General features: G+C 69.3%; 413 protein-coding genes, 13 tRNA genes, 1 other RNA gene and 2 riboswitches (2 of these 429 cut by a window edge). Of the genes, 155 read left to right on the top strand and 272 right to left on the bottom strand.

Annotated features, from left to right (window positions below):
• The 6 genes in view from GV015_RS12445 to GV015_RS12420 are tightly spaced (at most 11 nt apart) and all read left to right on the top strand, a layout consistent with a single transcriptional unit that may run on beyond the window.
• Window positions 1-546: the final stretch of an iron ABC transporter permease gene (locus GV015_RS12445; protein WP_159878643.1), read on the top strand. 552 nt of this gene lie to the left of the window's left edge; the window shows 546 of its 1,098 coding nt (coding positions 553-1,098); its start codon lies off the left edge, out of view; the stop codon is at window positions 544-546.
• Window positions 543-1,589, top strand: a complete 1,047-nt coding sequence (locus tag GV015_RS12440; protein WP_159878641.1) for an iron chelate uptake ABC transporter family permease subunit — start codon at window positions 543-545, stop codon at window positions 1,587-1,589. Before GV015_RS12445 ends, GV015_RS12440 begins: the two co-directional genes overlap by 4 nt.
• A gap of 11 nt (window positions 1,590-1,600) precedes the next feature.
• Window positions 1,601-2,389 (top strand): ABC transporter ATP-binding protein, encoded by a 789-nt coding sequence (locus tag GV015_RS12435; RefSeq protein ID WP_159878639.1) that lies wholly within the window; start codon window positions 1,601-1,603, stop codon window positions 2,387-2,389.
• Window positions 2,386-4,038 (top strand): ABC transporter ATP-binding protein, encoded by a 1,653-nt coding sequence (locus GV015_RS12430; RefSeq protein ID WP_159878637.1) that lies wholly within the window; start codon window positions 2,386-2,388, stop codon window positions 4,036-4,038. The genes GV015_RS12435 and GV015_RS12430 overlap by 4 nt, the downstream gene beginning before the upstream one ends.
• Entirely contained in the window at window positions 4,031-5,842 is a 1,812-nt protein-coding gene (locus GV015_RS12425) for an ABC transporter ATP-binding protein (protein WP_159878635.1), read from the top strand. The genes GV015_RS12430 and GV015_RS12425 overlap by 8 nt, the downstream gene beginning before the upstream one ends.
• The gene (locus tag GV015_RS12420) at window positions 5,839-6,729 is read left to right on the top strand and encodes a siderophore-interacting protein (RefSeq protein WP_159878633.1); all 891 of its coding nucleotides are present in this window, start codon (window positions 5,839-5,841) and stop codon (window positions 6,727-6,729) included. The genes GV015_RS12425 and GV015_RS12420 overlap by 4 nt, the downstream gene beginning before the upstream one ends.
• A 30-nt stretch (window positions 6,730-6,759) precedes the next feature.
• Here the strand turns inward: GV015_RS12420 and GV015_RS12415 are convergent, their stop codons facing one another.
• The 4 genes from GV015_RS12415 to GV015_RS12400 form a co-directional block, all read right to left on the bottom strand.
• Window positions 6,760-8,472 carry a glycoside hydrolase family 13 protein gene (locus tag GV015_RS12415; protein ID WP_159878631.1) on the bottom strand — a complete coding sequence of 571 codons (1,713 nt, stop codon included), beginning with the start codon at window positions 8,470-8,472 and terminating at the stop codon, window positions 6,760-6,762.
• 61 nt (window positions 8,473-8,533) lie between these two features.
• On the bottom strand, window positions 8,534-9,427 hold the full coding sequence (locus GV015_RS12410; protein WP_085510777.1) for a carbohydrate ABC transporter permease: 894 nt from the start codon (window positions 9,425-9,427) through the stop codon (window positions 8,534-8,536).
• Window positions 9,427-10,338: a carbohydrate ABC transporter permease gene (locus GV015_RS12405; protein WP_079002413.1), complete on the bottom strand. Its 912-nt coding sequence runs from the start codon at window positions 10,336-10,338 to the stop codon at window positions 9,427-9,429. The genes GV015_RS12410 and GV015_RS12405 overlap by 1 nt, the downstream gene beginning before the upstream one ends.
• Window positions 10,335-11,633 carry an ABC transporter substrate-binding protein gene (locus GV015_RS12400; protein WP_159878629.1) on the bottom strand — a complete coding sequence of 433 codons (1,299 nt, stop codon included), beginning with the start codon at window positions 11,631-11,633 and terminating at the stop codon, window positions 10,335-10,337. Before GV015_RS12400 ends, GV015_RS12405 begins: the two co-directional genes overlap by 4 nt.
• A 226-nt stretch (window positions 11,634-11,859) precedes the next feature.
• Here GV015_RS12400 and GV015_RS12395 point away from each other — a divergent pair, with 226 nt between their 5' ends.
• From GV015_RS12395 to GV015_RS12385, 3 genes are all read left to right on the top strand, one after another.
• Complete coding sequence (locus GV015_RS12395) at window positions 11,860-13,065, top strand: ROK family protein (protein WP_159878627.1); 1,206 nt, start codon at window positions 11,860-11,862, stop codon at window positions 13,063-13,065.
• A 26-nt stretch (window positions 13,066-13,091) separates the two neighbouring features.
• Window positions 13,092-13,988: a triacylglycerol lipase gene (locus GV015_RS12390; RefSeq protein WP_159878625.1), complete on the top strand. Its 897-nt coding sequence runs from the start codon at window positions 13,092-13,094 to the stop codon at window positions 13,986-13,988.
• 93 nt (window positions 13,989-14,081) lie between these two features.
• Window positions 14,082-14,564, top strand: coding sequence for a DUF4396 domain-containing protein (locus tag GV015_RS12385; RefSeq protein ID WP_159878623.1), 483 nt, complete (start codon window positions 14,082-14,084; stop codon window positions 14,562-14,564).
• 78 nt (window positions 14,565-14,642) lie between these two features.
• Here the strand turns inward: GV015_RS12385 and GV015_RS12380 are convergent, their stop codons facing one another.
• The 5 genes from GV015_RS12380 to GV015_RS12360 form a co-directional block, all read right to left on the bottom strand.
• Window positions 14,643-15,356 carry an HAD family hydrolase gene (locus tag GV015_RS12380; protein WP_159878621.1) on the bottom strand — a complete coding sequence of 238 codons (714 nt, stop codon included), beginning with the start codon at window positions 15,354-15,356 and terminating at the stop codon, window positions 14,643-14,645.
• Window positions 15,357-15,388: 32 nt separating this feature from the next.
• Window positions 15,389-16,621, bottom strand: coding sequence for an allantoate amidohydrolase (locus GV015_RS12375; protein ID WP_159878619.1), 1,233 nt, complete (start codon window positions 16,619-16,621; stop codon window positions 15,389-15,391).
• Window positions 16,618-17,772, bottom strand: a complete 1,155-nt coding sequence (locus GV015_RS12370; RefSeq protein ID WP_159878617.1) for an FAD-dependent oxidoreductase — start codon at window positions 17,770-17,772, stop codon at window positions 16,618-16,620. Before GV015_RS12370 ends, GV015_RS12375 begins: the two co-directional genes overlap by 4 nt.
• Complete coding sequence (locus tag GV015_RS12365; protein ID WP_159878615.1) at window positions 17,769-19,028, bottom strand: ammonium transporter; 1,260 nt, start codon at window positions 19,026-19,028, stop codon at window positions 17,769-17,771. Before GV015_RS12365 ends, GV015_RS12370 begins: the two co-directional genes overlap by 4 nt.
• A gap of 93 nt (window positions 19,029-19,121) precedes the next feature.
• Window positions 19,122-20,276 (bottom strand): tyramine oxidase subunit B, encoded by a 1,155-nt coding sequence (locus GV015_RS12360; RefSeq protein ID WP_236555438.1) that lies wholly within the window; start codon window positions 20,274-20,276, stop codon window positions 19,122-19,124.
• Window positions 20,277-20,425: 149 nt separating this feature from the next.
• On the opposite strand from GV015_RS12360, the gene GV015_RS12355 reads away from it, so the two are divergent.
• The 3 genes from GV015_RS12355 to GV015_RS12345 all read left to right on the top strand — a co-directional run bounded on the left by GV015_RS12355 (window position 20,426) and on the right by GV015_RS12345 (window position 23,236).
• On the top strand, window positions 20,426-21,331 hold the full coding sequence (locus tag GV015_RS12355) for a LysR family transcriptional regulator (protein ID WP_159878613.1): 906 nt from the start codon (window positions 20,426-20,428) through the stop codon (window positions 21,329-21,331).
• A gap of 104 nt (window positions 21,332-21,435) precedes the next feature.
• Window positions 21,436-22,197, top strand: coding sequence for an SDR family NAD(P)-dependent oxidoreductase (locus GV015_RS12350; RefSeq protein WP_159878611.1), 762 nt, complete (start codon window positions 21,436-21,438; stop codon window positions 22,195-22,197).
• A 94-nt stretch (window positions 22,198-22,291) separates the two neighbouring features.
• Window positions 22,292-23,236: a GNAT family N-acetyltransferase gene (locus GV015_RS12345; protein WP_159878609.1), complete on the top strand. Its 945-nt coding sequence runs from the start codon at window positions 22,292-22,294 to the stop codon at window positions 23,234-23,236.
• A 66-nt stretch (window positions 23,237-23,302) separates the two neighbouring features.
• On the opposite strand, the gene GV015_RS12340 is transcribed toward GV015_RS12345, so the two are convergent.
• Together GV015_RS12340 and GV015_RS12335 are read right to left on the bottom strand one after the other, a co-directional pair.
• Window positions 23,303-24,001, bottom strand: a complete 699-nt coding sequence (locus GV015_RS12340) for a hypothetical protein (protein ID WP_137241764.1) — start codon at window positions 23,999-24,001, stop codon at window positions 23,303-23,305.
• Window positions 24,002-24,114: 113 nt separating this feature from the next.
• Window positions 24,115-24,657 (bottom strand): TetR/AcrR family transcriptional regulator, encoded by a 543-nt coding sequence (locus tag GV015_RS12335; protein WP_159878607.1) that lies wholly within the window; start codon window positions 24,655-24,657, stop codon window positions 24,115-24,117.
• 137 nt (window positions 24,658-24,794) lie between these two features.
• Here GV015_RS12335 and GV015_RS12330 point away from each other — a divergent pair, with 137 nt between their 5' ends.
• The gene (locus GV015_RS12330) at window positions 24,795-25,679 is read left to right on the top strand and encodes an SDR family NAD(P)-dependent oxidoreductase (protein ID WP_236555437.1); all 885 of its coding nucleotides are present in this window, start codon (window positions 24,795-24,797) and stop codon (window positions 25,677-25,679) included.
• Window positions 25,680-25,759: 80 nt separating this feature from the next.
• On the opposite strand, the gene GV015_RS12325 is transcribed toward GV015_RS12330, so the two are convergent.
• Window positions 25,760-26,512 carry an alpha/beta fold hydrolase gene (locus GV015_RS12325; protein WP_236555576.1) on the bottom strand — a complete coding sequence of 251 codons (753 nt, stop codon included), beginning with the start codon at window positions 26,510-26,512 and terminating at the stop codon, window positions 25,760-25,762.
• A 129-nt stretch (window positions 26,513-26,641) separates the two neighbouring features.
• On the opposite strand from GV015_RS12325, the gene GV015_RS12320 reads away from it, so the two are divergent.
• A complete protein-coding gene (locus GV015_RS12320) occupies window positions 26,642-27,076 on the top strand; it encodes a hypothetical protein (RefSeq protein WP_159878600.1) in 435 nt (144 codons plus the stop codon).
• Window positions 27,077-27,116: 40 nt separating this feature from the next.
• Here GV015_RS12320 and GV015_RS12315 read toward each other — a convergent pair whose 3' ends face one another.
• The 5 genes from GV015_RS12315 to GV015_RS12295 all read right to left on the bottom strand — a co-directional run bounded on the left by GV015_RS12315 (window position 27,117) and on the right by GV015_RS12295 (window position 33,328).
• Window positions 27,117-28,664: a GMC family oxidoreductase gene (locus GV015_RS12315; RefSeq protein WP_236555436.1), complete on the bottom strand. Its 1,548-nt coding sequence runs from the start codon at window positions 28,662-28,664 to the stop codon at window positions 27,117-27,119.
• A complete protein-coding gene (locus GV015_RS12310; RefSeq protein ID WP_159878598.1) occupies window positions 28,661-30,061 on the bottom strand; it encodes an alpha/beta fold hydrolase in 1,401 nt (466 codons plus the stop codon). The genes GV015_RS12315 and GV015_RS12310 overlap by 4 nt, the downstream gene beginning before the upstream one ends.
• Window positions 30,058-30,957, bottom strand: coding sequence for an SDR family oxidoreductase (locus GV015_RS12305; RefSeq protein WP_159878596.1), 900 nt, complete (start codon window positions 30,955-30,957; stop codon window positions 30,058-30,060). Before GV015_RS12305 ends, GV015_RS12310 begins: the two co-directional genes overlap by 4 nt.
• Before the next feature lie 134 nt (window positions 30,958-31,091).
• The gene (locus GV015_RS12300; protein WP_236555435.1) at window positions 31,092-32,402 is read right to left on the bottom strand and encodes a glycosyltransferase family 2 protein; all 1,311 of its coding nucleotides are present in this window, start codon (window positions 32,400-32,402) and stop codon (window positions 31,092-31,094) included.
• On the bottom strand, window positions 32,399-33,328 hold the full coding sequence (locus tag GV015_RS12295) for a WcbI family polysaccharide biosynthesis putative acetyltransferase (protein ID WP_159878592.1): 930 nt from the start codon (window positions 33,326-33,328) through the stop codon (window positions 32,399-32,401). Before GV015_RS12295 ends, GV015_RS12300 begins: the two co-directional genes overlap by 4 nt.
• A gap of 185 nt (window positions 33,329-33,513) precedes the next feature.
• Here GV015_RS12295 and GV015_RS12290 point away from each other — a divergent pair, with 185 nt between their 5' ends.
• The 3 genes from GV015_RS12290 to GV015_RS12280 all read left to right on the top strand — a co-directional run bounded on the left by GV015_RS12290 (window position 33,514) and on the right by GV015_RS12280 (window position 37,893).
• Window positions 33,514-34,131: a hypothetical protein gene (locus tag GV015_RS12290; protein ID WP_159878590.1), complete on the top strand. Its 618-nt coding sequence runs from the start codon at window positions 33,514-33,516 to the stop codon at window positions 34,129-34,131.
• A gap of 244 nt (window positions 34,132-34,375) precedes the next feature.
• Window positions 34,376-36,451: a cytochrome c oxidase assembly protein gene (locus GV015_RS12285; RefSeq protein ID WP_236555434.1), complete on the top strand. Its 2,076-nt coding sequence runs from the start codon at window positions 34,376-34,378 to the stop codon at window positions 36,449-36,451.
• Window positions 36,448-37,893: a PepSY domain-containing protein gene (locus GV015_RS12280; protein WP_159878588.1), complete on the top strand. Its 1,446-nt coding sequence runs from the start codon at window positions 36,448-36,450 to the stop codon at window positions 37,891-37,893. Before GV015_RS12285 ends, GV015_RS12280 begins: the two co-directional genes overlap by 4 nt.
• A gap of 39 nt (window positions 37,894-37,932) precedes the next feature.
• On the opposite strand, the gene GV015_RS12275 is transcribed toward GV015_RS12280, so the two are convergent.
• Both GV015_RS12275 and GV015_RS12270 read right to left on the bottom strand, forming a co-directional pair.
• Window positions 37,933-38,259, bottom strand: coding sequence for a hypothetical protein (locus GV015_RS12275; protein WP_159878586.1), 327 nt, complete (start codon window positions 38,257-38,259; stop codon window positions 37,933-37,935).
• A gap of 92 nt (window positions 38,260-38,351) precedes the next feature.
• Window positions 38,352-39,170, bottom strand: a complete 819-nt coding sequence (locus GV015_RS12270) for an AraC family transcriptional regulator (protein ID WP_159878584.1) — start codon at window positions 39,168-39,170, stop codon at window positions 38,352-38,354.
• Between the two features lie 111 nt (window positions 39,171-39,281).
• On the opposite strand from GV015_RS12270, the gene GV015_RS12265 reads away from it, so the two are divergent.
• From GV015_RS12265 to GV015_RS12245, 5 genes are all read left to right on the top strand, one after another.
• Window positions 39,282-40,349, top strand: coding sequence for an ABC transporter substrate-binding protein (locus GV015_RS12265; protein ID WP_159878582.1), 1,068 nt, complete (start codon window positions 39,282-39,284; stop codon window positions 40,347-40,349).
• A 7-nt stretch (window positions 40,350-40,356) separates the two neighbouring features.
• Window positions 40,357-41,364 (top strand): iron chelate uptake ABC transporter family permease subunit, encoded by a 1,008-nt coding sequence (locus GV015_RS12260; RefSeq protein WP_201299387.1) that lies wholly within the window; start codon window positions 40,357-40,359, stop codon window positions 41,362-41,364.
• A complete protein-coding gene (locus GV015_RS12255; protein WP_159878581.1) occupies window positions 41,361-42,413 on the top strand; it encodes an iron chelate uptake ABC transporter family permease subunit in 1,053 nt (350 codons plus the stop codon). The genes GV015_RS12260 and GV015_RS12255 overlap by 4 nt, the downstream gene beginning before the upstream one ends.
• A 109-nt stretch (window positions 42,414-42,522) precedes the next feature.
• Complete coding sequence (locus GV015_RS12250) at window positions 42,523-42,747, top strand: hypothetical protein (protein WP_079705792.1); 225 nt, start codon at window positions 42,523-42,525, stop codon at window positions 42,745-42,747.
• 129 nt (window positions 42,748-42,876) lie between these two features.
• Window positions 42,877-44,778: an ABC transporter ATP-binding protein gene (locus tag GV015_RS12245; RefSeq protein ID WP_159878580.1), complete on the top strand. Its 1,902-nt coding sequence runs from the start codon at window positions 42,877-42,879 to the stop codon at window positions 44,776-44,778.
• A gap of 36 nt (window positions 44,779-44,814) precedes the next feature.
• Here GV015_RS12245 and GV015_RS12240 read toward each other — a convergent pair whose 3' ends face one another.
• Complete coding sequence (locus GV015_RS12240) at window positions 44,815-45,546, bottom strand: hypothetical protein (protein WP_159878579.1); 732 nt, start codon at window positions 45,544-45,546, stop codon at window positions 44,815-44,817.
• 178 nt (window positions 45,547-45,724) lie between these two features.
• Here GV015_RS12240 and GV015_RS12235 point away from each other — a divergent pair, with 178 nt between their 5' ends.
• The 5 genes from GV015_RS12235 to GV015_RS12215 all read left to right on the top strand — a co-directional run bounded on the left by GV015_RS12235 (window position 45,725) and on the right by GV015_RS12215 (window position 52,093).
• Window positions 45,725-47,464: a PHP domain-containing protein gene (locus GV015_RS12235; RefSeq protein WP_159878578.1), complete on the top strand. Its 1,740-nt coding sequence runs from the start codon at window positions 45,725-45,727 to the stop codon at window positions 47,462-47,464.
• Window positions 47,465-47,891: 427 nt separating this feature from the next.
• Window positions 47,892-48,698 carry an NAD(P)-dependent oxidoreductase gene (locus tag GV015_RS12230; protein WP_159878577.1) on the top strand — a complete coding sequence of 269 codons (807 nt, stop codon included), beginning with the start codon at window positions 47,892-47,894 and terminating at the stop codon, window positions 48,696-48,698.
• Window positions 48,699-48,927: 229 nt separating this feature from the next.
• Window positions 48,928-50,184, top strand: a complete 1,257-nt coding sequence (locus tag GV015_RS12225) for an efflux RND transporter periplasmic adaptor subunit (protein ID WP_159878576.1) — start codon at window positions 48,928-48,930, stop codon at window positions 50,182-50,184.
• Window positions 50,181-50,900 carry an ABC transporter ATP-binding protein gene (locus tag GV015_RS12220; RefSeq protein WP_236555433.1) on the top strand — a complete coding sequence of 240 codons (720 nt, stop codon included), beginning with the start codon at window positions 50,181-50,183 and terminating at the stop codon, window positions 50,898-50,900. Before GV015_RS12225 ends, GV015_RS12220 begins: the two co-directional genes overlap by 4 nt.
• The gene (locus GV015_RS12215; protein ID WP_159878575.1) at window positions 50,897-52,093 is read left to right on the top strand and encodes an ABC transporter permease; all 1,197 of its coding nucleotides are present in this window, start codon (window positions 50,897-50,899) and stop codon (window positions 52,091-52,093) included. The genes GV015_RS12220 and GV015_RS12215 overlap by 4 nt, the downstream gene beginning before the upstream one ends.
• Here GV015_RS12215 and GV015_RS12210 read toward each other — a convergent pair.
• Window positions 52,052-53,896, bottom strand: a complete 1,845-nt coding sequence (locus tag GV015_RS12210) for an ABC transporter ATP-binding protein (RefSeq protein WP_159878574.1) — start codon at window positions 53,894-53,896, stop codon at window positions 52,052-52,054. The two genes, GV015_RS12215 and GV015_RS12210, sit on opposite strands and share 42 nt — an antisense overlap.
• Before the next feature lie 103 nt (window positions 53,897-53,999).
• Here GV015_RS12210 and GV015_RS12205 point away from each other — a divergent pair, with 103 nt between their 5' ends.
• The gene (locus GV015_RS12205) at window positions 54,000-55,217 is read left to right on the top strand and encodes a heparan-alpha-glucosaminide N-acetyltransferase domain-containing protein (protein WP_159878572.1); all 1,218 of its coding nucleotides are present in this window, start codon (window positions 54,000-54,002) and stop codon (window positions 55,215-55,217) included.
• Here GV015_RS12205 and lysX read toward each other — a convergent pair.
• A complete protein-coding gene (lysX, locus tag GV015_RS12200; RefSeq protein WP_159878570.1) occupies window positions 55,138-58,536 on the bottom strand; it encodes a bifunctional lysylphosphatidylglycerol synthetase/lysine--tRNA ligase LysX in 3,399 nt (1,132 codons plus the stop codon). The two genes, GV015_RS12205 and lysX, sit on opposite strands and share 80 nt — an antisense overlap.
• 162 nt (window positions 58,537-58,698) lie before the next feature.
• Between lysX and GV015_RS12195 the strand changes: the two genes are divergently transcribed.
• Window positions 58,699-59,862: an esterase family protein gene (locus GV015_RS12195; protein ID WP_159878568.1), complete on the top strand. Its 1,164-nt coding sequence runs from the start codon at window positions 58,699-58,701 to the stop codon at window positions 59,860-59,862.
• A 15-nt stretch (window positions 59,863-59,877) separates the two neighbouring features.
• Here the strand turns inward: GV015_RS12195 and GV015_RS12190 are convergent, their stop codons facing one another.
• Both GV015_RS12190 and GV015_RS12185 read right to left on the bottom strand, forming a co-directional pair.
• Window positions 59,878-61,416 (bottom strand): cell wall metabolism sensor histidine kinase WalK, encoded by a 1,539-nt coding sequence (locus GV015_RS12190; RefSeq protein ID WP_159878566.1) that lies wholly within the window; start codon window positions 61,414-61,416, stop codon window positions 59,878-59,880.
• Entirely contained in the window at window positions 61,416-62,204 is a 789-nt protein-coding gene (locus tag GV015_RS12185) for a response regulator transcription factor (protein ID WP_159878564.1), read from the bottom strand. The genes GV015_RS12190 and GV015_RS12185 overlap by 1 nt, the downstream gene beginning before the upstream one ends.
• 85 nt (window positions 62,205-62,289) lie before the next feature.
• Here GV015_RS12185 and GV015_RS12180 point away from each other — a divergent pair, with 85 nt between their 5' ends.
• Window positions 62,290-63,114, top strand: a complete 825-nt coding sequence (locus GV015_RS12180) for a DUF998 domain-containing protein (protein WP_159878562.1) — start codon at window positions 62,290-62,292, stop codon at window positions 63,112-63,114.
• A 298-nt stretch (window positions 63,115-63,412) separates the two neighbouring features.
• Here the strand turns inward: GV015_RS12180 and GV015_RS12175 are convergent, their stop codons facing one another.
• Entirely contained in the window at window positions 63,413-63,988 is a 576-nt protein-coding gene (locus GV015_RS12175) for a cysteine hydrolase family protein (RefSeq protein WP_159878560.1), read from the bottom strand.
• 102 nt (window positions 63,989-64,090) lie between these two features.
• On the opposite strand from GV015_RS12175, the gene GV015_RS12170 reads away from it, so the two are divergent.
• On the top strand, window positions 64,091-64,405 hold the full coding sequence (locus GV015_RS12170) for a hypothetical protein (RefSeq protein WP_159878558.1): 315 nt from the start codon (window positions 64,091-64,093) through the stop codon (window positions 64,403-64,405).
• A 145-nt stretch (window positions 64,406-64,550) separates the two neighbouring features.
• Here GV015_RS12170 and GV015_RS12165 read toward each other — a convergent pair whose 3' ends face one another.
• From GV015_RS12165 to GV015_RS12150, 4 genes are all read right to left on the bottom strand, one after another.
• On the bottom strand, window positions 64,551-65,267 hold the full coding sequence (locus GV015_RS12165; protein WP_159878556.1) for a helix-turn-helix transcriptional regulator: 717 nt from the start codon (window positions 65,265-65,267) through the stop codon (window positions 64,551-64,553).
• A complete protein-coding gene (locus tag GV015_RS12160) occupies window positions 65,264-65,635 on the bottom strand; it encodes an amino acid-binding ACT domain-containing protein (RefSeq protein WP_159878554.1) in 372 nt (123 codons plus the stop codon). The genes GV015_RS12165 and GV015_RS12160 overlap by 4 nt, the downstream gene beginning before the upstream one ends.
• Complete coding sequence (locus GV015_RS12155) at window positions 65,635-66,081, bottom strand: OsmC family protein (protein ID WP_159878552.1); 447 nt, start codon at window positions 66,079-66,081, stop codon at window positions 65,635-65,637. The genes GV015_RS12160 and GV015_RS12155 overlap by 1 nt, the downstream gene beginning before the upstream one ends.
• A gap of 142 nt (window positions 66,082-66,223) precedes the next feature.
• A tRNA-Val gene (locus GV015_RS12150) sits at window positions 66,224-66,296 on the bottom strand.
• A gap of 154 nt (window positions 66,297-66,450) precedes the next feature.
• Between GV015_RS12150 and GV015_RS12145 the strand changes: the two genes are divergently transcribed.
• Window positions 66,451-67,260 carry a thymidylate synthase gene (locus GV015_RS12145; protein WP_159878550.1) on the top strand — a complete coding sequence of 270 codons (810 nt, stop codon included), beginning with the start codon at window positions 66,451-66,453 and terminating at the stop codon, window positions 67,258-67,260.
• The gene (locus GV015_RS12140) at window positions 67,257-67,781 is read left to right on the top strand and encodes a dihydrofolate reductase (protein WP_137241785.1); all 525 of its coding nucleotides are present in this window, start codon (window positions 67,257-67,259) and stop codon (window positions 67,779-67,781) included. The genes GV015_RS12145 and GV015_RS12140 overlap by 4 nt, the downstream gene beginning before the upstream one ends.
• A gap of 39 nt (window positions 67,782-67,820) precedes the next feature.
• Here GV015_RS12140 and GV015_RS12135 read toward each other — a convergent pair whose 3' ends face one another.
• Window positions 67,821-68,291, bottom strand: coding sequence for a peroxiredoxin (locus GV015_RS12135; protein ID WP_159878548.1), 471 nt, complete (start codon window positions 68,289-68,291; stop codon window positions 67,821-67,823).
• A 241-nt stretch (window positions 68,292-68,532) separates the two neighbouring features.
• Between GV015_RS12135 and aceE the strand changes: the two genes are divergently transcribed.
• From aceE to GV015_RS12105, 6 genes are all read left to right on the top strand, one after another.
• A complete protein-coding gene (gene aceE, locus GV015_RS12130; RefSeq protein ID WP_085510736.1) occupies window positions 68,533-71,259 on the top strand; it encodes a pyruvate dehydrogenase (acetyl-transferring), homodimeric type in 2,727 nt (908 codons plus the stop codon).
• 16 nt (window positions 71,260-71,275) lie between these two features.
• Window positions 71,276-72,520 (top strand): CdaR family transcriptional regulator, encoded by a 1,245-nt coding sequence (locus tag GV015_RS12125; RefSeq protein ID WP_201299386.1) that lies wholly within the window; start codon window positions 71,276-71,278, stop codon window positions 72,518-72,520.
• A gap of 112 nt (window positions 72,521-72,632) precedes the next feature.
• Complete coding sequence (locus GV015_RS12120; RefSeq protein ID WP_159878544.1) at window positions 72,633-73,556, top strand: ACP S-malonyltransferase; 924 nt, start codon at window positions 72,633-72,635, stop codon at window positions 73,554-73,556.
• 20 nt (window positions 73,557-73,576) lie between these two features.
• A complete protein-coding gene (locus tag GV015_RS12115) occupies window positions 73,577-74,581 on the top strand; it encodes a beta-ketoacyl-ACP synthase III (protein WP_079705772.1) in 1,005 nt (334 codons plus the stop codon).
• A 59-nt stretch (window positions 74,582-74,640) separates the two neighbouring features.
• Window positions 74,641-74,889, top strand: coding sequence for an acyl carrier protein (locus GV015_RS12110; RefSeq protein ID WP_056006457.1), 249 nt, complete (start codon window positions 74,641-74,643; stop codon window positions 74,887-74,889).
• 139 nt (window positions 74,890-75,028) lie between these two features.
• Complete coding sequence (locus GV015_RS12105) at window positions 75,029-76,267, top strand: beta-ketoacyl synthase (RefSeq protein ID WP_159878542.1); 1,239 nt, start codon at window positions 75,029-75,031, stop codon at window positions 76,265-76,267.
• Window positions 76,268-76,467: 200 nt separating this feature from the next.
• On the opposite strand, the gene GV015_RS12100 is transcribed toward GV015_RS12105, so the two are convergent.
• Window positions 76,468-76,971: a DUF3145 domain-containing protein gene (locus tag GV015_RS12100; protein WP_064293650.1), complete on the bottom strand. Its 504-nt coding sequence runs from the start codon at window positions 76,969-76,971 to the stop codon at window positions 76,468-76,470.
• A 150-nt stretch (window positions 76,972-77,121) separates the two neighbouring features.
• Between GV015_RS12100 and GV015_RS12095 the strand changes: the two genes are divergently transcribed.
• Window positions 77,122-78,090 (top strand): ROK family protein, encoded by a 969-nt coding sequence (locus GV015_RS12095; protein ID WP_371416565.1) that lies wholly within the window; start codon window positions 77,122-77,124, stop codon window positions 78,088-78,090.
• A gap of 119 nt (window positions 78,091-78,209) precedes the next feature.
• Here GV015_RS12095 and GV015_RS12090 read toward each other — a convergent pair.
• The 3 genes from GV015_RS12090 to GV015_RS12080 form a co-directional block, all read right to left on the bottom strand.
• Window positions 78,210-78,284, bottom strand: a tRNA-Ile gene (locus tag GV015_RS12090).
• A gap of 40 nt (window positions 78,285-78,324) precedes the next feature.
• Window positions 78,325-79,605, bottom strand: a complete 1,281-nt coding sequence (locus GV015_RS12085; RefSeq protein ID WP_371413643.1) for a glycosyltransferase — start codon at window positions 79,603-79,605, stop codon at window positions 78,325-78,327.
• 123 nt (window positions 79,606-79,728) lie between these two features.
• Window positions 79,729-80,709, bottom strand: a complete 981-nt coding sequence (locus tag GV015_RS12080) for a DMT family transporter (protein ID WP_236555432.1) — start codon at window positions 80,707-80,709, stop codon at window positions 79,729-79,731.
• Between the two features lie 70 nt (window positions 80,710-80,779).
• On the opposite strand from GV015_RS12080, the gene def reads away from it, so the two are divergent.
• Window positions 80,780-81,346 (top strand): peptide deformylase, encoded by a 567-nt coding sequence (gene def, locus GV015_RS12075; protein ID WP_079705767.1) that lies wholly within the window; start codon window positions 80,780-80,782, stop codon window positions 81,344-81,346.
• Window positions 81,347-81,505: 159 nt separating this feature from the next.
• Here def and GV015_RS12070 read toward each other — a convergent pair.
• The 5 genes from GV015_RS12070 to dusB form a co-directional block, all read right to left on the bottom strand.
• Window positions 81,506-81,578 (bottom strand) — tRNA-Asn (locus tag GV015_RS12070).
• A 94-nt stretch (window positions 81,579-81,672) separates the two neighbouring features.
• On the bottom strand, window positions 81,673-82,521 hold the full coding sequence (locus tag GV015_RS12065; RefSeq protein ID WP_159878540.1) for an ATP-binding cassette domain-containing protein: 849 nt from the start codon (window positions 82,519-82,521) through the stop codon (window positions 81,673-81,675).
• A gap of 102 nt (window positions 82,522-82,623) precedes the next feature.
• Window positions 82,624-84,498 carry a DNA primase gene (dnaG, locus tag GV015_RS12060; RefSeq protein WP_086473469.1) on the bottom strand — a complete coding sequence of 625 codons (1,875 nt, stop codon included), beginning with the start codon at window positions 84,496-84,498 and terminating at the stop codon, window positions 82,624-82,626.
• Between the two features lie 88 nt (window positions 84,499-84,586).
• Window positions 84,587-85,834, bottom strand: coding sequence for a deoxyguanosinetriphosphate triphosphohydrolase (locus GV015_RS12055; RefSeq protein ID WP_085511054.1), 1,248 nt, complete (start codon window positions 85,832-85,834; stop codon window positions 84,587-84,589).
• Window positions 85,835-85,859: 25 nt separating this feature from the next.
• On the bottom strand, window positions 85,860-87,020 hold the full coding sequence (gene dusB, locus GV015_RS12050; RefSeq protein ID WP_159878538.1) for a tRNA dihydrouridine synthase DusB: 1,161 nt from the start codon (window positions 87,018-87,020) through the stop codon (window positions 85,860-85,862).
• A gap of 51 nt (window positions 87,021-87,071) precedes the next feature.
• On the opposite strand from dusB, the gene GV015_RS12045 reads away from it, so the two are divergent.
• The gene (locus GV015_RS12045; protein WP_121291132.1) at window positions 87,072-87,590 is read left to right on the top strand and encodes an aminoacyl-tRNA deacylase; all 519 of its coding nucleotides are present in this window, start codon (window positions 87,072-87,074) and stop codon (window positions 87,588-87,590) included.
• 136 nt (window positions 87,591-87,726) lie between these two features.
• Here the strand turns inward: GV015_RS12045 and GV015_RS12040 are convergent, their stop codons facing one another.
• From GV015_RS12040 to recO, 3 genes are read right to left on the bottom strand one after another with little or no spacing between them, the layout of a single operon-like run.
• Window positions 87,727-88,407 carry a DsbA family protein gene (locus GV015_RS12040; protein ID WP_159878536.1) on the bottom strand — a complete coding sequence of 227 codons (681 nt, stop codon included), beginning with the start codon at window positions 88,405-88,407 and terminating at the stop codon, window positions 87,727-87,729.
• A gap of 28 nt (window positions 88,408-88,435) precedes the next feature.
• Window positions 88,436-89,257 (bottom strand): isoprenyl transferase, encoded by an 822-nt coding sequence (locus tag GV015_RS12035; protein ID WP_124769218.1) that lies wholly within the window; start codon window positions 89,255-89,257, stop codon window positions 88,436-88,438.
• Window positions 89,254-89,991: a DNA repair protein RecO gene (gene recO, locus GV015_RS12030; RefSeq protein ID WP_079705761.1), complete on the bottom strand. Its 738-nt coding sequence runs from the start codon at window positions 89,989-89,991 to the stop codon at window positions 89,254-89,256. Before recO ends, GV015_RS12035 begins: the two co-directional genes overlap by 4 nt.
• Before the next feature lie 83 nt (window positions 89,992-90,074).
• Between recO and GV015_RS12025 the strand changes: the two genes are divergently transcribed.
• Window positions 90,075-90,743, top strand: coding sequence for a trimeric intracellular cation channel family protein (locus tag GV015_RS12025; protein WP_079705760.1), 669 nt, complete (start codon window positions 90,075-90,077; stop codon window positions 90,741-90,743).
• A gap of 6 nt (window positions 90,744-90,749) precedes the next feature.
• Here the strand turns inward: GV015_RS12025 and GV015_RS12020 are convergent, their stop codons facing one another.
• The 15 genes from GV015_RS12020 to hrcA form a co-directional block, all read right to left on the bottom strand.
• A complete protein-coding gene (locus GV015_RS12020; RefSeq protein ID WP_159878534.1) occupies window positions 90,750-92,162 on the bottom strand; it encodes an ABC transporter permease in 1,413 nt (470 codons plus the stop codon).
• Entirely contained in the window at window positions 92,159-92,917 is a 759-nt protein-coding gene (locus GV015_RS12015) for an ABC transporter ATP-binding protein (protein ID WP_079705758.1), read from the bottom strand. The genes GV015_RS12020 and GV015_RS12015 overlap by 4 nt, the downstream gene beginning before the upstream one ends.
• A gap of 109 nt (window positions 92,918-93,026) precedes the next feature.
• Window positions 93,027-93,716, bottom strand: coding sequence for a response regulator transcription factor (locus tag GV015_RS12010; protein WP_079705757.1), 690 nt, complete (start codon window positions 93,714-93,716; stop codon window positions 93,027-93,029).
• Window positions 93,713-94,897, bottom strand: a complete 1,185-nt coding sequence (locus tag GV015_RS12005) for a sensor histidine kinase (protein WP_159878532.1) — start codon at window positions 94,895-94,897, stop codon at window positions 93,713-93,715. Before GV015_RS12005 ends, GV015_RS12010 begins: the two co-directional genes overlap by 4 nt.
• Before the next feature lie 128 nt (window positions 94,898-95,025).
• Window positions 95,026-96,786 (bottom strand): 2-isopropylmalate synthase, encoded by a 1,761-nt coding sequence (gene leuA / locus GV015_RS12000; protein WP_079705755.1) that lies wholly within the window; start codon window positions 96,784-96,786, stop codon window positions 95,026-95,028.
• Between the two features lie 146 nt (window positions 96,787-96,932).
• A complete protein-coding gene (locus GV015_RS11995; RefSeq protein WP_159878530.1) occupies window positions 96,933-99,458 on the bottom strand; it encodes a bifunctional lysylphosphatidylglycerol flippase/synthetase MprF in 2,526 nt (841 codons plus the stop codon).
• The gene (locus GV015_RS11990) at window positions 99,458-100,729 is read right to left on the bottom strand and encodes an esterase family protein (RefSeq protein ID WP_159878528.1); all 1,272 of its coding nucleotides are present in this window, start codon (window positions 100,727-100,729) and stop codon (window positions 99,458-99,460) included. The genes GV015_RS11995 and GV015_RS11990 overlap by 1 nt, the downstream gene beginning before the upstream one ends.
• 176 nt (window positions 100,730-100,905) lie before the next feature.
• The gene (gene era / locus GV015_RS11985) at window positions 100,906-101,814 is read right to left on the bottom strand and encodes a GTPase Era (protein WP_079705752.1); all 909 of its coding nucleotides are present in this window, start codon (window positions 101,812-101,814) and stop codon (window positions 100,906-100,908) included.
• On the bottom strand, window positions 101,811-103,115 hold the full coding sequence (locus tag GV015_RS11980; protein ID WP_159878526.1) for a hemolysin family protein: 1,305 nt from the start codon (window positions 103,113-103,115) through the stop codon (window positions 101,811-101,813). The genes era and GV015_RS11980 overlap by 4 nt, the downstream gene beginning before the upstream one ends.
• The gene (gene ybeY / locus GV015_RS11975; RefSeq protein WP_079705750.1) at window positions 103,115-103,582 is read right to left on the bottom strand and encodes an rRNA maturation RNase YbeY; all 468 of its coding nucleotides are present in this window, start codon (window positions 103,580-103,582) and stop codon (window positions 103,115-103,117) included. The genes GV015_RS11980 and ybeY overlap by 1 nt, the downstream gene beginning before the upstream one ends.
• A complete protein-coding gene (locus GV015_RS11970; RefSeq protein WP_228498304.1) occupies window positions 103,579-104,592 on the bottom strand; it encodes a PhoH family protein in 1,014 nt (337 codons plus the stop codon). The genes ybeY and GV015_RS11970 overlap by 4 nt, the downstream gene beginning before the upstream one ends.
• Before the next feature lie 76 nt (window positions 104,593-104,668).
• Window positions 104,669-105,022: an HIT domain-containing protein gene (locus GV015_RS11965; RefSeq protein ID WP_064293856.1), complete on the bottom strand. Its 354-nt coding sequence runs from the start codon at window positions 105,020-105,022 to the stop codon at window positions 104,669-104,671.
• A 50-nt stretch (window positions 105,023-105,072) separates the two neighbouring features.
• The gene (locus tag GV015_RS11960; RefSeq protein ID WP_124769211.1) at window positions 105,073-105,810 is read right to left on the bottom strand and encodes a 16S rRNA (uracil(1498)-N(3))-methyltransferase; all 738 of its coding nucleotides are present in this window, start codon (window positions 105,808-105,810) and stop codon (window positions 105,073-105,075) included.
• A gap of 1 nt (window position 105,811) precedes the next feature.
• Window positions 105,812-106,933 (bottom strand): molecular chaperone DnaJ, encoded by a 1,122-nt coding sequence (dnaJ, locus tag GV015_RS11955; protein ID WP_064293629.1) that lies wholly within the window; start codon window positions 106,931-106,933, stop codon window positions 105,812-105,814.
• A gap of 54 nt (window positions 106,934-106,987) precedes the next feature.
• A complete protein-coding gene (hrcA, locus tag GV015_RS11950; protein ID WP_064293628.1) occupies window positions 106,988-108,010 on the bottom strand; it encodes a heat-inducible transcriptional repressor HrcA in 1,023 nt (340 codons plus the stop codon).
• A 216-nt stretch (window positions 108,011-108,226) separates the two neighbouring features.
• On the opposite strand from hrcA, the gene GV015_RS11945 reads away from it, so the two are divergent.
• Window positions 108,227-108,706: a DUF4870 domain-containing protein gene (locus tag GV015_RS11945; RefSeq protein WP_236555431.1), complete on the top strand. Its 480-nt coding sequence runs from the start codon at window positions 108,227-108,229 to the stop codon at window positions 108,704-108,706.
• Window positions 108,707-108,775: 69 nt separating this feature from the next.
• Here GV015_RS11945 and hemW read toward each other — a convergent pair whose 3' ends face one another.
• From hemW to lepA, 3 genes are read right to left on the bottom strand one after another with little or no spacing between them, the layout of a single operon-like run.
• Window positions 108,776-110,002: a radical SAM family heme chaperone HemW gene (hemW, locus tag GV015_RS11940; RefSeq protein ID WP_159878522.1), complete on the bottom strand. Its 1,227-nt coding sequence runs from the start codon at window positions 110,000-110,002 to the stop codon at window positions 108,776-108,778.
• A 10-nt stretch (window positions 110,003-110,012) separates the two neighbouring features.
• On the bottom strand, window positions 110,013-110,657 hold the full coding sequence (locus GV015_RS11935; protein WP_159878520.1) for a DUF1990 family protein: 645 nt from the start codon (window positions 110,655-110,657) through the stop codon (window positions 110,013-110,015).
• Complete coding sequence (gene lepA, locus GV015_RS11930; RefSeq protein ID WP_079705746.1) at window positions 110,654-112,504, bottom strand: translation elongation factor 4; 1,851 nt, start codon at window positions 112,502-112,504, stop codon at window positions 110,654-110,656. Before lepA ends, GV015_RS11935 begins: the two co-directional genes overlap by 4 nt.
• 219 nt (window positions 112,505-112,723) lie before the next feature.
• Here lepA and rpsT point away from each other — a divergent pair, with 219 nt between their 5' ends.
• Window positions 112,724-112,984: a 30S ribosomal protein S20 gene (rpsT, locus tag GV015_RS11925; RefSeq protein ID WP_064295571.1), complete on the top strand. Its 261-nt coding sequence runs from the start codon at window positions 112,724-112,726 to the stop codon at window positions 112,982-112,984.
• Between the two features lie 215 nt (window positions 112,985-113,199).
• Here rpsT and holA read toward each other — a convergent pair whose 3' ends face one another.
• The 10 genes from holA to GV015_RS11875 all read right to left on the bottom strand — a co-directional run bounded on the left by holA (window position 113,200) and on the right by GV015_RS11875 (window position 128,027).
• Window positions 113,200-114,255 (bottom strand): DNA polymerase III subunit delta, encoded by a 1,056-nt coding sequence (holA, locus tag GV015_RS11920; RefSeq protein WP_201299385.1) that lies wholly within the window; start codon window positions 114,253-114,255, stop codon window positions 113,200-113,202.
• A 67-nt stretch (window positions 114,256-114,322) separates the two neighbouring features.
• Complete coding sequence (locus tag GV015_RS11915; RefSeq protein WP_159878518.1) at window positions 114,323-116,695, bottom strand: ComEC/Rec2 family competence protein; 2,373 nt, start codon at window positions 116,693-116,695, stop codon at window positions 114,323-114,325.
• A gap of 47 nt (window positions 116,696-116,742) precedes the next feature.
• The gene (locus GV015_RS11910) at window positions 116,743-117,444 is read right to left on the bottom strand and encodes a helix-hairpin-helix domain-containing protein (RefSeq protein WP_236555430.1); all 702 of its coding nucleotides are present in this window, start codon (window positions 117,442-117,444) and stop codon (window positions 116,743-116,745) included.
• Window positions 117,445-117,609: 165 nt separating this feature from the next.
• The gene (locus tag GV015_RS11905; protein WP_159878516.1) at window positions 117,610-118,029 is read right to left on the bottom strand and encodes a hypothetical protein; all 420 of its coding nucleotides are present in this window, start codon (window positions 118,027-118,029) and stop codon (window positions 117,610-117,612) included.
• A 153-nt stretch (window positions 118,030-118,182) separates the two neighbouring features.
• The gene (gene leuS, locus GV015_RS11900; RefSeq protein ID WP_201299384.1) at window positions 118,183-120,744 is read right to left on the bottom strand and encodes a leucine--tRNA ligase; all 2,562 of its coding nucleotides are present in this window, start codon (window positions 120,742-120,744) and stop codon (window positions 118,183-118,185) included.
• Between the two features lie 116 nt (window positions 120,745-120,860).
• Complete coding sequence (locus tag GV015_RS11895; RefSeq protein ID WP_159878512.1) at window positions 120,861-122,213, bottom strand: anthranilate synthase component I family protein; 1,353 nt, start codon at window positions 122,211-122,213, stop codon at window positions 120,861-120,863.
• Complete coding sequence (gene cydC / locus GV015_RS11890) at window positions 122,213-123,883, bottom strand: thiol reductant ABC exporter subunit CydC (RefSeq protein ID WP_159878510.1); 1,671 nt, start codon at window positions 123,881-123,883, stop codon at window positions 122,213-122,215. Before cydC ends, GV015_RS11895 begins: the two co-directional genes overlap by 1 nt.
• Window positions 123,876-125,582, bottom strand: coding sequence for a thiol reductant ABC exporter subunit CydD (gene cydD, locus GV015_RS11885; protein ID WP_159878508.1), 1,707 nt, complete (start codon window positions 125,580-125,582; stop codon window positions 123,876-123,878). The genes cydC and cydD overlap by 8 nt, the downstream gene beginning before the upstream one ends.
• A gap of 9 nt (window positions 125,583-125,591) precedes the next feature.
• Window positions 125,592-126,596: a cytochrome d ubiquinol oxidase subunit II gene (cydB, locus tag GV015_RS11880; protein ID WP_159878506.1), complete on the bottom strand. Its 1,005-nt coding sequence runs from the start codon at window positions 126,594-126,596 to the stop codon at window positions 125,592-125,594.
• Window positions 126,597-126,605: 9 nt separating this feature from the next.
• Window positions 126,606-128,027, bottom strand: coding sequence for a cytochrome ubiquinol oxidase subunit I (locus tag GV015_RS11875; RefSeq protein ID WP_079003899.1), 1,422 nt, complete (start codon window positions 128,025-128,027; stop codon window positions 126,606-126,608).
• A 201-nt stretch (window positions 128,028-128,228) separates the two neighbouring features.
• Between GV015_RS11875 and GV015_RS11870 the strand changes: the two genes are divergently transcribed.
• The 3 genes from GV015_RS11870 to GV015_RS11860 all read left to right on the top strand — a co-directional run bounded on the left by GV015_RS11870 (window position 128,229) and on the right by GV015_RS11860 (window position 131,057).
• Window positions 128,229-128,909: a DedA family protein gene (locus GV015_RS11870; protein WP_137241811.1), complete on the top strand. Its 681-nt coding sequence runs from the start codon at window positions 128,229-128,231 to the stop codon at window positions 128,907-128,909.
• A gap of 133 nt (window positions 128,910-129,042) precedes the next feature.
• Complete coding sequence (locus GV015_RS11865) at window positions 129,043-130,008, top strand: App1 family protein (RefSeq protein WP_079706285.1); 966 nt, start codon at window positions 129,043-129,045, stop codon at window positions 130,006-130,008.
• An 8-nt stretch (window positions 130,009-130,016) separates the two neighbouring features.
• Window positions 130,017-131,057 carry an aromatic acid exporter family protein gene (locus tag GV015_RS11860; protein ID WP_079705739.1) on the top strand — a complete coding sequence of 347 codons (1,041 nt, stop codon included), beginning with the start codon at window positions 130,017-130,019 and terminating at the stop codon, window positions 131,055-131,057.
• A gap of 61 nt (window positions 131,058-131,118) precedes the next feature.
• Here the strand turns inward: GV015_RS11860 and GV015_RS11855 are convergent, their stop codons facing one another.
• On the bottom strand, window positions 131,119-131,673 hold the full coding sequence (locus GV015_RS11855; protein WP_079705738.1) for a YceI family protein: 555 nt from the start codon (window positions 131,671-131,673) through the stop codon (window positions 131,119-131,121).
• Between the two features lie 105 nt (window positions 131,674-131,778).
• Complete coding sequence (locus GV015_RS11850) at window positions 131,779-132,951, bottom strand: glycoside hydrolase family 3 N-terminal domain-containing protein (protein ID WP_236555429.1); 1,173 nt, start codon at window positions 132,949-132,951, stop codon at window positions 131,779-131,781.
• Window positions 132,952-133,067: 116 nt separating this feature from the next.
• Here GV015_RS11850 and GV015_RS11845 point away from each other — a divergent pair, with 116 nt between their 5' ends.
• Window positions 133,068-134,237, top strand: coding sequence for a hypothetical protein (locus GV015_RS11845; RefSeq protein ID WP_159878504.1), 1,170 nt, complete (start codon window positions 133,068-133,070; stop codon window positions 134,235-134,237).
• A gap of 9 nt (window positions 134,238-134,246) precedes the next feature.
• Here GV015_RS11845 and GV015_RS11840 read toward each other — a convergent pair whose 3' ends face one another.
• A complete protein-coding gene (locus GV015_RS11840; RefSeq protein WP_124770165.1) occupies window positions 134,247-135,104 on the bottom strand; it encodes a UbiA family prenyltransferase in 858 nt (285 codons plus the stop codon).
• A gap of 55 nt (window positions 135,105-135,159) precedes the next feature.
• Between GV015_RS11840 and GV015_RS11835 the strand changes: the two genes are divergently transcribed.
• The 3 genes from GV015_RS11835 to GV015_RS11825 are packed head-to-tail and all read left to right on the top strand — an operon-like array spanning window position 135,160 to window position 138,157.
• Entirely contained in the window at window positions 135,160-136,287 is a 1,128-nt protein-coding gene (locus GV015_RS11835) for a type III polyketide synthase (RefSeq protein ID WP_159878502.1), read from the top strand.
• Window positions 136,287-137,003, top strand: coding sequence for a class I SAM-dependent methyltransferase (locus GV015_RS11830; protein WP_159878500.1), 717 nt, complete (start codon window positions 136,287-136,289; stop codon window positions 137,001-137,003). Before GV015_RS11835 ends, GV015_RS11830 begins: the two co-directional genes overlap by 1 nt.
• The gene (locus tag GV015_RS11825; protein ID WP_159878498.1) at window positions 137,000-138,157 is read left to right on the top strand and encodes an NAD(P)/FAD-dependent oxidoreductase; all 1,158 of its coding nucleotides are present in this window, start codon (window positions 137,000-137,002) and stop codon (window positions 138,155-138,157) included. Before GV015_RS11830 ends, GV015_RS11825 begins: the two co-directional genes overlap by 4 nt.
• A gap of 21 nt (window positions 138,158-138,178) precedes the next feature.
• Here the strand turns inward: GV015_RS11825 and GV015_RS11820 are convergent, their stop codons facing one another.
• Window positions 138,179-139,669 (bottom strand): DHA2 family efflux MFS transporter permease subunit, encoded by a 1,491-nt coding sequence (locus tag GV015_RS11820; protein ID WP_159878496.1) that lies wholly within the window; start codon window positions 139,667-139,669, stop codon window positions 138,179-138,181.
• Window positions 139,670-139,831: 162 nt separating this feature from the next.
• Here GV015_RS11820 and GV015_RS11815 point away from each other — a divergent pair, with 162 nt between their 5' ends.
• Complete coding sequence (locus GV015_RS11815) at window positions 139,832-140,659, top strand: aldo/keto reductase (RefSeq protein ID WP_137241817.1); 828 nt, start codon at window positions 139,832-139,834, stop codon at window positions 140,657-140,659.
• An 86-nt stretch (window positions 140,660-140,745) separates the two neighbouring features.
• Here GV015_RS11815 and GV015_RS11810 read toward each other — a convergent pair.
• The 10 genes from GV015_RS11810 to rplU form a co-directional block, all read right to left on the bottom strand.
• Window positions 140,746-140,818, bottom strand: a tRNA-Ala gene (locus GV015_RS11810).
• Between the two features lie 107 nt (window positions 140,819-140,925).
• Window positions 140,926-141,303, bottom strand: coding sequence for a ribosome silencing factor (rsfS, locus tag GV015_RS11805; protein WP_159878494.1), 378 nt, complete (start codon window positions 141,301-141,303; stop codon window positions 140,926-140,928).
• 55 nt (window positions 141,304-141,358) lie between these two features.
• Window positions 141,359-142,279 (bottom strand): hypothetical protein, encoded by a 921-nt coding sequence (locus GV015_RS11800; protein WP_159878492.1) that lies wholly within the window; start codon window positions 142,277-142,279, stop codon window positions 141,359-141,361.
• 398 nt (window positions 142,280-142,677) lie between these two features.
• A complete protein-coding gene (gene nadD / locus GV015_RS11795; RefSeq protein ID WP_079705729.1) occupies window positions 142,678-143,355 on the bottom strand; it encodes a nicotinate-nucleotide adenylyltransferase in 678 nt (225 codons plus the stop codon).
• The gene (locus GV015_RS11790; RefSeq protein ID WP_124769192.1) at window positions 143,306-143,515 is read right to left on the bottom strand and encodes a hypothetical protein; all 210 of its coding nucleotides are present in this window, start codon (window positions 143,513-143,515) and stop codon (window positions 143,306-143,308) included. The genes nadD and GV015_RS11790 overlap by 50 nt, the downstream gene beginning before the upstream one ends.
• 49 nt (window positions 143,516-143,564) lie before the next feature.
• Window positions 143,565-144,836, bottom strand: a complete 1,272-nt coding sequence (locus GV015_RS11785; RefSeq protein WP_159878490.1) for a glutamate-5-semialdehyde dehydrogenase — start codon at window positions 144,834-144,836, stop codon at window positions 143,565-143,567.
• Between the two features lie 42 nt (window positions 144,837-144,878).
• The gene (gene proB, locus GV015_RS11780; protein ID WP_159878488.1) at window positions 144,879-145,658 is read right to left on the bottom strand and encodes a glutamate 5-kinase; all 780 of its coding nucleotides are present in this window, start codon (window positions 145,656-145,658) and stop codon (window positions 144,879-144,881) included.
• Window positions 145,655-147,229 carry a GTPase ObgE gene (obgE, locus tag GV015_RS11775; RefSeq protein ID WP_079705726.1) on the bottom strand — a complete coding sequence of 525 codons (1,575 nt, stop codon included), beginning with the start codon at window positions 147,227-147,229 and terminating at the stop codon, window positions 145,655-145,657. The genes proB and obgE overlap by 4 nt, the downstream gene beginning before the upstream one ends.
• Before the next feature lie 91 nt (window positions 147,230-147,320).
• Window positions 147,321-147,578, bottom strand: coding sequence for a 50S ribosomal protein L27 (gene rpmA, locus GV015_RS11770; protein ID WP_056006626.1), 258 nt, complete (start codon window positions 147,576-147,578; stop codon window positions 147,321-147,323).
• A gap of 20 nt (window positions 147,579-147,598) precedes the next feature.
• Window positions 147,599-147,907 (bottom strand): 50S ribosomal protein L21, encoded by a 309-nt coding sequence (rplU, locus tag GV015_RS11765; RefSeq protein ID WP_079002324.1) that lies wholly within the window; start codon window positions 147,905-147,907, stop codon window positions 147,599-147,601.
• 335 nt (window positions 147,908-148,242) lie between these two features.
• Here rplU and GV015_RS11760 point away from each other — a divergent pair, with 335 nt between their 5' ends.
• Window positions 148,243-148,533 (top strand): DUF4031 domain-containing protein, encoded by a 291-nt coding sequence (locus GV015_RS11760; RefSeq protein ID WP_064295598.1) that lies wholly within the window; start codon window positions 148,243-148,245, stop codon window positions 148,531-148,533.
• Between the two features lie 10 nt (window positions 148,534-148,543).
• Here the strand turns inward: GV015_RS11760 and GV015_RS11755 are convergent, their stop codons facing one another.
• Window positions 148,544-150,958 (bottom strand): Rne/Rng family ribonuclease, encoded by a 2,415-nt coding sequence (locus GV015_RS11755; RefSeq protein ID WP_236555426.1) that lies wholly within the window; start codon window positions 150,956-150,958, stop codon window positions 148,544-148,546.
• Window positions 150,959-151,270: 312 nt separating this feature from the next.
• On the opposite strand from GV015_RS11755, the gene GV015_RS11750 reads away from it, so the two are divergent.
• On the top strand, window positions 151,271-151,870 hold the full coding sequence (locus GV015_RS11750; RefSeq protein WP_159878484.1) for a vitamin K epoxide reductase family protein: 600 nt from the start codon (window positions 151,271-151,273) through the stop codon (window positions 151,868-151,870).
• 88 nt (window positions 151,871-151,958) lie between these two features.
• Here GV015_RS11750 and ndk read toward each other — a convergent pair whose 3' ends face one another.
• The 5 genes from ndk to GV015_RS11725 form a co-directional block, all read right to left on the bottom strand.
• The gene (ndk, locus tag GV015_RS11745; protein ID WP_064295600.1) at window positions 151,959-152,375 is read right to left on the bottom strand and encodes a nucleoside-diphosphate kinase; all 417 of its coding nucleotides are present in this window, start codon (window positions 152,373-152,375) and stop codon (window positions 151,959-151,961) included.
• Window positions 152,376-152,377: 2 nt separating this feature from the next.
• Window positions 152,378-152,752 (bottom strand): DUF4233 domain-containing protein, encoded by a 375-nt coding sequence (locus GV015_RS11740; protein ID WP_064295611.1) that lies wholly within the window; start codon window positions 152,750-152,752, stop codon window positions 152,378-152,380.
• Window positions 152,749-154,128, bottom strand: coding sequence for a folylpolyglutamate synthase/dihydrofolate synthase family protein (locus GV015_RS11735; RefSeq protein ID WP_159878482.1), 1,380 nt, complete (start codon window positions 154,126-154,128; stop codon window positions 152,749-152,751). Before GV015_RS11735 ends, GV015_RS11740 begins: the two co-directional genes overlap by 4 nt.
• Window positions 154,118-157,486, bottom strand: coding sequence for an isoleucine--tRNA ligase (gene ileS / locus GV015_RS11730; RefSeq protein ID WP_159878480.1), 3,369 nt, complete (start codon window positions 157,484-157,486; stop codon window positions 154,118-154,120). Before ileS ends, GV015_RS11735 begins: the two co-directional genes overlap by 11 nt.
• A gap of 239 nt (window positions 157,487-157,725) precedes the next feature.
• Window positions 157,726-158,376: a TetR/AcrR family transcriptional regulator gene (locus GV015_RS11725; RefSeq protein ID WP_159878478.1), complete on the bottom strand. Its 651-nt coding sequence runs from the start codon at window positions 158,374-158,376 to the stop codon at window positions 157,726-157,728.
• A 208-nt stretch (window positions 158,377-158,584) separates the two neighbouring features.
• Here GV015_RS11725 and GV015_RS11720 point away from each other — a divergent pair, with 208 nt between their 5' ends.
• The 4 genes from GV015_RS11720 to GV015_RS11705 are packed head-to-tail and all read left to right on the top strand — an operon-like array spanning window position 158,585 to window position 163,753.
• Window positions 158,585-160,204, top strand: coding sequence for an ABC transporter substrate-binding protein (locus tag GV015_RS11720; RefSeq protein ID WP_236555424.1), 1,620 nt, complete (start codon window positions 158,585-158,587; stop codon window positions 160,202-160,204).
• Window positions 160,201-161,178, top strand: a complete 978-nt coding sequence (locus GV015_RS11715; protein ID WP_159878474.1) for an ABC transporter permease — start codon at window positions 160,201-160,203, stop codon at window positions 161,176-161,178. Before GV015_RS11720 ends, GV015_RS11715 begins: the two co-directional genes overlap by 4 nt.
• Window positions 161,175-162,053 (top strand): ABC transporter permease, encoded by an 879-nt coding sequence (locus GV015_RS11710; RefSeq protein ID WP_159878472.1) that lies wholly within the window; start codon window positions 161,175-161,177, stop codon window positions 162,051-162,053. Before GV015_RS11715 ends, GV015_RS11710 begins: the two co-directional genes overlap by 4 nt.
• On the top strand, window positions 162,050-163,753 hold the full coding sequence (locus tag GV015_RS11705) for an ABC transporter ATP-binding protein (protein ID WP_159878470.1): 1,704 nt from the start codon (window positions 162,050-162,052) through the stop codon (window positions 163,751-163,753). Before GV015_RS11710 ends, GV015_RS11705 begins: the two co-directional genes overlap by 4 nt.
• On the opposite strand, the gene GV015_RS11700 is transcribed toward GV015_RS11705, so the two are convergent.
• Window positions 163,733-165,937, bottom strand: a complete 2,205-nt coding sequence (locus GV015_RS11700) for an acyltransferase family protein (RefSeq protein ID WP_159878468.1) — start codon at window positions 165,935-165,937, stop codon at window positions 163,733-163,735. The genes GV015_RS11705 and GV015_RS11700 overlap by 21 nt on opposite strands.
• 132 nt (window positions 165,938-166,069) lie before the next feature.
• Here GV015_RS11700 and valS point away from each other — a divergent pair, with 132 nt between their 5' ends.
• The 4 genes from valS to GV015_RS11680 are packed head-to-tail and all read left to right on the top strand — an operon-like array spanning window position 166,070 to window position 171,434.
• Window positions 166,070-168,667 carry a valine--tRNA ligase gene (gene valS / locus GV015_RS11695; protein WP_159878466.1) on the top strand — a complete coding sequence of 866 codons (2,598 nt, stop codon included), beginning with the start codon at window positions 166,070-166,072 and terminating at the stop codon, window positions 168,665-168,667.
• Entirely contained in the window at window positions 168,664-169,110 is a 447-nt protein-coding gene (locus GV015_RS11690; protein ID WP_064295157.1) for a GNAT family N-acetyltransferase, read from the top strand. Before valS ends, GV015_RS11690 begins: the two co-directional genes overlap by 4 nt.
• Complete coding sequence (locus GV015_RS11685; protein ID WP_159878464.1) at window positions 169,110-169,367, top strand: hypothetical protein; 258 nt, start codon at window positions 169,110-169,112, stop codon at window positions 169,365-169,367. Before GV015_RS11690 ends, GV015_RS11685 begins: the two co-directional genes overlap by 1 nt.
• A 33-nt stretch (window positions 169,368-169,400) precedes the next feature.
• A complete protein-coding gene (locus tag GV015_RS11680; RefSeq protein ID WP_159878462.1) occupies window positions 169,401-171,434 on the top strand; it encodes a M3 family metallopeptidase in 2,034 nt (677 codons plus the stop codon).
• A gap of 72 nt (window positions 171,435-171,506) precedes the next feature.
• Here GV015_RS11680 and clpX read toward each other — a convergent pair whose 3' ends face one another.
• From clpX to GV015_RS11650, 6 genes are all read right to left on the bottom strand, one after another.
• Window positions 171,507-172,784 (bottom strand): ATP-dependent Clp protease ATP-binding subunit ClpX, encoded by a 1,278-nt coding sequence (gene clpX, locus GV015_RS11675; RefSeq protein WP_064295154.1) that lies wholly within the window; start codon window positions 172,782-172,784, stop codon window positions 171,507-171,509.
• A gap of 111 nt (window positions 172,785-172,895) precedes the next feature.
• Complete coding sequence (locus GV015_RS11670; protein WP_056006676.1) at window positions 172,896-173,564, bottom strand: ATP-dependent Clp protease proteolytic subunit; 669 nt, start codon at window positions 173,562-173,564, stop codon at window positions 172,896-172,898.
• A gap of 30 nt (window positions 173,565-173,594) precedes the next feature.
• Window positions 173,595-174,188 carry an ATP-dependent Clp protease proteolytic subunit gene (locus GV015_RS11665; RefSeq protein ID WP_056006680.1) on the bottom strand — a complete coding sequence of 198 codons (594 nt, stop codon included), beginning with the start codon at window positions 174,186-174,188 and terminating at the stop codon, window positions 173,595-173,597.
• A gap of 144 nt (window positions 174,189-174,332) precedes the next feature.
• Window positions 174,333-174,839, bottom strand: coding sequence for a tetratricopeptide repeat protein (locus GV015_RS11660; RefSeq protein WP_159878460.1), 507 nt, complete (start codon window positions 174,837-174,839; stop codon window positions 174,333-174,335).
• 84 nt (window positions 174,840-174,923) lie between these two features.
• Window positions 174,924-176,396 carry a trigger factor gene (gene tig, locus GV015_RS11655; protein WP_159878458.1) on the bottom strand — a complete coding sequence of 491 codons (1,473 nt, stop codon included), beginning with the start codon at window positions 176,394-176,396 and terminating at the stop codon, window positions 174,924-174,926.
• A 55-nt stretch (window positions 176,397-176,451) separates the two neighbouring features.
• Window positions 176,452-176,525: transfer RNA gene (locus tag GV015_RS11650), tRNA-Pro, on the bottom strand.
• A 193-nt stretch (window positions 176,526-176,718) separates the two neighbouring features.
• Between GV015_RS11650 and GV015_RS11645 the strand changes: the two genes are divergently transcribed.
• A tRNA-Gly gene (locus GV015_RS11645) sits at window positions 176,719-176,789 on the top strand.
• Between the two features lie 257 nt (window positions 176,790-177,046).
• Here GV015_RS11645 and GV015_RS11640 read toward each other — a convergent pair.
• Complete coding sequence (locus GV015_RS11640) at window positions 177,047-178,318, bottom strand: HNH endonuclease signature motif containing protein (protein WP_159878456.1); 1,272 nt, start codon at window positions 178,316-178,318, stop codon at window positions 177,047-177,049.
• Between the two features lie 210 nt (window positions 178,319-178,528).
• Here GV015_RS11640 and GV015_RS11635 point away from each other — a divergent pair, with 210 nt between their 5' ends.
• A complete protein-coding gene (locus tag GV015_RS11635) occupies window positions 178,529-178,720 on the top strand; it encodes a hypothetical protein (protein ID WP_079705708.1) in 192 nt (63 codons plus the stop codon).
• On the opposite strand, the gene GV015_RS11630 is transcribed toward GV015_RS11635, so the two are convergent.
• Entirely contained in the window at window positions 178,717-179,253 is a 537-nt protein-coding gene (locus tag GV015_RS11630) for a gamma carbonic anhydrase family protein (protein ID WP_159878454.1), read from the bottom strand. The two genes, GV015_RS11635 and GV015_RS11630, sit on opposite strands and share 4 nt — an antisense overlap.
• Before the next feature lie 215 nt (window positions 179,254-179,468).
• Here GV015_RS11630 and GV015_RS11625 point away from each other — a divergent pair, with 215 nt between their 5' ends.
• On the top strand, window positions 179,469-179,957 hold the full coding sequence (locus tag GV015_RS11625; RefSeq protein ID WP_064295149.1) for a Dps family protein: 489 nt from the start codon (window positions 179,469-179,471) through the stop codon (window positions 179,955-179,957).
• Between the two features lie 81 nt (window positions 179,958-180,038).
• Here the strand turns inward: GV015_RS11625 and GV015_RS11620 are convergent, their stop codons facing one another.
• The 6 genes from GV015_RS11620 to GV015_RS11595 all read right to left on the bottom strand — a co-directional run bounded on the left by GV015_RS11620 (window position 180,039) and on the right by GV015_RS11595 (window position 186,007).
• Window positions 180,039-180,716, bottom strand: coding sequence for a response regulator transcription factor (locus GV015_RS11620; protein ID WP_256377212.1), 678 nt, complete (start codon window positions 180,714-180,716; stop codon window positions 180,039-180,041).
• 4 nt (window positions 180,717-180,720) lie between these two features.
• Window positions 180,721-182,094: a sensor histidine kinase gene (locus tag GV015_RS11615; RefSeq protein WP_159878452.1), complete on the bottom strand. Its 1,374-nt coding sequence runs from the start codon at window positions 182,092-182,094 to the stop codon at window positions 180,721-180,723.
• A 110-nt stretch (window positions 182,095-182,204) separates the two neighbouring features.
• The gene (locus tag GV015_RS11610) at window positions 182,205-183,758 is read right to left on the bottom strand and encodes an amidohydrolase (RefSeq protein ID WP_159878450.1); all 1,554 of its coding nucleotides are present in this window, start codon (window positions 183,756-183,758) and stop codon (window positions 182,205-182,207) included.
• A gap of 37 nt (window positions 183,759-183,795) precedes the next feature.
• Window positions 183,796-184,797: an Fpg/Nei family DNA glycosylase gene (locus tag GV015_RS11605; protein WP_085510674.1), complete on the bottom strand. Its 1,002-nt coding sequence runs from the start codon at window positions 184,795-184,797 to the stop codon at window positions 183,796-183,798.
• 62 nt (window positions 184,798-184,859) lie between these two features.
• Window positions 184,860-185,348, bottom strand: coding sequence for a ribose-5-phosphate isomerase (locus GV015_RS11600; protein WP_159878448.1), 489 nt, complete (start codon window positions 185,346-185,348; stop codon window positions 184,860-184,862).
• Between the two features lie 35 nt (window positions 185,349-185,383).
• A complete protein-coding gene (locus GV015_RS11595; protein ID WP_159878446.1) occupies window positions 185,384-186,007 on the bottom strand; it encodes a DsbA family protein in 624 nt (207 codons plus the stop codon).
• Window positions 186,008-186,149: 142 nt separating this feature from the next.
• On the opposite strand from GV015_RS11595, the gene pepN reads away from it, so the two are divergent.
• From pepN to GV015_RS11565, 6 genes are all read left to right on the top strand, one after another.
• Window positions 186,150-188,693 (top strand): aminopeptidase N, encoded by a 2,544-nt coding sequence (gene pepN / locus GV015_RS11590; RefSeq protein ID WP_159878444.1) that lies wholly within the window; start codon window positions 186,150-186,152, stop codon window positions 188,691-188,693.
• 201 nt (window positions 188,694-188,894) lie between these two features.
• Window positions 188,895-190,127 carry a sensor histidine kinase gene (locus GV015_RS11585; RefSeq protein ID WP_159878442.1) on the top strand — a complete coding sequence of 411 codons (1,233 nt, stop codon included), beginning with the start codon at window positions 188,895-188,897 and terminating at the stop codon, window positions 190,125-190,127.
• Window positions 190,124-190,798, top strand: a complete 675-nt coding sequence (locus GV015_RS11580; RefSeq protein WP_159878440.1) for a response regulator transcription factor — start codon at window positions 190,124-190,126, stop codon at window positions 190,796-190,798. Before GV015_RS11585 ends, GV015_RS11580 begins: the two co-directional genes overlap by 4 nt.
• Before the next feature lie 81 nt (window positions 190,799-190,879).
• On the top strand, window positions 190,880-191,887 hold the full coding sequence (locus GV015_RS11575) for a mechanosensitive ion channel family protein (protein ID WP_079705699.1): 1,008 nt from the start codon (window positions 190,880-190,882) through the stop codon (window positions 191,885-191,887).
• Window positions 191,888-191,907: 20 nt separating this feature from the next.
• Window positions 191,908-192,312 carry a globin gene (locus GV015_RS11570; RefSeq protein WP_079705698.1) on the top strand — a complete coding sequence of 135 codons (405 nt, stop codon included), beginning with the start codon at window positions 191,908-191,910 and terminating at the stop codon, window positions 192,310-192,312.
• A 55-nt stretch (window positions 192,313-192,367) separates the two neighbouring features.
• Entirely contained in the window at window positions 192,368-194,050 is a 1,683-nt protein-coding gene (locus tag GV015_RS11565; protein WP_159878438.1) for an FAD-binding dehydrogenase, read from the top strand.
• Between the two features lie 3 nt (window positions 194,051-194,053).
• On the opposite strand, the gene GV015_RS11560 is transcribed toward GV015_RS11565, so the two are convergent.
• The gene (locus GV015_RS11560; RefSeq protein WP_079705696.1) at window positions 194,054-194,734 is read right to left on the bottom strand and encodes a hypothetical protein; all 681 of its coding nucleotides are present in this window, start codon (window positions 194,732-194,734) and stop codon (window positions 194,054-194,056) included.
• Between the two features lie 126 nt (window positions 194,735-194,860).
• On the opposite strand from GV015_RS11560, the gene GV015_RS11555 reads away from it, so the two are divergent.
• Window positions 194,861-195,733, top strand: coding sequence for an acyl-CoA thioesterase II (locus GV015_RS11555; RefSeq protein WP_234993952.1), 873 nt, complete (start codon window positions 194,861-194,863; stop codon window positions 195,731-195,733).
• 10 nt (window positions 195,734-195,743) lie between these two features.
• Here GV015_RS11555 and GV015_RS11550 read toward each other — a convergent pair whose 3' ends face one another.
• The 5 genes from GV015_RS11550 to GV015_RS11530 form a co-directional block, all read right to left on the bottom strand.
• Window positions 195,744-196,217, bottom strand: coding sequence for a thioesterase family protein (locus GV015_RS11550; protein ID WP_064295138.1), 474 nt, complete (start codon window positions 196,215-196,217; stop codon window positions 195,744-195,746).
• An 87-nt stretch (window positions 196,218-196,304) separates the two neighbouring features.
• Entirely contained in the window at window positions 196,305-197,987 is a 1,683-nt protein-coding gene (gene ettA / locus GV015_RS11545) for an energy-dependent translational throttle protein EttA (RefSeq protein WP_085510665.1), read from the bottom strand.
• 13 nt (window positions 197,988-198,000) lie between these two features.
• Window positions 198,001-199,446 (bottom strand): amino acid permease, encoded by a 1,446-nt coding sequence (locus GV015_RS11540; protein ID WP_159878436.1) that lies wholly within the window; start codon window positions 199,444-199,446, stop codon window positions 198,001-198,003.
• 105 nt (window positions 199,447-199,551) lie between these two features.
• Complete coding sequence (locus GV015_RS11535; protein ID WP_236555422.1) at window positions 199,552-200,076, bottom strand: DUF6993 domain-containing protein; 525 nt, start codon at window positions 200,074-200,076, stop codon at window positions 199,552-199,554.
• Window positions 200,077-200,098: 22 nt separating this feature from the next.
• Window positions 200,099-200,563, bottom strand: a complete 465-nt coding sequence (locus GV015_RS11530; protein ID WP_159878434.1) for a single-stranded DNA-binding protein — start codon at window positions 200,561-200,563, stop codon at window positions 200,099-200,101.
• Between the two features lie 282 nt (window positions 200,564-200,845).
• Between GV015_RS11530 and GV015_RS11525 the strand changes: the two genes are divergently transcribed.
• Both GV015_RS11525 and GV015_RS11520 read left to right on the top strand, forming a co-directional pair.
• Complete coding sequence (locus tag GV015_RS11525; protein ID WP_124769165.1) at window positions 200,846-201,046, top strand: hypothetical protein; 201 nt, start codon at window positions 200,846-200,848, stop codon at window positions 201,044-201,046.
• A gap of 133 nt (window positions 201,047-201,179) precedes the next feature.
• Window positions 201,180-201,842: a hypothetical protein gene (locus tag GV015_RS11520; RefSeq protein ID WP_159878432.1), complete on the top strand. Its 663-nt coding sequence runs from the start codon at window positions 201,180-201,182 to the stop codon at window positions 201,840-201,842.
• A 69-nt stretch (window positions 201,843-201,911) separates the two neighbouring features.
• Here GV015_RS11520 and nadE read toward each other — a convergent pair whose 3' ends face one another.
• The 4 genes from nadE to orn form a co-directional block, all read right to left on the bottom strand.
• Window positions 201,912-202,733, bottom strand: coding sequence for an ammonia-dependent NAD(+) synthetase (nadE, locus tag GV015_RS11515; RefSeq protein WP_159878431.1), 822 nt, complete (start codon window positions 202,731-202,733; stop codon window positions 201,912-201,914).
• A 91-nt stretch (window positions 202,734-202,824) separates the two neighbouring features.
• Complete coding sequence (locus GV015_RS11510) at window positions 202,825-203,175, bottom strand: metallopeptidase family protein (RefSeq protein ID WP_064295133.1); 351 nt, start codon at window positions 203,173-203,175, stop codon at window positions 202,825-202,827.
• A gap of 55 nt (window positions 203,176-203,230) precedes the next feature.
• A tRNA-His gene (locus GV015_RS11505) sits at window positions 203,231-203,306 on the bottom strand.
• A gap of 50 nt (window positions 203,307-203,356) precedes the next feature.
• Window positions 203,357-203,977 (bottom strand): oligoribonuclease, encoded by a 621-nt coding sequence (gene orn / locus GV015_RS11500; RefSeq protein WP_064295132.1) that lies wholly within the window; start codon window positions 203,975-203,977, stop codon window positions 203,357-203,359.
• A 52-nt stretch (window positions 203,978-204,029) separates the two neighbouring features.
• Here orn and GV015_RS11495 point away from each other — a divergent pair, with 52 nt between their 5' ends.
• Together GV015_RS11495 and GV015_RS11490 are read left to right on the top strand one after the other, a co-directional pair.
• Window positions 204,030-204,254, top strand: coding sequence for an SCO4848 family membrane protein (locus GV015_RS11495; RefSeq protein WP_064295131.1), 225 nt, complete (start codon window positions 204,030-204,032; stop codon window positions 204,252-204,254).
• A 30-nt stretch (window positions 204,255-204,284) separates the two neighbouring features.
• Window positions 204,285-204,357: transfer RNA gene (locus tag GV015_RS11490), tRNA-Arg, on the top strand.
• A gap of 120 nt (window positions 204,358-204,477) precedes the next feature.
• Here GV015_RS11490 and GV015_RS11485 read toward each other — a convergent pair.
• From GV015_RS11485 to dinB, 6 genes are all read right to left on the bottom strand, one after another.
• Entirely contained in the window at window positions 204,478-205,050 is a 573-nt protein-coding gene (locus GV015_RS11485) for a hypothetical protein (protein ID WP_159878430.1), read from the bottom strand.
• Window positions 205,047-205,847, bottom strand: a complete 801-nt coding sequence (locus GV015_RS11480) for an energy-coupling factor transporter transmembrane protein EcfT (RefSeq protein ID WP_159878429.1) — start codon at window positions 205,845-205,847, stop codon at window positions 205,047-205,049. Before GV015_RS11480 ends, GV015_RS11485 begins: the two co-directional genes overlap by 4 nt.
• Entirely contained in the window at window positions 205,844-207,325 is a 1,482-nt protein-coding gene (locus GV015_RS11475) for an ABC transporter ATP-binding protein (RefSeq protein ID WP_236555420.1), read from the bottom strand. The genes GV015_RS11480 and GV015_RS11475 overlap by 4 nt, the downstream gene beginning before the upstream one ends.
• Window positions 207,326-207,327: 2 nt before the next feature.
• Window positions 207,328-207,957 carry an ECF transporter S component gene (locus tag GV015_RS11470; protein ID WP_086473536.1) on the bottom strand — a complete coding sequence of 210 codons (630 nt, stop codon included), beginning with the start codon at window positions 207,955-207,957 and terminating at the stop codon, window positions 207,328-207,330.
• A 36-nt stretch (window positions 207,958-207,993) separates the two neighbouring features.
• A riboswitch (TPP riboswitch) is annotated at window positions 207,994-208,102 on the bottom strand.
• 50 nt (window positions 208,103-208,152) lie between these two features.
• On the bottom strand, window positions 208,153-208,482 hold the full coding sequence (locus GV015_RS11465; protein WP_079705686.1) for a hypothetical protein: 330 nt from the start codon (window positions 208,480-208,482) through the stop codon (window positions 208,153-208,155).
• Between the two features lie 9 nt (window positions 208,483-208,491).
• On the bottom strand, window positions 208,492-209,790 hold the full coding sequence (dinB, locus tag GV015_RS11460; RefSeq protein ID WP_079705685.1) for a DNA polymerase IV: 1,299 nt from the start codon (window positions 209,788-209,790) through the stop codon (window positions 208,492-208,494).
• 82 nt (window positions 209,791-209,872) lie between these two features.
• Here dinB and GV015_RS11455 point away from each other — a divergent pair, with 82 nt between their 5' ends.
• On the top strand, window positions 209,873-211,198 hold the full coding sequence (locus tag GV015_RS11455; protein ID WP_159878428.1) for an acyltransferase: 1,326 nt from the start codon (window positions 209,873-209,875) through the stop codon (window positions 211,196-211,198).
• Here GV015_RS11455 and GV015_RS11450 read toward each other — a convergent pair.
• The 4 genes from GV015_RS11450 to gatC form a co-directional block, all read right to left on the bottom strand.
• Window positions 211,169-211,765, bottom strand: a complete 597-nt coding sequence (locus GV015_RS11450; RefSeq protein WP_124769155.1) for a hypothetical protein — start codon at window positions 211,763-211,765, stop codon at window positions 211,169-211,171. The genes GV015_RS11455 and GV015_RS11450 overlap by 30 nt on opposite strands.
• Window positions 211,766-211,880: 115 nt before the next feature.
• Window positions 211,881-213,380, bottom strand: coding sequence for an Asp-tRNA(Asn)/Glu-tRNA(Gln) amidotransferase subunit GatB (gene gatB / locus GV015_RS11445; RefSeq protein WP_079705682.1), 1,500 nt, complete (start codon window positions 213,378-213,380; stop codon window positions 211,881-211,883).
• Window positions 213,381-213,383: 3 nt separating this feature from the next.
• Window positions 213,384-214,895, bottom strand: a complete 1,512-nt coding sequence (gene gatA / locus GV015_RS11440; protein ID WP_159878427.1) for an Asp-tRNA(Asn)/Glu-tRNA(Gln) amidotransferase subunit GatA — start codon at window positions 214,893-214,895, stop codon at window positions 213,384-213,386.
• Window positions 214,892-215,191 carry an Asp-tRNA(Asn)/Glu-tRNA(Gln) amidotransferase subunit GatC gene (gene gatC / locus GV015_RS11435; RefSeq protein WP_064295120.1) on the bottom strand — a complete coding sequence of 100 codons (300 nt, stop codon included), beginning with the start codon at window positions 215,189-215,191 and terminating at the stop codon, window positions 214,892-214,894. The genes gatA and gatC overlap by 4 nt, the downstream gene beginning before the upstream one ends.
• A gap of 90 nt (window positions 215,192-215,281) precedes the next feature.
• Here gatC and GV015_RS11430 point away from each other — a divergent pair, with 90 nt between their 5' ends.
• On the top strand, window positions 215,282-217,003 hold the full coding sequence (locus tag GV015_RS11430) for a long-chain-fatty-acid--CoA ligase (RefSeq protein ID WP_236555418.1): 1,722 nt from the start codon (window positions 215,282-215,284) through the stop codon (window positions 217,001-217,003).
• A 2-nt stretch (window positions 217,004-217,005) separates the two neighbouring features.
• On the opposite strand, the gene ligA is transcribed toward GV015_RS11430, so the two are convergent.
• The gene (gene ligA / locus GV015_RS11425) at window positions 217,006-219,333 is read right to left on the bottom strand and encodes an NAD-dependent DNA ligase LigA (protein ID WP_159878425.1); all 2,328 of its coding nucleotides are present in this window, start codon (window positions 219,331-219,333) and stop codon (window positions 217,006-217,008) included.
• Window positions 219,334-219,484: 151 nt separating this feature from the next.
• Here ligA and GV015_RS11420 point away from each other — a divergent pair, with 151 nt between their 5' ends.
• Window positions 219,485-220,963: a sugar porter family MFS transporter gene (locus GV015_RS11420; RefSeq protein WP_079705678.1), complete on the top strand. Its 1,479-nt coding sequence runs from the start codon at window positions 219,485-219,487 to the stop codon at window positions 220,961-220,963.
• Between the two features lie 61 nt (window positions 220,964-221,024).
• On the opposite strand, the gene mnmA is transcribed toward GV015_RS11420, so the two are convergent.
• Both mnmA and GV015_RS11410 read right to left on the bottom strand, forming a co-directional pair.
• Complete coding sequence (gene mnmA / locus GV015_RS11415; RefSeq protein ID WP_229938575.1) at window positions 221,025-222,143, bottom strand: tRNA 2-thiouridine(34) synthase MnmA; 1,119 nt, start codon at window positions 222,141-222,143, stop codon at window positions 221,025-221,027.
• 60 nt (window positions 222,144-222,203) lie between these two features.
• On the bottom strand, window positions 222,204-223,427 hold the full coding sequence (locus GV015_RS11410; protein WP_159878423.1) for a cysteine desulfurase family protein: 1,224 nt from the start codon (window positions 223,425-223,427) through the stop codon (window positions 222,204-222,206).
• Between the two features lie 68 nt (window positions 223,428-223,495).
• Here GV015_RS11410 and glgX point away from each other — a divergent pair, with 68 nt between their 5' ends.
• Window positions 223,496-225,538: a glycogen debranching protein GlgX gene (gene glgX, locus GV015_RS11405; protein WP_159878421.1), complete on the top strand. Its 2,043-nt coding sequence runs from the start codon at window positions 223,496-223,498 to the stop codon at window positions 225,536-225,538.
• 2 nt (window positions 225,539-225,540) lie between these two features.
• Window positions 225,541-226,032: a Cys-tRNA(Pro) deacylase gene (gene ybaK, locus GV015_RS11400; RefSeq protein WP_159878419.1), complete on the top strand. Its 492-nt coding sequence runs from the start codon at window positions 225,541-225,543 to the stop codon at window positions 226,030-226,032.
• 57 nt (window positions 226,033-226,089) lie between these two features.
• On the opposite strand, the gene glgP is transcribed toward ybaK, so the two are convergent.
• Entirely contained in the window at window positions 226,090-228,663 is a 2,574-nt protein-coding gene (gene glgP, locus GV015_RS11395; RefSeq protein ID WP_159878417.1) for an alpha-glucan family phosphorylase, read from the bottom strand.
• A 172-nt stretch (window positions 228,664-228,835) separates the two neighbouring features.
• On the opposite strand from glgP, the gene GV015_RS11390 reads away from it, so the two are divergent.
• Both GV015_RS11390 and glgB read left to right on the top strand, forming a co-directional pair.
• Window positions 228,836-230,890, top strand: coding sequence for an alpha-1,4-glucan--maltose-1-phosphate maltosyltransferase (locus tag GV015_RS11390; RefSeq protein ID WP_159878415.1), 2,055 nt, complete (start codon window positions 228,836-228,838; stop codon window positions 230,888-230,890).
• Window positions 230,891-230,955: 65 nt separating this feature from the next.
• Window positions 230,956-233,178: a 1,4-alpha-glucan branching protein GlgB gene (glgB, locus tag GV015_RS11385; RefSeq protein ID WP_159880251.1), complete on the top strand. Its 2,223-nt coding sequence runs from the start codon at window positions 230,956-230,958 to the stop codon at window positions 233,176-233,178.
• Between the two features lie 78 nt (window positions 233,179-233,256).
• Here the strand turns inward: glgB and GV015_RS11380 are convergent, their stop codons facing one another.
• The 11 genes from GV015_RS11380 to rpsB all read right to left on the bottom strand — a co-directional run bounded on the left by GV015_RS11380 (window position 233,257) and on the right by rpsB (window position 243,106).
• The gene (locus tag GV015_RS11380) at window positions 233,257-234,237 is read right to left on the bottom strand and encodes a tetratricopeptide repeat protein (protein WP_159878413.1); all 981 of its coding nucleotides are present in this window, start codon (window positions 234,235-234,237) and stop codon (window positions 233,257-233,259) included.
• Window positions 234,234-236,096 (bottom strand): hypothetical protein, encoded by a 1,863-nt coding sequence (locus GV015_RS11375; RefSeq protein WP_159878411.1) that lies wholly within the window; start codon window positions 236,094-236,096, stop codon window positions 234,234-234,236. Before GV015_RS11375 ends, GV015_RS11380 begins: the two co-directional genes overlap by 4 nt.
• A 118-nt stretch (window positions 236,097-236,214) precedes the next feature.
• On the bottom strand, window positions 236,215-236,958 hold the full coding sequence (locus tag GV015_RS11370) for an alpha/beta hydrolase (RefSeq protein ID WP_159878409.1): 744 nt from the start codon (window positions 236,956-236,958) through the stop codon (window positions 236,215-236,217).
• A gap of 52 nt (window positions 236,959-237,010) precedes the next feature.
• On the bottom strand, window positions 237,011-237,301 hold the full coding sequence (locus tag GV015_RS19185) for a hypothetical protein (RefSeq protein ID WP_071260877.1): 291 nt from the start codon (window positions 237,299-237,301) through the stop codon (window positions 237,011-237,013).
• 50 nt (window positions 237,302-237,351) lie between these two features.
• Window positions 237,352-238,020 carry a hypothetical protein gene (locus GV015_RS11360; RefSeq protein WP_079705666.1) on the bottom strand — a complete coding sequence of 223 codons (669 nt, stop codon included), beginning with the start codon at window positions 238,018-238,020 and terminating at the stop codon, window positions 237,352-237,354.
• A 75-nt stretch (window positions 238,021-238,095) separates the two neighbouring features.
• A complete protein-coding gene (locus GV015_RS11355) occupies window positions 238,096-238,653 on the bottom strand; it encodes a DivIVA domain-containing protein (protein ID WP_236555416.1) in 558 nt (185 codons plus the stop codon).
• Window positions 238,654-238,708: 55 nt separating this feature from the next.
• Window positions 238,709-239,755: a phosphatidate cytidylyltransferase gene (locus GV015_RS11350; RefSeq protein ID WP_236555414.1), complete on the bottom strand. Its 1,047-nt coding sequence runs from the start codon at window positions 239,753-239,755 to the stop codon at window positions 238,709-238,711.
• A gap of 71 nt (window positions 239,756-239,826) precedes the next feature.
• A complete protein-coding gene (frr, locus tag GV015_RS11345; RefSeq protein WP_064295107.1) occupies window positions 239,827-240,381 on the bottom strand; it encodes a ribosome recycling factor in 555 nt (184 codons plus the stop codon).
• A gap of 72 nt (window positions 240,382-240,453) precedes the next feature.
• Window positions 240,454-241,167, bottom strand: a complete 714-nt coding sequence (gene pyrH / locus GV015_RS11340; RefSeq protein ID WP_056006822.1) for a UMP kinase — start codon at window positions 241,165-241,167, stop codon at window positions 240,454-240,456.
• Between the two features lie 169 nt (window positions 241,168-241,336).
• The gene (gene tsf, locus GV015_RS11335; protein WP_064295106.1) at window positions 241,337-242,164 is read right to left on the bottom strand and encodes a translation elongation factor Ts; all 828 of its coding nucleotides are present in this window, start codon (window positions 242,162-242,164) and stop codon (window positions 241,337-241,339) included.
• An 18-nt stretch (window positions 242,165-242,182) separates the two neighbouring features.
• Entirely contained in the window at window positions 242,183-243,106 is a 924-nt protein-coding gene (gene rpsB, locus GV015_RS11330; protein ID WP_064295105.1) for a 30S ribosomal protein S2, read from the bottom strand.
• 313 nt (window positions 243,107-243,419) lie between these two features.
• Here rpsB and GV015_RS11325 point away from each other — a divergent pair, with 313 nt between their 5' ends.
• Window positions 243,420-243,944 carry a murein hydrolase activator EnvC gene (locus tag GV015_RS11325; RefSeq protein WP_159878407.1) on the top strand — a complete coding sequence of 175 codons (525 nt, stop codon included), beginning with the start codon at window positions 243,420-243,422 and terminating at the stop codon, window positions 243,942-243,944.
• On the opposite strand, the gene GV015_RS11320 is transcribed toward GV015_RS11325, so the two are convergent.
• The 11 genes from GV015_RS11320 to GV015_RS11270 form a co-directional block, all read right to left on the bottom strand.
• On the bottom strand, window positions 243,917-244,846 hold the full coding sequence (locus GV015_RS11320; RefSeq protein ID WP_159878405.1) for a tyrosine recombinase XerC: 930 nt from the start codon (window positions 244,844-244,846) through the stop codon (window positions 243,917-243,919). The two genes, GV015_RS11325 and GV015_RS11320, sit on opposite strands and share 28 nt — an antisense overlap.
• A 57-nt stretch (window positions 244,847-244,903) precedes the next feature.
• Window positions 244,904-246,244, bottom strand: a complete 1,341-nt coding sequence (gene dprA / locus GV015_RS11315) for a DNA-processing protein DprA (protein WP_236555412.1) — start codon at window positions 246,242-246,244, stop codon at window positions 244,904-244,906.
• The gene (locus tag GV015_RS11310) at window positions 246,241-247,770 is read right to left on the bottom strand and encodes a YifB family Mg chelatase-like AAA ATPase (RefSeq protein WP_159878403.1); all 1,530 of its coding nucleotides are present in this window, start codon (window positions 247,768-247,770) and stop codon (window positions 246,241-246,243) included. Before GV015_RS11310 ends, dprA begins: the two co-directional genes overlap by 4 nt.
• Window positions 247,770-248,126, bottom strand: a complete 357-nt coding sequence (locus GV015_RS11305) for a YraN family protein (RefSeq protein ID WP_159878401.1) — start codon at window positions 248,124-248,126, stop codon at window positions 247,770-247,772. Before GV015_RS11305 ends, GV015_RS11310 begins: the two co-directional genes overlap by 1 nt.
• A gap of 122 nt (window positions 248,127-248,248) precedes the next feature.
• Window positions 248,249-248,572, bottom strand: a complete 324-nt coding sequence (locus tag GV015_RS11300) for a DUF2469 domain-containing protein (RefSeq protein ID WP_071260887.1) — start codon at window positions 248,570-248,572, stop codon at window positions 248,249-248,251.
• 12 nt (window positions 248,573-248,584) lie between these two features.
• Complete coding sequence (locus GV015_RS11295; protein ID WP_159878399.1) at window positions 248,585-249,229, bottom strand: ribonuclease HII; 645 nt, start codon at window positions 249,227-249,229, stop codon at window positions 248,585-248,587.
• Window positions 249,229-249,978: a signal peptidase I gene (gene lepB / locus GV015_RS11290; RefSeq protein WP_159878397.1), complete on the bottom strand. Its 750-nt coding sequence runs from the start codon at window positions 249,976-249,978 to the stop codon at window positions 249,229-249,231. The genes GV015_RS11295 and lepB overlap by 1 nt, the downstream gene beginning before the upstream one ends.
• A 76-nt stretch (window positions 249,979-250,054) precedes the next feature.
• Window positions 250,055-250,402: a 50S ribosomal protein L19 gene (gene rplS / locus GV015_RS11285; protein WP_056006851.1), complete on the bottom strand. Its 348-nt coding sequence runs from the start codon at window positions 250,400-250,402 to the stop codon at window positions 250,055-250,057.
• A 186-nt stretch (window positions 250,403-250,588) separates the two neighbouring features.
• Window positions 250,589-251,119 (bottom strand): hypothetical protein, encoded by a 531-nt coding sequence (locus GV015_RS11280; RefSeq protein ID WP_159878395.1) that lies wholly within the window; start codon window positions 251,117-251,119, stop codon window positions 250,589-250,591.
• A gap of 77 nt (window positions 251,120-251,196) precedes the next feature.
• On the bottom strand, window positions 251,197-251,856 hold the full coding sequence (locus tag GV015_RS11275; RefSeq protein WP_159878393.1) for a response regulator transcription factor: 660 nt from the start codon (window positions 251,854-251,856) through the stop codon (window positions 251,197-251,199).
• The gene (locus tag GV015_RS11270) at window positions 251,853-253,106 is read right to left on the bottom strand and encodes an ATP-binding protein (protein ID WP_159878391.1); all 1,254 of its coding nucleotides are present in this window, start codon (window positions 253,104-253,106) and stop codon (window positions 251,853-251,855) included. The genes GV015_RS11275 and GV015_RS11270 overlap by 4 nt, the downstream gene beginning before the upstream one ends.
• Before the next feature lie 112 nt (window positions 253,107-253,218).
• Here GV015_RS11270 and GV015_RS11265 point away from each other — a divergent pair, with 112 nt between their 5' ends.
• Both GV015_RS11265 and GV015_RS11260 read left to right on the top strand, forming a co-directional pair.
• Entirely contained in the window at window positions 253,219-254,730 is a 1,512-nt protein-coding gene (locus tag GV015_RS11265) for a PspC domain-containing protein (RefSeq protein WP_159878389.1), read from the top strand.
• On the top strand, window positions 254,727-255,095 hold the full coding sequence (locus tag GV015_RS11260; RefSeq protein ID WP_159878387.1) for a hypothetical protein: 369 nt from the start codon (window positions 254,727-254,729) through the stop codon (window positions 255,093-255,095). Before GV015_RS11265 ends, GV015_RS11260 begins: the two co-directional genes overlap by 4 nt.
• 29 nt (window positions 255,096-255,124) lie before the next feature.
• Here the strand turns inward: GV015_RS11260 and trmD are convergent, their stop codons facing one another.
• From trmD to nirD, 3 genes are read right to left on the bottom strand one after another with little or no spacing between them, the layout of a single operon-like run.
• Complete coding sequence (gene trmD / locus GV015_RS11255) at window positions 255,125-255,832, bottom strand: tRNA (guanosine(37)-N1)-methyltransferase TrmD (protein ID WP_071260898.1); 708 nt, start codon at window positions 255,830-255,832, stop codon at window positions 255,125-255,127.
• A 46-nt stretch (window positions 255,833-255,878) separates the two neighbouring features.
• Window positions 255,879-256,637: a sirohydrochlorin chelatase gene (locus GV015_RS11250; RefSeq protein ID WP_159878385.1), complete on the bottom strand. Its 759-nt coding sequence runs from the start codon at window positions 256,635-256,637 to the stop codon at window positions 255,879-255,881.
• Window positions 256,634-257,008 (bottom strand): nitrite reductase small subunit NirD, encoded by a 375-nt coding sequence (gene nirD, locus GV015_RS11245; RefSeq protein WP_086473563.1) that lies wholly within the window; start codon window positions 257,006-257,008, stop codon window positions 256,634-256,636. The genes GV015_RS11250 and nirD overlap by 4 nt, the downstream gene beginning before the upstream one ends.
• Before the next feature lie 205 nt (window positions 257,009-257,213).
• Here nirD and nirB point away from each other — a divergent pair, with 205 nt between their 5' ends.
• The 6 genes from nirB to GV015_RS11215 all read left to right on the top strand — a co-directional run bounded on the left by nirB (window position 257,214) and on the right by GV015_RS11215 (window position 267,202).
• Window positions 257,214-259,817 carry a nitrite reductase large subunit NirB gene (gene nirB, locus GV015_RS11240; protein ID WP_371416560.1) on the top strand — a complete coding sequence of 868 codons (2,604 nt, stop codon included), beginning with the start codon at window positions 257,214-257,216 and terminating at the stop codon, window positions 259,815-259,817.
• Window positions 259,818-260,597: a uroporphyrinogen-III C-methyltransferase gene (gene cobA, locus GV015_RS11235; RefSeq protein WP_159878381.1), complete on the top strand. Its 780-nt coding sequence runs from the start codon at window positions 259,818-259,820 to the stop codon at window positions 260,595-260,597.
• On the top strand, window positions 260,594-261,757 hold the full coding sequence (locus GV015_RS11230; protein WP_079705653.1) for a uroporphyrinogen-III synthase: 1,164 nt from the start codon (window positions 260,594-260,596) through the stop codon (window positions 261,755-261,757). The genes cobA and GV015_RS11230 overlap by 4 nt, the downstream gene beginning before the upstream one ends.
• A 177-nt stretch (window positions 261,758-261,934) precedes the next feature.
• A complete protein-coding gene (locus GV015_RS11225; protein ID WP_124769098.1) occupies window positions 261,935-263,353 on the top strand; it encodes an MFS transporter in 1,419 nt (472 codons plus the stop codon).
• Window positions 263,354-263,390: 37 nt separating this feature from the next.
• Entirely contained in the window at window positions 263,391-265,544 is a 2,154-nt protein-coding gene (locus GV015_RS11220) for a molybdopterin oxidoreductase family protein (protein ID WP_159878379.1), read from the top strand.
• Window positions 265,541-267,202 (top strand): FAD-dependent oxidoreductase, encoded by a 1,662-nt coding sequence (locus GV015_RS11215; protein WP_159878377.1) that lies wholly within the window; start codon window positions 265,541-265,543, stop codon window positions 267,200-267,202. Before GV015_RS11220 ends, GV015_RS11215 begins: the two co-directional genes overlap by 4 nt.
• 93 nt (window positions 267,203-267,295) lie before the next feature.
• Here the strand turns inward: GV015_RS11215 and rimM are convergent, their stop codons facing one another.
• Genes rimM through rpsP form a run of 3 tightly spaced genes read right to left on the bottom strand, consistent with a single transcriptional unit; the run spans window position 267,296 to window position 268,623 of the window.
• Window positions 267,296-267,943, bottom strand: coding sequence for a ribosome maturation factor RimM (gene rimM / locus GV015_RS11210; protein ID WP_236555410.1), 648 nt, complete (start codon window positions 267,941-267,943; stop codon window positions 267,296-267,298).
• Entirely contained in the window at window positions 267,944-268,195 is a 252-nt protein-coding gene (locus tag GV015_RS11205; protein WP_064296312.1) for an RNA-binding protein, read from the bottom strand. It lies immediately after the preceding gene.
• Window positions 268,196-268,197: 2 nt separating this feature from the next.
• Window positions 268,198-268,623, bottom strand: coding sequence for a 30S ribosomal protein S16 (gene rpsP / locus GV015_RS11200; RefSeq protein ID WP_064296311.1), 426 nt, complete (start codon window positions 268,621-268,623; stop codon window positions 268,198-268,200).
• Window positions 268,624-268,874: 251 nt separating this feature from the next.
• On the opposite strand from rpsP, the gene GV015_RS11195 reads away from it, so the two are divergent.
• Window positions 268,875-270,017 carry a glutamate--cysteine ligase gene (locus GV015_RS11195; RefSeq protein WP_159878375.1) on the top strand — a complete coding sequence of 381 codons (1,143 nt, stop codon included), beginning with the start codon at window positions 268,875-268,877 and terminating at the stop codon, window positions 270,015-270,017.
• 10 nt (window positions 270,018-270,027) lie between these two features.
• Here the strand turns inward: GV015_RS11195 and GV015_RS11190 are convergent, their stop codons facing one another.
• Window positions 270,028-270,408, bottom strand: coding sequence for an META domain-containing protein (locus GV015_RS11190; protein ID WP_159878373.1), 381 nt, complete (start codon window positions 270,406-270,408; stop codon window positions 270,028-270,030).
• Between the two features lie 16 nt (window positions 270,409-270,424).
• Window positions 270,425-271,978: a signal recognition particle protein gene (gene ffh, locus GV015_RS11185; RefSeq protein WP_064296308.1), complete on the bottom strand. Its 1,554-nt coding sequence runs from the start codon at window positions 271,976-271,978 to the stop codon at window positions 270,425-270,427.
• A gap of 103 nt (window positions 271,979-272,081) precedes the next feature.
• Between ffh and lipB the strand changes: the two genes are divergently transcribed.
• Both lipB and lipA read left to right on the top strand, forming a co-directional pair.
• Complete coding sequence (lipB, locus tag GV015_RS11180) at window positions 272,082-272,756, top strand: lipoyl(octanoyl) transferase LipB (RefSeq protein ID WP_159878371.1); 675 nt, start codon at window positions 272,082-272,084, stop codon at window positions 272,754-272,756.
• Window positions 272,753-273,769, top strand: coding sequence for a lipoyl synthase (gene lipA / locus GV015_RS11175; protein WP_064296306.1), 1,017 nt, complete (start codon window positions 272,753-272,755; stop codon window positions 273,767-273,769). The genes lipB and lipA overlap by 4 nt, the downstream gene beginning before the upstream one ends.
• Window positions 273,770-273,793: 24 nt before the next feature.
• Here lipA and GV015_RS11170 read toward each other — a convergent pair whose 3' ends face one another.
• The 3 genes from GV015_RS11170 to GV015_RS11160 are packed head-to-tail and all read right to left on the bottom strand — an operon-like array spanning window position 273,794 to window position 278,898.
• Window positions 273,794-274,294, bottom strand: coding sequence for a DUF2004 domain-containing protein (locus GV015_RS11170; protein ID WP_079705645.1), 501 nt, complete (start codon window positions 274,292-274,294; stop codon window positions 273,794-273,796).
• Window positions 274,294-275,172: a signal recognition particle-docking protein FtsY gene (ftsY, locus tag GV015_RS11165; protein ID WP_064296361.1), complete on the bottom strand. Its 879-nt coding sequence runs from the start codon at window positions 275,170-275,172 to the stop codon at window positions 274,294-274,296. The genes GV015_RS11170 and ftsY overlap by 1 nt, the downstream gene beginning before the upstream one ends.
• Before the next feature lie 54 nt (window positions 275,173-275,226).
• Window positions 275,227-278,898 (bottom strand): chromosome segregation SMC family protein, encoded by a 3,672-nt coding sequence (locus tag GV015_RS11160; protein WP_159878369.1) that lies wholly within the window; start codon window positions 278,896-278,898, stop codon window positions 275,227-275,229.
• A 149-nt stretch (window positions 278,899-279,047) separates the two neighbouring features.
• Here GV015_RS11160 and GV015_RS11155 point away from each other — a divergent pair, with 149 nt between their 5' ends.
• Complete coding sequence (locus tag GV015_RS11155; protein ID WP_159878367.1) at window positions 279,048-280,130, top strand: GNAT family N-acetyltransferase; 1,083 nt, start codon at window positions 279,048-279,050, stop codon at window positions 280,128-280,130.
• Between the two features lie 3 nt (window positions 280,131-280,133).
• On the opposite strand, the gene mutM is transcribed toward GV015_RS11155, so the two are convergent.
• The 6 genes from mutM to GV015_RS11125 all read right to left on the bottom strand — a co-directional run bounded on the left by mutM (window position 280,134) and on the right by GV015_RS11125 (window position 285,284).
• Window positions 280,134-281,024, bottom strand: a complete 891-nt coding sequence (mutM, locus tag GV015_RS11150; RefSeq protein ID WP_079705643.1) for a bifunctional DNA-formamidopyrimidine glycosylase/DNA-(apurinic or apyrimidinic site) lyase — start codon at window positions 281,022-281,024, stop codon at window positions 280,134-280,136.
• Window positions 281,008-281,685 carry a ribonuclease III gene (rnc, locus tag GV015_RS11145; RefSeq protein WP_086473824.1) on the bottom strand — a complete coding sequence of 226 codons (678 nt, stop codon included), beginning with the start codon at window positions 281,683-281,685 and terminating at the stop codon, window positions 281,008-281,010. The genes mutM and rnc overlap by 17 nt, the downstream gene beginning before the upstream one ends.
• 91 nt (window positions 281,686-281,776) lie before the next feature.
• Window positions 281,777-281,986: a 50S ribosomal protein L32 gene (rpmF, locus tag GV015_RS11140; RefSeq protein ID WP_056006932.1), complete on the bottom strand. Its 210-nt coding sequence runs from the start codon at window positions 281,984-281,986 to the stop codon at window positions 281,777-281,779.
• 3 nt (window positions 281,987-281,989) lie between these two features.
• On the bottom strand, window positions 281,990-282,502 hold the full coding sequence (locus tag GV015_RS11135) for a DUF177 domain-containing protein (RefSeq protein ID WP_079706272.1): 513 nt from the start codon (window positions 282,500-282,502) through the stop codon (window positions 281,990-281,992).
• Window positions 282,503-282,613: 111 nt separating this feature from the next.
• Window positions 282,614-283,096, bottom strand: a complete 483-nt coding sequence (gene coaD, locus GV015_RS11130; protein ID WP_159878366.1) for a pantetheine-phosphate adenylyltransferase — start codon at window positions 283,094-283,096, stop codon at window positions 282,614-282,616.
• Window positions 283,097-283,115: 19 nt separating this feature from the next.
• Window positions 283,116-285,284: an ATP-dependent DNA helicase RecG gene (locus GV015_RS11125; protein ID WP_159878365.1), complete on the bottom strand. Its 2,169-nt coding sequence runs from the start codon at window positions 285,282-285,284 to the stop codon at window positions 283,116-283,118.
• A 71-nt stretch (window positions 285,285-285,355) separates the two neighbouring features.
• On the opposite strand from GV015_RS11125, the gene GV015_RS11120 reads away from it, so the two are divergent.
• Window positions 285,356-285,928: an RsmD family RNA methyltransferase gene (locus GV015_RS11120; protein ID WP_124769089.1), complete on the top strand. Its 573-nt coding sequence runs from the start codon at window positions 285,356-285,358 to the stop codon at window positions 285,926-285,928.
• A gap of 64 nt (window positions 285,929-285,992) precedes the next feature.
• Here the strand turns inward: GV015_RS11120 and thiL are convergent, their stop codons facing one another.
• On the bottom strand, window positions 285,993-287,009 hold the full coding sequence (thiL, locus tag GV015_RS11115; RefSeq protein ID WP_159878364.1) for a thiamine-phosphate kinase: 1,017 nt from the start codon (window positions 287,007-287,009) through the stop codon (window positions 285,993-285,995).
• A 25-nt stretch (window positions 287,010-287,034) separates the two neighbouring features.
• On the opposite strand from thiL, the gene GV015_RS11110 reads away from it, so the two are divergent.
• Entirely contained in the window at window positions 287,035-287,526 is a 492-nt protein-coding gene (locus tag GV015_RS11110; RefSeq protein WP_086473578.1) for a DUF3515 family protein, read from the top strand.
• Window positions 287,527-287,546: 20 nt separating this feature from the next.
• Here the strand turns inward: GV015_RS11110 and GV015_RS11105 are convergent, their stop codons facing one another.
• The 11 genes from GV015_RS11105 to GV015_RS11055 all read right to left on the bottom strand — a co-directional run bounded on the left by GV015_RS11105 (window position 287,547) and on the right by GV015_RS11055 (window position 298,423).
• On the bottom strand, window positions 287,547-288,638 hold the full coding sequence (locus tag GV015_RS11105; RefSeq protein WP_159878363.1) for a D-alanine--D-alanine ligase family protein: 1,092 nt from the start codon (window positions 288,636-288,638) through the stop codon (window positions 287,547-287,549).
• Complete coding sequence (locus GV015_RS11100; protein ID WP_064296296.1) at window positions 288,541-289,680, bottom strand: NAD(P)H-dependent glycerol-3-phosphate dehydrogenase; 1,140 nt, start codon at window positions 289,678-289,680, stop codon at window positions 288,541-288,543. The genes GV015_RS11105 and GV015_RS11100 overlap by 98 nt, the downstream gene beginning before the upstream one ends.
• Entirely contained in the window at window positions 289,670-290,410 is a 741-nt protein-coding gene (locus GV015_RS11095) for a 1-acyl-sn-glycerol-3-phosphate acyltransferase (RefSeq protein WP_159878362.1), read from the bottom strand. The genes GV015_RS11100 and GV015_RS11095 overlap by 11 nt, the downstream gene beginning before the upstream one ends.
• Before the next feature lie 6 nt (window positions 290,411-290,416).
• Entirely contained in the window at window positions 290,417-291,787 is a 1,371-nt protein-coding gene (gene murA / locus GV015_RS11090) for a UDP-N-acetylglucosamine 1-carboxyvinyltransferase (RefSeq protein ID WP_064296294.1), read from the bottom strand.
• A gap of 19 nt (window positions 291,788-291,806) precedes the next feature.
• Window positions 291,807-292,403: a 3-isopropylmalate dehydratase small subunit gene (leuD, locus tag GV015_RS11085; RefSeq protein ID WP_079705636.1), complete on the bottom strand. Its 597-nt coding sequence runs from the start codon at window positions 292,401-292,403 to the stop codon at window positions 291,807-291,809.
• Window positions 292,403-293,899 carry a 3-isopropylmalate dehydratase large subunit gene (leuC, locus tag GV015_RS11080; protein WP_079705635.1) on the bottom strand — a complete coding sequence of 499 codons (1,497 nt, stop codon included), beginning with the start codon at window positions 293,897-293,899 and terminating at the stop codon, window positions 292,403-292,405. The genes leuD and leuC overlap by 1 nt, the downstream gene beginning before the upstream one ends.
• Before the next feature lie 191 nt (window positions 293,900-294,090).
• Window positions 294,091-295,200 carry a DUF4333 domain-containing protein gene (locus tag GV015_RS11075; protein WP_159878361.1) on the bottom strand — a complete coding sequence of 370 codons (1,110 nt, stop codon included), beginning with the start codon at window positions 295,198-295,200 and terminating at the stop codon, window positions 294,091-294,093.
• Window positions 295,197-296,123, bottom strand: a complete 927-nt coding sequence (locus tag GV015_RS11070) for a hypothetical protein (protein WP_079705632.1) — start codon at window positions 296,121-296,123, stop codon at window positions 295,197-295,199. The genes GV015_RS11075 and GV015_RS11070 overlap by 4 nt, the downstream gene beginning before the upstream one ends.
• A complete protein-coding gene (locus GV015_RS11065) occupies window positions 296,120-297,175 on the bottom strand; it encodes a serine protease (RefSeq protein ID WP_159878360.1) in 1,056 nt (351 codons plus the stop codon). Before GV015_RS11065 ends, GV015_RS11070 begins: the two co-directional genes overlap by 4 nt.
• Window positions 297,176-297,339: 164 nt before the next feature.
• Window positions 297,340-297,412, bottom strand: a tRNA-Glu gene (locus tag GV015_RS11060).
• Window positions 297,413-297,520: 108 nt separating this feature from the next.
• Complete coding sequence (locus tag GV015_RS11055) at window positions 297,521-298,423, bottom strand: diacylglycerol kinase family protein (protein WP_159878359.1); 903 nt, start codon at window positions 298,421-298,423, stop codon at window positions 297,521-297,523.
• An 83-nt stretch (window positions 298,424-298,506) separates the two neighbouring features.
• On the opposite strand from GV015_RS11055, the gene GV015_RS11050 reads away from it, so the two are divergent.
• Window positions 298,507-299,145, top strand: a complete 639-nt coding sequence (locus tag GV015_RS11050; protein ID WP_159878357.1) for an MBL fold metallo-hydrolase — start codon at window positions 298,507-298,509, stop codon at window positions 299,143-299,145.
• Window positions 299,146-299,155: 10 nt separating this feature from the next.
• Here GV015_RS11050 and GV015_RS11045 read toward each other — a convergent pair whose 3' ends face one another.
• Window positions 299,156-300,250 (bottom strand): acyl-CoA desaturase, encoded by a 1,095-nt coding sequence (locus GV015_RS11045; RefSeq protein WP_085510601.1) that lies wholly within the window; start codon window positions 300,248-300,250, stop codon window positions 299,156-299,158.
• 374 nt (window positions 300,251-300,624) lie between these two features.
• On the opposite strand from GV015_RS11045, the gene GV015_RS11040 reads away from it, so the two are divergent.
• Window positions 300,625-300,828, top strand: coding sequence for a cold-shock protein (locus GV015_RS11040; RefSeq protein WP_056006986.1), 204 nt, complete (start codon window positions 300,625-300,627; stop codon window positions 300,826-300,828).
• 172 nt (window positions 300,829-301,000) lie between these two features.
• On the opposite strand, the gene GV015_RS11035 is transcribed toward GV015_RS11040, so the two are convergent.
• Window positions 301,001-301,702: an SOS response-associated peptidase gene (locus tag GV015_RS11035; RefSeq protein WP_159878355.1), complete on the bottom strand. Its 702-nt coding sequence runs from the start codon at window positions 301,700-301,702 to the stop codon at window positions 301,001-301,003.
• Between the two features lie 141 nt (window positions 301,703-301,843).
• On the opposite strand from GV015_RS11035, the gene GV015_RS11030 reads away from it, so the two are divergent.
• The 6 genes from GV015_RS11030 to GV015_RS11005 all read left to right on the top strand — a co-directional run bounded on the left by GV015_RS11030 (window position 301,844) and on the right by GV015_RS11005 (window position 310,393).
• A complete protein-coding gene (locus GV015_RS11030; RefSeq protein WP_193555816.1) occupies window positions 301,844-302,581 on the top strand; it encodes a hypothetical protein in 738 nt (245 codons plus the stop codon).
• Window positions 302,578-304,173, top strand: coding sequence for a DNA polymerase Y family protein (locus tag GV015_RS11025; protein ID WP_159878353.1), 1,596 nt, complete (start codon window positions 302,578-302,580; stop codon window positions 304,171-304,173). Before GV015_RS11030 ends, GV015_RS11025 begins: the two co-directional genes overlap by 4 nt.
• A 44-nt stretch (window positions 304,174-304,217) precedes the next feature.
• A complete protein-coding gene (locus tag GV015_RS11020) occupies window positions 304,218-307,640 on the top strand; it encodes an error-prone DNA polymerase (RefSeq protein WP_159878351.1) in 3,423 nt (1,140 codons plus the stop codon).
• 154 nt (window positions 307,641-307,794) lie between these two features.
• Complete coding sequence (locus GV015_RS11015) at window positions 307,795-308,271, top strand: DapH/DapD/GlmU-related protein (RefSeq protein WP_079002213.1); 477 nt, start codon at window positions 307,795-307,797, stop codon at window positions 308,269-308,271.
• A gap of 107 nt (window positions 308,272-308,378) precedes the next feature.
• Window positions 308,379-309,785, top strand: a complete 1,407-nt coding sequence (locus GV015_RS11010) for a polysaccharide biosynthesis tyrosine autokinase (protein ID WP_159878349.1) — start codon at window positions 308,379-308,381, stop codon at window positions 309,783-309,785.
• Window positions 309,782-310,393 carry a low molecular weight phosphatase family protein gene (locus GV015_RS11005; RefSeq protein WP_159878347.1) on the top strand — a complete coding sequence of 204 codons (612 nt, stop codon included), beginning with the start codon at window positions 309,782-309,784 and terminating at the stop codon, window positions 310,391-310,393. The genes GV015_RS11010 and GV015_RS11005 overlap by 4 nt, the downstream gene beginning before the upstream one ends.
• A 105-nt stretch (window positions 310,394-310,498) precedes the next feature.
• On the opposite strand, the gene GV015_RS11000 is transcribed toward GV015_RS11005, so the two are convergent.
• From GV015_RS11000 to GV015_RS10985, 4 genes are all read right to left on the bottom strand, one after another.
• Window positions 310,499-310,573: transfer RNA gene (locus GV015_RS11000), tRNA-Gln, on the bottom strand.
• 91 nt (window positions 310,574-310,664) lie between these two features.
• Window positions 310,665-311,585 carry an NAD(P)/FAD-dependent oxidoreductase gene (locus GV015_RS10995; protein ID WP_159878345.1) on the bottom strand — a complete coding sequence of 307 codons (921 nt, stop codon included), beginning with the start codon at window positions 311,583-311,585 and terminating at the stop codon, window positions 310,665-310,667.
• On the bottom strand, window positions 311,582-313,102 hold the full coding sequence (gene gltX, locus GV015_RS10990; protein ID WP_159878343.1) for a glutamate--tRNA ligase: 1,521 nt from the start codon (window positions 313,100-313,102) through the stop codon (window positions 311,582-311,584). Before gltX ends, GV015_RS10995 begins: the two co-directional genes overlap by 4 nt.
• Entirely contained in the window at window positions 313,095-314,057 is a 963-nt protein-coding gene (locus GV015_RS10985; protein WP_236555409.1) for a LysR family transcriptional regulator, read from the bottom strand. Before GV015_RS10985 ends, gltX begins: the two co-directional genes overlap by 8 nt.
• 81 nt (window positions 314,058-314,138) lie before the next feature.
• Between GV015_RS10985 and GV015_RS10980 the strand changes: the two genes are divergently transcribed.
• Window positions 314,139-315,212 carry an aminotransferase class V-fold PLP-dependent enzyme gene (locus GV015_RS10980; protein ID WP_159878339.1) on the top strand — a complete coding sequence of 358 codons (1,074 nt, stop codon included), beginning with the start codon at window positions 314,139-314,141 and terminating at the stop codon, window positions 315,210-315,212.
• 6 nt (window positions 315,213-315,218) lie between these two features.
• Here the strand turns inward: GV015_RS10980 and GV015_RS10975 are convergent, their stop codons facing one another.
• The 4 genes from GV015_RS10975 to GV015_RS10960 all read right to left on the bottom strand — a co-directional run bounded on the left by GV015_RS10975 (window position 315,219) and on the right by GV015_RS10960 (window position 319,897).
• Window positions 315,219-315,983, bottom strand: a complete 765-nt coding sequence (locus GV015_RS10975) for a fumarylacetoacetate hydrolase family protein (RefSeq protein ID WP_159878337.1) — start codon at window positions 315,981-315,983, stop codon at window positions 315,219-315,221.
• A gap of 78 nt (window positions 315,984-316,061) precedes the next feature.
• Window positions 316,062-317,177 (bottom strand): branched-chain amino acid aminotransferase, encoded by a 1,116-nt coding sequence (locus tag GV015_RS10970; RefSeq protein WP_193555817.1) that lies wholly within the window; start codon window positions 317,175-317,177, stop codon window positions 316,062-316,064.
• Window positions 317,178-317,217: 40 nt separating this feature from the next.
• Window positions 317,218-318,273, bottom strand: coding sequence for a 3-isopropylmalate dehydrogenase (locus GV015_RS10965; RefSeq protein ID WP_159878335.1), 1,056 nt, complete (start codon window positions 318,271-318,273; stop codon window positions 317,218-317,220).
• 100 nt (window positions 318,274-318,373) lie between these two features.
• A complete protein-coding gene (locus GV015_RS10960) occupies window positions 318,374-319,897 on the bottom strand; it encodes an MFS transporter (RefSeq protein WP_236555407.1) in 1,524 nt (507 codons plus the stop codon).
• Window positions 319,898-320,011: 114 nt separating this feature from the next.
• On the opposite strand from GV015_RS10960, the gene GV015_RS19245 reads away from it, so the two are divergent.
• Window positions 320,012-320,569, top strand: a complete 558-nt coding sequence (locus GV015_RS19245) for a TetR/AcrR family transcriptional regulator (RefSeq protein WP_079705616.1) — start codon at window positions 320,012-320,014, stop codon at window positions 320,567-320,569.
• A 107-nt stretch (window positions 320,570-320,676) separates the two neighbouring features.
• Here the strand turns inward: GV015_RS19245 and serA are convergent, their stop codons facing one another.
• From serA to GV015_RS19045, 3 genes are all read right to left on the bottom strand, one after another.
• Window positions 320,677-322,269 (bottom strand): phosphoglycerate dehydrogenase, encoded by a 1,593-nt coding sequence (gene serA, locus GV015_RS10950; protein WP_071260923.1) that lies wholly within the window; start codon window positions 322,267-322,269, stop codon window positions 320,677-320,679.
• Between the two features lie 115 nt (window positions 322,270-322,384).
• Window positions 322,385-322,756: a bacitracin resistance protein gene (locus tag GV015_RS10945; protein WP_139382441.1), complete on the bottom strand. Its 372-nt coding sequence runs from the start codon at window positions 322,754-322,756 to the stop codon at window positions 322,385-322,387.
• A 5-nt stretch (window positions 322,757-322,761) separates the two neighbouring features.
• Entirely contained in the window at window positions 322,762-323,310 is a 549-nt protein-coding gene (locus tag GV015_RS19045; protein WP_167374484.1) for a hypothetical protein, read from the bottom strand.
• 71 nt (window positions 323,311-323,381) lie between these two features.
• On the opposite strand from GV015_RS19045, the gene GV015_RS10935 reads away from it, so the two are divergent.
• Entirely contained in the window at window positions 323,382-323,768 is a 387-nt protein-coding gene (locus tag GV015_RS10935) for a DoxX family protein (RefSeq protein ID WP_236555406.1), read from the top strand.
• A gap of 45 nt (window positions 323,769-323,813) precedes the next feature.
• Here GV015_RS10935 and GV015_RS10930 read toward each other — a convergent pair whose 3' ends face one another.
• From GV015_RS10930 to GV015_RS10905, 6 genes are all read right to left on the bottom strand, one after another.
• The gene (locus GV015_RS10930; protein WP_159878332.1) at window positions 323,814-324,569 is read right to left on the bottom strand and encodes a copper homeostasis protein CutC; all 756 of its coding nucleotides are present in this window, start codon (window positions 324,567-324,569) and stop codon (window positions 323,814-323,816) included.
• Window positions 324,570-324,622: 53 nt separating this feature from the next.
• A complete protein-coding gene (locus GV015_RS10925) occupies window positions 324,623-325,534 on the bottom strand; it encodes a carbohydrate ABC transporter permease (protein WP_079705611.1) in 912 nt (303 codons plus the stop codon).
• Window positions 325,531-326,535 carry a carbohydrate ABC transporter permease gene (locus GV015_RS10920; RefSeq protein ID WP_079705610.1) on the bottom strand — a complete coding sequence of 335 codons (1,005 nt, stop codon included), beginning with the start codon at window positions 326,533-326,535 and terminating at the stop codon, window positions 325,531-325,533. The genes GV015_RS10925 and GV015_RS10920 overlap by 4 nt, the downstream gene beginning before the upstream one ends.
• Window positions 326,532-327,938: an N-acetylglucosamine/diacetylchitobiose ABC transporter substrate-binding protein gene (gene ngcE, locus GV015_RS10915; RefSeq protein WP_079705609.1), complete on the bottom strand. Its 1,407-nt coding sequence runs from the start codon at window positions 327,936-327,938 to the stop codon at window positions 326,532-326,534. The genes GV015_RS10920 and ngcE overlap by 4 nt, the downstream gene beginning before the upstream one ends.
• Before the next feature lie 95 nt (window positions 327,939-328,033).
• Window positions 328,034-328,813, bottom strand: coding sequence for a sugar isomerase domain-containing protein (locus GV015_RS10910; RefSeq protein ID WP_159878330.1), 780 nt, complete (start codon window positions 328,811-328,813; stop codon window positions 328,034-328,036).
• Window positions 328,814-328,823: 10 nt separating this feature from the next.
• Window positions 328,824-329,771: a MurR/RpiR family transcriptional regulator gene (locus GV015_RS10905; protein ID WP_159878328.1), complete on the bottom strand. Its 948-nt coding sequence runs from the start codon at window positions 329,769-329,771 to the stop codon at window positions 328,824-328,826.
• Between the two features lie 93 nt (window positions 329,772-329,864).
• Here GV015_RS10905 and GV015_RS10900 point away from each other — a divergent pair, with 93 nt between their 5' ends.
• The 3 genes from GV015_RS10900 to GV015_RS10890 all read left to right on the top strand — a co-directional run bounded on the left by GV015_RS10900 (window position 329,865) and on the right by GV015_RS10890 (window position 333,343).
• Complete coding sequence (locus GV015_RS10900) at window positions 329,865-330,890, top strand: N-acetylglucosamine kinase (RefSeq protein WP_159878326.1); 1,026 nt, start codon at window positions 329,865-329,867, stop codon at window positions 330,888-330,890.
• 7 nt (window positions 330,891-330,897) lie between these two features.
• On the top strand, window positions 330,898-331,896 hold the full coding sequence (locus tag GV015_RS10895; RefSeq protein WP_159878324.1) for a Gfo/Idh/MocA family protein: 999 nt from the start codon (window positions 330,898-330,900) through the stop codon (window positions 331,894-331,896).
• 124 nt (window positions 331,897-332,020) lie between these two features.
• Complete coding sequence (locus GV015_RS10890; protein WP_236555404.1) at window positions 332,021-333,343, top strand: alpha-L-fucosidase; 1,323 nt, start codon at window positions 332,021-332,023, stop codon at window positions 333,341-333,343.
• An 87-nt stretch (window positions 333,344-333,430) separates the two neighbouring features.
• Here GV015_RS10890 and ilvC read toward each other — a convergent pair whose 3' ends face one another.
• Genes ilvC through otsA form a run of 6 tightly spaced genes read right to left on the bottom strand, consistent with a single transcriptional unit; the run spans window position 333,431 to window position 340,965 of the window.
• A complete protein-coding gene (gene ilvC, locus GV015_RS10885) occupies window positions 333,431-334,459 on the bottom strand; it encodes a ketol-acid reductoisomerase (RefSeq protein WP_064296249.1) in 1,029 nt (342 codons plus the stop codon).
• Between the two features lie 48 nt (window positions 334,460-334,507).
• A complete protein-coding gene (gene ilvN / locus GV015_RS10880; RefSeq protein ID WP_064296248.1) occupies window positions 334,508-335,017 on the bottom strand; it encodes an acetolactate synthase small subunit in 510 nt (169 codons plus the stop codon).
• A gap of 2 nt (window positions 335,018-335,019) precedes the next feature.
• Window positions 335,020-336,825, bottom strand: a complete 1,806-nt coding sequence (locus GV015_RS10875; RefSeq protein WP_085510581.1) for an acetolactate synthase large subunit — start codon at window positions 336,823-336,825, stop codon at window positions 335,020-335,022.
• Window positions 336,826-336,867: 42 nt separating this feature from the next.
• Window positions 336,868-338,562: a dihydroxy-acid dehydratase gene (gene ilvD, locus GV015_RS10870; protein WP_064296246.1), complete on the bottom strand. Its 1,695-nt coding sequence runs from the start codon at window positions 338,560-338,562 to the stop codon at window positions 336,868-336,870.
• Window position 338,563: 1 nt separating this feature from the next.
• Window positions 338,564-339,385 (bottom strand): trehalose-phosphatase, encoded by an 822-nt coding sequence (gene otsB / locus GV015_RS10865; RefSeq protein WP_079705605.1) that lies wholly within the window; start codon window positions 339,383-339,385, stop codon window positions 338,564-338,566.
• A complete protein-coding gene (gene otsA, locus GV015_RS10860; RefSeq protein ID WP_079705604.1) occupies window positions 339,382-340,965 on the bottom strand; it encodes an alpha,alpha-trehalose-phosphate synthase (UDP-forming) in 1,584 nt (527 codons plus the stop codon). Before otsA ends, otsB begins: the two co-directional genes overlap by 4 nt.
• Before the next feature lie 42 nt (window positions 340,966-341,007).
• On the opposite strand from otsA, the gene GV015_RS10855 reads away from it, so the two are divergent.
• The 3 genes from GV015_RS10855 to GV015_RS10845 all read left to right on the top strand — a co-directional run bounded on the left by GV015_RS10855 (window position 341,008) and on the right by GV015_RS10845 (window position 342,728).
• Window positions 341,008-341,856 (top strand): sugar phosphate isomerase/epimerase, encoded by an 849-nt coding sequence (locus tag GV015_RS10855; RefSeq protein ID WP_159878322.1) that lies wholly within the window; start codon window positions 341,008-341,010, stop codon window positions 341,854-341,856.
• 4 nt (window positions 341,857-341,860) lie between these two features.
• A complete protein-coding gene (locus tag GV015_RS10850; protein WP_079705603.1) occupies window positions 341,861-342,049 on the top strand; it encodes a hypothetical protein in 189 nt (62 codons plus the stop codon).
• A 148-nt stretch (window positions 342,050-342,197) separates the two neighbouring features.
• On the top strand, window positions 342,198-342,728 hold the full coding sequence (locus tag GV015_RS10845; RefSeq protein ID WP_159878320.1) for a hypothetical protein: 531 nt from the start codon (window positions 342,198-342,200) through the stop codon (window positions 342,726-342,728).
• 383 nt (window positions 342,729-343,111) lie between these two features.
• Here the strand turns inward: GV015_RS10845 and GV015_RS10840 are convergent.
• Window positions 343,112-343,187, bottom strand: a tRNA-Lys gene (locus GV015_RS10840).
• Window positions 343,188-343,334: 147 nt separating this feature from the next.
• Here GV015_RS10840 and GV015_RS10835 point away from each other — a divergent pair.
• Window positions 343,335-344,138: an inositol monophosphatase family protein gene (locus GV015_RS10835; RefSeq protein WP_236555403.1), complete on the top strand. Its 804-nt coding sequence runs from the start codon at window positions 343,335-343,337 to the stop codon at window positions 344,136-344,138.
• Window positions 344,139-344,201: 63 nt separating this feature from the next.
• Entirely contained in the window at window positions 344,202-345,185 is a 984-nt protein-coding gene (locus GV015_RS10830) for a DNA topoisomerase IB (protein ID WP_159878318.1), read from the top strand.
• On the opposite strand, the gene GV015_RS10825 is transcribed toward GV015_RS10830, so the two are convergent.
• The 12 genes from GV015_RS10825 to prfB form a co-directional block, all read right to left on the bottom strand.
• On the bottom strand, window positions 345,182-345,550 hold the full coding sequence (locus GV015_RS10825; protein ID WP_137241917.1) for a hypothetical protein: 369 nt from the start codon (window positions 345,548-345,550) through the stop codon (window positions 345,182-345,184). The two genes, GV015_RS10830 and GV015_RS10825, sit on opposite strands and share 4 nt — an antisense overlap.
• Window positions 345,551-345,565: 15 nt before the next feature.
• Window positions 345,566-345,943, bottom strand: coding sequence for a monovalent cation/H(+) antiporter subunit G (mnhG, locus tag GV015_RS10820; protein ID WP_085510575.1), 378 nt, complete (start codon window positions 345,941-345,943; stop codon window positions 345,566-345,568).
• Window positions 345,940-346,203, bottom strand: coding sequence for a monovalent cation/H+ antiporter complex subunit F (locus GV015_RS10815; protein WP_064296237.1), 264 nt, complete (start codon window positions 346,201-346,203; stop codon window positions 345,940-345,942). The genes mnhG and GV015_RS10815 overlap by 4 nt, the downstream gene beginning before the upstream one ends.
• Window positions 346,203-346,772 (bottom strand): Na+/H+ antiporter subunit E, encoded by a 570-nt coding sequence (locus tag GV015_RS10810; RefSeq protein ID WP_085510573.1) that lies wholly within the window; start codon window positions 346,770-346,772, stop codon window positions 346,203-346,205. Before GV015_RS10810 ends, GV015_RS10815 begins: the two co-directional genes overlap by 1 nt.
• Window positions 346,772-348,340 carry a Na+/H+ antiporter subunit D gene (locus GV015_RS10805; RefSeq protein ID WP_079705597.1) on the bottom strand — a complete coding sequence of 523 codons (1,569 nt, stop codon included), beginning with the start codon at window positions 348,338-348,340 and terminating at the stop codon, window positions 346,772-346,774. The genes GV015_RS10810 and GV015_RS10805 overlap by 1 nt, the downstream gene beginning before the upstream one ends.
• The gene (locus GV015_RS10800; protein ID WP_079705596.1) at window positions 348,337-348,816 is read right to left on the bottom strand and encodes an NADH-quinone oxidoreductase subunit K; all 480 of its coding nucleotides are present in this window, start codon (window positions 348,814-348,816) and stop codon (window positions 348,337-348,339) included. The genes GV015_RS10805 and GV015_RS10800 overlap by 4 nt, the downstream gene beginning before the upstream one ends.
• Window positions 348,813-351,743 carry a Na+/H+ antiporter subunit A gene (locus GV015_RS10795; protein WP_159878316.1) on the bottom strand — a complete coding sequence of 977 codons (2,931 nt, stop codon included), beginning with the start codon at window positions 351,741-351,743 and terminating at the stop codon, window positions 348,813-348,815. The genes GV015_RS10800 and GV015_RS10795 overlap by 4 nt, the downstream gene beginning before the upstream one ends.
• Before the next feature lie 137 nt (window positions 351,744-351,880).
• Window positions 351,881-352,249, bottom strand: a transfer-messenger RNA (tmRNA) gene (gene ssrA, locus GV015_RS10790).
• 137 nt (window positions 352,250-352,386) lie between these two features.
• Window positions 352,387-352,863 (bottom strand): SsrA-binding protein SmpB, encoded by a 477-nt coding sequence (gene smpB / locus GV015_RS10785; protein WP_056007115.1) that lies wholly within the window; start codon window positions 352,861-352,863, stop codon window positions 352,387-352,389.
• A gap of 111 nt (window positions 352,864-352,974) precedes the next feature.
• Window positions 352,975-353,889 carry a permease-like cell division protein FtsX gene (gene ftsX / locus GV015_RS10780; RefSeq protein WP_064296231.1) on the bottom strand — a complete coding sequence of 305 codons (915 nt, stop codon included), beginning with the start codon at window positions 353,887-353,889 and terminating at the stop codon, window positions 352,975-352,977.
• Complete coding sequence (ftsE, locus tag GV015_RS10775) at window positions 353,886-355,196, bottom strand: cell division ATP-binding protein FtsE (protein WP_159878314.1); 1,311 nt, start codon at window positions 355,194-355,196, stop codon at window positions 353,886-353,888. Before ftsE ends, ftsX begins: the two co-directional genes overlap by 4 nt.
• Window positions 355,197-355,295: 99 nt before the next feature.
• On the bottom strand, window positions 355,296-356,405 hold the full coding sequence (gene prfB, locus GV015_RS10770; protein WP_079705593.1) for a peptide chain release factor 2: 1,110 nt from the start codon (window positions 356,403-356,405) through the stop codon (window positions 355,296-355,298).
• A gap of 46 nt (window positions 356,406-356,451) precedes the next feature.
• Here prfB and GV015_RS10765 point away from each other — a divergent pair, with 46 nt between their 5' ends.
• Window positions 356,452-357,720: an MFS transporter gene (locus GV015_RS10765; protein ID WP_159878312.1), complete on the top strand. Its 1,269-nt coding sequence runs from the start codon at window positions 356,452-356,454 to the stop codon at window positions 357,718-357,720.
• A gap of 22 nt (window positions 357,721-357,742) precedes the next feature.
• Here the strand turns inward: GV015_RS10765 and GV015_RS10760 are convergent, their stop codons facing one another.
• Genes GV015_RS10760 through GV015_RS10730 form a run of 7 tightly spaced genes read right to left on the bottom strand, consistent with a single transcriptional unit; the run spans window position 357,743 to window position 362,311 of the window.
• Window positions 357,743-358,147 (bottom strand): hypothetical protein, encoded by a 405-nt coding sequence (locus GV015_RS10760; RefSeq protein WP_159878310.1) that lies wholly within the window; start codon window positions 358,145-358,147, stop codon window positions 357,743-357,745.
• Window positions 358,148-358,200: 53 nt separating this feature from the next.
• Window positions 358,201-358,689 (bottom strand): TadE family protein, encoded by a 489-nt coding sequence (locus tag GV015_RS10755; protein WP_159878308.1) that lies wholly within the window; start codon window positions 358,687-358,689, stop codon window positions 358,201-358,203.
• Window positions 358,664-359,089: a TadE/TadG family type IV pilus assembly protein gene (locus GV015_RS10750; protein ID WP_236555402.1), complete on the bottom strand. Its 426-nt coding sequence runs from the start codon at window positions 359,087-359,089 to the stop codon at window positions 358,664-358,666. Before GV015_RS10750 ends, GV015_RS10755 begins: the two co-directional genes overlap by 26 nt.
• The gene (locus tag GV015_RS10745; protein WP_159878306.1) at window positions 359,073-359,267 is read right to left on the bottom strand and encodes a hypothetical protein; all 195 of its coding nucleotides are present in this window, start codon (window positions 359,265-359,267) and stop codon (window positions 359,073-359,075) included. The genes GV015_RS10750 and GV015_RS10745 overlap by 17 nt, the downstream gene beginning before the upstream one ends.
• A 13-nt stretch (window positions 359,268-359,280) precedes the next feature.
• Complete coding sequence (locus tag GV015_RS10740) at window positions 359,281-360,219, bottom strand: type II secretion system F family protein (protein ID WP_159878304.1); 939 nt, start codon at window positions 360,217-360,219, stop codon at window positions 359,281-359,283.
• Complete coding sequence (locus GV015_RS10735; RefSeq protein WP_159878302.1) at window positions 360,216-361,085, bottom strand: type II secretion system F family protein; 870 nt, start codon at window positions 361,083-361,085, stop codon at window positions 360,216-360,218. The genes GV015_RS10740 and GV015_RS10735 overlap by 4 nt, the downstream gene beginning before the upstream one ends.
• Window positions 361,082-362,311 (bottom strand): CpaF family protein, encoded by a 1,230-nt coding sequence (locus GV015_RS10730; RefSeq protein ID WP_159878300.1) that lies wholly within the window; start codon window positions 362,309-362,311, stop codon window positions 361,082-361,084. Before GV015_RS10730 ends, GV015_RS10735 begins: the two co-directional genes overlap by 4 nt.
• A gap of 96 nt (window positions 362,312-362,407) precedes the next feature.
• Here GV015_RS10730 and GV015_RS10725 point away from each other — a divergent pair, with 96 nt between their 5' ends.
• The gene (locus GV015_RS10725) at window positions 362,408-362,800 is read left to right on the top strand and encodes a ribonuclease inhibitor (protein ID WP_236555401.1); all 393 of its coding nucleotides are present in this window, start codon (window positions 362,408-362,410) and stop codon (window positions 362,798-362,800) included.
• A gap of 23 nt (window positions 362,801-362,823) precedes the next feature.
• On the opposite strand, the gene GV015_RS10720 is transcribed toward GV015_RS10725, so the two are convergent.
• Entirely contained in the window at window positions 362,824-363,096 is a 273-nt protein-coding gene (locus GV015_RS10720; protein ID WP_159878298.1) for a DUF2277 domain-containing protein, read from the bottom strand.
• A gap of 106 nt (window positions 363,097-363,202) precedes the next feature.
• On the opposite strand from GV015_RS10720, the gene GV015_RS10715 reads away from it, so the two are divergent.
• Window positions 363,203-363,946, top strand: coding sequence for an NAD(P)H-hydrate epimerase (locus GV015_RS10715; RefSeq protein WP_159878296.1), 744 nt, complete (start codon window positions 363,203-363,205; stop codon window positions 363,944-363,946).
• Between the two features lie 68 nt (window positions 363,947-364,014).
• Here the strand turns inward: GV015_RS10715 and GV015_RS10710 are convergent, their stop codons facing one another.
• Window positions 364,015-365,928 (bottom strand): anthranilate synthase family protein, encoded by a 1,914-nt coding sequence (locus GV015_RS10710; protein ID WP_159878294.1) that lies wholly within the window; start codon window positions 365,926-365,928, stop codon window positions 364,015-364,017.
• 243 nt (window positions 365,929-366,171) lie between these two features.
• Between GV015_RS10710 and GV015_RS10705 the strand changes: the two genes are divergently transcribed.
• Window positions 366,172-366,253, top strand: a tRNA-Leu gene (locus GV015_RS10705).
• A 52-nt stretch (window positions 366,254-366,305) separates the two neighbouring features.
• Window positions 366,306-367,052, top strand: coding sequence for a DedA family protein (locus tag GV015_RS10700; protein WP_085510558.1), 747 nt, complete (start codon window positions 366,306-366,308; stop codon window positions 367,050-367,052).
• Between the two features lie 55 nt (window positions 367,053-367,107).
• Here GV015_RS10700 and GV015_RS10695 read toward each other — a convergent pair whose 3' ends face one another.
• The 4 genes from GV015_RS10695 to murI all read right to left on the bottom strand — a co-directional run bounded on the left by GV015_RS10695 (window position 367,108) and on the right by murI (window position 370,304).
• Window positions 367,108-368,019 (bottom strand): cation diffusion facilitator family transporter, encoded by a 912-nt coding sequence (locus GV015_RS10695; protein WP_159878292.1) that lies wholly within the window; start codon window positions 368,017-368,019, stop codon window positions 367,108-367,110.
• A 77-nt stretch (window positions 368,020-368,096) separates the two neighbouring features.
• Entirely contained in the window at window positions 368,097-368,732 is a 636-nt protein-coding gene (gene rdgB / locus GV015_RS10690) for an RdgB/HAM1 family non-canonical purine NTP pyrophosphatase (protein ID WP_159878290.1), read from the bottom strand.
• Window positions 368,732-369,466, bottom strand: coding sequence for a ribonuclease PH (gene rph, locus GV015_RS10685; RefSeq protein ID WP_064296204.1), 735 nt, complete (start codon window positions 369,464-369,466; stop codon window positions 368,732-368,734). Before rph ends, rdgB begins: the two co-directional genes overlap by 1 nt.
• Entirely contained in the window at window positions 369,459-370,304 is an 846-nt protein-coding gene (murI, locus tag GV015_RS10680) for a glutamate racemase (protein WP_071260977.1), read from the bottom strand. The genes rph and murI overlap by 8 nt, the downstream gene beginning before the upstream one ends.
• Window positions 370,305-370,391: 87 nt before the next feature.
• Here murI and GV015_RS10675 point away from each other — a divergent pair, with 87 nt between their 5' ends.
• Entirely contained in the window at window positions 370,392-371,720 is a 1,329-nt protein-coding gene (locus GV015_RS10675; RefSeq protein WP_159878288.1) for a nicotinate phosphoribosyltransferase, read from the top strand.
• A 43-nt stretch (window positions 371,721-371,763) separates the two neighbouring features.
• On the opposite strand, the gene GV015_RS10670 is transcribed toward GV015_RS10675, so the two are convergent.
• From GV015_RS10670 to GV015_RS19305, 3 genes are all read right to left on the bottom strand, one after another.
• Window positions 371,764-372,039, bottom strand: a complete 276-nt coding sequence (locus tag GV015_RS10670; protein ID WP_064296346.1) for a DUF3039 domain-containing protein — start codon at window positions 372,037-372,039, stop codon at window positions 371,764-371,766.
• Window positions 372,040-372,134: 95 nt separating this feature from the next.
• Window positions 372,135-373,706 carry a hypothetical protein gene (locus GV015_RS10665; protein WP_159878286.1) on the bottom strand — a complete coding sequence of 524 codons (1,572 nt, stop codon included), beginning with the start codon at window positions 373,704-373,706 and terminating at the stop codon, window positions 372,135-372,137.
• The gene (locus tag GV015_RS19305) at window positions 373,682-375,463 is read right to left on the bottom strand and encodes an ABC transporter ATP-binding protein (protein ID WP_371416557.1); all 1,782 of its coding nucleotides are present in this window, start codon (window positions 375,461-375,463) and stop codon (window positions 373,682-373,684) included. The genes GV015_RS10665 and GV015_RS19305 overlap by 25 nt, the downstream gene beginning before the upstream one ends.
• Window positions 375,464-375,734: 271 nt before the next feature.
• On the opposite strand from GV015_RS19305, the gene GV015_RS10655 reads away from it, so the two are divergent.
• The 5 genes from GV015_RS10655 (at window position 375,735) to GV015_RS10635 (ending at window position 380,586) form a co-directional block, all read left to right on the top strand.
• Window positions 375,735-376,427, top strand: a complete 693-nt coding sequence (locus GV015_RS10655; RefSeq protein WP_064296200.1) for an NTP transferase domain-containing protein — start codon at window positions 375,735-375,737, stop codon at window positions 376,425-376,427.
• Between the two features lie 117 nt (window positions 376,428-376,544).
• Window positions 376,545-377,312 (top strand): ABC transporter permease, encoded by a 768-nt coding sequence (locus GV015_RS10650; protein ID WP_159878284.1) that lies wholly within the window; start codon window positions 376,545-376,547, stop codon window positions 377,310-377,312.
• Complete coding sequence (locus tag GV015_RS10645) at window positions 377,312-378,070, top strand: ABC transporter ATP-binding protein (protein ID WP_079705573.1); 759 nt, start codon at window positions 377,312-377,314, stop codon at window positions 378,068-378,070. Before GV015_RS10650 ends, GV015_RS10645 begins: the two co-directional genes overlap by 1 nt.
• A gap of 74 nt (window positions 378,071-378,144) precedes the next feature.
• Complete coding sequence (locus tag GV015_RS10640; protein WP_159878282.1) at window positions 378,145-379,026, top strand: hypothetical protein; 882 nt, start codon at window positions 378,145-378,147, stop codon at window positions 379,024-379,026.
• A gap of 84 nt (window positions 379,027-379,110) precedes the next feature.
• Entirely contained in the window at window positions 379,111-380,586 is a 1,476-nt protein-coding gene (locus GV015_RS10635) for a glycosyltransferase (RefSeq protein ID WP_159878280.1), read from the top strand.
• Here GV015_RS10635 and GV015_RS10630 read toward each other — a convergent pair.
• The 6 genes from GV015_RS10630 to GV015_RS10605 all read right to left on the bottom strand — a co-directional run bounded on the left by GV015_RS10630 (window position 380,507) and on the right by GV015_RS10605 (window position 387,695).
• Window positions 380,507-381,715: an acyltransferase gene (locus GV015_RS10630; protein WP_124769032.1), complete on the bottom strand. Its 1,209-nt coding sequence runs from the start codon at window positions 381,713-381,715 to the stop codon at window positions 380,507-380,509. The two genes, GV015_RS10635 and GV015_RS10630, sit on opposite strands and share 80 nt — an antisense overlap.
• 53 nt (window positions 381,716-381,768) lie before the next feature.
• Window positions 381,769-383,070, bottom strand: coding sequence for a CDP-glycerol glycerophosphotransferase family protein (locus tag GV015_RS10625; RefSeq protein WP_079705569.1), 1,302 nt, complete (start codon window positions 383,068-383,070; stop codon window positions 381,769-381,771).
• A 68-nt stretch (window positions 383,071-383,138) separates the two neighbouring features.
• Window positions 383,139-384,023: a glycosyltransferase family 2 protein gene (locus tag GV015_RS10620; protein ID WP_079705568.1), complete on the bottom strand. Its 885-nt coding sequence runs from the start codon at window positions 384,021-384,023 to the stop codon at window positions 383,139-383,141.
• Window positions 384,023-384,850, bottom strand: a complete 828-nt coding sequence (locus tag GV015_RS10615; RefSeq protein ID WP_079705567.1) for a CDP-alcohol phosphatidyltransferase family protein — start codon at window positions 384,848-384,850, stop codon at window positions 384,023-384,025. The genes GV015_RS10620 and GV015_RS10615 overlap by 1 nt, the downstream gene beginning before the upstream one ends.
• Window positions 384,851-385,918 (bottom strand): glycosyltransferase family 2 protein, encoded by a 1,068-nt coding sequence (locus GV015_RS10610; RefSeq protein ID WP_079705566.1) that lies wholly within the window; start codon window positions 385,916-385,918, stop codon window positions 384,851-384,853.
• 121 nt (window positions 385,919-386,039) lie between these two features.
• Entirely contained in the window at window positions 386,040-387,695 is a 1,656-nt protein-coding gene (locus GV015_RS10605; RefSeq protein WP_159878278.1) for a S1C family serine protease, read from the bottom strand.
• 158 nt (window positions 387,696-387,853) lie between these two features.
• On the opposite strand from GV015_RS10605, the gene GV015_RS10600 reads away from it, so the two are divergent.
• The gene (locus tag GV015_RS10600) at window positions 387,854-389,050 is read left to right on the top strand and encodes an aminotransferase class I/II-fold pyridoxal phosphate-dependent enzyme (RefSeq protein WP_159878276.1); all 1,197 of its coding nucleotides are present in this window, start codon (window positions 387,854-387,856) and stop codon (window positions 389,048-389,050) included.
• A gap of 62 nt (window positions 389,051-389,112) precedes the next feature.
• On the opposite strand, the gene GV015_RS10595 is transcribed toward GV015_RS10600, so the two are convergent.
• From GV015_RS10595 to GV015_RS10580, 4 genes are all read right to left on the bottom strand, one after another.
• Window positions 389,113-390,009 (bottom strand): glycine betaine ABC transporter substrate-binding protein, encoded by an 897-nt coding sequence (locus tag GV015_RS10595; protein WP_159878274.1) that lies wholly within the window; start codon window positions 390,007-390,009, stop codon window positions 389,113-389,115.
• A gap of 72 nt (window positions 390,010-390,081) precedes the next feature.
• A complete protein-coding gene (locus GV015_RS10590; protein ID WP_159878272.1) occupies window positions 390,082-391,089 on the bottom strand; it encodes a proline/glycine betaine ABC transporter permease in 1,008 nt (335 codons plus the stop codon).
• Window positions 391,086-392,447, bottom strand: coding sequence for a glycine betaine/L-proline ABC transporter ATP-binding protein (locus GV015_RS10585; RefSeq protein ID WP_079705561.1), 1,362 nt, complete (start codon window positions 392,445-392,447; stop codon window positions 391,086-391,088). Before GV015_RS10585 ends, GV015_RS10590 begins: the two co-directional genes overlap by 4 nt.
• A gap of 397 nt (window positions 392,448-392,844) precedes the next feature.
• Complete coding sequence (locus GV015_RS10580; protein WP_079705560.1) at window positions 392,845-393,327, bottom strand: Lrp/AsnC family transcriptional regulator; 483 nt, start codon at window positions 393,325-393,327, stop codon at window positions 392,845-392,847.
• A gap of 169 nt (window positions 393,328-393,496) precedes the next feature.
• Here GV015_RS10580 and ald point away from each other — a divergent pair, with 169 nt between their 5' ends.
• Complete coding sequence (gene ald, locus GV015_RS10575) at window positions 393,497-394,600, top strand: alanine dehydrogenase (protein ID WP_159878270.1); 1,104 nt, start codon at window positions 393,497-393,499, stop codon at window positions 394,598-394,600.
• A gap of 83 nt (window positions 394,601-394,683) precedes the next feature.
• Here ald and GV015_RS10570 read toward each other — a convergent pair.
• The 3 genes from GV015_RS10570 to GV015_RS10560 form a co-directional block, all read right to left on the bottom strand.
• Window positions 394,684-394,757 (bottom strand) — tRNA-Met (locus tag GV015_RS10570).
• A 144-nt stretch (window positions 394,758-394,901) separates the two neighbouring features.
• A complete protein-coding gene (locus GV015_RS10565; protein ID WP_124769026.1) occupies window positions 394,902-397,826 on the bottom strand; it encodes a UPF0182 family protein in 2,925 nt (974 codons plus the stop codon).
• A 71-nt stretch (window positions 397,827-397,897) separates the two neighbouring features.
• Window positions 397,898-399,028 (bottom strand): PDZ domain-containing protein, encoded by a 1,131-nt coding sequence (locus tag GV015_RS10560; protein WP_159878268.1) that lies wholly within the window; start codon window positions 399,026-399,028, stop codon window positions 397,898-397,900.
• Between the two features lie 165 nt (window positions 399,029-399,193).
• On the opposite strand from GV015_RS10560, the gene GV015_RS10555 reads away from it, so the two are divergent.
• Complete coding sequence (locus tag GV015_RS10555; RefSeq protein WP_082916189.1) at window positions 399,194-400,546, top strand: zinc-dependent metalloprotease; 1,353 nt, start codon at window positions 399,194-399,196, stop codon at window positions 400,544-400,546.
• Between the two features lie 87 nt (window positions 400,547-400,633).
• Window positions 400,634-401,503, top strand: a complete 870-nt coding sequence (locus tag GV015_RS10550; RefSeq protein ID WP_137241948.1) for a TOMM precursor leader peptide-binding protein — start codon at window positions 400,634-400,636, stop codon at window positions 401,501-401,503.
• Here GV015_RS10550 and GV015_RS10545 read toward each other — a convergent pair.
• Together GV015_RS10545 and nudC are read right to left on the bottom strand one after the other, a co-directional pair.
• Window positions 401,391-403,124 carry an ATP-dependent helicase gene (locus tag GV015_RS10545; RefSeq protein ID WP_159878266.1) on the bottom strand — a complete coding sequence of 578 codons (1,734 nt, stop codon included), beginning with the start codon at window positions 403,122-403,124 and terminating at the stop codon, window positions 401,391-401,393. The genes GV015_RS10550 and GV015_RS10545 overlap by 113 nt on opposite strands.
• A gap of 25 nt (window positions 403,125-403,149) precedes the next feature.
• Complete coding sequence (gene nudC, locus GV015_RS10540) at window positions 403,150-404,088, bottom strand: NAD(+) diphosphatase (RefSeq protein WP_159878264.1); 939 nt, start codon at window positions 404,086-404,088, stop codon at window positions 403,150-403,152.
• A 63-nt stretch (window positions 404,089-404,151) separates the two neighbouring features.
• Here nudC and GV015_RS10535 point away from each other — a divergent pair, with 63 nt between their 5' ends.
• Complete coding sequence (locus GV015_RS10535) at window positions 404,152-405,411, top strand: phosphotransferase (RefSeq protein ID WP_159878262.1); 1,260 nt, start codon at window positions 404,152-404,154, stop codon at window positions 405,409-405,411.
• Here the strand turns inward: GV015_RS10535 and GV015_RS10530 are convergent.
• Together GV015_RS10530 and GV015_RS10525 are read right to left on the bottom strand one after the other, a co-directional pair.
• Window positions 405,321-408,629: an ATP-dependent DNA helicase gene (locus tag GV015_RS10530; RefSeq protein ID WP_236555400.1), complete on the bottom strand. Its 3,309-nt coding sequence runs from the start codon at window positions 408,627-408,629 to the stop codon at window positions 405,321-405,323. The two genes, GV015_RS10535 and GV015_RS10530, sit on opposite strands and share 91 nt — an antisense overlap.
• Window positions 408,593-411,778, bottom strand: a complete 3,186-nt coding sequence (locus tag GV015_RS10525) for a UrvD/REP family ATP-dependent DNA helicase (RefSeq protein WP_159878260.1) — start codon at window positions 411,776-411,778, stop codon at window positions 408,593-408,595. The genes GV015_RS10530 and GV015_RS10525 overlap by 37 nt, the downstream gene beginning before the upstream one ends.
• A gap of 141 nt (window positions 411,779-411,919) precedes the next feature.
• Between GV015_RS10525 and GV015_RS10520 the strand changes: the two genes are divergently transcribed.
• Entirely contained in the window at window positions 411,920-412,144 is a 225-nt protein-coding gene (locus GV015_RS10520; protein WP_064296179.1) for a DUF3107 domain-containing protein, read from the top strand.
• Between the two features lie 2 nt (window positions 412,145-412,146).
• Window positions 412,147-412,446, top strand: coding sequence for a hypothetical protein (locus GV015_RS10515; RefSeq protein WP_159878258.1), 300 nt, complete (start codon window positions 412,147-412,149; stop codon window positions 412,444-412,446).
• 75 nt (window positions 412,447-412,521) lie between these two features.
• Here GV015_RS10515 and GV015_RS10510 read toward each other — a convergent pair whose 3' ends face one another.
• The gene (locus tag GV015_RS10510; protein ID WP_079705551.1) at window positions 412,522-413,241 is read right to left on the bottom strand and encodes a ferritin-like fold-containing protein; all 720 of its coding nucleotides are present in this window, start codon (window positions 413,239-413,241) and stop codon (window positions 412,522-412,524) included.
• 136 nt (window positions 413,242-413,377) lie between these two features.
• On the opposite strand from GV015_RS10510, the gene GV015_RS10505 reads away from it, so the two are divergent.
• On the top strand, window positions 413,378-414,910 hold the full coding sequence (locus GV015_RS10505; RefSeq protein ID WP_201299382.1) for a DEAD/DEAH box helicase: 1,533 nt from the start codon (window positions 413,378-413,380) through the stop codon (window positions 414,908-414,910).
• Between the two features lie 237 nt (window positions 414,911-415,147).
• Here the strand turns inward: GV015_RS10505 and GV015_RS10500 are convergent, their stop codons facing one another.
• Window positions 415,148-416,002, bottom strand: a complete 855-nt coding sequence (locus GV015_RS10500) for a PHP domain-containing protein (protein ID WP_085510529.1) — start codon at window positions 416,000-416,002, stop codon at window positions 415,148-415,150.
• Window positions 416,003-416,084: 82 nt separating this feature from the next.
• On the opposite strand from GV015_RS10500, the gene GV015_RS10495 reads away from it, so the two are divergent.
• Both GV015_RS10495 and GV015_RS10490 read left to right on the top strand, forming a co-directional pair.
• Window positions 416,085-417,122 (top strand): endonuclease/exonuclease/phosphatase family protein, encoded by a 1,038-nt coding sequence (locus tag GV015_RS10495; RefSeq protein ID WP_159878256.1) that lies wholly within the window; start codon window positions 416,085-416,087, stop codon window positions 417,120-417,122.
• Window positions 417,123-417,163: 41 nt separating this feature from the next.
• The gene (locus GV015_RS10490; RefSeq protein ID WP_159878254.1) at window positions 417,164-418,561 is read left to right on the top strand and encodes an aminopeptidase P family protein; all 1,398 of its coding nucleotides are present in this window, start codon (window positions 417,164-417,166) and stop codon (window positions 418,559-418,561) included.
• A 42-nt stretch (window positions 418,562-418,603) separates the two neighbouring features.
• Here GV015_RS10490 and GV015_RS10485 read toward each other — a convergent pair whose 3' ends face one another.
• Window positions 418,604-419,107: a general stress protein gene (locus GV015_RS10485; RefSeq protein WP_159878252.1), complete on the bottom strand. Its 504-nt coding sequence runs from the start codon at window positions 419,105-419,107 to the stop codon at window positions 418,604-418,606.
• 68 nt (window positions 419,108-419,175) lie between these two features.
• Here GV015_RS10485 and GV015_RS10480 point away from each other — a divergent pair, with 68 nt between their 5' ends.
• The 3 genes from GV015_RS10480 to GV015_RS10470 are packed head-to-tail and all read left to right on the top strand — an operon-like array spanning window position 419,176 to window position 422,177.
• Window positions 419,176-420,489: a magnesium transporter MgtE N-terminal domain-containing protein gene (locus tag GV015_RS10480; RefSeq protein WP_079705545.1), complete on the top strand. Its 1,314-nt coding sequence runs from the start codon at window positions 419,176-419,178 to the stop codon at window positions 420,487-420,489.
• Complete coding sequence (locus tag GV015_RS10475; RefSeq protein ID WP_071261025.1) at window positions 420,467-421,009, top strand: DUF1003 domain-containing protein; 543 nt, start codon at window positions 420,467-420,469, stop codon at window positions 421,007-421,009. Before GV015_RS10480 ends, GV015_RS10475 begins: the two co-directional genes overlap by 23 nt.
• On the top strand, window positions 421,002-422,177 hold the full coding sequence (locus tag GV015_RS10470) for an Mrp/NBP35 family ATP-binding protein (protein ID WP_236555399.1): 1,176 nt from the start codon (window positions 421,002-421,004) through the stop codon (window positions 422,175-422,177). Before GV015_RS10475 ends, GV015_RS10470 begins: the two co-directional genes overlap by 8 nt.
• Before the next feature lie 35 nt (window positions 422,178-422,212).
• On the opposite strand, the gene GV015_RS10465 is transcribed toward GV015_RS10470, so the two are convergent.
• On the bottom strand, window positions 422,213-422,659 hold the full coding sequence (locus tag GV015_RS10465; RefSeq protein WP_159878250.1) for a Sec-independent protein translocase TatB: 447 nt from the start codon (window positions 422,657-422,659) through the stop codon (window positions 422,213-422,215).
• A 71-nt stretch (window positions 422,660-422,730) separates the two neighbouring features.
• Between GV015_RS10465 and GV015_RS10460 the strand changes: the two genes are divergently transcribed.
• Window positions 422,731-423,363 carry an O-methyltransferase gene (locus tag GV015_RS10460; RefSeq protein ID WP_064296167.1) on the top strand — a complete coding sequence of 211 codons (633 nt, stop codon included), beginning with the start codon at window positions 422,731-422,733 and terminating at the stop codon, window positions 423,361-423,363.
• A gap of 92 nt (window positions 423,364-423,455) precedes the next feature.
• On the opposite strand, the gene GV015_RS10455 is transcribed toward GV015_RS10460, so the two are convergent.
• The 3 genes from GV015_RS10455 to dapE all read right to left on the bottom strand — a co-directional run bounded on the left by GV015_RS10455 (window position 423,456) and on the right by dapE (window position 426,043).
• Entirely contained in the window at window positions 423,456-423,629 is a 174-nt protein-coding gene (locus GV015_RS10455; RefSeq protein WP_079002123.1) for a DUF3117 domain-containing protein, read from the bottom strand.
• 103 nt (window positions 423,630-423,732) lie between these two features.
• Window positions 423,733-424,956, bottom strand: a complete 1,224-nt coding sequence (locus tag GV015_RS10450; protein WP_236555397.1) for a hypothetical protein — start codon at window positions 424,954-424,956, stop codon at window positions 423,733-423,735.
• Window positions 424,946-426,043 carry a succinyl-diaminopimelate desuccinylase gene (gene dapE / locus GV015_RS10445; protein ID WP_159878248.1) on the bottom strand — a complete coding sequence of 366 codons (1,098 nt, stop codon included), beginning with the start codon at window positions 426,041-426,043 and terminating at the stop codon, window positions 424,946-424,948. Before dapE ends, GV015_RS10450 begins: the two co-directional genes overlap by 11 nt.
• 51 nt (window positions 426,044-426,094) lie before the next feature.
• Between dapE and dapD the strand changes: the two genes are divergently transcribed.
• Window positions 426,095-427,072, top strand: a complete 978-nt coding sequence (gene dapD / locus GV015_RS10440) for a 2,3,4,5-tetrahydropyridine-2,6-dicarboxylate N-succinyltransferase (RefSeq protein WP_071261031.1) — start codon at window positions 426,095-426,097, stop codon at window positions 427,070-427,072.
• Window positions 427,073-427,155: 83 nt separating this feature from the next.
• On the opposite strand, the gene GV015_RS10435 is transcribed toward dapD, so the two are convergent.
• The 4 genes from GV015_RS10435 to GV015_RS10420 all read right to left on the bottom strand — a co-directional run bounded on the left by GV015_RS10435 (window position 427,156) and on the right by GV015_RS10420 (window position 430,617).
• Window positions 427,156-428,415: a citrate synthase gene (locus tag GV015_RS10435; protein WP_064296340.1), complete on the bottom strand. Its 1,260-nt coding sequence runs from the start codon at window positions 428,413-428,415 to the stop codon at window positions 427,156-427,158.
• Window positions 428,416-428,594: 179 nt separating this feature from the next.
• Complete coding sequence (gene dapC / locus GV015_RS10430) at window positions 428,595-429,716, bottom strand: succinyldiaminopimelate transaminase (RefSeq protein WP_159878246.1); 1,122 nt, start codon at window positions 429,714-429,716, stop codon at window positions 428,595-428,597.
• A gap of 4 nt (window positions 429,717-429,720) precedes the next feature.
• On the bottom strand, window positions 429,721-430,044 hold the full coding sequence (fdxA, locus tag GV015_RS10425; protein WP_079705538.1) for a ferredoxin: 324 nt from the start codon (window positions 430,042-430,044) through the stop codon (window positions 429,721-429,723).
• Window positions 430,045-430,083: 39 nt separating this feature from the next.
• Window positions 430,084-430,617 carry a hypothetical protein gene (locus GV015_RS10420; protein WP_159878244.1) on the bottom strand — a complete coding sequence of 178 codons (534 nt, stop codon included), beginning with the start codon at window positions 430,615-430,617 and terminating at the stop codon, window positions 430,084-430,086.
• Window positions 430,618-430,820: 203 nt separating this feature from the next.
• On the opposite strand from GV015_RS10420, the gene efeU reads away from it, so the two are divergent.
• From efeU to efeB, 3 genes are all read left to right on the top strand, one after another.
• Entirely contained in the window at window positions 430,821-431,669 is an 849-nt protein-coding gene (gene efeU / locus GV015_RS10415; protein WP_124769014.1) for an iron uptake transporter permease EfeU, read from the top strand.
• Window positions 431,670-431,723: 54 nt separating this feature from the next.
• Entirely contained in the window at window positions 431,724-432,935 is a 1,212-nt protein-coding gene (gene efeO / locus GV015_RS10410) for an iron uptake system protein EfeO (RefSeq protein WP_124769013.1), read from the top strand.
• A 113-nt stretch (window positions 432,936-433,048) separates the two neighbouring features.
• The gene (gene efeB, locus GV015_RS10405; RefSeq protein ID WP_159878242.1) at window positions 433,049-434,446 is read left to right on the top strand and encodes an iron uptake transporter deferrochelatase/peroxidase subunit; all 1,398 of its coding nucleotides are present in this window, start codon (window positions 433,049-433,051) and stop codon (window positions 434,444-434,446) included.
• A gap of 77 nt (window positions 434,447-434,523) precedes the next feature.
• Here the strand turns inward: efeB and GV015_RS10400 are convergent, their stop codons facing one another.
• The 3 genes from GV015_RS10400 to GV015_RS10390 all read right to left on the bottom strand — a co-directional run bounded on the left by GV015_RS10400 (window position 434,524) and on the right by GV015_RS10390 (window position 438,819).
• Complete coding sequence (locus GV015_RS10400) at window positions 434,524-434,955, bottom strand: hypothetical protein (protein ID WP_124769011.1); 432 nt, start codon at window positions 434,953-434,955, stop codon at window positions 434,524-434,526.
• Window positions 434,956-435,025: 70 nt separating this feature from the next.
• Window positions 435,026-436,933 (bottom strand): translational GTPase TypA, encoded by a 1,908-nt coding sequence (typA, locus tag GV015_RS10395; RefSeq protein ID WP_056007297.1) that lies wholly within the window; start codon window positions 436,931-436,933, stop codon window positions 435,026-435,028.
• Between the two features lie 161 nt (window positions 436,934-437,094).
• Window positions 437,095-438,819, bottom strand: coding sequence for an ABC transporter family substrate-binding protein (locus GV015_RS10390; RefSeq protein ID WP_159878240.1), 1,725 nt, complete (start codon window positions 438,817-438,819; stop codon window positions 437,095-437,097).
• A gap of 296 nt (window positions 438,820-439,115) precedes the next feature.
• Here GV015_RS10390 and GV015_RS10385 point away from each other — a divergent pair, with 296 nt between their 5' ends.
• The 4 genes from GV015_RS10385 to GV015_RS10370 are packed head-to-tail and all read left to right on the top strand — an operon-like array spanning window position 439,116 to window position 443,790.
• Window positions 439,116-440,099 carry an ABC transporter permease gene (locus GV015_RS10385; protein ID WP_079705532.1) on the top strand — a complete coding sequence of 328 codons (984 nt, stop codon included), beginning with the start codon at window positions 439,116-439,118 and terminating at the stop codon, window positions 440,097-440,099.
• Window positions 440,100-440,103: 4 nt separating this feature from the next.
• A complete protein-coding gene (locus GV015_RS10380; RefSeq protein WP_079705531.1) occupies window positions 440,104-441,027 on the top strand; it encodes an ABC transporter permease in 924 nt (307 codons plus the stop codon).
• Entirely contained in the window at window positions 441,020-443,125 is a 2,106-nt protein-coding gene (locus GV015_RS10375) for an ABC transporter ATP-binding protein (RefSeq protein WP_159878238.1), read from the top strand. Before GV015_RS10380 ends, GV015_RS10375 begins: the two co-directional genes overlap by 8 nt.
• A gap of 47 nt (window positions 443,126-443,172) precedes the next feature.
• The gene (locus GV015_RS10370) at window positions 443,173-443,790 is read left to right on the top strand and encodes a hypothetical protein (RefSeq protein WP_159878236.1); all 618 of its coding nucleotides are present in this window, start codon (window positions 443,173-443,175) and stop codon (window positions 443,788-443,790) included.
• A gap of 82 nt (window positions 443,791-443,872) precedes the next feature.
• Here GV015_RS10370 and GV015_RS10365 read toward each other — a convergent pair whose 3' ends face one another.
• The 4 genes from GV015_RS10365 to GV015_RS10350 form a co-directional block, all read right to left on the bottom strand.
• Window positions 443,873-445,597: an ABC transporter ATP-binding protein gene (locus tag GV015_RS10365; protein ID WP_159878234.1), complete on the bottom strand. Its 1,725-nt coding sequence runs from the start codon at window positions 445,595-445,597 to the stop codon at window positions 443,873-443,875.
• Between the two features lie 11 nt (window positions 445,598-445,608).
• Window positions 445,609-446,577 (bottom strand): ABC transporter permease, encoded by a 969-nt coding sequence (locus tag GV015_RS10360; RefSeq protein ID WP_064296417.1) that lies wholly within the window; start codon window positions 446,575-446,577, stop codon window positions 445,609-445,611.
• Complete coding sequence (locus GV015_RS10355) at window positions 446,567-447,496, bottom strand: ABC transporter permease (RefSeq protein ID WP_064296418.1); 930 nt, start codon at window positions 447,494-447,496, stop codon at window positions 446,567-446,569. The genes GV015_RS10360 and GV015_RS10355 overlap by 11 nt, the downstream gene beginning before the upstream one ends.
• Before the next feature lie 75 nt (window positions 447,497-447,571).
• Window positions 447,572-449,182 carry an ABC transporter substrate-binding protein gene (locus GV015_RS10350; protein ID WP_236555395.1) on the bottom strand — a complete coding sequence of 537 codons (1,611 nt, stop codon included), beginning with the start codon at window positions 449,180-449,182 and terminating at the stop codon, window positions 447,572-447,574.
• Window positions 449,183-449,518: 336 nt separating this feature from the next.
• Between GV015_RS10350 and GV015_RS10345 the strand changes: the two genes are divergently transcribed.
• The gene (locus GV015_RS10345; RefSeq protein ID WP_236555393.1) at window positions 449,519-450,331 is read left to right on the top strand and encodes a CPBP family intramembrane glutamic endopeptidase; all 813 of its coding nucleotides are present in this window, start codon (window positions 449,519-449,521) and stop codon (window positions 450,329-450,331) included.
• A gap of 75 nt (window positions 450,332-450,406) precedes the next feature.
• On the opposite strand, the gene gcvP is transcribed toward GV015_RS10345, so the two are convergent.
• The 3 genes from gcvP to gcvT are packed head-to-tail and all read right to left on the bottom strand — an operon-like array spanning window position 450,407 to window position 454,830.
• Entirely contained in the window at window positions 450,407-453,328 is a 2,922-nt protein-coding gene (gene gcvP / locus GV015_RS10340) for an aminomethyl-transferring glycine dehydrogenase (protein WP_159878230.1), read from the bottom strand.
• Window positions 453,328-453,702, bottom strand: coding sequence for a glycine cleavage system protein GcvH (gene gcvH / locus GV015_RS10335; RefSeq protein WP_124769004.1), 375 nt, complete (start codon window positions 453,700-453,702; stop codon window positions 453,328-453,330). The genes gcvP and gcvH overlap by 1 nt, the downstream gene beginning before the upstream one ends.
• A gap of 3 nt (window positions 453,703-453,705) precedes the next feature.
• On the bottom strand, window positions 453,706-454,830 hold the full coding sequence (gene gcvT, locus GV015_RS10330) for a glycine cleavage system aminomethyltransferase GcvT (protein ID WP_159878228.1): 1,125 nt from the start codon (window positions 454,828-454,830) through the stop codon (window positions 453,706-453,708).
• Window positions 454,831-454,991: 161 nt separating this feature from the next.
• Window positions 454,992-455,077: riboswitch (glycine riboswitch) on the bottom strand.
• Window positions 455,078-455,228: 151 nt separating this feature from the next.
• On the opposite strand from gcvT, the gene GV015_RS10325 reads away from it, so the two are divergent.
• The 3 genes in view from GV015_RS10325 to nadB are tightly spaced (at most 1 nt apart) and all read left to right on the top strand, a layout consistent with a single transcriptional unit that may run on beyond the window.
• Complete coding sequence (locus tag GV015_RS10325) at window positions 455,229-456,011, top strand: NrtR DNA-binding winged helix domain-containing protein (RefSeq protein WP_159878226.1); 783 nt, start codon at window positions 455,229-455,231, stop codon at window positions 456,009-456,011.
• Window positions 456,008-457,315: a quinolinate synthase NadA gene (gene nadA / locus GV015_RS10320; RefSeq protein ID WP_159878224.1), complete on the top strand. Its 1,308-nt coding sequence runs from the start codon at window positions 456,008-456,010 to the stop codon at window positions 457,313-457,315. Before GV015_RS10325 ends, nadA begins: the two co-directional genes overlap by 4 nt.
• 1 nt (window position 457,316) lies before the next feature.
• Window positions 457,317-457,551: the beginning of an L-aspartate oxidase gene (gene nadB / locus GV015_RS10315; RefSeq protein WP_159878222.1), read on the top strand. 1,391 nt of this gene lie beyond the right edge of the window; 235 of the gene's 1,626 nt are visible here — the first part of the coding sequence; it begins with the start codon at window positions 457,317-457,319; its stop codon lies beyond the right edge, outside the window.

Here is a 457,551-nt window from a genome sequence, read left to right as displayed (position 1 = left end):
GGGGTCGCCCTCGGTGCCGCCTGCACCGGTTTCACCACCGCGATCGTGCTGCGGGACGAAGGCACCCTCCAGGTCATGCGCTTCTGGAGCGTGGGATCCATCGGAGGCCGCACCCTCGACCAGCTCACGTGGGCTGCTCCGCTGATCGTCGCGGGCCTCGTGATCGGTCTGCTCTGCGCCCGGTCGCTGAATGCGCTGACCCTGGGAGACGAGCTCGCCCAGGCGCTCGGGGCGCGAGTGCGCAGCACCCGGGTGTGGGTCGTCGTCGCCGTCACCCTCCTGGCCGGTACGGGCGTCGCAGCCGCCGGTCCCATCGCCTTCGTGGGACTCATGATCCCCCATGTCGTCCGCTGGTTCACGGGCCCCGACCAGCGCTGGGTGCTGACGTACTCGATGGTGATCGGCCCCGCGTTCCTGCTGCTCGCAGACGTCCTCGGCCGGATCGTGTTGCCCTCCGGAGAGCTCCGGGTGGGGATCGTCACGGCGCTCCTCGGCGCTCCCATCCTGATCATGCTGGTGCGTCGGAAGCGGGTGAGCGGGCTGTGAGCGTCATCGACCACGGCCGACGCCAGATCCGCGTGGAGACCGCGCACATCGCGACGCTCGTACCCGTGCGGTCCGTCCTCGTGTGCCTCGGACTCGTCGTGGTGATCATCGGAGCAGGGCTGTTCGCGATGACGATCGGTGCGTACGAGATCGGCTTCGACGCGGTGATCCGGGCGATCGTCGACCCCGCGTCCGACCCGGACGTCCGCCAGGTCGTGACCGAGTGGCGACTGCCGAGGGTGCTGTTCGCGGTGCTCTGCGGAGCGGCGCTCGCGCTCGCCGGAGGCATCTTCCAGTCGCTCACCCGCAACCCGCTCGGCTCACCGGACATCATCGGGTTCGGTGTCGGCGCGCAGTTCGGTGTCACGCTGACGATGCTCGTCCTCGGGCTCAACACCTACCTGTTCAAAGCCGCCGGGGCACTCGTCGGCGGTCTGCTGACCGCCCTGCTCGTCGCCGTCCTCGCGAACCGCCACACCATGTCGTCCTTCCGGCTGATCATCGTCGGCATCGGCGTCTCGGCCGGGCTCGGTTCCCTCACCTCCTGGATCCTCATCTCCGTCAGCGTCGAGCAGGCGATGATGGCGGCCACCTGGGGCGCAGGCTCCCTCGCCTCGCTCGGCTTCGACCAGCTGCTCCCCGCCGCCACGGCCTTCGTCGTGTTCGCCCTGCTGGCACGGCCACTCCGACGATCGCTCCCCGTGCTCGAGATGGGCGACGACGCCGCCATGGCCCTCGGGGTGCGTCCTGGACGCACTCGCCTGATCGCCATGGTGGTCGGCGTGGCCCTCGTGGCACTCGTCACCGCCGCGGCCGGCCCGATCTCGTTCATCGCTTTGGCCGCCCCGCAGATCGCTCAACGGCTCACCCGCTCGAACACCCCGATGGGCCTCGCGCCGGTGATGCTCACCGGAGCCGCCCTGGTCGTCGTCTCCGACGCCGTCGCCCAGCTGCTCGCGGTCCCGGTCGGCGTGGTGACGCTCTCGGTCGGTGGCATCTATCTGACCTGCCTGCTGGCCGCCCAGTTCGTGCGCCGCACGTGAAAGGAACTCCCATGACCACGTCGCTCCTCGCCCGCGACCTCACCCTGGGCTACGGCGATGCTCCGATCGTCTCCGAGCTGTCGCTCGAGGTGCCGGACGACTCGTTCACGATCATCATCGGACCGAACGCCTGCGGCAAGTCGACCCTGCTCCGCGGACTCGCACGGCTCCTGCGCCCGACCGCCGGTGCCGTCCTCCTCGACGGGACGGACATCCGCGCGTCGAAGCCGAAGGACACCGCTCGCCGACTCGGGCTCCTCCCCCAATCCGCCATCGCCCCCGACGGGATCACCGTCGCCGACCTCGTCGGGCGTGGGCGGTTCCCGCACCAGAGCGCGATGCGGACGTGGAGCAGCGCCGACGAAGCGGCTGTCTCGGAGGCGATGGCCGCGACCGGGGTCACGGAGCTGTCCCGCCGGCTGTTCGACGAGCTCTCGGGCGGTCAACGGCAACGCGTCTGGGTCGCGATGGCACTCGCCCAGCAGACGAAGCACCTGCTGCTCGACGAGCCGACGACCTTCCTCGACATCGCGCACCAGATCGAGCTGATGGAGCTGTTCACGGATCTGCACCGCAGCGGCACGACCCTCGTCGCGGTCCTCCACGACCTCAACCACGCCGCCCGCTATGCGACCCATCTCGTCGCGATGCGCGACGGCGCGATCGTCGCCCAGGGCGATCCGCAGGAGATCATCACCGCCGACCTCGTGGAGGCCGTGTACGACCTGCCGTGCCAGGTCATCACCGACCCCGTCTCCGGTACCCCGCTGGTACTCCCGCTCGGACGGCGGAGCCGGTGAGCGGGACGACGACCAGCACGCCGCGGCGCCTCTTCGGCATCGCGCTGGGAGCGGACGGTCGCGGCGCCATGCTCGTCGCCGCGACCGGCCTCCTCATCGTGCACGCCCTCTCGGAGGCGGCGATCCCCGTGATCATCGGGGCGACCATCGACCGCGCGGTGGTGCCGTCCGATCCGGTCGCCCTCGGGGTCTGGATCGGGCTCCTGGTCGGGACCTTCCTCGTCCTGACGGTGAGCTATCAGTCGGCGTCGCGCCTCATGGTGTCGATCTACGGGCACGGCGAACAGGCGCTCCGGCACCTCACACTCTCCCGGATGCTTCGGCCGCAGCTCTCACGACAGAACCTTTCGGCGGGTGAGGCTCTGACGGTCGTCACGTCCGACACCTACCGGGTGGCCGGCGTCGCCTGGTCGGTCGCGCAGCAGTCGGCGACCATCGCGGCCATCATCGGAGCCGCGCTGGCGATGTCGGTGATCTCGCCGGTGGCGACGATCGTGGTGTTCGTGTCGACCATCGGGATGATGCTCGTCATGCGCGTCGTGTCACGCCCGTTGGAACGCCGCGGCTTCGCCGAGCAACGGGCGGCGACCGAGGCCGGAGCGGTGGCCGCCGACTTCATGAGCGGGTTCCGAGTGCTCGTGGGCATCGGTGGGCGTGCTGAAGCCGTCCGGCGATATGACGCCGCCAGTGACGTCTCACGACGCGCAGCGACGGCCGCCGGGCGGTCCCTCGCCCTCTTCGACGCCGTGAGCGGCACGCTGGCGGCATTCGTCATGGCCGCACTCGTCGGCCTGTCCGCCTGGTTCGCCGCGGAGGGGCGGATCAGCATCGGCGAGCTCGTGACGGTGCTCGGCCTCGCGCAGTTCATCAGCGGATACCTCGCACAGGCGGGATCATTCCCGTCCAACTGGATCCACAAGCTCGCCTCCGCCAAGCGCTTGGCCGCGGTCGTCGACGCCGACGACCTGCTCCAAGTGGGCGGTCGGCCGGACGGGCTGTCCGACTCCGGCCCTGCGACCGACGTCGTGCTGTCCTTCCGCCCCGAACACCAGGACCGACCGGTGGACGTCCGTGCTGGTGAACTGCTCGGCGTCCGGCCGCCCGACAGCGACACGGCGCGCGCCCTCTCCCGTCTGCTCGGCATGCGGACCCCCGCCGAGCGCGGCAGCGTCTCGCTCGCCGTCGACCGCAGACTCGTCGACCAGCTGGACCTCGACCCGGTGGCGTACCGCCGTCGTGTGGTCGCGCCACCGCACGGCCAGCGCATCATGAGCGGCACCCTGGCGGAGGCGGTCCGCGGTCATGACGTGACCGGCGACCCGGATGCGGTGTTCGTCGGCATGGCGGCGCTCGACGACGCGGTCGTGCAGCTCGGCGGCTGGTCGTCACCGGTCGGTGAGGCGGGCAGACGGCTCTCCGGCGGGCAGCGCCAGCGCGTCGGCATCGCCAGGGCGCTCCATGCCGGTGCGGACGTGCTCGTCCTCGACGAACCGACGTCGGCCGTCGACGTCCTCACGGAGACCCGCATCGCCCGAGCACTCGCGGCGCACGACGGCACCGTCGTCGTCATCACCACCTCGCCGGTCCTGTTGAACGCTTGCGACAGGGTCGTCGAGCTCACTCCCGGTTCGGAGACCCGCCATGACTGATCCCGCCACGGAGCCCACCACCGCCGAGATGCTCCCCGTCTCCGACGGCTCCCGCGTCCGAACCGTCGTCGGTGCCCTCCTCCGACGACACCGCGGACGGACCGCCGCCGTGGTGGTCCTCTTCCTCGCAGCCGCCGCACTGGGTGTCGTGATGCCCGCGTGTCTCGGGCGGATCGTGGACGCCGTCGCTTCCGATGCCGGGCTGAGCGTCGTCTCAGGCTGGGTGGCCGCAGCCGCCGTCGGCGCTGTCGGGGCCGTCGCGTTGACGCTGTGGGCGACTCGGGTGCTCACGGGGCTGGTGCAGGACCTCCTCGCCGAACTGCGCGAGGACGTGTTCGCCTCGGCCATGCGACTCCCGGTGAGCACCGTCGACGACGGTGAGCGTGCCGATCTCCTGTCCCGGGTCACCGGCGACGTCGACGCGGTCGCGGAGGCCGGCGGGAACGTCGCCCCGACACTGCTCTCCGCCGGGTTCGCGATCGGGGTGTCGGCCGTCGCCCTGGCAGCCGTCGACCCATGGCTCGCGCTCGCCGGTCTCGCCTCGGCGCCGTGCTACGTCCTCGGGACCCGAGCGTTCCTCCGGCGATCCCGAGTGGTGTTCCGCACGGTCCGGATCCGCGAAGCGTCGCGGAGTCAGGTCGTGCTGGACGCGGTCGACGGCGCGGAGACCCTCGCAGCGTTCGCCGGGACGCACCACGCGCTCGAACGTGTCCGGGAACGCGCGGCCGCCTCCATCGACGCGCAGATCGAGGGCGTGCGGGTCGCGAACCGCTTGTTCCGATGGATCAACTCGGGTGAGCTCGTCGGGCTGTCGGCGATCCTGGCGACCGGCTTCCTCCTCAACCTGCAGGGCACGATCACCGTCGGACTCGTGACCACCGCCGCGCTCCTGTTCCACCGGCTGTTCGATCCGGTCGGCCGGCTCATCTTCGGGCTCGACGACATCCAGCGGGCCACGGTCGGGCTGGCTCGGCTCGTCGGGGTCATCGACCTCGCAGCAGCGTCGTCCGCGATGCCGGAGTCGCCCTCGCCCGTCGGCGGTGCCGCAGGCGGCGTCGCCGCAGCGCCTGGGATCCGAGTGCGCGACCTGACGTTCCGGTATCCGACCACGGATCGTGGGATCGCGGAGGTCACCATCGACGTACCGCCCGGCACGACCACAGCGCTCGTCGGCACGTCCGGCTCGGGCAAGAGCACCCTGGCGAGGGTCGTCGCCGGACACCATCCCCCGACGTCGGGGCGGGTGCTCGTCGGCCATACCCCGTACTACCTGTCGCAGGAGCTCCACCACTTCCGTGGCTCGATCGCCGACAACCTCAGGCTCGGCGCGCCGGACGCCAGCCGGGACGAGATGGTCTCGGCGCTCCGTGCCGTCGGAGCCGAGTGGGCGGTCACCGCGTTGCAGGACGACCCGCCGGCGGACCCGACCGGCTCGAGGCCGTCGCCCGTGCCGCTGGACGAGGGACGCATCCAGCAACTCGCGGTCGCTCGGGCGCTCCTGGCGGACCCGGCGATCGTGATCCTCGATGAGGCGACGGCCGACGTCGGCTTGCACCATCGCGACGCCGTCGAAGCGGCGATCGCCGCCCTCCGGACGGACCGGACCGCGCTACTGATCGCGCACCGGTTGGAGCAGGCCGCCACGGCCGACCGGATCGCGGTCTTCGCGGACGGTCGGATCGTCCAACACGGCACGCACGCGGAACTCCTCGCCTCCCCCGGCCCCTACCGCGAGTCCTGGCTCGCGCACAGCCCGCATCCGACCCAGCACACCGAACCGACCCGAGAGGCCGAGACGCCATGAAGATCCACCGCGGCATCGTGACCGTAGCGACACCCCTGAGTCCGAACCTGATCCGCATCACCCTCGGCGGTCCGGGCGTCGAGGACTTCGTCAGCACCGGCACGGGTGATGAGTACGTCCGCGTGTTCTTCCCCCACGGCGCCGACCCGACGGACGTCTCGCTCCCGGTACCGGCAGGCGACTGGTGGGAGACGCCGGAGGGCTCACCGCAGGCACCGATGCGGACCTACACGATCAGCGCTGTGCGGCAGGACCCCGTCGAGATCGACATCGACTTCGTCGTGCACGAGGCCGGGGTCGCGGGGCCGTGGGCGGCTCGCGCCCAGCCCGGACACGTGCTCGGCCTGAACTCGCCCACCGGCCTGTACGCGCCGCCCGCCGACATCGCTTGGCAGGTCCTCGTCGCTGACCTCACCGGTCTTCCCGCAGTCACGCGCATCGTCGCACAGAGTCCGCCCGGACTGCGGACCCGCGTGGTGCTCGAGGTGCCGAGCGAGCAGGATCGGATCGCGGTCGAAACGAACGACGACGTGACGGTCACCTGGGTGGTGGGCGGCAACGGACACGGCCCGAGTGCGCTGGGCCGACTCGTCCGGAGTGTCGTGGACGAGCACCTCCCGCTCGATCAGGGCTACATCTGGGTGGCGGGTGAGACGGTGGCCCTCCGCGACGTGCGCAAGTATCTGCGCAAGGAGCTCGGGCTACCCGCCACCCGCTTCAAGGTCGTCGGGTACTGGACGCCGATCACCGCGTGGGACGAGAAGTTCGCCGCCCTCCCGGCGTCCGTCCAACAGGAGCTCGACGCGATCTGGACGACCGAGGAGGACGCTGAGCCGGAGGATGTGCAGATCCGGTTCGAGGAGCAGCTCGACCGCCTCGGCCTCTGACCGCGGTGGGGTGAGTGCCCACGCGCGCCATCACCCCAGGAGGCCGACCGGTGCGATCCACACGGTGGACTCCCCCGGAACCGCGCCGGCTTGGAGTGCACCCAGGACGACGGCATCGTGCTCCGCCTCGAGCGGGAACGGCGCGGTGCCGAAGTTCGTCACGACCTGCCAACCGTTCGGCCGGGTGAATCGAATGACGTCCGTCCGCCCCGTCTCGATCCACTCGAGGCGTTCCTCGGTCTGCAGCAGACGTCGCAGCCGGAGCGCCTCACGGTAGAGCGAGAGCGTCGAGGTCGGATCTGCAGCCTCGACGTCGACCGCGTACTCGGCGAACCAGGCCGGTTGCGGCAGGTGCGCGACCGCACCCCCGAAGCCGAAGGCCGGTCCGTCCGCCGACCACGGCAGCGGTACGCGGCAACCGTCGCGGCCCAGCCCGTCGTACTCGCCGCCGCGGAAGAACGCGGGATCCTGGCGCTGCTCCGCCGTGATCGCAGCGACCTCCTGCAGGCCGAGCTCCTCACCCTGGTAGAGGTAGGTGCTGCCGGGAAGTCCGAGGAGCAGGAGCGTCGCCGCTCTGGCGCGTCTGAGCCCCCGGTCGCGATCGATGTCGGCCTCGGGTCCACCCGCCGCGACCCACTCGGTGCCCTGCTTCACCGGTCGCCCGGCCAGGGGCGGGAGTCCGTACCGCGTGGCGTGACGGGTCACATCGTGGTTGGACAGCACCCACGTCGTCGACGACCCCGTCTCCGCCGCCTGTGCCAGGTTGTCGGTGATGACCGTGCGGAACTCGGCGGCATCGAAGTCCGCCTCGAGCAGGTCGAAGTTGAAGGCCTGGCCGAGTCCCTCCGCCGATGCGTACTTCGCCCGACGCTCGGGCGAACTCACCCACGCTTCGGCGACCGCGGTGCGCGGCGGGTCGTACTCCTCGAACACCCGCCGCCACTCCGCGTACACCTCGTGCACGTCGTCGCGGTCGAGCAGCGGGTGGGTGCCGTCCTGCGGCATCTGCTCCAGCTCAGCGCGACTCGGCAGCGGTTCGGTGAGGTCCTTCGTGAGCATGTGCGCGACGTCGATCCGGAAGCCGTCCACGCCCCGATCCGACCAGAACCGCAACGTCTTCAGGAAGTCGGCGCGGACCTCGGGGTGGTCCCAGTTGAGGTCCGGCTGTTCGGTGGCGAAGTTGTGGAAGTACCACTGGCCGTCCTCGACCCGCTCCCAGGCGGGGCCACCGAAGACCGACTCCCAGTCGGTGGGCGGTTCCTCCCCCGATGCGCCCTTCCCCTCGCGGAAGACGTACCGGTCGCGAGCCGCCGACCCGCGGCCGGCGGCGAGCGCCTCCTGGAACCACTCGTGCAGATCCGAGGTGTGGTTCGGCACGATGTCGACGATGACCCGGATACCGCGCTCGTGCAGTGCGGCGATCAGCTCGTCGAAGTCCTCCAGCGTGCCGAGCCGCGGGTCGACGTCGCGGTAGTTGGCGACGTCGTACCCGCCGTCGGCCAGCGCCGAGGGATAGAACGGACTGAGCCAGATCGCGTCGATCCCGAGGCCGGCGAGGTAGTCGACCCGGGAGCGGATGCCCGGCAGGTCGCCGAGACCGTCCCCGTCCGCGTCGGCGAAGCTCCGCGGGTAGATCTGGTACACGGCGGCCTGACGCCACCAGATGGCGGCGGCCGTCCGCCGGGCGTCGGCGGACTCGGTGTCGGTGTCGGTGTCGGTGTCGACGAGTAGTGCGTCGGTCATGACGGCGTGGTCCTCGGACTTTCTGGTGGTGGATGGATCCGGTGTCGGTCGGTCGGACGGGTCACCCCTTGACGGCACCCTGGGTGACGCCCGACATCACCCAACGCTGCGCGAACAGGTAGGCGATGATCGCGGGGGCCATCGCCATCAGGTACGAGGCGAAGGCGACGTTGTAGTTGCTGCTGAACTGGGTCTGGAAGAGGTTCTGCCGCACCGGGAGGGTCTGGAGTCCCGCGTCCGAGATGATCAGCGACGGCATCATGAAGTCGTTCCAGGCGTAGAGGAACGCGAAGATGCCGACCGTGGCGCTCATGGGAGCCAGGAGCGGGAAGATCAATCTCCAGAACGTCTGCCAGGTGCTCGCACCGTCGATGCGCGCACTCTCCTCGAGTTCGATCGGGATCGATCGCAGGAACGCCGTGAACAGCAGCACGCTGAAGCTCAGCTGGAACATCGTGGCGAGGATGATCACCCCGAACGGGTTGTCGAGTCCGACGCGACCGGTCAGCTGGATCTGCGGCAGGGCGACGACCGGGAACGGGATGAACATCGCGGCGAGCAGGTAGAAGAACGAGAAGCGGAACAGTCGGCGATCCCAGTTGCGCACGATGGCGTACGCGGCGAAGGAGGCCAGGATGATGGTCGCGACCACGGTCCCTGCGGTGACGAGCAGCGACATCGCGAAGCCGACCGGGAACTTCGTGAGCGTCCAGGCCTGGACGAAGCCGTCGATGCTGAACGGTGCCGGGAGCGAGAAGGCGTTGCCGTCGACCGACTGGGTGTCGGTCTTGAACGCCATCGAGATCGTCACGTAGAGCGGCAGCAAGACGGTCACGGCGCAGAGCAGCAGGATGATCGTCGTCGACCAGCTCACCCGCTCTCCCCTCGTCCGCTGCTTCGGGGTGGCGTTCGCCGTGGTGATGGACTGGGTGCTGAGCACGGTTGGCGTGGCCATCAGAGTGCGTTCCTTCCGCGCGTCGCCGAGAGTTGCACGAGGGCGATGATGATCGTGATGATGAAGAACAGGGTGGCCGTGGCCATCTGGTAGGCGTAGTCACCCGTCTGGAACCCGCGGATGATCGTCATCGAGATGCTCCGCGTGGAGGTGCCCGGGCCACCGTTGGTCAGGCCGACGATGATGTCGTAGGCGTTCAGGTAGTTCTTGAAGCCGAGGATCACGTTGATCACGACGTATCCCATCACCAGCGGCAGGGTGATCCGCAGCAGCTGCTGGCGCTTGTTCGCGCCGTCGAGCGACGCCGCCTCGTAGACATCACCGGGGACCGCGAGGAGACCCGCGATGTAGATGAGCAGCGTGCCGGGGATCGACTGCCAGGCCGTCACGATCACGATGCCGAGCCAGGCCAGGTCCGGGTTGGAGAGGATGCTCGTCTCGAGGAACGGGATCCCGAGCGCCGAGCCGGCGGCCGGCACCGAGTTCATGAAGAGGAACTGGAACACGTAGGCGATGATGATGCCCGAGATGACCATCGGGATGACGAAGATCCCGCGAAGTCCCATCTTGAAGCGGATCTTCGCGGTCAGGCCGACCGCGAGCAGGAACGCGATGACGTTCACCGCGATGACCGTCACGAGCGAGAACCCGAAGGTGAAGAGGAAGCTCGTGAGGATGGCCGGGTCACTGAACGCGGCGATGTAGTTCGTGAAGCCGATGAACTCCCAGTCGCCGATCCCGATGGAGTCGGTGAAGCTGAAGAAGATGCCGACGACGCCGGGGAGCGTGATTGCGAGTGTGAAGAGGATGACGGCTGGGAAGAGGAAGAAGTAGTAGATCGGCTCGACCCGTTTGGTGCTGCGTCGGACCTTCGGGTTGCCCCCGGTCACGATCGATGTGGTGGCGCTCATTCGGAACCCTCCTTGCTCGTGACGGGCGGCTGTCGGAACGCGAGTCGTGCCCAGTCCGCGTCCATGGTGCGGAGCATCGACGCCGCGTTGGTGCCGAGGACCAGCGACTGCGCGTAGTTCTCGGTCGGGATGGCGCGGGGGTTGAGCACGCCCGGCCCCTGGTAGAACGCGCCTGCGTCGTAGTACGGGATCATGCCCGCGACGCGCGGGTCGTCGGGAGCCTTGCCGCCGTCCGTCGGGACGAACCCGAGCTGCGACTCGTTGTACGCCTGGATGATCTCCGGCTGGAAGAGGTACTCGAGGAAGTCACGGGCACCCTCCGGGTTCTTCGCCTCCTCGGGGATGATGGTGACGAGGTCGAGGTTCACCCGGACCTTGAGGTCCTTCGGGTCTTCGGTCATCGGCAGCGGGAAGGTCCCGAGGTCGAGATCCGGTGCGGTGAGTGCGATCTGGCTGAACGCCCACGGGCCCTGCAGGTACATGGCGCCCTTGCCCTCGGCGAAGGCGACATTGCCGGCGTCGTAGGTGCGACTCGGCGCATCAGCCTGCGTGTACTCCTTGGCGAGCAGCTGCATCTTCTCGATGGGCTCCAGGAAGTCCTTCTCGAACGAGACCGGAGCATCCGGTCCCACCTCGGTGCCTTCCTCCGCGAGCCGGTCGTAGAAGTCCGGGATGTCGACGGCGCCACCGACCGAGTAGTCGAACCAGCCCTGGTTGGCGGTCCAGGCATCGGCGAACGTCGCGTAGAACGGCGCCACGCCGGCCGCCTTCAGCGTGTCGGAGACGGCGATGAGTTCACTCCACGTCGTCGGCACCTCGAGGCCGTACTCGGCGAAGATCGTCTTGTTGTAGATGACGGACGCGGCCATCACCGAGTAGGGCAATGCACTCGTGCGTCCCTCGCACACGCCGTACTGGTCCAGCAACGGCTGGAGGTCGTCGCGGATGGACGCCGCCGCCGTCGTATCGGACAGGTCGGAGAGCGCGCACCGTTCGACGAAGCGCGACACTTCGTGGTTGTAGTTCGAGAGCATGAGGTCCGGCGGGTTGCCGCGGACGAAGCTCGCCGCGAGCGGATCGGGCCCCGAGGTGTCCATGACGACCTCGTACTGCTGCTGCGAGGCGTTGTAGTCCGCGACGGCCTGGTTCATGAAGGTGAACGCCTCACGCTTGCTGAACGTGAAGTGGATGGTCTCGCGGCCATCACTCGAGCAACCGACGAGGACGCTGGCCAGGAGCGCCACACCCGCCACTCCGGCCGTGGCGCGTATCGCGCGTTTCAGTGGGTTCGACATCATTGTCCTTCCGCGGAACCCTCGATGGATCCGCTGACTAAATACAGAGAGTAAATCAACTGATGACGGAAACTCTGCCATCCGTTCGACGTCTGGTCAAGCACCGGTTCCATCACGACATCCGCGGGTCGGACACCGTGATCGTTCACGGTTCTGCGCACGGTGCAGTGCCTCCCCGGCTCGGCGTCCGCGCGCGGCCTGCGGATCGTGGATATCGTTGTCGGTCATGGAAGCGACGACGACGGAGCGGGCACCGGAGCCGCGCTCCTCCAGCATCACCGCCGTCCTCGATCACGCCTGGGCGACGTCAGCGTTCACCGCGGCCGACGTCATCACCGCCACCGGGCTGTCACGATCGACGGCGATCACGCTCTCCGATGAACTCATCGGACTGGGTTGGCTGACGGAGCTCGATGACGCCCGTCAGGCCGGTGCCGCCTATCGGAAAGGTCGCCCCGCCCGTCGTTACGAGCTGCGCATCGACGCCGGGATCGTCGTCGGTGTCGACGCCGGAGCCCACTCCATCACCGCCATCGCCGCAGACCTGCGCGGTCGGGAACTCGCGAGGTCGCACCACCCCGTCGATCCGGCGGCCACCGCTCAGGCACGGGTCGACGCCGTCGATGCGGCGATCGACGAGGCCCTGCGGCAGTGCGGCCCGAAGCCGCCGCTCTGCATCGTGCTCGGCGTCCCGGCCCCCATCGATGCACTCGGGCGGTCACCCGAGGGCAACGTCTTCTGGGACCGCATGAACCCTCGGCTCGGTGAGCGCATCCGCGACCACGGCTGCGCGGTCGTCACCGACAACGACGCCAACCTCGCCGCCGTCGCCGAGGGCGCGATCGGCGCCGGCGTCGGCGTCGACTCCTACATCACGGTCGTCACCGGTGAGCGGCTCGGCGCCGGATACGTCGTCGACGGTCGTCTCGTCCGCGGTCGCGGCCGGGCGGGCGAGCTGCACCTCCTCGACCTCGTCGACGGCGTCGGTTCGTCGCGAGGCATCGCCGCACTCCTGCGCGACTGGGGGCGCGAGTACCGCGAGAGCGGCGGGCTCCCGGAGAGCAGCCCGCTCAGCCGCATACCGGTCGCGCAGGTGGATGCGCAGTCGGTCCTCGCTGCGGCGGACCAGGGCGACACGGTCGCGCTCGACCTGGTGCGCCGGATGGGTGATCGCATCGCGCGGATGAGCGCCATCCTGGGTGGGTTGCTCGACGTGGAGCGCATCGTGTTCGCCGGTGGGATCTCCCCGTCGATGTCGCAGCTGCTCGAGGTCGCGTCGGAGCGCATCCCCGGCTACATGAGCGCTGAACCACCCCAGCTCGTCGCGTCGGAACTCGGCGCCGACATGGTGGCGCAAGGTGCTGTCGCGACCGCGATCGACGACGTGCGTCGCAACGCGCTACGGATCGACCTCGCCCGACCAGTACGCTGACGTCGTAGCCAGCCGGAAGGAGCACCATGGCCGATGCGATCGTCCTCGTGTCAGGTGGTGCGGCCGTGACCCCGTTCACGGGTCCGGACCATGCCGCCGGCTCCGGCCTCGCCGCCGGGAACACCCTCACCGCGCTGCGTGCGCACCTGCTCGGGCGGGAGGTTCCGGTCTTCACCGCACCGGCACGGATCGGTGCCGGGGAGGTGCACGAGGACACGGGTTGGCAGGGGTTCGCCGACGTCCCGATCGTGCTGCCCGCCGAGTTGACCGTCAACGCCGTCGGTGGGATCGACGCCGGCGGGACGAGCCTGGCCGCGTTCCTGCGGTGGCTGTCCGACGAACACGGCTTCGCGAGTATCGACCTCGTCGCCCACTCCATGGGCGGTCTCTTCTCTCGTGCCGCGATCCGAGAACTGCGCGGCTCCGGCCCGTCGATCGGCCGGCTCGTCACCCTCGGCACGCCATGGGAGGGATCGCTCCTCGGCGACGTGCTCACCGGTGAGGTCTCGGTCCACGACGCCCACGGCGATGAGGGGACCGCGACGATCCTCGAGCGGTCGAGCGGCTATGCCGCCGAGAACTCACAGGGCGCTGCCGACGAGGTCTCACGCCGGTTCCTGCGCGAGTGGAACACGACGCAGGCCGGCTTCCTCGATGGCGTCGCCGTCACCGCAGTCGGGGCGGGTCATTTCCACACGGCAACCGAGCCGCGACAGCTGTGGCCACACGACGGTCTGGTGGCCCTGAGAAGCGCCCGAGCCGAAGACGTCCCGGTCGACGTCCTCCCACGCGTGGTCCGCCGTTCCTTCGAGGAGGACGTCCACAGCATCTTCTTCGCCGACGCCTTCGACCTCCCATGGGAGCGGGCGCTCACCTGCGATCCCGAGGTCTTCGCCGTGGTCGACGAGGCGCTCACGTCATGAGCCGGCGTCGACGTCCGTGCAAGCGGACCAGCGCTTCGGAATATACCCCGGAGGGGTATCGTTCGGATTGCTGAACGAACCGAAGGAGTGCTCATGAGCGACCACACCCACCACAGTCACGGCCCAGCAGCCGACAATGCGACCTCCTGGCGGATGGCGGCCACCGCCACCCTCCACTGCCTCACCGGTTGTGCCATCGGCGAGGTGCTGGGCATGGTGATCGGCACCGGCCTCGGACTGCACAATCTCGGCACCGTGGTGCTCTCGATCGCACTGGCCTTCGTCTTCGGCTACGCACTCACGATGCGCGGCGTGCTCCGCGCGGGCCTGTCCTGGCGCGCCGCCATCGGTGTCGCGCTGGCCGCGGACACCGTGTCGATCGCGGTCATGGAGATCATCGACAACACCGCGATGCTCGCCATCCCCGGAGCGATGGACGCCGGCCTCACCAGCGGCCTCTTCTGGGGGTCCCTGGTCGCCTCTCTCGCGCTGGCCTTCATCGTCACCACACCGGTCAACCGTTGGCTGATCAGCCGCGGCAAGGGGCACGCCGTCGTCCACGGACTCCACCACTGACGCCATGATGGGCCTCCGACCTCGCGGTCTGCGACTGTCATTCGGACGGCGCGTTGTCGTCGACGGGGCCTGCCTGCTTCATCGTCGGCGGAGGTCTCGCAGTGCCTCCGGCGACGGGGTGAGACTGCCGACGATCTCGCCGAGGCTGCTGATGACCGGGTGACGTCGATGCGAGGGCGCGTCCTGGTGACCACCGTCGAATCGCAGGAACCGCACGTGGAGTGTTTCGGCGATCTCCTCGTCGTGGTTGGTGTCGCCGACCATCAACACGCGCCGGGGATCATGGCCCGAGTCCTCCAACCACGCGGTCACGACGTGCTCCTTCGACGCCGCATAGACATCGGTGATGCCGTGGACGTGTGCGAAATGACCGTGCAGCGAGTGGGGAGCCAGCTGACGCTCGAGGGTGACCTCTGGGGTCGCCGAGATGAGGACCTGCTCGACGCCGAGCACGTCGATCGCCGCAAGGGTCTTGCGCGCTTCGGGTTGGAGCGACGCCGCTCCCACACCGGCCGCGAACAGCGCGAGGTATTCGTCGGCCGCCGTCAGGAAGTCGGCTGCATCGACACCGAGCCGGGCGTAGAAGGCGCGGATCGGGAAGCAGAACACGGCCCGATACGCCTCCTGGTCGGATATCTCGGCAAGACCCCGCTGCCGGAGAACGGTGTTCATCGCGGCAAGCGCCACCTCGACGTCGTCGAGGAGCGTGCCGTTCCAGTCCCAGCACACCGCGTCGATGGTCGTGGATCCGTTCTCGTGCACGAGGTCGAGTCTCACACGGTCGGCTGACATCGGCCGGATCCGTCGAGGCCGGTGGCTCCCGCTCAAGTGGTCCCGATGTCGACCGCCAGTCCCTCCAGGACATCCGCGAGTGCCACGGCACCGGCCTCGGCGTCCGCGTCCTCGGCGTACTCCTCCGGTGAATGGGAGACGCCGGTCGGGTTCCGGACGAAGAGCATCGCGGTCGGCACGTGCGACGCGAGCACTCCCGCATCGTGCCCCGCGCCGGTACCGAGCACGGGCGCGTCCGGCATCATCGTTTCGAGGCGCCCGCGGAGGAACGGGTCGAAGTCGGTCGTGGCGCTGAACGACTCCTCGGTGATCGCGGCCTCGCATCCCTCCTCCGCTGCGACGAGCGACAAGCGTTCGGTGATCCCCGCCACGATCGCGGCGGTCGCGACGTCGTGGGGATGGCGGACGTCGATCCAGAAGTCCACGCTCGACGCGATCACGTTCGTGCCTCCCGGCAACGGGAGCACCCGGCCGACGGTCGCCCGAGCGTCCGGCGTGGCCCGTCCGATCGTGCGGATCTCGGTGATCATCCGCGCAGCCGCGACGAGCGGGTCCCGTCGATCCTGCATGAGGGTCGTCCCCGCATGGTTCCCTTCACCGCGGATCGACACCCGCCACCGTCCATGCCCCAGGATGTTCGAGCCGATCGCGACCGGGCGATCGAGGTCGACCAGCGCCCGACCCTGCTCGACGTGGAGCTCGACGAACGCGTCGATCGCTCCGAGCCCGGCCGGATCGGGCCCCACACCCCGCGGATCGACACCATTGCGTGCGAGGACCTCGGCGAACGTGTCGCCCTCCACGTCGCGCAGGGCCAGCGCCCGCTCCGGACTGATCGCACCGGTGAGGAGCCGTGAGCCGAGGCATGCGACGCCGAAGCGCGAGCCTTCCTCCTCGGGGAAGACGGCGACGACGATCGGCTTGGTCGGCTCGACGCCACGCGAGCGCAGGTGATCGATAGCGACCAGCGCCGATGCGACCCCGAGTGGTCCGTCGTAGGCGCCACCGCCGGGGACCGAGTCGAGATGGCTCCCGGTGACGACCGCACCTGCCGTCGAACGTGACGGCACATGCCACCAGGCGCGGATGACCCCGTTGCCGTCGTTGTCCACGTCGAGGCCACGGCGCTCGGCGTGACCGACGAACCACTCCCGCAGCTCGAGTTCGGCGGTGGAGTAGACAGGCCTCGAGTAGCCTCCCCGACGCTGATCCCGACCGATCCCCGCGATCTCGTCCAGGAGCGAGATCACGGTGTCGCGCGTCACCGGACGGCTGCCAGGCTCGGACGGAACATCGCCGGCACATCGTCTCGCCCCTCGATCAGCGCGAGGGCATAGTCGCCGATGAGCGGGGCGAACTTGGCACCGTGGCCGGAGCAGGGCGCCAGGACCGTGATCCCGTCGACCCGGTCGATGACGAAGTCCTCCGTCGGGGTGTTCGTGAACAGGCAGGTCGTCTCCGCATACGGTTCCGGGACGAGGCTCGGGAGGAACTCGCGGACGTAGGCGACGACCCGTCGGCGGTTGGCGGCGTCGACGACGCCGTCATGATCGGCGGCCGAGGGGATGCGCCTGCCACCGTTGTACTCGGCGACCTTCTGACCACGCCAGTCGGCGTCGCGCCCTCCGGGGAGCCCGTAGACCTGCATCCGCTCGGACTTGTGGATGAAGGTGGGCCACACGGCTCCCGATCGTGCCGGGTCTTCCGCGTCGACGCCGATCCGGTCCCGATACGGGAAGTGGTACGCCTGCTCCTGTCGGACCTCGAGGGCCGGGAACGCATCGAGGAACCCGCCCGGCAGCGCGAGGTCGCCGAGCAGGTCCGGAAGCCAGCCGCCGGCTGCGACGACCACCTGCTCCGCATCGAACGCCCTCCCCCGAGACCCGAGCACCCGGTACCCGGTGGCAGTCCGCTCGACCCGCTCGACCGGCTGATCGTTCAGGACCGTGGCCCCGGCGCGGACGGCGGATTCGAGCATCGCCATCACCGCCTGTTCCGCGTCGATCACGCCGGCTCCCGGATGCCACAGGGTGGGCGTGTCGAAGCCGATGTCCCAACGGGCTCTGGCTTCGTCCCGGGAAAGCAGCTCGTGATCGATGCCGTGCTCGGCCAGCACCGACGCGAGGTGCTCCGGGCGACGGGTCGCACCGAAATCGAGCGCACCCGTCTGCGTGATCAGTGGACGCCCATGCTCCAGGCCGAGCTCGTCCCACCCAGACGCCGCCGCGAGGACGAGACGGGTGTACGACGCCTCCGGGTAGGCATAGCGGAAGATCCGGGCCGATCCGTGGGACGATCCCCACTCGTTGGCCGGGCGACTCCGCTCGAGGACGGTGACGTCGTGCCCGGCCTGGGCCAGGCGCCAGGCCGCCGCAGCACCGGCGAGCCCGGCTCCGATGACGATGACGCCCGTCATGCGCGTGCTTCCAGGTCTTCGTCCTCATAGGCGCGCTCGGCGTGGGCGTGCTCGTCGATCCCGGCGACCTCGTGCTCCTCGGGGATCCGCAGACCGATGGTGATCTGGATCAGCTTCGCGATCACCCAGGTGACGATGAACGAGTAGGCGAGGACCGCGACGGTCGCGATCGTCTGCACGCCGAGCAGTTCGAATCCGCCGCCGTAGAGCAGGCCGGAGCGCCCGTTCGGTGCCGCATCCGTCGCGAACACCCCGATGAGGAGCGTCCCGATGATGCCGCCGACGAGGTGGACCCCGACGACGTCGAGGGAGTCGTCGAACCCGAGCCGGAACTTCCACTCGATGGCGAGGCAGCAGACGACGCCCGCGATGGCCCCGATGATGATGGCACCGATGGGCGAGACGGCGCCGCAGGCGGGGGTGATCGCCACGAGAGCGGCGATGATCCCCGATGCGCTGCCGAGGCTCGTGACCGCTCCGTGGCGGAGCCGGTCGACGATGGACCAGCCGATGAGCCCGGCACAGGCGGCGACGGTGGTGTTGAGGAACACGACGCTCGCCGCATTACCGGCTGCCAGCGCCGAGCCGGCGTTGAAGCCGTACCAACCGATCCAGAGCAACCCGGCGCCGACGAGGACGAGCGGGCGGTTGTGCGGACGGAGCTTGCCACCCCAGTCCTTGCTCTTACCGAGCACCAGGGCCAGTGCGAGCGCCGCGACGCCGGCGTTCATGTGCACGGCCGTCCCGCCGGCGAAGTCGACGGCACCGAGGGTGTTCGCGATCCATCCACCGGTCGCCGTGTCGTTCGAGAAGGCGAACACCCAGTGCGCGACCGGGAAGTACACGAGCGTCGCCCAGAGCCCGGCGAACACCAACCACGCGCCGTACTTCATGCGACCGGCGGCGGCACCGGCGACCAGCGCCGTCGTCACTCCGGCGAACAGCAGTTGGAACGCCGCGAAGAGCGCGAGGGGGATGCCGGCATCGGGGTCGTCGACGAGTGCCTGGTCGAGCCCTGCGAACTCGAACGGGTTCCCGATGAGTCCGAGCCCGCCGACGGAGTCACCGAAGACGAGCGAGTACCCGAAGGCCACCCAGAGCAGCGCGACGAGGCTGGCCCCGCCGAAGCACATGATCATCATGTTGAGGATGCGGCGGGACGAGACCATCCCGCCGTAGAACAGAGCCAGGGCCGGGATCATGAGGGCGACGAGCGCCGAGCTCGTCAGGATCCAGGCGACGTTTCCAGCGTCCACAAATCACTCCATCGTTCGAGGTGCACAGCGGCCGGACGGCCGCGGCGTCGGGTTCGGGTGGAACAGGTGTCGGTGCTCGGTGCCGGTCGGCGGTCAGGCCAGGTCTGGGGCTTCCCAGAGGTTGAGCTTCGTGCCGATCCCCTGCTCGACGGCGTTCTCGTAGATCGTCTTCGCCCAGGCGACGTCCTCGACGCCCATCCCACCGACGCTGAAGAGCACCGGCTGCTCGGGGAACTCGCGCCCGACGGCGTTCCCGGCGAAGACGTCTCCGATGTTGACCACGCGGGACTCGTCGAGTTCGCCGGTCCCGATGAGGTCCTGCCAGTAGAGGCCGATCATCCCGAACGCGGTCTCGTGTGACGGCGCCGGGTACTCCTCGGCCCACGCCTCGTAGATCTTCTTCGCGTCGGCGATGAGGCGGGCCTTGCCGGAGAGGGTGTACTCCTTGTCCATGCGCAGGTTCGCGGGCAGGCTCAGGAAGGCGCCCGGCTTGATCCAGTCGCCATCGATGAACGGGTAGTTCTCCGAGCCGACCAGGCCGGTGACGGCTTCGGAAACGATGTCCGAGTCACGCACGGCGGCCTCGACCGTCTCGGCGATCTCGATCGTCGTGAACTGCGGGTAGTGCTCGCGGACGTAGTCGGCGAACGCCTCGGACGTCGACCGTCGGCGCCCGTGGATGCGGATGGTGTCGAGCGAGGGACGGGCGGTGGTCATGGCGTGCAGGGCGCTCTTGTTCATGGCGCCGGGCCCGATGATGCCGAGCGACTTCGCGTCCAACGGTGCCAGGAGCTTCGCAGCGGCTCCCGGCACGGCAGCGGTGCGGTAGGCGCTCTCGAGGTTGCCGGACATGATCGCGTAGGGCGCACCGGTGTCCTTGTCGTTGAGCACGATGAGGTGGATGGAGCGCGGGAGGCCCCGCTCGCGGTTGTCGACGTTCGAGCCGTACCACTTGACGCCGGCGGTGTCGAAGCGTCCGCCGAGGTAGGCGGGCATCGCCATGAACCGGCGGTCTGCGGCATCGAGTGGCATACCGGGGAACGGTGAGGTGGCGGGGAACCCGATCGGCGCTCCGTGCGAGTTGGCGGTCGGGCCGGCCATCCGGTAGTCACCCTCCGCGACGAGCACCAGCACCTCCTCCATGACCTCCATGCAGTGGGCCATGTCCTTCATGCCGGCGGCGATGACCTCCGGTTCGCTCAGGTAGAGCATGTCGATCCGGGTGTTCGGGGAAGCGTCTGCGGTCACGGGTGGTCCTCCAGGTCGGGGTGTGTGGTCCTCAGCGAACACGGTCGCGATCCTCCTGGTCAAATACCGATTCGAACCTCGATTGAGAGCGTTTCGCTCGCAATCTGGACGAAACAGCGCGGTAATACGAGGGTCGTATCGTCGATGGGATGGAGCTCCGCCAGCTGCGCTACTTCCTCGCCGTCGCCGAGGAGCTCCACTTCGGTCGCGCCGCGCGACGGCTGCACATGTCGCAGCCACCGCTGAGCGTCCAGGTCGCACGACTCGAGCAGGAGGTCGGCACCGCCCTGTTCGACCGTTCGACGAGGCGGGTGGCGCTGACCCCCGCTGGACGGCATCTCCAGGCGCGGGCACGACACATCGTCGAGGAGCTCGACACGGTCCGGGGTGAGATGCGCGACTTCGTCGACGGTCTCGCCGGGGAACTCACCGCGGGGTTTGTGAGTTCGGCCAACTACACGGTCCTCCCCGGCGTCGTGCAGCTGTTCCGGGCGAGCCGCCCCGGGGTGACGCTGCGCCTGGTGCCGTTGACCTCAGGAGAGCAGTTCGACCGGCTCCGCGACGGCACGCTCGACGTCGGGATCGTCCGTGACGAGGTCCCGCAGACGCCGTCCGACAGCTCCCCTGCGCTCACGACCGAGGTCGTCTTCGAGGAGCGTCTCGTTGCGTGCCTCACGGTCGGTCACCCGTTGGCAGGGCGACCCGAGGTCACCGCGGAGGAGCTCATGGACGTCCCGATGATCTCCTACCCGCGGGCGCTCATGCCCGGATTCGTGGACCGGGTCGCGGAGGTCCTCGGCACGTCGAGTCGGACGCAGGTGGTCGAGGAGGTCGTCCATCAGGAGACCGCCCTCGGGTTCGTCGCGGCCGGCGTGGGCACGACGATCCTGCCCGAGTCGGTGCGGCAGCTGGTGCCGCCGTCGATCGTCGTCGTGCCGCTCGCCGGGTCGCCGACGACACGCCTGCTGGCCGCTCGTCAGGAACGGACGGACGAAAGCCCGGTCCACGACGCGTTCATCGCGTGTCTCCGTGACGCGGCCGCACAAATCGGGTGAGGGGCGGCTCGAAGGCCGCCTGGACGCGACGGGTATCCTCGGGAAGGACCGGCTCGGCGAGGCCGGGAACCCGTTCGGCAGCTCGCCACCAGGAGAGGAACGGTATGACGTCACTCGCGTTCGCAGGACAACGGGTCGCATTGGTGACCGGAGCTTCCAGAGGCCTCGGCGCGGGGATCGCCCGGCGACTCGGTGCCGAGGGGTATTTCGTCGCCGTGAACTACCGCTCCGGGGCGGACCAGGCTGCGAAGGTCGTCGAGTCCATCCGCCAGGCCGGCGGTGCCGCCGACGCGTTCAGCGCGGACGTGACGGACGAGGAAGCCGTCGCCTCACTCGTCGAACGCATCACGGGAACCGCGGGTCCGATCGCGGTCCTGGTCGCCAACGCCACCGGGCCGCAACCGACGGTGGCGATCGACGACCTCGACTGGGACGACCACCTCGCCCAGTTGGACTTCTTCGTCAAGAGCCCGACACTGCTGGTGCGGGCGGCCGTCCCGCACATGCGCGAGCACCGGTTCGGCCGGGTCATCCAGATCGGATCCGACATGTTCGAGCGGGCCCTGCCGGGGATGTCCGCCTACGTCGCGGCGAAGGGGGCGCAGCTCGGTCTCACCCGCTCCTGGGCTCGGGAACTCGGACCGTCCGGGATCACCGTGAACCTGGTCGCTCCCGGGTGGATCCCCGTCGAGCGACACGCCGATGCGTCCCCGCAGGAGATCGCCGCCTACCTGGCCGAGGTGCCGATGGGGCGGATGGGCACCATCGACGACATCGCGGAGACCGTCGCCTTCCTCGCCTCGGACAGGGCCGGCTTCATCACCGGCCAGCGGATCACCGTCAACGGCGGCCACACCATCGACTAGGCGGCGCACCTCGCGCGTTCCGCCGCCCGCGATGCCGCTCCGGTGTTCAGGCAGAACCTGGACAAACGGGTCGACCCTGTCCAAGCTGGATCCGATGACCGACACCAGTGACGACTTCACCATCCGACGAGCCACCCCGGACGACGTCCCTCTCCTGCAAGCGTGGAGCTGTGACGAACCCGTCGCCTGGGTCGATCCGGAGCGGCTGACCGCCGAACTCGCGAGTCGGAACTATCGGCCGGAATGGTCGTGGATCGCCGAGCAGGACGGTCGCCCGGTGGCACGAGCACTCTGGTGGGGCAAGGCGGACGCGAACCGGCCCGCCACGCTCGACTGCCTCACCAGCACGGTCGAGGTCGCGGAGCCCGAACGTGTCGGCGCCGCACTCATCCGTGCCGGACTGGACGCCTTCGGCGCGGGTCCCGCACTGGAGTTCAACGTCGACGTCTCCCCTGCGTGGGCGGATGACGCTGCGAGTGTGGAGGCGGTGCGCTGGCGCCACGAGGCTGCTCGCGCGGGTGGGTTCTCGCGCACGACCGAGCGGGTCAGTTTCGCGAGGTCCAGCTCCGATCCGATGCCGGCACGATCGCAGCGCCTTCGTTTCGTCGCCACCCCGGACGACGCGTTCCACGAGCTGTTCGCCCTGGTCGCGACCGGCACCCTCGATGCGCACACGCAGGACATGGTCGCGCGCGAAGGACTCGAGGCGCTCGCGGACGACGACCTGGCGTTCTACCGTTCGCTCCCCGGCGAGCGGGACGCCTGGCGGGTCGCAGAGCTGCTCGACGGGACGATCGCGGGATTCATCGTCCCGACGAGGACGGCGTACGACGCGAGCATCAGTTACCTGGGCGTGCTCCCCGAGCATCGCGGACACGGTTACGTTCACGACCTCCTCGCGGAGATGGTCCACGTCCACCATGGGTCGGGGCAGGACCGGATCGTCGGCACCACGGACGCCGCGAACACCCCGATGCGCGGCGCGTTCGAACGAGCCGGTTTCTCGGTCACGCGCGTTCGGATCGTGCACGAGCAGTAGGTTCGCCCCGGGCTCGGTTCCGACCGTCTCAGTTGAGCACCGCGACACGGTCGACCGCCGCGCTCGTCAGACCCGCGACGACCGCAGCACGCGGACGACCCCGGCGCAGACCGCGAGCCAGATGATCGCTTGCAGGACCGCAGCGACGACGAGTGGCAGCACGAACGACCCGCCTTCGGCGGAGGACAGCCAGAAGGCTTCACCGACCGTGCAGGCGATCCCGACCCCCGAGACCGTCAGGAAGAGGGCGCGCAACGCCACCGACTCCCGACGATCGACGGCGTCCGCCACTTTGGTGGGGGCCTCCGGCTTGCCGGCGGTCTGCGGTGTCGCACCGGACCACGCCGCGATGGAACGGGTCATTCGGTACCCGGAGACCTGCAGCAGGAGCAAAACGATGGCGCTCGGCAACACGAAGACCAGTCCGATGAAAAGCACGATGCCCAGGCTGCCAGCCCCTGCCTCCGCCGAGTACGAATTCAAGACCGTCACGGTCGCCACGGACAGGGTGGCGGAAACGACGAACGTCACGGCGGCGGCGAGGCCGAGGAGCAAGCGCGCAGGTCGCTCGTACTCCCGGAGCAGGACCTCCAGTGCGACGTCGGAGACTTCGGGCTGTCGTCGTCCTTGTTCCGAGGCACTGATCCACGCCCTCGCCTCGGCTCGAAGCAGGAAGGCGTTCCAGGCTGCCGCCGTGGATGACGCGGCCGGCGGCCTCGATGGTGCTCGCCGCCCGGCCGGCTGGCGGGTTCGCTCGGGGTGCATAAGCCGACCTTACGCCGACCGCGGGCCAGGGGAAGGCGACACGGCCGCCCAGAACCGTCCGCACGGCGCGGCCGAGTTCGCCGAAGTCGGGTCCATCGAAGCTGAGCCGGTGATCACGGTCGAGGCTTCAGCCCGTCGAGCATCACCTGCAGGAGGAGGGGCAGGTCTTCGGGAGTACCGAGCCGCACCGCGTGCTCGATTCCGCACACGAGGTGCGACAGGCGATCGACCGTGAGATCGGCGCGGACAGCACCCGCGGCGCGGGCCGCCTCGAGGACGGTCGTGAAGGATTCGAAGATCTCGCGTTTGACGTTCCGCACGGAGTCGGCCTCGTCCTCCGGCGAGAGGAGCACCGTCTGCAGACCGCCGTCCTCGAGCTGCAGCCTGAGTGCCGAACCGAGGTAGAGCGCCAGCCCATCGCCCGGATCCGGCTCGGCTGCGGCACGCCGAGAGGTATCGAGCATCGCGTCGAGCGCGTCGGCTGACAGCGCTTCGATGAGTGCGTGGACCGTCGGGAAGTGCCGGTAGACGGTTCCGACCCCGACCCCGGCCTCGCGGGCGACGTCGTTGAGTCGAAGCGTCGCGCGGTCGTGGGTCCGGGCGACATCGAGGATGTTCGCCCGGCTACGAGCTGCGTCGGAACGGAGAGTGGCCATAGGACCACTCTACGCCAAACGGATGGCCTATCCGCTTGTGCTATGGTCCAAACGGATAGATCATCCGCTTAAGAAGTGAGGAAAATATGACCTGGGACCCCACCCGCTTGCCAGACCAGACCGGACGAACCATCGTCGTGACCGGTTCCACCGCCGGAATCGGGTACTTCGCCGCAGAGCAGCTCGCTGCCGCTGGCGCGGACGTCGTGCTCGCCTCCCGATCGCATGACAAGCTGCGGCGGGCCGCCACCTCCATTCGAAGCCGAGTCCCGCAGGCCCGGGTCCGCCACGTGGCACTCGAGCTCGGCTCGCTCACCGCCGTCGACGAGGCAGCTGCCGAACTCGCCCTGCTTCCCCGTCTCGACGCCGTCCTGCTCAACGGCGGTGCGATGAGCATGAACCGACGCGAGCTGACTGCGGATGGATTGCCCCTCCTGCTCGGCACCCATGTGGCCGCCAATGCCCGACTGCTGGCCAGGTTGCTCCCGACATTGGTCGCCACGGCCGTGGATCATGGCACGGTGGCTCGAGTCGTCCACACCTCGACCGGGTTCGTCCAACTGCTGCGTGTCGGCGTTGACGACCTCCGCCAGGTGCCCGCGATCGGGGTCGTGGCCTACACCAAGGCCAAGACCGCGACGGAGGTGTTCGCCTTCGAGCTTGACCGCAGGCTCCGAGCGGCCGGACTGCCCGCCGCATCGGTCGTTACCCGGCCCGGTGTCGGCGTCGACGCGAAGACTCCGGAGCGACCTGGCGTCCGCGACGACACGACTCCATATCAGCGGAATCCCTACACGCCTTGGGCACAAGGGAAGGACACCGCCGCTTGGTCCGCGGTCAGGGCGCTCACGGATCCCGAAGTCCGGGGCGGCGAGTACTTCTCGCCGGTCGGCCGACTTCGGGGCGCTCCCGTCGCCATCGTTCCGCCGGCCAGGACTGCCACGCCGGCGGGCGACGCGGCGTCGTCCCTCTGGCGGCAGGTCGAGGAGCTCGCTGGCGTACCCATCGACGTCGGAGCCTGACGCGAGGCGAGCCCGGTGCCCGCCTCGTCGAGCCGGCACGTTCGGTGGGATGAGCCCGACCTGATGCGGTGCGTGTCATCTCATTGGGCATCGATGAAGGTACGGAGCGCCTCGACCCACTGCTCATGCGCATCGAGATGCGCATCGTGCGATGCGCCGCTGAGATCGACGCGCCGGACGCGCCTGCCTCGGCCTACGAATGCCGACTTCTGTTCCTCGGTGAACATTCCTCCGTCTGCGTAGACCATGAGGGTGGGCACCTCGATGCTCTCCCACTCGCGCCAGCGAGGCTCCCGGACCGCCTCGATCGTCGTCTGCATGACGTCCGCGTCGAAACGTGGGACCAAACCGTCGACTGTCTCCTCCAGATCCTCGACCCAGGCACGTTCGAGCGGCCCGTCACCGAGCTCCGCCGCCGCTTCCGATCGGTTTGCGAACGGGACGTCCCACGACCGGAAGAAGTCGCCGATGGCTCGGTGTTCCTCCACCGTGCCGCTCCCCTGGTTCCCTTCGAGCATGACCAGCGCGCGAACGAGGTCTGGCCTGTCGGCAGCCAGGAGCATCGCGGTGTGCGCGCCCATCGACTGCCCGATGACGATCACCGGTTCTGATGTCTCGGCTTCGATCACCCGTGCGACATCCGAGACGTACGCCGCCCGAGAGGTGTCCGTCGGCCGCCTCGTACTCTCCCCGTGGCCGCGCTGGTCGATGAGGACGACCGATCGTCCGGCGAGCGCTCGAGCCGTTGGAAGGAACTCCCGACTGCTTCCGGCGAGTCCGTGGAGGATGACCGCCGCCGGCTCGGAACCCTCGAACACGGTGTACGAGATCATGACCCCGTCGTCGACGATCAGCTGCTTCCGTGTCGAGACCATCAGTCCAGCCTAGGAGGCGTTCGTGCGCAGCCAGGCCGGGAGCGGCCACCGCTAGCCTTACGTCATGCAACGCAGGGGTGTGGGCACATGACGATCGACGATCTTCTCGCGGAATCAGACGACGGATGGTCTCGTAAACCACGGACCGTGCGTCAGGTGCTGGGAACGCTCGGGGTAGCCATCGGCTGTATGGCCGGCTTCGTCGTCCTCGTCGTCGCGCTACTGGGGTCGTTTCAAGGCAGCTACAGCTCGTTCCTCGAAGGTGACGTGTCCGTCTGCGGCTACGCAGGCGTGGATTCGGTCTGCCAGCAGGAGCTGCGGGAGCAGGTGCGCACCACGATGCACATTCCGCTCGCCGAGGACGTCCGCGTCGAGAAGCTGCGTCGCTACGGGTTCCCCGATCCGATCTATCAGGCCCGGTTGTCGTTCCCGAGCGCCGCCGATGCGAGGGCTGCCGGTTACACCCTGCTGGAGGTGAGACCGAGCGGCTCAGCCATCGTCGTCGTGAAGGCGAACGGCTGACTCCTGACCCATCCTTGCTCGACGGCCGGCGGCGCCGCCGTCACCAGGCCGCGAGCATCCGGTCGGCCGTGCGGAGCGACAACGCCATCTGCGCGAGGCCCGGGTTCGCGGAGAGCGCGCTCGGGAACGTGGAGTTGTCGCAGATCCACAGGTTGTCGATGTCGTGCGATCGACCCTCTCCGTCGACCACGCCGTCACTCGGATCGTCGCTCATCCGGCACGTGCCGAGCGTGTGTGCCGTGCGCGCCAGCACCCTGGTACTCCGCGCACCGGCCGCCGTGAGGATGTCCGTCATCGTGCGGATGGCGTGGCGGTCGATGGCCCGCTCGTTGTCGCCGGGCGAGAACGAGATGGTCGCACGCGGCAGACCCCACTCGTCCTCCTCCGACGAGAGCTCGAGCCGATTGCCGTCGGCGGGCAGACACTCGGCGTTCATCCCGATGCCGGCGTTGTACCGTGACGCGTCGAGCTCGTCGACAAGCTCAGTGCCCCAGAGACCGCCGCCGCGCACGAGGGTGGTCGCATAGTTGAACGGCATGACGCCGAGGCTCTGGAGCAGATACCCTCCGGCGAAGTCAGCACCGTCAGGGCGGACGAAGTCCTCGGTGATGAGCGCCGAGGGGTAGCCGCGGTAGCCGCGGATCTGCTCGTCGAACCGTCCCCACACCTGCACCGCACCATGGGCGAGGAAGTTCCGTCCGACCTGACCGCTGGCGTTCGCGAGGTCGTTGTGCAGCAGGAGCCGAGGAGTCTCCACCCCGCCGCCGGCCAACACGAGCACCTCGCAGCGCTGCCGCTTGTCGACGCCGTCCTGGCGATAGACGACGCCCGTCACCCGACCGCGGGCATCCCGTTCGATGGTGTGCACGACGGCGTCCGGACGGATCTCCGCTCCCGCCGCGACCGCAGCAGGCAGGTAGGTGATGGCGGTCGTCGCCTTTGCACCGTGGCGCTCGCCCTGGTGGATCGAGCCGACGTTCGTCGTGGCGCGTCGCAGGCCGTGGTGCGGCTGATCGCGGTCGCGGGTGATGATCGCGGCGGGAGCGTCGGTCGCACGGATACCGAGCGACTCGGCGCCCTTCGCCATGAGGTCCGCCGGGGCGTTCCGCTTCGGCGGCGCGTACAGGTAGGTGCGCGACGGGTCCCACGGATACGGCGTCGGACCGGACACACCGATGGTCGCCTCGACCTCCTCGACGTAGCGGGTGAACTCCGCATGATCGACGGGCCAGTCACGGCCGAGGCCGGTCTCGCTGCGCAGACGCAGGTCGCGTGCGTCCGGACGGGGCGTGAACGCGCCCCAGTGGACGGTGCCACCGCCGACGCCGAACCCGCTGTTGTTCGGACCGAACGCCGTCGGAGCGTCTCCACCGCTGAACCGGCTGGACATCCAGTTGATCGTCGTCGCGTCGACCTCGTCCGGCGTGGACTCCGCGGGGTCGTGATTCGGCCCGGCCTCGAGCGCGACGACGCGCAACCCCGCCTCAGCGAGTCGCGCGAGCAGTGGCGCACCACCTGCACCGGTACCGACCACCACGACATCGACGCTGTCATCGAGCTCATAGGTCTTCATCGCGTCCAGGTTCACGCTGCGTCCTCCTGCTGCTGTGCGGGTGTGGGGGCGGGCGCGGCGCCGAGGTCGGAGGGCTCCCAATCGTCCCGGGTGTCGGCACCGAGCTCGCGGTAACCGGCGAAGTCGACGTCCTCAGCGCCGGTCGCGAACCCGTCGTAGCCGACGCGGGCCAACGACGCGGGGTGGATGAGCCACTCCCGCGTGACGTCCACACGCAGGTCCTCGAACCAGCGCCCGAGATCGTCTCCGTCGATGGTGCCCCCTGGAACGCCCTGGCCGTCGATCACGGCGCGGATCAGCGCCTCCTGACCGTCGGTCGAATCCGGCCAGGCGACTCGGAGGTCGTCCAGCCCGGCGCGGTACGCCTCGTCGTCCGTGAGTCCTCCGACCGGCCGCCATCCGTCGCCACCACCTGCGGCGAGGTCGGCGTCGACCCGCGCGGCGAGGTCGATCCGCCCACCCGCCGGCTGCGGAACCAGGTGATCGGCGACGGCGCGGAGCAGGTCCAGCTGTTCCACGCTCAGCACACGGGGCCGATACCGGGGGTCGTCCGGTAAGGCGCGTCGTGCCAGCGCACTCCGCACCCGCGGCGTGGTCCGCGGGGACGCGATGACGAGCCCCCATTCAGCGGGGACGATCGCACTGTGCGCGACGATCTCGTCCCACAGCTCGGTGATCGCGCGCGCCACCTCGACCGGACGCTCGGAGGAGAGCAGATGCCCGGCTCCAGCGAGCGACACGAATCGTGCGCGGGGGTAGACGTCCGAGAGCAGCTCCGGCTGCACTGCGGCTCCGAGCGCATCGTCCTGGTCTCCGGCGAGCACGGTGCAGGGAAGGTCGAGGGTGCCGACGGAGGACGCGATGTCCTCCACGCTGCCCTGCTCGAGCCAGCGGCGCCAAGCGACGGGCGACATGGCCCGCACGGACGCCACTGCGGCGGCCTGCAGCTCGGCCGGCAGGGGTGCACCCACGTTGTCGTCGACGAAGGTCTGCGCGTCCGCCTCGGCGATGGGCCCGTCCTCGACCCAGGTGAGCATCTGGTGGCGCTTGGCGTCCGGCATCGGCTCGGGCGTTGGCGGTGACGGCGCGAGGAGCACGACACCGAGGAGGCCGAAGACGGGGACGTCGCCGTCGCGGACCCGGGCGGCGATCCCGGCGGCGACCTTGCCGCCCATGCTGTGGGCACACAGCATCCAGGGTCCGCCGTCGGCCTGCTCCGCGATCACGGCGAGAGCAGCGTCGACCTGCGACTCGACCGAGCCGTCCGGCGCGTCGGCCGTGTCGCCCTGGCCGGGCAGCTCGACGGCGATTATCCGGAGCCGAGCGTCGAGCTCACGAGCCACCGGTGCGATCGCGGCGTCGTCGAGGCCCAGCCCGGGGAGGAAGAAGACCGTGCACGCAGCCGCGGTCACGGGGTGACCATGCCGCCGTTGACGTTCAACGTGGCCCCGGAGACGTAGCCGGACTCCGCCGAGGCGAGGTAGACGTACGCCGGCGCGAGCTCAGCCGGCTGTCCGGCACGTTGGTACGTGTTCTCGTCGTCGAAGGACTGCATCTGCTCGTCGGAGACGCCGTCGGAGACCTGCAATGCGGTCCACACGGGGCCGGGAGCGACCACGTTCACGCGGATCCCGCGCGAGGCGAGCTGCAGCGCGAGCCCCTTCGAGAGGTTGTTGATCGCGGCCTTCGTCGCCGCGTAGTCGAGCCGGTCGGGTGACGGCTTGTACGCCTCGAGCGACGCCGTGTTCACGATGCTCGCGCCCTCGCCCAGGTGCGCGAGCGCCGCCTTGGTGATCCAGAAGTTCGCGAACACGTTCGTCCGGAAGGTCTCCTCGAACTGCTCATCGCTGAGATCTTCCACCCGGTCGACCGCGATCTGCTTGCCCGCGTTGTTGACGAGGACGTCCAGGCCTCCGAGGAAGTCCGCGGCCTCCGCGACGAGCCGACGGCACTGGTCGGCGTGCGAGATGTCGGCGACGATCGCCTTGCCTCGGCGCCCTGCGTCGGCGATGAGCGACAGCACGTGCTCGGCGTCCTCGTGCTCACCCGGGAGGTGAGCGATGACGACGTCCGCGCCTTCGCGAGCGAACGCGATCGCTGTTGCCGCACCGATCCCGGAGTCGCCACCCGTGATGAGCGCCTTCCGACCGTTCAGGCGTCCGCTGCCCCGGTAGCTCGCTTCGCCGAGGTCGGGAACGGGGGTCATCCTGGCCTGCACGCCGGGCTCCGGCTGATGCTGCAGTGGTGGCTCGACCCGGTCGTACTGGGTCACGGGGTTGGTCAGGTCGTACTGGTCGCGCGGAGACATGACGACCACGCTAAACGAGACGCAGGCCGCAACCGGTGGGGTTGCACTCAGCGCGTCCGGTGGTGCAGACGTCCGACGGAGGCCGGCGTTCGGGCCGCGTGATCCATGCGTGGAGCGCGTCGTCGCCGATCGGGTCAACAGAACGATGAGGGTCCGCCCCAGCCGCCGACCCAGGCCGCCACCCGCGGGTCTGGCCGGAGCTGGTGGACGCCGTCGGCGACGAGCTGCTGCGTCTCGAAGGCATCGGGACTGCCCCAGCGTTCCTCACGCCGCGCGGCCCGCCGGGATCGCACGCGGCCGAGCGACGCGCCGTCCGGGTCGACGAGCTCGACGGTGCCCACGTCTCCGGTGCCGAGGCGCGCGACGAGATCGACGATCCACGTCGGGTCGAGGATCACGACCGGACGGTCGAGCTCCCACGTCACTCGGGCGTCGACTCCGGCTACTTCACCCAGGACGCGCGGGTCTGCCCCGAGCTCCTCAGCTCCGCCGTCCTCGAGGACGAACCGAGCCTGCGGGAAGGCGGTGAACAGCGAGTCCGCCGCGACGAACCGAGCGGCCGCCGTGTGGGCGCCCCGCAACCGCACGACGAGATCCACCCTGTCCGACCAGAGCGCTCGTGGCGCTGACCCCGACACGGGGATCGACGTGAGGAGCCGCATGGTCTGGGCGTTCGCGCGGTCCACGCCTGAGCCGTCGCGCTCAGCCCATTCGGGGCCGTCGTGCCAGGCCACCGCGGCCGGGACGTGGGCGAAGACCGCTCCCGCCTGCCACATGCGGTGCGCCCACTCCCAGTCCTCCCCACCGTAGGAGGTGAAGGACTCGTCGAATCCGCCGAACTCGTCGAACATGCTCCGCGAGCATGCGAGGGCCGCGCCGATCATGAATCGATAGGAGCGGTCGTCCGCGTCGCGCAGATCCCGACTGCGCGCGTACTCCTCGGCGAGCCACGCCGGCTCGGCGAGCTCACGGCCGGCAGCCGCCTCGACGACCGGTGTCTCCGGGGCGACCCCGGCGAAATCGGCGTGGCGACGCCGCCCCACCGTGACCGCCTCGGGCAGCAGGGCGGGCAGCCGCGTGAGCGCGCGCACGTACCCCGGCTCGGGGACCGTGTCGGCATCGAGGAAGCACAACACCTCGCCTCTGCTCGCCCGCACGCCCAGGTTGCGGACGGCGGCAAGCCGGAACCCCTGGTCCTCCTGCCGGACGAGGATCACGTCGTCCGGAACCGACACGTCACCCGGGGATCCGTCGTCGGCGACGATCACCTCCAGGAGGTGACGCGGGTAGTCCTGCGCGGCGAGGGCGTGCAGGGTCCGGAGTAGCTCACCGGGCTGGTCGTAGTGCGCGACGATCACCGAGACGCGTGGCAACGGATCAGGATGGACGTCGTCGAGCGTGTCCCATCGGTTGCCGACGACCCACGGCTGCGCACTCCCAGTCACGCGTTGCGCCACACGGAGAACAGGGCTGCGAGCCGATCGACGGCGGCGACGACGAATGCGGGGTGGGACGCATACCAATCGGTGTGGGCGGCGCGCACCTCGGCGTCGTCGACCTCGACGCCTTCGAGGATCCAGTGGTCGCGGGGCTCGTCCGTCAACGACCAGGCGTCGACGACCTCGGGTGCGATGGGCGCGCGCACCACGTTGAGCAGGGGGCGTCCGGGGTCGGTGACGCCACCAAGTGCCCCCAGGGCGTCGAGGACCCGGGCGCCGAGCGGCAGCCAGATCGCGTTCCCCGGGTGGTTGACGGTGCGCGCGTGGTCGGCGGTGACCGAGTCGAAGAGGTCGGAGACCGGCACGTCGGTCGCGGCCTCGCGTCTCCGCAGTTCTTCGACGGAGGCGCGGCCGATCGCGCGCACGGCGTCCGGCTGGAGCGCAGACGCGACGGGGAGGCCTGCGGCGGCCGCGAGCGTCCGGACGTCGTGGTACGCCACGATCGGCGGGTTCTCCTCGACGCCGGGGACCCGGACGGCGGCCTGGAACGGATGCAAGCCTCCGAACCGCACCGGCGTCACCGTCAGCACACGGCCGCTCGTGGAGGCTGCCACCTGACGCGTGCCGAGCGGCAGACCGTGGTAATCGTCACGCACCGGCTGCGATACGACCGTGTGCGCGGCGCCGACGACGTCGTGCAACCGTCGCGCGTCCTCGGGGGTCATCTCATGCACGGCAGGCACGCGCACGAACCTGCGGTCCGGTGCATCCATGACGGTGCGCAGGGATTCCGCCTGGCAGTTGCCGAGCACCACCCCGAAGTCCGTCGGCAACGGCGCGAGTCCGTAGAACTCCGCGTAGTGCCTGCGGCGTGCCTCCACCGGCGACCCGGCGGGCGCAGCGGTCGTACCCGGTTCCAGGGTGTGGCTCATGCCTCGACGGTATACCGTCGCCGTGCGTGGCGTGTTCCAGCCACATCGGGGTTGCGCCGGGAAGCCGCGGTCTGCCATCAGCGCCGGGCATGCGGGTCTGCACCGCGCTCGATCGGGGTGGCGCTGCTCGCCTGGCGGCACGGCGCGGCCTCATGACGGCGGTGACGGTCTGCAAGAATGGGCACATGTCGTCCGCCCGCTCGACCCGCACCCTTCGTGGTGTGGTCGCCGCGGCGTTCTCGACCTTCGTCGCACTCCTGTCGCACGTCGCCGGCGGCGGCTCGATGCCCGGCGTCCTCGGTGTCGTCGTGCCACTCGTGCTCTCGACCGTCGTCTGCGTCCTGCTCGCAGGCAGACGGCTGTCGATCGTCCGTCTGTCCGTCTCCGTCGCGGTGAGTCAGGTCCTGTTCCACACGCTCTTCGTCCTCGGCACCGCCCAGGGCACCACCTCGATGGCGACGCCGAGCGGACACCTCTCCCACGGATCACCGGTGATCCTCGACACGTCGTCGATGCCGATGATGCACGACGGGCACGGCGGTGCCGGCATGTGGTTCGCCCACCTCGTCGCCGGCCTCGTGACCATCGCCGCGCTCCATCGAGCCGAGACACTGCTGTCGACGGCCGGTACCATCAGGGAGTTCGTCCTCGCACGGCTGGTGCCCGCGGTCCTCGCGGCCCTGGCGTCGCCGGTGCTGCCCGCGCGGGTGTTGCCGCAGCATTGCGTGCCGATCCGGCGCCCACTCGGCGTGTATCCGGAGACGACCGCCTTGCGCGGGCCTCCGGCGCTGTCCTTCCTCTGAGATCACGGCATGACCTCACTGAGCTGCGCGCTCGGTCGATGGTCACCGCTGCGTGCGCGTAGGACGCTTCCTCGACGACGACGCTCCAACCTTGGTCGTCCCGATGCGCCGCGCACCGGCGGAGTGCCACCATTTCCGCCGCTCGGTCCTGCCCGGCGCCCCTTCGGGCCTGATCGTGGGCTCGCCGGGTGAGCTGTGCCGCAGGGTTCGTCCACTCGAGCCCGCGGGGAAGGAGCCACCTCCCGTGGCAGAAACACCCATTCCGTCGAACGCTCCCGAAGCCGATCCGAGTAGTCAGCGAGGCCCGTCTCCCGTCCTGGTGCCGATCCGTGCACCTGAAGCCGTCATGCTGGCCGCGGTGCCGGTGGCGGTCGTCGTGGCGCTCTCCGCGCTGCAGTTCACCGGTGCGTTCACGACCGGCACGCTGCTGTCGGATCCGGGGGCGATCGTCACTCGCGGTCTGCCGGTCGCGAGGGTCGTCCACGATGCGGCCGCGTCGGTCACGATCGGCCTGCTCATCGCGGCGACCTTCCTGCTGCCAGGGCAGCGGATCCTCCCGGGTGTCGTGTCGTTCTCGCAGTCGAAGGCGATCCGCTGGGCGGCCTGGGCGGCCTCAGTCTGGCTCGCGGCGGGGATCGCGGTGCTGGTGTTCACCGCGGCTAACTCCATCGGCGTGCCGGTGTCCTCACCGACGTTCGCGAAGACCTTCCTGTTCTACGCGACGGAGCTGGAGCTCGGGCAGACCCTGGTGTTCTCGCTCGCGTGCGTGCTGGTGGTGTTCTGCATCGTGCTCCTCGCCCGACGTCTGGCGTGGATCGCGGCCGCGAACGCGATCGCCGTCTTCGCGCTACTTCCGCTGTCCCTGTCGGGTCATGCTGCAGGCTCCGACGAGCACGGCAACGCGGTCAACTCGCTCGCGATCCACCTCATCGGCGTCACCGCCTGGGTCGGCGGTCTCGTGGCCGTGATCCTGCTCCGTCGGAAGGTCGGCGATCAGATCAGCGCGGTCGTCGCACGCTACTCGGTACTCGCCGGTTGGGCGTTCGGTGCGGTGGCCTTCTCGGGCGTCGTGAACGCCTCGCTGCGCCTCGCGGGCCCGATGGACCTCCTCACCCCGTATGGGCTGCTCCTGGTCGCGAAGACCGTCGCGCTCGTGCTGCTCGGACTGGCCGGCGTGTGGCATCGGCTCCGGCTCATCCCCCGGCTGCAGGCCGAACCCGGGAAGCGGTCGACGTTCGTCCGGCTCGCGGTCGTCGAGGTCGTCGTCATGGCGGTCACGATGGGCGTCTCGGTCGCGTTGTCGCGCAGCCAACCGCCGGTGTCGCAGGAGCCGGTCGCCGACGACGTCCGCCGTCGGCTCCTCGGGTTCGCCTACCCGCCGGAGGTGACGCCACTGCGGATGTTCACCCAGTGGCACGTCGACTGGATGTGGGCCGGCCTCGCCGTGGTCGGTGCGGCCTGGTACCTGTGGGCGTTCCGCACGCTCCGGCGCCGCGGCGACGCCTGGCCCGTGGTCCGCCTGATCGCTTGGCTGGCCGGCTGCGCGGCGCTGTTGTACGCGACCAGCGGTGGCCTCGCCGTCTACGGGCAGATCCACTTCAGCACGCACATGCTGCAGCACATGGCGCTCATGATGATCGTGCCGCCGCTGCTCGTCCTGGGCGGCCCGATCCTCCTTGCACTGCGAACCCTGCCGAGTCGCACCGACGGAGGCCGAGGCCTCCGGGAGTGGATCCTCGCCGTCGTGCACTCGCGGTACCTGCGGCTGCTGTCGAAGCCGGCCGTCGCAGGAGTGCTCTTCGCCGGGAGTCTGGTGGTGTTCTACTACACCGGTTGGTTCGAATGGGCGATGCTCGCCCACCAGGGTCACATCCTGATGACGGTGCACTTCCTCGCCACCGGATACCTGTTCTTCTGGGTCCTCATCGGCATCGACCCGGGTCCGAACCGCCCGGCCTACCCGTTCCGGATCATCCTGCTGCTCGCGACCCTCGCCTTCCACGCCTTCTTCGGACTCGCGATCATGTCCAGCGCCACCGTGCTCGCCGAAGGGTGGTGGACCGCCCTCGGCTACACGAACACCGCAGCGCTCCTCGCCGATCAAGCGGTCGGCGGCGGCATCGCGTGGAGCGTCGGCGAGATCCCGGCCGTCCTCGTCGCCCTCATCGTCGTCTCGCAGTGGGTGCGGAGTGACGAACGTGCCGCGAAACGCTACGACCGCCGTGCCGACCGCGACGGGGACGCGGAACTCACCGACTACAACGCCCGCCTCGCACGCATCAACGACCACGACCAGGCCCCTCGAAAGGACCACCCGTGACCACACACGCACCGGCCCATCTCCACGCCGATGGACCTCCCCCGAAACCGGACCGCAGCCGAGGTTGGTTCCCGCAGTTGCTGCTCCGCCTCCACTTCATCGCCGCGATCTTCGTCGGACCGTTCATCCTCGTCGCGGCGACCAGCGGCGCGCTCTACGCCCTGACCCCGCAACTCGAGCAACTTGTGTACGCCGAGCAGCTCCATGCGCCGGAGGCCGACGAGTATCTGCCGCTCGCAGACCAGATCGAAGCCGCAAACACGTACACGAAGGACCAGGACACCATCGTCGCCGTGCGTCCCGCCCCGAACCCCGGCGACACCACGCGCGTCATGTACACCGGTGACGGGCTCGGCGAGAGCGAGACCCGCGCCGTGTTCGTCGACCCGGCCACCGCCCAGATCCGCGGCGACCTCACCGCGTACGGCACCAGCGGAGCACTGCCGCTGCGCACCTGGATCGACCAGCTCCACCGCAACCTGCACCTCGGCGAGGTCGGACGCCTCTACAGCGAACTCGCCGCCTCCTGGCTCGGTGTCGTCGCCCTCGCCGGCCTCGGCCTCTGGATCGCCCGCATCCGCAAAGCTCGCACCAAGAAGGACTTCGTCCGCCCGAACAACCGAGCCAAGGGGTACCGGCGCATCCTCTCCTGGCACACCTCCACCGGCATCTGGCTCCTCGTCGGCGCACTGTTCCTCTCCGCAACCGGCATCACCTGGTCGCAGTACGGCGGCGGCAACGTCGGCACCCTCCGCGCCGCCTTCGACTGGTCCACGCCATCCGTGACCACCGACCTCGGCGGTGAGTCCGCACCGGCCGATGAGCATGCCGGCCACGGAGGCACCGTGGCTCCCACATCCGATCCCGAGACGGTGACGGCGAACCCGGCGACATTCGACGCGGTGCTCTCCGTCGCCCGGGAGGTCAACGTCAACACGGGCCTCGTCGAGATCACGCCACCGGCCACCGCGGGAACGGCGTGGGTGGTGCAGGAGATCCAGCGCAGCTTCCCGACCGAGGTCGACGCGGTCGCTATCGACGGACGGACGATGCAGGTCACCGATCGGGTCGACTTCGCGGACTTCCCTCTCGCCGCGAAGCTCACCCGATGGGGCGTCGACACCCACATGGGCTCCATGTTCGGCCTCCCGAACCAGCTGCTCCTCTTCGCTCTCGCGTCCGGGATCATCGCCATGGTCGTCTGGGGCTACGTCATGTGGTGGCAGCGACGACCGACCCGCGAGCCCGGACGGATCGTCGGCCGGGCCCCGGCACGCGGAGCGCTCCGCCGCGCACCCTGGTGGGGCGTCGCCGCGGTCCTCATCGTCGCGGCCGGTATCGGCACGCTCCTGCCGCTCCTCGGTCTCAGCCTCGCCGCCTTCGTCGTGGTCGACGTCCTGCTCGGACTCCGAGCCCGCCTGCGGTCTGCCGAGACCGGTTGATCGCTGAGACGCCGTCAGGAAAGGCCGCGCTGGGCCGATTCAGGCGGTGACGACCGCGATGACGAGCAGCACGACGATGACCGCTAGCACTCCGAGGGTCACGGCCCGCGTACGGCTCCGGTGCGCCGGCGGCAGCGCCAGCGGGAAGGAGACTGCCATGACCAGCCCGGCGAAGAGTGCAATCGGGGTTCCGAAGAGCAGGCGGTAGCCGTGGACGTCGCGATCGTCCCAGCCGAACCGGCTCGACACCACCATCCAGATCGCCAGCAGGAACACGATCGCGGCCGCGGCGCCGACGATACCGGCGATCACCCGCAGGATCACGCTCCACCGGCTGGTCGACCGTCGTTCTTGCGGGTGGGCCATACGGCCACCCTAGAGCGGAAGCCGAGGCGTCGGCCAGACCGACGGGGGCGGTCGGTCTGCTCAGAGCGCCTGAAGCCGCACCCGTCTTCGGATCAGACGACCTCCGACGACCGGCTGCGCGCGGCGTAGACGGCGGGGGTCATGGAGAACCGGGCCCGGAACGCCCCGATGAAGCTGCTCACCGACTCGTAGCCGACCGCGGGTGCGACGTCCTGTACGGCGGCACCCCGTCCGAGCATGCCCGCGGCAGCATGCAGGCGCACGCGGACCCGCCACTCGCGGAAGGTGCATCCCGTGCCGTCCACGAACGCCCGGCCGATCGTCTTCGAGCTGACACCTGCAGCCGAGGCCCAATCGTCGAGCCCGCGCGGGTCGGCGGGGTCCGCCATCAGGGCCGACGCGATGGCACGCGCGCGCGGCTCACGGGGCATGGCCAACGCCTCGTCGTCGCGAGCCGCAGCCGACAGCAGGTCGACCAGGAGCGTCCAGCACCGCCATCGACGTCGGCCGGCCGGATCGGCCTCCAGCAGGTGCGCCAGCAGTGCTCCCGACAGGTCGTCGACCCGGACGGTCCGTGCACCGTTCCACCGGCCGCCCTGGGGGCGCAGTTCCGGGTCGGCGTAGACGCTGATGAGCTCGCCGGGCTCGCTGAAGCTCATTTCGTGCACCATCCCCGCGGGGATCCATGCGAGGTGCTCTCGCCGCAGTCGCCGTCGATCGCCGGGGACCGACACCTCCATCGCGCCGGAACTCATCCACGCGAGTTGGTCCTCGCGGTGGGAGTGCTCATCGAACCGTGTCGTCGCGTCGACCCGCGAGCGGGAAACCCGGAACTCCCCCGATGTCCCTTCGGCGTCATCCAGCGGGCCGAGGAGCTTGATTCCGCCGTCCGAGTGATCGCGACCAGACATCCAGCTGTCTCCATTCGACAAGTCCTGTCCACTCAGCGCGATAGCGCGAAGCGATTAGGCAAGGCTAACCTGACTGTCGTCATCCCGCCAGCCGAACCGATGAAGGACCCCATGATCGTCCCGAAGCACCACCGCGCCCCGAGCGCGAGGACCGCTCGTCTGCTTGCCGCGGTGAGCGCGCTCGCCCTCGTCGGTGTCGCGCTCTCCGCCTGCTCGAGCGCCGCGTCGACCACCGCCGAGAACCCGAACTACACGACCGAGCCGAGCGACTCGTTCCCGGTGACGATCGAGCACGAGTACGGCAAGACGGTCATCCCGTCGGAACCGCAGCGGATCGTCGTGGTCGGCCTGACCGAGCAGGACATCCTCCTCGAACTGGGTGTCACACCGATCGCGACGACGGAGTGGTACGGCGAGCAGCCGTATGCGGTGTGGCCGTGGGCGACGGATCTCCTGGGCGATGCCGAGCCGACCGTCCTCACCACGACCGACGGGTTCGAGTACGAGAAGATCGCGTCACTGCGGCCGGACCTGATCATCGGGACGAACGCCGGCATGACCGAGGAGAACTACGGGAAGCTCGCGGAGATCGCGCCGACCGTGACCAATGAGGAAGGCGCGGGGCTCTACTTCGCGGATTGGCGGGACCAGACCAGGATGGTCGCCCAGGCCGTGGGTCGCTCGGCGGAAGGCGAGGCGCTCATCACGGGCGTCGACGATGCCTATGCGGCGGCGGCAGCAGCGCACCCGGAGTTCGCGGGCCTCACGGCGACGTTCTCGCAGGGTGGGCCGTGGGACGGCAACCTGTGGGTCTACCCCGACGGCCTCAACACCGACTTCCTGACGGATCTCGGGTTCACGATCACGCCCGGGTTGCAGCAGTACGTCCCGAGCGAGGGCGGACAGGCGCAGATCGCCGCGGAGAACGTCGGTGTCATCGACGCTGACGTGATCGTCTTCGCCACGGAGTCCGCGGATTCCGTCCAGGAGGTGCTGGGCTTCGGCACCACCTCCAGCCTCGACGCCGTGACCGGCGGGCGAGCGGTCTTCACCGACGGCGAGCTCGCCGGTGCGATCTACTTCCTCACCCCACTCAGCCAGAAGTACGTCCTCGAGCAACTGGTGCCGCGCCTGGTGGACGCCGTCGCCGGCACAGCTCCGCAGAGCGTCGACGGCTGACCCGTCGGTGACCTCGCGCACCCCTCGCGGGCGCCGTTCGCTGGGGCTCGGGATCGCGGTCGCGGCACTCGCGACCGCGATCCTGCTCAGCATCCTCGTGGGGTCCCACCCCGTGGGCCCGACCGACGTCTGGCGGGCACTCACGAGGCCCGACGGCTCCGTCACCGATCTGGTCGTCCTCGATCTGCGGATCCCCCGCACCGTGGCCGGGCTCGTCGTCGGTGTCGGGCTCGGCGTCTCGGGAGCACTCATCCAGGGCCTCACCCGAAATCCCCTCGGTGATCCGGGCATCCTCGGTGTCGACGCGGGCGCGGCGCTCTTCGTCGCGATCGGTGTCCTGCTCGGCGCGCGCACGCCCGTGCAGTACCTGCCGTTCGCGTTCCTGGGAGCCCTGGTCGTGACGGCACTCGTCTACGTGATCGGCTCGGCAGGACGTGGTGGCGCGGATCCGGTCCGGCTGACCCTCGCCGGCGTCGCCCTGGCTGCGGTGCTCAGCGGCATCACGACCGCCATGATGCTCCTCGATCCGGTCACCTTCAGGCAGCTCCGCGGGTGGAACGCCGGGTCCTTCGTGGAACGCGGATTCGACGTCATCCTGCCGGCGCTCCCCTTCGTCGTCGCGGGCGTCGTCATCGCACTGTTCAGTGCGCGATCGCTGAACGCCCTGGCATTGGGCGATGATCTCGCCTCCTCGCTCGGCACGCGTCTCGTGAGCACCCGCGTGCTCGCGGTCGTCGCGATCACCCTGCTGGCAGGTGCGGCGACCGCGATCGCCGGACCGGTCGGCTTCGTCGGCCTGATGGTGCCCCACATCGCGCGGTGGATCGTCGGCCCCGACCAGCGGTGGATCGTGGCGTACTCGATCCTGATCGCGCCGGCCGTGCTGCTCACGTCCGACGTGATCGGTCGTGTGATCCTCTGGCCGAGTGACGTCCCGGTCGGGATCGTCACGGCGTTCATCGGTGCGCCCGTGTTGATCCACCTCGTGCGACGCGCGAAGGCGAGCGCACTGTGACCGGGGTCGAGACGGGACCGCGCACGGTCGTGTGGCGTCGGCGCTCACTCTCCCTCCGTGTCCGGCTGCGCACCATCACCGTGTGCGGGGTGTTCTGCGCGATCCTCCTCGCCCTGGCGCTGCTCGCGCTGTGTCTCGGCGATCTGCCCCTGTCGGTCGACGAGGTGGCGTCGGCGTTCCTCGGCGGGCCAGACGGTCTGGTGCAGACGGTGGTGCTCGAGTGGCGTCTCCCCCGGGTCCTCGCCGCGTTGCTCTTCGGCGGGGCGCTCGGACTCTCGGGCGCGATCTTCCAATCCCTCACCCGCAACCCGCTCGCGAGCCCCGACATCATCGGGCTCACCGCGGGATCGTACGCGGGCGGTCTCATCGTGATCATCGTGATCGGCGCGGGCGCCGGGTCGGCCGCGGTCGCGGGTGGTGCCATCGGCGGCGGCCTGATCGCCACAGCGCTGGTCTACCTCCTCAGCTATCGCCGGGGCATCCAGGGCTTCCGTCTCATCGTCGTCGGCATCGGCGTCTCGGCCATGCTCGAGGCACTCAGCTCCTACCTCGTGCTGCGGGCGAAACTCGAAGTCGCGATGCTCGCCACCGTGTGGGGTGCGGGCTCGTTGAACGCCGTCGGTTGGGCGCAGCTCCTCCCCGCCGCAGTCGTGATCATGGCCGTCGCCATCGCCCTCGGTCCGCTCGGTGGTTCGCTCCGCCAGCTCGAGCTCGGCGACGACGCGGCGAAGGCGCTGGGCTCGCGGGTCGAACGTTCGCGGCTCGGTCTCGTGGCGTGCGCCGTCGCGCTCACGGCTGTCGTCACGGGCGCGGCCGGACCCATCGCCTTCGTCGCCCTCGCCGCCCCGCAGATCGCGCAGCGGATCACCCGCACCGCCGGCATCGCACTGGTGCCGTCCGCCCTGCTCGGGGCCCTCATTCTGCTGGCATCCGACATCGTCGCGCAGCACCTGTTGCCGACGTCGCTGCCGGTGGGGGTCGTCACCGTGATCGTGGGTGGCGGCTACCTCGTCTGGCTCCTCGTCCACGAGATCCGCAGACGCTCGTGACCGTTCTGTCGTGAGGACCGGGGATACCCCCTCACCGCATCGACCGGCGGCCCTCTAGCCTGATGCCGAAGAGCCGACGCAGCCCACGCGACGGCGGAAACGAGACACGATGTCGCTCCCTCCCGCCCCCGATCCCACCCGGACCACGAAGCGCTTCATCCTCGCCGCCTTCAGCTTCGTCGCGCTGATGGCGTCCGGCGTCGGTGTGGTCGCCTGCTCGATCGGCCTCGCCGACACCGGCCATCCCGCCATGATCGTCGGGCTCGCCGGCAGCGTGCTCGGCATCGCCGCCGCCTTCGTCGTGATGTGGACGGCCCTGCGCGCCGAACGCTGACGACGCCAGAGCGTTCAGGTCGGGAACGGCGAGGCTGATACGCTCTCGCAGGTCTGCGTTCGCGTCGCCACCCGGGTCGTGACCGGGGTCGGGGACGTGCTCATGCGCAGCGGGGCGTGAGGAGTCGCAATGAGCATGGAGAGCGCGGCCTGGAGCTCGCTGTACAAGATCTCGACCGCCAAGGACGGCAAGCACGGCATCTCCCGTGAGTCCGTGCGGCGCATCATGACGTTCGCGGTGCCCTACCGGTCCAAGTTGCTGGTCTTCATCGCCCTCTCCGTCGCGGGAGCGTTCCTCGCAGTCGCGACGCCGGTGCTCGCCGGCCAGGTGGTCGACGTCATCGTCGCCCGGGGCGAGGTGGCCACGATCGTCCGCCTTGCCTTCGTGATCGCCCTCGTGGCCGTGGCCGACGCCGCCGTGTCCCTCGTGACGCGCTGGTATTCGGCGCGGATCGGCGAAGGCGTGATCCTGGACCTCCGCACGGCCGTCTTCAACCATGTGCAGCAGATGCCGATCGCGTTCTTCACCCGCACCAGGACGGGCGCGCTCGTGAGCCGCCTCAACAACGACGTGATCGGCGCGCAGCAGGCCTTCAGCGGCACACTGTCCGGCGTGATCACGAACCTCGTGGCCCTGGTCCTCACGCTGATCGTCATGCTCAGCACGTCCTGGCTCGTGACGGTCCTCGCCGTGGTGATGCTCCCCATCTTCCTGGTACCCGCGCGCCGCATGGGTAGCCGTCTCGCCGCGCTGCGTCGCGAAGCCGCCGACCACAACTCGGCCATGAGCACGCAGATGACCGAGCGGTTCTCAGCGCCCGGTGCCACGCTCGTCAAGCTGTTCGGCCGACCGGATCAGGAGGCCGAGGAGTTCCGCGTCCGTGCCGCCCGCGTCCGCGACATCGGCGTCCGGACGGCGATGCTGCAGTTCGTCTTCTTCACCGCGCTGATGCTCGTCTCCGCCCTCGCGCTCGCCCTCGTGTACGGCCTCGGCGGCTTCCTCGCACTCGCCGGGCAACTGGACACCGGTGAGGTGGTCACCCTGGCGCTCCTGCTCACCCGCCTCTACGCGCCGCTGACCGGCCTCGCGAACGCCCGGGTGGAGATCATGAGCGCGGTGGTCAGCTTCGAGCGCGTGTTCGAGGTTCTCGACCTCGAACCGCTCATCCGGGAGAAGCCCGACGCCGTCACCGTCCCCGAGGGTCCGGTGTCCGTCGAGTTCGACGACGTCCACTTCGCCTACCCGTCGGCGGACAAGGTGTCCCTCGCCTCTCTGGAAGAGGTCTCGACGCTGGACACCCGAGGCGGCGAGGAGGTGCTGCACGGCGTCTCCTTCCGGATCGAACCGGGGCAGACCGTCGCCCTCGTCGGCTCGTCAGGAGCGGGTAAGTCCACGATCGCGCAGCTGCTGTCGCGGCTGTATGACGTCGACGAGGGCGCCGTGCGTCTCGCGGGGACGGACGTCCGCGATGTCGCCTTCGCCTCCATGCGGCACACCCTGGGCATGGTGACGCAGGACGGTCACCTGTTCCATGAGACCATCCGCTCCAATCTGCGCCTGGCGCGTCCGGATGCGTCCGAGGACGAGGTGTGGGACGCCGTCCGCCGCGCGCGGCTCGAACCGCTCATCCGGTCCCTGCCGGACCAGCTGGACACCATGGTGGGCGAGCGTGGCTACCGACTCTCCGGTGGGGAGCGCCAACGGATGACCATCGCACGACTGCTCCTCGCACAGCCGCGCGTCGTCATCCTCGATGAGGCGACAGCGGCACTGGACTCGACCTCGGAGGCGGCGGTGCAGGCGGCGCTCAGCGAGGCGCTCGAGGGCCGGACGGCGATGGTCATCGCGCACCGGCTCTCGACCATCCGCAGTGCGGACCTGATCCTCGTGGTCGAGGACGGCTCGATCGTGGAGCGGGGCACGCACGACGAGCTGCTGGCTTCCGGCGGGCGGTACGAAGAGTTGCACCGCACGCAGTTCGCCGTCCAGAAGGACCTGGCAGCGGATGAGGAGACAGCGAGCGGGACCTGACCGCGGTCGCCCCCTCGCAGCCTCCGGGCCGATGGGTTACCGGAGACGCCTGCGCAAGAGCAGGGCGGCTCCGCCCGCGAGCAGGCCGGCGGCGACGACGCCGGCCCCGCCGAGCTGCCAGCCCGTCAGCGCCAGGTCTCCGTCAGCGGAGGGTCGTGCTGCGGCCGACGGGCTCGGCGACGCGATCGCCCCTGCTCCAGGACCTCCCGAGGGCGGGCCAGCGGTCGGAGTGGCCGTCGGAGGGACCGGCTCGACTTGAGCGCCGGGAACGGACCAGGTTCCCGCGGCGAACGTGACGGGCAGGGTCGCCGCCGTTACCACCGATGACGGGATGCCTGACTCGAGAACGAGGCACTCAATCGCGAGGGTCGCATCTCCCTGTTCGACGCCGCCGTCCACGACCTCCTGGAACGAGATGGCCATCGGCACCTCGACCGGCTGCCCGGCGGCCACCGTGACGGTCGGAGACGTGACGACGGTGACCCCTCCCGCCGTCACGGAGAGTCGGGCGGCGTCGTCCGCATCGGCTGGGCAGCCCGCGGCGAGCACCGCGGAGCCGAACGACGGGACGGCGCGCGCGTCACCTGACGTGACCGCGGCGCCGGCGGTGTCGCGCAGCGTGAGCGGTGCCGGCGCCGAGGCGGCGACGGCAGCACCAGCGCCGGCGAGGCAGAGCACCGCGCTGGCGCTGAGCGCTGCCGTGACGAGCAGGGTGCGCCCTGCGGCACGGAGCGGAGAACGGTGGATGACGCGAACGGTGGAAGACATCGGGACCTTTGGTGGGTGCGGTGGGCCTCCGGGACGGGGATACCCGGTGACGCCAGGACTATCGCCCACGCAGGTGAATGGGTCGTGAACGCGGGGCGTCACTCATGGCACCGGCCGTTGGGCCGAGGTTCACCTCCGCTGCCTACGATCGGCGCGTCCGTCCGATGAAAGTGATGCCATGCCCTTCGATCCCCGCCTCGAGCAGCCCGCGCCAACTGGTGGCTCATCCTCCGTGCCCGAGGTGAAGCGGGGCGCATCGGCCCGGCCCGGCCTCTCCCGCCGGTCCTTCCTGGGGGCTTCCGTCGCTGCGACGGTCGCAGTGGGAGCGACCGCCCAGGGGCTCGGGAGCGCGGCTTCTGCCCAGGCCGCGCCGCTGCCGTCCGCGTCGGCAGTCGTCGACCCGGACGCGCTCTCCTGGCTGGTGTTCGACCACCACGTGCACTCGGTCTACTCGCACGACGCCAAGTACCCGATGACGACGATCCTCGACCAGGCGCAACGTTTCGCGGTCGACGCGATCGCCTTCACCGAGCACAGCAACAAGGGGCATGCCAACGTCGGCGGGGTGTTCAACGCGGCACGCGAGATCGACACCGCGCGGGCGGCTCGCCCCGACATGCTCGTGCTCCAGGGGCTCGAGTGGTACATCCCGGGAGCCGAGCACGCGACCGTGCTGATCGCGCCCGGGCCCCAGACGACCCTCGTGTTGCGCCGCTTCGAGCTCGACCACGACGGCAAGCTCAACGGATGGGAGAAACCGCGCCCCGGCACCGAAGACGCCGCCGAGTGGCTCGTGCACGCTACCGACGGGATCGCCTGGCTCGGCGCCCAGAAGCGTGCAGGCGTCATCAACGACGTGATCGTCCTGGCGAACCACCCGAGCCGTCTCGGCATCGACTCGCCCGGCGAGCTCCGTGCCTGGCAGGACGCCGACCCCGAGGTGTTCGTCGGCATGGAGGGCGCTCCCGGCGCCCAGGCCGGAGCGATCGCAGCGAACGCGACCGAACGTTCACGGCGTGGCGAGTACGAGAACACCCCCAGCGAGTTCTCCTTCCCCGGCTACCCCGCGGAGGCTTATCTGACGCACGGCGGCTTCGACTGGACCACGGCCGTCGTCGGCGGCGTATGGGACTCGCTCCTGAGCGAGGGAAGGCGCTGGTGGGTCACCACGAACAGCGATCTGCACCTCAAGGAGTCCGACGCGACACGCGTGGGCGACTTCCCGACGGGGCCGGGCTGGGAGTCCGGGGCGACGCTCGCGAACTTCAACCGCGCCGGCCGTCGGCCGGACCCGATCGCCACGGCCACGCCCCAGAACGGCGCCGACTTCTGGCCGGGCGAGTTCAGTCGGACGCACGTCGGGGCCGTCGACCGGTCGTCCGTCTCCCTGCTCGACGCAATCCGCGCCGGCCGTGTCTGGGTCGACCACGGGCACCTCGTCGCCGGGCTCTCCGTCGTGCTCCGTGCCACCGACCAGCCGGAGACCGGCGTCACCTTGGGTGGGACCCTCACCGTCGAAAGCGGCACAGCCCTCGAGCTCGTGGTCGACGTCACGCCCACGACGACACCCACCTCGCGGGGCACGACGCCGAGACTCGCACACCTCGACCTGATCCGAGGGCGCGTCACCGGGCCCGTCGCCGACCGTGACGAACAGCGCGCACCCGGCACCCGAGTCGTCGAGATGCTCGACGTCGCCGACCGCAGCGACTCCCCGTTCCGTGTCGTGGTGCCGCTTGAGCCGGCCACTGAGGACGGCTACGTCCGCCTTCGCGGCAGCGATGGCCAGGTGCACGGGGTCGGTCCGCTCGGCGCCGAGGTCGACCCGCGGGCACCCCAGCCGTACCCGGTCTCCCCAGCCGACCCCTGGGCCGACACCTGGCTGTACACGAACCCGATCTTCATCAGCGTGCGCTGACCGACACGAATGCCCCCTCGCAATGCGGCGGCCGATATGCGTTCCGCGAGCGTCTCACCCCGAGTCTCTGTGCCGGTACTGCCCGCAGTCTCCATGAGAAGAGCGGCGCCTTCCATCGCGTCTTTGGCGCGTTCGTGAGGCGTCGGCGCCGCGACCAGCTCGTCGGACACGAGACCAGATTCGGACTCTTCGGTCGACCTTGCGCGTGCCTGGCGTGCGGAACGAACGGCATCACCCGGTTACGGCTCTCGTCACGGCTTCAACGTCGCTGGGCGCCGAGGAGAGTCGGTGAGATGCGTCGGTAGCCTGGACAGAGAAGGACCCGTTTCTCGTCGAGGCGTGCAATGTCCTCCAGTGCACGAGGAACGAGCCTCGGTGACGCCAACGCAGGACGCGGGCGAAGGATGTCGCCTTGTACGATCGCACGATGACAGAGATCGCTGGAACCCGCTGGGTCATCACCGGAGCCGCCGGGAACATCGGATCGGCGCTCCGCTCCGCACTGCTCGACCGCCAGGCGGTGCTCGTCTCTACCGACATCCGCACGATGACTCCGCTCGGTCCGCACGAGTCCCTCGCGAGCACTGACCTTGCTGACCTTCCTGCGCTGGTCGAGCTGTTCGACGGCGCGGACGGTGTGATCCACCTCGGAGGGATCCCCGATGAGGCCGACTTCCACGACCTGGCCGAGGTGAACATCGTCGGGACCTATCACGTCCTCGAGGCCGCCCGGCGGGCCGGCGTCCCGCGTGTGGTCTACGCGAGCAGTAACCGCCTGACGGGGTTCTACCCGTCGGGCGCCCACGTCACACCGGATATGCCGCCCCGTCCGGACGGGTTCTACGGCGTATCGAAAGTCGCTGGAGAAGCGCTGTGTCGGCTGTACGCCGACAAGTTCGACATCAGTACCATCTCGCTCCGCATCGGTAGCTACGAGCAGCGACCGGGTTCCGTCCGCGAGCAGCGGACGTGGCTCAGTCCAGCCGACGCCGTGCGCGCGTTCATCGCGGCGATGACCACCACAGAACACACGGCCGTGTTCTACGCGGTGTCCGGGAACACCGACGGATGGTGGGATCTCGACGCTGGAACGGCGATCGGCTTCACGCCCCGAGATGACGCCGCCCAGTGGGGTGAAGCCGAGCACATCGACCCCGAGGTCCCGCAGGGCGGGATCTACGCCTCCCTGGCCTATTCGACCGATCAGATGCGACAGGAGCGGACGGTCCGATAGCCACCCCACGTGGGCCATCAGGCCAGGACGCGTCCCTGCAGGGTTGCGACCCCGCGCCTTCGGACAGCGACCGACGCACGTTTCGATGATGGCCCGTTCACCCAGGCGAGACCGAGTACCACCATCGCCGTCGCCACCCGGCAGGGTCTCCATGAGGACCCTGAGGAGCCTGGGTGACATCGGCCGAGATCCTTATCCGGCACTTATGTACGGTCCGTACGGTGCCGCCATGGCAATCACGAAGCGTTGGATCATCTGGGGTGCGGTCGGCCTGGCCGCCGTCCTGGCAGTCGGCGGAGGCGTTGCGGTCGCGACGACGTCGAGTCAGGTCGAGCCGGCCGCCGTGCCGGTGACAGCGAAGGCCGAGCAGGCGACCATCTCCTCCTCGGTGACGGGAAAGGGGTCGATCGCGCCGGCGAACCTCGCATCCGCCGGTTTCGTCGACGGCGGGCGGGTCACCTCGATCTCGGTGGCCGTCGGCCAGAACGTCGCTGCGGGCCAGGAACTCGCCACCGTGGACACCGGGCCGGCCGATCTCGCCCTCGAGAAGGCACGCAGCGCGCTGAGCGCCGCGCAGAGCACGCTCGACACCGCCCGGCAATCCTTACAAGGCGGGATCGACGCTCTCACTGCAGCCAAGGCGACGCTGGCCACGCTCGCTCCGGACGCACCGGAGCGCCAGAGCACGGAGGCGACCATCCGCGAGCTGACCGCGCAAGGCCCGACGCAGCGCGACGCGGTCACCCAGGCGGAGCGGACCCGCGACGACGCCCAGCGTGATGTGGCCGCGGCACAGCAGACCCGCGACCAGACCACGTTGCTCGCGCCGATCGCCGGTGTGGTCGTCGCCGTCAACGGGACCGTCGGGACCATCACCTCGGGAGGACAGTCCGGACAGGTGAAGGGCGAGGGCGCGAACCCCGCGGCGACGGCAGCCTCCGCCGGGCTCGTCGCGATCGCAGACGTCTCCAGCCTGTTGGTGACTGCTGCCATCCCCGAGGCCGACATCACCTCCGTCGCCGCCGGACAGGCCGTCTCCGTGACCCTGCCCGCTCAGGGAGCCGAAGCGATCGTCGGCACCGTCGTCACCGTCGCTCCGACGCCGCAGACCAGCACGGACAACGTCGTCAGCTACCCGGTCGTCGTCCAGTTGACGTCGGTCCCAGCAGGCGTCCGGCTCGGCCAGACCGCCGTCGTCACGATCACGACAGCGACCGCGGAGAACGCCACGGTCGTCCCAGCGGAAGCCGTCACGCGCAGCTCACCGACTGCGGGGACCGTCGAAGTCCCCGCCAAGTCCGGGAAGACGAAGACCGTCGAGGTGACGATCGGCATCAGCACACCCACGCAGGTCCAGATCCTGGATGGTCTCGAGCCGGGCGACACGGTTCGGCTCGTCGCGCCGGCCGTAGGCCAGACCTCGGGAGACGGGACCGACGGTGTCGCACCCGCCGGTGACGACGGCTCGTTCGGTGGCCCCCAGTGATCCCGGCGATCGAGCTCGTGGGCATCGAACGCCGACACCCGGGTCTGGGCGGCGCCGTCGTGCACGCCCTGGCCGGGATCGACCTCACCGTCCCCGTCGGCGAGTTCCTCGCCATCGTCGGCCCTTCGGGTGCGGGCAAATCCAGCCTGCTCAACATCCTGGGCTGCCTCGACCGTCCGAGCGCAGGCGAACTGCGCATCGACGGACACCTGGTCTCCGCGATGCCGCCGAAGCGGGTCGCCGACATCCGCAACGCGGAGATCGGTTTCGTCTTCCAAGCGTTCAACCTCATCCCCGCGCTCACGGCGAGGGCGAACGTGGAACTGCCGATGGTCTACGCGGGCGTTGCTCGCAGTGAGCGTCGTGTCCGAGCCGAGGAGGCGCTGTCCAGGGTGGGACTCGAGGCGAAGATGGATCGTCACCCCAATCAGCTGTCCGGGGGGCAACAGCAACGTGTCGCGGTCGCACGGGCGATCGTGAACGACCCTGCCTTCATCCTCGCCGACGAGCCCACGGGGAATCTGGACTCGGAGTCGACCGAGGACGTGCTCGGCATCATCGAGCACCTCCACCGTGCCGGCTCAACCGTCGTCCTCATCACCCACGAATCAGACGTGGCGGCGCGAGCCGAGCGGATCGTGACGATGGAGGATGGTCGCATCGCCGACGATCAGGCTCGACGACCGCTGGCCGGCGGCTTGCAGGTGCGGCGATGAGGGCGGTGGATCTGCTCGGCGCAGCGGCGCGCGGGATCACGGGCAACCTCACCCGTTCGGTGCTGACCATCGTGATGATCGTCATCGGCGTCGGCTCCGTGATCACGCTGGTGGCCGTGGGCAACGGCGCCTCGAAGCAGGTGAACGACCAGATCGCGGCGCTCGGTGCATCGGCGATCACCGTCTCCCCGGGCTTCTCCACCTCCGGAGCGGGTCCTCAGCTGCAACCCGAGGATGCTGAAGCCATCCGTTCGAGCCGCGTGGCGACACACGTCGCCAGTGTGGCACCGCAGGTCTCGGCGGAGAAGCGGGCGGTCGCAGGGAGTCGCTCGGTGTCGGTCACTCTGGTCGGCACGACGTCCGACTACTTCACCATCACGAACTCCGTGATCGGGCAGGGGCGCTCCCTTGCAGCGTCGGACGCGCTCGGCGGTGGCGACGTCACCGTCCTCGACGCCCGCTCCGCGACGGCGCTCTTCCCCGAGGGAGACGCCGTGGGACAGACGGTGCTCGTCGGGTCCACACCGCTTCGCGTCGTCGGAGTCCTCAAGGACGGCGGCGCAGCGCAGCAGATGTTCAGCTCCGGCCGGACGATCTACGCGCCCATCGATCGAGTCCGCTCCTCCATCACCGGGTACGGGTCCATCAACGCACTCTCCGTCGGCGCCGTCTCGCCGAAGGACGTCGACCAGGCCGCGGCTGAGATCCGAGCAGTGCTCGCCCTGCGACACGGCTCGGCGGCAGACGGCGCCCCCTTCGACATCTCGACGCCGAACCAGCTGCGCGACGCGCTCGGTGGTTCTGCCGCCAGTCTCGACGGCATGCTCGCCGGCGTCGCGGCGATCAGTCTGCTCGTCGGCGGGATCGGTGTGACCAACGTGATGCTCCTCACCGTGCGCGAGCGGACCCGCGAGATCGGTATCAGGAAGGCCCTGGGAGCGCGCCCGCTCTCGATCGCCGGGCAGTTCATGATCGAGGCGACGACCCTGAGCGTCGTCGGCGGTGCACTCGGTGTCGTCGCCGCATTCATCGTCACCCGCTCCCCCATCAATGGGATCCCTCCGGTGATCGAGCCCGCCACGGTCGGCCTGGCGGCCGGGCTGTCGATCGGCATCGGCATCGTGTTCGGAACCTACCCCGCGATCAGAGCCTCACGGATGGATCCCGTGCAGGCGCTGCGCGTCGGCGTCTGACTCATCGGCCGCCGGTCGGTCAGCGGCCGGTGGTTCAGCTGATCGGCCGATGCGGAGCGACGCGACCAGCTCGGCATAGAGCGGGCTGCTCGCCAGCAGGTCGTCATGCGTGCCGGAGTCGACCATCGCACCCCGGTCCATCAGGATGATCCGGTCTGCATCCATGACCGTCGACAGCCGGTGCGCGATGGTCACGACCAGGCTGTCCTTCGCGATCCGTTCGACGACACCATGGATCGCGGCCTCGGTCAGCCCGTCGAGCTGCGCAGTGGCCTCGTCGAGCAACAGGATGTCGGGCCTGCGGACGATCGCACGGGCGACACCGATCCGCTGCCGCTGTCCACCGGACAGGCTCGTCGTGCTGACCGGTTCGTCGAGCCCGAGCGGGAACCCGTCCACGAGCTGGCGGAGCCTGACCGCATCGAGGGCCGCCCACAGCTCGTCGTCGGTGGCATCGGGGAACCGGTACGCGAGGTTGTAGCGGATGGTGCCCGCGAGCAACGGCGTCTCCTGCTCCACGTAGGCGATGCGCTCGCGGATGGAGCTCAGCGACAACTCCGCAACGTCCGTCCCGTTCACCAGGATCCGTCCGGTCTCTGGTCGGTAGAACCCCAGGATGAGCGAGAAGAGACTCGTCTTCCCCGCACCGGACGGACCGACGACCGCGAGCTGCCCGTGCCAGGGGAACCCGGCAGAGAAGCCGTCGACGGCAGGCCGGACACCTCCAGGGTAGGTGAACCCGACCTGCTCGAACCGCAGCGCATCCGCGCCCGACCGGTGCAGCGCGACAGCGCGCCCGGTGGTGGTGTCCTCGGTCCGGATGTCATCGGTCTCCCGGATTCTCGCGGCCGCGGCGGCACCGGCCTGCAGCTCGGCGACGTACATGGTGATCGAGCTGACCGGTTCGACGAGTTGGAAGGCATAGAGCAGGAAGGCGACGAGCGTCGACACCTCAAGCCACCCGGCGCCGATTCGCCAGGCGCCGACCGACAGGATGACCAGGATGGCGAACTGGATCCCCGTGCCGGCGATCGTCCATGCGAGCGCCTCGGTGCGGTTGGCGCGCTTGCCGTGATCCATCGAATCCCGAGCCTCGGCGAGGACACGAGCCTCCTCGGTCGACTCGGCGCGAGCGGCTTTCATGGTTCGCACGGCGCGCGCCCCGCCCTCGAGGATGCCGCCCAGGCGTCCGATCGATTCCTGCGCCAGCCGCTGCGCCGCCCCGATCCTCGGCATCAGGCGGCCTGCCAGCGCACCGATGACGGCGATGCACCCCAGCGCGACGAGGAATAATGTCGGGTCGAGGACGGCCATGAGCACCAGTGCGCCGATGAGCGCGATCGTCTCGTTCACGAGGTTGACGAGGCTCGATGACGTCGCCTCTCGGAGGAGGACCGTGTCGGAGGTGACCCGCGTGACGATCTCACCCGTCGGCCGGAACTGCAGGTCTGCGATGCGGCCGCGGAAGAATCGACCGACCAAGAGACCTCGCACTGAGAAGACGATGTCCTCTGCGAGGTTGCCGAGGAGGACCGCCTGCGTGAACGCGAAGCCCGCACCGAGGACGACCAGACCGAGCAGCAGGGCGATCGGCTGGACCATGCCGTGATCGGTGCCGATGGAGTCGAGGATCTGCTTCGTCACCAGCGGCGACGCCAGGGCCGCGGCGGTCGACCCGAGTCCGAGGAAGAAGCCGAGCGCGAGCCGCGCCCGGTAAGGGCGGACGAACGACCAGAGGATGCGAGCGTTGGGCCAGCGCGGCGTGCGACCAGATCGTCGGGAGCGTCTCGGTGTGGAATGCATGGTGCTCGGAGCGTAGGGCGGCAGGTTAAGCGTCCGATAAGCAGCGCTCGAGGCGTTCAGCGGGCTTATCGTGCGCATAACGACAGGACGTACGGTCCGTTGCATGACGACCCGACCCGCCTCGACGCTTGCGCCGGACGATAGACGCCCTCAGCGGCTCATCGGACTCGACCTCTTCCGCACCCTGGCTGTCTTCGGCATGCTCGTCGCGCACGTCGGTCCGGCGGCGTGGTCTCCGGACGGCCGCTTCGGACAGGTGCACTGGGAGTGGGAGGTCTTCCACTCCCGGATGCCGGCGATGTTCGCATTCGCGGCCGGTCTCTCGCTGAACCTCTCAGCTCGTCGGCTGGATGGGCACGTCAGGGAGGCTGCCGGAATGGTGGTCCGCGCCGTCCTGCTGCTCGGCTGCGGGCTCCTGTTGACGGCCCTCGGAACACCCGTCGTAGTCATCCTCGGTGCGTTCGCGGCGTTCTTCGTGCTCGCCATCCCGTTCCTGCGTGCTCGGACCGTTCCGCTGCTGTGGGCGGCCGGGACCTGGGCCGTCCTCGGCCCGCCGCTGTCCATGGTGCTCCGCGTGCTGTTGCCCGAGCGGACGAACCCCCTCTGGGATCTGCTCGTCAGCGGAGACTATCCCGCGCTCACCTGGATGCCGTTCGTCCTCGCCGGAGTCGCGATCGGTCGCCTCGACCTCGCCGCACGCGCCGTTCGCAGACGTCTGGCGTTGGTCGGCGCCGCGCTCGCCACGTTCGCCTACGGCGGTTCGGCGCTCGTCATGCACCTCGCTGGTCGGTCCGCGATCGTCGCCTCGCTGCCGGATCAGAACCCGGCCGAATACGCCAGCAGGTTCTTCGCGGAGCGCGGGGTCACCGATACGGGCTCCTGGTGGTGGTTGCTCAGCGATGCACCGCATTCGGGCAGCTGGGGCGACGTCTTGGGCGCGCTCGGAACCTGCATCCTCCTCCTGGCGCTCCTTCTCGGTGCCGGAGACCGGGCGATGGAGGCGGATCGCTCCCGGGGCGGCCGCGCGACCCGCCCCCTGGCGATCTGGCTCGCTGCGCCCGGTGCCATGGTGCTCTCCGTCTACGCGCTTCACATCGTGGCGATGTGGGCGATCACGGCGGGCACCGGGCACAGCTTCGCACCGTCCCAGCCGGCGTGGATGCTCGTCGCGTTCGTCGTGGGCCTGGGCGTCTTCGCGATGGCCTGGCTTCGATTCCGATCCCAGGGGCCACTCGAGCTGCTCATGAGCCGGCTGACCCGCCTGCTCCTGCCGGGCGGACGAAGGGGAACGCGATCGACTCGCGGATCGTCGCGCCGGTGAGGAGCATCACGATCCGATCCACGCCGAGACCGAGACCACCGGTGGGTGGCATCCCGAGCTCGAGCGCGGTGAGGAAGGACTCGTCCACCTCCATCGCTTCAGGGTCTCCACCCGCAGCGAGCAACGACTGCTGGGTCAGCTTCGACCGCTGTTCGAAGGGATCGGCGAGTTCCGTGTACGCGGTGCCGAGCTCGGTGCCGAACGCGACCAGGTCCCAGCGCTCGGCCAGTCCGGGGACGGACCGGTGTCCGCGGGTGAGCGGTGAGGTGCTCGCCGGGAAGTCGATGTAGAAGGTCGGCACGGTCGTCGCCGGTTCGACGAGCTCCTCGTACAAGCGCTCGATGAGGTGCCCCGCGTCGTCCGCTCTGCGCGGTTCGATGCCGTGGTCTCGGGCGAGCGACTCCAGCGTTGCGCGGTCGGTCTTGATCGTCACCGTCGCTCCGGTCACCGTCGAGACCGCGTCGCAGACCTTCAGGACCGGCCACGTTCCCGCCAGGTCGACGACGCCGCCGACCGGGCCGCTGATGAGCGTCGTTCCACCGACGGCGACCGCCATCCGGGTGATCAGACGCTGCGCGAGGTGACGCATCTCGGTGTAGTCGGCGTACGCTCGGTAGGCCTCGACTGCGGTGAACTCCGGGTTGTGGGTCGCATCGGCACCCTCGTTCCGGAAGTTGCGTCCGATCTCGAACACCTGAGGGAACCCGGCGACCACCAAGCGCTTGAGTGCGAGCTCCGGCGCGATGCGGAGCGTGAGATCGGTGCGATAGGCGTTGATACGGGTGCGGAACGGGCGCGCGTTCGCTCCCCCATGGACGGACTGCAGGATCGGGGTCTCCACCTCCAGGTAGCCGTCCTCGAGGAGCCCCTCCCGCAAGGCTCGGACCGCGTGGGAGCGTGCCCGGATCATCCGGGCGGCGTCGGCGTTGACGGCGAGGTCCAGGTGCCGCTGTCGGACCCTGGTCTCGGGGTCGACGAGCCCGTCCCGCCCAGGAAGCTCGTGGAGGGACTTCGCCGCGAGTTGCCAGTCCGTCGCGATCAGACTCAGCGTCCCCGTGCGGCTGTGACCGACCGTTCCGGTGACCGACAGGATGTCACCGGGTTGCGTGGCTCGAAGCTCTGCATACCGCGCGGTCTGCGCGGCTGCGGCGATCACCTGCAGCACGGTGTGGTCCTCGGACAGGTCCAGGAACAGGACACCTCCGTGATCCCGGCGCCGCAGGACCCGCCCCGCGATCGAACCGGAGTCCGGTGAGCCGGAGCCGGCGACGAGGTCCGCGATCCGAAGGGTGCGCGACACCGCTGCCGGGTAGAGGTCCACGCCCGCAGCCTGCATCGCGAGCGCGCGTTCCGCTCGGGCGAGATGCGTGCCTCGCCGCCGGACCGTCGCGGTTGCGGCAGCCACCGGAGCACCGATTTCCGCAACACGATCGACGAAGCCATCCGGTCGGAGTGGCCCCTGGGCGAGGAATGCGCGTCGGTGGCCGCGGCGATCCAGGATCGAATGTCCCAAGAACCCCTCAGCGCGCGCCGAGGCGAGCCAGACCCGCCCGGGCGACACGTTCCGATCGCTGCACAACAGACGTCGTCGCCACTCGGGTGCGTAGCGCTCGTTGGCCCGCCGGAGCGAGTCGAGCTGCCAGCGGTTCGAGAGCGCGAGCAGGATCCGCCGCTTGGCGCGGAGCACCCTGCCGGCACCTGGCCGCTCGCCGCGAACGAGAATCTCGCGGAACATCGCGAAATTCAAGGAGACGCGGGAGATCTGCCGTGACGCGGCCTCGTCGATCATCCAGCTGATGAGGAACTCGGTCGTCCCGTTCACCGCGTCCGGGCTGCGACGCATGAGGTCCAGGGAGAGACCGTCGTGGTTCCATGGTACGAAGACGAGGAGAGCCTGCACGGTGTTCTCCGCGTCGTGCGCCGTGACGATCACCGATCCGGCGTCGCTCGCATCGCCGAAACGCGAGAGCGCCATCGAGAAGCCGCGCTCCACATCGTGACCACGCCAGAGGTCCCCGAGATGGGCGAGGTGCTGGAGTTCTGCACTCGTCAACTCGTCCTGGCGACGCATCTGCGCGCGGTATCCCGCTCGTCGTACACGTCGGACGGCTGCGCTCAGCTGCGGATCGGCGGTGAGCGCGTCCACCGACCGCTCGTCGGTCCGCAGGATCGCCTCCTCGCCCATGCCGGTGCTGTGGAGCCCGAGCCGCTCGTAGCATCGCGCGCCGCGCTCCGTGGTCGAGAGGACGGCCGGCGCCCATCCGTACTCGCGCGATTGCTGCACGAACGCTCGTGCCGCGTCCATCCAGGACGACTCGTAGCCGATCGGGTCGCCGCTCGCGAGTGCGATGCCGTCGACGACCCGGAAGGACACCGCGGCCTGCCGATCGTTGGAGAACACGACGGACTTGTCGCGCCGCGTGGCGAAGTAGGCGAGGGAGTCGTCGGTCCTCGACTCGGCGAGGAGGCGGCGGACCTGCAACTCCTCCGAGGCGGTCATCGGCCGTGAGACCCGGGCGGTACGCAGCAGGATCACCAGAGCGGCGAGCAAGGCGGCCGCCGAGATGCTCGAGACGATGAGCGGCAAGGGCCAGGCAGGTTGGGAATCGCCGTTGTACAACAGCGTCTCCAGCGGCGCGAGCCCGATCGACGCACTGACCGCCCACAACCAACCGTCGCGCGCAGCCGTCAGCGTCCCCGGGAACCACTGGGCCAGCACCCCACCGGCGAGTACGGCGAGCCCGAGACCGGCGGCGAGGACCACGCCGGCCGTCCGGTGGGCCGCCGGTTGGAGATGAGCCGAGAACGCGCGACGCGACGTGATGAGGACGCCGATCACCACGACCGCCACCGAGCCGGCGACGAGGTCGGGGAGGACGGCGTCGACTGTGAACTGCTCGCTGGAGAACGCCACGGTCAGGTCCCAGACCGTGGTGACGATGTTCGGCGCTTCGAAGGCGATCGTCGCGATGAGCGCCGCCTTCTGCCGCCGCACCAGACCGGCGCCCAGCACGAACAGGAGCACCGCGTTGAACGCGAACGGTTCCGGAGAGAGCCCGAACACCGCCAGGTAGGAGCTCGCCCAGTAGATCTCGACCGGCAGCAGGAGCGGTGGGACGGAAAGCAGCAACAGCGTGCAGGCGAGCAGTTGGAGGAATCGCCCCATCACCGCAGGCACTCGCGAGCGCCAGGTCGACTCGGGCCTGGGGCCGCTCCGCCGGTCGCCCGCCGAGGCGAGGACCGGGGCGGGGCCCGGAAGGTCGGCCCTCGTCGAGCGGCCTCCAGCGGCGGACGGCGAGACCGTTCGGTCGTCGATCATGATCATCGGGTATCCCTTGCCTGGTCGGTGCAGGCTTCATCGTGCGTCGGGATCCTAAGCGCCAGATAAGACTTGGTCGTTCTGGTCCACCGCGCCCGATCCGGCCGCTTAGCGTGTGGAGAGGCGACATCCGTCGCCCGCAGCGATGGAAGGACTCCGCCCGTGGACGTCGACGCCCCGATCAAGCTCCCTGCCGCGCTCTCCGGTGACCTCGGTTCCGATCTCCTCGCGAGCTACTGGCCGAGTGCCATCGCACTCCTCATCGCCGCCATGCTGATCATCGGTCTCGTGGTCGTCGTCCGCAGACGTCGGCGGGCGGCTCGGTCCAAGAAGACGGTCGTCTTCGCACTCGCCGGCCCCGCCGTCGTCGCGATCGCCTGCGCTCTCGCACTCGGCGTGAACACCTGGGTCGGCTACTTCCCGTCGGTCGCCGCGGTCCAACGCTGGCTCGACTCGACCCCGCGCGAACCGGTCGCAGCATTTCCGACGACGGCCGTGCAAGGCGGGCCGAGCGTCGTGCCGGACGGGAGACACCGCGTCACCACAGACGATCGCGGGTACTCATTCCTCACCACCGTCCCGGCGAACGGGCGGTCGGCGCCAGACGCCGGAGCGTGGGTCTACCTCCCTCCGGGCTACGACGCTCGCGACAACACCGCCCGGTATCCCTTGGTGGTGGCTCTGCACGGAGCGCCGGGCAGTGCCGCGGACTGGTTCGCCGGAGGCCGCCTCGACCAGGTCCTCGACGTCCTCATCACCGCGGGGTCGATTCCCCCGGTCGTCGTCGTCTCCCCAGACCTCAACGCCGGCCCGGATCGTGTCGACCGCGAGCCGTTGAATCTGCCGGGAGGCCCGCAGATCGAGGATTATGTAACGCAGGACATCGTCGGTTGGGCCGACGCACACCTGCGGACGAAGGCCGACGCGAAGCACCGGATCATCTCCGGGATGTCCTCCGGCGGGCTCGGATCCCTGGTGTACGGGCTGCACCACCCGGAGGTCTTCGGCGGCGTCGTCTCGATCATGCCGTACACGAAGCTCTACACACCCCAGATCCTCAGCGACCCGGCGGCGCTCCGGACGAACTCCCCCCTCGACGCGATCGCCGCCCGGGCACCGGGCGGCGAGCAGCAGTTCTTCCTCGGCCAGGGTGACGGCGAGAAGACGGACCAGGCCACGCAGATCCGTGATGCGCTCCGGGCGACCGGTGCCCCGGCCACCCTCCGAGTGCTGCCGGGCCTCGCACACAATTGGACGGCCGCCCGGACGATCATGCCCTACGGCCTGGTCTGGGCGTCGCAGCGTCTGGGCTGGAGTGCCGAGTGACCGCCGCCGACCGCCTCAACGGTCCGCGACATCGACTTCGGGCGCGTCCGATCGTTCGCCGACCCCATGCGGCCGACGTGGCATCAGGACCGAGAATCGCGTCCGCCCCGGCTCGCTGTCGACGGTCACGACGAACTCCGACGCCGACGCGAGCGCGCTGACGATCGCCAGGCCCAAGCCGACCGTGGTCGCGTCACGGGTGTTCCCACCGCCCTGCGGGCGAGCCTGGGTGAACCGCTCGAAGAGCGTCGGGAGGGCCGCTTCGGGGATGCCCGGCCCATCGTCCTCCACCCGCAACACCGTCCCTCTCGCGTCGGACACGACCGAAACGGTGACCGACGTGCCCGGCGGTGTGTGGTGTCCGGCGTTTCCCACCAGGTTGAGCAGGATGCGACGGATCGCGTCCTCATCACCGATGATCACCGTCGGCTCGGGCGGGAGCGACAGCTGCCAGCGGTGGTCCGGTTGCGCAGCCCTGGCGTCGGAGATCGCCTCCAGGACGACCTTCGAGAGGTCGACCTCGTCCTGACGGAGTGCGGGGTCCGTGTCGAGTTTGGCGAGGAGGAGCAGCTGCTCGACCAGGGTCGTCATCCGCTCCGATTCAGCACCGATGCGCGCCAGCGCCCCAACCACATCCCGCTGGAGGCCGGGCATCGTGATCGTGAAGTCCGCATATCCACGGATGGCGGCGAGAGGATTTCTGAGCTCGTGGCTCGCCTCGGCCACGAACCTGCGCATCGACTCCTCCGAGGCATGCCGAGCGTTCAAGGACACCTCGACGTGCTCGAGGAGGCGGTTGAGCGCACCGGCGACACGTCCGGCTTCCGACTCCCGATCCTCATCGCGCAGCGGGACCCGTTCCCCATCGGCCACCTGCCCGGACGACATCGGCGTCGAAGCGACCCGATCGGCCACCTCGACGACGCGTTCGAGCGGCGTGAGCTCCCGTCTGACGAGCCGATACCCGATCCACGCGGCGATCGCCGCGGCGATCAGACCGATGATGCACTCTCCGAGGACGAACGCCCGCAAGGTCGCGTTCGTGTCGTCCAGTCCGCCTCCGGTGATGAAGGTCAGCTCGTGGTCCGGATCACTCGCGAGTGAGAAGGTCGTGCGCAGTGAGAGGAACTCGCCCAGCGCCGGGACGGAGACCGAGGTCGTCTCATCCGACGGAATCGGACGCAGGATCGCCGCGGTCTCCGCTGCGGTCAGATTTCTGGCGCTGTAGTCCGGCGCGACGTAGACGGAGAAGAGCACCGTGTCACCGTCCGCGATGAGGTAGTAGCCATCCGGCGGTGCGAACAGTCCGAATGGGCCGCTGAGGCTCTCCAGGTCCCCAGTCGACGTGATCTCGCCGCTCACGCGCCCGATCGCGTTGTCGCTCGCGAGGAAGACGCCGTTCTCAGCCTGGGTGATGAGGTTCTGTCGGAGGATCGTTGTCGAGACGACGCCGATGACGCCGACGACGGCCACGATGAGCGAGCAGAGCAGGACGACGATGTGCACGCGCAGCGGGAAGCGAGCGCCGCTCCGCCTCGGGAACCCGAGTCGCATCACACCCCGTTCCCCGGTGCGGCGGACGCCGATGGTCCGCGATCGGGAGCCGATGCTTTTTGCGGTGCCTGCAGCATGTAACCCACCCGGCGCAGGGTGTGGATCATGGGCGGTCTGCCGGCATCGATCTTCTTCCGCAGGTACGAGATGTACAACTCGACGATGTTGGATTCTCGCCCGAAGTCGTACTCCCAGACGCGATCGAGGATCTGGTGCTTGCTGAGGACCCGGTCCGCGTTCTCCATCAGGTAGCGGAGGAGCGCGAACTCGGTCGCTGTCAGGGTGATGCTCTCCCCCGCCCTGACGACCGCGTGACTGTCCTCGTTGAGGGTGAGGTCACCGACGCTCATGACCGGCGAGCCTCCTTGTCCGAGCATCGGGCTCCGACGCGCCAGCCCTCGCAGCCGAGCGACGACCTCATCGATGCTGAACGGCTTCGTCACATAGTCGTCACCGCCTGCCGTGATGCCGGAGATGCGATCGGACACCGAGCTGTTGGCCGTGAGAAACAGCACGAGGGTGTCGGGCAGATCCTCCCGGATCCGTTCGAGCACCTCCAGCCCGTCCATGTCCGGCAGCACCACGTCGAGGAGGACGAGGTGCGGTCGGTGATCCCGTGCCTGAGCGACGGCGGCAGCTCCGGTCCCGGCGACGAGGACCTTCCACCCCTGCTGTCTGAGCACGGCGGAGAGCAGATGGCGCAGGTTCGCCTCGTCGTCGACGACGAGGACACGGATGCGCGCTGCGTCAGGGGAATGCGGCGCCTGGTACATGCTGTCAGCCTGCATCGCGCTCCTGTGCGCCAGATAAGCGGGGACGGTGGCGCGCTGCGAGCATATCGCGCGCTTATGCAGCTGGCCTACTGTGCGACCCATGCGCCTTCGGTTCAAGATCGCTCGTTGCTCCCTCGTCCTCGCGGCGCTGCTGTACCTCGGCGTGCCGCTTGAGACCGCGACCGGCTTTCCTCTCGACCCCACCCGCTCCTACCTCTCGGAGCTTGCTGCCTCCGATCAGCCGAACTCGTCGCTCTTCAGAATCGCCGACGCCGTGGCGGGCGGCCTCGTCGTGCTCGGTTGTCTTGTCATGGCGCACCGTGGAGTCCAGCGGGACCGACTCCGGGCGGCGACCCTGCTCACGCTCGGCGTCTTCGGTCTCGGTACCATCGCCGATGTGGTCTTCCCGATGGCGTGCGCACCGTCGGCGAGCGAACGGTGCGCTGCGGCGGACGTTGCGGGGACGCTCGGGTCCGTTCACGCGCTGCACACCGTTGCGAGCGTGATCGCGCTCACGGCGGCGGCCACGACAGCGGTCCTCCTGTCTCTCACCGCTGTGAAGACACCGCAGGGGCCGGGCCCTCTCCAGGACTCATCGGGCTCCCGACGACGTGTCGTCTGCATGTACGCGGTGACGGGTCTCGTCATCGCGTCGAGCGTCCTCGTCACGGCCATGTCGATGTCGCATGCGGCCACGGGGACGCTGCCGTTCGGTGGCGGCATCGCTCAACGTGCTCAGACCTTGGGCATCTCGGTGATGCTGTGCGGCGTACCGTTCTGGCTCGACAGGCGGAGCACCCGACCGACAACCGAGTTCTCCTCTGAGAACACCGTTGTCTCCATCGGCGTGTTGGCGACGGCTGCGGTCGGAGTCGTCGGTGCCCTGGGCGCCAACTTCGCGCTCGTACTGTGGTTCAGCAGCTGAGTCCGCCGGGATCGAACCGACGGCAGCCACGGCGCACAGGCTCTCGGATAGGGCAGTTCCGCCTGTTTCCGCGCTTCATGCGTTGCTCGACGCATTTCACTGCAGCCGCTGTTGCATCGTGAGGGGACGGCTCGGGGACGAGCAGAGGGTCGGAAGTCACGGCTTCAGATCGTGGCGGACAGATGGGCCCAACCGGCCAAGGGAAGAGCTCACTCCGACCGGCACAACGGCGGCCGTCAGGGTCGATGTCGCCCTGGCAAAGCGATAGCGACCTGGAGGACGGCGACGTCCTGTCAGCTCACGAGCCAGCCGCGCGGACGACCTCGTTCGTCGTCTGAACCACCGCGAATTCCTCGTGCAAGCTGGCCAGGGCGGCGTCGTGCAGCTCCGTCGCCGACCACCGCCGCCCATCGGGACCGAGTCGCTCGAACATCGCCGTCGCATCACTGACGATGGTGACGTGGAAACCGAGGTTGGCTGCCATGCGGGTTGTGGTGGACACACAGTGATCGGTCGTCAGGCCACAGATGACCAACGAGGAGATGCCTGCACGGCGCAGCTGCACCTCCAGATCAGTGCCGATGAACGCGCTGTTGACGGTCTTGACCACGATCGGCTCCCCCGTGACTTCACTGGCTTCTGGCTTGACGTCGTAACCGGGCTGACCCAGCGAGAACAATTGTCCGTCGTCGGCGCTCCGATGTCTGACGTGGAACACCGGTCGACCAGCCAGGCGCCAGCTGCTCAGCAACATCCCGACGTTCGATTCGGCATCGTGGTTGTTCCGTTGCCCCCACTGTGCATCGTCGAATGCCTGCTGGACGTCGACCACGAGGAGTGCGGTCCTCTCCCGGGCGGTCACTGGATCGTTCATGCTTCCACTGTGCAGTGAGCCCGCCGGAGATGCCATGTCCATCGAGCCAGAAGGCCCCCATTTCCGGACAAAGCATCGAATGCGGCCGCTAGGCTCGCCGGCATGACCGACCAGCCGAACGTTCCCATCAGCCGTGAAGAGATCGAGGCCAAGTACAACACCAACGCGCCGCGAGAGCGCTACTCCAATCCATACTTGCGAACGATGGGAATGGCGGCCGCCATCCTGGTGGCGATCGGTCTGCTGGTCACCGCTGCAACGTTCTCGAGCTACAGCGGCGCGGCCGGCGGTCTCTCGTTGATCGTGGCGGGACTGACCATCGCCGTGTTCTGGCTGCTCGCCGGCGCCGTCGTGCACGCCGTTCGATCTCTCCACCAAGCTCCCAGACCACAGCGCGCGACCGAACAACCGGACTGACGCGCACGGCGCCCGCCGGGCGCTGAGCATCGGCACGACGGCTGCGGGTCGACCCGCAGGTCCTCGCCAGTGGCGAGCGAGTTCACGTCAGGTTGACGCGCATTCGACGACGGTCGCGTCGTCGACGATTGCTCGCACGTGGGGCTCAGTAGCGCAGCTTGGCTACGTCTCGCGCGGAGATCGTCGCTTCCAATGTGCTGAGCCCCAGCGCACCGCGTTCCGTGAGGCGGACGGCCCGCGAGTCGGGGCGACGGATGATCCACTGCTGCGTTTCCATCGCCTCCAGGATTTGAGCTCCAACCTGGCCGGCGACGTGAGCGCGGCGCCCGGTCCAGTCCAGGCAACCTCGTGACCACGGCCGTGGACCAGAACCAGGATGCAGACGGAGCGACTCCACAACGGGGCCGGTCGGGAACGGTGACGGGGCGTTTCCCGTCGTCGCGGTGCGGATGCCCGAGAGGATGCCTGCGTGGACGAGTAGGTCCGTGACGCGTAGGCCGAGGTCTCCGGCGAGATGGTCGTAGCAGGTCCGCGCCTCCCGGAGATCGGCCGAGACTCGGTGCTGTCGGAAGGACTGCACGACCGTGCGAGGGGCGATGGCCTGGAGCGCCTCCACCGCCCGGGCGACCTCGTCGTTCGTCAGACGGAAGAAGCGGTTCCTGCCCACCCGATCGACCGTGACGATGCCTGCGTCGAGAAGCACGCGGAGATGCTCACTGGCGGTGGAGGCTGAGACGCCGGCAGCCCGGGCGAGCTCCCCGGCGGGGATGGCACGGCCACCGAGCAGAGCTGTCACGATCCGTCCGCGAGCGGGATCACCGAGTGCTCGCGCCGGCACCGAGATGTCCGCGTCGCCGGTCATGACCCGGCCGTTTCGAGCGCTCGGCGGGCAACGACGACATCGTCCACGAGCAGCACCTTGCGGTTGTCATGGTCGCTGTACTGGCCGTGCAACACGACGCCTGCCCCGGCGAGCCGCGCCATCATCCGGCCGAGCGCGCCCGGCGCATCAACGTCGAGGTCGACCACGAGCACTTCCCGCACGAGCACCGGCCCGAACCCGACTCCGCCGAGCACCTCCCCAGCGCGAACCCCGTCAGCTACGAGGTAGTGCGCCACTCCCGACCACAGGCCCCCGCCCTCCAAGCCGATGCCGGCCGCACCCAGTGCGCGTCCGATCGCCGCGAGGGAGGAAGCGCCGTCCGGGGCCGGGATCTCGATGTCGAACATCACCGCACCGTGATTTCGGGTTCGAGGGTGACGACGGCGGTGAGGCTGTTCGCGATGTAGCACTGCCGGTGGGCTTTCTCCAGGAGTCGCTCCACCACGGCCGTCGTCGTGCCCAGGGCTACGATCGTCGGTCGAAGCACGATCTCGGTGAGCCGCATCGGACGTGCGTCGTCCGGCATGATCCCGGTCGCCGCGTCCCGGTAGTCGATGATCTCGACGCCTGCATGGGCGGCGACCGCGAGGAAGGACAGCAGCTGACACGAACTCGCCGCAGCCACCAACAATTGCTCAGGGTTCGGCAACCCGCTGTCGCCTCGGAACTCGGCCGCTGCGCTCAGGTCGATCGACGAATCCCCCAACCGCACCTCATGGCGCCGGCTGTAGGTCTCGTAGGCATCGGTCCGCCCGCTCCACGTCACGGTGGAGGTGTAATCGTGTGTCGTCATGCGACCACGCTAGGACGCGAATGCTTCGGCAAGTACCGAAACAACACCGCTACGGCGTTTGGTGGTTCGCGGGATAAGTCGGTGTGGCGGTCGCGTTCTGCGTTTCCTGGCTGCTGTCGTGACACCGCCGCGACGTCCTCGGTGGGCCCTGCCGGGATCGAACCGACGACATCCACGGTGTAAACGTGGCGCTCTACCAGCTGAGCTAAAGGCCCGCGATCGGATGGAACCATCCGATGCGACTCGTCGAGTCTAGCCGGAGTCGCCGTCAGAGCCGGAACGCTCGACAACCCTGGTCCGCGAGCATCCATCGCGACACCGGACGATCGGTCGGGCGCGGTGAGGGTCGCTGGCCGTACGATCGAGGGGATGGATACGACGATCCCCACCCCGTACGAAGACCTCCTGCGCGACACGCTCGAGCACGGCGCCACCAAAGGCGACCGCACCGGAACCGGCACCCGCAGTGTGTTCGGCCGCCAGCTCCGCTTCGACCTCTCCCAGGGCTTCCCGCTCATCACCACGAAGCGGGTGCACTGGAAATCCATCGCCTATGAACTCCTGTGGTTCCTCCGCGGCGACGGGAACGTCCGCTGGCTGCAGGAGCACGGCGTCTCCATCTGGGACGAATGGGCCGACGACCAGGGGGAACTCGGTCCCGTGTACGGCGTGCAGTGGCGGTCCTGGCCGACCCCCGACGGCTCGCACATCGACCAGATCTCGCAGGTCATCGACCAGCTGCGCACCGATCCGAACTCGCGCCGCATCATCGTCTCCGCCTGGAACGTCGCCGACATCCCCAACATGGCGCTCGCCCCGTGCCACGCCTTCTTCCAGTTCTACGTCGCCGACGGCAAGCTCTCCTGCCAGCTCTACCAGCGCAGCGCAGACCTCTTCCTCGGTGTCCCCTTCAACATCGCCAGCTACGCGCTCCTCACCCACCTCGTCGCCGAGCAGGTCGGCCTCGAAGTCGGCGACTTCGTGTGGACCGGGGGCGACTGCCACATCTACGACAACCACGTCGAGCAGGTGACGGAGCAGCTCACGCGAGCCCCGTTCCCCTACCCGAAGCTGCGCATCAACACGAAGCGCGACAGCATCTTCGACGTGGAGTACGACGACCTCGAGATCTTCGACTACCAGCACCACCCCGCCATCCGAGCGGCCGTCGCCGTATGAGCCTGGCGCTCATCTGGGCCCAAGCCCACGACGGCGTCATCGGCGCCGACGGCGACATGCCCTGGCACGTCCCCGAAGACCTCGCGCACTTCAAGGCGCTCACCGGGTCGGACGCGGTGATCATGGGGCGCCGTACCTGGGATTCACTCCCCCCACGGTTCCGTCCGCTCCCAGGACGCCCGAACATCGTCGTCACCCGCGATCACGCGTGGTCCGCCGACGGCGCGATCGTCGCGCACTCTCTGGAGGACGCGTTCGAAGCGGCACAGCTCGCCGGCAACGGTCAGGCCTGGGTCACCGGCGGCGCGGGTCTCTTCACCGAAGCGCTCGCGCTCGCCGACCGGCTCGAGGTGACCGAACTCGACCTCGACGTCGCGGGCGACACCTTCGCACCGACCATCGGCGAGGAGTGGGTGCCGGTCACGATCGATCCGGCGCACGGCTGGTCGGAATCCCGCACGGGTGTCCCCTACCGGTTCATCCGCTACGAGCGTGCGCCCGAGGTCACGATCACCGGCTGAGACACCGGGCGATCCGGATCAGGCGGCGTGAGACACGGCTCAGGCCGGCTGACGCAGCTCTTCGAGCGCGGCGCGGTAGGCCGCGAGCGAGCGGGCTTCGCCCGGTGCCGTGATGAAGCTCTCACGGATGATGCCCTGCTGGTCGATGAGGAAGGTCGCACGGTTCGCGAACCCCTTCTCCTGCAGGAACACCCCGTACTCCTTGGCGACCTGGCCGTGCGGCCAGAAATCGGCGAGCAGCTGGAAGCCGTACTGCTCCTGCTCCGCCCACGCGCGCAGCGTGTGCTTCGAGTCGACGGAGATGCCGACGAGCGCGACCTGGTCGTCCGTGAACAGGCTGAGGTTGTCGCGCAACTCGCACAGCTCCCCCGTGCAGGTGCCGGAGAACGCCAACGGGAAGAAGACGAGGGCGACAGCCGAACTGCCGCGGAACTGACTCAACCTGACGAGTTCACCGAACTGGTTCGCCAGTTCGAAGTCGGGTGCCAGGGTGTCGTTCTCGAGTGCCATGAGGGTCCTTTCAGGCGGGTTCGCCTGCTCCGGATCGCCCGAGCGGTGGACGGGTCCGATCCGGTCACACATCCTAACCCCGCACCGCAGCTGCACAAACCCGGAGGGGTGCGCCGCTCGGTCACCGTTCCCTGGGGTGACCGGATAGGGTGAAAGGTGGCGCCCGCGTCCATACCCATCAGGACGCATGGAGTTCACCATCACAACCCAGGCACGATCTGCCACGAGAGAAAGGTCGACGGTGACTGTTCACGACCAGGATCCATACTCGTCCAACCACGTAGACGCCGATCCTGAGGAGACGTCCGAGTGGAATGAGTCCCTCGACGCCCTCGTCGACGAACGTGGCCGCGGCCGCGGCCGCGACATCATGCTGAGCCTCCTGAAGCGCTCGAAGGAGCTGCACCTCGGCGTGCCGATGGTGCCGACCACCGACTACATCAACACCATCGCCTCGGAGAACGAGCCCGACTTCCCGGGTGACGAGGACATCGAACGCCGCTACCGCGCCTGGATCCGCTGGAACGCGGCCATGACCGTGCACCGCGCGCAGCGCCCCGGCATCGGTGTCGGCGGACACATCTCCACCTACGCCTCGTCGGCCGCGCTCTACGAGGTCGGCTTCAACCACTTCTTCCGCGGCCAGGACGCCCCGGGCGGTGGCGACCAGATCTACATCCAGGGCCACGCCTCCCCCGGCACCTACGCCCGCGCCTTCCTCGAGGGACGCCTCAGCACCGACCAGCTCGACGGCTTCCGCCAGGAGAAGTCGCACGCGCCGCACGGGCTCTCCTCGTACCCCCACCCGCGCCTCATGCCGGACTTCTGGCAGTTCCCGACGGTCTCCATGGGTCTCGGCCCGATCAACGCGATCTACCAGGCGCACCTCGCCAAGTACGTCACGAACCGTGGCATCAAGGACGCCAGCGACCAGCAGGTCTGGGCGTTCCTCGGCGACGGCGAGATGGACGAGGTCGAGAGCCGCGGTCAGCTCCAGGTCGCCGCGAACGAGGGCCTCGACAACCTCAACTTCGTGATCAACTGCAACCTGCAGCGCCTCGACGGCCCCGTCCGCGGCAACGGCAAGATCATCCAGGAGCTCGAGAGCTTCTTCCGCGGTGCCGGCTGGAACGTCATCAAGGTCATCTGGGGCCGCGAGTGGGACGACCTCCTCAACCGCGACACCGACGGCGCGCTCCTCAACCTCATGAACGTCACGCCCGACGGCGACTTCCAGACGTACAAGACGGAAGACGGCGCCTACGTCCGCGAGAACTTCTTCGGCCGCGACGAGCGTGCCCTGAAGCTCGTCGAGGGCTACACCGACGACGAGGTCTGGAACCTCAAGCGCGGCGGCCACGACTACCGCAAGGTCTACGCGGCGTTCAAGGCGGCCAGCGAGCACAAGGGCCAGCCGACGGTCATCCTCGCGCACACCATCAAGGGCTACGGCCTCGGCCCGAGCTTCGAGGGCCGCAACGCGACCCACCAGATGAAGAAGATGACGCTCGACAACCTGAAGACCTTCAGGGACACGATGCGCATCCCGATCACCGACTCGCAGCTCGAAGAGAACCCCTACCTCCCGCCGTACTACCACCCGGGCGAGGACGACGAGGCGATCCAGTACCTGCACGAGCGTCGCCGCGCACTCGGCGGCTACGTCCCCGAGCGTCGCAGCAAGTACACGCAGCTGAACCTGCCCGACGACTCCGCGTACGCGGCAGCGAAGAAGGGCTCCGGAACGCAGGAGATCGCCACCACCATGGCGTTCGTCCGGCTGCTGAAGGACCTCCTCCGCGCCAAGGACTTCGGCAACCGGATCGTCCCGATCATCCCCGACGAGGCACGTACCTTCGGTATGGACGCGTTCTTCCCGAGCGCGAAGATCTACAACCCGAACGGTCAGCACTACACCTCGGTCGACCGCGAACTGCTGCTCGCTTACAAGGAGAGCCCGCAGGGTCAGATCGTGCACGTGGGCATCAACGAAGCGGGCGCCGTCGCGGCCTTCTCCGCGATCGGAACCTCGTACTCGGTGCAGGGCGAGCCGCTCATCCCGGTCTACGTCTTCTACTCGATGTTCGGCTTCCAGCGCACCGCCGACGCCATCTGGGCGGCAGGCGACCAGATGACCCGTGGCTTCATGATCGGCGCGACCGCCGGTCGCACCACCCTCACGGGTGAGGGCCTCCAGCACGCCGACGGCCACTCGCTGCTGCTGTCGTCGTCGAACCCCGCGGTCGTCAGCTACGACCCGGCGTACGGCTACGAGATCGCGCACATCGTGCGCAGCGGTATCCAGCGCATGTACGGCGGCGAGCACGAGGACCCGAACGTCATGTACTACCTCACGGTGTACAACGAGCCGATGGTCATGCCCGTCGAGCCCGAGGGCGTGGACGTCGACGGCATCGTGCGCGGTATCCACCGCATCAGCACGAGCGACAAGCAGGGCCCGAAGGCCCAGCTCATGGCCTCCGGTGTCGCGGTCCCGTGGGCGATCGAGGCGCAGCAGCTCCTCGCCGACGACTGGGGCGTCTCCGCAGACGTCTGGAGCGTCACGAGCTGGACCGAGCTCCGTCGCGACGGTCTCGCTGCCGACCAGCACAACTTCCTGCACCCGCAGGAGGAGCGTCGTGTGCCCTACGTCACGGAGAAGCTGAGTGGTGCCGCAGGCCCGTTCGTCGCCGTGACCGACCACATGCACGCCGTGCCGGACCAGATCCGTCAGTTCGTGCCGGGCGACTTCGCGACGCTCGGGGCCGACGACTTCGGCTTCTCCGACACGCGCGCCGCTGCCCGTCGCTTCTTCAAGATCGACGGCCCGTCGCTCGTCGTCCGCACCCTTCAGCAGCTCGCTGCTCGGGGTGAGGTCGATGCGAGCCTCCCGCAGCAGGCGATCGACCGCTACCGCCTCCACGACGTGAACGCCGGCAACACCGGTAACGCGGGTGGCGAGAGCTGATTCCATCGCTACCACGGTGACGAAGACGAAGACGAAGGCCGAGACACTCGACTGGCTCCGCCGGATCTCGGGTGAGCTCGCGACCGCGACGCTCAAACGCCTCGAGGACACCCTTCCCTGGTACGCCGAGATGCCACCAGGTCGCCGCTCAGCGGTCGGCCTGGTGGCCCAGGCGGGCATCAGTTCGTTCATCTCGTGGTTCGACGATCCGCGGTCGACCCCGTGGATCGCCGCCGACGTGTTCGGGGCGGCTCCTCGCGAGCTGCTCCGTTCCGTCAGCCTGCAGCAGACGCTGCAACTCATCAAGGTGACCGTCGAGGTCGTCGAGGAACGCGTCGCGTCCGGGAGCGTCGACCTCCGCGAGGCGATCCTCCTCTACTCACGCGACATCGCGTTCGCCTCGGCCGACGTGTACGCCCGTGCGGCCGAAGCCCGCGGACTCTGGGACGCCCGCCTCGAGGCCCTCGTCGTCGACTCGATCCTCAGTGGCGAGGCCGACGACGAGCTGCCCAGCCGGATCGCCGCCCTCGGGTGGCACGGGCACGGTGAGGCCTGCGTCCTGGTCGGGACGACCCCACGGGTGCTCGATGTCGACATGCTCCGCCGGACCGCCCGACACCTCGACGCCGACGTGCTCATCGGCGTCCAGGGCAACCGGCTCGTGCTCGTCCTGGGGCGCGCCGAGCTACCCAGCACCGAGCCCGCAGACGGCGAGCCCGTCGACGAGGCGGAACAGGCCGCCGCAGACGCTCGCGCCAGCTCACAACTCACTTTCCTCGACATCGCCGCCAAGCTCGAGCACGGCTTCGGGCCGGGGCACCTGGTGCTCGGTCACGCCGTGCCCTCCCTCATCGAAGCGTCGCGCAGCGCGAAGGCCGCACTGGCCGGCTTCGCCGTGGCGAAGTCCTGGCGACACGCGCCACGTCCGGTCGCCGCGGACGACCTCCTTCCGGAGCGCGCCCTCGCCGGCGACAACCTCGCGAAGACCACGCTCATCGAGCGGGTCTACCGCCCACTCAAGGACTACTCCGGCGAGCTCGTGACGACGCTCTGGTGCTACCTCGACAACGGCCGCTCGCTCGAAGCGACCGCGCGCGAGCTCTTCGTGCACCCCAACACGGTCCGGTACCGCCTCAAGCGGGTCTCCGAGGTCATCGGCTGGGACGCGACCGGTGCCCGCGAGTCGCTCATCCTGCAGGCGGCCCTCATCCTCGGTGCCATCGCTGAGCCCGAGCCGTCCCGACGACGGCTGACCTCCTGACGCTCGCAGGGCCGTCCGACCGGTCGGTTTTGTGGACTCCACACAACACATTTTCCAAAGGTTCGTGGTGTTGCTCCACTGCTGGGCGTCCTCCGGTTGGCAGACTAGAGCGGTGATCGTCATCGCCTGCCCTGGACAGGGCTCCCAAACCCCCGGCTTCCTCGACCCCTGGTTGCAGGACGCCTCCGCGAAGGACGCGCTCGCGCGCTTCTCCGACGAAGCCGGACTCGACCTCGTCAAGCACGGCACCGTCTCCGACGCCGACACCATCCGCGACACGGCGGTGGCCCAGCCGCTCATCGTCGCGGCCGGCCTCGTCGCCTTGGACGCCCTGCGGAAGGCCCTCCCCGCCGACGCCGCGCCGTTCGGCGGCATCGCCGGACACTCTGTCGGCGAGATCACCGCGGCCTACGGCGCCGGCATCCTCTCGGACAGCGACGCGATGAGCTTCGTGAGCGAACGCGCCGTGGCAATGGCCGAAGCCGCAGCCACCACCCCGACGGGTATGAGTGCCGTCCTCGGTGGCGACCAGGACGCCGTCGTCGCGCACGTCCGATCCTTCGGGCTGGAGCCCGCCAACTACAACGGCGGCGGCCAGATCGTCGTCGCCGGTGCGCATGACGCCCTCGCCCGCCTCGCCGACGAGCCGCTCAAGGGCACGCGGGTGATCCCGTTGCAGGTCGCAGGCGCCTTCCACACGAGCTACATGCAGTCGGCCCGCGACTGGCTGGCCGGGGCGAGCCGCACGGTCGAGCCCCAGGACCCGACGCTCCGCATCTGGACGAACCACGACGGCACCGAGGTCACCTCGGGTACGGCGTTCTTCGACCTCCTCATCGGTCAGGTCGCCTCCCCGGTACGCTGGGACCTGTGCATGGACGCGTTCAGCGCCGCAGGGATCACCGGACTCATCGAGCTCGCCCCCGCCGGGGCGCTCACCGGACTCGCACGTCGCGGCCTGAAGGGCGTGCCGACGGTCGCCATCAAGACCCCCGACGACCTGCCGGCAGCCCTCGACCTCATCGCCCAGCAGTAGCGCAGACGGAGAACCAGTCAATGACCACCCCCACCCTCAAGCAGTCGCGCGGTCCCGAGTTCACCCGCATCCTCGGCCTCGGCGCAGCTCGCGGAGACCTCAGCGTCCCGAACGACGACCTCGTCGGTCCGATCAACTCGTCCGACGAGTGGATCCAGCAGCGCACCGGAATCGTCACCCGCACGCGGGCGTCGGCCGACGTCAGCGCCGTCGACCTCGCAGCCGAAGCCGGCGCCGAGGCCATCGCGGCCGCGGGCATCTCGCCCGAACAGGTCGACCTCGTCCTCATCGCGACGATCAGCAACGTCCAGCAGTCCCCGTCGATGGCGGCCGTCGTGGCCGACCGCGTCGGAGCGAACCCCGCTGCCGCCTACGACCTCAACGCCGCATGTGCCGGATACGCCTACGCGATCGCCCAGGCCGATGCCCTCATCCGATCGGGCGCGGCCCACTACGCACTCGTCATCGGCGCCGAGAAGCTGTCCGACATCGTCGACCCGACCGACCGGTCGATCTCATTCCTCCTCGGCGACGGTGCAGGCGCGGCCGTCGTCGGTCCGAGCGACTTCCCCGGCATCTCCCCCACCGTGTGGGGATCCGACGGCTCGAAGGCCGACGCCGTCGGCATGAGCGGCACGCTCACCGAGTTCCGCGACGGCACCGCCGCCTGGCCGACCCTGCGCCAGGAGGGCCAGACGGTCTTCCGGTGGGCGGTCTGGGAGATGGCCAAGGTCGCCAAGCAGGCCCTGGAGGAAGCGGGCGTCGAAGCCTCCGACCTCGCGGCCTTCATCCCCCACCAGGCGAACATGCGCATCGTCGACGAGTTCGCCAAGCAGCTCAAGCTGCCGGAGACCGTCGTCATCGCGCGCGACATCGAGACCACCGGCAACACCTCGGCGGCATCCATCCCGCTCGCCACCCACCGGCTCCTCCAGGGGCACCCCGAGCTCAGCGGCGGTCTCGCCCTGCAGATCGGGTTCGGTGCCGGACTGGTCTTCGGCGCTCAGGTCGTCGTCCTGCCGTAGCAGGACGCCCGACGCGACTACACTCGACTACGGTCAAACCTCACCCAAGGAGTAGAACAATGGCACTGTCCACCGAAGAAGTCCTCGCCGGCCTGGCCGAGCTGATCAACGACGAGACCGGCATCGCGACCGACACCGTCGAGCTGGACAAGTCGTTCACCGACGACCTCGACATCGACTCGATCTCCATGATGACCATCGTCGTCAACGCGGAGGAGAAGTTCGACGTGAAGATCCCGGACGAAGAAGTCAAGAACCTGAAGACCGTCGGCGACGCCGTCGACTTCATCGTCAAGGCTCAGGGCTAGTCCCAGCGCAGTGCTGAAGGGTCGGCCGGCAGTTGGCCGACCGGCCCTTCAGCGTTCGAGGCGGCTCGTCCGTCCGGACACGGGCTCGACCGCCGCAGGGCTCGGACCCCCTCGTCGTCTCCACAGAAGGTTTGACTGAATGACCACCAAACGCATCGTCATCACCGGCATCGGTGCCACCACTCCCCTCGGCGGCAACGCCACCGAATCCTGGGACAACCTCCTCGCCGGCAAGAGCGGTGCGAGCCGTCTCGAGCAGCCATGGGCTGAAGAACTCGAGCTGCCCGTACGCTTCGCCGCGCAGGCCGCCGTCCCCACCGCGGACATCCTCGACCGTCGTGAGGTCAAGCGCCTCGACCCGTCGAGCCAGTTCGCCCTGATCGCCGCGCGCGAGGCCTGGCAGGACGCCGGCGCCCCCGAGGTCGACCCGGAGCGACTCCTCGTCGACTGGGCCACCGGCATCGGCGGCGTGTGGACGCTCCTCGACGCCTGGGACACCCTGCGCGAGAAGGGCCCCCGCCGCGTCCTCCCCATGACCGTCCCGATGCTCATGCCGAACGGCCCGGCAGCGGCGATCGGCATGGACCTCGGCGCCCGAGGCGGAGAGCGCACCGTCGTCTCCGCTTGTGCGTCAAGCACCGAGTCGCTCGCCAACGCCTACGACCACCTCCAGGCCGGCCTCGCCGACATCGTCGTGGCCGGTGGCTCCGAAGCCGCCATCCACCCACTCCCGCTCGCGTCCTTCGCGGCGATGCAGGCGTTGTCCAAGCGCAACGACGACCCCGCCATCGCCTCGCGTCCCTACGACGTCGACCGCGACGGATTCGTCCTCGGTGAGGGTGCGGCAGCGCTCATCGTCGAGACCGAGGAGCACGCCAAGGCCCGTGGCGCCCGCATCTACGCCGAGCTCCTCGGTGGTGCGGTGACGAGCGACGCGTACCACATCACCGCTCCCGACCCCGAGGGTTCGGCTGCGGCCCGCGCCATGCGTGCAGCCGTCGAGAACGGTGGCGCGTCACTCGACGACGTCGTTCACGTCAACGCACACGCCACGAGCACGCCCGTCGGCGACATCGCGGAGTACAACGCGCTGCGCCGGGTCTTCGGTGCCCACCTCGACGACATCGCCGTGACGGCCACGAAGGCGTCGACCGGTCACCTCCTCGGCGGCGCGGGTGCCATCGAGGCGGCCTACACCGCGCTCGCCCTGCACCACCGGGTCATCCCGCCGACCATCAACCTCGACAACCAGGACCCGGAGATCCCGCTCGATGTCGTCACGACGCCGCGTGAGCTCGGGTCCGGTGACCTGCTCGCCATCAGCAACTCGTTCGGGTTCGGCGGCCACAACGCGGTCGTCGCGTTCCGGAGCTACTGAGCCCTTCGCGACGGAGACGACGACGGGTCGTGGTGCATGCACCACGACCCGTCGTCGTTCTCCTGACCAGGGTGCCGCCGTTTCGTCACCTCGTGTCTGCCGGGAGTGTCACCGACCTCGCACGGTCCACGCCACGTGGGCACCCTGTCGTCTGTGAAGTTGTCTCGCGTGCGCGGTGCCGCCGCGCCGGCGGGGCCGGATCAGCCCACGTTGTGCAGCCAGATGACGGAGGACCCGTCGCCGGCGTGACGGAACGGCTCGAGTTCGTCGTCCCACGGCTGTCCGAGCGCGACGCGGAGTTCGCGCTGGAGTTCGGCGGCGTTCCCGGCGCCGACCTCCATGGCGTAGCGGATGCGATCCTCCGGGACGACCACGTTGCCGATGCTGTCGGTCTGTGCGTAGAAGATCCCGAGGTCGGGCGTGTGCATCCATCGGGCACCGTCGACGCCCTGGGCCGGGTCTTCACTCACCTCGTAGCGGAGGTGCTCCCAGCCGCGCAGGGCTGAGGCGAGTGCGGCTCCGGTGCCGTGCGGGCCTTCCCAGAAGACCTCGGCGCGCTGCGCACCGCGGAGGATCGGCTGATCTTCCCAGTCGAAACTGATGGCACGACCAAGAGCGCGACCTGCCGCCCATTCGAGGTGCGGGCAGAGCGCGCGAGGCGACGAGTGCACGAACAGCACACCCTTCGTCATCGGTGTCGACATGATTCCTCCACTGCGTCCGGGTGCGTCTTCCCCAACGACCCATGCAGTGTGATCCGTGTCGGTGTCCGGCTGACCGGACCTCCGTGTATGCAGTTGTTCGACTCGCGCCGATACGAGCATTATGCCCCATGACCTGGAGGAATGACAACCGTGTCGTTCCCAGTACGCTGGATCGGGAGCCGGCCCGGACTGACGGCCCTCCAGGATGGAGCGGTGATGCACGAGGCCCTCGCGATCGACATCGGCGGCACGAAGGTCGAAACGGCCATCGTCGACGCCGAGGGGCGGATCCGGCCTGGCACGCGGTTCCGCGGTCCGACGGGCGCCGCGGCCACCCGCGAGGAGCTCGTGGCGTCGATCCTCCAGACCGCCGAACAGAGCGTCGCGGCCCATGGCGGGCCGGTGTCCGGCGTCGGAATCGGTTCGGCGGGCCCCATCGGCAGGGCCGACGGCACCGTCTCGCCGATCAACCTCCCCCGACTCGCCGACTTCCCCGTCGTGGCTGAGCTCCGGCGCTTCACGTCCGGTCCGGTGGAACTCCGTCTCGACGGCACCTGCATCGCCCTGGCCGAGCACTGGCAGGGCGCGCTCCGCGGAACCGAGAACAGCATGGGCATCGTCGTGTCGACCGGGATCGGTGGCGGGATCATTCTCGGATCCCGACTCGTCCCGGGTACCTCGGGCAACGCCGGCCACCTCGGACAGATGCAACTCCGCCGACGCGAACCGGATGCCGTCGGCACACCCTGGACCTTGGAGGGCATCGCGTCAGGCACCGCGACGGTCGCCTGGGCGCGCGCCCAGGGATGGACCGGCACGACGGGCGAACAGCTCGGGGCCGACTACGCAGCCGGAACGGAGATCGCGATCCGCGCCGTCCAACGTTCCGCCGAGGCGGTCGGCGAGGCCCTGTGCAGCATCACGACCCTGCTCGACCTGGAACGCGTCGCGATCGGAGGCGGCTTCTCGCGGGTCTCCCCCGACTACCTCGACCTCGTCCAGAAGGCTGCGACCGCGGCTGCGCTGCACGCCTACGCCCGTGAGCTGCGCGTGGTCCCGGCCGGCCTCGACGCCGACGGCCCGCTCATCGGTGCCGCCGCCCTCGTCCTCGCGTGCTGACGGGCCCCTGAGCAACCCTGCACCGGTCCCTGAGCCGCCCCATCCCGGTTCCTGAGCTTGTCGAAGGGCGCCCTTCGACAAGCTCAGGACCGGAACCAAGGCTCAGGGCCGGATATCGGTAGGGCGGGTGGGACTTGAACCCACGCATCGTTCGGTTATGAGCCGAATGCCTTCACCAGCTTGGCTACCGCCCCGTGCGGAACCCAGTGTACCGAGTGGCCCGCCGGGCGGGAGTCAGTCGCGGGATTCCTGGCGGTCTGCGGTCGCCGTGTGACGCTCGGTCGTCGGGTCGACGACCTGCTCGCCGCGGTAGAGCGCTTCAAAGGTGTCGAGCGTGCGCTCGATGTCGTGTGCGGAGACGAGCTCCAACGAGGCGTCCTGCATCCGGCGGTACTCCTCGGGCGAGGCGCTGAGTACCGTCGCGAGCCGCTCTGCCAGGGCGTCGACGTTGCCCGGCTCGAACAGGTACCCGTTGACCTGATCGTGCACGAGGTGAGGCAGGGCCATGGCGTCGGCCGCGACCACCGGGAGACCGGAGGCCATGGCCTCCATCGTCGCGATGCTCTGCAGCTCGGCGATGGACGGCATCGCGAAGACGGTGGCGTTCGTGTAAGCCTGCTTCACCTCGTCATCGGACACCTTGCCGAGGAACCGGACGCGGTCACCGATGCCGAGCTGCTGGGTCAGCTGCTCGAGGTTCTTCGCCTGGTCGCCGCCACCGATGACGTCGACGTGGGCGTCGAGTTCCTTCGGGAGTTTCGTGAGCGCGCGCAGGAGCACGTCGATCTGCTTCTCGCTCGTGATGCGACCCACGAAGAGGATGGTGTTGCGCTTCCGCGGTTCGAACGACGGCGTGTACTGTCCGGCCTCGATCCCGCAGGAGATCGCGTGCACACCGGTCAGGCCCGTGAACTGCTCCAGGAAGTCGGCGGCCTTGCGCGTCGGGGTCGTCACGGCGAAGGCACGATCGAAGACGCGACGGGCGGCAGCCCACTGCGTCCGGACGAGCCACTCCTGGGTGCGCTTGGGGATGACGGTGAAGTCGAGGATGTTGTCGGGCATGATGTGGTTCGTCGCCACCATGCGGATGCCGCGTCGCTCGGCCTCGATCGAGAGACCACGGCCCACCACGATGTGCGACTGCAGATGCACGACGTCGGGCTTCACGCGGTCGAGGATCTTCCGGGCGTTCCGTCGCATCGACCACGGCATCGCGAAGCGCAGCCAGTCGTGCGGGTACCACCGGAGGCTGAAGAGGCGGTGCGCCGTCATCGTCTGACCCTCGTGGGTCTCCTTCCACGTGCCGAACTTGCGCGAGCCGGCGGGCGCCACGATGTGGACGTCGTGGCCTCGGCGGACGAGTCCGGCCGCGAGGCGTTCGGCGAAGCGTGCGGCGCCGTTCACGTCGGGCGAGAAGGTGTCGGCACCGATCACCACCCGCAGCGGCTTGTGGGTGTCGGCGCTCGGCGTCGTGCTGGACGCCTTCGCGAGGTGCTGGTCGTCGGGAGAAGTCAAGGTATCGGTGATTCCTCTGTGCTTGGCCAGTGATGTGAGGGGGTGCGGGCGGTCGCTCACGACCCTGATGCGGCGCGGAACGCCATGCTCAAGCATACCTGCAGCCCGTTCGGGCTCCAGGGCTCAGGCGGGCGCGTCGCCGGTCGCGAGGGCCTTCGCGGCTGCCGCGGCCGCCGGCGTCTGGCTCACCTGCGGGTGATGGCGGGCGAGCTGGAAGACACCCCACACGGCGATCGCGCCGGCCACGACGAAGCCGAAGCCCGCCCAGAACGGGGCGTTGCTCGCCTCCCCCAGCACGATGATGCCGATGCCGACCGCGATCATCGGATCGATGACGGTGAGGCCCGCGATGACCAGGTCGGGAGGCCCCGAGGAGTAGGCGGTCTGCACGAAGTAGCCGCCGAGCGCACTCGCGGCGACGAGGCCGAGCCCGCAGAGGACCGTGAGCCAGTCGAACTCGCCCTGCTGCAGCCGTCCGATGATGACCTTGGCGAGCGTCGCGACGAAGCCGTAGAGCACCCCGGTCCCGACGATGTAGAAGATGGCCGTGAAGCGTGACCGGAACACCATGAAGCTGAGCCCGAACACGACGAGCACGACACCGAGCATCACCAGGATCGTGACGAGTTCGGCCTCGGTGATCCGGTGCTCGCCCGTGAAGACCGCGGCGATCGTCACGAACAGGCCGACGCCGCCGACGCAGGCGACGATCGCGACGACCGATCGACGGTTCAACCGGACGCCGCTGATCCTGCTGTTCACCACCGCCGTGATGACGAGCGCGACCGCGCCCAACGGCTGGACGAGGGTGATCGGTGCGAGGGACAGGCTGCCGAGCTGGAGCACGATCGCGAGCCCGAGCATGACGGTTCCGGTCACCCAGGAGGGCCGACTGAGCAAGGCCAGCAGCTGGGCGACGTTGAGCCCCGAGGTCGCGTCGGTGCCGCTCGACGACTCGACCTTCGCCACACCCCGGTGCTGCAGCTGCGCGCCGAGCGAGAGGAAGACGGCGCCGAGGAGTGCGAACGGGATGCCGAGCAGCTGCGAGGGGTTGCGGGTGAAGTCGTCCGCGAGGTCGGCGATGTCGATGGCGGAGGGGATCACCCGTCGAGGCTACCCCGCCGCCCCGCCGATCCCTGCGCGCCAGGCCGAGCCCAGCGGATAGGCTCGAGCAATGGCAATTCTCGAGATCCACGTGACCGGTGACCCGGTGCTCCACTCCGTCGCCCGGCCGGTCGCCACCGTGGACGACGACCTCCGACGACTCGTCGCCGACATGTACGAGACCATGGATCTGGCTCCCGGCGTCGGGCTCGCGGCTCCGCAGGTCGGCGTGCCGCTCCGCCTCTTCGTCTACAGCTACGAGGACGACGACGGCCAGCCATGGCGCGGCGTCGCGATCAACCCGGTGCTGTGGATCAGTCCCCCGCCGGTGGGCGAGCTCGACGAGGAGGATGAGTCGGAGGGCTGCCTCTCCGTCCCAGGCGAGCGGCACCCGCTCCGTCGAGCGGAAGCGGCCATGCTCATCGGGACCGACCTCGAGGGCGCCCCGGTCGAGCTGCGGGTCGTCGGCTGGCGCGCACGCATCCTGCAGCACGAGTTCGACCACCTCAACGGCGTGCTCTACGTGGACCGCCTCGAACTGCCGCACTCGCGCCGAGCGGCGAAGGCGATCCGCAAGGCGGGCTGGGGCGTGCCCGGGATCTCCTGGCTCCCGGGTCGCGACGACCTCGAGGGCTGAACCACCTCGACGGACACAGGGTGTCCGGACATGCAACGAGGCCCGAAGAGTGGAGTCTTCGGGCCTCGTTACCTAGTCTACGGCGTCCCTGGCGGTTTCGTGAAACCGGCCGCCAACGACGAATCCCCCGGTCCTGATGGACCGAGGGATTCTATATAGCTCCTCGAGTTGGACTCGAACCAACAACCTATCGATTAACAGTCGATTGCTCTGCCAATTGAGCTATCGAGGAATACGTGCTTCGACCGGCCGGACGAATCCGGCCTCTGCGTTGCAGCGCGTATCTACTGTAGCAAAGGATTCGCAGACTCCAAATCGACACGCGATCAATCGATGCCGACGGCCTCGGGCGTCTCGTACTGGGTCTCGGTGCCGCCCGACTGGGCGAGTGCCGCGAGGAACTCGTGCGGCGGATCGGCGAGCATCGCGTCGATCGGGCCGTAGCCCACGACCCGTGACTGGTGGAGCGCCAGGACGTCGTCGGTCACCTCGCGGAGCATCGCGAGGTCGTGTGTCACGACGATGACCGTGCCGCCGTCGCGTCGGAACCCGTCGAGCAACTCGGTCACCGTGTGCCGGACCGTGATGTCGATACCGGCCGTCGGTTCGTCGGCGATGAACACCTTCGGGCCGAGGACGAGAGCGCGCGCGATGGCGATCCGCTGCCGCTGACCACCGCTCAGCTCGTAGGGGTACTTGTCGAGGCTGGAGAGGGGCATCTGCACGGCGTCCAGCAGTGTGGCGACCCGGACGCCGAGCGCCTGCTCACTGAACTTCTTGTCGCGAGCGAGCACTGGTTCGGAGATGAGCTCCGTGACGGTGAGTTCGGGCTTCAGGTGCGCACCGGCCTCCTGCTCGAGCAGCGACACCTCGAACGTGAGTTTCGTGAGTTCTTTGCGGCCCACCTTGCGCATGGAGTGACCGAGCGTGCTCGCGTCGCCGCCGGACACGAACGGACGGGAGTCCGCTCCGGTCAGGTGGCGTCCGGACAACACGCGCAGGAGCGTGCTCTTCCCCGAGCCCGAGCTGCCGATGACCCCGAGCGAGCCACCGACGGGCAGCTCGAAGCTGATGCCGTCCAGCGCTCGATTGCTCGGACTCACGCCGTGCGCGGCGTAGTCGACGCTCAGATCGCTCGCCCGGACCGCCGGTCCGTCCTGCTCTGGGTGCTTCATGAGACCTCTCCTTCCGGTGCACGGGGAGCCACCGGATCGCCATCGAGTGTATCCGGCGATCCCGGCGGGGCCACGTGCCACGCTCGGAGGAGGCGGACCGCGTCAGGCCTCGGCTCGGAGCGCACGCCGTTCGGCCTCGACGTCCGCGAGCTGCCGGGTGATCTCCCGGTGGGACTCGTCGCGGGGGTCGGTGCGGCGCAACGAACCGAGCAGCGCCGCCTTGCGACCGAGGAGGTCGCGGTCGATCAGCGCTCGCGCGATGTCCCGGACGTAGCTCGGCAGCTTCTCCTCGTTCGTCTCGGGCAGTGGGGAGACTCCGAGCTCGCGGACGAGTCCGTCGAAGCCGGGTGGGACCTGCGCGATGACGGTCTCCAGCCAGGCGTTCGTCCCGAGGTGGTCCAGGCTCACACTCATGGCGTCGCGTACCACGGCGAGGGAACTGTTGGCGACCGAGCTCTGGACCGCGCGCTCCAGCATGGGGCGTTCGAGGTGCTGGGGCAGCTGCAGGATCGCACGGAGGGCGTCTTGCTCGAGGCGCGTCGACGGATCCTTGGGCAGGTCGTTGAGCGAGGCCTGGCGCTCGCGCGGCGGCTCGGCAGCTGGTGCGCCGGGGCCCTGCTGGCGGGCGTCTCGGGCGGAGTTCTGCGAGCCTCCTGCGGCGGCACCGCCAGCGGCCCGCACGGCGCGGGCCACCTCGTCGAGTTCCATGCCGAGCTGCTTCGCGAGCACCCGGGTGTACCCGGGACGGAGCGAGGGGTCGCGGATCTCGGCGACGACCGGCGCGGCCGCGCGGAGTGCGCCGACGCGGCCCTCGACCGTCTCGAGGTCGAAGCCCGCCAGCGTCCGCCGGATGATGAACTCGAACATCGGCTCGCGGCCGTCGACGAGCTTCCGGATGGCGCCGTCGCCGCGGTTGAGGCGGAGGTCGCAGGGGTCGAGGCCGTCGGAGGACACGGCGACATACGTCTGGGCGGAGAACCGCTTCTCCTCGCCGAACGCACGCGTCGCGGCCTTCTGCCCGGCCTCATCGGGGTCGAACGTGAAGATGACCTCGCCGGTGGCGGAGTCGTCGCCCATGACGCGGCGGATCATCTTGATGTGGTCGACCCCGAAGGAGGTCCCGCAGGTCGCCACCGCGGTGGTCTCCCCCGCCAGGTGGCAGGCCATGACGTCGGTGTACCCCTCGACGACGACGACGCGCTTGCCGCGCGAGATGTCGCGTTTGGCGAGGTCGAGTCCGTAGAGGACCTGCGCCTTGTGGTAGATCGCCGTCTCGGGGGTGTTGAGGTACTTCGGCCCCTTGTCGTCTTCGCGGAGGCGCCGGGCGCCGAAGCCGAGCACCTGGCCGGTGGTGTCGCGGATGGGCCAGATGAGGCGCCCGCGGAACCGGTCGTAAACCCCGCGGTCGCCGCTCGACACGAGCCCGGCCGCGAGCATCTCCTCGTCGGAGAATCCGCGAGACCGCAGCGCCTTCATGAGGTGGTCCCAGCCGGCAGGCGCGAACCCGATCCCGAAGTGGTCGGCAGCGGCGGCGTCGAAGCCTCGTTCGCCGAGGAACCGCCGCCCGAGGTCGGCATCGCCGTCGTGGAGCTGCTGCTGGAAGTACTCGGCGGCAGCCTGGTTGGCGGCGAAGAGGCGAGCCCGGTTGCCGTGATCGACCTTGCCGCCGCCCTCCTCGTAGCTGAGCGGGTAGCCGATGCGCTGCGCGAGACGTTCCACCGACTCGGCGAACGTCACGTGGTCCATCTTCTGCAGGAAGCTGTAGACGTCGCCGCTCTCGCCGCAGCCGAAGCAGTGGTACAGCCCGACCGTGGGGCGCACATGGAAGCTCGGGCTGCGTTCGTCGTGGAAGGGGCACAAGCCCTTCAGCGAGCCGACGCCGGCGGACTTCAGCGAGACGTAGTCACCGACGACGTCGCCGATGTTGGTGCGTGCCTTGACCTCTTCAACATCGCTCTGTCGAATCCGTCCGGCCATGCTTCGATCCTAGTCTCGTGCGTCCATCGTCCATCCCTGAGGGCCTCCGCACAGCGGAGTCGGAGGCCCGCTCCCGTGTGGAGGAGCGTCAGGCGCCGACGTGCCGTTCGTGCCAGGAGAGGGCGCTCTGATCGGTCAGGCTCGCGATCTGGTCGACGACGACGCGACGGCGTTCCGCATCGGACCCGGCTGCCCGCCAGTCCGCCGCGAAGCCGACGTCGAGGGCCGACTCGCCGAGCGCGAACACCGCGTCCGACAGTTCGATGAGGATCTCCCGCTGCCGGACGTACAGCGGCTGGCGGGAGTCGCTGTACATCACGAACGCGGCCACGATCCCCTTGAGGAGGGCGATCTCGGCCTGGATGCCGTGGGGCACCACGACGTCAGCCCCGAACCGCACGAGGCTGGCCTGCGGGAAGGCCTCCCGGGTCGCCGCGGTCGCCGCACCGGCGAACCGACCGATCATCTGGCTCGTGAAGTTCTTGAGCCGACCGAGGTCGCGCCGGGAGCCGTCCCAGGCGGTGATCCAGGTGTGCGAGGACTGCAGCCGGTCGAAGGCCGCGGCGAGGTCGTCGTGGGTGAAGTCGTCGCCGGCCCAGGACAGCGCGGTGTCGATGAGGCGGTCGTGTCCTGCGCGCGCATTCAGGAACGCAGGGTCGATGTACTCCCCGACGACGGCGTCCTCGAAGTCGTGCACGGAGTAGGCGATGTCGTCCGCGAGGTCCATGACCTGCGCCTCGACGCAGCGGACGCGCTCGGGAGCGCCGGCTCGCAACCAGCGGAAGGCCGCGGAGTCCTCGTCGAAGAACCCGAACTTGGCCCGGCCACCGGGATCCGGCACCGACTGCGCCGCCGGCCACGGGTACTTGCAGCTGGCGTCGAGGCTCGCGCGGGTGAGGTTCAGACCGTACGGCTCGCCGTCGGGGCCGAAGACCTTGGATTCGAGGCGCGTGAGGATCCGCAGGGTCTGGGCGTTGCCCTCGAACCCGCCGATCGCGGCGGACCAGTCGTTGAGCGCTCGTTCGCCGTTGTGGCCGAACGGCGGGTGACCGAGGTCGTGTGCGAGGCACGCCGTGTCGACGACGTCCGGCGCGAGGTCGAGGCTGGCTGCCAGCTCGCGACCGACCTGCGCCACCTCGAGGGAGTGGGTCAGCCGGTTCCGGGCGAAGTCGACACCGCTCGTCGGGCTGAGCACCTGGGTCTTGGCGGCGAGTCGCCGGAGGGCACTGGAGTGCAACAGCCGTGCACGATCGCGCGCGAAGTCGGAGCGTCGCGTCGAATGGTGCTCGGGCATCCAGCGTTCTTCGTCGTGCAGGGTGTAGCCGTCCCGGTCCATGGAGACGCTCCCCTGCTCGATGATGCTATCCGCCACTGTGGTCCAGTTCCGCTCCCGCGATCTCGCTCTGCTCGTCGGCGCCCAGCGACTTCGAGTCGAGCCAGCCGTACGGCAGTGCCGGTCGTTTCGGCGTGCCGGCGCGTCCGCGCTGCCCTTCCGCTGCGGCGCCCGGGTAGGGGGCCGTCCAGTCGAGGGTCGCGAGCAGGTCGTCGAGCTGGTCGAGCGACTCCACCGTCGCGAGACTCGCGCGGAGGTCACCGCCGACGGGGTAGCCCTTGAAGTACCAGGCGACGTGCTTCCGGATGTCGCGGCAGCCGCGCTCCTCGCTCTCGAAGAACTCGGCCAGGAGCTCGGCGTGACGCCGGAACGCGGCCGCGACGTCGCCGAGAGACGGCTCCGCCTTGCCACCCTCGCCGGCGAACGCCGAGCTGAGGTCGCCGAAGAGCCAGGGGCGACCGAGGCAACCGCGGCCCACGACGACGCCGTCGCAGCCCGTCTCGTCGACCATCCTCAGGGCGTCCTCGCCCGACCAGATGTCGCCGTTCCCGAGGACCGGCACCGAGGTGACCGTCTCCTTGAGCTTGGTGATCGCCGACCAGTCCGCGTGGCCGGAGTAGAACTCGGCGGCGGTCCTGGCGTGCAGCGCGATCGACGCCACACCGGCGCCCTCGGCGATACGACCGGCCTCGAGGTAGGTGAGGTGGTCGGAGTCGATGCCCTTGCGCATCTTGATCGTGAGCGGGACGTCGCCGGCTGCACGGACCGCGCCCTCGACGATGTCGCGGAAGAGCCCGGTCTTCCAGGGCAGCGCCGCTCCCCCGCCCTTGCGGGTGACCTTGGGCACCGGGCAGCCGAAGTTGAGGTCGATGTGGTCGGCGCGATCCTCGGCGACGAGCATGGTGACGGCCTCTGAGACCGTTTTCGGGTCGACGCCGTAGAGCTGGATGGAGCGGAGCGTCTCGCTCTCGTGGTGCTGGATGAGCCGCATGGTCTCCGGCGTGCGTTCGACGAGCGCGCGGGAGGTGATCATCTCGCTGACGTACAGTCCGGCACCGTATTCGCGGCACAGTCGACGGAACGCCGTGTTGGTGATCCCGGCCATGGGGGCGAGCACGACCGGCGAGTCGAGCACGATGGGCCCGATCGCGAGGCTCGGGCGCTGCGAGAGCGTGGTAGGAAGAGACATCACCCTCGATTCTCCCAGATGATCGGCGCTCCCGCGCCCAGTGAGGACCACATGTCAGACGCCGTCCCGCCCGCCGACCTCCAGCCGTCCGGCCGCGAGCGCGTCCGAGCAGCGGCCGCCGCACTCGGTCTCGACGTGGAGCTGGTCGAGCGACCGCCCGCGCGCAGTCTCCACGAGGCGGCGGAGCTGCTCGGCATCGAGCCCGCGGACATCGTCAAGACGATCGTCGTGAAGCGTCGCAGCGGCGACTACCTCTTCGCCCTCGTGCCGGGCGGCCGCAAGATCTCCTGGCCGCCGTTCCGCACGCTGCTCGGTGTGAACAAACTCGCGATGCCGGACGCGGCGACCGCGTTCCAGGCGACCGGCTACGAGCGCGGCACCATCACCGTCCTCGGTGCGAGCGCTCCACTCCCCGTCTACGCGGACGAGCGCATCCTCGAGCGCGGTGGGCGGATCTCGATCGGCGCCGGCGAGCACGGGTGGAGCGCCTTCGTCGACGCGGCGGAGTACCTCACCGCCATCGGCGCCGTCACCGCGGACCTCACCGAGCCGGAGGACCCTCAGTCCTGAGCCGGCTCCGGCGGGAGCACGAGGCAACTGTCGCCCTCGCAGACCACGGCGTCGCCCCCGAGAAGTCGGAGCGCCGGCCGGACCGTCGCGGGCTGCTGATCATCGACGCTGCGCTCAGGGGACGTCGTCTCCGTGCTCACGCCTGCACCGGCTCGGTGCTCGCGCGTTCCGTCCAGACCTGCTCGAGGACCTGCGTGAACGCGGCCGCCTCCTGCGCCCCGGACACCCCGTAGGCGCCGTCGATGACGAAGAACGGGACGCCCTGGATGCCGTACCCCTGTGCCGTCGCCTGGTCCTCGCGGACCGCCTGCGTGTACTGGCCGGATTCCAGCGCCGAGACCACGGCGGACCGGTCGAGCCCCACCTCGACGGCGAGGTCGGCGAGGTCCTCGATGCGACCGACATGGCGGCCCTCGGTGAAGTAGGCCCGCAGGAGGCGCTCGGTCATCTCGAGCTGCTTCCCCTCCGCCTTGGCGAGGTGCAGCAGTTCGTGCGCCTTCACCGTGTTCGTGTGCTGGAGGATGTCGAAGTCGTACTCGAGACCGGCGTCCGAGGCGATCCCCGTCACCCGATCGAGCATCTGCTGCACCTGGTCGGCCGGCATGCCCTTGTGCTTCACGAGGAAGTCGATCTCGGTGCCGTCGAAGTCGACCGGGGTGTCGGGCGCCAGCTCGAAGGAGTGGTACTCGACCTCGACCTCGCGTCCGTCGCCGAGCTGCGCGAACTCCGCCGCACCCCGCTCGAACTTGCGCTTGCCGATGTAGCACCACGGGCAGGCGATGTCGGACCAGATGTCGATCTTGATGGGTTCGCTCATGTCAGGGCCAACCACCGACACCCGCCGGTCATTCCCCCGAGGGCGCCGGGGCGTCTGGCACGTCGCGCGCCCCGCCGAAGCGGCGGTCGCGTCCGGCGTACCGCTCGACGGCCTCCCAGAGCTGACGCCGTCCGAAGTCGGGCCAGAGGGTGTCGAGGAAGACCATCTCCGCGTAGGCCGACTGCCACAGCTGGAAGTTGCTGGTGCGCTGCTCCCCGGAGCTCCGGACGAAGAGGTCGACGTCCGGGAGGTCGGGCAGGTAGAGCCGGCTCTGGACGAGACGCTCCGAGACGGCCGACGGCTTGATGCGGCCGGCGGCGACGTCGTCGGCGATGCTGCGCACCGCGTCGACGATCTCGTTGCGACCGCCGTAGTTGACGCACATGGTGAGCGTCAGGCGGTCGTTGTCGCGCGTCAGCTCCTCCGCCGTCTGGAGCTCCTTGATGACCGAGGTCCACAACCGCGGCCGACGCCCCGACCAGCGCACGCGCACGCCCCACTCGTTCAGTTGGTCGCGCCGTCGATGGAGCACCTCGCGGTTGAACCCCATGAGGAAGCGGACCTCATCGGGTGAGCGCTTCCAGTTCTCCGTCGAGAACGCGTACACCGACAGGTGCTTGATCCCGAGTTGCAGGGCACCGGCCACGACGTCGAGGAGTGCGGCCTCGCCCGCCTTGTGCCCTTCGACACGCGTGAGTCCGCGCCGGTTCGCCCACCGGCCGTTGCCGTCCATGACGATCGCGACGTGCGACGGCACCTCACCCTTCGCGAACTCGGGCGGGACCTCCCCTGTCCAGTCGATCGGTTTGAACGGCACCGCGTCGCGGTGGGTGTAGGGCTTCGGGGTCACCCGCGGCTCCGATCCTGTTCGAGGTGCGCGAGCGACCGCAGGCCGCGCTCCAGATGCCATTGCGCATAGGCGGCGGTGAATCCGCTCGCCCGTGAGGCCGTCTGCTCGGCGGCGGCCTCCGCGTACTCCCAGTCGCCGGAGAGCAGTGCTCCGAGGAGCGAGAGGGTGTCGGCGTCGAGCCGAGGGCTCCCCGAGGGCGCGCAGTCGTCGCACACGACCCCGCCGAGCTGCACGACCACGTGCGAGTACTCACCCTCCGTGCCGCACCTCGAGCAGGCGCCGAAGCTCGGTGCCCAACCGGCGAGCGAGAACGCCCGGAGCAGGTAGGAGTCGAGGGTGAGCCGCGGACCGTGCTCATGCTTCGAGAGCGACCGCAGGGCGCCGACGAGCAGCAGGTACTGCTGGAGGGAGCCCTCGGACTCCGTCAGCCGATCGGCCGCCTCGACCATCGCGCTCGCGGCCGTGTAGCTCCCGTAGTCGGCGCTGATCTCGGCGCCGTACGAGCCGAGCGACTCGGCCTGGGTGATGGTGTCGAGGCTGCGGCCCTCGTAGAACTGGACGTCGGCGACCATGAACGGCTCGAGCCGGGACCCGAACTTCGAGCCCGTGCGACGGACACCCTTCGCGACCGCCCGGATCTTGCCCCTGCTGCGTGAGAGCATGGTGACGATGCGATCGGCCTCGCCGAGCTTGTGGGTCCGCAACACCACCACTTCGTCTCGATATACCGGCACGCATCGATTATCCCGCCTCGCACCGACAACGTGACCCGGGAACCGCCGTCGGGGATCGAAGGAGCGCCTGGAGAGATGAAGCCGTGAACGAGGTCCTCTTCGTCGTTCCGCTGTGGGTCGACCTCTCGGCGGTCGCGATCGGCGCCGTCCAGGGCGCGATGTTCGCGGCCAGATTCCAGGATCGTCAACTCGACTGGCTCGGCGTCGCCATCATCGGCGTCGTCGTCGGACTCGGCGGCGGTCTCATCCGCGACATCCTCCTCGGACAGGTGCCGGCGTCCCTCCAGAACAACTGGTACCTCCCCGTCGCCTCGGGAGCCGCCCTGCTCGGGATGTTCCTCCTGCGCACCATCACGAGGCTCGGGCCGGTCATCATCGGTCTCGACGCCCTGACGATCGGCATGTTCGGAGCGATCGGCTCCACCAAGGCCCTGGCAGCCGGCCTGCCGGTCATCCCGGCGATCTTCGTCGGAACCGTCTCAGCCGTCGGCGGATCGGTGCTCCGCGACGTCATGCTCGGTGTCCCCGTCGCCCTCATGCACGTCGGCTCGCTCTACGCCGTGGCGGCCGCGGTCGGTACCGCCCTCCTCGTCCTCGCCGTGACCTTCGGGGCACCGCTCGGGATCGCGGCGATCGTCGGTGTCTCCTCGACCGCGGTGATCCGCCTCCTGGCGGTCCGGTTCGGGTGGACGTTGCCGGAGCAGCGCCAGATCGGCGGATGGCGGATCTGGCGCCGCTCGACCCGCGGCTGAGTCGTCTCAGTCGACCGCGAGTGCCGCGACGGGCGCGATCCGGGTCGCCCGACGGGACGGGGCCACCGAGGCCGCAGCCGTGAGGAGTGCGGCGAGCACGACGATCACGGCGACGATGGCCCACGGGATGACCGGGAAGATGAGCCCGGGCGAACCGTTGATCGCGCCGAGCATCGACTGGGCACCGGCCCAGCCGTAGAACGTCCCGAGGACGAGGCCGACGACGACGGCCGCGATGGTGAGCTGCGCCGCCTCGATCACGATCATGCGACGGATCTGCGCCGCCGAGAATCCGAGTGCGCGGAGCAGTCCGAGTTCGCGGGTGCGTTGCAGGACGCTGAGCGAGAGGTTGTTGACCATCCCGACCGCGGCGATGAGCGCGCTCAGCCCGATGAGGGCGGAGAAGACGCCGACGGTCGTCGCGACCACGGCCTGCGTGCCCTCGTAGACCTCCGGATTCGCAGCCTGTGCGTTCAGCACGAACTCCTGGAAGTTGGCCGCGGCGACCGCGAACATCGTCACGAGGGTCACGCCGATCACCAGTCCGATCGTCGTGCGAGAACTGCGCTCCGGGTAGCGGACGGCGTTCTCGGCGGCGAGTCGAGCCGTCGCGGAGGTGCCGAACAGCCGACCGACCAGCCGCAGTGCCGGCGGCATCACGAGGTGCGCACCGAGCACGAGGCCGGAGAAGGAGACGATCCCGCCGACGATGCCGATGAGCACGCCGAGCGGCGACACGAGCCCGACGCCGACACCGGCGAGCAGGAGCAGGACACCGACCACGAAGAGACCGATCGCGACCGCGTTCCGGGCGGGCCGCGCGGTGGCCTCCTCTCGGCTCAACTCCTGCGATCCTCCGATCGCCTGCATCGGGGTGACCGTCAGGACGCGACGCGCGCCGATCCAGGACGCGAGCCAGGTGGTCAGGACGACTGCGACGACCGGCAGGAGGACGGCCGGTTCGGCGATCGCATACGGCAGCTCGGGCAGCACACCGGTCGCGACCCCGATCCGCACGAGCGCGAAGGTCGCGAGGAGTCCGACGAGCAGCCCTGCTCCCCCGCCGAGCAGGCCGACGACGACGCCCTCCTTCGCGACGGCGCGACGCTGCGATCGCGCCGTCGAACCGATCAGGCGGAGCAGCGCGATCGTCCTCGTCCGCCCGGCGACGATCGTCGCGAAGGTGTTCGCTGTGACGATCGCGCCGACGTACACCGCCAGCGAGACGAACACGGCGGTCGCGAGGATGAGCATGATGACCACGGTGCCGCTGGACCCCGTGACGTCGTCGGCCAGGATGAAGGTGGAGAGCACACTCGTGACCATGAGCAACAGGACGCCGAACGAGGCGCTGAGCGTCGCGACGAGGAGGCTCGCCCGATGCTCGCGGGCCCGGGGCCCGAGATCCGCCCGGCTCATGCCGCACGCTCCATGCCGAGCATGAGCGCTGAGATCTGCTCGGCGGTCGATCGGGGACGGTCCTCGACCACCCGGCCATCCGCGAGGAACACGATCCGGTCCGCGTAGCTCGCGGCGATCGGGTCGTGCGTCACCATCGCGATGCTCTGCCCGTATTCGGTGCTGGCCGCCGCCAGTAGGGCCAGGACGCTCCGCCCGGTGCGGGAGTCGAGGTTGCCGGTCGGTTCGTCCGCGAAGAGGAGCTCGGGTCGCGTCGCGAGGGCCCGCGCGATCGCGACGCGCTGCTGCTGTCCGCCCGAGAGTTCGTGCGGGCGGTGCCCGAGTCGGGAGGCGAGTCCGAGCGTGCTCACGAGCACGTCGATCCAGCTCTGCTCCTCACCGGTCGGACGGCGGGCGTCGAGTTCGAAGGGCAGCCGGATGTTGGCCGCGACGTCGAGCGTCGGGACCAGGTTGAAGGCCTGGAACACGAAGCCGACACGACGCCGACGGAGGATCGTGAGCTGCCCGTCGTCGAGGTCCGTGATGTCCTGGTCACCGAGGCGCACCCGCCCTGCGGTGGCCTGGTCGAGGCCGGCCATGATGTGCATGAGCGTCGACTTGCCCGAGCCGCTCGGGCCCATGATGGCGGTGAACCGGCCCCGCTCGATCTCGAGGTCGACGCCGTCGAGGGCGACGACCTGGTTGTCGGCGGGTCCGTAGCTCTTCCGGAGTCCGTGGACGCTGGCGACGACGGACGGCTGTGCTGAAGTGGTCATACTCCGAAGCTACGGAGTGCGGTGCCGGGTGCGCGTCGGGCGCACGAGCGACCCGGGTACATCCTGGGGATGATCCTCGATCACTCCGCGGGTGCGTGCTGGACCGCGGTCAGACCAAGCCGTGCTCGAAGGCGAACACGACGAGCTGGACCCGGTCGCGCACCTCGAGCTTGGCGAAGATCCGGCTGATGTGCGTCTTCACGGTCGCCTCGCTGAGGAACTCGGCGGCGGCGATCTCGGAGTTGCTCAGCCCGCGCGCCGCGAGGAGGAAGATCTCGCGCTCTCGCGCCGTGAGCTCGGCATAGCGCTGCGGTGCGGCCGGAGCTGCCGGAGCCTGCTGGAAGTGCTCGAACAGCTCGCGGGTGGCCGACGCGGCGATGACCGCGTTCCCTGCATGGACCGTGCGGATCGCTGCGAGCAGGAACTCGGGCTCCGCGTCCTTGAGCAGGAACCCGCTCGCCCCGGCTCGGATGGCCGTCGCGGCCGCCTCGTCGAGGTCGAAGGTGGTCAGCACGACGATCCGAGGCCGCTCGCCCCCGCGCGCGTCCGCCTCCGCCAGGATCGTCTTCGTCGCCTCGATCCCGTCCATGACCGGCATCCGGACGTCCATGAGGATGACCTGCGGACGTGTCCGTGCGGCCAGCTCGACCGCTTGACGCCCGTCGGAGGCCTCGCCGACGACGCGGAGGTCCGGCTGCGAACCGATGAGCATGCGGATCCCGCCTCGGAACAGCGCCTGGTCGTCGACCAGCGCGATCGTGATCGCCCCCGCTGCCGTCGCGTCACTCGGATCGGTCATCTCGTCACTCCCACCGTCGCGTACGGGATCGATGCGTAGACGGTGAAGAGACCGTCCACCAGGGTCGTCCCGAACCTGCCGCCTGCCAGCGTAGCGCGCTCGTTCATCCCGGCGAGTCCGTGCCCCGTGCCGGCCTTCGGCAGTTCGACCTTCGCCCGGTTGACGACCCAGAGCTGCAGCTCGGGTCCGGTCCAGTCGAGATGGACGTCGATCGGCCCACGATGGTCGCCGTGTCGGAGCGCGTTCGTGAGCGCCTCCTGGATGATCCGGTAGACGGCCAGCTGCGAACCGGTCGCGACTGGTCGTTCCTGACCGTGGCTCTGGACCACCACGTCGAGTCCGGCTCCGCGCAACTGCTCGTAGAGCCGGTCGAGGTCGGCCATGACCGGCTGCGGGCCCTCGGTCTGCTGGAACCGCAACTGCGCGAGGAGCACCCGGACATCGGCGAGGGCTTCTCGGGAGATGCTCGAGATCGTCCGCAAGGCCTGGTCGGCCGAATCCGGGTCCGCGGCCAGCGCATATCGGGCCCCGTCGGCCTGGGCGATGACGACGGCGAGGGAGTGCGCGACCACGTCGTGCATGTCGCGCGCGATCCGGTTGCGCTCCTGCTCCACGGCGACGTCGCGCTCGGCCAGGAGTTGCGCCTGGCGACTTTCGCGGGCGAGCCGCCACGTGCGCATGAGGACGCCAGCGGTCCAAGCGAGGCCGAAGAAGGCGGCGAACGCGAGGAACATGAACAGTCCGACCGTCACCTGCGCGACCGGTGTCATGTCGTTCGCAAGGCCGAAGGTACTGATCTCCGCGCCGATGCCCGTGGTCCAACTCGGGACGACGATCACGTAGAACGCGATGAGCGCGGCACCGACGAACGCGGATGCGAAGGAGACCCATCGCACCACCCGGCCGCCGTAACTCGCCGCGGCGTAGAGCACGACCGGGATCGCGAAGTTCGCGGGATCCGGCGCGAGCAGGAGGATGAGCTGCAGCAGAGCAGCGGCCCAGGCCACGGACAGCGCGATCGCCGGAGCGAGCCGGCGGAGCGCCAGTGCACCGCACATGCCGAGTAGGACGATGGTGTACCCGGCCGGACGCGTCGTGTACGCAGCGGCGGTGAGGATGAACAGCACCGACGGCAGCGCGATGTCGAGGGCCAGCTGGCCGGGCCGGAGCGTGCGGAACATCCTCCAACCGTACGACCTGACCGCTGACGGATCGGTCGTCACCCGGAAAGATCATCCTCCCGGCGTATGCCGCGGAGCGGGACGCTGCGCCCGGCCGACCCGAAGGCCGACCCGGCGCAGCGGCGTCTTCAGATGGAGGCCAGTTCCCGCGCCTCGACCTGCGTGCGCACGGCACGGTTGACCGCCGAGACCACTGCCTTGAGCGAGGCGGTCGCGATGTCGCCGTCGATGCCGACGCCCCAGAGGCGCTGGTCGTTCACCTGGAGCTCGACGTAGGCGGCCGCCTCGGCGTCGCCTCCGGCGCTCAGCGTGTGCTCGACGTAGTCGTACAGCGTGACCTCGATGCCGCGCCCGGAGAGCAGGTTGAGGAAGGCCGCGATCGGGCCGTTACCGGTCGAGGTGCGCTCCTCGACCTGCTCGCCGTCGCGAAGGGCGACCTCGAGGACCACGGTGCCGGCGAGGTCGCTCGACGTCTTCGTGGACTGGAGTTCGAACCGACCCCACTTGGCGTCCGCGACTGCGGCCGGAAGGTACTCGTCCTGGAAGATCGACCAGATCTGGCCGCTCGTCACCTCGCCGCCCTCGGCGTCGGTCTTCGCCTGGACGACGCCGGAGAACTCGATCTGCAGGCGACGCGGCAGGTCGATCGCGTGGTCGGTCTTGAGCAGGTACGCGACGCCGCCCTTGCCCGACTGCGAGTTCACGCGGATGACCGCCTCGTAGCTGCGCCCCAGGTCCTGCGGATCGACCGGCAGGTATGGCACGGCCCATTCGAGGTCGGCGACGTCCTTGCCCTGGGAGACGGCGTCGACGGACATCGCCTCGAAGCCCTTCTTGATCGCGTCCTGGTGCGAACCGCTGAAGGCCGTGAAGACGAGGTCGCCCGCCCACGGGCTCCGCTCGTGCACCGGCAGCTGGTTGCAGTGCTCGGCCGTCCGCTTGACCTCGTCGATGTCACTGAAGTCGATCTGCGGGTCGACACCCTGCGTGAACATGTTGATGCCGAGCGCGACGAGGTCGACGTTGCCGGTCCGCTCACCGTTCCCGAAGAGGCACCCCTCGATCCGGTCGGCGCCGGCCAGGTAGCCGAGCTCGGCTGCCGCGATCGCGGTCCCGCGGTCGTTGTGCGGGTGCAGCGAGATGATGATGTTCTCGCGGTTGGCCAGGTTGCGGCTCATCCACTCGATCGAGTCCGCGTAGACGTTCGGCGAGGCCATCTCGACCGTCGACGGCAGGTTGATGATGACCTTGCGGTCGGGCGTCGCCTCGAGGACCTCGACCACCTGGTTGCAGATGTCGACGGCGAACTCGAGCTCGGTACCGGTGTAGCTCTCCGGCGAGTACTCGTAGTAGATCTGCGTCCCGGGGACCGTCGACTCCATCTCGCGACACTTCCGGGCGCCGTGGAGGGCGAGGTCGATGATGCCCTGCTTGTCGCTGCGGAACACGACGTCGCGCTGCAGGATGCTCGTCGAGTTGTACAGGTGCACGATCGCCTGCTTCGCCCCGCGCAGCGACTCGTAGGTGCGTTCGATGAGGTGGTCGCGTGCCTGGGTCAGCACCTGGATGGTGACGTCCTCGGGGATCGCACCCTCGTCGATGAGGCTGCGGACGAAGTCGAAGTCGGTCTGGCTCGCGCTCGGGAACCCGACCTCGATCTCCTTGTAGCCCATCTTCACGAGCAGGTCGAACATGATGCGCTTGCGCTCCGGGCTCATCGGGTCGATGAGGGCCTGGTTGCCGTCGCGGAGGTCGACCGCGCACCAGCGCGGGGCCTCGGTGATCCGACGGTCAGGCCACGTGCGATCGGGCAGCGAGACGTCGAACTGGTCCTGGTAGGCGCGGTAGCGATGGACCGGCATGCCTGATGGGGTCTGGGTGTTCTTCATGATCCTGGGATCTCCTCGTGGGATTGGGGGTGAGCCAATGACGAACTCCGCGACGAGGGAGGCCTGGAACTAGGACTCGTCGCGGCAGCTAAGGAGGAGCAGACCGGAGAACACGTCGTCAGCATAGCACTCCCCCGCGCGGCCGATCAGGTGACCAACGAGGCGAGGTCTCGCACGGACACGTCCGGGAGGTACGCGCGCCCGACCGCGATGCCGATCGCCGGCAGGGTCAGCGGGTCCGCGTAGCCGAGGACGAGCGGACGCTCCTCCGGCTGGAACTTCCCCTTGAAGGCGAGGAGCGAGCGGAACCCGTACACGGGTTCGAGCACGTTCCCGAGGTAGGTCAGGACCCGGTCGATCCCGTCCGTCTCCGGCTGCTCGGTGCTCTTCGAGCGCGCGAGTGGAGCCCCTGAGAGGCTCATCTCCTCGATGCCGTCCTCCTTGAACCGCGCGGCGGCCTCGGCGATGAGGAACTCCATGACGCCGTTCATACCGTCCGTCCGACGTCGCATGAAGTCGAGGGTCCAACCCACCAGCTCGCCATCGCGCCGCACCGGCAGCCAGCTCGTGACGCCGTGCAGCCGTCCTTGCTCGTCGACCGCGAGCAGGAGCCGGACCTCCTCGTCGACGAGCTCGTCGATCCCGCCGAGGGTGAACCCCATCTCGGGCAGCTTCCGTTCGGCGACCCACTCCTCGGAGATCTCGGCGATCTGCGCCGCCAGCCCGACGCCGAGCGCCCCGTAGGTGGACCAGACGGCGGTGATCCCCGCACGGTCGGCCCGGTTGACGGAGGATCTGATGTCCTGCCAGCGCTTGCCGACCATGCTCCAGCCCTGCGGGTGCAGGACCGTCTCCTCGGCGACTTGGACGGTGCGCCAACCGATCCGGTGGAGCGCTCCTGCGGTCTCCTCGTCCACGCTGTACAACGCCACCGTCAGGCCCGAGTCCTCGCAGTGCTCGATGAACCGCTCGAGGACCCCCTGCTCGTGGCGGTCCCTCCCGAAGAAGCCGCCCGTCGTGACTGCGACCCCCGCGACGATCCGGTAGGCAACACCGGCGCTGCGCTGTGGGTCGAACCAGGTGAGGTTACCCGGCCAGGTGGCCATGTGCCCGATGGAGTCGCTGCCCTCGGCCAGGAGCTCGCGCAGGCGGCGCTCGTCGGCCGGCGCGATGGCGTTCGCGACCCGGCTCAGCGGCCAGACCGCGCCGAGCAGGATGATGCTCCACCAGACGGGTCCGACGGCGTGGAACACCACACCGGTGAGCGGCGCGACCGGCACGAAGCCCGGAAGGACGTTCCGCAGGTACGCGGCGGGGACGAAACGCTCCGGCGCCGCACGGAGGACCTCCCACACGTCGGGCCTCGGCGAGAATCCTCCGGGTTGCAGCAGGGCGACGACCACGAAGAGCGCGGCGAGCACGACCCACGACGCGCCGACCAGGGCGAGGTACCCCCAGGCACTGCGCCGGGTGGCCCGCACGGGGAACCCACGACGGAGCACGACCAGGAGCGCCGCCACGACGAGCGGGAGCAGGATCGCCGCCCACAGCGCGATCGCGATCTCGACGGACCGCTGCTGCGCGCCGTGTCCCGTCCCGAGCAACGACGAGGGGTGTCCCGTCGGGTGGAGTCGCACGCCCGCCCCGAGCGACAGCGCACTCAGGACGGCGAAGGACACCATGATCGACGTGGCGAACCAGACCGCGAAGCGTCTGCCGCGGAGCAAGCCCCAGGCTGCGAAGAGCAGGGCGATCATGGGGACCACCGACAGGAGCACCGCTCCGAAGCCGTCGACGCGCACCAGCGTGAGGTCGCGCAGGCACTGTGCTGACACGCCGACCGTGCGGCATTGGCCGATGACCCGTCCGGCGTCCGGGATGTTCTGTTCGAGCAGGAGCACGAGCGGCGCGAGCGGACCGAGGTGCCGGCCGGACAGGAAGGTGATGAGCGGTCCGACGCCCATCATCGCGACGACGGACGCCAGGAGCACCCGGGTCTCGTGGTGCGAGCTCCGCACGCGTCGCACCGACGGGGTGGCCCCGGCGAGCACGATCCCGAGCAGGACGCCGACCAGCGCTGCGAACAGTCGTGCGAGATCCTGCGGGAGCCCCGAGTACAGCAGCACGATCAGGGCACCGACGACGACGAACGCGCGGATCCGTCGACGCCAGAGCGGCCCGTGGAACGCACTCGACGCGGCGAGGGCGCCGAGCGCGCCGGCCACCGGGTCGAACGCCACGATGCGGGCGACCTCGCCGCTCCAGAACTCGCCGCCGAGCGTGCCGAGGAGTTGGAGCCCGATGGCGAGCGCGTTCCCGGCGACCGCGGTCATCAGCACCGCCAGGAGCGTCTTGGCGGCGCCGAACCGTCGCTCGGCGAGCACCAGTGCGGGGACGCCGATCAGCAGGAAGGCGAGGAGCCCGAGCACCCCGTCGGTTCCCAGGGCACCGGTCAGGAGCGCCCACCAGTGTCCGTCGACCACGACCTGCTCGTACCCCACGCCGGCCGCCTCACGGATCGCCGACCGCCAGGCCGGCGTCGCCACCGGCGGCGTCCGCCACACGAACGCACTGACCACGAACACCAGCGCCGTGATCCCGATGCTCATCGGCACCGACCGGAGCACGCCGGTCACGAGTCGACCGAACGGCGTCGCCCTCCCCGCGCGCATCAGGCGAGCCCGAATCGTGCGGCGATCACGGGGAGCGCTCGGTCGAACACCGTGTGGACGGTGTGCCAGTCGTGCGCCGTGCCGTCGGAGACGAAGGTCGTCGTCCGCATGCCGGCAGCCGAGGCCATCGCGGCGACCCGCCGGACGCCGGGACCGTAGCGGCTGTCGTCACTGCCGTAGCCGAAGACGCCGACGGTGTCCGCGTACGGGGTGTGCGCGGCGAGGATCGCGGAGGGGGCCGCGGCCTCGTACGCCGTCGCCGACCCGCCGAAGCCCTGTGCGATCGTCGTCGGTCCGATGGACGGGACGACCTCACCCGAGATGTCGAGGATGCCGCCGTAGCGTTCGGGGTGCGCGGCGCCGAGCTGGATGGAACAGGTCCCTCCCTGCGAGAACCCGGCGATGAACCAATCCGTCCGCGATGCGGACACCGGGAGGTGCGCCGAGATCCACGCGGGGACGTCGACCGTGAGGTACGTCGCCGAGTTGCCGAGCGGCCCGTCGACGCACATCGGGTTGCGGTCCGGAGCGCCGAGCTGATCAGGCACGACCACGATCGGAGCGAGACCCGCATGCGAGGCGGCGAAGCGGTCGAGGATCCCGGCGATCCCAGCCGACGCGAACAGGTCTGCAGGCTCTCCCGGCTGACCGCTGAACGCTTCGATGACCGGCAGTGCCGGCGGGTGTGCGGTCAGGGCGGCCGGTGGCAGGTAGACGAGCGCGTCCCGGTGGGCGAACCCGGAGGTCGTCGCCGGGATGTCCACGTGTTCGACCCGCCCGCCGCTAGGCAGGTCGGCGGGTCGCTGCCACGACGTGGTCGTCCCCCGGGCGGCAGGCAGGGCCGAGAACGACTGGTACGGGCTGATCCCCAACGCCGCCCGCACCGTCGCGAACTCACCGAAGTCCTGGTTCACGCCGATCGCCCCGATGAGCAGGAAGGCGGGGATGGCGAGGCTCGCCACGACGACCCGCCACGCCCGGGTCCGCACGATCGCCGCGATCGCGAGGGCGGCACCGGCGAACCCGACCGCCGCCCACGCACGGGTGACCGGCGTCAGTTCGATCCCGAAGACGTCGAGCACGTCACCGAGCAACCAGGCCGTGGCATAGGCGAGGAGCGCCCCACCGCTCGCCACGAGCAGCATCGTCAGCCAGCCGCGAACCGTTCGGCGCCCGGTCAACAGGGTGATCGCCAGGAGGACGGCGGCACCGCCGACCCAGACGAGGAGCTCCGGACGATCCAGCCTGATGGCCAGTAACCAGTCGAACACTCGGACTCCTTCTCGCGACCCCGAGGACCAGTATGTCCGCGCGCTCGCGAGCCTGTCGGCCAGATGACGGGTTCCACAGCGGGCCCAAAGCAGACATGCAAGTCACGTTCAGGTAACGGAGAGCACCCGCGCGGATCCGCGCGGGCCCACGGCGCCGACGGTCGACCGGATCCGGGTCAGAATCCCAGGCGACCGAGCAGTTTCGGGTCGCGCTGCCAATCCTTCGCGACCTTGACGCGGATGGAGAGGAAGACCCTCGATCCGACGAGTGGCTCGATCCCGGCGCGGGCCCGGGCCCCGACGTCGCGGAGCCTGGAGCCGCCCTTCCCGATGATGATCGCCTTCTGGCTGTCGCGCTCCACGAACACGTTCGCGTAGATGTCGAGCAGGTCGGTCCCCTCGCGCGGGATCATGTCATCGATGGTCACGGCGAGCGAGTGGGGCAGCTCGTCCTGCACGCCCTCGAGTGCGGCTTCACGGATGAGCTCCGACACGCGGTCGACGACCGTCTCGTCGGTGGTGGCCTCGGCCGGGTAGAGGCGTTCCGAGAGCGGCATGAGCTTCGTCACCTCGGTGACGAGGATGTCGAGCTGGTCGTCGGTCACCGCGGACAGCGGGATGACGGCGTCCCAGTCCCGGAGCTCCGAGATCGCGAGCAACTGCTCGGCGATCGTCGTCCGGCTGGCGGTGTCGGTCTTCGTGACGATCGCCACCTTCTTGGCGCGCGGGAAGCCGTCGAGCGACTCGTTGATGAAGCGATCGCCGGGGCCGAGCTTCTCGTTGGCGGGGATGCAGAACCCGATGACGTCGACGTCGGAGAGGGTGGACTGCACGAGATCGTTCAGCCGCTGGCCGAGCAGGGTGCGCGGGCGGTGGATGCCGGGGGTGTCGACGACGATGAGCTGGCCGTGGTCGCGGTGCACGACCCCGCGGATCGCGCGACGCGTGGTCTGCGGCTTCGAGCTCGTGATCGCGACCTTCTCACCGACGAGGGCGTTGGTCAGCGTGGACTTGCCGACGTTCGGACGCCCGACGAAGGACACGAACCCCGCTCGGAAGTCGGACGGAGGGGTGGTGTCGTTCATGGGTGCTCCCGGTGGTCGTTGGACGCCTGCTGGGCGTCCTGCAGCTGGTCGTCGCGCTGGGCGATGACGGTGAGGATGCGTCCCCGCCGCCCCTCGACGCGCTCGGCGGTGAGTTCGAGGCCGTTGGTCGACACCGTCGATCCGACGACGGGCAGCCGACCGAGGGCTTTCGCGAGGAGGCCGCCGACGGAGTCGACGTCGTCGTCGTCGAGTTCGAGGCCGAACAACTCCCCCAGCTCGTCGACCGGCAGGCGGGCGTCGACCCGGAACCGTCCGTCGTGCAGGTCGGTGATCTCGGGGGTGTCGGTGTCGTACTCGTCGGAGATGTCGCCGACGAGTTCCTCGATGAGGTCCTCGAGGGTGACGAGACCGGAGATGCCGCCGTACTCGTCGACGACCATCGCGATGTGGTTGGACTCCTTCTGCATCTGCTGCAGGAGCGAATCGGCCTTCTTGGACTCGGGTACGAAGCTCGCCGGCCGCAGGAGCGGCTCGATCGAGCCCACCTCGGTGACGCCGTCGCCGCCGAACATCGCTCGCACCAGGTCCTTCAGGTACAGGATGCCGACCAGGTCGTCGATGTCGCCGTCGCTGACGGGCGCCCTCGAGATCCCCGTCTCCAGGAACACCTCGAGCGCCTCGCGGACGCTGAGATCGCGCTGCAGACTCACGAGGTCGGTGCGCGGGATCATCACCTCGCGGACGAGTGTCTCGTTGAACTCGAAGATCGAGTGGATGAGCTCGCGGTCGTCCTCTTCGAGGACCGAGTGCGCGGCGGCCTCGTCGACCATGCTCAGCAACTGCTCCTCCGAGGTGAAGGAGACCGAACGGGGCAGCCCCGGGGTCACCCGGTTGCCCAGGGAGACGAGGACGTTGGCGACCGGGCCGAGGACCACGCGTGCGGCGCGGATGGCGGGAGCGCTGAAGCGCAGCACTGCGCTCGCGTGGGTCCGGCCGACGCCTCGGGGGCTCGCGCCGACGAGCACGAAGGAGGTGCCGGTCATGATGACGACCGCGAGGACGAGGACGAGCCACAACTCGTCGATCGACGAGGCCAGCGCGAGGGTGACGAGGACGGCGGCCGTGGTCTCGGCCAGGATCCGGATGAAGTTGATCGCGTTGACGTGCGCACCCGGATCGGCCGCGATGGCGCGGAGCGCGGATCCCGAGCGGGCGCCCTCTGCCAGGTCGAGGATGTCCGCACCCGACTGGACGCCGATCGCGGCGTCGGCTGCGGCCATGAGACCCGCGAACGCGACGAGCAGGAACGCGACGATGACGAAGACGGCGACGAGGGACATCAGCTGGTGCGTCGTCTCTCCTGGAGCGCGAAGGCGAGGAGGATGTCCCGCTGGATGCCGAACATCTCCTTCTCCTCGTCGGGCTCCGCGTGGTCGTACCCGAGGAGGTGGAGCACACCGTGGCAGGTGAGGAGCTGGAGTTCGTCCATCGTCGAGTGCTTCGCGGCGGCCGCCTGCGTCTCGGCGACCTGCGGGCAGAGCACGATGTCGCCGAGCAGCCCGGGCGGCGTCGGGTTCTCCTCGGTACCGGGACGGAGCTCGTCCATGGGGAAGCTCAGGACGTCGGTCGGTCCCGGCTCGTCCATCCACTGGACGTGCAACTGCTCCATGGCACCCTCGTCGACCAGGACGATCGCGAGCTCGGCATCGGGGCTCACGTGCATCGCGTCGAGCGCGAACGACGCCAGGGCGAGGATGCGCGATTCGTCGACGGCGACGCCGGACTCGTTGTTGATCTCGATGGTCATGAGCGTCCTCGCTTCGGCTGGTGGTCTCTGGCTGCGCCGCGACGCTCGGCACGGTTGGCGAACTCGGCGGCCTGCTCGCGCTCGAACCGCTGCGCCTGTCGGACGGCGTCGTACTCGCCGTAGGCGTCGACGATCCGACCGACGAGGGTGTGGCGGACGACGTCCTCGCTCGTGAGGTGGGCGAAGTGGATGTCGTCGACGTCCTTGAGCACGCGGGTGACGAGCCGCAAGCCGGACGCACCGGTCGGCAGGTCGATCTGCGTGACGTCGCCGGTCACGACGATCTTGGACCCGAACCCGAGCCGGGTGAGGAACATCTTCATCTGCTCGGGCGTGGTGTTCTGCGCTTCGTCGAGGACGATGAACGAGTCGTTGAGGGTCCGGCCACGCATGTAGGCGAGCGGAGCGACCTCGATCGTGCCGGCCGCGAGCAGCTTCGGGACGATCTCCGGATCCATCATCTCGTTGAGCGCGTCGTAGAGCGGGCGCAGGTACGGGTCGATCTTGTCCGTCAGCGTGCCCGGGAGGTACCCGAGTCGCTCGCCGGCCTCGACGGCCGGGCGCGTCAGGATGATCCGGTTGACCTCCTTGCGCTGCAGAGCCTGCACCGCCTTCGCCATCGCGAGGTACGTCTTGCCGGTACCGGCCGGGCCGATGCCGAACACGATCGTGTTCTCGTCGATCGCGTCGACGTACGCACGCTGCCCGACGGTCTTCGCTTTGATCGTCTTGCCACGCGAGGTGAGGATGACCTGCCCGAGCACCTCCGACGGGGAGGCCGAGCCGTCCTGCCCGAGCATGCGGGCGGAGGTACTGACCTCCGCCGGCCCCGGGTCGTGTCCTTCTCGGACCATGGTGATGAGTTCCTCTACGAGTCGTCTGGCGGCGTCGGCCTGCGGCGCCGGGCCGGTGATGGTGATCTCATTGCCGCGCACGTGCACCGAGACACCGGGGTGTTCGCGCTCGACGGTCGTCAGGAGTCGGTCCTGTGGGCCGAGGAGACGGACCATGGCGAGCCCGTCCACCAGGAGGACGTGCTCGACCTCCTCCGGCCGCGCAGCGGCGGGTCGGTCTGGGTTCGGGGACTCAGGCTCCGCCAAGGGTGCCCTCCTGCAGGGAACCGCCGAGGACATGGGCGTGCACGTGGAAGACCGTCTGCCCGGCGGACTCACCGGTGTTGAAGACGAGTCGGAACTCGCCACCCGTGTGCTCCTTCGCAAGCGACGACGCCACCTCGACCATCTCAGCGAGCAAGGAGGGGTCGCCAGCGGCCAACTCCACGACGTCGCGGTACTCGGCGGTCTTCGGGACGACGAGGAGGTGCACGGGCGCCTGCGGTGCGATGTCGGCGAACGCGATCACCCGATCGGTCTCGGCGAGGAGGGTCGTCGGGATCTCCCCCGACACGATGCGGCTGAATACCGACGGTGCTTCACTCATGTCCACCAGTCTAAGGTTCGTGGCGGCCTCATGCGCGGGCTGGCGGATCGTCACCACCGACCGAGCAGCACGTTGAGCGCGGCGATCGCCGCAGGCCCTGCCGTCGAGGTGCGCAGGACGCCGGAGCCGATCCGGACCTCGATCGCACCGGCCGCTTCGAGCCGCTCGCGCTCCGCCGGCGAGATGCCGCCCTCCGGACCGACGACGAGGACGAGTTCCTCGGCGAGCAGTGCCGACGGGTCGAGCTCCGAGAGCGCGAGTGCCGCGCTGGGTTCGAGCACGAGGACGGTCCGGCCGGCGACGATCGACGCGAGTCCGCGGGTGTCGACGACCTCGGCCACCTCGGGGACCCGTGCGCGGATCGACTGCTTCGACGCCTCCCGCACGATGAGCTGCCAGCGCGCACGGCCCTTGACCGCTTTGTCGCCCTGCCATCTCGAGATGCTGCGCTCGGCGCCCCACGGGACGATCCGGTCGACACCCAGCTCGGTCGCCGCCTGGATGGCGAGTTCGTCGCGATCACCCTTGGCCAGCGCCTGCACGAGGACGAGCCCGGGACGGTTCTCCGGATGCACCACGACCGATTCGACGCGGATCTCCAACTCCCCCGGCTCGCTGCGCACGACCGGTCCGGTCGCGATCAGGCCCCGGCCGTTGCCGATCGACGTCGTCTCGCCGACCCGCAGCCGACTCACGGCGACGGCGTGCTTCGCCTCGGGCCCGCGGAGGGTCACCGAGTCGCCGACACCGGTCGATTCGAGATCCTCACGGAGGTACAGCGAACTCATCTCAACCGACGCCGTGGAAGCGGTCGCGGATCTTCGCGAACAGGCCCTGCTGGAACTGCGCGAGCGCCGGAGCACCCTGGCGTCGTCCTGAGGCGAAGCTCTTGATCAGCTCGCGTTCGCGGTGGTCGAGCTTCGTCGGCGTGACGACCTGGACGCCGATCTTGAGGTCGCCCCGGCTGTTCCCGCGGAGACGGGTGACACCGCGGTCCTTGACCGTGATGACCTCGGAGCTCTGCACGCCCGGCCGCAGCTCGACCTCGACGTCGCCGTCGAGCGCGTGGACGGTGACCTGGCGGCCGAGGATGGCGTCGGTCATCGGGACTTCGAGCGTGCACAACAGGTCGTCGCCGTCGCGGCTGAAGACGTCGTGGTGCTTGACCTTCATCTCGAGGTAGAGGTCGCCGTTCGGGCCGCCGGCCGGGCCGACCTCGCCGCTCCCCGGCATCTGCAGACGCAGACCGGTGTCGACGCCGGCCGGGATGTCGACCGAGACGGTGCGGCGGGCACGGAGCCGACCCTGACCCTGGCAGGTGACGCACGGGGTCGCGATGATCGTGCCGTAGCCGCGGCAGGTGCCGCAGGGCGCCGACGTCATGACGTTGCCGAGCAGCGAGCGGACGGCCCGCTGGATGGAGCCGGTGCCGTGACAGATGTCGCAGGTCACCGGTGAGGTGCCGGGCTGGCAGCAGGAGCCGTTGCAGGTGCTGCAGAGCACGGCGGTGTCGACCTCGAGGTCGCGGTGGGTGCCGAAGATGACCTCGTCGAGGTCGAGCTCGACGCGCAACAGGGCGTCCTCCCCGCGTGCGCGACGGGACTTGGGTCCGCGCTGCTGGCCGCCACCGCCGAAGAAGGTGTCGAAGATGTCGCCGAAGCCGCCGAACCCGGCGTCGCCGCCACCGAACCCACCAGCCTGCGGACCGAGGTCGTACTGCTGGCGCTGCTTGGGGTCGCTCAGCACGTCGTAGGCGTGCGTGACCTCCTTGAACCGTTCCGAGGCGTCGGAACCCGGGTTCACGTCGGGGTGCAGTTCGCGTGCGAGGCGGCGGTAGGCCTTCTTGATCTCTTCGGGCGTCGCCTCCTTGGCGACACCGAGTGCTGCGTAGTGGTCGGGGTAGTCAGCCACTGAGGGCCTTTCGTTCGAGGTGCGGAAGGTGTTGGGGGACGCGACGAGGATGCGTCACTCGGCGTCGAGGATGCGCGAGAGGTACCTGGCGACGGCGCGGACCGCAGCCATGTTGCTCGCGTAGTCCATTCTCGTGGGGCCGAGGACGCCGAGCCGGGCGATTTCGCCACCAGAGGAACGGTAGTTCCCGGCGAGGACACTCGTGGTCTCGAGGCCGAACGACGCGTTCTCCCGCCCGATGCTGGCGACCACGCCGTCGCGCTCGGACTCCATCTCGCCGAAGAGCCGGAGCAGCACGACCTGCTGCTCGATGGCGTCCAGGACCGGATAGATGCTGCCGGGGAAGTCGTCCTCGGTGCGGGCGAGGTTGGCGGCGCCGGCCATGACGAGGCGGTCCTGGCGCTGCGCCGAGAGTTGCTCGCGCACCGCGTCGACGATGCGGACGGCCGCCGCGCGATCGAGGTCGGCGATGTCGGCTGGGACGTCGCCGATCGCGTCGTGGGCGTCGAGGAGTGGACGGCCCGCGACCGCCTCGTTGCACAGCGAGCGGAGCCGCGAGATGAGGTCGTCGTCGACCGGGCTCTCCGTCTCGATGAGCCGCTGCTCGACGCGGCCGTTGTCGAGGATGATGACCGCGAGCACTCGGTTCGGGGTGACGCTCACCAACTCGAGATGCCGGACGCGTGCCCGGGAGAACATCGGGTACTGGACGAGCGCGACCTGGTTCGTCAGCTGCGACAGCAGCCGCACCGTGCGGTGCAGGACCTCGTCGAGGTCGCCGGACGCGCCGAGGAAGGTCTCGATCGCCGTCCGTTGGGCGTTGTTCAGCGGACGGCGGTCGGCCAGGTGGTCGACGAACATCCGGTAACCCTTGTCGGTGGGCACCCGGCCGGAAGAGGTGTGGGGAGCGGCGATGAGCTCTTCGTCCTCGAGCTGCGCCATGTCGTTGCGGATGGTGGCTGCGGAGACCCCGAAGGAGTGGCGGTCGACGATCGTCTTGGAACCGACGGGCTCGCGCGAGGCGACGTAGTCCTGCACGATGACGCGGAGCACTTCGAGACCGCGATCCGACACCATCTCGATCTCCTCCCGTCATCCACCTCGGAGCGCCGACCATCAGCACTCGAAGACCCTGACTGCCAATCATATCGTGGCCTCCGCGCGGCCGTCCCTTGCGCGGCCCCGTGCCGCGGGAATACCGTTGGCCGCAGGCGTGGGTCCCTGATGAGCAACACCTGGTGCGATACGCTCAGCTGGACCAATTGAATATCACTCTCCGTGAAAGGTGCGAAGATGTCCGATCCGAACGCTCAGCCGCCCGTCGACCCAGCGAAGGGCGGGTCGGTTCCGCCTGCAGGAGACGGCGCAACGCCCCCTCCCGCAGCTCCGCAGCAGCCGCCCGCAGGCGCCCCGCAGTACCAGCAGCCGTACGCCGCCGCTCAGCCCATGAGCCCGTCGGACGAGAAGCTGTGGTCGACGCTCATCCACATCGGTGGGATCTTCTTCGGATTCATCCCGCCGCTGATCGGCTACCTGGTCCTCAAGGACCGCGGCCCGTTCATCAAGGCGCACACGCTCACCGCGCTGAACTTCCAGCTGACGATGCTGATCGCGCTCGTGGTCGGCTCGATCCTGACGATCGTCGTCGTGGGTCTGTTCATCATCATCGCCGTCTACGTCGTGGTGATCGTGTTCAGCATCATCGCCGCGATCAAGGCGAACAAGGGCGAGCTGTACAGCTACCCGCTCACGATCCAGTTCATCAAGGCCTGATCCGTCGAGTCGCACGAGAACAGCCCCGTCCGGTCCGCCGGGCGGGGCTGTTCTGCGCCTCGGGCAGGGTCAGTCGCCGACCAGACGGCGGACGACCGCGTCGGCGAGGAGCCGTCCGCGGCGCGTGAGCTCCAGCCGTCCGAGCAGGGCCTGCCGTGCGTCGACCAGTTCCTCGGCGATGAGCCCGGCGACGGCCGTGCGAGCCTCGGGGGCGAGCGTCCGGATCGGGATGCCGTCCCGCGTGCGGGTGAGCAGCAGGATGCGTTCGAGTTCCCGCGTCTCGTCGTCCAGGGTCTCCCGGCCGGCGGCCGGCGACTCCCCCGCCGCGATCCGCTGGGCGTACGCCGCCGGGTGCTTGACGTTCCACCAGCGCACCCCGCCGACGTGACTGTGCGAGCCCGGGCCGACACCCCACCAGTCCTCGCCGGTCCAGTAGGAGAGGTTGTGCCGGGAGCGGTGCGTGTCGTCCGTCGCCCAGTTGCTGACCTCGTACCAGCCGTAGCCGGCCTCGGTGAGGAGATCGTCGGCGAGCTCGTACATATCGGCCTGCAGGTCTTCGTCGGGGGTCCCCACCACGCCCGAGCGGATCTGGCGCGCGAGTTTCGTCCCTGGTTCGACGATGAGCGAATAAGCCGACACGTGGTCCGGAGCGCAGGCGACCGCCGTCTCGAGTGAGACGCGCCAGTCGGCCAGGGTCTCCCCCGGCGTCCCGTAGATGAGGTCCAGGCTGACGCCGAGGCCGGCCTCGCGAGCCCACTGCACGACGAGCGGCACCCGAGCCGGATCGTGCGTGCGCTCGAGGGTGGCGAGCACGCTCGGCACGGCGGACTGCATCCCGAAGGACACCCGGGTGAATCCGGCTTCGGCGAGCGTGCGGAGGTAGGTGGCGTCGACGGAGTCGGGGTTGGCCTCGGTCGTCACTTCAGCGCCGGGAGCGAGGTCGAAGTTGTCCGTCACGCCTCGGAGCATGCGGACCAGGTCGTCAGCGGGGAGGAGGGTCGGCGTCCCGCCACCGAAGAACACGGTCGAGACCGGACGGTCGGGGACGGTCGATGACGCCAGGACGGACTTGCCGAAGCGGAGTTCCGCGACCGCCTCGTCGGCGTAGTCAGACTGCTTCGCGCCGCGGAGCTCGGTCGCCGTGTAGGTGTTGAAGTCGCAGTAGCCGCATCGGACCCGGCAGAACGGGACGTGCAGGTAGACCCCGAAGTTGCGTTCGTGGGCACCGACGGCCGCCGTCTCCGGGAGGAGTCCGTCGGACGGGGCCGGATCGGCGAGTGGGAGGGCGCTCGGCACGGTCCGTCGCTCAGACGCCGCGCGACGGCAGGAGTGCGCGGAGGTAGGCGTCGTTCATGGTCTTGCGGCGGCGCTTGGAGCCGACGAGCTTCGCGGCACCCTTCGTCGGGCGGAAGAACGAGCGCACGACGATCCAGACGGAGTCGTCCTCGCGCTGCTCGATCGTGAAGGACTGCTCGCCGCTCTCCGGATCGCCCTCCATCGTGCCGATGGCGAGGCTCACGTGACCCGGCTCCTCGGTGACGGAGATGACGCGATGCGGCCCGACGAGCGGTTCCCCGCCGACGGTGCCGGCGAAGACGACCGTCGTGCCCGGCGTGATGAACGGCGTGCCGTCCTCGGCGAAGCGTTGCTCCTCGTGCGTCTCGATGGGTTCCAGCGGCGTACCGTCCTCGGCGAAGGCGATGCCGCCGTACTGCACGCCCGTGCCGGGGTACACCTCGGAGATCTCCACGCCACTCGAGCGGTGCAGCCCCCAGGTGAGGAGGGCGCTGCTCGCGAGGGCGAACCGCTCCTCGCCGCTCCCGAGGCGGAACTCGTCCTCCGACGGCACGTAACCCTCCGGCGGGTACTGCAGGAGGTCGGTCCGCTGGGTGGCACCGACGGCCGCGTAGTCGACCGCCTCGTCTTCGAACGAACTGCGTCGTGCGTTCACTTCTTGTCCTTCGTCTCCACGTCCCCTGAAAGCGCTGCGATGAACGCTTCCTGAGGCACCTCGACCTTGCCGACCATCTTCATCCGCTTCTTGCCCTCCTTCTGCTTCTCGAGGAGCTTGCGCTTGCGGGTGATGTCACCGCCGTAGCACTTGGCCAGGACGTCCTTGCGCATGGCACGGACCGACTCGCGGGCGATGATCCGCGCACCGATGGCGGCCTGGATCGGCACCTCGAACTGCTGGCGCGGAATGAGCTTCTTCAGGCGCTCGGTCATGAGCACGCCATAGGCGTACGCCTTCTCGCGGTGGACGATGGCGCTGAACGCGTCGACCTGGTCGCCCTGCAGCAGGATGTCGACCTTCACGAGATCCGCGGCCTGCTGGCCGGAGGGCTCGTAGTCGAGCGACGCGTACCCCTGTGTGCGGCTCTTCAGGTGGTCGAAGAAGTCGAAGACGATCTCACCGAGCGGCATCGTGTACCGCAGCTCGACGCGGTCCTCGCCGAGGTACTCCATGCCGAGCAGCGCACCTCGACGGCTCTGGCAGAGCTCCATGATGGTGCCCACGTAGTCCTTGGGGGCGAGGATGCCCACCTTGACCATCGGCTCCGACACCTCGAGGATCTTGCCGGAGGGGAACTCGCTGGGGTTCGTGACGGTGACGACCTGCTTGTCCTCCGTCTTCACCTCGTAGGTGACCGACGGCGCGGTGGCGATGAGGTCGAGGTCGAACTCGCGCTGCAACCGCTCGGTCACGATCTCGAGGTGGAGCAGGCCGAGGAAGCCGACGCGGAAGCCGAATCCGAGGGCGACGGAGGTCTCCGGCTCGTAGTTGAGCGAGGCGTCGGAGAGCTTCAGCTTGTCGAGCGCGTCGCGGAGGATCGGGTAGTCGCTGCCGTCGATCGGGTACAGACCGGAGAAGACCATCGGCTTCGGGTCGGTGTAGCCCGGGAGGGCGTCGGTCGCCGGCTTCACCGCGGTCGTGACGGTGTCGCCGACCTTCGACTGCCGGACGTCCTTCACGCCCGTGATGAGGTAGCCGACCTCACCGACGCCGAGGCCCTTCGTGGGCGTCGGCTCCGGCGAGCTGACGCCGATCTCGAGGAGGTCGTGCACCGCGCGCGTCGACATCATCTGGATGCGCTCGCGCGGACTCAGCTGGCCGTCGATCATGCGGACGTAGGTGACGACGCCACGGTAGGTGTCGTAGACGGAGTCGAAGATCATCGCACGCGTGGGTGCGTCCGGGTCGCCCACCGGGTTCGGGATGCGGCCGACGACGCGGTCGAGGAGTTCCTCGACACCCATACCGGTCTTGCCGGACACCCGCAGGACGTCTTCGGGCTTGCCGCCGATGAGGCTCGCGAGCTCCTTCGCGTACTTGTCGGGGTCGGCCGCCGGGAGGTCGATCTTGTTGAGCACCGGGATGATCTCGAGGTCGTTCTCGAGGGCGAGGTAGAGGTTCGCGAGTGTCTGCGCCTCGATGCCCTGTGCCGCGTCGACGAGGAGGATCGCGCCCTCGCAGGCGGCGAGCGACCGCGAGACCTCGTAGGTGAAGTCGACGTGGCCGGGTGTGTCGATCATGTTGAGCGCGAAGGTCTCGCCGTTGAGCGACCACGGCATGCGCACGGCCTGGCTCTTGATGGTGATGCCGCGCTCGCGCTCGATGTCCATGCGGTCGAGGTACTGCGCCCGCATGTCGCGGTCCGAGACGACGCCGGTGATCTGCAGCATGCGGTCCGCCAGGGTCGACTTGCCGTGGTCGATGTGGGCGATGATGCAGAAGTTCCGGATGAACGCCGGGTCGGTCGATGCCGGCTCGAGGGCCTTCACTGCTTGGGGGCTCACGCGTTCCTCGGGGTCAGGGGTGGAATCGGGCAACCCTCATTGTCCCACGGCGGGGAGCACCCGTGCTGCGGTACCCTGGATTGCCAGAACTCAGCCCGACTGGTAATGTTGCCTGTTGGCTTGCGTGTGAGTTGAGACCACACGAGAACTCGCTTGAAGACGCCCTCTTCCGTCCGACGGCACCGAACATCATTTCCTCGAACCGAAAGTTGACCCAACGTGGCAAACATCAAGTCGCAGATCAAGCGCATCGGCACCAACAAGAAGGCCAACGAGCGCAACAAGGCCGTCAAGAGCCAGCTGAAGACCGCCATCCGCGCAACCCGTGAGGCCGTCGTCGCCGGCGACAAGGCTCAGGCTGAGTCCGCACTCAAGCTCGCCTCGAAGAAGCTCGACAAGGCCGTGAGCAAGGGCGTCATCCACGAGAACCAGGCAGCGAACCGCAAGTCGGCCATCGCCAAGCAGGTCAACGCGCTCTAAGCGACACCAGCTGCAAGGCCCCGGCGTTCCTCGGAACGTGCGGGGCCTTTCGCGTCCCCGGGGCATTCCGTTCCCTGAGTACACAGCGGTCCCTGAGCGCAAACGGGGTCCCTGAGCGCAAACGGGTCCCTGAGCGCAAACGGGTCCCTGAGCGCAAACGGGTCCCTGAGCTTGTCGAAGGGCATCCCTCCCGCCACCACGGCCAGCTCGGCGGGCTACCGCTCCGACAGATCGAGCCCGCGTGCCGCGATGACGCCGACGAGCCGCTCGAGCGCGAACACCGGGTCGCGGCTCGCGCCCTTCACGCCGGCGTCGGTCTCTGCGAGCATCTGCACCACGCGGCCGATGCCGGCGTCCGTCCAACCGGACAGGTCCCGACGGGCGCGGTCGACCTGCCACGGGGCGAGGCCGAACTGCTGCGCGATCTGCCCGGACCCGCCGCGTGCCGACGACACCTTGGCCATCGTGCGGATCTTCATCGCGAATGCGGCGACGATCGGCACGGGGTCGGCACCGGAGTCGAGCGCCTGCCGCAGGGCGAGCAGCGCTTCCCCGTGTCGTCCGGCGATCGCGGCGTCGGCGACGTCGAACGCGCTCGTCTCGAGACGACCGCCGTAGTACTTGTTGACCGTCTGCTCGGTGATCTCCTCCGACGCGTCGGCCATGAGCTGACTGCACGCGGCAGCGAGCTCAGCGAGGTCGTCGGAGAAGGCGCCGACGAGTGCACGGAGCGCCTGGGGCGTGATGCGACGACCCGCTGTCTTGAACTCCGCGGCGGCGAAGTCGGCCTTGTCGCTGTCCCGCTTGAGTTCGGTGCAGACGATCTCGACACCGCCACCGGTGCCTGAGCGGATGGCGTCGAGCAGCTTCTTGCCGCGCACGCCTCCGTTGTGCCTCAGCACGAGGTAGGCGCCCTCCGGTGGTGCTTCGAGATACCGGATGGCTTCGGTGAGGAACTGGTCGGAACACTTTTCGACCTGGCTGACGCGGACGAGCCGGGGCTCACCGAAGAGCGACGGGCTCGCGACCGTGAGCAGCTCCCCCGGGGCGTAGCTGTCGGCGGCGACGTCGTTGACCTCGAGCGAGGGGTCTTCGGAGACGAGGAAGTCGCGCAGCCGACGGATCGCCCGGTCGGCGAGGAAGGACTCCGTGCCGGACACCAACACGATCGGCGCCGGGCGGATCTCGGACCAGCCGAGCTGCGGGATCGCCGCCGAGGCCTTGGCCGCCGTCTTGGCCTTGCCGCGACCGGCGGAACGTGGTGCAGCCACAGCGGCTCCTCTCGACCGTCCGAGTCTACCGGCGACCGCCGACGCCAGACGGGTCGGGGACGGCAGCTCACCCGCCGCGCTCCGACCACACGCGGAACCCGCCGTCGTCGCCCGGGCCGAGGACGATGATGCCCGACTCGTCCGTGCGGAGGACCTCGGCCCCGGTGGCCTCGTACAGCTCGAGCGCTGAACGCGTCGGATGCCCGTAGCCGTTGTCGGCCCCGACGGAGACGAGCGCAACCGTCGCGCCCACCCGGCGCGCCAAGCGGTCACTCTGATCGGCGGAACCGTGATGCGACACCTTGACGATGTCCACCGCGTCCCCGAGCGCGTGCCGACCGAGCAGCCGGTCCTGCGCTTCCTCGCCGAGGTCGCCGAGCAGCAGCACCGATGCGGCGAGGAGGTCGAACCGGACCACCACGCTCGCGTCGTTCCCCGGTTCGACGCCACCTGCCGCGGGGTCCGGCCACAGGACGCGCCACGGTGCCGCGCTCTCCGGGACCCCCAGCACCCCCTGGTCCCCGGCGCCGGCCTGTCGCACCTCCGCACCGGCCGCTCGGAGCACTCGGGCGATGCGCTCGTCCTCCGGGTCGTCGACCGGCCCGAGCAGCACCTCGTCGACCCTGCCGACGACCGCGTCGAGGCCTCCGACGTGGTCGAGGTCGTAATGGGTGAGGACGAGCAGTTCGATGCGAGACACCCCGAGTTCGTCCAAGCACGCGCGGAGCGGTTCGGGGTCAGGCCCGACGTCGACCAGGGCGGTGGCGCCGCCCTGTCGCAGGAGGACCGCGTCTCCCTGACCGACGTCGCAGGCGGCCACGATCCAGTCGCCCGGCCGGTGCAGGGCCGGCCCGAGTCCGTCCCCGACCGCCCGACCGCACAGTGCCACGAGCGCCACGACAACCGCCACCCCGATCGTCCTCGACCACCTCGGGGCCAGGTTCCGACGGAACAGCAGGAGCGTGGCGATCAAGACGGTCGGCACGGTGACGAGCACCACGCCCAGCGGCCCCTCCGGCCACGTCACTCGCGCAGCAGGGACGCCCTCGAACCACCGGGCCACCGCTGAGATCCAGGTCGCCGGCACCCACCCGAGCCACGCGACGAGCCATGCGAGTGGTGGTGCGAACGGGACCAGCAGGCAGGCGAGCAGCCCGAGCATGGTCGCGGGCGCTGCGGCCGGGCCCGCGAGCAGGTTCGCGGGGACACCGCCGAGCTGGATCGCGGGGTCGAGGAGGACGAGCATCGGCTGGCAGGCGAGCTGGGCGGCTGCCGGGATCGCGATGAGGGCCGCGATCCCTCGCGGCAGCCACCTGCCCAGCAGGTCCGTGAGGGGTCCGCTCAGGAGCAGCAGACCACTGGTGGCGAGCACCGAGAGCCCGAACCCGTACTGCCCGGCCAGCCAAGGGTCGGCGACGAGGAGGACGACCACCGCCAACGACAGCGCGGCGAGGCCCCTGATCGGCCGCCCGAAGCCGCCCATCACCAGGACGAAGGCAGCCATGAGAGCCGCCCGCTGCACGCTCGGTTGGGGCGTCACGAGGACCACGAAGGCGACGAGGCACAGCAGGGCACAAGAGATCCTGAGCTTCCGCCCGCCGCCGAGTGCCGCGACCGCGGTGCTGACGAGCCACACGATGACCGCACAGTTCGCTCCGGACACGGCCGTCAGATGCGAGAGTGAACTGCGCTGCATCGACTCCGTGACCGCGTCACTCACCTGACTCACATCGCCGATCGCGAGGCCGGGCAGCAGTTCCCCACCCGGGCCGGGCAAGGTGGACGCGAGCCCGACGAGGCCGGAACGGAGCGACGCCGACCAGTCGAGGATCGCCGGCGGCTCCCCCAGCAGCTCGGGTTCCTCCCGTGCGAAGAGCAGCGCTGCCCGCGCATCACCCGGCGCGTTCCATCGGAGCGAGCCGTCGACGCGCCAGCGCTCGCCGATCCTCGGCGCCCGATCCGCCGGCACCGGCGCGAACACGAGGACCGGGACCGAGAGGTGCTCCAGGATGCTGTGGTCTCCACTGGCCGTCACGAGGTCGGCCGCGAAGCGGATGCCGGACCCCGTCGTGACCGAACCGGTGGGCACGGCGTCGCCGGTCACCACGACCTCGGCATCCACTGGAGCGTTTCCGAGCGCTTGCAGCGCCTCCGGCTGCCGGTCGGGCGCGCGTGCGGCGATCGAGGCCGCGACCATGCCGAACAGCGCCGCGGCGCACGCGCACAGCAGGAGTGTCGTGATGACGACAGACCCTGTCCGACGCTCCCCCGGGCGATACTCCGCACGGCGACGCCGGACGACCGTGCTGCACCCGAGGCAGGCGGAGGCGACGAGGAAAGCGACCAGTACCCCACCCCAGGCCAGCGTTGGAGCCGCGCTGCAGACGGCCGCACCGACCCAGGAGACCGCCGCCGGGATGAGCAGGCGCGGGAACCGCATCGCGCTCTCACCTCGCCCGGATGTCGGTCCGGTGGCCGCGTCTGCGGTCACACCGTCGCCGCCGCGCGAAGCCCCTCGAGGGTCTTCGCGCCGATGCCTTCGACCGCGCTCAGGTCGTCGAGGGTGGCGAACGGTCCGTTCGCCTCCCGCCAGGCGACGATGCGTGCGGCCAGGGCCTCTCCGATCCGCGGGAGTGCGGTGAGTTCGGCCGCGGATGCCGTGTTCACGTTGACGAGCTGCGAGCCGGAGGGACTCCCGGCAGCCGACCCGTTCGCGCCTCCACCAGGTGGCACCTCGCCGACCACTGGGACGTACAGTTGCTCGCCGTCGTTCACGAACCGTGCGAGGTTCACGGCACTGGTGTCCGCTTCCGGTAGGAGGCCGCCGGCGGACGCTACCGCGTCGAACGCACGTGATCCGTCCGGCAGCCGGTAGACACCAGGGGCCACGACCGCTCCGAGGACATGGATGAACAGCTCCCCCGTCGCCGAGCCGGCGGGCGCGGTCGCTCCGGGAGTCGCGCCGGGAACGGGGCTCGCATCCGCCGACAGCTCCGCCCCACCGATCGTCCTGACCGCCCCGCCTGAGGTGAACAACGAGACGAGGATGGCGACGACGAGGGCCGCGATCACCAGCACGACGACCGCCCCGGCACGGAACGCTGGGCGCGGTAGCTCACGCAGCAGGCGGCGTGTGGCCGAACGACTGGACGGCACCGGGTGGGACATGGGTTCCGGTTCGATGGTCATCCTCGAACGCTACGAGCCCGGACGCCCCGAACCACACGCTCACCGCCGCCGCGGGCACCGAACGCACCGCGACCGCCCCTGTGGAGCGCGTTCGCCTGGGATGCAGGATTCAGCCAGCTCGCCGACCGCCTCGGCGTTGACCGGTCGTCTTCCGACCGAGGGCGGTCAGACCGCTCTGCCCGCGTCGGCCCGCTCTCGTGTCGAAGATCGCCCGAACCAGATCCACAAGGGGCGAGCCGTGGCGAGGATGAGCACCGCGAACAGGCTCTGATTGATGACGCCGAACCACGAGAGTCCGCCGAGCAGAACGAAGACGGTCCAGTTCACGGCGATGTCGGCGACGATCACCGTGATTCCGAGCACGATGCCGGCGCGCCGTCGAAGGATGATCAGCACAGCGGTGATGGGGTCCAAGACCGTGAGCGTCACCCAGAACAGCCGGACGCCGGCCGGGAAGCCGCCGTAGACGTCCAACCCGCCGAGGATCAGATCCGCGGTGTGCGTGGTCGTTCCGATCAGGAAGCCGATCACCCACAGGATCTGGAAGACGCGGAGCGTTCGGACTGATGGGGCGAGAGCGGGCACCCGGTCATGCTACCGAGGAAGCACAGGCAACCGGGCGGGACGCGATCCGAGAACACCCTGCCGTCGGATGGGACACGGAGTCCGACTCGGATGATCGTGCCCGAGCGCTACGCGCGTGTTCGGGACGGGCCGCAGGGCCCGCCCCGAACCGCATCAGCCCTTCGTGGCGATGCTCACCACGCGCGGGGCACGCACCACGACGTTAACGATCTCGCGGTCGCCCACGGAACGCTGCACGGCCGCACTCGCGCGTGCGAGCTGCTCGAGCTCCTCGCCGGAGATCTTCGGCGACACCTCGAGCCGGTCGCGGACCTTGCCGTCGACCTGGACCACCGCGGTCACCTGGTCCTCGACCAGCAGCGACCGGTCGGCCTTCCGCCACGGCACCAGCGAGATCGACGGCTGGTAGCCGAGCTTGGCCCACATGTCCTCGGCGGTGAACGGTGCGAAGAGGTCGAGCGCCATGGCCGTCACCTCGGCGGACTCGCGCACGGCGGGGTCGCCCGCGCCAGGCCCGGCGTCGATCGCCTTCCGCGTCGCGTTGACGAGCTCCATGAGCCGTGCCACGACGACGTTGAACTTGCCCCCCTCGATGAGCCCGGGAGCTTCCGCGAGGAAGTGATGCGTGACCTTCCGCAGCTTCTCGTCGCCGTCCTTCCAGGCGACGTCGGGCGAGCTGGTGACGTCGTGCGCGACCCGCCAGGCGCGTGCCAGGAACTTGGCCGACCCGGCAGGCGAGACGTCCGCCCAGTCGATGTCGTCCTCCGGAGGACCGGCGAACGCCATCGTGACGCGCAGGGCGTCGGCGCCGTACGACCGCAGCTCCTGGGCGAACTCCACCAGGTTGCCCTTGCTCTTGCTCATCTTCGAACCGTCGAGGATGACCATGCCCTGGTTGAGGAGCGCGCTGAAGGGCTCGGTGAAGCCGACCTTGCCGAGGTCGAACAGGACCTTCGTGATGAACCGCGAGTAGAGCAGGTGCAGGATCGCGTGCTCGACACCGCCGACGTACTGGTCGACCGGCGCCCACTTGTCGGCCTCCTTCGGGTCGAACGCGATCTCGTCGGAGGTCGGGTTCAGGAACCGGAGGAAGTACCACGAGCTGTCGACGAAGGTGTCCATCGTGTCGGAGTCGCGCTTCGCAGGCTTCCCGCACGACGGGCAGTCCACGTTGATCCAGTCCTCTGCCGCAGCGAGCGGGCTCATGCCCTTCGGACGCAGGTCGAGACCCGCGGCGTCCGGCAGTCGCACGGGGAGCTGGTCCTCGGGGACCGGCACCTCACCACAGGCGTCGCAGTGGATGATCGGGATCGGCGTGCCCCAGTAGCGCTGTCGCGAGATGAGCCAGTCGCGGAGGCGGTAGTTCTTCGTCTTCGCGCCGAGGCCGCTCGATGCGAGCGCAGCCGTGACCTTCGGGATCGCGTTCGCCTTGCTCAGGCCGTCGAAGGGGCCGGAGCTCGTCAGGCGACCGTCGCCCGTCAGCGCGACACCCGTCTTGGCGGGATCGATCGACGGGAGGTCCTCCGGCAGCTCACCGTCGACGATGATCGGGATGGCACCGGTGACGGGCTGGGTGGTGTCCACCACGACGCGCACGGGCAGGTCGAACGCCCGCGCGAAGTCGAGGTCGCGCTGGTCGTGCGCGGGGACCGCCATGATCGCCCCGTGACCGTAGTCGGCCAGGACGTAGTCGGCCGCCCAGATCGGCAGGCGCTCGCCACTCAGCGGGTTGATCGCGTAGCGCTCGAGGAAGACGCCGGTCTTCTGGCGGTCGGTCGCGAGCCGCGCGATCTCGCTCTCACCCTTGACGCTGTCGAGGTAGGCCTGGAAGCGCCCCTTGACGTCGTCGGAGGTGTCGGCGACGAGCTCGGCTGCGAGCTCCGAGTCGGGCGCCACGACCATGAACGTCACGCCGTACAGCGTGTCGGGGCGGGTCGTGTACACGGAGACCGGCTCGGCACGACCCTCGATGGAGAACGAGACGTCCGCGCCGTTGGATCGACCGATCCAGTTCCGCTGCATGCTGAGGACCTTGGCCGGCCAGGTGCCCTCGAGCTGGTTGAGGTCGTCGATCAGGCGGTCGGCGTAGTCGGTGATGCGGAAGTACCACTGGGTGAGCTTCTTCTTCGTCACCTCGGCGCCGCAGCGCTCGCAGTGTCCGTCGACGACCTGCTCGTTCGCGAGCACGGTCTGGTCGTTCGGGCACCAGTTGACGGGGCTCGCCTTACGGTACGCGAGGCCCTTCTCGAACAGCTGGAGGAACAGCCACTGGTTCCACCGGTAGTACTCGGGGTCGCTCGTGTGGAGCTCGCGGTCCCAGTCGAACGAGGGACCGTACTGGCGGAAGCTGGCCTTCTGCTGCGCGATGTTCGCGTAGGTCCACTCGCGCGGGTCGACGCCGCGCTGGATGGCGGCGTTCTCGGCGGGGAGACCGAACGAGTCCCAGCCGATCGGGTGCAGGACGTTGAAACCCTGGTGACGCCAGTACCGCGCGACGATGTCGCCGAAGCCGAACGCCTCGGCGTGACCCATGTGCAGGTCGCCCGAGGGGTACGGGAACATGTCGAGCACGTACTTGCGCGGACGTTTGTCGGCAGGGTCGCCTGCTGCGAAGGGCTTCAGCTCGTCCCAGACGGGAAGCCACTTCTCCTGGATCGCCTGGAAGTCGTACCGCTCGCCGTCTCGGCGGTCGTCGGTGTTGCGCTCGTCTGACACGTCACTCTCAATCACTGCAGGTGCTGGGGGTGGAAGCCCGTGGGCTGCTCGCACGGCGCTCGGCCGCAGGATGGACGGGCTGGAGCGCACGACGGCGCTCCGTCCAACGGTCAAGCCTACCGGGATTCGGCAGGCGGACGTCCGACGCCGAGTGCCGCCAGCGGGGCCGCCGCCTTGGTCCACGTCTCCTCGAGCTCCTCCCGGGCGTCGGACAGCGCCGTGATGCCACCACCCGTGCCGATCGACGCACCGTGCGGATCGATCACGATCGAGCGGATGACCATGGCGAGGTCCATCGATCCGTCCGCGGACAGCAGGCCGAAGGCACCGGCGTACACCCCGCGCGGCCCCGCTTCGAGGTCGTACAGCAGCTCCATCGCCCGGCGTTTCGGGGCCCCGGTCATCGATCCGGCCGGGAACGCGACCTCGACGACGTCGAGTGCATCCAGCCCTGCGCGCAACCGTCCCTCGACGGTGCTGACGAGTTGGTGCACCTGCGGGTAACTCTCGACGTGGTGGAGCGCCGTCACCGCCACGGAACCCAGCTCGCAGACTCTGGAGAGGTCGTTCCGCATCAGATCGACGATCATGAGGTTCTCAGCGCGCTCCTTGGGACTCGCGAGCAGATCGGCGCGCTGACGGGCGTCCTCCTCGGGATCGGCGCCTCTCGGCCGGGTCCCCTTGATCGGCTTCGTCCGGACGCGGCCGTCGGCCGAGACCTCGAGGAACTGCTCCGGCGACGCGCTCGCGAGACTGATCGGACCGAGCCGGAGGAAGCCGCCGTGGTGCGTGGGGCTCGTCCTGCGCAGCCGCAGATAGGTCGCGAGCGGGTCGTGGACGCCGTCGACGCGCAGGAGGTTCGTCAAGCACAACTGGTAGGCGTCACCACGGGTGATGTGTTCCTGGCACCGCTCGACGAGCCGCACGTATGCGGCGTCGCTGTGGCGGGGCGCGCAGACCCCGCCGGCAGCCTCGGCCACGGGAGGAGGCTCGGCCGCCGTGCTGAGCCGCTCGACGGTCGTCGCGATCCAGTCGGGATCGTCCGACGAGATCGTCACCGTCCGCGCCGCATGGTCGAACCGCACCTGATCGTCGAGGCGCAGGAAGAGCGCATCCGGGGTGGCGGCCGCGTGTGCAGGAACCCCGACGAGCCCTGCCCCCGACTCGTAGCCGAACCACCCGACCCAATCGCCCGGGTCGGCGTCCGCACGCACGGTACGGAGGGCGTCGAGGATCGTCATCCGGTCGACCGAGGCGGACACCTGGCTGACGCGCTCCACCGTGCCGAGCCGGACGTCCGCGACGAGGCGTTCGGTCCCGCGTCCGATGAGACTGACGCCGGTCCGGGAGCCCTGGCCCGAATCCAACCAGGCCGCCCAGGGTTCGTCAGCGAACACGCGTCGGTAGACGTCCTCGGGCTCGGACCAGGCAGGGAGGACGACCTGCCGGCGTGCTCCGGTGGATCGCATCAGCCGACGGCCGCGATCGGCGGCGCGATGATCCGGAGGCGACCGGTCACGAGGCTGTCGGGGACCGGCGTGTGGGAGATCACGATGACCGCACGACCCTCGGATCCCGCGACACCGAGCAGGTCCTCGAGCAGGGCGGTCGCGCGCTCGGGATCGACGTTGGCGGTCGGCTCGTCGAGCACGAGCACGGGGAACTCGCGGAGGAGCGCACGGGCGAGGGCGATGCGTTGCGCCTGCCCTCCGGAGACGAGCGCGCCGCGCTCCCCCACCGGGCGGTCGAGTCCGCCGCGCTCAGCGAGCCAGGACGAGAGCCCGACCCGCTCCAGCACGGCCTCGAGTTCAGCGTCGTCGGCCGTGTCCCTGGCGAAGAGGAGGTTCTGGCGGATGTCGGCGTCGAAGAGGAACGGACGCTGCTCGACGAGCCCGACCGACTCGCGCAGCGTGTCCGGGCGGAGGTCGCGTGCCTCGACGCCGCCGACGCGGTACCCACCCTCGTACTCGAGGAAGCGGACGAGGGCGTGCGCCAGGGTGGTCTTTCCGGCTCCGCTGTCGCCTTCGACGAGCAGCCGGTCGCCGGCCGACAGCCGGAAGCTGATCGGTGCGAGCGCCGCCGTCGTACTCCCGGGCCACCGCGCGCTGAGGTGCTCCGCCTCGAGCATGACGCCGTCGAAGGTCGGCGTGAGGATGCTGCCGGTGTCCTCGTCCGGGATCTCGTCGGGTCGATCGCTCGGGACCGCGTCCGCCACGCGCTCGGCGCTCGCGACCGCCTCCCGCCAAGCCCCGAAGGCGAGGGGCACCATCGCGCAGACCTCGAACACGGCGAGCGGGACGAGGACGATCACGGTGAGCGCGGGGCCGCCGATCGTTCCCAGCGCCGGCATGCCTGCCCACAGCGCCGCGACGACGGACGCCCCGGAAGCCAGGGACAGGACGGCGCCGGCAACCCCGGCGCCCGCGGCCCGCCGCACCATCGCGCGCGTGAGTGCCGCGTCGGCATGTTCGATCCGTGCCCGCGCGGCGTCGACCGCGCCGTAAGCGGTCAGCACGTCGAGCCCGGTCACGAGTTCGAGCAGGGCTTCCGACAGCGCACCGCGCAGCGGCGCGAGTTCGCGTTCGGCGCGCGCCGCCACCCGACTCACGAGCAACCACGAGACGAGGAACGCCGCGACGAGGCAGACCGCGAGCGCGATCCCGGCGGCCGGGAGCAGCACGGTCGTGAGGATGACGGAGGCTCCGGCGACGACACCCGAGACCACCAGTGGTTGGACGACCCGCAACGGCACGTTCTGCAGCTCGTCCACATCGGTCACCAGGCGGGTGAGGAGGTCGCCCCGGCCGGTCAGCTGCAGTCCGTCGGGAGCCACCGGGATGACGCGTTCGATCATGCCGGCGCGCAGCTGCGCCAATTGACGGAATGCAGCATCGTGGCTCAGCAGGCGTTCGAGGTATCGGAAGGACGCCCGGGCCAGAGCGAACGCGCGCACCCCGACGACGGCGACACCCAGCTCGACGATCGAGGGCTGCTCGGCGGCCTTCGTGATGAGGAACGCGCTCGAAGCGAGGAGGGCGACGGCGGCGCCCGCGGAGAGGATGCCGGCCAGGAGGCCAGGGACGAAGCGGCGAGCCGGCGGCTGCGCCAGTCGGATGATCTGTCGGACGCGCTCATCCATGGAGCATCACCTCGTCGTCCTGGACGCGTTCCGACCGCTGGCGGATCTCGAGCACGGCATCCGCGTGTTCGGCGATCGACGGTCGATGGGTGATGACGATGACGGCCGCCCCGGCCCGAGCGGCGTCGCGCGCGGCGTCGATGACGAGAGCCTCGGACGCGGCGTCGAGCGCCGAGCTCGGTTCGTCGAGCAGCAGCACCGGCGTTCCGGCATCCGCCGGGGTGCGCCGCAGCCGGTACAGGGCTCTCGCGATCGCGATCCGTTGCGCCTGTCCACCGCTCACGCCGTCGCCGACTGCGCCGATGGGGTGTCCGAGTGGCAGCGCGGACAGCCCGAGTGCTGACAACGCCTCGACGATGAGCACCTCGTCGGGTGCGTCATCGCCCAGCGCGACGTTGCTGCCGACCGTCCCCGCGATGAGGACCGGACGCTGCGGCGCCCACGACAGCCAGCGTCGTCCACCAGGCGTGGGCGACATGCGTCCTCCGTCGTGCAGGATCGATCCGGTGGCGTCCACGAATCCGAGGATCGCCGACGCCATGCTCGTCTTCCCGGCTCCGCTGGCGCCGACGACAGCCGTCACCACGCCGGCCGGGAACGTCGCGTCGAGGTCGTCCAACACCCGCAGCTCGTCGTATTGCACCCCGAGACCGTCGAGCACCAGGCCAGACGTCCGGCGAACGGAGTCGCCTGCTGTCGCCGGTGCGCCGAGCTGATCAGGAACGGACGGGGTTTCGCGGACGGCCTTCGCCTCATCGAGGATCTCGAAGACCTCGTCGGCGGCGGTGACCCCCTCCGCGGCAGCGTGGTAGTTCGCGCCGACGTTCCGCAGTGGCAGGAAGGCCTCCGGGGCCAGGATCAGGACGAAGAGCCCCGTTCCGAGGAGGAGCGAGCCGTCGAGGAGCCGGAGGCCGATGCCGACCGCGACCACGGCGACGGCGAGACTCGACAGCAGTTCGAGGGCGAAGCCGCTCACGAACGAGAACCGCAGGACCTTCATGGTCTCGACGCGGTACTCCTCGGTGACGGTTCGGACCCGCTGCACCTGCCGGTGCTGCCGCCCGAACAGCTTGAGGGTCGCCATGCCCGCGACGAGCTCGAGGAACCCGCGCGACAGATGGGCCAGGGTCTCCCACTGGCGCCGCTGCACCGCCTGGGTCGCGAATCCGATGAGGATCATGAAGACGGGGATCAGCGGGAGTGTCACGATCACCGTGATGCCGCTGAGCGGGTCCTGGAAGAAGATCACCGCAGCGATGATCGGCATGGCGATCGCCGTGAGGATGAGCTGCGGGACATAGCGACCGAAGTACGCGTCCAGGGCGTCGAGCCCGCGGCCCGCCACGGTCGTCAGTGCCGCGGAGCTCCGACGCGAGACCCAACCCGGCCCGAGCGTCTCGAACGCGCCCGCGAGGGCCCGCCGCAACTGACTGCGGACGATCGCGGAGCCACGGGCGTTCACCGAGTCGGATGCCAGGACGGTCCCGGCACGCAGCACCACGATGCCGATCAGCAGCCAGAGCGACGGCAGGAGCTCCTCGACCGGATCCCCCGCGATCGACCGGGACACGAGCTGGGCCACGAACCAGGCGAACCCGAGCGTGCAGGCGGTCTGGACGAGCGCGATGACCGCGCCGAGTCCGAGGACCGACCGGGCTCCGCGGGCATAGCGGAGCAGTCGCGGATCGAGGGGGCGCACGATGACAGGTTAGTGCGCGGCGGCTTCGATGTGCTTCCGCGTGATGCGCTTGCGGAACACCCAGTACGTCCATCCCTGGTAGGCGAGGATCAGCGGCAGGAAGATCAGGGCGGTCCACGACATCACCGTGAGGGTGTACTCCGTCGAGGAGGCGTTCGCGATCGTCAGGCTGTTCGCCGGGTCGTTGCTCGCCGGCATCACCGCTGGGAAGAGCGCGGTGAACAGGGTGAGCACGGCCGCCGCGACGGTCACGGCCATGAGCGCGAACGCACGACCTTCCAGCCCACGGCTGTTCGCGAACCAGGCGCTGATGAGCGAGACCGCTGCGATGGCCGCGAGGATCAACACCGGGAGCGAGAAGTGCGCCAGGACGGTCCAGCCGAGGAACGACGCGGCGAGCAGGATGGCGACGAGCCCGGCGCGGCTCGCGAGGCGGCGGGCGCGCTCGCGGATGTCGCCCTCGGTCTTCAGCGAGGCGAACACGGCTCCGTGGGCGAAGAAGAGCACGAGCGTCGTGAGACCGCCGAGGATGCCGTACGGGTTGAGCAGGGTGAAGAGCGTGCCGGTGAAGTTGTGGTCGGCATCGAGCGGGACGCCCTGGACGATGTTCGCGAAGGCGACGCCCCAGAGGAAGGCCGGCAGGGCCGAGCCCACGATGATCAGGAGGTCGAAGCGCCGTTTCCAGGAGGCTTCCGGCCGCTGGTGCCGGTACTCGAACGACACCCCTCTGATGATGAGCGCGAGGAGGATGAACAACAGCGGGAGGTAGAAGCCGCTGAACAGGGTCGCGTACCACTCGGGGAAGGCGGCGAAGAGGCTCGCACCGGCGACGATCAGCCAGGTCTCGTTGAGGTCCCAGACCGGCCCGATGGTGTTGATGAGCATCCGGCGGTCGGTCTCGTCCTTCCCGAGGAAGGGGATCGTCATGCCGACGCCGAAGTCGAAGCCGTCGAGGACGAAGTAGCCGACGAACAGTGCGGCGATGATCCAGAACCAGAGAATCGTGAGGTCCATGATGTGCTCCTAGTAGACCGTGGTCGCGGGGGCGGCGGGCTTCTGCACGCCGTCCTCGTCGGGTTCGGACAGCTCGATCGGGTCGGGCCCGGCCTTGATCGTCTTCTTCAGGAGACCGAACTCGACGACGAGCAGCGATCCGTAGACGACGGTGAAGGCGATCAACGAGATCAGGACATCGAGGCCGGTGGTGTTCGGCGAGACCGCGTCCTCCGTCTTCAACAGGCTGAAGACGATCCACGGCTGGCGGCCCATCTCGGTGAAGACCCAGCCCATGGTCATGGCGAGGAACGGCATCGGGACGGCCCAGACCGCGACGCGCCACATCCAGCGCTTCGGCTCGCGGCCCTTGCGGGTGAACCAGAGACCGGCTGCCGCGACGAGCATCGAGGCGAGGCCGAGGCCGATCATCCAGCGGAACGCCCAGTAGGTGACCCAGATGACGGGCGAGTAGTCGCCCGGACCGTAGAGCTGGGTGTACTGCGCCTGCAGGTCGTTGATGCCCTCCACCGTGCCGTCGAAGGTGTGGGTCGAGAGGAACGACAGGAGGTACGGGATGCGGATCGAGAAGAGCTCGTGGACACCGTCGGGTGTGCCGAGGGTGAAGATCGAGAACGAGGCGTCGGCACCGCTCGCCGTGTTGTACATCGCCTCCGCAGCCGCCATCTTCATCGGCTGGGTCTCGACCATGGCGAGGCTGAGCTGGTCGCCGGCGAGCATCGTAGCACCGCCCGCGAGGAGCATGCTCCACGCACCGACCTTGAGCGCCGGGCGCATCGCCTCGACGTGCTGGCCCCGGGCGAGGTGCCAGGCCGCAGCGGTGATGATGACGGCTGCGGAGACCATGAAGCACGCGAAGATCGTGTGCGGGAAGGCGGCCAGGGCGACCTTGTTGGTCAGCAGCTCCCAGATGTTCGTGAGCTCGGCGCGGCCTCGCTCCTCGTTGATCCGAAAGGCGACCGGGTTCTGCATGAAGGCGTTCGCCGCGATGATGAAGTAGGCCGACAGCACGGTGCCGAGTGCCACGATCCAGATGGTGGCGAGGTGGAGCTTCGGTGACAGCTTGTCCCAGCCGAAGATCCAGAGTCCGATGAACGTCGCCTCGAGGAAGAACGCGAGCAGGCCCTCGAGTGCCAGCGGTGCGCCGAAGACGTCGCCGACGAACCTGGAGTAGGTGGACCAGTTCATGCCGAACTGGAACTCCTGGACGATGCCCGTCACGACGCCCATGGCGAAGTTGATGAGGAAGATCTTCCCGAAGAACCGCGTGAGCTGCAGGTAGTGCAGCTTGCCGGTCCGGACCCAGGCGGTCTGGAACCCGGCGACCGTCACGGCCATGCCGATGGTCAGCGGCACGAAGATGAAGTGGTAGACGGTGGTGAGGCCGAACTGCCAGCGGGACAGCAGTAGCGGGTCGAGTAGGTCGTTCACGATGAACACTCCATTTTTCGCGGCATCCAGGGAAGGCGGCGCAGGTGCGGCCCGATCGGGGTGGTCATCCCCGTGGCTTCGATCCATGTCGTCGACACCAATCGTACCCGAATTCGCGCCTGTGGTCAGACCACACATCCAAGGGTGTCCTAACAGGGGTTTCGGAGCCCGTCCCACACCTGCCGCACTAGGCTTCGATCCGTGAACGACGTGCTCGGCTGGCTCCTCGACCTGGTGCAGAGCGTCGACCCCGTGACGCGCACGATCCTCGCCGGCGTCGGCATAATGCTCGAGACCTCGGTCCTCGTCGGCCTCGTCGTCCCGGGCGACACGGTCGTCATCGTCGCCAGCACCGCCGTCGTCGGACCCGTCCAGTGGATCTCGATGATCCTCGTCGTCATCACCGGAGCGCTCATCGGCGAGTCCGTCGGGTTCGCGCTCGGCCGCTGGTTCGGCCCGCGCATCCGTGCCAGCAGACTCGGCCGCCGCATCGGCGAGCGGCACTGGGCCCGTGCTGAGCGCTATCTCGACCGGCGGGGCGGCATCGCCGTCTTCATTTCGCGATTCCTCCCGGTCCTGCACTCACTCATCCCCCTCACTGTCGGGATGAGCACGATGAGCTACCGACGCTTCATCTCCTGGACGCTGCCCGCCTGCGTCATCTGGTCCTCGGCCTACGTCTCCGTCGGCGCACTGGCCGCGGGCAGCTATCGCGAGCTGTCGGACCGCCTCCACTGGGCGGGCTACGTCTTCGTCGGCATCATCGTCGTCTTCGCCGTCGTGGTCCTCGTCGTGAAGCGACTCCTCCAGCGGAGCGAGGAGCGACACATGCTGGCCCAGGAGGACGCGACACCACCCGACGACGGCTCGACGCCCCAGTAGCAGACGACCGTCATCGCCGCGAGACGGCGGGCCGGACGCACCGGCATGACAGACTGAACGCGTGAAGGCATCCGACGATCGTCCAACGGCCTCCTCCGACGCCGCCGAGCAGATCCGGCACTTCGCCGCACGGATGGAGGACGCCGTCCAGTTGCGCCGCCAGCGTCGTGCGAGGCGGCACGGACGCGAGGCGGCGGTCATCCCCTTCACCGGCTACGGATCGACGTCCTGGATCCGTGTCCTGGCCAGGGTCGTCCTGGCTGAACCGGGCAAGACCACCGTCCAACCGCAGCAGAAGGTTCGCGGCTGGAAGAGCTTCTTCGCGCTGAGCATCGCCGACCCGACGGTCGAGGTGGAGGTCGACGGACAGCGTCACACGGTCACGGGCGACCGAGGCGGAGTGGTCGACGCGGTGGTCCAGGTGTCACTCACCCCCGGCTGGCACACCCTCCGCCTGAGTTCGGAGGGCAGCGACCCGGTCGAAGCGCCGGTCTTCATCGTCGCCGACGACATCGAGTTCGGCATCGTGTCCGACATCGACGACACGGTGATGGTGACGGCGCTCCCCCGCCCACTCGTCGCGGCCTGGAACACCTTCGTCCTCGACGAGCACGCCAGGACACCGGTGCCCGGCATGGCGGTGTTCCTCGAGCGCACGGCCCGCGAACACCCGGGCTCCCCGATCATCTACCTCTCCACCGGCGCCTGGAACGTCGCCCCGACGCTGACCCGGTTCCTCTCGCGCAACCTCTACCCCGCCGGCGCCCTCCTCCTCACCGACTGGGGTCCGACGCACGACCGCTTCTTCCGCAGCGGTCGCGAGCACAAGCGCAACAACCTCGACCGGTTCGCCGAGGACTTCCCGCGTCTGCGGTGGCTGCTCGTCGGCGACGACGGACAGCACGACGAAGCCCTCTACCGGAGCTTCGAGGAACGCCACCCCGACCGCGTCGCCGCCGTGGCGATCCGTCAGCTCTCCCCCGGTGAGGCGGTCCTCGCCGGTGGGCGCTCGAAGGTCGGTGCCCAGCACGAGGGCGCCCCCTGGGTCTACGCCGGGAACGGCGCAGAACTGCTCGACCAGCTCCACGACAAGCTCTGACGGCACCGATGTCCGTCGTCCCCGTCCTGCGCATCAGATCGCGGCTGCCCCTGCTCCAGGTGCTGAAGACGGCGCTGGCCGCCGTCGCGTCCTGGATCGTCGCGATCACGATCATCCCGGGCCAGCTCCCGGTCTTCGCCGCCATCGCGGCGATCCTCGTGGTGCAGCCGAGCGTCAACCAGTCGTTCGGGAAGGCGCTCGAGCGCAGCCTCGGGGTCATCACGGGCGTCATCCTCGCGACGGCCATCGGGATCGTCTTCGGACACTCCGCCTGGATCGTGCTCCTGGCCATCGTCATCTCCATCCTGCTCGGATGGGTCCTCCGCCTCGGGCCCGGATCCGCCAACCAGATCCCGATCAGCGCGATGCTGGTGCTGTCGATCGGCGCTGCGACCCCGGACTACGCGGTCGCGCGGATCGTCGAGACCGTGCTCGGCGCAGGCATCGGACTCCTCGTCAACGTCGTCCTCGTCGCACCGGTCCTCCTCGCTCCCGCGAAGGAGGCGGTGACCACCCTCGCGCTCGCGTGCGCCGACACCCTGGACCATCTCGCCACCTCACTCACGCGTGCGAACTCGGACGCGGAGCTCGTGGCGCTGCTCCAGGAGGCCCGGGCGTTGAAGCCCCTGCGAGACCGGGCGATCGCCGCGGTGAAGGAAGGTGATGACAGCCTGCTGCTCAACCCTCGTCGATCGAGGCACCGTGACGAGCTCGACCGTCAGCGCCTGCTGCTGCGTCGACTGGAGCCGGTCGTCACGAGGACGCTGGGCATGGCGCGCTCGGTGCACGATCACGACGACCCGACCCTGCATGAGGAGCCGACGGTGGCGGACATCGCCGTCGAACTGACGCGGGCGGCCCACGATCTCAGGCTGCTGGTGAACGGTCGTGCCGCGTCCGACGAGCCGCCGACCGAGACCGCGGAGATCCCGGCGCTGACCGCTCCCCTCGTGATCGCCCGCCCGCACCCCCAGCACTGGATCCTCATCGGATCACTCATGGAGGACCTCCGTCGCGTGCGCGACGAGATCGTCGGCGAGCCGACCTGAGCCGGCCGGATACACGAAGGGCCGGTGGAGCGATGCTCCACCGGCCCTTCGACGTCCTGGGCTACGCCTGGTGCGCGGCCTGCAGTTCGATGGTGATCGTGACGTCGTTGCCGAGCAGCACGCCGCCGGTCTCGAGCGCCGCGTTGTAGGTGAGGCCGAAGTCCTCGCGGTTGATCTTGGTGGTCGCCGTGGCGCCGAACTTGTAGTTGCCGTAGGGGTCGGTCGCGAAGCCGCCGAACTCGACGGTGAAGGTGACGGGCTTGGTCACGCCCTTGATCGTGAGGTCGCCGTCCACCAGGAAGTCGTCGCCCTTGGCGCGGGCGCCGGTCGAGACGAAGTCGATCGTCGGGTAGGTCTCGGCGTCGAAGAAGTCGCCGGTGCGGAGGTGACCGTCGCGGTCGGCCTGGTTCGTGTTGATCGATGCGACCTCGGCGGACGCGGTGATCTTCGTCTCGAGGGGGTTCTCCGGCGTGACGAACGTCGCGTTGAAGCGCTCGAACTTGCCCTTGACCTTCGAGACCATGATGTGGCGGATGCTGAAGCCGACCTCGCTGTGCGTGGCGTCGACCTCCCAGGTGCCAACCTTGTAGCCGGGAATCGTCAGGGTGTCGGTCATGCGGTACTCCTTGCGTCGATGTGCGGCGCGCTCGCGCCACGTTCTATTCAAACGCACGGACCTGGGAGCTATTCCCGCATCCCCGAGAAATTCTCCTCACCGACATCAGCGCGACATCGGCCGGAGCGACGGCAGGCCGAGCCGGACGCGCAGCAGTCGGTGCGCCGCATCGGCGACCGTCGACTCCGGAATCCTCCCGGACCTGACCGCGGCGGCGATGTCGGCGACGAGCACGGCCGGATCGACACCGGTCGACGACGGCTCCGCCCCGAGGACGTAGAGCAGCATCGTGTTGCCGGCGGCCACGGCGCGGATCGCGTTCTCCGAGGGGTTCTGGTACTCCGGCAGACCCGTGTGCTGCAGCATGAGCATGTCGTCGGTGATCGTGACACCGGTGAAGCCGAGGTCGTTCCGGAGGCGCTCGTGCCAGGCCGCCGACAGCGTCGCCGGTACGGCGTCGACCGCCGAGTAGACCAGATGGCCGAACATCACGACCTCGGCCCCGGCGTCGATACCGGCGACGAACGGCAGGGCATCGGTCGCAGCCCAGTCCGCGGCACCGATGGCGGTCGTCGGGACCGTCGAGTGCGAGTCTCCCGGCGCCTGGCCATGGCCGGGGAAGTGCTTCAGCGTGCTGAGCACCGCACCCCGCTCACCACGGACGGCCGCGGCAACCCGCTCCGCCGAGGCGTCCGGCGTCGTCCCGAGGGCACGGTCGTAGATGAAGGAGCTCGGATCGGCGGTCTCGTCCGCGACGATGCCGAAGTTCACGGTGCAGCCGGCACCGGCGAGCATCACAGCGCGTTGGCGGAACGCCTCCTCGCTCGCAGCGGCCGGTTGCGACTTCAGGGTGTCGGCAGCGGCGAAGACGTCCTCGTCGATGCGCCGGACATCGCCGCCCTCCTGGTCGATGCCGATGAGCAGCGGCATGGTCGGGTCGGGGCTGAGGGCGCTCGTCACCGCGGGCAGCCCCGCGAGACCCGGCACGTTGTCGCCCATGATGATGAACCCGCCCGGCTGATACCGCTCGACGAACGCCCGGAGCGTGCCCGGGTCGGTGCCCGGGGCATGGAGCATCAACATGGATGCGATCCGCTGCTCGAGGGTCATCGCGGCGAGTTCGGCGGCCGCACGCTGGTCGGCGACAGCCGGAGTCGTGCTGGTGGGGCGGCTCGACGGCTTCGGGGATCCGGGCCCCGTGCACCCGGACAGGCCGAGGACGGCACCCGCCGCCATCGAGGCGCCGATTGCGAGAAACCCTCGTCGTCCCAGCTGCACCGGCCCACTCTAGGCTGGGATCTTCCACGCAGGCTGGGCGTCGCTCCTGGTGTGGCAGGAGTGACGAATGTGACATCGGCGGCTACACTTGCGTGGGTGACCGCCAGGATGGACGCATGCGCAAGCCGCTGACAGCTCTCTCGCCCCGCTCGAGGGGTGTCTCGCGAGCCGCCGCCCTCGGCGCCGCGCTCGTCATCGCGGTGTCGGTCGCAAGCCCGGCGGCCGCCGTGACCCCCACCTCGTTCCGGACCGCCGACTACCCGAGCTGGGACGACGTCCAGGCGGCCAAGGCGAACGAATCGACCGCGCAGGCCGAAGCCGACCGGATCGTGTCCCTCCTCGACGGACTGCGCGACGAATCCGCCCGGCTCGGCGACGAAGCCGTCCGCCAGGGGGCGGCGGCAGGTGAGGCCAAGGCGGCGTTCGACGCGCAGGCCGCCGTCGCCGACACGATCAGTGCGCAGGCGACCGCAGCAGCTTCGGCAGCGGCGTCGAGCAAGCGTCAGGCCGGAGCGGTCATCGCCCAGATGACCCGCACCGGCGGTGTCGACCCGACGCTCTCCCTCGTCCTCTCCGGCGCGGCCGACGACGACCTCCTCTCCAAGCTCAGCGCGATCAGCAAGCTGAGCGAGACCTCGGCTCAAGACCTCGCGTCCGCGACCGCCGCGAGCAACACGGCGACCGCGCTCGCCGAGCAGGCGACTGCGGCCGAGACCGAACGTCAGCGACTCTCTGAGGCGGCGGACGCCAGCTACGAGACGGCGCAGTCCGCGAGCGACGCCGCCGATGCGGCGGTCGCCGAGCAGCAGGCCAACCGCGACCGGTTGTACCAGCAGCTCGCCGTCCTCAAGAACACCACCGCGGCGGTCGAACAGGCCTACGCGCAGAGCCAGGAGGCGATCGCCGCAGAAGAGCAGCGACGCAACGAGGCGTCCGGTGGCGAGGGATCCACGAGCGCCCCGCCGCCGGACCTCGCAGCCGACCCGGCCGGCGCGAAGGCGTACGCGCAGTCCGCGATCGGCGCCTACGGCTGGGGCAGCGGAGAATTCCAGTGCCTGCTGCAGCTCTGGACCCGGGAGTCGAGCTGGCGCGTCAACGCCTACAACGAGTCCAGCGGCGCCTACGGCATCCCACAGTCCCTGCCCGGGAGCAAGATGGCCAGCTCCGGCGACGACTGGCGCACCAATGCGGCGACGCAGATCAACTGGGGCCTGAACTACATCGACAGCCGGTACGGCTCCCCCTGCGGCGCGTGGGCGCACTCGGAAGCGACCAACTGGTACTGACGCCCCGTCTCAACCGGCCTCGGCCGCACCGAGATTCGTCCCGGCCACCGCCAGCACCACGGTGACGAGCAGGGCGGCCCCGATGATGAGCCGGAACAGCAGACGGTCCGGCGCTCGGGTTCCGACGAGCACGAGCCCCCATACGACGAGCGCGAGGACACCGACGGCGCCCAGCACCCCAACGATTGGCGGTGCGGTCGGCCTGCCGACGAAGATCCCGCTCTGTCCGAGGACGGCGACCACGCCTGAGACGCCGAGGGCGACGAAGGCCGTCCGACCGGCGGTCCGCGCGCCGAGCCGGTGCGGCAGACCACGGACGCCGGTCCGCAGGTCGTCCTCGAGATCGGGCAGTGCGTTCGTGAAGTGGATCGCCACACCGAACAGACCACCGACGGCGAGCGTCCACGCGGCCGGCACGATCGGCGGGACGGCAGCGAAGGTGACCACGGCGGGCAGTGCACCGAACCCCACGATGAACGGGACGACCGACCAGGCCGTCGCCTTGAGACCCAGGTTGTAGGCCCATCCGCAGACGAGGAACAGCAGGTGCGAGGCCGCCGACGCCCAGCCGAGTGATGCCGAGAGCGGAATGCTCGCCGCACCGGCCAGCAGCGCCGCCGCCCGGACTGCCGAGACGCTGAGGTCGCCGCGCGCGACCGGCTTGTCCTGTCGTCCCGAGCGACGATCCCGCCTGGCATCGAGCCAGTCGTTGGACCAGCCGATCGAGAGTTGCCCGACGAACACCACCACGCCGAGCAGGGCCGTCCGGAGGGGTGGCAGGCCGACGGCCGATCCGAGCACGACCGCGAGAACGGTCACCGCGACGGTCGGCCCGGGATGCGAGGACGCGAACAGACGACGGACCATGGAGAACACCGCCTCAGCTTAGGGTGACGCCCGAGCCACGGCGGTACACTGGAGCATGACCGTCTCCGTGAGGGCGATCGGCGTGGCCGTTCCTCAGACCATCCTCCATCAAGACGAGATCAGGGATGTGTTCCGCGACCAACCCGGGCGGACCCGGCTCGCCCAGCGTCTCATCGGCGCCGCCTTCGACGCGTCCGCGATCGACACCAGGCACACCGTCATCGACGCCTTCGACCATGAGGTCGAGACGACCACGGCCGCCTTCTACGACGCGGCGGAGCGGCAAGTGCTCTCCCCGCCCACCGGCGTGCGGAACGACGCCTACATCGAGCACGCTCCCCCGCTGCTCCTCGAGGCCGCACGGCGGGCATTGGACGCCGCCCCCGGCCTGTCGGCGGCGGACGTCACCCACGTCGTGACCGCGTCCTGCACCGGGTTCTTCGCGCCCGGCCCGGAATACCTCCTCGTGCGCGACCTCGGGCTGGACCCGGGCACGGAGCGCTACCACCTGGGGTTCCAGGGGTGTTTCGCCGCGTTCCCCGCCCTTCGCGCCGCAGAGGCGTTCTGTACAGCCGACCCCGACGCCGTCGTCCTCGTGGTCTGCATCGAGCTCTGCTCCATACACCTCCGTTCCTCCGACGACCCCGACGTGATCCTCGGTTCCTCGGTGTTCGCCGACGGTGCTGCGGCCGCCGTCGTGACCGGTCGGGACACCGGATCCTCCGCGCCCGCGCTCGAGTTCGACGGCTGGTCCACCGCGCTCGTGCCGGACGGCGAGACGGAGATGGCCTGGACGATCGGCGATCACGGGTTCGAGATGGTCCTGAGCGGCGCGGTGCCCAAGCTGATCGGCGAGCACCTCGAGATCGCCCTCCGCCCACTCCTCGCCGCAGCCGACGACGCCCCGGTCTCATCGATCGACCGGTGGGCGATCCATCCCGGTGGCCGGAGCATCCTCGACCGGGTCCAGCGCGGATTCGGGCTCGACGACGAACTGCTGGCTCCGTCGCGCACGGTGCTCCGCGAGTACGGCAACATGTCGAGCGCGACCGTGCTCTTCATCCTCCAGCGCCTGCTCGACGGCGCGCCGACCGATGCCGATGAACGAGTGTGCGCCCTCGCCTTCGGTCCGGGACTGACGATCGAGAGCGCGCTGCTCCGGCTCCGGGCCGGCCGAGCCTGATGCTGCCCGACCTCGGCCGCCGTGCGACGGATCTCCTCGAACTGATGGACGATCCCGACTGCGATCCCGCGCTGCTGGACGCCACCTACGCCAGGTTCGCGACGGTGAACCGGCTCGTCTCGGGCTGGCGTGGTCTGTACCGGTCGCGCATCCGTCCACTCCTCCACCCGTCCCGGACCACGACGATCCTCGACATCGGCTTCGGTGGTGGCGATGTCGCCGTGGCCATCGCCGACTGGGCGCACGCCGACCACCTCCCCGTGCAGGTGGTCGGGATCGATCCCGACGAGCGGTCCGTGGCCTTCGCCCGTCGCCGGTACCCGGATGGCCCCGTCGCCTTCCGTCCGGCGCACAGCAGTGACCTCGTCGCCGCCGGCGAGGAGGCCGACATCGTCCTGTCCAACCACGTGCTCCACCACCTCGATCCCGCGGGCCTGTCGAGCCTGCTCGCCGACAGTTCACGGATCGCCAGACGACTCGTCCTGCACAGCGACCTCGAGCGCAACCGACTCGCGTACGCGGTCTACGGGCTCGCCACCCGTGCAGGACGAAGGCGTTCCTTCCTGCACGTCGACGGGCTCCGCTCGATCCGTCGCAGCTATCGCCAGGAGGAGCTGCAGCGCGTCGTGCCCGACGACTGGACCGTCGAGCGCAGCTTCCCCATGCGACTCCTGCTCTCGCAGACCGTCTCGTCGGCAGCGGAAGGCCCACGATGACCGAGGTGCTCGTCATCGGTGGCGGACCGGTCGGCCTCGTGTCGGCGATCCTGCTCGCTCAGGCCGGCGTCGACGTGACCGTCTGGGAGCGACGGCCGGGCTCCCCCTCCGGCACCCGGGCGATCGGGATCCACCCGCCGTCGCTCGACCTGTTCGAGCATCTCGGTGTCCTCGACGAGATCCGCCGCGACGCGGTCCGGATCGACCAGGGCGAAGCCTGGAACGCCGGACGACGCCTCGGGGCGGTCGTGTTCCGTGATCGGCCCGTCCCGCACCCCTACGTCGCCGCGCTCGAGCAATGGCGGACCGAACGGATCCTCCGTGCTCGACTCGAAGCCGTCGCGCCGGGATCGCTCCGGACGGGGACGAGCTGTACGCGGTTGACGCCGGCCGAGGACGGCGTCCTCGTGTCCGGCAGTGACGCCGATGGAACGGTGAGCACCCGCGCAGCCGTCGTGGTCGTCGCAGCAGGAGGACGCGCCACCGTCGACGGGATGCAGGCTCCAGGCCCCCTGCATCGATACCGGGACCGGTACCTCATGGGCGACGTCGCGGATCGGAGTGGGGCAGGTTCCATCGCCAGGGTGCACCTGCACCACCGAGGGGTCGTGGAGTCCTTCCCGCTCCCCCATGGCATGCGACGATACGTCGTGCACACCGGGTACTCGGACGATCAGGACGCCGCCCGCCCGGAACCCACCGCGTCCGACCTCGCGGCCCTCGTCGCCGACCGGACCGGCGACGACGTCGATCCGGCGACGAACACCATGCTCAGCGCGTTCGGCGTGCTTCGTCGACGACGGAAGCGCGTCGTCGACGGTCGGGTCGTCTATCTGGGCGACGCCGCCCACGAGATCAGCCCGATCGGCGGCCAGGGCATGAACCTCGGCTGGTCCGACGCACGGGTCTTCGCGCCACTGATCGCCCGCATGACCACCGGGCATCTCTCGACACAGCGCGACGTGGCCGCGGCCGTCTCCCGCCAACAGCGCGCGATCCGTCGGGCCTCATGGCAGGCGGAGCTCAACATGCGCTTGGGGCGTCCGTTGCCGGGCCCGCTCGTCGGGATCCGGGACCTCGCGCTGCGAACCGCGCTCAACGGTCCCGCGATGCCGATCCTCGCCGACGCCTACACGATGCGCTGGCTGCGCTGACGCCGTCCGAGGCCGTGCGTCTCAGTGACCGACGTGCACGCCCGCCGCAGCCTGGTCCGTCCGCCGGATGAGGAACGACGCACCGATCGCGAGCAGCGAGAGCACGGCGCCGCACATGAACGCAGCCTGCACGCCGGCTGCCGTCGCGTCGACCGCGGAACTCCCGACCGCCGCACGAGCCGCCGCGGTGGTCGACATCATGGTGATGAACAACGCCGTCCCCGCTGCACCGGCCAGTTGCTGGACGGTGCCGACGATGGCGCTGCCGTGCGGGTAGAGCTCGGGCCGCAGTGAACCGAGCGCCGAGGTGAGGAGCGGTGTGAACATGAACGCGAGACCGGCGCTCAGCAGCACGTGCACGGCGATGATCATGATGATGGCGCTGTCGACGCCGAGCATCGTCAGCAGCCAGAGCGCAGCACTCACGGCGAAGGCCCCGGGGATCACCAGCGGACGCGGACCGAACCGGTCGAACAGCGACCCGACCAGCGGCGCCAGAGCGGCCATCGTCAGGCCGCCCGGCAGCAGCATGAGGCCCGTGGTCAGGGTGTCGACCTGGAGGACGGTCTGCAGGTAGATCGGCAGGATGATCAGCGAGCCGAACAACGCCATCATCACGATGGCCACGAGGATGATCGAGACGGTGAACGAACGGTTCGCGAACGTGCGCAGGTCCATGAACGCTCGATCGTCGCGCGCCAGCCCGCGCTGCCGGAGGACGAACCCCAGGAGGGCCAGGACGCCCACCGCGAGCGGGATCCAGACGGGCATGAGCGCGTGTCCCTCGGCGGACTCGCCGATACTGCTGAGACCGAAGATGAGGCCACCGAACGCGAAGGCGGAGAGGACGAGCGACAGCACGTCGAAGCGGACCCGACGCGGCTCGGTCACGTTCCGCACGAGGACAGCGCCGAGCACCAGCGAGGCGACGGCGATGGGGAGGACGATCCAGAACATCCAGCGCCAGTCGAGCACGCTGAGGATGAGGCCGGAGACGGTCGGCCCGACCGCCGGCGCGACCGAGATGACGATCGAGATCGCACCCATCGTCCGGCCGCGTGCCGAGACCGGCACGACGTTGAGCACGGTCGTCATGAGCAGCGGCATCATGATGGCGGTACCGCTGGCCTGGACGACGCGACCGAGCAGGAGGGTGCCGAATCCCGGGGACAGCGCGGCGATGAGCGTTCCGAGGCTGAACAGCACCATCGCGGTGATGAACATCGTCCGGAGGGAGAACCGCTCCAGGAGGAACCCGGTCGCGGGGATCACGACGGCCATGGTGAGCATGAAGCCGGTGGTCAGCCACTGGGCGGAACTCGCCGTGATGTCGAGGTCCTCCATGAGTCGCGGCAGGGCGACGCTCATGATCGTCTCGTTGAGGATGACGACGAAGGCCGACACGAGGAGCAGCCCGATCAGGAGCTTGGACCCGGGTGGAAGGCGGTCGTCCGAGGGCTTCCCGGTCGTCGGGACGGAACCGGTCGGATTCGGCACGGTTTCAGTCGTCATAGCGGTGTCATCCTTCTCAGGCCTCGGCCGTCGTACGGGCAGACGCCTGCCCTCTCGAAAGACAAGCGCCGTGTCGCCGCGGGTATTCCCATGCGTGTCGACCGGTTACGCGCAGGGCGAAGACCCGTTCCGGACGGACGGTTCCGGTGCCAGCATGAGGACATGACAGTTCCCACCATCACCCTGAACGACGGCCACACCATCCCTCAGCTCGGCTTCGGCGTCTTCCTCGTCGACCCGCAGGAGGCTGAGCGCATCGTCTCGGACGCGCTCGAGGTCGGCTACCGCCACATCGACACCGCTGCCATCTACAAGAACGAGGAGGGCGTCGGCGCCGCCATCGCGAAGTCGGGCATCCCCCGCGACGAACTCTTCATCACCACGAAGCTCTGGAACGACCGCCACCAGAAGGCGTCCGCGCACACCGCCATCGACGAGAGCCTCGACAAGCTCGGGCTCGACCACGTCGACCTGTACTTGACCCACTGGCCGACCCCGGCCAAGGACGACTACCTCGAAGCGTGGCTCGCCCTCGAGGAGATCAAGGCGGCAGGCAAGGCGCGTTCGATCGGCGTGTCGAACCACCAGGTCGAGCACCTCGAGAAGCTGATCGCGGGTTCCGAGACGGTCCCTGCGGTCAACCAGATCGAACTCCACCCGGCGTTCGCCCAGCGCGAGCTGCGCGCCTTCGGTGCCGAGCACGGCATCCACATCGAGTCCTGGGGCCCGCTCGGTCAGGGCAAGTACGACCTCTTCGGCGAGCAGGCCGTCTCCGCTGCAGCCGAGGCGCACGGCGTCACTCCGGCGCAGGTCGTCATCCGGTGGCACCTGCAGAACGGGCTCATCGTCTTCCCGAAGTCGAACTCGCGCGAGCGCATCGCCCAGAACTTCGACGTCTTCGGCTTCGAGCTCTCCGCCGACGAGATCGCGTCCATCGACGCCCTCGACTCGGGCAAGCGCGTCGGCAGCCACCCCGACGAGGTGAACTGACCTCAGGGTCCCGCCAAACCCAGGGTCTGACCAACGCAGAAGTCCCCGTCAGCTGTTCCGCTGACGGGGACTTCTTGGTGTTCGGGTGGATCTGAGGGGACTCGAACCCCTGACCCCCTGCATGCCATGCAGGTGCGCTACCAGCTGCGCCACAGACCCGTATTCAACTTGCTTGCCCCTGCTGTTTCAGCGGAAGCAACTTGAATAGGTTACTACATCTTGAGAGCAGTTGTGACCACTTTCGGTGCTCGGCACCGACGGGATGGTCAGTTCGCGGGCTGCGGTGCGGAGGAGACCAGCGGAATCACCGGGCAGTCCTTCCACAGACGCTCCAGCGAGTAGTACATCCGCTCCTCCTCGTGGAAGACGTGGACGACGACCTCGCCGAAGTCGAGCAGGATCCACCGCCCCTCGGACTTGCCTTCGCGCCGCAGCGTCTTCACGCCGCTCGCGTTCAAGCGGTCCTCGACCTCGCCGGCGATGGCGACGACGTTGCGCTCGCTCCGGCCGGTGACGAGGAGGAAGGCGTCGACGAACGGCAACGGACCGGAGACGTCGAGCGCGACGACATCCTCGCCGCCTTTGGACTCGGCTGCGGTCGCTGCGAGCTGGACGGCGTCCAGTGTGGTGTCGGACAGGGTCATGTGGTGTACTCCTCTGACGATCGCATGGAGCGCGATCGGGTGAATGCCGGCAGGGCTAGAACGCTCCGCCGAAGAAACCGATGATGAGCACCGCGATCACGCCGGCGGCGAGCACCGCGGCGGCGATCGCGAGCGTCATCAACAGTTTGTTGCTCTGGTTGGTGGTGGCCGGGACGACGTCGCGGGTGGAACCGTGGCTGCTGACCGCACGGCTGGCCGCGACCGGAGATGCCGCGGTGACCGAGGCCGGCAGTTCGTCGCCCTCGATGAGTCGGTCGATCCCTGCACCGTCGAAATGGTTCGGGTCCTGACCGGCGGAACCCAGTCCGCGGGGCAGATCGATGGTTCCGGTGATGAGGATCTCGCCCGTGGAGTTGGATGTGGCGCCCGCCTCAGCCTGCGAGGGAGCGACGGGGATGATGAGCGAGCTCGTGGTGATCTGCCCCGTGCTCGTCATGCCGCTTCCGAGGAGGTCTTCGAACGCGACCTCGTTGTCGGCCTGCGAAGCCTTCTCGGCTTCGAGCGCCGCCACGAGCATGGAGTCGCGCCCGAACCCCTTCGACAGGGTCGACGCGGGATCCTCGGAGATGTCGTCGCGGTCCGAGACGTCGAAGAGTGAACCGGGGGCCACGGACGCCGCAGCGGCGGGGGTGACGGAAGGCGTCGGCGCCTCAGCGGACCGGGCCTTGGCTGCGCGCTCGTCGGCGGCGGCACGCTCAGCGTCCTTGCGTTCGGCCGTCTTGCGTTCAGCGGCCTTGCGCTCGGCGGCCTGCTGTTCTTCTGCCTTGCGCTCCGCGGCCTGCCGTTCTTCCGCCTTGCGCTCGGCGGCCTGGCGCTGCTCGGCCTGCTTGGTGGCCTCGGCTTCGCGACGTTCCTGCTCAGCTGCAGCGGCAGCCTTGGCGTCCGCTTCCTGCTGCGCGAGCTTCGCGGCCTGCTGACGGGCCGCCTTGTTCTGCTTCTGGGGCGGAGCGACCACCTGGTCTGGCGTCCGCGGCGGCAAGGCGACCGAAGGGACCGGCTGCTCGACCGGAGGAGCGACCGGCGCTGCCGGGGAGCCCACCTGCTCGATCGAGCCGGTGCGCTCGAGTTCTCGCAACTGACGGCGCGTGAGTCCACCGGTCGGAGCCGGAGCAGGTGCACCGGATGCCTGAGCGCTCGACGACGGCGCTGGTGACGTGGACGAAGGCGTTGGAGCACTCTCGTCGCGCGACGTGGCCTGCTCGGGGATCGCTCCCCCGGCGACGGGTTCGGATGTCGACGCGCGTCGTGTCCGTGGCGCAGCAGCGTCCGGCGTCGTTTCGTCAGCGGACGTCGACGGCTGCTGGCTCGCTCGAGCCTGTCGCCTGGTCAGGGGCGCATCCTCTGGCAACGCGGTCATGTGGCTTCACTCCGATACAGGTGGTGCTTGGTGATGTACTGCACGACACCGTCGGGAACCAGATACCAGACCGGAAAGCCTTTGCTCACCCGGCTCCGGCAATCCGTCGACGATATCGCTAGGGCCGGAACTTCCAACAAGCTTACGTCGTGCTGTGGTAATCCGGAAACGTTCAAATCGTGTCCCGGTCTACTCACAGCGACGAAGTGAGCGAGGTCCCAGACCTCTCTGACGTCTTTCCAACTGAGGATCTGGGCGATCGCGTCGGCACCCGTGATGAAGAACAGCTCGGCATCGGGACGTTTGCGGCGCAGATCGCGCAGCGTGTCGATCGTGTACGTCGGTCCGGCTCGGTCGATGTCGACCCGGCTGACGGTGAAGCGGGGGTTCGCTGCGGTGGCGATCACGGTCATGAGGTAGCGGTGCTCGCTGTCGCTCACGCCCGACTTCCGGTACGGCATGCCGGTCGGGACGAAGACGACCTCATCGAGATCGAAGTGCTGCGCGACCTCTGAGGCGGCGACGAGGTGCCCGTGGTGGATCGGGTCGAACGTCCCGCCCATGACCCCGATCCGAGGACGACGGGTGGTCGTCTCGGTGACGGGCGCGCTCACGCCGGACAGCTTAGTGGCCGTGCTCGCCGTGAGCGGCGGCCGACTCGCCCTTGTCGGCATGGCGGTTGGCGACGTCGCGGTAGCTGAAGGTCACGGCGCCGAGGATGGCGAACAGCACGAGGGCGACCGCGCCGAACACCCAGGTCGGTGCGGCGAGTTCGACGGCGTGCTCCGATTCAGCCAGGACGGCGGTGGCCAAGACGGACGCGGCAATCGACATGATCTCTCCTTCTGTGCGACGCCTCGTGACGCCCATACCATTCTAGCGACTACCGACGGGTGTGGCCCGAACCACGCACGAGCCACTTCGTACTCGTGAGTTCCGGCAGTCCCATCGGTCCCCGGGCATGGAGCTTCTGCGTCGAGATGCCGACCTCGGCGCCGAATCCGAACTCGGCGCCGTCGGTGAAGCGGGTCGAGGCGTTGACCATGACGACGGCCGAATCGACCTCGGCGAGGAACCGGTCGGCGTTCACCACGTCGTTCGTGATGATCGCGTCGGTGTGTCCGGTGGAGTATCGGTCGATGTGCTCGAGCGCGGCGTCGAGGTCGTCGACCACGCGCACCGAGAGCTCGAGCGACATGTGTTCGGTGGACCAGTCCTCCTCCGCGGCGGGCACGACGTCGGCGAAGAACTCGCTGGCACGTGCGTCGGCGTGGATGAGCACCCCGTGCTCGCGCAGGTCGCCGAGCACGGCGGGCAGCAGGCGCGCGGCCGCAGCGCGGTGGACGAGGATCGTCTCGAGCGCGTTGCAGACCGATGGGCGCTGCACCTTGGCGTTGCGCACGATGTCGACGGCCCAGTCGAGTTCGGCACTCTCGTCGAGGAACACGTGGACGACGCCTGCGCCGGTCTCGATCACGGGGACCGTCGACTCCCGGACGACCGTCTCGATGAGTGACGCGCTCCCCCTCGGGATGAGGACGTCGATCAGGCCTCTGGCGTTCATGAGCTGCTTCGCACCGTCGCGACCGAACTCGTCGATGGTCTGTACCGCGTCCCCGGGAAGGCCGACGGACTCGAGTGCCGATCGCAGCAGCCCCACGAGGACCGCGTTCGAGTGTTCCGCCGCTGACCCGCCGCGGAGCACCACGGCGTTGCCGCTCTTGATCGCGAGGGCGGCGATGTCGACCGTCACGTTCGGGCGCGCCTCGTAGATCGCGCCGACCACGCCGAACGGGACGCGTACCTGTTCGAGCTTCACCCCGTCCGGAGTGTTGCTCCCGCGGACCACCTGGCCGACCGGATCGACGATCGCGATGACGTCGCGGACCGCCACCGCGAGCCCGTCGATGCGGCCCCGATCGAGGCGGAGACGGTCTTGCAGGCCGACACTGATGCCCTGCTCGCGTCCCGCGACGAGGTCGCGCTCGTTGGCGGCGATGACCGCATCCGCGCCCTCGACGATCGCGACGGCGATGGCCTCGAGGGCCCGGTTCTTCTGCGCGGTGGTCGCCTGGGCGAGGACCCGCGAGGCACGCTTCGCAGCGGTGAGACGATCCGCGAGTGGCAGCACGGTGGTGGTTGGCGACGACGACATGCGTCGATTCTACTCAGCGGCGTCTGGTCGACGATCTCCGCGTCACGCCGGTTGGAACCAGGTGCCGAGGTGCTCACCGCGGAGGGCGGACGCGACGTTCGTCGTCGACGTCACGAGGACGGACGTCCCCGCCTCGGCGGCCAACCGGGCGGCCGACACCTTCGTTCCCGCTCCCCCGGTGCCGACGCCCGCGGAGCCGATGTCGCCGAAGGTGACGCCCGCGAGGGTGTCTCCGAACGGGACCTCCTCGATCCGCTCGGCACCCGCTTCGTGCGGGGGGCGGGTGTACAGCGCGTCGACGTCACTCAGGAGGACGAGGACGTCTGCCGCGACGAGGACCGACACGAGGGCGGCAAGGCGGTCGTTGTCGCCGAACCGGATCTCATGCGTCGCGACGGTGTCGTTCTCGTTCACGATCGGCAGGATGCGCAACCCGAGGAGGCGTTCCATCGCCCGCTGGGCGTTACTGCGGTGACTGGGGTTCTCGAGGTCGCCCGCGGTGAGCAGCACCTGGCCCGCGACGATACCGAACCGGTCGAGGCTGTCCTGATACCGGTAGATCAGCACGTTCTGCCCGACGGCTGCAGCCGCCTGCTGCGTCGCCAGGTCGCTCGGACGGGCGTCGAGGCGGAGGTAGGGCATCCCGGTCGCGATGGCGCCCGAGGACACGAGGATGACCTCGGTGCCTCGGGCGTGAGCCTCGGCCAGAGCCTCGACCAGCGCAGTGATCTGCCCGGCGTTGTCGCCACTGATCGAGGAGGACCCGACCTTCACGACGATGCGTCGCGCCGAGGGGATGCCACTGCGCTGGTGGATGGTCACCGGTCGTCGTCCTCCGTCGTGACACCCTCGTCCTGCTGTGCGTCGGCCGGCACGGAGCCGACCTCGAAGCCCTCGTCGTCGTTCCAGAGGCCGGCCGCACGTTCGCGGAGCAGCTCGGCACGGGCCTCGGCCTTGGCGTCCATGCGCTCGAAGTACTCGTCGCGACGCTGGTTGCGCGTCGGGCGGTGGCTCGCGTCGAGACGCGGGTCCGTTCCACGCGGCTGCGTCAGCAGTTCCGCGGTGCTCGTGAGTGTGGGCTCCCAGTCGAAGACCACACCGCCACCCGCACCGATCATCACGGTCGCGCCGGCGACGGCACCGGCCTTGAACAGCGCCTCTTCGACGCCGAGCTTCGCCAGGCGGTCCGCGAGGAACCCGACGGCCTCTTCGTTGTTGAAGTCCGTCTGCTGCACCCACCGTTCCGGCTTCGCGCCGAGGATGCGGTAGAGGTTGCCGTAGGTGCCACCCTCGACCGTGACGGTGAACTTGGAGTCGTCGACGGGCTTCGGGCGCAGCACGATCCGGGGCTTGGCGGCCTCGAGGGCTGCGCGGGCGCGGCTCTCCTCGACAAGCTCGCTCAACGCGAACGAGAGCTGTCGAAGGCCTTCGCGCGAGACCGTCGAGATCTCGAAGACCTTGTAGCCGCGCGCCTCGAGGTCGGGACGCAGGAACTCGGCGAGCTCCCTCGCCTCCGGGACGTCGATCTTGTTGAGGGCGATGAGCTGCGGGCGCTCGACCAGCGGCGTCTGTCCCTCGGGCACCGGGTAGGCGGCGAGCTCGGCCAGGATGATGTCGAGGTCGCTGATCGGGTCGCGTCCCGGTTCGAGCGTCGCGCAGTCGAGCACGTGCAGGAGCGCAGAGCAGCGCTCGACGTGACGCAGGAACTCGAGACCGAGGCCCTTGCCCTCACTGGCACCCTCGATGAGTCCGGGGACGTCCGCCATGGTGTAGCGGACCTCGCCGGCCTCGACGACGCCGAGGTTCGGGTGGAGCGTGGTGAACGGGTAGTCCGCGATCTTGGGCTTCGCCGCGGACATCGCCGCGATGAGGCTGGACTTGCCGGCGGAGGGGTACCCGACGAGCGCGACGTCGGCGACGGTCTTCAGCTCGAGGAGGACGTCGCCTTCCCAGCCGGGCGTGCCGAGCAGCGCGAACCCGGGGGCCTTGCGCTTGGTCGAGGAGAGTGCCGCGTTCCCGAGGCCGCCCTGGCCGCCGGGGGCGACGACGAACTCCATGCCGGGCTCGACGAAGTCGACGAGTTCGACGCCGTCGACGTCCTTGACGACCGTCCCGACCGGGACCGGAAGGATGAGCGTCTCGCCCTGGAACCCGTTGCGGTGGTCGCCCATGCCGAAGCCGCCGGTGTCGGAGCTCCGGTGCGGTGACCGGTGGTACCCGAGCAGCGTCGTGATCTGAGGATCGGACACGAGCACGATGTCACCACCGTGTCCGCCGTTGCCGCCGTCGGGGCCGGCCAGCGGCTTGAACTTCTCGCGCTTCACGGAGACGCAGCCGTTGCCGCCGCCGCCCGCTCGCAGGTGCAGTGTGACCCGGTCGACGAATGTGACCATGGACGCTCAGCCCCTCTCTGGATCATGGAACTCGGTTGTACGACAGCAGGGGGCGGGCCGAAGCCCGCCCCCTGCTGGAAAGACGTTGTTGCTACTCTGCAGCAGCGACGATGTTGACGACCTTGCGGCCGCCCTTGTTGCCGAACTGCACGGAGCCGGCCTCGAGGGCGAACAGCGTGTCGTCGCCGCCACGACCGACGTTGGCGCCGGGGTGGAAGTGCGTGCCGCGCTGACGGACGAGGATCTCGCCCGCGAGGACGACCTGGCCGCCGAAGCGCTTCACACCGAGACGCTGTGCGTTGGAGTCACGACCGTTGCGAGTGGAACTCGCACCCTTCTTGTGTGCCATCTCTTCTTCTCCTCGATGCCTTACTTGATGCCGGTGATCTTGACGCGCGTGAGCTCCTGACGGTGCCCCTGACGCTTCTTGTAACCGGTCTTGTTCTTGAACTTCTGGATGATGATCTTCGGACCGCGGAGGTTCTCGAGCACCTCGGCCGTCACCGTGATCTTCGCGAGCGACTTCGCGTCGGAGATGATCTTCTCACCGTCGACGTGGAGCACCGCGGGAAGCTCGATGTTGCCATCCTTGTCGGCCTTGACCCGGTCCATCGTGACGATGGTTCCGATCTCGACCTTCTCCTGCCGTCCTCCGGCGCGCACAACTGCGTAAACCACTACGTACCCGTTCTTTGGGGAGCGAAACGCTCCGACTGACTGTTGCTGGAAGTTACTGCTCGGAAAGGCTCGAACACGTGGGACACCTTGATGGCAGAAAACCGTTGGGCGTGGCATTGAAAACTCAATGCACACCAACGGTCGAGTTTACTTCATCGTGCAGTCCAGGTCAAACCAGTGGGCACAGAACCTCGTGACCGAGGCTGTTCCTCACGGCTCCGACACCGGACGCACTCGACCAGTGTACCCCGGGGGCTCCTGAACGCCGGCCGGGTGCCCGGCGCGTCCGACCACGGACGGGAATCGCGCGAGAGGCTCGATGGTTGGATGGAGGCATGACGGTGCTCATCGATCCCCCGCTGTGGCCGGCGCACGGCACGCTCTGGTCCCACGTGGTGAGCGATAGCTCCCTGGAGGAGTTGCACGCCTTCGCCGGACGCACCGGGCTTCCGCCGCGATCGTTCGACCTCGACCATTACGACGTCCCCGCCGAGCGCCATGCGTCGCTCGTGGCGGCCGGCGCCGTCGCGGTGACCGGCGGCGAACTCGTCCGTCGACTCATCGCCAGCGGCTTGCGCATCACCGCACGCGAACGGCGCGCCTCCCGAGGAGACGCGCCGTCCTGATGCGACCGGACTATTCGGCCTGACGCTGCGCGCCGTCCGAACCGACGGCCTGTCCGCCCGCGAGTGAAGCTGTCGACACCCGGCGGCTGCGGCCGCGACCCTGACCCGGCTGCTTCGGCTCGGGGAGCGCGTCGAGGACGGACTCGAGCAGGTGCTCGGGGTCCGCGACGGCTGCGCGACGTGGCTTGTCGGCGACCGGTGCGATCGGCAGGTCGAGCAAGGCCAGCGCCGGGGAGGCGGATTCGCTCGGCGCCTCGGAGGGGCGTTCCTCCGAAGCACCCCGGCGGGACCCGTCACCGCCGCGACGGCGCGGTTCGCGCTTCTCGCGCCGGCTCCGACGACCGTCGTGCGACCCGGACTGATCCTCCGGTGACGTCGTGGACTCGTCCGAGACCGACTCCTCGGAACCCTGCACCTCGGTGTGCTGCGACTGCGTGTGCTGCGCCTCGGCCACGACGGCGTCGGCCACGGCCTCGGCGGCGGCGAGCTCCTCGTGGTGCAGCGTGCGCGCCGCGATCAGGGCGAGCGCGTTCTTCGCGTCGTCGGTGATCCCGTGCGTCTGTCCGGCCGGCTTCTGCTGGGCGCTCTGGCCGCTCGAGGACGGCTGGCCGCCCTGGGACCCGCCCTTGCCGCGCCGACGCTGCTGCTCCGGCTGCGGCGTCTGGCGGTGCTTCACGACGGGGTCGTGGTGCACGACCACGCCGCGTCCGGCGCAGACTTCGCAGGGCTCGCTGAACGTCTCGAGCAGGCCGAGACCGAGCTTCTTGCGCGTCATCTGCACGAGACCGAGCGAGGTGACCTCGGCGACCTGGTGCTTCGTGCGGTCGCGGCTGAGGCACTCCACGAGGCGGCGCAGCACGAGGTCGCGGTTCGACTCGAGCACCATGTCGATGAAGTCGACGACGATGATCCCGCCGATGTCGCGCAGCCGCAGCTGACGCACGACCTCCTCAGCGGCCTCGAGGTTGTTCTTGGTGACCGTCTCCTCGAGGTTGCCGCCGGAACCGACGAACTTCCCCGTGTTGACGTCGACGACCGTCATGGCCTCGGTGCGGTCGATCACGAGGGATCCGCCGGACGGCAGCCAGACCTTGCGGTCGAGCGCCTTCTCGATCTGCTCGGCGATGCGGTAGTCCACGAAGGAGTCGCCCGTGCCGTCGTACGGCTCGACCCGCTCGAGCAGGTCGGGGGCGACGCCGCGCAGGTAGCTCTGGATGTCCTGCAGCGCATCCGAGCCCTGGATGACGAGCTTGTGGAAGTCCTCGTTGAAGACGTCGCGGATGATCTTGATGAGCAGGTCGGGCTCGCTGTGCAGCAGTGCCGGCGACTGGACCGTCTCGATCTGACGGGAGATCTCCGACCACTGCGACTTCAGTCGCGTGACATCGAGCGTGAGCTGCTCCTCGGTCGCGCCCTCGGCGGCCGTGCGGACGATGACGCCGACGTTCTCCGGGAGGACCTCCTTGAGGATCTTCTTCAGGCGGGCGCGCTCCGTGTCGGGCAGCTTGCGCGAGATGCCGTTCATCGAGCCGTTCGGCACGTAGACGAGGTACCGACCGGGGAGCGAGACCTGACTCGTCAGGCGCGCACCCTTGTGCCCGACCGGGTCCTTCGTGACCTGGACGAGGACCTTGTCGCCACCCTTGAGCGCGAGCTCGATCCGGCGAGGCTGGTTGCCCGTCTCCACGGAGTCCCAGTCGACCTCGCCGGAGTAGAGCACCGCGTTGCGTCCGCGACCGATGTCGACGAACGCCGCCTCCATGCTGGGCAGGACGTTCTGCACGCGGCCGAGGTAGACGTTGCCGATGAGCGACGCCTCCTGGCTCCTGGCGACGTAGTGCTCCACGAGCACGCCGTCCTCCAGCACGCCGATCTGCGTCTTGCCGTTCTTGGAGCGGACGACCATGACACGGTCGACCGATTCGCGGCGGGCGAGGAACTCGGCCTCGGTGACGACCGGACGACGACGACCGGCGTCGCGTCCGTCACGGCGACGCTGCTTCTTGGCCTCGAGCCTCGTCGAGCCGCGCACCTTCTGCGGTTCGGTGATGAGTTCCGGCTCGCGCGGCGTGCGGACCTTGACCACGTTGCGGGTGTCGGGGCGTGATTCGCCACCCCGCTCGCCCTGCTCCGGTCCGTCCTCGCCGGCACGACGACGCGTGCGACGCCTCGACGAGCTGAGCTCCGCCTCGAGCGGTTCGTCGTCGCGGTGGACGATCGGCGGCAGGTCCGGCGCCTGGAACAGCAGCATGGTGGTCGGTGGACGCACCGGTGCGGCAGGTGCCGACTGCTCGTCGGGCCCGGCCGCCTGGGCGTCCGTCTCGGTGCTGGTCGACTCGTCCGCCGTCCCGGGCGTCGTGAGGTGCTGGTCGGTCGGTTCGTGCTCGGTCCCCGGCGTGGCCGGATCCTCGGTGTGCTCTTTCACCATTCCTGGTGTACTCCCCTATGCCGGGTCGGTGGCCGCGCCACCCTCCGGTTCTTCGTCTCGTGCGTGCGGCCGCGGGTGCAGCCGTTCGCAAATCCTGTGTGATCGCTGGCTCTCGGAGCTCTCACGATCGTGCCGGCACGTGCCGGCGGGTCCTGGGCTCTCATTGCCCAACAAGCCTGTTGTGTCGTGCGGTCGAGCGCGGCTCGGGCACCACCCCACGATTATCGCACGAACAGGGCCGACGGTCCTGAGTACGGACCACCCGGGCATGTCCCGCCGCCGTTCAGGCGGGCGTGCGAGAATCAGGGCGTGTCAACTCCGGTCATCGACGCGCGCCCCAAGGGCCTCGCCATCTTTCTCATCGTCGCAGGTGTCATCGGGTGGATCGCGGCGTTCGCGCTCACCCTCGACAAGTTCCAGCTCCTGCAGGATCCGAACGCCCAGCTCGGCTGCAATCTGAGCATCCTCGTGCAGTGCGGGGTCAATCTGAACTCCTGGCAGGGTGCCATCCTCGGATTCCCGAACCCGATCATCGGTCTCGCCGCCTGGATCGCCCCGATCGCCGTCGGCGTCGCGGTCCTCGCCGGTGCGCAGTTCGCGCGGTGGTTCTGGATCGCGTTCAACATCGGGTTCCTCGGTGCGCTGGGATTCGTCATCTGGCTGATCTCGCAGAGCATCTTCGTCCTCGGCACGCTGTGCCCGTGGTGCATGGTCACCTGGTCGGTGACGATCCCCTCCTTCATCGCGGTGACCGCGTTCACCCTGCGGAACGGCATCATCCCGGCGTCCCCCGCTGTCCGCCGCGTCGCTGGAGTCGTGTCCTCGTGGATCGTGGTGGTGACGCTCGGGTGCTACCTCGTGGTGGCGGTCATCGCCCAGCTCCGCCTCGACGTCCTGTCCTACCTGTAGCCGGTGGCGGCCCGAAGGGCCGCCTGACGCGTACGACGAAGCCCGCCCCCGGAATCGGAGGCGGGCTTCGTCGTGCGGAGTCGGTGTGTCAGGCGAACCAGAGCGCGAGCTCGCGGGAGGCGGACTCGGGGCTGTCCGAACCGTGGACGAGGTTCTGCTGGACCTTGAGGCCCCAGTCGCGGCCGAAGTCGCCGCGGATGGTCCCGGGCGCGGCGGTCGTCGGGTCGGTCGTGCCGGCGAGCGAGCGGAAGCCCTCGATGACGCGGTTGCCGGCGACGCGGATCGCGACGACGGGACCGCTCAGCATGAACTCGACGAGGGGCTCGTAGAACGGCTTGCCCTCGTGCTCGGCGTAGTGGGCGGCCAGCAGCTCGCGGTCCGGCTCGACCATGCGCAGGTCCACGAGCGAATAGCCCTTCGCCTCGATCCGACGGAGGATCTCGCCGGTCAGGTTGCGTGCGACGCCGTCAGGCTTCACGAGTACCAGGGTTTCTTCAACAGCCACGGTCAATCCTTCGCTTCTCGGTAGAGCGCCTGCTGACGCTCGATCTTGTCGCCTTGGACCATCGCATAGGTCCAGACGGCTGCGGCCATCCCGCCGACGAGGAACATCATCGGCACGAGCAGGCCGGTAGCCACGATAGCGGCTTGCACCGCCCAGCCCAGCCAATACCCCCAGCGGAATCGCAGGAGCGGGATCGTCGCGACGATGATCAGACACAGCACCGCTCCGCCGATCAACGCGACCGGGGCCGGGAGGGCCTTCAACCCGAAGATGACGAGCGCGCCGAGGAACATGACGATCATCTCGAAGCCGAGGATGATCGATCCGAGGGTCTGCTTGATGCTCCGTGGAGCCCGGCTCCGTGCCATGCCGCTCATGCGGTCGCCTTCCATTCCCGGTCGTCGGCGACCTCGATCGCCTCGCCCACGAGGGTGATCGAGCCGGTGATCACCACCAGCCGGCGCGGTGCCTCCTCAGCCCAGCGTCGTGCGTCCTCTGCGGCCTCGTCGAGCGTGTCGGCGAAGGTCGACGCCGGTAGTTCGAGCGATGCGGCGAGGCGCGAGAGCTCCTCGGCGGGGATCGCCCGCTCCGACTCCGACTGGGTGAAGAAGAAGCCGGATGCGGCGGGCGCCAGGGTCGTCAGGATGCCGGCGGCGTCCTTGTCCTGGAGGATGCCGACCACGAAGGCGATCTCGTCGACGTCGAAGTAGCTGCCGAGTGCGGCGACCAAGGACGCGGCACCGTGCGGGTTGTGCGCAGCGTCGACGAGCACGGTCGGTTCGGTGCCGATGAGCTGCAGCCGTCCCGGGGAGGCGACCTCGGTGAGGCCCTCCGCGAGGACGTCCTCCGCGATCGGCTGGGTCGCTCCGCCGAGGAACGCCTCCACCGCGGCGATCGCGAGCGTCGCGTTCCGTCCCTGGTGGTCCCCGTAGAGCGGGAGGTACAGCTCCGGATAGGTGCCGGCGCGTCCTCGGACGGTGATGAGCTGTCCGCCCACCGCCACGGCGTCCTGCACGAGGGCGAACTCCTCACCTTCGAACACGGCCGGGTCGTCGACCGCCGCGGCGGCGTCGACGATCGCCTGACGCGCGTCGGGGTGCTGCGCGGCCGAGACCACCTGCGCACCGGGCTTGATGATCCCGGCCTTGGTGCGCGCGATCTCGGCGATCGTCTTGCCGAGCCGCTGCACGTGGTCGAGATCGATCGGCGTGAAGACGGCGACCTCGGCATCGGCGGCGTTCGTCGAGTCCCAGGCACCGCCCATACCCACCTCGACGACGGCGACGTCGACGGGGGCGTCGCCGAAGCAGGCGAATCCCAGGACGGTGAGCGCCTCGAAGAAGGTCAACGCGGGCTCACCGGCCGCCGAGAGCTCGGCGTCGACCATCGCCAGATACGGCTTGATGTCGTCCCAGTTCCTGGCGACGGCCTCGTCCGAGATCCGCTCGCCGTCGATACCGATGCGCTCGGTGAACCGGACGAGGTGCGGACTCGTGAAGAGACCGGTGCGGAGCCCGTGGGCGCGGAGGATGCTCTCGATCATGCGCGCCGTGCTCGTCTTGCCGTTCGTTCCGGCGATCTGGATGATCGCGAAGGACGACTCCGGGTTGCCGAGGAGCTCCAGCGCCCGCTTGGTGGCACCGAGACGCGGCTGCGGCTGGGCCTCCCCCAGCCGTTCCAAGAGCTCGCGGTACACGGCGTCGGCGGCATCGGCCGCGGACGACTCGTCTCCGGGGATCAGGTCATCGGACATCGGCGGTCTCCTCTGCACGCGCGACGGTCACGGTGAAGGCTCCGGCGTTGCCGAACTTCCCGGCCGCGAACGACTGGGCGAAGCCCGACGCTCCAGCCTGACCCTCGTCGTCGGACCAGGTCAGGGACGTCGCCAGGGTGTCGCCGGCGAGGTCGACCACGTCGAGGGCGCTGCGCACCGCGCGTTCGTCGGCGTCGTCATCGAATCGGAGCTGGAGCCGGATCCGGTCGCTCACCTGCAGGTCCGCCGCCTTCCGGGTGTCCTGGACGGCACGGATGACGTCGCGGGCGAGTCCCTCCGCCTCGAGCTCGGGCGTCAGCGTGGTCTCGAGCAGGGCGAAGCCACCCGAGGGCAGGAGCGCGAGCGCAACGCCACCGGCGGCGCCCGACGAGGCCTCCATGACGAGCTCGTACTCGCCGTCGACGAGCTCGATGCCGCCGGCCGTGACCGTGCCGTCGACCTCGGACCAGTCGCCGCTCCGAGCGCCCTTGATCGCCTGCTGCACCGTCTTGCCGAGGCGCGGGCCCGCCGCGCGGGCGTTGATCGAGAGGCGCGAGGTGACGCCGAACTCGGTGCCGCTGGTGTCGGTCAACTCGGCGAAGGAGACGGCCTTGAGGTTGAGCTCCTCGCGGAGGATCGCCTCGAACGGGGCGAGCGACGCGGGGTCGGGCGTGACCACGGTGAGCGATGCGAGCGGCAACCGGACACGGAGACCGGCCTGCTTGCGGAGGGCGAGGGTGACACCCGAGACCTCGCGGACCCGGTCCATCGCCTCGACGAGTGCCGCGTCCTCCGGGAACGCCTCGGGCTCCGGCCAGTCGGTGAGGTGCACGCTGCGCTCGCCCGTCAGGCCGGTCCAGATCTGCTCCGTGATGAGCGGCAGGAGCGGAGCGGCGACCCGGCAGTACGTCTCGAGGACGGTGTAGAGCGTGTCGAAGGCGTCGCGGTCGAAGACGCCACCGTCCGTCGACCAGAAGCGGTCGCGGGAGCGACGCACGTACCAGTTGGTCAGGACGTCCGCGAAGTCCCGCAGCGAGGCCGCTGCGAGGGTCGCGTCGAACGCCTCGAGGTGGTCGGTCACGGTGACGACCAGTTCACGCGTCTTGGCGAGGATGTAGCGGTCGAGGACGTCGGTGGAGTCCGTGCGCCACTCGGCGTCGTAGCCACCAGGCACCGCCGTGTTCGCGTACAGCGAGAAGAAGTACCAGGTGTTCCACAACGGCAGCATCACCTGGCGGACGCCCTCACGGATGCCCTCCTCCGTCACGACGAGGTTGCCGCCGCGCAGCACCGAGCTCGACATGAGGAACCAGCGCATGGCGTCGGAACCGTCGCGGTCGAAGACCTCGTTGACGTCGGGGTAGTTGCGCAGCGACTTCGACATCTTCTGGCCGTCGCTGCCGAGGACGATGCCGTGGCTCACGACGCTCGTGAACGCCGGCCGGTCGAACAGCGCGGTCGACAGCACGTGCAGGAGGTAGAACCACCCACGCGTCTGGCCGATGTACTCGACGATGAAGTCCGCGGGGCTGTGCGAGTCGAACCACTCGCGGTTCTCGAAGGGGTAGTGCACCTGGGCGAACGGCATCGATCCGGAGTCGAACCAGACGTCGAGGACGTCGGTGATGCGGCGCATCGTCGACCGGCCGGTGGGGTCGTCGGGGTTGGGCCGCGTGAGCTCGTCGATGTACGGGCGGTGCAGATCGGTCGGACGCACGCCGAAGTCGGCCTCGAGCTCGTCCAGCGAGCCGTACACGTCGATGCGCGGGTAGGCCGGGTCGTCGCTCTTCCACACGGGGATCGGCGAACCCCAGTACCGGTTGCGGCTGATCGACCAGTCGCGCGCACCCGCGAGCCACTTGCCGAACTGTCCGTCCTTGACGTTCTCCGGCACCCAGGTGATCTCCTGGTTGAGCTCCTCCATGCGGTCGCGGAACTCGGGCACGCGGACGAACCAGCTCGACACAGCCTTGTAGATGAGCGGCTGCTTGCAGCGCCAGCAGTGCGGGTAGGAGTGCTCGTAGCTCGCCTGACGCAGGAGGCGGCCCTGTGCCTTCAACAACTGGGTGAGCGGCTTGTTGGCGTCGAAGACCTGGAGACCTGCGACGTCGGACACCTCCGGGAGGAACTTCCCGCCGTCGTCGACGGAGACGATCACCGGGATACCGGCGGCCTCGCACACCTTCTGGTCCTCTTCACCGTAGGCGGGGGCCTGGTGCACGATGCCGGTGCCGTCCTCGGTCGACACGTAGTCGGCGACGAGGATGCGCCAGGCCTGCTCCATGCCCCACTCGGCGTCGGCGTAGTAGTCCCAGAGGCGGTCGTAGGAGACGCCTTCGAGCTCGCGCCCGACGATCGTCCGGGAGACGGCGGCCTGCGCCTCGGCCGCGGAGTCGTAGCCGAGGTCCTTCGCGTAGTTGCCGAGCAGCGCCGAGGCGATGAGGTACTCGCCGCCGAGGACCTCGGTGTCGGCGTGGGCGGAGCCCTCCTCGCGGAGCACCGTGGCGTCGGGGGTGCCGTTCGGGCCGGCCGGGACGACCGCGTATTCGATGTCGGGCCCGACGGCGAGCGCGGCGTTCGTCGGCAGGGTCCAGGGCGTGGTCGTCCAGGCGAGCGCGCGGACGGCGGTGAGCCCGAGGCTCTCGGCCTTCGGACCGACCAGCGGGAAGGTGACCGTGACGGTCTGGTCCTGGCGGGAGCGGTAGACGTCGTCGTCCATCCGCAGCTCGTGGTTGGAGAGCGGCGTCTGGTCGCGCCAGCAGTAGGGCAGCACCCGGTAGCCCTCGTAGGCGAGGCCCTTGTCGTGGAGCTGCTTGAAGGCCCAGATGACCGACTCCATGTAGGTCACGTCGAGGGTCTTGTAGTCGTGCTCGAAGTCGACCCAACGCGCCTGGCGCGTCACGTAGTCCTGCCACTCCTCCGTGTAGCGGAGGACGGAGTCGCGTGCGACCTGGTTGAAGGCGGCGAGCCCCATCTCGTCGATCTGTCGCTTGTCGGTGATGCCGAGCTGGCGCTCCGCCTCGAGCTCGGCGGGGAGGCCGTGGGTGTCCCAGCCGAACCGGCGGTGCACCTGCTTGCCGCGCATCGTCTGGAACCGGGGGAAGAGGTCCTTGGCGTAGCCCGTGAGGAGGTGTCCGTAGTGCGGGAGGCCGTTCGCGAAGGGTGGGCCGTCGTAGAACACCCATTCCGGAGCGCCCTCGCGCTGGTCGATGGAGGCCTGGAAGGTGCCGTCGGCGGCCCATCGGGCGAGCACCCCCTCCTCGATCGAGGTGAAGCTGGGCGACGGCGTCACGCCGAACGCAGCGCCGTTCGACGCCGACTCGGTTGGGGTCGGTTCCTGGGACTTCGGGTAGCTCATCGTTCTCCTGGCAGGTCTCGTGGGTCCTGCGAGGACGCCGGCGTTGCCGACGCGGTACCACCCCGCTTGCCGCTCCGCTGGAACGGCCGCTCTGCATCGGCTGTGACGGGCCTGACCCGCTCGGTTCTACTGGGCTCCCGCTGAGCGGTCGCTGTTCTGCCGAGGACTCCCCGGTGATGGCCGGATCGATGTCGATGGTCCCATCGTACAGCCTGCAGAGCGGCTCCGAGGAGGGTCGGCTACGAGGAACTCGGCCCGTCGATCCGGGCGAGCGCGCGGCCGTACCCGTCCACCACCGGAGCGATCGCGCGGCGGAGGTAGTCGCCGAGCTCGCCCCGGCCGACACCTGCGGCCGCCCAGGCCCCGGCGCCGGCGACGATCGCGCCGGCGAGCGCCGCTGCGGCGGACCGGATGGTCAGCTCGTCGGCGCGGACGGCGAGGCGCGCGAGCGAGACCCGGAGCACGGCTTGGAGACGCAGCAGACGTTCGAGGCCGGACGCTTGCAGCTCCCACGCGGTGTCCATCAGTTCGATCTGCGTGAGCGCCCAGGGCACTGCGCCGTTCGAGCGCTCCTCGGCGATGCCCAGGAGCGCGGCTTGCAGTGACGGCATGGCGTCGGCGACATCCGTCACAGGGGCGTCCCCGGCTGCGGCGAGCGCCCGTTCGAGTCCGGCGAGCGCGGCGTCGACGTCGACCCAGAGGACGTCGCTCTTGGAGCCGAAGTAGTTGAAGAAGGTGTTGCGGCTGACGCCGGCGCGGCTCGCGATCTGGTCGACGGTGGTGCCGGGGTATCCCTGTTCGAGGAAGAGTTCGGCGGCCGCCTCCTCGAGGACGCGTCGGGAGGATCGTCGGGGTCTGCCGACGGCGTTCCGTGCCGGTGGTCTCGCCATGGGGGCTCCTTCCGCCGCCTGTGAGCCTAGCCGTCGTGCGAGGGGTCGGGGCGTGGTGCCGAGGCTCTATGCTGGTTCCGAGACGGCGTCCAATAATTCGTCCGACGCCGCCACCGGGCCCTCAGCACCCGGTCGATCGCCTTCTGGAGTCCCTGTGCCCGCATCCCCCTCCCCTGCCCGTCGACGCCCTGCGTCCTCGCGTCGTCCGTTGCGCATCGCCGCGGCGCTCGTTCCGCTCGCGGTCCTGCTCGCAGCGTGTGCACCGGGGACGCCGGCCGCGTCGAGCACGCCGAAGGCCGGTGGGACCCTCGTCTACGCCAGCGGGGACGCCGAGCCCACGTGTCTCGATCCGCACGTCGGCGGCAACTACCCGCAGGCCCTGTTGAGTGCACAGTTCCTCGAGCCGCTCGTCTCCCGAGACGCGAAGGGTGAGATCATCCCGTGGCTCGCCGAGTCCTGGACGACGTCGGAGGACGGTCTGACCTGGGAGTTCACGCTGCGGGCGGACGTGACGTTCACCGACGGCACCCCGTTCGACGCGGCAGCGGTCAAGGCGAACATCGAGCACCTGCAGGACCCGGCGACGAAGTCGTCCACGGGCTACCTCGCGGTGGGTAAGGTCGCGTCGGTCGAGGCGGTCGACGCCACGACGGCCCGGTTCATCCTCTCCGCTCCCGACAGCGCGCTCCTGGAGTCGTTGTCGCAGCCGTGGACGGCGATGGAGTCTCCGACGGGGATCGCCCGCGGTGAAGCCGCGAACTGCGATGCGCCGGTCGGTACCGGACCGTTCGTCGTCGACGAGTGGGTGAAGCAGGACCACGTCTCGCTCGTCCGGAACGACGCGTACGACTCGGCACCGGGCGACGCCGCGAACGACGGGCCGGCGTACCTCGACGGCATCACGTGGCGCTTCATCCCCGACTCCGCGTCGCGCTTCGCGGCACTCCAGAGCGGCGACGTCGACATCATCGACAACGCGCAGCCCGACACGATCGCGCAGGCGAAGGACTCGAAGACGATCGTCGACCTGGACGCACCGCGCCCCGGTGCCTCGAACCGCATCGAGCTGAACGCGGGACAGGCGCCGTTCGACGACCAGCGCGTGCGTGAGGCCTTCGTGCGGTCGACGGACGTGAACGCCGGCATCGAGTCCCTGTTCTTCGGCACGGCGAAGCGTTCCTACTCCCCGCTGTCGAGTGCGGAGGCGACCGCCTACTCCGACGAGAGCCTGTTCGGCTACGACCTCGATGCGGCCAACACGCTCCTGGACGAGGCCGGCTGGACCGAGAAGGACGAGGACGGCGTGCGGACGAAGGACGGCGTCCGACTGACCGTACGGTTCCCCGTCAGCACGAACCAGTCGATCCCGGCCGAGCAGTCGCTCTTCGAGCAGATCCAGGCCGGAGCCGGCGACGCCGGCTTCGACGTGCAGCTCGAGCTGCTCGACCTCTCGAGCTGGTACGAGGCGCTCGGCTCTAACGCCTACGAGGCCGTCAGCGCTCCGTACACGAAGGTGGGACCGGACGTGCTCCGCGTGCTCTACGACTCCTCGGGCATCGTCCCGGCGCCGAGCGGCTACTTCGCGAACCACGCCCAGCTGGACGACCCCGCGCTCGACGAGATCCTGAAGCAGGCGAGCGACACCCTCGATCCCGAGGAGCGGGCGTTCCTCTACGAGCAGGCGCAGCAGATCATCCTCGACGGCTACTACATCCTGCCGCTCTACGACCAGCAGAACCACTTCCTGCTGAGCACCTCCCTGCAGGGCGTCCGCGCGCTACCGACGGTGTCGACGCCGGTCTTCGGGGACGCCTGGCTCGTGGAGTGAGCTCCATCGGCCGCTCGGGACGCGACCTCCGCCGCCTGGCCGGGCGGATCGGGGCACGTCTGGCCGGTGCGGTGTTCGTGCTCTGGGCGGTCGCGACGGTCACCTTCTTCGCCGTCCGGCTGATCCCCGGCGACCCGGCGCAGGCCTATCTCGGCGGCCCCGGCTCCCAGGCGTCGGCTGAAGCGCTCGAGCGGGTGCGCGAGCAGTACGGCCTGGACCAGCCGCTCCTCGTGCAGTACCTCGCGCAACTGGTCCGACTGGTCCAGGGGGATCTCGGCGAGTCGGCGTCCCTCCGCACGCCGGTGGCCCAGGTGCTCGCCGAACAGCTCGGCGGGACGCTGGTACTGGCGACGGCGTCGCTCGCCATCGCCTGGCTCCTGGCGCTCGGCCTCGCGGTCTGGTCGACCCGCGGTGGGCGGGTGTCCGCGGCCCTCGGATCGGCCGTCGAGCTCGTGGCGGCATCGCTCCCCCAGTTCTGGCTCGCGACCGTCCTCATCACGCTCTTCAGCACCTGGCTCGGATGGCTCCCACCGGTGAGCACGGGTGATGCGGTCGGACTCATCCTCCCGGTGCTGACCCTGGCCATCCCGGTCGCCGGGTTCCTGGCCCAGGTGATGCGGGAACCGTTGCTCGACGCGGGGAGCGCGCCGTTCGCCGTCTCAGCGGCCGCCCGCGGTGAATCGACGACCGGCCTGCTGCTCAGACACGGCCTACGTCATGCCGCCGTCCCTGCGGTGAACCTGTCGGGATGGGCCTTCGGCTATCTCATCAGCGGCGCCGTCGTGGTGGAGACCATCTTCGCCCGGCCCGGTCTCGGACGGACGCTGCTCCAGGCGGTGACCGTGCGCGACGTCCCGGTGGTCACCGGCGTGGTGCTGAGCTCGGCGGTGGCCTACGTCGTCGTCATGTTCCTCGCGGACCTCGCGGCGGAGCTGCTCGACCCACGCGACCGGATCCGGCGGTCCGGTTCATGAGCGGGCTCACGATCACCCCGGCATCCGGAAGCCCCGATGCCCGGGTCCGCCGCGGACGGCGCCGGTCGTCGGGATTCGGCGCTCCCGAGATCATCGCGGCCGTGGTGGTGCTGTTCCTGCTCGGCTGTGCGCTCGCCCCCCAGCTGTTCGCGACAGCGTCGCCGACGGCGGTCGACCCGCGGGCCGCGTTCTCGCTGCCCTCCCTCTCGCACTGGTTCGGGACGGACGAGTCCGGCCGCGACGTCTGGAGCCGGGTCGTGCACGGTGCGGGGACCTCGCTCCTCATCGGCGTCGCCGCGACGGCCATCGGACTGATCCTCGGAGCAGTCCTCGCGATGATCGCCGCGGTCGGCGGCCGGATCGCGGACTTCGCCGTGGGACGCGTCCTCGAGGTGCTCTTCGCGTTCCCCGGCCTGTTGCTCGCGCTCCTCGTGATCGTCATCGCGGGGCCCGGTCCCGTCACGGCGACGATCGCGGTCGGCCTGTCGACGGCGCCGGGCTACGCGCGCCTCATCCGCGGTCAGCTGCTGCAGGTCCGCTCCTCCGACTTCGTCGAGGCCGCGCGAGTGCTCGGGCACGGGCCGGCTCGGATCCTGTTCCGACACATCCTTCCGAACGCCGTCGCCCCCCTGTTCGTCCTCGCGACCCTCGGCATCGGACAGGCGGTCGTCTGGGCGTCCGCCCTGAGCTACCTCGGGCTCGGGGCGCAACCACCCGCGCCGGAGTGGGGCGCCATGCTCGCCGCAGCACGCACCTATCTCGCGACGGCGTGGTGGCTCACGGCGTTCCCGGGTCTGATGATCGTCGCGACCGCCCTGTCCACCACGGTCCTCGGCCGGGGTCTCCAGCGCCGATCTCGGGAGGACGGCCGATGAGCGACACCAGTCCACTGCTCCAGGTGGAAGCACTGACGGTCGGATTCGACAGCGGGGACGCCGTCGTCTCCGGCGTCTCCTTCCAGGTCGAGCGCGGCACCTGCGTCGCGATCGTCGGCGAGTCGGGCTCCGGCAAGAGCGTGACCGCCAGATCGCTCCTGGGCCTCGCCGGCGCATCGGCACGGGTGACGGCCACTCGACTCGACTTCGACGGCACCGACCTCCGCGGACTCGGAGCATCGGCCTGGCGACGCCTGCGCGGGCGTCGCATCGGACTCGTCCTCCAGGACGCCCTCGTGTCGCTCGACCCCTTGCGACCGATCGGGCGCGAGATCGACGACGCACTCCGACTCGGCACCGACCTCGACCGGACCGCCCGCACCCGGCGGGTGCTCGAACTCCTCGACTCCGTCGGCATGCCCGACCCGGCTTCCCGCATCGGCCAACGTTCCGGCGAACTCTCCGGCGGACTCCGCCAGCGCGCACTCATCGCTTCTGCGATCGCACTGGACCCCGACCTCCTCATCGCCGACGAACCGACGACCGCGCTCGACGTCACCGTCCAAGCACGTGTCATCGGCCTCCTCGACGACGTCAAGCGGCGCGGGGCGGGCCTCCTCCTGATCAGCCACGACCTCGCCGTCGTCTCGTCGATCGCCGACCACCTCGTCGTGATGCAGCACGGTGTCGTCGTCGAGCAGGGGCCGGCCGAGCAGCTGCTGACCAGGCCGACACACCCGTACACCCGGGCCCTCATCGCCGCGGTCCCCACCGACCGCGCTCGAGGGACACGCCTCAGCGCAGACCAGCCGGTCGACGCGGCACCGGTGGCCGAACAGCCGGTCGACGCGGCACCGGTGGCCGAACAGCCGGCGACGCGCACCCGCCCGACGACGCAGGACCGATCGGACGCACCCGCGCTCGAGTTCCGATCCGTCTCCCGCAGCTTCGAGCGTGGCCGCGGCGCCTCGGCGATCCTGGCGGTCGACGACGTCTCGCTCCGCCTGGAACCGGGGACGACCCTGGGCGTGGTCGGCGAGTCCGGTTCGGGCAAGACCACCCTCGCCCGCATCGCACTCGGCCTCACCGCGCCACAGTCGGGAACGGTGCTCCTCGAGGGCGAACCATGGTCGGAGCTCCCCGAGCGAGCGCGTCGTCCACGACGGAACCGTCTGGGCTGGGTCTCGCAGGATCCGCTGAGTTCGTTCGATCCACGCTGGCGCGTCGACGCCATCCTCGCCGACGCCGTTCGTGGACGCGAAGCCGCACCTCGCGACATCACCCGTCTCCTCGCGGACGTCGGCCTCGATCCCTCGCTGGCTCGCGCGCGCCCGCGGACGCTCTCCGGCGGGCAGCGGCAACGCGTGGCCATCGCCCGGGCACTCGCGAGTCGACCGTCGACGCTCATCCTCGACGAACCCGTCTCCGCGCTCGACGTCACCGTCCAGGCCAGGATCCTGGACCTCCTCGACGAGCTGCAGCGACGCCACGGCCTGAGCTACCTGCTGATCTCCCACGACCTCGGCGTCATCCGGCACATGAGCGACCGGGTCGCCGTGATGCAGCACGGGCGGGTGGTCGAGCATGGCGACGCCGAGCAGGTCTTCACCGCCCCGGCCCACCCATACACCGCCCGACTCGCAGCCGACGCTCCGCGCCTCATCGCGCCCGGTGCGGCATCAGGGCGCGACGCCGTCTGACTCCGGCGTCGGGATCCGGTCGAGCACCGCCTGGACGACGGGCGCGAGGGTCTCGGCGTACACCCAGCTCAGATGGTGGTGATCGCGGTACGCGAGGACACCACCGATGACCGGCGAGCACCGATCGGACGAGCACAGGGCGTCCGAGAGGTCGACGGCGCGGACCCGTGGGTCGGTGCTCGCGAGGGCGGCGTTGTACTGCGGATCCTCCGTGAGCGCGTCGCTCCGGTCCCGGGCGCACCCGCCCTCCGGATCAGCGTCGTCGCGGACGCACTCCAGCACGTCGTCCGACATCGTCGGGGTGTCGCGCAGGACGACGATCTGCTCGATCGTCGCTGGCACGAGTGTCCAGCGCTCCGCATAGGCTTCCGCAGCCACCTCCCGCCAGTCGCGGTCCCCCTCGGCGACGACCGGGTTCCGGGCGCGCGCCGAGACGACGAGCGTGTCGATCTCCGGTTCGTCCTGCAGCAGCTCGAGGGCGTCGCGGTTCCAGCTCAGGCACCCGGCGCGCATCTCGGCGAGCACCGCCGCGCTCGTCCCTGGCTCCGTGCGCTCGGCGTCGCTGAACGGGCAGGAGCTCTTCGCCGCGACGAGGAGCCGCCAGCCGTTCGTCTCGGCAGCAGTCGCGAACGCCGGCAACCACTGCTCGGCGTGGGAGTCCCCGATGAGCGCCACCGTCCTCGTCGCCTGCTCCGCGCTGGCACCGTAAGCGCAGACCTCGAACGCCGCAGCCCGGATGTCGGTGATGCAGCGGTCCGGCGGCAGGTCGGCGAGCGACGCGTCGGGAATGACGACCCCGCGGGTCTCATCCCCGGGAGACGCCGAGGAACCGTCGCGCGAGGTCTCGCCACCGGAGCCCTCCGTGCTGTCCGATGACGCTCCGTCGTCCCGCGGACACGCTGCAGCATCGACGAGCTCCGCGGCGCCGAGGCAGTTCGACGGGGTCGCGACCAGGGTCTCGATGCGCTGCTGTTCGGCCGCGATGCGCGCCTCGGCACCGGGGAGCACCCCGATCGAGGCGACCAATAGGACGCTCATCGCGAGGGCGGTCGCGCCGATGACCCGTCGTGGCTGCCAACCGGCGATGCGCCCGAACCGGATCGGGCGCTCCACGAACCGCGTCGTCACCTCCGCGAGGACGCCCGTGATGACGAGGAGGACGAGCTGCTCGGGGATGGAGGCCGACCGAGCGAGCACGATCCCGCCGAACACGATGAGGGGCCAGTGCCAGAGGTAGACCGCGTAGGAGCGGTCGCCGAGCCACTGGATCGGCGCCCGGGCGAGCAGCGCGGTCGGCGACCACCGGACGTCCGGGGCCCAGGCCGCGATCACGGCGATCGTCCCGCCCACCGGCAGCGCCGCGGTCAACGCCGGGAAGGGCGTCTCCCCCGAAAACCAGACGGCAGCCGCCCCGATCGCGGCGAACCCGAGCCAGGCGACGACCGTGCGCGCACCCGCCCGCAGCGCCCACCCGCGCCGGGCTCCCTCGGCCACCAGGATCGCCGTCAGTCCGCCGGCGGCGAACTCCCAGGCCCTCGTCGTCGTCGCGAAGTAGGCCGGGGACGGGTCTTGCGCGGTGAAGACGACCGACCAGGCGGCCGACGCGATGCAGACGAGTCCGATCGCGATCGCGACGCCCCGACGCCGTACCGACGGCGCGGCCGAGCGTCGGGCGAACCGCACGGCGAGCCAGCCGGCGACGAGGACCAGGATCGGCCAGACGAGGTAGAACTGCTCCTCGACCGACAGCGACCAGAAGTGCTGCACGGGCGACGGAGCGTCCTCTGCCGCGAGGTAGTCGATCGCGGATCCGGCGAGCGCCCAGTTCTCGATGTACAGGCCCGACCACGCGATCTCGCGCAGGAACCGGGGCAGGTCCCCGAGCGGTGCGAGGTACCAGCTCGCGACGAGGGTCGCGGTGAGGACGGTGAGCGCAGCGGGGAGCAGCCGTCGTGCGCGCCGGGCCCAGAACCGCCCGAGTCGGACCGAACCGGATCGCTCGACCTCGGCGAGGAGGTGCGCCGTGATGAGGAACCCGGAGATCGCGAAGAACACGTCGACGCCGACGAACCCGCCCGGCACGAGCCCCGGCCAGAGATGGAACACCACGACGAGCGAGACCGCAACGGCACGAAGGCCTTGGAGGTCGGCTCTCACGGGGCCGGAGGCGGCTCTGGTCGACACGGTCCGATGCTATCGGCGGAGGATGACGGTCTGCGGTCCGGCGTCCTCCCGGTCCCCTGCGATAGCATGGGATGTTCCCACACACTCAGGCACGCAGACACGGTGCCGCACATATCAGCAGGAGATCGCCTCATGACCGCTGCCAGCATCCCGGACAAGCCGGCCCTCGAAGGTCTCGAGCAGAAGTGGGGCTCCTCCTGGGAGTCCGCGGGGACCTACCGGTTCGAGCGCGACGGCGCCACGCGTGAGTGCATCTACTCGATCGACACCCCGCCGCCGACCGCATCCGGCTCCCTGCACATCGGTCACGTCTTCAGCTACACGCACACCGATGTGATCGCCCGCTACCAGCGGATGACCGGCAAGCGCGTCTTCTACCCCATGGGCTGGGACGACAACGGTCTCCCGACCGAACGCCGCGTCCAGAACTACTACGGCGTCCGGTGCGACCCGACGCTCCCCTACGACGCCGACTTCACCCCGCCGTTCGAGGGTGGCGACAACAAGAGCACCAAGGCCGCCGACCAGATCCCGATCTCGCGTCGCAACTTCATCGAGCTGTGCGAGCGCCTCACCGTCGAGGACGAGCAGCAGTTCGAGGCCGTCTGGCGTGCGCTCGGCCTCTCCGTGGACTGGACGCAGAGCTACCGCACCATCGGCGACGAGTCGATCACGGCGAGCCAGCTCGCGTTCCTGCGCAACCTGGACCGCGGCGAGGCCTACCAGGCCATGGCGCCGACCCTCTGGGACATCACCTTCCGCACGGCGGTCGCCCAGGCGGAGCTCGAGGACAAGGAGCAGCCGGGCACCTACCGTCGACTCTCCTTCCACCGCCCCGACGGCGGCACCATCGAGATCGAGACCACACGGCCGGAGCTCCTCCCCGCCTGCGTCGCCCTCGTCGCCCACCCCGACGACGAGCGCTTCAAGCCGCTGTTCGGCACGACCGTGACCACGCCCGTGTTCGGCGTCGAGGTGCCCGTGCTCGCCCACCACCTCGCCCAGCCCGACAAGGGCGCCGGCATCGCGATGGTGTGCACCTTCGGCGACATCACCGACATCGTGTGGTGGCGCGAACTCGACCTGCCCAACCGCGCAATCCTCGGCTTCGACGGCCGCGTCATCTCGGAGGCCCCTGAGGCGATCACCTCCGAAGCCGGTCTCGAGGCATACGCGCAGCTCGCCGGGAAGACCGTCTTCAGCGCCAAGCAGACCGTCGTCGACCTCCTCGCAGCCTCGGGTGACCTGATCGGCGAGCCGAAGCAGATCACCCACCCGGTGAAGTTCTTCGAGAAGGGCGACAAGCCGCTCGAGATCGTCTCGACCCGCCAGTGGTACATCCGCAACGGCGCCCGCGACGAACAGCTCCGCAGCCGCCTCCTCGAACTCGGCTCGGAGCTCGAGTGGCACCCCGACTTCATGCGCGTGCGCTACGAGAACTGGGTCGGTGGCCTGTCCGGCGACTGGCTGATCTCCCGCCAGCGCTTCTTCGGTGTGCCGATCCCCCTCTGGTACCCGCTCGACGCCGACGGCAACCCGGTCTACGACCAGCCGATCGCGCCAGACCACGCCACCCTGCCCGTCGACCCGTCCAGCGATGCCGCACCCGGTTACGACGAGTCGCAGCGCGGCGTGCCCGGCGGGTTCATGGGCGAGGTCGACGTCATGGACACCTGGGCCACGTCGAGCCTCACCCCGCAGCTCGCCGGCGGCTGGGCGCGCGACCCCGAGCTCTGGGACCTGGTGTTCCCGTACTCGCTGCGCCCGCAGGGTCAGGACATCATCCGCACCTGGCTGTTCTCCACCATGCTCCGCAGCGTCCTCGAGTACGACCAGAAGCCGTGGGAGCACGCCTCCGTGTCCGGCTTCATCGTCGACCCCGACCGCAAGAAGATGTCGAAGTCGAAGGGCAACGTCGTCACGCCGGCGGCCATGCTCGAGCAGCACGGTTCGGACGCCGTCCGCTACTGGGCGGCCTCGAGCCGTCTCGGCACCGACGCCGCCTTCGACCCGCAGAACCCGACGCAGATCAAGATCGGCCGGCGCCTGGCGATCAAGGTGCTCAACGCCTCGAAGTTCATCCTCGGGTTCACCGGTCGTGAAGACGCCCCGGTGACGGAGGCCGTCGACCTCGCCATGCTGAGCGTGCTCCGCAAGACCGTCGCCGACGCCAGCACTGCGCTGGCCGGTTACGACCACGCGCGCGCCCTCGAGCTCACCGAGGCGTTCTTCTGGACGTTCTGCGACGACTACCTCGAGCTCGTCAAGGAGCGGGCCTACGGCGAGGAGAGCCCTGAGCAGGCTTCGGCGGTGGCCGCGCTGCGGATCGCGCTCTCGACCCTGCTCCGCCTGTTCGCCCCGTTCATCCCGTTCGCGGCCGAGGAAGCCTGGTCCTGGACGCACGACGGCTCCGTGCACCGTGCCAGCTGGCCGACCGACGAGGAGTTCGCAGGACTCGCGGCGGGCGAACCGCAGGTGCTGCAGCTCGCGAGCGAGGCGCTCACGGGCATCCGGCGCGCGAAGACCGACGCCAAGGCTTCCCAGAAGACCCCGGTGGACTCCGCGGTCATCGCCGGACCCGCCGCATCGATCGAGCTGCTCGAGCTCGTCGCAGACGACCTCCGCGCCGTCGGACGCATCGAGTCCCTCGAGTTCCGCACCGCCGACGTCCTGTCGGTCGGCGACATCGTCTTCACGCCGGCGGCCGACGCCGAGGAGGCACGCGCATGAGCGTCACCATCCGTCCCGCCGTCGAGAGCGACCTGTTCGCCTGGCACGCGCTGTACTCCGGCTACGGGGAGTTCTACGGCAACCCCCTGACCGACGAGAAGGCCGTGCTCGTGTGGGGCTGGCTCAGCGACCCGACCCATCCGTTGACCGCGCTCGTCGCTGAGGACGCACAGGGCGCCCTCGTCGGGCTCGCCCACTATCGCGTGTTCCCCCGTGCCCTCGCCGGTGGGACCGGGCTCTACCTCGACGACCTCTTCGTCGCCGAGGACGCCCGCACCGGCGGGGTCGGGACCGCGCTGATCGAGCACGTCCGCGACCTCGCGAAGGCGGACGGCCACAGCGTCGTCCGGTGGATCACCGCCGCCGACAACGAGCGCGCCCAGGCCGTGTACGACAAGCTGGCGACCCGCACGAGCTGGGTCACCTACGACCTGGAGCCGTGATGCAACTCGGAACCCGCTGGGCCGTCGGCGCCAAGCCACCGGAGAACGTGCCGACGCCGGTGCAGACGGCCATCGCCGCTGAGGAGCATGAGTTGCTCGCGCAGGGCGTCGACACGTCCTCGTGGCGCTGGACCCTCACCTGGCTCGAACGCCGGCCCGTGGTCGAGCTCGACGACGGTACGACCATCCGTCAGCACGCGGACGGATCCGTCAGCCTCACCCGACCGGACGACGACCACGACGACGACGAGGACTGAGCCTCCTCCCCGGCACGCTGGATAGGGTGAGGTATGGAATCACACACGAATCCGTTCCTCCAGCCGAGCACACTCCCCTATCAGCTGCCGCCGTTCGGCGAGATCCGCGCGGAGCACTTCCGCCCCGCCTTCACAGCCGGGTTCGCGCAGCAACTCGATGAGATCGCGGCGATCACCGCGCAGGACGACGCGCCGACCTTCGAGAACACGCTGATCCCGCTCGAACGGAGCGGCGCGATCCTCAGGCGGGTCGCAGCGGTCTTCTTCAATCAGAGTTCGGCGGACAGCTCCGCGTTCACCAATGAACTCGAGGAGGAGCTCGCTCCGCAGCTGGCCGCCCACGAGGACGCGATCAGGCTCGACCCCGCGCTCTACGCGCGGATCGCGGCGGTCCACGCGAGTCTCGACGAGCTCCAGCTGACCGCCGAGGCGGTCTACCTGGTCCGACGCGTGTACAGCGAACACACGCTCGCGGGCGCAGGTCTCGACGCCGAGGAGAAGCAGCGGCTCTCCGACCTCAATCTCCGCCTCTCGACACTGACCACCCGGTTCGAGAAGCGGCTCCTGGCCGACACCAACGAGCTCGCCGTCCACCTCACCGATGCCGCGGAGCTCGACGGCCTGAGTGCGGGCGAGATCTCCGCCGCGGCCCAGGCGGCCGCCGAGCGAGGCCTCGACGGCTGGCTCGTCACCCTCGTCCTCCCGACCGGCCATCCGGCGCTGTCGTCGTTGACGCACCGTGGCGTCCGCGAGCGGATCATGACGGCCTCCCGTGCTCGCGGCACACACGGCGGACCGAACGACAACCGCGACCTCGTCCTCGAGATCACCCGCCTCCGCGCTGAGCGCGCCGCGCTCCTGGGGTTCCCGTCGCACGCGGCAGTGGTCACCGCGGACCAGACCGCGGGGACCCCGGAGGCCGTCGCAGCGCTCCTCTCCCGTCTGGCGATCCCCGCCGCCCGCAACGCGGATCGGGAACAGCGCGAGCTCGAGCGGGTCACCGGTCTCGAGACCGTCGAGGCCTGGGATTGGCCGTTCGCGACCGAACAGGTCAGGATCGACCGGTTCGATGTCGACACCAGCGTGATGCGCCCGTACTTCGAAGCGGAGCGGGTCCTGTTCGACGGGGTGTTCGCCGCAGCGACCAAGCTCTACGGCATCACCTTCGCCGAACGGAGCGATCTTCAGGGCTACCACCCCGACGTCCGTGTCTTCGAGGTCTGGAACGAGGACGGCTCCGGCCTCGGCCTGTACCTCCTGGACCTGTACACCCGCGACAGCAAGCGCGGCGGCGCCTGGATGAACGCGCTCATCTCCCAGAACCGCCTGCTCGACCAGCCCACCGTCGTGGTCAACAACCTGAACGTCCCGAAGCCTGCCGACGGCGAACCGACCCTGCTGAGCCTCGACGAGGTCACGACCTTCTTCCACGAGTTCGGCCACGCGCTGCACGGTCTCTTCGCGGAGGTCGAGTACCCGCGGTTCTCCGGTACGAACGTCTTCCGGGACTTCGTCGAGTTCCCGAGCCAGGTGAACGAGATGTGGATGCTGTGGCCCGAGGTGCTCGCCGGCTACGCCAGGCACGTCGAGACCGGTGAGCCGATGCCGCAGGAACTGGTGGCGAAGCTCCAGGCGTCCGAGGGGTTCAACGAGGGCTTCTCGACGAGCGAGTACCTTGCAGCGGCGATGCTCGACCAGGCGTGGCACAGCATCGGTGCAGATGACAGGGTCGACGATGTGGAGGCGTTCGAGGCGGCGGCACTCCGATCCGCCGGACTCGACAATCCGGCCGTCCCGCCCCGCTACGCGAGCACGTACTTCGCCCATACCTTCTCGGGTGGATACGACGCCGGCTACTACTCCTACATCTGGAGCGAGGTGCTCGACGCCGACACCGTCGACTGGTTCACGGAGAACGGCGGACTGACGAGGGAGAACGGCGACCGCTTCCGCACCAAGCTCCTCGGGGTCGGCGGTTCGAAGGATCCTCTGGAGGCCTACCGCGAATTCCGTGGGCGCGACGCGGTCATCGAGCCGCTCCTCCGACGCCGCGGGCTCGAGGACTGAACGACGAAGCCCGCCGCAGCGACTCCGGAGGATCCGGGGGCTGCGGCGGGCTTGTTCACCGCTGGGGGTCGTCTAAGCCGACTTCTCCTGGCGGCGAGCCGCACGCGGGACGATCGTCGGGGCCGCGTTCTCGACGACGGACTCCCGGGTGATGACGACGCGAGCGACCTCGTCGGTGGAGGGCACCTCGAACATGATCGGCCCGAGCACCTCTTCCATGATGGCTCGGAGCCCTCGGGCACCGGTCTTGCGGAGGACGGCGAGGTCGGCGATCGCTTCGAGTGCCGCCTGGTCGAACTCCAGCTCGACGCCGTCGATCTCGAACATACGCTGGTACTGACGCACGAGCGCGTTCTTCGGGACCGTGAGGATCTCCATGAGCGCGTGCTGGTCGAGCGGCGTGACCGTCGTGACGACCGGCAGCCGGCCGATGAACTCAGGGATGAGGCCGAACTTGTGGAGGTCTTCCGGCAGGACCTCACCGAAGAGGTTCACGTCGTCGCCCTTGCTGTGCAGGGGTGCGCCGAAACCGATGCCCTTCTTGCCCGCTCGGGAGGAGATGATCTCCTCCAGCCCGGCGAAGGCCCCGGCGACGATGAACAGGACGTTCGTCGTGTCGATCTGGATGAACTCCTGGTGCGGGTGCTTCCGGCCGCCCTGCGGGGGTACCGAGGCGACGGTTCCCTCGAGGATCTTGAGGAGCGCCTGCTGGACACCCTCACCGGAGACGTCGCGCGTGATGGAGGGGTTCTCCGCCTTGCGGGCGATCTTGTCGACCTCGTCGATGTAGATGATGCCGGTCTCCGCGCGCTTGACGTCGTAGTCGGCGGCCTGGATGAGCTTGAGGAGGATGTTCTCGACGTCCTCGCCGACGTAGCCGGCCTCGGTCAGTGCGGTCGCATCGGCGACGGCGAAGGGGACGTTCAGTCGCTTCGCGAGGGTCTGCGCGAGATACGTCTTGCCGCATCCGGTCGGCCCGATGAGGAGGATGTTGCTCTTCGCGATCTCGATGTCGTCGTGCACCGTCTCGGCGGGAGCGAGCGTGGCGCGTGAGCGGACGCGCTTGTAGTGGTTGTACACCGCGACCGAGAGCGCCTTCTTCGCGGCCTCCTGGCCGATGACGTACTCCTCGAGGAAGGCGAAGATCTCCTTCGGCTTCGGGAGGTCGAACTCGCTCACCGTCTCCTCGCTCGCTTCAGCGAGTCGCTCGGCGATGATCTCGTTGCACAACTCGACGCACTCGTCGCAGATGTACACGCCGGGACCAGCGATCAGCTGCTGGACCTGCTTCTGGCTCTTGCCGCAGAACGAGCACTTGAGCAGATCGGCGCTTTCGCCTATCCGTGCCATGTCTTTCCCTCTCCCTGGAGATTCGGTGCTCCGAGCCTAACCTGTCCCTGCGACAACTCGGCGCGCCACCCCGCTGGGATGACGCGCCGAGTCGTGAGCACGGGAGCCGGGTCAGGCCGTGATGGCCGCGACCGGGTTCTTCCGCGAGGTGAGCACCTGGTCGATGAGACCGTACTCGAGCGCCTCGGCGGCCGAGAGGATCTTGTCGCGGTCGATGTCCTTGTTGACCTGCTCCACCGAACGGTTGGAGTGGTGTGCGAGGGTCGACTCGAGCCAGCCGCGCATGCGGAGGATCTCGGCCGCCTGGATCTCGATGTCCGAAGCCTGTCCGTGGCCGGCCTCGCCGACGGCGGGCTGGTGGATCAGGATGCGGGCGTTCGGGAGGGCCAGGCGCTTGCCCGGCGTGCCGGCGGCGGTGAGCACGGCAGCGGCGGAGGCCGCCTGTCCGAGGACCACCGTCATGACGTGCGGACGGATGTACTGCATCGTGTCGTAGATCGCCGTCATCGCGGTGAACGAGCCACCGGGTGAGTTGATGTACATGACGATGTCGCGGTCGGGGTCCATGCTCTCGAGCACGAGCAGCTGGGCCATGATGTCGTCGGCCGATGCGTCGTCGACCTGCACGCCGAGGAAGATGATGCGGTCCTCGAAGAGCTTCGCGTACGGGTCCTGGCGCTTGTAGCCGTAGGCCGTGCGCTCTTCGAAGCTCGGGAGGATGTAGCGAGCACCCGGCATCTGCAGCGAGCGGCCCGCCGCACTGAACGTTGGAGTCTCCATGTGTTGCATTCCTGTCTGGTCGAAGCCGGGTTACTTGTCGCTGTCGACGGTTCCGCCGCCGCCGGCCACGTCGAGCGCGGACTCACGGAGGTGGTCGACGAAACCGTATTCGAGCGCCTCTTCGGCGTTGAACCAGCGGTCGCGGTCGCCATCGGCGTTGATCTGCTCGACGCTCTTGCCGGTCTGCGCCGCGGTGATCTCGGCGAGACGGCGCTTCATGTCGAGGATGAGCTGCGCCTGGGTCTGGATGTCGCTCGACGTCCCGCCGAATCCGCCGTGCGGCTGGTGGAGGAGCACGCGGGCGTTCGGGGTGATGTAGCGCTTGCCCTTGGTGCCGGCCGTGAGGAGGAGCTGACCCATCGACGCGGCCATGCCGATACCGACCGTGACGATGTCGTTCGGCACGAACTGCATGGTGTCGTAGATGGCCATGCCGGCCGTGATGGAGCCACCGGGCGAGTTGATGTAGAGGTAGATGTCGCGCTTCGGGTCGTCCGCGGCGAGGAGCAGCAGCTTGGCCGCGATCTCGTTCGCGTTCTCGTCGCGGACCTCGGCGCCCAGCCAGATGATCCGGTCCTTCAGCAGGCGGTCAAAGACACTGGGCGAGAACTGTGGTTCGGCCATTATCGCTCCGTTTCGGTTGTGCAGTGGTTCGAATCTATCGGAGGCGACGCACCACCAACGCCCTGTTCGCCCTCGGCAGACTCCCGGGCGACGGGGTTCGCCGGCAGCGGACGGCGAGCGGACGGAAGGCGCGACCGTCGGGGCTCAGCGGAGCGGATCCGTCTCGAGTTCGTCGGCGTAGGCGCGGACGGACCGGTGGTATCGCGGCAGGTGCGGCACGAGGGCGCGGAGGGCGACGGCGGTCGCTCGACGCGGGTCCCCCGAGCTGGCGAGCGCCAGGGCCAGGAAGGCCGCGGTCGCGTCCGCGTACGGACCGGTCGGATCGTCCGCGAGCTGCTGTTCGAGCAGGACGACGCTCTCAGCGGTCCGACCGAGGTTGCGGAGGGTGCTGGCCAGTTGGATGATCACCTGCGGACGGTGCTCCTCGTCGAGCCCGGCCTCGAGCGCGGCGCGATAGCAGACCTCGGCCTCGACCTCGTGGCCGGCGGAGTCGCGTGCACCGGCAGCCTCGAACGCGGCGCGGGCGTCACCCGGCGGACGCTCGGCGGCCAGGGCGTCGATGGCCGCGATGCGCTGCTCGTCGTCGATGGTCTCGTCGGCCCAGACGGCTGCGACGCGGTCGTCCCAGCCGGTTGCGTCGGTCGTCGTCATGATGGCTCCCATTCGGCTGACGTGTCCGGAGACGACGACAGGGGCGGAATCGCTTCCGCCCCTGTCGTCACTGCTGGTGCTGTCCTACTCGGCAGCGGCCTCGTCGGCAGCGGCCTTCTTGGCCGGTGCCTTCTTGGCGGGCGCCTTCTTCGCAGGTGCCTTCTTGGCGGCGGCCTTCTTCGGCTCTGCCTCGGCCGGAGCCTCGTCGGCGGCGTCCTCGGCCGGAGCCTCGGTCGTCTCGTCGGCTGCAGTCTCGGTGGCGGCGTCCTCGTCCTCGTCCTCGACCACGGCGACGAAGTCGCTCAGGTCGACAGGCTTGCCGTTGGAGTCGACGACCTCGGCCTTGCCGAGCGCGATGGCGATGGCCTTGTTGCGGGCGACCTCGCCGACCATGGCGGGGATCTGACCCTGCTGGCCGAGTGCCTCGATGAACTCACCGGGCTCCATGCCGTACTGCGACGCGCTCTGGATGAGGTACTCGGTGAGCTCGTTCTGGTTCACCTGGACGTTGAGCGACTCCGCGAGTGCGTCGAGGAGGAGCTGCGTGCGCAGTGCCTTCTCGCTGGACTCGGTGACCTCGGCGCGGTGCTCGTCGTCCTCGAGGCGGTTCTCGCCCTCGAGGTGACGGTGCACCTCGTCCTCGATGACGCTCTCGGGCACGGGGATCTGCGCGGCCTCGAGCATGGCGTCGACGAGCGCGGTGCGTGCGTCGCGGCCCTGGGTGATGACCTGCTGGCGCTCGACGACCTCGCGCAGCTGCGCCTTGAACTCGTCGATGGTGTCGAACTCGCTCGCGATCTGAGCGAAGTCGTCGTCGGCCTCGGGAAGCTCGCGCTCCTTGACGGCGGTCAGCGTGACGGTGACCTCGGCGTCCTCGCCCTCGTGCTCGCCACCGAGCAGCGGCGAGGTGAAAGTGGTGGTCTCACCGGCGGTGAGGGAGTCGAGTGCCTCGTCGATGCCGGTGAGCAGCTCGCCCGAACCGATCTCGTAGGAGACGCCGCTCGCGCGGTCGACCTCGGCGTCGTTGATCTTGGCGACCAGGTCGAGCTGGGCGAAGTCGCCCGTCTTGGCCGGGCGGTCGACGGTCACGAGCGTGCCGAAGCGTGCACGGATGCGGTCGAGCTCGTCCTGGACGTCGGCTTCGCCGGCTTCCTGGGCGTCGACGGTGAGCTTGAGGCCCTCGTAGGCGGGAAGCGTGATCTCGGGACGGACGTCGACCTCGATGTTCACGAGCAGGTCGCCGGAGAAGTCCTTCTCGTTCGGCCACTCGACGATGTCGGCCTGCGGGCGGCCGAGCGGACGGAGTTCGTTCTCCTCGAGTGCCTTGCGGAAGAAGCCGTCGAGGCCCTCGTTGACGGCGTGCTCGATCACGGCGCCCTTGCCGACGCGCTGGTCGATGATCGCCGGTGGCACCTTGCCCTTACGGAAGCCTGGGACGTTGATGTCCTCGGCGATGTGTCCGTAGGCGTGGGTGATGCTCGGCTTGAGCTCCTCGGGCGTCACCGCGATGGCGAGCTTGACGCGAGTGGGGCTCAGCTTCTCGACCGTGGTCTTCACGTGATTACTTCTCCTGTGTCGGGGATTCTGCCTCAGTTGAGGACGCAAAACGGAGTCGGGGCGACAGGATTCGAACCTGCGACCTCCCGGTCCCAAACCGGGCGCTCTACCAAGCTGAGCTACGCCCCGGATCGGCGACAATCCGGCCAGCCGGCCCGACCGACGAGCGGTGGGCGAAATGGCCTCGGTCAGTCTAGCCCAGAATCTGTGCGGCCCCTGTGCGGTTTCCGGGGCGGAACGGGCCTCGGGACACGGAGCTGCACGGATGGGCGCTCGGGATGCAGTAGCATTACCAGGTGAGTTCGTCGCATTGCGGCGCCTCGGGGATGTAGCTCAATGGTAGAGCCTCAGTCTTCCAAACTGATTACGCGGGTTCGATTCCCGTCATCCCCTCTCCATTCATCAGAACCAGGCAGCGCCGTGCGAGCAGGCGCGACGGTTCGGCTCCGGTCCAGCGGCCTTCTGACGCCGCGCCCTTCGACAGACTCAGGGACCGAAACTTCCCGGGCGAACCTCTCCCGGTCACTGAGCTTGTCGAAGTGCCCAGGAGCCACCCTTGGACACACTGAGACACCGAAACATTCCGGGCACACTTCTCCCGGTCACTGAGCTTGTCGAAGTGCCCACGAGGACGCTTTGTCGTTCGGAGGTCAGAACGGCGCGGGATCCGGTTCGGTTCGATGGCGTTTCCCGTCGGGTGTCGTCCAGTCGAGTGGTCCGGCGGGCCCATGTTCGAGGTTCCATCCGGGTAGGTGTTTCATCCGGTGGTGATGTCGGCACAGGCATGCGAGATTGCCGACATCTGTCGTCCCGCCGTCCTCCCACGCTACGGAGTGGTCGAGGTCGCAGACTCTGGCCCGCCTCCCGCAACCGGGTGCGCGACAGGTGCCGTCCCGGAGGCGGACCGCGCGTTGCAGATCGGCCGGAACGCGGTATTGATTCCGCCCGACGGAGAGGACTGCGCCGGTTTCCGGTTGGACCAGGATCCGCATGAAGCTGGGGGCGTTCACCGCGATACGGGCTGCGGTCTCGGGGTCGATCGGTCCGTATCCGTCGAGCATGCCGGGTGCGTCGGAGACGCCGGCCATGGTGAGCGCCGGGACGGTGATCTGCACGGTGGGCTTGATGTGCTCCTGCACCTCGATCGGGTGCGGCAGCACTGGGCTGTACATCACGTCTTCCGGGGTCACACCGGTGAGCGCGAGCGCCGCGAGGGCGTCGGCCTGCAGCTGGGCGCAGGTGCGGGTGTCACCGGCCTTGCGCGACTCCGCTGCAGCCGCTTCGACCCGCTCCGCGATGCCCTGCGCGATCGGTGCCGTGGTGAACAGGTGCACCCACGCCATGCCGTCCGCCGCGGGCTCGAACTCCACCCGGCGGTCCGCTTCTGAGCGGACCGCTCGGGCGGTGATCGACTCGGGGTGGAGACGCTCCCGCAGGACGCGGGCTCGGTTCTTGAGGCCTGCGGCGGTCATGCGCTCCGCCTCTGGCAGGACCTGGTCGAGAAACGCTGCCCGTCCCGCGGTCGGGACGTCGCAGAGCTGGTCGGTGATCACCTGCGCATGCCGCGCCGAGATCCGGCCAGCCTCCAGTGACGCCAGCACAGCCGGTGCGTCATTCACCAGACGTTCGGCGTCGTTCGTCGCAAGCTGGACCGTCCGCTCCGGCATCCGGGTCGCCATCGCGAGGGCCGCACACGTCGACCGACGGGACAGCGCCCGACGCTCAGCTGGCGGAAAGGTCGCCGGGACCGTGACATCCGCGAAGGCATCGGCATAGGCGGCGGAGCGGGCCAGCAGACGCGCCTTCCGTGCGTCCAAGACGGCCTGCTGCCGGTGGATCTCAGTCCACTCGTCCGAGAATTCAGCCAGCTGCGCGGCGTACTCGTCGCCGACGCGGATCGCGGTGAGGGTGGTCTCGGTCATGGAACAAGTTCATCATGGACCACTGACATTCCAGATGCCGAGTAGAAGCGACTGTGGAAGTTCCTCGTGTGCCCTTCGACAAGCTCAGGGACCGGAGGAGGTTACTCAGGGACCGGGAGAAGGCCACCGGAGCGGGAGGTCCCTCCTGAGCGCTTCGACAGGTCCGGGCGGGGGCGGAGCACAGGATGCCCGACGCCCTAGGCTGAGCGCATGCGACTCGACGCGATCTGGCCCCACATCTGGACGGTGGCCGGTGCGCTCGTCTTCTTCGTCGGGGTGTACGCACTCGCGACCGGGCGACTCGGCGTCGGACTCATCTGCATGATCGGCTGCGTCGTCTGCCTGTCCGGCTCGCTCGCCGCGCAGCGTCGCCTCCGGAAGCGCGACGCACGCCGCCGCTAGTCTTCGTCGACGGCTGCGGCGTGGACCGCTCTGAGCGCGACGTAGTGTGCGGCGTTCTGCCGGATCGCCTCCCGCTCGTCGGCCGTCAGCTCCCGCCGCACCTTGGCGGGGACCCCCGCGACGAGCGAACCGGGCGGCACGATCATGCCCTCGAGGACCACCGCTCCCCCGGCGACGAGCGACCCGGCACCGATCACGGCGCCACTCAGGACCACGGAACCCATCCCGATGAGGCAGTCGTCCTCAACCGTGCAGCCGTGGACGACCGCGTTGTGCCCGACGGAGACGTTGCGTCCGATGACCGTCGGGTGGCCACTGTCCGTGTGCACGGCGACCCCGTCCTGGATGTTGGACCCTGCGCCGAGCCTGATCGAGTCGGAGTCCGCGCGGAGGACGGCGTTGTACCAGACGCTCGAATCCGCGGCGAGCGTCACGGCGCCCACCAGCACGGAGCCCGGCGCCGTGTAGGCACTCGGGTCGATCTGGGGCGAGCGTCCGTCTGAGAGTTTCCTGACCGTACCGTGCAGCGTCATACCGGCCACGCTATCGCAGGCGGCCCCAGCCGTCGGGAACCCGCGTCGTTCCGGGGTGAATCGCCGGTACGGTCAGGCTTTCCTTGCTGAGTGCACCCTTCGTAAGCCGAGCCTCGACTTCCTTGCGGAATGTCTGCGGCCGAGTACCGTTGCATTCAAGCAGACCGACGAATCCGCCCGACCAGGGCCTCACTCGTCAACGAAGGGGAAACACCATGACCGACATCACCACCTCCATTCCGCAGGCCGTCGCCAACCCGGACGTCGCAGCAGGCACCGCGCAGTTCCTCAGCCCCGTCGTCGTCGACCTCACCGCCATCGTCGTCAACGGCAAGCAGGCCCACTGGCACGTGCGTGGCGCGAACTTCATCGGCGTCCACGAGCTGCTCGACGACATCGTCGACCACGCGCAGGAGTGGGCCGACCTCGCCGCAGAGCGCATCGTCGCCCTCGGACTCCCGGTCGACGCACGCCTCAGCACCGTCGCCGCGAAGACCAGCACGCCCGAGCTGAGCGAGGGCTTCCAGCAGTCCGACCGCACCATCGCCGAGGTCATCGCCCTCATCGACGCGGCCTCCGCCTCGGTCAACACCGCGGTCGACGAGCTCGACGAGCTCGACCAGACCAGCCAGGACATCGCGATCGAGATCGCCCGCGGCCTCGACAAGGACCGCTGGTTCCTCTTCGCCCACCTCAGCCGGTAGCACCCCGGCGGGGCGGCCCGCCAGCGTCACCCACGAAGGGGCAGTCATCCGTGACTGCCCCTTCGTCGTGCGTGTCACCCGTCAACCGTTGCGCTGGAGCAGGGCCAAGACCGCGAGGACGCGTCGGTGGTCGCTCCCGGAGTCCTCGAGACCGAGCTTCTGGAAGATGGCCGAGATGTGCTTCTCGACCGCACCGACACCGACCCGCAGGCGTTCGGCGATCGCCGCGTTCGTACGGCCCTCCGCCATGGCGGAGAGCACCTCCGTCTCACGTGGGGTCAGGCCGGCCAACGGGTCGCGCTGTGCTGCGAACAGGGTGCGGACCACGTCGGGGTCGAGGACGGTCCCTCCCTCGACCAACCGGTGGATCGCGTCCTGCACCTCCTCCAGTGAGGCGACCCGGTCCTTGAGGAGATAACCGATCCCACGCCCGCCGTCCGCGAGCAGCTCCCGGGCGTAGACGGTCTCGACGTACTGGCTGAGCAGCAGGACGGGGAGGTCGGGATGCTCGGCACGCAGCGCTATCGCTGCGCGGACCCCTTCGTCCCGGAACGTGGTCGGCATGCGGACGTCCATGACGATGAGGTCCGGTCGGTCCGCCGCGAGCCCGCGCTGGAGCGCCTCCGCATCGGCGTACGCGGCGACCGTGACGAAGCCGGCCTCGTCGAACAGTCGCATCAGGCCCTCGCGGAGGAGTGTCGAATCCTCGGCGATCACGATGCGGAGCGGTCCTCCACCGGCACGGTCAGGGCTGATCACGCGTTCAGCCTAGGGGGAGCGAGATCGAGACGGCGCTGCCACGTGCGACGCCGTCCCACACCGGGGCCGGCTCGATCACCAGTCTCCCGCCGAGGCCCTGCGCCCGTTCGGTCAGGCCTTCGAGACCGTGGCCCGGTTCCAGGTGCGCGCCGCCCCGACCGTCATCCGTCACGCGGAGGGTGAGCCGCGAACCCAGCTGCTGGTCCACTGTCACGTGGGCCTCGACGCCGGCGCGCCGCGCATCCGCATGCTTCGACACGTTGGTCAGGAGTTCGGCGACGATGAAGTAGATCCCACGTTCCGTCTCACGAGGCAGCGTCACCGATGAGACGACCGCCAGCTCCGCCCTCGTCGGCACCGGACACCGTGCGGCGAGGTCGTCGAGTGCGGCGACGAGGCCGCGGTCCTGCAGCAGTGGCGGCATCAGGCCCTTCGAGAGCGCGCGGAGTTCGTCGAGTGTCTCGGCGGCCTGGGCGCGCGCCTCACCCAGGAGGGAGCGTGCGGAGGCGGGGTCCGTGTCGAGGCGTCGTTCGGCGGCCGCGAGATCCATCTGCAGCCGGACGAGTCGCTGCTGCGGACCATCGTGGATGTCCCGTTCGAGCCGCCGCACCGCGCCCGCCTCAGCCGAGACGGCGGCACCGCGTGCACGCCGCTCCGCCAGGAGCTCGGCTCGCAGCTCCTCCTGTGGCCGCGCACCGAACAGCCCGGAGGCGACGGCGTGGTGCAGCAGCACCAGCACCCGGAGGACCAGCGGGAGCGTCACGAGGAACACGACACCGAGCGCGAGGTTCCAGAGCTTGTCGGCGAGCAACGCGTCCGACGGGTCCAGCGTGGGAGCCAGCAGCTCCGCGAAGCCCGAGGAGGAACCAGCCGAGAGCCGGTCCGCCCAGATCCAGTACGTCGTGCCGGCGACGGCACCCACGGTCCAGGTGATGGTCAGTCCCCAGGTGACGCCCCCGACGATCGGGTTCACGAGGACCGTGTGCAGGGCCGCGAGCCACCAACGCGGTCCGGCGAGTGGAGCGAGCACGGCACCCAGTGTCGTCTCGGTCCCGATGGACGACCGCCAGGCTCCTCCTCGGATCGGCGGGAGACCCGTCGTGCGGAGACGCGCGACCTCGAGCTCCACGAACGCCCGCGAGACCCAGAGGCCGCCGACGATGATCAGGAGACCGACCCCCAGGATCGCGAGCCCGAAGCCGAGGGAGAGGATCACCACGGCCACGATGCTTCCGGCGATGACGATCGGCAGGTTGGGCAGCAGGAACAGGAGCGATCCGGGGACGTCCCGCCAGAGCCGACCGTATCGCCACGCGCCTCGGGTGGAGGGATCGGGCTTCGCCGACGCGTCGAGCTGTCGGCCGATGGCGGTGGTCATGAAGGAGGTCCTTTCGACGGAGCGGTCCCGGCTCTCGCACCGGGCTCGCCTCAGTCTGTTCGGCTCCGCCGACGAACGGCATCCGGTGGACGCCCCGTTCCGATCGGGGGTTATCCCCCGGCCGGGCGGACGGATGGAGCGGCCGTCAGGCGCCCACCCAGCATCGTCGCACGGACCGGCATGGTGCGCAGCGCCTCCGGCGCGCAGGAGAACGGGTCGAACCCCACGACGACGAGGTCGGCGGGGCGGCCGACGGCCACCACGTCGTCGTCTCCTCTGGTCGACGCCGCCAGTGCCTCCTCGACCGTGATGGCCTGCTCGCCGTGCCAGGCCTCGCGTCCATCGCGGCTGCGCGTCACGGCGGCGGCGATGGAGACCCACGGGTCGAGCGGAGCGACCGGGGCGTCGGAACCGAGTCGGAGTGTGGCGCCGGCGTCGAGGAGGCTGCGGAGCACGAAAGCACGGTCGGTGCGCCCGGCCCAGTGGACCTCGGCGATGTCCCGATCGTCCATCGCGTGTTCCGGCTGGACACTCGCAGCCGTCCCGGTCCGGGCGAACCGCTCCAGGTCGGACGCACGGAGCAGCTGCGCGTGCTCGATCGTGCCCCTCGCACCCGTCGTCTCGATGGCGTCGAGGGCGAGGGTGTTGGCGCGGTCGCCGATGGCGTGCACCGCGCAGTGGAGGCCGTTGGCGGTCGCCAGGGTGAGCAATGCGGTGAGTCGCTCCGGCGGGACGTTGAGCATCCCGTGCGCGTCGGTTCCGGGAGCCGAACCCGGATAGGGCGCTTCGCAGCAGGCCGTCCGGGTGTTGAGGGATCCGTCGGTGATGACCTTGAACGGGCCGACCTGCACCAGGCCGTCCGTTCCGGCGAGCACTCCCCCGGTCACGAGTCCGGCGTCGATCGCGCGCTCGAGGTGCTCGGCGTACACACCGAAGGAGATGCGGAGCGCGCGAGTCCCGTTCCCGACCCGACGGATCCAGTCCGCGGCGTTCCAGCGCATCTCCAGGTCGACGACACCGACGACGCCGCGGGATGCCGCCTGATCGGCGGCGGCCTCGACCCAGCGGTCGGAGAGCTCGTCGGCGACCTGGTCGAGCTGTTTGAGGACGGCGAACGACTCCTCCTCCCGCAACAGGCCGGTGGGATGGTCGGCGAAGCCCGTGGCCCGGAGCGCCGCGCTGTTCAGCCAGCAGCAGTGGAGGTCGGCGCTGACCAGCACGACCTCGCGGTCCGGGGCGATCGCGTCGAGCAGTGCGAACGTCGGCGTGTCCGGCCAGAGGGCGTCACGGAACCTCGCGCCTTCGACCCAACCGTCACCGTCGGCCCCCTGAGCGATCCGCTCAGCGACCAACTCGACCGCCTCGGCGGCGGATGCAGCAGAGGACAGGTCGACGCGCCTGGCAGTGCGCGCCCACTGAGTGAAGTGCACGTGGTGGTCCCAGAGCCCGGGCAGGAGGAAGCCACCACCGCCGTCCAACACACCGGGGGCGCTGCTACGGAGGACCTCGGGGTCGGCGGGTCGGATCGCCACGATCGAGCCGTCCTCGAGCAGGACGTCGACCCGTTCGGCGTCGGACGAGCCTCCGCGGCGCGGTCCGGACAGGTGGACGTCGGCGATCGTCGTGACGAGGTCGTCGTCGGGTCCAGGGCGGTGCTCGGTCATCACATCGGTCCTCGTCGGTTGGGCAGGCGGGTTCGGTTCAGCGCTGACAGTTCGGGCACCAGTACAGTTTGCGGGCGCCCATCTCCTCGAGGAGGATGTTCGTCCCGCAGACCCGGCACGGCAGTCCCTCCCGCTTGTAGACCCAGTGGCGATCGGCGCGGTTGGCCATCGCGAGGCGGTAGTCGGCCGCCGACAGGTCGTCCATCGTCATCATCTGTCCGGTCTCGACCCCGATCGCGAGCAACCGCGTCCAGTCGAGCCAGATCTCGCGAAGCGTCTCGACGGGGACCGTCTTCCCGGTGCGGTGCGGATCGAGACGGGCGCGGAACAGCAGTTCGGCGCGGTAGACGTTGCCGATCCCGCTGATGATCTGCTGATCCATGAGGAGCAGACCGATCGGGGAACCCTTCCGGTGCGCACGCGACACGAACCGCTCCCCCGCCTCCGCACTCGGGTCGAGCAGTGGATCCGGTCCGAGCCGATCGATGACGGCCTGCACCCCGGCGGCATCGATCACCTCGCAGGCGGTCGGCCCACGGAGGTCCGCCACGGTCGTCTCGGTCAACAGCCGCACGCGCACCTGACCCACCGGTTCGGGTGGGAACCGCTCGTCGATCTCGGCGAGTGGACTCGACTGCTCGGACATCCGGACCCTGGCCCGGCGCGGTGCACCGATGCTGTGCAGGGAGTTCTCGCCGTCCGCATCGTGGATCGGCGCATCGTCGTCGTCGAGCACCGTGCCGCGCTGGTTCGTCTGCCCCATGCGGCCGTTCGAGGCGGCGATGGTCGGGTCCGACCGGATCTCACCGGCGAAGTCCCACGCACCGTACAGACCGAGGTGCACCCGCAACCACAGTCCGTCGTCGAACTCGAGGAACATCTGCTTGCCCACAGCCTTGGCGTCGGTGACCGTCCGGCCGTCGAGCACGGCGGCACCCTCGGCGAAGCGCCCCTGGGGAGACGACACGGAGACCCGGTGTCCGACGAAGTTCTGAGCGAACTGTCGGGCGATGCGATGGACGGAGTGCCCCTCGGGCATGGTGACTCCTCACTCGGTGGGGGCGCGATCCGGCGCGCCGCGCGGTGGCGGTGGAGGACGCGTCAGGCGTCGACGTGCTTGCCGGCGATGGCGCCGGTCGCCTCGAACTCGGCGAGCTGGGCGATCCGGCGGGCGTGACGTTCCTCGAGGCTGAACGGCTCGGCGATGAACGCGTCGATGAACGACACCGCCTCGTCGGTGCTGTGCTGGCGCGCACCGATCGAGATCACGTTGGCGTCGTTGTGCTGCCGCGCCAGCTGCGCCGTGCTGAGGTTCCAGACGAGCGCCGCGCGGACACCGACGACCTTGTTCGCGGCGATCTGCTCGCCGTTGCCCGAGCCGCCGAACACCACGCCGAGGGCGTCCACACCGGCCTGCTGGTCGCGCACGACGGCCTTCGCCGCGTTGATGCAGAACGCCGGGTAGTCGTCCAACGCGTCGTACTCGGCCGGGCCGTGGTCGACGACGTCGTGACCGGCTGCGCGCAGGTGGTCCTGCAGGAACTGACTGAGCTCGAGACCGGCGTGATCGGTGGCGATGTGGATGCGCATGTGGAAAGTCTAGGGTTCCGGGCGCCGGCGTCGCGTCAGTCGAAGATCGGGTCCGCCGTACGGCTGCGCTTCAGCTCGAAGAAGCCCGGGTAGGCGGCAGCGGCGACGACACCGTCCCACAGCGCGAGCGCCTGCTCGCCCTTCGGCGCCGGCGAGATGACGGGTCCGAAGAACGCCACGTCGTCGATCGCGATGACGGGGGTACCGACGTCCTGGCCGACCCGTCCGATGCCGTCGAAGTGGCTCTCGCGCATGGGCCCGTCGTAGGCGTCCGTCGTCGACGCTTCGGCGAGCGCCGCCGGGAGCCCGGTCTCGGCGAGGGCTTCGGCGATCACGGCGTCGACGTCCTCCGCGCGTCCGCCGGGGTGGATCCGCGTCCCGAGCGCGTCGTAGAGCGGCTTGACGACCGCGTGTCCGTGTTCGGCTGCCGCCGCGGCGACGAGCCGCGTGTATCGGAGCGCCCGGGGGAAGAAGGCCCGGTAGTCGTCACTGACGTCCTGGTCCTCGTTGAGGACGGCGAGGCTCATGATGTGCCAGTGGACGTCGAGGTTCCGGGCGTCGGTGACCTCGTCGACCCAACGTGAGGTCATCCAGGCCCACGGGCAGGAGGGGTCGAACCAGAAGTCGACGCGGGTGTTGTCTGCAGCGGAAGTCGTCATGTCGTCACCCTACGCGCCGATCCCCGTCGACTCCCCCGAAACGGACGGACGGCGGGTCTAGGCTGGTTGACCGTGCCGCGGTCGTCACGAGCGACCACGTGCAGTTCACACGTCACGTGTCCATCAACACCAGGGAGCAGTTGTGCCAGGAGAGAACCTCACCCGAGTCGAAGCCCAGGAGCGCAGGGCGCTCGTCGACACGTCGAGCTACGAGGTCGTGCTCGACCTCACGACCGGTCCCGAGGTGTTCCGCAGCACCACGACGGTCCGCTTCACCGGTGAACCGGGCGCCTCGACCTTCATCGACGCCATGACGCGCACCGTCCACTCCGTCACGCTGAACGGCGTCGAGCTCGACCCGTCGACCGTCTCCGACGGCGTGCGCATCCAGCTCGACGGCCTCGCTGCGGAGAACGTGCTCGTCGTCGACGCGGACGCCGAGTACACCAACACCGGTGAGGGCCTCCACCGCTTCGTCGACCCCGTCGACGGCGAGGTGTACCTGTACAGCCAGTTCGAGGTGCCGGACTCCCGTCGGGTGTTCGCGGTCTTCGAGCAGCCCGATCTGAAGGCGACGTTCACCTTCACGATCACGGCGCCCGCGGCCTGGCAGGTCGTCAGCAACTCCCCCACGCCTGAGCCGGTACCGGCGCACGACGGCGCGGCGACCTGGAGCTTCGCACCCACGCAGCGCATCTCCTCCTACATCACCGCGATCGTGGCCGGCCCGTACGACGTGGTGCGCAGCGAGCTCACCTCGAGCGACGGCCGGACCATCCCGCTGGGCGTCTTCGCTCGCAAGAGCCTGGCGGAGTACCTCGACGCCGACTACATCTTCGAGAAGACGCGTCAGGGCTTCGCGTACTACGAGGAGAAGTTCGCGTACCCGTACCCGTTCGAGAAGTACGACCAGCTCTTCGTCCCAGAGTTCAACGCGGGCGCGATGGAGAACGCCGGCGCGGTGACCTTCACCGAGACCTACGTGTTCCGCTCGAAGGTGACCGACGCGATCAAGGAGCGCCGGGTCGTCACGATCCTGCACGAGCTCGCCCACATGTGGTTCGGCGACCTCGTCACCATGAAGTGGTGGAACGACCTGTGGTTGAACGAGTCGTTCGCCGAATGGGCTTCGACGATCGCCACCGCTGAGGCCACCGAGTGGACCGAGGCGTGGACGACGTTCAACGCGATGGAGAAGACCTGGGCGTACCGCCAGGACCAGCTGCCGTCGACGCACCCCATCGTCGCGACCATCAACGACCTCGAGGACGTCCAGGTCAACTTCGACGGCATCACCTACGCCAAGGGCGGCTCCGTCCTGAAGCAACTCGCCGCCTGGGTGGGCATCGAGGCGTTCTTCGCCGGCGTCGGCAACTACTTCCGCAAGCACGAGTTCGGCAACACCGTGCTCGACGACCTGCTCGTCGAGCTCGAGGCGACGAGCGGCCGCGACCTCCGCGAGTGGTCGAAGCTGTGGCTCGAGACCGCCGGGGTCGGGACGTTGAGCCCGGAGTTCACGGTCGACGCCGACGGCGCGTTCACCGCGTTCGCCGTCCGTCAGACGGTCCCCGCGGACTACGACACGCTGCGTCCGCACCGCCTCGCCATCGGCCTGTACCGGCTGCAGGACGGCAAGCTCGTCCGCACCCAACGCGTCGAACTCGACGTCGACGGGGCGCTCACCGAGGTGCCGGAGCTCGTCGGTGAGACGCAGCCCGACCTGGTGCTGCTGAACGACGACGACCTCGCCTATGCGAAGATCCGCCTCGATGAGCGGTCGCTCGCGACGGCGATCGGCCACCTCGCCTCGATCAAGGACCCGCTCGCACGCTCGCTGGTCTGGGGCGCTGCCTGGGACGCGACCCGCGACGCCGAGTCGAGCGCCTCCGACTACGTGGAACTCGTCCTCGGGAACATCGCCACGGAGACCGAGTCGACGACCCTGCGCACCACGCTCGGCCAGCTCGGTCTGGCCGCGCGTAACTACGTCGCTCCGGAACGCCGCCTGGCGACCATCTCCCGGGTCGGCGACGCCCTCTGGACGCTCGCCCAGGAGGCGGAGGCCGGCTCCGATGCGCAGTTCCAGTTCGTGAAGTTCTTCGCCGCCCTCGCCTCGACCCCCGAGCACGGCGAGCACCTGCGTGCACTGCGCGACGGCTCCGCGGCACTCCCGGGCCTGGAGATCGACACCGACCTCCGCTGGGAGCTCCTCGAGGGACTGGTCATCCTCGGTCTCGCGGACGGTTCGGACATCGATGCGGCGCTCGCCGAGGACAACACGGCCAACGGTGCGCAGGCGGCCGCTCGTGCACGGGCGACGATCCCCACCGTCGAGGGCAAGCGTGCAGCGTTCGACTCGGTCGTCGAGCACGACGATCAGCCGAACGCGATCGTCCGGAACGTCGGTCTCGGGTTCGGGCATGTCATCGACCCGGCCGTCCTGCAGCCGCTCGTCGAGCCGTACTTCGCCGCGCTCACCTCGGTCTGGGAGTCGCGCAGCTACAAGATCGCCGAGTACATCGTCGAGGGGCTCTACCCGGCGGCGCTCGCCTCCACCGAGCTCCGCGACCGCACCCGCGCGTGGTTGGAAGCCAACGCCGATGTCCCGGCACTCCGACGCATGCTCGTCGAAGCCCTCGCCGGGGTCGAGCGGGCACTCGCGGCACAGGCACGGGACGCCGCGTGATCCGCTCGGTCGGATAGCACTCCGGTACCAGGATCCTCTGGCGAGAACCCCTCCACGGCACGACCCGCTGTGGAGGGGTTCTCCGTATCCTGGAGGGATGCGCGGCCCAGTGAACGACGACCGACCCTCAGGGTCGTCCTCGTCGTGACCGCTCGGAAGCCCTCCTCCGACAGGGACCGGGCCGCGACTGAGGCCGCACTGATGCTCCCGCGCCCACCCGGGGTCGTCCGACGCTGGTGGTCGAGACATCCGTGGACCGCCGACTCGCTCATCGCCGCCGGGTACCTCCTCGTCGCGCTCTCGGTCAGCACCGTCGAGTGGTTCGACGTCGACCTGGCGGCCCAGCCCGGCCGCATCGCGCTCGCCGTCGCGATCGTGGGCATCACGACACTCGCCGTCCTGCTCAGGCGACGGCGCCCGCTCGCGATGACCGTGCTCGTCATCGCCGTCGGGCTCGTCTCGGTCGCACAGACGGTGGGCGTCGACGCGTTCGCGGTGCCGATCCTGCTCTACTCGGTGGCCGTGTACCGGACCGTCGCACTCGGTTGGCAGGCGTTCGCCGCCGCCGCGGTGGTCGCCGTCCTCGCCCCGTTCGTGCCCTGGGCCGCACCACATGAGCCGGGAGAGCCGCAGCAGACCATCATCTCGGTCGTCCTCTTCGCGCTCTTCGGACTGCTGATCGGGATCAACGTCGGCAATCGCAAGCGGTACGTCGAAGCCCTCGTCGATCGGGCGGCGCAGCTGGCCCGCGAGCGCGACCAGCAGGCCCAGCTCGCCGCCGTCGCCGAGCGGACCCGCATCGCCCGCGAGATGCACGACATCGTCTCCCACAGTCTCACCGTCATCGTCGCGCTGAGCGAGGGGGCCCTGGCGACGAAGGACCCGGCTGCGTCACGGTCCGCCATGACCGCCGTCACCGACGCCGCCCGCGGCTCCCTCGTCGACATGCGACGCATGCTGGGCGTCCTCCGCGAGACCGGCAGCGCACCCCTCGCTCCGCAGCCCGACGCCGCGTCGATCCCCGCGCTCGTCGAGACCTTCCGCGGGCTCGGCCTGCCGGTCGCACTCACCGTCTCGGGGCCGTCGACGGACGACCCGTCGATCCTGCTCGCCGTGCACCGCATCACGCAGGAGGCACTCACGAACGCGCTGCGGTACTCGGAGCGGCCGAAGCGCGTCGACGTCGTCATCACCACCGACGACGAGCACCTCGAGCTCATCGTCGAGAACGACGGGTCCATTCCGGACGCGCCGTCGCTCGGCGCCGGCCAGGGGTTGCTGGGCCTCCGCGAACGCGTCGCGTTCCAAGGGGGTCGGGTCACCGCGGGAGCCGTCGGCGATCGGCTGTGGCGCGTCCATGCCGTCCTCCCGCTGGAACCACGCCCGACGAGAACGTCCCCGCCGACCACCGAACCACGAGGAACCACACCATGACCGACCCCGTCCGCATCCTGCTCGTCGACGACCAACAGCTCATCCGGCTCGGTTTCGGTCTCGTGCTCGGCGCGGAGGACGACCTGGACGTGGTCGGTGAGGCTTCGAACGGCGCCGAGGCGATCGACCTCGCCGCCAGGCTGCAGCCGGACGTGATCCTCATGGACGTCCGGATGCCGGGACTCGACGGGATCGAGGCGACCAGGAGGATCGTCGCCGCGAACCCCGACAGCCGCATCATCATCCTGACGACCTTCGACCTCGACGAGTACGCCTTCGGAGCGCTGCGGGCCGGCGCGAGCGGCTTCCTCCTGAAGGACGCCATGCCGAACGAGCTGACGTCCGCGATCCGCGCGGTCCATGCCGGCGACGCCGCCGTCTCGACCCGCATCACGAAGCGCATGCTCGAACTCTTCGCGACGGCCCTCCCCGGCACGCCCGCGGCCGCCGAGGACGGCTCGGCAGCAGAACTCGCCGAGCTGACGCCGCGGGAGCACGACATCCTCGTCGCCATGGCGGAGGGGCTGAGCAACGCGGAGATCGCCGCCCACTTCGTCCTCTCCGAGTCGACGGTGAAGACGCACGTCGGTCGGGTGCTCATGAAGCTGCAGCTGCGCGACCGCGTGCAGGCGGTCATCTTCGCCTACAAGCACGGACTCGTGCGTCCATGACCGTTCACGCAGGCCCCCTTCGGCTCGCACTCGGGCGGCTCACACGGTTCACTCCGGGTCGCTCGGTACACTGAGGCCCATATGAACTGGGATGAGATCTGGCCTGACGTGACCGCCTTCCTCTGGACGGCGGGGTGGAAGATCATCGGCGTGGTGGTCGTGATCGGCCTGGCGTTCGCCGCCGCATGGGTACTCCGATTCGTCATCCGACGCGTCGTCGGCCGCATCGTGAGTGGCGTCAAGAAGAGCGCCGACGTCACGGACACGCAATCGCTGCTCGCCTCGCCGCTCGCCGCCGTCCGACTCGTCCAACGTACGCGGACCCTCGGCACCGTGCTCAGCAACATCGTCAACGTCACCATCGTCATCGTCGCGGCCATCCTCGTCGTCAACGTCATCGACTCGAGCATCATCGGCTCATTCGCCCTGCTGACGGCCGCGGTCGGTGCCGGTCTCGGTTTCGGTGCCCAGAACATCGTCAAGGACATCCTCAACGGCCTGTTCATGGTGGTCGAGGACCAACTGGGCGTGGGCGACGTGGTCGACCTCGGGCCCGCCACCGGCGTCGTCGAGACCGTCGGCATCCGGATCACCCAGGTACGCGACGTCAACGGCACGCTCTGGTTCGTCCGCAACGGCGAGATCCTGCGGGTCGGCAACATGTCGCAGGGGTGGTCGCGGGTCATCATCGACCTGGCGATCCCGTACGACACCGACGTCGAGGCCGTCCAGGAGCGCATGCTCGACACGGCGAACGAACTCGCCCACGACCCCAAGTGGCGCTCCCGCATCCTCGAGAAGCCCGAGCTGTGGGGTCTCGAGTCGATCTCGGGCGACGCACTGGTCATCCGCCTGGTCATCAAGACGCGCACGAGTGCCAAGGACGACGTGGCTCGCGAACTGCGGATGCGGTTGAAGCGGGCCGTCGACGAGATGGACGTCAAACTGCCGTCGCTCAACAGCATCGTCCTCTCGGGCTTCGAGGGTGCCGCAAGCGTGACCGGTTCACGTCCACCGCGCACGCACCCGACCACGGTGGTCCCGCCACGGGCGCCGAAGACCAAGCGACCCCCGAGAGGGCAGCAGTGACCGACTCCCAGGCACCAGGCATGTCCTTCTACGAGCAGGTCGGCGGACACGCCACCTTCAAGGCCCTCGTGGACGAGTTCTACCGTGGCGTGGCCGGCGACCCCGTCCTGAAACCGATGTACCCCGAGGAGGACCTCGGTCCGGCGGCCGACCGGCTGATGCTCTTCCTCGAGCAGTACTGGGGTGGGCCGGGCACCTACAGCGCCGAACGCGGCCACCCGCGTCTCCGGCTCCGACACCAGCCCTTCCACGTGAACCCCGACGCTCGCGACCGCTGGCTGCTGCACATGCGCGCCGCCGTCGACAGCCTCGACCTCGCGCCGGTGCACGAGGCGACGCTCTGGGACTACCTCGAGCGGGCAGCCCACGCCATGGTCAACACCTTCGACGAGGATCCAGGGGCACCGCGCCGCAGTCTCCTCTGATTCCGGCCGCACGGTCGTAGGATCGGACGCACGTCCGTGCCGAAGGAGTCAGCAGATGCCAGCAGCCGTCCCTCCCAACCCGTCCGCCGATAGAACCGAGGCCGACGCGATCGTGATCGGCAGCGGGCTGGCCGGGCTCGTCGCCGCCGCAGAGCTCATCGACGCCGGCAAGCGGGTCATCCTGCTCGAACAGGAGCCGGAGTCGAACCTCGGTGGCCAGGCGCACTGGTCGTTCGGCGGCCTGTTCCTGGTCGACTCCCCCGAGCAGCGCCACCTCGGCGTCCGTGATTCGCTCGAGCTCGCGACCCAGGACTGGTTCGGCGCAGCAGCGTTCGACCGTCCCGAGGACCACTGGCCCAAGCGCTGGGCGGAGGCGTACCTCGATTTCGCCGCGGGCGAGAAGCGCGCTTGGCTCCACGACCAGGGCGTGCGGTTCTTCCCGGTCGTCGGCTGGGCGGAACGGGGCGGTTACGGCGCCATCGGCCACGGCAACTCCGTTCCCCGCTTCCACATCACCTGGGGCACCGGACCCGGTGTCGTCGCGCCCTTCGTCCGACGGGTGAACGCCGGCGTCGAGGACGGCACGGTGTCGGCTCACTTCCGGCACCGTGTGGACGAGCTGCTCACCGAGGACGGCGCGGTCGTCGGCGTACGCGGCTCCGTGCTGGCCCCGTCGCATGCCGAGCGTGGGGCTCCGAGCACGCGTGAGGTCGTCGGCGAGTTCTCGTGCAGGGCGCCCGCGGTGCTCGTCGCAAGCGGTGGCATCGGAGGGAACCACGACCTCGTCCGCGAGCAGTGGCCGGCTCGGCTGGGGACGCCGCCGGCGACCATGCTCTCCGGGGTCCCCGCGCACGTCGACGGACGCATGCTGGCGATCAGTGAGCGTGCGGGCGGGCATCTCATCAACGGCGACCGGATGTGGCACTACGTCGAAGGCATCACCAACTGGGATCCGATCTGGCCGCAGCACGGCATCAGGATCCTGCCGGGGCCGTCCTCGCTCTGGTTCGACGCGACCGGGAAGCGGCTCCCGGTGCCGCTCTTCCCGGGCTTCGACACGCTCGGTACCCTCGCGCATCTGCGTGCCACCGGCCACGACCACAGCTGGTTCGTGCTGACCCAGCGGATCATCGAGAAGGAGTTCGCACTGTCGGGGAGCGAGCAGAACCCCGACCTCACCGGGAAGGACCTCGGGCTGCTCGCGAAGCGCATCGGCCCGGGAGCGCCCGGGCCGGTCGAGGCGTTCAAGGAGCACGGCGCGGACTTCGTCGTCGCAGACACGCTCACCGAGCTGGTCGCAGGGATGCAGGAGCTGAGCCCGGAGACGCCCATCGACGCGGCGAACGTCATCGCCGAGGTGGAGGCTCGCGATCGCGAGATCGACAACCCGTTCACGAAGGACCTGCAGATCACGGCGCTCCGCGGCGCCCGCTCCTACCGGGGCGACAAACTCATCCGCGTCGCCGCACCGCACCGGCTCCTCGATCCGAAGGCCGGACCGCTCATCGCGGTGAAGCTGCATGTGCTGACCCGCAAGAGCCTCGGCGGGCTCGAGACCGACCTCGCGAGTCGGGTCCTCGGCCCGGACGGGAACCCGGTGCCCGGCCTCTACGCCGCCGGTGAGGCGGCTGGCTTCGGCGGTGGAGGGATCCACGGCTACCGCGCGCTCGAGGGGACCTTCCTCGGCGGGTGTCTGTTCAGCGGTCGGACCGCCGGCCGCGCGATGGCAGGCGCCTGAGGATCAGGACACGGCGCCCGCGAGCACATGCCCGCGTCGGGTGCTCAAGCGGACCCATCCGCCTGAGCGGAAGACGGCCGCGCGCTCCGGCTCGGCGATGAAGCCGAGGCCCACCGCGGCGAACGCGGCACCGGTCGGGAGTCCGTGGCCGTCGCCGAGGGGCCGTGACCACACCTGCGACCGCACCTTCTGGACGATCTGATCGCCCACCGCGGTGGGGAGCGTCTCGGCGATCTCCGAGGCCCCCGTCCTGGCGACGAGTTCCAGCTCGATGGTGTCCACGTCGCCCGCACGTTCCCAGCCGCCACGGGGCGGTGCCTGCCCGACCCACGGGGCCGTCCTCGTGGACGGCGGCAGCTCGAGCGGCACGGTCTCGCGGGCATCCGCTATCAGGTCCTCGGCAGCGACGCCGCCCAGCGTGCGGACGATGCGGTCGATGAGTTCACGCGGGGTCGCGAGCACGTCGGCCGTGGCGGGTTCGGCGAGGGCGAAGGTGCGCATCCCGATGATCGTCGGACTCCGGTCGAGCAGACCCTGCGGGTGCAGCACCGGGGCGGAGACCGCCAGGACGTCCCCGGCAGCCAGGAGTCGCACACCGGAGTCGTCGATCCGGGCGGCGCGTGCGAGGAAGGTGCGGAGGTCGGCGAGCGAGGTGGCGTCGAGGAGCTGCAAGGTGGTGGACATCTCCTCTCAATCTACGCCACCGCCGCGTGCGCTCCGGCACCGCGTCGCCAGCGCCTGGATAGACTCGGCGGGTCGGGTCGGGCATCGACGACCGAACCTCGACCCCCGGATGAAAGGCGTGTTCGCGTGAAGGAACCGATCCACTCCCTGCTCACCGCACTCGACCTCAGTGCTCCCGGTGTCCGGACCGACGAGGACATCTTCACCGGTCCGTCCCAATGGATGCCACAGGGGCGGGTCTTCGGTGGTCAGGTGCTCGCCCAGTCCGTCGTCGCCGCTACCCGGACCGTCGACGCCGAGCGCATCATCCACTCGATGCACGGGTACTTCCTCCGACCGGGCGACGTCGACCTGCCGATCACCTTCGCGGTCGACCGCATCCACGACGGACGCTCCTTCGCCACCCGGCGCACCCAGGCGTACCAGAACGGAGTGCCGATCCTCTCGATGATCGCGTCCTTCCAGACCCAGGACGAGGGCCCGGAACATCAGATCGAGCTGCCCGACGGGATCCCGGACCCGGAGACCCTCCCGTCAGCCGCCGAGCTCCTCAGCGGGATCGACCACCCGGCCGCCGAGGCGTGGGCGACGGGACGCCCCTTCGACCTCCGACACGTCGGCTCCCCCGTCTACCTCCGGGTGGAGGGCGAGCGGACCACCCGGCAAGCGGTGTGGTTCAAGACGATCGAGGACCTGCCCGACGACCCGGCGCTGCACCGTGCCGCGCTCGCCTACGCGAGTGACTACACGATCCTGGAGCCGGTGCTCCGTCGTCACGGCGTCCCGTGGGCCACCCCGGGCATCAAGATCGCCAGTCTCGACCACGCCATGTGGTGGCACCGACCCGCCCGCGTCGACGAGTGGCTGCTCTACCTGCAGGATTCCCCGAGCGCCACCGGCGGAAGAGGTCTGTCCCTCGGGCGCATCTACGATCGGGCGGGTCGCCTCGTCGCGAGCGTCGCCCAGGAGGGCATGGTGCGGTTCCCGACGCCTCGGTGACCGGCGTCGCTCAGCGCCGCGAGAACTCGATCGGATCCTCGAGGAACGGCTCCCATGCGGCACGTTCGACGTCCGAGATCCGGCGCGGCTTGAGCGTCTTGGCGTCCACCATGACGACCGTCGTGGAGGCTCGGGCGTACAGCGTCTGCGATGCCCCGCCCAGCGGCGAGTAGACCTCGTACGCGACCTGCAGGCTGGCTCCGCCGATCTTGCCCATCCAGAGCTGGACGTCGAGCGGATCGCGCTGGTACGGGATCGGGGCCAGGTACTCGATCTCCTGGTGCGCCACGAGCGTGAGCGTCTCGGCCTCCAGGCTCGCGTCGATGACCGCGGTCGGCGGGACGTCCTCCGACGCCAGCGTCGGGATCCAGAAGACGCGGACGCGCGCCTCCTCCAGCAGCTTGAGCATCGAGGCGTTGTTGACGTGGTTGAAGGCGTCGAGGTCGCCCCACCGCAGTGGGATCGGCACGTGGAGTCTGGTCATTGCTGGGCCCTCCGTGGGTCGGGGACGTACGGGTCGTGAACGGACGACGGCCCACCGGCAGAAGCCGATGGGCCGTTCGCACGAGTCCTAGTCGCGAGTGAGCTTGCGGTACGCGGAGCGGTGCGGCTTGGCCGCGTCCGGTCCGAGGCGCTTGATCTTGTCCTCTTCGTAGGACTCGAAGTTTCCCTCGAACCAGTGCCAGTTCGACGGGTTCTCCTCGGTGCCCTCGTACGACAGGATGTGCGTCGCGATGCGGTCGAGGAACCACCGGTCGTGGGTGATGACCACAGCGCAACCCGGGAACTCGAGGAGCGCGTTCTCGAGGCTCGAGAGCGTCTCGACGTCGAGGTCGTTGGTCGGTTCGTCGAGCAGCAGGAGGTTACCGCCCTGCTTGAGCGTCAGCGCGAGGTTCAGTCGGTTGCGCTCACCACCGGAGAGGACGCCGGCCTTCTTCTGCTGGTCCGGGCCCTTGAACCCGAAGGTCGACACGTAGGCGCGGGACGGGATCTCCTGGTTGCCGACCTGGATGTAGTCGAGCCCCTCGGACACGACCTCCCAGAGCGTCTTGTTCGGGTCGATGCCCCCGCGGGACTGGTCGACGTAGGAGAGCTTCACGGTCTCGCCGACCTTGAGTTCGCCGGCGTCGAGCGGCTCGATGCCGACGATGGTCTTGAACAGCGTGGTCTTACCGACGCCGTTGGGGCCGATGATGCCGACGATGCCATTGCGCGGGAGGCTGAAGGAGAGGTCGTCGATGAGCACCCGTCCGTCGAAGCCCTTCTCGAGCTTCTTGGCCTCGAGGACCGTCGAGCCGAGTCGCGGACCGGCGGGGATCTGGATCTCCTCGAAGTCGAGCTTCCTGGTGCGCTCGGCCTCCGTCGCCATCTCCTCGTACCGCGCGAGACGCGCCTTCGACTTCGCCTGGCGGCCCTTCGCGTTGCTGCGGACCCACTCGAGTTCGCTCGCGAGTCGCTTGGCGAGCTTGGCGTCCTTCTTCCCCTGGACGTTGAGACGCTCGCCCTTCTTCTCGAGGTAGGTCGAGTAGTTGCCTTCGTAGGGGTAGAGGCGACCGCGGTCGACCTCACAGATCCACTCTGCGACGTGGTCGAGGAAGTACCGGTCGTGGGTGACGGCGAGCACGGCGCCCGCGTACTGGGCGAGGTGCTGCTCGAGCCAGAGCACGCTCTCGGCGTCGAGGTGGTTGGTGGGCTCGTCGAGGAGCAGGAGGTCGGGCTTCTGCAGGAGGAGCTTGCAGAGCGCGACGCGACGCTTCTCACCACCGGAGAGGTGGGCGACCGTGGCGTCGGACGGCGGGCAGCGCAGCGCGTCCATCGCCTGCTCGAGCTGCGAGTCGAGGTCCCAGGCGTCAGCGGCGTCGATCGCCTCCTGCAGCACGCCCATCTCGGCGAGCAGGGCGTCGAAGTCGGCGTCGGGCTCGGCCATCGCGAGCGAGATCTCGTTGAAGCGGTCGATCTTGCCCTTGATCTCGCCGACGCCCTCCTGGACGTTCTCGAGCACCGTCTTGTCCTCGTCGAGTTCCGGCTCCTGCATGAGGATGCCGACGCTGAAGCCCGGCGTGAGCTTCGCCTCGCCGTTCGAGGGGGTGTCGATCCCCGCCATGATCTTCAGGATCGTGGACTTACCGGCACCGTTCGGGCCGACGACGCCGATCTTCGCTCCGGGCAGGAACGCCATCGTCACGTCGTCGAGGATGAGCTTGTCGCCGACCGCCTTGCGGGCGCGGACCATCGAGTAAATGTATTCAGCCATGTCGCCGTCCAGTCTATGGGCGGACCCTCCGTTTGCGCTGCACGAGGACGCCCGCGATGACGGCCGCCGCCGCGATCGCGCAACTCGTCGTGACCTCGAGGAGCCGGGCGGGTCCGCCGAAGAACATCGACACCAGCAGCGCGACGAGCGCGACGACGACCACGACCGTGAGCCACGGGTGTCCCCACATGCGGATCCCGCCGACGCGGTCGCTGCTCTCCGACGCCGAGACCTGGTCGAACCGTCGACTGCGCAATTGAGCGACGGCGATCACGATCCACACGAAGATCGCGATCGCGCCGGTGGAGTTGACGAGGAACGTGAAGACCTCGTCCGGTGCGAGGTAGTTCAACAGGACGCACACGAGCCCGACGACGGCCGAGCACAGGATCGCGACCGCCGGCGTGCCGCGTCGCGTCGTCGCGCGGACCGCTCGCGGGGCCTCCCCGCGGCCGCCGAGTGAGAACAGCATGCGCGACGCCGTGTACAGCGAGGCGTTGAGCGTCGACAACAGGGCCGTGAAGACGATGATGTCCATCGCCACCCCGGCACCGGGGATCCCGGCGGCGTGCAGCATGGTGACGAAGGGACTGATCCCCGGCGTGATCTCCGTCCACGGCACGACGATGAGGACGACCAGGATCGAGCCGATGTAGAACAGCAGGATCCGCCAGACGACCGAGTTCACCGCTCGCCGGACCGCACCCTTCGGGTCCACCGATTCTCCTGCCGCGATCGTGGCGACCTCGGCACCGAACATCGAGAAGATGATCGGCAGCAGCGCCGCCAGGACGCCGCCGATACCGAACGGCAGGAAGCCCCCGTCGGTTGGAGCGAGGTTGGCGACGGTCGCCGTCTCGGTCGGGATGACGCCGACGATGATGAGCGATCCGAGCGCGATGAGCAGGATCACGGCCGTGATCTTGATCGACGAGAACCAGAACTCGAACTCACCGAACGACTTCACCGACACGAGGTTGGCGGCGAGGAACGCGACGGTGATCACGAGCGCCGGGATCCACTGCGGGAGACCGGGCACCCACTGGCTGACGATCTGCGCTGCGGCCGTCGCCTCGATGCCGACGACCACGACCCAGAACCACCAGTACAGCCACCCGATCGCGAGACCGGCCCAGGGGCCGATGAATCGCGAGGCGTAGGCGGAGAACGACCCGGTCTCGGGCGACGCGGAGGCCATCTCCCCCAGCATGCGCATGACGAGCACCACGACCACGCCGGCCAGGGCGTACGCGAGGATCACGCCGGGTCCCGCTGCGAGGATCGCCGTGCTCGACGCCACGAGGAGCCCGGCGCCGATCATGCCGCCGAGGGCGATCAGCGCCAGATGACGAGGCTTGAGTGTATGCGCCAACACCGTCGGCGCCACGGCCAGACGTTCGTCGGCCAGGAAGACGGCCTCGGTGGCAGGTTCCCCGCCAGGTGATGGGTTGGCGGTCATGCGGGCCCTCGATTCCGGATCGAGCCACCTAGGAGGTAGCGATATCTGAAATGTCAGGCTATGGCATGCCCACGGCTTGCACCAGCCCGTGAGTGGTCGGCGGCGCTACCAGTCGATCGCGCGCGTGACCCCGATGAGGCATCGCCCGGTGTCGAGCTGCGACACCACCGACGAGTGATACCCCGTCGCCGGCCCGTTCTGCCCGAGGATGCACTGCCCTTGCCACCGGATGGCGAACTGGATCGAGTCGGCCGGCTCGCCGATGCTCGTCGTGTCCGAGGAGACCTCCATCTCCGCCTTCGGGAAGCCGGCGGCGACGAGACCGTCGACGATCGCCTGGCCGCCAGCGGCGGGGTTCGCGGCGAGCGTGGCTGCGTTCACGGCGTCGAAGAACGGCAGGTTGTCGGTGGCGGTGCCCTCGGGGAGCAGCACGGGCGCCGCCGGAGCCGTCTCCGTGGCGGTCGGCGTCTGGCTCGGCGTGGCCGTCGGCTCGGGAGCGGGCTGGGAGCAGCCGGTCACGGCGATGCCGAGCAGGCCGAGCACCACGCCGACCCGGACGCCGGCGATCGACGTGCGGCGACGGATCGAGGTGACGGCTGAGACGGGGCGGTCGCGGAGGCTCTTCTGCACGTCGAGCAGTCTACGCGGCGCGTCAGAACGGCGTGTCCTGCGGCGGTGCCGACGCCCACTCCCCGGTTCCGGTTCCGGATCCGGATCCGGTCGACTCGGATGCGGCGGGCGCCGGAGACACCCCCGCTCCGACCGGCGACTCACCGGACCCCTTCGGTTGCCAGCCGATGTCGGGCCCGATGTGATCGGCTTCGATGTCGACCGACGTCCCTCGTCGCTCACCCTGCTCCCAGTCGCGGATCCGCAACCGGCCGAGCACGATCACGCGTTGTCCTTTGACGAGCGATGTGGCGGAGGCGGTCGCCAATCCACGGAAGGCGCTCACCGTGTACCAGTTCGTCTCCTGCGCCACCCAGGAACCCTGCTTCTGGTCGTACCGACGTTGCTGCGACGCCAGGCGGAAACTGGTGATGTCCAGCCCGGACGTCGTGCGATGGTGCTTGGGGTCTGTCGCGACGTGTCCGCAGACGGTGATCTGGTCGTTCATGGGTTCCTCTCCTGTCGGTCCGACGATCCTGGCGGTGGATCGCGGAAGCGTCCGGGGCGGGTCCGTGCCGATCGCCACCCCGGACGCACTGCCAGCCTCACCGATCCCGTGGGCCCCGTGTCGAGCCGGGCGACCCTCGTCAATGTCCACAACCGCGCACCTCGCTGTGGAGGACCCTCGCTCCGCTCTGACCAGGGCCGATGTCGGTGGCCCCGCATACGCTGACGAGTACCAGCCGGCAGTCCCAGTCCGGCATCGCCCCACCAGCGCACGAGGAGTCCCATGCCCAACGCCCTGAGCATCCGTCCCGGCTACTGGCGCGTGACGACCCCCGACGGCCGCGTGCTCGGCAACATCGAGGCCGTCGGAGCGGACGGCGTTCCTGAATACCGGGCCAACCGGTTCCGACCGGCGGTCCTCGAGTACGCCCCGCTGGGCAGCTTCAGCGATCTCGCGGTCGCCATCGACGCCTTCCGCAACTGAGCGGCTACCCTCCCGCCGTTCCCGTCGACCCCGGTGCGTCGCCCGTGTTCACGCCCGAACGAGGGGTAGTCTGCGGCCCATGCAGTGGTGGAATGACTTCGTAGAGTGGGTGACCTCAGCTGAGGTCCGCCCCATGCTGTTCGCTGCGGCCCTCTTCATCGTGGCCGTCGTGGTGTCCTCTCTCGTCGCCGCCGGCGCAAGCCGTCGTGCGCTGCGAGCCATCGTGGACCAGCGCGATCGAGAGCAGAAGAACGTCGCGATACTGGCGCTCGTCGACGCCGCCACCGAGGCCAGCGTCTGGAACTCGCTCACCCCGCAGGAGCAGGTGCTCAGCGATCGGGCCGTCGCCCAGGCCGACACCCTCGTGCGGCTCAGCCCGATCAAGGGTGCGGCCGTCGCCGCGGACTGGGCGAACCACCAGCTCCACGAGATGAAGCGCAACTCCGCGACGTTCGGGTACGAGTTGGACCCGGTGGTCGAGGACTTCCGCGACCGCCTCGTCGAGTGGTCGAAGAAGCCGGCACGGGCCCGAAAGGACTTCGACGGAGACCTCCGTCGCTGGCGCGCCGAGTCCAGCGGATCGGAACAGGCGCTCGTCGCGGAGCAGGAGTCGTGGGTCGCCAAGCAGCACCACGAGCAGTACGCCGGTGTGAAGCCCGCGTCCACCGCCCCGGCTGCACGGCCCGGCGACATCACTCGCTCGACTGGCGGCACGATCAACACCAGCACGACGCAGCGCATCATCGACGACGTCGCGGTCCTGGAAGCCGAACGAAAGCAGTCCAGCGTCAGCTGACCACCGCGACTGACAGACGGCGGCCCGATCATCCGATCGGGCCGCCGTCTTCGTGTCAGGGGTGCGTGGTCAGCGCCACCAGGTGTCGAATATGCTGACCGGGACCTGTCGCTTGTGCTCCGTCGCCGCGTACCGGGCCTCGATCGCTTCGGCGGCCACCGGATCGATCTCGCTCCCCTCGAGGAAGTCGTCGATCTGCTGGTAGCTGAGCCCGAGGTTCTCCTCGTCGGTCTGGCCAGGAGTGCCGTCGAGGAGATCGGCGGTCGGGGCCTTCAGGTAGAGGCGTTCCGGAGCGTCGAGCGACTCCAGGAGCGCACGCCCCTGACGCTTCGTCAGGCCACTGAGCGGGAGCACGTCGGCCCCGCCGTCGCCGAACTTCGTGAAGAAGCCGGTGACCGCCTCGGCCGCGTGGTCCGTCCCGACCACCAGGAGCCCCTGCTGACCGGCGATCGCGTACTGCGCGACCATCCGTGCCCGCGCCTTCGCGTTGCCCTTGACGAAGTCACTGAGGGGTTCGCCGGTCGCATCCGCGTACTCGGCTTCGAACCCGTCGACCGCACGTTGGATGTTGAACACGACGGAGTCGTCCGGGCGGATGAACGACAGCGCCAACTGGGCGTCGTCCTCGTCGTGCTGCACGGCGTACGGTAGACGGACGGCGACGAACCGGGCCTCGCCACCCTCGGCTCGGACCTCTTCCGCCGCGAGCTGGCACAGGCGCCCGGCGAGCGACGAGTCCTGTCCCCCGCTGATCCCGAGCACGAACCCCTTCGTGTGCGTCGCCCGCAAGTACGACTTCAGGAAGTCGATCCGGGAACGGACCTCGGCCGCCGGGTCGATCGTGGGGCTGACATGGAGTTCCGCAATGATGCGGGCCTGGATCTCGCGCATGTCCCCAGGCTACTCGCTCACCGGAGGCGCACCCGGAACTCCGAGGCACTTGCAACACACCGGAAACACGGCTCGGTGGGCGAGGCGGGTCTCAGGCCCAGCCGAGCTCGTGCAGCCGCTCGTCGTCGATGCCGTAGAAGTGCGCGATCTCGTGGACCAGGGTGGTGTGGATCTCGTCGGCGAGCTCGTCGAGTGTCTCGCACGCCGCCAGATGCGGCTCGCGGTAGACGATGATCCGGTCGGGCATCTCGCCGAAGCCGTAGCGGTCGCGCTCCGTCAGGGCGACGCCGTCGTACAGCCCGAGCGTGTCGAGCGTGCCGTTCTCAGGGCGGTCCTCGACGACGAAGACGACGTTGTCGAGACCGTCGACCATCTCGTCGGGCAAGCGGTCGAGTTCGTCCACCACGAGGGCTTCGAACGCCTCGGTGTCCAGCTCCAACATGCCCGCTCCCCGGATACGACAGAAGCCGGAGGGATCCTCCGGCTTCTGTACGACATGGGGTGAGTAACGGGGCTTGAACCCGCGACCTCCTGGACCACAACCAGGCGCTCTGCCAACTGAGCTATACCCACCATGCGACCTGCTCCGCGGAGACCGCGTCACAAGCGACTGGACGAGTCTATTACATGTTTGGGGCGTACCGTGACACGACCGCTTCCGAAACCTGCTTCGCGTCGTCGGAGGACGGGCCGGGGAGGTCGACGAACAACGCTCCGCGGTAGTAGGCGAGCTCACGGATCGACTCGAGGATGTCCGCCAGCGCGCGGTGTCCGCCGTGCTTCGACGGGGCGTTGAAGTACACCCGCGGGTACCACCGACGGGCCAGTTCCTTGATGGAGGAGACGTCGACGTTGCGGTAGTGCAGGTGGGCGTCGAGTCGCGGCATGTACCGCGCGAGGAATCCTCGGTCGGTCCCGATGGTGTTCCCGGCCAGCGGCGCCTTCGACTCGTCGGGGACGAAGCGCTGGATGTACTCGATGACCTGGAACTCGGCGTCCGCGACGCTCACGCCGTTCGGGATCTCCTCGAGCAGCCCCGACGTGCGGTGCATGTTCGTCACGAACTCACCCATGTTGTCGAGTGCCGACTGGTCGGGCTTGATCACGACGGAGTAACCCGGGTCGAGGATGTTCAGTTCGAAGTCGGTGATCACGACGGCGATCTCGACGAGTTCGTCGACCTCCAGCTCGAGTCCGGTCATCTCGCAGTCGATCCAGACCAGACGGTCCCCAGCTGTGCTCATGGGTCGAGTCTACTCAGCACGACCGACGCCGCCGGTTCCGTAGACTCGAGCCGTGATCATCGCCATCTCCGTCCTGCTGCTCGTCAACGGTGTCTACAACGTCGTCGTCTGGCCTCGCTTCCTCAAGCGGATCGTCGCCGACCCGCGTGCCCGCGACGATCAGGGACGTGCGACGACGTTCCTGCGCGTGCACGTCATCCTCATCAGCATCGCCCTCGTCCTCGCAGCCCTGTCGCTCGTCTTCGGAGTCCTCGGCCTCCTCGGCGTCGGCGCCTGAGACACCGCTGCGGTATCCTGGACGACGCCCGCCTCCGTAGCTCAGGGGATAGAGCAGGAGCCTTCTAATCTCTTGGTCGCAGGTTCGAATCCTGCCGGGGGCACACCCACCCTTCGACAAGCTCAGGGAACGAACCTCAGCCCTGACCCTTCGACAAGCTCAGGGACCGGAACCTCAGCCCCGGCCCTTCGACAAGCTCAGTGACCGAGATCGCGGTCGGCCGTCAGACGCGGAGCCAGGAGTTCCAGCGGCCCGCTTCGTCGCGCCTCAGGACATCGAGGACGAGGGATGAGACCTGGTCCGCGGCGCCGGTCGCCTCGATGCGGAGACCCGCATCGAGGTCGGGCCGTTCCCGCTCGATGAAGGCGTCCTCCTGGAGGGTCCACTCGGCGAGCCAGTCGACGCCGTCACCGCGCCCGATGAGGCGGTCGGTGCGCTGGACCACCGGCGCGTCGAGCCACAGCACCGTGTCGGCGAGTATTCGCGACGCCCGCGACGACGACCCGCAGCCCTCGACGATGAGTGGACGGTCACTCGGCACGAGGTGCGCCTCCGCACGGGCGGACCGTTCCCAGTCCCAACGCCGCCACTCCCCCGCGCGCCGCTCGGAGAACGGTGTGAGGATCCACTCGACGAGGAGTCGAGCACCCTCGTCGAGCCCCTCCCACCCCGGATACAGGTCGTCCATGTGGACGACCATGCTGGCCGTCAATGCGGACGCCACCGAGGAGGCGAGCGTCGTCTTCCCCGTGCCCGACCGTCCGTCGATGAGCAGGACCGGCGGAACCGCGCTCACTGGCCCACGACCCGGAACGTGCCGGCGAGGACCGCCGTGGACAGCGCGAAAGCCATGATCACGATCGTCACCAGGACGGCGACGAGGTCAGCCCGGCCCAGGCGGGACGGTCTGGCCCAGGTGCGTTCGTTCGGTGCCCCGAACCCCCGCGCCTCCATCGCCGTCGCGAGTTTGCTCCCGCGGCGGATGGCGAACACCAGCAGCACGAACGCCATGGACGCGAACCGCCGGACCACTCCCCGGTCCCCCAGCCCACGGGCACGACGGGCGAGCGCGAGACTGCGCCAGTCGTCGATAAAGAGTCCGAGCATCCGCGCTCCAGCGAGGATCCCGAGCACGAACCGAGACGGCAGCTTCGCGATCTGGGACAGCCCGTCGGCCAGATCGGTCGGATCCACCCGCGCGAAGAGCAGGATCGTCGGGAGACCGAGCGCCAGCACCCGGATCGTCACGGCGACCGCCAGTTCGATCGAGTTGTCCGTCACGCGGACGAACCCGAGCGACAGGTACTCCGTCCCTCCCGGCTTCGCGTACAACAGCATGCTGATCCCGCCGATGGGCGCGAAGACGAGCACCGGCAGGGCCCGCTTCAGCAACGCGGTGAACCGCAGGCCGGAGAGCGGGAACAGCATCACTTCGAGCAGCACCGCCGTGCTCGCACTCACCCAGTCGATCGTCAACAGCAACGGGACGGACAGGACGAGGACGGCCAGCACCTTCGTCACCGGATTCACGCGGTCGAGTGGCGGTCGATGGTGCAACACCGTCGAGCGGTCCGCTGCCGTGAGGCTTGTCATGCGGCCCGCCTCCCGAGTTCCAGCGGTTCGAGGAGGATGCGATGGTCGCCCAGATGTTCGACGACCCCCGCGTCATGCGTGACGGAGAGGATCGTCGCGCCGCGCTCGAGCTCGTGCTGCAGCAGGCGGACGAGTGACAACCACGTGCGTCGATCCTGCCCGAACGTCGGTTCGTCGAGGACCATGACCGCCGGCCGGGCAGCGAGGACGGTGGCCACCGACAACCGGCGCTTCTGACCGCCCGAGAGGCTGAACGGGTTCGCCTCGGCAAGACGACCGAGACCGAGCGCCTCGAGGATCTCGGAGACCCGCTCGTCGATGGCGGTCCGGGACCAGCGGAGGGCCTGCAGGCCGACACCGAGCTCGTTCCGCACGGTCGATGAGACGAACTGGTGCTCGGGATCCTGGAAGACCGTCCCGATGCGTGTGAGCAACTCGGTGGACTTCCAGCGGATCGGCCGGGATCCCAGCCTGCCGGCGAGCTGCGGAGCGGCGGTCACCGTCCCCGTGATCTCCGGCAGCAGTCCCGCCAGCGTGAGCGCGAGCGTGGACTTCCCCGCGCCGTTGGGGCCGACGATGACGGTCGCCGCACCCTCGGGCACCGCGAGCCCCAGGTGCTCCTGCACCGGCTGCTTCCGCGTTCGACCGATCGCCAGGTCGTCGGTCGTGATGACCGCGGCTGATGGGCCGGACACCGGACGAGGGGCCAACCCCAGCGGGATGCCCGGCACCCAGACGCCCGCATCGGCCAGGCGCTGCCCGACGTCGTCGAGGACGAGGTCGGGTGGCCCGTCGGCGAGGACACCGCCGTCGGCGTCGAGCACGACGACCCTGGTCATCAGCTCGCGCCAGACGTCGACGCGGTGTTCGATGACGACCAGGGTGGACGAACCGTCATCGACCAGCCGAGCGACGGCGTCCCGCACCTCGGCCACCCCGGCCGGGTCGAGGTTCGCGGTCGGTTCGTCGAGCAGGAGGAGCGAGGGGTGCATGGCGAGTACGCCGGCGAGGGCCAGCCGCTGTTTCTGGCCCCCGGACAGCGCCGAGGTCGAGTGGTCCAGCGGCAGGTCCAGTCCCACGGCCTCCAGCGAGGCGTCGACGCGGCGCCAGATCTCCTCGCGCTCGACGCCGAGGTTCTCGCAGCCGAAGGCGACGTCGTCGCCGACCTTGGACAGGATCACCTGCGAGTCGGGATCCTGCAGCACGAGCCCGATGCGACCCCTCGCTCGTTCAGGCGGAACGCCGTCCACGAGGAGCGAGCCGTGGGACTCCCCCTCGTCCGCACCGCCAAGGACGCCGGCCAGTGCGTGGATCAGCGTCGACTTGCCGGCACCGGACGCCCCCAGGAGGAGGACCCGTTCGCCCGGTTCGATCACGAGGTCGAGGTCGCGCACCGCCCAGGCCTTCCGACCGGCATGACGCCACCCCCAGTCCCGCGCGACGACGCGCGCCGAACCGGTCGCAGCCGTTCCCGGCACGATCAGACCTCGCGCCGAGCGTCCCGCCCCGACGCGAACCGACTGAGCGCTCCGGTCGACGCGAGTGCCCTGACGAGGGCCCAGCCGACGACACCGGCGAGGATCGCGCCCGAGACCAGCAGGGAACCGAGGTAGATCGCGTTGAACTCGACACCCTTCTCGAGGTTGCCCGACATCACGAGCTCGAGGAGCCACGCGCCGGCCCCGGCGCCGGCACCGGCGAGGATCGCCGGAACGAGGCCGAAGCGCTTGTACGCGAGCGCCGCGAACACCAGCTCAGCACCGAGGCCCTGAGCGAGGCCGGAGTACACCGTCGTGACGCCCCATGCGTTCCCGATGAGGGCGGAGACGATCGCACCGATGGTCTCCACGAGGAGTGCTGCGCCGGGCTTCCGGATGATGAGGCCGCCGAGCACCCCGCCGAGGAGCCAGATCCCGACGGCGATCCCGCCGAAACCGGGCGTGACGGCGCTGGCACCCGCGTACCAGAGTGATCCGAGCGTGTTCCACGCCCAGAAGATGAGGCCCGTCGCGACGCCGAGCACGGCGACCACGACGATGTCGACGACCCTCCAGCGCAAGGTCCGCGACGCAGCGCGTTCAGAGGGTGAGATCTTGGTCGATGCTGACACGATACGTGCCCTTCCTGTAGACGGAAAAGAGCACGGGATAGCGAGAAATGGTCTCCCTGCGCTGGCATGATCCAGATCAGGTTCGACGGTCGAAGGCGAATACCTTCCTCTCAGCCCGGTTCACCGGACTCCCGTGGTGGCACGAGTCTAACCCCTGCCGTGCGCAGTCGCACGACAGGGGTTCGACGGGGAGGGCTACTTCTTGAGGGCCTTGATGAGGCCGGCCAGCGCCTTGCCGCTCACCCAGATGAAGGGGATCGCGACGGCGATGAGCGAGATGAGGTTCGGGTCGAAACGAAGGCCCTCGTCGGTCTTGATGTAGGCACCGACCGGGATCGAGACGCCACCTCCGCCACCGCCGCTCGGGGCGTCGTCGCCGTCGCCCTCGGAGCCGCCGCCGAAGCCGTAGTACGTCAGCGCGACGGGCACGAGCTTCGTGCCGTCGACGTCCTGCTGCTCCCCGTAGGCTGCGGACACGCCGAGCCCCTTCGCCTGTTCTGCCAGCTTCTCCACGAGATTCGTCATACCGCGAGGCTACCGCTCGGTATCCACCGGTCCAAGGGGTTGATCCGTGCTCCCAGCACCCTGCGAGTCTCCGCGACTGCCGAGTCCGCGACGCCTCGGCTTGCCGAGGAGGGAGGCGGGAGCGATCGCGAGATCGCCGAACCGGCTCGCGACCCGGTCGATCGTCTGCTCGGCTTCACGCCACTCCTCGTCCGGGTCCCAGAGCCCGGCACCGGCCTCATCGGCGGGGACGAGCTGGTCGACCTTCACCCCGACGAGGCGCACGAGACGCCCACCGCGATCGAGGTCGTCGAACAACGACGCCGCCTCGTCATAGACCCGACGCCCGACGTTCGTGGCCTCGCCGATGGTGCGCGACCGGGTGATGACGCTGAAGTCCGCATAGCGGACACGGATGCTGATCGTCCGGCCGGCGTAGCCGCCCTTCCGGAGCCGGATCGCGACGAGACCGGCGAGGTTCAGCAGCTCGCGCTTGAGGATGGTCGGGTCGGAGACGTCCGTCGGGAAGGTCACCTCGTGGCTGACGCTCTTCTCGCGTCGTGCCAGCTCGATGCCGCGCGGATCGATCCCGTTCGCGAGCTCGAGGAGTCGGCGACCGGAGGCCTCACCGACCGCGCGCTGGAGCATCGACAGCGGGGTGGAGGCGAGCTGACCGATGGTCCGGATGCCCCGGTTCGTCAGCTGCTCCTCCGTCCGGCCACCGACGCCCCACAGCGCGCCGACCGGCAACGGGTGGAGGAACGCCAGGGTCTCGTCGGCGGGCACGACCAGCAGGCCGTCGGGCTTCGACAGGCCGGAGGCGAGCTTCGCGACGTACTTCGTCGATGCCAGGCCGACCGAGCACGGCAGACCGGTCGCGTCGAGGACCCGTTGCTTCACGAGCGCGGCGATCGTCCGTGGGCTCCCGAGCAACCGGACCGCGCCGGACACGTCGAGGAAGGCCTCGTCGATGCTCAGCGGCTCGACGAGCGGCGTGACCGACTCGAAGACCTCCATCACCCGATCGGAGTACTCGCGGTACCTGCCGTGGTGGGGTGGCAACACGACGGCGCTCGGACAGAGGCGCATCGCCTGGGACACCGGCATCGCCGCGCGCACGCCGTACCGGCGAGCCTCGTAACTGGCGGAGGTGACGACCGACCGCCCCTCCTTGTTGCCGACGATGATCGGGAGACCGCGCAGCTCGGGCCGTTCCAAGAGCTCGACCGAGACGAAGAACGCGTCCATGTCGACGTGGAGGATGGGGGTACCGCTGTCGTCGGCATCGTGCGCCGAGACGCGACGAGACGCTCCATCCTGCCGACTCATGCCTCCATTGTCGCAGTCGCCTCCGACACGCTCTCCACAAGGGCCGAGGCGGGAGGGCCCGGCGACGCTAGGCTGTCCGGCGATGAGCACGCGAACGCGGACCGGGTCGGCCCCGGCGGCCCCAGATCTCTCCGGGCGGGACCTCGCCCTCGACCTCGTGCGCGTCGCGTGCGTCGTGACGGTCGTCATCGTCCACCTCCTGATGGTCGCGGTGGCGGTCGAGCCGGACGGCACGATCGGCATCTCCCGAGCGTTGGAGCAGCAGCCGTGGTTCGACACAGGTACCTGGTTCGGCCAGATCATGCCGCTGTTCTTCATCGTTGGCGGCTTCGCGACGATCACCGGCTGGCGCAGCACCGTCCGACGCGGTGGCGGGACCAGCGACTTCCTCCGGTCCCGGGTGTTCCGACTCGCCCTGCCGACGATCCCGGTCCTGCTCTTCCTCGCCGCGGGGCTGTGGCTCGCCGGGGCCCTCGGCGTCGCCCCCGCCATCATCGAGGCCGTCGCCGCAGGCGTCGGGTCCCCGCTCTGGTTCCTGGCCGCCTACCTGCTCTGCCAGGCTGTCGCCCCGTTCCTCGCCACCTGCCACGACCGCCACCCCGTCCTGACCTGTGCGACACTGCTGGCCGGCGTGATCCTCGTCGACGTCGTCCGTTACTCGACCGGCCTCCTCGGCATCGGTCTCGTCAACCTGCTGTTCGTCTGGCCGCTGCTGCAGCAGTTCGGGTTCTTCCTGGCCGACGGACGTCTCCGCTCCGTTCCGCGCCTCGTCCTCGTCGCCGTGGTGCTCCTCTCCTACGGTGCGCTCGTGCCGATCACGACCTGGCTGCCGTACTCGACCAGCATGCTCGGCAACCTCAACCCACCGACGCTCCCCCTCGTCGTCCTCGGCGTCGGGCAGCTCGCCCTGCTCGCCCTGGTGCACCCACTGCTCACCGCCGTCATGCAGACCCGCGCCGCGCGAGCGGTCGTCTTCCTCATCGGGTCCCGGCTGATGACGGTGTACCTCTGGCATCTCCCCCTGATCATCGCGGTCGCCGGTCTCCAGCTCGCCCTCGGCATCCCCTTCGCGGAACCGCTGAGCGCCGCGTGGTGGTGGACCCGGCCGGTCGTGCTGCTGGTCGTCGCGGTCCTGCTCGCGGGCGTCGGCACACTCCTCGGCCGTGTCGAGCACCCTCGCAAGCTGCGCCTCGACCCGGAGCGCAAGCCTGCACACGTCGCCGTGTGGATCGCGCTCGCGAGCGCCTTCATCATGCCCTTCGCGGAGATCTCCCACCCGCTCACCGCCGCGATGGCGGCTGCCGGCGCTGTCGGCTCGATCATCGCGGTCGTGCTCCTGAACCCGACCCGTCGGCCGGTCGAGCGCGTCGCGAGCGGATCAGACCAGGCCGTGGACCAGCGGCCGTAGCCATTCACGGAAGGCCTCCTGGTCGTCCCGGAGCGACTCACTGACCACGATCGTGTCGGGCGCGACCACCCAGGCCCCCGGTCGGCAGATCGGGAGCACCTCGAGGTCCAACCGGAACGAGCTGGATTGCCGGCGCAACTCGAACTGACGCTCGCGGATGAGTTCGTAGACGTCGGTGAGGCGACTCGGCGATCGGCCTGCGAGCGCGCGCTCGTACTCCCGGATGCGAGCCGACGCCCAGCGGTGCGCGTCGTCGTACGCCCGGTAGGCGAGCTCCTGCAGGTCGAGAGCTCGATCGAACACCTCGAAGTGTGGTGGACGGACCTCGGCCATGAACAGGCGCGTGTCGCGACGGGCGATCCCGGTCCACCAACCGTCGAACTGGACGGCGAGCGCGTCGAGGTCGAGGCCGGTGACGTCGACCCGCTCCAGCCCCGGTGTGACCGCGGGAAGCTGCGCGACGCATCGCTCGCCGAGCCCTGCCATGTCGCGGAACGCGAGCGCCAGCATGAGGGCCATCGGAGCGTCTTCCGTGACCTGCCACCGCATGGTGCCTTCGACCAGCATGGCGGAAGTGTATGCCGGGCCAGCAGTCGGCACCAGGGCTTCCCCTGGCCGACGACATCGGGCCCGAGCCGCCGTCATCGACGGTGGCGCGGGCCCGATGGTGCAGCGGTGACCGCTACTGCGAGGCGCGCTCCAGGACGAGTTCGCGCACACGCGCCGCATCGGCCTGTCCGCGCATCGCCTTCATCACGGCGCCGATCACGGCGCCGGCGGCCTGGACCTTGCCGTCGCGGATCTTGGCGAGGACGTCCGGCTGAGCGGCCAGTGCCTCGTCGATGGCGGCGATCAGCGGACCGTCGTCGGACACGAGTGCGAGACCGCGAGCGTCGATGACCTCCTGGGGAGTGCCCTCCCCGTCGATGACGCCCTCGAGCACCTGGCGTGCGAGCTTGTCGTTGAGCGTTCCGGCCTCGACGAGCGCCGCGAGTGCCGCGACGTGCTCGGGTGACACGAGGCTCGTCGCCTCGACATCGCGCTGGTTCGCGATCCGCGAGATCTCGCCCGTCCACCACTTCCGTGCGGCGGCCGGAGCGGCGCCGGCCTCGACGGTGGCCGTGATCTCGTTCAGCAGACCACCGTTCACGACGTCCTGGAACTCCAGGTCGGTGAAGCCCCATTCGCTCTTCAGCCGACGACGACGGACGGCCGGCTGCTCGGGCAGGGCCGCTCTGAGTTCCTCGATGAGTTCGGGCGACGGCACGACCGGGAGCAGATCGGGCTCCGGGAAGTACCGGTAGTCGTCGGCGTCGCTCTTCGGCCGGCCGGCGGACGTCGCACCGGTGTCCTCGTGCCAGTGCCGCGTCTCCTGGACGATGGATCCGCCGTCCTTGAGGATTGCCGCCTGCCGCTGGATCTCGTAGCGGACGGCGCGCTCGACGGAACGCAGGGAGTTGACGTTCTTCGTCTCGGTTCGCGTGCCGAGCTTCTCCTGTCCACGCGGGCGCAGCGAGATGTTGGCGTCGCAGCGGAGGTTCCCGCGCTCCATCTTCGCGTCGGAGATGCCGAGCGCCACGACGATGTCGCGGATCGCGGAGACGTAGGCCTTCGCGATCTCGGGTGCCCGGTGCTCGGTGCCGTAGATCGGCTTGGTGACGATCTCGACGAGCGGCACACCCGCGCGGTTGTAGTCGACGAGCGAGTACTCGGCACCCTGGATACGGCCGGTGGAACCGCCGATGTGCGTGAGCTTGCCGGCGTCCTCCTCCATGTGCGCGCGCTCGATCGGCACCGTCACGATGGTGCCGTCCGCCAGCTCGACGTCGACCGAGCCCTCGAAGGCGATCGGCTCGTCGAACTGCGAGATCTGGTAGTTCTTCGCGAGGTCGGGGTAGAAGTAGTTCTTCCGCGCGAAACGGCTCGAGGGCGCGATCGAGCAGCCGAGGGCGAGCCCGAGGCTGATCGAGTACCGCACCGCCTGCTCGTTCACGACCGGGAGCGACCCGGGCAGACCGAGGCAGACCGGCGAGATGTTCGTGTTCGGAGCGTCGCCGAAGCCGTTCGGCGCCGAGGAGAACATCTTCGTCTTGGTGTTCAGCTCGACGTGCACCTCGAAGCCGAGCACCGGCTCGTACAGTTCGAGGGCTTCTTCGTAGGAGAGGAGCTTGTCCTTGGCCATGGGTTACCGACCTCCGAGAGCGGGTGCCTGCGAGATGAGGGTGTGCCCCCACGTCGATTCGAGAAGCGCCTCGAGAGCGGCGCCGACCCGGTAGAGCCTGGCGTCCTCCCGTGCTGGCGCCATGAACTGGATGCCGACGGGCAGACCGTCTTCCGGGGCGAGCCCGATCGGCACGCTGATGCCGGGCACGCCGGCGAGGTTCGCCGGGATGGTGGTGACGTCGTTCAGGTACATCGCCAGTGGGTCGTCGATACGCTCGCCCAGCTTGAACGCCGTCGTCGGGGCGCTCGGGCTCACGAGGACGTCGACCTGGTCGAACGCCGCCGCGAAGTCGCGCTGGATGAGCGTCCGGACCTTCTGGGCGCTGCCGTAGTAGGCGTCGTAGTAGCCCGCGCTGAGCGCGTACGTGCCGAGGATGATCCGTCGCTTCACCTCGGGACCGAAACCGGCCTCGCGCGTTGCGGACATGACCTGCTCGACCGTGCCGCCACCCTCGGGCGTGACCCGCATGCCGAAGCGCACCGAGTCGAACTTCGCGAGGTTGCTCGACGCTTCGGCGGGGAGGATGAGGTAGTAGGCGGCGACGGCGTACTCGAAGTTCGGAGCGGAGACCTCGACGATCTCGGCACCGTTCGCCTCGAGTACCGCGAGCGCCTCCTGGAAGCGGCTCTTCACGCCGGCTTGGAAGCCCGCACCATTGAGCTCGGTGACGACGCCGACCCGCAGGCCGCGCAGCACGTCGCCGCGCGCGCCCTCGCGGGCCGCACCGGCCATCGACGGCCAGGCGTCGCGGAGAGAGGTGGAGTCGAGGGCGTCGTGCCCGGCGATGACGTCGTGGAGGAGGCCCGAGTCGAGGACCGTGCGGCTGACCGGCCCGACCTGGTCGAGCGAGGAGGCGAGCGCGATCGCCCCGTAGCGGCTGACCGCGCCGTAGGTCGGCTTCACGCCGACCGTGCCGGTCACGTGCGCCGGCTGGCGGATGGACCCGCCGGTGTCGCTGCCGAGGGCGATGGGCGCCTCGAACGCGGCGACCGCGGCGGCGGAGCCACCGCCGGAACCGCCGGGGATGCGGTCGAGGTCCCACGGGTTGTGGGTCGGGCCGTACGCGGAGTGCTCCGTGCTCGAGCCCATGGCGAACTCGTCCATGTTCGTCTTGCCGAGCGGCACGAGACCGGCGGCACGCGACCGGGCGACGACGGTCGCGTCGAACGGTGACAGGTACCCCTCGAGGATCTTGCTCCCCGAGGTGGACGGCATGTCCGTCGTGACCAGCACGTCCTTGATGGCGAGCGGGACGCCCGCCAGCTCGCCGAGGTCCTCGCCCGCGGCACGGCGTGCGTCGATGTCGGCGGCGACGTCGAGTGCGTGGTCCGACACGTGGAGGAAGGCGTGGACGTCGCCGTCGACCTGCGCGATGCGGTCGAGGTGCGCCTGGGTGGCTTCGACGCTGGAGACCTCGCCAGCGCGCAGCTTGCTCGACAGCTCGGCTGCCGTGAGACCGATCAACCCGCTCACTGCTCCTCCCCCAGGATCGCCGAGACCTTGAAGCGACCGTCGGCCGATTCCGGCGCGTTCTGCAGCGCCTGCTCCCGCGTGAGCGTGTTGCCGACGACGTCGTCGCGGTACACGTTCTCGAGCGGGATCGGGTGGCTCGTCGCCGGGACGTCAGGCGTGGCCACCTGCTGCACCTTCTGGATGTTGTCCACGATGGAGTCGAGCTCCGTCGTGAGGTGGGCGATCTCGTCCTGGCTCAGGGCGATTCGAGCGAGGTTCGCGAGATGCGCGACCTGCTCGGTAGTGATTTCCGACATGCGTCTCCCGTACGTGTAGCGGTGGCGGTCGCTCCAGTCTATTCGCCAGGGACGTGGTCGTCCGTCGGGCTCCGCCCCTACAGTGGGACGGTGACCCAGAACGACTCGAGCAGCCGTCCCCGTCCCCCGCACGAGCGTCCCTGGCTCGCGAGCTACGCCGCCGACGTGCCGGACGACATCCCCGAGCAGACCGGCAGCCTCGGCGATCTCGTCGAAGCCTCCGCCGCGAGCTACCCGGACGCCGTCGCGCTGGAGTTCTTCGGGTCGACCACCACCTACACGGAGCTCGAGGCGCTCATCGCCCGTGCCGCCGCCGGCCTGCGCGCACTCGGTGTCCGGGCGGGAGACCCCGTCGCCCTCATGCTCCCGAACTGCCCGCAGCACATCGTCGCGTTCTACGCGGTCCTCAGGCTGGGCGCCGTCGTCATCGAGCACAATCCGCTCTACACCCCCCAAGAACTCAGCCACCAGTTCGAGGACCACCGCGCGACGTTCGCGATCGTCTGGGACAAGGTCGCCGAGCACCTGCAGGACTTCCCGGCCGACCTGGCGGTGCACTCGCTCGTGACGATCGACGTGACCCGGGCGATGCCGCTCCACATGCGCGCTGCTCTCCGTCTGCCCATCCCGAAGGCGAGAGCCTCACGGGCTCAGCTCACCGCGCCGGTCTCGGGCACCGTGGGGTGGGAGCAGCTCCTGACCTCGGGGCCGCTGCCGGCGAGCCACCCGAAGCCCGCGACCGACGCCCTCGCACTCATCCAGTACACGAGCGGGACGACGGGCTCGCCCAAGGGTGCAGCACTCACCCACGGCAACCTGCTCGCGAACGCGGCGCAGTCCCGCGCCTGGGTGCCCACGGTCAAGCGTGGGGAGGCCGTCGTCTACGCGGTGCTCCCGATGTTCCACGCCTACGGCCTGACGCTCTGCCTGACGTTCGCCATGAGCATGGGCTCGCGCCTCGTCCTCTTCCCGAAGTTCGACCCGGCGCTCGTCCTCAAGGTCATGAAGAAGCGACCGCCGACCTTCCTGCCCGCCGTCCCGCCCATCGCCGACCGTCTCCTGACCGCGGCGACCGAGCAGGGCGTGTCACTGCAGGGCACCGAGATCGCCATCTCTGGCGCGATGCCGCTGCCACACGACCTCGTCGTCCCGTTCGAAGCCGCGTCCGGCGGCTTCCTCGTCGAAGGCTACGGGCTGTCCGAGTGCTCCCCGGTCATCTCCGCGAACCCGGTCTCGACCGCACGGAAGCCCGGGACCATCGGCCTCCCGCTGCCGAGCACCGAGGTGCGCGTCGTGGATCCCGACGACCCGGAGACTGACCGGCCAGCCGGCGAGGCGGGCGAGTTGCTCGTGCGCGGCCCGCAGGTCTTCCACGGCTACTACAACAAGCCCGAAGAGACCGCCGCCGTCCTGCTCCCAGGCGGTTGGTTCCGCACCGGTGACATCGTGTCCATCGACGAGGAGGGGTTCATGACCGTCGTCGACCGGATCAAGGAGCTCATCATCACCGGCGGGTTCAACGTGTCGCCGAGCGAGGTCGAGCAGGTGCTCCGCGGGCACGCGTCGGTCGCTGACGCCGCCGTCGTCGGGCTCCCCGATCCCCACTCCGGCGAGCAGGTCGTCGCGGCCGTCGTCGCGGCTCCCGGTGCCACCGTGGATCCGGATGCCCTCCGAGCCTGGGCGCGGGAGATCCTCGCCCCGTACAAGGTGCCGAAGCGGGTCGTCGTCGTCAACGAACTCCCCAAGTCGCTCATCGGCAAGGTGCTGCGGCGCCAGGTCCGCGACGAGCTGCTGCAGGCCGACCAGGACTGAGGTCAGTCCGTAGGCACCTCGTCGGCGGACTCCGCACCCTCGGCCTCATCCGCGGCCGGGGCCTCCGGCTCGCCGAGCGCCGCCGGACCCTCGGAGACGAGCAGGGCGAACTGCTCGGCGTCGATGATCCGCAGACCGAGTGCTTCGGCCTTCGCGAGCTTCGACCCGGCACCCGGGCCGGCGGCGACGAAGTCGGTCTTCTTCGAGACGCTCGACGCAGCCTTCCCGCCCGCCTGCACGATCGCTTCCAGCGCACCCTCCCGGGTGAAGCCCTCGAGCGAACCGGTGGCGACGACGGTGACACCGGACAGCACACCACCGGCCGCGACCGCCGCGCCCGGCCCCGGGTGTCCGGGTGTCGCCCACTGCACGCCCGCCGCAGTCCACTCCTCGACGATCTCGCGATGCCAGTCGACCTCGAACCAGGCGATGAGGGCGTCGGCGATGATCCCGCCCACGCCGTCGACCTCTGCGAGCTCGTCGCGGGTGGCCGCACGGATGGCATCAAGCGAACCGAAGTACTCCGCGAGTGACCGGGCGGCGACCGGGCCGACGTGGCGGATGTTCAGTGCCACGAGCAACCGGGCGAGCGGGCGGGTCTTCGCGCCGTCGAGGTTGGCGAGGAGTTCGATCGCGTTCTTGGACGGCACCGAGGACTCGTCGCCGTCGAACTCGGCCGCGGCCGGATCGTGCACGCCGTCCCTCTTGGCGCGTCGGCGGCGGAAGGGCGTGACGCGCTTCTCGGATCCGTCCTCGTTGAGCTTGGGCAGCCCGGTCTCGTTGTCGCGGACGATCACCGTGACCGGGAAGATGTCGGCCATCGTGAGCGAGAAGAGTCCGGCCTCAGTCGTCAGCGGTGGTTCCGCAGGCTCCACCGGCTGGGTGAGCGCCGCTGCCGCCACCTCGCCGAGCGCCTCGACGTCGAGCGCGCCACGGGAGCCGATGTGCTCGACGCGTCCGCGCACCTGCGCCGGGCAGCTCCGCGCGTTCGGGCAGCGCAGGTCGATGTCGCCCTCCTTCGCGGGGGCGAGGGGGGTACCGCACTCGGGGCAGTGCTCGGGCATGACGAACTCCCGCTCCGAACCGTCGCGGAGCTCGACGACCGGGCCGAGGACCTCGGGGATGACGTCGCCGGCCTTCCGGAGGACGACGGTGTCGCCGATGAGCACCCCCTTCGCCTTCACGACGTCCTGGTTGTGCAGGGTCGCCTGACGCACCTCGCTGCCGGCGACGAGCACCTTCTCCATGACGGCGAACGGGGTGGCGCGACCGGTGCGCCCGACGCTCACGACGATGTCGAGGAGCTTCGTGTTCACCTGCTCGGGCGGGTACTTGTAGGCGATGGCCCATCGCGGAGCACGACTCGTCGCGCCGAGCTCGCCGTGGAGCGCGAGATCGTCGACCTTCACGACGACGCCGTCGATCTCGTGCTCGACGCTGTCGCGGTGGGCGCCGAAGTACTCGATGAACTCCGCCGCACCGGTCGCCTCGTCGTGGACCCGGTAGTGCGAGGAGGTCGGGAGCCCCCAGCTGTGCAGCAGCTCGTAGACCTGTGACTGCCGAGCGACGGGCGGCTGTTCCCACGCGCCGATGCCGTGGACGAGCATCTGCAGGCGGCCGAGCCGGTCGCGCATGAGTGCGAGCTGGGCCGGGTTCTTGCTCTCCGCCTTCTGGCGCAGGGAACCGCTCGCCGCGTTGCGCGGGTTGGCGAAGACCCGTTCACCGGCGGCCGCCTGGTTGGCGTTCAGTTCGCGGAAGGCCTCGACCGGGAAGAAGATCTCGCCCCGGACTTCGACGACCTCCGGGAACTCGACCCCGGGGTCGGACGACGTCAGGCGTTCGGGGATGGAACGGATGTACCGCACGTTCTCCGTGACGTCCTCGCCGACGACGCCGTCGCCGCGCGTGGCCGCGCTCACGAGGCGGCCGCGCTCGTACCGGAGGTTGATGGCGAGGCCGTCGATCTTCAGTTCGCAGAGGTACTGGACGGACCCTCCGGCGTCGCGCTCGACCTTGGCGGCCCAGGCGAGGAACTCCTCGATCGAGAAGACGTTGTCGAGGCTGAGCATGCGCTCGAGGTGGGTGACCGGGGCGAACAGCGTGGTCTCGGCGCGCCCGCCGACGGTCTGGGTGGGGCTGTCCTGGCTCTGCAGCTCGGGGAAGAGACGCTCGAGCTCCTCGAGCCGACGGAGCATCGCGTCGTACTCCTCGTCGGAGGCGAGCGACTCGTCGCGCTCGTAGTACGCGTCGCGAAGCTCGAGGATGCGCGAGGTGAGTTCCTCGGCCTCGGTCGATGCCTGCTGGAGGGTCTGTCCGGTGCTGTTCGCCACGGCGTCCAGTCTACGAGCGGCGTCCGACACCGGCGGGCGCTTGACACCCGGCACGTCCTCCCAGATGTGCGCAACCGGGTCGGGGCGGGTCTCATCGAGGAGTAGGGTGTCGCAGTGCCGCAGGAACCATGCGCGCGGAATCGGAGGAACCATGTCCCAGTCCAGCAGTCCGGGAACGGGGGCGGCTCCTACCAGCAAGCAGCTGACCGCGCGCGTCATCGGCATCTCCGTCTCGGCCGCGGTCGGTGGCTTCCTCTTCGGGTTCGACTCCTCCGTGGTGAACGGCGCGGTCGACGCGATGCAGGACCACTTCGCGCTCAGTGAGGCGCTCATCGGCTTCGCGGTCGCGTCAGCGCTGCTCGGTTGCGCGCTCGGCGCCTACCTCGCGGGCCGGATCGCCGACAGCCGCGGCCGCATCTTCACGATGCTGCTCGGTGCAGGCCTGTTCTTCATCTCCTCCTTCGGAGCCGGCTTCGCCTTCTCCCCCTGGGACCTCGTCATCTGGCGCATCGTCGGCGGGCTCGGTATCGGCATCGCCTCGGTCGTGGCTCCGGCGTACATCGCCGAGATCGCGCCGAGCGCCATCCGCGGCCGCCTCGCCTCGCTGCAGCAGCTCGCCATCACGCTCGGCATCTTCGCCGCGCTCCTGTCCGACTCCGTCCTGGCGGGCGCCGCCGGCGGCGCCTCGAACCCGCTGTGGTTCGGCGTCGAGGCCTGGCGCTGGATGTTCATCGCCTGCGCGCTCCCGGCCGTGGTCTACGGCGTGCTCGCGATGCGGCTCCCCGAGTCGCCCCGGTTCCTCGTCCGCAAGGGCAAGTCGGACGAGGCCCGTCGGATCTTCGCGACCGTCTGGCCGCAGGAGGAGGTGGATCGCGCCGTCAAGCTCGCCGAGCAGGCGGTGAAGGACGATGAGCAGCAGAAGAAGGCGACCCTCTGGGGCGGACGCTTCGGGCTCCTGCCGATCGTCTGGATCGGCATCATCCTGTCGATCTTCCAGCAGTTCGTCGGCATCAACGTGATCTTCTACTACTCGACGACGCTGTGGAAGGCCGTCGGGTTCCAGGAGTCCGACTCGCTCCTCATCTCGGTCATCACCTCGGTGACGAACGTCGCGGTCACCGTCGTCGCCATCCTGCTCGTGGACCGCATCGGTCGACGGCCGATCCTCCTCGCGGGTTCCATCGGTATGACGGTCTCGCTCGGCGCGATGGCGATCGCGTTCACGCAGTCGGTCACCGACAGCGCCGGCGAGGTCTCGCTGCCCCAGCCCTGGGGCACGATCGCCCTCGTGGCCGCCAACGTGTTCGTCGTCGCGTTCGGCGCGTCGTGGGGACCGCTCGTCTGGGTGCTCCTCGGCGAGATCTTCCCGAACCGCCTGCGCGCGAAGGCGCTCGGTGTCGCGGCGATGGCGCAGTGGATCGCGAACTTCCTCATCACGGTCAGCTTCCCGGCCCTCGCCGCGTTCTCCCTGCCGGTGACCTACGGCATGTACGCGCTGTTCGCGCTCCTCTCGTTCGTCTTCGTCCTCGCGAAGATCCCCGAGACGAACGGCCTGACGCTCGAGGAGGCGGAGACCCTCTTCGTCAAGAAGCCCAAGAAGTCCAAGGCGGGCGCACAGACCCGATCCTGACGACCGACGCAGAACGCCCGACGAGCCTGGCTCGTCGGGCGTTCCGTCGTTCCTGGGGTCCTCAGGCGGAGGCGGCGGCTCCGACGGGCACCGCACTGACGGTGCGGTCGATCGTGAACTGGCCGAGGACGCGCGTCCCGCTGTACAGCACGGCGGTCTGTCCGGGAGCGACGCCGTCGAGTGGCGTCTCCGGGTGGACGACGAGCTCGCCGTCGACGAGCGTCAGTGCGGCGGGAACCGGATCGGCGTGCGCACGGATCTGGACGTCGCACGGGATCGGTGCGACACCGACCTCCGGAGCCCTCCCAGCCCAGGTGAAGCGCGAACCGGCGATCTCGCCGATGGCGAGCGCCTCCTTCGGCCCGACGACGACCGTGTTGTCCTTCGGACGCACCTCGAGGACGAAGCGCGGACGTCCATCCGGCGCGGGCACGCCGAGGTGCAGGCCCTTGCGCTGGCCGACGGTGAAGGCGTGGGCGCCCTCGTGCGAACCGACGACGGCTCCGTCTCGGTCGAGGACCTGGCCGGTCTCGGTGCCGACCCGCTCCCCCAGCCAGCCCTTCGTATCGCCGTCGGGGATGAAGCAGATGTCGTGGCTGTCGGGCTTGTTCGCCACCGTGAAGCCGCGCTCCGCGGCCTCGGCTCGGACCTCGGCTTTCGACGGTGTCGCGCCGAGCGGGAACATCGAGTGCGCGAGCTGTTCGGCGGTGAGCACGCCCAGGACGTACGACTGGTCCTTGGCCCAGGCACTCGCGCGGTGCAGCTCACGATCACCCTCGGGGCTCGTGACGATCGTGGCGTAGTGACCGGTCACGACCGCGTCGAACCCGAGGTCGAGCGCCTTCTCGAGCAACGCCGCGAACTTGATCTTCTCGTTGCAACGCATGCACGGGTTCGGGGTCCGGCCGGCGCGGTACTCGGCGATGAAGTCGTCCACCACGTCGAGCTTGAAGCGCTCCGAGAAGTCCCACACGTAGTACGGGATGCCGATCAGGTTCGCCGCACGCTGGGCGTCCATCGAGTCCTCGATGGTGCAGCACCCGCGACTGCCGGTCCGGAGCGTGCCCGGCATCCGGCTGAGCGCCAGGTGGACGCCGACCACCTCATGGCCTGCGTCGACGGCGCGTGCCGCTGCCACGGCGGAGTCGACTCCGCCACTCATCGCTGCCAGAACTTTCACCGGGCAAGTCTACGCGCCAGCCGCTGGACGGCCACCCGCAAGCGGTGACGAGACGGCTGCTCAGGGACGAGCGCCCAGCGCCGTGTCGCGGTCGGCGGAACCGGCCCGACTCGCCTGTGCGTACGCGCGCGGCAGGGCCTGGAGGAAGTCGTCCACGTCCGTCTCGGTCGTCGTCCGACCCAGCGTGATCCGGAGGACCGATCGGGCCTCCGTCTCCGGGCGTCCCATCGCGAGCAGGACATGCGACGGTTCCGGGACGCCGGCCTGGCAGGCGGAACCCGTCGAGACCGCCACCCCTGCGAGGTCGAGGAGGAAGAGCATCGAGTCTCCCTGTGCGCCGGGGAACACGAAGTTCGCGTTCGACGCGAGTCGCTCGCTGGGATCACCCGTCAGCTCGGCCTCCGGAACGGTCGCCCGCACGCCGGCCACGAGTCGGTCGCGCAAGGTGCCGAGACGCTCCTGCTCCGCGGTCCGCTCGAGCGCCATGAGCTCCGCGGCTACGGCGAACCCGACGGCTGCCGCGACGTCCTGCGTGCCGGAGCGGAGTCCGCGCTGCTGTCCGCCACCGTGCTGCAACGGCTCCACCACGGCTGCGCGGCTCACGACCAGGGCTCCGATCCCCACGGGACCACCGATCTTGTGCGCGGAGACGCTGAGCGCGACGAGACCACTGGCACCGACCGATCCGGATGCGGCGCGAAGGTCGGCGAGGTCGATGGGGAGGTGTCCGTAGGCCGAGACCGCGTCCAGGTGGAACGGCACCGCGGCCGCTGCGGCGAGCGCCGCCAGCCGGACGACGGGCTGGATGGTGCCGACCTCGTTGTTCGCCCAGAGCGCCGTCGCCACGGCGATGTCGGGGCCGTGGTCGGCGAAGCGCTCGGCCGCCGTGTCGAGTGAGACCCGGCCGAGGTCGTCGAGCGGGATCCAGAGCGGGGATGCACCCTCGTGGCGCTCGAGCCATTCGACGGTGTCGAGCGTGGCGTGGTGCTCCCCCGCGGGTGCGAGCACGGCGGCGCGGCGTCGATCCTGCTGGCGGTGCCAGTAGAGCCCCTTGAGGGCGAGGTTGATGGATTCGGTGCCGCCGGAGGTGAAGACGAGTTCGATGGGGTCGCACCCGAGGGTCGCAGCGACCCGCTCACGTGCCTCTTCGAGGAGGCGGCGGGCCTGTTGCCCGGGGCCGTGGATGGAGGCCGGGTTGCCGACGGTCGCCATCGCGGACGCGTAGGCCTCGATCACCTCGGATCGCACCGGGGTCGTCGCGGCGTGGTCCAGGTACACCACCATGCCGCTCCTCCCCTCGCCGCGGTGTCCGCGGATCTTCGCGCACTCCCGCACTCACTACTGTAGAACCCATGAACGCTGGTGACCCCTTCCACGATCTCGGCGTCCGCCTCGGCCCGTCCGGTGGTGAGCTCCGTGTGTGGTCCGAGCATGCGGATGCCCTCGAACTCGTGATCTTCGACGACAAGGATCTGAACTGGATCACCCACTCGGTCGAGATGACCCGCGACGACGACGGGGTCTGGAGTGGGAGTTCCGAGGAGCTGGTGCTCGGCCGTCGCTATGCGGTCCGCGCCTCAGGGCCGTCCTCGCCGAACAACGCCTTCGACAAGAGCCTCCTGCTGCTCGACCCCTACGCCCGCGGGCTCGCCCGCGTGTCGGCCGAGCAGTGGCGTTCCGTCGTCGTCGACGACGCGTTCGACTGGGGCGGTGTGCAGAAACCCCGTGTCCCGCTCGACCGGACCGTCGTGTACGAGGCGCACGTCAAGGGACTGAGTAAGCTGCACCCCGACGTGCCGGAGGAGCTGCGGGGCACGTACGCGGGCCTCGCCCACCCCGCGATGATCGCGCATCTGCACGATCTCGGGGTGACGAGCGTCGAACTGCTGCCGGTGCACGCGTTCACCTCCGAGCAGCGTCTCATCAAGCAGGGCCTCGTCAACTACTGGGGCTACAACACCCTGAACTTCTTCAGTCCACAGGCCTCCTACGCGACGAAGACGGCGCAGGCGGGTGGCGCGGACGAAGTCCTCCGCGAGTTCAAGGGCATGGTGAAGCTGCTGCACGAGGCCGGCCTCGAGGTCATCCTCGACGTCGTCTACAACCACACCGCCGAAGAGGGGCCCGGCGGCCCCCGCACGAGCTTCCGCGGCATCGACAACGCGACCTACTACCGTCAGGACGCCACCGGCGCCTACATCGACGTGACGGGCTGCGGCAACACCGTGGACTTCGGCCACCCGGTCCCCCAACAGCTCGTGCTCGACTCGTTGCGGTACTGGGCTGACGAGGTGCAGATCGACGGCTTCCGGTTCGACCTCGCTGCGACGCTCGGTCGGAACGAGGCGGTCGAGTTCACGCCCGACCACCCCCTGCTCGAGGCGATCGTCCACGACCCGTCGCTCGTCGACGCGAAGATGATCGCCGAGCCCTGGGACGTCGGGATGGGCGGCTGGCAGACGGGGAACTTCCCTGACGGTTGGCACGAGTGGAACGACCGGTACCGGGATCGTGTCCGCAACTTCTGGCTCTCCGACATCGACTACGCGAGACGGGCGGACGCCCCGGTCGGGATCGGTGGGTTCGCGACCCGTCTGGCCGGATCGAGCAACACCTTCTCCGCTGAGCGCGGTCCGCTGGCCTCCGTCAACTTCATCACGGCCCACGACGGGTTCACCCTGGCCGACCTCGTCTCGTACGACGTCAAGCACAACGTCGGGAACGGCGAGTCCAACCGCGACGGGACGGACAACAACCGCTCCTTCAACCACGGTGCCGAGGGCCCGACGGACGACCCCGCGATCCTCGCCGCTCGTCGCAAGGCGATGCGGAACCTGCTCGGCACGCTCCTGCTGTCGGCGGGTGTCCCGATGCTCACGGCAGGCGACGAGTTCGGGCGGAGTCAGCGCGGCAACAACAACGCGTACTGTCACGACTCCGAGCTGACGTGGGTCGGATGGACGAGGGAGCCCTGGCAGGACCAGTTGCTCGCGCACAGCCGTCGGCTCCTCGAACTCCGGCGCGAACACCCCGCCCTCCGACCGGAGCACTTCGCCGCCGCCGGGACGACGGTGCCCGGCGCGAGCGTCATGGACTGGTTCGACGCTTCGGGCGCGACCATGAGCACCGAGGACTGGACGAGTCCGCGGAACCGGACACTGCAGTTCTTCTCGACGAGCACGCCGGAGTCCGAGGAGCTCGACCGCGTGCTGCTCATCGTGCACGGTGTCGAGCAGCCGGTCGAGGTCACCCTGCCCGAGCACGAGGGCGTGACCGCGTTCGTGCGCATCTGGAACTCCGCGGACGACGCACCGATGTCCGAGGAGGAGCAGTTCGTCCCCGGCCAGACGGTCCCGGTCTCCGCCACGTCGATGCAACTCTTCCGAGCCGTCTGACGATGGCGAAGCGCAGGGCCGAGGGTGGCGGCACGCCGGCGACGGTGACGTTGACCTCGCTGGGCATCCCCTTCACCCCGCGCGCCTACCGACACGACCCGTCGGTGACGGCCTTCGGTCTCGAAGCCGCCACGGCGCTCGGCGTCGACCCGCCCAGGGTGTTCAAGACCCTGCTGGCGGAGGTGGACGGGTCGCTCGTCGTCGCGATCGTCCCGGTCGCCGACCAACTCGACCTCAAGGCGCTCGCGGCGGCCCTCGACGGGAAGCGGGCGACGATGGCGGATCCTGCCGTCGCCGAGCGGAAGACGGGCTACGTGGTCGGCGGCATCAGCCCGATCGGGCAGCGCACCACGCTCCCGACGGTCCTCGACGAGAGCGCCTTCGCGCACGAGACGGTGTTGGTCTCAGGTGGTCGGCGCGGGTTCGACCTCGAACTCGCCCCGTCCGACCTCGGATCGGCCGTCGCCGCCGTCGTCGCGCGGATCGCCAGATAGTCGGATCCCTCGACGCACCGGTCCGAGGGTCGCACCGGCGCGTCGGAGGAGATCGCCCTACTGGTCCGCCACGGCGACGAGCCCGAGTTCCGCGGGGGTGAGGAGCAGCTCGTGTCTCGGCACGATGCGCACCGTGTACCCGAACCCGCCGGCCCGATCGAGGGGAAGCGTCCCGGCGTACTCGAGCGTGTGCTCCGGCCGACTCGTCGACGGGGACTGCTGCTGCTCGAGCGGCTGCGTCCGGATGTCGAGCAGTTCACCTCCGGCACCGGGAACCCCGCAGACCACCTCGACGGTCACGTCCTCGGGTGACAGCGATCCCAGCTGGACGTAGGCGCGCAGCCGCAGGACGTCACCGACCTGCGGGACCGCGTCGACACCGCCGCTTTCGACATGGGCGACCGCCAGCTGCGGCCAGGCCTCGCGCACCCGCTGCTTGTAGGCTGCCAGCTCGCGCGCCCGCTGCTGATCGGACGCGTTCAGCTCGCGCTCCATCGCCGCCGCCGGGAGGTACATGCGCTCCGTGTACTCGCGGACCATGCGGTCGGCGCTGAGCGGTTCGGACAGCGTCGAGATCGTGTGTCGCACCATCTGCATCCAGCGCTGCGGCAGCCCGTCGTCCTCGCGCTCGTAGAACCGCGGCACCAGCTGGTGCTCGAGGATCTCGTACAGCGCGGTGGCCTCGAGGGCGTCGCGTTCCTCGTCGTCCGCCGCGCCGTCCGCCGACGGGATGACCCAACCGTTCTCGCCGTCCGCGTACTCGTTCCACCATCCGTCGAGGATCGACAGGTTCAGGGCTCCGTTGAGTGCGGCCTTCATACCGGACGTCCCGCAGGCTTCGAGGGGACGCAGCGGGTTGTTCAACCACACGTCACAGCCGGGGTAGAGCGTCTTGGCCATCCCGATGCCGTAGTCCGGCAGGAAGACGATGCGCGATCGGAGCTCGGGATCCTGGGCGAACTGCACGAGGCGCTGGATGAGCCGCTTGCCGTCGTCGTCCGCCGGGTGTGCCTTGCCGGCGACGACGATCTGGACGGGCCGTTCGGCGTGGAGCAGGATCGCGCGCAGTCGGTCGGGATCGCGCAGCATGAGGGTGAGCCGCTTGTAGCTCGGCACCCGCCGGGCGAACCCGATCGTCAACACCTCGGGGTCGAGTAGTTCGTCGATCCAGGACGGGAGCACCGCTTGCGGGTTCTGGGTCCGATACCCATCGGCGATCCGGCGCCGCACGTCGGCGACGAAGCGCTCCCGCATCCCGTGCTTGCGCGACCAGAGCTCGGCGTCCGAGAGCGACGGATCGGACCAGTCCGCCCGACTCGTGTCGGTCGTCCCCCACCGGTCCACGGCGAGGTCGACGAGCGACGGATCCGTCCAGCTCGGGGCGTGGACACCGTTCGTGATCGACGTGATCGGCACGTCCGAGACGTCGAAGCCGGGCCAGAGGCCTCGGAACATCGCGCGGCTCACCTCGCCGTGCAACCGACTGACGCCGTTCGCGCGCTGCGCCAGACGCAGGCCCATGATCGCCAGGTTGAAGACGTCGGCCGAGCCGCCGTTCGCCGTCTCGTCGCCGAGTGCGAGGACGTCCGGCGCGGCGACGCCCGGGAGCAGGTCACCGCTGAAGTAGCGCGTGATCACCTCGCGGTCGAACCGGTCGATCCCAGCCGGAACGGGGGTGTGTGTCGTGAACACGGTCCCGCCCCGCACGAGCTGCAGCGCCTCGTCGAAGGAGAGTCCGTTCCCGACGAGGTCGCTGATCCGCTCGAGCCCCAGGAAACCGGCGTGGCCTTCGTTGGAGTGGTAGACCTGCGGCAGCGCATGGTCCGTGAGCTCGCTCCACTGCTTGATCGCGCGGACACCGCCGATGCCGAGGAGGAGTTCCTGCAGGAGGCGATGCTCGCCGCCGCCGCCGTACAACCGGTCCGTCACGCCGCGCAGGTCGGCGACGTTCTCCGGGATGTCCGTGTCGAGCAGCAGCAGTGGCACCCGACCGACCTCGGCGATCCAGACCCGTGCCGACAGGCTCCGGTCGTCGGGGAGCGCCAGGGTGACGGTGACCGGTGTCCCGTCCGGTTCCCGGAGCACCGTGACCGGGAGTCCGTCGGGGTCCTGCACGGGATAGGACTCCTGCTGCCAGCCGTCGTTCGTGATCGACTGCGCGAAGTACCCGGAGCGGTAGAGGAGGCCCACGCCGACGAGCGGCACCCCCAGGTCGGACGCGCTCTTCAGGTGGTCGCCGGCGAGGATGCCGAGGCCGCCCGAGTACTGCGGCAGGGCCGCGGCGATTCCGAATTCGGGCGAGAAGTAGGCGATCGTCTGCGGTTTCGGGTCCGGGAGGCCCTGGTACCACCGCGGCTCCTCCAGGTACCGGCGGAGGTCGGCGTGCAAGGCGTCGGCCCGGCCGACGAAGTCCGCATCGGCGGCGAGTTCCGCCAGTCGCTCCGGTGTCACGAGACCGAGGCCGCTGATCGGATCGTGGTCGGACTCGCGCCAGACGTCCGGTGCGATCTCGTCGAACAGGCGCTGCGTCGGCTCGTGCCACGACCACCGCAGGTTCGCAGCGAGGGCGGTGAGCGAGGTCAGGGACTCGGGGATGAGCGCGCGGACGGTAAACCTGCGGATAGCCTTCACGCGCTCACTCTATGGCAACCGCGGAACGCACTCGTACGCTCATCGGACGCCCACCCGGGACAGGGCCGCGCCCGAGGCCCTAGCATGACGCGCGACACCCCGCGCGCCCCTTCATCGGTGGTCGTTTCGCGGTACGGTCGGACCAGTGGCACCGAAGGAGATGGAACGCACTATGCCGAAGTCAGTACCGCAGTCCTCCACCGTCGACGACGCCGTACCGGTGTCGCTCACGCTGTCCCCGAGCATCGGGCGCATCCCGATCCTGGATCCGACCCCCTCGGTCGAAGGTGGCCGCTGGCCGGCCAAGGCGTTCGCGGGCGAGGTGGTGCCGTTCGGCGCGACCGCGTTCCGCGAAGGACACGACCTCATCGGGGTCGAGCTCCTGCTCACCGATCCGCGCGGGAAGACGGTCGCGCATCGGATGGCTCCGGGCGCCCCGGGCACGGACCGCTTCGAGGTCGAGGTCCAACTCGCGACGGAGGGCACCTGGCGATACCAGGTCCGCGCCTTCGCCGACGAGTTCTCGACCTGGGAGCACAACGCCCGGGTCAAGATCGAGGCCGGCGTCGACGTCGAGCTCATGTACCTCATCGGCGCGGAACTCCTCGAGCGCGCCGCGACGGACAAGCTCCGCCCGGCGAAGGACCGCCGCTTCCTCACCGCCGCCGCCAAGCTCCTCCGAGACACCGACGCCGAGCCGGAAGCCCGGTTCGCGGTGCTCGACGACCCCGAACTCCTGGCCATCGCCGACCGCCGGCCGTTCGCCGGTCTCGCGAGCACGAGCGACGAGCGCGTGGTCCGCGTCGAGCGCACCCGAGCCGGCGTCGGTTCCTGGTACGAGTTCTTCCCGCGGTCGGAGGGTGCCGAGCGGAACCCGGACGGCTCCTGGACGTCGGGCACCTTCCGCAGCGCAGCCGGGCGGTTGCCGGCCGTCGCCGCGATGGGGTTCGACGTCCTCTACCTGCCGCCAATCCACCCCATCGGCGTGACGTTCCGCAAGGGACCGAACAACACCCTCACACCCGGCGAGCACGACCCGGGCTCCCCCTGGGCGATCGGTGGTGCCGCGGGCGGTCATGACGCGATCCATCCCGACCTCGGCACGGAGAAGGACTTCGTCGCGTTCGTCCGCCAGGCGAAGAAGGTCGGCCTGGAGGTCGCCCTCGATCTCGCCCTCCAGGCGTCGCCGGACCACCCCTGGGTGACCGAGCACCCCGAGTGGTTCACGACCCTCCCCGACGGCACGATCGCGTACGCCGAGAACCCGCCGAAGAAGTACCAGGACATCTACCCGGTCAACTTCGACAACGACCCCGAGGGCATCCGGGCCGAGGTGCTGCGCATCGTCCGGCACTGGATCTCGCTCGGCGTGCGCATCTTCCGCGTCGACAACCCGCACACCAAGCCGCTCGACTTCTGGGAGTGGTTGCTCGCGACCGTCAACCGGACGGACCCCGACGTCGTGTTCCTCGCGGAGGCCTTCACCCGTCCGGCCCTGCTGCAGGGTCTGGCGAAGGTCGGGTTCCAGCAGAGCTACACCTACTTCACCTGGCGCAACACGAAGGAGGAGCTCGAGGAGTTCCTCGGCGCGGCAGCGACCGAGACCGCCGACTTCCTCCGGCCCAACCTGTTCGTCAACACCCCCGACATCCTCACCGAGTACCTCCAGTTCGGTGGCCGGGCGGCGTACAAGGTACGTGCGGCGATCGCCGCGACCGCCGCGCCGACGTGGGGGGTCTACGCCGGGTACGAGCTCATCGAGAACGTCGCCCGTCCCGGTGCCGAGGAGAACATCGACAGCGAGAAGTTCGAGTATCGTCCGCGGGACTGGGCCGCTGCGGAAGCCGCCGGCACCTCGCTGTCGCCGTACCTCACCCTGCTCAACCAGATCCGGCGTGCGCATCCCGCCCTCCGGCAGTTGCGCAACATCAGCTTCCACTGGAGCGACGACGACCAGATCCTCGTCTTCAGCAAGCATCTCGACCAGCGGTTCACCGGCACCGGTGAGCACGACACCCTGCTCGTCGTCGCCAACCTCGACCCGCACTCGGTCCGACAGACCATGGTGCACCTCGACCAGACCGTGTTCGGTGGCGTCCCAGGCGGCAGCTTCGACGTCACGGACCTCGTCACGGGGGCCGAGTGGATCTGGTCCGACAGCAACTTCGTGCGCCTCGACGCCTTCACCGAGCCCGTGCACATCCTGAGCGTGAGGATCCGACCATGACCACCAGCCCTGTGACCCCAGACGGAGCCGCTGCACCGAAGCGCTCCGGCCGTCGAGCCGCACCGATGCCGGTCGACGCCACACCGGCGCCCCGGGAGCTCCCGCTCCCCTCCGTCGAGGACTGGATCCTCGACGCCGTCGCGGAGGGCCGTTACCACGATCCGCATGAGATCCTCGGCCAGCACCTGGTCGACCTCGGGGGAGTGAGCGACCCCCTCGTGGTCGTCCGCGCCAGACGCCCGCTGGCCGAGCAGGTGACGGCGGTGCTCGCCAACGGTGCGCGCGTGGAGCTCGCGCACGTCCGCGCCGGCATCTGGCAGGGCTTCCACGTCGACGGCATCATCGACTACACGCTCGACGCCCGCTACAACGACGGATCGATCTGGGACGCCGACGACCCGTACCGGTTCGCGCCGTCGATCGGCGAACTCGACCTGCACCTCATCGGCGAGGGTCGCCACGAACGGCTCTGGGACGCCCTGGGCGCACACGTCACCGAGCTGCGTGGGGTCACCGAGTCGGTCGCCGGCACCGCGTTCGCCGTCTGGGCACCTCACGCACGTGCGGTCCGGGTCATCGGCGATCTCAACTCCTGGGACGGCACGGCGCACGCCATGCGCAACATGGGTGCGACGGGTGTCTGGGAGCTGTTCATCCCCACCATCGGCGCCGGCGAGCTGTACCGCTTCGAGATCCTGACCCAGCACGGCGACTGGGTCCGTCGGTCCGACCCGATGGCCCGGTTCACCGAACGCTCCCCCGCCACCGCATCCGTGACCGGTGTCAGCGACTACCGCTGGACGGACGAGGCGTGGCTCGATCGGCGGGCCGCGAGCGATCCCCACAACGGGCCCATGAGTGTCTACGAGCTGCACGTCGGCTCCTGGCGTCCCGGGCTCGGCTACCGGGACCTCGCGGACCAGCTCATCGAGTACATCGCTGAGCTCGGCTACACGCACGTGGAGTTCATGCCGCTCGCCGAGCACCCCTTCGGCGGGTCCTGGGGCTACCAGGTCACCGGCTACTACGCGCCGACCAGCCGCTTCGGTTCGAGCGACGACCTCAAGTACCTGATCGACCGTCTCCACGGCGCGGGGATCGGCGTCCTCATGGACTGGGTGCCCGGCCACTTCCCCAAGGACGAGTGGGCCCTCGCGAACTTCGACGGCCAGCCCCTCTACGAGCACCCCGACCCGCGACGCGGCGAGCAGCCGGACTGGGGCACCCTCGTCTTCGACTTCGGGCAGCCCCAGGTCAAGAACTTCCTGGTAGCCAACGCCCTCTACTGGCTCGAGGAGTTCCACGTCGACGGCCTGCGCGTCGACGCCGTCGCCTCGATGCTGTACCTCGACTACTCGCGGAAGGACGGCGAGTGGCTGCCGAACGTCCATGGCGGGCGCGAGAACCTCGAAGCGATCAGTCTCCTCCAGGAGGCGAACGCGACGGCCTATCGACGGAACCCCGGCATCGTGATGATCGCCGAGGAGTCGACGAGTTGGCCCGGCGTCACCGCGCCGACGAGCGAGGGCGGACTCGGGTTCGGCCTGAAGTGGAACATGGGCTGGATGCACGATTCGCTCCAGTACATCGAGCACGACCCGCTCTACCGGTCACACCACCACGGCGAGATCACCTTCTCGATGGTCTACGCCTTCAGCGAGAGCTTCCTCCTACCGATCAGCCACGACGAGGTCGTCCACGGCAAGGGGTCCCTTCTCGCGAAGATGCCCGGTGACCACTGGCAGCAACTCGCGAACATGCGGGCCTACCTCGCCTTCATGTGGGCCCACCCCGGCAAGCAGTTGCTCTTCATGGGCCAGGAGTTCGGTCAGCCCTCCGAATGGTCGGAGGAACGCGGTCTGGACTGGTGGATCCTGGACCAGCCGAGCCACCGGGCACTGCTCGGCCTGGTGTCCCGACTCAACGCCGTGTACACGGAGCACCCGGCTCTCTGGGCCCTCGACCACGACGCCGCCGGCTTCGAATGGCTCGACGCCGGGGACGCGCAGAACAGCGTGCTCTCCTTCCTGCGCTGGGACGACGACGGCAACGTGATCGCCGCGCTCGTGAACTTCTCCGGTGCCCCCGTCGGGCCGTACCGGGTCGGTCTGCCTCGCGCGGGTCGGTGGGAGGAACTCCTCAACACCGACGCCGTGGAGTACGGCGGATCCGGCGTGGGCAACTACGGATCGATCGAGGCGTCGGCGTCACCGTGGGCGGGACGCCCGGCTTCCGCCGAGCTCACGCTGCCCCCGCTCGGCATGATCTGGCTCAAGCACGTCGGCTGACCAGGCTTCCGCGGCACCCGGATGCACGACGAAGGCCCGCCTCCTGAGGGAGGCGGGCCTTCGTCGTGCATCGGTCGGTCAGTAGAGCAGGCCGGTCAACCGGGCCCTGGCCTTCATGACGCGCGGATCGGTGACGCCGGCGACCTGGAACAGCTCGAGCAGGCGCGTCCGGACGGTGTCCTTGCCCGACTGGTCGAGGTCGGGGAACAGCGTCAGCAGCCGGTCGAAGGCGTCCTCGAGGTGTCCTCCGGAGAGGTCGAGGTCGGCGACGGTCAGCTGGGCGTCGAGGTCGTCGGGAGCGGCGGCCGCCTGTCCGCGGATCTCATCGAGGGTCTTCCCCGTGAGGCGGTGCAGCAGACGGACCTGGGCGAGGCCGGCCACAGCCATGTCGTCCTTCGGGTTCTGCGCGATGGCCTTCTCATACGCGGCGATGGCCGTCGGGTAGTCGGCGCGCTCGATGGCCTCGTACGCCTCGGCGTGGAGGGGCGGCAGCGGTTCTTCCACGGGCTCGGCAGGGGCTGCAGCGTCGCCATCGGCGACGACGGCCCGACCGGAGACCCCGTTCTGCTCGGCCAGCTGCAGCAACTGCTCGATCACGTCGCGCACCTGCGACTCCGGGATCGCGCCGTTGAACATCGGCACCGGGCGTCCACCCACGACGGCGACGACCATCGGGATCGACTGCGCTTGGAAGGCTTGGGAGAGCTGCGGGTTCGCGTCGACGTCCACCTTGGCGAGGACGAAGCGGCCGGCGTATTCCGCGGCGAGGCGCTCGAGTACCGGCGAGAGCTGCTTGCACGGCCCGCACCATTCGGCCCAGAGGTCGATGACGACGGGGACCACGGAGGACAGCTCGACGACCTGTCCGAACCCGTCGTCCGTCGCGTCGAAGACGAGGGACGGGACCTGGACGGTCTGGTCGGTCGTCGCGCCGGGCGCTTCTGCAGGCGCGCCTGCTTGCGTCGGCGCACCGGCGGGCGGCGCCTGGTGGCGACGCGCGAGGCCGGAGAGGTCGACGGCGCCGCGCAGGTGTGCCGCGCTCGGCTCCGCGGCACTCACGGGAGCTCCGATGCGGCGATGAGGGTCTGGGTGAATCCGAGCAAGGTGATCTTCTCTCCGGAGTTGACGGCTGGCACGTAGAACAGGAGCTGGTCGCCGTAGGTGGCCTGTGTCCCCTTCGCGCTCTCGGTGATCCCGGAGAGCGCGGCGACCGCACCCGAAGGTTTCACGGTAGCACCGGCTGTGACGACGGAGACCACCTCGCCCTCCTGCACGTTGACGGCGACGATCGCGCCGGAGTCGTTGGTCGCCAGCGCGACGTTCGGGCCGGTACCGGCGGCCGCCGAGAAGGCGATGCTCGCCGTCGTCGGCAGGTTCGCGGCCTTCGTCGCGCGGTCCGCGGCGACCTGCGTGCGGAAGACGTCGCCATCGGCGTTGAACAGGCCGGCGAAGGTGCTCGCATCGCCGTTCGTGATGATGTCGGCGTAGGCCGCGGCGATCTCCTCCGGCGGCATGATGAGCAGCTTCGAGTCCGGCGGGACGCTCGCGGCACCGATGGTCGCGGGCGCGACGTTCTCGAGTCGGGCGCCCTCGAGGAGCTTCTCCGCGTAGACGACCTGGTAGTTCGACCGCGGGTCCTGCTGGGTCATCACGAGGACCGTCGGCGACACCGTCTCGTCGGCCTTGTCCTGGATCGCGGTCATGACCGTCCGAGGCCAGGCGTCCGTCGCCTGAGGCAGGGTGAGCGTGACGGGCGACGCGGGGATGGGGGTCGCTCCGGCGGCGTCGGCCACCTTCGAGCGGAGGGCGTAGTTCGCGATGCGCTCCTCGAGCGCCGGCCCGGAGAACCGGACGGCTGCGGCGGTGCCGTCGAGCGCAGCATCGGCCTCGGACGCCGCCGTCGAGATCCGCGACACGATCCGCTCGACCTGTGGCACGGTCACGACGGGCGCCGCGAAGTCCTGGTCCTGGCTGTCGGCCGGCAGGTCCGTCGCGGTGACGGTGGGTGTCGGTGACGGCGCTCCGATGGTCGGCCAGTAGTCCTGGGAGCAGCCGCTCAGACCGAGCGTGCCGATGAGGACGAGCGGGACGCCCACGACGAGGGAACGGCGGAGCGGGGAGCGCTTCGTCTTGCCGGCCCCGAGTTCACGGGGGCGGCGCGGCTTCGGTTGTCTCGACATCTTCGTGATGCCCTTCTGTCCTTGTCCCGGACCCTTGCGACGCGGGCCTCGCGAGCGCCGCATGCGCTGGATCCCCGAGAGGTAGAGCACGATGCCGGCGAGGAGCACGAGGATGCCACCGGCGATCAGCGGGCCGGCCCACGGGGTGGCGTTGTCGAGTGGCCAGGAGAGGCGGAGGGAATCCGGAGCGGCGGCCGTACCGTCGGTTGCGATGAGCACGTCGATGTCCTTCGGCAGGTTCATCGTCGCGATGACTGCCCCCGCCTCGTCGTACTCGCCGAGCCAGAGGTCGGATCCCCGCGGGTTCGGGCCCTGCTCGGAGGTGGTGGTGTCGTCGGTGGCCTCGGGGGCCGGCGTCGCCGACGGCTCAGGACTCGGGGTCGCCCCGTCGTCGGTCGCCTCCGCCTCGGCGGTGACGGTGGTGGTCGTCAGGGCGGTGCCGGCACTGTTGACGCCGACGCGGCTGTAGGGCTCGTCGCCGAGCCAGGCCGTGATGTCGTCGGAGCGCCCGTAGCTCATGAACACCTGTGTGTCGCCGCCCGCGCCTGCCACGATGGACTGCGCTCCCGGCTGCGACTGCAGCACGCTCCCGGGGATGACGATGAACCGATCACCGCTGTCGACCGTCGTGGACAGGCTGAAGGTGCCGGGCGAGAGGAACACGGTCCGTTGCGCGATTCCCGTCACGATCATGACGGCTGCCACGACGAACGCGGCGATGGCGAGAACGAAACGCACGGATTACTCTCCTCTGGCGTCGGAGCGACGCGGGTGATCCTGCGTCCGACGGGACCCGGCGGGTCGGGCCGGCAGGAGACGCAGGTGGTTCAGGCTATCGGAAATGACTGGGAGGCGGCTAGACGGCCGCTGGGAGGCCGGGGGCCGGCCAGTGGGTTGGGAGCGGCAGCGCCTCGGGACGCACTGCAGCGACGATCTCGGTGAGCACGCGTCGGGTCTGGCTCTCCCCCACCCACAGGTGCTTGGCACCGTCCACCGGGACGAGGGTGGCCCCGGGGAGGACGCCGAACCGTTCGGCCGCTTCCGCTGGTCGGAGGTAATCGTCGAACTCGGGCACGAGGACGACCATCGGTCGGTCGTCGCCGGCCCAGGCCCGGAGCTCGTCCTCCGTCGTGCGGTGCAGCGGCGGAGAGAGGAGGATCACGCCATCGACGGCCGGGTCGCGACCGTACTTCAAGGCCAGCTCGGTCCCGAACGACCACCCGACGATCCACGGATGCGGAAGCCCGCGCTCGGCCACGAACGCCAGCGCGGCCTCGACATCGGCCCGCTCGCCGACGCCGCCGTCGAACGCGCCGTCGCTCGTCCCCCGCGGAGACGAGGTGCCGCGGGTGTTGAAGCGGAGCACCGCGATCCCCGCGAGCGCAGGCAGGCGCGCCGCGGCCTTCCGGAGCACATGGGAGTCCATGAACCCGCCGGCGGTCGGCAGCGGATGGAGCGTCACCAGGGTCGCGACGATCTCACCGTCGGCAGGCACCGCGAGCTCGCCGACGAGGGTCAGGCCGTCGGCCGTGTGCAGCTCGATCTCCTCGCGGACGGCGGGGAGCTCGGCGCCACCACGGATCTCGATGGTGTCGTTCATGAGTCAGTCCTCCGGGGCAATGTGGTCGGGTCGTTTCGCGGCGTGCGTGCGTTCACCGGATCCGCCAGCAGTGCGAGTGCCAGTGCCGCCGGGCAGCGATGTCGGCCTGGTCGCCCAGGACCCCGTCAGCGCGCCACGTCACCACATGGGCGGTGCCGGGCGGGATGGACTGTCCGCATCCAGGACACACATAGGTCTTCTGCGCACTGGAACCGCTGACGGGCTGGACGAACCAGGATCCGTCTCGATGGTCCTCGGTGCGTTTCCACCCCGCCATCAGCCGTTCGAGACCGTTACCCTCGTCGTCGCCGGGCCGCGGCCGGTGGCGGTGGTGTCGGGGCATGGGTCAAGTCTAGGCTCAGCCTCCACGACCGTGTCGGGAGGCGGTTCCGGTCAGTACCAGCCGTTGGACTCCGAGTGGGCCCACGCGCCGCACGGCGTGCTGTACCGACTCGTGATGTATCCGAGACCCCAGGTGATCTGCGTCGCGGGGTTGGTCGCCCAGTCGGCTCCGGCCGAGGCCATCTTGGAGCCGGGAAGCGCCTGCGGGATGCCCGTGGCGCCGGAGCTGGCGTTGTAGGCGTACACGTTCCAACCCGACTCGCGGTTCCACAGGGAGACGAGACAGCTGTACTCGCCCTCGCCCCAGCCGTTGGCCATGACCATGTCGTAGGCGATGGCCTGAGCCGTACCCGGGTCGGGCGTGCCTGCCGCGGGAGCGCTGCCCGTGGACGAGGAACCGCCGCCGGTCGCGGCGGGCGTCGCCACGGGAGGCGGCGGGGGCGGAGCGACGACCTCGTAGCTGTCGCGGGCGAAGGTGTACTGGTAGTTCGAGCTTGCGACGACCGACTGCGCGGCGTTGCCACCGAACTGCGCCTGCTTCTCCGCATAGGAGGACGCCACGACGCTCGAGGTCGGGTCGACCATCGTCACGGCGACGAAGCCGAACGCAGCCGTCGCCGCGAAGATCCCGAGGACCTTCTTGCCGCGAGAGCGCGGCCGACGGTAGGGCTGAACCGCCTTACCGGTGTTCGGCTGGGCTGATGGTTTCCACGGGGTCACGTCAGTTGAGTCTTGAGGCACGATGCATCGATGGTAGCCGAGAATGCCTGATCAGGCCACCTGGTCGGCCGACGCTCAGCGAACCGCCAGCATGACGTCCACGACGCTGTCGAGCAGTGCGTCGACCTGGGACTCGCGGTAACCGGCCCATTCGTTGCGGAACACGGCCGTGCGGACGCGGTCGACGTTGAGCGGTGTGCCGTCGTGGAAGTAGGCGACGAGGCGATCCGCGAGGGCGTCCACGTCCTTCCGGCTGTAGCCGCGGGCGAGCAGGCTCACCCGCTGGAACCGCTGGCCCTCCGGCCTCGTCAGCCGGTTGAGGATGACCTGCGCGGTGCCGCGGGCGTCGCGCAGCCACTCCTTGGCGCCGCGCTCCTCGACCGACCGCTCCCGCTCGCGGAGCGAGAAGGCGTCCTCGAGTCGCTCGAGCGCCGCGTCGACGTGCTCGGTGCTGTAGCCACCCCGGACGAGCCGGAACGCCACGTGCCGGATGTCCTCCGCACTCAGGATGGCGTCGGCGTCGGCGTCGGTGTCCTGCCCGTAGGCGGCGCGAGCGCGGTCGAGGAACTCGTCGACCTCGGCCGGATCGTAGCCACGCTTCGAACGTTTTGCGGTGGGGAAGATCGTGCTCACCGGACCATTCTCCCCCATGAGGGGCTGATCGGGCGAAATCGGACCGCGCAGGGACTCAGCCCGCGAGTCCGCCGAACAGGAGGTAGACCACGTAGGCGACGACCGCCGACGGCAGGATCGAGTCCAGGCGGTCGAGGAATCCCCCGTGTCCGGGCAGCCACGAGCTCATGTCCTTCACGCCGATGTCGCGCTTGATGAGCGACTCCGCGAGGTCGCCGACCGTCGCACTGCCGAGGAGCAGCAGACCGAGCAGGACACCGACCCACCACGGGACACCGAGCATGAGGATGGCGAGCAGCACCCCGGCCACGACCGAGACGACACCAGCCCCGGCGAAACCCTCCCAGGTCTTGTTCGGGCTGATCACCGGCGCCATCTTGTGCTTGCCGAACGACAGGCCGCTCACATAAGCACCGACGTCGACGCAGATGACGAGGATCAGGAACGCCAGCGCCCACCATTCGCCCTCGGGCTGGGCGACGAGGAACACGGCGAAGGAGGCGAGGAAGGGGACGTAGACCTGGATGAACGTCCCGGACGCGAGGTCGCGGACGAGCGTGGGAAGGTCGGTCCGCTTCGAAGCGATGGCCTGCTCGGCCACGCGCCAGACGATGACGAGCAGGATGCCGAGCAGGACGACGGACCAACGCCAGACGTCGTGGAGGAAGAACGCCGCCGGCTGCATCGCGACGGCCGAGATGACGGTCGGGATCGCCGGCACCCGGCGCCCGGTCTGCTCGAGGGCCTTCCGCAGCTCCAGCGTGGCGAAGGCCACCACGGCCGAGGCCAGGACGACGAAGATCACCTTGAAGATGATCAGGCTCACGAGCATGATGCCGCCTGCGGCCACCCCGATGAGGATGGCGTTCACGAGGTTGCGGCCGACCCGCGCCTCGATGCGTTCGTTCGTCGCGTCGAACTGCGCCTTCGTCGCCTGGACCTGCCGTTCGATGTCGGCACGTTTGGCGTCGACCTGCCGCTCGAACTTCGCGCGGCGGTCCTTCAGCTGGGAACGCAATTCCTGCGAACCCGACTTGCCGGACCGGCCGGGTTCGGGCTTCGACGGATCGCTCGATCGCCCGGGAGCGACATCGTCTTCCACAGGTACCTCCAGCGGGCCTGCCGTCGGTCGAGGGACCGGTCGGCGAACGGAATCAGCGGTGGGACAGCGGCTCAGATGGAGAGCAGCTCGGTCTCCTTGGCCTTCAGCGCGGCGTCGACGGCGTCGATGTGCGACTTCGTGACGGCCTCGAGCTCCTTCTCGCCGCGTGCGACGTCGTCATCGCCGACCTCGCTCTTGAGCGCCTCGAGGTCGTCCTTGCCCTTGCGACGGATGTTGCGGATGGACACCTTCGCGTCTTCACCCTTGCCGCGGACGATCTTGACGTATTCCTTGCGACGCTCGGCGGTCAGTTCGGGCATGGTGACCCGGATGACGGTGCCGTCGTTCGTCGGGTTGGCGCCGAGGTTCGGGATGTCGCGGATCGCCTGCTCGATGTCGCGCAGTGCGGACTTGTCGTAGGGCGTCACGACGATCGTGCGAGCTTCCTGGTTCTGCAGGGAGGCGAGTTGCGCCAGCGGCGTCGGCGTGCCGTAGTAGCTCACCAGGACCTTTTGGAACAGCTGGGGGTTGGCGCGACCCGTACGCACCGTGGCGAAGTCATCCTTCGCGGCCTCGACGGCCTTCGACATCCGGGTACCAACATCCGAGAGGACATCCGCGATCACGAGCACTCCTTTGATTGCATTACTGGGTTCAGTCTAGTCGGCCGGCGGGCCTCGGCCCGGCCGCCCTGCCGCCTAGGCGGAGGTGACGAGGGTGCCGATCGCGGCACCGCGGATGGCCGCCGTGACGTTGCCGGCCGGCTCCATGCCGAAGACGCGCATCGGCATGCCGTTGTCCATGCAGAGGCTGAAGGCCGTCGAGTCGACGACCTTGAGGCCGCGCTGGAGCGCCTCCTGATAGGAGATGGTGTCGATCTTCGTCGCCGTCGGGTCGACGCGGGGGTCGGCCGTGTAGACGCCGTCGACGCCGTTCTTGGCGACGAGGACTTCGACGGCTCCGATCTCGAGCGCGCGCTGTGCCGAGACGGTGTCGGTCGAGAAGTACGGGAGTCCGGCGCCCGCTCCGAAGATGACGACGCGACCCTTCTCGAGGTGTCGCTCGGCACGGAGCGGGATGTACGGCTCGGCGACCTGCGTCATGGCGATGGCTGACTGCACGCGCGTGGCGGCGCCGGCCTGTTCCAGGAAGTCCTGGAGCGCCAGGGCGTTCATGACCGTTCCGAGCATGCCCATGTAGTCGGCTCGGCCGCGGTCCATGCCGCGCTGGCTGAGCTCGGCTCCGCGGAAGAAGTTGCCGCCTCCGACGACCACTGCGACCTCGACCTCGGCGGTCGCTTCAGCGATCTCGCGGGCGATCGACCCGACCACGTCGGGGTTGACGCCCAACTGGCCGCCTCCGAACGCCTCACCTGACAGCTTGAGCAGTACCCTGCGCTTCTTCTCCGGCATCCGCCTGTCCTTCCTCGTCCCTCACACAACTTAGCGTCAGGAGCCGCCCGCTGTCCGCGACAGCCGTCGACTCGCTGGCTGGATCGTCACCGATCCCACGTGCACGGGTATGCCCGCGCACGCAAAGGGGTCCGGATCGCCACTGGCGATCCGGACCCCGTCACAACTGCTACGCGCCGACCTTGAAGCGGGCGAACCCGGTCACGGTGAGGCCCGCGTCAGCGAGCACCTTCTGCACGGACAGCTTGTTGTCCTTGGCGTAGTCCTGCTCGAGGAGCGCGACCTGCTTGAAGTACGAGGTCACGCGGCCCTCGACGATCTTCGGCAGTGCGGCCTCGGGCTTGCCCTCGTTCTTCGAGATCTCGGTGACGATCTCGCGCTCCTTCTCGACCTCGTCGGCCGGGACGTCGTCGCGGCTGAGGTAGGACGGGTTGGCGAACGAGATGTGCTGCGCGATGCTGCGAGCCGTCTCCGCGTCGTCGCCCGTGTAGCCGACGACCACGCCGACCTGCGCGGGCAGGTCCTTGTTGGTCTTGTGGAGGTAGACGGCGAAGTGCTCACCGTGCACCACCGCGAGGCGGCGGAGCTCGAACTTCTCACCGATGATCGCAGCGGAGTCCGCGATGACCTCGGCGACGGTCTTGCCGTCGGCCGGAGCCGCGTTCCCCTCTTCGACGGTGGTCGCGCCGGCGGCGACGACTGCGTCGAGGACGAGGTCGGCCAGAGCGAGGAACTTCTCGCCCTTCGCGACGAAGTCGGTCTCGCAGGCGAGCTCGATGAGCGTGGCGGTGTCGCCGTTCTCCTTCGCGGCGACGAGGCCCTCGCTCGTGGAGCGGTCGGCACGCTTCGCGTTGCCCTTCGCACCCTTGAGACGCAGGATCTCGGTCGCCTTCTCGACGTCGCCATCGGCTTCGACGAGTGCGTTCTTGGTGTCGACCATGCCGGTGCCGAGCTGCTCGCGCAGCACCTTCAGGTCAGCGAGAGAAAAGTTGGCCATTGCTGGTGTCCTCCTTGATTACTTCTCGTCGGCGACGACGGCGGCAGCTGCGCCCTCGGCGTCGGCGGCGGACTCGGTTGCAGCGACCTCGACGTCTTCGACAGCCGGAGCTGCCTCGACGGCGTCGGTTGCGGCGATCGCCTCATCGGCGACCTTCTCGGTCTCGGCGGAACCCTGCTCGCCGCCCTGGAGCAGCTCCTGCTCCCACTCGGCGAGCGGCTCGGCCGGGGCGTCGCCCTCGGTCGGCTTCTGGTGGCGCTGGATGAGACCCTCGGCGGCGGCGTCGGCGATGATGCGCGTCAGCAGGCCGACGGAACGGATCGCGTCGTCGTTACCCGGGATCGGGTAGGTGACCTCGTCGGGGTCGCAGTTGGTGTCGAGGATGCCGATGACCGGGATGCCGAGCTTGCGCGCCTCGTCGATCGCGAGGTGCTCCTTCTTGGTGTCGACGACCCAGAGCGCCGACGGCGTCTTCGAGAGGTTGCGGATACCACCGAGCGACTTGTGGAGCTTGTCCAGCTCGCGCTTCTTGATGAGGAGTTCCTTCTTGGTGAAGCCGCTCTTGGAGGCGTCTTCGAAGTCGAGCTCCTCGAGCTCCTTCATGCGGGCGAGTCGCTTCGACACCGTCTGGAAGTTGGTGAGGAGGCCACCGAGCCAACGCTGGTTGACGTAGGGCTGGCCGACGCGCGTGGCCTGCTCGGCGATGACTTCCTGCGCCTGCTTCTTCGTGCCGACGAAGAGGATGGTGCCGCCGTGGGCGACCGTCTCCTTGACGAAGTCGAAGGCCTGGTCGATGTAGCCGAGCGACTGCTGCAGGTCGATGATGTAGATGCCGGAACGCTCGGTGAAGATGAAGCGCTTCATCTTCGGGTTCCAACGGCGGGTCTGGTGCCCGAAGTGCACGCCGCTGTCGAGCAGCTGGCGGATGGTTACGACGGCCATGAGCCGTTCTCCTGTTCTGCGCTCGCCACCGCACCGCTGACGCGGACGGGTGGGAGTGCCTCGGTTGTCTGACGGACCGGATGGCCTCGTCCCTGGTGCCCGGCGCACGTCCGCCACGCTCCGGAGAGCGAGGACCGATTGGAAGTGGTGGCCGAAATGGCACGCGTAGTCACCCCGACAAGCGAGGTGCTCCGTTCAGCATAGCATCAGGCCACCGTGATGACGGCGCTCCACAGGCCGTCCGACCACGTCCGTCTCCCCGCTCCGAAGCGCCCAACTGCCCTCGCTTTCCCGTGCCCGCCAGGCTCGGATCATGATGACCTCGATCGCGAGCCGTTTCCTCATCTCCTGCCTGGTGTTCCTCGCACCCGTGAGCACGTCTCGGGCTGCGCCGGCCTGGAGCTGGCCGATCGCTCCCCCGCACGTCGTCACCGAGCCGTTCGTCGCGCCGCCCGACCCGTACAGCGCCGGCCACCGGGGTGTCGACATCGCCGCATCGCCCGGTCAGCCGGTCGCCGCGGCGGCAGCCGGCGTCGTCACGTTCAGCGGGACGGTGGTCGACCGCCCACTCGTCGTGATCCGGCACGACGACGGACACGTCTCGAGCATCGAGCCGGTGGTGGGTTCGGTCGACGTCGGTAGCCGCGTGACCCGCGGGGCACCGATCGGGACGGTCGGCGTCGGCGGACACTGCGCCGACGGCTGCGTGCACTTCGGGGTGCGGCTCGACGGCGTCTACGTCAATCCGATGCTGCTGCTCGGCGAGGTGCCTCCGGCCGTCCTGCTCCCACTGACCGCGACCGCGGAGGCTCAGGCCCGCGGGTGGGCGTTGCGGTAGCTCTCCTTGATGCGTTCGACGGAGACGTGCGTGTAGATCTGCGTCGTCGCGAGACTCGCGTGGCCGAGGAGTTCCTGGACCGCGCGGAGGTCCGCTCCCCCATCGAGCAGATGCGTCGCGGCGGTGTGCCGCAGGGCGTGCGGCCCTGCCGGACCACCACCGGGCACGGCGTCGAGGAGCCGGGCGACGAGCGTGTAGACGGAGCGTGGGCCGAGCCGTCCTCCGCGTGCGCCGAGGAAGAGGGCTGCGCCGGGCGTCGGTCCGCGGTCGTTCGCGGCTGCACGGACGACCAGCTGCGGGCGGGCGCTCGTGAGGTAGTCGACGATCGCCGACTGAGCGGGGACGCCGAACGGCACGACCCGCTCTTTGTCGCCCTTGCCCGTGACACGGACGGTGAGTCGATCGAGGTCGAGGTCGTCCCGGTCGAGTCCGCACAGCTCGGATACGCGAAGGGCCGAGGCGTAGAGCAGTTCGACGACGGCGAGGTCGCGGAGGGCGTTCGGCTCCCCCGATGCGGCGCGGTCCTCGAGCCCAGCGAGGAGGTCGTCGAACGGGCCCCGGCCGACGACGCGTGGCAGGGTCCGACCCGTCTTCGGACTCCGGAGACGTGCCGCGACGTCCGAATCGACCCTGCCGGTGCGCAGGAGCCAGGCGCTCCACGCCTTGGCCGTGGCGGTGCGTCGCGCGAGCGTCGCCTTGGACGAGCCTGCCTCGGAAGCTGCCCAGAGCCAGTCGCGGAGGAGGTCCAGCGTCACGCCGTCGACGCCCTCGACATCGCGTCCGGTGGCGAAGTCGGCGAGCTGCCGGAGATCGGATGCGTAGGCGCGAACGGTCTGCGGCGACAACCGACGCTCTGAAGCGAGGTGCTCCGAGAACCCGTCGATGCTGCTCCAGATGTCCACGTGGACAGCATGCCCCACGCGTCCGACGCCGTGGTCTTCCCCCGCCGACCGATCACCTCACGGCCGTCCCCCGACGAGCACCCACCCTCGTTCGCGTTCCTCAACGGCCCCGGCGAGATCGAGCGCACCGAGCACGCCGCTGACCTCGCGAGGACTCAGACCACTCGCTTTCGCAAGCGCCTCGACGGTGCGCGGCGAGCGCGCACTCATCACATCACGGACCCGGCGTTCCTCTGGCGAGGCGAACGCCTGCGCGTCCGCGTCGACCGCGGTCCACCCGGCGAGCTCCGCCATCTGTGCGGCGTTCGTCACGCAGGTGGCGGCGTACTCACGGATCAGGCGGTGACAGCCCGCCGACGACGGACTCGTGACCGGGCCGGGCACGGCTCCGAGCGGACGCCCGAGGGATGCAGCGTGACCCGCCGTGTTGATCGACCCGGAGCGGTCGCCGGCCTCCACGACCACCGTCGCAGCCGAGGCTGCGGCGATGAGTCGGTTCCGCTGCAGGAATCGCCATTTGGACGGTGTGGACCCGCACGGTGATTCGCTGATGACGGCTCCACCGGCCTCGCGGATCCGACGGATGAGCGCATCGTGACCGGCTGGATAGGGCCGATCGACCCCGCCTGCGAGGTAGGCCACGGTCAGGCCTCCGCTCCCGAGGGCGGCTCGGTGCGCCGCGCCGTCGATGCCGTACGCGGCACCCGACACGATCGCGAAGCCCCGATCGACGAGCCCGGCCGCCGCCTCGAGGGTGACGTGCTCGCCGTAACCGGACGCGGCCCGGGCCCCGACCAACGCGATGGCGCGTTCTTCCGCAGGCACGTCGGGAGAACCGCGTAGCCAGAGGGCGTGCGGCGCGTGCACACCAAGGTGGTCGAACCCCGCATGCCAGCCCGGAGCGCCTGGCAGGAGTAGTCGGACGCCGACCTCGATCGCCGTCTCACACGCGGCGACGAGGTCAGCCGAGACGAGACGGGGGCGCCAGCGTTCCAGCGCACTTCCGAGCACGCGGGAGGCGGGAATCGCGGCGGGATCCTCGGACTCGGCATCGGCCGACGTCGAGCCCGAGCCACTAGACCACTCGCTGCCGAGGATGCGGCGCTGCAGTTCGGTGGGCCCCACCCGGTCCAGAACCGCTGACAGTGCGCCCGCAGGGCCGAGCGCACCGACCACGAGCCCGGCCACCCCATCGCCCGGTTCGGCGATCATCGTCCAGGCTGCCCGAGCGAAGGCCGCCCGTATCCCGGTGTGGCCGCCGTTGTCGTCGGCCTCCGAGATGTGCTCGACACCTCCATCTGCGCGAGGACTGCCCGCGGCCTCAGCCGGCTCCAGGCCGCCGAGTGCACGGACGAGGCGCTCGATCAAGTCGCAGTCCAAGCCGAACCACGCACTCATGAGATGCCCTTCCGCAGGAAGAGGGCGCGCCCCAGGTGCTCGGCTGTGGGGCTACCGGCCCCGTCGAGGTCGGCGAGCGTCCAGCTCAGTCGGAGGATCCGGTCGTAACCACGCATGGTGATGCCTCCCCGCTCGAGGGAGCGGTCCAGCGCGCTGGTGACGGATCTGGGCAGCCGCATCCGCGGGCTCCTGAGCCAGGTGCCGCTCGCCTGTGCGTTCGTGATCCAGCCGGTACCGGCCAACCGCTCGGCACTCGCTGCCCGCACCGCTTCGACGCGGGAACGGGCCTCAGCGGTGGAGACCCCGCCCTCCTGCGAGAGACTCGTCAGTGCCGAGGTGATCCGGTGCACCCGCACGCGGATGTCGATCCTGTCGAGGAGCGGCCCCGAGATCCGCCCGAGGTAGCGTCGACGGGCCTGCGGTGGACAGGTGCAGACGCCGTCTGCCGTGCCGTACTGACCGCAGGGGCAGGGGTTCGCGGCGAGGACGAGTTGGAAGGCGGCTGGGAACGTCGCGCTGCCGTGCGCACGATGCACGGTGACCACGCCGGCTTCGAGTGGCTGACGCAGCGAGTCGAGGACGTCGGCGCGGAACTCCGGTGCTTCGTCGAGGAAGAGCACGCCGTGCGCCGCGCGCGCGGCTGCTCCGGGCCGGATCTGGCGCGAACCGCCACCGATGATCGCCGCTGCCGAGGACGAGTGGTGCGGGCTCTCCCACGGTGGTCGTCGTGCGAGCGCGCCGTCCGGCGGTAGACCGATGAGCGAGCGGAGGCAGCTGACCTCGACCGCGGCCTCGGGCTCGAGGTCGGGAAGGATCTCAGGGAGGCGGGCAGCCAGCATGGTCTTGCCGGCACCGGGAGGTCCGACCATCATGACGTGGTGCCCGCCGGCCGCCGCAGCGACCATCGCGTCGACCGCGTCCGGCTGTCCGACCACGTCCGCGAGATCGAGTGGGTCGGGCATGGGCAGCCGATCGACCCGCTGTCGGACGGGTTCGAGGTCGATCGCGGAGAGTTCTGCACCGTGCCAGATGGCCGCATCACGCAGCGAGGTCGCCCCGATCACCGTGACGCCGGGCACGAGCTGCGCCTCCTCGACGTTGGCCGTCGGCACCATCACCGCGTCGTAGCCGGCGCGGGCGACGGCGAGGACGGCCGGCAGCACGCCGACGAGCGGGCGGAGCCGACCGTCGAGCCCGAGCTCACCGAGATGGACGACCCGCTCGGCGGACTCCCGGCGGACGAGGCCGCCCACGGCGAGGCAGGCGATCGCCATGGAGAGGTCGAACGCGCTCCCCTGCTTGGGCAGCGACGCGGGAGACAGGTTGATCGTGAGCTTGCCACCGGGCAGCTCGCAGCCGGAGTTCGCCGTCGCACTCTTGATGCGGTGCGCGGCCTCACCGAGCGACTTGTCGGGAAGCCCGACGATCGCCATGCCCGGTACGGTCGCGGCGGCTGACGCCTCGACCTCCACGATCGCGCCCGTGAGGCCGGCGAGCGCGACCGACCAGGTGCGTGCGACGGCCATCAGGAGACTCCCCGCAGGTGCTGGAGTTGCATGTCCCCTTCGGACGGCAGCACGATGCCGACGACGTCGACGCGCATCCGCCGCGAGCGCGGTCGGTGCTCAGCACACCAAGCCCCGGCGAGACGACCGATCCGGGCCAGCTTGCTCGGCGTGACCGCCTCCGCGGGATCGCCGAAGCCGACGCCGGAACGGGTCTTCACCTCGACGAACACCAGCGTGCCGTCGTCGTCGGCGACGAGGTCGAGTTCGCCCTGCGGGCATCGCCAATTGCGGTCGAGGATGCGGTATCCGCACGCCTCGAGATGATCCGCCGCCACCTGCTCGCCGCGTCGGCCGAGCTCGTCCTTCCGTGCCATGTGCACCTCCTGGCATCCAGCCAAGCGTGCAGACGAGGCTCGTTACCCAGAGGTGGGTCTGTCGTCGACGAGCGCGCGGCGAGGCGTGCCTGTGGAGCGCTGTCGGTCGCGGGAACCGAGCCCTACTCGTCGAGCGTGAGTTCCTTCGGGAGCTCGAAGTCGCGCGAGGACAACTGCTCGACGTTGACGTCCTTGAACGTGAGCACCCGGACGCTCTTGACGAACCGGTCGGACCGGTAGACGTCCCACACCCACACGTCGGTCATGGAGAGCTCGAAGTAGAAGTCGTTCGCCGTGTCGCGTCGCACGAGGTCGACCTCGTTGGCGAGGTAGAACCGGCGCTCGGTCTCGATCACGTACTTGAACTGACCCACGACATCGCGATACTCGCGGTAGAGGGCCAGTTCGACCTCGCGGTCGTAGTCTTCGAACTCGTCTTCGTCCATGGTCTCTCCAGTCTACGTGTAGGCGGGCAGCCAGCTGCTCCGGTGGTGGAGGGTCAGGCCGTGCTCGGAGAGGGCCGACAGATGCTGCGCCGAGCCGTATCCCTTGTTGCCCTCCCACCCGTACTCCGGCAGTGCCTCGTGCAACTCGATCATCAGTCGGTCGCGGTGCACCTTGGCGAGCACGGACGCTGCGGCGACCGACGCGCAGTCCCGATCCGCTTTGACCCTCGTGGTGATGGTGAGCGGTCGCTGGAGCGCCCGGCTCAGCCAGTCGCTGTTGCCGTCGAGCAGGACGGTCGATCCCGTGACGTCCGCGCCGACGGCGTGCAGTTCGAGCAGTGCCCGACGGCCGGCGAGTCCGAGGCACGCGGTGATGCCGAGCTCGTCGACCTCCGCCGGGCTCGCGAGTCCGACGGCCCCGTACAACACCCACTCGCGAGCCAGCGGTTCCAGGCGGGTCCTCGCTCGCTCGCTCAACAGCTTCGAGTCGCGGAGTCCCTCCGGGAACGGCCCGCAGGCCGGGACGACCACCGCGGCGCCGACGGCCACCGGGCCGGCGATGGCTCCGCGACCCACCTCGTCCATGCCGATGACCGACGGGACACCCGCAGCGAACAGTTCGTGCTCGACCTCGAGGGTCGGTTCGCTGACGGCCATCACTCCTCTTCTGGGGCGGGGATGCCCTGGAAGACGGACGGGTAGTTGTCGAGCCAGGCCCAGTTGCTGGAGGGCCAGGTGATGACGAACGCACGCCCCACGACGTTGTCGATCGGGACGAAGCCACCACCGGGGGTGTCGCCGTTGTACCGGGAGTCCTTCGAGTTGTACCGGTTGTCGCCCATGACCCAGAGCGAGCCCTCCGGGACGACGATGTCGAACGGATCTCCGGACACCTTCTCGGTGCCGGCCGGAAGCTTCACGTACGGTTCGTTCAGCGGAACCCCGTTGACCGCCATCTGCCCGAGCGGGTTGCAGCACGACACGTGGTCGCCCGGCAGGCCGATGACGCGTTTGATGAGGTGGTCGTCGCTGTCGGGAGCGACGAGGCCGAAGATCGACAGCACCCATTCGACGGCTGCGGTGACGGGAGGCTGCGGAGCCTCGACCGTCTGCGGGAGCCAGCCGCCCGGATCCTGGAAGACGACCACGTCGCCTCGATTCAGCGAGACCACGTCGGGGACGAGCTCGTTCACCAGGATGCGGTCCTGGATCTGCAGCGTGTTCTCCATCGACCCGGACGGGATGTAGAACGACCGCACGAGGAAGGTCTTGATGAGGAAGGAGACCAGCAGCGCGACCACGAAGATGATGAGGAGGTCGCGAAGGAAGAGCAGCGCTCCGCGTTTGCCGCGGGGGCGCTGCTGGTGGTCGGGCGACGCGTCTGCCGCCAGGGAATTGTCTGTCATTTAACCGCCTGAGCTCCCCACCAGCTTATCCGGTGGGGAGCTCAGGAATGATCGCGGAGGGCGACCGGGAGGACGACTAGTTGTCGCGCTTCTCCTTGATCTTCGCCTTCTTGCCACGGAGTTCGCGGAGGTAGTACAGCTTCGCGCGACGGACGTCACCGCGGGTGACGACCTCGATGTGGTCGATGTTCGGGGAGTGGACCGGGAAGGTACGCTCGACGCCGACCTGGTAGCTCACCTTGCGGACCGTGAAGGTCTCGCGGACACCCTCGTTGGAGCGGCCGATGACGACACCCTGGAAGACCTGGATACGGGACTTGTTGCCCTCGATGATGTTCACGTGCACCTTGACGTTGTCGCCGGCGCGGAAGTCGGGGATGTCCGACTTGAGGGATGCTGCATCGACTGAGTCGAGAATGTGCATGATGATTCCATCTCTGCGACCGCCACAGGTCGACCGCTGAATACGTTCGGAAGGAAGGGTGTGCCCGATGCCGGCGTTCCCCTGTGGCAGAACTGCGGAGGCACAAACAGCAATTGTGTCATGAAAGGGCCTCGGATGGGAAACCGAGCCCCGGACGGCGCAGGCGACAGCGGTGGATACGGCCGCTCAGCGACGCTCGTCGGGCTTGGACTCCTCGATCACGATGAACTCGCCGCCGTCGATCGGCCCGGGATCGAACCGTGGCTGCGGCGGGATCGCCGATCCGGGGACCGTGCCTGGCCCGGCTGCAGCGGCCATGCGCTCGAATTCGGCCATCGTCTCCCGGGCGCGGCGTGCCGTCTCAGAGATGAGTTGCGCGATGACCCCCCAGAGGGCGGCGAGGCCTGCGACGACGCCGAGGACCGCCCAGAGAGCGACGCCCGAGCTGAACGAGCCGAAGCAGATGATCGTGACGTGCCAGAGCGTGAGCAGGCCGACGTCCGTCCACGACACGAGCTTCGTCGTCCGGACGCTGGCCCTGGCGGAGATGAGGAACGCGATCGCGGCGAGCGCGATGGCGAGGATCGGCATGGCGATGAAGAGCCCGAACAGGCTCCAGCCGCTCTCACCGAAGAGTCCCCATCCGACGAACGGCCAGGCGGGCAGCACGAAGATCGCGGCGAATCGCCAGTAGTAGAACGCCCGACGGATGATCATGCCTTCAGGCTACCGCCGGGCTCCTGAGCGCGCACTGGTCGTTCGCTGTCGGCCGATGTCGGTTCGGGCCCGAGTGGTCAGAGGAGCTTGCGCTGCAGCGCCCAGGCGGCGAGTTCGTGGCGCGAGGACAGCTGCAGCTTGCGCAGCACGCTCGACACATGGGTCTCCACGGTCTTCACAGAGATGTACAGCTCCGTGGCGACCTCCTTGTAGGCGTAACCGCGGGCGATGAGGCGCATGACCTCCTGCTCACGGGCGGACAGCCGGTCGAGCTCGTCGACGGACTCCGCCGTCTCCCCCGTCACGGCACCGAAGGCGTCCAGGACGAAGCCCGCGAGCCGGGGCGAGAAGACCGCGTCGCCGTCGTCGACCCGCCGTGCGGCCTCCGCGACCTCGGCACCCGAGGAGCTCTTCGTGATGTAGCCGCGTGCACCGGCCCTGATCACCCGGACCACGTCCTCGGCGGCGTCCGAGACGCTCAGCGCGAGGAACCGGGTGGCGGGCGCGATCGACACCGAGCCGGCGATCACGTCCGCGCCACCGCCGCCGGCACCACCCGGCAGGTGGACGTCGAGCAGCACGACCTGCGGGCGCGTCTCTCCGATCACCCGGATCGCCTCCTCCACGTCGCCGGCCTCCCCCAGCACCTCGATGCCGGGATCGAGTTCGCTGCGCAGTCCGGAACGGAAGATCGAGTGGTCGTCAACGATCACGACGGTCAGTGGTCGGTCGCTCATGGTCGGCTCCTCGGAACGGTCGGGACGGCGTCGGGCTGCGGCGCAGTCGGCGCGGCGTCGTGCACGGGCAGGACGAGACGGACCTCGGTACCTCGTCCGCCGGGCCCCGGACGGATGGTCGCCTCGCCACCGATGCGCTGCATCCGGCCGATGATCGACTCCCTGACCCCGAGGCGGTCCCGCGGGACCTGTTCCAGGTCGAAGCCGGGGCCGCGGTCCGAGATCGACACCTCGATCCGCTGCGGTGCCGTCTCCAGATAGACGGAGACGTCGCCGCCGGCGTGACGTGCCGCGTTGAGCACGGCCTCACGTACGGCGGCGAGGAGCGGCTCCGGAGCGTCGTCGATCGCACGCCCGACCGCGACGACGTCGACGCGCACCGCGTGGTCGGCCTCCACCGCCGCCGCGATGGTCCGCAGCTCGGTCGCGAGGTCGCCCGTCGGAGCGGTCCCGCCGGAGAAGAGCCAATTCCGCAGCTCGCGCTCCTGCGCCCTGGCGAGACGGGACGCCTCGCTCCCCGGACCGGCCTGCTGCTGGATGAGCGCGAGCGTCTGGAGCACGGAGTCGTGCAGATGCGCGGCGATCTCGGCGCGGTCGGCCTCGCGCATCCGCGCGGCGCGCTCGTCGGCGAGGTCGCGATTGAGCTGGAGCGCCCAGGGGGCGATGACCACGGCGACCCCGAGGAGCACGGCGATCGCGGCGACGATGACCGTCCACATGTTCGGGCGGTCACCGGTGACGAAGAACAGGAGGATGCCGAGGACGACGAGGACGAGCGCTCCGAGTACGCGGATCAAGAGGGCACGTGAACCCTCGCCGCGACCACGCTCGCCGAACTGCCGCCAGGCGAGCGCAGCTCCCGCGAGGACGACGATGACGGGGATGACGGCCTCGAGTGGGATGTCCAGCCCGGTCCGGGTCGCGATCAGCGCGGTCCCGGCCGCGAGCAGGGCGATCCCGAGCAGCACCTCCGTGATCGGCGCGCGACGGGGGCCGTCGAGGTCGGCTCCCTCATCGGTCGAGGCAGGCCGGAGCAGGTGCTCCCGAGGATCGAGCGGTGCGTCCGCGCCCTGCGTCGGCGTCATGACCCACAGCCACACGTAGAGGAGCAGGCCCGCTCCGCCGCAGCACGCGAGGATGACCGTCGCCGTCCGCACCGCGGCGACGGGGAGACCGGTGTGCTCGGCGAAGCCGGCGCACACACCGCCGAGCAGGCGGCGCCTCGGCCGGATCATCACCTCGGTTCCCATGGAGCCATCCAAGCAGCTCGGCGTGCGGTCGGCACCCTGGGACAGCAGGATCAGGGTGCACTCAGGGTCATGCCGGATGGGCCCGACCCGCACGCTTCGCCAGAATCGGACCATGACGAACCACAGCACGCCGCCCACCGGAGCGGAACCGGGGGCACCCGCCCCGCAGGATCCGACGACCCGCTTCTTCGACTGGTGGCGGTCCACCGGTCTCCGTCGCTCGAGCGACTCGTGGCTCGGCGGTGTCGCCGGGGGTGTCGCGGCCCGGCTCGGCCTCGATCCGATGATCGTGCGCGGAGCCCTCATCGTCATCGCGATCCTGGGCGGGCCGGTCCTCTTCGTCTACGCCGCGGGCTGGGCGCTCATCCCCGACCAGCAGGGTCGGATCCACCTCGAGCGTGCGATCCGGGGCGTCTTCGACCCGGCGATCGTCGCGATCGGTATCCTCGCGGTGCTCACCGTCGTGCCGTTCATGCGTGGCCTCTGGTGGGACGGCGTGCCGCATGCGTGGAACCTGCCGGGGTGGCTGGAGTCGACCATGACCGCCGGTTGGGTGATCGCCCTGGTCGCCGCGGCGGTCTGGCTGATCGTGATGTTCTCCCGCCGCGACCCCGGGCGGGCGACTCCGCCTGAGACACCGCCGCAGCGCGACCCGTGGACCAGCGACGCCTCGATCCCGAAGCCGACGGCACCATCGCCCACGGCCTCCCCCGCGGGCCCTGCCGGCTCGGCCCCGGCCTCCCCCGGTGCCGCGAACCCGGTGTCGCTCGCGAAGGCCGATGGTTGGCCTGATGATGCGGGCACAACCGTCCCGCTCCCTGGAACCACCACCGCCACCGCCACCGCGTGGGACGGGGCTCCGAGCCAGCAGCGCGGCTGGACGAGTCAGGAGTTCCGGGACGAGATGAGCCGCCAGCGAGCCGAGCAGCAGGCCGAGCGTGAGACGAAGGCTCGTGAGCGTCGTGCCCAGCACCCTGGAGCGGCCTTCGTGGCGATCACCCTCGGACTGGCGCTGCTCGCCGGTGCCGGCGCGGCCGTCATCGCGGCGAGCGCCGGGTTCTCGATCCCGGTCGTCGTGGTCATCGGGCTCGCCGCAGCGCTCGGTGCGCTCGCCGTCGCGACGATCGTCGCGGGCATCAGCGGACGGGAGAGCGGCTGGCTCGGACTGTTCACCTGGGCCGCCGTGATCTCCTTGCTCGCCACCGGGGTGTTCCCACTCGGCTCCTCCTTCCTGCCGGTCGGACGCACGACCTGGACCGTGACGTCGACGGATGCGGACGACCGACGTGGCTACGTGATGATCGCCGGCCAACCCACGCTCGACCTCGGGGAGCTCGCCGACGACGACGCGTTGCGCGGTGGGACGATCGACGTGTGGATCCTCGCAGGCGAGGTCGACGTGCTCATCCCCGAGGACGTGCCGGTGATCGTCGAGTTCTCAGCGATCGCGGGCACCCTGGAGACGGGACGCGATGGTCGGGACCGGACGGACCGACGCGGCGGAGCCCTGTTCCAGGATGAGGCACGGTACGGACGAACGGCGTCAGGAGACACGACACGGGTACGGGTGTGGACGGTCGCCGGCAGCGCTGTCGTGACCGAGGAAGCGGAGGCGGGACGATGAGCGAGCAGGACGACTGGACCGGAGCGGCGGACATGTCGTCCCCAACCGACGCGGCGACGGGATCGGCTCCGTCGGAGACCGATCAGACGGCCACCACGGAGTCGACCAGAGCGCAGCCGGCCACAGCGCAGACGGCGGATGAGCCGAGGACCGATGCTGGCCCGAAGGATCGAGGCGGTCGACCACCGCGCTTCGGCACGATCCTCTGGGGCGTGCTCCTGCTCGTCTTCGCCGGGGCCATGCTCGTCACCAATCTCACCGAGGTGCGCATCGACCCTCTGGGGTGGATCACCGGGGCGATCATCGCGACCGGGGCGGTCCTCGTCATCGCCGGCATCGCCGCCGCCGTGCGGCGTCGGCCCTGACAGCCGTCACGCACAGCACCCCTGGGCGCTCAGGCGTCCGGCGCATCGGCGGGCAGCAGATCCGGGCGGACCTCGCGGGTCCGCTCGATCTGCTGCTGACGACGCCAGGTGGCGATCGCACCGTGGTTGCCGCTCAGCAGCACCGGCGGTACCGGGAGTCCTCGCCACTCGGCGGGCTTCGTGTAGCTCGGGTACTCGAGGAGCCCGTCTTCGTGCGACTCCTCGACGAGACTCTCGGGGTTGCCGACGACCCCCGGGACGAGCCGACCGATCGCCTCGATCATCGCCATCACGGCCACCTCTCCCCCGTTGAGGACGTAGTCGCCGAGGCTCACCAGGCGGACCCGTGCTCGGCTGGCGGTGTGGTCGAAGACGCGGTGGTCGATGCCCTCGTACCGGCCGCAGCCGAAGACGAGGTGCGGCTCGGCCGCGAGCTCGCGGGCCATGGCCTGCGTGAACACCTCACCCGCAGGAGACGGGAAGATGACCAGCGGCTCCTCCTCGGTGTCGTCACCCAGGATGCCGTCGAGCGCCTCACCCCAAGGCTCAGGCTTCATGACCATGCCGGCTCCCCCGCCGTACGGGGTGTCGTCGACGGTGCGGTGACGGTCGTGCGTCGAATCCCGCAGGTCGTGGACGTCCAACTCGATGAGCCCGCTCTGCTTCGCCTTGCCGAGCAGTGAGAGGTCCAGGGCATCGAAGAAGGTCGGGAAGATCGTGACGATGTCGATGCGCATGAGGAGCAGTCTATTCGCGCGACGGTCGTCGTCCCGGTCGCGCCGGTCAGCCCGACAGCCCGGCCGAGACCTCCTCGTAGCGGTCGACCACGAGGTCGACGATGCCCGGATCGGGAACCTCGCCGAGGTGGAGGAGCGGCGGCGTCACGAGGTCCGCTCCCGCCTCCTCGAGCAGCCGCGCGAAGTAGCCGGGCGCCAGCAGGTAGGTGGCGATGATGACCCGCCCTCGCGGTCGACTCGTTCGAGCCGCGACCACCGCATCGGGCACCGACGGCTGAGCCGCGGAGACGAACGCCGTCTCGACCGGCACCCGCAGTCGCGACTCCAGTCGACGTCCCATGTCGACGCAGTCGGCGACGGCCCTGGCGTCGGTGGACCCGGCCGCTCCGAGCACGATCCGATCGTCGGGCGTCACGTGCAGCGCCTCCAGTCGCCTGGCGAGGACCGCTACGAGGCGGTCGTCCGGTCCCATCGCCCGTCCGAGTGCCGTCGGCCGATCCGTCGCCTCGAGGTCCTCGACGAGGTCGACGTGGACGTGGAACCCCGCGGACAGGAGCAACGGCACGACCACCGCGGGCCGCTCGGGCTCGATCGAACCGAGGGTGGCCGGGACGTCGGGCTGCTGGACGTCGACGAAGCCACCGGCGACGTGGAGATCGGCACGCGATCGTCCGACGGCGTCGACGAGCGCGGCGACCGAGGCCTGTCCGATCGGGCAACTCGTCCCGTGGGACACGGCCAGGAGCGCCGGACCCGTCCGCGGACGCGTCTGCGGGCGGCGAACCGCGGCCTCGAGCAGGGTCATGCGTCCTCCCCCAGCTCGATCTCCACGAACCCGCCCACGATGCGGGTGCGGAAGGTCTGGAGGAAGAGGTTCGGGTCGGTGAAGCACTCACCCGTGCCGAGGTCGTACACCTGCTTGTGCAGCGGTGACGCGATCGTCGGTCGCTCCCCTCGGGAACCGACGATGCCGCGAGCCATCACCGGCGCGTCCGTGTGCGGGTCCCGATGGTCGACGGCGTAGACCTCATCGGCCCCGATACGGAACACCGCGATCTGCCGGGCGCGGAGCAACGCCACCTCGCCCCAGGAGAGCTCGAGGTCGTCGATGGCGCAGACGCGTCGCCACTCGGCGAGCGCCGTCCGTCCGGTGTGCTCCTGCATCGTGATGCTCATCGTCGGCCTCCTGGTCGTGCGTCGGAGCACCGACGCTACGGGTGGGGTGTTTCGTCGGATCACTCGTGACGTTTCGGTGAGGTGAAACCGACCTCACATCCGCCCGGGCGTCGTGTGCGGTCCTGGACGCGTTCGGGACACATGCGGGCAACGGTCCGGAAACGCCGCGTCAGTACGCTCGCTGGAACACGAGCCGAGGGGGCCCATGATGATCGATCCCACCGCAGGAGATCTGCCGCGTCGCGTCGTCGTGGTCGGCGGCGGCCCGGCCGCGCACCGTCTGGTCGATGCCCTGCACAGTCGCGACGCCGGGCGCACGATGCACATCACGGTCGTCTGTGAGGAGCTCCACCGTCCCTACGATCGTGTGGCGCTGAGCAAGCGTCTCGACGATGCGGCGATCGACCTCACGCTCGCGCCGACGGGCGTCTGGGACGAGCAGCACGTGTCGCTCCTGCTGGGCGAACGCGCCGAACGGATCGACCGCGAGGCCCGGACGGTGCACACCTCCCTGGGGAGGGTCGTCTCATACGACGAGCTGGTCCTGGCGACCGGCTCCTCGGCCCCGGTGCCCGAGATCGATGGTTCGGAACACGCCCTCGTCTACCGGACGATCGACGACGTGGACCTGCTGGTGTCGGAGATCGCGCGCATCGGCTCCCTGCGAGGTCGTCCCGCCCGGGTGATCGTCGCCGGCGGCGGGTTGCTCGGGCTTGAGGCCGCCGGTGGTGCGGCACGGCTCGGTGCTGAGGCGAGCGTCGTGCACTCCGGGTCGTGGCTCATGTCCGCCCAGCTGGACGAGGGAGCCGGTCGAGCCCTCGGGCGCATCATCGGCGGCCAGGGCATCGGTCTGCACCTGGGGACGAGGCCCCGGTCGATCTTCGTGGACGAGCAGGGCGGTGTCTCGGGCGTGAAGTTCTCGAGCGGCCAGCAGGTCGACGTCGACATCGTGGTGTTCGCGATCGGGATCCGCGCCAGGGACGAGCTGGCCCGCGATGCCGGGATCGAGCTCGGTGACCGCGGCGGTGTCGTGATCGGGACGGACTGCAGGACGTCTGCGCCGGGTGTCTGGGCCATCGGCGAGGTCGCCTGCTTCGACGGTCGATGCACCGGTCTCGTCGCGCCGGCGAACGCGATGGCCGAGGTCGTCGCGGATCGGCTGCTCGGTGGCGAGGCGGAGTTCACGACCGTCGACGACGCCACGAAACTCAAGCTGTCCGGTGTCGACGTCGCGAGTTTCGGCGACGCGCTCGCGCGCACCGAGCACAGTCTCGAGATCGTGTACGCGGACCCGGCACGCGGGCTGTACCAGAAGCTCGTCATGACGGACGACGCTAAGACCCTCCTGGGCGGGGTCTTCGTCGGCGACGCCTCGCCCTACGCCTCGCTGCGCCCGCTCCTCGGCGCCGAGCTGTCGAGTGAGCCGGCCGCCTACCTGTCGGCGTCAGGGATCGAGGCACCGGCCGGGGACGAGCTCCCCGACGCAGCGCTCGTCTGCGCATGCAACGCCGTCACCGCGGGGACCGTCCGCGACGTGATCGCGGGCGTGCACGGCGAGGCGTGCACCGAGTTGGGGGCGCTCAAGACCTGCTCCCGCGCCGGTACCCAGTGCGGCTCCTGCGTCCCGCTCGTGAAGAAGATCCTCGAGACGGAGCTGACCAAGTCCGGCATCGCCGTCTCGCGCGCACTCTGCGAACACTTCGAGCTGTCTCGGCAGGAGCTGTTCGAGACCATCCGGGTGCTCGGTCTCACCTCCTTCGACGAGATCCTCGCTCGCTACGGCACCGGACGCGGCTGCGACGTGTGCAAGCCGGTGATCGGTTCCATCCTGGCCAGCCAGCAGGGTGGGTACATCCTCGACGGCGGCCGGGGGACGCTGCAGGACACGAACGACCGGGCGCTCGCGAACATGCAGAAGGACGGCACCTACTCCGTGGTCCCCCGGATCCCCGGTGGCGAGATCACACCGCAGAAGCTCGCGGTGATCGCACAGGTCGCCACCGACTACGGGCTCTACACGAAGATCACGGGCGGTCAACGCATCGACCTGTTCGGCGCCCGCCTCGAACAGCTGCCCGACATCTGGCGCATCCTCGTCGACGCCGGCTTCGAGTCCGGACAGGCGTACGGGAAGTCGCTCCGCAACGTGAAGAGCTGTGTCGGGTCCAGCTGGTGCCGCTTCGGTGTGCAGGACTCCGTGGGCATGGCGGTCCACCTCGAACTCCGGTACCGCGGCCTCCGGGCACCGCACAAGTTCAAGTTCGGGGTGTCGGGGTGCGCGCGCGAGTGCGCTGAAGCACGTGGCAAGGACGTGGGGATCATCGCCACCGAGCAGGGCTGGAACCTGTATGTGGGCGGCAACGGAGGGTTCCAGCCGACCCACGCGCAGCTCCTCGCCGGAGACCTCGACGACGAGACGCTCATCCGGTACATCGACCGTTACCTCATGTACTACATCCGGACGGCGGACCGACTGCAGCGCACCGCCAGGTGGATGGAGGACCTCGACGGCGGACTCGACCACGTGCGGGAGGTCGTCGTCGAGGACTCGCTCGGACTCGCCGCCGAACTCGAACAGGCCATGGCCGCACATGTGGACGGGTATGAGGACGAGTGGGCGGCGACCCTCGCCGACCCGGAGCGCCTCCGCCGGTTCCGTTCCTTCGTCAACGAGCCGGGCGATGCCGAACCGCGACTCGCGCGGGTCGCGGAGCGAGGCCAGTACCGGCCCGCGACGACGGAGGAGATCGAGCGCGGCGAGGCCGTCTATCTCGCAGGGCCTACCATTCCAGTGAGGGAAGGGGCATAGATGTCGGGTCCAGGCAGGGTCACGCTCGTCGGCGGCGGACCGGGCGATCCCGCGCTGCTGACCGTTGCTGCCGTCGAGGCCCTCCGAGACGCGGACGTGGTCCTCTACGACCGGCTCGCACCCCACGACACCCTCCCCGAGCTCGCCCCGAACGCGCTCCTCGTCGACGTCGGCAAGCGCCCTGGCCATCACCCGATCGGACAGGACGGTATCGAGACCGTCATGGTGCAACACGCGCTCGACGGCGCGGCGGTCGTCCGCCTCAAGGGAGGCGACCCGTACGTCTTCGGGCGCGGCAGCGAGGAAGTCCTGGCCTGCCACCGCGCGGGCGTCCCCGTCCGCGTGATCCCGGGCGTCTCGAGTTCCGTCGCTGTGCCCGCGGCTGCCGGGATCCCCCTCACGCACCGGAACCTGAGTCATCTCTTCACCGTGGTCAGCGGTCATGCGCCGCTCTCCGACGAGGAACATCGTCACCTCGCCGGCCTCGGTGGGACGATCGTCGTCCTCATGGGTGTCGGCACGCTGCCCTCCATCTCCCGCGGGCTCCTCACCTCGGGGCTCGCCGCCGACACACCCGTCGCGATCATCGAGCGCGGCTACAGCGAGACCCAGCGCACCACCGTGGCCGACCTCGGGACGATCCTCCACGTCGCCGCGGCCGCCGGCGTGCGGTCACCGGCCGTCATCGTGATCGGCCACGTCGTCGCCTTCGCCTTCGACGGTGACGCCGAGGCCTCGGAACTGCTGGCGCGGGCCGAACGTCTGGGGGCATCGGCGTGACCGACACCACCCCGCCGGCCGCTGACGCCGGCCCGGACGTCACGACCCCGGTCCCGGGATTCCGGGCGGACCAGCTCGAGGGCTTCCGGATCGGCGTGACGAGCGACCGTCGATCGCAGGACCTCATCGACGCCTTCGAGCGGCGCGGCGCCACCGTCGTGCACGCACCGACGCTGCGGATCGCACACGCACAGCACGACGAACCGCTCATCGACGACACGCGCGACATCATCGCCGCACGCCCCGACGTCCTGCTCGCCACGACCTCGTACGGCATCCGACGGTGGTTCGAGGTCGCCGACGCCGCCGGACTCGGCGACGAACTCCTCGAGGCGCTCGCCGAGACGGCCATCCTCGTCCGTGGTCCCAAGGCACGCGGTGCCATCCGAGCAGCCGGTCTGAACGACGTGGGCATGAGCGACCGCGAGACCACCGCCTCCCTCGTCGACAAGGTCGTCGCCGACTACCCGGCCGGTCTCCGCGTCGCCGTCCAGCTCCACGGGTACACCGACGAGCGCCAGCTCGAACGGCTCCGTGCCGTCCACCAGGAGGTGCACACGGTCGCCCCCTACCGGTGGACGGACCCCGATGCGACCGACGAGCGCGTGCGGCGACTCGTCGAGGCGATCGTCAGTGGCTCGCTCGACGCGGTCACCTTCACGAGCGCCCCGTCGGTCGTCGCCCTGTTCACGGCCGCGGAGGCACTCGGTCAGGAGGACGCCGTCGTCGACGCCTTCCGTCGCGACGTGCTGTGCGCGGCCGTCGGCCCGGTCACGGCGGCGCCACTGCTCGCCCAGGACATCGAGCCCATCGTCCCCGAGCGGTTCCGCATGGGGGCACTCATCCGGCTGCTGTGCGAGCATCTCGAACAGCACGCGATCCTCCGAGCCGAGACGCTGCACGGCCCGATCGCCATCCGTGGCGCCATCGTGGAGCTGCCCGGCTCGCGGGTCCGGCTCCCCCCGAACTCCCTCGCGCTCCTCCGCGCCCTCGTCCGTGCGAACGGAGCCGTCCTCTCGCGCTCCGCGCTGGCCGACGCGCTGCCCGCAGCCGCGGACCACCACGCGCTCGAAGTACAGATGAGCCGCCTCCGCCAGACGCTCGGCGTCCCCGGACTCATCAACACGATCGTCAAGCGCGGCTACCGCCTCGACGTCTGACGGCGGCCGGTCCGGCTCCTGGACCGCGGGCGGTCATCCGCCTCACCGGGGTGATGAGTGCCTGTGAGCAGGCGGTGATCCAGGTGTTACCTCGCGGGTGGGGCCCCGAAACACGGCGTCGGTAGCTTCGGAGACAGCACACGTCCCGTCCCGCTTCACCGAACGCTCGGAGCAGCCATGACCACGAACCTCGAAGCAGTCGACGCCCCACCGACCACGGCGACACCGACCGTCACCCCGGTCGCACTGACCCACCGCCCCGGTCGTTGGATCGACGGGTGGAACCCCGAGGACAGCGCGTTCTGGGACCGGGAGGGCCGCGGCATCGCCGGGCGGAACCTCCGGTGGTCGATCTTCGCGGAGTTCCTCGGCTTCGTGGTCTGGCAGCTCTGGAGCATCGTCGTCGTCATGCTCCCGACGGCCGGGTTCTCGTTCTCCACGGCCGAGACCTTCTGGCTCATCTCGATGCCGAGCCTCGTCGGTGCGACCCTCAGGTTCCCGTACTCGTTCATGGTCCCGCGCTTCGGCGGGCGGAACTGGACGATCATCTCGGCGGGGCTGCTCCTCATCCCGTCCATCGCGCTCGCGCTGTGTGTGGGCAATCCGGACACCCCGTTCGGCGTCATGCTCGTCGTCGCCGGACTCGCCGGGTTCGGCGGTGGCAACTTCGCCAGCTCCATGTCGAACATCACCTACTTCTACCCGCAGCGGGAGAAGGGCTGGGCGCTCGGGCTGAACGCGGCGGGCGGCAACCTCGGAGCAGCGGTCGCACAGTTCGTCGTCCCCATCGCGGTCACCGTCGGAGCCGCCGCCACCCTCAACCTGAGTCTCGCCGGATGGATCTGGGTCCCCTTCATCCTCCTCGCGATGTTCGGTGCCTACCGCTACATGGACAACCTGTCGTCAGCGAAGGCGGACCTCCGCGGATCCGCCGCCGCGCTGCGGGAACCGCACCTCTGGCTCCTCGCACTCCTGTACATCGGCACCTTCGGCTCGTTCATCGGCTTCGCGAGTGTGTTCCCCAAGCTCATCGCGGACCAGTTCCCCGACTTCTCCTCCTTCGCCGTCGGTTCCGCGTCGATCTCGCTCGCGTTCCTCGGAGCCCTGATCGGTTCGCTGGCACGCCCCTTCGGTGGGCGTCTCGCCGACCGCTTCGGTGGGGCCGTCGTCACGATGAGTGCGTTCGCCGTCATGGCCCTGGGAGCGCTCGCGGTGCTGTGGACCCTGCCGCTGGCGAACTTCTGGCTGTTCCTCGGCTGCTTCCTGCTCCTGTTCGTCGCCGCCGGTGTCGGGAACGGCTCGACGTACCGCATGATCCCGAGCGTCTTCGCGGCGCGATCCGGCCTGCGCGACGCCCACCACCGCAGCGGCGACGTCGGGACGCAGCGCAAGGCCGCCGCCGCGCTCGGGCTCATCTCCGCGATCGGTGCCTACGGCGGCTTCGTCATCCCACAGATCCTCGGGCTCTCGCACGGCGCGACCGGTAGCTACTCGGCCGCGTTCATCGGCTTCATCGGCGCGTATGTCGTCCTGTTCGCGGTCACCTTCCTCGTCTACTTCCGCAAGAACGCGTCACTCGCCGGCCAACGACTGTGAGCCGTCGCTCCACCCGCTCCTGACCGAAGGACCACGCATGCCTCGTCCCACCGCCCCGGTGACCGACACCCACTGCCCGTACTGCGCGTTGCAGTGCGCGATGTCCCTCACCCGAACGACGGCGGTGGACGGGGTCGCTCCGAGGCTCCCGGTCGACGTCGCCGGGCGGGACTTCCCGACGAACCGGGGCGGCCTCTGCAAGAAGGGGTGGACGTCGGCCGAGCTCCTCGCGCGGGGCGATCGCCTCACGACCCCCTTGGTGCGCGACGCCACCGGTGAGCTGGTCGAGACGAGCTGGGATGCGGCCCTCGACCTCGTCGCATCGACCATCCTCCGCATCCGTGGTGAGCGCGGGGCGGACGCGATCGGAGTCTTCGGAGGCGGTGGCCTCACGAACGAGAAGGCCTACCAGCTGGGCAAGTTCGCCAGGATCGCGATCGGGACGAGCCGGATCGACTACAACGGCCGGTTCTGCATGTCCTCCGCCGCGGCAGCGGGCAACCGTGCGTTCGGGATCGACCGGGGGCTGCCGTTCCCACTGGAGGACCTCGACGGTGCGTCGACCGTCCTCCTCCTCGGATCCAACGTCGCGGAGACGATGCCCCCGTTCATCGGTCATCTCGTCGGTGCTCAGGCCTCCGGTGGCCTCATCGTGGTCGATCCGCGCCGCTCGGCCACCGCGCGACTCACCGAGACCGGTCGTGGACTCCACGTGCAGCCCGCGCCCGGGACGGATCTGGTCCTGCTCCTGGGGCTCACGCACATCGTCCTCGCCGAAGGGCTCGCAGACGAGGCCTACCTGGCCGAGCGCACGACCGGGCTGGACGGCCTGCGCCGCAGCGTGAGCGCGTGGTGGCCGGAACGCGTCCAATCCGTGACCGGCGTGCCGGCGCCGGTCCTCCGAGACGTGGCTCGTCGGCTCGCCGCCTCGGACGGCACCTACATCCTCACCGGTCGCGGCGTCGAGCAGCATGTCGACGGCACCGACACGGCCACCGCCGCCATCAACCTCGCACTCGTGCTCGGACTGCCGGGCCGGCCGGGATCGGGCTACGGCACGCTCACCGGCCAGGGCAACGGCCAGGGCGGTCGCGAACACGGTCAGAAGTGCGACCAACTGCCCGGGTACCGCAAGATCACCGATCCGGAAGCCCGCCGTCACGTCGCCGAGGTATGGGGTGTACCGGTCGAGTCGATCCCCGGTCCCGGGCTGCCGGCCGTCGCCCTCCTCAACCGCCTCGGTGAACCGGACGGTGTGCACGCGCTCCTGGTCCACGGCTCGAACGTCGTCGTATCCGCTCCGAACGTGCAGACGGTCCGGGACGGACTCCGCCGCCTCGAGCTGCTCGTCGTCTGCGACTTCTTCCTGTCGGAGACCGCCGCGCTCGCGGACGTCGTCCTCCCGACGACGCAGTGGGCGGAGGAGGATGGCACCATGACCTCGCTGGAGGGGCGCGTGATCCGCCGCCGGCGGGCGCTCGATGCCCCGGTCGGCGTCCGCAGCGAGCTCTGGATCATGCACGAACTCGCCCGTCGTCTCGATGCTCCGGGCCGATTCGAGCTGGACCCGTCGATCGTGTTCGACGAGTTGGCGGCCGCATCCGCCGGAGGCCTCGCCGACTACTCGGGACTGAGCCACGCCCTGCTCGACACCGGGCTCGCCGCGCACTGGCCGTTCCCCGTCGGCAGCGGCGGCACGCCCCGGCTGTTCACGGAACGGTTCGCACACGACGACGGTCTCGCCCGGATCATCCCGGTCCGCCCAGCGAAGGTCTCGGAGTCACCGGAGACCGGGGAGGAACTCACCCTGACGACCGGACGCCTCCTCGAGCACTACCAGTCGGGCACCCAGACCCGCCGCGTCCCCGAGCTCGACGACGCCCGTCCCGAAGTCTTCGTCCAGGTCCACCCCGCGACGGCGGCACGACTCGGGATCGTCGAAGGCGGACTGGTCGAGGTGTCGAACCGTCGGGGCACGCTGACGGTCCGAGCCCGTGTCGACGGCGACATCCGTCACGACACCGTCTTCCTGCCGTTCCACTACCCGGGCGACGCTTCGGCGAACCTCCTGACGCAGGACGCGGTCGATCCGATCTCCGGGATGCCGGACTTCAAGCGCGCGGTGGTGCGGCTGCGCCCGGCCGCTGGCGCACCACTGCCGGAAGCCACAGCGACCGGAGCCCTCCGATGAGTCCGCGACCAGGTCGCGCACTCCGCATCGTCGTGGTCGGATTCGGCCCGGTCGGTGCGCGATTCGCCGAGGAGGTCGCCCCTGGCGTGCGGAACGGCTCGATCCACGTGACCGTGGTCGGGCAGGAACCGGTCGACGCGTACAACCGGGTGCTGGTCGCCGATCACGCGGTCGGCTCGACCGGACTCGCCGACATGACGCTCGTCAGTGCCGAGGACCTCGCCCTGGACGGTATCCGTGTCCTGCGCGGCACGACCGCGATGCAGATCGATCGCGAGACGCGGACCGTCGAACTCGACACCGGGGAGACGCTCCCCTACGACCGCCTCGTCTTGGCGACGGGTGCGCGCGCGAACGTTCCGACACTCGACGGCGTCGATCGACGGAAGCGGGACCTCCCGGCGCTCGAGAAGTACGGACGGTCGTTGCTGCTGTCCGACCACGACCTCCCCCGCGGCGTCTGCACCCTGCGTGACCTCGCGGACGCCGACGCCGTCGCCGAGGTCGTCCGATCGGGCGGCCGGATCGTCGTCCTGGGTGCCGGTGTCCTGGGACTGGAGCTCGCGCTCTCCGCCGCGCGCGCCGGCGCCGACGTGGTCGTCGTCCACCACGGCCCCACCCCGATGCCGCGGAACCTCGACCGCGGCGGCGGCTCCGTGCTCGCCGCGGCGCTCCGGGCAGCGGGAGTGGAGGTCATCGCACACAGCCGCGCCGAGGCGGTCGGTGATCGGGACGACCCCGCGGGCGGGAGGCACTTCGACGCGCTGATCACCGCTGACGGGAAACGGATCACCGGCGATCTGCTCGTCCTGTCGTGCGGGGTGAGCGCACGCTCCGATCTGGCGATCCTCGCCGGGGTCCGTGTCGGCTCCGGCGTGCTCGTCGGCGAAGACCTCAGCAGCTGGTCGGACGAACGGATCTTCGCCATCGGCGACTGCGCGCACGTGCTGGCGCCGACACCGGAGCTGCGCAGCGAGCGCATCGTCCCCGGCGGCCCGTCGGGGCTCATCGGCCCAGGATGGCGGCAGGCCGAGTGGCTCGCCGCTCGATTCCTGATCGAGGCCGCGGCCGGCGGACCACCGCTCGAGCTGGGTCCACCACCGGTCGAGCGGGCGAGCACCGTCGCACTCAAGGCCGAGCGGGTCGACGTCGTCGCGGTCGGCGACGTCCAGGCCGAGCCCTGGGACGTCGAGTCGACGACCGCTGACGGGTGCAGCGTGCATCCGGCCGCTCCGCGCAGCGTCTCGGTGTGGGCGGACCCCGACCACGGCCGCTACGTCAAGATGATCACCCGCGCCGGGGTCCTGACCGCCTTCGTCTGCGTCGGTATGCCGCGCACTGCGGCCGAGCTGACGCTCCTGTACGACGGGGGCGGCGAACTGCCGGCGGATCGCTCGGTCCTCCTCCGGCTCGACGGGCCGGACGCGATCGGTGGTGCCTCCGCCGATGCGTTCGCCCCCTCGACGACCGTCTGCACGTGCAACGGCGTGACGGTCGGCAGGATCATGGATGCCGCGCAATCGGGCAGTACCACGGTCGCCTGCATCGGTAAGGCGACCCGCGCCGGTACCGGCTGCGGTGGGTGCACCGGCCGGATCGCCGCGGTCCTCGAGCGGGTCGCGGACGGTGATCGTCAGAGCGAGCCGGTACCGGCGTGATCTGCCGGAGACGACGACGGAGGCGCCGGTTGCACGCAACCGACGCCTCCGTCGTGGGTGTTCCGAGCCGGGAGAACCGACTCGGAACGCGATCTACTGCTCCGGCTGCGACGCTCCGGTGTCGTCCTGAGCCTCGTCGGAGGCCTCGGATTCGGCTGGGCCGGCCGTCGTCGTCTCGGGGGCGTCGTCGGCCTCCGGGAGTTCCTCGAACAAACCGGTTGGCGGCGTGACCGTGACGATCCCGGCAGCGATGTCGACCGTGGGGACGATCGCCTTCACGAACGGGACCATGACCTCGCCGTCGCCGGTCTTCACGATCAGGAGGTCCTGAGCCGGGAAGTGGTCGACGCGAGCGACGGTACCGACGGCGACGCCGTCGCGGTGCACGGCCAACCCGACGAGCTGGTGGTCGTACCACGCGTCGTCGTCGACCGGTAGCTCGGTGGGGTCCTGCTCGACCCAGAGGATCGCCTTCACGAGGGTCTCCGCCTCACTGCGATCGGAGATGCCGACGAAGAAGGCGACCGGCTGGCTGTTGTACCAGCGCAGTTCGATGAGCTCGAGCGTCTTGCCGCGCCACTTCGATCCTGCGGGGACCTGGAGCGTGAACGTCGCGCCCGGGGTGAACCGGTGCTCCGGCTCATCCGTGTAGAGCTCGACCTTCAGGGCGCCCTTCAGGCCATGGGCTTTCGTGAGCCGACCGACCCGCAACTGGGTCTTCGGCTCCGTCTCGTCCGCCACCTACGCGCTGGCGCCGGAGGCGTCCGTGTCGACCACGTCGACCCGGACCCGCCGACCGTCTGCCAGCGCTGCCACGAGGGTGCGCAGGGCTTTGGCCGTCCGGCCGGCACGACCGATGACCCGGCCGAGGTCCTCGGGGTTCACACGAACCTCGAGGACCTCGCCACGGGCGGAGTTCTGTGCCGTGACGCGAACGTCATCCGGGTGATCGACGATCCCCTTGACGAGATGTTCGAGCGCGGGAGCGAGCAAGACTACGCCTGCTCTGCTTCAGCGGCGTCGGCAGCGGGCGCCTCGGCCTCGGCCGGAGCAGCCTTGGCCGCGGGGGCCTCAGCCTTCGGCTTGAGGACGGGCTTCTTCTTCTCGTCGGCGACGAAGGCGGCCTTCGGCTCCTTGACGCGGACGGTGCTCACGGCGTCCTTGTCGCCCTTGAACTTGCCCCAGTCACCGGTGAGCTTGAGGAGTGCTGCGACCTGCTCGGTCGGCTGGGCGCCGACGCTGAGCCAGTACTGCGCACGCTCGGAGTCGACCTCGATGAACGAGGGCTCCTCGGTGGGGTGGTACTTGCCGATCTCCTCGATGACACGACCGTCGCGCTTCGTGCGCGAGTCTGCGACGACGATGCGGTAGTACGGCGCACGGATCTTGCCGAGACGCTTGAGACGGATTTTGACAGCCACGATTCTCCTGAATGATGTGATGTTTGATGTGCTCGCTGCCGAAAGGTGGGGCCACACGCTCGACGCGAAAACTGTGGTTGCTGCGGGCGTCGGATAGAGGGTCGAACTCCGCGCAGACTCAACTCTCTATTCTGCCAGACATCGGGCGATCTGGGTAATCCGGCGACACCGATACCGGATGACCCCTCCACCCCGTGTGAAGATGGGCTGGCGCGTGGCATCCGGCCGCGCCCTGCGGGAGGTCGACGCCAATGCCCATCGAGTTCGCCAGATCCGAGCGTTCGACCGTCGGCCTCGAATGGGAGGTCGCCCTCGTCGACCGCGACACCGGCGATCTCGTCGGCGCAGCGGACACCGTCCTGTCGGAACTTCGCACGAGCGACGGTTCCGATCATCCGCAGATCACCAACGAGCTGCTGCTCAACACCGTCGAACTCGTCTCGGGTGTGCACCACACGGTCCCCGAGGCGATCGCGGACCTCGAGGGCCAGCTGGCCGAGGTGCGGGCGATCACGGATCCGATGGGCGTCGAACTCATCTGCAGCGGTTCGCACCCGTTCGGCCAGTGGTACGACCAGCAGGTCACCGACAAGCCCCGCTACCACAAGCTCATCGACCGCACCCAGTGGTGGGGCCGCAACATGATGATCTGGGGCGTGCACGCGCACGTCGGCGTCGAGACGGTCGACAAGGTCCTCCCGATCATGAACGGACTGCTGACCTATCTGCCCCACCTCCAGGCGCTGTCGGCGTCCAGCCCCTACTGGGGCGGGGTCGACACCGGGTACGCGTCGAACCGCGCGCTCATGTTCCAGCAGCTCCCGACGGCGGGCCTCCCCTACCAGCTCTCGGACTGGGAGCAGTTCGAGGCCTACGTCGACGACATGACGGTGACCGGCATCATCGAGGACCACACCGAGGTCCGCTGGGACGTTCGACCGTCGCCGCAGTGGGGCACGGTGGAGATGCGCGCGTGCGACGGAGCGTCGACCGTCGCGGAGTTCGGCGCCCTCGCCTCGCTCATCCACTGCCTCACCGAACACCTGTCCGACCGCCTCGACGCCGGAGAGCGCCTGCAGACCCTGCAGCCGTGGTACGTCCGCGAGAACAAGTGGCGTGCGGCGCGGTACGGCCTGGACGCCGAGATCATCCTCGACTCCTCGGGCCACGAGCGCCTCGTGACCGACGACCTGCACGACCTGCTCGACACCCTCGCGCCGGTCGCTCGCCGGCTCGGCTGTGCGGACGAACTGGCGAGCATCGCCACGATCATCGAGCACGGCGCGAGCTACCAGCGACAGCTCGCCGTCGCCCACGCGAACGGCGGCAGCCTGCGGGCGGTCGTGAGCTCGCTCGCGAAGGAGCTGCGACACGGGGTCCAGCCCTCCGCCTGACCAGGCGGCGTCACTCAGCCCGGTCGAGCGTCCCGATCCGCGTGCCGGCGTCGTCGGTCACGGTCAGGCGCCCGCCGTCATCCGAGAGCGTCGCCTGTGCGATCCCCCGTAGCCAGGTGTCGACGCCCGGACACGCCATCAGGGTGCCCGCGACGTCGGAGACGACGAGCGCGTCGTCCTCGGCGCGCCAGGAGCCGGAGAGGCTGTTGCAGCCGTCCGAACCACTCACGCGACCGTCGTCGGTGAACACCAGGTGCGGGTCGGCAGCGCCGGTCCCTTCACCCCAGGTGCCCAGGACGCGTTCGCCCGGAGACGGCGCGGAGCACCCGGCGAGCAGTCCCGCGGCCAGGACGACTCCGACGACCGAAGCCGCTGCCCTCAGCGCGCGCATACCGCCTCCGCTCGACTCAGCGACCCAGGAACTTCTGCAGCTCGGCGAGCTCCGCCTCGGTCGGGGCTGCCGATCCCGACGACGAACCGCCGCCGAGGCCGAATCCAGCACCCGTAGCGGCGGCCTGCGTCTCGACGGCGCCGGCGTTCTCCGCCGCGCGCTTGGCCGGGTTGCCTGAGCGGGAACCCTTCTTCTTGGCCTGCGGCTTCGGTCGGTTCGTCCGTGCACCGGGGACCGGACCCATCCCGGGGATGTTCGGCACGCCACCCTTGGCGACGGTCTTCATCATCTTGGCCGCCTGCTCGAAGCGGTTGACGAGGGCGTTGACCTCGGTGACGGTCATGCCGGAACCCTTGGCGATGCGCAGGCGCCGGGATCCGTTGAGGATCTTCGGGTTCGTGCGCTCGGCCGTGGTCATCGACTGGATGATGGCCTCGGTGCGGACGATCTCGCGCTCGTCGAAGTTCTGGAGCTGCTCCTTCATCTGCCCCATGCCGGGGAGCATGCCCATCATCTTCTTGATGGAACCCATGCCGCGCAGCTGCTGCATCTGCTTGAGGAAGTCGTCGAGCGTGAAGGAGTCGGTCGCGAACTTCTCCGCGACCTTGCGCGCCTCCTCCTCGTCGAAGTTCTGCTGCGCCTGCTCGATGAGGGTGAGGATGTCACCGAGATCGAGGATCCGGCTCGCCATGCGGTCGGGGTGGAACGGCTCGAAGTCGTCGAGACCCTCACCGGTCGACGCGAACATGATGGGGCGTCCGGTGACCGAGGCGATCGAGAGTGCCGCACCACCACGGGCGTCGCCGTCGAGCTTCGAGAGCACCACACCGGTGAAGTCGACGCCGTCGAGGAAGGCCTTGGCCGTCGCGACCGCGTCCTGACCGATCATCGCGTCGATGACGAAGAGGACCTCGTCGGGATCGACCGCCTTGCGGATGTTCGACGCCTGCTTCATGAGCTCGGCGTCGACGCCGAGTCGTCCGGCGGTGTCGACGATGACGGTGTCGTAGAGCTTCTGCTCGGCGAACCGGACGCCGTCGCGGGCGACCTTGACCGGGTCGCCGACCCCGTTGCCGGGCTCGGGAGCGTAGACGGGGACGCCCGCCTGCTCCCCGACGACCTGGAGCTGGTTGACGGCGTTGGGGCGCTGGAGGTCGGACGCGACGAGGAGCGGCGTGTGGCCGTCCTTCTTGAGCCACTTGGCGAGCTTGCCCGCGAGTGTCGTCTTTCCGGCGCCCTGGAGCCCGGCGAGCATGATGACGGTCGGCGGCTTCTTCGCGAACTCGAGACGGCGCTGCTGTCCGCCGAGGATCGTGACGAGCTCGTCGTTGACGATCTGGACGACCTGCTGCGCCGGGTTGAGGGCCTTGCTCACCTCGTCGCCGAGGGCGCGCTCGCGCACGCGACCCGTGAAGTCCTTGACGACGTCGAGTGCGACGTCCGCGTCGAGGAGGGCGCGACGGATCTCGCGGACGGTGCCGTCGACATCGGCCGCGGAGAGCTTGCCCTTGGTGCGGAGGTTCTTGAACGTATCCGCGAGGCGGTCAGAGAGTGTGCCGAACGTTGCCATGATCCCTCCAGTTTAGGGCAGACCGCGGCGCGACCCGGTCGATCGCCGCCACGGTCAGAAGATGAGTATTTGGACGGCGTCCAACAATGCTATCGTGGCCGCCATGACACAGCTCCTCATCGCCGGGCTCGCGCCCGCATTCGTCCCGTACCGCGAGGGTTGGGCGCTGCAGCGTCGGGTCCATGAGGCGGTCGTCAGCGGAGCAGGGCCGGAGCACCTCATCCTGTGCGAACACGAGCCCGTGTACACGGCGGGCAAGCTGACCCGTCCCCACGAACGTCCCGACGACGGCACACCGGTCGTCGAGGTCGACCGCGGCGGCCGCATCACCTGGCACGGACCCGGACAGCTCACCGGCTATCCGATCGTCCGCCTCCCGGAGCCGGTCGACGTCGTCGCGCACGTCCGCCTGCTCGAGGAGGTCATGCTGCAGACGATCACCGGGCTCGGCGTCACCGGCCGCCGCATCGACGGACGGTCGGGTGTCTGGGTCGACCCCGTCGCCGGAGGACCGGCCGCGAAGATCGGCGCCGTCGGTGTCCGGGTGCAGGCGGGGGTCACGCTGCACGGCTTCGCGCTCAACTGCGACAACGCCCTCGAGCCCTTCGGCCACATCGTCGCGTGCGGCATCGCCGATGCCGGGGTCACCACGATCAGCGCCGAACTCGGTCGACGGATCACCCCGAGCGACGTCGCCGAGCGCGTCTCCGAGATCTTCGAAGCGCTCCGGCCCGGTTGGACGGCGGCGTCCGTGACCACGATCGGAGCGGCCGCGTGAGCGGCTGCGGCGCACCGGCCCCCGCTCCCGCGGCGGACACCGGCGGACGGAAGCTCCTGCGACTCGAGGTCCGGAACGCCCAGACCCCCATCGAGCGGAAGCCCGACTGGATCAAGACCCGCGCGACGATGGGACCCGAGTACCGACAGCTCCAGGCGCTCGTGCAGGAGGAGGGCCTCCACACGGTCTGCCAGGAAGCCGGCTGCCCGAACATCTTCGAGTGCTGGGAGGACCGCGAGGCGACCTTCCTCATCGGCGGGTCGCAGTGCACGAGACGCTGCGACTTCTGCCAGATCGACACCGGCAAGCCGGCCGACTACGACCGCGACGAGCCCCGGCGGGTGGCCGACTCGGTGCAGCGGATGCGCCTGCGCTACGCGACCGTCACCGGCGTGGCGCGCGACGACCTCCCCGACGAAGGGGCGTGGCTGCACGCCGAGACCGTCCGGCGCATCCACGAGACGAACCCGGGGACGGGGGTCGAGATCCTCGCGACCGACTTCTCCGGCAACCCCGACCTCCTCGGCGAGGTGTTCGCCTCCCGACCGGAGGTGTTCGCACACAATGTCGAAACGGTGCCGCGCATCTTCAAGCGAATCAGGCCTGCTTTCCGCTACGAGCGCTCCCTCGACGTCCTGACCCAGGCGCGCGCGGCCGGTCTCATCACGAAGTCCAACCTCATCCTCGGGATGGGCGAGGACCGGAGCGAAATCAGTCAGGCGCTCGAGGATCTGCACGAGGCCGGTACCGACATCATCACCGTCACCCAATACCTCCGGCCGACGCCTCGACACCTCCCCGTGGACCGCTGGGTCAAGCCGCAGGAATTCCTCGAGATCAAGGAGGAGGCCGAGGAGATCGGGTTCCTCGGTGTGCTCGCGGGACCGCTCGTCAGATCGTCCTACCGTGCCGGACGGCTCTGGGCACAGTCGATGACGGCGAAGGGCCGCGAGGTCCCCGAGGGACTGCAGCACCTCGCGGACGCCTCGCTCGGCTTCGCCCAGGCGGTCTGAGGCCGACGCCTCGACCTGCCGGGCTCAGTCCTCGCTCGTGACTCCGGTGACCTCGCCGTCGGAGGTGTACGCGACCATGAGCACGCCGTCGAGCTGGTCCGCGTCGAGCGAGTACTCGAAGATCGCGAACGCCTCGTCGCCGTTGTGCTGATGCGGCGCGAACCCGACGCTCAGTAGCGTCATCGACCGGATGACGTCGACGTCGCGGTCTCCGGACTCGTCGACCAGCACGTCCGGCAGGGACTCCCCCAGCTCCTCGACGGCTTGGATGATGTACTCGGTCACCTCGGAGGTGCGGTCGTCGACCTCGCTCAGCATCGCCTCACGCGAGCGCAGGTCGAAGCCCTCCAGGGCGAGGATCATCGCCGCCGCCAGGTCGAGTGCGTCGGCCGGGATGTCGTCCTCGTCGGGGGCGCTCAACGAGATGGAGACGGACTGCTCCCCGACGTCGATGTTGTCGGACCAGTAGACGCCACCGCCAGGCTCGGTCGCGATGATGCCGAAGTAGTCGTGTTCGATCGCCATCAGCTGCCCACCAGATTCTGTGCGAAGACGTGCGGCGTGAAGCCGGTGAGGTCGCCGATGCCCTCGCCCTGACCGACGAGCTTGATCGGGATGCCGGTCTTCTCCTGCACGGCGAGGACGAACCCGCCCTTCGCGGAGCCGTCGAGCTTCGTCAGGACGAGCCCGGTCACCCCGGCGTGCTCGATGAACGCCTGCGCCTGTGACAGACCGTTCTGACCGGTCGTCGCGTCGAGCACGAGGAGGACCTCGGCGATGGGCGCCTGCTTCTCGACGACGCGACGGATCTTGGACAGCTCGTCCATGAGCCCGCCCTTCGTCTGCAGCCGACCAGCGGTGTCGATGATGACGATCTCGGTGCCGGTCTGCTTGGCGTACTCGATCGTCTGGAAGGCGACGGAGGCCGGGTCCTGCCCCTGCTGCTGGGGGCGGACGATCTGTGCGCCCGCGCGCTCCGCCCACGTCGCCAGCTGCTCGACGGCAGCGGCGCGGAAGGTGTCCGCTGCCCCCACGACGACGGTGCGGTCGTAGTTGCGGAGGAACTTCGCGAACTTGCCGATGGTGGTCGTCTTGCCGACCCCGTTGACGCCGACGACGAGGACGACCGCCGGACGCTCGCTGAGCTTCAGCGTCGTGTCGAACTTCGACAGCCGCTCCTCGACCTCCTCGCGCAGCATGCGCTGGAGGTCGCGCGGGTCGGTGGTCCGGTAGCGGTCGACGGAGGCGTGCAGGCCCGTGACGATCGACTCGGTGACGTCGGGACCGAAGTCGGCGCCGATGAGCGCGTCCTCGAGGTCCTCCCAGGTGGTCTCGTCGATCGTCGGACGTTGGAACATGCCTTTGAGGGCACCGGAGAGTGACCAGGGTGTGCGTGCAGCCATGGTCTCAGCGTAGCCGTCGGCGACGCGGTCCCGTCGCGTGAGGACGAGACCGGATCAGCTCGCGCGTTCCGCAACCACGCGCTGACCGACGACGGCCGACACCCCGTCCTGGCGCATCGAGACGCCGTAGAGGGCGTCGGCGATCTCCATGGTGCGCTTCTGGTGCGTGATGACGATGAGCTGGCTCGTCTGACGGAGGTCCTCGAAGATGGTGAGGAGCCGCCCGAGGTTGGCGTCGTCCAGGGCCGCCTCCACCTCGTCCATGATGTAGAACGGGCTCGGTCGGGCTTTGAAGATGGCGATGAGCAGGGCGACCGCGGCGAGCGAGCGCTCCCCGCCCGACAGGAGCGACAGGCGTTCGATCTTCTTGCCGGCGGGCTTGACCGACACCTCGATGCCCGTGGTGAGCATGTGTTCGGGGTCGGTGAGCGAGATGCTGCCCGTGCCGCCCGGGAACAGGATCGGGAACACCTCGGTGAAGGCGGCTTCGGTGTCGGCGAACGCCGAGGCGAAGATGACCTCCATCTTCCCGTCGATGTCCTCGATGATCGACAGCAGGTCGGCCCGGGTGCTGGTGAGATCGGCGAGCTGTTCGGTGAGGAATCGGTGACGCTGTTCGAGAGCGGCGAACTCCTCGAGCGCGAGCGGGTTGACCCGGCCGAGTTGAGCGTAGGTGCGCTCCGCCGCGGCGAGGCGCTTCTGCTGCTCGGCGCGGACGTAGGGCGTCGTCGGCACGTCGTCCGACTCCTCGGCGGGTTCCTCCTCCGGCTCGACGTCCGGCGTCACGGAACCGTCGGCAAGCGCCTCGGGCGCCTCGTCCGAGTCGGGCGTCGCCGTCTCGGGTGAGACCTCCGGACCGGTGTCGTCGGCCGTTCGCACAGCCGAGCGGGCGGTCGCGCGGGGTGTCGGAGGGTCGATGGGCACCGGAACCTCGGGCCCGTACTCGGCGACGAGCACGTCCTCGACGAGCCCCAGCTCCGACCCGGCTCGCTCAAGCAGACCGGACAAGTGGAGCTTCTTCTCGTAGATCTGGAGTTCGAGGCCGTGGACGCTCTCGGTGACGACCTGCAGCCGCTGCCGGAGCGTGTGCTCCTCGCCGCGCAGTCGCACGAGCTCGGCGTTCCGGCTGGACCGCGTCGCCTCGGCTGCCGCGAGCGCGACGCGGGCCTCGGTGACCGACCGGTCGACCGAGTCGAGGACGGGCGGGAGCGCCTCCGTCACGGCGGTGGCGGCCGCGGCCTGGCGCGCACGGATGACGGCACGCCGAGCCGCTTCCTCCGCTGCCGCCTGGTCGGCCTGCCGCTGCCGCTCGAGGTTCGCGACCGCGAGCTCCTCAGCCCGCACGCGTTCGCGCGCGGTCTCGAGGAGGAGGCGGTGCTGCACTTCGGCCTCGCGCGCCGCGTCCAGTTCGGCGGAGAGCCCTTCGCGTGCCGAGACGTCGAGGAGCGGTCGTGGACGCGCGCGAGCGGTGTCGTGGTCCAGCTTGGCCCGCTCCACGGCGGCAGCGGCGTCGGCGACGGCCGCCTCCGCCGTACCGGCAGCGGCGAGCAGGCGGTCGTGTTCGGCCTGCGCGGATTCGTATCGGACCGTGACCCGGTTCACGCGCTCGGCCTGTGAGGCACGGGTGGCGTCGAACTCGCGGAGGGCGCTGAGCGCAGCCTGCGCAGTCTGCTTCGCCTCCTGCAGGATCGTGCGCTGCTCGGCCAGTGCGAAGCGCGCCCGTTCGATGAGCGACTCGACCTCGCCGTGTCGATCGGCTGCCGCATCGCGTTCAGCCAGCAGTTCGATGCGGCTCTGCGCTCCGCCGCTCCCCCCGCGGACGATGCTGTCCGTGACGACCGCCCCGTCACGGGTCACGAGGGTGAACGCGCTGAGTGACGAGCCGAGTCGGTCGTACGCCGCGATCGCGTCGTCGAGCGAGTCGACGACGAGGACCGAGGCGAGGATCCCCAGCACGCCAGGAGGGGCCTCCACCAGCTCGGCAGCCGAGGTGAACCCGGCGGGCGCGTCCGGGACGTCTCGCGCACCATCGGCGATGACGATCTCGACCCGGCCGAGATCCTGATCGGCCGCGTGATCGAGCGCCCGACGGGCAGCGTGCCGGTCGACGGCGACGGCGGCCTCCGCGAGCGTGCCGAGCGCTGCGGCCACAGCCGACTCGTGGCCGGGTCGGACCTGCACCCGGTCCGCGACGATCCCGTCGATCCCGTCGATCCCGCTCGCAGCGAGTTCGGCCGAGCCGGTCTTGAGGTCGAGGGCGCGCGAGAGTGCGCTGGTCTTGGCGCCGAGCGAATCACGTTCACGTTCGAGGGTGTGGAGCTGCTCGCGCAGGCCCTCGATCTCCCGCTCGGCCTCCGCTGCGCCGCGTTGGGCCGCCTCGTAGGCGTCGTCGAGTCCGGAGTCGGCGGCGTCCGCCACGGTCGGGTCGTCCTCGAGCGCCTCGTACTCCAGCCGCGCGGCGTCCAGACGGAGGGCAGCGGCGTCGATCGCGTTCTGCTGGCGCAACGCCTCGCCACGGACCGCGGCGAGTTTGGACCCGGCAGCGTCGACGGCGCCCGCGAGCTTGGAGAGCTCCAGGTCGTGTCGTGACACGAGCGCGCTCTGCGCTGCGATCTCGACGTCCACCGCGTCGAGTGCGGCGCGCTTCGCGCGGGTGTCCGTCTGCGCCTCCTGCAACGCGCGCTCCGCGTCGGCGACCGCCACCCGCAGTCCGTCGATCTCCGCGGTCGCGTCGGCGACCATCTGCTTCGTGATCCGCGGTTCGGCGGCCGTCGTGTCCGTCGACGAACCGAGGAGCGCGAGCCGCTGATTGGCGAGCGTGTACAGGTTCCGGAGGCGCTCCTGCACGCTCTCGAGTTCAAAGGTGATCCGGCGGGCGTCGTCGACCGCGTCGCCGAGTTGCGCCTGCTCGATCCGGTTGATCCGCAGTTCCGCCTGTTCCAGCTGCTCCTGGAGGACGAGGCGCTCGCTGTGGCGCTCGCTCTCCGACCGGTTGTGCTCGTCGAGGGAACGCCGGAGGCCCACGACGTCGTCCGCGAGGATCCGAGCGCGGGCGTCGCGGACGACCGCGGCGATCGTCTGCGCCTCCCGGGCGATCTCCGCCTGACGGCCGAGCGGCTTCAGCTGCCGACGGATCTCCCCGGCGAGGTCGCTCAACCGCGTGAGGTTGGTCTGCATCGCCTCGAGCTTCCGGAGCGTCTTCTCCTTGCGTCGACGGTGCTTCAGGATGCCGGCCGCTTCCTCGATGAAACCGCGGCGCTCCTCGGGCGTCGCCCGCAGCACCGCGTCGAGCTGCCCCTGTCCGACGATGACGTGCATCTCGCGGCCCAGACCGGAGTCGCTGAGGAGCTCCTGGACGTCGAGCAACCGGCACGTGTCGCCATTGATGGCGTACTCGCTCCCGCCGTTGCGGAACAGGGTGCGGCTGATCGTCACCTCGGTGTACTCGATGGGCAGTGCGCCGTCGCTGTTGTCGATGGTGAGCGTGACCTCGGCTCGACCGAGCGGGCCCCTGGTCGACGTGCCGGCGAAGATGACGTCCTCCATCTTGCCGCCGCGGAGGGTCTTCGCCCCCTGCTCGCCCATCACCCAGGCGAGCGCGTCGACGACGTTCGACTTGCCGGAGCCGTTGGGACCCACGACGCAGGTGACGCCCTGCTCGAACGCAAAGGTGGTGGGGTGCGCGAAGGACTTGAACCCTTTGAGCGTCAGGCTCTTCAGGTACACGCGCACCTCCTCTCCCGCGTCGCGGATGCTGTGCACTACGGTAGCGAATCCGCGGACGGACGAGGGACACCACGCTGTGCCGGCCCGCCGGGGCGGTCGTACCATGGACCGCATCACCCAGGACGGTCTGGTGTGGGAGGGAGCCGACGATGCGCGTCACGATCGACGAGGTCGAGATCCCGGCGTCCGGGAGCTCAGCCGTGTTCGACACGGTCCTGGAGGTCGCGAACACGCTCGAAGCGGAGATCTGGTCCACCGACGACTTCGCTCTGACCTCCGCCATGACCCTGCCCGAGTACCGCGACCAGCGGTTCCAGCGACGCGTCCTGCTCGCCGCCGTCCTCGACGGCCGTGTGGTCGGTCGTGGCTGGCTCGGGTACGGCACCGAAGCCGACGCGGCGACGGCCTCCCTGGACGTCGGCGTCCTCCCCGACGCGCGTCGTCAAGGGATCGGCACAGCGCTCCTGTCGGAGCTGGAGCGACGGGCCCTCGCGGCCGGTCGCCCGACGGTGACCGCCTTCACCCAGCACGCCGTCGACGACATCCCGGCCGGCGAACCGCTCCTCGGTGCGAGCGTCGGCGATCGGGCGATCCCCGCGAACGCCGCGGCCAGCCGGTTCACGCTCGATCGTGGATACGCCCTCGCGCAGGTCGAGCGGACCAACCGCTGCGACCTCGCCACGACGCTCGGGGAGCTGCCGGACATCGTCGCGACGTCGACCGCCCGAGCCGGACACGAGTACCGCCTCGTGCACTGGGTGGACCGCACCCCCGACGAGCTGCTCGGATCACTCGCCACGGCCCGCGAACACATGGCGACGGACATCCCGGCCGCCGATCTGGAACTCGACCCCGAGGTCTGGACGCCCGAGCGGGTCCGCGCCCGCGAGGCACAGCTGGCGGCGTCTGGCGACCACGCGATCGTCGTCGCCGCCGTCCACCGCGACAGCGGCGCGGTCGCCGGGTACAGCGAGCTCGTCCTCGGGGAGGGCAAGGAACACGCGGAGCAGTGGGACACGCTCGTGCTCGCCGACCACCGGGGACACGGCCTCGGACTCTGGATGAAGGCGGCGAACCTCCTCGCACTCGCCGATCAGGCACCCGAGCGGTCCCGGATCTACACCTGGAACGCCGACGAGAACGCGCACATGCTCGCGATCAACGACCGACTCGGTTTCCGCATCGTCGGCTACTCGGGTGAATGGCAGCGCCGACTCCCCCGCGATGACTGATCGTCAGGTGCGGCGCTGGCACACGGGACAGCGGTGCGAGCCCCGGTTCATGAACTGCTCGCGGACGATGAGCGTGCCGCAGCGCGCGCACGGTTTGCCCTGCCTGCCGTAGGCGTTCAGGCTGTGGGCGAAGTACCCCGCCTGACCGTTGACGTTCACGTACTGGGCGTCGAAGCTCGTCCCGCCCTCGGCCAGGGCCTTGGCGAGCACGGCACGGACCTCCTCGAGCAGCCGGCCGGCGCGTCCGAGCCCGAGACGGGCGGTCTCCTGCTCGGGGTGGATGCGCGCCGCCCAGAGCGACTCGTCCGCGTAGATGTTGCCGATCCCGCTGACCAGGGTCTGATCGAGGAGCGCCCGCTTCACACCGGTGCGTTTCTCGCGCAGTCGTCGAAGGAAGCCGGCGTCGTCGAAGGCCGGGTCCATCGGGTCGCGGGCGATGTGCGCGACCTGGTCGGGCACCATCGCGACCTCGTCGCCGAACCCACCTGCGGCTCCGTCCGTCGTCGGGACGAGCGCGGTCACCGCCATTGAGCCGAAGATCCGCTGGTCCACGAAGTGCAGCCAGAGCTCGCCGTGCTCGGGATGCTCCAGCTGCAAGCGGATGCGCAGGAGTCGGTCGGCGTCATCCCCAGGTGACCGGAGCAGCATCTGCCCGCTCATGCCCAGGTGACCGACGATCGCCTCATCGTCGTCGAGGGGGAACCAGAGGAACTTCCCGCGTCGGACGGCAGATCGGATGGTCCGCCCCGTCAGCCGTGCCGTGAAGTCGGCGACACCACTCGCGTGGCGGCGCAGGGAGCGTTCGTCGAAGACCTCGACGCCGGCGATCGTCGCCCCGCTGACGGCGGGCTCCAAGCCGGCGCGGACGACCTCGACCTCAGGGAGTTCCGGCACTGATCCTCGACCAGGCTTCCAGGGCCGCCGCCATTTCGGCGTGCTTCTTGCTCGTGCCGGAGCCCGTCGCCGTGACCGCGGTGCCCACGGTGACCGTCGCGACGAACCGTCGGTTGTGGTCGGGGCCGGAGCTGGCGATCTCGTAGACGGGCGCCGGCGCACCGATGGCCGCGGCGGCCTCCTGGAGGCTCGTCTTCGGGTCCATCGCCGCGCCGAAGCGCTCAGGGTTCTCGAGCAGGGGGTTCACCAGCCGCAGGACGAGTGCCGTCGCGGCGTCGGGTCCGGCCGACAGGTACGTCGCGCCGATGACGGCCTCCATCGTGTCGGCCAGGATGGACGCCTTGTCGCGGCCTCCGGTCTGGTCCTCGCCCTTGCCGAGCTTGATCCGCTCGCCCAGACCGATCGAACGCGCGACCTCGGCGAGCGCGATCGTCGAGACGAGGCTCGCCCGACGCTTCGCCAGCTGCCCTTCGTCGAGGTGCGGGAAGTCGCGGTAGAGCATGACGGTGACGGCCTGCCCGAGGATCGAGTCGCCGAGGAACTCGAGGCGCTCGTTGTGCGGGAGTCCACCGTGCTCGTACGCGTACGAGCGGTGCGTCAGCGCCAAGTCGAGCAGCTCGTACGAGACGTCGACACCCAGTTGCCGTGCGAAAACGACCACACCGGGATCGGTCTCCGATGCGGAGCCGATTCCGGTGTGGTCGGAATGATTCGTGTTCACGCTGTTCGAACGCGGACGTTCAACGCGCGGATCAGACGTCTGCGACCTTGCGGCCCTTGTACTCGAGGTACAGGGCGGTGCCCTGCGAGTCCTCGACGACCTTGGCGCGGTGCGGCAGGCTGTACGTGACGCGGCCGTTCTCCACCGTCTTCACGAGCGTCGGCACGGCGGCCTTCCACTGCGAGCGACGCGAGCGGGTGTTCGAGCGCGAGACCTTCCGCTTCGGGGGGTTTCCAGCCATGATCTATCTCTCTTCTGTGTCTGCAGCGGCGCGCTGGGCGCTACTGGCGTCTGTGTCAAGTACGGAGTCTGAGGACAAGCCCGCGAGCGCAGACCAGCGAGGATCTGCGACGTCGTGAGGGTGTCGTTCCGGACGTTCGGCCAGCCGCTCACCGGTCTCGGGGTCGAGTCCGGGGCAATCCGGCTGGCACACCGGCTGAAACGGTAATGCGAGAACTACCGCATCTCTGACCAGAGGTTCAAGATCCACGTGGTCGTCGTGAACCTCGAAGTCAGACGCTTCCGAATTAGGATACGCGAAAAGTTCCTGAATCTCGACTTCGACAGGCAGTTCGATGTCGCGGAGGCAACGGCCGCACTCGCCGGTCGCCAGTGCGTCGACGTCGACGGTCACGAGGATCCCCTCGTGCACGGACTCGAGACGCACCTGCTCGGAGAGCGTCGTGCCCTCCTGGACGGCGACCAGACCCTCGCCCCAGCGCTCGGCGAGCACCACCTCGAGGTCGTGCTCGCGCATCTCCCCGGGACGGTTCACCAGATCGCGCACATTGACGCTGAACGGCGAATTGTTCGTTCTCTTCCTAGTCACGATCGACGATTCTACGCCGAACCCGACCGGGAGAACGCCCTAGTCCTCTTGGAGGAAGGTCGCCACCACCTGCGGGACGTACGGGCTGACATCGCCACCGAGCGCGGCCACCTGCCGGACGAGTGAACTGGAGACGTGCGCGTGCGCGGGATCAGGCAGGAGGAAGACCGTCTCCACGCCGGCGAGGCTGCGGTTCATGATGGCCATGGGCGTCTCGTACGCGACGTCGACCTGCGAGCGGATGCCCTTCACGAGCACGCTCGCGCCGACGTCCGTGCAGTAGTCGACGAGCAGGCCGACGTTCCACTGCGCGACGACGATGTTGTCGGGCAATCCGCCGTCGGCGATGGAGCGCTCGAGCAAGGACACCCGCTGCGGCATCGGCAGCAGCGCGGACTTGTCGGGGTTGTGCACGACCAGCACGTGCAGTTCGTCGAAGATGCGCGCCGCCCGCTCGATGACATCCAGGTGACCGAGGGTGACTGGGTCGAACGATCCGGGGACGACGGCGATCCGCTTCATGTCGCCAGCCTATCGGTGCTCAGTTCTTGGCGAGCGCGGCGCGGTCGGATTCGTCGAGGCGTCGGCGGAGCGCTTCGGCCAGCACCGGGTGGTCGGCGAGGTCGGGATCGGTGTCGAGGAGCTCGGCGGCATCCGCCCGCGCCTCGATGATGACCTCGCTGTCGTGCACGACCCGGAGCAGCTTGAGCGAGGACCGCCCGCCCGACTGCATGCTGCCGAGGACGTCGCCCTCGCGCCGCAGCTCGAGGTCGACCTGCGCGAGGTCGAAGCCGTCGAGCGTCGCGGCCACCGCGTCGACGCGCTCGCGTGCGGTGCTCTCCGCCTCCGCCGCGGTGACGAGCAGACACAGCCCCGGGACGCCGCCTCGACCGACGCGTCCGCGGAGCTGGTGGAGCTGCGACACCCCGAAGCGCTCCGCGTCGAGCACGACCATCGTCGAGGCATTGGGGACGTCGACGCCCACCTCGATGACCGTCGTCGCCACGAGCACGTCGATCTCACCGGCGGCGAAGGCCCGCATCGTCCGGTCCTTCTCCTCCGCGCTCATCCGGCCGTGGAGGACGTCGATGCGTCGGGACGCGAGCAGCGGGTGGGTACGCAGCTGCTCCACCGTGGTGAGCACGGACGCGATCGGGCGCGCCGGGTCGGCGTCCTCCTCGAGTTCCTCACCGGGCTCGACCTCCTTGGCGTCGATCGCCGGGCACACCACGAACCCCTGCCGCCCCTGCGCGAGTTCCTCGGCGAGGCGCTCCCAGACGCGGGAGATCCACCGCGGGTGATCGGCCAGGGCGACCACGAAGCTCTCGATCCCCTGCCGCCCGCGTGGCAGCTCCTTGATGATGCTGACGTCGAGGTCGCCGAAGACGGTCATGGCCACGGTCCGTGGGATCGGCGTCGCGGTCAGCACGAGGACGTGCGGCGGTGTGCGTCCCTTCTGACGGAGCTGGTCGCGCTGCTCCACGCCGAAGCGGTGCTGTTCGTCGACGACGACCATCCCCAGATCGGCGAAGGTCACGGCGTCACCCAGCAGAGCGTGCGTCCCGATCACGATCCGGGCCTGGCCTGCGACGATCCGCAGCAGCGCCCGTTTGCGATCGGACGTCGGCAGCTGGCCGGTGAGCAGCGTCGGCATGAGCTCGGCCGAGAGGTCGGGGCCGAGCGAACGGACGATCGACCGCAGGTGCTGCGCCGCGAGGACCTCGGTGGGCGCCAGCAGCACGGACTGTCCCCCGCTGTCGGCGACGGCCGCCATGGCCCGGAGGGCGACGAGCGTCTTGCCCGAGCCGACCTCGCCTTGGACGAGCCGGTTCATCGGATTGGGCTGCGCGAGATCGGCCGCGATCTCCGTGCCGACCGTCAGCTGGTCGCCGGTCAGCTCGAACGGGAGCGCGGCATCGAGGCGCTCGAGGTAGCCGCCGGCTTTCGGCACGCGGGGTTCGGCCGCCAGGGCTCGGGTGGCGGCGCGCTGCTGGAGCAAGGCCGTCTGGAGGAGGTACGCCTCCTGGTACCGCAGGCTGCGGCGACCGCGCTGCCAGTCGCGATCGACCGTCGGGCGGTGGACGGCACGGATGGCGGCGTCGAAGGAGAGCTCACCCCTCGCCGCCCGGACCGACCGCGGGACGGGGTCCTCCTGCGGCGGCAGGGCGTCCAGAACCAGCTCGACGGATTGTCTGAGGTTCCAGCTCGTGATCGTGCTCGTCGCCGGGTAGATCGGGATGGGGGCCTCCGACCACGCCTTCGCCTGGGCGTCGGCGAGCGCCGGGGCTTCAGCGTCGTCGGGGAAGAGCTGATACTGCGGGTGGGCGAGCTGATAACTGCCGCGGTAGTCGCCGACCTTGCCTGCGAAGATGCCGCGGAGTCCCGGCCGGAGTTCGTTCGCGCGCCAGGGCTGGTTGAAGAAGGTGAGGTTGAGCCGACCCTGACCGTCGGAGATGACGACCTCGAGGATGGAACCCTTGCGTTGCTTCATCTGGCGGTCGCGGACCTCGAGGACGTCGGCGACGATCGTCACGTCCTCGCCGAGCGGCAGCAGGCCGATGACCGTCAGCTCGCCGCGCTTCGCGTAGCGACGCGGGTAGTGCTCGAGGAGGTCGCCGACGGTCTCGACGCCGAACGCCTTCTGGAGTGCCGTCGCGGTCCGTCCGCCGAGGACACCGCCGAGCTTCGTGCCCAGCTCGATCCCCGTCATGCCGTCGATTCTATTCGGGACCTCGGACACGGCGGTTCGCCCGGCTTCGCGCAGCCTGCGAGGATGGGACCATGGCCGGCATCAGGATCATCTCGGGTTTCGCCGGATCACGCACGATCCGGGTCCCGGGCAGCGGTACACGACCGACGAGCGATCGCGTCCGCGAGGCGCTCTTCTCCGCGCTGGAGGCCCGCGACGTGCTCGCCGGAGCCGAAGTGCTCGACCTGTACGCCGGCTCGGGGTCGCTGGGGCTCGAGTGCGCCAGCCGGGGTGCCGCCGTGGTCACCCTCGTCGACCGCGGGTCTGAGGCCGCGAAGCTGTGTCGGGACAACGCGAGGATCGTGACCTCGGCAGCACCGCGCGGTGCGGCACCACGCATCACGGTGCACGCCAAGTCGGTCGGCGCCTACCTGTCCGGGGCGACGGTCCCGTCCGACCTCGTCTTCATCGATCCCCCGTACGACCTCCCCGAGGCGGAGCTCACGGCCAACCTCGCCGCGCTCGTCGGTCTGGTCACCGACGACGGGCTCGTGCTCGTCGAGCGGAGCTCCCGCTCGCCCGAACCGACCCTTCCCCCAGCGCTCGAGGTCCTGCGGAAGAGCACCTACGGCGAGACCGTCGTCTGGTGGATCACGCCGGTCTGAGCCACCGCTTCACCGTCACCGCGTCACCGCACGGTCCTCGCGCCATGACGGCCGGGAACACCGCTCAACCGGACGCGTCGTCCCAGTCGCGGTAGGGGTCCCAGCCGGCGCGGCCGTCGTAGGCCACACCGTCGACGAGGACTCCGGCACCGGTCCGGGCCGTGCCGATGGTCCGGAAGCCGGCGGGGATCGTGGTGGCGGCCGGGAACGTCGCCAGGAGGGAGTGGTCCTCGCCACCGGCGAGGGCGAGCGCCACGTCGGCACCCAGGTCCTCGGCCCGGAGGTCGATCGCGACCCCACTCGCCCGCGCGAGGCGACCGGCGTCGAGTGCGAGCCCGTCCGACAGGTCGAGCATCGCCGTGGCACCGGCGACGGCGGCGACGACACCGGCGGCGATCGGTGGCCGTGGTGCGAGTTGTGCCTCCACCTCGACCCGGTGATCGCGTCGCAGGCCGGCCGCTGCCTCGGCCGAGGGCACGCCGTCGGCGCCGACCCCACGTGAGAAGAGGAGTCGCAGGCCTGCCGCAGCCGAACCCAACTCCCCCGCGACCGCGACCACGTCGCCGGGTCGCGCTCCGTCGCGTCGGACGGGGGCACGACCCTCGAGGTCGCCGAACGCCGTCACCGCGATCATGAAGACGTCGGACACGGCCAGATCGCCGCCGACGACACCGCAGCCGGGCGCGAGCTCGGCACAGGCGTCGCGCAGTCCGTCTGCGAACCCGTCGAGGACGGCGACCGGCAGGTGCTTGGGCATGGCGAGTGCGACGACGAGTGCCGTCGGACGCGCCCCCATCGCCGCCACGTCCGCCAGGTTGCTGGCCGCAGCCTTCCACCCCAGGTCGTGGGCGCTCGACCACGCCAGCCGGAAGTCCGGCCCGTGGATCATCGTGTCCGTCGTGACGACGAACCGACCGTCCGGCGCCAGGACGACGGCGGCATCGTCACCCGGCCCGAGAAGTTCGGCGTCGGCGTGCGGCAGGCGAGGGAAGATGCGCTCGAGCAGCTCCCCCTCGGCGAGGTCCCCGACACAGGGCCCGACCGTTCCGTGATCGTCGGACGCGCTCCCAGACTCGTTCATGGGATCAACGGTAGCCTGGTGGGCGATGTCCCCGATTCGTGTGCTCCTCGCCACCGCCCTCGCCGCAGCCGCAACCCTGGCCCTCGCCGGCTGCGCGCCCGCCGTCGCGCTCGAACCCGCCGCCGATGCGAACAACCCGCAGTGCGCCGAGGTCACGGTGCGTCTGCCCGACGTCGTCGCCGAACTGCCCGAGCGAGGGACCGACGCCCAGGCCACCGGCGCCTGGGGCGATCCCGCGACGGTCCTCCTGCACTGCGGGGTCGCGATCCCCGGCCCGACCACGCAGCAGTGCCAGTCGGTGAACGGCGTCGACTGGATCATCGACGACGCCGACGCGCCGAACTACCGGTTCACCACCTTCGGGCGCACGCCCGCGGTCGAGATCGTGCTCGACGGCGACGCCGTCGCCAGCAGCACCGTCCTGGCTGATCTGGCGCCTGCCGTGTCCGTGCTCCCCGTCACCGGGAAGTGCACCGCCCTCGGCGACGCCGAGCTCCCGATCCCCACCGACGGCTGACCGTTCCGGCGCCGCTGCATTCAGGAGCGGGCGCGCGCGACCTCGATCAGCTCGGTGATGAGCTCGGGGTAGCTGAGCCCCGAGGCCAACCAGCAGCTCGGGAACATCGAGATCGGGGTGAACCCCGGCATGGTGTTGACCTCGTTGACGACGAAGCCGTCCGCGGTCAGGAAGAAGTCGACCCGGGCGAGCCCCGCGCAGCCCAACGCCTCGAACGCCCGACGCGAGAGGTCCTGCATCTCCGACAACTGCTCGGGACGAAGGTCGGCGGGGCAGACGAGCTCGATACCGGGTGCGTCGAGGTATTTCGCCTCGAAATCGTAGAAGTCGCGTCCGGTCACGACGACCTCGCCGGCCACCGAGACACGAGGTCCCTCGCCGGGGAGGGACTCGAGGACCGCACATTCGACCTCTCGGCCCACCAGACCGGTCTCGACGAGCACGGTCGAGTCCTCGGCGAGGGCCAGTTCGATCGCTGCACGGAACGCGTCCGGCGTCGACACCTTCGACACGCCGACGCTCGAACCGGCTCGCGCCGGCTTCACGAACGCCGGTGACCCGAGCGATCCGAGCGATGCGAGCACCTCCTCTGGTGCTGTGGCCCACTCGTGGGCGGTGAACCGCACCCACGGCGCGACGGCGATCCCGGCGGCGTGGAGCACCGTCTTCGTGAAGTGCTTGTCCATACCGAGGGAGGACGCGAGGACGCCGGAGCCGACGTACGGGAGGTCGACGAGCTCGAGCATGCCCTGCACGGTGCCGTCCTCGCCGAACCGACCGTGGAGGATCGGGAAGACGATGTCGATGGGACCGAGGGTGAACGGGACGCCGTCCTCCCCGACCACGGTCAGCTCACGGCTGCCGACGTGCTCGGGCCAGCGCACGGCCGGCCGCGAGGGGTCGACCTCCGGCAAGTGCGCGGGGTCGAGCGCGTACCGGCTCGGGTCGTCGACCTCGAGGACGTACGAGCCGTCGTGGGCGATCCCGACCGGGTAGACGTCGTACCGTTCGCGGTCAATCGCGGCGAGGACGCCGCCCGCCGTTGCGCAGCTGATCGAGTGCTCGCTTGAACGGCCTCCAAAGAGCACCACCACTCCGGTCTTGTGCGTCATCGTTGCTTCTCTCCCCCTGGGGTTCGTCGTCGTCGGTCGTGAGGTGCGGTGCGATGTCCTTCGGGTCGAGCGTGCCGTCGAGCACCTGCTTGACCTGTTCGACGATGGGCATCGCGACCCCCTTCGCCTTGGCCAGCTCGAGCACCGGTGCAACGGACGCGAGCCCCTCCGCGGTCTGCTGCATCTGTTTGACGACGTCGTCGAACTGATACCCCTGGCCGAGCAGACGCCCCGCCGTGTTGTTCCGGGACAGCGGCGACTGGCACGTCGCGATGAGGTCGCCGAGCCCGGCCAGGCCTGAGAGGGTCTCCGGCTGCGCGCCGTGGGCCACCGCGAAGTCGGTCATCTCGACCAGCCCGCGGGTGATGATGGAGGCCTTCGTGTTCTCGCCGTAGCCGACACCGTCGACGATGCCGATCGCGACGGCGATGAGGTTCTTGAGCACACCACCGAACTCGGTACCGATGACGTCGGTGTTCACGAAACTGCGGAAGTACCGGTTGCGCGCGAGGAGCGCGACCGTCTGCGCCGTCTCGAGGCTCTCCGAGGAGATCACGGCGGCCGTCGGCTGCTCGCGGGCGATCTCGAGCGCGAGGTTGGGACCCGAGGCGACGGCGATGCGTGACGGGTCGATGTCGAGGGTCTCGCGGATGACCTCGCTCATCCGGGATCCGCTGCGACGCTCGACGCCCTTCATGAGCGAGACGACGATGGTGCCGTCCTCGAGGTGCGGGCGGAGCGCGATGAGGTTGTCGCGCAGGGACTGGCTCGGGACGGACAGGAACACGACCGAGGCACCGCGCACGGCGTCGACCATGCTCGCGGTCGCGGTCATCCGCATCGGCAGGTTGATCCCGGGCAGGTAGTCGCTGTTGCGCTTGGCCTCGGTGATCTCGCGAGCGAGCTCGGGCCGTCTGGCCCACATGACCACGTCGGAGCCACCGTCCGCGAGGATCTTGCCGAACGTCGTGCCCCAGCTGCCCGCTCCGAGCACGGCGACCCTCGTGGCGGCCGGTGGTTGCGGAACGTTCCTAGGACTCAAAGCGGCCTGTCTCCTTCTGCTGGTGTTTCGAGGGATCCCAACGCTCCGTGGGAGCTTGGGCACCGCGCAGTTCCTCGCAGAGGGCGGTGATGGCCTGCATGACGACCTCGGTCGCCTCGTTCAGCGTCTTCGAGTCTAGCTGCCGCCCGACGAAGGCCGAGAGGTCCACCGGCTCGCCGATGGCGACCTCGACGCGCTTCCGCAAGGGGAACACCCGCAGCCTGCCGTACCGGGGCATGACCTCCTGCGTGCCCCAGTGCGCGGCGGGGATGATCGGCAGGCCGTGCGTGAGCGCGATCCGGACCGCGCCGGTGCGCCCGCGCATCGGCCACAGGCCCGGATCACGGGTGAGCGAACCCTCGGGGTAGACGACGACGCCCTGACCGCGTTCGGTCAGGTGTGCTGCAGCGCTGACCGGGTCCATCCCGCGGGCGGAACCCTCGCGCTCGACGGGGATCTGTCCGGACTTCCGCAACAACCACCCGACCACCGGGACCTTGAACAGACTGCCCTTCGCCATGAAGCGGGGCTGTCGCCCGAGCCGCCAGACGGCCACGCCCATGATCAGCGGGTCGAACTCGCTGTCGTGGTTGGGCGACAGGATGAACGGCCCCTCCTGCGGCAGGCGTTCGCCGTGCCGGACGCGGAGCTTGACGAGAGCACTGAACGGCGGGATCGCGATCGACGACAGCAACCAGTAGATCGACGGCCTCGACCGTTCCACCCCCACGGCGGACTACTTCGTTTCGAGGACGAAGTCAGCACCGAGCTGCTGGAGCTTCACGATGAAGTTCTCGTACCCACGGCTGATGATGCCGACGTTGCTGACCGTCGACTTGCCCTCGGCCGTGAGCGCCGCGATGAGGTGGCTGAAGCCACCGCGGAGGTCGGGGACCTCGATGTCGGCCCCGTGCAGCGGCGTCGGGCCGTTGATCACGGCGGCCTGCTCGAGGTTGCGCCGCGGCACGCGACGAGGCGTACCCGACAGCCCGTTGGGGTGCACGACGATGTTCGCGCCCATGGTGTTGAGCGCGTCCGTGAATCCGAACCGGTTCTCGTAGACGGTCTCGTGGACGATCGACTCGCCCGTCGCCTGCGTCAGCGCGACGATGAGGGGCTGCTGCCAGTCCGTCATGAAGCCGGGGTGCACGTCGGTCTCGATGACCACGGGCTTCAGCTCCTCCTTGCGGTAGAACCGGATGCCGTCGTCGGTGATGTCGAACCCGCCACCGGCCTTGCGGAAGATGTTGAGGAACGTCATCATGTCCTGCTGCTTCGCGCCGCCGACGAAGACGTCGCCGTCGGTCGCGAGCGCGGCCGACGCCCAGCTCGCTGCCTCGTTGCGGTCGCCGATGGCCGTGTGGTCGTACCCCTCGAGCTTGTCCACGCCCTCGATGAGGATCACGCGGTTGGGCTCGTAGGAGATGATCGCGCCCATCTTCTGGAGGACGGCGATGAGATCCATGATCTCCGGCTCGATCGCCGCACCCTTGAGCTCCGTGGTGCCCTTGGCACGGACCGCCGTGAGCAGGACCTGCTCCGTGGCGCCGACGCTCGGGTACGGAAGGTGCACCGTCGTCCCGTGCAGACCGTTCGGGGCCGAGAGACGGATGCCCTGCGGGAGCTTCTCCACGACCGCGCCGAACTTGCGGAGCGCGTCGAGGTGGAAGTCGATGGGGCGGTCGCCGATGCGGCAGCCTCCGAGGTCGGGGATGAACGCCGCCCCGAGGCGGTGGAGCAGCGGCCCGCAGAACAGGATCGGGATCCGGGAGAAGCCGGCGTGTGCGTCGATCTCCTCCATGTGGGCGGACTCGACGTTGGTCGGGTCGAGGCGGAGCTCGTTCGGGTTCTCGCCCTCCGTCACGTCCACGCCGTGGATCTCGAGCAGGGAACGGACGACCCGGACGTCGCTGATGTTCGGCACGTTGCGCAGGACGCTGACGTTCTCGCCGAGTAGCGACGCGACCATCGCCTTGGTCACGAGGTTCTTGGCACCCTTGACCTCGATGCGGCCTCTGAGCGGGATACCGCCGTTGATCGTGATGCGGTCGACATCGAGTCCGACCGACGAGCCTGCCGCCTGTGACGCCTGGACGAGTGAATTCAAACCGGTACCTACTGCCTTGCTACTTGACGGGAATGGTGCGGGGCAGCCAGTTCGGCCGCCGGGCCTCGAACGCGGTGATCTGCTCTTCGCTACGGAGCGTCAGCCCGATGTCATCGAGTCCTTCGATGAGCCGCCACCGAGTGTAATCGTCGACCTGGAACGAAACCGTGAGATCGCCGACCGTGATGGTCCGGGCGATGAGGTCGACGACGGAATCGGCCCCGGGAGCGGCCTCGATCGCAGCCCAGAGCTGCTCGAGCTCCTCCTCGCTGACCTGGGCGGCGAGGAGACCCTGCTTCCCGGAGTTCCCGCGGAAGATGTCGCCGAAGCGGGACGACACGACGACCTTGAACCCGAAGTCGCGCAAGGCCCACACGGCGTGCTCACGCGACGAGCCGGTGCCGAAGTCGTGCCCCGCGACGAGGATGCTGGCACCCTGGTAGACGGGCTGGTTCAGGACGAAATCGGGGTCCTGACGCCACCCCGCGAAGAGCGCGTCCTCGAAGCCGGTCTTCGTGACCCGCTTCAGGTAGACGGCGGGGATGATCTGGTCGGTGTCGACGTTGGAACGCCGCATCGGAGCGGCGACGCCGGTGACGGTCGTGAACTTGTCCATCAGGCGTGCACGCCTTCCTGCTCGGTGGCGGCGTGTCTGCCGGGCTCGACCTCGAGATCGGCAGGGCTGGAGAGTGTTCCGCGGATGGCGGTCGCCGCGGCGACGAGCGGCGAGACGAGGTGCGTGCGGCCACCCTTGCCCTGGCGACCCTCGAAGTTGCGGTTCGACGTCGAGGCGCAGCGCTCGCCCGGAGCGAGCTGATCGGGGTTCATCCCGAGGCACATGGAGCATCCGGCGAACCGCCACTCCGCACCGAAGTCGGTGATGATCTTGTCGAGCCCCTCGGCCTCCGCCTCGATCCGAACCCGGGCGGAACCCGGGACGACCATGACCCGCACACCCTCGGCCTTCGTGCGGCCCTCGATGACGGATGCGAACGCCCGCAGGTCTTCAATCCGGCTGTTCGTGCAGGAGCCCATGAAGACCGCGTCCACCGGGATCTCCTTCATCGGGGTACCGGCTTCGAGTGCCATGTACTCCAGGGCGCGCTCGGCGGCGGACCGCTCGTTCGGGTCGGCGATGGCCGCGGGGTCGGGCACGTTCTCGCTGAGCGAGACGCCCTGGCCCGGGTTGGTGCCCCAGGTGACGAAGGGTTCCAGCGTGTCGGCGTCGAGGAAGACCTCGGCGTCGAAGGCGGCGCCTTCATCGGTCGCGAGGGTGTCCCAGTAGGCGACGGCCTCGTCCCAGTCGGCTCCGGTCGGAGCGTGCGGGCGGCCCTGCAGGTAGTCGTAGGTGATCTGGTCCGGGGCGACCATGCCGGCCCGGGCCCCGGCCTCGATCGACATGTTGCAGATCGTCATGCGGCCCTCCATGGAGAGCGCACGGATCGCCGAGCCGCGGTATTCGAGGACGTAGCCCTGCCCACCGCCGGTGCCGATCTTCGCGATGACGGCGAGGATGATGTCCTTCGCGGTCACGCCCGGCCGCAACGTGCCCTCGACGGTGATCGCCATGGTCTTGAACGGCTTCAACGGCAGCGTCTGCGTGGCCATGACGTGCTCGACCTCGCTGGTGCCGATGCCGAAGGCCATGGCCCCGAAGGCGCCGTGGGTCGAGGTGTGCGAGTCGCCGCAGACGACCGTGATCCCGGGCATCGTGAGGCCGAGCTGCGGACCGACGACGTGGACGATCCCCTGGTCGAGGTCGCCGAGGGAGTGGATCCGCACCCCGAACTCCGCGGCGTTGCGACGGAGGGTCTCGATCTGTGTGCGGCTCGTGAGGTCGGCGATCGGCTTGTCGATCGCGAGCGTCGGGGTGTTGTGGTCCTCGGTCGCGATCGTCAGGTCGACGCGACGCAGCGGCCGGTCGGCCAGGCGCAGACCGTCGAAGGCCTGCGGGCTCGTCACCTCGTGGACGAGGTGCAGGTCGATGTAGATGAGGTCGGGCGTGCCGTCCTCGCCCTTGACGACGAGGTGGTCGTCCCAGACCTTCTCGGCGAGCGTGCGCGGGTGCTCGGGAATGCTCGGGACGGACGGATCGGCGTTCAGCTGCGACATGTCGTGGAATTCCTTCAAACGATGAGTGGTCAGGCGTCAGCGACCTCCGCGACGAGGGAGCCTGGAACTAGGCCTCGTCGCGGCTGGGAAGGAGGAGCAGCCCGGACAACATTCGCCCAGCGTACCACCCGGTCCGTGACGAAGCCGTCGGCACCCTCGTCGCTCGAGGGGACGCCGGTGCCGACACCGTGCTACTTCGGCGCGTCGATCCCGACGCGGTACTGCCCCTGGTCGTTGATGACCTCGACGGCCACCGGGTAGCTCTTCGCGTTGTACGAGAACGTGCACTCGAACTGTGTCCCGGTCGTGGCCGGCTGATCACTCGGGCACTCGACCTTCTCGACGTCTGCGAGCCCGAAGTCCTGCTTGAGCACCTCGGCCACACCGGTCTGCACCGAGCCGCGGTCGAGCATCGGCGTGAACAGGCGACCGACCGAGAGGAGGGTGAGCGGGACGGCGATGAGTGATGCGGCGACCGCACCGATGAGCACGCCGATCCAGAGCTTGCGCCCGAGCGGCTTCCGGGCGGGTTTGCGGCTCGCAGCAGGCTGCTGGCCCGCGACGCCGTACTCGGGGCCGGGACGGAACGGACCGGTCTGCTGTGGACCGGACTGCGATCCCTGCTGCTGTGGACCTGGCTGGAACGGGCCGTTCGGGTGCTGCGCCTGTCCCGGACCGAAGGGCTGAGGCCCGGTGGGGCGTGCCTGACCGTAGGGCGGCTGACCCTGCGGCCCCTGAGGCTGACCCTGCGGCGCGCCGAGTGGACGTCCCTGTGGAGCCTGGCTGGGGGCCCGACCCTGCTGAGGACCCCCGGACGCGTGACCGGGCTGACCGTTCGATGTCGGGGGCCGGAACCCGTCCGGACCGCCTGGCCGCCCCTGCTGCTGCGGCTGCTGGTTCGGAGCTGCGTTCGAGGGCCGCTGCTGCTGCGCCCACGGCTGCCCACCGGGCGCGCCGGCGAACGGCGCTCCGGACTGGGCGGGAGGTTGCGGCGCAGGACCGTTGGGCTGCTGCCCTGGGGCGCCTCCCTGCGGACGGGGCCCTCCCCCGGTCTGACCAGGCGCGGGCGACTGAGACGGGCCGTTCTGCGACGGGACGCCCTGCGGCGGTCCGTTCTGACCCTGCGGCGCGCCGTTCTGGGGTGCACCGTTCTGCGGCGGCGTCTGACGCTGCGGGCTTCCCGGTCCGAACTCCAGGCGGGGTGCGTTCGGGTCGGGGAATCCCGGCGGCTGCTGGTCGGGGCGCAGGGGGCCGCCGACCGGGGGCTTTCCGAGGTCCTCGGGTTTCTGGTCGTCGGTCATTTCCTCAACTCCTCGATCCGATCCCAGAACGCGGCCTGATCGGCCGCCGGGATCGCAGTCACGTCGAATCCTGATGGTTCCGTCGGCAGGTCTTCGAGCGTCGACGTGCCCGACACCTCGAAGCCGGCCTGCAGTTGCAGCTTGGTCTCGCTCTCGACCGTCCCGCTCAACTCCATCTTCACGAGGCCGCCCTCGGCGTTCTGGAAGATCGTCACCGGCAGGAGGGTCGCGAGGTCGTCCTCACTGAACGACGAGACGAGGTCGTCCGGGAGGTCGAAGAGCGTCCCGACGGCCAACACGCTCTCGAGGCTGGCGCTCGTCGAGATCTGCGAGGAGCCGTCGTTCCGCATCGAGACGACGACACTGCTGAGGACGCCTTCCTTCGAGCTCCGCGTGGCTTCGACCGCGGTGTAGATGTCGCAGGCGATGGAGATGCCCGGGTAGACGCAGGCGGGTCCGAGTGAGCCCTCCGCATCCTCCTCGGCGACGTACTGGGTCTGTACGGCCACCCACTCCGTCGGTGCGAGCTCCTTGAGTTCCCCGCCGAGCAGGAGGAGGTCGTATGCGGCACCCGGCAGATGGTAGATGTCGACGGTGTCGCCGTCAGCCGAGCCCTTGTCCTGGCTGAAAGACGAGGTCGGGTCGCCGAAGAGGACAACCGAGTCGTTCTCGTGCGACTCGAGGTCGCCCGAGACGGCGTGGACGTATGCCGACCCGATCACGTCCGGCGCCTGGCCGATCTGGGCCGACAGCAGCTCGAACCTCGCCTCGGCGAGATCCTGCATGTAGCCCTGCTGGGCGGCGGCGTCGGGGAACGCCGATCCGGGCGTCGTGCAGGCGCTCAAGGCGAGCGCGGCACTCCCGGCCAGAGCCAGGACACCGATCCGCCGACGGCGTCGCGTCATGCTCGTGCTGGCGGTCATGACCCCTCCGCCAGAGCGTCGTTGTACAGGGTGAGCGCCCGCTGTCCGAGGACGGGGCCCTCGAGCCAGGAACCGTCGCCGCGCGAGGTGACCGAGGTGACGTACCCGGCGCCGGTGGCGGGATCCAGCCGGGTGAGCCAGCCACCGCCCGAGCAACCCGGGGTCATGAGGCAGTCGACCCGGTAGCCGGCATAGCCCTTGGTGGCGGCCTGGCTCGCGCAGTAGCGCTGCGACTGTCCGTCGAACGGGGCGGCCGACGGGTAACCGATCACGGTGATTCCCTCAGGTGGTGTACCGAAGGAGATGCCCTGACCGCCGGTCACCTCCTGGATCTTCTGGCCTGCAGCGTTCGGGGCGAGTCGGATGAAGGCGAAGTCGTAGGCCCAACCGTTGCCGCTCGTCGCACCGCTGGCGTCCGAGGTCGCCTCACTCGTGAACTCGTCGGGGACGTAGGTGCTGACCCCGGCCCACTGCCCGTAGGGCTGGGTCTGGCCGTTGGCCGCGTCGGCCGGGATGAAAATGATGTTCTCGGCGAGCTGTTTGCCGTACGTGTCCCAGACGCAGTGGCCCGCCGTCAGGACGAGGTCCATGGTCGGTGCGTTCACGACGCTCGCGGAACAGACGTAGGTGGCGCCGCCGATGGAGAAGTAGAGACGTCCCTGCGTGGCCGCCGCTAGTCCGGTCGCCGGGTACGGGTCGCCGGCCGCTGTCGGGGCGATGGCCTTGACATCGACGTCGGGACCGACACCGGTACTCGGGTGCACGACCACGCCGGTGGCCTGGTCGCCCGTGAGCGTGTCCTGCCCCGGCTTCAGGTCCGGTGCCGTCGCTCCCCCGAACTTGTCGTCGGTCCAGTAGTCGTTGACCTCCTGGGGACTCGCGTCGAAGTCCTTGCGCAGCGTGTCGTCGGTGCCACCGGCGACGTCGACGACGGGGCCTGCGCCCCCGGCTACGGGCTGCCCGGTCACCGGGATGGAGCACCCCGTCAGCAAGGCGGCGAGGATCAGGACTGCGGCTGTCGCCGGAGCGCGGCGCTTCTGCTTCACGGTCACCCGGCCAAGCTAGCACGCAGCGGCACTCGGCGAGATCGGTGCGGGCCCTGCCTTCCGCGCATCCCGCAGGGCCTGCGTGGACATCCCGGGGCATGCTCGAGCCGCCAAATGAACGAAGCCCCGCTCCCTGATGACTCAGGAAAGCGAGGCTTCGTTCGGTGTTGTGACCCCAACGGGATTTGAACCCGTGCTGCCGCCGTGAGAGGGCGGTGTCCTAGGCCGCTAAACGATGGGGCCGTAAGCAACGGATATGAGTATGCCATACGATTTCGAGCCGTACAAATCGAGGCCACCAGCGGCATCCGACGGGCGTGTCGCGCGGTGGTCACGATCGGCCGGACAGGCTCAGGCGAGCACGCGGAGGGCACCGGGGACCACATCGATCGTGACCGGCAGCGGACCGATGCGCTCCCCGTCGGCATAGGCCGTGATGCCGTCCGCGGCGATCGAGACCGAACGGACCCGCGACAGTCGCACGATGTCGAGATCCGTGTGGGCACCCGAGAAGACCTTGGGGAACAGCCGGAGGAACCGGAACCGGGACACGGGAGCGACGACGAACAGGTCGAATCGGCCGTCGGCGAGGTCCGCCTGCGGCGCGATGAGCATGCCACCACCGATCGAGGTGTTGTTCGCGACGGCCAGGAGGACGGCGTCGACCGTCTCCGGCGCCCCGTCCACGGTCAGCTCGTACCGGCGGGGTCGCAGGGCCAGGAGCTCACGGAGGATCGCGATCGTGTACCGACTGCGCCCGCGCGGCCGTCGCATGCGGTTCGCCCGTTCGTTGACGAGGGCGTCGAAGCCTGCGGACACCGCACCGACGAACCAGGTCATCCGCTCGCCGTCGGTCACCGTGCCGGCGTCGATCACCCGCGGCTCACCCTCGAGCGCACGGAGCAGGGACGCGATCGCGGCTGCAGGATCACCCAACGGGATCCCGAGGCCCCTGGCGATGTCGTTGCCCGTACCGGACGGGACCACGCCGAACGGCAGGCCCGAGTCACGTACCGCCTCGACGGCCAGACTCACCATGCCGTCGCCACCGACGACGACGAGCGCGTCCAACCCAGCCTCGATCGCAGTCTGCACCGCACTCCGGAGCTGTCCGACGGTCCGCTCCTGCAGGCGGACGGCGCGATGCCCGGCTTGCTCGAGGGCGTCGAGCACCATCGGGCCCACGGCTCGGGTCGAGCCGAACGACGCGGTCGGGTTGATGGCGACGCCGATGCGTCGGGGCTGCGTGGTCACCTGCCGATTCTGACAGGCCCACGGCGGGTGGACACCCGGACGACCGGGTTGCCCCCGGCGCTCCCACGGTATTCACTCGTCCTATGAGACTCACGAAGTTCGAACATGCAGCATTCCTCCTCGAGACGGACGGCGCCAAGCTGATCGTCGACCCGGGCGCGTTCACGTCCCCGATCGCCGATGTGGAGCACACCGCGGCGGTCCTGATCACGCACCTGCACCCCGACCACTGGACCGCGGAGCACCTCGACCGCATCCTCGCCGCGAGCCCGGAGGCCGTCCTCTACGGACCGGCCGGTGTGGCCGCCGCCGCGGACGGGTACGACATCACCGTCGTCGCCCCGGGAGACGTGGTCGAAGCGGGGCCCTTCACGCTCCGCTTCTTCGGCGGGACCCACGCGGTCATCCATTCGTCGATCCCGGTGATCGACAACGTGGGCGTCCTCATCGACGACCTCGTGTACTACCCCGGCGATTCCTTCGCCGTCCCCGAGGGCGTCGAGGTCGACGTCCTGGCCGCCCCGGCGGGTGCACCGTGGATGAAGATCTCCGAGGGCATGGACTTCGTCACCGCCGTCGCGCCGAAGCGCGCGTTCGGGACGCACGAGATGGTGCTCTCGGGGCCGGGACAGAGCATGTCGCACGACCGCCTGCAGTGGGCGACCGAACAGGGCGGTGGGACCTACTACCCGCTCGCCCCGCTCGACACGCTCGAGGTCTGAGACCGGTCGACTACCGGCGGCGGAAGTTCGCCGCCGCCGGGCAGTCGAACGGGTCGCGGGCCGAGAGGCCGACCCGGTTGAGGTACTCGATGACGATGGCGTAGGACTGCAGCAGGGTCGTCTCGGTGTACGGCACCTGCTGGGTCTCACAGTGCTCCCGCACGATGACGCGAGCACGAGCCAGAGCCGGGCGAGGCATGCTCGGGAACAGGTGGTGCTCGATCTGGTAGTTCAGGCCGCCCATGAAGGTGGCCATGCCGAAGCCGCGGACGTTGCGCGAGGTCAGCACCTGCTTGCGGAGGAAGTCGAGCTTCATGTCGGCCGGGATGATCGGCATGCCCTTGTGGTTCGGCGCGAAGGACGCACCCATGTAGACGCCGAAGACCGCGAGCTGGACGCCGAGGAACGCGAACGCCATGCCGACGGGCAGGAAGAGGAAGATCGCGGCCAGGTACAGACCGACGCGGGCGACGATCATGCTGATCTCGGCGGCGCGGCCGTCGACCTTGCCCGGACCGAAGAGGGTCTTGAAGGACAGCGCGTGGAGGTTGATGCCCTCCAGCATGAGGAGGGGGAAGAAGAGGTAGCCCTGCTTGCGGGTGATGAGGGCCTGCAGGCCCTTGGCCTTGGCAGCGTCCTCCTCGATGAAGGAGATCGTGTCGATCTCGATGTCGGGGTCCTTGGTGACCTGGTTCGGGTTCGCGTGGTGGCGCGTGTGCTTCGTCATCCACCACGAGTAGCTGATGCCGACGATGCCCGCCGCGAGGAACCGGCCGGCGCGGTCGTTCGCGCGGCCCGACTCGAAGACCTGGCGGTGCGAGGCCTCGTGGGCGAGGAAGGCGAACTGGGTGAGGATGATGCCGAGCGCGCCGGCGATGAGCAGCTGGAACCAGGACTCGCGGAGCAGGACGAACCCGGTGACGCAGCCGAGGAGCGCGATCACGAGGAACGAGAACGTGAGGATGTAGAACGTGCGGTGGCGGCGGAGGAGTCCCGCTTCGCGAACCGTCTTCAACAGCGACGAGTAGGAGCTGGTGACGTTCGCAGCGCCGGGCTTGCGGGGGCTCGTGGCACGAACCGGGCCGAGGATGGCTTCAGTTGACATGGGCACTCCGGAGGAATCGTGTCGACTTCCCAGCCGGGGCGATGAGCGGATGCTCGGACGAGCGCGAGCTCTGCAGATGGCCACAGCCTACGGTCGGTGTCTGAAGAATCACCCCACATCACGACATCCGACCCCAGATCAGGCCACTCACCCGCCAGTTGTCGAGAAAAGACGCAGAATTGGCCAATCCGTTACGTGTTCGGCTGCCGTTTCGAGCCGAGATGGGCTAACGTGGATCGAAGTTGTTGTGTTGCGCAGGTATTTCAAGCCGCGTTTCCACCGATGGATACGCTGCTTTTCTGAGGAGCGAGCAAAGAACACCGCGACGAACGGGCCCGAAAGTCGGGAACGGTCACTCATGAAAGAGGAAATACATGTCAACTGGAACTGTGAAGTGGTTCAACGCCGAAAAGGGCTTCGGATTCATCACTCCTGACGACGGCAGCGCCGACGTCTTCGCACACTTCTCCGCCATCGCGACGAGCGGCTACCGCTCGCTCGAGGAGAACCAGAAGGTCGAGTTCGAGACCAACCAGGGCCCCAAGGGCCTGCAGGCCGAGAACATCCGCCCCCTCTGATTCTCTGATCAGTCGGAGCTGACGATCCGAGCGGCCGGTCATTCCAGCCCTCGCGTCTGAGACACCGAGAACCGCCCCTGACGTTCGCGTCAGGGGCGGTTCTGTGTGTCCGGGGTGGGTTTCGTGTTTCCGGGGCGGTTCCGTTCCGCGCCTCCGGGCGACTCTCCTGCGGCTACTCCTGGACGGGGAGGATGAGCTCAGGACCATCGCCCTGCAACGGCGCCACCCGGTGGAAGACGAGCTGCTCCGCGACGTCGGTCGCTGCGGACACCATCTCGTCGACCTCGTCCTGGTCGGCCTCGTGGTGCGGATCGAGCCAGGCGTCCCAGCATTCCGGAGGCAGCGTCACGGGCGTCCGTGGGTGAAGCTCCTGCAAGGGACCGACCGCCGGCCGCGTGAGGATGGTCGCACTCAGCACCCAACGCCGTGGGTCGTCGTCCGGTAGCGAGCGATCGCGCCACCACGAGTAGAGGGCCGCGAAGACGATCAGTTCACCACCAGCGGTCTGCACGTAGTACGGGGTCTTCGTCGCACCCTCGGTGTGCCACTCGTAGTACCCGGCGGCAGGGACCAACGCGCGCTTCTGCTTGACCGATGGCGCGAACGTGGGCTTGGTGGTGACCTCCTCCGCGCGAGCGTTGAAGGTCGGGTACTGACTCTTCAACTCGGTGGCGAACGACGGCACGAGTGACCACCGCGCCGATTCGAGCCGACGGACCACCGGCCCCGTCTTCACCGAGTCGAGGATGATCGGGATCTGCTCGGTCGGGCGCACGTTGTACGAGGGCCCGGGCAGCTCGGCAGCCGCGTGGTCGATGTCGAAGAGCTCGATGAGTTCCTCGGTGGATTCGGTCACGACGAAACGTCCGCACATGGGCCCAGCGTACCGGGCGCTGCTGACACCGCGGACCGCGTGTCGGTGGGATGCAGGACCATGGTCGAGTCATCCGTCGGTCGTCGTCGAGACCGGATCGAGCCGGTTGACTTGTTCGAAGATATGTTCGAATATTGAGCCATGGCCCTCCGCGCACTCGTCGACTCCCCCGTCAGGGCGGACACCGCGACCGAGCTGCACGAACTCCAGGGGCGCATCAAGCGGATGCAGGGGACGCGCCTCGACACCCGATCCCTGCCGACCGCTCCTGAGCTCTCCCGGCTCCTGCCCGGTGGCGCCCTCCAGGCCGGAGGCAGCTACTCCGTGCTCGGCTCCACGGCACTCGCCATGTCGCTCATGGCCGGACCGTCCGCAGCCGGGACCTGGTGCGCCGTCATCGGTCTCCCGTCGTTCGGCGTGGAGGCGGCGGCCTCCATGGGCATCGACCTCGAACGACTCGTCCTCGTCCCCCAGCCCGGTCCGGACTGGCTCACGGTCACCGCGGCCATGGCCGACGTCGCCGGCGTGCTCATCACAGCGCCTCCCGGACGGATCGCCCCGAGCGACGCCGCCAGACTCGCGGCTCGCCTCCGGCAGCGCGAGGCCGCACTGATCGTCCTCGGTTCCTGGCCGCAGAGCGATGCGACGTTGCGCGTGACCGAGAGCTCCTGGAGCGGCCTCGGGGCGGGGCACGGACATCTCCGGCATCGGCGGCTCACCGTCAGCTCGATGCTCGGCCAGGGGGCTGCGGGCCGGCCCAGGACCGCACACCTGACGCTGCCCCTGGGATCGACCGAGGGTCGCACCGCGCCGCTCGCCGGCTCCGGCCTCCTCGACGACGACACGGTCGTCCGGCTCCCGATGGTCGTGAACCGATGACGACCGAACCGCCTGCGGGACCGGTCGAGCGCACCATGGTCCTCTGGTGCCCCGACTGGCCGATCGTGGCGGCACGACTCTCCGGGACGCTGTCCGAGGACACGACCGACGCTCCGCTGGCCCTGATCGAGCATGGTGAGGTCCTGGCCTGCGACGCCACCGCACGTCGAGCAGGAGTGCGGCGAGGACTCCGTGTCCGCGAGGCTGAGGCCCGCTGTCCGGAACTGGCGACCGCCGACTACGACCCGGTCGTGGACACCCGCGCCTTCGAGCCGATCCTCCTCGGCATCGAGGAGCTCATGCCGGGCGTCCAGCCCTTCCGGGCCGGGCTCTGCGCCATCCGATCCCGAGGACCGAGCAGATACTACGGCGGCGAGTCGGCTGCGGCGGAGGTCCTCCTGGCCCGCCTCGACGAGCTCGGTGTCCCCGATGCACGGATCGGCATCGCCGACGGCCCCTTCGCCGCGGAGCAGGCCGCGAGGTCCACCGTGTTCCAGCAGGACGGTTCCCGGATCATCGTCATCCCCTCCGGAGCCTCTCCCGCCTTCCTGGCCCCACTCCCCCTGTCCACACTCGGGCGCCCCGAACTCAGCTCACTGCTGCACCGGCTCGGGATCAGCACCCTGGGGGCGTTCGGCGCACTGCCCGCGACCGAGGTCCGCGACCGCTTCGGCCCCGACGGCGCCCGAGCGCACCGCCTCGCAGCCGGCGCGGACGCCCGAAGCGTCGTCCCTCGCGTGCCGCCGACGGAGCTGGCCGTGTCGATCGCCTTCGAGCCCCCGCTCGACCGCATCGACCAGCTGACCTTCGGGTTCCGGCAGTCCGCGGAACGGTTCATCACCGGCCTGGCCGAGGCCGGCCTCGTGACCACCGCGATCACGATCAGCATGCGGAGCGAGCGCGGGGAGCGCTCCACCCGCACCTGGCTCCACCCACGCTGGTTCACCGCCGGCGACGTCCTCGATCGCGTGCGCTGGCAGTTGCAGGGCGCGTCCAACATCGATCACGGACTCGCCTCCCCCGTCGAACTCGTCGAGGTCGTCCCGGAGACCCTCGACGACGCCGCGGAACACGAGGAAGGGCTCTGGGGCAGCGGACCGGATGAACGCATCCACAGCGGACTCGCCCGCGTCCAGAGCATGCTCGGTCACGACGGCGTCGTGACCGCGGTGCCGTCCGGCGGACGCCTCCTCCTCGACCGCCGCATCCTGGTCCCCTGGGGCAGTGTTCCACCGGGTGGTGAGGCGGCCGTGGCCGAACGCAGGAACCGGCCCTGGCCCGGGACCATCCCGGGAGCGGCTCCCTCGACCGTCTTCGACACCGCCGTGCCGGTCGAGGTCGTCGACGCGACGGGACTGGCCGTGGCGGTCGACGAGCGCAGCACCGTGAGTGCAGCGCCCGCACGGTTCTTCGCCCTCTCGGACTGGCACGTCATCGACGGCTGGGCCGGCCCCTGGAGCATCGACGAACGTTGGTGGGACGACGACGGCCACCATCGCGTCCACCGTCTCCAGGTCCTCGACGACTCGGGTGAGGCCTGGCTCCTCCTGTTGGAGGAGCAGCACTGGAGGGCCGAGGCCCGCTACGACTGAACCGCATCACGTCCGCACCGCACCGCATGACGAAGGAGCCCAGCATGGGATGGAACAACCCCCCGGTCTCATGGTCGGAGTTCGAGCGCCGTCTGTCCGACGCGAGCCGACCGGCCACCCTGCCGCTGGGAGCCGACGGCGGGGACAGCCCGGCCTGGTCGCGGAAGCGTCAACCGTACGTCCCCGAACCACCGGAGCAGCGCCCGCCGACGACGCGGGTCCCCTATGCGGAACTCCACGCGCACTCGAGCTTCAGCTTCCTCGACGGCGCGAGCCCGCCGGAGCGGCTCGTCGAAGAGGCTGCGGCACTCGGCCTGCACGCGCTCGCGCTCACCGACCACGACGGTTTCTACGGCGTCGTCCGGATGGCCGAGGCGGCGGAACGGTTCCCCGACCTCCGGACGGTCTACGGTGCCGAACTGTCCATCGGCTTGGACCGGCCGCAGAACGGCGTCCCCGACCCCGTCGGGCATCATCTACTCCTGCTCGCCCGTCGAGCAGAGGGGTATCACCGCCTGGCCGGCGCGATCACGGACGCACAACTCGCCGACGGAGCCGAGAAGGGCCACCCGATCTACGACCTCGAGCGGCTCGCCGCCTCCGTCGCCGGCCACGTGACCGTGCTCACCGGGTGCCGCAAGGGGTTCGTCCGCACCGCGCTCCGTGAGCACGGTCTGGAGGCCGCCGCCGCCGCGGTCGACCGACTCGTCGCCCTGTTCGGTCCGGAGCACGTCGTCGTCGAGTTGAGCGACCACGGCCACCCGGAGGACTCGGCGGAGAACGATGCACTCGCCGAGATCGCGGCGTTGCTCGACCTCACCGTCGTCGCCACGGGCAACGTCCATTACGCCACGCCCGAGCAGCATCGACTCCAGACCGCGCTGGCGGCCGTCCGAGCACGACGCAGCCTCGACGAGCTCGACGGATGGCTTCCCGCGGCCGGAACCGCGCACCTGCGAAGCGGAGCCGAGATGGCGGACCGGTTCGCCAGATATCCCGGAGCGGTGGCACGGAGCGTCGAGCTGGCCGACGAACTCGCCTTCAGCCTGCGGGCGGTCCGCCCGAAGCTCCCGCGACAGCGCGTCCCGGAGGGCCATACGCCCATGAGCTGGCTTCGGCACCTCGTGCTCGAAGCCGTCCCCGTCAAGTACCCCGACGCCACTCCCGAACACCTCCGACGCATCGAACGGGAGCTCGAGGTCATCGAGCAGAAGGACTTCCCCGGGTACTTCCTGATCGTGCACGACATCGTCAGTTTCGCCCGCGGCCGGGGCATCCTCTGCCAGGGACGCGGTTCCGCCGCGAACTCGGCCGTCTGCTACCTGCTCGGGATCACCGCCGTCGACTCGATCTTCTACGAGCTGCCGTTCGAACGGTTCCTCTCCAGCATGCGGGAGGAGGAGCCCGACATCGACGTCGACTTCGACTCCGACCGGCGCGAGGAGGCCATCCAGTACGTCTACGAGACCTACGGGCGCCGCAACGCCGCTCAGGTCGCGAACATCATCAGCTATCGGCCGAAGTTCGCCGTCCGCGACACCGCCAAGGCGCTCGGGTACAGCCCCGGTCAGCAGGACGCCTGGTCGAAACAGGTCGAGCGTTGGGGCGGGGTCATGTCGAGCGCCGACCACGACATCCCCGAGCGCGTCGTCGGTCTTGCGCAGCAGATGCTCACCCTGCCCCGGCACCTGGGCATCCACTCGGGTGGCATGGTGCTGACCGATCGGCCGGTCGGCGAGGTCTGCCCGATCGAGCACGGGCGCATGGACGGTCGCACGGTCCTCCAGTGGGACAAGGACGACTGCGCCTGGATGGGTCTCGTCAAGTTCGACCTCCTGGGTCTCGGTATGCTCTCGGCCATCCAGTACTGCTTCGACCTCGTGGCCGAGCACACCGGGGAACGCTGGACCCTGGAGACCATCCCGAAGGACGAAGCAGGGGTCTACGACCAGCTCTGCCGGGCCGACACCATCGGGGTCTTCCAGGTGGAGAGCCGCGCGCAGATGGGCATGCTGCCGCGCTTGCTCCCCCGCCGGTTCTACGATCTCGTCATCGAGGTCGCCATGATCAGGCCGGGGCCCATCCAGGGCGGCGCGGTGCACCCCTACCTGCGCCGGAAGACCGGCCAGGAGCCCATCACCTACCTCCACCCGAGCCTCGAACCGGTCCTCGAACGCACGCTCGGCGTGCCGTTGTTCCAGGAGCAGCTCATGCAGATGGCGATGGCCGTCGGTGGGTGCTCGGCCGAGGATGCTGACCTCCTGCGCCGGGCGATGGGATCGAAGCGCGGCGAGGAGAAGATCGAGAGCCTCAAGGACACGCTGTACGTCGGCATGGCCGGTAACGGCATCGTCGGTGCGGACGCCGATGCCGTGTACGCCAAGATCCAGGCCTTCGCCAACTTCGGCTTCGCCGAGAGCCACTCCCTGAGCTTCGCCCTCCTCGTCTACGTGAGCGCCTGGCTGCGCCTGCACTACCCGGGGGCGTTCCTCGCGGCCCTGCTCCGCGCGCAGCCCATGGGGTTCTACTCGCCGATGACCCTCGTCGCCGACGCCCGCCGACACGGCGTCTCCGTCCTGCGTCCCGATCTGCATCGCTCCGGCGCACAGGCCGGCCTCGAAGCGCTCGACCCGGAGGCCGCCCCCGGTGCCCCGGTCGCTCCCGGCGGGCGCACGCGCTGCCTCGAACACGAACAGGGGCCGACCGGGCTCTTCGATCCGCTCCTTCCCGACGATTCGGCAGGACACCGGCGCGACGGCGCACTCGCCGTCCGGCTGGGACTCTCCTCCGTCCAGGGGATCGGTGAGGAGCTCGCGAAGCGGATCGTCGCCGAACGGGAGTCCGGAGGGCTGTTCACCAGCCAGGCCGACTTGGCCAGGCGCATCGGCCTGAGCTCCTCGCAGTTGGAGTCGCTGTCGGCGGCAGGCGCCTTCGACGGATTCGGCCTCACCCGTCGTGAGGCGATGTGGGGCGCAGCGCAGGCCAGTCGGCATCGTCCCGACCAGCTCGAGGGGACGTTCACGACCGTGCAGCCGCCGTTGCTCCCGGTTCCGACGGCCGCCGAACAACTCATCTCCGACATCTGGTCGACCGGGATGTCGACCGACGACCACCCCATCCGCCACGTCCGAGCCGAGCTCATGCGACGAGGGGCGCTGCGGTCCGACGAACTCCTGACGGCGCAGACGGACCGTCGCGTGGAGGTCGGGGGTGTCGTGACGCATCGGCAACGGCCGGCGACGGCGAGCGGCATCACCTTCATGAACCTCGAGGACGAAGCGGGACTCGTCAACGTGATCTGCAGCGTCGGTGTCTGGAACCGGTATCGCCGCGTGGCCAGGGAAGCCCCGGCGATGGTGGTCCGCGGCATGCTGGAGCGATCACCGGAAGGCATCGTCAATCTGGTGGCGGATCGGTTGGAAGCGCTCCGGATCGGGGCGAACACCCGTTCGCGCGACTTCCAATGACCCGTCACGACCAAACCGCGGCGGGCTCCTCCTCCGAACACCCTCTACAGCACAGCACGAGACTCATGGGATTCCCAGGCAGGCCCCGGGAAGGAATGACCGGGAGCCACCCGGCGTTGTCCCCAGTGTTGAGTAGACCAGAAGGGGGTCACCCATGGCGAGAGTGTACGAAGAGATCGAAGGCCGGACCGGCGAGGTGGAACGGTACCGTCACCACCCGAACGGCAAGGGCATGGTCGCAGCTCGTGCACTGATCGATCCGTCGGCGTTCATCGAACGCACCACCTTCGTGGAGGCTGACGCGGACATCCGTGCCAACGCCTGGATCGGTGCCGGAACCTGGATCGACCGGTCCGCGGTGATCGGGGAAGGCGCCTTCATCGGCGCGAACGTCCACATCGGGGAGCGCTGTGTCATCGGACGCGGAGCGCGGGTCGGAAGCGACGCCCGTCTGGGTGCCGACGTCCAGGTCGCCCACGGCGCGAGCGTCGATCGGGATGCCAGGGTCGCAGACCGCACCGTGGTCGGCAGTGAACGACCCGTCATGACCGAACCGACGGTCCGTCAGACGAACCGCGCCCCGCGCCGACCTCGTGCGAACGGCACCGACCGGTTCGGCAAGGCCGCCTGAACGGCAGACCGCCCCACCACCGTCATGCAGGGCCCGGACTCGAGCGTCCGGGCCCTGCGTCGTCTCCGCCGGACGCGACGCGCATGTCAGACGACTAACATATCAGAATGGACCTGAAGGACTACCTGCGCATCCTCCGCCATCGCTGGCTGCTCATCGTCGCGATCACCGCGGCAGCAGCGGCACTCGCCCACGGATACACCCTCATCACCCAGCCCGTGTACCAGTCGACTGGCCAACTGTTCGTCGCCGTCACCGGCGGCGACTCCGTCGGCGACCTCAATCAGGGCAACGCCTTCGCCCAGAGCCGCGTCGCCTCGTACGTGATCCTCGCCACCGGTTCGACCGTCCGGTCCACGGTGGCCGACCGCCTCGACCTCGACCCCGCGTCGCTCATCGGGACGATCTCAGCGTCCAATCCCGCGCAGTCGGTCCTGATCGACATCTCCGCCGTCGACAGCGATCCGGTTGCGGCAGCCCGCATCGCGAACACCGCAGCCCAGGTGCTCGTCGACCTCGTCGACGACGTCGAGAGCGCCAACGAGGTGGACTCCGCCGGTGCGCTGGGCGATCCGACCCCGGTCGGGCTGACGATCGTGGAAGAGGCGTCTCCACCCCGGTCCCCCGTCGCGCCGAACGTGCTGCAGAACCTCGCGGTGGGCATCCTCGCCGGCCTCGCCCTGGGCGTCGGGATCACGCTGCTCATCGAGGTCCTCGACACCCGACTCCGCGGTCGCTCGGCGATCGAGAAGCTCACGGACACGAGCATCCTCGGCGCCTTCCACACGGAACCCACCGACGCGGCCCAACTCATCCTCGGATCGACGGAGAGCTACAGCCGGCGCGCCGAGAGCTTCCGGCAGCTTCGGACACACCTCCAGTTCGCATCCATCGACGGCGGACTCCGCAGTGTGATGGTCACGTCCTCGGTCCCGGGCGAGGGGAAGAGCACCACCGCGGCGAACCTCGCGCTCGTCCTCGCAGAGGCGGGGAACTCCGTCCTCCTCGTCGATGCGGACCTGCGCCGACCCCGCCAGCACGAGATGTTCGGTCTCGAGGGTGCGGTCGGGCTCACGACCGTGCTCACCGGCAGGATCAGCCTCGGCGATGCCTCGCAAGCGGTCGACGGGGCGGGGCGTCTCGCCGTCCTCACCTCCGGCGAGCTGCCGCCGAATCCGAGCGAACTCCTCGGATCAGCAGCGATGGAGCGTGCGCTCTCCGAGATGGAACACGCGTACGACGTGGTGGTCATCGACACACCCCCGCTCATCAACGTCTCGGACCCGACAGCACTGTCGACCCTTGCGAGCGGCGTCCTGCTCGTGGCGTCGGCCGACGGCCGACTGCACCGCGACCAGCTCCGGCAGTCCCTCGAGAACCTCAGCTTCGTCCAGGCGAAGCTCCTCGGGGTCGTCCTCAACCGCATCGAGGTGGCTCGAGGAGAGCAGTCGTCGTCCTACGCGTACTATCACCGGACCGCCCCGACGCGTCGACCACGGCGGACCACGGCATGAACACCCCGCTCGATCCGCCTCCGACCCGGATCCTGATCGTCTGCACCGGCAACATCTGTCGATCCCCGTATGCCGAGTTCCTCCTCGGCGGTAGGCTGTCGGAGGTCGACGCGTCCGGCTTCGAGGTGCGGAGCGCCGGGACGGGCGCGCTGCGCGGACACCCGATCGACCCCTCGAGCGCGGCGTTGCTCGGTCCGCTCGCCGCGACGGCGGCCGGCTTCACCGCGACGCAGCTCACCGCCGACCTCGTGGCTCGACAGGACGTCGTCCTCACCATGACGAGGGAGCATCGCAGCGCCGTCCTCCGGCTGTGCCCGGAGGCGCTGCGTCGGGCCTTCTCCCTTCGTGAATTCGCCCGACTCCTCGACACCGTCGACTCGGGACGACTCCCCCGCGCGCGAGCAGCGCGCTGGATGCGTCTTGCCCCCGAGCTGGCGGCCAACCGGACGAGCGCACGACTCCCGGATCCGGCCCAGGACGACGTCGTCGACCCGTTCGGTCAGGGCCCGGAGGTCTTCCGTCGGATGGCGTCGCAGATCGCCCCGGCGGTCGAGCGCATCATCGCGTTCGAGCGCACTGCCGTCGAGGAGGATTCGGGGCCTCGTTGAGGACGTCGGTGTGCCACTGCACCCACCGGCCCACGGACGGGCCGAGCACGCCGGAAACGACGAAGGCCCGCGATGATCGCGGGCCTTCGTCGTGGTGTTGCCGTCTGGCTGGGGTACCTGGACTCGAACCAAGAACAACTGAACCAGAATCAGTCGTGTTGCCAATTACACCATACCCCACTGTCAGAACCGAAGCCCCGACCGAAGAACAACACTAGCCTACGGAGGCGGCCGTCTCAAATCGAAGCGTCCCGGGCGCGTCGCGGAGCGCTCAGCCGGGGACGCCCGCGAGGTCCCGGTTGAGCGCTCTGGACACCCGAGCGCCGTTCCCGGCCGCGACGATGAGCTGCTGCGGGCCGGGAGGCGTGATGTCCCCGGCGGCGTACACGCCCGGCACGGACGTGCGACCCCAGGCGTCGACCACGACGTACCCGTCGGTGTCGCGATCGAGTGAGAGCTGTTCCAGATATCCGAGGGGCGCGGCCCACTGCGGCCGCACGAACCCCCCGGAGCGTGGGATGAGCGCACCGTCGGCGAGGCGGACACCCGTGAAGCCGTCGCGACCGCCGTCGAGCTCCGCGATCGCTCCGCGCTCGACCCGGATGCCCGCGGAAGCGAGCGCGGCTTCCTCGGGGCCGGTGACGGTGTCGGTACCGTTCGTGAAGACGATGAGGTCCGACGACCACTGTGCGATGAGGATCGCCCATTCCGCCAGGTCCGTCGTCTCGCCGATGAGCGCGAGCGGTGCGTCGGCCTTCTCGTACCCGTCGCACTCGACGCAGCTGTGCAGATCCGTTCCGTAGAAGGCCCGCAGGTTCGCGACCTTCGGCAGCGTCTCCGTGAGACCGCTCGCGACGACGACCGTCCGGGTCACGACGTCGCGATCCGGTTCGCCGCGGACCCCCTGGGCGACGACGTGGAAGCCGTCAGTGGTCGCCTCGATCGACTGCACGGACGCGAACTGGACCTCCGCGTTCGTATACGCGGCGACCTCCTCGCGCCCCATTCGCCGGAGATCCAGCGGAGCGATGCCGTCGCGGGTGAGGAACCCGTGCGAGCGCAGCGTCGCAGCGTGCCGTGGGCGATTGCCGTCGAGCACGAGGATGCGCCGACGCGCGCGCGCCAGGTTCAGCGCGGCCGAGAGTCCCGCGGGCCCCGCGCCGACGACGACGACGTCGTACGAGTCGCTCATGACGCGAGGTGCGCGGAGAGCCGATCGAGTCGCGTGATCGATTCCGTCTTCCCGAGGATCTCGAGCGACTCGAAGAGCGGCGGGGAGATCCGACGCCCGGACGCGGCGACGCGGAGCGGGCCGTAGGCGATACGGGGCTTCAGTCCGAGGCCCTCGATGAGCGCACCGGCGAGCGCGTCCTGGATCGATCCGGCCGTCCACTCCGACTCGGGGACGAGCTCGAGCGCGCCGATGGACGCGGCGAGCACCTCGCCGGCGTTCGCCGGAAGACCCTTGAGCGCGTCGTCCTGGTACTCGAGCTCCGCTGCACCGCGGAACAGGAAGCCGAGGAGCGCGGGGACCTCGCCGAGCAGCGCGATGCGCTCCTGGACGAGCGGGGCGGCCTGCTCGAGCACGGCCTGCTGCGCCTCGGTGACGGGCTCGCTCACCACGCCGGCCTCGACGAGGTACGGCGTGATGCGGCCGAGGAAGTCGGCCGGCTCCAGCAGTCGGATGTGGTCGCCGTTGATGGACTCCGCCTTCTTGAGGTCGAAGCGCGCCGGGTTCGGGTTGACGTCGACGACGTCGAACGCGGCGATCATCTCGTCGATCGAGAAGACGTCGCGGTCGCCACTCAGCGACCATCCGAGCAACGCGAGGTAGTTGATGAGCCCCTCCGGCACGAAGCCGCGGTCGCGGTGGTGGAAGAGGTTCGCCTCCGGGTCGCGCTTGGAGAGCTTCTTGTTGCCTTCGCCCATGACGTACGGCAGGTGACCGAACCGTGGGACGAAGGTCGTGAGGCCGATGTCGATGAGCGCGTGGTACAGCGCGATCTGCCGCGGTGTCGACGGCAGCAGGTCCTCGCCGCGGAGGACGTGGGTGATCTGCATGATGGCGTCGTCGACGGGGTTCACGAGCGTGTAGAGCGGCTTGCCGTTCGGGCGCACGAGGACGAAGTCCGTGAACGACCCGGCCGGGAAGGTGATCTCACCGCGCACGAGGTCGTCGAAGCTGAGGTCGTCGTCCGGGACCCGCAGACGGAGTGCCGGCTCGCGGCCCTCGGCTCGGAACGCGGCGCGCTGCTCGTCGGTGAGGTCGCGGTCGAAGTTGTCGTACCCGAACTGCTTCGGCCGGCCGGCCGCCTCGTTGCGGGCGTCGATCTCGTCGGCGTTCGAGAAGCTCTCGTAGAGGTGCCCGGCAGCCGTCAGCCGTGCGATCACGTCGGCGTAGATGTCACTCCGCTCGGACTGCCGGTACGGCGGGTGGGGTCCGCCGACGCCGACGCCCTCGTCCCAGTCGAGCCGCAGCCACGTGAGCGCGTCGACGAGCTGCTCGTAGCTCTCCTCGCTGTCGCGAGCGGCATCGGTGTCCTCGATCCGGAAGACGAGCTTGCCCCCCGTGTGCCGGGCGTACGCCCAGTTGAACAGCGCCGTGCGGACGAGACCGACGTGGGGCGTGCCGGTCGGCGACGGGCAGAACCGGACGCGGACGTCGGTGCCGGAAGCCGTGGAGAAGGGGTGCGTAATCGTGTCAGACATCGCCTGTCATCTTAGTCGCGCCGCCCACGGACGCGGCGATCCGCAGGAGTGCAGCGACGGCGGGGATACGGTCCGCGTGCTCGGCGCTGACGAGGTGGAGCGCCCGGTCGTCGTCGTTGCGCGTCGGCAGCACGACCACCTCGGTCGGCAGCTGTGCGGCCGCGAGCGCGAGGGTGGGTAGCAGGGCGACGCCGAGCCCGGCCGCCACCAGGGCGGTGACCGCGATCGCATTGTCGGTCTCGTGCGCGATGACGGGCTCGAAGCCGCTCGACCTGCAGAGACCGAGGAGATGACCTCGGCAACGCGGACAACCCGCGATCCAACGCTCACCGGCGAGGGCCGCGAGGTCGACCTGCCGATCACCGGCTCGAGCGTGGCCGACCGGGAGCACGAGACGCATCGGGTCGGTGCCGAACCGGCGCACGCGGAGTCCGGCCGCGCTCTCCCGATGCGGGTCGTCCGGATCGCCCGGGTAGCTGAAGGTGATCGCGACGTCGGCTTCACCGGCACGGACCGCGGCGACGGCCTCCGGCGGTTCGGCCTCGACGAAGGAGACCCCGATCCCCGGATGCTCGTCGGCCAGGCGAGCGAGGAGCTGCGGCACGAGCATCGACGACGCCGAAGGGAAGGCGACGAGGCGCACCCGCCCACTCCGCAACCCCGCGAGTGCCGCGACCTCCTCGGACGCCGCGCGCACCGCTCGGTCCACCGCAACCGCGTGTCCGGCGAGGATCGCACCGGCCTCGGTGAGGCGGACGCCCCGACCGACGCGCTCGACGACCGGCATGCCGAGCCGACGCTCGAGCCGGCGGAGATGCTGGCTCACCGCCGGTTGACTCGAGCCGAGCGCGTGCGCGGCGGCCGTGATCGACCCGGTCGAGGCGATGGCGCCGACGACGAGGAGGGAACCGGCGTCGAGGGCCGATGACGATGGCTGCGGTGAGAGGGTGGACACCCTCGAAGCATAATCCCTCGTTATGGTTCTCATCGAGAGTCGGTCCTTGTCGTATGGATACCCGGCGAAGAGACTGGATGCATGAGCACCCTCAGCTTCCAGGAAGCCAGCGGATCCTTCCCATCCGCACCCGGCTACCTGGCCGCCTGCACGCTGGGACTGCCGACGATCGGCACGACGGACGCCATCATGGCCGACCTCTCCGCCTGGCAGGCGGCTCGAACCGATGCAGCCGCCTACGGCGCCGTCGTCGAGCGGGTGCGCGGCTCCTTCGCCGAGCTGGTCCACGTACCGGTCCGCTCGGTGGCGATCGGATCCCAGACCTCCGCCATGGTCGCCATGGTCGCGGCGTCCGTGCCGGACGGCGCCGAGGTCCTGTGCGTCGAGGGCGACTTCAGCTCGCTCGTCGCCCCGTTCCTCATGCAGGCACACCGCGGTGTCCGTGTCCGCCACGCGCCGCTCACCGAACTCGCCGCCCATATCGACGCCTCGACCTGGCTCGTCGCCTACTCCGCAGTGCAGTCCGCGACCGGCGCGGTCGCCGACGTGGTCGCGATCCGGGAGGCGGCGGCCGTCCACGGCGCGCTGACGCTCAACGACCTCACCCAGGCGGCCGGGTGGCTCCCCGTCGACGCCTCGGCCGACGACATCACCGTGTGCCACGCCTACAAGTGGCTCTGCGCGCCACGAGGTGTGGCGTTCATGACGGTGCGCGACGAGGTGATGGACCGCCTCCGGCCGAGCCAGGCCGGTTGGTACTCGGGCGCCGACGTCTGGTCGTCGTGTTACGGCCCGTCGTTGCATCTCGCCGAGAGCGCACGACGGTTCGACGTCTCCCCCGCCTGGCAGGCCTGGGTCGGCGCCGAGCCCGCCATCGCCCTCTTCGCGGCGGTCGACGCCGTCGCCGTGTACGAGCACGACACCCGGCTCGCAGCAGCGCTCCGGGCGGGCATCGGCGAGAGCCGGTCGCTCCTCACCGGGACGGCCTCGGCCATCGTCACGTGGACGGATCCCGATGGACACGACCTCCGGGCGCTGCAGTCGGCCGGGATCACGGCATCGGGTCGCGCCGGCCGGGCGAGGGTAGCGTTCCACCTCTGGAACACCGACGACGACGTCGCAGCTGCGCTGACCGCTCTCGGTCAGCGCAGCTGACGCGGGTCAGGGTCGGCGGCCGGTGTTCCGGAGGACGCCGATGCCCGAGACCTCGACCTCGACGACCTGGCCGTCGGTGAAGGGTCCGACGCCGGCCGGCGTCCCGGTCAGGATGACGTCGCCCGGGAGGAGCGTCCAGACGGCGGACGCGTACTCGACGATCGCGCCGATGGAGTGCACCATGTCGGAGAGTGGGGCGTGCTGGCGGACCTCACCGTCGACCCGGGTCTCGATCGTCGCGCCGTCGAAGGAGAACTCCGTCTCGATGTAGGGGCCGAGCGGGCAGAACGTGTCGAAGCCCTTCGCGCGGGCCCACTGGCCGTCGGACTCCTGGAGGTCGCGAGCCGTGACGTCGTTGGCGATCGTGTAGCCGAAGATGACCTCGTCGGCACGCTCCGCGCTGACGTTCTTGGCGACGCCACCGATCACGATGGCGAGTTCGCCCTCGAAGTCGATGCGCTCGGACTGCTTCGGGAAGACGACGGCGTCCCCCGGCCCGACCACGGAGGTGTTGGGCTTCAGGAAGAGCAGCGGCTCGGTGGGAGCCTCCCCACCCATCTCGGCGGCGTGGTCGTGGTAGTTCTTGCCGACGGCGACGACCTTGGAGCGAGGGATGACCGGTGCGAGCAGGACCGCATCCGCGAGCGGGACGCGCTCCCCCGTCGGTTCGAAGCCCGAGTAGAGCGGATCGCCGTCGAGGACGACGAGATCCGCATCGTCGATGATGCCGTAGCGGATGGCCTGATCGTGACTGAAGCGAGCGATTTTCACCATGCCAGCCTATCCCGAGGTGCCCCGGCGACACGGAAGCCCCGCACGAGGTGCGGGGCTTCCCAGGCTGCTCGGAGGCTACTCGGCGTCGAGACGCGTCATCCACCCGTGGCGGTCGGGCAGGCGACCGTACTGGATGTCGGTCAGTTCCTGACGCAGCGACATCGTGAGTTCGCCCGCCGGAGCGTCGGCGTCGCCCACGGTGAAGTCCTTGGCCTTCAGCTGCGCGATCGGCGTGACGACCGCAGCCGTCCCGCAGGCGAACACCTCGACGATGTCGCCGCTCTCGACGCCTTCGCGCCACTCGTCGATCGTGACCCGGCGGCGCTCCACCCGGTGTCCGCGGTCCTCCGCGAGCTGCAGGATGCTGTCGCGGGTGATGCCTTCGAGGATCGAGTCCGACTCCGGCGTGACGAGCGTGCCGTCACGCTTGACGAGGACGACGTTCATCCCGCCGAGCTCCTCGATGTAGGTCGCCTCCTGTGCATCCAGGAAGAGCACCTGGGCGCACCCGTGCTCGTACGCCTCGGCCTGCGGGAGCAGGGAGGACGCGTAGTTGCCGCCGGTCTTCGCCGCCCCGGTGCCGCCCTTGCCCGCACGGCTGTAGTCGGTGGACAGCCAGATGGACACGGGGGTGACGCCGCCGGTGAAGTACGCGCCGGCCGGGCTGGCGATGACGTAGTAGTTGACCTTCCTCGCCGGGCGGACGCCGAGGAAGGCCTCCTTGGCGAACATGAAGGGCCGCAGGTACAGGCTGGTCTCCGGCGCGGACGGCACCCAGGAGCCGTCGACGGCGATGAGCTGCTTGATCGACTCGACGAAGTACTCGACCGGGAGCTCCGGCAGCGCGAGCCGCTTGGCCGAGCGCTGCAGGCGGCGGCCGTTGGCGTCGGGGCGGAACGACCAGATGGAGCCGTCGGCGTGACGGTACGCCTTCAGGCCCTCGAAGATCTCCTGGGCGTAGTGGAGGACGGCGGCAGCCGGGTCGAGCGAGATCGGACCGTAGGCCTGGACCCGTGGGCGGTGCCATCCACCGCGCTCGGACCAGCAGATGTCGACCATGTGGTCGGTGAAGTGCTGCCCGAAGCCCGGATCGGCGAGGATCGCGTCGCGCTCTGCGGCGGGGACGGGCTGCTCGTTGGGGGTCACGGTGAAGGCGAGTTCGCGCTGCGCCATGGGGAGGTTGATCGTCATGATGGTGTCTTCCGTCGTGATCTGCGTGTCTGGTGGGCGTCTACCGGTTCGCCGCGAGGGCCGCGATCGCATCGCCGACCTCGGTCGTCGTGCGTACTGCGCCGGTGCGGGCGGCGATGTCGGCGGTGACGGCAGTGGCGACTCGCGCCGCCTCCGTCTCGAGGCCGAGATGCGACAGCATCAGGGAGACGGAGAGGATGGCGGCGGTCGGGTCGGCCAGCTGCTTCCCGGCGATGTCGGGCGCCGATCCGTGGACGGGCTCGAACATGCTCGGGTACGTGCCGTCCGGGTTGATGTTTCCCGAGGCCGCGAGTCCGATGCCGCCGCTGATCGCGCCGGCCAGATCGGTGAGGATGTCGCCGAAGAGGTTGTCCGTGACGATGACGTCAAATCTAGCAGGATCCGTGACGAGGAAGATGGTGGCCGCGTCGACGTGCAGGTAGTCGACCGCGACGTCGGGGAACTCCGCGGACACCGCGTCGACGACGCGCTTCCAAAGCGAACCGGCGAAGACGAGGACGTTGGTCTTGTGGACGAGGGTGAGCTTCCCCCGACGCGCGGCCGCAGCGGCGAACGCGTAGCGCACCACCCGCTCCACCCCGTAGGCGGTGTTGACCGAGACCTCGTTCGCGATCTCGTGCGGCGTGCCCTGGCGGATCGCTCCGCCGTTGCCGACGTACGGCCCCTCCGTGCCCTCACGGACCACGACGAAGTCCACGTCGCCGGGCTCGCTCAGCGGGCTCGGGACACCCGGGTACACCACGGTCGGGCGCAGATTGACGTAGTGGTCGAGGCTGAACCGGAGCTTGAGGAGCAGTCCACGCTCGATGTTCGCGTTCGCGAGCCGGGGGTCGCCGGGCACGCCGCCGACCGCTCCGAGGAGGATGGCGTCGTGCGAGGCGATCGCAGCGAGGTCCGCGTCGGTCAGCACGTCACCGGTCTCGAGGAACCGCGCGGCGCCGAGCGAGAAAGGCGTCTGCTCGAACCGGACGTCGCCACCCTGCACCGCCGCATCGAGGACCTTGAGCGCCTCGCCGACGACCTCGGGACCGATCCCGTCGCCGGGGATGACTGCGAGCTTGACGGTGCGGGACATGCGACTCCTGAGGATGCGACGACGGTGTGCGCCCAGCTTAACGCCTCCGACCTCGGGCGGATCGTGCCACCCGTCTCCGGGTGGCACGATCGACGGAGCCCTACCGGACCCGGCGAAGACCGATCGCCGCGACGAGCATGGCGGCCACGATGAGGCCGACGCCGATCCACGCTGCGACACCGACACCGCTGTCGAAGGCGTGCCGCGCGGAGTCCATGAGTGCACCCGCGAGGTCACCGGGCAGCTGCTCGGCGACGTTCGCCGCACCACCCAGGGTCTCCCCCGCCGCCTGCTGCTGAGCAGCGGTCAGTCCGTCCGGCAGGACGACCGTGGAACGGTAGGAAGCGGTGAGCACCGTACCGAGCGTCGCCGTGCCGAGCACCGCGCCCAGCTCGTAGGCGGTCTCGGAGACACCGGACGCCGCACCGGCCTTCTCCGGCGGCGCACTCGCGATCACGAGCTCGTTCGACACCGTCTCGGCGGAGCCGATGCCGAGCCCGAGGGCGACGAACGCGAGGCCGATCCCGAGGGCCGACACGTCTCCCCCGGTGATCGCGATGGAGGCGTAGCCGACGGCGGACACGACGAGTGCGATCGGGACCACGATGCCCGGACGGACCCGCTTGGAGATGGGCACGATCACGAGGCCCGCGATGATCATCACGATGAGGCCGGGGAGCAGGACGAGCCCGGCGTCGAGCGGCTGCAGGCCCAGCACCAGCTGCAGGTGCTGCGACACGAAGAACAGCCCACCGACGAGCGCCGTCACGCTCAGCAGGTTGATGACCACGGCGCCGCTGAACGAGGCCCGCCGGAACAGGCTCAGGTCGAGCAGCGGATGCTCGAGGCGGAGCTGACGGCGGATGAACAGGACGCCACTGACCACGCCGACGACCATCGAGACGACCGTGAGCAGGTCGAAGCCGGCTTCCGCCAGGTGCTTGATGCTGAACACGAGCGGCGTCATCGTCAGGAGGATGAGCAGGATGCTCAGGACATCGATGCGTCCGGGGTTCGGGTCCTTCGACTCCGGGATGAGGAAGGGTGCGAGGACGACGAGCGGCAGGAGCACCGGGACGGCGAGCAGGAACACCGCGCCCCAGGCGAAGTGCTCGAGAATGATCCCACCGACGATCGGCCCGAGTGCGCTGCCGGCGGCGAACCCGCTGGCCCAGACGGCGATGGCGAACCGTCGCTGGTCGCGGTCGAGGAAGATGTTCCGCAACAGCGAGAGCGTCGACGGCATGAGCATCGCTCCGAAGAACCCGAGCGCCGCCCGAGCCGCGATCAGGAGCTCGGCGCTGGGCGCGAACGCCGCGGCGACGGAGACGACACCGAATCCGATGGAGCCGATGAGCAGGAGGCGACGACGACCGATGCGGTCGCCGAGGCTGCCCATCGACACGAGCAGGCCGGCGAGGACCAGCGGGTAGATGTCGACGATCCAGAGCAGCTGCGTCCCGGTCGGGGTGAGCGCGCTCGAGATCGCGGGCAGCGCGAAGTTGAGGACCGTGTTGTCGACCGACACCAGCAGGACGGGGAGCATGAGGACGGCGAGCGCGAACCAGGCTCGCCGACCGGCACGGGGAGCGGCGACGGCGGTGGGTTCGGTGGCGGTGGACACGGTGACCTCTTTCAAAGCGTGGAGAACGGCGCCGGTCGGGCGCCGCCCGCTCGACTATACCGTCCAGCCGGTATAGTATCAATCCGAATCCGACGAGCCGAATACGATGGAGCCATGGCGAAGCAGACCGCAGCCCGAGAACGCGTCCTCGACGCCTTCGCCGAACTCCTCATCGAGCAGGGCGAACGCGCCGCCACCCTCGACGCCGTCGCCGCGGCCGCCGGCGTCTCCAAGGGCGGACTGCTCTACCACTTCGGCAGCAAGGAGGCCCTCGTCGACGGCCTCATCGAGCGGCTCTCGGACATGAGCGAGGCCGACACGGCGCGGATGCTCGCGGCCCCGGAGGGCGTCGTCGAGTACTTCGTGCGCACCTCCGTCGACTGCGGCACCCCGTTCGACCGGACGATCATCGCCGTCGCGCGGCTGGCGCAGGGACAGCACGCCCAGGCGAGCGACGCGATGGCGGACATCCGCCGGAGCTGGTTGCGCACGGTGGAGGACGCCGTCGGCGACCCCGACACCGCTCGTGCCATCGTGTTGATGTCCGACGGCCTCTACGCCAACACGGCGCAGCTCGGCATGGGTGTCAGCGACCCCGACGAGGGCAGCGACGAGTCGATCGAGCGGCTCCTGGCCGTCATCGCGCGACTGCTCCCCGCCGGCGGGCGCTGAGCCGCGACGCCCGCCGGGCGCACCGGAACGGCGTCGGCGCCTCGGCCTGCGGACGACGATGCCCCGCACCGGTCGGCGCGGGGCATCGGGTCGGAGCAGCGGTCGGGCTACTGCTCGGTGATGTCGATCTCGCGGAGTAGTGTCGCGTCGATCGTCTCGCGGATGACCTCGAGGACGTCGTCGGCGACCGGCGAGTCGACCGTCAGGACGCTGAGCGCCGGGCCACCGGCCTCGTGACGGGCGATCTGCATGCCCGCGATGTTGATGCCCGCCTCGCCGAACCGCTGGCCGTAGACGGCCACGATGCCGGGTCGGTCGGTGTAGACCATCACGATGTGGTGCTTCGCGAACGGCACCTCGACGTCGTAGCCGTTGATCTCGACGATCTTCTCGGTCTGCTTCGTGCCCGTCAGCGTACCCGACACCGAGATCTGCGATCCGTCGCTGAGGGCTCCGCGCAGCGTGATGACGTTGCGGTACTCCTCGCTCACCTCGTCGGTGAGCAGGCGCGTGACGACACCGCGCTGTTCGGCGAGCAGCGGGGCGTTCACGTACGAGACCGTCTCGCTGACGATGTTCGTGAAGATCCCCTTGAGCGCGGCCAGCTTCAAGACGCTGACGTCGTACCCGCTCAGCTCGCCGTGGACCTCGACGTCGACGCTCGTGAGCGACGAGGTCGACAGCGCGGCGAACACCTGCCCGAGCTTCTCGACGAGCGGGATGCCGGGACGGACGTAGGGGTCGATCACGCCGCCGGCGACGTTGACCGCGTCCGGGACGAGTTCGCCGCCGAGCGCGAGGCGCACGGACTTGGCGACCGAGACGCCGGCCTTCTCCTGTGCCTCATCCGTGGACGCACCGAGGTGCGGCGTCACGATGACGTTCTCGAGCCCGAGCAGCTTCGTGTCGGTGGGCGGCTCGCTGACGAAGACGTCGAGGCCGGCACCGGCGATGACGTTGTTGGACAGCGCCTCGTACAGCGCGTCCTCGTCGATCAGGCCGCCGCGGGCGACGTTGACGACATAGGCCGTCGGCTTCATGAGCGCGAACTGCGGGCCGGCGATCATGCCCGTCGTCTCCGGCGTCTTCGGCATGTGGATGGTGATGAAGTCGGACTGCGCCAGCAGCTCGTCGAGCGTGACCAGCTGCACCCCGAGCTGCTGCGCACGAGCGGACGTGATGTAGGGGTCGTACGCGATGACGTTCGTGCCGAACGCCTGCAGACGGGCCGTGATGAGGGCACCGATACGGCCGAGGCCGATGATGCCGATGGTCTTCTCATAGAGCTCGGTACCGGTGTACTTGGACCGCTTCCACTGCCCCTGGGCGAGCGCGGCGTGCGCAGCCGGGATGTGGCGGGCGAGGCTCAGGATGTGGCCGACGGTGAGCTCGGCCGCGGAGATGATGTTCGACGTGGGTGCGTTGACGACCATGACCCCGGCCGTCGTGGCGGCCTTGATGTCGACGTTGTCGAGACCGACACCCGCGCGCGCGACGACCTTCAACCGGGTGGCCGCCTGGATGGCCTCCTCGTCGACCTTGGTCGCGGATCGGACCAGGATGGCGTCGGCGTCGGCGATCGCCGCGAGCAGAGCCGGGCGGTCCGTCCCGTCGACGGAGCGCACGTCGAAATCGGGCCCGAGGGCGTCGACGGTTGCTGGTGAGAGTTCTTCGGCGATCAGTACGACCGGTTTCGACACGGAACGGTTCCTTCGCAGTAGCAGTGGGGTGGGCAGCGCGTCGGTGTCCGGCGGCCATCGCAAGCCTATCGGAGGCACACCGGGCGGTTCGTCGTGTGACGATGCGGCGGCCGGGTCAGACGGAGAGGTCGATCAGCTGCTGCGCGCCGAACATCGCGAGGACCGACAGCGAGATCGCCGCGACGACGCACAGGGCGACGAGGTAGCGCACGGCCTGCTCGCCGAGCGACCGCTCGCGACCGGTCCAGAAGGCGATCGCGAAGGCCACGACCGGCAGGAGCAGGCCGCCGATGAGAACGACCCAGCCGAGCGGCAGGACCGGAACGGCGAGGCCGTTCGCCGTCCCGACGATGCCGACGAGGTTGCCGACGGCTTCGAAGACGTCATAAGCGAAGAACAGGCCGAACAGGACGGCGATGGACCAGCTGAGCCAGCCGGGTCGCTCGGCGGCGGGTTTCGACACGGGGTCCGCGGTGGTGGAGGGCATCAGGGTCACACTCCTCGGAGGAACGGCCAGGGCAGGATGAGCACGACACCGAGCAGGAGCATCGCGATCCTGACGACGGGTCTGCCGCCACGCGTCAACCAGAGCGTCGCGGCCATCCACACGGGTCCCGCGGCGACCGCGAGTCCCTGTCCGAGATCGAACATGAACCGGCCGACCGCGTCGCTCGGCACGGCCGCGTCAGGACGGAACGCCGAGATCAGCCAACCGACGCTGTACAGCAGGAAGACCCCACCGAAGATGCCGAGGGTGACCAGCATGACCGAACTCATCTGCTCGCGCTCTCCGGCGGCAGCCTCGTCCGTGACCCGGTCGGTCGGCTTCGCGACGTCGACCTCGACAGGAGGGGCGACCGGTTCCGCGCCTGGACCGGCCGACTCCGCGGCCGGCTGGACCGCCGCGGTCGCCCGACCACGCGTGATCGGCTCCGGCGATGCGGGCTCGAACGTGGTCCGGTCGCCGGAAGCCGAGGCGTCGAGCGTCGGATCGTCGTCGCCCGCCCAGCTCAGCGCGTCTTCGTCCCGCGGCTCAGTCATACCGCCAGCCTATCGCCGCCGGGCCGACCACCGAGTGCGGCGATCCGGACGCGACGGAGCAGAATTGCCTGGTGAACCCGTTCCCGCTCCTGCAGTCCGCCCTGACCGTCGTCCTCGCGATCATGTTCATCGGCATGGGAGTCCTCCACTTCCTCCCGGGACCGGCGAGGACCATGGCCGCGATGATCCCAGGACCCCTGCGGGGCAGCACCATCACACCGCGGATGCTCGTCGCCATCACCGGTGTGTGCGAGATCGCGGGCGGCGTCGGCCTGCTCGTCCCACCCACCAGGCTCGCCGCAGTGGTCTGCCTGATCGTGTTCCTCGTCGCGGTGTTCCCGGCGAACGCCGCGGCCGCACGGCAGCCCGAGCGGTTCGGCCGCCTCGCCGTGCCGTTCGTCCCACGGCTCATCGGTCAGCTCGTGCTGATCCTCGCCCTCGTCATCGTGGCGATCTGATCGCTCGACGGGACCTGTCGACGATCCCGTCAGTGCCGACGGATCTCAGACGGCGACGGCAGCGCGCCTGGCCGCGGCCACCGCGCGAGCGACGGTCGTCGCGTCCGTGATGTCGTAGCTCGGCGACCCTCCGCCGGGGCCGGTCTCCGTGACCCGGCCGGCACGACGACGGGCGGAGAGGTGCACTGCGTCGACACCCGCCCGCGCGAGGGCGGGGATCGCATCGATCGTGACGCCGCCACCGGCCATGATCTGCATCGAGCTGTCGCCCCTCGAGGCCATCTGCGCGAGCTTCTCCGCGCCGTCGATGCTCGCCCGCGCGCCGCCGGACGTCAGCAGACGGTCCACACCGGCGTCGCGCAGCTGGTCGGCGGACCGGACGGGGTCGGTCGTCGCGTCGACGGCCCGGTGGAACGTCACCGCGAGCGAGCCCGCAGCCTGACGCAGCTGCGCCAGCGCCTCCAGATCGATCGTGCGATCGGACCGGAGGGCGCCGACGACGATGCCCGCAGCACCCGCGGCCTCGAGCGCGAGGATGTCGCCGGACATGACGTCGATCTCCGCGGGCGAGTAGACGAAACCGCCCTCTCGCGGACGCACGAGGACGTGCACGAAGTCGTTGAGCCCGGCTTCGTCCGCAGCGCGGACCGCCGCCATGACCAGTCCGATGGAGGGGGTGAGCCCACCGGTGCCGAGGGCCTGGCACAGCTCGACCCGCTGGGCTCCCTCGCGGATGGCGATGCGGACCCCCTCCACGTCCTGGACGGCGATCTCGACGGCGATTGGCGACTGGAGGCTCATTGGACCCATTGTTCCAGTGATCCGCTCGAGCCGAGGACGCGCACGCCGCTGCGCTACTTGTCCGTGCCCTGCGACACCGAACCCTGCAGCTGGCGCTGGAAGATCAGGTACACGATGAGCACGGGGACCACGGTGATCACGGACGCCGCGAAGAGCGCACCGAAGTCCACCGAGTACCCGGCCTGGGCGGCGAAGGACGCCATCCCCTGCGTCAGGACGTAGTTCTGCGGGTTCGAGTTGAGCGCCACCGGCAGGAGGAACTGGTTCCACAGCCCCACGAAGTTGAGGATCGCGACGGTCGCGAGCCCCGGCCTCGCCATGGGCAGCATCACCTGGAAGAAGGTCCGCCACTCCCCCGCACCGTCGATCGCGGCCGCCTCCGCGATGGAGACCGGCAGCGACTTGAAGAACGAGAACAGGAAGAACACCGTGAACGGGAAGGCGAACGCCGCGTACGTGAGGATGAGTCCCGGGAGCGAGTTGAGCAACCCGAGACTCTGCAGCACGAAGAACAGCGGCACGATCGCGAGGAACACGGGGAACGTGAGACCGGCGAGCATCAGGTAGTAGATGGCCCGGCTCCCGAAGAAGCGGAACCGCGCCAGGACGTACGCACACATCGAGCCGAACAGCATGGTCACGATCAGGGCGCCGAACACCACCACGATCGAGTTCAGGAAGAAGCTGCCGATACCGGCCGTCGTCCACGCGTTCACGTAGTTGTCGAAGTTCCACTTCGACGGCAGCGAGAACGGCGAGGCGAAGATCTCGGAGCTCGTCTTGAACGACGACATGACCGTCCAGAGCAGCGGGACGACGACCACGATCGACCAGATGATGAGCACCGTGTGCGATGCCGTCCCGACGACGCGGTCGCCCGTGGTCGGCTTGCGGCTGGCCGGTGTGCGCGTGCCGGTTCCGACGACCGCTGGGTTCGCGGTCGTCGCCGTGGTCTGGACGGTCATTCCGCCACCCCTTCATCGTTGCCGCCGGTGAGTCGGCTGACCAGGAAGACGACGCCCGCGAACATCAGGGTGACGAGCGCGAGCACGACCCCCATCGCGCAGGCGTAGCCGAACTGGCCCTTGGTGAACGCCGTCGTGAACAGTTGCTGCGACATCACGAGCGTCGTGTTGGACGGGCCGCCGCCGGGATTCAACGCGGCCATGTACACGAACGCGTCGAGGGCGAGGATGCCCATGTAGATGTACGCCGTCTGGATGTTGTCGCGGATCAGCGGGATCGTGATCGTGAGCGCGGTCCGCAGGCGGCCCGCGCCGTCGATCCGTGCCGCCTCGTACACTTCGGCCGGCACGCCCTTGATCGCCGCGATGAAGAGCACCGTGTAGAACCCGATGAGTCCCCAGACGATGACGAACATGGTCGCGATCATCGCCGTGTCCGGCGAACCGAGCCAGGCGAAGGAGGTGAACTGGTCGAGCCCGATGCCGGTCAGGAAGCCGTTCAGCAGCCCGGACGACGGGTCGTAGATCTGCTTCCAGATGAGGCCGATGACGATGGCCGGCACGACGTACGGGAAGAAGGTGATGACCCGGTACACGCTCGAGTTGCGGAGGCCGCGGATCGGACCGTTGCTCGGCCCGCCGATCGTGATGAGGGAGGCGAAGAGGAATGCGATCCCGAGGGTCACGAGCGGCAGGACGATCGCGAGCGCGACGCTGTTGCCCATGGACTGGAGGAAGGTCTGGTCCTGGAAGAGCTTCGTGTAGTTCGAGAACCCGACGAAGTCCATGCCCGGGGAGAACCCGGACCAGTTCGTCAACGAGTAGTACGCCGCTTGCGCGAACGGTGAGACCACGAAGACGACGTACCCCACCACCGGCACGATCAGGAAGACCAGGAAGAACGAGACCCGGTCGAACGTGAAGTCCCGGCGGCGCAACCGCCGGGCGGCGGGAGGGGTAGCCCCTCCCACCTTCCCGATCGGCGTGCCGACCGCCGTCATTTGACGGTGACCTTGTCCACGGAGTCGTCGTTACGGACCTTGTCGGAGATGTCCTGCATGCCCTTGGTGAGCGTGGCGACGTCGGAACCACCCTGCAGGAACGTGTTCCAGAGGACGAGGAGGTCCGTGTTGAGTCCGTACAGGTCGATGAAGCTCCACGAGAACACGTCGGTGCCCGCGTCGTTCAACATCTTCACCTGGGACACGAGCGCCGTCGAGCCGAAGCCGTCCTCGGGGATCGTGTCCTTGACGATCGTCGACGAGAAGGTCGTCTTGGCGAAGTTCACCGCGGCGTCGTTCGACAGCATGGCCCGCAGGAACTCCTTGCCACCGCCGACGTTCTTGCCCTGCGACGGGACGATGAACCCTTCACCGGCGGTGCTGTGCAGCGCCGAGTACGGCAGGGCTGAGTCGGCGGAGACCGTCGGCTCGGGCGCGCCGGTCATCTTGAATCCGTCCTTCGTCTGGGTCTTCATCTCGTTCTCGATCCAGCCACCCGAGGGGTAGAGGATGAAGTCCTCCGAGTTGCTCCACTGCGCCTGCGCAGCGGTGAACTGCGTTCCGGCGCCACCGGGCTTGACGTAGCCGGCGTCGATGATCGCCTTGAGACCCTTGAGCACGTCCTGGACGGCCGGCTTCGACCAGCAGTCCGCCTCGAGGTTCTCGAGCGCCAGACGGACCTCGTCGCCGCCCTCCTTGATCGCGGACGCGATCGCCATCGTCAGGTAGTAGGTGGCCGCCTCGGTGCCCCAACCGAACAGGTACTTGCCCTGCGCCTTGGCCTTCGCACCGAGATCGAGTGCCTCAGCCCAGGTCTTCGGGGGCGTCCAGCCGTTCGCCTCGAAGAGCGCTGCCGAGTACCAGACCGCGTAGACCGTCAGCACGTAGTTCAGCTGCACGAACTTGCCGTCGAAGGTGCCCGGCTCGACGACACCCGGGTAGAGGGTGTCCTTGATGACCTTGCCCTCGTAGTTCTTCGCCTCGATGACGTCCGTCAGGTCGGCGAGCTGCTCGCGGATCGTGTTGATGCCGATGAGGCCGGCGCCGCTGTTGTCGATGACGTCCGGCGGGTTGCCGGCGACGAACCGCGGCTGGAGGGTCTGCGCGATGTTCGTCGCGGCCGTGACCTTGACGGTCGAGCCTGCCTGCTGCTTCTCGACGAGCTTCCCGGCGAACTCGGTGTACTCGATGCCGTACCCGCCCTTGAAGATGACGGCGTCGACCGTCGAGTTGGCGGCCATGCCGAACGGGTTGTCGGCCGAGACCGGTCCGCCGGTGGTGGTCGCCCCGCCTCCGCCGCCGACACAGGACGCGAGCGTCCCGCCCAGCGGGAGGAGGATCGCGGTCGCGAGTGCTCCTCGCAGGAAATCGCGGCGTTGAAGCGTTGCTGGCTGCTTGTCCATCGGTCTACCTTCCAGTGATTCGAGTGTTGCCCGGGTGTGGTGCTGTCGGGGTGGTGTTGTCGGGTGTGTGGTGCGGGTGTTGCGACGCCTCGGGTTCAGGCGTCACGTCTGATCCGGCCCCGGTAGCGGTCCTCGAGCACACCGTTGTGCTCGTCGCCGCCCGGGATGTTGGCCGAGATGTAGAGCGGTGGGGTCTCGCCGGTCGCCGCGATCCTCGCCGCGACGCCGATGGTGAGGAGCTGCGCGAGGTAGGCCGCCGTGATCGAGGACACCGCGCCGACCGGGACGCCGTCCTGGACCTCGATCGTCGCGTCGCCGAACGGAGCACGGTTGTCGAGCACCACGTCGGCCACCTCGGAGAGCCGCAGTCCGCTCGGGTGCTTCGGCTCGACGCGCGAGGTGTGCTCGAGCGAGGTCACGGCGATGACGGAGTGGCCGTGCTCCTTGGCGATCAGGGCGAGTCCCACGATCGACCCGTTGACGCCGGAGTTCGACGCGATGATGAACACGTCGCCCTCCCCCACCGGTGAGATCGCGAAGAGCTCCGCCGCGACGTCGCCGCTGCGCTCCAGCGCGGCACCACCGAGGTCGTCGACGGACCGGTCGCCGCGGAGGACGACGTCCCGCAGGGCGATCTTGTTCGTCGGGATCAGTCCACCGGCGCGGCCGGCGATCTCCATCGCGAACGCTTCCGAGTGGCCGGTGCCGAACGCCTGGATGACCGCTCCGCGTTCGAGGGCCGCGACCAGCAGGTCGATCGCGGGGTCGAGTTCGCCGGACCGGGCCGCCTGGGTGATGTCCGCGAGGCGCGAGGTGACCTCGTCGGTGTAGCGATCGACGTGATCGGTCCAGGTGGTGGTGGATGTGGTGCTCATTCGGTTCCTCTCAGACGCCCACGGGCGAGGCGGTCTCGGACAGGGCTCCGGCCTTGGTGGGTCGGCGGTGCGGGGCGACCGCGAGGGCGGAGGCCGCGAGGCGCTTGGTCGTGCGCTCGAAGTTCTGCTGCGCGACGAACAGGTACAACAGATCCAGGACGAACAGCTGACCGTGCTTGGCAGAGAGGTCGTCGGGCTGCAGGAACCGTTCGTGGGCCGAGGTGATGATGGCCAACGTCGACGCGGCGACGAGCGGGGAGTCCGGGTTGTTGCTGATCGCCACGGTGAGCGCGCCCGCGCGACCCGCCTGGCGGAGCATCTGGATGGTCTCCTCGGTGCGCCCGGTGTTGCTGATGCCCAAGGCGACCGAGTCCGGGCCCTGGATCGCCGCGCTCGTGAGGCCCGCGTGGACCTCCGACCAGGCGTGCGTGCTGATGCCGATCCGGTACAGCCTGGCCTGCATCTCGTCGGCGAGCATCGCGCTGCCGCCGACACCGTAGATGTCGACGTTCCGGGCGCGCGCGATGGCTGCGGCGATCTCGAGCATGACCTCGAGGTCGATCACGTCGGCGGTCTCCCGCAGCGTCCGGGTGTGCGCGTTGAGCAGCGTGCTCAGGACGTCCGGAGCCGAGTCGTCGGGGCCGAACGCCCGGCCGATGTCGGTCTGCCAGGAGTCGCGTGCGGTGCTGCGACCGAAGTCCTTGGCGAGGTCGACCCGGAACGGCGCGTAGCCGGTGTACCCGATGATCCGGCAGAAGCGGGTGATGGTCGCCGCTGAGACGCCCGAATCGGCTGCGAGCTCACCGATCGTGAGGGTGAGGGGCGCGTCTGGGTTCTCCAACAGGTAGTCGGCGATACGCAGCATGACCCCGGACATCTCCGGCATCCGCGACCGAATCCGGTTGGTCACGCCGGTGGCGTGCTCGACCGGTGGGTCGTTGCGGATGGAAACAGTCATGGAAATTCCTTTTCTCCTTCGTTGGAGTGACGCGAAACTGATTCTTACAGTACGTTGTGGCCCACGGCAACATGTTTCGAGATGATGACGATGATGAAAACAACTCTGGCGGTCGACGCCGGCGGCACCTCGTCCCGCGCGGTGCTCGTGGACGCCTCAGGACGTCGCCTCGGTTCCGGGCGCGCGGGCGGCGGGAATCCGACGTCGTCCGGTGTGGACAGCGCTGCCACGCAGATCGCGCTCGCGGCTCGTGCCGCACTCGACCAGGCCAGGACGACGTCGTCCGTACCGCCCCTCCCGTCCGGGTCGCTCGTGGTGATCACGCAGGCGGGGCAGGTGTCCGACGCCTACCGCCGCGCCTTGGACGCACACCTCGTACCGCTCGGACTCGGACCGGTCGTCATCGAACCGGATCTGCTCGGCATGTACGGCTCCGGCTCGGCGTCGCCGGACGGCGTCGTGCTCGTCGCGGGGACCGGGAGCGTCGCGGGACGGATCAAGGACCGTCTCGTCGTCCGGGAGGTCGGCGGTGCCGGCTGGCTCCTCGGCGATGGCGGCTCCGGATTCTGGATCGCCCGGCGCGTGATCCGCGCGGTCGCCGCCGACCTCGACGGCATCGGCCCCCGCACGGGCCTCACCCCGCTGCTCTCCCAGGCGGTCGGGTTCACTCCGGACCCGTCCTCATCCGGTGACGCGGACCACCGCCGGTCCCCGGTACTCGACACACTCATCCGCTCGGTCAACGACGGTCCACCCATCGCCATCGCCCGCCTGGCGCCGCTCGCCTTCCAAGCCGCGGACGACGACGTCGCGCGGTCCATCCTCGACGCTGCCGTCGACCGCCTGGCGGTCCTCGTGGAACGGGTGCTGGCTCCGGATTCGGACCACAGGGAGAGCACGCTCGTCGTCGGCGGCAGCGTGCTCGTCGACGGATTCCTCCCGTCCGTCCCCTCGGCCGCGGACCGCCTGTCATCGGCTGCCGCCGGGGCCCGACTCGTCCCAGTCGCCGACGGCCTCGTCGGAGCCGCCGCCCTGGGCATCAGGATGCTGGGCGGGGACGTCGACGACGCGACCCTCAGCCGCCTGCGCGAGGACCTGGCTGCTGGAGAGAAGCGGTGACGCGGTGATGGCGGACCGGATCGCCGTCATCGGCACCGGTGCCATGGGACTGGCGCACGTCCGCGCGCTCGCCGGACTCGGTGCAGCCGACCGGATCACTTACCTGTGCTCGGCTCGGTCGCCGAGAGCCATGCCGGAGGCACCGGCCGCACGACTCACCACCTCGGTCGACGAGGCGCTCCTGGATGCCTCCGTGGGGATCGTCGTCATCTGCACGCCGACCGACACCCATCGGGATCTCGCCGTCAGGGCGCTCCGTGCCGGCAAGCACGTCCTGCTGGAGAAACCGATCGCCCTGACGCTCGCCGACGCCAACGCGATCCTGCAGGCCGCCGACGAGTCCGGCCGGACGTTCATGGTCGCGCACGTCGTCAGGTTCTTCGGCGGGTACGAGGCGATCGACGACGCGGTGCGGGCCGGGGCTGTCGGCATACCCCTCGCCGTCACGGCCGAACGGCTGAGCTCCCCCGCCGCCCCGTCACCGTGGTGGCAGGACGAGCGACGCTCCGGCGGCCCCCTCGTCGACTTCGCGATCCACGACTTCGACCAGCTGAACCAGCTCCTCGGTCAGCCGCGATCCGTGTCAGCACGACGCACCGGCACCGGTCGCCCGATCGAGACGTCGGTCGACTACGCCGACGGCGGGATCGGGCGCGTCCTCACCTCCATGGAGCTCCCGCCGGCCTTCGGATTCAGCTCGGCCATCGAGGTGCTCGGCAGCACCGGGCTCATCGCCCACCGATTCGTCGGTGCGTCCCTGACCCACGCACCGCCGCTCTCGGTCGACGCGCTGGGATCGGCCGCCGCGCACGGCTCCTACGACCTCGACGAGACCGATCCCTACCGACGACAGATGGCCTCCTTCCTCGACTGCGTGGAGCGAGACGTCCAACCGTTCCGAGTGACCGGCCGGAGTGCCCTCGCGGCCCTGACGGTCGCGTTGGCGGCGAAGGCATCGCTGGACACCGGCGTGCCCGTGCAGGTCTTCGAACCCGACGACGCCTGAACCGTCGACGCGCAGGAGGTCCGACGTCCTGACCGCGCCGGCCCACCGGACAGCAGACATCCGACCTTTCGTGTTAGCCTGCCCCCGCACCGCCGTGAACCCACTCGACGATCGAAGGGCCGCCGTGACCGAGACCACCATCCCCCGACCCGACACCGCCTGGTTCGACGAGGCGAGATTCGGATTGTTCCTGCACTGGGGCCTCTACGCCCTCCCGGCACGCCATGAGTGGGTGCAGACGCGGGAACACCTCTCGGCCGAACACTACGAGCGCTACCGCGAGCACTTCGACCCCGACCGGTTCGACCCCCGCGCCTGGGCCAGGCAGGCCAAGGCGGCCGGCTTCCGGTACGCGGTGCTCACGACGAAGCACCACGACGGCTTCTGCCTGTGGGATTCGGCACTCACCGACTTCACGTCCATGCACACGCCCGCCGGCCGTGACCTCGTGGCGGAGTTCGTGGAGGCCTTCCGCGCCGAGGGGCTCCGGATCGGCTTCTACCACTCGCTCATCGACTGGCATCACCCCGACTTCACGGTCGACGGCATCCACCCGCGACGCGACGACCCCGAGGCGCTCGCAGCGAACGCCGACCGGGACTGGTCCCGCTACCGGGACTACCTGCACGGCCAGGTGCGCGAGCTGCTCACCGGCTACGGCCCGATCGACTACCTCTTCTTCGACTTCAGCTACTCGCAGGGCATCGAAGGTCTGCCGGGGAAGGGCGCCGCCGACTGGGGCTCCGAGGAACTCGTCGAGATGATCCGCGGGCTGCAGCCGGAGATCCTCATCAACGACCGCCTCGAGCTCCCGGGCGACGTCACCACCCCCGAGCAGTACCAGCCCGTGGTGACACCGGTCGGTCCCGACGGCGACCCCCTCCGGTGGGAGGCCTGCCAGACCCTGAACGGCAGCTGGGGGTACGACCGCGACAACCTCGACTACAAGTCGCCGGAGCTGCTCCTGCGGATGCTCATCGATTCGGTCTCGAAGAACGGCAACATGCTGCTGAACATCGGACCGACCGCGCGCGGGACGATCGATCCTCGCGCGATCGAACGACTCGACGTCCTCGCCGACTGGTTCGCGCTCCACGAGCGGGCGATCCGAGGATGCGGCCCGTCGGAGTTCAGCAGTCCGACCGACGTCCGATACACGCAACGCGGCGACCGGCTGTACGTACACGTCTTCGCCTGGCCGTTCGTGCACCTGCACCTGCCCGGTCTCGGCGGCCGGGTGCGCTACGCGCAGCTGTTGTCGGACGGCTCCGAGGTGCCGTTCCAGGTGCATCGCCCGGAGCACGATCTGCCGAACCAGCACACCCAACCGAAGGGACTCGGTCCCGACACGGTGACCCTGCACCTGCCGATCGGTGAACCCGACACCCCGATCCCGGTCATCGAGATCTTCCTCGAGCCGGGCACGACCGGAGCAGCGACGGCCTGAGGCTCCCGCAGACGACGGAACGCCCGCCCCGACGGATCGGGGCGGGCGTTCTGGCTCGGTGCCGCTGAGCGGCTGGACGAGCGGAGACTAGCGGGCGACGCTGCCGTCGACGTAGTCGTCGTCGTTCGAGGCGTTCCACGCGAAGAGCTTGCGCAGCTCGCGACCGGTGGCCTCGATCGGGTGGTCCTCGCCCTTCTTGCGCAGCTCGAGGAACTCGGGCGCGCCGGCGTCCTGGTCGTCGATGAAGCGCTTGGCGAAGGTGCCGTCCTGGATGTCCTTGAGGACCGCCTGCATGTTGGTCTTGACGCTCGGGTCGATGACGCGCGGGCCGGAGACGTAGTCGCCGTACTCAGCCGTGTCGGAGACGCTCCAACGCTGCTTGGCGATGCCACCCTCCCAGATGAGGTCGACGATGAGCTTCAGCTCGTGGAGCACCTCGAAGTAGGCGATCTGCGGCTGGTACCCGGCCTCGGTCAGGGTCTCGAAGCCGTACTGGATCAGCTGCGAGACGCCACCGCACAGGACGGCCTGCTCGCCGAAGAGGTCGGTCTCGGTCTCCTCGGTGAAGGTGGTCTTGATGCCACCGGCACGGAGGCCACCGATCGCCTTGGCGTAGGACCAGGCGAGCGCCCAGGCGCCACCGGTCTCGTCCTTCTCGACGGCGACGATGACGGGGACGCCGCGGCCGGCCTCGTACTCGCGACGAACCGTGTGGCCCGGGCCCTTCGGGGCGACCATGAAGATGTCGACGCCCTCAGGAGCCTCGATGTAGCCGAAGCGGATGTTGAAGCCGTGGCCGAAGACGAGCGCCTTGCCCGGAGCGAGCTGGTCCTTGATGGACTCGGCGAAGATCGTGCGCTGGTGCTGGTCCGGAGCGAGGATGACGATGACGTCGGCCCATGCGGAGGCGTCGGCGACGTTCTTGACGGTGAAGCCCTGCTCCTCGGCCTTGGCGATCGACTTCGAGCCGTCCTTCAGGCCGACGACGACCTCGACACCGGAGTCGCGGAGGTTGAGCGCGTGTGCGTGGCCCTGCGAGCCGTAGCCGATAACGGCAACCTTCTTGCCCTGGATGAGCGACAGGTCCGCGTCCTGGTCGTAGAAAATCTCAGTCACTGGTGGTTCTCTCCTTGGTTGTGGTTTCGCAATATGCCGCAGATGCGACTAGTTCTTGAAGACGCGTTCGGTGATGGACTTCGAGCCGCGCCCGATGGCGAGGAGACCCGATTGGGCGATCTCCTTGATGCCGTAGGGCTCGAGCACCTTGAGGAGCGCGGTCGTCTTCCCGGAGTCGCCCGTGACCTCGATCACGAGGGCGTCCGTCGCCACGTCGACGACGCGGGCCCGGAACAGGTTGACGGCTTCCAGCACCTGGGAACGGGTGGAGTTGTCGACGCGGACCTTGATGAGCAGGTGCTCACGCTGGACGGACTGCGCCGGATCCAGCTCGACGATCTTGATGACGTTGATGAGCTTGTTCAGCTGCTTCGTCACCTGCTCGAGCGGAAGCTCCTCGACGTCGACGACGACCGTGATCCGGGACAGACCCTCGATCTCGCTGTGGCCGACCGCGAGACTCTCGATGTTGAAGCCCCGGCGGGCGAACAGCCCGGCGACGCGGGTCAGCAGACCGGGCTTGTCCTCGACGAGGAGGCTCAGGACGTGGCTGCTCATGCTCAGGCCTCCTCATCGAACGACGGACTGTGGTCCTTGGCGTACTGGACGTAGCTGTTGCTGACGCCCTGCGGCACCATCGGCCACACCATCGCGTCGGCACTCACGACGAAGTCGATGACGACCGGACGGTCGTTCGTCTCCAGGGCGAGCTTGATGGCGGCGTCGACCTCCTCCTCTTTCGTCACGCGGATCGCGAGGCAACCGTAGGCCTCGGCCAGCTTGACGAAGTCGGGGATCCGGATGGTGTCGTGCCCGGTGTTCAGGTCGGTATTCGAGTAGCGACCGTCGTAGAAGAGCGTCTGCCACTGGCGGACCATGCCCAGCGAGGAGTTGTTGATGATCGCGACCTTGATCGGGATGTTGTTGATCGTGCAGGTCGCGAGTTCCTGGTTGGTCATTTGGAAGCAGCCGTCGCCGTCGATCGCCCACACGTGGCGATCGGGCTGGGCCACCTTGGCGCCCATGGCCGCGGGGACCGAGTAGCCCATGGTCCCGGCACCGCCGGAGTTCAGCCAGGAGTTCGGACGCTCGTACTTGATGAACTGCGCCGCCCACATCTGGTGCTGGCCGACGCCCGACGCGAAGACGCCCTCCGGACCGGTGATCTCGCCGATGCGGGAGATCACGTGCTGTGGCGAGAGCAGACCGTCGGTCGGCTCGGCGTAGCCCAGCGGGAACTCCTCGCGGAGACCGTCGAGGTAGGACCACCACTCGGCGATGTCGGGGGTGACCTCGCGGGCGGCTGCCTCGAACGCCGACTGGAGGTCGACGATGACGTCCTTCGCGTCGCCCACGATGGGCACGTCCGCGATGCGGATCTTCGAGATCTCGGCCGGGTCGACGTCCACGTGGACGACCTTCGCGTTCGGCGCGAAGAGCGAGGCCTTGCCGGTCACGCGGTCGTCGAATCGGGCACCGAGCGACACGAGCAGGTCGGCTTCCTGCAGCGCGAGCACTGCCGGGACGGTGCCGTGCATGCCGGGCATGCCGAGGTGCTGCGTGTGCGAGTCGGGGAACGCCCCGCGAGCCATGAGCGTCGTCACGACCGGAGCCCCGGTCGCCTCGGCCAACGCGAGCAGTTCCTCGGAGGCCTTGGAGCGGATCACGCCGCCGCCGACGTACAGCACCGGCTTCTTGGCGTTGACGAGCAGCTGCGCAGCGGCCTGGATCTGCTTGCCGTGCGCCTTCGTCACCGGGCGGTAGCCGGGCAGGTCGACCTTCGGCGGCCAGATGAACGGCGCCTCGGCCTGCTGGGCGTCCTTCGTGATGTCGACCAGCACCGGTCCGGGTCGGCCGGTACCCGCGATCTCGTAGGCCGCGGCGATGGCCGCCGGGACCTCCTCCGGGGTCTTGACGAGGAAGGAGTGCTTCGTGATCGGCATGGTGATGCCGACGATGTCCGCCTCCTGGAACGCGTCCGTGCCCATGAGGGTCGAGAACACCTGACCGGTGATCGCGACCATCGGCACCGAGTCCATGTAGGCGTCGGCGATGGCGGTGACGAGGTTCGTCGCGCCGGGGCCGGACGTCGCGATGCACACGCCGATCCCGCCACCGGCGGCGGCGTATCCTTCGGCCGCGTGGCCGGCGCCCTGCTCGTGTCGGACCAGGATGTGACGGAGCTTCGTCGAGTCCATCAGCGGGTCGTAGGTCGGCAGGATCGCTCCGCCGGGCAGACCGAAGATGTCGGTGACCCCGAGGAGCTCGAGCGATCGGACGATCGCCTGGGCTCCCGTCAGGATCTCCGGTGCGGCCGGGGCCGCAGGTGTTCTGGGATGAGGCACGGGTTGGGATTCCGTGGGCATGATGATTCCTTCAGCGATGAGATGCACGAACGAGATGCTCGGTTATCCCGTGATCGCGCCCTCCGCTGCGGAGTGCACGAGACGAGAGTACTTTGCGAGAACGCCACGGGTATAGCGCGGGGGAAGAGGCGCCCAGCCGTCGCGGCGGGCTTCCAGCTCTGCTTCGTCGACGAGTAGGTCGAGCGAGCGGCCAGCGATATCGACCCGTATCAGATCACCATCGCGCACGAAGGCGATTGGACCTGCGTCCACCGCTTCGGGTGCTATGTGGCCGATGCACAGTCCGGTTGTGCCGCCTGAGAATCGACCGTCCGTCAACAGTAGTACATCCTTGCCGAGTCCGGCGCCCTTGATGGCGGCCGTGATCGCGAGCATCTCGCGCATCCCCGGCCCACCCTTCGGGCCCTCGTAGCGGATGATGACGACGTCGCCCTTGTTGATCTTGCCCTCGGTGAGCGCGTCCATGGCTCCGCGTTCACGTTCGAAGACCCGCGCGGGTCCTTCGAAGACCTCGGCGTCGAATCCGGCCGTCTTCACGACGGCGCCCTCGGGCGCGAACGAGCCCTTGAGGATCGTGATGCCGCCGGTCGCGTGGATCGGGTTGTCGAGCGTGCGGATGACCGTGCCGTCGATCGGGTCGGGGTTGATGTCGGCGAGGTTCTCGGCGACCGTCTTGCCGGTGACCGTGAGGCAGTCGCCGTGCAGCAGACCGGCGTCGAGCAGCGCCTTCATGACGACGGGGACGCCGCCGTGACGGTCGACGTCGTTCATGACGTACTGGCCGAACGGTTTCAGGTCGCCGATGTGCGGCACCTTGTCGCCGATGCGGTTGAAGTCGTCGAGCGTGAGGTCGACCTCGGCCTCGCGGGCGATCGCGAGCAGGTGCAGGACCACGTTCGTCGATCCGCCGAATGCCATCGCGACGGCGATGGCGTTCTCGAACGCCTCCTTCGTCAGGATGTCGCGCGCGGTGATGCCGAGTCGGAGCATGTTGACCACGGCCTCGCCCGAGCGGTGCGCGAAGTAGTCGCGACGGCGGTCGGCCGAGGGGGGCGATGCCGAACCCGGGAGGCTCATGCCGAGCGCCTCGGCGACCGACGCCATCGTGTTGGCCGTGTACATCCCGCCGCAGGCGCCCTCGCCCGGGGCGATGGCGCACTCGATGCGCTTCAGGTCCTCTTCACTCATGTTGCCGGCCTTGCAGGCCCCGACCGCCTCGAAGGAGTCGATGATCGTGACCTCCTTCTCGGTGCCGTCGGAGAGCTTGACCCAACCGGGCGCGATCGATCCGGCGTAGAGGAAGACCGAGGAGAGGTCGAGCCGCGCGGCGGCCATGAGCATGCCCGGCAGCGACTTGTCGCAGCCGGCGAGCAGGACCGTGCCGTCGAGGCGCTCGGCCATGACCACGGTCTCGACGCTGTCGGCGATGACCTCGCGCGAGACGAGCGAGAAGTGCATTCCCTCGTGGCCCATCGAGATGCCGTCGGAGACGGAGATGGTGCCGAACTGCAGCGGGTATCCCCCACCCGAGTGCACGCCCTCCTTGGCCCCCTGCGCGAGGCGGTCGAGCGAGAGGTTGCAGGGCGTGATCTCGTTCCACGAGCTCGCGATGCCGATCTGGGGCTTGTCCCAGTCCTCGTCGCCCATGCCGACGGCGCGGAGCATGCCGCGCGAAGTGGTCGCCTCGATCCCGTCGGTGACGGCACGACTGCGTGGTTTGATGTCGATCTCTGGCATTTTAAGAGTCTACGGCTTCCTTGTTGCTTCGATATTCCGCGAGCATGCCGAGGACGCGCGCGATCTCGGAGGGTCCTTCGACCCTGAAGTCGGCGGCGGTCACGCCGGTGCCACTCTTCACCCCGAGGTCGCCGGGGCCGAGTGCGCCGAACGCGTCCTCGTCCGTGACGTCGTCGCCCGCGTAGAACACGGCATCTGCTTTGGTGTACCGCCGGAGGTGTTCGACGGCTTCGCCCTTGGTCGCGCTCCTGAGCGAGAACTCGAGGACGTTCTTGCCCTCTCGAACCGTCAGGGCGCCGAACTCGTCCTTGGTGTGGGCGAGTGCTTCGAGGTGGGCGATCCTGGAGTCTTCTTCACTGGCGAGCCTCGTGTGCAGGGCGAACCCTGCCGGCTTCCGCTCGATCCAGACATTATCGTAACCCTCCGCGACGTCCTGGAGGATCCGTTGGAGGGTCTCCCGCTGTTCGCGTTCCTCGTCGTCGAGGGCGAGGGCGTCGTCGGGGTTGTCGAGACGGATCTCGACGCCGTGCGAGCCGGCGAACAGGGCGTGGTCGGGCAGCTCGGCCACCGCCACGAGACTGTCGATCGCGCGCCCGGACACGAGTGCGACGCGCGTCCCGGGCAGGTCCATCAGCGCCAACACTGCTTTGCGGGCCGCGGGCAGCGCCCGCGCCTGGTCCGGGTCGTCGACCTCGGGGGCCAGCGTGCCGTCGAAGTCCAGGGCCACCAGGAGCTTCGGGACGTCGGCCAGGCGGCGGAGTTCCGCACGCAGTCCGAGGGGAAGCCCCCCGAGGGTGTCGGTGGGCTCGTCGGTGGTGCTCATGACTGGGTGGTGCTCCCCTGCTCGATGGTCGGTGACTGGTCACGCACACGCTGCAACTCGTCGAGGAAGGACGCCGACCACCGCGCGACGTCGTACTCCATGACGCGCTTGCGCAGCGCCCGCATGCGACGACCACGCTCGGCCTTCGTCATGTGCACGGCCTGGAGGATCGCCGACTTCATCCCCTCGATGTCGTGCGGGTTGATCTTGAGGGCCTGCTTCAGCTCGTCGGACGCGCCGGCGAACTCGCTCAGCACGAGGACGCCGTCGTTGTCGTAGCGAGCGGCGACGTACTCCTTCGCGACGAGGTTCATGCCGTCGCGCAGGGCTGTGACGAGCATGACGTCGGCGGCGAGGTAGAGGGCAGCCATCTCCTCGCGGGGGTACCCGTGGTGCAGGTACTGGATCGCGGTGTGGCCGATGGTGCCGAAGTCGCCGTTGATCCGGCCGACCGTCTGCTCGATGTCGTCGCGGAGCTGACGGTACGTCTCGACGCGTTCGCGGCTGGGGCTGGCGACCTGGACGAGCGTGACGTCCTCGACCGCGAGCTTGCCCTGTGCGAGGAGCTCTCCGAAGGCCTTGAGTCGGTGCCCGATGCCCTTCGTGTAGTCGAGGCGGTCGACGCCGAGCATGATCGTCTCCGGGTTGCCGAGCTCCTCGCGGATCTGCTTGGCACGGGCGATGATGTCGGGGCGTTGCGCGAGGGCCTGGTACCCCTTGCTGTCGATCGAGATCGGGAAGTGCCGGGCGATCACCGTGCGGTACGGGGCGCCACGCTTCGAGGCGACCGGTGCCGCGTCCGTCGTGACCGACACGAGTGCCGCATCGAGCGGGACCTGGATCGCGGCCCCCTTCGTCTCGTACCCGAACAGGCGGCGGACCGCCCGGGAGAAGTTGCCCGCGTCCGCAACGCGCTGGAAGCCGATGACGTCGGCGCCGAGCAGTCCCTCGATGATCTGGCGTCGCCATGGGAGCTGCGAGTAGATGCCGTAGGCCGGGAACGGGATGTGGTTGAAGAAGCCGATCGTGAGATCGGGTCGCAGCTCACGCAGCATCTTCGGCACGAGCTGCAGCTGGTAGTCCTGCACCCAGACGGTCCCGCCGTCGGACGCGGCCGCTGCGGCCGCCTCCGCGAACCGTCGGTTCACGGCGACGTAGGAGTCCCACCACTCGCGGTGGTAGCTCGGCGGAGCGATGACGTCGTGGTAGAGCGGCCAGATGGTGTCGTTCGAGAAGCCCTCGTAGTAGCGGGCGATCTCGTCCTCGGACAGCGGGACCGGGATGATCCACATGTCGTCGTTGTCGAACGGCTCGATCTCGAGGTCGGCGGAGCCGGCCCATCCGATCCAGGCGCCGTCGGCACCGCGCATGACGGGTTCGAGGGCGGTCACGAGTCCACCGGGTGAGGTCCGCCAGCTCTCGGCGCCGTCTGCATCGACGACGCGGTCGACCGGCAGCCGGTTGGATACCACGATGAAGTCGAAGGTCGACGCTGATCCGCCGTCAGGCGCGGAATATCTGGTGATGATGGCCCTCCCGGGGTACTCGGGTTCGCTGTTCAGGCTAGCAGCGTTCCGCATGGCGAAACCGCGTGTTCAGACGGCGAGCATATGCTTGCGCTGATGATCCGCCATGGCATGAGCACCTCCTGCGTCTACCCGCTGGGAACCCGGCGCGCGTTCGAGTTGGCCGCCGAAGCCGGCTACGACGGCGTCGAGGTCATGGTGACCCAGGACCGCGTCACGCAGGACGCCGACGCCCTCCGCGCCCTCGCCGCCGAGACCGGGCTCGACATCCTCTCGATCCACGCGCCGGTCCTGACCCGGACCGCGTTCGTCTGGGGCCGCGACCATCGGGAGAAGCTCCGCCGCTCGGCCGAGCTCGCCGCCGCCGTCGGCGCGTCGACCGTCGTCGTCCACCCGCCGTTCCGCTGGCAGCGGCGCTACGCGCGCGCCTTCGTCGACCTCGTCGCCGAGCTGAGCGAGACGCACGGACTCGAGCTGGCCGTCGAGAACATGGCGTGCTTCCAGAGCCGCGGGCTCCGGGTGCAGCCGTTCGCCTTCGGCTACGACCCGGCCCCGCTCGCCTGCGCCGCCCTGACGCTCGACTTCTCCCATGCGGCCCTCGCGGGTGAGGACTCGCTCGAGATCGCGACCCGCTATGGCGGCCGCCTCCGCCACGTGCACCTGTGCGACGGGACCGCACCGTCGCCGCGCGGTGCCTTCCTCGACGAGCACCTCCTCCCGGGCGACGGTGAGCAGCCGGTCGCCGAGGTCCTCGAGCTGCTGCGCGCGGCGGACTGGTCGGGAAGCATCGTCGCGGAGGTGCACCTGCCCGCGACGGGTGGCGACGCGCTCCGCCTCAGCCAGCTGCGCGCCTCACTGGCCTTCGCGAAGCGTGCATTCGCTAGCACAGGCGAGAACCCGAAGGAAAGCCCGGATGCGGGGGGCCTCCCCTACCGGCTAGCGTGAAGTCATGCGCAAATTCCTCTTCAACGGCAGCATGATCTCCACGGTCTTCGGCGGGATCTCCGCCCTCCAGGCGACCCGACAGGGACCGCGGGACTGGAAGCTCGCCCTCCTCTGGGTGAGCTGGGGCATCTCGCTCGCCCTCGCGATCAGCTCGGTGCTCGACGACAGCAAGCAGGCTGAGATCGGCCGCTGAGGTCGCGCCGACCGCGCTACCACGAGCGCCCGGAGAACCCGAGAATTGGGGCGCTCACCCGCGTGTCTCCGCGTCGTTCCGCGCCTCGTGATCGACAATGAAGGCAGTCCAGCCTCACGGATGATCCGCTTTCGATGAAGGGCCCGCCATGTTCGGTCGCCGACGCCACGCAGCACCAGTCTCCGCATCGAAGCTGACCGAGAAGCAGCTGTTCGACCTCGTCCACGCTCGACTGGCGAGCGAGCTCGGCGCCAACGGTGCCTGGGTGCTGTCGCGCCGCACCCCGAGCTCCGGCGATGAGATCTTCCACGAGGTCTACGCCCAGCAGCTCGCCCACGACATCGCGACGGACATCGACCTCGAGCAGGCTGCGGTGACGGTCCGTGCCGAGGCCGCTCCTGCGCGCGGATGGCGGCTCTGGTCTCGTGGCCAGGAGGAGTCCGCGGTCGACGCCGCCGGCGAGGTCGAGGCCGTCGAAGCCATCGAGCCGACCGTCGCCGAGGAACCTGCGGCCCTCACCGAGACGATCGAGGCGGCGGCTGACGACACTGAGCCGACGCTCGTCGAGCGAACCCTCCTCGAGCCGCAGCACTACCCCATCACCGTCTGGGCCGAACCCGAGTTCATCGACGCGAGCCTCGTCAACCCGGTGCCCGCGCGCCGCAGCTCGGTCGCCTGACCGGCATCGTACGTCGAGAACGGCCGTCCACCGGAGTGGACGGCCGTTTCGTCGTACCGGGCGGTTGAGCGGGCATGACGCCTCATCGAACCCGAATCGATGAGGCGTCACGGCGCTGGTGGGCACGAATGCCCGACCGTCGCTCTGCTCCGCACAGTGGGGTGACCACGCGGAGGCTTTCGCCGGCAAGGGCAGGACCCGATCCCGCCATGCTGCCGACCGTTCCAGCGTCTCATGCCTGAGCCCGACTCCGTCCCGATGACGCGAATCGGACGGGAGCTGTCGCGAAACGTCTCCGGAGCGATTCGTCGGGCCGCAAGCTCGAACGCGAGTCGAGCCGAAACGCAGAACGGCCCCGTCCGAGGACGAGGCCGTTGCTGGTGTGGTGCACCCCCCCGGACTTGAACCGGGAACCCACTGATTAAGAGTCAGTTGCTCTGCCAATTGAGCTAGAGGTGCGTGGTTTCGGAGTGTTCCGAACCGAGATATGACACTAGCACCCAACTGGCCCGGGTGCGAAATCGAGCCGGTCGGCGTGTCGCGGAGGCACGTCTTCAGCCCCTCGAGCGTCGTTCGATCCGGCCCGCGCGACCCTATCCTGGAGAGGTGACCGAACCCGTGACCGTCTCCCCCGCCGACCTCGATCTCGCACTCCGGCTCGCCGACGCGGCCGACCGCATCGCGATGGACCGCTTCGAGGCTCGCGACCTCGAAGTCTCCACCAAGCCGGACCGCTCGCACGTCACGGACGCCGACCTCGCCGTCGAACGCGCCATCCGCGGCATCCTCGAGACCGAGCGCCCGGACGACGGCGTGTTCGGTGAGGAGTACGGCGCGCAGGGCCCGACGGATCGACAGTGGATCATCGACCCGATCGACGGGACGGCGAACTTCCTCCGCGGTGTCTCGAACTGGGCGACGCTCATCTCCCTCGCCGTCGACGGCGTGCCTGTCGTCGGCGTCGTGAGCGCACCCGCCATGCACGCCCGCTGGTGGGGTGCCATCGGGCACGGTGCGTGGGGCATCCGGTTCGGCGAGGCCACCCCGCGCCGATTGTCCGTCTCGGGGGTCTCCGACCTCGCCGACGCGTCCTTCAGCTTCCAGAGCATCGCGCAGTGGGCCTCGGTCGGGCGGATCCCCCAGCTGCTGGCCCTGTGCGGCTCCCTGTGGCGCGATCGGGCCATCGGTGACATGTGGCCCTACATGCTGCTCGCCGAGGGCTCGATCGACGCCGTGGCCGAATTCGGCGTGCAGGAGTACGACCTGGGCGCCCACGTGCCGATCGTCCTCGAGGCCGGCGGCCGCTTCACGGACATCGACGGCATCGAGACCATCTCCACGCGGAGCTCCCTCGCGACGAACGGGCGCCTGCACGACGCCTTCCTCGCCGAGCTGCCACCCGTCGGCTGACACGAGCGCACGGCACCGCGCAAGCCCGCCGAGCGGGATCCGACCGCGTCGTACCCTGGGCGGATGGTACGACTGAGGCGCAGCGACGTGAACGGACAGGGCATCCGACGGGTTCGATCCGGGCGCGGTTTCAGTTATCGAATGCCGGACGGTTCGCTCCTCGACGATCAGGAGATCCGGGCACGGATCGACGGCCTGGTGGTCCCTCCGGCGTGGAACGACGTCTGGATCACCCCCTACGCGAACGGACACATCCAGGCGACGGGGATCGATGCAGCCGGGCGACGGCAGTACCTCTACCACCCGTCCTGGCGCGAGCGTCAGGACCGGAGCAAGTTCGACCGCGCCCTTGCCCTCGCAGAGGCGCTCCCTGCCGCGCGAGGTCGGGTCACCCGGGACCTCCGGCTCGAGGGATACCCGCTGGCACGGGTGTCAGCCGGCGCGTTCCGCATGCTCGACACCGGCTCCCTGCGCGTGGGCGGCGAGCAGTATACGGAGGCCAACGGCAGTCACGGCCTGTCGACCCTCGAGGGAGCGCACGCTCGTGTGAGCGGCGACACCGTCGCGCTGAAGTTCCCGGCGAAGAGCGGACAGCCTTGGGAGTCCGACATCGTCGACGCCGATCTGGCCTCGCTCATCCGCTCCCTGAAGCGCCGTGGACCGCACGCCCGCCTCCTGGCCTGGAAGGACAGGAACCGCTGGCGTCACCTCCAGGCGAGCCAGATCAACGACTACGTCCGGGCGCAGACGAACGGCGAGTTCACCGCGAAGGACTTCCGGACGCTGCACGGCACCGTCGCGGCCGCGGAGAGCCTGGCGAAGGCCGGACCCGTACAGAGTAAGACGGCACGCTCGAAGGTCCTCGCACAGGCCATGCGCGACGCCGCAGCGGTCCTCGGCAACACCCCGGCGATCGCGAAGTCCAGCTACGTCGACCCGCGGGTCGTCGATCGCTATACGCACGGCGAGACGATCCCTCCGGACGGTCGCGGCTCACCGGAGACAGCGCTGCGCGTCCTGCTCGTGGGGACGGACGACCCGTCCTAGCCGTGATCCTGGTCATGAGACTCGGTGCCCGCGTCGCGCGGCGCTCCGTTCCCCGCGAGGTACCCCTCGACATCGGACTCCGGGATGAGCTGCAGCCCTCGCGGGGTGTGCGATGAATCCGAGAGGACCTCGAGCCACGCGCGGTTGAGTTCCGGCGGGCGGCTCCCGAAGAAGCGGAACTGCAGCGGGATGCTCGGGGACAACCAGAGCGACCGTCGTCCCGAACCGTGTTCGGGATCGTTCGCCCAGCTGAGGAAGAAACTCTCCTGTCGGCGCAGCTTCGCCCCGATGACGGCCTTCAGGTGCGCGAGCGCGCGGTCTTCGATCTCGTACTCGTCGCCGGACCCGTAGATGAGCATTCCCATGGGGACATTGTGCCGCTATTCGGGCGTGTGGCCGGGATGTCGTTCCTCGCCGAGTTCTTCGCGTCCCGCGAGCTCGTCGCGGACGAGGACGGCCGCGTCGAAGTTGCCGCTCCGGTACGCCGCCCGGGCGACCATGTGCGCGGAGATCGGCGCGGTGAGGCTCTGGAACACGATGATCGCGATCGCGATCGTGATCGTCCCGACCGTCGGGCTCGAGACGGCGACGTCCGCCATGATCGCGATGAGCCCGAGGATCTGCGGCTTGGTCGCCGCGTGCAGGCGGGACAACACGTCGGGGAAGCGCAGGAGACCGACGCCGGCGGCGAAGCACATGATGGCACCGACGAGCACGAGGGCACCGGTGACGATGTCGCGGATCAGCTCGCCGGTCATGCGTCGTCCTGCTTCGACATGAAGCGCGCGACGCTGACCGAGCCGACGATCGCGAACATCGCGAGCGCCAGGAGGACCGGCAGGCCGTCCGTGTGACGGTTGATCGCCATCTCGGCCCCGATCGCGCACATGACGGTGGCGACGAGCACGTCGGAGGCGATCACGCGGTCGAGGAGGCTCGGCCCGCGGATGATCCGGTAGACCGCTGCGAGGGCCGCGGCACCGAACAGCACGGAGACGATGATGATCACGACGAGCATCACTGCCCCCTTCCGATCGAGACGTGGTCATGGTCGTGGCGGAGGGCGTCCGCCTCGGCGCGGGAACCGATCGCGAGGATGAGCCGTCGCTCCGTTCCGAGGACCTCGGCGACGACCTCGTCGATGTCGGCGTCGTCGTGCACGTTCAACGCGTGCAGGTAGAGCGTCGAGGCCGTGCGGTCGAGGTCGACCACGATCGAGCCGGGGACTATCGAGACCGCCTCGGCCGTCCAGCTCATGATGAGGTCGGAGGTCGTCCGCAGACGGACCGCGATCACCGCGTTACTGGACCGGAATCTCGGCTTGAGGACGAGCCACGCGATCTCCGCACTCGCCCGCACGATGTCGACGAGGAGCTTGCCCAGGAAGATCGCGGTCCGCCAGAGGTTGATGCGGCCGCTCAGCTCGACGGCCGGCAGGTAGAACAGGAACGACACCAGTAACGCGACCCCGAGGCCGGTCACGAGGGTGAGCAGGTCGAACATCCCCCACAGGAGACACCAGAGCAGGATGAGTCCGGCCAGGAGGAGGGCCTGGCTGAACAGGGCGCGACGACGTGACGGTTGCATTACTTCAGGTGCTCCGTTCCGTCGGGGAAGACCGCGGTGATGTAGTTGTCCGGGTCCTCGATGTTCTCCGCCGCGCGCGTGGCCAGTCCGAAGAGCGGCCCCGCGAAGACCGTCAGGGCGAGGGTCAACGCGACCATGCCGGTCGTGGCGCCGATCATCGGGCGCGAGATGGTCTTGGTGTCGACCGAGCCAGAGTCCTCGGGGCTCTCCGCGAGCTGGTCGAGCAACGGCGAGGAGTATCCGGCGACCTCGTCCTTCCCACGCCAGAAGCCCATGTTCCACACGCGCGCCAGGGCGTACAGGGTCAGGAGCGAGGTCGCGGCTCCGGCGGCGATGAGGATGTACGACAGCGGGTCGCCCAGGGCGACACCCGCCTGGAACAGCCCGATCTTGCCGAGGAAGCCCGAGAACGGCGGGATGCCGCCGAGGTTCATCGCTCCGATGAAGAACAGCACGCCGACGATCGGCGAGGCCTTCAGGATACCGCCGAGGCGGGAGATGGAGGTCGTCCCACCGATCCGCTCGACGAGACCGGTGGTGAGGAACAGCGTGGTCTGGACGACGATGTGGTGGACGATGTAGTAGATCGTCGCGGCGGTCCCGGCGACCCCGCCGACGGCGATGCCGAAGATCATGTAGCCGATGTGGCTCACGAGGGTGAACGACAACAGTCGTTTGATGTCGGCCTGGGCGACCGCGCCGAAGATGCCGATGAGCAGGGTCAGGAAGGCGATGACCATCAACGGTGTCGCCAGCGGCACGTCCTTGAAGATGAGCGTGTCGGTCCGGATGATCGCGTACACACCCACCTTCGTCAGCAGGCCCGCGAACACCGCCGTGACCGGCGCCGGCGCGGTCGGGTAGGAGTCGGGCAACCAGAACGACAGCGGGAACACCGCCGCCTTCACCGCGAACCCGAGGAGCAGCGCAGCGCAGAGGATCGCCTGCACCTCCATCGGCAGGTCGCGCACGCGGTCTGCCACGAGGGCGATCGTCACCGTGCCCGTCGCGCCGTAGATGAGGGCGATCGCGGCGACGAAGAGCAGCGACGACATGAGGCTGATGACGATGTAGGTGACGCCGGCGCGGATCCGCGCTCCGGTGCCGCCCAGGGTGAGGAGGACGTAGCTGGAGGCGAGGAGCATCTCGAAGCCGACGTACATGTTGAAGAGGTCGCCCGCGACGAAGGCGTCGAACAGCCCGGCCGCCAGGACCAGGTACGTCGGGTGGAAGATCGACACCGGCGTCTCGCGGTCGCCGTCGACGATGCCCTGACCGATGGCGAAGATGAGGACGCCCAGCAGCATCAGGGCTGCGACGAGCAGCATGATCGCGGACAGCCGGTCGACGACGAGCACGATCCCCCACGGCGGGGACCAGCCGCCCAGCTCGACGACGATCGTGCCGCTCTGGTCGACGGCCGCGAGCAGGATCGCACTGATCACGGTCACCGCGGTGAGCGCGACGACGCTGATCGCCACCTGCGTCTTGCGGCGGTTGCGGAACATGAGCGCGATCGCTGAACCGATCAGCGGGATCATGACCACGAGCGGGACGAGTGCGTTCATTCGCCTGCCCCCTTCCTGGTCGTGTGACTGTCGTCGCCGTGCTCGTTGCTCTCGTCGAGGACCCGTTGGATGGCCTCGTCGTCCAGGTCGACCTGGTTGAAGACCGCCTCCGTCGCCGCCTCGGTGTCGTCTGCGTGCTCGTCGCTGAGGGTGTCGCCCTCGTCGCCGAGCTGTGCCAACCACCAGGTCCGGTAGATGAGCGCCAGGATGAAGGCGGTCACACCGAAGTTGATGACGATGGCCGTGAGCATGAGCACCTGCGGCACCGGATCGACCATGCGGTCGTCGGAGGCGGTGCCCGTGACGAGCGGTGCGGTGCCGCTCGGGCCGCTCATGATCAGGATGAGGAGGTTCGTCGCGTTGCCGACGAGCACGAACCCGATGAGGAACCTGGTGAGGCTCCGCTCGAGCATGACGTACACCCCGGTGCCGTACATGACGGCCATCAGGACGACGAGGGTCAGTGAGGCGCTCATTGCTCGGCCTCACTCGCCGAGAACTCGTCCGTACTCTGCTCGTCGATGTCGGCTTCCTCCTGTTGACGGTCGACTTCGGCCCCGAGGCTGCGCAGGATGTCGAGCGCCAGTCCGACGACGACGAGGTAGACGCCGATGTCGAAGATGCTGGACGTGCCGAACGAGAGGTGCCCGAGGATCGGGACGTCGGCCGAGAAGTACGCGGACTGGAGCGCCTCACCACCGAAGAACAGGGAACCGACGGCCGTCCCCACCGCGAGCAGCAGTCCGACGCCGAGCACCTTGCCCGCGTCGATCGGCACGGCTTCGCCGAGCTCGTAGCGTCCGCCGGCGAGATACCGCATCACGAGCGCGAGGCCGGCGAGCAGACCGCCGGCGAAGCCACCGCCCGGCTCGTTGTGGCCGACGAAGAGCAGGAAGACGGAGACGACGATCGCCGGGTGGAAGAGGAGCCGCACGAGGACCTCGAGGAGGATCGAACGGTTCGCCTCGGCGATCGCCCGGCCACCGATGAGCCATGAGTGCCGCCCCACCGCGTCGCGAGGTGCTTCCATCTCGCTGTCCGCGAGGTGGGGGTCCGACACGACCTGGGATCGGAGGCCCGGGATCCGTCGACGCCGCGCACCGCTGAGGCGTGGGACCTCGGCGCCCCGCTGTGAGACGAAGAGCAGGCTCGCGATACCGGTGGCCACCACGACGAGCACGGAGATCTCGCCCATGGTGTCCCAGGCCCGGATGTCGACGAGCATCACGTTGACGATGTTCTTGCCGTGGCCCTCCTCGACGGCGAGCCTGGGTAGCTCGGTCGCGATGCTCTCGGCCTGTCGAGCGCCGAGGGCGATGACCCCGATGAGCCCCATGACCAGGCCGGTCAGCGTGCCGATGACGACCCGACGGACGCGGTGGACCGGGGCGTTCCGCTGGGCGATCTTGGCCGGGAGTCGGCGGAGCACGAGGACGAACACCACGATCGTGATCGTCTCGACGAGGGCCTGCGTCAGCGCGAGGTCGGGAGCGCCGTGCAGGGCGAACAGCGCGACGAGCCCGAAGCCGGTGACGCCGACGAGCAGCACGGCGGCCATGCGCTGCTTCGCCCGGGCGGCCGCGATCGCCGCGGTCGCCATGATGAAGGCGATGGCCACCTGGGCGGGGTAGTCCCACAGCCGGATCCCACTCGGCCAGGCGCGCCCGAGGAGGGCGATCGTGCCGAGGGTCAGGACGAAGACCACGAGGATGGTGGACAGGTACTGGACGAGCCCGCCGCGCTGGGCGAACAGGGTGACCTTCGCGGAGAGCCGGTCGATGCCCTGGGTCGCCGCCCAGTACCCCTTCGAGGAGTCGATGAGGGGTGGCAGGCGGTCCTGCAGACGCGCGACCGGGAGCCTCCAGCGGAAGAGCAGCAGACCGAGCAGCACGACGACGGCCGAGATGCCGAGCGCCGGCTCGAGGCCGTGCCAGAGCGCGAGGTGGTAGTCGCCCTCCCCCACGGAGTCCGCGTAGGGCGCGAGCACCGTATCGATGGGCTTCGTCGCGAAGCCGAGAGCGATGGTCGCGACGGCGAGGATGCCCGGCGCGATCATGATCGTTCCGGATTCGGCATGCAGTTCGGTCGGCGCGGCGCCGCGCCGGTCTCCGAAGGCGCCCCAGAGGAACCGGGCGCTGTACGCGACGGTCAACACGGACCCGACGGCGGTCCCGACAATCGCGATCCAACCCCACACGTCGCCCTCGAGCGCGCCCTCCAGCAGCGAGGTGAAGACGGCCTCCTTCGCGACGAACCCGAAGAGCGGTGGGATGCCGGCCATCGACGCGACCGCGATCGCCGCGATGACGGCGAGCACCGGCGTCTGACGCCCGAGACCGGAGAGATGCCTCCAGTCACGCGTCCCAGCGCGGTGGTCGATGATGCCGACGACGAGGAAGAGCGCCGCCTTGTAGATGGCGTGGGCGAGCAGGAGCGCGACGGCGGCCAGGGCCGAATCGCGGGTGCCGTACCCCGAGATGACCATGAGGAATCCGAGTTGGCTCACCGTCCCGTAGGCCAGGACCAGCTTGAGGTCGTACTGACGCAGCGACCGCCAGGCACCGGCGACCATGGTGAGGACGCCCAGGCCGACGAGCATCGCGTCCCAACCCGGGGTGTCGGCGTAACCGGGAGCGAGTCTCGCGACGAGGTATATCCCGGCCTTCACCATCGCCGCAGCGTGCAGGTATGCGCTCACGGGCGTCGGTGCGGCCATCGCGGCCGGCAGCCAGAAGTGGAACGGCACGAGCGCCGACTTCGAGATCGCGCCGACGAGGATGAGGAGGATGGCGACGGTGGTCGCGGGGCCGGTCAGACCCTGCTCGACGATCGAGGCGAGCGAGGTGCTCTGCGCCTGCACGGAGATCATGATGACGCCCACGAGCATGACGAGCCCGCCGAAGGTCGTCACCAGGAGCGCCTGGAGCGCGGCACCGCGACTCTCCTTGCGATCGGTGTAGTGCCCGATGAGCAGGTAGGAGAGCACACTCGTGATCTCCCAGAACATGAACATGACGATGATGTCGTCGGCGGTCACGAGGCCGAACATCGTGCCGGCGAAGGCGAAGAGGAGCGCGGCGAAGCGACCGAGGCCAGGCTCGGTCGAGGAGAAGTAGCGGCCGCAGTAGAGCAGCACGAGGGCACCGACGCCGGTGACGACGAGAGACAGCAGCCAGGCGAGCGTGTCCATCCGGAACGAGAGCGCGATGCTCAGTTGCGGGATCCACTCGATCGTCTCGACGACCGTGCCGCCGGCCGTGACCGTGCCGGTTTGGAAGAGCGTCCAGACGAATGCCGCCGCCGGCATACACGCGATGACGTAGAAGACCTTCGTCGACAGCACTCGAGTGAGTGTGGGCGTGGCGACGGCGATCGCAGCAAAAACAAGCAGGATTGTCGCCATGCAGGTCTCCCGGGTGGTGGCGGCCTCTGGACTCCCAGGTTAGCAGCCCGTCGGTACCCCTCCGACCCCAGGAACGACGACAGGCCCCCGCCAAGGCGAGGGCCTGTCGTCGACTCGGCAGCGTGTGACAACGTCCGGAGTGGAGATGGGGGGAATTGAACCCCCGTCCACTGCTGTGATTCTGCGCCTTCTACGGGCGTATCCCTTAACACGTTCTACTCGGCCCCGACCATTGACAAGGGCATCTTGGTCGACGGGCCCAGCCGAAGAAAAGTCCCGGATGACGTCGCGGCTCCGTCATCCAGCAAGTCCCCTAGATGACGCCAGGATCCGAGACGGGGACACGCTCGGTCTGACGGACTATCGGGCTCGCTTAAGCAGCGAGGGCGAAGTCAGTGCGCTTAGAGTTGGCACTTGTTGTTTTGCAGAGATCGTTAACGAGATAACCCTGCATCCTCGACCCGCTTCTCGCAGTTTCGCAGGCAATGTCGAAACCGATCATCCCCATGGACTCAGCGCCTCGGAGTACGAGGCGAAGAGGGTCGTTGTCACACGCTGTCGAGTTGTCAATCCACCGCGAGCGGTGGACGAGCACCTTGCGGTGCAGCTTTCAAGTATACCGCGCCGAGGTGGCGCCTGTCACCTATTCGCCGAGACGGTTCCTGGTGGCCATCGCACGCGCGGCCTCACGGGTGTCCTGCTTCTCGCGCAGGGCATGCCGCTTGTCGTATTCCTTCTTGCCCTTCGCCACGGCGATCTCCACCTTGGCCTTGCCGTCCTTGAAGTAGATTTTCAACGGCACGAGGGTGAAACCACCGGGGGCGATCTTGTGAGCGATCTTGTCGATCTGCTCGCGGTGCAGCAGCAGCTTGCGCTTGCGCCGCGGCGGGTGGTTCGTCCACGTGCCCTGGCCGTACTCGGGGATGTGTACCGCGTCGAGCCACGCCTCACGGCGGTCGATGAAGGCGTACCCGTCGACGAGCGACGCCCGCCCGGCTCGCAGCGACTTCACCTCGGTACCCGTCAAGACCATGCCGGCCTCGTAGGTGTCCTCGATCGTGTAGTCGTGGCGGGCCTTGCGGTTCGTGGCCACGACGTTCTCGCCCCGTTCCCTCGGCACGGTGTACTCCTGACGTTCTGGTTCGGATCCATCGGAACGGACCGGCCGCGATCGCGGCAGCCTGTCAGTCTAGCGCAGAGCGAGCGGTGCGGTGGCCGCACTGCCTCCCCGCTAGACCTTGAGGTACCGCGAGATCGCGAAGTTGGCCGAGATCGCCGCCAACAGCACGCCGACGAGCAGCAGGATCGGGAGGACCACGAAGGCGTCACCGAGATCGACGAAGTTGACGTACCGCATGCGGTCCGCCAGGTATCCCTGGACGAACACCTGGACGATGGTGATCACCGCCCCGGCCGCGAGGATGGAGCCGATGAGCGCGGCGAACACACCCTCGAGGATGAACGGTGTCTGGATGAACCGGTTCGATGCACCGACCAATCGCATGATGCCGAGCTCTCGGCGTCTCGAGTACGCCGACAATCGGATGGTCGTCGCGATCAGCAGGGCTGCGGCGACCAGCATGAGTGCTGCGATCCCGATCGCCGTGTAACTGGCGATGTTCAGGACCGAGAAGATCTGGTCGAGGTACTGGCGTTGATCCGTCACCTGCTCCACGCCCGCGACGCCGGAGAACGCCTCGACGAGCACGTCGGACTGCGAGGCGTCCTTCATGTTCACCCAGAAGGTCTCGGGCAGCTGGTCCGCCGTGACGAACTGTGCGATGTCGTTGCCCTTGAACTGCTCTTGGAAGTTCGTGAACGCCTGCGCCTGGTCCTCGAAGTAGAACTTGTCCACGAAGGGCGCGAGGGTCGACGACTCCAGGGCGCTCTGGACGGCGGCGCGCTGCTCCTCGGTCGCGGCGCCGGCGGCGCAGGTGTCGCCCGCGCTGTCGGCGGTGCAGAGGTAGATCGCGACCTGTGCGCGGTCGTACCAGTAGTTCTTCATCTGGCCGATCTGCATCTGCAGCAGGACGGCCGTACCGACGAAGGTGAGCGAGATGAACGTCACGAGCACGACGGAGACGACCATCGAGACGTTGCGACGCAGGCCGTTCCAGACCTCGGACCAGATCAGTGCGAGTCTCACTTGGTCGGCCCCACGTTCTGCTCTCCGTCTTCAGTGCCGCGCGCCGCGGCACGCAGGCCGAGTCGCTCGGCGAGCGACAGGTGTTCGACCTCGATGGGGTCGATCTCGTTGCGTGCCGGGAGCCCGATGGGGCCCGTGGCGTTGCTCAGGCGTTGTGGAGGCGCGACCTCCGGGACCGCGGCCGCCGGTGGCACGGCGGGCTCCGCTTCCGGCGTCGTCGGCTCGGCCTCGGGCGCTTCCGGTGTCGATTCCTCGGCTCGGGTCGCCGGGGTCTCTGGCTCGGCGACGGGTGCTGCGGCCGGTTCCTGGATCGGCGTCGAGCCGGACACCCGGGTGACGACCTCGTCGGTGTCGGCCTGCGGCGTGGTCTCGCGCGAGACCGCGGCGGGCGCGGTCGGTGCGGCTGCAGCTGTCGGCGTGGCCGCGGTTGCGGCGACCGCGGCTGCGGCCACGGCACTCGTCGTGGGCTCGGAGCTGGCAGCGACGGACGAGGTCCTGGTCGTCACCGGAACCGACGAGGTCTCGACGGCGGGTGCGACCGGGGTCGAGGCCGTAGCGGGAGCGGTCTGTGCCGACGGGGCGGCAGCCTTGGAGGATCCTCTGACGAGCCCCGGGATGGCCGCGGTCGTGCCGTATCCACCGTGGCGTTCGTCACGGACGATCTGGCCGTCCTGCAGCTCGATCACCCGACGCTGCATCTGGTCGACGAAGCCGGCCTCGTGCGTGGCCATGACGACCGTCGTCCCACCGGCGTTGATGCGTTCCAGCAACTGCATGATGCCGGCGCTGGTGGCGGGGTCGAGGTTACCGGTCGGTTCGTCGGCGAGCAGGATCTGCGGCTTGTTGACGATCGCGCGGGCGATGGCGACGCGCTGCTGCTCACCACCGGACAGCTCGTGCGGCAGGCGCTGCGCCTTGCCGTCGAGTCCGACCATCTTGAGGACGTCGGGGACGGCCTCCTGGACGAAGCCGCGCGACTTGCCGATCACCTGGAGGGTGAAGGCGACGTTCTGGTAGACCGTCTTGCTCGGCAGCAGTCGGAAGTCCTGGAACACGACCCCGAGGCTGCGCCGGAAGTACGGCACCTTGCGGTTCGAGATGGAACCGAGGTCGTGGCCGAGCACATGGATCTTGCCCTTGCTCGGCTTGTCCTCCTTGAGCATCAGGCGGAGGCAGCTCGACTTCCCCGACCCCGAGGCACCGACGAGGAAGATGAACTCTCCCCGGAGGATCTCGAAATCGACGTCGTTGAGTGCGGGACGCGAGGTTCCCGGATACTTCTTGGAGATGTGATCAAACCGAATCATGGCTCCTTGAGCTTAAGGAGCGACCTGCCGATTACGGGCAGGACACGCCCGCGATCCGTACCCTGTACGAGGGCTGGGCGAACACTATGCCGCGCTGCGCTACTCCGGCTTCGACATCGACCGCCAGCGGATGCCCGCGGCGATGAACCCGTCGAGATCGCCGTCGAACACCGCTGCGGGGTTCCCCTGCTCGTGCTCCGTGCGCAGGTCCTTGACCATCTGGTACGGCGCGAGCACGTAGGAACGCATCTGGTCGCCCCAGCTCGCCGTGATGGTGCCGGCCAGCTCCTTTTTCGTCGCGGCCTCCTGCTCCTTCTGGATGAGGAGGAGTCGCGACTGGAGCACGCGCATCGCCGCGGCGCGGTTCTGGATCTGGCTCTTCTCGTTCTGCATCGAGACGACCGTGCCGGTCGGCAGGTGGGTGATGCGAACGGCGGAGTCGGTCGTGTTGACCGACTGTCCCCCAGGGCCGCTGGACCGGAAGACGTCGACACGGATGTCCGATTCGGGGATCTCGACGATCTCCGTCTCCTCCATGAGCGGGATGACCTCGACGGCGGCGAAGCTCGTCTGACGCTTGCCGGCGGCACCGAAGGGGCTCATGCGCACCAGGCGGTGCGTGCCCGCCTCGACGCTCAACGTACCGAAGGCGTACGGTGCGTCGACCTCGAAGGTGGCTGACTTGATGCCGGCCTCCTCCGCGTAGCTCGTATCCATGACGGTGACCGGGTACTTGTGCTGCTCGGCCCACCGCAGGTACATGCGGAACAGCATGTCGGCGAAGTCGGCGGCGTCCACACCGCCGGCACCGGCGCGGATGGTGACGACGGCGGGGCGCGGGTCGTACTCGCCGCTCAGCAGCGTCTGCACCTCGAGGTCGCCGAGCACCTTCTGCAGGCTGATGAGCTCCTGGCGGGCCTCTTCGGCCGACTCCTCGTCCTGGGCGTCGGTCGCGAGTTCGATGAGCACCTCGAGGTCGTCGAGCCGGTTCGCGATGCTGGTGATGCGGGCGAGCTCGGACTGACGGTGGCTGAGGGCGCTCGTCACCTTCTGCGCGTTCGTCGTGTCGTCCCAGAGATCCTGGGCACCCGCCTGCTCGCTCAGCGTCGCGATCTCGGCTTCGAGACGGTCGACGTCGACGACGGTGCGGATGTCGTCGAAGGTCGAGCGGAGGGTACTGATCTGTGTGGAGAGGTCCAAGTCAAACATTTGGCTTCAGCCTACCGCGCAGGGCCGCGGGCGTACGATCGAGGGGATGACTTCCGACGAACGCCCGTTCCAGCTGCGCTCCGTGGCCGTCTCGGTCTTCCTCCCCACGCTGTTGTTCTCGATCGGTGAAGGCGCCATCATCCCGATCATCCCGGCCGTCGCCGGGAACCTGGGGGCGACGCTCGCCGTCGCAGGCGTCATCTCCTCACTCATCATGCTCGGCGAACTCGTCGGCGACGTCCCGTCAGGGTGGATCGTCAGTCGGATCGGCGAACGCTTCGCGATGATGTGGGCGGCGCTGCTCGCGGTCGTCGGTGTCGCGACGGCGGCCATCTCGCCGAATCCGTTCGTCCTCGCCGTCGGCATCTTCTGCATCGGGCTCGCGACCGCCGTGTTCGGGCTGGCCCGGCACGCGTTCATGACGACGTACGTGCCCCTGCGGTACCGGGCGAGGGCGCTCTCCTCGCTCGGCGGTGTCTTCCGCGCCGGCACGTTCATCGGCCCGTTCCTCGCGGCGGGCGTCATCCACCTCACCGGGACGTCGCAGGCGGCGTTCTGGGTGATGGTGATCTGCTGTGCCGGGTCGGCGGTCACCCTGCTCGTCCTCCCCGACCCGGCGGAGATGTTCGGGCGACCGCCGTCGACGCGCACCGCCGACGGCGAGGAGCGGACCGAGGGAGAAGAGCTCGCGTCCGAGGAGTCGAGCGGTCTGATCGCTTCGATCCGAGCCCACGGCGCGGTGCTCACCAGGATGGGGACGACCGCTGCACTCGTCGGCGCCCTGCGCTCGTGTCGGGCGGTCCTGCTCCCCCTGTGGGCCGTCAGCATCGGCGTCTCGGAGACGGACACGGCGCTCATCATCGGCGTCGTCGGCGCGGTGGAGTTCGCCCTCTTCTATGCCAGTGGTCAGGTCATGGACCGCTGGGGGCGGATCTGGACCGCCGTCCCGTCGATGATCGGGCTGGGCTCCGGGTTCATCGTCCTGGCCTTCACCCACGACCTCGACGAGGCACGGGTCTGGTTCATCGCCGTCGCCCTCGTGCTGGCACTCTCCAACGGCCTCGGCAGCGGCATCCTCATGACCCTCGGTTCCGACCTCGCGCCACCGGACCGTCCCGCGCCGTTCCTCGGCGCCTATCGCTTCCTGGGCGACGCGGGCACCGCCGCCGCTCCCCTGGCGATGTCCGGGATCACCGCAGCGGCGTCGATCTCCCTCGCCGCCGGCACCATCGGCGGTGTCGGGCTCGTCGGCGCGTTCCTCCTCTTCCGGTTCATCCCCCGCTTCATCGATCGCGGCACGCGCCCGTTCCCCTGATCGTCGGCAGGTCCGTCCGCCCTCACCAAAAGACACTCCGAGCACTCGCGGTCGCCTCGATCCGGAGGCCCTGCGGGACGAACAGCGTCAGCATCGGCGGCCGCCAATCCGACGCCAGCGAGACCTCCGCACTCCGGCCGTCCGGGGTCCGCGCCGCGACGATCTCGACGCCGGTGAGCGCACCCGCACCGCCGGTGATGAGGTCGTCGCGTGCACTCGAACGGACCGAGTCGTCATCGAGGACGGGTCGGACGGTCCCGTCGGGCTGGATCGTGACCTCGTCGACGGAGAAGGACTCCGCGGCGGTCGCGGCCAGGCGGTCGGCGAGGTCGAGGAGCCGCTTGTGCTCCACGTACAGGGATGTGGCAGCGCTCCCGACGAGGACCACGGCGAGCGCCACGACGGCGAATCCGATGGTCAGGAGCATGGTGGACCCGTCCTCCTCGTCGACGTCCAGATGTCGTCGTACGCCCGGCTCCCTCACTCCGCCTCGCCGAATCGGTCATCGAACCGCGAGATCGGTGCCGTGGCGACGCCGGTCACGGGGACCGCGGCCTGCACGCCGATGATCTCGGGCATCAGCGGCAGGACGACGAGGATGTCGACGGTGACCGTGACGGCACCGCCGCGCTGCCCGCACGGGAGGCCGGCTGGTGCGCAGTCGAGCGTGACGGACGACTGGGACCGGTCGAGCCCGAAATCGTTGAGCGCGAGTGCGAGCGAGTCCTCGACGCGTTCGCGACCCGTGGCGTCGTCGTCGGCCCGCGCGTAGAGTTTCGCCGCCTGCGCCGCGGCCCCGCCGGCCGCGAGCACCGCGGCCTGCACCTCGGCGAGCGCGACGATGAGATAGACGATCGGCACGAGGAGGACCAGACCGACGGTGATGAACTCGAGGGAGGCCGATCCGTCGTCGTCCAGCGCGGTCGGTCGGCGACGCAGGTCATCACTCGAGTGTCTCGAGGACCGCATGACCCTCCACCTCCAAGACGCCAGGCAGTCCGATCAAGCCCACGACCGGAAGCGGTGCGCGGACGGTCACGGTGACGACGCTTGCTCCGCGATGATCGGCCAGCGTGGCGCCGACGTCACCCGTGTAGCCCTCCCCCACGGCGACGGCGATGAGCTGGCGTGCTCGGTCGGCGCCGTCGAGCAGTTCGGTGTCGGCCAGCGCGCCGAGCCGGGCACCCTCCGCCGCCGCGTCGATGAGCGTGTTCCGGACGTGGAGGGCGAGCGCGAGCTGGACCACGGACATCATCAGGACGGTGAGGATCGCTCCGACGAACACGAACTCGGCGACGGCTGATCCGTCCTCGCCGCGCAGGAGTCGCGTCCGCCATCCGCCGATCTCGGGCTCAGATGCCGGAGACACGGTCGATGGCCTGTTCGAACACCTGCGTGAGCGCCGGGCCGGCGACACCCCAGATGAGGAGGACGAGCCCGGCCGTCATGAGCGTGATGAGGACCCAGCCGGGGACGTCGCCGCGCTCCTCGGTGAAGAGGGAACGACTCCGGTGGAGCGTGCGGTCGAGGAAGGAAGGGGAGGACATGTGGAACCTTTCGTCAGAAGCCGGTCCGGAGCACGAACACCCCGGGGAAGACGGCGATGATGATGGACAGGGGCAGGATGAGGAAGACGAGGGGCACGAGCATCGCGACCTCCTTCTTCCCGGCGGATTCGAGGAGACGGCGCTTGGCGGTGTCGCGTCCGTCGTGTGCGTGGTCGAGGAGCACGGCTGCTACCGGTGTGCCCCGTTCGAGCGCACCGAGGATCTGGTCGACGCATCGCGACAGCATCGGCATCGCGAGTCGTGCCTCGAACTGCCGGAGTGCGGTGGCGAACGGGATACCGGTGGAGACGTCCGCCATCACCCGGCGGAACTCCCTGCCGAGCTCCCCGCTGGACCCGATGCGCGCCACGCGGTCCATCGCGTCCGTGATCGCTTCGCCCGCCGCGAGACTCAGACTGAGGAACTCGAGCACCGTCGGCAGCTCCTCTTCGATCCGCGCGAGGCGGCGACCGGCGGCGAGCGCCAGCAGCTGGTCGCGGAGGACGATTCCGGCCACCGCCCCGAGCGCGGGAAGCGGTGCTGCGAACGGGAGCGGCAGCCGTCCGTTGCTGAAGGAGAACACGGCGAGCGCCGCGGCGACCGCGAAGCCGCCGAGCCCCCAGAGGAGTTGCAGCAGTCGGTACCGCTCGAGCGTCGGTCCCCCGGCTTGACCCAATCGACGGATGACGAGTTCCTGATCGGCGCCGACCAGGCCGAGCGACCATCGAACGGCGCGGAGGACCGGGACCAGCAGGGTCCCGAGGACCGGTAGCGGGTCGGTCGAGCGGCGCGCGGCTTGCGAGCGGGCGTCGCTGGAGAGGTCGGCGATATAGGGGGCGATGCGGTCCGCGAGCCGCGGTCGTCCGAGTGCCGGCAGGAGCATCGCGAGCGCCCAAAGGCCGACCCCGAGGATCGCTCCGAGGCTGACGGCCCACGCTCCGTCTGCACTCACCGGAACCACCGTCGTTCGGGCTGGAGGCGTCCGACACGGAGCATCGCCTGGTAGGCGAGAGCGGAGACCACGACGCCGGCGATGATCAGGACCGCTCCCTCCCGGGAGTTGTAGGCGGCCGAGGCCTCCGGCCGGGACGACAGGAGCAGGAGGATCGCCCAGGGTGCCGCGACGCCCAGCCTGGCGGCGTTCACCACCCAGGACTGTCGCGCCTCGGCCTCGGCTCGGATGGCCGACTCCTCACGGAGCCCCGCGGACAGCGCTCGGAGCACCGCCGGCAGTTCCGTGCCTCCCACGTCGCGGGCCATGCGCACCGTCTCGAGGATGCGGTCGGCGACCGGGTCTGCGAGCGCGGTCTTCAGGTCGTCGATGCCGTCGGCGAAGCGGCCGGCAGCACGGTAGTCGGCGCTGAACGCGGCGAACGCCGGGCGGAGCGGTGCGGGTCCGACGGTGTCGAGCGCGGCCACCGCATCCGGGAGCGAGAGCCCTGACCGGATCGCGGACAACAGGTGGTCCACGACATCCGGCCACAGTCCCCGCTGCAGGCGACGTCGAGAGGTGGCGCGGGCTCGGAGCACGATCACCGGGGCGACGAGTCCGGCGACAGCGACGACGGCGCTCAACGGCAGGACGCGGCAGAGCGCCTGGACCACCGCGCCGGAGACGAGACCGGCGAGGACGGAGACCACGATGGCGGCCGCCCAGTACCGACCGGGCAGACCGGCCAGGATCAGGAGTTCGCGGAGCGCAGCGACCGGCCTCCACCGCTCCAGGGTGTCGCGCAGCGGCTCCGGGTCCGGCCACCACCAGGGTGCGACGGTGAGGAGGAGGCCTGCGGCGAGGACCGCTCCGACGACGAGACTCATCGCTCGCCGACGGCGAGGATCGAGGCGAGCGAGATCCCGGCCGCACGGTACTTGGCGTCGTTCAGGGGGAAGCGACCGGTCGCGCGGAGCTCTCCGTCTCGCTGCTCGAAGAGGGTGGAGGCCTCGATCGTGTGGGACTCCCCGCTCCCGCCGACCGCGATGATCTCCGCCACCCGTCGGCGTCCGGACCGGTCGAGCTCGCAGTGCACGACGAGGTCGACACACGAGGCGACGGCCGGGCGCACGAACCCCGAGTCGATGTTCCGGCCCGCCAGCAGTGGCAGCGTGCAGAGCTTGCCGATCGCGTCGCGCGCGGAGTTCGCGTGGATACTGCAGAGCCCGGGCAACCCGCTGTTGAGGGCGATCAGGAGGTCGAGGCTCTCCGCCTCCCGGACCTCGCCGACGACGATGCGGTCCGGCCTCATCCGGAGCGCCTCCTTGATGAGCCGACGCAGCGTGATCTCTCCCGTGCCCTCCAGGCTGGCCTGCCGGCACTGCATCGCGACGACGTCGCGGTTGCCTGGCGCGAGCTCGAAGGTCTCCTCGACGGTGACGATGCGGAGGGCCGGGTCCAATGAGGCGATGAGGGCGCCGAGCATCGTGGTCTTGCCGGCCTGCGTCGCGCCCGACACGAGCAGGTTCGCCCCCGCGGTCATGCTCGCGCGCAGGAACTCGGCGGCCTGGTAGCTGATCGACCCTGCGGCCACGAGCTGACCGAGGTCGCGGATTCGCGCGGAGAACTTGCGGATGTTGATGGACATGTGCCGACGCGTGACGTCGGGGATGACGACGTGCAGCCGCGAGCCGTCCGGAAGCGACGCGTCGACGAACGGGTTCGCGAGATCCACCCGTCGACCGGTGGCGCGCAGCATCCGCTCCACGAGATCGCGGACATCACCTTCGCCGAGGACCACGTCCGTCAGCTCCGACACCCCACCGCGGGCGACGAACACCTTGGTCGGCTCGTTGATCCAGATCTCCTCGACACTCGGATCGTCGAGCAGCGGCTGGATCGCGCCGAACCCCGTCACCGCGGCGAGCACCTCGCTCGTCATCCCGTGCTCATCGTCGATGAGCGGTGTCGTGTCGTTCAACGCCCGCTCGTTGTAGCGACGCACCTCCTCGCGGGCGATCCGTCCCGCTCCCCCACGCCGACCAGGCTCCCCGAACTCCTCACGTACCCGATCGCGAACGCGCGCCGTGATGATCTCAGCCGCTGTCCCCATGCCGCCATCCTGACGAACACCGGCCACACCCCGCAGAAGTTATCCACAGCCCCCTCTACTCGACGCCTCCCCGACCAATCACTAGGCTCGGGAACCGTGCCGACCACCTTCCGCATCGACGGATCCCGCATCCGCGACATCGCCTCGTTCTACGAGGTGATGAACGAGCTGCTGATGCAGGACGAGGACTGGGATCTCGGCCCGAGCCTCGACGCCCTCGACGACGTCCTCTACGGCGGGATCGGTTCGCTCCGCGATCTCGACGACGCGCACTTCGTCTGGGCGGACCACGACGCGAGCCGCGCCGCACTCGGCGTCACGGCGACCCGCGCCTGGTTGCAGGAGAAGCTCGAGCGGGGCGCACCGTTCGACACGGCCCGGATCGCCGCGCAGCTCGACGACCTCGACGCCGGCCGGGGCAAGACCTACTTCGACCTGCTCCTCGAGGTCTTCGCCGGCCACCCGGACATCCGGCTCGAACTCGCCTGACCAGGTGGAACCGGCGGTCGCGCTCAGACCGTCGCGAACCGCTTCGCCGAACGCTCCTTCGCCTTCTGCGCCTCGACCTCGCGGTCCTTCGGCGGGGCGGTCGTCACGAGGTCTTCGAGCAGATGGCGGGTGATGTGGGCGATCTCCGCGACCGCTCGATCGAACGCCTCAGCGTTCGCCTGGGACGGCTTCGTCGACCCGCTGATCTTCCGCACATACTGGAGCGCCGCGGCCTCGACCTCGTCGTCGGTCGCCGCCGGCTCGAAATTGTGGAGGGTGTGGATGTTCCGGCACATGCAGGCATGGTAGCCCCGGCGCACACCAGGATCCAGAGGTGATTTCGATGCTGGCCCGGGCCGCAACCGCTTGCGGCGGTCGACGCGAGCCGGAAGAGTGGGCGCCATGATCAACGGCTACACCGCGGACCAGGTCCGAGCCGCAGAGGCACCACTCTTGGACGCAGGGGAACCGCTCATGGCGCGAGCCGCCCACGGCCTCGCCGAAGAACTGCGGACGGTCCTCGCCGATCGCGCGGCGGGCCTCGAGGGCGAGGCACCCGAGGTTTGGAAGATCCTGCTGCTCGTCGGCTCAGGCGACAACGGCGGTGACGCCCTCTTCGCGGCGGCAGAGCTTGCCGGCACGACCGGTCCGGACGACGTCCCGATCGACCTCGTCGTGGCCAGGACCGGTGACCACGCCCACGAGGCAGGCTACGCCGCGGCGGTCGAGGCCGGCGTCCGCTTCCTCATGAACTCCCCCGCGGAGCCGGACGACACCGCCGACGAAGCCAAGGGCGCCGCGATCGTCGTCGACGCGGTCTTCGGCATCGGGGCAAGCCGGAACCCCACCCTGCGCGGTGCGCCGAAGGCGATCGTCGAGGCGGTCCTCCCGGTCGTGCAGAACTCCGGCGGACCGACCGTCGTCGCCGTGGACGTCCCGAGCGGCATCGACCCCGACGAGGGAAGCGTCCCCGAGGGTGCCGTCCTGCCAGCGGAGGTCACGGTCACCTTCGGCGCGGTGAAGGCCGGGCTCCTCATCCCACCCGGCTCGGCCTACGCCGGCGACGTCCGACTCATCGACATCGGCCTCGGACCGCAGCTGGCCGACGTCACGCCGTTCACGACGCTCGACCAGGCGGACGCCTGACCGACCGCCCCGTCCGTTCCACCGCCTGGACGGTCGGCATCACCGACCGTCCAGGCGGTGCATGACGCTCAGGACCCGACGGCGGCAGCCGATCGCCCTGATGCGACACCCGCGAGCGCGTGGCCCGCGAGCGACCCGAGGGTTCGGAGTCCGTCGCGCGACAGCACCGACTCGAGGTGCCCCTGGACCGACGCGAACCCGCGACCACGCATCGCGAACACGTCGCCGGACGCAGCATCGGCGGCGATCTCGACCCCACCGACCGGAGCCTCGCCCGCCAGCCGTGCGGTGAAGGTGTTGTAGAACCCGATCAGCGACTGCTCACCGAAGAGGTCGAGGTCGAGCTGCAGACCCTGACGTGGCGCGTCGAGGCGTTCGATCGGCAACCCGAGCTGGATCGCCAGCACCTGATGGCTCAGGCAGACGGCAAGCAGCGGCGCTCCGGCGGCGAGACGCGCGGATACGATCTCGTGCATCCGGCGGACGCGCGGATCGGCGAGGTCGAGCGGGTCGCCTGGACCCGGGCCGGCGACGAGGAGGTCGACGTCCACGAGCGCGTCGGTCACCGCCGACCAGTGCTCCACGCTGACGGTCATCCCGAAGTGGCGCAGCTGGTGGGCCAACATCGCGGTGAACTCGTCCTCGGCGTCCACGATGACCGCGGTACGGCCTGACAGTGCACCGACGGGCGCCGGGTGCTGCGGCTGCAACCAGAAGGACGCCAACCGCTCGTTCCGCGCTCGGAGCGCGTCCTGCACTCCGGGTTCCGCCGCGAGGTCGACGGTCGGGCCGAGTTCGGCGGGTGCCATGACGCCGAGCGCGGTCAACACGCCGGCCGCCTTCGCGGCCGTCTCGGCGACCTCCGACTCGGGATCCGAGTGACGGACGAGCGTCGCACCGGCGGGAACGCGGACGAGACCGGCGTCGTCGACGTAGGCGGTGCGGATGAGGATCGGTGCGTCGAGTTCGTAATCGCCGTCACCCACCGGGGTGAACAGCGCGAGCACGCCGGAGTAGTAGCCGCGCGCGTTCCGCTCATGGCGGGCGATGACCGAGCACGCGTTCTGCATGGGCGAGCCGGTGACCGTCGGTGCGAACATCGTCAACCGCAGGACCTCGCGGACGTCGAGTTCGCTCGTCCCGGCGAGCAGGTACTCGGTGTGGGTGAGGCGCGACATCTGCTTGACGTAGGGGCCGAGGATGCGTCCACCGGAGGCGCACACCCGGCTCATCATCTTCATCTCCTCGTCGACGACCATGAAGAGCTCTTCCGTCTCCTTGACGTCGCCGAGGAACGCGCGGAAGTCGTCGCCGGTGGCGCCGGAGCGCGGGTGGCGGAAGGTGCCGCTGATGGGGTTCATGGTGACGGTGCGTTCACCGGTCGACGCGTCACGGGCGACCGCGACGTGGCGCTCGGGCGTCGCGCCGGCCATCGAGACGCCCGGCGTGTGCACGGCGAAGGTCCAGTAGGCGCCGGTCTCCCCCGACAGGAGCGCCCGCAACCAGGCGAGGACGGCGCGCTCGGCCGGCACCTCGGTCGTCGCGGTGAACTCGCGGCGGATGACGAAGTTGGCGCCCTCGCCGCGTCCGATCTCATCCTCGATGACGCGGCGCACGATCGACGCGTAGTCCTCGTCGGAGACGTCGAACCCGCCGTCGACCAGCGGGACCGCGTCGGCGGGGAGTCGCTCGAGCACCTCGTCGAGCGTCACCGTCTCACGCTCGCTCACCACGAGGCAGCGCAGCGGAGCGCCGTCGTCCATCGCGGCGAAGCCTCGCTCGCGCACCTGGCGGTAGGGCACGAGCGTGAGGACCTCGGGCTGGTGGTCGTCGCCGGCGGATCCGAGCGGGATGTCGGCGAGCGACTCGACGTCGACGACGTCGCCCGTGTAGAGGTCGACGGTGTCGCTGCCGTGTCGGCGGAGCACCGCGAATGGGAAGTCGGGGCCGGCGTGCAGCACGCGGTGGAGCAGGGTGGTCATGGTGGTGTCCTCAGGCTGGGACCGATCCGACAGGGCCTCCGAACGAGAACGACCGCCCTGTCAGGCGGTCGAGTCGTCGTGTGTGCACGTGCGCGGTCCGCCTAGGAGGCGGGCCACCAGCTCGTTGCACACGTCGTTCGCATGGAGCCGAGCATACACGGGCCGACCCGGGCTCCGCTGGCCATGGCTCCTCCCCCGAAGCTCAGGACGTTCCCGACCTCGCTCCCGTAGACTGAGCGGGCCGCGGGAGTGGTGGAATTGGCAGACACGCAGGATTTAGGTTCCTGTGCTTTCGAGCGTGAGGGTTCAAGTCCCTTCTCCCGCACGCGACATCGTCGTACGCCGTTCCATCCCTCCCCCTACAGCAGGAGCTCCGCATGGTCCACACCGCCCTCATCCCCTGGCTCGACCCGGAGGGCATCATCACGGCCGTCGGTCCCTGGGCCCTCGTCGTGGTCTGCGCGATCGTCTTCGCCGAGACCGGCCTCCTCGTCGGATTCCTGCTCCCCGGCGACACCCTGCTCGTCATCACCGGCCTCCTCGCCTTCGGCTCTGCCCGCGTCATCGAGATCGACATCTGGTGGGTCTGCCTCGCGATCGGGTTCGCCGCGTTCCTCGGTGGCGAGGTCGGATACCTCATCGGGCACAAACTCGGGCCGAAGGTGTTCGAACGCAAGGAGTCCGGTCTCTTCAGCATCAAGAACGTCGAACGGACGAACGCCTTCTTCGAGCGCTTCGGCGCCCTCGCGGTCATCCTGGCGCGCTTCGTCCCGATCGTCCGGACCTTCGCCCCGGTCGCGGCAGGCATCGGCCACATGAACTACAAGAAGTACTCGCTCTACAACCTCATCGGCGCGCTCATCTGGGGCGCCGGGCTCACCTTCTTCGGCTACCTGCTCGGGTACATCCCCCCGGTCGCCACCTTCGTGCAGAACTACATCGACGTCATCCTCATCGGAGCCGTCGTCCTCACCCTCATCCCGACCACCTGGCACTACATCCAGTCCAGCCGGAAGGCGAAGGCGCTGCAGGGCACCATCACCGAGGAGGAGCGTCGGGCTGCGGCTTCGAAGCTCGCCGACCAGGACGTCTTCAAGCGCGACCGCGGGAACGACACGGTCTGATCACCGGTGGCGCCGCTCGCACGAGCGGTCGCGACAGCCGGGCCCGCCCCGCACGTCAGCGGTGGTGGGACTCCTCGTGAGAGGCGTGCTCCTCGGGTTCCAGCTGGAACGTCGAGTGCTCGACGTCGAAGTGGTCGTGGAGGCACGAACCGAGACGGTCGAGCAGCTCCCCCGTGCCACCATCGGCGAACACCTCGTGCTCGACGACGACGTGTGCTGAGAAGACCGGCTGTCCGGACGTGATCTGCCAGACGTGGACGTCGTGGACGGCGACGACGCCGTCGGTGCCGAGTAGGTGGTCCCTGATCTCCTGCACGTCCGTGTCGGACGGTGCGGACTCGCTGAGGACGTGGACGACGTCGCGGAGCAACGACCACGCCCGCGGCACGATCATCGCGGCGATCGCGAGCGACGCGATGGCATCGGCCTGAGCGAAACCCGTCGCCATGATGACCACCGCGGCGATGATCACGGCGATCGAACCGAGGAGGTCACCGAGGACCTCGAGGTACGCACCGCGCATGTTGATCGACGTGTCACGGCCGCCGCGCAGCACCTGCAGCGCGGCGAGGTTCGCCACGAGACCGATGACGGCGACGATCAACATCGGAAGGCTCTTGACCTCCGCGTCCGCCGGCTCGACGAGGCGGGACACGCCCTCGATGAGGACCGACACCGCGACCGCGATCAGGATGAGCGCGTTGATGAGCGCGCCGAACACCTCCGCGCGCTGATACCCGAAGGTCTGGCGGTCGGTGGCCGGTCGGGCGGCGACGATCGTGGCGGCGAGCGCGATGATCAGCCCGGTGAGGTCGGACAGCATGTGCCCGGCGTCGGCGAGGAGGGACAGCGAACCGCTCACCCAGGCGCCGACGAGTTCGACCACGAGGACGGTCGCGATGACGGCGATCGCCACCGCGAGTCTCCTGCGGTTGGCGGTGCCGGCGTGTGCGTGATCGTGACCCATGATGCATCAACCGTAGGAGCTTCCCAGCGCCCGCGGAAGGGTTCATGCCGAGATAGGAATGGTCCTGAGTATCATGCTCAGCTGGTGGTCGAGGCGGGCCCCTCGGGCACGAGCCGCTGCAGCACCGGGACGAGTGCTCGGAAGGCGAGCGCGCGGTGGCTCAGCTCGTTCTTCTCCGCCGGTGACAGCTCCGCCGCCGTCCGCTGCTCACCGTCCGGGATGAACGCCGGGTCGTAGCCGAAGCCGTTCGTCCCGCTCGGCTCCGTCGCGAGGGTTCCGCGCCAGGTGCCGACGGCGACGTGCTCGAACGGCTCCGTCCCATCGATCCCCGGTGGCACCACGAGGGCGAGGTGGCAGGCGAACCAGGCGGCACGATGCTCCTCGTGCACGTCCCGCAGCTGATCGAGGAGGAGGGCGAGGTTCGCGGTCGAGTCGTGCTGTGGGCCGGCCCAACGCGCCGAGAAGATACCCGGCGATCCACCCAGGATCTCGACGCCGATGCCGGAGTCGTCGGCGAGCGCGATGGAGCCGGTGTGGGCCGCGGCGACCCGCGCCTTGATCAACGCGTTCTCGCTGAAGGTCGTGCCGTCCTCGACGGGCTCCGGGCCGTCGTAGGCGAGGACCGTGATCCCGGGGACGTCGCGGCTGACGAGCCGCTGGAACTCCTCGACCTTGTGCTGGTTGTGCGTCGCGAGGACGATCTCGACGCCCATCAGCGTCCGAGGGCCTCGAACTGGATGGCCTTGAGCGACGCAGCGCCACCGACGGCGAGGTCGAGCAGGGAGTCGAGTTCGCGGCGGTCGAACGGGGCGCCCTCGGCCGTCCCCTGCACTTCGACGAACGATCCGCCGCCGGTGACGACGACGTTCATGTCGGTCTCGGCGCGCACGTCCTCGACGTAGGCGAGGTCGAGCATGGGCACGCCGTCGATGATGCCGACCGAGACGGCCGAGACGCTGTCGGTGAGGGGCGACGCCTTCTGCGAGATGAACTTCTTACCGCGCGCCCACTCGATCGCATCGGCGAGGGCGACGTAGGCGCCGGTGATCGCCGCCGTGCGGGTGCCTCCATCCGCCTGCAGGACGTCGCAGTCGATGACGATCGTGTTCTCGCCGAGGGCCTTGGTGTCGATCACGGCGCGGAGGCTGCGACCGATGAGTCGCGAGATCTCGTGGGTACGACCGCCGATCTTGCCCTTGACCGCTTCACGGTCCATCCGCTCGTTGGTGGAACGGGGCAGCATCGCGTACTCCGCGGTGACCCAGCCGCGACCCTTGCCGTTCAGCCAGCGCGGCACGCCGTTGGTGAACGAGGCCGTGCAGAGCACCTTCGTCCGGCCGAAGCTGATGAGTGCCGAACCCTCGGCCTGCTCGCTCCAACCGCGCTCGATCGTGATGGGACGCAGCTGGTCGTTGGTGCGGCCGTCGGCGCGCGCGATGTCACTCATGGATGTGCTCCTCGAACTGGTGGGATGGAAGGTCGATGACGCCGGTCTGGACGAGCGAGACGGTGGAGATCTCCCGGCCCATCAGACGGTTGGCGAGGGCGATGAAGTCGTCGGCACTGCTCCCGGTCGCCTCGTACCGGTGGGTGGCAGGTTCGCTGCTGTCGCGCAGCAGGTCACGGGTGACGAGCACGCGGTAGACGTCGTTCGCGGTCTCGGTGTCGCTCGAGACGAGCGACACCTGCGGACCCATCACGTAGCTGATCGCGCCCTTGAGGAAGGGGTAGTGGGTGCATCCGAGGACGACGGTGTCGACGCCGGCGTGCCGGAGCGGGGCCAGGTACTCCTCCGCGGCCTCGAGGAGGTCGGGGCCGGTCGTGACGCCGGCCTCCACGAACTCCACGAACCGGGGGCAGGCCTGGCCGAACACCGTCAGCTCGGGATTGACCTCGAAGAGGTCCTGATACGCCCGCGAGTTGATCGTGCCCTCGGTCCCGATGACGCCGATGCGCCCGTTCCTCGTGCTCCGGACCGCGGTCCGCACAGCGGGCTGGATCACCTCGACCACGGGGACCGAGTAGCGTTCGCGTGCGTCGCGGAGCATCGCCGCCGATGCGGTGTTGCAGGCGATCACCAGCATCTTCACGCCCTGGTCGACGAGCGAGTCGAGGACCTCGAGCGAGTAGCGCCGCACGTCGGCGATGGGCTTCGGGCCGTAGGGCGAGTGGGCCGTGTCGCCGATGTAGATCACGGACTCGGCGGGGAGCTGGTCGCTGACCGCTCTCGCCACCGTGAGTCCGCCGACGCCGGAGTCGAAGATGCCGATGGGTGCGTCGTTCACGATGACCCAGCCTACCGCCCCTGCCGATGGACGTCGCGGACCGACCGATCACCACGTTCCCAGCACGCTCGCGGCTAGGCTGAACGGGTGCACGAGTCCTCAGCTCTCCTCACCGACCGATACGAACTCACGATGCTGGACGCCGCCCTCCACCGCGGCACCGCGGATCGGGAGTGCCTGTTCGAGCTGTTCGCCAGACGCCTCTCCGGCGGCCGCCGCTACGGCGTCGTGGCCGGCACGGGCCGATTCCTCGAACTGCTCAAACACTTCCGCTTCGGTGAATCGGAACTCGAATGGCTGCGCGATGAGGGCGTCGTCAGCACGACGGCGCTCGACTGGCTCGCCGACTACCGCTTCTCGGGATCGATCTGGGGCTACCGCGAGGGCGAGGTCTTCTTCCCCGGTTCGCCGATCCTGGTCGTGGAGGGCACGTTCGCCGAAGCCGTCATGCTCGAGACCCTGGCGCTCAGCGTGTTCAACTACGACAGCGCCGTCGCCACGGCCGCCGCGCGCATGACCTCAGCGGCGGGCAGCCGTCCCCTGGCCGAGATGGGCTCCCGTCGGACGGGCGAGCGGTCGGCCATCGCCGCGGCCCGGGCGGCGTACATCGCCGGCTTCAGCGCCACCTCGAACCTCGAGGCCGGACGCAGCTGGGGCATCCCGACGATGGGTACGGCCGCGCACTCCTTCACCCTCCTGCACGACTCCGAGGAGGACGCCTTCCGAGCCCAGATCGACACGATGGGCGCCGGGACCACGCTGCTCGTCGACACCTACGACATCGAGGAGGCCGTGCGACTCGGCGTACGCCTCGCCGGCCCGGAGCTGGGAGCCGTACGCATCGACTCCGGTGATCTGCCGATCGTCGTCGACCAGGTCCGCCGCCTCCTCGACGAGCTCGGCGCCACGTCGACCCGCATCACCGTCACCAACGACCTCGACGAGCACGCCGTCGCGGCCCTGGCCGCTTCTCCGGTCGACTCCTACGGCGTCGGCACCTCCGTGGTCACCGGCTCAGGCTCCCCCGCCATGGGCATGGTCTACAAGCTCGTCGCGCACCGCGACGACCAGGGTGACTGGATCAGCGTCGCGAAGAAGTCGGCTGAGAAGGCGACCGTCGGCGGCCGCAAGACCGCTGCCCGCGCCTACGACCGGCACGGGGTCGCCCGCGAGGAGCGTATCTACCTCGGCGACGGTCCTGCGGGCGAACACGAGGGAGCGGCCGACGCCGCCTCGGAACGCCCCCTGATGGTCCAGCTCGTCGAAGGCGGACTCGTGGACGAGCAGTACCTCGGCGCCGCGGGGACGCGCCAGGCGAGGGAACACCGGGCGCAGGCCGTGGCGGAACTGCCACCCCGGGCCGTCAGCCTCACCCGCGGCGACCCCGTGCTCCCGACCGTCTACCTCGAAGGCTGACCGCGACGACGCGTCTCAGCGTCGGCCGCGGTGCGCTCCAAGCTCAGTCGCGGAGGAGCTTCTCGTAGATCTCCTTGCAGGCCGGGCAGATCGGGAACTTCTCGGGGTCGCGACCCGGCGTCCACTTCTTGCCGCAGAGCGCCTTCACCGGCTTGCCGCTCAACGCCGACTCGAGGATCTTCTCCTTCTTGACGTAGTGCGAGAACCGCTCGTGATCGCCGGGCTCGATGTTCTCGCTCTCGATCAGCTCCTCGAGCTCACGATCCATGATCGCCGTGCTCCCACCGTCGGGCGTGCCACCGGGATCGATCGTGCTCATCTGCTGCTTCGTGCTGTCATGCTGCGCCATGGCTCCATGGTACCGCCGGACGGCACCCGGGTCTCCTGCGGGCCGATCCGGTCGCCGACGTCGGGTCAGTGCGAGCTGGCGAAGCCGACGATCTCGGGGCTGCGACGGTCGAAGACGCGACCGCCGGCGAAGATCCCGATCGCGAGCACCAGGATGCCCGTACCGGCACCGACCGCGAGTGCCCCGAAGTTCCAGTTCGGCTCACCGGTGAGCCCGAGCACGGCCAGCCAGCCGGCGGGAATCGTGAGGAGCACCGTACCGAGCAGGCTCAGGAACTGTGCGGACATACCGCTGCTGCCCGGGACCTGCGGCTGCTGGAACGGGCTGTCGCCGGGAAGCGACGTCGGGTACGGGAACCGCGCGGACACGAAGCTCGCGATACCGGCACCACTGAACAACAGGCACGTGCTCACGCCGATCATGGACGGCAGGGCGTCCCAGTCGCCGTAGAACAGGATGCTCAGCGTCGACCCGACCGCGATGAGCGGGATGCCGATGAGGAGCACCGGGAAGAGCCGGCCGATCCGATCCGATCGTCCGCGGACCCCCGAGGCGACGTGCAACCAGACCGCGGTCGAATCGAAGGCGAGGTCGTTGTGCAGGAGCCAGCCGAGGAACCAGCACACGACCGGGAGTGGGACGAGTGCGAGGACGTTCATCGGGATGCCGGCGACGAGCATGGGCACGAAGAAGATGAAGGGCGCGATCGGGATGATCACGAGGGAGACGAGGTACCGAGGGTCGCGCAGCCAGTAGGTCATGCTCCGAGCGGCGATGGCTCCGGACGGGGAACCGGGGAGCAGATCGAACCAGCCCAGACCGGTGCTGTCGCGGCCCGTCCCGAGGCGTTCCGGCGCCACGAGCAGTCGGGCGACGAACGCCTGCCAGGCGAACCAGAGCAGGGCGATGGTCGCCGCGGTGAGGAGCAGCTTGACGATCGCCGGCGCGATGCCACCGAGTGCGGCATCACCGGGGAACGACCAGACGGCGCCGAGCGGGGTCCAACTGAGGATGTCAGCGACCCGGCCGAGGACGGCGAACCCGTCGCGCTGCCAGTCCACGGTGGTGAGGGCGATGATCGCCGGGGCCACGGCGATGATGAGCACCAGCCCGAGGACACCCATGACCTCCTTGGCGCGACGCGTCGAGAGGAGGCTCGCGGAGATCGAGGTGGCGATCCGGGCCAGGAGCGCGCAGAGCAGCACGCCGAGGACCGCGGAGACCACGGCGAGGACGGCGGGCAGCGGCGACCGCGACCAGGTGACCACCGACGAGGCCGCGAGGACGGCGAGGACGAGCGACGGCACCGACACGAGCGCTGTCACGAGCAAGCCTGCGGACAGGGTGCGGTTGGGCAGCCCGAAGAGCGAGAACGCCCGAGGATCCAGCTGATCGTCGACGCCGAAGACGAGCGGAAGGATGATGAACCCCAGGACGACGGCCGATCCGGCCAGCACGAGCAGGTTGCGGGTGACCTCCGGATCGCCGCCGCGCAGCGCGACGAGACCGGTGCTCGCGAGCACGACGATCCACACGCCGACCGCGATCGCGAGGACGAGCCCGACCAGTCGCCAGGGGCTGCGGCGGAACGCGTTGAGCGTCAGCTGCAGTTTCAGTCGGAGAAGCTGTGCAACCATTCCATTCCCTCTGCCGACTTGCGGCCCCCGGCGAGCTCGACGAACCGCTCCTCGAGCGTGCCCGTTCCGCGCACCTCGTCGACGGACCCGGCGGCCAGCACCTTGCCCTGCACGATGATGGCCACGTGATCGCACACGCGCTGAATGAAGTCCATGCCGTGGCTCGAGAGCACGACGGTTCCGCCGTTGGCGACGTACCGCTGGAGGATCTCGATGACGTTCGCCGCGGAGACCGGGTCGACCGATTCGAACGGCTCGTCGAGGATGAGGAGCCGCGGCGAATGGATGAGTGCGGCTGCCAGCGCGATCTTCTTCGTCATGCCCGCCGAGTAGTCGGAGACGAGACGACCGAGCGCGTCGTCCAGACCGAAGGCACGGGCCAGATCGGCGGTCCGCGACTTGACGGTCGCGGGGTCGAGCCCCCGCAGGACGCCGGAGTAGTACAGGAGCTGGCTGCCGGTCAGGCGGTCGAAGAGCCGAAGCCGGTCGGGCAGCACACCGATCGCCCGCTTGGCCTCGGCGGGATCCTGCCAGACGTCGACGCCCTGGACGGTGATGGACCCTGCGTCGGGACGGAGGAGACCCGTGACCATGGACAGCGTGGTGGTCTTGCCGGCGCCGTTGGGCCCGACGATGCCGTAGAAGGAGCCCCGGCGGACCTCGAGGTCGACGCCGTCGACCGCGACCGTGTCGCCGAACTGCTTGACGAGTCCCGAGATCGACAGGACGACGGGATGTGCGCCGTCGTCGGCAGCCTCGGTGCGCTGCGCCGTCGTCGCCGCAGGCGACGAGGTGGCGGCGGACGGCGGGGTCGCCGCGGGACGACCGACAGGACGCTTGGGGGCTGCCGCCGGAGCGACGACCTCCTCCTGCGGAGGCGCCACCGACACGGACTCCGACGGTGCCGGCGTCGTCTGCGGAGCCGTGTCGTCCGCAGCCTGCTCGGCGGTGGATGAAGCGTTCGTCGGGGTCTCGGTCCGCGCGTCGTCGAGCCGAGGCTCGTCGACGGCGATCCGGTCGGCGGCTTCACGGGAAGACGGCTCGGGCGCGGTCGACGTCGTCGCCCGGTCGACCGATCCCGGTGCGCTGACCTCGTCGAGGACACCGGCGACCGCGGCGGCGGTCTGTTCGGTCTGCTTCGCGGCGCTGGTGCGCGCCGGTGTGCGCTTGGCCGGCGTCCGGGCCGTCGTGGACTTCGTCGTCGAGGTCCGGGCGGTGGTCGTCTTGGCGCCTGCGGCCTTGGTCGCCGGCTTCGCGGCTGCGGGGCGCGCCGTCGTCGACCTGGGCGCCTTCGGGGCGGTGGTCGTCTCGGCCGACTCAGTGCCCTCCGCACCACCGGCTGCAGCAGCCGACTTCGCGGGCGTGCGCTTCGCGGCGGTGGTGCGCGCCGTCGTCGACTTGGTGCCCGTGGTCTTCGCCGTCGAGGTCCGAGCGGTCGTCGAGCGTGCCGTGGTCGCCTTCGGTGCTGGTGTGTTCGCGTCCCCGGACTCGCCCGAGGTCTCGCTCGCCGACGTGGTGCGGGTGCGGGGCGTGCTCGGCCGCTTCGCCGGGGCCTTCGCCGTTCCGGAAGCCCGAGGCGTGGTCGAGCGGGGTGCGCGTTTCGGTGCCGTCGGCGTCGCAGCGCCCTGATCGTCGGAAGCGGTCGTCGGCGCAGGTGCACCAGCGGCGTCGGCGGGGTTCGGCGTGCCCGGACTCGTCGACGTGCCGTCGGCAGGCGCGGGCTGCTGAGCGGGATCTGGCGGAGTCGTGGAAGTCACCAAGCAAACCTACCAACAGCGGCGGCCGCAGCGGACAGCGGAGTCTCAGGCTGAACGGTTGACACATCTCCCCCAAGCTGTGTAAACGCCGGGTGGTCGATCACAAAACGACAACGGACCCTGGGAACCCCTGACAGACGGAGTTCACCGCGGCTAGCCTGTATTTTGGCATAACGGAGTGTCTTTCAATGCACGTCTTGGTTAATCCTCGGTGAATCGTCCACAGCATCGTGGCACCGCGTGATTCCATACCCACACTGAGGAGAACAACGTGACCACCCAGGTAGTGATCCTTGCCGCAGGGATGGGCAGCCGTCTCGGCCGCTCGCTCCCCAAGCCCCTGACCGAGCTCAGCGACGGCCGCACCATCATGCAGCAGCAGTTCGACAACATCCACCACGCGTTCGGAGCGAGCGCCAAGGTGACGATCGTCGTCGGCTACAAGCTCGAGCACATCATCGAGGCCTTCCCCGACGCCTCCTTCGTCTACAACGAGCAGTACGACCAGACCAACACCTCGAAGAGCCTCATGCGCGCCCTCGCGGCGTCTCAGGCCGGCGGCGTGCTCTGGATGAACGGCGACGTCGTCTTCGACCCGGCCGTCCTCGACCGCGCTGCCGCGATGATCGCCAAGGACCGTTCGTTCGTGACCGTCAACACCTCCAAGGTGTCCGACGAAGAGGTCAAGTACACGACGAGCGCCGAGGGCTACATCAAGGAGCTCTCGAAGACCGTCGTCGGCGGGCTCGGAGAGGCCGTGGGCATCAACTACATCTCGTCGCAGGACAAGACGATGCTGCACCGCTACCTGACCAAGGTCGGCGACCAGGACTACTTCGAGCGCGGCATCGAGCTCGCCATCGAGCGCGAAGGCATGCTCGTCGAGCCGGTCGACATCTCCGACCTCTACGCGGTCGAGGTCGACTTCGCCGAGGACCTCGAGCGCGCGAACCTCTTCGTCTGAGGGCCCCGTCCACATCGCACACGAACGCCGTCCCGACGCTGAGCGTCGCGGGCGGCGTTCCTGCGTCGCCTCGATAAGGTTGGTCCCGTGAGTTCTTCTGCTGAAACGCGGCCAAGGATGTCGCGTTCGGCGAGGTATCGCCACGCGCTCTGGATCCTGACCGTCCGAGACCTGCGTGTGCGCTACTCGACGAGCGCGCTCGGCTACGTGTGGTCCATCCTCGACCCCCTCGTCATGAGCGGGATCTACTGGTTCGTCTTCACGCAGGTGTTCCGGCGCGATGTCGGCGAGGAACCGTACATCGTGTTCCTCCTCGCCGCCCTGCTGCCATGGATGTGGTTCACCGGATCGGTGTCCGACAGCACGCGCGCCTTCCTGCGCGAGGCGAAGCTCGTGCGTTCGACGACGATCCCCCGGACCATCTGGGTGAACCGGATCGTGCTGTCGAAGGGCATCGAGTTCCTCGCGGCGCTCCCGGTCCTCGCAGCCTTCGCGATCTTCAGCGGCGCGCAGGTGAACCTCGACATCGTGCTGTTCCCGCTCGCCATCGTCATCCAAGCCGTCCTGACCATCGGGCTCTGCCTGATCGTCGCTCCGCTCGTCGTGTTCTTCCGCGATCTCGAGCGCGCCGTCAAGCTCATCCTGCGGTTCATGTTCTACGCGACGCCGATCATCTACAGCACTATGGCGCTGCCCGACAAGATCGAGCCCTTCGCGGCGTTCAACCCGCTCAGCGGCATCTTCGCGCTGTACCGTTCCGCGTTCTTCCCACAGGAGCTCAACTGGCACCTCGTGGGCGTGTCCGCCGCCATGTCGGCGGTCATCCTCGCGGTCGGTCTCCTCGTCTTCAAGCGCTGCGAGCGCTCCGTGCTGAAGGAGATCTGATGCCCACAGGTAACGCAACCGCGGGTCGGCCGGCGATCTCGGTCGCCGACGCAGGCATCCGGTTCCGGCGCAACCGTGGCGGTCGGCGGAGTTTCAAGGACCTCTTCGCCGGTCGCGACCGTCGCTCGAAGCCGGGCGAGTTCTGGCCCCTGCGCCACGTCTCCTTCGATGTCGCCCCCGGCGAGGCGATCGGCGTCGTCGGCCGGAACGGTCAAGGCAAGTCGACGCTGCTCAAGCTCGTCGCCGGTGTCGTCCTGCCCGACGAGGGCACCGTCGGTGTGCGCGAAGGCGTCGCGCCGCTCATCGAGATCACCGGTGGCTTCGTCAACGACCTGACGGTCCGCGACAACGTGTACCTGACGGCCGGCCTTCACGGCATGTCGCGCCGCGAGATCGACGGGCGTTTCGACGACATCATCGCGTTCGCCGAGATCGCCGACTTCATCGACACCCCGTACAAGCACCTCTCGAGCGGGATGAAGGTCCGCATCGCCTTCGCGGTGATCGCGCAGCTCGAAGAGCCGATCATCCTCGTCGACGAGGTCCTCGCCGTCGGCGACCGGGCGTTCCGCGAGAAGTGCTATCGGCGTATCGAGGAACTCCTCGAGGGCGGGCGGACCCTGTTCTTCGTCTCGCACAACGAGAAGGACCTCAGGCGGTTCTGCACGAGGGGGCTCTACCTCGACAAGGGGGCGCTCGTACTCGACGCCCCGATCGACGACGTGCTCGACCGCTACAACGCCGACTACAACAGCTGAAGCCCGCCAGCAAGCGTCAGTCGACCCGCAGCGGGTCGACGTAGACTGGCCGCCCCGCCCACGAGGAGGTCGTCATGACCGGACCGCAGCAGGGACCCGTTCCGGGTCCCGCCCAGTTCCCCACCGCCGCAGCACAGCAGCCCATGCTGCCCGAGCCGGGATGGGTGCGGGCGCTCGACCGACTGCTCTGGGTCCAGCGACCGGTGGTCGTGGCGCACATCCGGTCGATCCGGCGGATGTACCCGAACGCGACGGCCGACCAGCTCATCCGCGTCCTGGAGCGCCGGTACCTCACGACGGTGACGACGACGGGAGCCGCCGTCGGCGCGACCGCTGTGGTCCCGGCGATCGGGACGGCGACGACCCTCGCGCTCTCCGGTGTCGAGACGGCGGGGTTCCTCGAGGCGACCGCCCTGTTCGCCCAGTCGGTCACCGAGGTCCACGGCATCGCCCTGGCGGATCCGATGCGATCCCGCGCGCTCGTCATGACCATGATGCTCGGCAAGGCCGGAACCGATCTCCTGCGCAACTTCGGATCCCAGGCGGCCGGCAAGGGAGTCCCGCGGCAGGCGTTCTGGGGCCAGACGATCACCCAGGGTCTGCCGTCGATGATCGTGGGTCCCGTCGCCGACCAGCTGCGGGTGCGCTTCGTGAAGCACTTCGCGGCGAGCGGCAGCGCCGGTGTCATCGGCAAGGCGCTCCCCTTCGGCGTCGGAGCGGCCGTCGGCGGTATCGGCAACCACATGCTCGGCCGACAGGTCGTCCGTGCCGCGCGCCAGGCGTTCGGACCGGCGCCGTTCGTCGTCCCACTCGACCTCGAGCCGCGGATGCGGGCCGTCTCCGGCCGGTCGGGCCTCGGGAAGATCCGCGACCAGGTGTTCCGACGCCGGAAGCACCTGTCCATCGAGTCAGGCGGCGATGCGGCCGTCGGCGACGGGTCCGAGCAGCGCCCCTGACCACCCGAGGCGAGCTCCGGATCACTCCCGACCGGGCCGCCCGGGATGCGGCATCCCTCCAGGTCCATCGCGTACCGTCGGAGGGTGAGACTTCCCTTCCTGCGCCGCCCCCAGAAGCCGTTCCCGGAAGGTCGCCACTTCGCGGTGACCTGGGGCCTGTCGGACGACTTCGGCGGCATGACCGAGGCGATGCTCCAGCGCTCCCGCGCGTTCATCAGACTGGCCGACACCCCGGTCGACGTCCTCACCTTCGACCACCGACCGGACTACCCCGAGTTGGCGTCACGGCTGCGCACGCGCGGAGACCTGATCGACGGACTCCGGGTCGTCAACCTCTGGGACTGGCTGCGTGACAACCCTCTGCCGGGTGGGTCCCTCGACCTGGCTCGCCACGGGTTCACCCCGCTCCCCCTGGACGACGTCGGCACGGAACGACGCCGCGGCGACGCCGTCCTCAGCCGCGACCGACACGACGACGCGGGTCAGATCCTGCAGGTGGACGTCTACCGACCGGACGGCACCCTGCTCCTGTCCGACCGCCGCGATACGCGCGAACGGGGCGTGAAGGGCGGCCGCTCGGTCGTCCTCTGCGACGAGCAGGGTCGTCCCGTCCGCTCCTGGGGACGCATCTGGTCCCTGTACCGCGCCTGGTTCGACGCGCTCACCGCGGGCGGGCCGGCCTGGATGATCGTCGACAGCAAGACCATCGCCCCGTTCGTCCTGAGCTACCGGAAGCGCAACGTCGTCACCGCGCACGTCGTGCACGCCTCGCACCTCCAGGGCACGGAACGGCCACACGGTCGGCTGCGGGAGTCGCGGCGAGCGGTGTTCGAGGCGCTCGACGACTTCGACCTCGTCGCGCTCCTCAGTGATCGGCAGCTCGCGGACGTGACGACCATGCTCGGCGAGCACGCCTCGCTCAGTGTCATCCCGAACTCGCGCGAACTCGTCGCCCCGGAGGTCGCACGCGCTCCTCGGCCTCGCAGCCGCGGGATGTTCCTCGGCTCGCTCACGGCCCGGAAGCGGCCGGCGCACGCGATCCGCGCCGTCCTCGCCGCCACGTCCACGGACGGGCCTCCCCCGACGCTCGACGTGTACGGCGGCGGCGAGCTGCTCGACGAACTGCAGTCGCTCCTCATCGCCGAAGACCCGGAGCACCGCGTCGTCCTCCACGGCTACGACCGCTCCGCCCGGCAGCAGCTCGGCTCGGGTTCGTTCCTCGTCATGACCTCGACCTCGGAGGGCTTCCCGCTCGTGCTCATCGAGGCGATGGCAGCCGGGTGTCTTCCCATCGTGGTCGACGTCCCCTACGGACCGGCCGACATCGTCCGCGACGGTTGGAACGGGTTCCTCGTGCCGTCCGCGGAACCGACCGTCGTGTCGGCCGCCATCGAGCGCCTGCTCGCCCTTCCTGAAACCGAGGTCGACGCGATGCGTCGCAACGCCAGAACGACCGCGGAGCAGTACGACGACGAAGCCGTCACCCGTCGGTGGGCTCAGGAGTTGCACGCGGCCGCTCGTCGGAAGAAGCGGAACGCGCTCGTCCCTCGCGTCGGCTGAGCATCCGGGAGCGCACCGCCGCGACCCCCGTCTGCACCCCTCGGCCGACGCGGCGCGCCAGGCCGTGGGACGGACGCTCGACGAGCTGGAAGAACCCGGCGGCGATCAGCAGGCTGAGTGGCACGCCCACGATGCCGACCAGCCACCAGCGCTCATCGCCGAACATGAAGGCGAGCGTGGCCAGGATCGGGGCGTGCACGAGGTACAGGCTGAACGACACCTTGCCGAGCCAGAGGACGGGCGGGGTCTCGAGGAGCCGCCGGGCGAACGGGCTTCCGATGGCGACGACGATGAGACCGGCCGCTCCCACGCCCGACAGACCCCAGAGCGCCTGACCCAGCGTGGAGGAGGACTCGACGAACGGTCGGGAGAGCCAGCTCGCGACGAGCAGGAGTGCGGAGCCGCCCGTGAGCATCGCCCACTGCAGGGGGCTGGACCGATCCGCCGCCCAGGCGCGGAGGTCGTCGAGCCGGACGGCGATCAGCGTACCGATGAAGAACGCCGGCAGGTAGACGGCGGCGTCCAGTCCCGCGACCCGTCCGAGCACCATGATCACGGACATCAACGCAGCGACCGGCCACGCCCAGCGGCGCAGCAACCGAGCGAGCAGGACGGCGATCGGAAGGAGGAGCGTGAAGATCAGCTCCCAGCGCAGCGACCACAGGGTGTTCACCAGGGTGTAGCTCGCCGGTGTCAGGGTGGCCTCCGTCAGGAGGTGCAGCGGGTCGACGCTCGTCGCGTTCGCGTTCGCGATCCACTCACCGGTGGTCACCGAGGCGGGATCCCTCGGGATGAGCAGGATGAGTGCGGCGGCGAACAGCAGCGATCCCCACACGGGGAGGTAGAGCCGCACGAACCGCGCGGCGAAGAACCCCGGCCAGCTCGCGCCGCCTCGCAACAGCGGGAGCGCGACGACGAGACCACTCAGGACGAAGAACACCTGCACCGCCTCGGTGCCGGCGAAGAGCAGCTTCAATGGTGTCTCGGTCGCGATGTCCCAGGCGGGCTCCGAGATCCGGCCCGTCGCGAAGGGTCGTGCGAGCAACGACACGTGGTAGAGCACCACGACGACGCTGGCGACACCACGGACTCCGTCGAGGGAGGCCAGTCGCCCGGAGGACGGATTCACCTGCCCGACCCTACGCGGTTCTCCTGGGCGCGGACTCAACGGCTCAGGGCGCCTCAGGCGCGTCCTTCGTCGTCATCATCCTCGTCTTCGTCCTCATCGTCCTCATGCTCGTCGAGCTCCGGCCGGCCATCGGCGTGCGCGAGGGCGAACCGTTCCCACTCCGACATCAGATGCTCGATGGCGCTGTGGAACCTCGCCGTCGTCACCCCGGGCGTCGTGTCGCCGAAGTAGTACTCGACCCAGTGCTGCAGTCGCGCGACCGTCTCGGGATCACCGAGGAGTCGGTCGACTCCGTCGACGATGTCCGCTGCGTCCGAGGCATCGAGCCATTCACACGACGAGAGGTACCCTCCGGTGTCGATCTCCGCCTCCGGGTTCACGGGACGGGTGATCATGAGCGGCTTCCCGCTCGCGAGGCGGTCGTAGACCATCGCGGAGATGTCGACGATCGCCGCGTCAGCTGCCGCCAGCTGCCAACCGAGGTCGGCACCCGTGTCGACGACGTGCTGGGCTGAGGCGTCCGCTCGGTTCGCCTCCTGGAGCGCGGCCATGATCTCGCGGTTCGCGCTCGCGTACGCCGGATCGACGACACCGCTCCTCGGGTGCGGGCGGTACACGACGCGGTGCCGCCCGGTCGCGATGAGCGCTCGGACGAGGGCCACGCCGTGGCTCGCGATCGAGCCGTATGCCGCGGCCGCGCGGTCGCCCTCCCAGGTGGGCGCGTACAGGACCACGGTCCGCTCGTCGGGCGTGTACGGCAGTTCGCCCGAGTAGTGGTCCGCCTGCGGGCGGCCGATCATGATCGCGCGCTTGTCGAAGTCGTAGTCCCAGAGCACCCGCTCCAGCCGGTTCCTCGCCGCTTGGCCGGCGATGAGGCTGTAGTCGTAGGCCTTGAACTGGTTCGTGGTCATGTACATCTTGTCGCTCTCGCCATGGTTGACGAAGACGTGCCAGCGGGAGCCGTAGCGGAACATCTGGAAGTTCTTGGCGTTCTGGTTGACGTACAGCACGACGCGGATGTCCTGTTCGGCCAGCGTGCGCTCGAGGGCGACGACCGTCCGGACGTAGGCCGTCGGGATCGGCGACTCCTCGAACAGCTTCGCCGCAGCCGTCGCACCGCGACTGAGGATGAGGACGGGCCACTGCTTCGACAGTTCGGCGAGCGGCCGGTACCACTGTCGGATCTGGTACATGTTGACGGCACCGTCCGCGAAGTACACGGCCACCTTGTAGCGCCCCGGCTCGATCACGGGAGCCGCCTGCATCTGCGCCGCGAGGACGGCTCTGGCCCGGCGGTTGGCGAGCAGGTCCTTGGCGAGCGTGATGGCACGACGACCGTCTCTGATCAGTCCCATGTCAGCTCCAGCATCCGTCAAGCGTAACGACGCCAGGTCACGGTGGGATCACGACGGGCCCCCGCCACTCAGATGACCGGAGGTCGCCCTGCGCGCGTCATCCGCCAGACCGTCCGCCAGCGCAGTGGACGACGTTCGCCGGGGTCCGTCCGCCAGCCCTCGCGCCAGCCACCGAACCAGGGACGGAGGGCCTCCGGCTTCCGCCACCACCGGATCACCTGGATCGCGGTCCAGGAGCCCACGTACAGCGGGATGAGCGGCACCGGGAGGTTCCGCCGCGCGAGCCAGACCCGGTTCCGCGCGTTGAGCCGGTAGTAGGCGGTATGCCTCGTCGGTTCGGTCACCGGGTGGTTCGCTTCGAGGGACGCCTCGTACCAGGCTCGCCTCCCCTGGTCCCAGACCCGCCAGGCGAGCTCGATGCCCTCATGCGCGTAGAAGAACGGATCTGCCCATCCACCGACGGCGTCGAACACCGACCGCGGCAACAGGACGGCCGCTTCGAGGCAGGAGAACACGGCGCTCGAATGCCCGGGGTCCTTGTCGCGGGTGCGCGGCACCCAGCGGGACGGCGTCGCTGCACCGTCCGCGTCGGCGAGCCGGGGCTGGATGAGGCCGATGGAGCGGTCCGCGTCGAGCATCGCAATGGCGTCGCGGAGGAAGGTGGTGGACGGGATGGTCGCGTCGTCGTCGAGGAAGAAGACGAACTCCCCCTGCACGGCGTCGGCACCACGGTTGCGGCCGGCCGGGATCCCGAGGTTCTCCGACAGGGCCAGGCCTCGAGCGCCGTGCGGAAGTCCGGTCGGCTGCCAGCCGTTGCCGACCACGACCACGTCGAGCTCCACCGCTTGCTGGGCGAGCACGCTCTCCACGGCTGCGGTGAGTTCGACCGGGCGGGTCCCCTGCGTCAAGACCACGACGCCGACGGAGCGCGTGACCGGGATCGGGCCGGACATCACGCGTGGAGCCGCTTCGACGAGACGATCGCGATGAAATGCCCGACGAGCGTCAGGAACGCGAGCGGAACGAGGATCGCGAGCACCCAGCGCATCGCCTCGACGTCGCCGACGAACAGGCCGACCACGGAAGCGGCGAAGATCACCATGGTGAGCTCGACCGAGTGGAACAGCCGGTGGAACGGGAGGAACCGCGCCACCGTCCGCGCCGTAGCGAGCAGTCCCCCGCGCGGCGCCGACTCCTCGGTCGAGTAGGTGAGTTTCGGCGCCCCGAACCCGGCGCGGGCGACCCGCACCATGTCGTTCAGCGCCTTGTTGAGGACGACGAACAGCGCGAGTGCGAATCCGAGGGTGATCCAGACGAGGTCTTCGGGCGCATCGACCGGCCACGCGGCGGCACGGATGCCGAGGGCGATCGCGATGAGCGACTCGGTGGAGTAGTGGCCGACGGAGTCCAGGAACGCACCGGCCGGACTCGACGTCCGCCGCCAGCGCGCGACCTCACCGTCGCAGCAGTCGACGAGCATCTGCGTCTGGCCGAGCACGAGCGCGAGGGCCGCGCCCCCGAATCCGGGGATGAGGAGCGCGGCGGCCGTGGCCCACCCGGTCAGGATCATCAGACCCGTCACGCCGTTCGCGCTGATGCTCGTGCGCAGCAGCAACCACGTGACGTACGGCGACAGGTCTCGCAAGTAGAGGTCGGCCGTCCAGTGCTCGGCGTTCTTCCGCGCGCGGACCTCCGGCGGTTGCGCCACGGCACGGAGCTCGGCGATCGTCCGCGGGGGCGTGAGCCTCGGACCGGTTCCGGCCGTGCTGGGATCCGACATCTAGACCGCCTTCGGTGGATTGCGCAGCGCGGAGATACCCTTCGCGAGCGAGCCGTAGCCGAGCACGAACCCCGTGCCCCAGCAGAAGTGGATGCACGGCAGGACGGCGAGCATCCAGAGGCTCGTGCGTACCCCGTCCCGCCCGGTGACGACGATGCTCGCGAGCAGCACGATGGCCGCATAGGCGATGGGGGCCGCGAACCCGAGGAGCAGCCACGGCGTCGCCCCCGCACCCAGCTGGACCAGGCCTCCGAGCCCGAGCAGCGTGCCGAGCACGATACCGAGCACCAGGACCGGCGGCGCGAAGTAACGGAGCGTGCCGCGGGTGGGGAAGCTCCGGCTGAGCTCGCCGCGCCAGAGTCCGGTGGAGAAGAACTGCCGCGCCAGGGCGCGCATGCTCGCACGCGGGCGGTAGACGACGCGCAACGCGGGCGTGAACCAGACGAGGCCGCCGGCCTGCTTGATCCGGCGGTTGAGCTCCCAGTCCTGTCCGCGTTTGATGCGCTCGTCGAACATGCCCACCCGCATGAGCATCTCGCGGTCGAAGACCCCGAGGTAGACGGTGTCGGCAGGCCCCTCTCGACCGCCGACGTGGTGGGGTGTGCCGCCGAGCCCGACGCGCGAGCCATACGCCCGCGCCACCGCCGTCTCGAAGCTCGTACGCCCTTGGGCGTCCATGATCCCGCCGACGTTCTGCGCCCCCGTGCGGAGCATGGTCTCGACCGCGAGTCGCGCGTAGTCGTCGGGCAGCTCCGAGTGGGCGTCGACCCGGATGACGATCGGATGCGTCGACGCGGCGATCGCCAGGTTGAGTCCGGCCGGGGTCGACCCGACGCGGTTCTCCAGCACGTGGATGCGCGGGTCGGCCGCCTGGAGCTCTCGGACGAGCTCGGTCGTGCCGTCGATGCTCGGCCCGACGGCGATCGTGATCTCCACGTCGCCGGCGTAGTCCTGCGCCAGGAGGCTGTCGACGGCTGCCCGGACGTGGCGGACGTCGTTCAACACCGGCATCACGTAGGAGACTCCGGGCGACGACGGTGCGTCGGCCTGGCCTGTGTCGTTCGACATGGGGGTTCACTCCGTGTTTCGTTCGATCGAGCCTAGCAGCCGGTCGTCGGGGTGGCCCGGACGCGGAGGACGCCCGCACGGAGGCCGTGCGGGCGTCCTCCGGGGCCTGACGCCCCGGGTGTCAGAGCGCGAGCTCGCCGAGCGTGACCTCGGCGGTCTGCGAGTCGTTGCCGCGGGTGAAGGTGAGCTTCGCCGTCGCCCCCGCCGCGAGCGCCCGCACCTGAGCGGTGAGGTCGTTCGCACCCGTGACCGGGACGCCGTTGAACTCGGTGACGATGTCCCCAGACTTCAGACCCGCGGCCTGCGCGGCGCCGTTGTCGGTGACCTTGTCGATGAGCGCGCCGGCGACCGTGCTCTTGGCGTCGCTCGAGGCGTCCTTCACGGTCGCGCCGAGCAGGCCGTGGGTCGCCTTGCCCGTCTTGATGATCTCGTCCGAGACGCGCTTGGCGATGTTCGCCGGGATGGCGAAGCCGACGCCGATGCTGCCGCTCTGCGACGACGAGTCGGTGCTTCCGGCGCTCGCGATCGCGACGTTGACCCCGATGAGCTTGCCGGTGCCGTCGACGAGCGCGCCGCCCGAGTTACCGGGGTTGATCGCCGCGTCGGTCTGGATGACCGCGATCGAGATCGAGGAGGTCGGCGCGGTCGGGGTGGTCTGCCCGGGGACGTCGAAGTTCCACGGGCTCTGGTTGTCGCCGTTGGAGTCGCCGGACCCGCCGTCGTCGCTCGATCCGGAGTCCGGAACAGCGGAGGAGGCGACGGTGATGCTCCGGTTGAGCGCGCTGACGATGCCGTCGGTGACGGTCCCCGCGAGTCCGAGCGGCGCACCGATCGCGACGGCCGTCTCGCCGACGTTGAGCTTGTCGGAGTTCGCGAACTCCATCGGGCTGAGACCCGAGGCGTCCTCGAGCTTGATGACCGCGAGGTCGTAGATCGGGTCCGTGCCGACGATCTTGGCGTTGTACAGCTTGCCGTTCGCATCGGTGACCCGGATGGTCGGGTCGGCGACCTGGCCGTCCAGGGTGACCACGTGCGTGTTCGTCAGGACGTAACCGTCCTTGCTGAGGATGATCCCCGAACCGGTACCGGCGCTCTGCCCGCCCTGGACCGAGAGGGTCACGACGCTCGGCCCTGCCGTCGCGGCGATGGCCGTGGTCAGGCTCACGTCGGCGTCGTCGTTGATGGTGAACGCCTTCGAGCCAGCCTCGTTGCTCGAGACACTCGACTTCGTCGCGTTCGTGACCCAGAGCGTCGCCCCGGCGCCGGACGCTCCTCCGATGAGGGCGCCGACGGCGAGCATCGCGACCATGCCCGCCAGCGGGCGGTTGGTCTTCTTCGTCCGAGCTGCCGGTGGTGTCGGGACGCCAGGGTGCTGCCCGGTCGGCTGCTGGGCGTACGGGGACGCACCGTAGGGACCGTGCTGCTGACCAGGCTGGGCCGTGGGCTGCTGGCCGGTGGGCTGCTGGTACGCGGCGTACGGGTTCGGCTGCTGCTGACGGGAGAAGGCTGCGGCCGGGTGCTGCGGCGCCTGCTGGTACGGCGAGCCTTGCTGGGCCGCGCCGTAGAGCTGCTGCGTCGGCTGACCAGTTGGCGGTGCGGCCGGAGGCATCGCGGTCGGGGGCGGGAAGTACGCTCCTGAGGTCGACGGCCGTGCCTCGCCCGCGGGAGGCACTGTGCCACCCGCCTGCTCAGCGGGTGCGGACTGCGGCGCGGTCTCACCGTTCGGGGTGGACTGGGGGTGTTCGGCGGGCTGCTGTCCGTCTGCGGTGTCGGTCATGGCGATTCTGCTCCTTCCAAGCGCAGTCAGCTTCCCGTGCTGAGCTGAGTGTTTCATTCGCGCCCGCTGTGCGCCGGCTAGGGCTTCGCCGCAAGGACCTGCGCACGGTGTCCTAGATTGGGAGCGGCCCGCGCCCGCGGCCACGGAGGGAGATCGACATGGTGGTTGACGGACCCTGGCGGCGCACCGCCGAAGGCGCCGGCCTCGTCAACGAGGACGGACACGTCTCCTCGACGATCTTCGCGGAGATGAGCGCGCTCGCGATGCAGACCGGAGCCGTCAACCTCGGCCAGGGGTTCCCCGACGAGGACGGACCCGAAGCGGTCCTGGCCGAAGCGGTCGCGGCCATCGAGCGCGGCGAGAACCAGTACCCACCCGGCCCGGGCACCCTCGACCTCCGCACCGCGATCAGCGAGCACCAGCGACGGTTCTACGGTCTCCAGCCCGACCCGCAGGGAGAGGTGCTCGTCACCGCCGGAGCGACCGAGGCGCTCGCCGCTACCCTGCTCGCCCTCGTCGAGCACGGCGACGAGGTCGTGACCTTCGAGCCGTTCTACGACGCGTACGGCGGACTCATCGCCCTCGCCGGCGGCCGGCACCGGACGGTCAAGCTGCGCGCACCCGACTTCCAGCCGGACCCGGACGAGCTCCGCGCCGTCGTCACCGACCGGACCAGGATCATCCTGGTCAACACGCCGCACAACCCGACCGGCACCGTCCTCGACCGCGCGACGCTCGACCTGATCGCCGAGTTGGCGGAGCGCCACGATGCGATCATCGTGACGGACGAGGTCTACGAGCACTTGACCTTCGACGTCCGACACGTCCCCGTCGCGACCCTGCCGGGTGCCGCCGGACGTACACTCACGATCTCGTCCGGTGGCAAGACCTTCAGCACGACCGGGTGGAAGATCGGCTGGTTGAGCGGACCCCGCGAACTCGTCTCGGCCGTCTCGACGGTCAAGCAGTACCTCAGTTACGTCAACGGCGCACCGTTCCAGCCGGCGATGGCGACCGGACTCCGACTGCCCGACGCCGCGTTCACGGCCATCGCCGACGGCCTGCGCGGCAAGCGGGACCTCCTGAGCGCGGGCCTCTCCGCCGCCGGTTTCAACACCTTCCGACCGGACGGCACCTACTTCATCGTGGCCGATGCGACCCCGTTGGGCTTCGACGATGCTGCAGCGTTCTGCCGGGCACTGCCCGAGCTCGCCGGCGTCGTTGCGGTGCCGCTGTCGGCGTTCTGCCTCGACCGGCACGACCCGGACTACGCGTCACTGGTCCGGTTCGCGTTCTGCAAACGCGTCGAGGTGCTGGAGCGGGCCGTCGACGGCCTCGCCCGACTCCGCAGCTGACGCTCCGATGCACAAGACGACGGGCACCGGATCGCTCCGGTGCCCGTCGTCTCGTCGATCCGCTACTTGGTGAGCGAGTCGACGTACTCCTGGTTGTCGCTGATCCACTGCTTGACGACCGGCGCGTAGTCCTTCGAGTCACCCTCGTTGAACATCGCGTTCTCGAGCGAGAACAGTCGCTCTGAGTCGAAGTCGAAGTTCTTCAGCCACCCGGCGAGCGTCGGGTACTCGTCCGCGAAGTCGGCCTTGCCGAAGCTGTGGATGCCTTCGGCATCTCCGAGGGCGCCCTTCGGGTCCTCGAGGTCCTTGATCGGGAACGCGTCGTAGGCCCAGTGCGGACGCCACAGCGTGACGGCGATGTTCTCGCCGGCGTCGGTCGCGGCCTTCAGCTCCGAGAGCATGGCCGGGGTGCCCGAGGTCAGGAACTCCCAGTCGTCGAGGCCGTACTCGGGGATGACCTTGTCCTGGGTGGCCTCGGTCAGTCCGGCACCGGGGTCGATGCCGACGAGCCGGCTGTCGAAGAGGTCCGCGTTGGCCGCGAGGTCCTCGAGCGAGTCGACAGGGGCGTCCTCGTTGACGGCGATCGTGAGCTTGGCGTCGGTGTTCCAGGCGCCGAGGTCGACGACGTCGTCACCGAACTTCTCGATGTAGCTCGCGTGCGTGGTCGGCAGCCAGACGTCGAGCGTCAGGTCGTAGTCACCGGTGCTGAGGCCGGAGAACACCGGGGCGGGCTCCGCCTCCTCGAGGGTGACGTCGTAGCCCTGCTCCTCGAGCACGGCCTTCCACAGCTCGGAGGCAGCGATGCCCTCGTCCCAGCCGCTGAACACGGCGATGGTCACCGCCTGCTTGTCGCCGTTCTCGAGCGTCTCGTCCGAGGCGCCCGCGGAGCAGCCGGAGATGGCGAGCGTCGCCGCCGCCCCCGCTGCGATGGTGGTTGCGATCTTGGTGCGGTACTGCATGTTCGATGATTCCTTTCGTCCCGCGTGACGCGGGGATCGGTGTCGTCGGGTGGAAAGCTGTGTGCCGGTGGGTCACCGCACGGTGGTCGGCGACTCGGCGGGAGTGCGCTGCTCCTCACCTGAGGCGGTGCTGTCGGTCGTCGTGGTGCTCGAGGCAGGCGCCGGTCGGATCCCGCCGGGCGAGGACGGGGCAGCCTTCATGCGCTTCCCACGCTGTTTGCGACCGCTGCCGAGGGAAGCCGTGAGACGGTCCAGGAAGATCGCCAGGATGACGACCGACAGGCCCGCTTCAGAGCCGAGCTGGATGTCGATCCGGGAGAGGCTCTTGACGACGTCGCCACCCAGACCGCCGGCGCCGACCATGCCGGCGATGACGACCATGGAGAGCGAGAGCATGATGACCTGGTTGACTCCGGCCATGATGTTCGGCATCGCGAGCGGCAGCTGGATCTGGCGGAGGATCCGCCACGAGGAAGCACCGAACGCGTTGCCGGCCTCGACGACCTCGCGGTCGACGTTGCGGATCCCGAGTTCCGTGAGACGGACGGCCGGGGCCAGCGCGAAGACGATCGTCGCGACGATGCCCGGGACGACACCGATGCGGAACAGGATGAGCGCGGGGATGAGGTAGACGAACGCCGGAGTCGTCTGCATGAAGTCGAGCAACGGCCGGATGATCGACGACGCGACCTTCGAGCGTGCCGCCAGGATGCCGAGCGGGATCCCGATCACGATGGCGATGAGTCCGGCCACGAGCACGAGCGAGAGCGAGTCCATCGCGTTGTCCCACTGCTCGACGCCGACGATGATCAACAGCCCGACCGCGGAGCCGACGGCGAACACCGGGCCTCGTGCGACGAAGGCCAGCAGGGCGGCGACGATGATGATCACCCAGAACGGCGGACCGCTGAGCACGAGGTCGACGCCGTCGTACAGCCCCTGGAAGACGCTCCGGATGACGTCGAAGACGGGCTGGAAGACGTCGGTGATGAAGTCGACGAAGGCTTCGACCCACGCACCGATCTCGGGGCGGGTGATGGCGTCCAGGAACCCGGACGACTGGAGACGGATGCCGTTCATCGGACACTCCCTTCCGGCAGGATCGCTGCCGGTTCGGCGGCGCTGGTCTCGATCGACGAGGTCACGTCATCGGGGTGCTGCGGGTCCTCCGCGGTCGACCGCAGGGTCGCCGTGATGAGCTCGACGGGCACCGTCGCCGGCGGCCCGACGAGGCTGATCTCGTCCGTGTTGGTCGGGACGTTACCGACGGCGGCGAGCAGGGTCACCCGCGGGACGACGCCGAGCAGGCGCGTCCGCTCGTCCACGACCGCGACGGGCAGGGCACTCTCGACGGCGGACTCGAAGAGGTCGACGAGCGCCGCCTCCGGCGAGACCGTGGCGAGGTCGGCGGTGATGACGCTGCCGAGCTCGTGGTCGCCCGCACGGACGAGACGCAGCACGTCCTTGTCGCGGACGACGCCGAGGAGCTGCCGACCCGGACCGACCACGAAGGCGGTCGAGGTCTGCAGGTCGCGCATGATGCGCAGGGCAGCCCTGGGTCCGGCGGATGCGGAGACGACGGAGCGCGCGGGTTCCATCACGCCACCGGCGGTCAGGACGCGGGCGCGGTCGACGTCCTGGACGAACTGGGCGACGTAGTCGTTCGCCGGGTCGGTCAGGATGTCGTTCGGGGTGCCCACCTGGACGATCCGGCCGTCGCGCATGACGGCGATCCGGTCGCCGAGGAACATCGCCTCGTTGAGGTCGTGGGTGATGAACACGATGGTCTTGCCGAGCTCGGCCTGCAGCTCGACGAGCTGCTCCTGCATCTCGCGGCGGATGAGGGGATCGAGCGCGGAGAACGCCTCGTCCATGAGGAGGATGTCGGTGTCCGAGGCGAGTGCGCGGGCGAGGCCGACGCGCTGCTGCATCCCACCCGAGAGCTGGCCCGGGAGCTTGTCCTCCCAGCCTGCGAGCCCGACGCGCTCGACGACGGCCTGGGCCCGCTCGCGTCGTTCAGCGGCCGGAACACCCTTCACCTCGAGTCCGTAGGCGGCGTTCTCGAGCACCGTGCGGTGCGGCAGCAGGGCGAAGTGCTGGAAGACCATCGAGATGTTGTCCTGTCGGACCGCACGCAGCTGCTTCGAGGACACCCCCGAGATCGGCTTCCCGGCGATGGTCACGGTGCCCGCCGTCGGCTCGAGCAGGCCGTTGAGCATCCGGATCAGCGTCGACTTGCCCGAGCCGGAGAGGCCCATCACGACGAAGATCTCGCCCTGCTTCACCTCGAACGAGGCGTCGATGACGGCTGCGGTGGTCCCGCCGGAGGCGAGTTCGTCACGCGAGGCACCGGCCTGCAGGCGTTTCACGGCTTCCTTCGGCTTCCTGCCGAAGACCTTGTACAGTCCCGTCGCGGAGACGGCAATCGTTTCGGTCATGTGTTCTCCTGGAAGCGCACGCGGAACCGCGGTGCGCTCTTCCTGTCGATCGTCAGGCCGGGTCGAACGGCTCTCGATCCGCCCCATCGGCGCACTGATGGACAGCGCGCGGGCTCGGATCACGTGGGGCGACAACGGCTACCGCGTGGCGTTCGACCGTACGTCCAGCACGCCGTCACGGGGCGACAGGGGGCGGGACGCGGTTACGTAGGTCAGCCCTTGCGGGCCGTCGACAACGCTAACGAAACTCACAGCTGCTGGCTAATCGACGATCCCCCAAAAGGCGGACATCGCGCACGGCCTCCGTGGCAAAACCGAACATGGTCAGGGTTTTCCGCCCGAGTCCTTCGTTATGCGTTCGTGACCTTCGCCCGGCCGGTACAGCCGCGGATCGCCCTCACTCCCCCACCGCGACGCCGATGAACGAGTGATCGAACACCAGGCTCGTGCGGGTCGAGGCGACCGTCGGATCGGCCGACAGGTGCTCGACGACGAAGTCGCGGATGTGGGCGCTGTCCCGCGCCGCGAGATGGATGACGAAGTCCTCGGAGCCGCCGAGGAAGAACACCTGCACGACCTCCGGGAGCTGTCGGATGCCGGCGCTGAACTCGGCGATACGGGCGCGAGCCCCCGCCCTGATGTTGACGCTGATGAGCGCCTCAAGACCGAGCCCGACCGCGACCGGATCGATACGCGCCGAGAACCCCGTGATCACGCCGCGGTCGACGAGCGACCGCACTCGGGCGACACACGTCGAGGGGGCGATGCCGACGAGCTCCGCCATGCGGGCGTTCGTCATGCGTGCGTTCTCCTGCAGGAGCCGCAGGAGTGCGTGGTCGACGTCGTCGAGGTCCGCGCGTCCGTGCAGATTGTTCGTCATCCTGCGCCCACTCTCCTTTTCAGCCGAATCATCATCGAGTTCAGACACGAATTCCGCAAAAACTGCGGTGTTCATTTGGCTGAAACGCAGCAACCCCAGAATAGTCCCACACCGTCCACCGACGAGCGGGAGAGCCGAGCCTTGGCCCAGCCTGCGAGAGGAACCAGCCATGCGAATCGGCATCCCCACGGAGATCAAGAACAACGAGAACCGGGTCGCGGCGACGCCCGGCGGCGTCCACGAACTCGTCCGACACGGCCATGAGGTCGTCGTCCAGGCGGGCGCCGGCCTCGGGTCCGGCAATCTCGACGAGGCGTATCGTGCCGCCGGCGCGACCATCGCCACCGACGCGGCCTCCGTCTGGGCGGCGGGCGACCTCCTACTCAAGGTGAAGGAGCCCGTCGCCGCCGAGTACGACTTCCTGCGGGCCGACCAGACGCTCTTCACCTACCTCCACCTCGCGGCGGACCGTCCGCTCACCGACGCCCTGATCGCCTCTGGGACCACCGCGATCGCCTATGAGACCGTGCAGCTACCCAACCGCTCCCTCCCGCTCCTGCAGCCCATGAGCGAGGTCGCAGGACGACTGTCCACGCAAGTCGGCGCCTACCACCTCATGCGCGCCACCGGTGGACGAGGGATCCTGCTGGGCGGCGTGCCCGGAACCCCCAAGGCGAAGGTCGTCGTCATCGGCGGCGGGGTCGCCGGCGAGCACGCCGCGGCCAACGCGCTCGGCATGCAGGCGGACGTCACGATCATCGACATCTCCATCCCTCGCCTGCGGGAGCTGGAGAACCGCTTCAGCGGGCAGATCCAGACCAGGCCGTCATCGGCTTACGAGATCGCGGAGCAGCTCCGCGACGCCGACCTCGTCATCGGCTCGGTGCTCATCCCCGGGGCCCAGGCCCCGAAGCTCGTCACCGACGCCATGGTGGCGGACATGAAGCCCGGCTCGGTGCTCGTCGACATCGCCATCGACCAGGGCGGCTGCTTCGAGGGCTCACGGCCGACGACGCACGACGACCCCACGTTCCGGGTCCACGACAGCCTCTACTACTGCGTGGCCAACATGCCCGGTGCCGTCCCGGAGACCTCGACGCGAGCGCTGACCAACGCCACCCTCCGGTACGCCCTCGCCATCGCCGACCAGGGCACGAACGACGCCGTGGCGGCCGACGCAGCACTCCGCGCGGGCGTCAACATCCACGCGGGTGCGGTCACCAACGCCGGCGTGGCCGCGGCGTTCGGCCTCCCCGTCGTGACGATGGGCTGATCCACAGCCCGCCGACGGCGGGCGATCATCCCCGGAAACGACGAAATCCCGGTCTCGAGGAGACCGGGATTTCATCTTTTCTGTTGCAGGGGCAGGATTTGAACCTACGACCTCTGGGTTATGAGCCCAGCGAGCTACCGAACTGCTCCACCCTGCGGCACAAGAGATAAACCTAGCATGCATTCTGAGGGCGTGCAAATCGCGTGCCGCTGAGCACTCCGATTCCGGCCGAATCCCTCCTCCTGGAACGCCGAACGGCGCCGCCCGTCAGGGCGACGCCGTTCGGATTGCAGGCTCGGAATCAGCCGTTCAGCAGTGCCAGCGCCTGCGCCAGTGCGTCGGAGATCTTCTTGTCCGCCACCCCGTAGGCAGCCCAGTCACCGCTCGCCATGGCCGCGTCCTTCTCGACCATCGCGGCCTTCGCCTGGTCGAGCAGCGTCTTGATCTGCGCGTCCACCGTCGGGTCACCCGTGCTCGGGGTCGAGCCCGTGTCGGTTCCGCCGCCGGTGTCCGTGCCGTCCGTCGGGGGCGTCGTGCTGTCGCCCGGGACGTTCGTGTCACCCGCATCCGCACCCGAGTCGCCGCCGAACAGGACGTCGAGCGCCTCGTCCAGCGTGTCCTCGAAGGCGATCTGGTCGCCGAAGGCGACGAGCACCTTCTGCAGGAGCGGGAAGCTCGTGTCGCCGGTGGACTTCACGTAGACCGGCTGCACGTAGAGCAGACCGCCACCGACCGGCACGGTCAGCAGGTTGCCGTTCAGCACCTCGGTCTGACCCTGCTTCAGGATGTTGATCTGGCTCGACACGCTCGGATCGGAGTCGAAGGTGTTCTGCACCTGGCCGGGGCCCGGTACGGTGTCGTCCTTCGGCAGGGTCAACAGCCTGATCTTGCCGTAGTCGGAGCTCCGCTTGCCGTCCTCGGCGCCGGCGTTCGCATCGACCGCGAGGTAGCCCGTCAGCACGTTCCGCGACTGCTCACCGCCCTGACGCGGGATGAACGTGGAGTACAGGGAGAAGGACGGCGCGTCCTGCTCGGGCAGCTGCATCGTCAGGTAGTACGGCGGCTGGTACTTCTTCTCGGTGTCGGTCGACTGCGGGTCGTTGGGGGTGACCCACGCGTCCTCGCTCGAGTAGAACGATCCGGCGTTGGTGACGTGGTACTGGCCGAGCACCGAACGCTGGACCTTGAAGAGGTCGGCCGGGTACCGGACGTGGCTCATGAGATCGCCGGACATGTCCGACATCGGCTTGACCGTCGACGGGAACACCTTCTGCCAGGTCTTGAGGATCGGATCCTGGTCGTCCCAGCTGTAGAGCGTCACCTTGCCGTCGTACGCGTTGACGGTGGCCTTCACCGAGTTCCGGATGTAGTTGACGTCGTCGAGCGCGTAGTTCTGCGCCGGCGTGACCGAGTCGGAGATCGTGTCGGACAGGCTCACGGTCTTCGAGTAGGGGTAGCTGGCGCTCGTCGTGTAGCCGTCGACGATCCAGACGATCTGACCGTCCACCACGGACGGGTAGGGGTCGGAGTCGAGCGTCAGGTAGGGAGCGACCTTCTGGACCCGGGTGAGCGGGTCGCGGTCGTAGAGGATCTGCGACTGGCTGTTCACGGAGTCGGAGAGGAAGATCTGCTCCGACTGGAACTTGAGCGCGTAGACGAGCTTCTTGAAGACGTTGTCGAGCTTGGGCCCGCCATCACCGTCGAAGGTCGTGTAGGTCTGCGACTCACCCTGGGTGCCCGACGGGTAGTCGAGCTCCACCGGGTCCGCGCCCTTGGGAGCGCCGACGATGGAGTAGTCCGGCGACTGCTCACCGAAGTACACGCGCGGTTCGAAGTCGCCGAGCGCGCCGGTGGTGGGGATGCCCGACTCGAGGAAGACCGGCTCACCGGAGGCCGAGCGCTGGTTGCCGTAGGCCGCGACCAGACCGTACCCATGGGTGTACACGACCGTGTTGTTGATCCACGACTGCGAGTTGTCGAGGCCGGCGACGTTCAGCTCGCGGACCGCGACGACGGCGTCCTGCGTCTTGCCGTCGATGTTGTAGCGGTCGACGTCGAGCTGCTTGTCGAAGGAGTAGAACTGCTTGAACTGCTCGAGCTGCGCGACCGAGGCGCTCACGAGCGACGGGTCGATGATCCGGATGTTCGCCGTGGTCTCGGCGTCCTGACGGAGCGCTCCGGGGGTCGCGTCGGTGGTGGCCGCGTACTCCTCCTCCTCGACGTCGGCGATCCCGTAGGCGTCGCGGGTCATGTCGATGTTCCGCTTGATGTACGGCGTCTCGAGGCTCTTCGCGTTCGGCTCCACCTGGAAACGCTGGACGATCCACGGGTAGAGGCTGCCGACGATGAGGGACGCGACGATGAGCAGCGCGGTACCGACGAGCGGCAGACGCCAGCGGCCGGTGAACGCGGTGACGACGAACAGGACGGCGACCATGAGCGCGATGCCGGCGAGGATGACCCGACCGGGGATGGTCGCGGCGACGTCGGTGTACGAGGCACCGGTGATGAGCGTGCCGGTGTCGTTCAGCGTCGTGTACTGGTCGAGCCAGAGGCTGACGGCCTGCAGGATCAGGTACAGCGCGGCGAGCACCGAGATCTGCACGCGGGCCGCCATGGAGATCCAGACCTCACGGCTGACCACCCGGATGCCTCCGTAGAGGTAGGTGACGACGGCGGTTGCGATGAGGGCGATCAGGACGACCGCCGAGGAGAAGGCGACCACGGCTTGGAAGAACGGCAGGTCGAAGAGGTAGAACGACACGTCGAGGTTGAACTGCGGGTCCTTGGTACCGGACGGGGTGCCGTTCATCCACAGCAGCACCAGCTGCCAGCGCGAGGCCGCGGCGACACCGCCGAAGAGCCCGAAGAGCGCCGGGATGCCGTAGGTCGCGAGTCGGCGGAGCGGCTCGACCACCTGCTGGTAGCGGTCGACCTGCGAGCTGAGCTTCGCATAGACCGGACGGGTCCGGTAGGCGATCTCGATGGCCAGCCAGACGGGGAGGGCCATCCCCACGAACCCGACGAGGAACATGGCGATCGCCGCGATCCACTGCGTGGTCAGGACCTCGGTGAAGCCGAGCTGTTGGAACCACAGCAGGTCGGCGTAGAACCCCGAGAACACGAAGAACCCGATGAGGAGCGCGGCGATGATCGCCACCGTGATCGCGATCGGGGCGCGTCGGCGCTGAGTGGACAGGGGCTTCTCTGCTGCTGCGGATGTCACGTGTGGCCTCTTCAGATAGGGGTCGTCCCACCCATCCTAAAGCGGCCGGGCTGGGAGAGCGCCCGAAGTGGTCAACCGGCCGAGCAGGTGGGCAGCTTGCTCGTGTCGGCTCCGTCCGCGATGGCCTTGAGCGCTGTGAGCGAATCGTCGAGGGTCTTCACGGCGAAGACCGTCAAGCCGTCGGGGACGTGTCCGGCGACCTCGTCGCAGTTGCTCTCCGGTGCCAGGAACCACTCGGCCCCGGCGTCCTTCGCGCCGAACAGCTTCTGCCGGATGCCGCCGATCGCGCCGACGTTCCCGTCGGCGTCGATCGTCCCGGTACCGGCGACGTCCTTCCCGCCGTTGAGCTCACCCGGGGTGAGCAGGTCGATCATGCCGAGCGCGAACATCATGCCGGCGCTCGGGCCGCCGACGTTGTCGAGCTGGATGGTGATGTCGACGGGGAGGTCGTAGGTGGTCTTGGTACCGATGCCGATCACGGTCGAGGTCGTCCCGTCGGACGCGGTCGCGGTCGTCGGCGTGATCTCGACGGTGCTCGCCACTCCCCCACGCACGATGTCGAGCGTGACCGGCTTGTCCGTACCGTTGGCGTTGATCGCGTCCCGCAGGCCGGCCAGGCCGGTCACGGGCGTGCCGTCGACCGCGACGATCTCGTCGTCGAGCCGCAGCACCCCCTGCGCGGGCGCACCCTCAGCGATCTGTGCCACCACGATGTGCTCGGGAACCTCGTACCCGAGCTCGCGCAACGCCGCCGCGACCGAGTCCTGCTGCGAGTCGACCATGAGGGTCGCGTTCTGCTCGTCGCGCTGCTCGGTCGTGACGCCGGGCGGGAAGTAGAGGTCCATCGGCACGACGGCGCGGCTCGGGTCGAACCAGGCCGAGACGATGTCGAGCCAGCCCGGGCTCCGTTGCGGATTCCCGACCAGCTGGACCGTCAACATGTCGAGCGTGCCGCCGGTGTCGTAGGTCTGCTCGTCGTGCACCTCGATGAGCGGGACGTCGCCGTCGTCACCCTCGGTCGTACCCAGCACGTTGAACACGGGACCCGGCTGTTCGATGACGTACGGTGCGGGAACCGCCGACAGCACGCCGAGGAGGACGAGCGAGAGGCTGAGCACGATCCAACCGAACCGAGCGCGACGATTGCGCCCCTGACCGGTCGGTGCCGAAGCGGTGGGAGCCTCATCGGCGAAGAGCGACATGCAAGCCTTCCGGAGTGTTCGCGGTGGGCGGAAACCCGACCAACCATACCCCGGCGATTCTTCAGCGAGGTGCGACTAGCGTAGAAGGCCCAGCACCGAGCTATCTGAGAGGCGGCTGACGTGCCAGAGGATTCCGACAAGAGTCCGGAGGACGAGTTCCGCGACATGCTCCGCGAGCTCCTCTCCGGCAACGGTTCGTTCGACCCGAGCCAGCTCGCCGGCGCCGCCGGCCTTCCCAGCGATCCGGCCAGTCTCGCTGCGCTCATGTCGCAGCTCCAGGGCGCACTCCGCTCCGGTGGCGACGGCATCAACTGGGACACCTCGCTCCAGCAGGCGAAGACCATCGCCGGGGACGGCTCCCAGGACACGACGCCCGAGCAGCGTGCGGCGTTCGAGCAGGCGTTCCACATCGCCTCCCTGTGGCTCGCCGACGTCACCGACGTGGCCGAGCTGTCGAGCGAACCGGCCCTGTACACGAGGACGCGCTGGGCCACGAAGACGATGCCGTTCTGGACGCAGCTCGCCGAGCCGGTGGCCACGAACATCGCGAACGCCCTGACCGGCGTGCTCACGGAACGCGCGCCCGAGGAGCTGTCGAGCATGATCGCGAACGCCGGACAGCTCGTCCGCGGCATCGGCGGCACGCTCTTCGCGATGCAGCTCGGACAGGTCGTCGGTCAGCTCTCCAAGGAGGTCGTCTCCGGCGGCGACATCGGCATCCCACTGCTCGACGACAACGAGGCCGCCCTGGTGCCCCAGAACGTCGCCGACTTCGGCGAGGGTCTCGACATCCCGGCGGATCAGGTCCAGATCTACCTCGCGGTCCGTGAACTCGCGCACGCACGACTCTTCCGCCACGCCCGCTGGCTCCGCCTGCACCTCATCTCCTCGATCACCGACTTCGCACGCGGCATCCGGATCGACACCGAGCGACTCGAGGAGCTCGCCGAGAGCTTCGACCCGTCGAACCCCGAGGAACTCCGAGAGGCCATGACGAGCGGTGCGCTCATCCCCGCCCGAACCGAGGCGCAGGACGCGAGCCTCGCCCGACTCGAGACGACGCTCGCCCTCATCGAGGGCTGGGTCGACGTGGTCACCGCGGCAGCCACCGAGCGTCTCCCCCGCTCCGCGGCCATCGCGGAGACCGTCCGCCGACGCCGCGCCGCCGGTGGGCCGGCCGAACAGGCCTTGGGCGCGCTCGTGGGACTCGAGCTGCGACCCCGCCGGCTGCGCGAGGCTGCGCAGATGTGGCAGCAGGTCACCGACGCCGTCGGTACCGCGCAGCGCGACGCCCTGTGGTCGCACCCCGACCTCGTGCCGACCGCAGCCGACATCGACGCCCCGGAGGCGCTCATCGCGCGCCTCGAAGCTGAGGCCAGGGGTGAGCGTCCCGAGCAGGACGAGATGGATCTCGCGCTCGAAGACCTCCTCCGTGGCGAGGAACGCGGCGACCAGCACGACGACGAGCCCGGTTCGGAGCCCTCCGGCCCGAACGGTGCCGGCGGCCCCCCGGTCTGATCCACGGCGACGCTCCACAGCTCGTCCTTCCGGGCGGGCTGTGGAGAGTGCCGACGCGACCGGTCGTCGACCCGCCATCATCGATGGATGACGACGCGCCTCGATCCCAGGAGACCGCTGCTCTGGCGAACCCCGCACAGCCTGCAGGTGGGAGTCGATGAAGCGGTCGTGCTCGACAGCGTCCGGACCGAGACCGAGCAGGTCGTCGCGGCACTGCGTGCCGGCTTCCCGGCTCTGGTCGAACGACGACTCGCGGACGCCTTCGACATCCCAGCCCACGAGATCGATCGCGTCCTCTCGACGCTCGACCCGGTGATCGAGCACGGCGGCCCCACCTCCGGCCCCGCCGTGACGCACCGGGTCGTCGTGGACGGCGCGAGCCTGGCGGCCGAGCTCCTCCGACGCCTCCTCTCCGAGCAGGAGGCGGTCGCACTCCTGCCACCGGAGTCCGGGTCGACCGGAGCCGGGTCGCACCCTGGCCGGGTCGACGTCGCCGTCCTCGTCGCCGACTTCGTCATCCCGCCGAGTCGGTACACGCGGTGGCTGCGCGACGACGTCCCGCACCTGCCGGTCGTGTTCAGCGATCGTGTCGTTCGGATCGGGCCGTTCGTGACACCCGGCTCAGGGCCGTGCCTGCACTGCGTCGAGCTGCACCGCACCGACGACGATCCGGCCTGGCCGGCCGTCGCCTCCCAGCTTCTCGGGCACCGCTCGCCACTCGACACCCAGCTCCTCGGTGCGGAGGTCGCGACCCGCGTGACCCGTCTGGTGCTCCGACACCTCGACGCGTCCCAGCCCATCCTCGCGAGCACCCAGCTGGTGGTCGACGCCGCGACCGGTGGGGTCAGGCGCCGCGTCGTCCGGGAGCACTCGAGGTGCGCATGCCGAGCTCTGCCAGGAATCGCGACGGCTCGCGACGACCACCGCGTTGCTGCGTCTCGGACCAGGACAGGTTGAGCAGCCGCTTGGCGCGCGTGATGCCGACGTAGAGGAGCCTCCGTTCCTCGTCCGCCTGCTCGAACTGTTTCGCGTAGGAGATCGGCAGATAGCCCTCGGAGAGCCCGATGAGGTGCACGGCCTCCCACTCGAGGCCCTTCGCCGAGTGCAGGGTCGCCAGCGTGACCGCCTCGACCGTCGGCTCGTGCTGCGCGGCCTGCCGCAGTTGCAGCTCATCCGTGAAGGCGCGGAACGAGGTCCCCTCCGGCGCCTGGTCGACGAGCCCCATGATCGCGTTGAGCGACTCCCAGCGGTCGCGCACCGCGCCGCCGCCGTCGGGCGGGTCCTGGCTCCAGCCGAGCGACCGGAGCACGTCGCTCACGGACTTGAACAGGGGCTCACCACTGATCGAGACGGAGGCAGCGCGGAGCTGGAGCAGGGCCTGCCGTACCTCGGGCAGCTCGAAGAAGCGCTTGGAGCCGTGCATGACGTAGGGGATGCCGGCTTCGCCGAGGGCCGTCTCCAACGCCGCCGCCTGGACGTTGATCCGGTAGAGCACGGCGATCTCCGAGGCCGGGACGCCCGCCTGCAGCTGCACGAGGATCTCCGAGGCGACGCCTCTCGCCTCGGACAGCTCGTTCGGGTACTGCCGCAGGCCGACCGCTGGCGTCTCAGGGCGTGCGGTCTGGGTGACCTCGTCGTCGCGTGCGGTGGCCGCTGAGAGGTGCAACGCCCCCGGGCGCCCCCGCATGAGCGTGTTCGCCGCGGCCACGACCGGCGGGGCGGAGCGGTAGTTGCGCTCGAGCCGGACGACCGTGGCGTCGTGGTACCTGGTCGGGAAGTCGAGCAGGTAGTCGGAACGGGCACCGGCGAAGGAGTAGATGGTCTGGCTCGCGTCGCCGACGACGCACACGTCCCGTCGACCGCCCAGCCAGAGTTCGAGGAGTCGGTGCTGCAGCGGCGAGACGTCCTGGTACTCGTCCACGACGAAGAAGCGGTACTGCTCGTGCACCTGCATGGCGACGGCGGGCTCGGTCTCGATCATGCCGGCGCAGGCGAGCAGGACGTCCTCGAAGTCGATGCGTCGGCGCTCGTCCTTCAACTGCTCGTAGGTCTCCTGGAGCGAGACGACCTGCTCGAGGGACAGCTTGGCCGGCAGCGGCCGATTCGACGCCGCATACTGCTCGAGGGTCAGGCCGGACACCTTGCGCCATTCGATCTCGCCTGCCACGTCGCGCAGGGTCGCGGTGTCGACCCGCAACCGGAGCCGTTCGGCTGCGTGCCCGAGCACCCGGCCCTTGCTCTCGACGAGCGCAGGCACCTGTCCGCCGACGACCTGGGGCCAGAAGAAGTTCAGCTGCGAGAGCGCGGAGGCGTGGAAGGTCCTGGCCGAGACGCCCTCGGCTCCGAGCGCCCGGAGCCGACCACGCAGTTCAGCAGCGGCGCGGCTGGTGAAGGTGAGCGCCATGACGCGCGACGCCGTGTAGGTCCCGGTCGCGACCCCGTAGGCGATGCGATGGGTGATCGCGCGGGTCTTGCCCGTGCCTGCGCCGGCGAGCATGCACACGGGTCCGCGGAGCGCCTCCGCTGCGACGGCCTGGTCGGGGTCGAGTCCGGCCAGCAGTTCGGCCGGACTGCTCATCGGGGCCCCTCGGTGGTGCCGCGCCTCATCGAGACCAGGATCCGCGAAGCCACTCGTCGATCACGGCTCGTGCGATCGACGACGGTCCGGGGAGGATGACGTCGGTGGCCGGGTCCTCGAGTTCCTCCCGCGTGAACCACCGGAGGTCGAGGATCTCCTGGCCGTCCGGGACGAGCGCCTCCGGATCCTGATCCTCCGCGAGCGGGGCGACGAAGCCGAGCATGAGCGAGCGCGGGAACGGCCACGGCTGCGAACCGAGGTAGACGGGAGTGCCGAGACGCATCCCCGACTCCTCGAAGATCTCGCGGGCGACAGCTTGCTCGAGAGACTCGCCGGCATCGACGTAGCCGGCCAGCAGTGAATACCGGTTGTGCTCCCACATCGCGTTCGACCCGAGCAGGATCCGTCCCTGAGGATCGACGACCGCGACGATGACCGCGGGATCCATGCGCGGGAAGAGTTCGTTGCCGTCGACCGGGCAGTGTCGTGCCCAGCCGGCGTTGCGGACGGTGGTCGGCGAGCCGCAGTGCGCACAGAACGGCTCGGCTCGGTGCCACCCGGCGATCGCCAGCGACGTCGCCAGGATCCCGACGTCGCGGTCGGACAGCCGGTGTCCGCTCCGGCGGAGGTCGAACCAGCGGTTCTCATCCTCGGTGATCGCGTCGGCATCGGCGTCGGCGAGGACCCACAGCAGGATGTCGGTGCCCGGTGGTGTTTCCGGGGTGTCCTCGACGGTGCTTCCGAGGTAGACCATGAGCTCCGGCTCGGGCAGGTCCGAGGGATCCAGGAGGTCGAGCGCGTCGCCGGTCACGAGTGCGCGCCGGCCGCGGAGGACGACGGCTCGGGCGTTCGGATCGACCCGCAGTCCGTCGAGCACGTCCGGTCGTGAACGGAGCTCGCCGTGACGGTCGAGTCCGCCTCTCGCAAGCGGTAGACCGGCGAGTGCGCGAACCTGAATCGTCATGGACAACCTCTCTGAGGGCGTGGCGAGCGCGGCTCACCGGGACGGCCCCGTACCCTGGATGTCATGGCCAGATCCCATCTCACTCTAGCCGCGTTGGCCACCTCGGCCGTCGCCGACCTCCAGGTCCGCGGGTCCGGCGCGCACACCGCCGGCGGCGAGGGGAACTACGACGCGGCCCGTCTCGTGACGGCTGACGGGCACGAGCTCATCGTGCGCATCCCGACCTCACAGCAGGCCGAGACGGAGCAGTCCGCGGACCTCATCGCCCTGCGCGCACTCACGCCCGGTATCCGCAGCAGGTTGCCCTTCGACGCCCCGACCGTCGTGGGCCAACTGCCCGTCGACGGCACTCGCGCCGTGGTGCTCGACTTCGTGGCCGGCAGTCACCTCGACCCGACCGCGCTCGGCCGCGACGAGGTCCTCTCGGACTCGCTCGGTGCCGCGGTCGCCGCGATCCACTCCCTCCCGACGGCCTTCATCGCGGAAGCGGGCCTCCCGCTGCTGTCCACCGAGCTCATCCGGGCGGACGCACACCGCATCGTGTCCCGCGCCGCCGAGACGAGGCTTCTCCCGACCGCCGTCCGGGAGCGCTGGCAGGCGGCCGTCGAGGACCACTCACTCTGGCAGTTCCAGCCCACCGTCATCCACGGATCCCTCGCCGCCGACCGGGTGCTCGTCATCCGTCAGGACGGCCACGGCCTGGTCAACGGCGTCATCGAGTGGGGCTCGCTGCGGGTCGGCGACCCGGCCCTCGACCTCCACTGGATCGCGACGCTCGGCGCGACCGGCGAGCAGGCGCTGTCCGCCTACGCGGCCTCGTGCTCCCGCGGACCCGACCGCTTCGTCACGCTCCGCGCCCGCCTGTACGCGGAACTCGAGATCGCCCGCTGGCTCCTGCACGGTCGCGACAGCCACGACGAGACCATCGTCGAGGACGCCGTCGCGATGCTCGACGGGCTCGTCGACCGCGTGCTCGGCGACGTGACGGACCCCCTCGGCACCACGACCGGACCCGTCCTCGACGTCGACGAGGTCGAGGACCTGCTCGACCGCACGCCGATCGGCTCGTCCTCCCCCGGCATCGCCATGCAGACCGACACCTATGACCGGTCAGAGCTCGAGCGCGCCCTCGGCCGCGATCCCGGCGGCTCGGGCGATGACGACACCGACGACGGTGAGGCCGACGACGATCGCGACCACGCTGGAACCGACGCGGACGCGAACGCCACGGATCAGATCGACACCTCGTCGTTCGAGCTCTGGGACTCGGCGGCCTCCCCGAAGGACCGCTCCCACTCCGACAGGAGCTCCTCCTCCGAGTAGAGGCGTTCCGGCCGGAGCTGCACGTCGTGGCTCACGTAGTAGAGCACGGCGTCGATGCGCTCGGCGTCGACCTCCCGGTGGTGCGCGTACGCCAGACGGTAGAGCGCGAGCTGGAACGAGGCGTTCCGCACGTCCTCCGGCGTCGTGGGTACCGCGCCGGTCTTCCAGTCGACGATCTCGAACCGGTCCCCGCGCTCGAACACCGCGTCGAGCTTGCAGACCACCACTCGTCCGGTGTCGCCGAGCGGCACGTGGATCTCGGTCTCGACCTCGATCGGTCGGACGTCCGCCCATTCCGAGGCGAGGAACCGCTCGGTGAGCTCGTCGAACCCGATCCCCTCCGACGCGTCCGGCCCCGGGCGTTCGACGTCGAGCTCCTCGGGGAGCGCGTCGACCAGCTCCTGCAATCCGAAGCGTCCGTAGTGCGCCTCGACCCACGAATGGAACCGGGTCCCGAGGCGGGTCTGCCGGTAGGGCCGCTGCGGGACGGGGCGACGCAGACGTTCGAGTGCGGCCTCCGGTTCCGTGACGAACTCCTTGAACTTGGACGCGGGGATGCGCACGGGGAGCTCACCGCGCGCCGTCGTCGTCGCGGCACGGCGTCGTTCCTCGAGGAGCAGCGTCAGCTCGTTCTCGAGGGGGCCGAGGGTCGCCAGCAGCTCGGCCTCGGGCCGTCCGCGCCGCTGGTCGACCTCGGCCGCCGCCCGCTCGACGACGCTCCGACGCGCGCCGAGCGGATCGAGTGGCCAGTCGAGGACCGCAGCACCGGAGTCGACCGGGTTCTCCTCGAAGGCGGAGGCTGCGGGGAGCGGTGCGATGACGCCTGCCGCGGCCAGCTCCAGGAGGTAGGTGCTCGCAGCACGGGGCCGCTTGCGATCGCCCGACCAGAACGAGCCGGTGAGCAGGAGGTCGTGCTTGGCGCGGGTCACCGCCACATACGCGAGCCGGCGTTCCTCGTCGAGCGCGCGTTCGCCGAGCGCCTCCGAGAAGGCGAGCTGAGCGTCGACGACCTCCTTCCGCGTCTCGGCCGTCCGCCAGGCGAACTCCGGCAGCTCCGCCGCGTCGCCTCGGAAGTCGTACGGCAGTGTCCCGAGACGCACCCAGCCTTTGCCGTCCTTCGGCTTGGCTGGCAGTTCGTCGACCACGAGCCGCGGGATCGCGACATGATCCCACTCGAGGCCCTTCGAACCGTGGATGGTGAGCAATTGGACCGCACCCTGGTCGGGTGCGTCGCTCGCCGGTCCGAGGTCGTCTCGGGCGAGCGATCGGTCGATCCACGCCAGCAGGCTGCCGAGCGTCACCTGCTCCTCCGCCTGGATGAACGAGATGACCTCGTCGTGGAAGGCCTGCAGTCTGGCCGGAGCGCGCGCCGCGGAGCCGGTCGACTCGTTCGCGACGACCTCGATGTCGAGCCGCAACTCGCGCTCGACCGCTCTGACGAGATCGGGGAGGCCGCTGCCCGCACGACGCCGCAGGGAGGCGAACACCAGTCCGGCCTCCCGGAGACGCGAACGCGCCTCGTCGGTGAACCCTGCGGCGAGGCCCGCCGGCACGCGGTCCGCGGCGATGAAGTCGAGCGCGTCAATGATCGACCGCCCGTCGTCGTCGGCGACCGACTCACGGAGCCGGGCGGCCAGTTCGGCGTCGTACCGCTTCGTCTTCCAGTCGATGGCCTGCAGGTACCGGGCCACCTCCACGAGGTGCCCGAGGTCGTGCACGCCGATCCGCCAGCGAGGCCCGCTCAAGAGTCTGATGAGCGAGGACCCGGCACCGGGATCGTGGACGACCCGCAGTGCCGCCGTCACGTCGACGATCTCCGGCGAGGAGAGCAGACCGCCGAGGCCGAGGATGTGGTGGGGGACGCCGAGCGCCGCGAGGCCGTCGGCGAACTCCTGCATCGGTCGACGCGCCCGGAACAGGATCGCGGCCGAACCGGCCGGATCTCCCCCGCGTTCGGCGAGCAAGCGGTCCGCGCACCACTCGGCGACCACCCGGATCTCCTCGGCACCGGTCTCGGGGAACTCGACGGCGAGGGAGCCGGCCCCGGCGCCGGGCTTCGGCTCGAGGTCGAGGACTCGCAGCTTCCCCGCCGTCTGCGCCTGCTGCTGCAACGGGCGGACGAGGACGTTCGCGGCTTCGAGGACCGTGCGGTCGTTCCGCCAACTCGTGGACAGGTTGAACTGGGTGGCGGCGACCTCCCGACCGAAGTCGCGTGAGAACCGTGCGAGGTTCGCCGCGCTCGCGCCGCGCCAGCCGTAGATGGACTGGTGCGGGTCGCCGACCGCCATGACGGGGTGGTCGGCGAACAGGGTCGACAGCAGTCTGGTCTGCACGACCGAGGTGTCCTGGTACTCGTCGAGCAGGACGACGCCCGCGCGATCGCGTGCGACGGCGGCGACCTTCGGCGAACGTTCGCAGGCGGCGAGCGCGAGGGCGACCTGATCGGAGAACTCGACGAGTCCCTGCCGGCGCTTCTCGTCGGCGTACCGGTGCGCGAGGTCGAGCAGGACCGGCAGGGCACCCACGACCTCGACGGCCTGGTCGATCTGCGCGTACGCCCCGCGACCACCGTCGGGGAGCTCGCCGATGCCGACGAACCGTTCCACGAAGCCGAGCAGCTCCTCGGGGGTGCCGTCGATCTCGGCGAGCTCGTGACTCAGCGAGAGGACGAGCTCGGCCACCTGGTCGACGGACTTGCCGAGGGTGGCGAGCCGTTCGTCTCCGTGTCGGACCACGACGCGCCTCGCGAGTCGCCAGGCGGACGCCTCGGACAGCAGGACCGACTCGGGCTCACGGCCCACCAGGAGGGCGTTGTCGCGGAACAGGGCGTTCGCATAGGCGTTGTAGGTGGACACCTCGGGACGGTCGAAGAGCGCGTCGGCCGCGGGATCCAGGATCCCGATGTCCTGCAGGGCGGCGATCCGCTTGCCGATCCGTGCCGCCAGCTCACCCGCGGCCTTCCTGGTGAAGGTGAGCCCCAGGATCCCGTCGACGTTCACGTGCCGGTTGGCGAGCAGCCACACGACGCGTGAAGCCATGGTCTCGGTCTTCCCGCTCCCGGCACCGGCGACGACGAGTACGGGCGCCATGGGGGCCTCGATGACCTCGACCTGCTGCGCCGTCGGTTGCGGGAGGCCGAGCAGGCCGGCGAGCATCTCGGCCGAGTAGGTCTCCTCCGTGCTCACGAGCTCACCGCCGGGACGACGTGGATGGCGCACTCGCCGAACGCGAACGGGTCGTGGCAGTGGGTCCCGACGCGGGCCTCGAACACCGCGCCGGCCATGCCGACCGCGTCCGCCAGAACACGCTCGCGGAAGCGCTCGAGGGCTTCGTCGTCGAAGGCGGGCTGGGCCGGGTCGTAGTACTCCTTGCGCTTCGTGCCGGCCGACACGACGATGAGCTTCGCGCCACCGCTCAGCAGCCCCTCCGTACCGGTGATCGCACCGGACGCCAGCGCGAGCTGGTAGGCACCGAGCTGCGCCATGTCGGCGACCTCCCGGTCCTGTCTGGGCGCCGAGCCGCCGGTCTTGAGGTCGGCGATCACCACGCGCCGCGTCCCGTCGGCGTCGGGCACGAGTTCGACGCGGTCGATCGAGCCGCCGAGCACGGCCGCGCCGCCCAACTCTCCGATGGGGATGCGGAGGCTGAACCGGCTCTCGTTGCCGATCGAGGTCACTCCTGCGCGCTCCGCGTCGTGGAGGTACGCGGACAGCCGGTGGACGAGTTCCGCCGCACGCCGTTTCGTCGCCGCGCCCTCCCAGTCCGCTTCGAAGTGGAGTTCGTCCCAGCGGTCCTCCACCGCCGCCCAGAGCGCGGCCTCGTCGGAGGACTCCGCGTGTTCGAGCGCGGCGTGCACGATCGTGCCGAGCCCGGAGGCGAACCCGGAGGCACCGCCGCCCAGTCGGGCGATCGCCCAGTGCAGCGGGCACTCCTCGAAAGCCTCCATGCGGGACGGGGAGACCGGCAGCTCCTCGACGGCGGGGTCGTGGAGCGGTGCCGTCGAGCTCGGTGCGGCCACGCCGTACCACTCCTCGGTCGGAGCGCCGGGGACTCCCGCTGTCGCGAGGATGGCCAGGGCCGAGGCGGACGCGGCACGCTCGGCCGGGTCCGCGGGGCGGATCCGGCGGGTGAGCGAGCGACGCAGGGTGCCGACGAGCCCCCGGAGCGACAGGGGCGACAGGGACGCCCGGTGCGGATCGGGTTCGGGGAGCAGCGTGAGGAACGGGCTCGCCTGGTGGTCGTCGTCGACGACCGCGACCCCCATGAGCGACCGGTGCGCACGGGAGGTCGCCTGGGCGAAGAGTCGGAGCTCGTCGTGGAGGACCGCGCGCCGTGCGTCCGCCGTCGCCGTGGCCGTGCCCTCCAGCAGTTCCACGAGCTCCGACGCGCCGAGCAGAGAGTCGCGGACCCGCAGGTTGGGCCACACGCCGTCCTGCATGCCGGCGACGACGACCGTGTCGAACGCGGTCCCGACCAGGGCGGCGGGCGTCGCGATCGTGACCGCCTCCCGGAGGCCCGTCGGCGCGAGGGAGTCGTCGCCGACCGTCTGTTCGAGCAGGCGGTCGAGGAAGACGGAGGCCGGGGTGTCGGGCTCCGCCTCGACGAAGGTACGTGCCGCATCGGCCAGCTGGGTGATCGCGTCGAGGTCGCGGTTCGCCTCCTCGGCGGCCTGACCGCTGCCCTTCGACAGCGAGACCCAGGAACGCTCGAGTCTGCTCCGCGACCAGAGGCCGTAGACGAGCTCCTCGGCCGAAGCGCCCGCCGCCGCCTGCGCGCTCGCCTCGGCGAGGCTGTCGGCAAGTGAGCGGGCGCGGGCGGCGGAGGGCGTCTCGAGTCCGATGAGTGCACCGGGGACGGCGAACGCCTCTTCCAGCAGGCGGTCCGCGCTGCGGTCGAGGCCCTCAGCGAGATCGGCGTGCCGGAGCGCGGCCCGCAGTCGCCTGACCCCGATCGAGTCCAGTCCACCGAGCGCGCTGTGGAGGAGTTCGGTCACGACCTCGGCGTCGAGCGGCGTCCGCCCGAGTGCCACCGACATGGCGAGGAGGACCGACCTGACGAACGGGTGGTCGCGCAGCGGTGCTCCGCCGGTGCTCGCCCGGGTGGGCACCTCGAGGGAGGACAAGCCCCGTTCGATCGCCGGGATCAGCCCGCCGCTGCGGACGACCACCGCCATGTCGGCCCACGCGACGCCGTCGAGGACGTGGCGCTCGCGGAGGAAGCGTGCGACGACCGCGATCTGCTCGGCCGGGGAACCGGCCGCCACGGTGACGACGGAGTGCTCGGGGGCCTCCGCGTCGTCGACCGGTGGCGCGGCCGTGCGATGGAGGCCGGCGCCGGCCGTGCCGATGCGCTCGGCGACACCGCGGACGGTCGCCCGGATGTCCGGTGTCCCGCGGTGGACCTGCCCGAGGACGAGCGTGTCCACCGGGCGACCGAGCACCTCGGCGAACCGCCCGAGGGCGTCGGCTCGGGCACCGTGGAAGGCACCCGTCGTGAGGTCGGGGTCGCCGAACGCGACGATCGTGACCCCGTGTCGGGCGAGCGCGGCGAACAGCTGCAGGACGCCGTGGGTCGCCTCCTGGGCGTCGTCCACGAAGACCACCCGCAGGCTGCCGAGCACGCCCGTTCCCGGTTCCTGGTCGTCGAGGAGCCGGACGGCGCGGGCGAGGGCCGCCGCGGGCGTGAGATGTCCGCGCCAGTCGTCGGCGAGGAACCCCTCGATGAAGCCCGCGGACGCGACCCACTCGGGACGCCCGTGCTCCGTACCGAGCCGACGCAGCTCGGCAGGCGCGACGTCGTGTTCGACGCTGCGTTCCATGAGGTTCCGGAGCTCGGTGCGGAACCCCTGCAGGCGCCTGACCTCGGGACCGAGCTCGGCGGGCCACAGCGGACCGGTCGCGTCCTGTTCGTCGCCGAGGAGTCGCTCTGCGATGGTCTGGTCCTGCTCGCCGCCCGTCAGCAACCGCGGTCGTCCTGAACCGGCGAACGCCCCGGAGCCCGCGATGACCTCGAGCGCGAGGGAGATGGCGGTGCGCGCCAGGGATCCGGGTGTGGCGCGCGCGACCCGTGCCTCGAGGCGGTCGCGGAGGACCTGCGCCGACGACCGGGAGGAGGCGATGACGAGCACCTCGTCGGTACGCAGACCGCGCGAGTGCACGCGTTCCGCGACCGCTTCGATGAGCGTCGTGGTCTTGCCCGTGCCGGGAGCCCCGAGCACGACGGCGGACCGGTCGTCCGCGAGCCGCAGCACGGCCTCCTGCGAGTCGTCGACCCGGACGCACGTGCCGACAGCCGGGCCGCCGACGGGCGCGCGGTCCGCGTCACGGACCGCACCCGTCGGATCGTCGGAGGCGTCGGGAACCGTCATGGTCCGCACGTTACCGGAGCCTCCCGACATCGCCGCGACGGCCGACCGGCGTTCCGCTGTTCGCTGACAGCAGCCGACCCGCGCCGGTCGGAGGACCACGACTCCCGTAGTCTTGCCCTACGCAACCGAAAGGCACTCAAGGTGGAAATTCGCATCGGAATCCTCAACAGCCCTCGCGAGATCGGCTTCGAGACCTCGCAGCCGGCGTCGGAGATCGAGCAGGCGGTCAAGACCGCGCTCGAGACGGACGCCAAGCTGCTCGCGCTCAAGGACGACAAGGGCACCAGCTACCTCATCCCGACCGCGGGCATCGGCTACGTCGAGCTCGGAACCGAGGAGTCCCGCCGCATCGGATTCGTCGGCTGACCATGGAACTCCTCTTCGTCGTGCTCGGCGGTGCCATCCTCGGTCTCGCCGTCCGATACCTCCTGCCCGGCCGCGACCAGCACGGGGCCGCGCTCATCCCGGCGGTCGCGACGCTCGTCGCCGCCGTCGTCTGGGTCGCGGCGACGTGGGCCGGCATGGCGTGGGACGGCGGCTGGATCTGGGTGCTCGCCTTAAGCGCGTCCGTCGTCGTGAGTGTGGTGGTCGACCTCGTACTCGTCCGCGTCCGCACTTCGTCGGACGAGGCGATGCTGACCCGCTTGCAGCAGGGCGTCGCCGCCTGACCCGAGGCGCTCGATCGATCGACGCCGTCGCTCCACCCGGAGCGGCGGCGTCGTCGTGTCGGAGGAGACGACCGGTCAGGCCGTGAGCCCGAGCGCGTCCATCCGTCTGGTGTGGTTCGCGATGAGCTCCGTGTAGACCGGTTCGACCCGGGCGTCGTCCGGCAGCGCCTTGCTCTCGGTCACGAGGGCGGACCTGGCGACGAGCATGGTGTCGCCGAGCAACCGACGGCCCCACATCGCGAGCGTCGAAGCGCGCTCGGGATGCGTTGCGATCACCCGGTGCAGGATCCCGACGAGCGGGTCCTCCTCCGGACCGGGGGCGACGATCGCAGCCAGGTCGCGGGCGTCCGCCCCGTCCAGGCCGCGCGCGAGCTGCGCGAAGAACTCGTCGAGGAAGCCCCGCGCCACGAGGACGCCCAGCAGGAGTTCGTCCCAGGTGCCGGTGCGCAGGATCGCCTGGAACTCGTCTCGCGTGCGTGCGTAGGGTTCGAGCACGGCGCCCGGGTCGTCGCTCGTCCGGCGGAGCCAGGCGAGTAGCGCCTGGTGTTTGCGCAGCGCCGTGGCGGCGGCCTCGGCGACCGTCTCCCGATCGGCGTCGTTCGGAGCGTGCTCGACCGCGAACGACAGCGTCATGAAGAACCCGAGCTGCAGTTGCGCCACCTGACCGAGGTAGTCGGCGGTGCTGGGCGCGAGCTCGTGGAGGTCGACGCGGGTCGCCTGGACGGCGTCCTCCCGCGAGCGCAGACGAGGCGTCTGGGTGCCGGGACGCCGACGTCGTGCAAACCAACGAGCCATGCGACCACCCTATCCGCAGCGCGCCGATCGCCGTGTTCCGCGCGCCCAGCGGCCTCTCGGGACGTCCCGGGTAGAATAGCCGTGCCCCGGCGTCGGATCGGGGCCCTACACCTGTGTGCAATTGAAGGTGTAGACCATGACTGCACTGACAGGTATCTCCGTGACTTTCTCTGATCTCGGTGTCGACCAGGACATCGTCGACGCCCTCACGACCAAGGGCATCATCGAACCATTCCCCATCCAGGAGCAGACGATCCCCCTCGGGCTCGCCGGCCAGGACATCATCGGCCAGGCCAAGACGGGCACGGGCAAGACCTTCGGGTTCGGCATCCCGATCGTCCAGCGCCTCGGCCTCGACCCGGCTCCCGGCGTCAAGACCCTCGTGGTCGTCCCGACCCGTGAGCTCGCCGTCCAGGTGTCCGAGGACATCGAGATCCTCATCTCGAACCGGTCGACGACGCTCGTCTCCATCTACGGCGGCAAGGCCTACGAGGGTCAGATCGAGCAGCTGAAGGCTGGCGCCCAGATCGTCGTCGGCACGCCCGGCCGTCTCATCGACCTCAACAACCAGCGCCTCCTCGATCTCTCGGGCATCACCGAGATGGTGCTCGACGAGGCCGACAAGATGCTCGACCTCGGCTTCCTCGCCGACATCGAGAAGCTCTTCTCGAAGACCCCCGCCGCGCGTCACACGATGCTGTTCTCAGCGACCATGCCCGGTCCGATCGTGGCCCTGGCCCGCCGCTTCATGAGCAAGCCGATCCACATCCGGGCGAGCGACCCCGACGAGGGGCTCACGCAGGCCAACATCAAGCACCTCATCTACCGCGCGCACTCGCTCGACAAGGACGAGGTGATCTCGCGCATCCTGCAGGCCGAGGGTCGCGGCAAGACCGTGATCTTCACGCGGACCAAGCGTGCCGCCGCGAAGCTCGTCGAGGAACTGACCGACCGCGGGTTCAACGCCGCGGCGGTGCACGGCGACCTGAACCAGGAGCAGCGCGAGCGGGCGATGGCGTCGTTCAAGGCCGGCAAGCGCGACGTCCTGATCGCCACCGATGTCGCCGCTCGTGGCATCGACGTCGACGACGTCACCCACGTCATCAACCACACGATCCCCGAGGACGAGAAGACGTACCTCCACCGCGTCGGCCGTACCGGTCGCGCCGGGAAGACGGGTATCGCCGTCACGTTCGTCGACTGGGACGACCTCCACAAGTGGGCGCTCATCAACCGCGCCCTCGAGTTCGGTCAGCCGGAACCGACGGAGACTTACTCCTCGAGCCCGCACCTGTTCACCGACCTCGGGATCGCGGAGGGCACGAAGGGCCGGCTGAAGCCCGCCAAGGCCGTCGAGCCCGCCCCGCGGCGCGAGGGTTCGCGGAGCGCAGGCGGACGCGACGGTTCGCGGACCGGCGGCGGTCGCGGTGGTGAGCGCGGCGGACGCGGAGGCGACCGCTCGCAGCCGACCAGCACCCGGCTCGAGTCCCAGCCGAGCACCCGCGCCCACTCGCGGACGCACGACGCCGCCTCGACCGACACCGTCGACCGCAGCGCGCCCGCAGCAGGCACCCACGACGGCCACGGTCCGGAGCACCGCGACGGCAACAGCGCTCCCCGCCGTCGGAGCCGGACGCGCCGCACCGCTCCCCCGGCTCCCACGGCGTAGGTCCGCCACGCAGAACGCCCGCACCCTTCCGGATGCGGGCGTTCTGCATGTCGCGAGCGCTGCGCTCGACCCGGTTGGTGACCGAAGGATGCCGGTCCCTGAGCCTGTCGAAGGGTGCTCCGACCGGCGGCCCCTCACATCCGCTGCGCCCCCGTGGGCACTTCGACAAGCTCAGTGACCGGGAGAAGTACACCCGGTCCCTGAGCGCGTCGAAGGGCACTCCGGACGCGCCGCAGATCAGTCAGGCAGGACGGGTGCCGAGCCGGTGGCCTCGGCCACGATGCGCCGGACCACGTCGATGTCCGTGGTGTTCTCGCCGAGGCGGTTCGGCTTACCGGTCCCGTGATAGTCGCTCGAACCGGTCGCGACGAGGCCCAGCTCGGAGGCGATACGCCGCACGACGACCTTCCCCTCCTCGGTGTTCTCGCGGTGCTCGATCTCGAGCCCGAACAGGCCCGCGTCAGCGAGTTCGCGGAAGTACGGCTCGGGCAGCATCCGGTCGCGGCCGGCCGGGACCGGGTGGGCGATCACGGGGACGCCACCGGCGGCGCGGACGAGCTTGACCGCGGTGAGCGGGTCGGGCGCGTAGTGCGGCGCGTAGTAGCCGGTGCGCGGATGCAGGATGCCGTCGAAGGCTTCGCCACGGTCGGCCACGATCCCGAGGGCGACCAGGGCGTCGGCGATGTGGGGCCGTCCGACGGTCGCGCCTTCGCGGGTCTGCGCGAGGACGTCCGCCCAGGACAGCGGGTAGTCTCCACCGATGCGTGCCACGATGCCTTCGGCCCGCCGGAGCCGGGACTCCCGGATCTTCGCGGTCTCCTGGAGCAGGTCGCCGTTCAACGGATCGATGAGGTACGCGAGCAGGTGCACGCTCCGCCATTCGTAGCGGGTGCTCAGTTCCATTCCGGGGAGCAGCGTGATGCCCTGGCGGCGCGACTCGACGGCCGCCTCGGCCCAACCGGCGGTGGAGTCGTGGTCGGTGAGGGCGATCGTGCCGAGCCCCGCGGCACCGGCAGCGCGCATCAGCTGCGTCGGCGTCTCCGTGCCGTCCGAGACGCTCGAGTGCGTGTGCAGATCGGCGGGGCCGTGCATGTCTCGAGCGCTCACCACGCTTCCACCCTAGTCGCAGGTCCTGCCCCGAGGACTCCCAGACCGCTCGCCTACGCTGACGCGGGTGCTGAAGACCGTCGGTGGCGTCATCGCGGCCGTGCTCGCGATCGCGACCACGGCCCTGCTCGTCGTCGCCGTCCTCCCCGGGCTGTTCGGTCTCGAGCAGGCCCAGGTCGTCGTCCAACTGAGCGCGTTCCGCCTCCTCGTGGCGATCGCCGCCGCGGGCGGCGCACTGCTCTGCCTCGTGACGGCGATCCTCGTCCGGGGGTCCCGCCGCGTGCTCCCCGCCATCCTGGCGGTCGTCCTCGCCGCGGTCTCGGTCACCGGCGCCGTCGTCACGGCCAACCGCGGAATCGACGACCAGATGGTCGCCGGAGAGGCGACCGACCTCGCGGATCAGGTCACGGTCCTCGCCTGGAACACCCTCGGCGATGCCGTCGACCCCGGGACGATCGCGGCGATCGCGGTGCGTGAGGGCGCCGACGTCGTCTCCCTGCCGGAGACCTCGTCCGACACCGCGGCGGTCGTCGCCGCCGCGATGACCGCCGCCGGACGGCCGATGGTCGCGCATTCGACCGACGCCGACGCAGGAGGGACGAGCCTCCTCATCAGCACCGGACTCGGCGAGTACGCGGTCCGTGCACCGACGGCGACCGGCCCGACCGCCATCGAGCGCTCGGAGACCCTCATCGCCGATCCGGTCCTCGGACGCGGACCGACCCTCGTCGCCGTCCACACCACGGCCCCACTGCCGAGTCGGCTCGACGACTGGCGCGCGGAACTCGCCGATCTCGCCGGCCGCTGCACCGACGACGCGGACGTGATCATGGCCGGTGACTTCAACGCGACGCTCGACCACCTCGCCGGGTTGCGCGGCGTCGGCGATCTCGGCGCGTGCCACGACGCCGCCGCAGCCGACGCGGCAGCCGGGCTCGGTACCTGGCCGACCGAGCTCCCGGCGGTCCTCGGCGCACCGATCGACCACGTCATGGCGACACCGGGATGGGTCACGGTGTCGGCTCACGTCCTGACCGACGTCGACGGCACGGGCAGCGATCACCGACCCGTGGTCGCGACGCTGCTCCCCCGCACGGCGAGCTGAGCGTCGGGCGCCTGTCGCGACCGCAGTGCGACAATGGAGGTATGGCGACTTCCGCAGACACATCCAGTTCGAACACCGTCCAGACCGAGGCGACCTCCAACCGGGCGGCCGCCTGGTCCGAGGGTTTCCGTGCTTTCATCGGCACCGGGTGGGCAGACCGCCCCGAGGTCCTGCCGGAGCCGCGGGAGACCGCCGGCCTCGCGGCGGCTCGTCGTGAACGCCTCTCGGCCCAGTTCCCCGGTCAGCGTCTCGTCCTCCCCGCGGGCGGGATGAAGCAGCGGTCGAACGACACCGACTACCTGTACCGGGCGCACTCCGCCTTCTCGTACTACACCGGCTGGGCGGCCGACACCGAGCCCGACAGCGTTCTCGTGCTCGATCCCGAGGAGTCCGGCCACACCGCGACCCTGTACTTCCGCGAGCGAGCGGGCCGCGACACCGACGAGTTCTACACGAACGCCGCGATCGGCGAGTTCTGGATCGGTGCGCGTCCGTCGCTCGCCCAGGTGGCCGCCGACCTCGCGGTCGCGACCGCCGACCTCTCGGCGTTCACGGCCGATGGCGCCGACCTCACGGTCGACGTCGACGACGACCTGACACGCGCCGTGTCCGAGATGCGCCTCGTGAAGGACGCCTACGAGATCGCGCAGATGCGTCTCGCCGTCGACGCGACCGCGCGCGGCTTCGACGACGTCGTCGCCGAACTCCCGAAGGTCCTCGCGCACAAGCGCGGCGAGCGCATCGTCGAGGGCGTCTTCGCCGGGCGGGCTCGCGCCGACGGGAATGGCGTCGGGTACGAGACCATCGCCGCCGCCGGACCGCACGCCTGCATCCTCCACTGGACGCGCAACGACGGACGGGTCGTCCCGGGCGACCTCATCCTCATCGACGCCGGCGTCGAGCTCGACAGCTACTACACCGCCGACATCACCCGCACGATCCCGGTGTCCGGCACGTTCACCGAGGTCCAGCGCCGGGTCTACGAGGCCGTCCGTGAGGCGGCCGACGAGGCCTTCGCCATTGTCCGCCCCGGCATCCGGTTCCGCGAGGTGCACGCGGCCGCGATGGCGGTCATCGCACGCAAGACCGCCGAGTGGGGCCTGCTCCCCGTCACCGCCGAGGAAGCGCTCCTGAAGGAGAACGAGCAGCACCGGCGGTACATGGTGCACGGGACGAGCCACCACCTCGGCACCGACGTGCACGACTGCGCCCAGGCACGTCGCGAGATGTACGCCGACGCCGTGATCGAGCCCGGCATGGTCTTCACCATCGAGCCCGGCCTCTACTTCCAGGTCGACGACCTCACGGTCCCCGAGGAGTACCGCGGCATCGGCGTCCGGATCGAGGACGACATCCTCGTCACCGAGGACGGCGCGGAGAACCTGTCGGCCGGCATCCCGCGCACCGCGGACGAGGTCGAGGCCTGGCTCGCGCGCTGAGCCCGTCCGCCGGGCGACGGCTCGGAGCCTGACGCGGCTGGATCAGCCCGCTTCGGTCTCCGGGCCGCGCTCCAGGAGGTTGCGTGCGCGGTTCGCGAGCTCACCGCCGACGATGAGGTCGTAGCGCGTCGCCACGACGAGCGTGGCCGAGGTGTACTCCTGCCGCTTGCGGGTCACCGAGTACGACACGATGCCGAACAGCATGCCGAACGCGGCACCCATGAGCACCGCGGCTCCGAGCAGCATGAGGTTCGTCTCGGGATTGAAGATGACGAGGACGAGCCCGAGGAACAGTCCCAGCCAGGCACCGCTGACCGCACCGGCTCCCGCAGCACGGCCGTAGCTGAGGCGACCGGTGACGCGTTCGACGCTCTTGAGATCACTGCCGACGATCGAGATCTCCTTGACCGGGAAATCGGTGTGGGCGAGCGACGAGATCGCGGCCTGCGCGGACTCGTAACTCTCGTAGCTGGCCACCGTCTCGCCTCGCGGGATGACGCCGAGCGCCGGGGCGCCCTTCCGGCCGAACTGTCGCGGATCACTCATGCCTCCATCCTCTCACCCCGCCCCGAGCGGGCACTCCAGGCCGACCACCGGCGGGTAGGTTAGTAGTCGTGAGTGCAACCAGAGTGTTCGTCGCCAGGCTCGCCGGGTGCACCGTCTTCGACCCCGCGGGCGATCGTGTCGGCAAGGTCAGGGACGTGCTCGTCGTCTACCGCACCGGCAAACCCCCGCGGGTCGTCGGCCTCATCGTCGAGATCCCCGGGAAACGCCGTGTGTTCGTGTCGATCGGCCGCGTGACGAGCATCGGCGCCGGGCAGATCATCACCACGGGACTCATCAACGTCCGCCGGTTCGAGCAGCGCGGTGGCGAAGTGCGCGTGATCGCCGAACTCTTCGGCCGACGCGTCGTCTTCCGCGCCACCGGTGAGGAGGCGACGATCGAGGACGTCGCCATCGAGGAGCAGGGCCCCGGCGAGTGGCAGGTGTCGCAGCTGTTCGTCCGCCGCCCGAAGACCACCGCCTCCCCCTTCGTGAAGGGCCCGACGACCTTCGCCACCTGGAACGAGCTGCGCGAGGAGCAGGAGCTCGGCGAGGCCCAGTCCGCCGAGCAGCTCATCGCGACCTACGCCGACCTGAAACCGGCCGACCTCGCGAACACGCTCCTCGACCTCCCGCGCGACCGGATGATCGAGGTCGCGGAGGAGCTGTCTGACGACCGCCTCGCGGACGTGCTCGAGGAGATGCCCGAGACGGACCAGGTCCAGATCCTCGCCCAGCTCGACGACGACCGCGCAGCCGACGTCCTCGATCAGATGCAGCCGGACGACGCGGCCGACCTCATCGCCCAGCTCCCCGAGGACCGCGGTGAGCACCTCCTCGAGCTCATGGAGCCGGAGGAGGCGGAGGACGTCCGCATGCTCCTCCGGTTCGACCCGGAGACCGCGGGTGGCCTCATGACGACCGAGCCGATCATCCTCTCCGCCGACGCCACCGTCGCGGAGGCCCTCGCGTCGATCCGACGCTCCGAGCTGGCACCGGCGCTGGCCGCCGGCGTCTGCATCACCCTGCCGCCGTACGAGTCACCGACGGGACGCTTCCTCGGGATGGTGCACTTCCAGCGCATGCTCCGCTACCCGCCGCACGAGCGCCTCGGGACCCTGCTCGATCAGAGCCTCGATCCGGTGGGCGTCCGGACCTCCGCCGCCGAGGTCTCGCGGATCCTCGCGAGCTACAACCTCGTCCAGGTACCCGTCGTCGACGAACAGCACCGGCTCCTGGGGGTCGTGACGATCGACGACGTCCTCGACTACCTGCTCCCGGACGACTGGCGCAGCATCGACGAGAACGATGAACTCCCGGCGTCGGAACAGCGGCTCGGATCGAACGGAAGGAGGGCAGGTCGTGGCACGAGCTCCCCGCAATGAGGTCCGGCTCGACGCTCCGAAGGGGCTTCGGAGTTCCGTACGTTCCATCCGCCGCGCCCCGGCCTCGCGCGACCGCTTCGGCCGGTTCACCGAGTGGATCGCCCGGGCGATGGGCACGCCGTGGTTCCTCCTCGGCCTCACCCTCTTCGTCATCCTGTGGATCGCCTGGAACACCTACGGTCCACTCGCCCTCCGGTTCGACTCCGTCGACATCGGCTTCGTGGCCCTGACCCTCGTGCTGTCGCTCCAGGCCTCGTACGCCGCTCCGCTCATCCTGCTCGCCCAGAACCGCCAGGACGACCGCGACCGCGTGCAGATCGAGCAGGACCGGCAGCGGTCCGAACGCAACCTCGCCGACACCGAGTACCTCGCCCGTGAGGTCGTCGCGCTGCGACTGGCCCTCAAGGACATGGCGTCGAAGGACTTCATCCGCGCCGAACTGCGCTCCCTCCTCGAGGAACTCGATCGGGATCGCACGGACCAGCCCGAACACGACGGGCCCGAGCGCCGGCGTGGCTGACACCGGCGCGGCTGACACCGGCCTCGTCGAGCGGATCAGGACCGCGCTCGCCCGAGTCATCGACCCGGAGATCCGCAAACCGATCACCGAACTCGACATGGTCGGCCCGATCACGGTGGACGACACCGGTGCCGCCGACGTCACCATCAAGCTCACGATCGTCGGCTGCCCGGCAGCGGCGAGCATCGAGCGCGACGTGCGTGAGGCCACCGCGGCGACCCCCGGGGTGACGAGCGTCGCGGTCGACGTCCAGGTGATGACGACGGCGGAGCGTCAGGCACTCACGGAGCGCCTGCGTGGCGGCCGCAGCGCCCGCGGCATCCCGTTCGGCCCGGACTCACTGACCCGCGTGTACGCCGTCACAAGCGGCAAGGGCGGTGTCGGGAAGTCGACGGTGACCGCGAACCTGGCCGTCGCACTCGCCGCCAGCGGCCTGCGGGTCGGCCTGGTCGACGCGGACGTCCACGGGTTCTCCATCCCGGGGCTCCTCGGACTGGTCGAGAACGGCTTGGCCGTCAAACCGACGCAGGTCGGCGACATGATCCTGCCGCCCGTCGCCCACGGTGTGAAGGTCGTCTCGATCGGCATGTTCATCGACGCACCGACGGACGGCACCACCGCCGTCGCCGTCGCCTGGCGCGGACCGATGCTCCACCGCACCATCCAGCAGTTCCTGACCGACGTGTTCTTCGGCGACCTCGACGTGCTGCTCCTCGACCTCCCGCCCGGCACCGGGGACGTCGCCATCTCCATCGGCCAGCTGCTCCCCCACGCCGAGGTGCTCGTCGTCACGACACCGCAGCCGGCCGCCGCCGAGGTGGCCGAGCGCAGCGGCGTGGTGGCGCGCCAGACCGGGCAGCGCGTCCACGGCGTCATCGAGAACATGGCGGGTCTCCCCCAGCCCGACGGCAGCGTCCTGCAGCTGTTCGGCTCAGGGGGTGGCGAGGCGCTCGCGGCGCGGCTGTCGATCGGCCAGGACGCCCCGGTACCGCTCCTCGCCTCGGTCCCGCTCAGCGTTCCGCTTCGGGAGGGCGGGGACGCCGGGCTGCCGATCGTCCTCTCGGATCCGACGGATCCCGCGGCTGCCGAGATCCTCCGGCTGGCCGGTCAGCTCGCTGCGAGACCTCGTGGCCTCGCCGGTCGTCGTCTCGGCGTCAGCACGAGCTGAGCCGTCCGGGTCGGACGTGTGCGACCGAAGCGGACTCAGGTGGCTTCGAGGTCGAACGGGGGCGCGGCGGTCTCTCCGGCGGCGAGTCGGCGCAGGCGCTCGTCGGTCGCCGCCTGGATCGACTTCGGCTTCTCGAGCGATGGGACGGCTGCAGCGGCGGCCGCGGCAGCGGGAGCGGGAGCCGCGTCGAGCGGAGCGGTCGTCGCGACCGTCGGCGTCACCGGAGGCTCGTCGTCGAGGAGCGCCTCGCGGATGATGCGTCTCGGATCGTACTGACGCGGGTCGAGCTTCTTCCAGTCGACCTCGTCGAACTCCGGTCCCATCTCCTCGCGCATCCGGTCCTTGGCGCCGGAGGCGAGGTCGCGGAGGGTGCGGACGAGTCGCGCCAGTTGCGAGGCGTAGTACGGCAGCCGTTCCGGACCCAGCAGGAACACGGCGATGACCCCGATGATGAGGAGTTTGTCGAAGGTCAGACCGAACACGACATCAGACTACCGCGCGAGCCTCAGCTGTCGGAGCAGTTGCAGGCCATACGCTGGGATCCGGAGGCAAGGTGTCAGAACACAATCTCAACTGGAAGTACGCGGGCGACGTCGTCGTCGAGAGCGCGGCGATGCTCACGGCGCGCGCTCACGCGCACGAACTGGGCGTCGAACCGATCTCCCCGGCGATCGGCGCGCAGATCGCGGTGGTGGCCGCGGCCACCCGCGCGGAGTCCATCGTCGAGGTGGGCACCGGCACCGGCGTCTCCGGGCTCTGGCTGCTCCGCGGCGCCACGAGCGCGGTGCTGACGTCCATCGACACCGAGATCGTGCACCAGCAGCAGGCACGCGCGGCGTTCACGGAGGCCGGCATCACGACCAACCGCATCCGCCTCATCACCGGCAGCGCGCTCGACGTCCTGCCGCGGATGAACGAGAACTCCTACGACCTCGTCCTCGTCGACGGCGACCCGGGATCGGTCATCGAGTACGTCGAGCACGGACTCCGTCTGGTGCGTCCCGGTGGCACCGTGCTCGTCCCGCACGCGCTCTGGCGAGGCCGCGTGGCCGATCCGGCTCAGCGGGACGAGACCACAGGACTCTTCCGCTCGCTCGTCCAGGAGATCTCCGCGTCCGACGCGGTCGTCAGCGCCCTGTCCCCCGCCGGCGACGGCCTCCTGCAGATCACCAAACCGAACCTCTGAGCCCTCCGTACAACGACGAACCGGCCGCCATCCTGACTCTGAGAGCAGGGATGACGGCCGGTTCTCGGCTCATGCGGCGTCGGTGACGGGGATCAGCCCGCGCTCACCACACCCGCGAGTGCATCATGCAGTTCTTGAGCCTCTGCGTCGTTGACCGACACGACGAGACGCCCTCCCCCTTCAAGAGGCACTCGCACGATGATGAGCCGACCCTCCTTCACGGCCTCCATTGGCCCGTCTCCGGTGCGTGGCTTCATTGCGGCCATGCGAGTCCCCTCTCGTTATTCGACTGACCCCCATTATCTCGTATCACGGGGGCTCGTGATAATCCTGAGCGCGGCGAGGCGCAGGATGACGCCGGATCCGCACTCAGGGAATGGTCCAATACGCGTTCGCGAGGCCGTACATGACGAAGATCCAACACCATTGCAACGCCAGCGAGACGATGACGACGCCACCGCGGTACCAGCGGTTCCGTGGGACGGCGACTGCACCGAGGAGCGGGAAGACCGGCACGAGCAGCCGGAAGACACTCGTCTGCGGGAAGAACACCGCGAAGAGGTAGAGGAGGTAGGACCCCACCCACAACCGGAGGTCGGCACCGAGCCGGCGCACCGGCGGGAGGAACAGGAGTACGACGGAGCCGACGAAGATCGCGGCGACGACGGCGATGCCCGGACCATCCCCGAACCAGAACTGGCCGCCCTGGATCCAGGCGGAGAACGGGACGAGGGGCTGCTCCCCGATGAAGGCGGCCCGCCACGCCAGCTCCGTCTCGAGATAGGCCTCCGGCGTCCCGGTGACGAGACCGGCGATGACCATCCACGCGAATCCGGCGAGGGCAGCGAGGGCCCCGCCCGCGAGGATGAGGACGACCTCCCGGCGCGCGAGCGGGTCGCGGTGTCGCGTGACGATACGCACGATGAGATGGAGGCCCAGCAGGAAAGAGAAGGCCAGGACTCCGGGGCGGGTGAACGCCATGACCGGGATGACGGCGAGGAGCCAGCCGTACCGGCGCGTCACGAGCAGGAGCAGTGCGAGCGTCAGCAGCAGCAGGAACATCGATTCCGCGTAGGCGACCTGGAACAGGGCGCTGAGCGGGGCGATGCAGAACAGCACGACGGCGAACATCGCCCGTTCATCGCCGAGGCGGGTGCGCAGGAGCCGGTGGAACAGCAGGGCCGCCCCCAAGCCGCAGCACAGCGAGACGATGACGGCCATGACCGGCCACGGCAGGAAGGTGACGACCGAGAGCGCCTTCACGACCCCCGGATAGACCGGCATGAACGCCCACGCGTTCTCCGCGACGCGGCCGGCGTCGTCGAGCGGCAGCTGGGTCGGGTAGCCGTACGTCGCGATCCACCAGTACCACTGTCCGTCCCAGCCGGCGGCGAGCGTGCCGAGCGAGGGGAACGCGCCGAACCGGGAGTCCGGCGCCTGCAGCAGACTCGCGACCGCGAACATCGCGGTCGTCACCAGGCGGGACAGCACGTACACGATGGTGATCCGCCCCCACCAGGGCAGGCGGGCCCAGCGCCGGAGCATCGACGGCCGCTCCTCGACCTCGGTCGAGTGGGCCGCGTCAGCGACCATCGGGCCCGGTCAGCCAGGCGCGGAGCCCGCGCTCACAGTCCTCGATGTGCGCGAGCGGGACGCGCTCGTCGTCGGCATGGGCGAGGAGCGGGTCACCCGGTCCGTAGTTGACGGCGGGGACGCCGAGTGCGGAGAAGCGTGCGACGTCCGTCCAGCCGTACTTCGGGGCCGGTGTGCCGCCGACCGCGGCCAGGAAGTCCTGGGCGATCGGCGCGTCGAGCCCGGGACGAGCGCCCTCCGCGACGTCCGTCTGCACGACCTCGAAGCCGGAGAAGAGCTCCTCGAGGTGGGCGAGCGCCTCGGCACCCGTCCGGCTCGGAGCGAAGCGGTAGTTCACCTCGATGGTGACCAAGTCCGGGATCACGTTCCCGGCGACGCCGCCGGTGATCCCGACCGCGTTTACGCCCTCCCGGTAGACGAGCCCGTCGACCTCGACCTCCCGTGGCGTGTACGAGGCGAGCGTCGCGAGGACCGGTGAGATCGCGTGGATCGCGTTGACGCCGACCCAGCTCCTGGCCGCATGCGAGCGCTTGCCGTGGGCGCTCACGTGGACGCGGAGCGTTCCGTTGCAGCCACCCTCGACGCCGGCGTTGCTCGGCTCGCCGAGGATCGCGAAGTCACCGACGAAGAGGTCGGGACGGTTCCGCGCGAGACGCCCGAGGCCGTTGAGGTCGGATGCGACCTCCTCGTTGTCGTACCACATCCAGGTGATGTCGACGATGGGATCGGTGAGCTCGGCCGCGAGCTTCAGCTGGACCGCGACGCCGCCCTTCATGTCGACCGTCCCTCGGCCCCAGAGCACCGGCTCGCCGTCGCGCTCCTCGAACCGGGTCGGGACGTTTCCGTTGATCGGGACGGTGTCGATGTGGCCGGCGATGATGACCCGCTGTGCACGTCCGAGCGAAGTGGAAGCGACCACCGTGTCGCCGTCGCGCACGATCGTCAGGTGCTCGAGACCCTCGAGCGACGCCTCGATCGCGTCGGCGATGCGGGCTTCATCCCCCGAGACGGAGGCGATGTCGCACAGCTGCTGGGTGAGTTCCACCGAGGAGACGGACAGGTCGAGTACGGGGACTTCGGCTGGCATGGCACCAGTGTATTGGCCGTCGACCTGAGTGTTGGCCGGTACCCTGGAGCCATGACCGCTGCGCCTGCCGAGACCCCTGTTCCGACTCACGCCTGGGGCTCCGGCCTCGCGACCATCGCCGCCGACGGCACCGTGCTCGACACCTGGTTCCCCGAGCCCTCGCTCGGACGGATCCCCGAGGGCCGCGACCGCTGGATCGCCCCCGCAGACCTCGAGGCCCTCGCGACCGACGACGAGCGCCGGGCCGTCCGCATCGACATCGTCACGGTCGAGATCGAGCTGCAGGCCGCTCCGCAGAGCACCCCCGACGCCTACCTGCGGCTGCACCTGCTCAGCCACCTGCTCGTCCAGCCGAACACGATCTCGCTCGACGGTGTCTTCGCGCACCTCCCCATCGTCGTCTGGACCAACGCCGGCCCCGTCCACCCCGCGGACTTCGACCGCCTCCGACCGTCGCTCCTCCGCGCCGGTATCCACGCGACCGGCATCGATAAGTTCCCGAGACTCCTCGACTACGTGACGCCCGACAAGGTCCGGATCGCCGACGCCTCGCGCGTCCGGCTCGGCGCCCACCTGGCACCGGGCACCACCGTCATGCACGAGGGCTTCGTCAACTTCAACGCCGGGACCCTCGGCGCGTCGATGGTCGAAGGACGCATCTCGCAGGGCGTCGTCGTCGGTGACGGCAGCGACATCGGGGGTGGTGCGTCGATCATGGGGACGCTCTCCGGCGGCGGGACGCAGCGGGTGGCGATCGGTCAGCGCGCCCTCCTCGGCGCCAACTCCGGCATCGGCATCTCGATCGGCGACGACTCGGTGGTCGAGGCGGGTCTCTACGTGACCGCGGGCACCAAGGTCGTCCTCGCGGGTGCTGCGGCCACGGCCGAAGGCGCGCCGCGTACGGTCAAGGCGGTCGAGCTGTCGGGTGTCCCGAACCTCCTGTTCCGTCGGAACTCGCTCACTGGTGCCGTCGAGGTGCTCCCCCGCTCGGGCTCGGGCGTCGAGCTGAACGCGGCACTGCACGCCTGACCCGGCCTCCCGGGACGCAGAACGGCCCCGCATCCGAGGTGGATGCGGGGCCGTCCTGTGCGCCGCCGACGCGCGCGACGGGACTAGCGCGTCGGGAAGGGACGCTCGGGCGAACCCGTGTACAGCTGCTGCGGGCGCCCGATCTTGGTCTGCGGGTCGAGGTTCATCTCACGCCAGTGGGCGATCCACCCGGGCAGGCGTCCGATGGCGAAGAGCACCGTGAACATCCGCGTCGGGAAGCCCATCGCCTTGTAGATGACGCCGGTGTAGAAGTCGACGTTCGGGTAGAGCTTGCGCTCCTTGAAGTAGTCGTCCTCCAGGGCGATCTGCTCGAGCTCCTGAGCCAGGTCGAGCAGCGGGTCGTTGATGCCGAGCGCCCGGAGCACCTCGCCGGCGCTCTCCTTGACGAGCTTGGCGCGCGGGTCGTAGTTCTTGTAGACGCGGTGCCCGAAGCCCATGAGCTTCACGCCGTCTTCCTTGTTCTTCACGCGGTCGACGAAGCGCTGCACGCCCTCGCCGGACTCCTGGATCCGGCCGAGCATCTGCAGGACAGCTTCGTTCGCGCCACCGTGCAGCGGACCCGACAGGGCGTTGATACCGGCGGACACGGAAGCGTAGAGGTTCGCTCCGGTGGAGCCGACGAGGCGGACCGTGGAGGTCGAGGCGTTCTGCTCGTGGTCCTCGTGCAGGATGAGCAGGAGGTCGAGCGCCTTCGACAGGACGGGATCGATCTCGTACGGCTCGGCGAGGTTGCCGAAGTTCAGCTTGAGGAAGTTGTCGACGAAGCTCAGCGAGTTGTCGGGGTAGAGGAACGCCTGCCCGACCGACTTCTTGTGCGCGTAGGCGGCGATCACCGGGAGCTTCGCGAGCATCCGGACCGTCGTGAGTTCGACGTGGTCGGGATCGTGCGGATTGGCGTCCGACTCGTAGTAGGTCGACATGGCCTGCAGGGCGCTCGACAGGACGGCCATCGGGTGCGCCGTGTGCGGGAGCGCCGAGAAGAACCGCTTGAGGTCCTCGTGGAGGAGCGTGTGGCGCCGGATCTTCTCGTCGAAGCCGCCGAGTTCGTCGGCCGTCGGGAGTTCACCGTGGATGAGTAGCCAGGCGACCTCGAGGAAGGTCGACTGCTTGGCGAGCTGCTCGATCGGGTAGCCGCGGTAGCGCAGGATGCCCTGGTCGCCGTCGATGTACGTGATCGCCGACTTGGTCGCCGCAGTGTTGACGAACCCGTAGTCGAGCGTGGTCAGGCCGGTCTGCCGCGTGAGCGAGGAGATGTCGATACTCGACGCGCCCTGGGCTGACTGGTGGATCGGGAACTCGGCCGTTCCGCCGGGGTAGTTCAGGGTGACCTGCTGCGTCTCGGTGGAAGCCTGTTTCTCGACGTCGCCCACGGCGCCTCCTCATATCTTTGTGCGATAGGGACTCGACATCGCCCTCCGATACGACGGCGTGTCACATACAGCCTAATCGGCTTCGGACCCTACTGCTGTTTCCCACAGTGATCGGGCGACTTCCTTGGAGTTCACCCCGAAATCGGGCGGAGTCCCCGAAGTCTGGCCGCGGCGGCCGCGATGCGCTCGTCGGTGGCGGTCAGGGAGAGCCGCACGTGTTGCGGTCCGGCCTCCCCGTAGAACACCCCTGGACCCGCCAGGACACCGATCGACGCCAGGCGGTCGATACTCACCCAGGCGTCCTGGCCTTCGGTGATCCACAGGTACAGTCCCGCCTCGCTGCGGTCGACCCGGAACCCGGCCTCACGGACGGCCGGGAGCAGCACCTCGCGTCGGGCGCGGTAGCGGGCCTTCTGCTCCGCCACGTGGGCGTCGTCGCCGAGCGCCGCGACCATGGCGGCCTGCAGCGGGGCCGGCAGCATGAGACCCGCGTGCTTCCGGACGGTGACCAGCCGACGCACCAGGCGCTCGTCGCCCGCGAGGAACGCGGCACGGTATCCGGCCAGGTTGGACTGCTTGCTCAGGGAGTAGATCGCGAGGACACCCTCGGTGTCGCCGTCGGTCACGCGGGGATCGAGCACGGACGGGGTCGGGGTGTCGGACCACTCCCCCTCCCAGCCGAGTTCCGCGTAGCATTCATCGCCCACGAGGACGGCGCCGAGTTCGCGGGCTCTGGCTCGGGCTGCGCGCAGCTCGTCGACCGACAGGACACGACCGTCGGGGTTGCCGGGGGAATTCAGCCAGACCAGCCGGGTGCTCTCCGGCCATTCGGACGGATCGTCGGAGGCGAACGCCTCGGCTCCCGCGATCGCCGCGCCGACCGCGTACGTCGGATAGGCGGCCACCGGGTGGACCACGGTGTCGCCGGCGCCCAGGCCGAGGAGGAAGGCGAGCAGCGCGACGAGTTCCTTCGAGCCGATCGTCGGGAGGACGGCGTCGAGGCTGAGCCCCTCGACACCACGACGGCGCGCGAACCAGTCGACGATCGCCTGCCGGAGTTCGGGCGTCCCGACCGTGGTCGGGTACGCATGTGCGTCCGTGGACGCCCGGAGCGCATCCCGGATGAGGCCGGGAGTCGGATCGACCGGCGAACCGATCGAGAGGTCGACGATGCCGTCGGGGTGGCGACGGGCCTGCTCCGCATACGGGACCATGAGGTCCCAGGGGTAGTCGGGCAGCGGCTGCAGTGCCACGCGACTACTCGTGGGCTTGTGGCGGCAGCGCGGCGATGAGCGGGTGGTCCGAGGGGATCACGCCGACCTTCGCGGCCCCACCCGGGGAACCGATCTCGTCGAAGAACTCGACATTGGCCTTGTAGTAGTCCGCCCACTCCTCGGGAAGGTCGTCCTCGTAGTAGATGGCCTCCACCGGGCAGACCGGCTCGCACGCACCGCAGTCGACGCATTCGTCGGGGTGGATGTAGAGCGACCGTTCACCCTCGTAGATGCAGTCGACGGGGCATTCGTCGATGCAGGCGCGGTCCTTCACATCGACGCACGGCAGGGCGATCACGTAGGTCACGGGCGGGTGGCTCCCTTCACGAGCACTGAGTTGTCCAGTCTACGCCTGCGGCGAGACGGGGAACGGTTCGGGCGCCGGTCCCGCGGGACGGTCGTCGCGCGTGCGGGCGCGCTCCGGGAGCTTCGGCCACGCGACGACGAGGACGGCGATGAGACCGGGCGCGATGGTCCAGACGAGGCCCGAGACGCTCTGCGGGATGAGGACGGAGCCGCCGGTGCTCTCGAGCAGCAGGATCCCGATCATGAGGATGACCCCGAGGGCCGCTGCCGACGCTGCGAGCCGGTCCCCCAGGACGATGCGGAGTCCGACCAGGAGCATGGCCACGCCGAGGATCCCGAGCACCAGTCCGACCGGGAGGGCGACACCAAGTACGGAGGGCGCCCAGGCGTGCGCGACCGTGCCGATGGCGCCGTACGCCAGACCGACGAGGAACGCGAGGACGATCCCGATCACCCGCGACGCCGTGGACTGCTCGTGCGGTGCGTCCTGCTGCGGCGGTGTCGGCGGGAACCAGCGGTCGTCGCCGACCGTGCGGCCGTCTGGGAGGCTGGGGTCGGGGGCCGGATCGGTCATCCGCCGATTGTATCTGGACAGCCTCAGCATCAGGCGCTATGGTCGACGTCGGATAAGGTTAGCCTTACCCAACCGCGTTCCGAAGTCGCAGCGCCCCGCCCGGACCACGGTCCCCGCCCGGCGCGCCCTCGGATGCATCCCCACCCCGCAGACGACGGCCTCCCCTGGGCGACCGCCTGCTCGACGCCCGAAAGTCCGGTCACGTGCTCGCGAACTACCTCATCGGCCTCCGCGAAGGCCTCGAAGCAGGCCTCATCGTCGGCATCCTCGTCGCCTACCTGAACAAGCTCGGCCGCCGCGACGTCCTCCCCCGGTTGTGGCTCGGCGTCGCCGTCGCGATCGTCGTCTCGCTCGGTGTCGGTGCCATCCTCACCTGGGGACCGTACGGGCTGAGCTTCCAGGCGCAGGAGATCCTCGGCGGCGGACTCTCCATCCTGGCCGTCGGGCTCGTCACCTGGATGATCTTCTGGATGGGGCGCAACGCCCGAGAGCTCAAGCACGACCTCGAGTCACGACTCGACGCCGCCGTCGCCGGATCGGCGATCGGCATCGTCGTCCTCGGCTTCATCAGCGTCGGCCGCGAGGGCATCGAGACCGCCCTCTTCATCTGGGCGAGCGTCAACTCCGGTGAGAGCGCCGTCGTCGGCTCGATCGGCGCGCTCCTCGGCATCCTCACCTCCGTCGTCATCGCGTATCTCATCTACCGCGGATTCGTCCGGATCAACCTCGGCACCTTCTTCACGTGGACGGGGCTCTTCCTCGTCGTCGTGGCTGCCGGCGTCCTCGCCTACGGCGTCGGCGACCTCCAGGAAGCGGGCGTCATCCCCGGCTGGGGGCAGGCCGCGTTCAACCTGAGCGCGATCATCCCTCCGACGAGCTGGTACGGCACCGTCCTCGGCGGACTCTTCAACTTCACCCCTGCCCCGACCTGGGCGCAGTTCGGTGCGTGGCTGCTGTACCTGATCGTCACGCTCGTCTGCTTCATCCGGGTCTCGGGTCTCGGCCGTCGGCGCCCGACCTCGGTCACGAAACCGGTCACGACGAACGCCTGACCGGTCCCCGCCCCACCACGAACCAAGCACCAGCACCTTCCGACAGGAGTCTCCATGCAGCACCGCATCATCGCCGGCCTCGCCGGCGCGGGCGTCCTCGCCCTCGCCCTCACGGGATGCGTCCCGAACAAGACGGGAAGCGACGCACTCACCGTCGCCATCACCGACGACTCGTGCTCGGTGTCCGTCGCGAAGGCGACGGCCGGCGCCGTGACGTTCTCGATCACCAACAACGGCACCGACGTCAACGAGTTCGAGATCCTCGCCTCGGACAAGCTGCGCATCGTCGGCGAGAAGGAGAACGTGACGCCGGGCCAGACGGTGTCCTACGTCGCTCAGCTGAACCCCGGCACGTACTACACGGCCTGCAAGTTCCAGCTCGTCGGGGCTCCCGTCGGCCTCGCCGAGTTCACCGTCACCGGTGAGAACGCGGCCGTCTCGAAGGATGAGCAGGCGCTCACCGACCAGGCCGTGACGAACTACGTCGCGTACATCAAGTCGCAGGTGGCCGAACTCGTGCCGCAGGTGAAGGCCTTCACCGACGCGTACGCCGCCGGCGACGATGAGACCGCCCGTCAGCTCTTCGCGACGACGCGCGTCTCGTACGAACGCATCGAGCCGACGGCCGAGGCGTTCGGCGACCTCGACCCGAAGATCGACTACCGCGAGGTCGACGCCGTGGCTGAAGGACTCGACTGGACCGGCTTCCACCGGATCGAGAAGGACCTCTGGCCGCCGGCAGCCGACGCGCTGAACTCCGACGGCACGAGCGCGCTGACGGACTGGACGCCGTCGACGCCGGAACAGCGTCAGCAGTTCGCCACCGGACTCGTCGACGACGTGCAGCAGCTGTTCGACCTCGTCTCCGAGAAGGACTTCACCGTGAGCCTCGGCGACATCTCGAACGGTGCCATCGGTCTCCTCGACGAGGTCGCCGTCGGCAAGATCTCCGGCGAGGAGGACTGGTGGTCCCACACCGACCTCTACGACTTCGCGGCCAACGTGCAGGGAGCCGAGGTCGCGTTCGGCAACGTCAAGGACATCGCCGCGAGCAAGGGTGACGCGGGCACGAAGCTCGTCGGCCAGATCGAGACCGAGTTCACGGCGCTGCAGGACCTGCTCGCGAAGTACGGCAGCCTCGACAGCGGCTTCGTGAGCTACGACACCGTCACCGAGGAGCAGCGCAAGGAGCTCTCCGACCAGGTGAACGCCCTCGCCGAGCCGCTGTCGCAGCTCACCCACACGGTGCTCGGCGTCGCCGAGTAGCACCGAACGGATCCACCGCCGCCTCCGCGGCGCGCCGGGCCGGAACCGCTCAGAGCATTCTGGGGGTTCCGGCCCTGCGGCCTTCCAGCCATCCCTGAATAGCATGAGGTCCGATGACCGAGCACACTCCCCCCACGACTCCTGCAACCGAGGCAGGGTCCACGCCCACCGCGTCTGGACCCGAGGCAGGATCGACGCCCACCGCGCCTGAACCCGGCGCCGCGTCCGCACCACCGAACGACGCCCCGCGGCGCGGGCTGTCGCGCCGCGCGCTGTTCGGCCTCGCCGGAGCGGGCGCCGCAGGGCTGGCGGCCGGAGCCGGGGCGACCGCGGCCATCACCGCCGCCGTCAGCGCCTCGGCGAGTGCCGCGGGCGTCACGACGGTCTACCCGTTCAACGGGGCCCACCAGAGCGGGATCACGACGCCGGCGCAGGACCGCCTGCACTTCGCCGCGTACGACGTGTCGGCTGGGACCACCCGGGAGGAGCTCATCGAGTTGCTCCAGGACTGGAGTGTCGCCGCGGCGCGCATGACGCAGGGGAAGGAGGTCGCCGACGGCGGTGCCGTCGACGGCTCCCCGCTCGCTCCCCCGGTCGACACCGGAGAAGCGCTCGGACTGCCCGCCAGCGGGCTCACGATCACCTTCGGGTTCGGACCCACGCTCTTCACCGCCGAGGACGGCACGGACCGGTTCGGCATCGCCGACCGGCGCCCGGGCGAGTTGGAGAAGCTCCCCCGCTTCACGGGCGACAACCTCCAGGCGGGCCTCACCGGCGGCGACCTCTGCATCCAGGCGTGCGCCGACGACCCGCAGGTCGCCGTGCACGCGATCCGCAATCTGAGCCGCATCGCGTTCGGACGCGCCTCCATCCGCTGGTCGCAGCTCGGCTTCGGTCGTACCTCCTCGACCTCCACCAGCCAGGTCACCCCGCGCAACCTGTTCGGCTTCAAAGACGGCACCGCGAACGTCAAGTCCGAGGAGACCAAGACGGTCGAGGAGCAGGTCTGGGTTCAGGACGGAGACAGCGCCGCCTGGCTGAGCGGTGGTTCCTACCTCGTGGTCCGGAAGATCCGCATGATCATCGAGACCTGGGACCGCGCGCAGCTCCAGGAGCAGGAGCGCGTCATCGGTCGGAGCAAGGGCGAGGGCGCACCGCTGTCGGGCGGTAAGGAGTTCACTGAGCCCGACTTCGACGCGGTCGGCGCAACGGATCAGCCGCTCATCGACAAGCACTCGCACGTGCGCCTGGCGCACCCGACCCAGCTCAAGGGCACGAAGCTCCTGCGACGCGGATACAACTTCGTCGACGGCAACGACGACCTCGGGCGATTGAACGCCGGACTGTTCTTCATGTCGTACCAGCGATCGCCGAAGCAGTTCATCGACGTGCAGCGCGCGCTGGCCACCGATGCGCTCAACGAGTACATCAAGCACGTCGGGTCGGCGATCTTCGCGGTGCCGCCGGGCGCGAGCAAGGACGGCTGGGTCGGCGAGACGCTCTTCGCGTAGGACCGCCCCCGGTCACTGAGCTTGTCGAAGTGCGGTCACTGAGCCCTCCCTGACCGGTCACTGAGCCTGTCGAAGTGCTACTTGACCGTCACCGTGTAGAGGATGCTGTCCGCCGAGGCGACGAGCTTCACGTCGTAGGCCGTCGTCGACAGCGTCACGATCGAACCGTCGCCGTTCGCGATCTCCCCGTCGATCGTGAAGCCCGCCGCGACGAGCGCGTCCTTGGCTGCGGTGGCGGCGTCGGTCGCCTGCACCGTCACGACGAAGGTGTCCTTGCCGTCGACCGTGCCACGTCCGCCGTTGACCGTGCCGTCGACCACCGGGACCGCGTCGACGGGGTATCCGTCCGGCAGCCCCTCGTCGAGGTTCACGTCGAAGTCGCCACCGGTGGCGTCGCGGATGCCCTGCTCGACGGAGTCCTTGACGGTGGACTCGATGACGCTGCACCCGGCGAGCGTCGGAGCGAGGACGAGGGCGGCCAGCAGGGCGAGGGAGGCGGGTCGGCGCATGCGATCAGCTTAACGACCCGATGCCCGGTCTTCCTGAGAGGACCGGGCATCGGGTTGGAGCGGTTACTGCCTACTCGGACTGCTTCTTGAGACGCGAGTAGCTGCGCTGGCGGGCCTGAGCGTCGAGCTCGACCTTGCGGATGCGCACGTGCTCGGGCGTGACCTCGACGCACTCGTCCTCGCGGGCGAACTCGAGGCTCTCCTCGAGCGTGAGGACGCGCGGCGGCGTCATCGACTCGAAGTTGTCGGCCGAAGACTGACGCATGTTGGTCAGCTTCTTCTCCTTGGTGATGTTGACGTCCATGTCGTCGTTGCGCGAGTTCTCGCCGATGACCATGCCCTCGTAGACCTCTTCGGTCGGCTGCACGAAGAACGACATGCGTTCCTGCAGCGCGATGATCGCGAAGGGCGTGACCACACCGGAGCGGTCGGCGACGATCGAACCGTTGTTGCGCGTCGTGATCGCGCCGGCCCACTCGCCGTATCCGTGTGCCAACGCGTTGGCGATACCCGTACCGCGCGTGGCGGTGAGGAACTCGGACCGGAAGCCGATGAGACCGCGCGACGGGACGATGAACTCCATGCGGACCCAGCCGGTGCCGTGGTTCGCCATGTTCTCCATGCGGCCCTTGCGAGCGGCGAGGAGCTGCGTGATCGCGCCGAGGTGCTCCTCGGGAGCGTCGATGGTGAGGTGCTCGTACGGCTCGTGGACCTTGCCGTCGATACGCTTCGTGACCACCTGCGGCTTGCCGACGGTGAGCTCGTAGCCTTCGCGACGCATCTGCTCGACGAGGATGGCGAGCGCAAGCTCTCCACGGCCCTGGACCTCCCACGCGTCGGGTCGACCGATGTCGAGGACCTTGAGCGAGACGTTACCGATGAGCTCGCGGTCGAGGCGGTCCTTGACCATGCGCGCGGTGAGCTTGTGGCCCTTGACCTTGCCCATGAGCGGCGAGGTGTTGGTACCGATGGTCATCGAGATGGCCGGGTCGTCGACCGTGATGGCCGGCAGCGCGCGGACGTCCTCGGGGTCGGCCAGGGTGTCGCCGATCATGATGTCGGCGAAACCGGCGACGGCGACGATGTCGCCGGGGCCGGCGCTCTCGGCCGGGTAGCGGTCGAGGGCCTTCGTGATCATGAGCTCGGTGACGCGGACGTTGTGGACGTCGCCGTCGTGGCGGACCCACGCGACCGTCTGGCCCTTCTTCAGCGTGCCGTTGAAGATGCGCAGGAGCGCGAGACGACCGAGGAACGGCGAGGCGTCGAGGTTCGTGACGTGCGCCTGGAGCGGGTGCTCGTCGTCGTACTGCGGAGCCGGGATGTGCTCGAGGATGGCTGCGAACAGCGGCTCGAGGTCTTCACTGTCGGGCAGTTCGCCGTTGGCGGGCTTGTTGGACGACGCGCGGCCGGCCTTACCGGAGGCGTAGACGACCGGGACGTCGAGGACGGCGTCGAGGTCGAGGTCGGGGACGTCGTCGACCATGTCGCTGGCGAGACCGATGAGGAGGTCCTGGCTCTCGACGACGACCTCGTCGATGCGTGCGTCGGGGCGGTCGGTCTTGTTGACCAGGAGGATGACCGGCAGCTTGGCCTCGAGCGCCTTGCGGAGCACGAAGCGGGTCTGCGGCAGGGGGCCCTCGGACGCGTCGACGAGGAGGACGACGCCGTCGACCATGGACAGGCCGCGCTCGACCTCTCCACCGAAGTCGGCGTGGCCCGGGGTGTCGATGACGTTGATCGTGATCGGGCCGTCGGTGGCGTGTTCGCCCTTGTACGAGATCGCCGTGTTCTTGGCGAGGATGGTGATGCCCTTTTCGCGCTCGAGCTCATTCGAGTCCATGGCGCGTTCTTCGAGGTGGGCGTGTTCGGCGAAAGAGTTGGTCTGTCGCAGCATGGCGTCGACGAGGGTCGTCTTGCCGTGGTCAACGTGGGCCACGATCGCGACATTGCGCAGATCGGAACGAGTGGCGAGCGCCATAAAAGGGTGGCTTCCTTCAAGTGGATGGGATTCGGGCACGATGGTGCCGACGGACCATCATACCGCAGGAGTCCTGGCCGGGGGCTGAACGGCGACGGGCACCGGCGGTTTCCCGCCGATGCCCGTCGTCCTCAGGGTTCAGGAGGAACCCGTCGTGTCGCTTACTTCTTCCAGCCCACGTTCTTCCAATCGATGGTCTCGAACTGGGTCGGCCCGTAGTTCACGAGGCCGGTCTTGACGCCGTAGGTGTACGGCACCGGGAACAGCGGGAGCGTGGTCGCGAGGGCGACGATCTTCTTGTCGATCTCCTTCGCGATCTCGAGGCGCTTGTCGGGGTCGAGTTCCGCGTTGGCGCTCGCCCAGAGGTCACCGAGCGAGTCGTCGGTGACGCCGGGGAAGTTCTGCCCGGAATCGGCCGGGTAGAAGATCGACTCGGTGCTGGAGATCGGGAAGGCGGTGCCCTGCCACGCGAAGCTCACGGCGTCGAAGTCGCGGGTCTCGGTGGTGACGTACTTCGTGAAGAAGTCATCCGAGGGGACGGTGTCGATCTGGAGGTCGAAGCCCGACTCCTTCACCATGGCCTGCACCTGCTGCGACGTCTCGGCGGAGACCGGGTTGTCGGAGTCGATGACGTAGCGGACGGTCAGCTTCTGGCCGTCCTTCTCGCGGATGCCGTCGCTGCCCTCCTTCCAACCGGCGTCTTCGAGCTGCTTCTTGGCCGCGTCGATGTCGTAGCCGAGCACCTTGGAGGCGTCGTCCTCGTAGCCGTCCTGGCCCGGGAGGAAGATGAGGTTGTTCAGCAGGTCGGTCGGCGCGTCGATCGCGGCGAGGCGGGCCTCGGCGATGGTCTGACGGTTGATCGACTTGGCGAACGCCTGGCGGACCTCGGGGTCGCTCAGGACCTCGGACGTGCCGTTCAGCGTGATGTGGTTGTAGGTGGTACCGCGCGAACGCTGGATCTCGGCGTCGCTGCGCTTCTGAGCCGTCTGGTAGTTGTCGGCGTTGGAACCCACGCTGAAGACGTCGATCTCACTGTTGGAGAATGCCTGGGCGAGCCCGGCGCGGGAGATCTGCTTGAAGATGATGTTGTCGAGCTTCGGCTTGTCGCCCCACCACTTCGGGTTGGGCGCGAAGGTGACGACGGCACCGGTCTGGTCGATCTTGCTGACGATGTACGGGCCACCCGACACGTAGGTCGTGCCGTCGGCCGCGTACGGTCCGGTCGCCCAGAGGGTGTTGAACGACTCGGGCGTCGCGCCGAGCCACTTCGGCCAGATGTTGCCGAGGATGGACGGCCAGTCCGCGTTCTTGTTCTTGAACGTGATGAGGACGTCCTGCGGGCTGTCGCCGGCGGTGACGGACTCGATGTCCTTCCACACGTTCGTGGACGTGGGTGCGTACGCCTCGTTCGCGCCGTTCAGGGACTGCCACGTCGCAGCGACGTCGTCAACGCTGATCGCGGTGCCGTCGGACCACACGGCGTCGGGGTTGATCTTGATCTCGACGACCTGCGGGTCCTCGCTCTTCAGCTCGACCGAGGTCGCGTAGTCGGGGTTCGCCTCCCAGGAGCCGTCTTCCTTGATCTTGACGAACGACGGCGTGTACAGGTTCGTGAGGAACTGGTCGTCGACCGTACCGGCGTCGAGGTTGTTGAGGTTCCAGTTGGCCGGGATCGTGTCGACCGCGAGGTTCAGTGTGCCGCCCTGGGCGATCTGGTCGGCGTCGGCGCGCTCCCAGCCGGTGCCGGACAGCTCGGCGGGCTTCGACGTCGAGCCGCCACCGCCTGAACCGCCTCCGGTGCAAGCCGTCAATGCGAGGGCGACGATCGAGACGCCGGCGAGGATCATCCCGCCGCGCCGCTTCGATCCCTGTGTTCTGGAACTCATCGAGATCCACCTTTCGTGACGTGTAACTGCGCAACGCCGCACCGATGCGGAGCGGAAGGCGCGCAGGCCAATGTGGACCATCTTGCACCCGCTCCGGGGATCCCCCACAAGTGGGCACGAATTGTTACCGTTTCGATTTCTCGACGGTACGAGCCGGAAACATACGTTTCGTTTCCTGGGAACACGCGTCGTTTTCTGATTCCCGATGGTTCGGGGTTACAGTGTCTCCACCCCACGAGGGGAGCACAGCTGACGGGACGACGCGGTCCCGCACAACGACTTCGCAAGGCTGGTACATGATCGGGTTCATTGCACGGCGGTTGGTCAACTACCTGTTCCTCTCCGCCATCGCCACCATGCTGGGCTACGTGCTCGTGAGCATGACGCTCCAGCCCTCGGCCCGGTTCCTCGGGAAGAACCCGCCCATCCCGCAGTCCTCGATCGACGCGGCGCTCGACAAGATGGGCGTCAACCCGAAGGTGCCGCTGCTCGAACGCCTCTGGGACTGGGTCACCCAGCTCGTGACCACCGGGTCCCTCGGCGTCAGCACCCGCGGCACCCAGGTCACGGCCGACATCTTCGAGCGCTCGGGCACGAGCCTCCGACTCCTCGTCATCGGCACCATCCTGGGCGCGGTCATCGGCGTCGCCCTCGGCGTCTGGGGCGCCGTCCGGCAGTACCGGGCCAGCGACCAGATCATCACCTACGCCTCGTTCACGATCCTCGCGATGCCCGTCTTCGTCATCGGCGTCGTGCTCATGATCCTCGCGACGTCGCTCAACCAGGCGGTCGGCACGAACGTCATCAACTTCACCGGCGAGTACACCGCCGGCCTACAGGGCGGGTTCTGGACACAGTTCGGCGACCGGGCGATGCATCTGCTGCTGCCCACCATCACCCTCACCGTCGGCGCCGTCGCCTCGTACTCGCGGTACCAGCGCAGCGCCATGCTCGACGTGATGAGCGCCGACTACATCCGGACCGCCCGCTCGAAGGGCCGGACCCGCGGCTCCGCGATCATCCGACACGGCGTCCGCGTCGCGCTCATCCCGATGTCGACGTTCTTCGCCTACTCGTTCGGACTCATCCTCACCGGCGCGAGTGTGACGGAGAACGTCTTCAGCTGGCACGGCATGGGCGAGTACCTCCTCACGAGCGTCTCGAACTCGGACATCAACGCCGCCGCCGGAACGATCCTCTTCACCTCCATCCTCGTCCTGATCGCCGGAACCCTCTCCGACGTGATCTATGCGGCGCTCGACCCGAGAGTGCGGGTGTAACGACATGGCACTGACCGACCCATCGACCCTCACCGTCGGCGAACCCGAGACGATGCGGGATGCACCAAAGCGGCCGCAGTCCCGCGGACGCACGATCCTCCGGAAGGTGCTCGCCACGAAGCGCGCCCGCATCGGTGGAGGCGTCCTCCTCTTCATCATCCTCTGGGCCTTCATCGGCCCGCTGCTCTCCCCCTGGTCCTTCACCGACCAGGACGGCCTCGCCTTCAGCCAGCCGCCCTCGCTGTCGCACTGGTTCGGCACGAACAACATCGGCCAGGACGTGTACGCGCAGACCCTCGTCGGTCTGCAGAAGTCCATCGTCATCGGCCTGATCGTCGGCCCGGGGGCGGCGATCATCGCCGGACTCGTCGGGGCTATCGCCGGTTACGTCGGCGGCGTCTGGGACAAGGCGATCGTCTGGCTCATCGACCTGCTCCTCGTCATCCCCGGCTTCTTCCTCCTCGTGCTCCTCAGCCCGGCGTTCAAGTCGCTCTCCTGGCTCGCCCTCGTCGTCTTCCTCGTCCTGTTCGGCTGGATGGTGCTCGCCCGCGTCATCCGCGGGCAGACGATGTCGCTCCGCGAACGCGAGTACGTCAAGGCCGCTCGCTTCATGGGCGTCCCCGGGTTCACGATCATCCGTCGGCACATCATCCCGAACGTCGCGAGCCTCCTCATCATCGACGCGACGCTCGGCATCGGCGCGGCGATCCTGTCGGAGACGACGCTGAGCTTCTTCGGCTTCGGCGTCCAGGCACCCGACGTCTCGCTCGGCACCCTGCTCGCCGCCGGTGCGAGTGCGGCCGTGACGCGGCCCTGGCTGTTCGTCTTCCCGGCAGCGATCCTCGTCATCACCGTGCTCGCCTCGAGCCTCCTCGGCGACGCCCTCCGCGACGCCATCGACCCGACCTCAGGAGCCAACCGTGACTGACCCCCAGGCGACAGCGCCGCTCCTCAAGGTCGACGACCTCACCGTCACCTTCCCCAACGCCGGCACGCCCGTGCACGCCGTCCGCGGTGTCTCCTACGAGGTGCGGCGAGGCGAGTTCCTCGGCATCGTCGGCGAGTCGGGCTCCGGCAAGAGCGTCTCCTCGATGGCCGTCATGGGGCTGCTCCCGACCAACGCGCAGGTGAGCGGCAGCATCCGCTACGACGGCGTCGAGCTGCTCGGCCAGTCCGACAAGGAACTGTCGAAGATCCGCGGGCGCGACATCGCCATGATCTTCCAGGACCCGCTCTCGGCCCTCACACCCGTCTACACGATCGGTCAGCAGATCGCCGAGGGGCTCCGCCTCCACGACTCCGCGCTCTCGCAGCGCGCCGCCGAGACCCGGGCCGTCGAACTGCTGAAGATCGTCGGCATCCCGAACGCGGAGCGGCGTGCGAAGTCGTTCCCGCACGAGTTCTCCGGCGGCATGCGTCAGCGGGCCATGATCGCGATCGCCATCGCGAACGACCCGCAGCTGATCATCGCCGACGAGCCGACCACCGCGCTCGACGTCACCATCCAGGCGCAGATCCTCGAGGTGCTCCAGAAGGCGAAGGACATCACCGGCGCCGCCGTGGTGCTCATCACGCACGACCTCGGTGTCGTCGCCGGCAACGCCGACCGGGTCGCCGTGATGTATGCGGGCCGGATCGTCGAGACGGCACCCGTCGTCCCGTTGTTCCGCGAACCCCTCATGCCGTACACGATCGGTCTGCTGCGATCCATGCCGAACATGGCCGCGAACCAGCAGGAACGACTCGTCCCACTCGAGGGACGCCCACCGCTGTTGACGACCGTGCCGACCGGCTGCCCCTTCGCCCCGCGCTGCCCGATCGCCGTGGCCGCCTGCCTCGAGGGTGAACCGGCGCTGCTCCCCGTCCTCGACGGTCCCGTCGAGGACCCGACGACCTCGGTCGACCACACCGCGGCGTGCATCCGCGCCGGCGAGATCGCCGACGGATCGCTGCGCCGCCCGGAGATCTTCCCTCGGCCGGACGAGGTGCCGGAGGAGCTCGTCGCCGAGGTCGCTCCGGAGACCGTCCTCGACGTCCGCGACCTGACCCGCGCCTTCCCGCTCACGAAGGGCGTCGTGTTCCGTCGCAACATCGGCACCGTCCGCGCGGTCGACGGGGTCTCGTTCAGCGTCCAGCGCGGACGCACCCTCGGCCTCGTCGGGGAGTCCGGCTGCGGGAAGACGACGACGATCATGGAGATCCTCGAACTCGCCAGGACGCAGGGCGGCAGCATCCACGTGAACGGGGTCGACACCGCGACGCTGTCGAAGCCCGACCGCCGGAAGCTGCGCAGCGACATCCAGGTGGTGTTCCAGGACCCGATGGCCTCGCTCGATCCGCGCATGACGATCGAGGACATCATCGGCGAACCGTTGACCGTCCACGGGGTCTCCCCCACCGAGATCCGCTCCCGCGTCGGTGCCATGCTCGAACTCGTCGGCCTGGAACCGTCCTTCGCCGGCCGGTACCCGCACGAGTTCTCGGGTGGCCAGCGACAGCGCATCGGCATCGCCCGGGCGCTCGTCGTCGAACCGAAGATCCTCGTGCTCGACGAGCCGGTCTCCGCGCTCGACGTCTCCGTCCAGGCCGGCGTCATCAACCTGCTCGAAGACCTCAAGCAGCGGCTCGGACTCTCGTACCTGTTCGTCGCCCACGACCTCGCCGTCGTCCGGCACATCGCCGACGACGTGGCGGTCATGTACCTCGGGCGCATCGTCGAGTACGGACCCAGTGCCACGATCTTCGACGACCCGAAGCACCCGTACACGCAGGCGCTCCTCTCCGCGGTGCCGGTCCCGGACCCCGAGATCGAACGCAGCCGGCAGCGCATCCTGCTGAACGGCGACCTCCCCTCCCCCAGCGACGACCGGGTCGGCTGCAGTTTCCGGAGCCGCTGCCCGCTGTTCCAGCTGCTGCCGGCGGAGAAGCAGGCGGTCTGCGAACGCGACGATCCGCGAGAGCGCCCCGTCGACGGACGGCTCGTGGCGTGTCACCATGCGGAGAGCGACCGGCTCGTCACCGCCTGATCGAGCCGTGCGGCCCCGCGGGTCGGCGGCCTGGAAGGATGGTGGACGTGAACGAAGCGACGAACGCCGGCAATCGGACCACTCTGCGGAGCACGAGCGGCTTCTGGATCCTCGGGGTCACCGCCCTGCTCATGGTCTTCTTCATCATCGACGCCGTCGGCCGCGGGGCCTGGGACTTCGCGGTCCAGGCGCTCCCGTGGGAGCTCCTCGTCGTGTGGCTGGTCTACCTCGTCCTCGTCCGCCCCTGCATCGTCATCGAGCCGTCGCAGCTGACCATCGTGAACGTGGGGCGTCTCCACGACATCCCGTGGTCGCGCATGGAGGAGGCGACCAGCCGCTACCAGCTCACGGTGCTCCTCCGCGACGGTCGGAAGATCACGAGCTGGGGCGCGCCGAGCGCCGGTCTCGACCGCCCGTCGATGATCGGCGGACGCGCCGGACGACGCGGGGTCGACCACCAGGACCGCGCGGCGGGTGTCCGCCGACCCGGCCGCGCCGGCAACGAGGGTCCGACGGCCGTCGACCTCATCGACCGTGCGCACGAACGCTGGGGTCGGATCGACCCGAAGGACGACCGCCTCGCCACCTCGCGCTGGGACGTCGTCGCCCTCGGCGTCACGGCCGCACTCGTCCTCTGGGGCGTCGCCTCGGCGCTCCTCGGCTAGCGACCGGCGGACGCCTCCCGCAACGCCGAAGGGCGGTGCCACGGATCACTCCGCGGCACCGCCCTCCGACGTGGTGCGCCGGTTACAGCGCGAGCTCGATCCCGGCGCCGGGGATGGCGTCGAGGAGTTCGCGCGTGTACTGCTGCTTCGGGTTCTCGAAGACGTCGTCCGTGGTCGACGCCTCCACGATCTTCCCCTTCTGCATGACCGCGACGTTGTCGGCGATCACGCGCACGACCGCGAGGTCGTGGGTGATGAAGAGGTACGTCAGCTGCAGCTCCGACTGGAGGTCGGCGAGCAACTGCAGGATCTGCGCCTGGACGAGGACGTCGAGCGCGGACACCGCCTCGTCGAGGACGACGATCTCAGGCTTCAACGCGAGTGCGCGAGCGATCGCGATGCGCTGACGCTGTCCACCGGAGAGTTCGTTCGGGTACCGGGTCGCGACCGCCTGCGGCAGCGAGACCTGGTCGAGGAGCTCCAGCACGCGAGCACGGCGGGAGGCCTTGTTGCCCACCTTGTGCGTGACGAGCGGTTCAGCGATCGTGTTGCCGATGTTCCGCAGCGGGTCGAGGGAACCGTAGGGGTCCTGGAAGACCGGCTGCATCTTCCGGCGCAGCGCGAGGAGGCCCTTGCGATCGAGCCCCTCCATCGCCTTGCCACCGATGCGGATCTGGCCGGACGTCGGCGTCTCCAGCTGCAGGAGCAGCTTCGCCACGGTCGACTTGCCGGATCCGGACTCGCCGACGAGCGCCATGGTGGTGCCCCTCGGGATCTCGAACGAGACGCCGTCGACGGCCTTGAGCTCCCGCTCAGCCGCCTTCTGGCCACGGATGTTGTAGACCTTCTCGAGGTCCTTGACCACGATCGCGGCCTCCGCGTCCGGCTGGGCAGCCTGCGCCGCAGCGCGGTGCTCGGCGGCGACGATGAGGTCGATGCCCTCGGAGCCGGCGGGAGCCTCGTGGTCGAGGGTCTCGAGCGATCCGGTCGCCGACTGGATGCGACGCGACGCCAGGCTCGGCGCCGCTGCGACGAGCCGCTTCGTGTACGGGTGCACCGGGTTCTGCAGGATCTCGACCGACGGACCGGCCTCGACGATCTGCCCCTTGTACATGACGATGAGCTTCTCAGCGCGCTCGGCGGCGAGGCCGAGGTCGTGCGTGATGAAGAGCAGCGCCGTGCCGCTGTCGCGGGTCAGGCTCTCGAGGTGGTCGAGGATCTTCCGCTGGACCGTGACGTCGAGCGCCGACGTCGGCTCGTCCGCGATGAGCAGCTTCGGGCTCGACGACAGACCGATACCGATGAGCACGCGCTGACGCATGCCGCCGGAGAACTGGTGCGGGAACTGCTTCAGGCGACGGTCGGCGTCGGAGAGGCCGGCCTGCTGGAGCACCTCGATCGCCTTGGCACGGACGGCCTTCTTGCCGTGGGCGATGCCGTTGGCACGGATGGCCTCCTCGACCTGGAAGCCGATGTTCCACACCGGGTTCAGGTTGGACATCGGGTCCTGCGGCACGAAACCGATCAGGCGTCCGCGGACGTCCTCGATCTCGTTGCGGGAGAGCTTCGAGAGGTCGCGCCCCTCGAAGAGGATCTCGCCCCCGCTGATCTTGCCGGTACCGGGCAGGAGGTTGATGATCGCGTGCGCGGTCGTCGACTTCCCGGATCCGGACTCACCGACGATCGCGACGGTCTCCCCGGGCATCATGGTGAATCCGGTCTTGCGGATGGCCTGGACCGTCCCGCTCTGGGTACGGAAGGTGACCTCGAGGTCCTTGACCTCGAGCAGCGGCTGCTGGGTGTTCATCTGGCTCGCGTTCAACGCAGGGCCCTCGCCTTCGGGTCGAGCGCGTCTCGCAGGACTTCGCCCATCATGATGAAGCTGAGCACGGTGAGCGACAGCGCGATCGACGGGTAGATCAGCACCTGCGGCGCCGTGCGGAGGTCACGCTGCGCCTGGCTGATGTCGTTGCCCCAGGACATGGTCTCGCTTCCGAGCCCCACGCCGAGGAAGGACAGCGTCGCCTCGGCGACGATCGCGGACGCCAGCGAGATCGTGATGACGACGATCACCGGTGGGATCGCGTTCGGCAGCACGTGGCGCAGGAGGATCTTGAAGCGGGAGACACCCAGCGCGATGGACGCTTGGACGTAGTCCGCGTTCTTGACCCTGAGCACCTCCGCTCGAAGCACTCGGGCGACTGATGGCCAGGCGAACAGACCGATCGCCAAGGAGATCGTCCACACGCTCCGGTACTTCGCGAGCACCGACATGACGACGACGGCCGCGAGGATGTACGGGATGGAGAAGAAGATGTCGCCGATGCGGGACAGCACCGAGTCGACCCAACCGCCGTAGAAGCCGGCGAACGCGCCGAACACGATGCCGAGCGTGGCGGTGATCAACGTCACGATGAGACCGACGGACAGCGACGTGGAGGTCCCGTAGATGACCCGCGCGAAGATGTCGCAGCCCTGCTTCGTGAACCCGAGGATGTGGCCAGCCTCAGGCCCGCCGTTGCTGTTCTCGAGGAAGCACTGGTTGTTCGGGGGCGTCTGCGTGAAGAGGAAGGGGAACAGGCCCACGACCACGACGAGCAGGATGAGGACGGACGAGATCCAGAACATGGGACGACGGCGCATGAACGCCCAGGCGTCGGTCCAGAGGTTGCTGACCTTCTCGTCGACCTTGACGGCGTCGATGACCGCGAGGGGGGTCTCTTCGAGCGGCGCGACGAAGTGATTCGGGGATCGCTTGATCGTCGGCTCCTGATCATTACTTGACATAGCGGATCCTTGGGTCGAGCACGGCGTAGAAGAGGTCGATGACGAGGTTGATGATGAGGTAGAACAACACCATCACCGTCACGAAGGACACCACGGTCGGGCCTTCTCCTCGGAGGATGGCCTGGTAGAGCGTGCGGCCGACACCGGGGACGTTGAAGATGCCCTCGGTCACCGTGGCGCCGACGATCAGCACACCGAAGTCCACCGCGAGGTAGGTCACGACCGGGATCAGCGAGTTGCGCAGGATGTGCACGGGGATGACCCGGCGACGGCTGAGGCCCTTCGAGTACGCCGTACGGACGAAGTCGAGCGACTGCGTCTCGATGACCGAGGACCGGGTCAACCGCACGATCTGCGCGAAGCTGATGGTGGCGAGGACCAGTGCGGGGAGTAGGAGGTCTTGTATCGGCGCGCCCGGGCCGACCGTCGGTCTGAACCACCCGAGCTGGATCCCGAACACGTACTGCGCGACGAACGCGATGACGAAGACGGGGAGCGAGATGAGGATCAGGCTGACCACGAGGAACGAGGCGTCGAAGATGCCGCCCTTTCGGATGCCGGAGATGAGACCGATCGTGATGCCGGCGACCATCTCGAAGAAGACGGCGATGACGGCGAGCCGCAGCGTGACCGGGAAGGCCTGCGCGAGGATCTCGCTGACCGGCTGCCCGGAGAAGGACGTTCCGAGGTCGCCGGTGAAGATGCCGCCGAGGTACAGGAAGTACTGCACGATGAACGGCTTGTCGAGGTTGTACTCGGCGTTGAGTTGAGCGATCTGCGCGGCGCTCGGCGTCTTGTCGCCGAACAATGCGAGCACGGGATCACCGGGCAACGCGAAGACCATGAAATAGATGAGGAAGGTCGTGCCGAGCAGTACGGGGATAGCCTGCAGGACACGACGAAGAATGTAACCGCCCATGGTGTGGGACTCCTGAACTCGTGAAGCTGGGTGGGCCCGGAAGAACCGGACCCACCCAGCTATGCCGCTACAAGACTACTTGGTGATCTCGTAGTACAGCGGCACCGAGTTCCAACCGAACTCGACGTTCTGCACGCCTTCGCCGAAGCCGCCGCTCACGTTCTGGTACCAGAGCGGGATGGCCGGCAGGTCCTTGAAGAGGACCGCCTGGGCGTCCTGGAACTTCTTGTTCGCAGCGTCCAGGTCGGTCTCGGACGAACCCTCGGAGAGGAGCTTGTCGAACTCGGGGCTGGAGTAGTCACCATCGTTCGAGGAAGCACCGGTCGCGTAGAGCGGAGCGAGGAAGTTGTACAGACCCGGGTAGTCGGCCTGCCATCCGGAGCGGAACGCCGTCTCGATGGAGCGGTTGGTGATGCCGGCGCGGAAGTCACCGAAGACGGCGACCGGGACGCCCGAGGACTCGATGCCCAGGACGTTCTTGATGCCGTTGGTCACTGCGTCGACCCAGGCCTGGTGCGGCCCGTCGGCGTTGTACGCGATCTGGAAGGAGCCGTCCCACGGGGAGATGGCGTCGGCCTCGGCCCAGAGTTCCTTGGCCTTCTTCTCGTTGTACTTGAGGACGTCGTTACCTTCGATGTCCTTCGAGTAGCCGTCGATGACCGGCGAGGTGAAGTCGGTCGCCGGCGTGCGGGTCCCGTTGAAGATGACCTTGGTGATCTCTTCACGGTTGATCGCGTACGAGATGGCCTGACGACGCAGCTGACCCTCTTCACCGCTGAAGTGCGGGAGGCGGGACGGGATCGTGAAGGACTGGAACACGGCGGCCGGCTGGTTGACCGCGCGGTCGCCCAGGTCGTCCTGGTAGGTGGAGAGCGCGGAGTCCGGGATCTGGTCCAGGACGTCGAGGTTGCCGCTCAGCAGGTCGGCGTAGGCGCTGTCGAAGTCCTTGTAGAACGTGATGGTCAGGCCACCGTTCTTGGCTTCGCGGCCACCCTTGTACTCGTCGTTCTTGACGAGCTTGATCGACTCGTTGTGCTTCCACGCCTTGTCGCCGTCGACCTTGTACGGGCCGTTGCCGATCGGGTTCTGTCCGAACTCGTCCGTGACCTTGCCGGCCGCGTCGAACGCTGCAGCGGGCAGCGGGTAGAAGGCGGAGTAGCCCAGACGCAGCGGGAAGTCCGATGCAGGTGCGGACAGCTTCACCGTGAAGGTGGTGTCGTCCACGACGCTCAGGCCCGTCAGGGGCTGGCCGGTCTCGTTGTAGCCCTCGACGTCAGCGAAGAATGAGGCGTTCTTGCGGAGGTTGACGACGGCGTCCTGCCATGCCATGACGAACGAGTCAGCGGTGACGGGGTCGCCGTTGGTGAACTTCTGATCAGCCTTGATCTTGATCGTGAAGGTGGTCGAGTCGTCGGTGTCGATCGACTCGGCCAGGTCGTCGACCGGCTTGCCGTCGGCCGCGTAGTAGCGGAGGCCTGCGAAGACCTCGTCGATGATCTTTCCGCCACCGACCTCATTGGTGTCGCTGGGGATGAGGCCCGACTCCGGCTCGGAGCCGTTGGTCGTGATGATGGATGATGCGCTGCTGGTGCTCTCGCTGCTGGAACCGCCACCGGAACAACCGGTGAGGACGAGAGCCCCTGCTGCGATGATGGCGGCGGCAGAGCCGAACCGACTGAACTTCACAGTTCCTCCTTGGGGAAAGGGCAAGCGAAACCAGCGCATCGTGTGCGCTGGATCGCTCTTTGAATACTCTGACGATAAGCAGAAGCAGGACGGCGAGCAAACTGGGACGCCAAACGTTACACAGCGGTAACCCAATCGACGGATTGTTGCTCACGGATGCTTTTTCGTGCACGGATCCCGCCCACGACGCAACAGAACGATCATGATCGCAAAACTCGTGCGGTCGCTTCCTCGTTCTGGATACGAATCGTAAGGCGTTCATCTCCCGATATCCGCCGTGCGGACGTGCAGATGGTATGCGGTGCGTTCGGAGCCACCAGACAGCAGAATGGACCGGTGAGCGAGCAGAACACCACCGAGCGGGGACCGGACCTCCCCGAGGGCGCCGGAGACAGCCGTCGGTGGTGGGAGATCGGCATCGTCCTCGCGCTGAGCCTCGGGGCGTCGGCGGTGTACTCGATCATCTCGCTCATCGCGAAGCTCACCGCGGGGCCGCCGCTCTCCGATCAATCTGCGGCGATCAACACCACCCAGGCGACCCGGGAGTGGCTCGACTTCAGCTACCAGTTCCTCGGGCTCTTCTTCCAGCTCGCGCCGGTCGCCCTCGTCATCTACCTGCTCTGGCAGCCCGGACGCGGCGGCTTCGCGCGGATGGGACTCGACCTCCGCTCCCCCGGACGCGACCTCGGCCGCGGTCTGCTCCTCGTCGCCGCGATCGGTGTCCCCGGCATCGGTGTGTACGCGTTGGGCCGCGCACTCGGCGTCACGGTCGCGGTCTCGACGTTCCCCGACACGATGTACTGGTGGACGATCCCGATGCTCGTCTTCTCCGCCCTCCGCGCCGGCCTCCAGGAGGAGGTCATCATCATCGGCTACCTGTACACCAGGCTCCGCGAGATCGGGTGGGGGTGGTGGACGATCATCCTGTCGACCGCCGTCCTCCGCGGGAGCTACCACCTGTACCAGGGCATCGGGCCGTTCTTCGGCAACGTCGCCATGGGGATCGCGTTCGGCTGGTGCTACAAGCGCTGGGGTCGGGTGATGCCCCTCGTCGTCGCGCACACGGTCATCGACATCATCTCGTTCGCGGGCTTCCCGCTCGCCGTCGCCTGGTGGCCGGAGATCTTCGCCGCGACGCCGTCCTCCTGACGACCCGTTCGCCCATTACGGGACGAACGAGCACTCCCTCGCCCACGAATGGGCGAGGGAGTGCTCATGGACCGGCTAGGCGAAGGCCTCGGGCGGCGGGCAGGCGCACACGAGGTTGCGGTCGCCGTACGCCTGGTCGATGCGACGCACCGGCGGCCAGTACTTCGTGCGCACGAGCGTGTGCACGGGGTAGACGGCGAGCTCGCGCGAGTACGCGTGCGTCCACTCCCCCTCGACGACCGACTGGGCCGTGTGCGGCGCCCCGACGAGCGGGTTGTCGTCGGCAGGCCACTCGCCCGCCGCGACGGCGTCCGCTTCCGCCTTGATCGCGATCATCGCGTCGACGAAGCGGTCGACCTCGGTGAGGTCCTCACTCTCGGTCGGCTCGACCATGAGCGTCCCCGCGACGGGGAACGACATCGTCGGCGCGTGGAAGCCGTAGTCGACGAGGCGCTTCGCCACGTCGTCGACGGAGATCCCGGTCGCCTCCTTGAGCGGACGGAGGTCGAGGATGCACTCGTGCGCCACGAGGTCGCTGTCGCCCGTGTACAGGACGGGATAGTGGTCGCGCAGTCGCGCAGCGATGTAGTTCGCCGCGAGCACCGCAGCACCGGTCGCCTCGCGGAGCCCTTCCGAACCCATCATGCGGACGTACGCCCACGAGATCGGCAGGATACTCGGGCTGCCGTAGGGAGCCGCCGAGATCGGACCGCCGTCGTGCACGACCGTCCCGCCGCCGAGCAGCGGGTGCTCGGCGCGCTGCGCCAGCGGGTGACCGGGCAGGAACGGCGCGAGGTGCGCCTTCGCAGCTACCGGCCCGACACCGGGGCCGCCACCGCCGTGCGGGATGCAGAACGTCTTGTGCAGGTTCAGGTGTGAGACGTCGCCGCCGAACTCCCCGAACCGCGCGTAGCCCAGCAGTGCGTTGAGGTTCGCGCCGTCGACGTAGACCTGGCCGCCGGCGTCGTGCACGGCCTGGGTGATGGTCTTCACCTCGTGCTCGTACACGCCGTGGGTGGACGGGTAGGTGATCATGAGCGCGGCGAGAGACTCGGCGTTGGCCTCGATCTTCGACCGGAGGTCGTCGAGGTCGACGTTGCCCTGCTCGTCGCATGCGACGACGACCACACGCATGCCGGCAAGGACGGCGGAGGCCGCGTTCGTGCCGTGCGCGCTCGAGGGGATGAGGCAGACCGTCCGCTGCTCGTCGCCGTTCGCGCGGTGATAGCCGCGGATGGCGAGGAGACCGGCGAGCTCGCCCTGGCTGCCGGCGTTCGGCTGGAGCGACACGGAGTCGTACCCGGTGACCTCGGCCAGCCAGGTCTCGAGCTGGTCGACGAGTTCGAGCGAGCCTGCGACGTCCTCACGCGGGGCGAACGGGTGCAGCCCGGCGAACTCGGGCCAGGTGACGGCCTCCATCTCGGTGGCGGCGTTGAGCTTCATCGTGCACGAACCCAGCGGGATCATCCCCCGGTCGAGCGCGTAGTCGCGGTCGGCCAGCTGCTTGAGGTACCGCATCATGGCGGTCTCCGAGTGGTGCGTGTTGAACACCGGGTGCGTCAAATACTCGGTCTCGCGGGCGAGCGTGGCCGGGTACTCCGACACGGCGCTCGGACCGAACGCCGAGGCGGACGACCCCTCGTCGAAGACGTATGCCGACGGCTCTCCGACGGTGGCGGTCCCAGCGGTCGTGAGCACCTCGACGAGGGTCGGGACGACGCTCTCGACCGCGCTCACCTCGTCGAAGCTCATCGAGACGGTCGTCTCGTCGACGGCCCACAGCAGGAGGCCGCGGTCGTGCGCACCCGACACCACCGCTGTGCTGTCAGCGACGCGCACCTGCAGGGTGTCGAAGTAGTGCTCCGTGAGCACCTCGACACCCGCCGACCTCAGCAGACGGGCTGCACTCGCGGTGGTCGCGTGCACCGACTGCGCGATCCGCTTGAGCCCGTCTGGCCCGTGGTACACCGCGTACATCGCGGCCATGACCGCCAGCAGGACCTGGGCCGTGCAGATGTTGCTCGTGGCCTTCTCACGGCGGATGTGCTGCTCGCGCGTCTGCAGCGTGAGCCGGTAGGCGGGGTGACCCGCCGCGTCCTGGCTGACGCCGACGAGGCGACCGGGCATCTGGCGCTCGAGGCCCTTGCGGACCGCGAGGTACCCCGCGTGCGGCCCGCCGAAGCCCATCGGCACGCCGAAGCGCTGGCTCGTCCCGACCGCGATGTCCGCGCCGAGGGAACCGGGCGAGGAGATGAGCGTGAGGGCGAGGAGGTCCGCTGCGACGACCGACACGCCGCCGGCCGCCTTGACCGCCGCGAGGACCGCCGATGGGTCCCACACGAGCCCGGAGGCACCGGGGTACTGCACGAAGACACCGAACGCCGCCGGGAGGTCCTCGGGCGAGGTGGTCGACAACGGCAGCTCGACGAGGTCGATGCCGACCGCTTCCGCGCGACTCCGGAGGAGCGCCTTCGTCTGCGGGTACGCGTCGGCGTCGACGATGAACGTCGCGTCGGCGAGCTTCGAGGCCCGTCGCGCGAGGAGCATGCCTTCGACGACCGCGGTGCTCTCGTCGAGCATCGAGGCGTTGGCCGTGTCGAGACCGGTGAGGTCGGCGACCATCGTCTGGAAGTTGATGAGCGCCTCGAGGCGGCCCTGCGAGATCTCGGGCTGGTACGGCGTGTAGGCCGTGTACCAGGAGGGGTTCTCGAGGACGTTCCGCTTGATGACCGCCGGCGTGATCGTGTCGAAGTAACCGAGACCGATCAGGCTCCGGTTCACCGTGTTGCGGCCGGCGAGCTCACGGAGTTCGGCGAGCGCCGCCCGCTCGGTCGCGGCGTCGGGGATGCTGGACGAGGCGAGCTCGGCGGCCGTGATCGCGGAGGGGACGGCCGCGGCGAGCAGGGCGTCGACGCTGTCGTACCCGACGGCGGCGAGCATCGTCGCCTGGGCGGCGGTGTCGGTTCCGATGTGCCGTTCTGCGAAGCGGTCCGCCATCACTCGCCCACCAGCGCGGCGTAGTCGTCCCAGCTGAGGAGCGTGTCGGGCAGCGCGTCGTAGCGCACCGAGACGAGCCAGCCGGCACCGAACGGGTCGCTGTTGACGAGCGACGGGTCGTCGACGACGGCGCCGTTGGCCTCGACGACCTCGCCGTCGAGCGGGGCGAAGAGCTCGCCGACGGACTTCGTGGACTCGATCTCGCCGACCACGGTGCTGGCTGAGAGCGCCGCGCCGACGGCGGGGAGGTCCACGAAGACGACGTCACCGAGCTTCTCGGCGGCGTAGTCGGTGATCCCGATGACGGCGAGATCGCCCTCGACGCGGATCCACTCGTGCTCGGCGGTGTACTTGAGGGTGGTCTTGTCGGCCATGGGTTACTTCTCTCTCGAATAGAAGGGGAGCGTGGTGACGGTCGCGGGGATCCGCGTGCCGCGGACGTCGATGTCGAGCACGGTGCCCGGCTCGGCGTGGTCGGGGTGCACGTAGGCCATGGCGATCGGGTGTCCGAGGGTGGGCGACAGTGCCCCGCTCGTCACCTCGCCGACGGTCGTGTCGCCGGCGAGGACACGGTAACCGGCACGACCGGCGCGACGCCCCTCGGAGACGAGGGCGACGAGCACCGGTGCGTCGTCCGCCGGACCGGCCTCGACGGCGTCACGACCGATGAACGTGCCGTGCTTGCCGAGTGCGACGACGCGGCCGAGTCCGGCCTGCACGGGCAGCATGTCCGGACCGAGCTCGTGGCCGTACAACGGCATGCCGGCTTCGAGCCGGAGCGTGTCGCGACTGGCGAGCCCGGCGGGGACCAGTCCGAGCGGTGTCCCGGCGGCGATGATGGCGTTCCACAGCTCCACGGCGTCGGCCGCGTCGACGTACAGCTCGAACCCGTCCTCGCCGGTGTACCCGGTGCGCCCGATGAAGACCGTGCCGTTCTCGAAGGAGGCACCCGTCGCGCGGTAGTACTTCACCTCGTCGAGGGACGGCAGTTCGTCCAGGATGTGGAGCCCCTCGGTCGCCTGGAGGATGGCGCGGGAGGCGGGCCCCTGGACGGCGATGAGCGCGATCTCGTCGCTGCGGTCCATGACGACCACGTGCTCGAACGCCGCGGCCCGCTCGGTGAGCGCTGCGACGACGGCGTCGTGGTTGCCCGCGTTCGCGACGACGAGGTACTCGTGCTCACCGTTGCGGTAGACGACGAGGTCGTCGATGATGCCGCCGGCCTCGTTCAGCAGCAGGGAGTACTTGGCCTGGAGCAGATCGATGGCGGACAGCTTGCCCGCGAGCGCCTGGTCGAGGAAGTCGGCGGCGTCGTCGCCCACGACCTGGATCTCGGCCATGTGGGAGATGTCGAAGATGCCGGCGGCGGTGCGCACGGCGTGGTGCTCGGCGAGGTCGCTCGAGTACCGCACGGGCATCTGCCATCCGGCGAAGTCCGTGAAGCTCGCGCCGGCGGCTTCGTGGACGGCATGGAGCGGGCTGGTTCGTTCGAGGTCGGTCACGAGTTCTCCGGGGTCGCGTGGTGCGCTGCGGACACCTGACGGTGCCCGTTGGGAACTCCCCCTCTGTCATTGGCCTGAGAGCTTCACGAGCGCCGCTGCTGCGGACACTGCTTTCACCGTCGGCGAGCGCACCACGAACGTGCGCTGCTTTCCAGAGTGGCCAGTCCGATGCGGTACAGGACCTGAGAGATTGGCGGGGAGGCTTGCTCCTTCGGTGCCGGCGTACCGGCTCTCCCGCATCGTGTTTGCGGCCCGATGTTCGATTGAGCCGCCAGCATATCGCGAGTGGTCGCCTCGGCGCAGGACCTTGTTCGAGTCAGGTGTACACTAAGCCTGTATCGAGTACAGGTCATTTCTACCTGAAGTGCCGCCGGTGCTCCGGAACACGGAGATCCCCCATGCAGCGATCGACGACTCCCGCGGAGCAGACGGACCCGCAGGTCGGCCTCGCGGTCTCGACCGTCATCTTCACGCTCCGAGCCGACGACGGGTTCGGCGCGACCGATCCGGCGCCCGGCATCTGGCTCCCGCTCGTCCGGCGCATCCGTGAGCCCTACGACGGCCTCTGGGCGCTGCCGGGCGGCCCGCTCGGTGCCGCGGAGTCCCTCGCGGACGCGGCCTCGTCGACCCTGGAGACGACAACCTCACTCCGCCCGCGCTACCTCGAGCAGTTGTACGCGTTCGGCGACCTCGACCGCTCCCCCGCCGAGCGCGTCGTCTCGATCGTCTACTGGGCGCTCGTCGGGTCCGACGAGGCGAAGCGCACGCGGCTCGGCCAGAACGTCCGCTGGTTCCCGGCCGACGCACTCCCCCCGTTGGCGTTCGACCACCGCGACATCGTCGAGTACGCCCTGTGGCGGCTCCGCAACAAGCTGGAGTACAGCCACATCGCGCACGCCTTCCTGGGCGAGACCTTCACCCTCTCCGAACTCCGGGAGGTGCACGAGGCGGTGTTGCAGAAGCAGCTCGACCCCGCGAACTTCCGACGCCAGGTCGAGTCCTCCGGTCTCGTCCTGCAGACCGACGAGCTCCGTACCGGTGGGCGCCACCGCCCGGCGCGGCTCTACCGGTGGACCCAGCCCGTCACCCGACCGGAGACCCCGTCGCCCGGGCGGTCGACGAGCCGCAGGCCCACGACGTCCACCCCGACCACCCGTCAGCAGTCCGAGGAGCCAGCATGACCATCACCGCATCCGTCGACGACACCATCCAGCAGATCACCGAGGGTGCGTCCGACGGCGCGACCTGCGCGCCCGAGCTCGCGGCCGGGCCCTGGGTGTTCGACCTGCAGCCGCCGAGCTACGGCCCTGGCGCGTCGATGGGCGACGTCATCCCGACCGGTTCGCCTCGGCAGGGCCAGCTCCCGGCCGCCTATCGCGACGCCTCCAACGATGAACTCCACCGCCGCATCGTGGCCGCGAAGCAGACCCTCGGAGACCGCGTCGTGATCCTCGGGCACTTCTATCAGCGCGACGAGGTGGTTCAGCACGCCGACTACATCGGTGACTCCTTCCAGCTCGCGAACGCGGCCAAGGCACGCACCGAGGCCGAGGCGATCGTGTTCTGCGGCGTGCACTTCATGGCCGAGACGGCCGACCTCCTGTCCGGACCCGAGCAGGCCGTGATCCTCCCGAACCTCGCCGCCGGCTGCTCGATGGCCGACATGGCGGACATCGACCAGGTCGAGGAGGCGTGGGAGGCCCTCGAGGCGCTCTACGGGACCGAACCGGACGCCGACGGCCGGGTACCGGTCATCCCCGTCACCTACATGAACTCCTCGGCGGCGCTCAAGGGCTTCTGCGGTCGGCACGGCGGGATCGTCTGCACGTCCAGCAACGCGGAGACGGTCCTGCGGTGGGCCTTCGAGCGCGGACAGCGGGTGCTGTTCTTCCCGGATCAGCACCTGGGTCGGAACACCGCCAAGAAGCTGGGCGTGCCACTCGAGCACATGCCGATGTGGAACCCGAACCGCCCGCTCGGCGGCAACGAGGCGACGGACCTCAAGCAGGCAGAGGTCATCCTGTGGCACGGCTTCTGCTCGGTGCACAAGCGGTTCACCGTCGACCAGATCGACCGCGCCCGGGCGGAGCACCCCGGCGTCCGGGTCATCGTGCACCCCGAGTGCCCGATGGCGGTCGTCGACGCCGCCGACGAGGCGGGATCGACGGACTACATCCAGAAGGCCATCGCGGCAGCGCCGGACGGCACCACGTTCGCGATCGGCACCGAGATCAACATGGTGCAGCGCCTCGCCGCGCAGTACCCGCAGCACACGATCTTCTGCCTCGACGACGTGATCTGCCCCTGCTCGACGATGTACCGCATCCACCCCGGCTACCTGGCCTGGGTGCTCGAAGGACTCGTCGCGGGCGAGGTGCTCAACCGCATCACCGTCTCCGACGACGTGGCCGTCCCGGCCCGCCTGTCGCTCGAGCGCATGCTCGCCGCGAAGCCGCCGGTCGCCGTCGGAACCCAGGCCGGCTGACATGGCGACGGTGCTCGTGGTCGGGAGCGGGATCGCCGGGCTCGTGGCCGCGATCCACGCGAGTGAACGGCACGAGGTGGTGGTCGTCACCAAGGACGTCCTCGGCCAGAGCAACACGCGCTATGCGCAGGGCGGGATCGCCGGGGTCATGTTCGACGACGACCGCGTCGAGGACCACGTCCGGGACACGCTGCTGGCCGGTGCGGGGCTGTGCGACGAGGAGGCCGTCCGGGTGC

The sequence above is a fragment of the Plantibacter sp. T3 genome, from assembly GCF_902506515.1.
Lineage (GTDB): Bacteria > Actinomycetota > Actinomycetes > Actinomycetales > Microbacteriaceae > Plantibacter > Plantibacter auratus.
The sequence above is the reverse complement of the archived record's forward strand: the minus strand, read 5'-3'. Positions and strand labels throughout refer to the sequence as shown.

Excerpts from the sequence above, each read along its gene's own strand:
- dinB (WP_079705685.1), bottom strand. The coding sequence starts at position 209,790 with ATGAGTCGGCAGGATGGAGCGTCTCGTCGCGTCTCGGCGCACGATGCC.
- GV015_RS10665 (WP_159878286.1), bottom strand. The coding sequence starts at position 373,706 with ATGGTTGCACAGCTTCTCCGACTGAAACTGCAGCTGACGCTCAACGCG.
- GV015_RS10420 (WP_159878244.1), bottom strand. The coding sequence starts at position 430,617 with ATGACCGATCCGGCCCCCGACCCCAGCCTCCCAGACGGCCGCACGGTC.
- GV015_RS12410 (WP_085510777.1), bottom strand. The coding sequence starts at position 9,427 with ATGGCCACGCCAACCGTGCTCAGCACCCAGTCCATCACCACGGCGAAC.
- GV015_RS11040 (WP_056006986.1), top strand. The coding sequence starts at position 300,625 with ATGTCAACTGGAACTGTGAAGTGGTTCAACGCCGAAAAGGGCTTCGGA.
- GV015_RS10795 (WP_159878316.1), bottom strand. The coding sequence starts at position 351,743 with ATGGCGACAATCCTGCTTGTTTTTGCTGCGATCGCCGTCGCCACGCCC.
- thiL (WP_159878364.1), bottom strand. The coding sequence starts at position 287,009 with ATGAACGAGTCTGGGAGCGCGTCCGACGATCACGGAACGGTCGGGCCC.
- GV015_RS19045 (WP_167374484.1), bottom strand. The coding sequence starts at position 323,310 with ATGACTGAGCCGCGGGACGAAGACGCGCTGAGCTGGGCGGGCGACGAC.
- GV015_RS11510 (WP_064295133.1), bottom strand. The coding sequence starts at position 203,175 with ATGTTGGAGCTGGACACCGAGGCGTTCGAAGCCCTCGTGGTGGACGAA.
- GV015_RS12270 (WP_159878584.1), bottom strand. The coding sequence starts at position 39,170 with ATGTCTGGTCGCGATCACTCGGACGGCGGAATCAAGCTCCTCGGCCCG.
- pyrH (WP_056006822.1), bottom strand. The coding sequence starts at position 241,167 with ATGCCGGAGAAGAAGCGCAGGGTACTGCTCAAGCTGTCAGGTGAGGCG.
- GV015_RS11615 (WP_159878452.1), bottom strand. The coding sequence starts at position 182,094 with ATGACCACCGCCATCGGCCGACAGCTCGACGCGTCGGCGAAGCCCGAT.
- GV015_RS10875 (WP_085510581.1), bottom strand. The coding sequence starts at position 336,825 with ATGCCCACGGAATCCCAACCCGTGCCTCATCCCAGAACACCTGCGGCC.
- gcvH (WP_124769004.1), bottom strand. The coding sequence starts at position 453,702 with ATGGCCGACAAGACCACCCTCAAGTACACCGCCGAGCACGAGTGGATC.
- GV015_RS12165 (WP_159878556.1), bottom strand. The coding sequence starts at position 65,267 with ATGACCGGCGACGCGGACATCTCGGTGCCGGCGCGAGCACTCGGTGAT.
- GV015_RS12055 (WP_085511054.1), bottom strand. The coding sequence starts at position 85,834 with ATGGACCGGGACGGCTACACCCTGCACGACGAAGAACGCTGGATGCCC.
- GV015_RS11600 (WP_159878448.1), bottom strand. The coding sequence starts at position 185,348 with ATGCGCATCCACATCGCCACCGATCACGCCGGTCTCGAGCTCAGTCAG.
- GV015_RS11035 (WP_159878355.1), bottom strand. The coding sequence starts at position 301,702 with ATGTGCGGACGTTTCGTCGTGACCGAATCCACCGAGGAACTCATCGAG.
- GV015_RS11865 (WP_079706285.1), top strand. The coding sequence starts at position 129,043 with ATGGAGGACGCCGTCCAGTTGCGCCGCCAGCGTCGTGCGAGGCGGCAC.
- GV015_RS12340 (WP_137241764.1), bottom strand. The coding sequence starts at position 24,001 with ATGCACCCCGAGCGAACCCGCCAGCCGGCCGGGCGGCGAGCACCATCG.
- GV015_RS10625 (WP_079705569.1), bottom strand. The coding sequence starts at position 383,070 with ATGGGACTGATCAGAGACGGTCGTCGTGCCATCACGCTCGCCAAGGAC.
- GV015_RS12345 (WP_159878609.1), top strand. The coding sequence starts at position 22,292 with ATGACCGACACCAGTGACGACTTCACCATCCGACGAGCCACCCCGGAC.
- GV015_RS10585 (WP_079705561.1), bottom strand. The coding sequence starts at position 392,447 with ATGACCGAAACGATTGCCGTCTCCGCGACGGGACTGTACAAGGTCTTC.
- GV015_RS11005 (WP_159878347.1), top strand. The coding sequence starts at position 309,782 with ATGAACACCCCGCTCGATCCGCCTCCGACCCGGATCCTGATCGTCTGC.
- rpmA (WP_056006626.1), bottom strand. The coding sequence starts at position 147,578 with ATGGCACACAAGAAGGGTGCGAGTTCCACTCGCAACGGTCGTGACTCC.
- ftsE (WP_159878314.1), bottom strand. The coding sequence starts at position 355,196 with ATGATTCGGTTTGATCACATCTCCAAGAAGTATCCGGGAACCTCGCGT.
- GV015_RS10620 (WP_079705568.1), bottom strand. The coding sequence starts at position 384,023 with ATGTCCGGCCCGATCCCGGTCACGCGCTCCGTCGGCGTCGTGGTCTTG.
- GV015_RS10640 (WP_159878282.1), top strand. The coding sequence starts at position 378,145 with ATGACCGGACCGCAGCAGGGACCCGTTCCGGGTCCCGCCCAGTTCCCC.
- GV015_RS10800 (WP_079705596.1), bottom strand. The coding sequence starts at position 348,816 with ATGAGCGCCTCACTGACCCTCGTCGTCCTGATGGCCGTCATGTACGGC.
- GV015_RS12370 (WP_159878617.1), bottom strand. The coding sequence starts at position 17,772 with ATGACGGGCGTCATCGTCATCGGAGCCGGGCTCGCCGGTGCTGCGGCG.
- orn (WP_064295132.1), bottom strand. The coding sequence starts at position 203,977 with ATGAGCACAGCTGGGGACCGTCTGGTCTGGATCGACTGCGAGATGACC.
- GV015_RS10970 (WP_193555817.1), bottom strand. The coding sequence starts at position 317,177 with ATGACGATCAACCTCCCCATGGCGCAGCGCGAACTCGCCTTCACCGTG.
- leuA (WP_079705755.1), bottom strand. The coding sequence starts at position 96,786 with ATGAAGAACACCCAGACCCCATCAGGCATGCCGGTCCATCGCTACCGC.
- GV015_RS11195 (WP_159878375.1), top strand. The coding sequence starts at position 268,875 with ATGCCCATCGAGTTCGCCAGATCCGAGCGTTCGACCGTCGGCCTCGAA.
- GV015_RS10730 (WP_159878300.1), bottom strand. The coding sequence starts at position 362,311 with ATGGGGACAGCGGCTGAGATCATCACGGCGCGCGTTCGCGATCGGGTA.
- GV015_RS10945 (WP_139382441.1), bottom strand. The coding sequence starts at position 322,756 with ATGCCCTCCACCACCGCGGACCCCGTGTCGAAACCCGCCGCCGAGCGA.
- rph (WP_064296204.1), bottom strand. The coding sequence starts at position 369,466 with ATGAGTGACATCGCGCGCGCCGACGGCCGCACCAACGACCAGCTGCGT.
- lepB (WP_159878397.1), bottom strand. The coding sequence starts at position 249,978 with ATGACAGACAATTCCCTGGCGGCAGACGCGTCGCCCGACCACCAGCAG.
- otsA (WP_079705604.1), bottom strand. The coding sequence starts at position 340,965 with ATGCGGAACGCTGCTAGCCTGAACAGCGAACCCGAGTACCCCGGGAGG.
- GV015_RS10805 (WP_079705597.1), bottom strand. The coding sequence starts at position 348,340 with ATGAACGCACTCGTCCCGCTCGTGGTCATGATCCCGCTGATCGGTTCA.
- GV015_RS12350 (WP_159878611.1), top strand. The coding sequence starts at position 21,436 with ATGACGTCACTCGCGTTCGCAGGACAACGGGTCGCATTGGTGACCGGA.
- GV015_RS10825 (WP_137241917.1), bottom strand. The coding sequence starts at position 345,550 with ATGGGAATGCTCATCTACGGGTCCGGCGACGAGTACGAGATCGAAGAC.
- GV015_RS12105 (WP_159878542.1), top strand. The coding sequence starts at position 75,029 with ATGACCACCAAACGCATCGTCATCACCGGCATCGGTGCCACCACTCCC.
- GV015_RS10325 (WP_159878226.1), top strand. The coding sequence starts at position 455,229 with ATGCAGCGATCGACGACTCCCGCGGAGCAGACGGACCCGCAGGTCGGC.
- GV015_RS10720 (WP_159878298.1), bottom strand. The coding sequence starts at position 363,096 with ATGTGCCGGAACATCCACACCCTCCACAATTTCGAGCCGGCGGCGACC.
- GV015_RS10490 (WP_159878254.1), top strand. The coding sequence starts at position 417,164 with ATGGCGACTTCCGCAGACACATCCAGTTCGAACACCGTCCAGACCGAG.
- GV015_RS10745 (WP_159878306.1), bottom strand. The coding sequence starts at position 359,267 with ATGTCCTCCCCTTCCTTCCTCGACCGCACGCTCCACCGGAGTCGTTCC.
- dapD (WP_071261031.1), top strand. The coding sequence starts at position 426,095 with ATGACCGCTGCGCCTGCCGAGACCCCTGTTCCGACTCACGCCTGGGGC.
- ybeY (WP_079705750.1), bottom strand. The coding sequence starts at position 103,582 with ATGACCATCGAGATCAACAACGAGTCCGGCGTCGCCGTCGACGAATCG.
- efeB (WP_159878242.1), top strand. The coding sequence starts at position 433,049 with ATGACCGAGCACACTCCCCCCACGACTCCTGCAACCGAGGCAGGGTCC.
- GV015_RS10965 (WP_159878335.1), bottom strand. The coding sequence starts at position 318,273 with ATGTCCCGCACCGTCAAGCTCGCAGTCATCCCCGGCGACGGGATCGGT.
- GV015_RS10845 (WP_159878320.1), top strand. The coding sequence starts at position 342,198 with ATGTTCGGTCGCCGACGCCACGCAGCACCAGTCTCCGCATCGAAGCTG.
- GV015_RS11370 (WP_159878409.1), bottom strand. The coding sequence starts at position 236,958 with ATGAACGACACCATCGAGATCCGTGGTGGCGCCGAGCTCCCCGCCGTC.
- GV015_RS11045 (WP_085510601.1), bottom strand. The coding sequence starts at position 300,250 with ATGTCAACTGAAGCCATCCTCGGCCCGGTTCGTGCCACGAGCCCCCGC.
- typA (WP_056007297.1), bottom strand. The coding sequence starts at position 436,933 with ATGGCGCTCGCCACTCGTTCCGATCTGCGCAATGTCGCGATCGTGGCC.
- GV015_RS11635 (WP_079705708.1), top strand. The coding sequence starts at position 178,529 with ATGCGACTCGACGCGATCTGGCCCCACATCTGGACGGTGGCCGGTGCG.
- GV015_RS11915 (WP_159878518.1), bottom strand. The coding sequence starts at position 116,695 with ATGCGGTTCCCGCGCCTGCTCATCCCGGCGGCGGTCTCCTGGGTCGGT.
- GV015_RS11300 (WP_071260887.1), bottom strand. The coding sequence starts at position 248,572 with ATGGACGAAGACGAGTTCGAAGACTACGACCGCGAGGTCGAACTGGCC.
- GV015_RS10550 (WP_137241948.1), top strand. The coding sequence starts at position 400,634 with ATGACGACGCGCCTCGATCCCAGGAGACCGCTGCTCTGGCGAACCCCG.
- GV015_RS11825 (WP_159878498.1), top strand. The coding sequence starts at position 137,000 with ATGACCGAGGTGCTCGTCATCGGTGGCGGACCGGTCGGCCTCGTGTCG.
- GV015_RS12100 (WP_064293650.1), bottom strand. The coding sequence starts at position 76,971 with ATGTCGACACCGATGACGAAGGGTGTGCTGTTCGTGCACTCGTCGCCT.
- GV015_RS10900 (WP_159878326.1), top strand. The coding sequence starts at position 329,865 with ATGAAAACAACTCTGGCGGTCGACGCCGGCGGCACCTCGTCCCGCGCG.
- GV015_RS10910 (WP_159878330.1), bottom strand. The coding sequence starts at position 328,813 with ATGAGCACCACATCCACCACCACCTGGACCGATCACGTCGATCGCTAC.
- GV015_RS10450 (WP_236555397.1), bottom strand. The coding sequence starts at position 424,956 with ATGGTCGCTGACGCGGCCCACTCGACCGAGGTCGAGGAGCGGCCGTCG.
- GV015_RS11910 (WP_236555430.1), bottom strand. The coding sequence starts at position 117,444 with ATGACCATCGAACCGGAACCCATGTCCCACCCGGTGCCGTCCAGTCGT.
- GV015_RS10995 (WP_159878345.1), bottom strand. The coding sequence starts at position 311,585 with ATGAGCGACTCGTACGACGTCGTCGTCGTCGGCGCGGGGCCCGCGGGA.
- gatC (WP_064295120.1), bottom strand. The coding sequence starts at position 215,191 with ATGTCGGAAATCACTACCGAGCAGGTCGCGCATCTCGCGAACCTCGCT.
- prfB (WP_079705593.1), bottom strand. The coding sequence starts at position 356,405 with ATGTTTGACTTGGACCTCTCCACACAGATCAGTACCCTCCGCTCGACC.
- GV015_RS11980 (WP_159878526.1), bottom strand. The coding sequence starts at position 103,115 with ATGTCCCTCGTCGCCGTCTTCGTCATCGTCGCGTTCCTGCTCGTCGCG.
- GV015_RS12180 (WP_159878562.1), top strand. The coding sequence starts at position 62,290 with ATGCGCCTTCGGTTCAAGATCGCTCGTTGCTCCCTCGTCCTCGCGGCG.
- GV015_RS10925 (WP_079705611.1), bottom strand. The coding sequence starts at position 325,534 with ATGACCGTCCAGACCACGGCGACGACCGCGAACCCAGCGGTCGTCGGA.
- GV015_RS10850 (WP_079705603.1), top strand. The coding sequence starts at position 341,861 with ATGCGCAAATTCCTCTTCAACGGCAGCATGATCTCCACGGTCTTCGGC.
- GV015_RS10670 (WP_064296346.1), bottom strand. The coding sequence starts at position 372,039 with ATGAGCACGATCGATCCCGGTGGCACGCCCGACGGTGGGAGCACGGCG.
- GV015_RS11585 (WP_159878442.1), top strand. The coding sequence starts at position 188,895 with ATGCTCCCGCGCCCACCCGGGGTCGTCCGACGCTGGTGGTCGAGACAT.
- GV015_RS10815 (WP_064296237.1), bottom strand. The coding sequence starts at position 346,203 with ATGCTCGTCGTGATCATCATCGTCTCCGTGCTGTTCGGTGCCGCGGCC.
- GV015_RS10510 (WP_079705551.1), bottom strand. The coding sequence starts at position 413,241 with ATGGCTCGTTGGTTTGCACGACGTCGGCGTCCCGGCACCCAGACGCCT.
- GV015_RS11550 (WP_064295138.1), bottom strand. The coding sequence starts at position 196,217 with ATGACCAGACTCCACGTGCCGATCCCACTGCGGTGGGGCGACCTCGAC.
- mnhG (WP_085510575.1), bottom strand. The coding sequence starts at position 345,943 with ATGACCGGCGAGCTGATCCGCGACATCGTCACCGGTGCCCTCGTGCTC.
- GV015_RS10385 (WP_079705532.1), top strand. The coding sequence starts at position 439,116 with ATGATCGGGTTCATTGCACGGCGGTTGGTCAACTACCTGTTCCTCTCC.
- GV015_RS19185 (WP_071260877.1), bottom strand. The coding sequence starts at position 237,301 with ATGCCCCGACACCACCGCCACCGGCCGCGGCCCGGCGACGACGAGGGT.
- GV015_RS11410 (WP_159878423.1), bottom strand. The coding sequence starts at position 223,427 with ATGGTGGTGTACCTGGACCACGCCGCGACGACCCCGGTGCGATCCGAG.
- ybaK (WP_159878419.1), top strand. The coding sequence starts at position 225,541 with ATGGCGAAGCGCAGGGCCGAGGGTGGCGGCACGCCGGCGACGGTGACG.
- GV015_RS11525 (WP_124769165.1), top strand. The coding sequence starts at position 200,846 with ATGCCCAACGCCCTGAGCATCCGTCCCGGCTACTGGCGCGTGACGACC.
- GV015_RS11280 (WP_159878395.1), bottom strand. The coding sequence starts at position 251,119 with ATGATCATCCGTCGGGCGTTCTACTACTGGCGATTCGCCGCGATCTTC.
- GV015_RS12380 (WP_159878621.1), bottom strand. The coding sequence starts at position 15,356 with ATGTCAGCCGACCGTGTGAGACTCGACCTCGTGCACGAGAACGGATCC.
- GV015_RS12355 (WP_159878613.1), top strand. The coding sequence starts at position 20,426 with ATGGAGCTCCGCCAGCTGCGCTACTTCCTCGCCGTCGCCGAGGAGCTC.
- GV015_RS11830 (WP_159878500.1), top strand. The coding sequence starts at position 136,287 with ATGCTGCCCGACCTCGGCCGCCGTGCGACGGATCTCCTCGAACTGATG.
- otsB (WP_079705605.1), bottom strand. The coding sequence starts at position 339,385 with ATGAGCACCACCGACGAGCCCACCGACACCCTCGGGGGGCTTCCCCTC.
- GV015_RS10980 (WP_159878339.1), top strand. The coding sequence starts at position 314,139 with ATGAGCACCCTCAGCTTCCAGGAAGCCAGCGGATCCTTCCCATCCGCA.
- nudC (WP_159878264.1), bottom strand. The coding sequence starts at position 404,088 with ATGACGATTCAGGTTCGCGCACTCGCCGGTCTACCGCTTGCGAGAGGC.
- GV015_RS12395 (WP_159878627.1), top strand. The coding sequence starts at position 11,860 with ATGGAAGCGACGACGACGGAGCGGGCACCGGAGCCGCGCTCCTCCAGC.
- GV015_RS11030 (WP_193555816.1), top strand. The coding sequence starts at position 301,844 with ATGGCCCTCCGCGCACTCGTCGACTCCCCCGTCAGGGCGGACACCGCG.
- GV015_RS12140 (WP_137241785.1), top strand. The coding sequence starts at position 67,257 with ATGAGCCTGGCGCTCATCTGGGCCCAAGCCCACGACGGCGTCATCGGC.
- ilvD (WP_064296246.1), bottom strand. The coding sequence starts at position 338,562 with ATGCCAGAGATCGACATCAAACCACGCAGTCGTGCCGTCACCGACGGG.
- GV015_RS11710 (WP_159878472.1), top strand. The coding sequence starts at position 161,175 with ATGAGCGGGCTCACGATCACCCCGGCATCCGGAAGCCCCGATGCCCGG.
- GV015_RS11270 (WP_159878391.1), bottom strand. The coding sequence starts at position 253,106 with ATGGGAACCGAGGTGATGATCCGGCCGAGGCGCCGCCTGCTCGGCGGT.
- GV015_RS11215 (WP_159878377.1), top strand. The coding sequence starts at position 265,541 with ATGAGTCCGCGACCAGGTCGCGCACTCCGCATCGTCGTGGTCGGATTC.
- cydB (WP_159878506.1), bottom strand. The coding sequence starts at position 126,596 with ATGGACCTCACGATTCTCTGGTTCTGGATCATCGCCGCACTGTTCGTC.
- GV015_RS11580 (WP_159878440.1), top strand. The coding sequence starts at position 190,124 with ATGACCGACCCCGTCCGCATCCTGCTCGTCGACGACCAACAGCTCATC.
- GV015_RS11845 (WP_159878504.1), top strand. The coding sequence starts at position 133,068 with ATGCGCAAGCCGCTGACAGCTCTCTCGCCCCGCTCGAGGGGTGTCTCG.
- GV015_RS11610 (WP_159878450.1), bottom strand. The coding sequence starts at position 183,758 with ATGACCGAGCACCGCCCTGGACCCGACGACGACCTCGTCACGACGATC.
- GV015_RS10695 (WP_159878292.1), bottom strand. The coding sequence starts at position 368,019 with ATGGGTCACGATCACGCACACGCCGGCACCGCCAACCGCAGGAGACTC.
- GV015_RS11325 (WP_159878407.1), top strand. The coding sequence starts at position 243,420 with ATGATGACCTCGATCGCGAGCCGTTTCCTCATCTCCTGCCTGGTGTTC.
- GV015_RS11420 (WP_079705678.1), top strand. The coding sequence starts at position 219,485 with ATGTCCCAGTCCAGCAGTCCGGGAACGGGGGCGGCTCCTACCAGCAAG.
- GV015_RS10760 (WP_159878310.1), bottom strand. The coding sequence starts at position 358,147 with ATGCTCCTGACCATCGGATTCGCCGTCGTGGCGCTCGCCGTGGTCCTC.
- GV015_RS12335 (WP_159878607.1), bottom strand. The coding sequence starts at position 24,657 with ATGGCCACTCTCCGTTCCGACGCAGCTCGTAGCCGGGCGAACATCCTC.
- GV015_RS11860 (WP_079705739.1), top strand. The coding sequence starts at position 130,017 with ATGTCCGTCGTCCCCGTCCTGCGCATCAGATCGCGGCTGCCCCTGCTC.
- GV015_RS11995 (WP_159878530.1), bottom strand. The coding sequence starts at position 99,458 with ATGCGCGCGGGGAGGGCGACGCCGTTCGGTCGACTCGTGACCGGCGTG.
- GV015_RS10580 (WP_079705560.1), bottom strand. The coding sequence starts at position 393,327 with ATGACGAACAATCTGCACGGACGCGCGGACCTCGACGACGTCGACCAC.
- GV015_RS11155 (WP_159878367.1), top strand. The coding sequence starts at position 279,048 with ATGCGCGTCACGATCGACGAGGTCGAGATCCCGGCGTCCGGGAGCTCA.
- GV015_RS10735 (WP_159878302.1), bottom strand. The coding sequence starts at position 361,085 with ATGAGTCTCGTCGTCGGAGCGGTCCTCGCCGCAGGCCTCCTCCTCACC.
- obgE (WP_079705726.1), bottom strand. The coding sequence starts at position 147,229 with ATGGTCACATTCGTCGACCGGGTCACACTGCACCTGCGAGCGGGCGGC.
- GV015_RS11560 (WP_079705696.1), bottom strand. The coding sequence starts at position 194,734 with ATGTCCACCACCTTGCAGCTCCTCGACGCCACCTCGCTCGCCGACCTC.
- GV015_RS12135 (WP_159878548.1), bottom strand. The coding sequence starts at position 68,291 with ATGGCACTCGAGAACGACACCCTGGCACCCGACTTCGAACTGGCGAAC.
- GV015_RS19245 (WP_079705616.1), top strand. The coding sequence starts at position 320,012 with ATGGCGAAGCAGACCGCAGCCCGAGAACGCGTCCTCGACGCCTTCGCC.
- GV015_RS10590 (WP_159878272.1), bottom strand. The coding sequence starts at position 391,089 with ATGAACGGCATCCGTCTCCAGTCGTCCGGGTTCCTGGACGCCATCACC.
- GV015_RS10710 (WP_159878294.1), bottom strand. The coding sequence starts at position 365,928 with ATGACCACCCTGCTCCACCGCGTGCTGCACGCCGGCCCCGACTTCCCA.
- hrcA (WP_064293628.1), bottom strand. The coding sequence starts at position 108,010 with ATGGTGTCGGATCGCGGTCTCGAAGTGCTCCGCGTCATCGTGCAGGAC.
- GV015_RS12405 (WP_079002413.1), bottom strand. The coding sequence starts at position 10,338 with ATGAGCGCCACCACATCGATCGTGACCGGGGGCAACCCGAAGGTCCGA.
- glgB (WP_159880251.1), top strand. The coding sequence starts at position 230,956 with ATGCCGGTCGACGCCACACCGGCGCCCCGGGAGCTCCCGCTCCCCTCC.
- coaD (WP_159878366.1), bottom strand. The coding sequence starts at position 283,096 with ATGAAGCGGATCGCCGTCGTCCCCGGATCGTTCGACCCAGTCACCCTC.
- GV015_RS12210 (WP_159878574.1), bottom strand. The coding sequence starts at position 53,896 with ATGCATTCCACACCGAGACGCTCCCGACGATCTGGTCGCACGCCGCGC.
- GV015_RS12155 (WP_159878552.1), bottom strand. The coding sequence starts at position 66,081 with ATGACGACACACGATTACACCTCCACCGTGACGTGGAGCGGGCGGACC.
- GV015_RS12225 (WP_159878576.1), top strand. The coding sequence starts at position 48,928 with ATGGCAATCACGAAGCGTTGGATCATCTGGGGTGCGGTCGGCCTGGCC.
- trmD (WP_071260898.1), bottom strand. The coding sequence starts at position 255,832 with ATGCGCATCGACATCGTCACGATCTTCCCGACCTTCTTCGATGCCCTG.
- GV015_RS12425 (WP_159878635.1), top strand. The coding sequence starts at position 4,031 with ATGACTGATCCCGCCACGGAGCCCACCACCGCCGAGATGCTCCCCGTC.
- GV015_RS12020 (WP_159878534.1), bottom strand. The coding sequence starts at position 92,162 with ATGAGCCGGGCGGATCTCGGGCCCCGGGCCCGCGAGCATCGGGCGAGC.
- rpsB (WP_064295105.1), bottom strand. The coding sequence starts at position 243,106 with ATGGCCGTCGTAACCATCCGCCAGCTGCTCGACAGCGGCGTGCACTTC.
- GV015_RS11630 (WP_159878454.1), bottom strand. The coding sequence starts at position 179,253 with ATGACGCTGCACGGTACGGTCAGGAAACTCTCAGACGGACGCTCGCCC.
- GV015_RS12250 (WP_079705792.1), top strand. The coding sequence starts at position 42,523 with ATGTCGCTCCCTCCCGCCCCCGATCCCACCCGGACCACGAAGCGCTTC.
- GV015_RS12400 (WP_159878629.1), bottom strand. The coding sequence starts at position 11,633 with ATGTCGAACCCACTGAAACGCGCGATACGCGCCACGGCCGGAGTGGCG.
- lipB (WP_159878371.1), top strand. The coding sequence starts at position 272,082 with ATGACACAGCTCCTCATCGCCGGGCTCGCGCCCGCATTCGTCCCGTAC.
- GV015_RS11050 (WP_159878357.1), top strand. The coding sequence starts at position 298,507 with ATGAGACTCACGAAGTTCGAACATGCAGCATTCCTCCTCGAGACGGAC.
- GV015_RS11265 (WP_159878389.1), top strand. The coding sequence starts at position 253,219 with ATGACGAACCACAGCACGCCGCCCACCGGAGCGGAACCGGGGGCACCC.
- GV015_RS11275 (WP_159878393.1), bottom strand. The coding sequence starts at position 251,856 with ATGAGCGACCGACCACTGACCGTCGTGATCGTTGACGACCACTCGATC.
- GV015_RS11465 (WP_079705686.1), bottom strand. The coding sequence starts at position 208,482 with ATGACGAATCTCGTGGAGAAGCTGGCAGAACAGGCGAAGGGGCTCGGC.
- dusB (WP_159878538.1), bottom strand. The coding sequence starts at position 87,020 with ATGTCTCTTCCTACCACGCTCTCGCAGCGCCCGAGCCTCGCGATCGGG.
- nadD (WP_079705729.1), bottom strand. The coding sequence starts at position 143,355 with ATGCCGACAAGGGCGAGTCGGCCGCCGCTCACGGCGAGCACGGCCACT.
- rpmF (WP_056006932.1), bottom strand. The coding sequence starts at position 281,986 with ATGGCTGGAAACCCCCCGAAGCGGAAGGTCTCGCGCTCGAACACCCGC.
- ffh (WP_064296308.1), bottom strand. The coding sequence starts at position 271,978 with ATGGCAACGTTCGGCACACTCTCTGACCGCCTCGCGGATACGTTCAAG.
- GV015_RS12190 (WP_159878566.1), bottom strand. The coding sequence starts at position 61,416 with ATGCGACTCGGGTTCCCGAGGCGGAGCGGCGCTCGCTTCCCGCTGCGC.
- GV015_RS10715 (WP_159878296.1), top strand. The coding sequence starts at position 363,203 with ATGATCAACGGCTACACCGCGGACCAGGTCCGAGCCGCAGAGGCACCA.
- GV015_RS11690 (WP_064295157.1), top strand. The coding sequence starts at position 168,664 with ATGAGCGTCACCATCCGTCCCGCCGTCGAGAGCGACCTGTTCGCCTGG.
- GV015_RS11595 (WP_159878446.1), bottom strand. The coding sequence starts at position 186,007 with ATGACGACTTCCGCTGCAGACAACACCCGCGTCGACTTCTGGTTCGAC.
- GV015_RS12175 (WP_159878560.1), bottom strand. The coding sequence starts at position 63,988 with ATGAACGATCCAGTGACCGCCCGGGAGAGGACCGCACTCCTCGTGGTC.
- GV015_RS12005 (WP_159878532.1), bottom strand. The coding sequence starts at position 94,897 with ATGTTCCGCACGCTCCGGCCCGGCCAGCTGGCCCTCGACATCGCGCTG.
- GV015_RS10535 (WP_159878262.1), top strand. The coding sequence starts at position 404,152 with ATGGCCAGATCCCATCTCACTCTAGCCGCGTTGGCCACCTCGGCCGTC.
- GV015_RS12065 (WP_159878540.1), bottom strand. The coding sequence starts at position 82,521 with ATGAAGCACCCAGAGCAGGACGGACCGGCGGTCCGGGCGAGCGATCTG.
- GV015_RS12205 (WP_159878572.1), top strand. The coding sequence starts at position 54,000 with ATGACGACCCGACCCGCCTCGACGCTTGCGCCGGACGATAGACGCCCT.
- ileS (WP_159878480.1), bottom strand. The coding sequence starts at position 157,486 with ATGAGCTACCCGAAGTCCCAGGAACCGACCCCAACCGAGTCGGCGTCG.
- GV015_RS11575 (WP_079705699.1), top strand. The coding sequence starts at position 190,880 with ATGAACTGGGATGAGATCTGGCCTGACGTGACCGCCTTCCTCTGGACG.
- ilvN (WP_064296248.1), bottom strand. The coding sequence starts at position 335,017 with ATGAGCAGCCACGTCCTGAGCCTCCTCGTCGAGGACAAGCCCGGTCTG.
- GV015_RS11685 (WP_159878464.1), top strand. The coding sequence starts at position 169,110 with ATGCAACTCGGAACCCGCTGGGCCGTCGGCGCCAAGCCACCGGAGAAC.
- GV015_RS11785 (WP_159878490.1), bottom strand. The coding sequence starts at position 144,836 with ATGTCGTCGTCGCCAACCACCACCGTGCTGCCACTCGCGGATCGTCTC.
- GV015_RS11530 (WP_159878434.1), bottom strand. The coding sequence starts at position 200,563 with ATGAACGACCAGATCACCGTCTGCGGACACGTCGCGACAGACCCCAAG.
- GV015_RS12015 (WP_079705758.1), bottom strand. The coding sequence starts at position 92,917 with ATGACCACTTCAGCACAGCCGTCCGTCGTCGCCAGCGTCCACGGACTC.
- GV015_RS12385 (WP_159878623.1), top strand. The coding sequence starts at position 14,082 with ATGAGCGACCACACCCACCACAGTCACGGCCCAGCAGCCGACAATGCG.
- GV015_RS10505 (WP_201299382.1), top strand. The coding sequence starts at position 413,378 with ATGACTGCACTGACAGGTATCTCCGTGACTTTCTCTGATCTCGGTGTC.
- GV015_RS11640 (WP_159878456.1), bottom strand. The coding sequence starts at position 178,318 with ATGACCGAGACCACCCTCACCGCGATCCGCGTCGGCGACGAGTACGCC.
- GV015_RS10895 (WP_159878324.1), top strand. The coding sequence starts at position 330,898 with ATGGCGGACCGGATCGCCGTCATCGGCACCGGTGCCATGGGACTGGCG.
- GV015_RS11960 (WP_124769211.1), bottom strand. The coding sequence starts at position 105,810 with ATGAGTTCGCTGTACCTCCGTGAGGATCTCGAATCGACCGGTGTCGGC.
- nadA (WP_159878224.1), top strand. The coding sequence starts at position 456,008 with ATGACCATCACCGCATCCGTCGACGACACCATCCAGCAGATCACCGAG.
- GV015_RS10615 (WP_079705567.1), bottom strand. The coding sequence starts at position 384,850 with ATGTCGGATCCCAGCACGGCCGGAACCGGTCCGAGGCTCACGCCCCCG.
- GV015_RS11310 (WP_159878403.1), bottom strand. The coding sequence starts at position 247,770 with ATGGCCGTCGCACGCACCTGGTCGGTCGCGCTCGCCGGCCTCACGGGC.
- GV015_RS10595 (WP_159878274.1), bottom strand. The coding sequence starts at position 390,009 with ATGCAGTACCGCACCAAGATCGCAACCACCATCGCAGCGGGGGCGGCG.
- GV015_RS11105 (WP_159878363.1), bottom strand. The coding sequence starts at position 288,638 with ATGACGCACAAGACCGGAGTGGTGGTGCTCTTTGGAGGCCGTTCAAGC.
- GV015_RS12290 (WP_159878590.1), top strand. The coding sequence starts at position 33,514 with ATGTCGTCCGCCCGCTCGACCCGCACCCTTCGTGGTGTGGTCGCCGCG.
- GV015_RS12170 (WP_159878558.1), top strand. The coding sequence starts at position 64,091 with ATGACCGACCAGCCGAACGTTCCCATCAGCCGTGAAGAGATCGAGGCC.
- nirD (WP_086473563.1), bottom strand. The coding sequence starts at position 257,008 with ATGAGCATCACGATGCAGGAGCACACCGGACGGACGGCGCTCGCCGAG.
- GV015_RS11025 (WP_159878353.1), top strand. The coding sequence starts at position 302,578 with ATGACGACCGAACCGCCTGCGGGACCGGTCGAGCGCACCATGGTCCTC.
- GV015_RS11665 (WP_056006680.1), bottom strand. The coding sequence starts at position 174,188 with ATGGCCGAACCACAGTTCTCGCCCAGTGTCTTTGACCGCCTGCTGAAG.
- def (WP_079705767.1), top strand. The coding sequence starts at position 80,780 with ATGGCAATTCTCGAGATCCACGTGACCGGTGACCCGGTGCTCCACTCC.
- GV015_RS11220 (WP_159878379.1), top strand. The coding sequence starts at position 263,391 with ATGCCTCGTCCCACCGCCCCGGTGACCGACACCCACTGCCCGTACTGC.
- GV015_RS11705 (WP_159878470.1), top strand. The coding sequence starts at position 162,050 with ATGAGCGACACCAGTCCACTGCTCCAGGTGGAAGCACTGACGGTCGGA.
- tsf (WP_064295106.1), bottom strand. The coding sequence starts at position 242,164 with ATGGCCAACTTTTCTCTCGCTGACCTGAAGGTGCTGCGCGAGCAGCTC.
- GV015_RS12160 (WP_159878554.1), bottom strand. The coding sequence starts at position 65,635 with ATGTTCGACATCGAGATCCCGGCCCCGGACGGCGCTTCCTCCCTCGCG.
- GV015_RS10515 (WP_159878258.1), top strand. The coding sequence starts at position 412,147 with ATGGAACTCCTCTTCGTCGTGCTCGGCGGTGCCATCCTCGGTCTCGCC.
- GV015_RS11570 (WP_079705698.1), top strand. The coding sequence starts at position 191,908 with ATGTCCTTCTACGAGCAGGTCGGCGGACACGCCACCTTCAAGGCCCTC.
- rplS (WP_056006851.1), bottom strand. The coding sequence starts at position 250,402 with ATGCACATTCTCGACTCAGTCGATGCAGCATCCCTCAAGTCGGACATC.
- GV015_RS12325 (WP_236555576.1), bottom strand. The coding sequence starts at position 26,512 with ATGATCTCGTACACCGTGTTCGAGGGTTCCGAGCCGGCGGCGGTCATC.
- lysX (WP_159878570.1), bottom strand. The coding sequence starts at position 58,536 with ATGATCGACGACCGAACGGTCTCGCCGTCCGCCGCTGGAGGCCGCTCG.
- era (WP_079705752.1), bottom strand. The coding sequence starts at position 101,814 with ATGAACGACACCACCCCTCCGTCCGACTTCCGAGCGGGGTTCGTGTCC.
- GV015_RS10905 (WP_159878328.1), bottom strand. The coding sequence starts at position 329,771 with ATGACTGTTTCCATCCGCAACGACCCACCGGTCGAGCACGCCACCGGC.
- GV015_RS10920 (WP_079705610.1), bottom strand. The coding sequence starts at position 326,535 with ATGACGGCGGTCGGCACGCCGATCGGGAAGGTGGGAGGGGCTACCCCT.
- GV015_RS10610 (WP_079705566.1), bottom strand. The coding sequence starts at position 385,918 with ATGTCGAACGACACAGGCCAGGCCGACGCACCGTCGTCGCCCGGAGTC.
- GV015_RS10500 (WP_085510529.1), bottom strand. The coding sequence starts at position 416,002 with ATGCACGGCCCCGCCGATCTGCACACGCACTCGAGCGTCTCGGACGGC.
- GV015_RS10525 (WP_159878260.1), bottom strand. The coding sequence starts at position 411,778 with ATGACGGTTCCCGACGCCTCCGACGATCCGACGGGTGCGGTCCGTGAC.
- GV015_RS12435 (WP_159878639.1), top strand. The coding sequence starts at position 1,601 with ATGACCACGTCGCTCCTCGCCCGCGACCTCACCCTGGGCTACGGCGAT.
- GV015_RS11125 (WP_159878365.1), bottom strand. The coding sequence starts at position 285,284 with ATGACGGGGATCGAGCTGGGCACGAAGCTCGGCGGTGTCCTCGGCGGA.
- GV015_RS11945 (WP_236555431.1), top strand. The coding sequence starts at position 108,227 with ATGTCCGATCCGAACGCTCAGCCGCCCGTCGACCCAGCGAAGGGCGGG.
- GV015_RS10400 (WP_124769011.1), bottom strand. The coding sequence starts at position 434,955 with ATGCGCCGACCCGCCTCCCTCGCCCTGCTGGCCGCCCTCGTCCTCGCT.
- GV015_RS11070 (WP_079705632.1), bottom strand. The coding sequence starts at position 296,123 with ATGACCGCCAGCACGAGCATGACGCGACGCCGTCGGCGGATCGGTGTC.
- GV015_RS11190 (WP_159878373.1), bottom strand. The coding sequence starts at position 270,408 with ATGCGCGCGCTGAGGGCAGCGGCTTCGGTCGTCGGAGTCGTCCTGGCC.
- GV015_RS12185 (WP_159878564.1), bottom strand. The coding sequence starts at position 62,204 with ATGCAGGCTGACAGCATGTACCAGGCGCCGCATTCCCCTGACGCAGCG.
- dnaG (WP_086473469.1), bottom strand. The coding sequence starts at position 84,498 with ATGGCCGGACGGATTCGACAGAGCGATGTTGAAGAGGTCAAGGCACGC.
- GV015_RS10700 (WP_085510558.1), top strand. The coding sequence starts at position 366,306 with ATGGTCCACACCGCCCTCATCCCCTGGCTCGACCCGGAGGGCATCATC.
- efeO (WP_124769013.1), top strand. The coding sequence starts at position 431,724 with ATGCAGCACCGCATCATCGCCGGCCTCGCCGGCGCGGGCGTCCTCGCC.
- GV015_RS11970 (WP_228498304.1), bottom strand. The coding sequence starts at position 104,592 with ATGGTCCGTCTCCTCGGCCCACAGGACCGACTCCTGACGACCGTCGAG.
- rsfS (WP_159878494.1), bottom strand. The coding sequence starts at position 141,303 with ATGACCCTGTCCGACACCACACTGGACGCCGTCCAGCTCGCAGCGACC.
- GV015_RS12145 (WP_159878550.1), top strand. The coding sequence starts at position 66,451 with ATGGATACGACGATCCCCACCCCGTACGAAGACCTCCTGCGCGACACG.
- GV015_RS12295 (WP_159878592.1), bottom strand. The coding sequence starts at position 33,328 with ATGAGCCACACCCTGGAACCGGGTACGACCGCTGCGCCCGCCGGGTCG.
- leuC (WP_079705635.1), bottom strand. The coding sequence starts at position 293,899 with ATGTCGCAGCTGAACGCCGATCCGTCCGTCCCGAGCATTCCCGAGCAC.
- GV015_RS11540 (WP_159878436.1), bottom strand. The coding sequence starts at position 199,446 with ATGACCGCCAACCCATCACCTGGCGGGGAACCTGCCACCGAGGCCGTC.
- GV015_RS11660 (WP_159878460.1), bottom strand. The coding sequence starts at position 174,839 with ATGACGACGACCGACGCAACCGGCTGGGACGACCGCGTCGCAGCCGTC.
- GV015_RS11120 (WP_124769089.1), top strand. The coding sequence starts at position 285,356 with ATGGCCGGCATCAGGATCATCTCGGGTTTCGCCGGATCACGCACGATC.
- GV015_RS12240 (WP_159878579.1), bottom strand. The coding sequence starts at position 45,546 with ATGTCTTCCACCGTTCGCGTCATCCACCGTTCTCCGCTCCGTGCCGCA.
- GV015_RS11740 (WP_064295611.1), bottom strand. The coding sequence starts at position 152,752 with ATGAGCGGCATGGCACGGAGCCGGGCTCCACGGAGCATCAAGCAGACC.
- nadE (WP_159878431.1), bottom strand. The coding sequence starts at position 202,733 with ATGCGCGAGATCCAGGCCCGCATCATTGCGGAACTCCATGTCAGCCCC.
- GV015_RS12040 (WP_159878536.1), bottom strand. The coding sequence starts at position 88,407 with ATGAGCGAACCCATCAAGATCGACATCTGGTCCGACATCGCCTGCCCG.
- GV015_RS11305 (WP_159878401.1), bottom strand. The coding sequence starts at position 248,126 with ATGGCACGGAAGGACGAGCTCGGCCGACGCGGCGAGCAGGTGGCGGCG.
- GV015_RS12245 (WP_159878580.1), top strand. The coding sequence starts at position 42,877 with ATGAGCATGGAGAGCGCGGCCTGGAGCTCGCTGTACAAGATCTCGACC.
- gatB (WP_079705682.1), bottom strand. The coding sequence starts at position 213,380 with ATGGCCAAGGACAAGCTCCTCTCCTACGAAGAAGCCCTCGAACTGTAC.
- GV015_RS11735 (WP_159878482.1), bottom strand. The coding sequence starts at position 154,128 with ATGTCCGATGACCTGATCCCCGGAGACGAGTCGTCCGCGGCCGATGCC.
- GV015_RS11895 (WP_159878512.1), bottom strand. The coding sequence starts at position 122,213 with ATGCGATCCACCGGAGCACGCCGGCAGGTCGTCCTCCCTGCCTGGTCC.
- glgX (WP_159878421.1), top strand. The coding sequence starts at position 223,496 with ATGAACGCTGGTGACCCCTTCCACGATCTCGGCGTCCGCCTCGGCCCG.
- valS (WP_159878466.1), top strand. The coding sequence starts at position 166,070 with ATGACCGCTGCCAGCATCCCGGACAAGCCGGCCCTCGAAGGTCTCGAG.
- dapE (WP_159878248.1), bottom strand. The coding sequence starts at position 426,043 with ATGCCAGCCGAAGTCCCCGTACTCGACCTGTCCGTCTCCTCGGTGGAA.
- GV015_RS10930 (WP_159878332.1), bottom strand. The coding sequence starts at position 324,569 with ATGAGCCTCCAGTCGCCAATCGCCGTCGAGATCGCCGTCCAGGACGTG.
- GV015_RS10650 (WP_159878284.1), top strand. The coding sequence starts at position 376,545 with ATGTCGCGTTCGGCGAGGTATCGCCACGCGCTCTGGATCCTGACCGTC.
- nirB (WP_371416560.1), top strand. The coding sequence starts at position 257,214 with ATGATGATCGATCCCACCGCAGGAGATCTGCCGCGTCGCGTCGTCGTG.
- GV015_RS10355 (WP_064296418.1), bottom strand. The coding sequence starts at position 447,496 with ATGGGCGGTTACATTCTTCGTCGTGTCCTGCAGGCTATCCCCGTACTG.
- GV015_RS10830 (WP_159878318.1), top strand. The coding sequence starts at position 344,202 with ATGGTACGACTGAGGCGCAGCGACGTGAACGGACAGGGCATCCGACGG.
- GV015_RS11225 (WP_124769098.1), top strand. The coding sequence starts at position 261,935 with ATGACCACGAACCTCGAAGCAGTCGACGCCCCACCGACCACGGCGACA.
- GV015_RS11725 (WP_159878478.1), bottom strand. The coding sequence starts at position 158,376 with ATGGCGAGACCACCGGCACGGAACGCCGTCGGCAGACCCCGACGATCC.
- GV015_RS10455 (WP_079002123.1), bottom strand. The coding sequence starts at position 423,629 with ATGGCCGCAATGAAGCCACGCACCGGAGACGGGCCAATGGAGGCCGTG.
- GV015_RS11965 (WP_064293856.1), bottom strand. The coding sequence starts at position 105,022 with ATGAGTGAAGCACCGTCGGTATTCAGCCGCATCGTGTCGGGGGAGATC.
- ngcE (WP_079705609.1), bottom strand. The coding sequence starts at position 327,938 with ATGGACAAGCAGCCAGCAACGCTTCAACGCCGCGATTTCCTGCGAGGA.
- GV015_RS10545 (WP_159878266.1), bottom strand. The coding sequence starts at position 403,124 with ATGAGCAGTCCGGCCGAACTGCTGGCCGGACTCGACCCCGACCAGGCC.
- ald (WP_159878270.1), top strand. The coding sequence starts at position 393,497 with ATGCGAATCGGCATCCCCACGGAGATCAAGAACAACGAGAACCGGGTC.
- cydC (WP_159878510.1), bottom strand. The coding sequence starts at position 123,883 with ATGGATGAGCGCGTCCGACAGATCATCCGACTGGCGCAGCCGCCGGCT.
- GV015_RS12045 (WP_121291132.1), top strand. The coding sequence starts at position 87,072 with ATGTCAGACGCCGTCCCGCCCGCCGACCTCCAGCCGTCCGGCCGCGAG.
- GV015_RS11835 (WP_159878502.1), top strand. The coding sequence starts at position 135,160 with ATGACCGTCTCCGTGAGGGCGATCGGCGTGGCCGTTCCTCAGACCATC.
- GV015_RS11260 (WP_159878387.1), top strand. The coding sequence starts at position 254,727 with ATGAGCGAGCAGGACGACTGGACCGGAGCGGCGGACATGTCGTCCCCA.
- GV015_RS11455 (WP_159878428.1), top strand. The coding sequence starts at position 209,873 with ATGAGCACGCGAACGCGGACCGGGTCGGCCCCGGCGGCCCCAGATCTC.
- rdgB (WP_159878290.1), bottom strand. The coding sequence starts at position 368,732 with ATGGGCGTCGAGATCGTCCTCGCGACGCACAACCAGCACAAGGTCGAG.
- GV015_RS11295 (WP_159878399.1), bottom strand. The coding sequence starts at position 249,229 with ATGGCCGTCAGCGAACCGACCCTCGAGGTCGAGCACGAACTGTTCGCT.
- GV015_RS11480 (WP_159878429.1), bottom strand. The coding sequence starts at position 205,847 with ATGACAAGCCTCACGGCAGCGGACCGCTCGACGGTGTTGCACCATCGA.
- GV015_RS10765 (WP_159878312.1), top strand. The coding sequence starts at position 356,452 with ATGACTTCCGACGAACGCCCGTTCCAGCTGCGCTCCGTGGCCGTCTCG.
- GV015_RS11855 (WP_079705738.1), bottom strand. The coding sequence starts at position 131,673 with ATGACCGACACCCTGACGATTCCCGGCTACAAGGTTGGCACCTGGGAG.
- GV015_RS12115 (WP_079705772.1), top strand. The coding sequence starts at position 73,577 with ATGACCACCCCCACCCTCAAGCAGTCGCGCGGTCCCGAGTTCACCCGC.
- GV015_RS10810 (WP_085510573.1), bottom strand. The coding sequence starts at position 346,772 with ATGCAACCGTCACGTCGTCGCGCCCTGTTCAGCCAGGCCCTCCTCCTG.
- GV015_RS12265 (WP_159878582.1), top strand. The coding sequence starts at position 39,282 with ATGATCGTCCCGAAGCACCACCGCGCCCCGAGCGCGAGGACCGCTCGT.
- GV015_RS10755 (WP_159878308.1), bottom strand. The coding sequence starts at position 358,689 with ATGCGGTCCTCGAGACACTCGAGTGATGACCTGCGTCGCCGACCGACC.
- gltX (WP_159878343.1), bottom strand. The coding sequence starts at position 313,102 with ATGTCTGACACGATTACGCACCCCTTCTCCACGGCTTCCGGCACCGAC.
- GV015_RS10485 (WP_159878252.1), bottom strand. The coding sequence starts at position 419,107 with ATGAGTGATCCGCGACAGTTCGGCCGGAAGGGCGCCCCGGCGCTCGGC.
- GV015_RS11790 (WP_124769192.1), bottom strand. The coding sequence starts at position 143,515 with ATGTCGATTGCCGCGTCCGTCTTGGCCACCGCCGTCCTGGCTGAATCG.
- GV015_RS11135 (WP_079706272.1), bottom strand. The coding sequence starts at position 282,502 with ATGCGCGAGCACGACCTCGAGGTGGTGCTCGCCGAGCGCTGGGGCGAG.
- GV015_RS11815 (WP_137241817.1), top strand. The coding sequence starts at position 139,832 with ATGACAGTTCCCACCATCACCCTGAACGACGGCCACACCATCCCTCAG.
- cobA (WP_159878381.1), top strand. The coding sequence starts at position 259,818 with ATGTCGGGTCCAGGCAGGGTCACGCTCGTCGGCGGCGGACCGGGCGAT.
- GV015_RS12010 (WP_079705757.1), bottom strand. The coding sequence starts at position 93,716 with ATGACCGATCCGAGTGACGCGACGGCAGCGGGGGCGATCACGATCGCG.
- GV015_RS12215 (WP_159878575.1), top strand. The coding sequence starts at position 50,897 with ATGAGGGCGGTGGATCTGCTCGGCGCAGCGGCGCGCGGGATCACGGGC.
- GV015_RS10390 (WP_159878240.1), bottom strand. The coding sequence starts at position 438,819 with ATGAGTTCCAGAACACAGGGATCGAAGCGGCGCGGCGGGATGATCCTC.
- GV015_RS11250 (WP_159878385.1), bottom strand. The coding sequence starts at position 256,637 with ATGACCCTGCTCGAGGCCGCGGTTCGCCGCCCGCAGACGCGTCCGCGG.
- GV015_RS11625 (WP_064295149.1), top strand. The coding sequence starts at position 179,469 with ATGACCGACATCACCACCTCCATTCCGCAGGCCGTCGCCAACCCGGAC.
- GV015_RS10380 (WP_079705531.1), top strand. The coding sequence starts at position 440,104 with ATGGCACTGACCGACCCATCGACCCTCACCGTCGGCGAACCCGAGACG.
- GV015_RS12235 (WP_159878578.1), top strand. The coding sequence starts at position 45,725 with ATGCCCTTCGATCCCCGCCTCGAGCAGCCCGCGCCAACTGGTGGCTCA.
- clpX (WP_064295154.1), bottom strand. The coding sequence starts at position 172,784 with ATGGCACGGATAGGCGAAAGCGCCGATCTGCTCAAGTGCTCGTTCTGC.
- GV015_RS12275 (WP_159878586.1), bottom strand. The coding sequence starts at position 38,259 with ATGGCCCACCCGCAAGAACGACGGTCGACCAGCCGGTGGAGCGTGATC.
- GV015_RS12110 (WP_056006457.1), top strand. The coding sequence starts at position 74,641 with ATGGCACTGTCCACCGAAGAAGTCCTCGCCGGCCTGGCCGAGCTGATC.
- ftsY (WP_064296361.1), bottom strand. The coding sequence starts at position 275,172 with ATGGCTGCACGCACACCCTGGTCACTCTCCGGTGCCCTCAAAGGCATG.
- GV015_RS11840 (WP_124770165.1), bottom strand. The coding sequence starts at position 135,104 with ATGGTCCGTCGTCTGTTCGCGTCCTCGCATCCCGGGCCGACCGTCGCG.
- GV015_RS10365 (WP_159878234.1), bottom strand. The coding sequence starts at position 445,597 with ATGAACACCCAGCAGCCGCTGCTCGAGGTCAAGGACCTCGAGGTCACC.
- GV015_RS11390 (WP_159878415.1), top strand. The coding sequence starts at position 228,836 with ATGCCGAAGTCAGTACCGCAGTCCTCCACCGTCGACGACGCCGTACCG.
- dprA (WP_236555412.1), bottom strand. The coding sequence starts at position 246,244 with ATGAGTGCGTGGTTCGGCTTGGACTGCGACTTGATCGAGCGCCTCGTC.
- GV015_RS10600 (WP_159878276.1), top strand. The coding sequence starts at position 387,854 with ATGGTGGTTGACGGACCCTGGCGGCGCACCGCCGAAGGCGCCGGCCTC.
- GV015_RS11760 (WP_064295598.1), top strand. The coding sequence starts at position 148,243 with ATGACGGTGCTCATCGATCCCCCGCTGTGGCCGGCGCACGGCACGCTC.
- GV015_RS10360 (WP_064296417.1), bottom strand. The coding sequence starts at position 446,577 with ATGTCAAGTAATGATCAGGAGCCGACGATCAAGCGATCCCCGAATCAC.
- GV015_RS11020 (WP_159878351.1), top strand. The coding sequence starts at position 304,218 with ATGGGATGGAACAACCCCCCGGTCTCATGGTCGGAGTTCGAGCGCCGT.
- GV015_RS11010 (WP_159878349.1), top strand. The coding sequence starts at position 308,379 with ATGGACCTGAAGGACTACCTGCGCATCCTCCGCCATCGCTGGCTGCTC.
- GV015_RS11450 (WP_124769155.1), bottom strand. The coding sequence starts at position 211,765 with ATGCTGGTCGAAGGCACCATGCGGTGGCAGGTCACGGAAGACGCTCCG.
- ettA (WP_085510665.1), bottom strand. The coding sequence starts at position 197,987 with ATGGCTGAATACATTTACTCGATGGTCCGCGCCCGCAAGGCGGTCGGC.
- GV015_RS10555 (WP_082916189.1), top strand. The coding sequence starts at position 399,194 with ATGCTCCGCGAGCTCCTCTCCGGCAACGGTTCGTTCGACCCGAGCCAG.
- GV015_RS12230 (WP_159878577.1), top strand. The coding sequence starts at position 47,892 with ATGACAGAGATCGCTGGAACCCGCTGGGTCATCACCGGAGCCGCCGGG.
- leuD (WP_079705636.1), bottom strand. The coding sequence starts at position 292,403 with ATGGACAAGTTCACGACCGTCACCGGCGTCGCCGCTCCGATGCGGCGT.
- GV015_RS12320 (WP_159878600.1), top strand. The coding sequence starts at position 26,642 with ATGACGATCGACGATCTTCTCGCGGAATCAGACGACGGATGGTCTCGT.
- GV015_RS12305 (WP_159878596.1), bottom strand. The coding sequence starts at position 30,957 with ATGTCTCCGCGCGACCAGTACGACCTGACCAACCCCGTGACCCAGTAC.
- GV015_RS11565 (WP_159878438.1), top strand. The coding sequence starts at position 192,368 with ATGCCAGCAGCCGTCCCTCCCAACCCGTCCGCCGATAGAACCGAGGCC.
- GV015_RS12390 (WP_159878625.1), top strand. The coding sequence starts at position 13,092 with ATGGCCGATGCGATCGTCCTCGTGTCAGGTGGTGCGGCCGTGACCCCG.
- GV015_RS11520 (WP_159878432.1), top strand. The coding sequence starts at position 201,180 with ATGCTGTTCGCTGCGGCCCTCTTCATCGTGGCCGTCGTGGTGTCCTCT.
- GV015_RS11820 (WP_159878496.1), bottom strand. The coding sequence starts at position 139,669 with ATGACGACTGAAACCGTGCCGAATCCGACCGGTTCCGTCCCGACGACC.
- GV015_RS12420 (WP_159878633.1), top strand. The coding sequence starts at position 5,839 with ATGAAGATCCACCGCGGCATCGTGACCGTAGCGACACCCCTGAGTCCG.
- GV015_RS11075 (WP_159878361.1), bottom strand. The coding sequence starts at position 295,200 with ATGACCGACGACCAGAAACCCGAGGACCTCGGAAAGCCCCCGGTCGGC.
- GV015_RS11170 (WP_079705645.1), bottom strand. The coding sequence starts at position 274,294 with ATGGCGATCGAACACGACTACTTCGGCATCATCGCGACCGAGCCTGGC.
- gcvP (WP_159878230.1), bottom strand. The coding sequence starts at position 453,328 with ATGGCGGACCGCTTCGCAGAACGGCACATCGGAACCGACACCGCCGCC.
- GV015_RS10560 (WP_159878268.1), bottom strand. The coding sequence starts at position 399,028 with ATGTCGCTCTTCGCCGATGAGGCTCCCACCGCTTCGGCACCGACCGGT.
- GV015_RS10855 (WP_159878322.1), top strand. The coding sequence starts at position 341,008 with ATGATCCGCCATGGCATGAGCACCTCCTGCGTCTACCCGCTGGGAACC.
- GV015_RS11680 (WP_159878462.1), top strand. The coding sequence starts at position 169,401 with ATGGAATCACACACGAATCCGTTCCTCCAGCCGAGCACACTCCCCTAT.
- GV015_RS10605 (WP_159878278.1), bottom strand. The coding sequence starts at position 387,695 with ATGACCGACACCGCAGACGGACAGCAGCCCGCCGAACACCCCCAGTCC.
- GV015_RS10645 (WP_079705573.1), top strand. The coding sequence starts at position 377,312 with ATGCCCACAGGTAACGCAACCGCGGGTCGGCCGGCGATCTCGGTCGCC.
- GV015_RS11015 (WP_079002213.1), top strand. The coding sequence starts at position 307,795 with ATGGCGAGAGTGTACGAAGAGATCGAAGGCCGGACCGGCGAGGTGGAA.
- GV015_RS11605 (WP_085510674.1), bottom strand. The coding sequence starts at position 184,797 with ATGCCCGAGGGGCACTCCGTCCATCGCATCGCCCGACAGTTCGCTCAG.
- GV015_RS12415 (WP_159878631.1), bottom strand. The coding sequence starts at position 8,472 with ATGACCGACGCACTACTCGTCGACACCGACACCGACACCGACACCGAG.
- GV015_RS11110 (WP_086473578.1), top strand. The coding sequence starts at position 287,035 with ATGTCCCCGATTCGTGTGCTCCTCGCCACCGCCCTCGCCGCAGCCGCA.
- GV015_RS11670 (WP_056006676.1), bottom strand. The coding sequence starts at position 173,564 with ATGGAGACTCCAACGTTCAGTGCGGCGGGCCGCTCGCTGCAGATGCCG.